Raw genomic sequence first — 421,451 nt, 5'->3', positions numbered from 1 at the left:
AAGGTTCTGCTGCCATTAAAAAGGGAAGTCCGACTAGTACTAGTCGGACTTCCCTTTTTAATGGCAGCAGAACCTTAGACTTACTGCACCAGCTCCGCAAACAGCCGACCTAGGGTGGTGGCTGCATCGGCACTTAGGCCGGGGTGCACGGGCGAGGTCTGTACCACAGTGCTACGCTGGGCCGTGAGCCAGCGAAACCGCGAGGCCACCGCTAGCTGCCCGATGGGCCCACCCTCGGCCCGGCCTCGGCAAATGCGCTCGAACGAGCGCAAGCGCTCGTGCAACTCGCCTAAGTCGAGCTGGTGGCCGGCAAAGGCGCGCAGGCGCGCCTCGTTTACTTCAAACTTGACTTGCAGAAAACCTTGGGCGGGGCAGAATAGGATAACGCCCACGTTTAGAAATTCTTCGCGCTCGACGCGCGGCACCACGCGCAGCACGGCGTACTCAAACAAGTGCATGGCGGGCGGCTTGGGCTTCTTGAACAAAAAAGGCGGAAGCCGCTAGGCGCGCTTCCAAAAACTGCACGTACTCGGCGCGCCGCTCGGCGGGCGCCAGGTCCGACGATTCGTCGGTGAGCCACTCATCGGGCACCAGGGCCACAATGGCGCGCAACACCTCGGGCGTGAGGCGGGCGTGGCCTTCAGCATCGGCGGCGGCCAGCTCGCTGGCTTGGGGCAGCAGCACATGGTCTTTCACCTGCCCGAAAGTGCGCGGCTGGGGGCGGGGCTGCGCCCAGTCGGGGCCGGTGTGGTGCACATAGAGCGCCGCACCGTGGTCGATGAGCCATAGCTCCTTGTGCCAAATGAGCATATTGGTATTGCGGGCGGTGCGGTCCACGTTCAGCGTTAGGCAGTCGAGCCACACAATGAGCGAGGCCAGTGCGGGCTCTACCTTGGTCACGAGCGGGTCGAAGGTGCTGGCGCCGGCTAGGTAGTGCAGGGCCAGGTTCTGGCCCACGCTCGCCTTAAGTAAGTCTTGAATTTCCTCGTCGGGCTCGGCTCGGCCAAAGGCTTCATTGAGCTCACAAAATACCAGTTCGGGCACGCGCAGCCCTAGAGCGCGGGCCAACTCGCCCACTATCAGCTCGGCCACTAGTACCTTGATACCCTGACCCGCACCGCGAAACTTCACTACGTACATAAAGCCATCGTCGGCCTCCACCAAAGCAGGCAGTGAGCCGCCTTCGCGCAGCGGCGTGATGTAGCGCGTGACTTGTACAGTGCGCAGAGCGAGGGTAGGAGCGGGCATAGAAAAGCGTGGCAGAAGCCGCAAAGGACGGGCCGATAAGAGAGAAACGAGCCTAAGCAGACTCAGAGCAGCAGTACATCGATGCGGTGGGCGTGCACCATGGCGAGCTGCTCGGACCAGGTAAAGACCGTGAAATTGCCGTCTTGCGAGGCTACCAGGGCCACGGCGTCGTGCTGGTCGTGCACAAACTGCGCGGCAGCTAGGTGGCGGGTACCGCCGTTTTTGGCCGGGTGCAGGGTAGTAGCGCTGGTGCCCACCACGGGCTCGGTCACGATGAGCTGCTCGACGGGCGAGCCCGTGGCGCGGCGCGTAACCTTGGCCCCAAACGCCAGCAGGTCGTATTGCTGCGTGATGACCGTGGCGCCATCGACCGCCGTAAAGCCGCCCACCACCGCAATAGTATCGAGCAGGTTGTCTTGCCAGTCGCGCTGGGTGTGGTCGGGTTCGCTGAGCAGCGTGGCGATGTTGTCGTAGGCCGGGGCCACGGGGTAGTTGAGGGGCTGCACAATAGACTCGTGCCAGGCCTCGGAGCCGGCGGGCACCAGCAGCACCAGGCCGCCGCGGCCGTGGGCGCGCATGGCGCGGGCCAGTTCTAGCAGCACCTCCACGGCCGGGCTGGTGCCGCGCACCGCGCTAGACGAAAGCGAGATAGCCGGCAACGATTCGCGTAGGGCGGGGTAGTCGGCCAGGCCGCGGTTTTCCTCGTCTACTACCCGCACCTGGTCGCCGCGTAGCACGGCCACATTCACAAACTTGCCAAAGCCGTCGGCCCGGCGGTGCTTGGCCACCAGCAGACCGGGCTCTACCACTTCGAGCACAAAGCACACCGGCGGCACGTGCGTGATGGTGCCCCATAGGTAGAGGCCCTGCTCGTCTTGGCCCACCCCTAGGTGCACGCCAGGCTGCTCTACGGCCGGCGCCAGCTTGTTGAGGGCCTGGGGCGTGAGGCGCAGCCGGTGCGCAAACCGCAACGGCCGCTCGGCATCGGCGGGTGCTAGCAGGGCCAGCGAAATACGCGGCGGCCGGCCTTCCTCGCGGCGTAGGCTGGCCCAAAAGGCCACATCAATAACTGCCTCAATAAGCGGGGCGTCGGGCGGAGCGGCCAGCAGCGGCCCGCCCAGCCGCGCGGCATCGGCCCAGTGCTGGGCAAAATGCACCGCCAACGCGGGCGCGACCATGCGGGCCGCCAAGTAAGTAGGTTCGGAAAGCATATAGCGAAATAAGCGGATAGGAGCGTCACCAGGGCCTTAGGCTGGTAGCTCGTAGCTCCCGGAAGCAAGGCATACCACCGAGCGATAAGAAGAACAGCAAACTATAGGATTTTGCTTTACCCAATTTCAAGCTCATTAAGTAGCATGCGACGCCGCGCCGCTCTTGGCATCTGGCATGGATGGCTCTATCGCTGCGATATAGCCCTAGGTGCTGCCTTTCTACGCAGTTGGGGGTAAGATGCGGCTCTAAGAACACCGCTTTAAAGCAGTGCAGAATAGCAGTAAAAGGTTTTCATTTTTATTAAACTTTGAAATGCAAAGTTCTTCGTAATACATTTGCGCCGGCTATTTCACCACGTGCTGCTTAGCCAAAGTCTAGCGCTTGCTAGCTACTCACCCACGCGCCCTTCTTTTTTCTGCACTTGTATTTTGCTATGCGCAACCTTCTCAACCCCAAGTGGCTACTTCTAGTAACTGTTGGCCCCCTGTTGCTGCTGGCGGTGCTCTGCTACGGCGAGTTTTCGATTATCCACTCCTTGCTGCCACCGCAGAGTATCGAGTTGTGGCAGCGCTTCGGGTGGAGCCTAGGTGGGCTCGGGCTGGCGAGTTTAGGCTACCTAGGGTGGGCTTGGGCCCACAAGCAGGAGGTGAGCCCCTGGTATGCGCTGGCCGCGCTGATAGCCTATAGCCTGTTTGTGGGCCTCTACACCTACCATGCCGATGAGGCGCTGCCCCGCAGCATCCCGCGCTGGATGGTGCCCACGGATATTCTAATCTACATCTGGACCTTCGTGATGCCCACGCTGGCGCACGCGCTGCTGGTATTAGTAGTGCGCTTTACTCCGGCTGGCCGGCCCTACAGCGCCCTTGCCAACCTAGGGCTCGCCGTGGCCGTGCCGGTAGGAGCATGGCTAGCGCTGGGAATGATGATGGGCCTATGGGGGTTGATGAGCGGCTGGTTTGAGCCCGGTACCCCGAGCGGCTATGCCTGGGTTATTGGAGTGTTTGCGGTGGGGCCACTGTTGTTTTTATTCTTCTTGGTGCGGGCGGTTTACATCCTGAGCTTAAGCCAAGAGAAAGAGTGGGCCGACTATAGCATTATCTGGAAAGTGGTGCTGACTATCGTGCTGCCTGTGCTGGGGCTGGCGGTGAATTCCGGGCTGCTTTTCGGGCACTTCAGCACCGACACGCAAGAGGGTATTTTCGGTAATTTCAATAGTTTCTGGTTTTATGGCTTAGCGGTGCTGAACGGGGTACTGCTGTGCCTGCCTGCCGGCCGCCTAGGGCCGCACGGGCGGCTGGCGCTGCTGGGGGCACGCAGTGCGCTGTTTGGCTACACAGGGTATTTCTTTTTGGTATTTTTGCCCTTCTTGCCGCTGTCGCTAGTAGCGGTTATTGCCATCGGCTCGGGCTTTTTGATGCTGGCGCCGCTTATGCTGCTGGTTGTGCACGTGACTACGTTGCACGACGACCTAGGGGCGCTCCAAGCGCACTTCACGCCGCTGGTGCGGCGGGCGGTGCTAGTGGGCGGCTTAGCCGTGTTGCCACTGGGCCTCACGGGCAGCTACTGGCACCAGCGCCAAGTGCTGCACGAGGCGTTGGAATACACCTACAGCCCCGATTATACGAAGCACTACGACCTCGATGCGGCGGCGCTGGCCTACACCTTGGCGGTGGTGCAGCGGCACAAAGACACCAATTGGGACTTGTTTATGGGCTCGCAGCAGCCGTATCTGTCAGCGTATTACAACTGGCTGGTGCTCGACAATCTCACGTTGCCCGAAAGCAAAATAGCCGACCTGCAAAAGATATTTGTGGGTACCGAGCCCCTGGCCGGGCGCCCGCGCTGGAGCCGCTGGGTGCCCGGCACCAATTTTGCCGAAGACCAAGGACCGACCACCGCGCAGCCGACGCTGCGACAGCTCACCGCCCGCAGCACCTACAATGCGAAAGAGCAAGCCTGGGTGAGCTGGGTTGACTTGGCCGTTGCCAATACCGACGCTAGCCGCCAGGCCGAGTACAGTACCGTCCTCACGCTGCCGCCCGGCTGCTGGGTAGGCAACTACTACCTCGACATCGGCCAGCGCCGCGAGTTTGGCATCTTGGCCGAGCGCAAGGCCGCTACCTGGGTTTACACCCAGATTGTGAATGAGCGGTCGAGCCGCGACCCCGGCCTGCTTTCCTACATCGGGCCCAATCAGCTCTCGCTGCGCGTGTATCCGGTGGTAGGGAAAGAGGTGCGCCGCACGGGCATCCAGCTGCTGCACAAAGAGCCGCTGACCCTCGCCGTCGACGGCCGCACGGTGCAGCTTGGCACGCCCGATGCCGCGCCGGCCAATGTAGTGCCCCTAGCTACCTCGGGCAGTGCAGTGGTGTACCTAGGTGCCGCGGCTAAGCGCCAGCTGCCGCTGGTGCAGCGGCGGCCCTACTATCACTTTTTGCTCGATGCATCGCAGGCGCAAGCCGGGGCCAAGGCCAGCTACGTGCAGCGGGTGCAAGCGCTGCTGCGCACCCAGCCACTGGCCGCTCCGCCCCGCTTTAGCTTAGTGAACACCTACACAACGCCACTAGGCGAAGGCACCGATTGGCCGCAGGCACTCACCAAATTTAAAAACATAGGCGGTTGCTACCTCACCGGGGCCGTGCGCCGCACCCTCACAGCCGCCCAGCTGCACTCCACCGCCACGTACCCGCGGCTGGTAGTCGTGACCGATAGCCTTGGCAATGCCGTGCTGCCCGCTGATTTTGCCGACCTGCAAGCAGCCTATCCCGAAAGCGATGACTTTTACGTGCTGCTACCCGACTGCCGCCTCGAAGCGCACTCGCTGCGCCAAGCCTCAGCCACGGCGCGAGCTAGCGTACCATCCGTTTCCAGCACCGTGTCCGCAGTGCGCGCTTGGCCCAATGCGAGTCGCGCCCAAGCCTACTTACGCGATACCAATGAGCCGGCTCTCGTGCTGCCGCACCCGGCCGACCCACTGGCCGTGCCTGGTGAGGCGTCTACTCGCTGGCTGACTGGCCTACTGCTGCACGGCTTCGAGCAGTGGCAAAGCCTGCATCCCGAGGCGGCCGAGCAGGGGCACGTGCCGTTCATTCAGGCTAGCTTTCGGGCTGGTATCCTCACGCCGCTAACGGCGTACCTGGCGCTGGAAAATGACGCGCAAAAAGCTGCCCTCCAGCGCAAGCAAGAAGAGGTGCTCGCCGCTAACCTTAACCTCGACGCCCAGGAAACCGAGCCGCCGCATCCCAATAGCGATGCCACCGCCGTGCCCCTCGATGGCGGCCAGTGGTTTTTACTGCTACTTGGGCTGGCCCTAGGGGTGCGGCAACTGCGGCAGCGCTACCGTGTGGCGGGCTAATGCTTAACTGCCATCACGTAGCCACAGCGCGAAGCTTCTGCTGCGCGCTATGGCTACGTGCTACTTAGGTGCTTAGCCAAAACAGCCTAGCTGCCTGGCCAGCTACAAAATATTCACTTCGGGGTGCAGTTCGATGCCGAATAAATCGCGCACGGCGCGAATTATTTCTTCGGCCAGCTCGCGCAATTCCTGCCCAGTGGCCCCGCCGTGGTTCACGAGCACCAGCGCTTGGCGGTCGTGCACGCCGTGGGTACCCTGGCCCGCGCCACGCCGCAGGCCTTTAAAGCCAGCCTGCTCAATGAGCCAGCCGGCGGGCACTTTCACGCCGCCGGGCACGGGGTAGCCGGGCAGGGTAGGGTAGCGGCTTTTGAGCTCATCGAACTTGTGCTGCGACACTTCGGGGTTCTTGAAAAACGAGCCCGCATTACCGATTTCGGCCGGGTCAGGCAACTTCGAGCGGCGAATGTGCACCACGGCGCGGCTCACGTCGCGCGGTGTGGGCTCGGCCTCGATTCCTAGGTCGGCCAGGGTGGTTTGAATGTCGCCGTAGCGCACGTTGGTGGGGCGCTGGGCGGCAGCGCGGTGCAGGCGTAGCACCACGGCCGTCACGACAAACTGGTTTTTGAGCGGCCCCTTAAATACGCTTTCGCGGTAGCCGAAGCCACATTCTTCTTTGCCAAAAACGCGCAGCTGCCCGGTCTTGATTTCCAGCGCTTCGAGCCGCTCGAAGGTGTCTTGCAGCTCGGCGCCGTAGGCCCCAATATTCTGAAGCGGCGCTGCGCCCACAGTGCCTGGTATGAGCGACAGGTTTTCCACGCCGTGCAGGTCTTCATCCAAGGCGTACTCTACTAAGCCGTGCCAGCTTTCGCCGGCCCCAGCGCGCAGTAGGGCGGTGTGCGTGTCGGCATCTTCGCCAATGACTTCCAGGCCGTTAATCTCGTTTTTCAGTACCACGCCGCCGAAGCTCTGCGTAAGCAGCAGGTTGGAGCCACCCCCTAGGATGAGCAGTGGCCCGGCCTGCACCTCGGGCAGCGCCAATAGCTGGCGCAGCTCATCGGCCGAGGCAAAGCGGGCAAAGTAGCGGGCCTGCACGTCGAGGCCAAAGGTGTTGTAGGGGCGGAGCGAAACGTGTTCTTCTAGGTGCGGCATGGCGCAAAGGTCGGGCCATAGCGCCGACTTTCAGCCCGGGAGAGTCGGCTTGCCGTAGCGCACGTGCGGACTAGAAGCCGGCGCTACATTCGCTGTATGGACGCCAAAGCCACCACCCGCCTCAGCAAATTTCTTAGCCAGCACCTACGCCACCAGCCCCAGGCCATCGGCCTCACGCTGCAAGCAGGCGGCTGGGTCAACGTGGCCGACCTGCTGGCCGCCTGCGCCGCCCATGGCCACCCGCTCACCCGCGACGAACTAGAAGACCTAGTCGAAGACAACGACAAGCAGCGCTTTTCCTTTGACGAAGCTGGCCAGCGCCTGCGGGCGCAGCAGGGCCACAGCGTAGAAGTCGATTTGCAGCTGACGCCGGCCGAGCCGCCCGCCGTGCTCTACCACGGCACGGTGCCGGCCGCGCTGCCCGCCATCCGGGCAGTGGGCTTGCAGAAGATGAGCCGCCACCACGTGCACCTCTCGCCCGATGAGGCCACCGCCCGGCGCGTGGGCCAGCGCCGTGGCCGGCCCACGCTGCTCGCCGTAGATGCCGCCGCGCTGCACGCGGCGGGCGGCGTGTTTTACCGCTCCGGCAACGGTGTGTGGCTGGTTGATACCGTGCCGCCGCAGTACCTGCGCGAATTAGCTGATTGAGATACAAAAGTCAGAGCTGGCTAAATGGGCATGCCAACTACTTGAAAATAACTTCTAAGCAAAAGGGGGCAGGGAACAACGTTCCCTGCCCCCTTTTGCTGGCACTTGGCGGCCAAACCTGCACCTAGGGCAATTTGGCGTGCACGGTAAAGCGCGAATCGGCGCGCACGTCGGTATTCTGGCGTAGCGTCTGGGCCAGCTCGGCGTTGGTGGTGAGTGTGTAGGAGCTGTTCTTCAGATACATGTCGAGCTTGTTGCCGGCCGGCGTGAGACTGATGCTCGTTTGGCCCGTGGGTACGGTGGCTAGCGAGGCCAGCAGTACTTTATTAGAGCCCGCGGCATCGGTGGCGATGTAGATGCTGATGCTTTTCAGGAAGTCAAAGTTCTGCGTACTCGGGTTGCTCACCGTGAGTGTCAGGCGGTCGAGGGTCACGTCCTGCACATAGTCGGCCGACGTGTTGTTGTTCTTGTAAGTGCTCTGCGAGGTAGTGGCCACCGTCACGACCGGAAAGTTGACGGTAGCTCCTGTCAAGAACGGAGTGCCGGGCACGGTAAATGTGCTGGAGTCGTTGACCTGAAAGCTGAGCAAGCTCATAATTTTTTTGCAGCTGCTGGCGCCTACTAGCAAGAAAGCGAACAAAAATAAATAGTGCTTTTTGAGGATGAGGTTGTGCATATACTATTTATGAATAATAAAATGAGTATTTTTTTGATAAGTACAAATATAAGCACCTAGGGCGCTTAAGGCTCAGCTTTTTCGACTAAGTGGCCAGCCTGGCAGGCCAGCTGCTACTTTGCACAGGTAAGCGTGGCGGGCCACCTCCAGGGCCGCTAGCCACGTACTGATGTGCTCGTCCCACCCCGTAGTTTCATGAAGTACTTCCTCCTAGGTAGCCTGCTTGCCGTAGCTGGCTCTGCGGCCGCCCAGCACCCCGCTTCACCCGCCCAAAGCGCCGCTACTGTCAAGCTGCCCGGCAGCCTGAATATGCCCACGTTGCCCACGCCGCGCCAGCTCTACCCGGGCTTGTTTGAGGCCGTGCAGCTGGGCCGGGTATATGCAGATAATAAGACCTTTGTAGACGCCCTGCCCACCGCCCCGCCCGCCGAGATAGTGGCTGCCTACGAGCGCCAGCGCACCCAGCCGGGCTTCGACCTGAAAGCCTTTTTGGGGCAGTACTTCAAGCCGCCCATAGCCGCTACCGACGTGTATCGTAGCGACGTGAAGGCCGGCATCCGGGCCCACCTAGATACCCTCTGGACGGTGCTGCGGCGCCCCGGGCAGGCCGAGGCCGCGCAGTACTCGTCGTTGCTACCGCTGCCGCGCCCCTACCTGGTGCCGGGTGGGCGCTTTCGTGAGATTTACTACTGGGATTCGTACTTCACAATGCTGGGCTTGCGCCAGGCGGGCCGTACGGCCCTGCTGCGCGATATGGTGGCCAACTTTGCTTACCTCATCGACCGCTACGGGCACGTGCCCAACGGCAGCCGTACCTACTACCTCACGCGCTCGCAGCCGCCGTTTTTTGCCCTCATGGTGCAGCTCTTGGCCCAGGCCGAAGGTGCTAGTAGCCAAGCCGTGCAGCAATTCAGGCCCCAACTCAAGCGCGAATACGACTACTGGACTAGCGGCGGCAATAAGCTAGCGCCCGGCACCGCCGCTGGCCGCACCGTGCGCATGCCCGGCGGCGAGCCGCTCAGCCGCTACTGGGACGATAGCGACCAGCCCCGCGAAGAGTCGTACCGCGAAGACGTGGAGGCTGCGCGAAAGACCCGGCAGCACACCTCCGAGTTTTACCGCAACGTGCGCGCCGCCGCCGCGTCGGGCTGGGATTTTAGCTCGCGCTGGTTTGTGCCCGGCCAGGGTCTCGAAACCATCCGCACCACCAGCCTCGTGCCCGTGGACCTCAACTGCCTGCTGCTAACCCTAGAGCAAACCCTAGGTGCCGCTGCCCGCCAGGCTGGCGACTCAACCGAGGCCAAGCAGTTTCGGCAGGCCGGGCAGGCGCGGGCCGCCGCCATCCGGCGCTACTGCTGGGATGCCAAGGCGGGCTTTTATGTTGATTATGACCTGCCGCAGCGTCGCCCTTCGCCGGTGCACACCCTGGCGGGCGTATTCCCGTTGGCCTTTGGCGTTGCCACGCCCGACCAAGCTAAAAAAGTAGCTTCGCACCTTCAAAATGAGTTTTTGCGCCCCGGCGGCCTGCTCACCACTACCAACCCCAGCGGCCAGCAGTGGGACGCCCCCAATGCCTGGGCCCCGCTCGAATACCTCTCCATTGTGGGCCTGCGCCGCTACCAGCAAACCGCCCTCGCCGACACCGTGGCGCACCGCTGGACGCGCCTCAACGTGCGCGTGTTTAACCAAACCGGCAAGCTGCTGGAGAAATACAACGTCGAAAACACCGGCCTGCTAGCCGGCGGCGGCGAGTACCCCCTGCAAGATGGCTTTGGCTGGACCAACGGCGTGCTATTAACGCTGCTGAACGAGGAGAAGAAAGCTGGCAAGTAAGAGCTGGCTCTCTTGTCCAATGTGCTATGCCGAATAGAGTACTGGGTCCGGTTTGGCCATTTGTGGCTTGGCTAGGCAAGATGGCGATGGCTATATGTAGCGGGCTAGATAAAAAGTAGCGGCCAGGTACTGCCCTAGCCCCGACCTTTGTGGCATGTACCTAACCGCCACCACCCAGTTTGGCCTCGAAGAAGTGCTGGCTGAGGAATTGAGCCAACTCGGCGCCACCATCGACCACGTGGGCAGCCGCGCCGTCGAGTTTAGCGGCGACAAAAAGCTGCTTTACAATACCATCCTCTGGAGCCGCACGGCTATGCGCCTGCTGCGCCCCTTCGCCGACTTCTACGCCCCCGACGAGCGCGCGCTCTACGACGAGGTGTACCACATCGATTGGAGCCGCTACATCGCCCCGGGCCAGACGTTTGCCATCACGGCCGTGGTCAACAAGTCGAGTTTCGAGCACTCGCTCTACGTGGCCCAGCTCACCAAAGACGCCATCGTGGACCAGTTTCGGGAGCGCACCGGCGCGCGCCCCAGCATCGATACCAAAAACCCCGACATCCGCATTCACCTGCGCATGCTCGAAAACGAGGTTATCCTGAGCCTTGACGCGGCTGGCGACTCGCTGCACCGCCGCGGCTACCGCCAGGGCACCAATGAGGCGCCCCTCAACGAGGTGCTGGCCGCTGGCCTCGTTTTGCTGAGCGGCTGGGACCAGAAAAGTCCGCTCATCGACCCCATGTGCGGCTCGGCCACCATCCTCACCGAGGCGGGGCTGCTGGCTCAGCGCATCGCGCCTGGCCTGTTTCACCAGGGCAAGTTCGGCTTCGAAAACTGGCCCGACTTCGACGCCACGCTGTGGCAGCAGCTGCGCCAAGAAGCTAAGGACCAGCGCATCGAAGAGCCGCAGGCCTACCTCGCCGGCTCCGACCTCGACCCTAGGGTACTTGACCAAGCCGCCGCCAACATTGAGGCTGCCGGCCTCGACGAGTGCATTCGGCTGAGCGTGCGCGACGTGCGCGACGCGCAGCCGCCCAAGGACCTAGGGGCCGGCCTTGTCATCACGAACCCGCCCTACGGCGAGCGAATAGGGGAGGAGGCCCAGATGGACGCTTTGTATAAAACGATTGGCGACGCGCTGAAAACGAATTTCCAGGGCTACGAGGCGTTCATCTTTACGGGTAACCTAGAAGCGGCGAAGAGCATCGGCCTGAAAGTGTCGCGGCGGATTCCGCTCTTCAACGGGCCGATAGACTGCCGGCTGCTGAAGTATGAGCTGTACCGCGGGTCGCGGCGGGTGCAGCCAGCTACAACGTAGATGGTAAGTGCCTTGGAAGAAAGTAACGTGCGGAAACCCCGTTAGCAATACCCTTGCTAATAGGCCGATTGGTAACTTATGGTTCGGCTACGCGTAAGCAGCGGCTACCACTATAAACACCTCCGTAGCTAATGCTTTCTTTCTTCCAAGGCACTGCCCGCTGGGCCGCGCCAGTAGCAGCCCTAGGTTTGCTAGCCGCTTGTAGCAGCAGCCAAACCACCACCGATACGGCTACCACAGCCACCGCCGATTCTACCGCAGCCACCGGGGCTGCTCGCCCCGATGCAGCCGCCACGGTCAGCACTGCGCCTAAGCCCGTGACGCCGAGTAAGCCTAAGCCCACTTGGGCGCCCGGCATCCACCCCGAGATGCAGGCTGTTATCGAGGCGCTCGACTCGCTGAGCGGTGGCCCCACTGCCAAGCCGATGGCCCAAATGACGCCCCAGGAGGCCCGCAAAGCCCCCAGCGCCGCCGATGCGGCCATGACGACCATGAAAAAGTTTAACATCTCCACGCCCCCCGCTACGGCCGATACCATGAGCCGCACGGTGGCACCCGGCGTGAAGGTGCGCGTGTACACGCCCAAGACGGGCGCGGCATCCTACCCGGTTATCGTGTATTACCACGGCGGTGGCTGGGTAATTGCCAACCTCGATACCTACGACGCCTCGGTGCGCGCCCTCAGCGAGCAAACGGGCGCCGTGGTGGTGTCGGTGGCGTATCGTCAGGCACCAGAGTTTAAATTCCCGACCGCCCACAACGACAGCTTCGCCGCCTACCAGTGGGTAGTGAAAAACGCCGCCAGTATTAAGGGCGACCCCAACAAGATTGCTGTAGCCGGCGAAAGTGCCGGTGGCAACCTTGCCTGCGCCGTGAGCATGATGGCCCGCGACAAAAAAGTAGCCCTGCCCAAGTATCAGCTCATTGTGTACCCTATTGCGGGCTACGACCTGAACACCCCCTCGTACCTGGCCAACACTCAGACTAAGCCGCTCAACAAAGACCTGATGGCTTGGTTCTTCAAATACTACCTGCGCACCCCGGCCGATGGCAAGAGCCCAATGATTGACCTCGTGCACGCCAACCTTAAAGGTCTGCCCGCCGCTACCATCGTCACGGCCCAGTATGACCCCCTGATGAGCGAAGGCAAGATGCTGGCCGACAACCTGCAAAAAGCCGGCGTATCGGTGCAGTATAAGAACTACGACGGTGTAACCCACGAGTTTTTCGGCATGGCTGCCGTAGTGCCCGAGGCTAAACAGGCCCAGGCTTTTGCGGTAGAAGGACTGAAAAGCGCCCTCAAATAAGAAAACTAGTTTTGAACAGCTTGTAAGAAAGCGGCACCTGCTTAAGGTGCCGCTTTTTTTGTTTTTAGTTAGGAAGCTTTTGTCCTGAATAAAAGGCTGCTCTCAATGGTTCGTTGGCTACCTAGGCCAATGCGAGCAGCCGGCTGGGCTTACGTTGGCTAAATTCTTTGGAACTTCGTGGGGCCGATTGTTATTTTAATCTCTCGACTGAAAGTGCCTTATGTCTGCTGCTACCGCCTCTGCTCCCGCTCTCACCGCTGCCCGCCAAGCGCTCAAGCGCTACTACGGCTACGATAATTTTCGCCCCATGCAGGGCGACATTATCCAGAGCATCCTAGGGGGCCAGGATACGGTGGTGCTCATGCCCACCGGGGGCGGCAAAAGCGTCTGCTTTCAGATTCCGGCCGTGGTAAGTGAGGGCGTGTGCGTGGTAGTGTCGCCGCTCATCGCGCTCATGAAAGACCAGGTGGAGGCCCTGAAAGCCAACGGCATCGTGGCGGCCTACATCAACAGCAGCGTCAGCCAAAGCGAGTCTACCGATATCACACGGGCCGCGCTCAGCGGGCACCTCAAGCTGCTGTACGTCAGCCCCGAGAAGCTGCTCGGTGAAGGTTTTTTGCAGTTTTTGAAGCGGCTCAACGTCAGCATGTTCGCCATTGACGAGGCGCACTGTATTTCCTCCTGGGGCCACGATTTTCGCCCCGAGTACACGCAGCTCGGCGCGCTGCGGCAGCACTTCCCGAGCACGCCCATCATCGCCCTCACGGCCACGGCCGACCGCCTCACCCAGCGCGATATCAAAACCCAGCTCAACCTGCACGAGCCCAGGGTTTTCCTCTCCAGCTTCGACCGCCCCAACATCAACCTCGTGGTGCGCCCGGGGCAGGACCGCCTAGGTCAGATTCTCGACTTCATTGGCCGCCACTCCGGCGATGCGGGTATCATCTATTGCCTCTCGCGCAAAACCTGCGAAACCGTCGCCCAAAAGCTCCAGCAAAAGGGCATCAAAGCCGGCTATTACCACGCCGGCATGACGCCCAATCAGCGCGCCGAAGCTCAGGAGAAGTTTCTGCAAGATGACGTGCAGGTGATTGTGGCTACCATCGCCTTTGGCATGGGCATCGACAAGAGCAACGTGCGCTGGGTGATGCACTACAACCTGCCCAAAAACATCGAGGGCTACTACCAAGAAATCGGCCGCGCCGGCCGCGATGGTGGTCCTGCTACGGCCATCCTGTTCTACAGCTTCGCCGACGTGATGTCGATGCGCGAGATGGTGACTAAGGACGTGCCCCCGCGCCAGGCCCAGCTCAACCAAGCCAAGCTAGAGCGCATGCAGCAGTTTGCGGAAGCCGCCAGCTGCCGCCGCCGCATCTTGCTGCACTACTTCTCGGAGGACCTAGGGCACGACTGCAACAACTGCGATATCTGCCGCAACCCGCCCACTACGTTCGATGGCACGCTACTGGCTCAAAAAGCCCTTTCGGCCAGCGCCCGCACCCAGCAGCGCGTGGCGATAAACTTACTGATTGACATTTTGCGCGGTATGCGCAACCAGGCGGTGCTGCAACACGGCTACGACCAGCTCAAAACCTACGGCGCGGGCAACGACCTGCCCTACCTCGACTGGTACAGCTACGTGCACCAGATGCTCAACGACGGCCTGTTTTACATCGCCTACGAGGAAGGATACGCCCTCAAAATCACGGAGCGCGGCCAGCAGGTGTTAAAGGGTCAGCTGCCGGTATCGCTTAAGAAATTTCAGCCGGCCGAGAAGGCAGAAAAGACTACCCGCGCCAGCAAAAAAGCCGCTGCCGAAGCCGCTGCCGCCAGCGCTGGCTCGCCTGAGGCGCGCCTCTTCGAAGGCCTGCGCCAGCTCCGCAAGCAAATTGCCGATGAGCAGGGCGTGCCGCCCTATGTGGTGTTCACCGACACGACTTTGCAGGAAATGGCCCGCGAGCAGCCCACCAGCCGCGTGGCGATGCTCTCGGTATCGGGTGTGGGCATGAAGAAATTCGAGACCTACGGCGAGGTGTTCATCGAGGCTATTTTGCAGCACGGCACCCCGCGCTCGGTACCCGCCGAGGACGAGGCCGACGAGCTACCCAGCGTGCCGCCGTTCAGCGACGACTTCGCGCCCGCACCCCGGGCCGCTAAAAAACCGACCGAGCGCGACGCTAATCCTTCCGAAGACACGACTTTCCAGCTGCACCGCCAGGGCCTCACGCCCGACCAGATAGCCGAGCAGCGCGGCTTGGTAGTGGGCACCGTGCGCAGCCACCTCGAAAAAGCGTACGCCAAGGGCCTCGACCTACGCTTGCAGGATTTTCTGTCTGATTCGGACTTGTTCGAAATCGAAACCGCGCGTAAGCAGCTCGGTGGCACCCCCGCCCTGCGCGACCTATTCGACCACTTGCGCGAAAAGTACGATTATTTTCAGCTGCGGCTGGCGAGCATCCGGGCGCAACGTGGGCGGTAATCCGCTGTGAACGCGAACTGGAATTTTACCAGAGGTATCCTGTGCGGGGTATACCCAACTGGCCACTACAGAAGATGGCTTGCTCGTAAACCGCAAACGGCTGACCAGCCACATTAGGCTTGAAATACTGTGTAAGAAGTTGCTGCCAGTTCGTGGTGAAATAGAACATTTGTTCCCCTTGCTACAGAGCTTCTTCGTGGCATCTGGAATAGTTGGCTTATGGGTGTAGGGGCTCGGTAAGCCGCTTATTAGTCGTGCTTAGATAGTCCATGCAAGTTGGAGCGTGGAGCAACCCAACAAGCGGCGGACTACCATGCTCAAGTTCAACCGGAGTAGATAGCTTTCGCTCTTGGCTACTCTTTAAAAGCGGGCCTACCTAGGAGAGCTTTGGAAGTCAATAAGCAATAGCCATAATAAAATACTCCCCAATCATGTTGGCAAGTCTAATGGAATTAGTAACTTGCGCCTTGTGTTGCTGAAAAGTGTGCGTCGTCAGCCCGTCGCGTTGGGCATTTCTCCCTCCTTGCCTTCTACTAATCATGATTAATACCAATTTAAAATTTTGGCGCCGTGAGCTGGGCTTGACGCAGGCGCAACTAGCTGATAAGCTGAATATCAAGCGCTCGCTGGTGGGGGCCTATGAAGAAGGCCGCGCCGAGCCGCGCCTGGCCACGCTCGTGAACATGGCCCGCCTGTTCAATATTCCGCTCGATTCGCTGGCTACTACCGACTTTACGAAGAAAAAGAATGCCAAAACCGCCGCCGCCCTGCGCGAGGCGGGTCCGCTTACCGAAGCGCTGCCCGAAGAAAAACCGCTGCGGGTGCTGGCCTTCACGGTAGGGGCCGATGAGAAAGAAAACATAGAGCTAGTACCGCTGAAGGCAGCCGCGGGCTACCTCAATGGCTACGCCGACCGCGAGTTTATTGAGGAGCTGCCCCGCTTCCGGTTGCCGATGCTGCCGAGCACGGGCACTTACCGCGCCTTCGAAATAGCCGGTGACTCGATGCTGCCGCTCACTAGCGGCACTACCATTGTGGGCCGCTACGTTGACGATTGGGCCACCATCAAGGATGGCACGCCCTGCATCGTGGTAAGCCAGAAAGACGGCATCGTGTTCAAGCGCTTGTATAACAAGCTGAAGCAAAATGCCTTGTTTGGCCTGCACTCGGATAACCCCAGCTACACGCCCTACGACCTGAAGGCTGAGGACGTGCTCGAAATTTGGGAGGCTAAGAGCTACATCAGCAGCACGTTCCCCATTGGCGGCGTATCGCTGGAACACTTGGCGGGCCTCGTGATGGACCTCACTCAGCAGGTGAAGACCATGCAGTTGCAGCGCGCCTAGGTGCCCTAGGGTGCTCAAGCTGCTACCCCAACAAAAAAGCCTCCCGCAGCGTGCGGGAGGCTTTTTTGTTGGGGTACCTAGGTACTTATTTCAACTGCATTTCGTCGATGATGCGCTGAATTTTCTCGTGGGCGCGTTTTTGAGTAGGCTCGAAATCAGCTACCGAACCCAGGGGCTCCTTCACGCTGAAGTAGAACTTAATCTTGGGCTCGGTGCCGCTGGGGCGAGCCGAAATTTTGTCGCCAGCCTCGGTGATGAACTGAAGCACGTTGGAGCTTTCGACGCCGGTGCTTTCTTCCACGCCGGTGCGCAGGTTTTTAATTTGGCCGGTCTGGTAGTCGCGTACCTCTACTACGGGCGAGCCGGCGAGGGTAGCCGGCGGGTTTTTGCGCAGCTCCACCATCATTTCCTGGATTTCTTCGGCACCACGCTGGCCCTTCTTGGTTAAGGAGATAAGGTCTTCGACGTAGAGACCGTACTCGGCGTACATCTTCTCCATTTCCTCGTAGAGGGTACGGCCCTGGCTTTTGGCCACGGCAGCCATTTCGGCTACCAGCGCGCAAGCCGATACGGCATCTTTGTCGCGCACGAAGTCGCCGATGAGGAAGCCGTAGCTTTCTTCGCCACCGCAGATGTAGTTCTGCTCGGCGCCCAGCTCGCGGATGAGGCCCGCGATATACTTAAAGCCCGTGAGTGTGCGGTAGTACGTTACGCCGTAGCGCTGCGCGATATCTCCTAGGATTTCACTGGTAACGATGGTGTACACAATGAAGTCGTTAGGCTGGCGCTTACCGGCCTTTTCGCGGGCCGACAGGATGTAGTGCGTGAGCAGCGCGGCGGTTTGGTTGCCATTGAGCAGCACCCATTCGCCTTTGCTGTTTTTCACGCCCACACCCACGCGGTCAGCGTCGGGGTCAGTGGCGAGTACGATGTCGGCGTTTTGGGCCTTGGCCTGGTCGAGGGCCAGCTGCATGGCCGACTTCTCCTCAGGGTTGGGCGACTGCACGGTGGGGAAGTTGCCATCGGGCGTGGCCTGGGCCTCTACCACGCTCACGTTGGTGAAGCCGAAGGCAGCCAGCGCTGGTGGTACCAGCTTGATGCCCGAGCCGTGGATGGGCGTGTACACGATGCCTAGGTCGTGTTGCTGCTGAATAGCGGCCGGGTTGATGCTCAGCTGCTTTACCTGGGCGATGTAAGCATCGTCAATTTCCTGGCCGATGAGGTGGATGCGACTGGGGTCAGCATTAAAAGCTACCTCGTTTACGTCGGTGATTTTATTGACCTCCGCGATGATGTTCTTGTCGTGCGGCGCTACGATTTGCGCGCCGTCATTCCAGTATACCTTAAAGCCGTTGTACTCTTTAGGGTTGTGCGAGGCCGTGATAACGCAGCCGCTCTGGCAGCCTAGGTGCCGAATGGCAAACGACAGCTCGGGCGTGGGGCGCAGGTCTTCAAACAAGTAAACGGTGATGCCGTTGCCCGAAAAAACGCCGGCTACGATTTCGGCAAACTTGCGCGAGTTGTTGCGCGAGTCGTGGGCGATGGCCACTTTAATTTCCTGGTCGGCAAAGCTTTGCTTGAGGTAGTTGCACAGGCCCTGGGTAGCCATGCCCAGCGTGTAGCGGTTCATGCGGTTCGAGCCCGCGCCCATTACGCCGCGCAGGCCACCGGTACCAAACTCCAGCGAGCGGTAGAAAGCATCGTTGAGGGTATCGTCTTGGCCGCTGGTTTGGAGCTGCTTGATTTCGGCTTGGGTGTCAGCATCGTAGGCGGGCGAGAGCCAGGTGCTGATGCGCTGCTGAACGTCGGGGGAGAGTGACATGAAGAAAGAAGGTGGAGTGAGTAGGGCCACAAACGGCCGTAAAGAAAACAAGGTTGTTCGAAAGCGAACGAGCGGGCCCATCGGCCGCCTAGGTGCTACTGCACCACAACTTTTTGGGAGTATACCCCCCGGCTCGATTCGAGCTGCAGCGAGTATTGTCCCTCGGCCACGGTGCCTAGGTCCAGGGTTTGGGTAAGGTGCCCAGCGGGTAGGGCGGCAGTCAGCAGTACCCGGCCCAGCAAGTCGTAGAGCACTAGCCGCGCGGCTTCGCTGCTGGTGCGCGTCACGCGTAGGGTATGGGAGGTGGGGTTGGGCACAGCGCTAAACGCTACCTTGCTGGCCGCCGCATTTTTTGTGGCCAGTACGCTGGCGGGTAAAAGGTTGCCGAGCCGCAGGCTGTAGAGCTGCGGTGGCACATTGACCAAGATGTTGCTAAAGCGCTCATTCGACACAAACGCGCGGGTATTGCTCACAAAGCACAGCCCTTCGGCTTGCCCAATTAACAGCGCGTTGGGCAGCTCGATGCGGCGCTTGTTAGCTTGCAAAAAGCCCGTACCTCGGTAGCCCGACAGCAGCCACACGAAGGTGGCACCATCGCGGGTGCTGTAGCCGAGCAGGCCCGCCACGTTGCCGGCCGCGTTGCGAGCGGCGGCAGTTATCAGCCCGTTTACATTAAGAGTGCCCTTGAGGCGCGCTACGTGGGTGCCGGGCTGAGCGGGCACGGTGTAGTAGCGCGTTTGCAGGTCAGCCCAGTTCTTGGTGAATAGGTGCAGCGAGTCATTGGCGAAGAAAAAGGCTTCGCAGTCGTAGTTGTGCTGGTTGGTGCGGGGCGTAAAATCCGTCTGGTCGGGGTAGCTGAAGTCAATGGCTTCGGCCGTGGCCGTAGTAGCGGCGGGCCCTAGGTCGGCTTGGGCTACCCGCAAAATGCGGAGGTCGCGCCGGTCGCCGTTGTTATTGCCAAAGTCGCCTACATACACGTAGCGCGCATCGGCGGTCAGGTCTTCCCAATCTACGTTGTTGAAATTGCTGAGCCGCACCTGCTGCACCACGCGCCCGCTAGTAGAGTCGAGCCGAAACAGCACGGGCGTATTGCCGCTGTCGTTGAGCGTCCAGAGCTTGCCGCCAGTGTAGAGCAGGCCCGAGGTCTCGGCTACCTCGTCGGCCAGCTGGGTTTTGAGGGGCAGGGCACTGCTGGTGGGCGCGTACTGGCACGAGCCGTCGTTGGTGGTAGCGCCGGGGGTGTAGTTGGTCGCCTGCGGGTCGGGGCAGCCGCTTTGGGCGTGGGCCCTAGGTGCCGCTACTGCGGCGAGCAGCAGCAAAGGGGAAAGAAATCTGGCCAGCATCCGAACAGAAATAAAACAAGGTGCCCTCGCCGGCGCCGGCGTTTGGGGCGGCAAGGTACTTACCTTGTTGGGGTTAGGCCAAGCCGGGCAGGCGCTATTTGCGCTTGGTGGGGGCGGCCGGAGCCTCCTCGCGCAGTGCCACGCCGTAGCGCTGGGCAAAGCTTTCGAGCTGGCCGCGCAGCAGTGCCCGGCGGCGGGTGCCGCGCACCTCGCGCATGTTCAGCACGTGGATGTCGCCGTCTTTGAGGCGCACGCGCAGCTGGCGGGCTAGTAGCTCTAGCTGGCTCATATTTTCGGCGGCAAATACTTGCTTGGCCCGAAACAGGCCCGCCTTGTGCACCAGGTAGCCGGGGGCAAACTCGAAGTAGCTCTGGGTGCCGAATACCGGCGCATTGTGCACTAGAATAAACCCTAGGTACGCCGCGCAAATAGTTAGAAAAATATAGTGTAGCCAGTAATACTCATGCCCATCTGGGGCGTTGCGCAGCATCAGCGAGGCGTAGGCAATGGCAAAGAGAACCAACGAAATCTGCACACCAAACGAGAGGCGCGAGGAGTTGGCGGGGCGTAGGCGAATGCGAGTAGTACCAGTGGGCATAGGGCAAAAGTAATGGTTAATGGTTAGTTGTTAATGGTTGATGGCATAATGTGCTAGTAAATAAGCAATTGAAGTCATTAACTGTTAACAACTAACCAGTAACAACTACTTACGAAAGCTTGGCTTCCAGCGTCATTTCGGGCACGGCGCTCAGCACTTGCGACACGGGGCAGTTGGCCTTAGCAAACTCGGCGTGCTTCTGAAAGTCTTCGGGAGTGATGTTGCCCCCTGTCACCTTGCCCTCGGTGCTGACGTGGATTTTGGTGATTTTGGGTGGGTTCTGGCTAGGGTCCAGCGTCACGGTCGAGGTCGTGGTCAGGCTCTCCACCGTGTGGCCGTGCTGGCCGAGTACATTGCTCAGGAACATAGTGTAGCAGCCGGCGTGGGCCGCGCCAATCAGTTCCTCGGGATTAGTGCCTTTTTCGCCCTGAAAGCGCGAGCCGGCTGAGTAGGGTGCCGACACAACGCTGCTTTTGGTCGTGAGGGTGCCGTGGCCTTTGATGTCGCCTTGCCATTCGGCCTTGCCAAATTGGTTAATCATGAGATAAACAGAAAAATAGTAGGGGAAATGCAGCCAGCAACGCTGCCAGCGGCCACTGATACGGCTAACTCCTAGGTGGTAGTTGCATTTGATTGTCAACCCGAGAGCAAATGGTAAGGAGTAGCTTGGGGTAACCCAAGCTAGGCTACCTCGGGCCACGAGCGTAGTTTTGTGGCCCATGGGAATAAAAGCCGCCCTGAGCCGGCCGCTGGCGGCCTACACCGTGCACCGCTACCAGCAGTGGCAGCGCGACCCTGCCGCCGCCCAGCTGCGCCTGCTGCGCACGCTAGTGCGCACGGCGGCCCATACCACGTTTGGCCAGGCCCACGACCTAGGAGCCGTGCACACGCCCGCCGACTTGGCCGCTCGTGTGCCGGTGCGCGACTACGAAGGCCTGAAGTCGTACTTCGACCAGGTGAAAACCGGCGCGCCCGATGTGCTGTGGCCCGGCCGCCCGCTGTACCTAGCCAAAACCAGCGGCACCACCAGCGGCGCTAAGTACATCCCCATTACTAAGGATAGCATTGGCAACCACATTAACGGGGCCAAAGATGCGCTGCTGCACTACGTAGCTGCCACCGGCCGCCCTAGGTTCTTGGATGGCAAGTTGATTTTCTTATCCGGCTCGCCCGAGCTGGAGCAAGTAGGCGGCATTCCGACGGGCCGGCTCTCAGGCATCGTTAACCACCACGTGCCGGCCTACCTACGCCGTAATCAGCTGCCGAGCTATACTACCAACTGCATCGACGACTGGGAAACCAAGCTCGACGCCATTGTGCGCGAAACCCTAGAGCAACCCCTGACGCTCATATCGGGCATTCCACCTTGGGTCCAAATGTATTTCGACCGCCTTACGGCCCGCACCGGCCGGCCGGTGGGCGAGGTGTTTCCTAGGTTCGACCTGTTCGTGTCGGGCGGCGTGAGCATGGAGCCCTACCGCGCCCGCTTGCTCGAAAGCATCGGCCGGCCCATCGATAGTATCGAGCTGTTTCCGGCCTCCGAAGGCTTCCTGGCCTTCCAGGACCAACCCGGCAACCCCGGCCTGCTGCTGCGGCTCGATAGCGGCATTTTCTTCGAGTTTGTGCCCGCCGAGCGGTTCTTCGAGCCCAACCCGCCGCGCCTCACCATCGGCGAAGTCGAGCTAGGCAAGCAGTACGCCCTGGTGCTCACTTCCAATGCTGGCCTGTGGGCCTACTCGCTCGGCGATACGGTGCGCTTCGTGGACCTGCACCCACCCCGCGTAGTCGTGACGGGCCGCATCAAGCACTTTTTGTCGGCTTTCGGCGAGCACGTTATCGGCGAAGAAGTGGAGGCTGCCCTGCGCGAGGCCGTGCGCCAGCATCCCGAAACAGAGGTTACCGAGTTCACGGTGGCCCCGCTCGTGAGCGAGGACCGCAGCCAGCCCTCGCGCCACGAGTGGCTTATCGAGTTTGCCCAGCCGCCGCGCAATGCGGCCGCCTTTGCTACCGCGCTTGACACAGCCCTACGCCAGCGCAATACCTACTACGACGACCTGCGCCAGGGCAACATTCTAGTGCCGCTGCTACTGACGCCCCTGCCGCTCGGTGCCTTTCAGCGCTACATGAAAAGCGTGGGCAAGCTGGGCGGGCAAAACAAAGTCCCTAGGCTGGGCAATGACCGGACACTGGCCGAAGGGCTACGACAGTGAAAGTTATAAGCGTCCTAACTGGGTTGCTGCTAGTGCTACTAACTGCTGGCGCAGGACTATTCTATATCGGTAGCCAAGAGCAGCACCAGGAGCTACTCAGGCAGCACTTATGGTGGACCCTGGCACTGCGATTTGCCTTCGCTAGCGGGGTGGGGCTAGTAGGAGTGGGTTTTGGTGGCTGGTCGTAAAAGCGCTGACTTGGAGAAAGGTCAGAGGAAGTTTTAGTTTACGCAAAACAGCCTGGCTGCTAGTGGCCAGTGTCCTCACTAGTGCCTTCGTAAGCGCCTTACTATTTTGCTTTCGGTGAGCTTGCCTTAGTAAAAAAGCTCACTACAAAGATTTTGTGCTAAAGCTATGAAGTAAGAAGGGCTACATTAAGCCGTGCCCTGCATCTACTAGCAACGTGGCGCTAGACCAATCCGACGTCTGCAACCAACCCAATGGCGTGTTTGTCGTTTAGGGGTACTTCGCTTCTGAGCTAGCGCTATCTAACTCGGCATAATCTATTTAAATCAGGCACCAAAGTGATTGATGCCCTAGTAGTGTATGAATCGTTTGTTGTATTACTTCTTGGTGATAATAGGAGCGGGCCTGGTATTATACCTAAGCTGGCGCTCGAGCCCCTCAATGGGCTACGTGTGGTTTATTCCGCCGTCGGTGGCACATTGGGCCGATAAGCAAGAAAACGATACTATTCGTACGGCCGTGCCGCTGGTGGCCCTAGGTCTAGTAGTGGGCGGGCAGCTGGCGTGGCAGCGGCGGCCCTGGTGGCAGTGGCTGGTGGCGTGGGTACTGCTTCTCGTGCTCGTAATATTGGCCGAAGCCGGCCAGTACTTCCGGGCCTACCGCTCGTTTGACATGGCTGACATTGCGTGGGGCGCGGTTGGCGCGGCTATTGGCCTGGCCCTAGTTGCCGTGTTGCCGGTGGGCTATTGGCTGTTGCGCCGGGGTAGCAGCTCGCGTCAAGCAGCGTAGCCTAGATATGCCTAGGCTACGCTGCTTGGCGTAGGCGCAATCGAATTGTGCAAGCCTATTTTGGCTAGCAACTTGCCAGGGGTCTACATAAAATACTCTAGCAGCGTTACGAGGGCCGTCCAGCCGGTTTGGTGGCTGGCGCCGCAGCCCCGGCCGGTGTCGCCGTCGATATACTCGTGAAAGAGCAGCAAGTCGCGGAAGTGCGGGTCGGTGGCGTAACGCAGGTCGTTGCCGTGAGCCGGGCGACGGCCCTGGGCATCGGGTAAGAAAGGCGACTGCATGCGCTTGGCCAATTCGGCTACGGCTTCGCTTAAGGGCACGTGGTGGCCCGAGCCGGTGGGCAGCTCCACTGGCCCTAGGGTATCGCCGTAAAACTGGCAAAGCCGGTTTAGGGCCAATAGCAGCACAAAATTGAGCGGCAGCCATACTGGACCGCGCCAATTGGAGTTGCCGCCCATGACGTTAGTGTCCGATTCGCCGGGGGTGTAGGCCGCGGTGTGGGTTTCGCCGGCCACTTCCATAGTGGCGGGCTGGGCTAGGTGGGCCTTCGAGAGCGAGCGGAAGCCACTGGGCGCCAGCATCTCCTCTTCGCTAAATAAATACGGAATGACTTGCTCGAGCTTCTGGCGCGGCACTAGGCTGAACAGCCAGCGCTGGCCGTCATCCGACTGCACCACGGTGGGGTAGCGCGGTGCAGCCCACATGCTGGTGAGGTGGTCATCGACCGCCGCCACAAAGGCCGGCACATGCGCCAGCGTGTGGCGCTCTAGCACTAGCTTGCCAAAGAGCGGTGCCAGGCCCAGAATCGAGCGCATGGGCACCGGGCGGCGCTGGCCGTTGGGCTCCACTAGCATGTCGTAGTAGAAGCCAGTCTGGCTTAGCTCGGGGTCATCTTGGCACTCGGCCGCCAGCTCAGCTAGCGCGCTGCCAATAGCCTCAAAATCATGAAACAACTTGATAGCTAGCTGCTCATAGTCTGCTTCCTCGGGGGCTAGCTCCAGCGCGGCGCGCATAAGGTAAAGCGTGTAGCCGGCCAGCCACGATAGGCTATCAACTTGCTTGAGGTAGCCGCCGCCCGGCACCTGCTCGCGGTTGAGGAGGCTGGCGTTATCAAGACCTAGGAAGCTACCCTTGAAGCTCTCCTCGGGGTGGCGGTGAAAGCGCTCCATCCACCACTTGTGGTTGGGCAGAAGCTTGCTTAGTGCTTCGCGCAGAAAATCTAGGTCGCACTCACCCAGCTCATTTTTGCCGTACTCGTACAGCAGCCACGCCGACTGCCCTTGCACGGGCGGATTGGTGTTCGAGAAATCAAACTCATAGCTTGGTATCCAGCCATCGGGCTTGGCAAAGTGGGGCGTGGCAGCCAGCAGTAGGCACTGCTCTTTGGCAAACTTGAGGTCGATGGGCGCCAGCGCAAGGCAGTGAAATACTAAGTCCCAGGCCGCAAACCAGGGGTATTCCCACTTGTCGGGCATCAGGATGATGTGCTCGGCTTTGAAGGCGGGCCAGTCGCCATTGCGCACCTCACCGCGGCTAGCTGGCGGGGTGGGCTGGCCGGGGTCGCCGGCCAGCCAGCGGGCCACGTCATAGTTATAGTATTGCTTGCTCCAAAGCACGCCGGCCCAGGCCTGGCGTTTCATGGCGGCTACTTCGGGTGGGCTGCCCGCCAGCAGTGGGGCGTAGAACTCGTCGGCCTCGCGCAGCCGGTCGGCAAATATGGCCGTAAAATCATCCCCTAGGGGGGCTGCTAAGCCCAACTCGGTACTCAAGCGCAGGCGTACTTCTACTGCCTCGCCGGGCTCGATACTGAGTTCATACACCGGCGCGGCTTTAGTGCCCGTTTCGGCAGTGCGGGTGGCGTGGCTGGCCTCGCCACCCGGCAGTAGAGCCGTGTGGAAGGCATCTTTTACCAGCGCGCCCGTCGCGTTGGGCGTACCAAACAAGCGCTCAGTATTAGTCTCGTTATGAGTGAGTAGCAGCGTGTCGGTGGCCGAAAAATACAGCGTATAGCTACCTAGTCGGTGGTGATGCGCCAGCACGGCGTGGTGCCCGGTGGCCGGGGCCTGGCGCGTAATTGCCGGCTGGCCCTCCTCCACACCGAAGCTCCAGCGATTGCGAAACCAGAGCGTGGGTAGCAGGTGCAGCGGTGCAGCCTCGGGGCCTCGGTTCGATACAGTAAGACGCACCAGCAGGTCAGTGGGACTGGCTTTAGCATATTCCACCGCCACATCGAAGTAGCGGTTCTCGTCGAAAATTCCGGTGTCGAGTAGCTCAAACTCAGGCTCAGTAGGCTTGCGTTTGGCGTTGGTGTCGCGCAGCTGATGGTACGGAAACGCTGCCTGCGGATACTTATAAAGAAACTTTTGGTAGCTATGGGTAGGCGTATTATCAAGGTAATAATACAATTCTTTTACGTCTTCGCCGTGGTTGCCTTCCTCATTGGTGAGGCCAAACAGGCGCTCCTTCAAGCAGTTGTCCTGGCCATTCCACAGCGCCACGGCAAAGCATAGCGTCTGAGTATCGTCGGAGATGCCGGCTAAGCCATCTTCGCCCCAGCGGTAGGTGCGAGCGGGCGCGTCTTCGTGCGAAAGGTAGCTCCATGCTTCGCCCCCTTCACTGTAGTCTTCGCGTACCGTACCCCATTGGCGTTCACTAAGGTAGGGACCCCATTGCAGCCAGTTGCGCTCCTGGGTGTGCTGCTGATGCAGGCGTTCGTTCTCGGTCATGGAGGGGTGGCAACTACTTGGCGAGTTGGCGCGGTGTATTAGAAAATAGGAGGGTAAGTGGGTAGTGCCTAGCCGAGCTTGGGCTCGGGGCCACGAAACACGTCGGTGCCGCTTACCGGGGATAGCTTTACCGGGCGCCCTTCCCGGGCCGACTGGTAGATGGCCTCCATAATGCGTTGGTCTTGCAAGCCTTCCTCGCCGGGAGTGTGTGGCGGCTTATTTTCTAGAATGCACTCCGAAAAATGGTCCATCTCGGCCGCAAACTGATTTTTGGCGCCGATGATAATCTGGTTTTGCATCTTGGCTGGGCCTTCGGCGTGCGAAGTTTTTAGCTGCTGCCCACGGTAGGCGTAGCCATTGTCGAGGTGCAGCCAGCCGCGCTCGGCATTCACGCGGTAAAAGCGCGAATCGTGGGTGTCATAGTGCGTGATGCTATCGACCACGATGCCACCCGGAAAGCGCATTTGCCAGCTCATCATTTCCTCTACTTCCTTGAAGAGCGGGTTGCCGGGCGTGCTGTGCATGTAGCCAAATACCTCGGTGGGCTCGGTACCTAGGAGGAAGCGGCTGGTATTGAGGCAGTACAAGCCAATGTCGGGGAGCGCGCCACCGCCAGCCAGCGCCTTTTTGTGCCGCCAGTGGTCTGTATTGGCCGAGCTTTGGCTGTTCTGCCCTTGGATATATTTGACTTTGCCGAACTTCTCACCGCGCACCATGTCGCGTACCAGCCGGTTATAGGGCTCGTACTGAATACGGTAGGCTATCATTAGATTCACCTTGGCTTCTTTGCAGGCGGCTATCATCAGCTCGCACTCGCGCGCCGAGTTAGCCATCGGCTTTTCGCAGAGGATATGCTTGCCCGTTTTCGCACCCCGAATCACGTATTCGGCGTGCATCGAATTGGGCAGCACGATGTAAATGGCCTGCACCTCGGGGTTGTCTTTCAGCTTGTCGTAGTCGGCGTAGCTATAGCAGCTTGTAGGCTTAATGCCGTACTGCTTTGCCACTTTGGCCAGCTTCTCGGGCGAGCCGCTCACCAGCGCCACCGGCTTCGATTTTTTGCATTCGCCAAACGCTGGCAGCAGTTCTTCTAGCGTGAGGTGACCTAAGCCGACCAGCGCGTAGCCTACGCGCTGGTCGGGCGGCAGTGGGGTAGGCGTGGGTGGCGACTTCGGGTCTACGTTCGATTTCCACGCTTCCAACTCGATAGGCTTGTCGGCCGCTGCCGGCACCTTGGCGGGCGGCGACACAGCCTCCGACGACGGCACCTGCTGGCCCCCGGCCGCCGTGTAGGTAGTGCTCGCATCGACCTGCGCGGCCGGTGTGCCAGTAGTAGGCGTGGTAGCCGCCGCGCCTGCTGCCGTTGGCTTATCCTGGCAGGCGGCGAGGGTGCCCGCTGCCACGCTGGCCGCCAGCCCGCGCCCGGCCAAGTTCAGAAATTCCTTACGCGATACTTCCTGGCCCGCATGGCGCAGCACAGTATTCAGCAGGTCGTTGGTAACGGACATAGAAGCAACTGGGTATGTGATAAGCGGCGCAAAGCGTGCTTATTCTTGCATACTCATTAAATCTTCATATGGTTTGGTAGTTAGCTATAGGTGGTAGGTTCTACCACTTTTGATAAGTGGCGGCCAATAGATAGCTAAATCAATCAGTTATCGTGCGCCAATAAATAAAAATGATTAACTCCTTGGTTTCGAAGCATACTTATAAGGTTCATAACCTTTGAAGCATTTGTTTCTGCATTGATAGCCAAAAAGAAGCTGGTAGGATAACCTGTCAAGATAGGAGCAATTGCCTTAGCGTTTGCAACACATTCTGTTAATTGTGAAGAGCTTAGTGAAGCATTCTGTTGAGCTGATAGTAGAGCTTGATGAGTAATTGCAGAGGAAGTTAATATACCTGGCAATTCACCAATAGAGGTCGATAGGTATGGTAGGTTACCTAATTCGCCTGCTTGCAGAGCAGTGAAAGTAATGCCATGCGCCGTACCTATTTTCTCGAGAATAGCTGCTTGCAATGTACTATTATTAGTGGCAAAGGAAACTCGCCCGTCAGCAGCTAAACTGATAACAGTTTCAGAGGTAGTATGCACATTGAAACAAACATTGCCAATCACTCGGGGTGTTTCGCTTAGTAACACTAGACCCCGTCTGGGCTCCAGAGGATAATATAGGAGAAGCACTAAGCAAGTAAGTGCTACGAAGACCCCCGCTATAGGAGTTAGGTCAGGATAAGATAAATATATAGAATGACGAAGAAGGACTTTGCTTCTCATCGCGGCTAGGTAAAAGAAGTATGACTACCTGATGCCAGCAAGCGATGATTTGCACACTAGCCCTTACGCCAACTCAAACTGCAACCGCAGCAAATTAGCGTACAGCCCGCCCTCGCGCTCGCTTAGCTCGTCGTGCGAGCCGGCTTCTACGATGCGGCCACCATCGATAACCAGAATCTTGTCGACCTTGCGGATAGTGCTGAGGCGGTGAGCGATGATGAGACTAGTGCGGTTTTGCATCAACTCATCGAGAGCACCTTGCACTAACTTTTCGCTTTCGCTATCGAGCGAGGAAGTTGCTTCGTCGAGGATGAGAATGGCGGGGTTTTTTAGAATGGCGCGAGCGATGGCTACGCGCTGCCGCTGCCCGCCCGAGAGCTTGATACCGCGGTCGCCCACCACCGTATCGAGGCTTTCGGGAAAGGCCGAAATGAACTGCCAGGCGTTGGCACGTTGCGCAGCCTCGATGATTTCCTGGTCGGTGGCATCGGGCTTGCCGTAGGCAATGTTATCGCGGATGGTGCCGCCGAAAAGCAGTGTTTCCTGCGGCACGATGCCGATATGCGAGCGCAGTGCAGTAAGGTCGTAATCGGCTATGTCGTGCCCATCTACCACGATGCGCCCGCCGCTGAGCGGGTAAAACTGCATGAGCAGGCCCGCGATGGTGCTTTTGCCCGCCCCGCTGGGGCCGACGAGCGCAATTTTTTCGCCAGCTGCGATGTGGAAATCAATATCTTGCAGCACCGACACATCGGGCCGGGTGGGGTAGCGGAAAGCCACGTGCTCATAGCGGATTTCGCCGCGCACCTGAGCCGGCACGAGACCTAGGGCGGGCTCTTGCAAAGTTGGCTCGGGCGTTTCGTCCAAGATTTCGAGAATGCGCTCGCTGGCCCCTAGGGTGCTTTGCACCTTGCCGTATAGCTCGCCCAGGCCGGCCACCGACGCACCGATGTATACCGTGTAGAGAATAAACGAGACAAGCTGCCCGATTTCAAGGTGGTTGGGGTCGCCTTTAGGCGTGTGCACCAGCGTGGCCCCGCGCCACAGCACCAGAATAATGCCGCCGAACAGGCCAATAATCACGAACGACACGAAGCCGCCTCGGTAGAGGTTGCTTTGCAAGGCCGTGCGCACCACTTTGCGCAGGGCAGCATTATAGCGCCCGATTTCAAACCGCTCATTAGTATAAGCCTTCACCGAATTGATGGCTTGCAGTGTTTCCTCCACGATAGTGTTCGTGTGGGCCAACTCCTGCTGCACGGTTTTCGACAGGGTGCGGATTTTGCGCCCGAATAGCCCCGCCGCCAGCACGATGGGCGGAAACGTGACCAGCATAAAAACTGATAGCTTCCACGACACGACCATGATGAACGCCAGGCCCGCCAGCAGCGTAAATACCTGCCGGAACAGCTCGGCCAGCGTCAGCGAAAACGAGTCCTGAATCTGGGCTACGTCGCTGGTAATGCGCGAGGTAACGGCCCCCACGCGGTTTTGCTCAAAAAACGGAATCGGCAGCTGCATGAACTTGGCATAGAGCGCCTGCCGAATGTCGCGCACCGTAAACTCGCTCACCTGCGTGAAAAACCAGATGCGCCCAAACGAAAACAACCCCTGCAACACCGTGACAAGGAAAAGGCCCAGCGCGATACGGTTGATGTCGAGCACCAAGCCGCCGGGCAGCACGAAAGGCTTATCGTTGGCCGCGTCTACCAGCTTGCCCCCAATCCAGGGGAACGTCATGGTGCTGAGGCTGCTAAGCACCAGCAGCACCATGCCTATTGCAAACTTGGTGCGGTAGGGCAGTACGAATTTGAAAATCCGCAGGCCGCGTTTCAGCGACTCCTTATTTACTTTCGGTTTGGGCAGGTCGGCGGTGAGGTCGCTGCCACTGGTATTCAGTCCACTTCGGGCCATAATCTACAATGGCCGGCTGGGGGCCGGCCCACTTATATAAAAGACGCAAACGGCGCGCTGGTACTTTGCGCCGCCTGCGGAAAATAAGTGTACCGTGGACTCCTAGGGTGCCACGAGCTTCAGTAAGCCGCAGGCCCACGGTACACCTACGCTACTTAATTTAACCCCGGCGCATCCTTAGCCGAGCGGGGTACTTTGCGGTCAATTTCAAACTTAGTAACGTTGGCGTTATCAAATGGCACCGGCACCTGCACCATAATGGGCACCGGCACGCCGCGCCGCGTGGCTGGCTGCCAGGCCGGCATGGCTTGCACCACGCGCAGGGCCTCGGCGTTGCACTCGGGCGTGAGGCCCTTGGCTACTTTGGGGTTGGTAAGCTTGCCATCGGTGCCCACGGTGGCAGTCACGATAACGTCGCCGGTCACGCGGGCCTGCTTGGCTTTGTTGGGTACCTGCACATTTTGGGTGAAGAAGTCACCCATTGCTTCCTCGCCGCCGGGGAAGCTTGGCGCTTTATCGGGGCGGTTTTCGGCCCCGCCGCCGGGCTGCAGTTGCATGTTGCCGGGCGAAAGCACCACGGGCGCTTTGGCCGGTGCGGGCCGAGTTTGGGCCAAGGCCGCAAAAGGTACGGCAAGTGCTAGCGCGAGGTAAGTAAAACGCATAGAGGAAGATAAAAAACGGAATAGCTAACCGGTAATCGCCACGGATTAGGACAAAATAGCGGCGGCTTCGGTTCGGTTGGCGGAGCGCGATATCAAGAGTAAGCCCAAAAAGGTGAGGGCTCCATTAAGCAGCAAAATCTCGAAGCCAAATTTGTAGCCGCCCAGCCACTCCACCGAGTGCGACACAATGAGCAGCGTGAGCAGTGGCCCCGCCACGCACACTGGTAGTACCAGTGCCTCGCGCAGCCGCCGCCGCGTAAAAATGCCGAAGCTGTAGAGCGCCAGCAGCGGCCCGTAGGTGTAGCCTGCTGTTTTGAACACGGCATCAATTAGGCTCTGCTCATTGATGAGGCGGAAGACGAGGATAATTGCAATCAGGGCCACCGACCAACCTAGGTGGGTGAGCTGGCGAATGCGCGTCTGCCGGGCTTCGGGATATTGCTTGATATTAAGAAAATCAACACAAAACGACGTAGTGAGCGCCGTCAGGGCCGAGTCGGCCGAGGCGTAGGTGATGGCAATGAGGCCCAGGATAAACACCACGCCCGCAAACAGCGTGAACTGCGTAGTGGCTAGGTATGGGAAAACCAAGTCGGTATCGAGCGTCTTATTGGCCTTGAGCAGCTGCGGCAGCTCGTTCAAGTTCAGCCCCTTAGCAGCGGCGTACTGGTAGAGCAGCACACCTAGGGTAAGAAACAGCACGTTGACACCCACGATGACGGGCGTAAACCAGAACATGTTTTTCTGGGCGTCGGCGAGGCTGCGGCAGCTTAGGTTTTTCTGCATCAGGTCCTGGTCGAGGCCGGTCATCACAATGGTGATGAACATGCCCGAAGCAAACTGCTTCCAGAAAAACTTGTCGTCGCTGAAATTGGAGAAGTATACCTGCGACATGCTGCTTTCGCGCACCGTGCTCACAAGCTGCTTAAAGCCTAGGTTTAGCTCCGACGAAATAAAGTAGATGCTCAGCGCTACGCAGCTCAGCATGGCCAGCGTCTGGAAGGTGTCGGTCCAGAGAATGGTTTTGAGGCCGCCCTTGAAGGTGTAGAGATAAATAAACAGGATGCTGACCACGACCGTGGCGGCAAACGGCACACCCATTGCGTCGAATACCGCCAGCTGCAACACGCCCGCCACCAAATAGAGCCGCAAACCCGACCCTAGGGCTCTGGAAATCAAGAAAAACAGCGCGCCCGTCTTGTAGCTCCAGTAGCCAAAGCGCTGCTCTAGGTAGGTGTAAATAGATACCAGCTGAAGCCGATAGTAGAGGGGCATCAGCACCGTGCCGATGACCACATAGCCGGCCACGTAGCCCGCTACCACGGCCAAGTAGCTCCAGCTTTTGCCATACACATTGCCCGGCACCGAGATGAAGGTGACGCCCGAGAGCGAGGTGCCAATCATGGCAAAGGCCACCATGTACCACGGCGCGTTGCGGTTGGCCACGAAGAAGCTTTCGCTCGTAGCCTTGCGCGAGGTAAGCAGCGCAATGATGACCAGAACGGCAAAATAGCCCGCGATGAGGCTAAGAACGAGGGTAGGAGACATTTTTTGAGCTGTTAGCTTGTGGCTGTTGGCGGTTAGCTTTTTAGCAGCATAAGAACCGACAAAGCTAAAAGCTAATACGCGTTGTTGCCCGGTGGCTTAGCGACGCAAAACAGCTACTGGCTAGTAGCCACAAGCTAACAACTCAAAAAAACTACTCCCATTTGGTCCAGTCGAGCACCTCGCCCACCGCAGGGGCGTGTAGCTCGCCGCGCAGCAGGCCGCCGGCCGCCACCTCAGTTAGTAGCCGCAGCGGCTCCGAAGCGGGCTCGTCGGAGAGGTCAAAGGTGCCGTAGTGCATGGGCACTAGGTGGCCGGCGCGCAGCACGTTGGCGGCCTTGGCCGCTTCGTGGGGGTTCACGTGGCTCATGTGCATCATGAAGGGTGGCTTGTAGGCCCCAATAGGCAAGAGCACAATGTCAAGCGGACCAAAGATTTGCTCGATGGCGTCGAAGTGGTCGCCATAGCTAGTGTCGCCGCCAAAATAAAGGAGCCGGTCTTCGGTCTTAATCAAAAAGCTACCCCACAGCACCTCGTTCAGGTCAAAAAGCCCGCGGCGATGCCAGTGACTGGCCGGCAGGTAATAAATCTCAAAAGGCGCAGCTGGCCCTAGGTCATACTGCTGCCACCAGCCGGCCTCTTGCACTGGCAGGCGCGGAGCCATGCCGCGTAGCAGCTTGCCCATGCTGAGCGACGAAAGCACCTGCATGGTCGGGTTTTGCTGGGCCAGGAGCTTGATGCTGCGCTCGTCGAGATGGTCGCGGTGGCCGTGCGAGAGCAGTAGATAGTCGATGTTGCGTACGTCTTCGGGACGACAGGGTAGGGGGTGGCGGTGGCGCAAGCCCACCGACGAAAACAGCACGGGGTCAAACAGCAAACTTACCCCCTGCACCCGCAGCAAAAAGCCGGCGTGCCCCAGCCACACCAGCATGTCCTGGGTCGAGAAAAATGCCTCGGCGCAGGGCACCACCTTGGGCACCCAAGTGTCGCGCTTCTTCTCCTCCTTTTGCGGGTTAGCCGTCAACTGCCAGCGTAGTGCCGTGCCAAAGGTGGGTTCATACAATGCTTCGCCATTACAGTACTCCTTGCCAATGAGCTTGTTGCCGGGGTAGCCAGGGCGAATGGTACGCAGGTCTGCGTTGCGGCGATAGTGGGCAGGGGCAGCCATAGAATATAGTCGAAGCGGCGGGCCACTAATTGGCCACAAAGTTGTTATAGTACCGTCGTTGCCGGCCAAAGTTCGTATAGCAGGCAGTACAACTTTCTTCTTCGTTTCTATTCGCTTCTTATTCACATGAGTGACAATCAAAATCCGTCGGGTCGCGTTCGGGCCCACCAACTGACGGAAGAAGACGCCGCCCGCATTCAGGCCAACTTTTTTGCCCAAGTCTACGGTTGGATGGCCGCTGGCTTGGCGCTTACTGGCGGCATGGCGCTGTTTGCCGCGTCCTCGCCGGCTTTGCAGCAGTTCATATTTGGTAATCGGTTCGTGTTTTTCGGACTCATCATTGCCGAGCTAGTAGTCGTAGGATTTCTTTCGGCGCGCATCTTTCAATGGAGCTTATCGCAAGCTAAAGCTGCCTTTGTGGGTTATGCCTTGCTTAACGGGCTTACGCTGAGCGCTATATTCTTAGCCTACACAGCTAGCTCCATTGCCTCTACATTCTTCACTACGGCGCTAATGTTCGGTGTGATGAGCATATTTGGCTATTTCACTAAGTCCGATTTATCGGGCTGGGGTAAGCTACTGAGCATGGTGCTCATAGGCTTAGTTATCGCAGTAGTGGTCAATATGTTCTGGGGTAACTCAACGTTAAACCTGATTGTGTCGGGCATTGGAGTTATTTTATTCACGGCCTTAGCTGCCTACGATACTCAGAAGCTGAAGCAGATGGCTTTCATCGGCGTGACGGAAGGAGAGGAAACTAGCAATAAAGCTTCCATCCTAGGTGCCCTTACGCTCTACTTAGACTTTGTTAATCTCTTCCTCTTCTTACTGCGCTTCTTTGGTCAGCGTCGCTAGTGCGCATAAGTAGTTAATAATATTAAAAAAGCCCCGCCGAATTATCGGTGGGGCTTTTTTGATGCAGTGATTAAATGTTGACCTAGGGCTTGATAGCAGCAGCACTAGCCAGCCACGCCGCACGCATATCCTTTTGTGCCTGGGTAGCGGTCATTTTCTCTACGCTTTCCATGGGCTGCACCTGCACGTTAGAGTCTTCGGTGAGTACGACTTGCGTGGTGCGCTCAATGCCAGCGCGGTTGCGCACGCGCACTGGCACGAGGTCGGCGGGCGTGTGGCGGCGCATCACGCCTTCGAGCGTAACCATATCGGTGATTTTCACCCCGTCGAGGGTCATAATCTCGTCGCCGCGGTCGATGCCCGCTTTGTAGAGGCCCGAGCCCATCGTGGTATTGCGCGCCAAGATGCAGCGGCCATCCTCCGTAAATTCTACCTGCCTAGGTAGGGCGGCGGCCAGTACCTTGGTCGGTACCACGGCCAGGCCAGCCAGGGCCAAGTTCTCGGCGAAGCGCGGCGTTTCGTGGCCGTAGATGTAGCGCCGGAAGAAGGTGCCTGCAAAGGCCGTATCCTTAGCTACGGTGCCTAGCACGCGCTGCAAGTCGGGCAGCGTATAGGGCTTGGCGGGGGCCAGGCTGGGCGTTTGGGGCTTGCCAAACTCCTGCCATAGTGCCTGCATGTACTTATCGAGCGAGGTGCGGTAGCGCTGGCGCAACTGCATGTCGAGCGAAAGGGCTAGGCCCGCGCCCTGGTAGTAGTACGAGAGGTACGTGTTGCTGCGGTTGCCGGGGTCGATGCTGGTGGCGGCATCCACAAAGCCCGCCTGCTGGCTCATTTCTACCGCCGAAGCGTAGCGAGCACCCGGCGAGTTGAGGCGCACATTCACCCACTGGCTTACTTTCTCAAAGAATTGCTCGTCGTCGTAGTAGCCGGCGCGGCGCAGCATCAACTCGCCGTAGTACTGCGTAAAGCCTTCGCCAAACCACAGCGCGTCGCTCATATTCACGCGCTGGAAGTCAAACGGCTCCAGGCCTTTGCTGCGCAGGCGCTCGGTGTTGTAGGCGTGGAAGTACTCGTGCGATACAGTGGCTAGGTTGCGTAGGGCGCCTTCTTCGCGCAGCGGCAGGGGGCTGGTGAGCGAAGTCGAGTTGCGGTGCTCCATGCCATCGCCGCTGGCCTGAGGCAGGTAGTCGGCCAAGAAGGTATAGCGGCCGTAGTCGAAGGTGGGCACTTCGCCCCCAAACACACCGGCGGCCTCGCGCACTATCTGCTGCGTTTTCTTCACCAATGCTTCTACCTCGCTGGCCGAGCCGCCGTAGTAGGTGGCTATCTCAAAGGTGCGGCCGCCGTCTTGCCAAGTGTGCAGGGTTTGTTGAGTACCTAGTACCACGGGGCTATCCATGAGGTACTGCAGGTTAGGCGCGGTGAAGGTGGTGCGGTCTTCGCCGGTAGGCCGTAGCTGGGTCGCAGCCTTCCAGCCCGTGGGCATCTCAAACTTTACCTCAGCAGCCCGGCCCTCTAGGCCCTGCGCATAGCACAGCGTGGCGGGCATGTTGAGGTGCGCGTGCTGCTGGTCGATGCCCGCGTAGGTGCCGTCGGTACGGTCGCCGTACAGAGTGTAGCTAAACTGAATGGTGCCATCAGCCGCCGGCCGCACCTCCCAGGAGTAGGGGTCGGGCCGCCGGATACCTAGGAGCTTGCCGCTGCCATCGGTAGCTACGGGGTAGTATGTGTTCTTAATAAACTCGTGCAGCGCATAGCGTCCCGGCGACGAGCGCGCCATCCGTATCACAAGAGCCTTGCCTGACGTTAGCCCCGCAAAGGTGGCCGTAATGCGCGCCTCGTGGTGCACTGCATTCGGAAACGACACGGTGTAGCGTACTGCTGGGCCAGTAGCAGCTGCCCGCGCGGGGGCTGCCGGCGCAGGCTCGGTAGTGGTTGGGGCGGCTGCGGCCGGCTTGGGTGCCGGGGTGGCGACAGCTGGCTTGGGCGCTGGGGTAGGGGCGGCGGTGGCTGGCTTCGCAGCAGGGGTAGCCACAGGTTTTGCCGCGGCGGGTTTCGCAACGGGGGTGGCAGCAGGTTTGGCCGGGGCTGGTTTAGCAGCTGCAGGCTTGGCTGGCGCCGCGGGTTTGGTATTCTGGGCGGCCGCCGTAGTGGCGAGGCTCACGCTACCTAATACTCCCAAATAGAAAGCGGGAAGAATTCTTCTCATAATAAAATCCTACTTAATAGCTAAAAGGCCCGGTTACAGCCGGAAATTGATTTAAATGATGCAAATTAAAAGCAAAAATTCGACCTCGCCACCGGTTCTGCTTTGTCGCTGGCTCACCGCCCACCTTTATTGCAATACCTGGCACCAGATAAAATCGCCGTAGAAGCTCGCTTGGTAGCGATTCTGAAGCCCTAAGGCAGCCAAAGCGCTCGGCCAGGGCGGAAGCTGCTGCGCGCGTAGCCCCACCATTACTTTAAAAAATAAATACATTGCCCGCAGCAGTACGCGCTGCCACCACGTGCGGGGCGGCCGAAAATCAGCCACCAACCACAGCGCCCTAGGTCGGCGCGCGGCCTGCAAGCGGGCCACTGCGGCCGGAAACTCCGCCAGGGTAAAGCAGTCTAAAACGAAAAAGGTGACCACAACATCAAACTGCTCGGCGGGGCTTAGGGCCTTCTCGTTGCCATGCCGAAACTCGACCTGCGCTGCGGCACTAGGGGCCAACTGCCGCAGCCGAGCCTGGGCCTGCGCCAGCATGGGTGCCGAAGTTTCGAGGTAGAGCACTTGTGCGGCGGGACACTGGCGCAACAGCTCAATAAGCACCCAGCCCCCGCCGCCGCCCAGCACCAGCACCTGCGGTGCCGGGCCTGCCAGTGGCAGCCCGGCCGCCAGCGCCGCCTGCTGCGCCCGCCGTTGCGCCCGCCCAAACACGGCCCCCGCCAACACATCATACACGCGGGCCACGCGGCTAAAGTCGGCGCCGGAAGGGGAGGGGGGAGGGGCTGAAGAAGCCATAGAAACTGCGGAAATAGTGCCCACAAAGAAGCATAGCAGCTCGCTAACTCCCTTTTGCAGCAGCAACTCACAAAAAAAATGCGTTCACAAGTAGCTGAGCAACAATTTTTGGCGCTGCTACCAGGCTGGCTAAAGCGAAAAAAACCACCCTAGGGTTGCGCCGAGAGTTAACGATTCCGTATCTTTGCACCATCAAACGCCCCACCAACCGGGCGGCCAGCGTTTGAAGATTGCCTGCGCTTGTGGCGAAATTGGTAGACGCGCTGTCTTCAGGCGGCAGTTCCGCAAGGTGTGAGAGTTCGAGTCTCTCCGAGCGCACGAGTTACCCAACAAAAAAGCCAGCCCTTAACAGGGGCTGGCTTTTTTGTTTAGCGCCTAGGTTGGTTTTCGGTTGCAACCGGGTAGTTGGCCTCTTCCGGCAGAATTTCGTTCAACTTAGCTTTCACCCTTCCCAACCCTATGCCCACCCCCGTTGCGCGCCCTGGCTCCTCTACTTCTCCGCCCGCGCGGGCGGCCGGCTTGGCGGGGCTTCTCACAGCCGAGGTCATCTTTGGGGCGGTGCTATTTGTGGCGGCGTTTGGGTTATTTTTCTACCTCACTCGCGTGGTGTTTCGCGAGCATTCGCAGGTATTCGACGACTGGGGCTTTGCTCAAATGGACCGCCTGCGAGCCGCTCGACCCTGGACGCGTCCTTTAGTTGATTTCCTGACTTTCTTTGGTTCAGTCAAGTTTTTGGTGCCAACGAGCTTGCTCATTCCATTTCTTATGTACCGGCGCGGCCGGAAGCGCTACGCCATCGAGCTGCTCTTGGCGATGGGGGGTGGGGTAGCTCTCAACGAGTTACTTAAAGCTTATTTTCACCGCGACCGGCCTACCACGGCCCTCATTTACCAGTATGGCCTGAGCTTCCCCAGCGGGCACGCCATGATGGGGATGTGCCTCTACGGCTGCTTGGCGTGGCTGGCCGTGCAGCATGGCCGCCACTGGGGCTTGGCAGTAGCGCTGGTGTGCTTTTCGCTAAGTATCGGGCTCACCCGCGTGTACCTGCACGTGCATTACCCTACCGATGTGGTGGCGGGCTTTGCAGGCGGGGCGGCCTGGCTAGTACTGCTGCGCACGGGCGTCCGGCTTTTCTGGAAGGAAAAGAAAATACCTGGCCAAGACGTCACGGTAAGCGAGTAAAGTGCTTGCCAAAGCCCTAGGTGGTACCTATAGCTTGACTTTAACGCGAAGCGCCAGTAGACCTTTCACACCCTGCAGCTCTTCTAGCTCCAGCTCCTCCACTTCAGGTTCCAGCAGGTTGCGGTCCTGCAAGTAGTCGATGTATTCGACGTACTCAGTTGCCTCGCGGGGCTGCGCATACACCAGCGCCAGGTAGCCGGGCTGGGTCAGGCGCTCGCCAGTACCCAGCACCGTGGCCTTGTCGATACGCTTCTTAATTATCTCGTAGCGAATGTTATACGCGCCATCTACATCGAACTGGCGCTCGTCTTGCCGGAAGCGGATGCTAAGGGACTGCGAGTGGATGAGGATGAGCTGCGTGGTGTCGAGCGGCACGGCCAGCTCAGCCTTCAAGGCATGAGTGCGGCGTGTGATTTCGACCATCACCAGTAGCTGCCACAGGCGCAGGTTTTTCAGGAAAATGAGGTCAAACGGCTTGTCTTGCACCAGGCTGCCACCCACATAGATGTTAAACTCCACGCCGTCGGTTTTGAAGCGCTGGAAGTAGTGCGGAAACATTTGCTGCGCCTTAGCCTCTTCTTGGTCGAGGTACTCGCTGACCACATCGTTGATGCGCGTCACGCTTTCTTCAAAAGCCTTGCGGCGGTTATAGAGGATACCTAGGCGCGGGTCAATATGCTGCCAGTAGTGGGCAATGGTGGGGCGCAGCTCGGTAATATTTTGGGCCAGGTACTCAAACAAGGGCTCTACCTGCGTGCGCAAGGAGTCGTAGATGCTGACTTCGTCGCCGCTGATGATGCCCTGCCGCAGCCGTCGCAAGTTCTTAGTTACGTAGAACTTAAGCTCGTCTAGAATAGGTAGCGCCTGGTATTCAGATGCCTTGCGCAGCACCCGGCCCGCTAGCGTGAGGTGCTCGATGAGGTCGGCCTGCACGGCTTCGTTGCGGGCCACGCTCGAGCCGCGGATGTCGCAAGAGCCGTGCAGCGGGTACACATCTTCAAACACGATGGGCTCCATCTCGGCCGAGCGGTTGCCGTCTTCGTGCTGGGCCAGCAGGCGCCGGGCTGCGTCATTAAAGCGCCATTCCATGGTGGGGTGAATAGCCGTAAACTTCTCTTTAATAACTGCTTGGATTCGCGTTTCTAAGTCTTCGGCGTTGCGTTTTACAGCCACGGCAAACAGCGGCACAAACTGCTTCACCAGCTCCATGTCAAACTCATTGAGCGCGCCCACCTCGGGCGAGCCTAGTTCGAGCAGCCCCACGGTGTCGGGGCCATAGGGCAGCAGCGCCAGAATAGCCGAGCGAATGCCCAGCTGCAAAATTTGCTGGCGCACATCTTCGGGCAGCTCGGGCGCGGTGGTCACATCTTCAAGCACCAACGGCTGGCGGTCGGCCAATAGGCGGGCGTAGAGCTGCCGGAAGCCACCCACGGCCCCTAGGCTCTGCATCTGCTTGGTGAGGAAGCTGTGGTTGATTTTGCGCCCAAAGTCCACAAAGGCCTTCTTGCGCTCGTCATACGCCGCAATGCCGAGTTGTAGAGCCGGCCGGGCAAACAGTACCCGCAGCTTTTCCTGAATCTGCTCGAGCCGGTCGGAAGCTTGCAATACGTCGCGCTCCAGCAGGTCGTATTTCAGCTCCGACAGTATTTCCTGGGTCGTGACATCTACCAGCTGCAGCAGGTTGAAGCCTTCCAGCGCAAAGCGCTCGGGGGGCAGCACGCGGTACCACAGCTCTAGGCGGTGGCGGTTGTGAAGCAAGTGCTGTACCTGCTCGGGGCTCAGCTCGGGCTTTTCGCCCACCACTCGCACGCGCACAAACGACGAATCGAAGTTGACACCGTAGTGCCGGTAGAGCCCAATGCTGTAGTCGGGTACCGTAAAAATGAGTCCGCTCTGCGTTTCGGGTATTTCGGCCCCGTATTCCCGACCTAGGATGAGCAAGTACGCCATCTGGGTCATGTGCAGCTCCAGGGTGGCGTAGTCGATATTGAGCGGCTGCTTGATGGTGCGGTCGCGCCCCATCATCACTTCCGCAAAGCGGCTAGTGTAGTAGAAGCTGCGCCGCTGAAACGGCGGAATGGCCCCCGTGATAGCCGTGGTAGTAGCCGCCGGCGGAAACACCGCCAGCATGAGCATATCTATCAGGTCCTGAATGCCGTCAAGCTGCTCAATGGTGTGCATATTACCCCGGCAGGCACCGTGCTGCTTTACTTCTTCGCACACCGCACGGGCCAGGCGCGCCACGCCCGGGTTGGGGTCGCGCTCGCGCTCATGCCAGTAAGCGATGAGCGGCTCTAAACTCAGTTCCGTAGCAAATGGAAAGCCAGGGGCCACAGCTGGCGCAGGCTCCACGGGCACTGCCTCGGTGAGGCCGGCGGGTAGCTGAGCTTCATCGGCGGCAAGCGTAAGGAGGTCGGGGGCAGGCATGAGCAGGCAGAATTAGCAGAAAAGAGGTATACGTAGCTACGTAGACGCCGACCGAGACGGTTTGCCTTACCTAGGCCGTGGCAAGCGGGTAAGTTCCTTAATGGAGGCAGTATCGTAGGCTACTACTGTCACGCGAGTGGTATTGGCTGGATTACCTATGCCGAGGGTAAACGCTTTGCCTGTATTGCGGTAGCACGTGCAGCAACCATTGGCCTCGTCCTCGCCAGCTATAAAGATATTTGTGAGGTAGTAAGAGTAGGTAGGCTTGCGGTTACCGGAGCGATTGCGAATGAGCGAAATGCGATATGTATAAGCATCCAGCTTATTCCCGCCACTTGCCGGGAAAGGCGTAGAATTGTTGATAACTACTATATTTTGGCGACCTATCTTGTTTGTCTCGCCATTGGCAGAAGTAACCCGCAATGTGTCCGAAATCAGCGTATCGCCCTTCGCATTGATGTAAAGAGGACGGCCTATCGTTACTGAGTCTGTAGTAGCGACAAAATTAGGCAGCTTACTGGGGTTGAGCGAAGTACGGTAAATTCTTAGCGTGTCTACATCGCTGGCATTGAAGCTGACGAACTTGCCACCGCTTACCTGCCGGTGCGTGGTGTAGTTAAATTTGAATTGCAACGCATCGGCCAGCCCTGTGTCTGCGCACACGCAGATATCATTAGCGCAGCAGCCCGCTAGGGCCAGCAAGAGCAGTAGCCCCGGAATAGAGCACAGTATCTTTTTCATCAGCACAGCTAAAAGAGAGCCCGGCGCCGGGGCTTGCAAAAGGCAAACCACCGGGCCGGGCTACAAAGGTCCGAAGGCCGCCGATTATTGTGAGCGACTCCGAAAAATAAGCGAGCGCGCCTTGGTTATCGGTTGCTAGCCGATGAGGGCAGCGTGGGGTTGTTGACTTGGCCGCCCGCCATGAGGAGGGGATTCAGGCGGGTAGAAGCCGTGTCGAGCTGCGGGCGCACTTGATTCAAGGCTTCACGCAGGGCAATTACGTCGGCTAGGCGCGGGGCGTCGGTTTGCGAGTAGCCGTGGTACATGGCCACTTTCACGTTAGACGTGCCTTTGCCCGTGTAGGTGCCTAGGAGCTGGCCGCTGGCGTCCATCACCTGTACTTCGGCTTCTAGGTCGGTGTTATACCATTCGAGCGGGGCACCGAAGATGCTGGGTACCAGCATCGTAATAACCTGCGCCGCTTGCAAGCTGCGGCCCTTGCGAATGGTGTGCACCTTAGTTACTACCAGGCGGATGTAACCATAGGTAGCTGTATCGGTGGCTTCCACTACGTTGTGCTGCAGCTCTGACTTGAACAGGCGCAGCGGGTCATCGGGGAGAGCACCGTCGTTCATGGCCAGCGGACCGGGGTCGGCTGTGATTTCCATGGGAGGAAGGCGCTTGGTGATAACCGCCGTCGGGGTATGCGAAAAGCTGCCTTTTACCGACATGCAGCTGCTGAGGCCTACTAAAACTGCAGCCGCTACCAAAGCTGGCCGTGCAATGAAAGAGTACAATTTCATAGTGGAATGATAAAAGCTAAAGTTGTACTTTGAAGAGATATTTTAGAGAATTAACGCCCTTTTATTGAATAAAACTTATTAATGCTCTAAAGTACTACAGGCTTGCCAATCTACCAAAAAATAGTCTTAAATCAAGTTTTAGGCGGTTGCCAGATTCAAATATAAAATTGTGTTAGGGCCAGATGAGTTAGTGAGAAGCAGAGTGGGAAACTGCGGCTGGCTCTACGGTAAGCAGGTTGGGCGGCGCTACATAGTTATCAATAAATTCGCCTTCCCAACGTGCAACCACTGCGGAGGCCAAACAGTTGCCTAAAACATTGACGGCCGTGCGAGCCATATCCATGAGGGCATCGATACCTAGGATGATAAACACGGGCCAAGCCGGTAAGTTAAACGAAGCCACCGTAGCCAATAGTATAACGAGCGAGGCGCGGGGCACGCCGGCTACGCCCTTGCTGGTGAGCATGAGCGTGAATACCATAAGCAGCTGGTCGCCAAAGCTGAGCGGTACGCCCGCCGCCTGCGCCACGAATACCGCCGCCAGCGATAAGTAAAGCGTAGTGCCATCGAGGTTGAAGGAATAACCCGTGGGCATGACGAAGGCCACAATGCGGCGCGGCACTCCAATACCTTCCATGGCCTCCATGGCGCGGGGTAGGGCAGCCTCGCTGCTGGTGGTGGCAAACGCAATGCTGACGGGCTCGGCCACCGCCGCCACAAAGCGCCGTAGCGGCAGGCGCGCCAGCAGTAGCACCGGCAGCAATACTAATACTACAAAGGCGATGAGGGCGCCATAAAGCGTAAAGAGCAGGTAAGCAGCATTCTTTAGTGGGGCTAGCCCCATCTTGCCCACCGTGTAGGCGAGGGCGCCGCCTACCCCTAGGGGGGCAAAGTACATTACTACGTTGGTGAACTTAAACATCACCTCGGAGAGGCTTTCGCAAAAGCGCAGCATGCGGCCGCGGGCCGGCTCGGGGCTGAGGGCCAAGCCGATAGCGAAGATGATGGCGAAGATGACCACTTGGAGTACCTGGCCTTCGGCCACCGACTTGGCAATGTTTTCGGGGAAGATGTGCAGGATGATGTCGGCCGCCGATTGGTGGGCAGCGGGCTGAAGCACGTCAGCCTCGCCGGCGGTTGGCAGTACTTTAGCCACGCCTACGCCGGCTTTGGTTAGGTTGATGGCCGCCAAGCCAATAAATAGGGCAAACGTCGTTACCAACTCGAAATACACTAGCGCCTTGATACCCATGCGGCCCACCTGCTTGAGGTTGGCGTGGCCCGCAATACCGACCACGAGCGTGGCAAAGACGAGCGGCGCAATGATGGTTTTTACCAAGCGCAGAAACGCGTCGCTCAGTACTTTGAGCGGTACCGCTACGCTGGGAGCATCGTACCCCAACTCGATGCCGACCAGCATGCTCAGCACTATCCAGAGGGTGAGCGAGCGCCGGGGCGCCAGGGCCATACCTAGGGCCGCCAAGGCCAGCCAGCGGGCAGTGGCCGGCACGGCGCTAGGTAAGCTGATAAAGCCGTAGGCAACCAGCATCGTGAGGGCTAACGCTACTAAAATCAAGGTAATAGCCAGCCCGGAAAGACGCGAGAACTTCATGCGCAAATACTATAAGAAGCAAAATGAGGCTATAAAGAACGGGATTGCAGGCCGAAACCGCGGCCGACCGCCCTCGCCTGGCCTCAAAACGCGCTCGCTTACAGCTGCATTGAGGACATTTGTGCAGCAAGCTGCTACCTAAGGTAGGGTACGTAGCTTGCTGCTGGCTGCAACGCCACCTAGGCGCAGGTAAATGCTTGGTAAGCAATAATTACGGTTACGCAATTAGTGCGCACTAGTTCAAGCTTATGTTAAGCTGGAGCCTTTGCCCCGAAGCTAGCTTGGTGGCTGCTGGGGCGAGTATCGCTAGCTTTGGCGCTCTTCTCTTGCCCCTCATGCTTACGGCCTGGACTTTAACAGCGCACGACCTGCCGCTGCGGTACACCTGGAAAATCGCGCGCAATGCCTCAACCACCAAAACCAACCTCGTGGTGCAGGCCACCCAGGCTGGTAGCGTGGGGCGGGGCGAAGCGGCACCCAACGTGCGCTATGGCGAATCGCCTGAATTGCTCCAGCAGCAGTTTGCGCGCTTGCTCGCGGCCGGGCTGCCCCAGGTAACCACGCTGCCCGAACTGGCGGCGCTGCTCGCCGCGCAGCCCGTGGCCCACGCCTTGGCGTTCGCGCTGGAGGCGGCCCTCACACATTGCTTGGCTGCACGTGCCGGGCAGCCGGTATGGCAGTTTTTGGGGGTGCCGCAGCCAGCGGCGCGCGTAGCCACCGCGTTTTCGCTGCCTATTATGGACCCAGGTGAGGTGGCCGGCTTTATTGCGCAGCAGCGTGCCCAGCGCTTCAGCTTGTTAAAAATAAAAGTGAACCAAGCCGAAGGACTGGACTTGCTGCGCGCCGTGGCCGCAGCCTGCCCCGGCCAGCCGCTGCTGGTAGATGGCAACGAGGCTTGGCCCGATGCCGACAGCCTCCTGCAGTTTCTGGAGCAGGTGGCGGGGGTGCCGGGCCTGGTGCTACACCTATTAGAGCAGCCCCTGCCCGCCGCCCTAGCCGACGACTACCGCTACCTGCGCCCGCGCACAGCCGTACCGCTGCTAGCCGATGAGTCGGTGACCGACGAGGCTGATTTTAGCGACATTGCCCGGCAGTTTCACGGTGTCAACGTCAAGCTTATGAAGGCTGGGGGCTACCAACGCGGCATCGACCTGCTGCGCCGCACCCGTGCCCAGGGCCTGCTGCCCATGCTAGGCTGCATGGTCGAAACCTCCCTAGGTATCTGGTCGGCCTTGCAAATCAGCGCCCTGGCCGAGGTGCACGACCTCGATGGTATGCTCATCGTCCGCGACGAGCCTTTTGGGCTCGTGCACGAAGCCGATGGGCAGTTAGTGGCCGCCCCCTAATGCCGGGCGCAGCCACTAGCTGCCCTAGGTTACTCGCGCTTGGCTGCTTTCAACTGCGCGTCGATTTCCTGTAGCTGCTTGTCCACCGCGTCGGTGTTGGGTGGGTTGGTAATGGTTTGGTTGTAGAGGGCCATTTTGCGATTGAGCAGCTCAATCTTGCGCATCAAGAGCTGCTCGCGCTCGGTGGGCGCGTCGCTGAGCACGCGGGCGGGGGCAGTGCCCACGTGCACGTAGGGGTCAAACTTGGCATTGGCCGCTACGGTCGTATCGCCGCGAGCCGCGGCCGCGCTGGCGGGCGTTCCAAACACGATGCCACCCTCGGCATTCACGTAGTCGCCTTCGCGTAGCGTGGTGATTTTGCCGGTGGGCAGCTCCACAATACCGCTACGCACGTTTATTTTGGTGCCGTTGGGCAGCCGAACGTTCTGGCTGAGAGGCGTGACCTTGGTACCAGTGCGCTGCACCACAGCCCCGCGGGTAAATAGATACTGAGTAGTGCGGCCCGGGCGTACCGGCTGGCCGCCAGTGGGCTGAGCCGCGGCGAGGTGGGGGGTAGCAGCCAGGCCTGCCCCGAGGAGTAGGCTGGCTAGCAGATGAGTAAGGCGCATAGTGTAGAAAGAAAGGAAGGGTGAAAAGAGTGTACGCAAAAGTCGACAGATATTGCGGTCTAAAAAAAATTAGCAAAAAAGCGTGAACGATGTTGCAACATTAAATGTAGGTACATTAAATTTGCAGTCGTAATCAGTTACCCCATGCGCCTGGAAGACGAAATCAAGCAGCCTACTTTTAAGAGTGAAGCCCACAAGGCTTACCTCAATGTAGTGTACACGGCTGGCTGGCTGGGTCAGCGCCAGGCCGCAGCCTTTAAGCTCTACGGCCTGACCTCGCCCCAATTTAACGTGCTACGCATCTTGCGTGGGCAGCATCCGCTGCCCGCTACGGTGGCGCTGCTCATCGAGCGCATGCTCGATAAAACCAGCAATGCTTCGCGCATAGTAGACAAGTTGGAAGAGAAAAAGTTGGTTACCCGCACGGTGTGCCCCGCCAACCGCCGCGCCGTGGACATCCGCATTACCGAAGCGGGCTTGCACCTGCTACGCCAAATAGATGAAGACGAGCAGGCCAACCCCGCGCGCAATAGCCTCGATAAGCTTTCGGTTGCTGAGCAGCGCCAGCTCAACACGTTACTCGATAAAATTCGGGCCTGATATTTGTTTACCCGGCCCACCACTCTAACCTTTCTTACCTTTTTTCAATCATGAAAAAAATCTTGTTGCCCGCCCTCCTAGGGGCTGCTTTGCTGGCTGCGCCGGCTGCTTTCGCTCAAAAGTCTGTTTCTAAGTCGGCTACGGCCGCCGTGGCTACCTACAAGGTGCAGCCGCAGCTGAGCACCCTGGGTTGGGAAGGCAAAGCCGTAACCCACGGCCACAACGGCACCATGCAGTTCACTGGTGGCGACCTACAAGTGCGCAATAACATGGTAACTGGCGGCACCGTGACCGTGGATATGAAGTCGATGAAAGCTACCGACATCACCGACGCCGATAACCACGCCAAATTCGTGGGCCATATGAGCAGCGACGACTTCTTTGGTGTAGAAAAGAACCCAACCGCTGTCTTCAAAATCACGAGCATTACCCCCATCGCCGGTGCTAAGGCCGACGCTGACAACGCTACCATCACCGGCGACATGACCATCAAGGGCGTGACGCAGAAAGTAAGCTTCCCCGCCAAAGTAGGTGTGAAAAACGGAGTAGCCGCCGCTACTGGCAAAGCAACCATCGACCGCACTAAATTCGGTCTAAAGTATGGTTCGAAGAGCTTCTTCGACAGCATTGGCGACAAAGCTATCAACGATGAGTTTACGCTGACTTTCAACGTAATCGCTAAGCAGTAATCTTGCTTAACCTAGGTCAATAAAAAAGGCTCCGCGTACGCGGAGCCTTTTTTATTGACCTAGGAGTTTTTGACCAACTAATTAGTAGTAGGTCTAGGGGCGCTAGCTGGGGGCAGGGCGGGCGCGGCGGGGGTAGTTGAGGCTACCGAGCGTAGCTCTAGCCGCAGTGGAGCCACATTGTATTCGCGCACACTTATCAGACCATAAACCGTTTCGCCGGGAGCGATATTGCGGTTGGTAAGGTCAAACTGCTGAAGTTCGCGGCGAAAATTACCGTTGGCCATTGAGGCGCCCAGCATATTGCCGCCCGCAATGAAAGGGCCAGTGGGAATAAAAGTGCCTGGAGAGGTAGATGTCACGTAGCCGTTGGAGGTGGTAGTTGTGGCACCCACGCGGAAGTTTAGCAGCACATAAAGCAAGTAAATAGCCACCCCTTGCTTCAGCTCTTGTGCAGCAACGTCGGGCGACACGGGTACTATAGCGCGGTCGCCATAGTACAAAACGGCGTCGCGTGTAAAATTGATTTCTGCACCCGTATTATTCTTAACTTGTATGGCGATAACGTGGTAGCCCTTCTTCTGCTCCTTCTTAATGTACTTCTTGTTACGGCCTTGAGTGCGAAGCGCATCAAACTGATAGCTAAACTGAAGCGGCGCTTCTACCGATGAGGATTGATAAGTAGCGATGCGGTCGGGGCGGATAGGTGTATAAGAGCCGGCGCAGCCACTACCTACTAAAGTGCAGCCTGTAAGTAGCGCTGCCAGAGAACGAGTAATTTGTTGTTTCATCTAAAAATGATAGAAATAGGAATAAGTGCAATCAAATATAGAGCACGAAAAAAGCCGGCCTATTGTATAGGCCGGCTTTTCTATTAAAGATTATACTTTTTATAGGTGAATCACCTCATCGTAAGCCGCAGCGGCAGCTTCCATGATGGCCTCGCTCATGGTGGGGTGGGGGTGCACCGACTTGATGATTTCGTGGCCGGTGGTTTCGAGCTTGCGCGCTACTACTACCTCCGCAATCATCTCGGTCACGTTGGCGCCAATCATGTGGGCGCCGAGCCACTCGCCGTATTTGGCGTCAAAAATCACTTTTACGAAGCCGTCCTTCACGCCGCCCGCGGCCGCTTTGCCCGAGGCTGAGAAGGGGAATTTGCCTACTTTCACTTCGTAGCCCTTGGCCTTGGCTTCGGCCTCGGTAAAGCCCACGCTGGCAATCTCGGGCTGGGCGTAGGTGCAACCAGGGATGTTAGTGTAGTTGAGCGGCTCGGGGTGGTGGCCCGTGATTTTCTCTACGCAGATGATGCCTTCGGCCGAAGCCACGTGCGCCAGCGCCGGACCCGGAATGATGTCGCCGATGGCGTAGATGCCGGGTACATTGGTCTGGTAGAAGTCATCGACTAGCACGCGGCCACGCTCGGTCTTGATGCCCAGCTCTTCGAGGCCGATGTTTTCGATGTTGGTTTGCACACCTACAGCGCTCAGCACCACATCGCAGGCAATTTGCTCTTCGCCCTTCTGGGTTTTGATGAACACGTTGCAGCCCGCGCCGCTGGTGTCCACTTTAGTCACCTCAGCGTTGGTGAGGATGTTGATGCCCAGCTTCTTGTAGGACTTCTCCATCTGGCGCGAAATCTCCTCGTCTTCTACCGGCACGATGCGGGGCAGGTATTCCACGATGGTTACTTCGGCACCTAGGGAGCGGTAGAAGTAGGCAAACTCGACACCGATGGCGCCCGAGCCCACTACCACCATGCGCTTGGGCATGCTGTCGGGGGTCATGGCCTTGCGGTAGCCAATGATTTTTTTGTCGTCGATGGGCAAGTTGGGCAGCTGGCGGGCGCGGGCGCCGGTAGCCAAGATGATGCTCTTGGCCTCCACGGTTTCTTTGGTGCCGTCGGCCTTGGTTACTTCTACCTTGCCGGGGGCCAGGAGCTTGCCAGTGCCGTTTACTACCTCGATTTTATTCTTTTTGAACAAGAAGTTGATGCCCTTGCTCATGCCATCGGCCACACCCCGGCTGCGCTTGATAACGGCGTTGAAGTCGAAGCCAGCGCCCTGCACCGTCAGGCCGTAGTCTTGGGCGTGCTGGAGGTACTCGTATACCTGGGCGGTCTTGAGCAGGGCTTTGGTGGGGATACAGCCCCAGTTGAGGCAGATGCCACCCAGCGACTCGCGCTCGACCACGCCCACTTTCAGCCCAAGCTGCGCGGCGCGGATAGCGGCCACGTAACCACCGGGCCCTGAACCAATTACTACCAGGTCAAATTGCAATGCCATGAGAAAAACGTGCGGGAAATAAACAGAAAGAGAAATGCTAGCTAAGCCAGCCCTGCAAAGATAGGCCAGCCGGGGGCGCGCGTGCTACCTAGGCTGACGCCCCCCGCCCTAGGTAGGCGGCGTGGCTATCTAATAACAAGGAGTTGGCAACCACCGTTCGGACTTTTGCCGTAAAAGGCGCTGGCTTTTATTTTACAAGTAGGCATACCGTGCCCCTTATCCACGTTGATGAAATCAGTTTTTCCGCACCTAGTACCCGTTGCGTTGGCCGGGCTGGCTTTGGCAACCAGCTGCGCTACCGCCACTACTGAAAAAGAGCGCCCCAGCAGCACGGTGGCTACCCCCGTGGCCGCTCCCGCCCCCGTTACTCCCGAAACGGCCACTGCCACCACGGCCTCTACGGAGGGAAGCGTATCGGTAGCCGCTCTCGATGCCCCTGCCGCCGAGGCCACCGACGCTACCGCCGACCCCACCGCACCTTCGGCCGCTGAGGCCTCGGCCGCCCGCGCCGCCGAAAAGAAAATGACTGTTGCCGACTACAAGTACCAACTGGCCCGCGCCAACGTGTCGCTGCGCACCAACCCCCGCAACCCTAGGGCCTTGATAGAGCGCGCTAAGGCTAATTCTAACCTCAAGAACTACAAAGACGCGGCGCCCGACTACGCTGCCGCTCTCCGCTTGCAGCGCAACAACCCCGACCTCTATTATAACAAAGGGGTGAACGAGCTGATGCTGAAACAATATAAAGCAGCAGCTAACGACTTCAGCGGGGCCGTAAAGTACCGGCCCGACGACAAGGAGGCTTTCTTTGGCCGGGGCGTGGCCAAGATGCAGATGTACCAGTACAAGGCTGCTGTGTCGGACTTCACCCGCGCCATCGCCATCGACTCGCTCTACGCCGATGCCATTGAGTACCGCGGCATCAGCTACGCCAGCTTCGACCGCTTGAAGGAGGCTCGCCGCGACCTCACCAAGGCTGCTCAGCTCAACCCCGAAGCCGAAAAAAGCCTGCGCCGCTACGGCAAAGGCAACAGCTTGGTGCGCGGCGGCAACAAATAATCCTAGGTCTTACTTTACACGACAACGCCACGTGGTATCGTTCCACGTGGCGTTGCCGTGTAAAGTAAGACCTAGGGTTACTATTAACTTAAAACGCGGTTGTCATTGCGAGCGCAGCGAAGCAATCTTTCCTTTACATCTGTCTGACGCCAGCCAATGACAAGGAAGGATTGCTTCGCTGCGTTCGCAATGACAGCCGTTGTGGCTATTGCTATTTAGCCAATAGCTCTATGTGCCCTAGGTGGTGCTGGCCGTGCCAGGCGTACTGCACTAGCGCCTGGTCGAGGGTAAGAGTAGTGTGGTAGCGCGGGTGGTAAAAAGTGCGCTGCCACTGTGCTTCCGTTAGGTGCTGGAGGAGTATTACCCAGCGGCTGTGCAGGCTTTCGAGCAGCGCCAACGAAACGGTAATGGGCGTGGCGGCCACGTCGGGCAGCTCGGCCCAGGCCGCTTCGTCAAAGGGCCGCACGGTAGGGTTGTCCTCGGTTAGGGCCAGCCGAAAGCGGCTGTATAGGTTGAGGTGCGTATCGGCAAGGTGATGAATAACCTGGCGGCCGGTCCAGCCACCAGGGCGGTAGGGAAGCTGCAGGCGTTCGCCCCCTGCTCGGCGGGCGGCCTCTGTCAGCTTGGCCGGCAGGTCGGCCAGCTGCTGAAGGTAAGGCGCTCGCTCGGCCGCCGTGAGGGGGGCAGTTGGCAGCTGTGGCCGCCCCACGGGATAGCGCAGCTGCTCCTCAGAAGTAGGTATAAGCATTAGGTTAGACTATATTAAGCAGTGAGCAAAGCTAGGTGCCCTAGGTGGTGCCGCCCGTGCCAGGCGTACAGCGCTAGCGCCTGGTCAAGCGTAGTGGTTCGCTTGGTTTCGGGATGGTAAAATGTACGCTGCCACTGCGCCCCTGTGAGGTGGTGTAGCAGCGTTACCCAGCGGCTGTGCAGGCTTGCTAGCAGCGCCAGCGACACGGCCACTGGCGTAGCAGCTACGTCGGGCAGCTCAGCCCACGTACCTTCATCATAAGGCCGGATGGTTGGGTTGTCTTCCGTCAGGGCTAGGCGAAAGCGGCAGTAGCTGTTAATATGAGAGTCGGCCACGTGGTGAATGACTTGCTGGCCCGTCCAGCCACCTGGGCGGTAGGGCAGTTGCAGGTGCTCAGGTCCGACTCGGATGGTCATGGCGCCTAGGTCATTCGGTAGGTCGGCCAGCTGCTGAAGGTAGGTGGCGCGCTCGGCGGGCGTGAGTGGGGCAGTAGGTAGCTGCGGCAGGCCAATAGGATAGCGCAGGTGGTCGTCTTCGGGAGTAAGCATGGGCAAAGGTGTTAGCTCGCAAATGTAGCTGCCTACTCAAAACAGTGCTGATTCACTTATGCTGGTGATAATTTGAGTGAAATTCCCGTAATTACTGCAGCTTAATAACACCTATACCACCTTACTCGAACTATAGCAGAATACAATGCGCTAAATACATATAAACCGGACTTAATCTTTAAATAAAAAATCTATCCGTGTTTTATTTGTGATTTTAGAATCAAAGCTAAAAGCACATATCCATCCTGAAGGCAATTTATATGTTTTAGCCCAGCCACGTTTCAAGTTAACATTAAGTGGATTCGCTTTGAGCTTTTCAAAAGTATCCGAAGGCCTAATACCTTCAGGAGTCTTAAAGTTGGGGTCGTTAGTAGAGATGAAGCTATAATGTTTTCTTTTCTCTACCGCTTCATATATGATTCCTTGATAGATAAATCGAAATCCAGGTTCAATATTGATACTTGAGTCTAGGATAAGAAAATCTTTTTCTATAATCTTAATACAATCTTTATCCACCATTTTACCAATAGCTAAGCTGCAATCATTTATTCCAGCGGAGCAGGTTATAAATAGTAGGCTAAATAAGAAGCCACACTTAAGTGCGGTATTAAAAGCTAAGAGTCGCATATAACTAAATGTAAAACCCCCGCGCCAGCCTTTCAGCCAACGCGGGGGTTCGTTGTAATTGGCAATTGCCAAGCTACTACATGTTCTTCACAATCTCTTCGGCAAACTCGCTCGTTTTGAGCAGATTAGCGCCTTCCATCTGGCGTTCGAAGTCGTAGGTTACGCGCTTGCTGGCGATGGCGGCTTCGAGGCCTTTGTTGATGAGGGCGGCGGCTTCTTTCCAGCCTAGGTGCTCCAGCATCATCACGCCCGAGAGGATAACCGAGCCGGGATTCACCTTGTCCTGGTTAGCGTACTTAGGCGCGGTGCCGTGGGTCGCTTCGAAGATGGCGTGGCCGGTTACGTAGTTGATGTTGGCGCCCGGCGCGATACCGATACCGCCTACGATGGCGGCCAGCGCGTCGGAGATATAGTCGCCGTTCAGGTTCAGGGTCGCTACCACTGAGTACTCGGCGGGGCGGAGCAGGATTTGCTGCAAGAACGCATCGGCGATGCTGTCTTTGATGATGAGTTTGCCTTGTTCCTGCGCCTGCTTCTGCAAAGCGTCGGCTACCTGCTGGCCCTGCTTGGCCGCAATTTTATCGTACTGCGCCCAGGTGAACACCTTAGCACCAAACTCCTTTTCGGCCAACTCGTAGCCCCAGGTTTTAAAGGCGCCCTCCGTGAACTTCATGATGTTGCCCTTATGCACCAAGGTCACCGATGGCAGCTTGTGCTCTAGGGCGTACTTGATGGCGGCGCGCACCAGGCGCTCGGTACCTTCCTTCGACACCGGCTTGATGCCGAACGAAGACGAATCGGGGAAGCGAATCTTCTTCACGCCCATCTCGTCCTGCAGAAATTCGAGCATTTTCTGGGCCTGCGGCGTGCCGTTCATGTACTCGATGCCGGCATAGATGTCCTCCGTGTTCTCGCGGAAGATAACCATGTTCGTCAGCTCGGGGTGCCGCACGGGCGAGGGCACGCCCTCGTAGTAGCGCACGGGGCGCACGCAGGCGTACAGGTCCAGTTCCTGGCGCAGGGCCACGTTGAGCGAGCGGATGCCGCCGCCCACGGGCGTGGTCAGCGGGCCTTTAATGCCAACTAGGTAGTCGCGGAATGCGTCGAGGGTATCGTTGGGGAGCCAGTTGTTGAGCTGCTTATACGCTTTCTCACCGGCCAGCACTTCTTTCCATACCAGCTTCTTTTTGCCGCCGTAGGCTTTTTCTACCGCCGCGTCAAACACGAGCTGCGAGGCACGCCAAATGTCCGGCCCAGTGCCGTCGCCCTCGATGAAGGGGATAGTGGGTTGGTCGGGAACATTGAGCTTGCCATTCTTAATGGTTATTTTCTGCTCTGCCATGAGGAAAAAAATTGTTCTGTTTAGTCAGGTTGGGGGTGGGAAAGGGGGGAGTAATGGGTAATGGTTAGTTGTTAAGGATTAATACTGAATCGGCGACTGGTAGTCACCACTCATTAACCATTAACAACTAACCATTACTCATTACAATCAATAGCCGAATATTTCTTTCAGGCTCAGCTGCTCCACAGTGCCGTACTTGGCCAGCTCCTTGAAATTGAGACGGTCTTTGGAGCCGATAACCAGAATCACTTGGTTCTGGCCTTTCACCTTGGCTTGTTGAAATTTTTGGAGCTCGCCAAAGGTCATGTTTTGCGTTTGCTCATACACATCGCGGCGCAGGTCGTAGTCGAGACCTAGGCGGCGCGCGCGCTCGTAGCTGAGCAGGATATTTTCGTGGGTAATGCGGTCGGTAGAAATACTGTTGCGAATCGACTGCTTGGCAATCTGTAAGTTGGCTTCGGCCATCGGCAGGTCGGTGAGCAGGTTTTCCATGCCGCTCATAGCCTCGGGCAGCTTATCGCTCTGCGTGCCGATGTAGCTCACGATGTAGTTCGAGCGCCCGGTTTTGTCGGCATTCGCGTAGCGCGACGAGGCCGAATAGGCCAGCGCCTTGCTTTCGCGCAAGTCCTGAAACACGATGCTGCCCATGCCGCCACCGAAGTACTCATTATACAGTGCTACCGTGGGTGCCAGTGCCTTGCTGTACAGGTCGCCCTTGGTCAGGAACAGGATTTCGGCCTGCACCATCTTGTAGTCAACCCAATAGACCTTCTTGTCCTTCAAAGGTTGCTCCGCAAAGTCCTTGGCGGCCGGCACCGGCTTGAGGGTGGCGGGCGTGCGGTGGTTAGCCCGCATCACATTCCCTAGGTCGGCTACTTCACGCGGACCGTAGTACAGCACGCGGTGTTGGTACGCAGGCAGGCTTTTCAGCAATGCTGTCAGCTGCTCGGGCTTCAGCGCTTTAAGCTGCTGCTCACTGAGCACGTTCGTGAACGGATTCTTGGCGCCGTACTTGGCGTAGTTCAGCATGGCCGCGTTCAGGATAACGCCCTTGTTGAGCTTGGCATCCTGGCGCTGCTTCAAAATGCCGGCTACCATGTTTTGCAGGGCGGCAGCATCGGGGCGGGGCGCGTTGAGCAGCTGCTCAAACAGCTTTACGGCAGGCTCTAGGTTGCTGTCGAGGCCGCTGAGGCTCATCAAGATGCGGTCTTGTCCGCTGCTCACCGCAAACGAGCAGCCGAGCTTGTAAAACTCCTGCTGCAGCTGCGCCGCCGAGTAGTTGCCAGTCCCTAGGTACTGCAAGTAGTCAGTAGCCAAGTCAAGGCGCGGGTCATTGTTGCTACCCAGGTCGATGGCATAGAACAGGCTGAACAGGCCGTTCTCCGTATTCTTAGTGTAGTACAGCGGTAGGCCGGGCTTGAGGTCGGCCGTTTGAATGTCCTTCTTGTAATCCACGAACACCGGCGCGAGGTCGGTGGCGGGCAGCTTGCTCACCTCGGTATAGTAAGCTGAGGCCGCGTCGCGGTTGGCGGGCACCGGCGTGATGGCGGGTTTCACCACCTTCACCGTGTTGGGGTCGGTGCCAGTGCGCTTGTACACGGTCACCGAGTTGGGGCCGTAGTTGTCGTTGGCAAATTTGACGATTTCGGCCTTCGTAATGGTGCCAAAGTCTTCTTGCTGCTTCACGTAGTCGGCCCAGCTCACGCGCTCAATAAACGCCTCGTACATGGCGCTGGCACGCGCCTCGTTGCTTTCGTAGCTCTTGGTGCGGTTCAGCTTTTCGTTGTTCACGATGGCCGGAATAAGCCACTCCGGGAAGTCGCCTTTCTTCACCTTCTCTACCTCGGCCAGCATCAGGCTGCGTACCTCTTCCAGCTTTTGGCCCTGGCGCGGACTGCCGTACAAGATGTGCGTCGAGTAGTCGTCGTTGAGGTCTGTAAAGCTGCTGGCTTGCAGTACTTTCTGCTGCTGATTCAGGTCGAGGTCAAAGAGGCCGGCCTGGCCGTTGGTCAGGATTTTCTCCAGCATCCGTAGGCGTAGGGCGTCGCGGGTGGCCTTGCCGGCAAAGCGGTAGCCTACCATCACGTTTTCGGCCTGTGGCCCGAGTACTTCCTTCGTAATGGGCGCGGTCAACGGCTTTTCCACGGGCGCGTTGAACGCGGGCGCGGGCTTGGCCTGCCAATCACCGAAGTATTTATCAATCAGTCGAATGGTCTGGTCATAATCCAGGTCACCACTCAGGCACAGGGCCACGTTGCCAGGCACATAGTACTGATTGAAGTACTTCTTAATCTCCGTAATCGACGGATTTTGCAAGTGCTCAATCGTGCCGATGGTCGTTTGGGTGCCGTAGGGGTGCGTGGGGTAGAGGCTGGCGTTCAGCGTTTCAAACTCCTTGCTGAAATCGCTGTCCAGCCCGCGGTTTTTCTCCTCGTATACCGCCTCCAGCTCGGTATGAAACAGGCGCGGTACCATTTCCTTAAAGCGCTCAGCCTGTACCGCCGACCACTTTTCGAGCTGGTTGCTCGGAATATCCTCTTGGTAAACGGTTTCCTCGTTGGATGTATGCGCGTTCGAGTTTTTTGAGCCGATGCTACCCATCAGCTTGTCGTACTCGTTGGGCACCGCGTAGCGAGCGGCTACGCCCGAAATAGAGTCAATTTGGTGGTAGGTGCGCTTGCGGGCGGTCGGGTCGTTGCGCTGGCTGCGGTACTGCTCGTACAGCGCCTCTATCTTGTCGAGCTGCGGCTTTTCCTGGGCCCAGTCTTTGGTACCTAGGCGCGATGTGCCTTTGAACACCATGTGCTCGAGGTAGTGTGCCAAGCCGGTGGCCGTGGCCGGGTCGTTCTTAGAGCCTGCCCGCACCGCAATATAGGTTTGGATGCGCGGCGCGTTCTTATAATCAGATAGGTACACCGTTAGGCCATTGGCCAGCTTATACACGCGCACACCCAGTGGGTCGTTGGGGGCAGTGGTGTAAGCGTACTCTTTGAGGGTAGCTACTGCGGCCGTGGTGGGGGAGGTAGTGGCGGCCGTCGCGGCGGGTTTGCTCGACTGGCATTGGGTAGTGAGGCCCAGGGCGGCTAGGGCCGGCAGGAGCAGCAGCGACGGTTTATTCACAATTTTTCTGGGCAGAGCGCAGGCAACTTTCAATAGGGGCACAAAGGTAGAAAGTCATCCGGGGAATAAAAAACGAAATTTTGCCTTATATTACCCACGCTATAAGCGTGTAAATAACAGTTCAATGGATTATTGTTCAAGTGGTTATGAGCAAATCGTTTTAAGCTTTAAAATGTGCTTAGGCCGTATATATCCGAAATAGCCCGTATTTTTCCTCCTTTTTTGGTTAGTCTGCTGCGGACTCCTCTTTGCCACCTCGCATAGGTCAGCTACCCTGGCGCTTGTATAGCTCAAACGAAAGAGCCCACCCACATTCTGCAATGCGGGTGGGCTCTTTCGTTTAAAATGCTTTTACTTACTCGGTGGGTGCCGGAGCCGTGGCCTCAGCAGATGGTGCGCCGCCCTCAGCGGGACGAGGGCCGCGGCCGCTACGGTTGCGGCCTCCCCGCTTGCGGCGGCGTTGGCCTTCTGGCTTCTCACCTTCGGCGCGCGGTTCGCGCGGAGCATCGGTGGCGCCTTCGGCCCGCGGCTCGCGGGGTGGGCGCGGGGCACGTGGTGGGCGGGTACCGCCGTCTTTTGCCTCGCCTTCGGGGCGCGGGGGGCGGCCTTCGCGGGGCGGGGCCACGTAGGGCGCTACTGGGGCTTGGCCAGCGTCGATGGCGGCCAGGCGGGCGGCAGCTTGGGCTAGGCGCTCGGCGCGCTGCGGGTCATTTTTGGCGTCGCCTTCGCGGCGGGGGCCACGGTCGCGGCCACCACCACCGCGGCGGTCACCTTCGGCGCGGGGCGGGCGAGGGCCGCGGTCGCCACCTTCGCCTTCGCGGCGGGGGCCACGGTCGCGGCCGCCCGAGCCACCGCTGCGGCCTCCTTCACGGGGGCCAGTTTTGCCGCGCAGGCCGCTAAAGCGCTTAGGGTCAAACTCAGGCGCTACACCATACCCTAGGGCTTCGGTGATAGCCTGCTTCTCGATTTCGCGCTCGATAAGCTTCTCGATTTTAACAATGCGGTCCTGGTCTTGGTCGGCAATGAAGGTGATGGCCGTGCCCGTAGTAGCTGCGCGGGCCGTACGGCCGATGCGGTGCACATAGTCTTCGGCGGCGCGGGGCACGTCGAAGTTTACCACGTGGCTCAGCGAGTCGATGTCAATACCACGGCTCACCACGTCGGTGGCTACCAGAATGGGAAACTGCTTGTTTTTGAAAGCGCGCATAGTTTCCTCGCGCTCTTCCTGAGTGCGGTCGGAGCTGATGCCCTGGGCCGGGTAGCCCAGCTTGTTGAGCGAGCGCACAATGCCCGCCACGGCCGCTTTCTTAGACGTGAACAACACCATGCTCTGCACATCCTGGGCCTTGATGAGGTGCTCCAGTACGGGTAGTTTCTGGTGGTCGAAGGTCATGTAAAACTGCTGGTTGATGCCGGCAGCGGGCTTACTCACGGCGAGGCGCACCTCGTCGGGCTCGTGCAAAATCTGCTGCGAGAAGTCGCGGATTTTGCTGGGCATGGTGGCCGAGAACAGCAGTGTCTGACGCTCCTTGGGCAGCTGCCGCACGATATTTAGGATATCGTCGGAGAAGCCCATGTCCATCATCTTATCGGCCTCGTCGAGCACCAAGTACTTCAGGTCCTCAAACTTGACGTAGCCGAGCTGCATGTGGGCGATAAGGCGGCCGGGCGTAGCAATAATAATGTCGGCGCCACTAGTGAGTGCGCGCTTCTGCTGCTCCCAGTTCTCAGACTTGCCGCCGCCGTAAATAGCAATGGACGAAGCTTCTACGAAGTAGCCAAAGCCCGTAACCTGCTCATCAATTTGAGTGGCTAGCTCGCGGGTGGGTACCAGGATGAGCGTAGAAGTGGTGCCGTGCCCAGCGTGCGAAATCTTGTCGAGCAGCGGTACGAGGTAGGCGGCCGTTTTGCCGGTGCCGGTTTGGGCGCAGGCGATAAGGTCCTTGCCCGCCAGAATCTTAGGAATCGCCTGCTCCTGAATGGGCGTGGCGTTGAGGTAGTTCATGGCATCCACGCCGGCCAGCAGGTCGTCGTGGAGATTAAATTCGTGGAACGTCAAAGGTTCAGCTGGTAAAGTGAAAGAATAGGGGCTGACCTTTTAAGTCCTGGTCAGCGAACCGCTTATAGTAGTAGTTGTCTGCGGATGGGTATTAGGTAGTAGTCAAGCGTTTTTTACACCGACACCGAACAACTACATCCTGACAACTACCAACAAAGGTACACGGAATAAGTGCCCAGCTATTGCCTACCTTCACTGCCATGTCACTCGACCGTTTCTCTGCCCAGGCTGCCCAGTACGCCCGCTATCGTATTGATTACCCGTCCGAACTCTACGCCTGGTTATTGCCGCAGGTGGCCGGCCGCCTGCGCGCCTGGGACTGCGCCACCGGCAACGGCCAAGTTGCGGCTGTGCTGGCACAGCACTTCCAGGAAGTAGAAGCTACGGACCTCAGCGCCAACCAGCTGGCCCAGGCGCCCGCGCTGCCCAATGTGCACTACCAAGTAGCTACGGCTGAGCATACGCCTTTCCCTGACGAGCGCTTCGACCTGATAACGGTGGCGCAAGCCGTGCACTGGTTCGACCTGCCGGCCTACCATACCGAGGTGCGCCGGGTGTCCGGCCCCGGCACCGTGCTGGCCGAGTGGGGCTACGGGCTGGTGCAAATCGGCGAGCCCGCCCTAGATGCGCTGCTACTGCATTTCCACAACGAAACCGTGGGGCCCTACTGGGACGCCAACCGCTGGCACGTGCTGGATGAATACGCCCGGCTGCAATTTCCGTTTGCTAGGGTGCGCCGGGCGCGGTTTGAGGTGCGCAAGCAGTGGTCGGCCGAATGGTTTTTGGACTACTTGCGCACATGGTCGGCGGTGGCCAACTACGCCCGGCAGCACGACGGCGCCGATGCGGTGCTGCTAGTGGCCGAGGAGCTAACGCGGCTCTGGGGCGCGGGCGAGCGAGAAGTAGTGTTTCCGGTGTTTGCGCGGGCCGGGGTAGTGAGCTGAATACTAGGGCGTGGCTAGCTGCGTTGGGCTTGTCTTAACTAGCTAAATCATATGGCAGTGTGGGGTACGCGGCTTCGGGGAATATGGCTGTTTTACCGCGAGGTGGCGCCGGTGCTGCTGCTCATCAGCGCGGCGCTGCTCTTGGTGATGCAGCTACCCGCAATGATGCAGGTGGCAGGCTTGCACGAGGAAAAGGCAAGCGGCCTGTCGGCCGGCCTGCTGCTGGCCAAGCTGCTAAGCGGATTGGCGGTGTGGTACTTAGCCAGTGAGATGCGCCCGCAGCGGTACTGGTTCTACTACAACCTAGGGCTGTCGCGCGCCTGGCTGTGGGGCGGCGTGGCCGTGCTCGATGGCAGCTTATTTATCGCAGCAGCCCAAGTAATAGCGCGGTTATGGGCCTGAAAAACGAATACGTTGGCAGTGGCTCGCACGTGCTGGAAGCCGATGGTATCCGCGTCGCCTTCGACGGCCGGCAAATTTTAGCTAGCATCTACCTGCGCGTGCAAACCGGCCAAATCGTGGGGCTATTGGGGCGCAACGGCAGCGGCAAATCAACGTTGCTACAGGCAATATTTGGCGCCCGCGCGGTGCCCGATGCTTCGGTGCGCGTAGATGGCCGCCGCGTGGTGCCTGCTTTCCAAACGCCGGGCTTGCTCAATTACTTGCCGCAGGCACCGTTGCTGCCGGCTGGCCTCACGCTGCGCCGGGCCGCTCGGCTGCTGGGCGTAGACCCGCTGGCGGCCAGCGCGGGCTTCCCGGAGCTGCCGGCCCAGCTCGACTGCCACCTAGGTGAGCTATCGGGCGGTTCGGCGCGGCTGTGGCAAGTGCTGTTGCTACTACATGCCAACACCGCCTTCTCGCTGTTTGATGAGCCATTCACGGGCATCATGCCGGTGCACGTAGAAGCCCTAGGGGCCGCCCTACAGCAGGCCCGCCAGCGCAAAGGCTTGCTACTGACCGACCACCGCTACGCCGAGCTGCTGCCGCTGTGCGATGTGGTGTACCTACTACAGCAAGGCCGCCTGCTGCAACTCGGGCCCAACTTTCGGGACGAGTTGGTGGAGTACGGCTACCTACTGGCCTAGGGGCAGGAGGGGTCCTAGGGCTCGCGCCCGGCCGCGCGCTGCCAACTTGCGTAGGTATTTTTCAGCTACACCTATCCCTATGGCACTTTCGCTTCCCTTCGCTGGCCTGCGCGTATTGGAGCTGGCCGCCGTGCTGGCCGGCCCCCAGGTGGGGCAGTTTTTTGCTGAGCTTGGGGCCGACGTACTCAAAATAGAGCCCCTAGGTGGCGACGTAACGCGCACTTGGCGCGTGCCCGGCGATGACCCCGACAGCTCGGTATCGGCTTATTTCGCCTCGTCTAATTGGGGCAAGCAAGCCAAGGCGCTCGACCTCACGCAGCCCGCTGCCCAGGCCGAACTACGCCAATTAGCCCGCGTGGCCGATGTGCTGCTCGCCAGCTACAAACCCGGCGACGCTGCCAAGCTGGGCGTAGACTATGCCACACTGGCCGCCATTAATCCAAGGCTTATTTATGCGCAGCTTACGGGCTATGGGCCGGGCTATACCCGAGTGGGCTACGATGCCGTGCTACAGGCCGAAACGGGCTTTATGCACCTCAATGCGGCTAGCCCGCACGACCCGCCGCAGAAAATGCCAGTAGCTTTTATCGACCTTTTTGCGGCGCATCAGCTTAAGGAAGGCATCCTCACGGCTCTGTATCAGCGCGAGCGCACCGGCCTAGGGTGCCTGGTTGAGGTCAGTTTGTTTGATAGCGCCTTGGCCTCGCTGGCCAACCAAGGGGCCACCTGGCTCACGACCGGTCATGACCCCGTGCCGCTGGGCTCGGGCCACCCTGGCATTGTGCCCTACGGCACCGTGTACCGCGCCGCCGATGGCCAGCGGCTGGTGCTGGCGGTGGGCACCGACGCGCAGTTTCGCACCTTGTGCCAAGTGCTGCAGCGCCCGCATTGGGCCGATGAGCCACGCTTCGGCACCAACCCGGCGCGGGTGCGCCACCGTGCCGCCCTCGAAGAGTTGCTGCTGATGCGCATAGCCGAGCTCAACGGCTGGGCTCTGCTGCACGAGTTGGCGCGGCTGGGCGTGCCGGCCGGGGCGGTGCGCACCGTGGGCGAAGCCCTCACGACCGACCTAGCCCAGCCGATGCTGCTGCCGCCCACGCCGCCTTTCCCGGCCCTAGGGCTGCGTACGGTGGCATTTCGCAGCTCGGCGTGGCCGGTGGCAGCCACCCTGGGCGCACCTCCCGAGCAGCCCTGAGGTAGGATAAAAATGCGCAGAATATAGCAAAGTAACGCGAAACCTAACTCCACCGTTGAGGTTGCTTACACCGCTTCTTTCGCTCTTCTTTCCGTGCATTTACTACGCTTTTTCATTGGGGCGCTGCTGAGCTGGCTGGTGCTGGCCGCCCGGCCCGCGCAGGCCTACTCCGTGCTGAGTCACCAGGCCAATATCGACTCGTGCTGGGCTCCGTACATCAAGCCGACGCTAGAGCGGCGCTTTCCGGGGGGCACGCCCGATGAGCTGCGCGATGCGAAGGCTTATGCCTACGGCGGCTCCATTATGCAGGACATGGGCTATTATCCATTTGGCTCGCACCTGTTTACCGACCTGGCTCACTACGTGCGTTCGGGCGACTTTGTCGAAAACCTACTCAAGGGCGCCAAGGACCGCAACGAGTACGCTTTTGCCCTAGGTGCCCTGGCGCACTACGCGGCCGACATCTACGGGCACGAGGTAGGCATCAATAAATCGGTGCCGCTGCTGTTTCCAGAATTGAAGAAGAAGTATGGCCCTGTCGTCACCTACGAGCAAGACCCCATCGCCCACGGCCGCACCGAGTTTGCCTTCGACGTGACGCAGCTCGCCGCGGGCCGCTACCGCACGGCGGCCTACCACGACTTCATTGGCTTTAAGGTGAGCGAGGACTTGCTGGAGCGGGCCTTTGTGCAAACCTACGGGCTGCACTTGAAGCAGATAGTGCTGAACAAGGACCTAGCCATTGGCTCGTACCGCTTTGCGGTGCGTAACCTTATTCCGCTAGCTAGCCGGGCCGCCTGGCGCGCCAACAGGCACGAGCTGCGCACGGTGAACCGGCGCATCCGGCGCCGCGACTACATTTATAAGGAAAGCAAAAGCAAATTTGAGGCGCAGTACGGCACGCAGTACGAGCGGCCGGGTTTCGGGGCGCGCATTCTGGCCGGCGTCATTCAGATTCTGCCGAAAGTGGGTAAGCTGAAGTCATTGAAGTTTATTGCGCCCACGCCCGAAGCTCAGCGCATTTTCAGCCAAAGCTTCCACGAATCGGTGGTGAACTACGCCCTGCTGCTGAGCCGGCAAACCGCTACCCAAGGCCAGGCCTCGCACATGCCTAACGTGGACTTTGACACCGGCCACCCCACCAAGATAGGCGAGTATCCGCTCGCCGACCGCACCTACGGCGAGTGGGTGCGCGAGTTGGCCAAGGACGATTTTAAGCAGGTAACGGCCACGATGCAGCAAGATATTCTGGCGTTTTTCAATAGCGCGGCCATTTCGAAAGGGCCCGTTGACAAAGACGAGAAGGAGAAGGAAAAGCGCCGCGAAACCTTGGAAGCAGTGGCCAAGCTGCGCGCCCTGAAGCTATAAACCGCTGCCGCCAATCAAGTCCGCCCACTCGCTTTTGCCCTTGCTGCCATGCGCCTGTTTCGCCTTTTGCTCCTGCTGATGCTGCTGGCCCCGGCGGCCCCGGCGGCGGCGTATTCGGTGCTCACGCACCAGTCTCTCATCGACTCGACCTGGGACAAAAGCCTACTGCCGCTGCTGCAGCGGCGCTACCCCGGCGCTACGCCCGACCAGCAAACTGAGGCTAAGAGCTATGCCTATGGTGGAGCCATCATCCAGGACATGGGCTATTACCCCCTGGGGGCCAGCCTATTCACTAACCTGACCCACTACGTGCGCTCGGGCGATTTCGTCCGTAATCTGCTGCGCGGGGCCCGCAACCGCAACGAGTATGCCTTTGCCCTAGGTGCCTTGGCGCACTACGCCTCCGACAACGAGGGTCACCCCGAGGCCACCAACCTAGTGCTGCCCAATACCTACCCCGAAAAAAAGGCCGAATTTGGCCCTGTGGTGACGTACGAGCAGGCGCCCATCAACCACACCGAAGTCGAGTTTTCGTTTGATGTGGTGCAGATAGCCGCAGGGCGCTACCGCTCGCAGGAGTACCACAAGTACATCGGCTTTCGCGTCGAGAAGGTGCTGCTAGAGCGGGCCTTCCGCCAAACCTACGGCCTAGAGCTGGGGCAGGTATTGTTTAACGTAGACGCTAGTATTGGCGCGTTTCGGCTGGCCGTCAATCAGCTGCTGCCCGCGGCGGCGCGCGCCGCCTGGCACAACCAGCGCGACGAGATACACAAAGCCAGCCCTACGGCCCGGCGCCGCGACTACGTGTACCACACCAACCGCCGCAAGTTTCGGCGCGAGTATGGCAAGGAGTATGAGTGGCCCGGCTTTGGGGCGCGGCTGCTCTCGGGCATTCTCAATATTCTGCCCAAGGTGGGGCCGTTGCGCGTGTACCGGTTTAAGGTGCCGGCTACCAAAGATGTCGCCCAGTTTCATAAGAGCTACAGCGCCTCGCTGGCCAGCTTTCGGGCCCTCACGGTGGCGCAGCCCACCGACACCGCCGCCCTTGCCCCTAGGGTGCCCAACACCAACCTAGATACCGGCAAGCCGACCCACCCCACTGATTACATCCTGGCCGATGTGACTTACGACGAGCTGTTGCGCGAGCTGCGCAAGCGCAAGTTTGAGCACCTCACGCCTGCGCTGCAGCAGAATATCATAGCGTATTTCGCCGCTGGCCCGCCCCCCGGCGCGCCGCCCGCCCGCTACACCAAAGCCACCGAAGACGAGCAGAAAAACTCGAAGAAGAACCGCCGCCGCCGCCAAGAGGCGCAAGAAGCGCTGGCCGAATTGCAAGGCCACAAAATGTAAGCTGCCGCTTACCTAGGGCAAGTAGTAAGAGGACTTAGTAACAGCTACCACAGCGGTAACGGCTGACGCTTAGGCTGGCTTTATCAAGGAAAAGTCTTGCTTATACCACGAGCAATCATGTAGGAATAGCCAGGGGCGCGTGCGTTATTGCGCTCTTAACCTTGGCTTAAAAAGCCGTTGCTCCTACATGATACGACGCACTACTACGAACACACAACGGGTTTTTTCACGACTTTTTGCAGCGGCGGGCCTGCTCACCGCCCTAGGTGGCCACGCCCAAACCACGGCCGCCGATGCGGCTGGGCCGCTGCTCACGCCGGCGCAATTTCTGGGGTATGAGCTGGGCACGCGCTTTACGCCGCAGGCCGACGTGAACCGCTACGCCGCCCACGTAGTGGCCCACTCGCCCGGCCAAATGAAGCTGGTGCGCTACGGCCAAACCTACGAGCACCGCCCGCTGCAAGTAGTAGAAGTGGCTAGCAAAGAGAACTTTAGTAAGCTCGGCGAAATAGCCCACAACAACCGCCGCTTGGCTAGCCTCGAAAGTGGCACTGCCAGCCGCCAGTTGCCCGCCGTGGCCTGGCTCAGCTACAACGTGCACGGCAACGAGGCCGTGAGCTCGGAGGCCGTGATGCAGGTACTTTACGACCTAGGTAATGCCAACGACGCCGAGGTGCAAAAGTGGCTGCAAAACACGGTAGTGCTTATTGACCCCTGCGTGAACCCCGACGGCCACGACCGCTACGTGAACTGGTACAATCGCGTGCACAACCAGACGCCCAACGCCTCGCCCTACTCCTGGGAGCACCGCGAGCCCTGGCCCGGCGGCCGTTATAACCACTATTACTTCGACTTAAATCGCGACTGGGCCTGGCAAACCCAGCAGGAAAGCCGCCAGCGCATTGCCCTCTACACCCAGTGGATGCCGGCCGTGCACGCCGACTTCCACGAGATGGGGCCCAATAACTCGTATTACTTCTCGCCGGCCGCCAAGCCGTTTCACGCCGACATCACGCCGTTTCAACGCAAGTTTCAGGGCGTGATTGGCGATTACAACGAGAAGGTATTTGACAAGAATAATTGGCTCTATTTCACCCGCGAAGTCTACGACCTGTTTGCCCCGACCTATGGCGACACCTGGCCCAGCTTCAATGGGGCCATCGGCATGACCTACGAGCAGGGTGGGGGCGGGGCCGCCGGCCTGCGCTACGGCCGCACCGATGGCGACACGCTGACCCTGACCCAGCGCATTGCGCACCACCACGCCGCCAGCCGCGCCACCATTCAGGCCACCGCCGAGCACCACGACGAGCTGCTACGCGAGTTTCAAACCTACTTCACTACGGCCAAGACCAAGCCTGGTGGCGAGTACAAAACCTTCGTTATCGCGGCCGGTAACGACCCTGGCCAGCTGCGCAACTTCACGCAGTACCTCGACCGCCAGGAAATCAAGTACGGCTTCGCGCCCAAGCAAGTCAAGACTAAAGGTTTCAGCTACTTGTCGAACAAGACGGAAACGGTGCAAATCGAGCCTCGCGACATCGTAGTAAGCATGTACCAGCCCAAGTCTACGCTAGTGAAGGTGCTGTTCGAGCCGCGCCCCAAGCTCGAAGACTCCTTGACCTACGACATCACGGCCTGGGCCTTGCCCTACTCCTTCGGGGTGAAGGCCTACGCCCTACCCGGCCAACTGGCCGCCAACAGCGCTACCCCCGCACCCGCTATGGTGAAGGGCAGCGCCGCCACTGCCGACAAGCCCTACGCCTACCTGGCCCGCTGGAACAGCCTGCAAGACGTACGCTTTCTGAGCCGCTTGCTGCAGCAAAAAGTGAAGGTGCGCTTCGCCGAAAAAGCGTTTGAGGCCGAAGGTCAGAAGTATCAGCCGGGCACGCTCGTTATCACGCGCACCGGTAATGAGGGCCTAGGGCCAAAATTTGACCAATTGGTGCGGGCGCAGGCCGACTCGGCGGGCACTGTGGTGCAGGCGGTGAAGTCAGGCTTCTCGGCCACTGGCAGCGACCTAGGGTCGGGCTCGGTGCACCCGGTGAAGGCGCCTACGGTGGCCCTGGTGGCCGGCACCGGCACCGATGCCACAGCCTTTGGCGAGGTGTGGCACTTCTTCGAGCAGCAGCTCGGCTACCCCATCACAGTACTAGGTACCGACTACCTCAGCACCGTGCCGCTAGCTAAGTTCGACGTACTAATCTTGCCCGATGGCAACTACGCCGATGTGTACCCCGAGCGCGCCCTCGACGCCCTCAAAACCTGGGTGCGCGGCGGCGGCAAGCTCATCGCCATGGAGGGCGCTGCCCGCTTCTTGGCCGATAAGCGCGACTTCTTACTAAAAACTCGCCCTGCCAGCGACAGCACCACCACCGGCAAAACCGCCCGCGCCAATCCATATAAGGCACTGCGCCGCTACGGCGATGCCCAGCGCCGCGGCCTCGAGGAGCAGGCCCAGGGCAGCATCTACCGCGTAGCCCTCGACAACTCGCACCCATTGGCCTTCGGCTATGGCGACACGTACTACGCCTTGGTGCGCAATCCCCTAGGGTATAAGTTCTTGCCCCAAGGCGGCTGGAACGTGGGGGTAATAAAGAAGAACAGCTACGCCGCCGGCTTCACCGGCAAGCAGGCCCAGCCGCAGCTGGTCGATACGTTTGTGCTGGGCGCGCAGGACCTAGGCCGCGGGCAGGTAATCTACCTAGGCGACAATCCGCTGTTCCGCGCCTTCTGGCAAAGCGGCAAGTTGCTGTTTGGCAATGCTGTGTTTCTGGTAGGCCAATAAGCAGCCCTTGTAGTATAGGCTAGCTATAATAAATAAGTAGGGGGAGCCACCCAACTCATCGTTCTCTAAAGGCGATGAGTTGGGTGGCTCCCCCTACTTGTTTAGGTGTTGCAGCAACTTCAGCGGTACCTAGGCTACCCGCTTTTTCGAGCGCTTCGGCAGCGTGGTGAGCTGAGTTTTTGCCGCCTTGCGTTTTTGGTGAGCCAAGGATGCTAGGCGCTTAGTGCGGCTAGCTTGCTTTGTGCTGCGCTTGGTCGCGTGCGGTGCGGCAGCCACTGCCATCTGCTTACCACGGCCTCGGGTGCGCGGCTTGGTATGGTGCTGCGCCAGTTCGCGCCGGGTGCTTGCGCGCCGGTTAGCTAGGGCGGGCTTTTTCGCAATCTTGCGAGCCAGCAGCGAACGACTAGAGTCGCGGCGACGATTTGGCGCTGATACTCGCTGCAGCTTCACGCCTACCTGCGAAATGCGAACATGCTCGCGTGGGTGCACCAGCACATCGAGGCAGTGATGGTAGCGCCGGTTCATGGTGTCGTGCACCGTGTACACGCCATCGAATGCCGGGGAGATACCCTGCACCCGCACTTTGTCACCAAACGCAAACGGACCGCCCCAGGGGCGCAGTAAGTCGCGGGAGAGCGCCAGCCAGCGGGTGTGGCTGCCGTAGCCTCTCGGAATGCGCGAGTTGTCGGCTGTCACAAAAGGCTTGCTATCGGTTTGGCTCGCTACGGCCTCATAGGCAGTCGCCTTTACCGTGTATACCGCGCTGGCAGCAGCGGTGCGGCGCGCGGCCGTAGTGCGGGCTGCTGCCGTGCCGAGTAGCACCAGCAGCAGGGCGCCCAGCGCTAGCCAGCCTAGGGTAGTAGTGCCAAGCCGGCGGCGGATAAAGGATACCGGGCGTAGGCCAAGGGCGAGGCTATTGCGCAGAGAGGTAGGTTTAGTCAAGTGCTCTTGATAAGTGAATCGCTGCGTAGGCCCAGCGACCTAGGCGCGCTGCATTGGCGGGTGGGCAGCGTAGCAGCCCTAACGAGTAAGCACCAGCTAGAAGTTCACCAAAAATCCAGCCAGCATTACTATAGCGAAGCCAGCTGCAACTTGGCCCCCGCCTTAAACAGGTCGACGTGCTCGCGCGGGTGCACTAGCACATCGAGGCAGCGGTGGTGGCGGCGGTTCATGGTGTCGTGCACCGTGTACACGCCATCGAGAGCGGGCGAAATGCCGTGCACGCGCACCGTGTCACCATAGGCGAATGGGCCGCCCCAGGGGCGCAGCAAATCGCGGGATAGCGCCAGCCAATGGGTGTGGCTGCCGTAGCCTTTCGGAATGCGCGAGTTGTCGGCCGTCACGAAGGGGTCATCATCCGTCTGGCCGGCCACGGCTTCGTAGGCAGTGGCCGTTACGGTGTAGCTTTTGGGAAGCTTGACGGGAGCTTTTACGCTGGCTATTGCCGGCGTGAGGCGCGCGGGCTTCAGGTCAAAAAAAGTAGCAAAGGATACAGGCCGGCGCGCAGGAATAGGAGTAGTAGAAGACGAGCCCCAGCCTACAATTGCTAGGAATCCACAGCTCAATAATCCAATTTTAGTCATCAGATAGCGGGTTTGTTGGCTGCCAATTTAGCTCGGCAGTAACAGCTTTTGAGCTCATTTTTACGATGAGACAAAGCTTTAAACAACTCGCTGTCTGTAAATGTTTTAATGTTAACTTGGGATTACTCAAAATGTGCGTTTACGTAGGCGTAAAGCCATTTTTAGCGGCGCCCTAGCAGTGAGCCAGCAGCCCCAAAGCAAGAGCGGCCGCGACAGTAGCTATGCTCGCCAGTTTCTACTAAACTGAATAGCGAAGCTACCGCCGCGGCCGCTGGCCGGAGGACTGGTAAAGTCAAAAAAAGGTGCCTAGGGCGCGAGCAGCGCTGCTAGTTGCCGCAGCGTTATCTCCGCCGACTTGGCATTGTAGCGGTACGTCACGAGCCGGTAGCCCGCATCCTCGAAGCTTTGCTGCGCGATGCGCACGTCTACCAGTGTGGCGATGCCGGCATCGAGGCGCATTTGAATGAGCTTGAGCAGCCGGCGGGCGGTGGTATAGTTCTGCTCGGCGGTATCGACCAAGGTCAATGTTTGCTCGTAGGCTAGCCAGGCCTTGCGGGCGTTCACAAGGTTGTTTTGCTGCACGATGGTGCGCTGGGCTTCGGCAGTTTTTGTATTCACGCGGGCTACATCGACCAAGCGCTTGTTTACCCCGCCGGTGTAGAGGGGCAGCGTGAGCCCTAGGCCCCCATAAGGGCCATAGCTTTGGTTAAAGAGCGTATTACCGACCGCGTTTTGCGCCCGATTGTAGTTGGTGCCCGCGTTCAGGCTCAGGGCGGGATAGCGGTTGGCCTGAGCTAGGCGGGTCAGCAGCTCGTTCACACGCACCTGGCGGTCGGCGGCCAGCAGGTCGGGGTTGCGCTGCAAAGCGGTTTCGAGGTCAGCCCAACGCAGCGAGCGGTCTACCGGAATGGTGTCTTCCACCGCGATGGGCGTGGCTAGGTCGAGGGTTAGCGCCCGCAGCAGGTCAGCCTTGGCTTGCTGGGCGGCCAAGGCTTGCTGCTGTTGGGTTTGCAGCTGGGCGTTGAGGTCAAGCTGGGCTTGGAAGCGGTCGGCGTTGTTGGCCAGGCCCACCGCCTGCCGGGCATCAATGAGGCGCAGCTTCTGGCGCGATACCTCTACCGACGCCTCTAGAGTACGAATGTAGCGCTGCTGCTGCACCACGGCGTAGTACTTGAGGCTGGCGTCGGCCAGTATATTCTGCACCGTCGAGTTGAGCTGCAATTCACTGATTTGCTGCAACTCGCCGAGGCGCTTGCGATTAGCCACCACGTAGCCGCCATTGTAGAGCAGGTAATTACCCGCCAGGCCCACCGCGTACTGCGTCGAGCGGGCGCCGGTGGCCTGGCGCGGGTCGCCCACGTTAAATTGCTGCCGGGTGTTGTTAATCACCACGTTGTTAGTGGCCGTTAAGCCCACCGTGGGCAGCCCGCCCGCAAAGCCCAACGTGTTTTGCAGGCTTTGAACCTCAACATTGTTTCGGCCAATCTGAATGTCGAGGCTATTCTTGAGCGCCGTTTGCAGCGCGTCGCGTAGCGTAAGCACGGGCGCCCGGTCGTCGGCCGCCGCTACGGTGGGCGGGGGCACGGCGGGCGTGGGCGTTTGGGCCAGGGCGGCGAAGGGGAGGCTAACGAGCCCTAGGCCGATGAGGAGGGGTTTCATGGAAAGATGGGCAGCAAATACGTCCGTCATGCAGAGCGCAGCGAAGCATCTCGCGTGGTGAACTAACTTCAAAAACGTTCGAGACTACTGCGTCACGCGAGAGGCTTCGTCTCTACTTGAGGCGCAGAATACTCTGCATGACAATCGACTTTTTACGCGGCTACTTCGGCGGGCTCGTGAACGGAGGCTAGGTCAGCGTCGCCAGCTTCGGGCTTGCGCTCCTTCCCGATGAAGGTATACACGGCCGGAATCACCAGCAGTGTCAAAATCAAGGAGAACAGAATGCCGCCCACAATAACGGTGCCCAGCGGCTTGCGGCTGGTAGAGGCCGCTCCGAGGCTGAGGGCAATGGGTAGGGCACCTAGGGCGGTGGCCAGCGAGGTCATCAGGATGGGGCGCAGGCGCTGCTGGGCCGCCAGGCGCACGGCCTCGCGCAGCGGCAGGCCGGCGTCGCGCTGGTGGTTGGCAAACTCCACGATGAGGATACCGTTTTTGGTCACGAGGCCGATGAGCATAATCATCCCGATTTGCGAGAAGATATTGAGCGTCTGGCCCATCAGCCACAGACTGAGCAGCGCGCCCGCCAACGCCAGCGGCACTGTGAGCAGGATGGTAAGCGGGTCGCGGAAACTCTCAAACTGCGCTGCCAGCAGCAAGTAAATGAGCACCAGCGCCAGCATGAAGGCAAACGCCGTATTGCCGGAGCTCTCGGCAAAGTCGCGCGACGAGCCGGTGAGCGCCGTCGAGAAGGTAGAGTTCAGCGTTTTGTCGGCAATGGCCTGCATGGCCTTCACCCCGTCGCCCACAGTTTTGCCTTCGGCTAGCTGCGCCGAGAGCGTGGCGGCCTTCAAGCGGTTGAAGTGGTAAAGCGTGCTGGGGTTCGAGTTCTCAACTTGGTGCACCACCGACGACAGCGGAATGCTCTCGCCGCGGCTGTTGGTCACGTAGAGGCGGCTGATGTCGTTAGGGGCGCTCCGCGAGTTGCGGTCTACCTGCCCGATTACTTGATACTGCCGGCCGTTAAGTAGGAAGTAAGCCATGCGCCGGCCACCAAAGGCGCCCTGCACGGCCGCCACCACGTCTTGGGTAGTCAGCCCTAGGTCCCTGATTTTGAGGCGGTCGAAGGTAAGCTGCACCTCGGGCTTGTTGAACTTGAGGTTGGCATCCACGTTCTGGAACGTGGGGTCTTGCCGGGCGGCCGCCAAGAACTTGGGCAGGGCCTCCCGAATGCGCTCTAGGTCGGTGTTTTGCAGTACAAACTGCACCGGCACGCTGCTCTTGGCCCCCGAGCCCACCGCAATGGTCTGCTCCTGCACCACGAAGATGCGGGCGTCGTTGAAGCGCTTCGTCTTTTTGGTCAAGTACTTAGCAATGTCATCCTGCGAGCGCGTGCGCTCGTCGGGCGGCACCAGGCCCACGCGCACCTGCGCCGTGTTGGCGCTGCCACCGGCAGGCGTGCGGGCAAATACGAAGTCGTTTTCGGGCACCGAGTCGCTGGTAAACGCAGCCACTTGGGCACTGATTTTTTCCATCGCATCGAAGCTGGTGCCTTCGGGCCCCGTCAACACCATGCGCACGCTGCTGCGGTCTTCGAGTGGGGCCAGCTCGGTAGGAATGCCCTTGCCGATAAAATAGATGAGGCCCGCGCAGGCCGCTACCACTACCCAGGCCAGAGCGCGCACTTTCAAGAAGCCACCTACTATGCGCCCGTACCAGCTTTCCATGCCCTGGAAGAAGGGCTCGGTCATGTCATAGAACTTGCCGTGGCCGCTGCCTTCCTTAGTAGTGTTTTCGCGGTGCAGCACCACGTTGAGCACCGGCGTGATGGTGAGCGACACGAACGCCGAAATCAGCACCGCGCCCGCTACTACCACCCCAAACTCACGGAACAAGCGCCCCGTGAAGCCTTCCAAGAAGATTACCGGCAAGAACACCACCGCCAGCGTGAGTGAAGTCGAGATAACGGCAAAGAAGATTTCCTTGCTGCCTTCCAGCGCCGCCGTCTTAATATCCAGGCCTTCTTCCAGCTTGCGGAAGATATTCTCCGTCACCACAATACCATCGTCTACTACCAGGCCCGTGGCCAGCACGATACCTAGGAGCGTAAGGATATTGATGGTGAAGCCCGCCAGGTACATGATGAAAAACGTGGCCACCAGCGAAATCGGAATGTCGATGAGCGGGCGCAATGCCGTGAGCCAGTTGCGGAAGAAGAAGAAAATCACGACCACCACCAGCCCGAAGGAAATGAGTAGCGTTTCCTCCACTTCCTCAATCGAGTTGCGCACGATTTTGGTGTTGTCGGTCAAGATGCGCATCTGGATATCCGACTTATTTTCCTTCTGCACCTCGGCCAGGCGCTTGTTAAACTCGTCGGCGATGGCCACGTAGTTTGAGCCCGGCTGCGGCACCACGGCCAGGCCAATGGCGTAGGCGCCGTTCACCTTCCAGGCTTGCTCGTAGCTTTCGGGACCTAGGACCACGCGGGCCACGTCGCCGAGGCGCACGATGCCGTTTTTGTCTTCGCGCAGGATGAGGTTGCGAAACTGCGCCTCGGTGGTGAAGCGCGCCATCGTGCGGATGGTAAGCTCGGTTTGGCCGCCGTAGATTTTGCCGGCCGGCACCTCCACGTTCTCCGCGTTCAGGGCCTGCTGCACGTTTGTAAACGACACTTGGAAGGCGTCCATCTTGGCCGGGTCTAGCCACAGGCGCATGGCGTAGCGCTGCTGCCCAAAAATGTTGATGGCCGACACGCCATCAATAGTTTGGAAGCGCTGCTGCAAGTTGTTCTCCGCAAAGTCGCTGAGGTCCATCAGGTTCTTGGTGCGGCTCTGCACGGCCAGAATCAAGATGTTGTCGGAGTTGGCGTCGGACTTCGATACCACCGGCGGCGCGTCGATGTCCTGCGGCAGCGAGCGCACGCCCTGGCCCACCTTGTCGCGCACGTCGGAGGCGGCAGCTTCTAGGTTCACATCCAGGTTAAACTCTACCGTGATGTTGCTCGACCCTAGGGAGCTGCTGCTGGTAATTGACTTGATGCCCGGAATACCATTAATCTGCTTCTCCAGCGGCTCCGTTATCTGATTCTCAATTACGTCGGCATTGGCACCCGTGTAGGAAGTGCTGACGCTGATAATCGGCGGGTCGATGGCCGGGTAGTCGCGCAGGGCCAAAAACGAGAACCCCACCGCCCCAAACAGGATGAGCAGCAGGTTGAAAACCGTCGCCAGCACCGGGCGCTTGAGGGATAGCTCGGATATATTCATTAGTAATGCTTTATAACATCTGTCATCGCGAGGAGACACGACGAAGCAATGACAGGCGATTTTATTTCGTGCTTCTAACTTTCACCGGCTTACCGGGCTGCGTAAACAGCACGCCATTGGTCACCACTGAGTCGCCGGTAGCCAGGCCGCTCACGATGGCGATTTTATCGTTTTGGCGGTCGCCGGTTTTCACGTTTTGCATCTGGGCCTTGCCGTGCTTCACCAGCACTACCTGGTCCGATTTGTCGCCCGGCATAATGGCATTGGTGGGTACTACCACGCGCTGCCGCGCCGCGCCGGTCGGCACCTGCACCCGCGCAAAGGTGCCGGGGCTCACTTGGGCGCCGGCCGGCAGCAGGGCGCGCACGGTCAGGTTACGGGTAGTTTGGTTAATCTGGCTTTCCAACGCTTGCACGGTAGCCGGGTAGCGGCGAGGCGGGTTGCCGCCGAAGTTCACCGTCACCACTTTGCCGGCCCGCACGAGGCTGCCATAGGTTTCGGGTAAGGTAAAATCGACCTTCAGCTTGTTGTCGGCCTGCAAGGTGGCGATGATGGTGGTTGGCGTCACGTAGGCACCGGGGCTCACCTGGCGCAGCCCTAGGATGCCGGTAAAGGGTGCCCGCACCACCGTTTTGGCGATGAGCGCCTGGGTATAGGCCGCATCGGCCTGGCCGCTCTGCACCTGGCTTACGGCCAGGTCGTAATCGGCCTGGTTTACGCCCTGTACTTTCAGCAGCTTTTCGAGGCGGTTCACCGAGAGCTGCGCCACCCGCAGCACGGCGTTGGTTTTCTGAAGCTGGGCGCGTAGGTCGGCGTCGTTGATGCGGGCAATAATAGTGCCCTTGCTCACGCGGCGGCCTTCCTGCACGTTGAGGCTAGTGATGCGGCCGCTCACCTCGGGGTGCAGCTCCACAAAGTCGTTGGCCACCACGGTGCCGTTGGCCTCCACCGAGTCGCTCACCGAGGAGGGCCGGGCCACGAGCACATCGACCAGAGCGGGGCCAGCGTTCTTTTTGTCATTGCCTTTGCCGCCTTTGGCGTCGTCGGGTTTGGCGTGGCAGGCCGCTAGCAGGGCCAGGGCACCGCAGGCCGACGTGAGGCGGGCCAGCGTTAGAAAGCGCATAGGGGAGGCGGATAGGTAAGGCAGTTTTGCCAAGGCAGAGCAGCGAAAAAAAGGTACTACTGAGCAGCCAGGCAGGGTGCCCGGCAACAAGCCCTAGGTACTTAGGGTTCAGCAACAGCCAAGGACGCCGCCGCCCGGTGGCAGTTGCACCCGCCTGGCCCTAATTTCCGCCCATGAAAAAAACTGCTGGCCCGCCCCCCGCCGCTCCGGTCTCGCCCCCCGCCGAGCGCAATTTTTTCCAGGATGTGCACGAGGTGGTGCGCCTCATTCCGCCAGGCCGCGTGAGTACCTACGGCACCATTGCGCACTATCTAGGGGCCCGGCAGGGCAGCCGCGCCGTGGGCTACGCCCTCAATGCCAGCAACCTCGATGCTATTACGCACCGCCGCGACGCACCCGTGCCCGCCCATCGCGTCGTCAACCGCCTAGGGCAGCTCACAGGGCGGCACCACTTTCCCACGCCCACTGCCATGCAAGAAAGGCTGGAGGCCGAAGGCGTGCGGGTAGAAGATGACACGGTGGTCGATTTCAAAAAGCTACTCTGGGACCCGGCCTCGGAACTCGAGTAGGTAAGTTTTACAAACTTGCTGTAAGGGGAGGCAGTAAGTCCATTAACTGCCAAAACTGGTCATCTTCAATTCTTCGAAGCGAGCGGGTGTTAGGAAATTTGTTTTTAAAAATTCGTTCGCTCAAGGGTGTAGTCAACAGAATCGGACTTTTAAAATCAAGCTTTATTGGTTCGGTGATAATGAATATCTTGTTATGATTAACCTTTTCTCTATATCCTGCATCCCAATTATTTATCCTTTGAGCATAGTTAAAGGATTTTATAGCATCAGGCTCTTTATTTAATTCTTCTAACTCCTTCGCGTAGCTCTTAGTGTCTAAAAATCCTCCGGTTAGATTAAAATTGAGCGGATTGTTGCCATCTACAAAGCAGTTGCTAGGTAGTGATAACGCTTTAGAACGGTACCAATTCGCAGCCTCCTCATGTGTTGTGTAACGCTTTAATACTTTAAAGCCTCCAACTAGATATCGACCCAAAGCTGCAGCTGGCTCATAATTACGCTTGACTGTAGTGTAAGCCACATAGTCGCCTTCCTTAAGGCGAACCGCCCCTTGGCTACCTCTGCAAATAGCTGTCATGGAAGGAAATTGACTCTCAAAATCTGGCTCGCGCCGACACGAAGCATCAATAAAGCGCGGTAAATTATGATTTATAGCAGCTTGCTGTCCAAACTGGGTCCAGATAAGCGGCCGGTAGGAATTTAGGTAATAAGCCATAAATCAAAAGTATATTATTGCATATAATAATTATGTATATTATGAAGTATTGTTCTGCTATTTTAAAAATTATAAACTCATTTTAAAGTGACTATCCTTTGTGTTACATGCTTAGCATTATTACTTGTGCAAGTAAGAGTGACTTAAGCAAAATGTATTCGAGCTTCTTATTTCCGCAACCTATCTAGCTCATCCAGGTCGGCCAGGCCCTGGGCAGTTGGTACCCACTGCCACAGCGGCGCCTCGGGGCTGAAGCTGACGCGCAGAAAGTTGGGCTGGGCTACGTCGGGCAGCAGGTGCTGGCAGGCGCTGCCGCTGGTGCCATCGGTGAGGCACAGGCTAAACAAAGTATCGTAGTAAGGCCAGGGCAGCTCTAGGTACTGGCCAGGGCGCAGGGTACCGGCTTGCTTGCCATTGAGCCACACTTGCACCTGGGCCGGCCCTGCGGCCTGGGCGGGCCGATACACGTATACGTAGGCCGTATCGGGGCGAATGGGCGCACGCAGGCCGGGGTAGGGGTAGAGCCCACCCGACTGCATATCAACGGCGTAGCACACGGGCACATCGGTGACGACGGCCGGCACTTTAAAAACTCCGCTGCTGTAGCCGGCCTGGGCACGGGAAGCTGCCTGCCGGCGCTGCACTTCCTCATCGGGCAGGGCCGTGCCTACCGTGGTGAAAAACGAGCCCTGCCGCCGCAGCGGAAAGAAATGCTGGTCGTGCTGCACAAACACGCCCTGCCCATCCGAAAAGCCCCAGATGCCGGCCGGCTCGGCCCAGCGCCCTAGGCTATCGAATACCAGTGGGCGCACCCACGGCACGCGCTGCCACTGCTGCCAAGCCAGTAAGCTGCGCAGGCGTGGCTGCACGGTATCGAGGCGCAGGGCGTGGCGGTCGTCGGGCTGATTGGCCAAAAACTGCGCGAAGCTGTGGTAAATACCCCGCCGCGGCAACTCGCGCAAAATGGCCGGCTGCCTAGCCACGGGCGTGCGGCTGGGCCGGGCCACCGGCGCATCGGCCGGCAGCTGGGCCAGCGTGCGGGCCGGCTGGGTTGCTGCCGCCGCCCAGTCGGCTTGCGATAGCTGCCCGAGGCAATAGCTCAGCAGCAGGGCCAAGTGGCCCGCGTGCTGTTTGGTTACTTCCGTGCCCTGGGCGCTGGTGTGCGAGGCAATGCTTTGCACAAAGTGATAGCCATCGGGCCGGTGCAGGTAGGCGTCGAGGCTGAGGTAGGCCGTGGCGCCTTCCCTTCCCGGAATGTGCTCTTCGTTGAGGCGCAGCTGCCGCACGCATAGCACCAGCGGGTGGTCGGTAGGCCGGGCGGGCAGCTGGCGTTGGATAAAGTCGGTCAGTTCTGGTGCCAGGCCTTGGCGAAAGGTCACGGCAAGCGCTCGGTTGTTGCTCAGCCCGCGGTAGGTGTAGCCTATTGTTTGGTTGTCGTGGCGCCCATCTAGCACCTGCTCCACGGCTAGGGTGCGGCTAGGCACCTCCAGGCGCTGGCGGCTTAGGTCGAGGTAGTACTCCTGGGCCCGTGCCCCCAGGCTGGCCGTTGCTAGCAGTAAGCTGAATAAAAGCTGCTTCATAGAAGTAGGTAGGTGCCCTAGGTGCCTAGTCAGGCCAGTTTTGGGCAGAAAGTAAAAGCTAGGCGCTAAACTACTCGCTTGGCTTTTTTTAGCCAGGGCCTACGCAAAACGCGCTTGTCCTTACAGCTTGATTTTACCAAGACATGGGAATGGCTCTGCTAAGAGCCTGTGTGGTTTTTGTAAAAAGGCCATTTAAACCGTCAGGCCGAGCCTCGCGAAGTATCTCTACCGCTTCGACGGTGCGGTAGAGATATTTCGCGAGGCTCGGCCTGACCAAGAGTAAAACCTTAACTACGTGCTAGCTTTCACACGTCTAAATAGCTCAAGCAGCCCCCTAGGTAGCCACCACAGGTTGGTTGGCCGCCAAGTGGCAGTCTTTGTACTTCTTGCCCGAGCCGCAGGGGCAGGGCGAATTGCGACCTAGGGCCTTCTTTTTAGCGCGCAGCTGGCGCAGCCACTGGCGCGGGTCGAGGTGGCCGGGACGGGCGCCTAGGGTCTGCTCGGGATGCTGGTGCAGGGCTTGGCTTAGTAGCTCAAACAGCTCGGGGTGGTGCTCCTGTAGCTTCTCGGGGCGCTCAAAAAAGTACTCGTTCACCACCGCAAAAAACTCGGCCTCGTTGGTGCCGGCGTAAGGGTCAATGTCGGAGTGCCCGGCCCGAATGGCGGCCAGCTCGCGGTGCATGACTTCGGCCCAGGGCTGGCGCAGGGCGGGCGGCAGCACGGCGGTGGGCACGCCATCTATCTGGCCATCGGCCTCGTCTACGAGGTGCGCAAACTCGTGCACGCCCACGTTGTGCCGGTCTTCGGCATCGGCAAAACCCTGCACCAGCGCCGCCCGCGAGAGGCGCATATACTGCGAGGTTTGAAATCCCTGCACCGACCCTAGGAGGGTGCCTTGCAGCGGCTGCACCTTCTGGTCGGGGCGGGTTTCGAGCTGCCAGGCGTCGGGTACTATCAGCACTTCGTGCAGCGTCGGATATTCCCAGCCCGGAAAACCAAATACCGGAATAACGGCCGCCGCCGCTGTGAGCACCCGCGTGAGGTCATCTACCTCGGTTTGAATTCCGGTGAGCCGCGTGCGGGCCAAGAATAGCTGCATGGCCTGCTCAAAGCGTGTTTTCTCAGCTTTCTCTAGGCCAGCATAAAACGCTACGTGCGTGAGAAGTAGCTCGCGCCAATGGTCAAGAAAAGGCGTGGCCAGTGCCGCCCGCTGCCGGCGAGCATCGGCGGTGAGGTAGCGGTAAAAGCCGAACAATAAGGCCAGCAGCGTGACTGCAGCCAACAGATAAGAAAGAAGCATAGGCCCGGCTAAACGGGCGGGCGGGCCGCACGGTTTAGGGCCAGCGCTGGGCCAATTGCCGTTTCGGGTGCATTTTTGCGCTTTACCTCGCTCATATTCTCTGCCGCCTTCCCCCATGAACGCCACCGACCTGAACAAAGCCCTCGTGGCCCTGATTGAGAAAAAAGCCGAGCTGCAAACCCTGACCTACGACGACGCTCGCTACGACGACGTAGAAGAAGCCCTGCACGACCTCGAAGACGACTTCAACGACGACTACGGCGCCGACCTCGAAGCCGCACTAGAAACCGTGCACGCCGACCTTAAGTCGGATACCGATGTGCTGCTGCCCACGGCTTACCTGCCCGCCACCCTCACCCCGCAAAAGGAAGACGGCGTGTGGATAGACTCGGAGAAATACCCCGGCCGCGTGCGCCTCGTGTTGCGTCCCAATCCTGCCCGCTTCGTGCTCACTACCAGCAAAGGCCAGGAGCACGAGCTATGGAAGGCCTAGGGCCGGAAACCACCGCGCAGCTTGCCACGGTGCCGCGCGGCAATACGCAAAAGCACGTCAACCGCGATGTACTGGCGTATTTGCTGCGCCACCAAGCCGCCCGATTGGCTCAGCCCGTGCGCTGGCTCGACTTACCCTGCGGGCAAGGCGAGTTTTTAAGCCAGGTGCGGCGGTTTTTTGCCCAGCCTCAGTTGTGGGGTGCCGATGTGCGCCCCGCGCCGCCCCCCGTGCCGGGAGGGCTGACGGGCTACGAAGCCGCTGACCTCAGCCGCCAGTTTCCCTTCGAGCCGGGCCCCGCGTTCGACGTCATTACGTCTATCAGCGGCATCATGTGCTTTGCCAATACGGCGCAGTTTGTGGGCAACTGTGCCCGCCGGCTGCGGCCGGGCGGGCTGCTGCTGGTGAGCAACGACAACTGTCTGAGCGTGCGCGACCGGCTTTCGTACCTGTTTTCGGGCCGGGTGCGGCGCTTTCGCCTGCTCTTCGAGCCCGACGAAGGCAATTTTCAGCTGGTGCAGCACCAAGAGCTCAAGCGGCTTTTCGACATTAATGGCATCCGGCTGACGCACGTGGTGTACACCGCTCGCTACAACGAAGACCTGCTGTATTTGCCGCTGGCCCTGTTGCTGTGGCCCTGGCAGTGGTGGCAGCTGCGCCGCACGCGCAGCAGCACCGACTGGGAACTGCGACAGCAGCTGTTTGGCTTCAAGTCGCTGCTGCACCGCCACTACTTTTTTGTAGGCGAGAAGCTGGCAGGCGGTACCGCCGCCGAGTAGCCTAGGGTGCTTTTGAAACGTGGCGAAGCGCTGCGCGCGAAGTAAGAAAACAGGATATTTTTTGCAGGCAAACGGGCACTGTTGCGCGTCTAATATCCGCTCAGCAGTGCCAGAACACAAGTAGGGCGCGCTTCGGGCGCGTGCGGGCTAACTGCTTCATCGCCACCTATCCTAGGTAGGCAGGCAACCTTTGCGGCGGCTGATGCATCTTGCGGTAAATCTCATTTGCTTTTTGCCTGCGCCTATGTTCGTCCGCTACGCTTGCCGCCTGCTGGCTCCACTGCTGGCCGTGGCCACCCTAGGCTGTGCCCCCAGCTACCTGCTGGGCGTGCAGCCCGCCCAGCCAGATACCTTATTCGTCAGTGGTGAGCCCGCGGCCGAAGCCGCCGTCGATAGCGTGGCCTTGCGCCTGAACTTCTTAGGGTATGAGCCCGAGTACCTGGTATTCAACGCGGAGTATTACAACGACTCGCGGCGGCCCGTCGATATTATGCCCACGGCTTTTGCCTACGCGCCCCTGCGCGAGGCGGAAGTAGTGCCGCCTACCCAGCGCATTCGCCACGGCGAGCGCGTGCCCGCGGCGGTGGCTGCCGCTACCCAGCACCTGCCCTGGCCAGGGCTGCCGCCCGCCCCGCTTGCGGCCCTCGACCCCGAACCCCAGATAGTGCAGCTGCAAGACGGGGCCAGCCACGAGGCCCGCAAGGCCAGCCGCACCGACTGGGTCGGCATTGCCTTGTTTGCCGTGGCGCTGGGCACCGATATTGCCAGCAGTACCCGACGCCGGCCCGAAACCTACGACCAAGCCCAAACGCGAGCCGTTATTCACAATGCCGCTTGGGCTTACCAAGCCGTTTCGACCGCCAATCGGGCGCGCCACGCCGCCACTGCCGAGGCCCTGGCGCAGCGGGCCCAGGTGCTGAGCGAGTATGCCCTGCGGCGTGTGGTGCTGCAGCCCGGCCAGCGGGTGCGTGGCTACGTGTATCTGCCCCGCTTCGACCACGCCGACGGCCTTCAGATACTGGCGCCGGTGGGGCAGCGGCAGGTGGCGCTCAGCTTTGTGCAGTCGCACCGGCGGCGCTAAGGCGCTGGTTGGTAGCTAGTATCAAGCTTACGCCCCTAGGGTGCCCCAGTGGGGCGGGCCGGCTAATGGCCCAAGGCTTGCTGGGCTCCTGCTTTGGCATTTTCCAGCGAGTCGTAGAGACGCGTGCTCAGCTCGTAGGCCGAGCCTGCTTGCTGGGTATTTTGCGCGTAGGTCTGGGTAGCAAGCTTACCGAAGATGGTTTCGGCCAGCACCACGCTCACCTCGCGCAGGCCCGCCGCCGTGGCCCGCGGGTTAAAATCGGCCAGCAGCCAAGCCTGGGCTTTGGCCGGAATGGCACCCATCTGGCGTACATCACCTACCCAGCCCCAGGGCCGGGCGGGGGAAGAGTGCGCTTCGAAATACTCCAGGGCAAATAGCTGAAGCGCAATAAACTCTGTGGCATTGGCAAAGGCGTGCCACTGCGTGATAATACACGGCACACTGGTATCGACGAGCACACTGCCGTAGGGCTTAGAAAAAATAACCTGGTCGGGCATTGCAGAAGGAGGTATCGGTTGCGGCGCAACGTAGGAGTTAGTGCTCTAAATACGCATGCGCCGCTGCTTCGTCGACAAAATTGAGAATCTGGTTGCCGCTACTCGACCCTAGCTGTAGCTCCGTCATGGTCAGGCGGCCAAATACGTCGTTGGGCAGTAGGGTAGCTAGTACCAGCTTGGCCGGGCGCGCAATTACTGGCGCTATCCAGTTGGCCCGGGTCCAGTCCTTTACCTCCGGTCTGAAAACCGTGAGCGCTCGGGTATCGACTAATACCTTGTGCCAGCCGCGTTGCAGCAGCAGCTGGCCTAGGTGCGTCAGCAGTTCTTGCAGCGCCGAAATCTCGACCGTGACGGGGTGGTAGCGCACAATAGCGTAGCCCTGCGGATGCACCTCAATAGTGCCGACTATATTAGAAAAAATAGTGGAAATAGTAGACGCTAGCATAACTGGATAAACAAAATAACCGAGCAAAAATAAGCTCGCGAGTAGCTTGTTCTTGCTCGGTTATCAAGGCATTATTTATGCCAAAGCGCTGCTTTTACATAAAGTCGCTAAGCTCCAGCCAGCGCTCGCCTTTTGCGTCTAGGTCTTTGTCTACGGCCTGCAGGCGGGCAGGCCAGGCAATGAGGTCCTGGCGCGAGCCCTGGCCGGTGGCTAGGTTGGCTACCAACTGCTCCTTTTCGGCTTCGAGCGCCGCGATATCTTTTTCGAGCTGCTCAAATTCTTTCTTCTCCGCAAACGAGGCGCGGCGCTTAGCTGGCGCGGCGGGCGGTGGGGGAGGGGCCACCGCGGGTGCGGCTTTGGCCGCAGCGCGGGCCGCCTTAGCGGCTTTTTCCTCGGCCTCAAGAGCAGCTTCGGTTTCGCGCTCGGCTAGGTAGTCGCGGTAGTCGGTGTAGTTGCCGGGGAAGTTGAGCACCTCGCCGCCTGGCTCCAGTACAAATAGGTGTTCGGCCAGGTTGTCGAGGAAGTACCGGTCGTGGCTCACGATGAGCAAGCAACCCGAAAAGTGCAGCAGGAAGTCTTCCAAGATGTTGAGCGTGCCGAGGTCAAGGTCGTTGGTCGGCTCGTCAAGGATGAGGAAGTTGGGGTTCTTTACCAGCACGCGCAGCAGCTGCAGGCGCCGCTTTTCGCCGCCGCTCAGCTTGCTCACCAGCGTGTACTGCTGGGCCGGCGGAAACAGGAAAAGCGTAAGGAACTGGCTGGCCGTGAGCACGTCGCCGTTGGCAAGCTCCACCACTTCGGCCACTTCCTTCACGATGTCGATGACGCGCTGCGAGGGGTCAAACTCCAGTTCGGTCTGGGTGTAGTAGCCAAACACGGTGGTCTGGCCCACGTCCACGGTGCCGGTGTCAGGCTTCAGCTTGCCGGTCAGCATGTTGAGCAGCGTGCTTTTGCCCGCGCCGTTAGGTCCGACCAGGCCGATGCGGTCCTTCTTCTTGAACACGTAGCTGAAGTCGTCCAGCACTACTTTATCGCCAAAGCGCTTGCTTAGGTGCTCGGCCTCAATGATTTTACCACCCTGGCGGGTGGTTTTCACGCTCAGCTCCAACTGCTGCTTGTTGAGGTTGGTGCTGGCCTTTTCCTTGGTCACGTAGAAGGCATCGATGCGGGCCTTTTGCTTGGTGCCGCGGGCCTGGGGCATGCGGCGCATCCATTCCAGCTCCTTTTTGAAGAGCTGGCGAGCCTTTTCTACTTCGGTGGCTTCGCGCATCTCGCGGTCGGCCTTCTTCTCCACAAAGTAGGCGTAGTTGCCCTGGTAGCGGTACATCTGGCCCTTGTCGAGCTCCACGATTTCGTTGGCCACTTTGTCCAAGAAGTACCGGTCGTGGGTCACCATCAGCAGCGTGAGGCTGGGCGAGTTCAGGCGGTTTTCGAGCCACTCAATGGTGGCTAGGTCCAGGTGGTTGGTGGGCTCGTCAAGCAACAGTACATCAGGCTCTTCGATGAGCACGCGGGCCAGAGCCACGCGCTTGCGCTGCCCGCCCGAGAGCTTGCTCACGTTGCGCGTCAGCAGCTCACCTAGGATGCCCAGCTTGCCCAAAATTTGCTGCACCTGCGACTCGTAGTCCCAAGCGTTGAGGGCGTCCATGCGCTCCATCACGCGCTGCAAGTCCTCGGGGTCGTGGTTGGGGTCGTTCACCACGTGCTCGTAGTCCTTCACGGCGCGCAGCGTGTCGTTCTGGCTGGCGAAGATGGTTTCCTCCACCGTCATGCTTTCGTCGAACACCGGCTGCTGCCCTAGGTAGGTTACCCGGATGCCCTGGCGGCGCGTTACGAGGCCCGAGTCGGGCGCTTCGAGGCCAGCCAGCACCTTCATCAAGGTGGTTTTGCCGGTACCGTTGATGCCTACAAAAGCCACGCGCTGACCTTGTTGCAAGCCAAAGTTGAGGTCTTTAAACAGCCAACGGTCGGCGTAATTCTTCGAGATATTCTCGGCGGATAGCAAGTTCATAAGTACTGCAAAGGTACGGCCGCTAGCGCCCTACCTCACCTACGGCCCGCGCCCCGCGAGCCATGCGGCGATGCCGAGCCAAACAAAGAAGCCTATAAACTAAAGAAGAGGCCTTCAACGGTTGTTGAAAGCCTCTTCTTGATGGGCCTACCTAGGAGGCAGAAAAACTTACTTCAGCTTGGCCAAGCTCGCCTTGATGCGCTTGAAGGCCTCGGCTAGCTTGTCATCGGCGGCGGCGGTGCTGAAGCGCATGCAGTCGGGCGCGCCAAACGAGTCGCCGCCCACCGACGACACGTGCGCGTCGTTGAGCAGGTATAGCGCCAGGTCGCCCGAGTCATTGATAACCGTGCCCTCGGGCGTAGTGCGACCAAAAAAGGCAGCCACGTTGGGGAACACGTAGAAAGCGCCTTCGGGCGTGGGCGTTACCATGCCGGGGATGTCTTTGGCGAGGTCTAGCACGAGGTCGCGGCGGCGGTGGTAGGCGGTCACCATCTCGTCGGCCGAGGCGCGGCCGCCTTGCAGGGCGGCCAAGCCAGCGCGCTGCGCAATCGAGCAAGTGCCCGACGTAACTTGGCCCTGCAGCTTGTCGCAAGCGGCTGCAATCTCCTGGCGCGCCGCCATATAGCCTAGGCGCCAGCCTGTCATGGCGTAGCCTTTCGAAAAGCCATTGACGGTAATAACCTGGTCTTTCACCTTGTCAAACTGCGCTAGGCTCACGTGCTCGCCGGTGAAGTTGATGTACTCGTAAATCTCATCGGCCAGGGCGAAAATGCCGGGGTGCTGCGCCAGCACGTCGGCAATGGCGCTGAGCTCTTCGCGGCTGAATACGGCGCCAGTGGGGTTGCAGGGCGACGAGTACATCACCATTTTGGTGCGCGGCGTGATGGCGGCGGCAAACTCAGCGGCCGTCACTTTGTAGTCGTTTTCGAGGCTCCCCATGATGGGCACAGCCACGCCCTCGGCCAACTCCACGATGGCCGCGTAGCTCACCCAGTAGGGCGAAAAGATAATAACCTCGTCGCCGGGGTTAATGAGGGCTAGCACTGCGTTGGTGAGCGACTGCTTGGCGCCGGTGCTCACCACTATCTCGGTGGGCTTATAAGTTAAGTTGTTGTCGCGCTGAAACTTGTCGCAGATGGCCTGGCGCAGGTCGAGGTAGCCGGGCACGGGCGTGTAAAAAGTATAGCCTTCGTCGAGCGCCTGCTTGGCGGCATCCTTGATGTACTGCGGCGTCTGAAAGTCAGGCTCGCCAAAGCTTAGGTTAATAACATCAATACCCTTGGCAGCCAGCTCGCGGCTTTTCTTAGCCATCGCGATGGTAGCCGACTCCTGCATATTCAGAATGCGGTCGGAGAGATAAGCAGTAGGGTCGGCCGTAACCGAAGCTGATGAAGAACTAGGCGACATAAGATGAGGAGGATAACTATGAAACGGGCGAGTTGCAAAAGTATACCCTCCTTTGCACTACTCCGCCTAGGTTGTGCATTTTAGCCGTATTTTTTGGGGAGCCTACCACTAAAGTGTCTGCCAAAAGGCCAAAGCGCCCCCTAAAATGGAAGCTCATTGAGGTAGTCTACATCTTTATTTAGTTACTCTCGAGTAGAAACTAGCTTCATCCATGCATCAATTCCTGCCGTAGATAGCTGATGGCTATAACTTCCTTTCCGTTATTCTTCCTCTTATTCTAACGCATGTCCACTGACCTTATTAATGGCTTCGGCAATGTATACCTCCGCATAAGTTATGATGCAGCCAGCCGCTGGGTCTGCAACGAATGGATAGGCCACCAGACGTACATCGGCATCCTAGCTGGGGCCGATGCCTGCTTACAGCCTTTGCAGGAACACCATTGCGCGTACCTGCTCAACGATAATCGCCGGGTCATTGGGCCCTGGGACCATGCCGTGGATTGGATAGTCTCGAACTGGGCGCCCCGGGCTATTGTGCAGGGCCTGACGCACTTTGCCAATGTGGTGAGCCCCGAAGCGTTAGCCGCCAGCTCAGCCCACTCGATGGCCCTCGGCCTGCATGGGCAGCTCCAAATGCACCTGTTTGATGATGCAGAGGCCGCTCAAGAGTGGTTGCGGGAGGCTCAGCGACAAGCCCAAAAGCGGCCCACTGGCTAGGTCTGTCTTAGGCTGCATAGGTAGGTGATTTGCTTAATTAGCACCTATGTAAGGAGCGATACTTCTTCCTGGCGCTGACCTAGGGCAAGCTGACGTGCGGCTACCCGGCGCAGCTCGCAAGTAGCGCAGCAGGCCGCCGAGGGTAGCGTACTAGTAGGCAGCAGCAGCGCCGGAATGCGTAGGTGGTACGCGTTGGTTTGCAAGTAGTGCGGATGAAAAAAGCGGCGTACCAGGCAGCCATCGGTGGTAGCCAGCACCAGCAATTGCGCGGCCTGCTGCGCACAAAACTCGCTGAGGCCCTCTAGCTCGTCTTCTTCGGGTAGCAGGTGCGCCGTAGCGTTGGGCAATAGCTGCTGGGTAGCCTGCAATGCCTTCTTCTGCTGGATAAGTAGCTTGCTATCAGCCGAGTATAGACGCGATTTTTGGTAGAACTGCACAAGGTCAAAATGGGCAGTGGGTGTACGGGCCAGCGCCGCTACCGCCGCCACTTGGCTGGCCGTTACGCGGTCAAAATCACCTGCCAGCACTACCTGCGCCGGTAGCTCGTGCCGGCCGCCGGGCACCAGTAGCACGGGGCAGCTCACACGTTCGGGCAAGCTCTTGGGAATGGTGCCGGCCGCCATTGCGGCGGCGCAATTGTCGAGGGTGAGGCCCGTGACCACGAGGCTGGCGCAGTAGCCTGCCACCAGCACTTGCAGGCCATCGGGCAGCGCCTCGGCCGCCACGTGGTAGTAGTACCGAATACGGCGGGCATCTTGCCGGGTAAGCTGCTGGTAGCGTAGGCGCTCGGCCAGGGCTTCGAGGCGGCGCAGCAGTTGGGCGCGCTCGTCGGGCAGCAGGGCCGAGCCAGTGCCCGCGTGCACCAGCACTATTTCGGCGGGTAGGCGCACGGCGAGCTTATTAGCATAGAGCAGGGCGCCTTCGGCCGCGGCGCTAAAATCGATGGGAACTAGGATGGTTTGCATGGCGGCAGAAGGAGAGGAAACGGGGACGGCGAGAAAGCGACTTATTCGCTTAGTACTAATTCTTGAGCAAGCGGAGCCGGGGCCGCAACGCTGGCGGCAACCGCAGGGGCGAGCGTCGCAGACGCTTCCGAAGCCGGAGCAGCTACCGCTGCGGGGGCAGCGGACGTATTGGCGAGCGCGGCCGCTTGCTCTTGCCGAAACGATGAGCGATTGGCCGCAGCGGTGAGCAGCGCGATGCTAGCCAATGCTGTCACGATGCCTACGGCCCCCAGTAGCACGTGCAGCATCCAGGAGAGCATATCTTCATTGGCAGGTGACATACTTGTAGATTGGGCCGCCGCCCCTAGGCTTGCTAAAAGGCCTGTAGTCGTCAGCGAAAAAGTGCGGTAAGTGCGCATGGTGAAGTAAGAGAAAAATGGAGGAAAGAACTTAGAATATATTGATTATAAAAATTTTAAAAGTGTGTTCATCCTGGTGGGTTAGGGTAGAGGTTCCGTTCAACTAGGCTCGGGCGTTACGCCGTGTAGCGTGGCTAGCAGAGCTTCGGGACTCGGTAGGCCCTGCTGCCGCCATAGCTCTACTCCTTGGCGCATGAGCACGCAGGCCGGCAACTCGGGCGTGCCGAAGCTGCGCACTACTGCCGGGTGGCTGGCCTCGTCGATGGCCAACACGCGCACCGCGGCACCTAGGTGCTGCTGCAGGTGGCGTAGGGTAGGAGCGGGGGCAGCCTGGCCCGCCGGCAAGGGCAGCAGCACCAGCAGCACGGCCGGGTCGGAAGCAGTCGGTAGGTGAGCCATAAGCGAGCGATGAATTAGAATAGCACAAAATTCTGGCTCGCTGCCTCGGGCTCCCATGAGCGTGCTCAAGCGGCCACTTGATTGTTGTCATGGCCCCCGGCCGCCGCGGATACCGACCTTTGCGGAGCCGGCGCTTGCTACCGTCGCGCCTTAGCTAGCCATGCCCCACGACCCGTTTGCCCGTGCCCTCACTGATATGCTGCTGCACCAAGCTCCCGAGCTGGTGGCCGTGTACGATGCCACCCTAGGGCGCCTCACGCAGGTAAATCCGGCCGGGGTGCAGCTGCTGGGCTACGCCTCGGAGGCAGTGTTACTGGCGGCGCCTGACCTAGGGCAGCACCTGCCGGCCATGGTGGGCGAGGCTTGGGCGACGCACTGTGCGCAGGCCCAGCACGAGGGCCCACAAACCCTAGATACAGAAGTGCACCGGCTTGGCGGTGAGGTGGTGCAAGCCCAACTGACGCTAACCTATTTTGAGGTAGAAGGCGCCCCGTTTTTCCTGCTGCGCCTCAGCGAGCAAGGGCGGCTGCACCAGGCCGAGCGCGAGCTAGCCCAGAGCGTACGCCGCTTCGAGGCGGTGGTGGCCAATGCTACCATTGGCATTATCGTCTGCAACCGGGCAGGCAGCATCGTGTCGGCCAATGCCATGGCGCACCAGCAGTTTGGCTACGCGGCGGGCACCCTGCCGGGCACTAGCCTCGACCAACTGGTACCTAGGGCGCCGGGCCGCAACCACGAGCAGCTGCGTGAGTCGTTCAATGCCCAGCCGTCGGTGCGGGCCATGGGGGCCCACCGCGGCGACCTAGAGGCCCGCCGCCAAGATGGCTCCGTGTTTCCGGTCGAGGTTAGCCTCAGCTACTTCCACCTCGACGACGAGCTCTACGTGGTGTCCTACGTGCTCGACATCACCTTTAAGAAAACGGCCGACCAGGCGCTGCTTGCCGAACGTCAGCGAGTCGAGCGCCTCAACGCTGAGCTTGAGCAGAAGGTGGCCGACCGCACCCACGCCCTGCTTACCACCCTAGAGCAGCTCGAACAGCGCCAAGCCGAGCTGGCCCAGGCCCTGGCCGCCGAGCAAGAGCTGGGCGAGCTTAAGTCGCGCTTCGTGAGCATGGCGTCACACGAGTTTCGCACGCCGCTCACGGCGGTGCTCACCTCGGCCTCGCTCATCGAGCAGTACCCGGCCGCCGAGCAGCAAGCCCAGCGCCTGCGGCACCTAGGGCGCATCCGGCAGTCGGTCAACCACTTGAATGATATTCTGGAGGAATTTCTGTCAGTGGGCCGCATCGAGGAAGGCAAGATAACCGCCCACCCCGTGCGCCTCGACCTGCCCACGCTGCTGCGCGACACCGTGGCCGACGTGCAGGGCCTGCGCAAAAGCGGCCAGGCCATCGTGCCCGAAATAGCATGCCCCGAGCCGGTGTGGCTCGACGCCTCGCTGCTGCGCAAAATCCTAGTCAACCTACTTTCCAATGCCCTCAAGTACTCGGGCGAGCAGGCGGCGGTGCACCTGCGTGCCACCTGCCAAGGCGGCCGCCTCACGCTGGTGGTGCAAGACCAAGGTGTGGGCATTTCGCCTGAAGACCAAGCCCACTTGTTCGAGCGGTTCTTCCGGGCGGCTACCGTGGCCAACGTACCCGGCACGGGGCTGGGCCTCTACATCACGGCCCGCTACGTGGCGCTGCTGGGCGGCACTATCGACTTGGCCAGTACCCTAGGGCAGGGCACCACCGTCACCGTCACTATCCCCTATGAAAACGCTGCTGCTGATTGAGGACCACGAGCTTATTCGCGAAAACACGGCCGAGCTGCTAGAGCTGGCGGGCTACCGCGTGCTCACGGCCGAGAACGGCAAACTCGGCCTCGAACACGCCCTGCGTACCCGGCCCGACCTCGTGCTCTGCGACATTATGATGCCCGTGCTCGACGGCTACGGCGTGCTGCAGGTCTTCAACCAGCACCCGCAGCTGGCGGGCATCCCGTTCATCTTCCTCACCGCCAAAACTGAGCGCGCCGACTTGCGCCGCGGCATGGCCCTAGGGGCCGACGACTACCTCACCAAGCCCTTCGACAGCACCGAGCTGCTGAGTGCGGTGGCTGGCCGCCTCAGCCGCTTTCAGCACCTGCGGCCCGACTACGACCTGGCCCACGGCGGCCTGCCCGAGTTTCTGGCCGATGCCCGGCGCGTGAGCAATCTTCCCGACTTGGCTGCCGAGCACCGGCCCCACGCCGTGCCCCGCCGCCAGCTGCTGTATGCCGAAGGCGACGAGCCCACGCGCCTCTATTTTGTAGAAGCTGGCCGCGTGAAAACCAGCAAGACCACTGCCGCCGGCAAGGAGCTGATTACAGGCTTTTACCAAACGGGCGAATTTTTTGGCTACCAGGCACTGCTCGAGCGCGGGCCTTACCACGACACGGCCGTGGCCGTGGAGGCCTCCACACTTCGCTACATTCCGGCTGAGGAGTTTCATGACTTACTGCTGCGCAATGCCGAAGTCAGCCAGCAGTTTATCCGGCTGCTGGCTGGGCGCGAGCGGGCCCGCGAACAGCAGCTGGTAGAACTGGCCTACCACTCGCTGCGCCGCCGCGTGGCCGATACGCTACTACGCCTGCACGAGCCGGCCGGCGGGCCCATCCAGCTGACTCGTGAAGACCTAGCCGCCGTGATAGGTACCGCACCCGAGTCTTTAAGCCGCACCCTCAGCGAGTTTCGCCAGGCCGGCTTGCTGGAGCTGAGCGCCAGCGGCATTCTCTTGCTCCAGCCTGAAGGACTACGCCGCGCCAATTGGTAGGGCTACTTGATTGGCTAGGCAGGCCACCTCGCTAGTCATCTAGGCGACGCTAAGACTACGGATTTTCTTGTGAGAATAACGCGTAGTTAGGCAGGTGCTGGAGCTGATAATAAACCAAGGCAGGCCGCGTGCCGGGCTAAGCGGTAGTGTGGCCTAGTGTCTTGGTAAGAGGTCATTTAGGCTACCTAGGTAGGGACTTGGTTGAGCGGCTAGGCCGCAAGGCAAGTGAGTAAGCCCGGCAATAACTCACTGTTTTTGAAGGAAGTACATAGGGTGCCTGGGCTGTGGTATAAGTAGGCGGCAGTAGCGTAGTGCGCCGCCGTTTGGCCCCGGCCCACCCTAGTACTTATGAAGAAAGAAGAAATCCACCTGGACGACTGGCAGCGAATTTTGCTGGGCAATGCGCCGCTCGAATTTTTGCTGGAAGCCGCGCTGCGCACGCTAGTCATATACCTAGTACTACTTGCCACCATGCGGCTGCTAGGCAAGCGCATGAACGGCCAGCTCTCGGTATCCGAGTTGTCGGTGATGATTATGCTGGGCGGTATTGTGTCGGTGCCGATGCAAATACCCGAACGCGGCATCCTGCAGGGCGCGCTGGTGCTGGCCTGCATTCTGAGTTTGTTTCGGTTTATCAACTGGCTGGCTTTTAAGTACCAAGCGGTAGAGCGGCTTACGCGCGGCGACCTGCGCATAATGGTGACCGACGGCATGTTGGACCTGGCAGCTATGGCCGATACCAAGGTCTCGCGCGAACAATTGTTTGCCAATCTGCGCGCGGCCAACATACAGCACCTCGGCGAGCTCAAGCGCGTGTATCTGGAAAGCAACGGGGAGTTCAGTATCTACCCCCAGACGCCGCCTCGGCCGGGCCTGTCCATTTTGCCCGACAAGGATGAGGCCATTCACCAGGCCGAGCCCACCGAGCCGGGCCAGCAGGCCTGCCAACGTTGCGGGTATAGCGCACCCGCTGGCCCACCTCCCCAATGCCCTCGCTGCGGCCACCAGCAGTGGGCGCCCACCGTCAATAAGCTCTAGCTTTCTTGCCCATGAAACCCGAAGAAATTCACCTCAGCGACTGGGTGCGCATCTTGGTGGGCGAAGTGCCCGCCAGCTTTTACCTCGAAGCGGTTATCCGCGTGGTATTCATCTATCTGCTCTTGCTGCTCTCGATGCGGATGATGGGCAACCGCATGGGAAAAACCTTGACCCGCAATGAGATGGTGGCGATGGTGTCGCTGGCTGCCGCCAATGGCGTAGCCCTCATGGCGCCCGACCGGGGCCTACTGCCCGTGGTGGTAGTGGCAGCCATTATTGTTGGCTACCAGCAGCTTGTGGCGCGACTTGCTTTTCGCAACAAGCGCTTCGAGAGCCTGGTGCTCGACGACCTCAGCGTGCTAGTAGAAGACGGCCGCCTCAGGCTCGACAAAATGGAAAAAAGCGTGCTGTGCCGCAGTCAGCTACTGGGCAAGCTGCGCAAAGAGGGCATTGCCAACCTAGGGAAGGTGCGCCGCGCCTACCAAGAGGCCAATGGTAACTTCTCCATCATCACCTTCGACGACGAAACGCCCCGGCCGGGCCTGTCCATCCTGCCCACTATTGACACCGCCTTCCGGGACGAGCAAGAGAAAGCGCCGGGCCAGTTTGCCTGCGGCAGCTGTGGCCACACCATGCACAGCCAGCAGCTACCTCAGCACCAGTGCACGCGCTGCGGCGAGCAGGAGTGGCAGCCCGCTGTGCTCAAGTAGCTGGGGGTAAGAGTTAAAAACCAGTAATAGAAGGTTTACGCATAAACCTTTAACGCTGACTTATACCCCGCCCAATTGGCGCCAGCCGCGCCACAGTACCCGCAGGTCGCTTTCAGGCTCATAGTCTTTGGCATACAGAAACTCCAGTCGCTGGCGCGCCGCTACGGAGAGCTTGGCTGGGGCATCGGCCGTATCGGCGGGCGAAAGAATGGCCTGGCCCGCCGCGCCGGGGGTATAGCGCAGCCCTACCCAACTGCGCCGCCCTACTAGCACCTGCCAGATGTGGGGCAGCAGTCCCGCGGGCCGCCGCTGTACCCACACCAACAGCGGCGCTGCCAGCAGCAGCCCTAGGCTGGCTACTAGGTCGAGGCGCCGCTTACTGCGGCGCTGCGCGGGTTGGTAGAGCCGTAGCGGCGGGGCCAGGGCGTAGTAGTCGCCGGGCGCGTTTTTGCGGCTGCTGCCGATAATGTATTGGCTGTCTTCGGGCAGAATCTTGTAAGCCACCTCGGGGCGGATGGGCAAGTGCTGCATTAGGTCAATAATCTGACTGGTGAGCAGGTCTTTGCCGCAAAAAACGAGCTCGTTGAGGTCATAGAGGCGCACCAGTGCAGGCAGTTGGCCTAGGTCGCCGAGGTAGTCGTAGGTAGGCGCGGCGGGGCCAGCACCCACCGGGACTATGTAACCAACCACGCTGGCCGGCACCCGGGCGGCGGCCAGTAGCCGGCGCACACGCTGGCTTTCGACCGCCGAGCCCACGATGGCCAGCGTCTTGGTGCGTGGCTCGCTGAGGCGCAGGTGGCCGTGGCGCAGCCAGTGGCCCAGCAGCCGCCGGCCCACCAAAGCCACCACCGCCCAGGCACCACCTAGGAGAATAAGGGCCTTCGAAAAGCGCCAGCTATCCAGAAAATTAGACAGGGCCGAAATCAGCACCGTGCCCACCACAATGCCCCGCACCACGCGCCCGGCCCGCATGCTGCGGTCGTAGCCGCCGCTAAGCCAGGTAGCCGCCAGCCACACCACCACGTAAGCCGGCACGGCCACTAGCATGTACTGCGGTGGGAAGGGGGTGGGCTCGTACTTGAAAGTGGCTTCCCAGTACCCTTTTAGAGCCGCCATGCCCGCGTAGAGCAAGCCCGCATCGAGTAGCACGGGGGCGGCCCGCGTGGCGAGGCGCTGGCTCACGGCCGCACTAGCTCGCAGCCAGATGGCCAGGTTTATCAGCCTAGTAAACAGCCCAGCCCGGCCCGGTGCAAAGTGCTTCTGGGCAAAAATGGCCATGGCCCGGTAAAACACGAACACGTAGTTGACGCTCGTGCGCTTGGTGCTTTCGCCCTTGTAATGAATAATGCGCGCCGCCGGGAAGTACCAATTTTGCCAACCGCCCTGCGTGAGGCGATACGAGAGGTCGATGTCCTCGCCGTACATAAAATAGTCTTCGTCGAGCAGGCCCACCTGGTCGAGGGCGGCCTTGCGCAGCAGCATGTAGGCGCCACTGAGCACCGCCACCTGGTGCGGCTGGTTGGGGTCGAGAAACCCAAGGTGGTAGCGCCCAAACGTGCGCGACCGCGGAAACAGCCACGCCAGCCCGAATATCTTGTAAAAGGCGACCCTAGGCGTGGGCAGCCCGCGCTTGCTTTCGGGGAGAAAACGTCCCTGGCCGTCAAGCATCTGCACGCCTACGCCACCGCAAGTAGGGTGCTCGTCTAGAAAGGCGCAGCACCGCCAAAAGGCGTCTTCCTCTACCAGCGTATCGGGGTTGAGCAGCAATTGGTACTGGCCCGAGGCCTGGCGCAGGGCTTGGTTGTTGGCCTTCGAAAAACCTGGGTTGTCGCGGTTTTCGATAAGAATGACCTCCGGGAAGCGGGCCCGCACCATCGCCACCGAGCTGTCGGCCGAGTTGTTATCCACCACAAACACCTCGACGGGCTGCCCTAGGTACTCCGCCGCCTTGCGCACCGATAGCAGCGCCTGCTCCAGAAAGTAGCAAACGTTGTAGTTGACAATAATAACGGAGAGCTTCACCACGGGGCGGCGAAGTTATGGCCGGACGCCGCTGCGGTAGCAGGCAGGTGAAAATAGAAAAAGCTACCAGTTGAACTCCTAGGTAGGCCCAACCGGTAGCTTCTTGCCAAAGGCTGCTAGCGCCAGCCTAGCGCGCTTGGCGCTGGCGCTCCACAATGCTGCGGCCCAGCGTAATCTCGTCGGCGTACTCTAGCTCTCCTCCCATCGGAATACCGCGGGCAATGGTGCTGATGTTCAAGTGCTCGACCTCGCGCAAGCGGCGCGACAGGTAGAAGGCCGTAGTGTCACCTTCCATGGTGGGCGAAATGGCTAGGATAATCTCGCGGACCTCGGAGCCCTCGGCGGTGGTGCGGGTCACCAGCGAATCGATGTGCAGGTCGGACGGCCCTACGCCCTCGATGGGCGAGATGACGCCCCCCAGCACATGGTAGACGCCTTGGTACTGACCGGTATTTTCGATGGCAATCACGTCGCGCACGTCGGCCACCACGCACACCGTGCTGTGGTCGCGCAGCTGGTTGGCGCAAATGCTGCACTCCGTGCTATCGGAGATTGAGTGGCAGGTGCCGCAGTACGTGATGTCGAAGCGCATCTTGGCCAGCGCCTCAGCTAAGTTGGCGGTAGTATCAGTTTCAGCCTTAAGTAAGTGCAGCGCCAAGCGCAGGGCCGTTTTTTTGCCAATACCGGGCAGGCGCGACAGCTCCACTACCGCGTTCTCAATCAGTTTGGAAGGAAAATCCATCTAAAGGTTGGTGCTTGGTACGTAGTGCGTGGTGCTTGGGCAGGGCTGGGCAAAACCCATGCTCCACGCACTAAACACCAAGCACCAGAAAATCAAACGATGTCTGCCGATATGCCCCGGTCGTGAATGGCCGAGCAGCGGGGCGCCAGCTCCTCAAAGGTACCGTTTTTGACCGCGCACTTGCCTTTGTAATGGATGAGCAGCGTGCACTGCTCGGCTTGCTCGGGCTCGTGCTCGCACACGTCGATAAGCGTCTGGATGACGTGCTCGAAGGTGTTTACGTCGTCGTTGTACACAATGAGCGTGCGTAGCTCCTGCTCTTCTTCGAGCGTGAGTACGTCTTCGTCATAATCAATCTGCGGGCGAGTAGCGGGAAAAGCCATAAGGCAAAAATACGACAGCCAAGGCCGCCGATAGAGGATTGGCATCAGATTATAACCCCTAAACCTGTGGTTTCGGTTCCTAGGTACCCAATCAAAACGCCTCCCGCCCCAAGCGCTTATTCCTGGGTTGGAGTAGACGCTTGGGGCGGGAGGCGCATGGCCTACTTGCTACGCTTGGCGGTCGCCTTTGGTGAACTCCAGCATCCAGCCCGGGTACTCGGGGGCGAGCTTGCTAACCTCGTCGAGCTGCTGCAATTCTTCGGGGGTAAACTGCACGTCAACGGCTTTTAAATTGTCTTCGAGCTGTTCCATTTTCTTGGCCCCGATAATGACGGTGCTCACCACTTTCTGGTGCAGCAGCCACGCCAGCGACAGGGCGGCCACGGTGCTGCCCTTAGCCTCGGCCATCGGCCGCAGCTTGTCGATAATGTCAAAAGCCAAGTCCTTGTTGACAGGCGGAAAATCGAAGTTGTTGCCCCCGCGGCGGCCTTCGGCCTGCTGGTTTTCGCGGGTGTACTTGCCGCTGAGGAAGCCGCCGGCCAGCGGGCTCCACACCATGAGGCCCACCTTTTGGTCGAGCAGCAGCGGCACCAGCTCTCGCTCTAGCTCGCGGCCCGCGATGGTGTAGTAGGCTTGCAGCGACACGTACTTTTCGAGGTGCTGGTAGTGCGACACACCTAGGGCCTTCATCAGCTGCCAGGCGGCCACGTTGCTGGCCCCGATGTAGCGCACCTTGCCGCTGCGTACGAGGTCGTCGAGGGCGCGCAGGGTTTCCTCCCACGGCGTGAGGGGGTCAAAGCTGTGCGTTTGGTACAGGTCGATGTAATCGGTACCTAGGCGCTTGAGGCTGGCTTCGGCCTGGGCAATGATGTGCTTGCGCGTGAGGCCCACGTCGTTGGGGCCGTCGCCCATTTTGCCGCGCACCTTAGTGGCCAGCACCACGTCGTAGCGGTTGATGCCTAGGTTGTGCAGGGCTTGGCCCGTTATTTCTTCCGAATGGCCCTCGCTGTACACGTTGGCCGTGTCAATGAAGTTGATGCCCGCGTCGAGGGCGCGTTTGGTGAGAGCGTCGGCCCCGGCCTGGTCTACGCCGCTGATGGCGCCAAAGCGGCCGCCCGTGGTGCCAAAGGTCATGGTGCCCAGGCAAAGCTCCGATACTTTCAGGCCCGTGTTGCCTAAGAGGTTGTATTTCATAGTAAGTTGATTTTGATTGTTTCGCATGGTGCTCGTGAGACCCCACCCCCGACCCCTCCCCTCCGGGAGAGGGGAGCCTGATGACTGAATGGCGGTTACTTACGGTCGGCTCCCCTCTCCTGGAGGGGAGGGGCCGGGGGTGGGGTTACACAGCCAAAAGGCTACTTGCCTACCTTATCCAGCGTGGCCATGTCCTCTTCCGACAGGGCGATGTCGGCCGTTTTTACGTTCTCCTCTAGGTGCTTCACCTTAGAGGTGCCGGGGATGAGCAGGATGTTGGGCGAGTGGTGCAGCAGCCAGCTCAAGGCAATTTGCTGCGGGGTGGCGCCGTGCTTCTGCGCAAGTTGGTCGAGCGCTTTCAGGGCTTCGGCGTTGCCGCCGGCCAAGGGATACCACGGAATGAAGGCCATGTTCTGCTCACGGGTGTAGTCGAGCACGGGCTCCCACTTGCGGTTATCGACCGAGTACATGTTCTGCACCGATACCACCGGGAAGAATTCTTGCGCCTTTTTAATCTGGTCGACATCTACTTCCGAAAGCCCGATGTGCTTTACCAAGCCATCTTGCTGCGCTTTTTGCAAAAAGCGGAAAGTGTCTTCAGCGGGCACCTTGTCGTCGATGCGGTGTAGCTGGTAGAGGTCAATCTGCTCGACTTTTAGGCGCTTGAGGCTGCCGTGCAGCGCCTCTTCGAGGTGCTTGGGGCTGGCATCAACGGGCCATTGGTTGGGGCCAGTGCGCAGCAGGCCGCCCTTGGTGGCCACCACCAGGCCGGCGGGGTAGGGGTGCAGCGCCTCGGCAATCAGCTCTTCCGACACGTTGGGGCCGTAGCTATCGGCAGTGTCGATGAAGTCGATACCTAGCTCCACGGCGCGCTTAAGCACGCGGATGCTCTCGTCGTGGTCTTGGGGTGGGCCCCAAATGCCGGGGCCGGTGATGCGCATGGCGCCGTAGCCGAGGCGGTTGACGGTGAGGTCGCCGCCGATGGCGAAGGTTTTGGCGTAAGTGGGCGAGGAAGTGCTCATGGAAAGGAAAATGTTTGTTTAATGAAGTGTGAAACAAGGCAGTAGTACTGCCAGGATGTTGCTCTATAAACCAGCCCGTGCGCCAGGTGTTCAGCGCCGGGCTTAGCTTCGCGGCTTATGCCAGTTCCCTCGTCCGACTTTAAAAAAGCCCTAGGTCGCCTTTCCGACAAGGAGAAGGAGGCGCTGGTGCTGCGCGCCGTGCGCCGCGATGCCGAGCTTTACGATACCTTCAGCTTCGAGCTGCTGCCCGACGTGACGCTCGAAAGCGTGTACGACACCAGCGCTGACCGCATTCATGAGCTCTTCAATGTGGCCGTGACCGGGCGCCTGCTCAACCGCAGCCTCGTGAAGGCCCTGCGCCTATCGCTGCAGGAAGCGGCTCGCGCCCGGCGCATCACCAAAAACAAGCAGCTCGAAATCGACCTCAGTATGTACATCCTGCGGTTGATTTTTGATAATTACACCGGGCAGTTCAGTAGTGAGTACCAGGGCTTTTTTGTGGGTACGGCCCGCCTGGCCGCCCGCCTCACGCAGCTCATCCCAAAGAGCCTGCACGAAGACCTGTGGCTCGAATACAAGTCAGAGCTCGACGGGTTTTTGACCCAACTGCACGGCCGCAGCAAAAGCCGCGAATTGAAATTTGAGCTACCTAGGGAACTGGTAATACCGGAGTAAATGAGTCTAATGTATTGTTCAGGTTGACAACACAAAACCCAGAGCACGCTTGTCATTGCGAGCGCAGCGAAGCAATCTTTCCTTCACTTTAGCTGACGTAAGCGAGGCGGCGCAAGGAAAGATTGCTTCGCTGCGCTCGCAATGACAACAGTAGTGTCTACGGGTTCTTACGACTACCTAACATTAGCTCTTACGACTATGCTTACTCCCGCCACCACTTCCTCCACCTGGCCGCAGGTGCCGCGCTGGCTCACGCTGCGGCAGTCGTTGCGCATGGCACGCGACCCAGTGGGCAATCTCAATAAGGTGCTGGCGGCCTATGGCGACACCGTGCACCTGTACCTAGGCGGCGTGAAGCCTTCTATCGTGACGCGCGACCCAGCCCTGGTGCAGCACATCCTGCAGAAGAACCACCGCCGCTACCACAAGTCAGACCTCACGCACGGCCTGCTGCGCTACCTCGGCAAGGGCCTACTCACCAACGAAGGCGCCGACTGGCTGCGCCAGCGCCGGCTCATTCAGCCGGGCTTTCATCGGCAGCGGCTGGCGGGCCTCACGCGCCTTATGCGGGCCGCGGCCGACGAGTGGGTGGCCGAACTCGCGGCCCTAGGTGCCGCCCAGGGCCCCGTGGAGGTCGAAGCCCACGAAGCCATGACGCGGGTGGCGTTTCGCATCGTGGCGCGGTCGGTATTTGGCGATAGCCTAAGCGATGCCGAACTGATGCAGCTCAGCGACTGGCTCACGGCTATTCAGCTGTTTTACGTCACCACCATCCGGCAGCCCTACCTGCGGCCCGTGCAGCACCTGCGCGGGCGCTACCGGCAGCACGACGACCTAGCCCGGCGCCTGCGCGAGCTGGTGCGCGCAGCCATTGGCCGGCATCGCGCTACCCAGGCAGCCGCTCCGGCCGATGCGGCCCCGCCCGACGACCTACTGCAAATGCTGCTCGATGCCCGCTACGAAGACACCGGCGAGCCTATGACCGAGCACCAGCTGATTGATGAACTCAACATCCTGCTGGTGGCAGGCCACGAAACCTCGGCCAATGCCCTGGCTTGGGCCTTCTATCTGTTGGCCCGTCACCCCGAAGTGCAGGACCGGTTGGCGGAAGAAATAAACCGCGAGATGCCTGCTGGCCAAGAAGTGGAGTTTGCCGACCTGCCGCGCCTGCCCTACGCGTTGCAAGTGGTGCAGGAAGCCATGCGCCTCTACCCACCCGCCTGGATAATCGACCGCGTCGCTACTGAGGACGACCAGTTTCAGGGCGTGGCTATTCCGAAGGGCAGCGTTTTCTCGCTTTACGTGTACGGCGTGCACCACCACGCGGGCCTGTGGCCCGATGCCGAAGCTTTTCGCCCCGAGCGCTTTGCGCCCGATGCCCAGCCGGCGCTGCCTACCTACGGCTACCTGCCCTTTGGCGGCGGCCCTAGGTTGTGCGTGGGCAGCCATTTTGCCCTCACCGAGCTTCAATTGGTCCTCATCCAAACGCTGCGCCGCTACCGGGTGCTGCCCACGGCCACCACGCCCAGCCTGAACCCGCTTATAACGCTGCGGCCGGCTGGCGAGCTGCGGCTGCGCTTCGAGCAACGGTACTAGTAGGGTAGGAGGATAAGAAAACGGTTATCATTGTGAGGAGGTGCGATGAAGCCATCGTATCAGAACGGGCTTTGCAGGTGCACTTGCTTCGTCGTACCTCCTCGCAATGACAACCGTTCTGGACTAGGCGAGAATATCTTGGTATTCTGACCGATGGCGCTGCACGAAGGCCTCCATAAACTCGCAGCTGGTGCGCACCTTGAGGTGCTCTTGGCGGGCATAGGCGAGGCCGGCGCGGGCTAGCTCCTCGGCCTGGCCTTGGCCGCGCGCTTCTTCGGGCACGAACGTGTGGGTGAAGTCGATGACGCCGGGGGCGGGCAGCGAGTACGCTAGCTCGGCGGGGTTGCTGGCGGGGCCGGCCATAAAGGCCTGCTCGTCGGGGTGATGCTGAATAGACATAAGGAAAAAAGAAAGTGGACCGGGGCCCTAGGTAGGTCGCTGGCGCCAGCGGGGGCCGAAACCACAAACGGCAAACCAGAGTAAGCACAAGACGGGCCTAGCCCGATATAGTTTTCTGCTAGCTTTTCTTTCCCTCCCATCATGAGCACCTTCCCCAGCCTCGACGGCCCGAACCTGAACGACAAAAACGACCTGCCCGAAGACCAACAGCGTCGTGCCGAGCAGGCCCATCTCCAAGTAGATACTACCGCTGACCAAGCCGAAGCTGGTACGCCGCGCTACGGCAACTTTGGCAAAGCCAACGAAACCGAGCCAGCTGTGCCTACTCAGCATAGAAACGACGGCAGCAACGATAACCCCGACGAGTTCAGCGAGTTTCGCAAGCCCGGCCAGCCCGTAACTGAGGACTATGGCACCAGCGCTGACGCTGCTAGCCCCGACCACCAGCAGGGCCACATAGAGCAAAACCAGGCGCCCGGCGAAGTGAAAGCCGCCCAAAATAAGGAAACCGACGAGCAGCGCGCCGCTTGGTCGAGCGATGATGAGCGCTACGCCGGCGGCCACCGCGAGGCCAGCTGGGAAGAAAGCAACGACAAAGAGCACTCCAACGACTAAGCCCCGCTAATTATGAACGCCCCCCAGCCCAACGCACCCGATAACAACGACCGCGCCGCCGCTACTGCCTCTGGTGCGGCTAGCAAGGAAACCCAAAACGTGACGCCGCAAACCGAAACCGAGAAGGAATCGGATAGCTTCCTCGACCGCGAGACCTACGGCCAAGTCACCGATGACAACAACGCCAGCGGCCAGCGCATGGCCGATATGATGGATGACTCGCTGCGCTCGGATGAGCAGCCTCCTGTAGGCTCGGCCCCCGACAGTGACCTCAACCTGCCCGACCAGCTCATCCATCCGCGCGACGCCAACTTCACGCTGCCCGAAATGCAGCACCAAGGCAAAAACCTGACCGCCGAAAGCGACCCAGAAGAATAACCTAAAGAAGAAAGAGCTTACTAAAAAAGCACCTGCGGCCTATCTGGCCACAGGTGCTTTTTTTATGCATTTTAGTATCAAGCGGCATCAAAGCACTAGCTTCTACCAAACCGCTATGTACCTGCCGCGCCGCCACTCTCGCCGCTTATTGCTGCCGCCCGGCTGGGTGGCGCTGGGGTTTCTGTTGCTGCTGGGGTGCCAGGCGCTGCTGACGCATTGGCGGCAGATGCGGTTGCCGAATGTGATGCAATTACAAATGCCACCTTGGAAACCAAGTGAAGGCAAGTTTTGGGGCGTTCCGGTCTATGGTTCAAAAGCCGAGTTGAACAATTTTCGGCCTTGGCATGATGCAGAATTTACGGGCGCTCCAATCAACAATTTTGTAAATGCTGCATTTACAGAAACAGCCGTTAAGGCTATACAGGCCGACACTAGCCAGGCAGGAGGTATGCGTATTCGTTTTGGACGACATGCGACCTATAGTAATTTGATAAAAGTGCTGGATATGATGAATTACTTAAACCAAAAGAGGTATTGGCTTGATATTCGTCATAATCCTATTACTCTTTATGCAATAACGAATAAGCCTCTGCCAGCTTCAGCCTATGTGCCGGTATTTACTTGTGGCTACTCTAGTTACGTAGAAAGCTATACGGCACCGCCAATAGAGCCTGCTTTTTGGCAAAAACTCACGGACTTATGGCAGAGAGATTGGCGCCCATCGGCTCTGCTCTTTGCAGCGATAGTAAGTCTGAGCTGCTATCAAGTAGCCCGCCCGCGCCCTAGGCTCCGCTAACCCGCCGCCCGCTCGCCCCGTTCTGACAAGCCTTACGCTTATTCAGAATGGCAGAATCATCAACTAACCGCCCCGGCTTTGTGCAAGTGCGCGGCGCCCGCGAGCACAATTTGCAAAACGTAGATGTAGACATTCCACGCGATGCGCTGGTGGTGTTTACGGGCGTGTCGGGCTCGGGCAAGTCGTCGTTGGCGTTTGGCACGCTCTACGCCGAGGCCCAGCGGCGCTACCTAGAGTCAGTGTCGCCGTATGCGCGGCGGCTATTTCACCAGCTAGAAGTGCCCGAGGTAGATGTAGTCGATGGCTTGCCGCCGGCCGTGGCCTTGCAGCAGCAGCGCGGCGGCGGCACCACGCGCTCGTCGGTGGGCAGCGTCACCACGCTTTCCAACCTCTTGCGGATGCTGTATTCAAGAGCCAGTGACTATCCGAAGGGGCAAGGAATTATCTATGCCGAAGGCTTTTCGCCTAACACGCCCGAGGGCGCTTGCCCCACCTGCCACGGCCTAGGGCGCGTGTACGAGGTAACCGAGCGCTCGATGGTGCCCGACGACTCACTCACTATTCGGGAGCGGGCCATTGCGGCGTGGCCCACTGCTTGGGGCGGCCAAAACCAGCGCGATATCCTCGTGACGATGGGCTACGACGTGGACAAGCCTTGGCGCGAACTGCCCCAAAAGGAGCGCGACTGGATACTTTTTACCGACGAGCAGCCGGTAGTGCCCGTGTACCCCGGCTACTCGCCCGCCGAAACCCAACGAGCCCTCAAGCGCAAGGAAGAGCCCAACTACATGGGCACTTTCACTAGCGCCCGGCGGCACGTGTTTCACTCCTTCGCCAACACCCAAAGCGCCCAAATGAAGAAGCGGGCGCTGCAATTCATGCTCAGCACCGAGTGCCCGCTTTGCCACGGCAAGCGGCTGCGGCCCGAGTCGCTGAGCGTCACGTTTGCGGGGCTCGACATTGCCGATTTGTCGCGGCTGCCGCTCAAGGCGCTGGCAGCATTGCTGCGGCCCTACGCCGACAGTAAGGTAGACCGCGGCGCCGAATACGATGCGCAATTTCCCGAAAAAGTAATTGTAACGCAGCGCATTGCCGACGACCTGTGCGGTCGCCTGGGTGTGCTGCTCGACCTAGGGCTCGGCTACCTCACCCTGGAGCGCAGCACGCCCACACTCTCGCCCGGCGAGCTACAGCGGTTGCGGCTGGCTACGCAGGTGCGCTCCAATTTATTTGGCGTAGTGTATGTGCTCGACGAGCCTTCGGCTGGCCTGCATCCCGTCGATACGGCAGCACTTCTAAAGGCCCTAGGTGGCTTGCAACGGGCTGGCAACTCCTTGTTCGTAGTCGAGCATGAATTGGAAGTAATCAAGCAAGCCGACTGGGTGGTAGACGTGGGGCCAGGCGCCGGCGAGCAGGGTGGCCGGGTGCTTTACAGCGGCCCGCTGGCCGGCCTTGCTGAGGTGGCCGACTCGCAGACGCGCCGGTATCTGTTTGACCAAGTGCCTGTGGCACCGCGCCTGCCCCGCGAGCCCAGCGGCTGGCTGCGGCTGCGCGGCATCACGCGGCACAATCTAAATCAGCTTGACGCTGACTTCCCCTTAGGTGTCTTCACGAGCGTTACGGGCGTGTCGGGCTCGGGCAAGTCGACCTTGGTGAGCCAAGTGCTGGTAGAGCTAGTAGCAAAGCACCTAGGGCAGGAAATAGCGCCCGAAGAGCCCGAAGGCGACGCCTTGGAGCGCGCCGACGAAGCTGCCACCGAAGGCCGCATCACCGAGGGCATTGATAAGATAACCCGCTTGGTGCGCGTCGACCAGCAGCCCATTGGCCGCACGCCGCGCTCGAATATGGCTACCTACACGGGCCTGTTTGACCACGTGCGCAAGCTGTTCGCGGCCACTCCCGAAGCGCGTAAGCGCCGCTACGACGCGGGCCGCTTCTCCTTCAACGTGGCCAAGGGCCGCTGCGAAAACTGCCAGGGCGAAGGCTTTGTGATGGTCGAGCTCTTATTCTTACCCAGTGTGTACACGCCCTGCCCCGTGTGCCACGGCACCCGCTACAACGCCAAGACCCTAGAGATTACTTATAACGGCAAAAACATCGCCGACGTGCTGGGCCTGACCGTCGATGCGGCGTGGGAGTTCTTTTCCGAAGAACCTACCGTGCAGCGCGCCCTCACGGTGCTGCGCGAAGTAGGCCTAGGGTACCTGCGCCTAGGGCAGCCTGCCACTGAGCTCAGCGGCGGCGAGGCCCAGCGCATTAAGCTTGCCGCCGAGCTCCAGCGCCCCCCTAGGGGCCACTCGCTCTACGTGCTCGACGAGCCCACCACCGGCCTGCACCCCTCCGACGTGGAAAAGCTGCTGCGGCAGTTCCACAGCTTGGTAGAGGCCGGTAACACGGTGATAGTAGTAGAGCACGACATGCACGTGGTGGCCACCAGCGATTGGGTTATTGACATCGGGCCCGGCGCGGGCGACGAGGGCGGCCAAGTCGTGGCCGCCGCCTCGCCAGTAGAAGTAGCGCAAGTGAAGGCGAGCAAAACCGCCCCGTATTTGAAGCGATTTTTGGAAGGTAAAGAGTAGGATTATTGTTAAAAATCGGCTGTCCTGCTCAGCTGGCGTTCGCTTGTCGAAGCATCTCTGCCGCCTCGTTGGATGGTGCGACAGAGATGCTTCGCAAGCGGGCGCCAGCTGAGCAGGACAATACTATTATCCTTACACATCTATGCCCACCCTGCCTCCCGACCTGCGCCGCGCCCTCTTCGACCTGCCTCAGAAAGAAAAAGACCAATTGCTGGCCCGCCTCGTGGCCCAAGACGCCGTACTGACCGAGCAGCTGGCCCACCGCCTGCTCGAGGGCCCCGACGGTGTAGAAAACCGCCGTACTACCCTGCGCCAGCAGGTAGATGACCCCGTGCGCGGCTACCACCAAACCCCCAATGACCTGCTGGTTATCCTGCGCCAGCTGCAAGCGCGGCTGGCCTACCATGCCCGCATCACCGACGATGCCTTTGGCGAAGTCGAGCTAAGCCTGCGGCTGCTGGCCAATGTGTTTCAGCACCAGCCCACGGTGGTGGCGCGCCTGCATGGCCCCACGCAGCCGCTGCTGCAGCACCTAGTACGCCGCACCCAGGAAGCCCTCAAGCAAGCCAACAAGCTGCACGCCGACTACCACCTGGAGCTGGCCGACGCGGCAAATGCGGTCCTAGGTGGCCTCTACGCCTCGGGCGCTGCGCCACTGGCCCGCGAGGCTGGGCTACCCAGGCAGTGGCCGGCCGAGTAGGGGAGAGGCGCCCGGCAAATGGACTGGCGCTGCCGGCTTCATACTGCTATCTTTACAGTTCTGCTGGTTAAGTATTAATTGCTTATGAAATATATTCTTACTATCATCCTATTGGCGATAACTCGGTTGGCGGTGTTGGCCGGCCCACCTACCATACCGGGGCGGCTAGTGCTGAAGCTAAAGCATGCTACTACCCCTGCAGCCGTGGCTGCCGCGCTACGCACCCTAGGAGCCACTGGCCTGAGCCAGAAGTTTCCCCGGGCTACTGCTCCTAATCATGAACTGCCTGGTAGTGTAGACCTGCGTGGCATCTACCAAGTAGAGGTGCCGGCCGAGGCTACGCTCGCCAAAGCGCGGGCCGTGCTGCTAGGCACTGGCGCCGTGGAGTACGTTGAGCCGTTGTATATCCGCGAGCCGCTTTACCAGCCCAACGACCTGTACGCCGACTCGGTAACGGGCCGGCAATTTTACTTGAAGCTCATCAGCGCCTACCGCGCCTGGGATTTCACTAAAGGCGACACTGCTGTGGTTATTGGTCTCACCGACACGGGTCTCCGCCCGACCCATACCGACCTGAAGAACAAAATCAAGCTTAATTATGCCGACCCCATCAACGGCATAGATGATGACCTTGATGGCTACGTAGACAATTTTCGGGGCTGGGATATGGCCAATGGCAATAATGACCCTAGCTCGAACGACGACGGTGCAAACCACGGCTCAACAGTAGGTGGTGTACTGGCGGGGCAAGCCGACAATAGCATTGGAATGGCGGGTGTGGCCTTCAACTGTAAGTTCTTGCCGGTACAGGTATTTCCGGGTACCAAAACTGGCTCGTTTGCAGGCTATGAGGCTATTGTGTACGCCGCCGACCACGGCTGCAAGGTTATTAACATGTCGTGGGGCAGCCTAGGTGGCTACTCACGCTTTGAGCAAGATGTGTGCACCTACGCCGCTGTCAATAAGGATGCAGTACTAGTGGCAGCCTCGGGCAACACCAGTGGTGACTTTCGTTTTTACCCGGCTTCCTATGAGCATGTGCTGGCCGTGTCAGGCACCGATTGGAGTGACGGTAGGTCGGGTTTTGCTACCTATGGCTATCGCATTGACCTAAGCGCCCCCGCCAATGATATCTGGACATCGAAGGGCTACTATGCCGATACTGATTACGGCTACGAAACGGGTACCTCACTAGCCTCGCCGCAGGTGGCGGGGGCGGCGGCGCTGGTGCGCTCGCGCTTCCCGCAGCTGCGGGCCGAGCAGGTGGCGGCGCAACTGCGGCAGTCGGCCGACACGGCGATATATAGCCTGCCGGCCAATGCCTCTTACCGCGGTAAGCTCGGCACGGGCCGCCTCAACGTGACGCGGGCCGTGGCAGCCCTAGGCTACCGGGAGGCGCGCGTGGTAACCAGTACCCTGGCGCCTGCCCAATCGGCGGGCTACGCTCCTGGCGAGAAGGTGCAATTAACCATCTTGGTGCGCAATCTGTTGCAGCCGGTAACGGGACTTACAGTTGCGGTAACCTCGCTTTCGCCTTACCTCACGGTGCAGCAAGAGCGCTTTGCAGTGGGTAATCTCACGGCTCTGGCCCAGCGCACTAATGCCGACCAGCCCTTTCAGCTAACCGTGGCCAACGACGTGCCGCTGAACACTACCGCCACGCTGCGCTACCGCCTCACAGCCGCCGGCGGCTACCAAACCGACCAGTACCTGGACGTGCGCCTCAACCCCGACTTTGTGCAGCTCGATGCCGGCGACCTCGTGGCCAGCCTCAGCAGCCGCGGCAGCCTAGCCTACGATGGCGGCTTCGACCAAGGCGGCCTGGGAGTGAGCTACCGCACTGTGGGTCCACTGCTGAGTGAAGGTGGCCTGCTGCTGGCTACCTCACCAACGCGGGTATCCGACCGCCTGCGCGCCGCTCCCGGCACCCAGCGCGAGTCGTTTTACACCGAAGTGCCCATCCGCCGGGTGCTGGCTGGCCCTCGCGCTGACCAAGAAGCCTACAGCACCTTCCGCGACTCACTGCCCTCGCCCGAGGCGCCGCGCTCGGTGGGGGTGCAAGTGCGTCAGCGTGGCCTGGCCTGGGGGGCACCCGCCGCCCGCCGCAATTTTATTGTGCTGGAGTATTCAATCAGAAATATGACAGCTGATACCCTCAAGCCGCTTTACGCTGGCTTTTTTACCGATTGGGATTTGCCGGGCGATAGCGGCCGCAACCTGGCCCGCTACGACTCGGTGCGGCACCTAGGGTACACCTACGACCCCCTGGCTACCCGCCTCTACGCCGGGGTGCAGGTGCTGGGCCGCGGCCCCAAGGGCGTGTATGCCATTGATAATACCGCCGCCGAGGGCACCCCAGTTTACTTGGGCAATGGCTTCAGCCCCGCCGAAAAATACCTGGCTCTCAGCGGGGGCTTTGGCCGCGACCACCGCACGGCCGGCGCCGACTCGGTGGGCACCGATGTATCGCAGGTGCTAAGCACGCAGGTGCCCCGCCTAGCCCCCAGCGACTCGGCCACGGTGGCCTTTGCCGTGCTGGCCGCCCCCACGCTGGCCGAGCTGCAGGCTGCCGCCGACGCGGCCACGGCCGCCTACGTGCCACTTCGGCCACTGGCCACCGCCCCGGCCGCCGACGCAGCCTGGCAGGTTTATCCCAACCCCAGCACCGGCTCGGTGCAGGTAGTGCTGCCGGCCGGCTTTGGGGCCGCGACTGCCAGCGTGCTTAATGCCCTGGGGCAGGAGGTGGCACGCCAGCCCCTAGGTGCCACGGGCGGCGAGCTGCGACTCGGGGCGCTGGCCGTGGGGGTATATACCCTACGCATTGCGAGTGCCAGTGGTAGCTTGGTGCGCCGGCTGGTGCGCGAGTGAGCGCGGTATCCAACTGCCTGCTACGTAGCCCCTTTGCCTGACCAAGCAAAGGGGTTTTTTACTGCCCTAGGCGAGCAGTGAAAGCGCCGAGCCGCACTATTTGGCGCCCGCCGTGTTATTCTTGCCTAGTCAATTGTTCTGGCTTTCGCTGGCCTTTCCTCCTCGCTTATGTACGCTGCTGACATCCAACTTCGCGTTCGCTACGCCGAAACCGACCAAATGGGCTACGTCTACCACGGCAATTATGCTGCCTATTTTGAAGTGGCCCGCACCGAGTCGTTTCGCCAGCTCGGCATTCGCTACAAAGACCTAGAAGCCCAGGGAGTGGGCATGCCGGTGGGTGAGCTGCACACGCGCTTTCGCCGCCCCGCCCGCTACGACGACCTGCTCACCATCCGGGTCATGCTCAAGGAGCTGGCCGAAGGCTCACGGGTCAAGTTTGAGTATGAAATCCGTAACGAAGCCAACGACCTGCTCACCGAAGGCTACACGCTCATGGTATTTGTGAGCACCACCAACGGCCGCCCCGTGCCTATCCCCGATAGTGTGCGCGAAAAGCTAACGCCCTATTTTTCCGAAGCCGAGGTGCTGGGCCCCCTAGGCCCCGGCCGCGCTACTCCTGGCGAGGCACCTGCGCCGGCCGCTTTTGGCAAGTAGCCTTTCCACTTTACGGAACCAACTTTTCACTCACAGCTCTACCCTTTTGCTCGCTCCTCCCACTCGCCGCCGCGCCTTCGTGCCCGATGTGCGCCGCCACCGCGCTTATCGCAGCCTTATGGCTTGGGGCAAGCGCAAGCACCTGCGCGGCGGCCGCATCTCGGTCTACGACGTAGGCGAGCGCGTGCTGCACGAGCTGCGGCTCGACTCACTGGAAAAGCGAGCCGCCTACATGGCCTTCAACCTCACGCTGGCCCTATTTCCGACCATCATCTTCCTGTTCACGCTCATCCCATACATTCCGGTGCCGAGCCTCGACGTGGACATTCTGCAGTTCTTGGCCGACATCATGCCTCATGAGCTGTACGCCGCCACGGCCACTACCATCGAGGACATTGTGCGCATTCCGCACGGTGGCCTGCTGTCGTTCGGGTTTGTGTCGGCCCTGGTGCTGAGCAGCAACGGCATCATGGCCCTGCTCGACGCATTTGAGAAGAAATACCCCTGGTTCAAGCATCGGGGTTACCTGCACAAGCGCCTCATTGCTACTGGGCTAACCTTTGTGCTAGCGCTGCTGCTGGTGGTGGCCATTGCGGGCATTTTCTTCGGCACCTTCATCATCGACGCGCTGGTGTTCTACGAAATCGTGCCTGAAAGCTCGTCCGAGTTCATGACTCTGGTGCTGCGTTACGGCTCGCTTATCGGGCTTTTTCTGACCACGACCTGCGTCATCTACTACGTGGTGCCGCCGGTACACGACAAGTGGCCGTTTGTGTCGGTGGGGGCGCTGGTAGCCACGCTGCTCATCTTTCTGGTGTCGTTTCTGTTCACGCTCTATGTGCGCATCTTCAACTCTTACAACACGTTCTACGGCTCCATCGGGGCGTTGGTGGGCTTCATGGTATGGCTTGAGTTTGTATGTATGACCCTCATTATTGGCTTTGAGGTCAACGTAAGCATCGATGCTGCTACTGGCCGTCTCGAAAAAATTAGTAGTTGACAATGAGCGATGAGCAGCTTCAAGAACACATTTTTTTGGCTTGCTCGCTCATTTCTTATTGTTCATTCCCTATCGCTCTCTACTTTTGCAGCCCCAACCACTCGTTTGGGACCCTTAGAGAGGTGGCAGAGTGGTCGAATGCGACGGATTCGAAATCCGTTATACCGGCAACGGTATCGGGGGTTCGAATCCCCCCCTCTCTGCAAAAGGCTTTTTCGGCGCTGGAAAAGCCTTTTTTATGGTTACGCTAGCGCAGCAACCCGACCCAGAGGAATGGCAGAGTGGTCGATTGCGTCGGTCTTGAAAACCGAAGACTGTAACAGGTCCGGGGGTTCGAATCCCTCTTCCTCTGCAAGCGTTTAAAATCCCGATGTAAATCAAGTATTTACATCGGGATTTTTGCTTTTAGTCAATCAAGCGTCAAACTGCGCCACTTTGGTGGCGACTAAGTTGGGTCTCAATAAAAAGCCCTGCCTGAAACAGACAGGGTTTTTCTTTACTATGAGGAGAACCTTACTAGGTCTCCGCAAGCATTACCGCCTGACTGTCCTAAACATTACAAGCTCTGTTAATAAAAAAGCCCCGGCCGGTCAGGTCGGGGCTTTCTTTACTCTGGCAGCAGCACTCCCTGCGCCTAACCTTCCAATGGCTCACTACCCGCAAAGCTGCGCAACACTACTGCCTGCTCCCAGCCGGCATCAAAACTTACCTCAATAAAGCCCTCACGGCTGTAGGCTTTGCAATAGTATAGGTTAGTGTCGTGTATCCCATTTCAACGCTGGGCTAGGGCTGTACCATGCTTGAACACCTAGGCGAGTTGTAGAAGCGGGGTGGGGATATATTAGCGGCTATGAAAAAACTCATATTACTAGGGGCGTGCTTAGTGGCATTAGCCTCACAGCCAGTAAATGCGCAAACAAGTGGGCCAGAAGTAGCAGTAGTGCGAATCACAGAAGGAGTGCGACGTGTTAATGTGAGTATCACCCACCCCGACGGAAAAAGCGAGCAGTTGGATTTTGAAAACGGAGCGTTTGGAGAACGTTTGGATAAGTCAGGGCAAGGCTATCAGAAACTCTTTGCAAAGCTGTATCAGCAAGGCTACCGTCTGCAGAGCACCTTCAGTGCAGAAGCAACAACGAGTGATGTCCGCACTACGCTTGTCTTCGTTAAGGGACAATAGCCCGCAACCGTTTGACAACTCCGGGCTGGTTAGCATCGATTCGGAATGCGATATGCCGCAGTAGTTTAGCGAAATGAAAGACCGTGTAAGAGTGTGGCTCCTACTGCTGCTACTTTGGTTCCCAAACTTGGCCCATGCAAGTGAAGTAGGGCATATTATGGATACATGGTTCAATATTATTGGGATAGTTATCAAGATAATTTTCTACTTTTTAGTAGTTATAGGTGTGATTTACTTGCTTGTTAAGAAGAAGTAGCAGTTTTTGTAGGTGTAGTATCTGGTTGAAGTGATAGGTGGCTTCGAGGCGCAACTGGTCGAAGTGGTCAGCTATTTCGCCAGCCGACACAGCGGGTGGGCATGGTAGGGGCCCCATGAGCTACTTTTGAAGTATGTGTGCTCCTTTTTATCGAGCCGATACCGGGGGTAGCTAATACGCTTCCTTTTATAGCATTTGGTCTAGCTGCTATCCTGTTGATATTGCGTTTGCGGCGTGAGCGGTAAGGAACTTGGCGCATCTTGCGCGGGGCCATTGGCGGCTAGTAGCGCTGCCAGCAATGGCCGTATTCGCTGAGCCCCTCGCCGCATTCGAGGTAGTGGATGCAGGGGTTTAGAGCGATGGGTTGCATAAGTTGCTAATAGTTTGAATTTTAGTAGAATGACTTATAGTTAGCCTTCTAAGGAAGGTCGCTCTGCTAGTAGCTTATGCCTTGCATCAGAAGTGTGCTGTCAAGTGAATAGCTTGGTGATGAGTGGCGGTGGCTTGCCGACCTATTATATTGCTGTGCGTTGTATCCTCTGCGAGTATTTATCTGAGCAGAAGATGCTAGTATGGAGCCTACTCGCGAAGATGTAGATAACCTATTTGGGATGGATTTCGACTGGTTTGCCCAAGATGTGACGGGCGCAGTCGGCTTATTCACTACTTCGGGCTACGGTGAAACTCCGATTGAAGTGCTACGACATGTAGCGGCTCACCGGGCACTAGCAGGTACTATTCCACTACCCCATTTGGGTAGTCTGGCAGTGTGGAATGATTATGTTCTAATAGGTTTGACTGGCAGCATTAGGATGGTCCTTATAAGAAAGTCGCGGCCACACTAGCTACAATATCTGCCGCCTTTAGAAAAGCCGTTTTACAGATACCTCAGTTGCCCCAACTACCTGTTTGTTTCAGCGAGGCTGCGACTGTAAAAATCGAGTGCTATACTCCTCAATAAGCACTAAGACACTCTACGCCCGAACCCCCCGCCAATAAGGGAGAGACAACAAAAAAAGCCTCGCTCATCACGGGGCTTTTTTGTTCTAACCTAGGTGGCATAGTTTGCCGCCAGCAACTTATGGAGTATACGTAGTAGACTTTCCGTACAATGCATTGGAGATGCCTGACAGATAGGTGCTAGAGTTAGTATTAGGCAAGTCGTAAGTCATGTACACGCCGTAGCCGTCAGTTTTGGTGCGGGTGGCAAACGAGGTGGCCGTTGAGGCTGAGGTGGCGGTGATTTGAACGGCTGCCGGCCCTAGGTTGGCTTTGGCTAAGCCTGGTACATTCGGCGCCGAATAGGTGCCATACACGGCGTTCCAGCTGTAGTTTATCTTCGAGCCCACCGTTACGCCATTGTAGGACAAGCGGCTGGCTGCTGGCCCATAGTAGTAGAACGAGATAATCTTATTCGGCATCAATTCCCGCAAAGCGCTTACTAAGTACACGAAAGAAGAGCTGTTGGGCTGGCCCGTGCCATTTGTGCCGTAGTCGGCATACTCGTCGTCGAAGTCGATGCCATCGAGCCCATACGTATTGACTGCATTTGCTAAGAGCTGGGCAAACTCGCGGGCCGCCGCCTGCGATGGGAAATTGCTGACCCCGGCCCCCTGGTGGTTACCTAGGATAGACAATAAGACCTTAATGCCTCTGGCCTGCACCGGCTGGATAGTCGTCGCCCGGTTGTTGAGGACATTAGTAACCTGGGTGTTAAAAAACAGGGTTGCTCTCTGCGTAGACGTATTGTAGTTGATGTTGGCCGCGAAAATGATACCGATATCAAAGAGCGGCTCGCCAGTAGAAAGCGAATACTTGCCTACGTTATTGAAGTTATAATTATTCACTTCGACGTAGCACACGGTTTTGGGGCCCGTAACACCTACCGCATTCGTGCTCATATCGCCTTTCACGGCATCAATTGAAGCGGTTGGCGTAGGTAACTCGTCTTTCTTCTGGCAAGCAGAGAAGAGCAGGGTAAGTAGGGTGCCGAAAAGGGCCAGTGGCCGCGCGGCTCGGTTGGTCTTGACTGTCATGGAAGACATGGGGGTTGGGTGGGAAAGGGAATGCGGAATAAGGGGCCTTATTCCAGGGGAGAGTGACGGGGGCAGCTGCATCACCTGGGGTAGGGGATACAGGTCGTAGTAGCGCGTTAGCGTAGCCAAACCTACGGTTGTGTGAAGCTGCCTAGGAGGGACAAAGGCACGTAAAACGGGACATTGCTACTTCTCTATGAGTAGCGGGTAAGTTAATAATTTATCTTGTTAAAGTTATGAATAATATGATATTTAACGTTGTAAATCAGTAAGATATATTTTGTATGATGTGCGGAATGAATCAGTTTGAGACATACGCTCAAATAAAATAATCTTGTAGTCTGCTTTCGGTGAGGGCTGGTTTATGAAAGCACCAAGCGGAAAATGTCTGTGCCCCCAAGCAAGCCCCGAACACCCTGCTAGTAGGAGATGCAACCTTTCCGTTAGGCGGAGGCTCATCAGGCGCACCTCTTTCCCGCCTCCTGATGAAACAATTTATTGCCATCGTAGCTGGCGCCTTCTTGGCCGGGACAGCGCAGGCCCAGGCCACCTTTCACCTCGGACCTTACCTAGGGGGCAATGTGTCCAAGGTGCACTTTGCCGATGAGACGCCCTCCGCCGCGCGCCGGGGCTTCGACGCCGGCCTACTGGGGGCCTTGCAGCTCGGCCACGTAGCCGTACAGCCGGCCGTCCTTTTTGCCCAGCGAGGGTTTATAAGCAAGCCTACTTTCTATGACTCCGGCTTTGGGGGCCGCACCCAAACCAATGTCCGTCTCCACTACCTGACCATCCCGCTGCAAGTGGCATACACCCAGCACTCCGATGGCCAAGGCTTTCAGGTTGCTGCCGGGCCTTACGTGAGCTTTCTAGTAGGAGGGAAGAGTGTGACCGATTATCAGTTTCCTGGCACGGGCTTCATGCAGCAGGAAAATGCCGTCGCTGCCGCCGATGTCCACACCCAGACTATCGGTGTCGCTACCCAGGTGCCTGACTACACGTTTTACTCGCGCCGTCTCGATGTGGGCGCGCAGGCGGGCTTAGGCTACCGCCTAGGTGGGGCTCTACTACAAGTGAGCTATAGTATGGGCCTGCGAAATGTAGCCACTACCGAGCGCTACACCTTGGGTAATGCTTCAACCACATACGATTTGGATAGTCCGGCTTACCGCAACCGAGCGTTTCAACTATCACTTAGCTATTTAGTTGCGAAGAGCTAAGTTTCACGAATATCCCGCCAGTGAAGAAACCATGAGCTACTAAACACAGCGGTTGGCAAAGATTTTACGGAGGGCGCAATGGCTTTATCACCGCTAATGGACTATCTCCACTGGCTGCTGCTCTGTGCTGCTTACATCGCCTTCATCTGGGGGCAGCCCCGCGTGCTGCCCGAAGAGGCGTTGCCGGCGTTGCGCTGGCTGCATTGGATTGCCTCAGTGCTGTGCCTACTGCGGCACGGCGAATCAGAAGCGGAACTGCAACGCTTTCAGGAGATGCATGAAACTACTACACGACTTGTCGCAGGAACCTGCCAGCGGTCTGAAAACGCGCTTGCTGGCAATTCCCGAACTATTGCAAGGCATCATGAATGTAACCCGCACCAAACTCGCGCATACCGCCCGCATCATCACTTTCATCGAACAGACACCGGCGCGCATCCTCACCAAAGAGGCTATCTTAGCCATCAGCTAAAGCAATAGGACTATGCTGCGAACAAGGGTAGCATTATAACGTGGGTAAGTGGCTGGGAGTAAATAAATTATATCTTACTCTACAGCCATGACCGATACCTACCTGCGAAGCCTTGGCTTTGCCCCCACCACTCGTACCCCCCGGGGCCAGCACATGCGCTTCGACCAGGCATGGCGTTACCAGTATGACCATTTGGCTATGGATGGCACCCCCCTCTTTATCGAGCATCCCCTCGGTATTGAGGCCTGCTGGCTGAGCGCATCGGAAGCCCCCCTGACCAGCGAAGATGTCTTTGCTACGGTGGGTTTGCACGACCGGATCGCCCTACAACAAGCAATGGGTTCCTTTTACACAGCGCATGGAGGCATGGGTGCCCCGTTACCCTCCGTCCCCACTAGTACGTTGCACCCTCACCGCTATCAGGTCTAGTAAGGCTGCTCTGCAGCGGCTACATTGCTGTGCACAAGTCTATAAATTTGAAGAAAAGCCCCGCTCACCACGGGGCTTTTTGCTGGATACAGCCTATTAAGTTACCTCATCCCTATACTATATAGCATGGGCTCCCAATTGTCTTATTAGTGTTTAGCTTGCTAGTCGATAAACACATTTATAATGGAAAATCTCTGCTGCTTACTGGCTACCCCCAGCCTGACAGTATCTTATGATATGACCAATCAGTGGCTTTACGTGCAGTGGATGGGCCTGCATGATAAGGAGACTGTGCGCGTTGCGGCCGAGCATATCTTCACCAGCCTAACTACGCATCCCTGCCTAAAACTGCTCAGCGACCACAGCATGTTGCTCGGGAACTGGCAAGCGGCTATTCCCTCCGTCGTGCAGCACAACTTCGAGCGCCTGGCTACGCACGGGGTGAAGTACGTTGCCTGGGTTCACTCCTTCGAGTATGACGACGTTATGGCCATGGAGAGAGTGGTACGCGACATGCCCCAGCCACTAGTCGGCCTCTTCGACGAGGTAGCAGGGGCCTACGACTGGCTACGGCACTGCCCCGTCGATTTGCCTCGCCGCCTGCGGTAAGGCCACCTGCCTCAAGCTAGTAGCAAAAGCCCCACTCATTACAGGGATTTCCTTTTATGCCTTATGCTTAGGTGATTGGTAATAAACTGAAGAATAACCTATTATCCGCTAGTAGGTATAGGGGGTATGGAAGATTTGTGTTGCCTGCTAACTACCCCCAACCTAGAGGTGTACCACGATGCCGTCCGCAAATGGCTCTATACTCGGTGGCTAGGTCGGTACAATGAGTCCTCTATGCAACAGGCCATCGAGTCCATCTGTATTTGCATGCGCGGGCGCCCCTACACCAAGGTCTTGAGCGACCATAGTGGCTTTGTGGGGGAGTGGCCAGCCGATGCACCGTGGGCGATGGAGGGCTACTTTAATTACCTAGCGGCGCAGGGCGTTGCCCATTTTGCCTGGGTGTACAACGAGAGCCGCCATAACCTCTCGACCATGCAGCGAATGCTTTCCCGGGTAACCTGCCCCGCAGTGGCCATCTTTCAAGATGTAGCTTCCGCTTACGAGTGGCTACGTCGCTGTCCTACTATTTTGGTAGTAAATCCTGGTTAGGAATAGGTAGGCAGTATCATTGAAGAAAATAAGCTGCTCTTACAGAATATTTATTAGATATTCATTTAACCATCATCTTGTTATAGGTGGAGTTCTCGTGTTAAAACATCGTTAACCTCTCCCGTTGCGCGCCGTACTGCCGCTATGATGCCCTTTTCTTTCTCCTTATCACAGCGGGCGCTGGAATGGGCTGTCGCTCTGGTACGACTACCTCTTTCCTTAGAGCAAGTTCCACTCTCCGGCCAAGCAATAGATTATCTACTTTACTGTAGCGCCGCAATTCGGCCCCTCTATGACGAACAACTGGCCGACCTGCTAGAGGAGTCTCGCGCCTATAATAAGCGCCACAATATCACCGGTCTGCTGTGCTACGATGAAGGCCACTTCGTACAGGTAATAGAAGGCAGCCCCGCCGAAGTTGACCGCCTCTTCGCCCGCATCGAGTGTGACCCACGCCACCATCATGTGCAGCTACTGTGCCGTGGTACCAGCGCCCGCCGCGAGTTTAAAGATTGGCGCATGATCTTCACCAAGTCTCGCAGCCAGGAATTTTACTGGCTCATCAGTTATCTGGAGGCGCGCCATTATCAACTATTGCTTCCCCAAATACCGGTGCCTGAAATCGGCTTACTACCTTTATTACATATCTTCAGTCGTGCCTGCGCCGATATTCTTCCGCGTCCTAGTCCGCCGGAGCCCTCCTATGCCGGGCTTCTCCCATTTATATAGTCTTCCGCTTGCATACTGCTCAACGTCAATGTTGACCCTAAGGATAACAGTACTTGCACGCTAGTCTATGATGAAACGGAGCAGTGGCTCTCCACCACCTGGAAAGGCTATGTAGATGCTCTCGAAGCCCGAGAGGGGGCCAAGGCTTATTTGCGCCATGCCGTGCAAAAGCCCAGCCCTCTACTGCTCAACGACAACTCTGGCCTGCGTAGGCCTTGATTTGATAGCCTCGACTGGCTCACGTCATCCAAGACGACCGCCATGACGATACCATTAGTACCCTGCCCCCGCGTTACCTGCCCTTTGAGTTACAAATAGTTCGCGAGGTAGAAGAAGCTAAGCACTGGCTGCACCAGCGCCGCCAGCAGTTGGCTTAAAGCTATTATCAACTAAAAAGCCCCGCCGAGCTATCGACGGGGCTTTTACTTGTTTGGTGGCTGCCTTCCTGGAAGTGAATAAAGGGACCTCGAATACGCGGACTAGAATAATAGGACTGTAATTGGATGATACAAAAGTCGGCACGTAGTAGAGGTTGTGTAAAGGACAATGTGCTATTTTTTAGTACATTACGTTTGTGTAAATTCTATAGAATACGTCCTGTTTACTCTTTTTTAAGTGCTGCCCAACTGCTTGCCCGCGCTGGAAAGGGCAGCGCTGCGCTTTAAAAAGCCGTTGAAATGCGACACGGCAATACCTTGGAAGCCGTTAGCCTACCTAAGGCATAGCCAGTGCTGACACTGGTAGCAAATAGTACTAGCTTGTTAGGCCAGCCCCGCTCGTTACGGCTACGCCTGGAAACGCGCAGTTTGTCTAAAAATGAAGATTAGATGAATTAATTGCCAAGCGCAATGTAGCTTTGCCCCACAGGCGTTTTCTCATGTGTCCTGTTGAGTTATGGAACTGGTCGGGGTAGTAGCCCGACCAGTTTTGCGTTAGGCTGCTGGGTACAGTGGCTACCGCACCCGGCTGGGGTATTTCAACGCCATTGCATTGGTAGCGCCCGTCGTACATAAACTATGGGAGGGGGGCTTCTCCTGTGCTCGCCTACTGCCCACTAGGCTATTCTCCTCAGCCTTGGCACTGCCTTCTGTATGAGTGACTAAATAGAGAGCCGCTGTGTAATGAGGCAGTAAATCCAGCGATGAAAGTGCTGTATTTCACCTTTAGTCGCTATGATACCACTTGCTTTCCCCATTTTCAGCGATAGCTGTCAGCAATCGTCCTGCTGCCGCAGGCAGACCAATTATGTTGCCTTAATGCTTTTTGTGGTTACTGCCCTAGTAGGCTTGTCCATTCGATACATACCCAGCTAAGCGCGCGTCTGTATTTTTTAATGCTAGTCATGCTGCGCCCCGCGAAGCAGTTCTGCCGCCTCCTTGGAGGAAGTGGTAGAACTGCTTCGCGGGGCGCAGCATTGTAGACATTATCTCTACAAAAGCCAAACATACCTTGAGCCTACTAGCGGCTTGCAAAAAAGCCCGCTTAGTGCAGACTTTTTAGGACTTGTATGTTCAAGATATAAAATAGAAATTATGCAATAATAGGTATTATTCATTAGGTCTTTAGCACGACAATAGTCAGAAGATAAATATATTTGTTGTCTTGTCTTTACCTAATTATTTAATGTTAATTGCCTCTGTGAATAATTATACTTACGCTTCAGGGTCACATCTTCATTTTGAGAATACGGTTGGGCGGGTCTTTGTGCACCCATCAGGCCTTTACTTGGCTATTGAGTATTTCACAGGTCCTCGCAAGCCTATGGAGATACGAGACTTTCTGCAGCAGGCTGGCTATATGCTGTCGCGCTGGGGCTGGGACAAGCTTCTGACTGCGCACCTGCCCATGCCCGATTTTAGCGGCGAGGAAATAGAAAATATTAAAGCCTATTGGCGCACTAACGTATCTCAGTCTCCTAGCCTTCTGTACGGAGCGCTGCTGCTACCCCACAAGGTATTTGCTCAGCTATCTTGGATTGGGAGCGTCGCTGCCGCTAAAACGTCCATCCTAGGATAGGTACTCTTTTTGTCTATGGCTGCAGCATCAAGCAACAAGCCCCGCCGATAGTTCGGCGGGGCTTGTTGCTTGCTAGTAGTTGCCCTGCTAACTAATTGGCGATGCAGGGAGCTAGCTGCAAAAAGCTGCTTAAATGCGACATGATAAGAATGTTCTGAGCTGATAGGCTCGCGCGCTCAACCGCTCAAAGAGGCAGCGCAAAACAGCTGCAACACTAAGCCACGCATGAGCCAATTGAAGTAGCCGCCCGATACCAAACTACCTACTTGGAACCACGCTAGGAGCTAGCTTATTAAGTAAATTTTTTCTAAGATGAGTACAATCTGATAAAAATATTTTATTATTGTGGGCGCAGCGTAGCTATATCCAGGTGGGTTAGCTCGCACGAGCCCGCCCGACACCGTGCTGGCAGCTAAACGGCCTAGGTAGCGTAAGCAAGCATGAAAAGACTCAAAGAGTGGCTGCGTCTACAGCTTAGCAAGCAGCCAATACCTTATTCGCTTTGCCAAAAGCCCATTGAGGCCTTAACGGTCTTGCAGGCCTTGCGCGAGCGGGCAGAGCAACAGGCATTGCATCAGGCCCTAGGGCTAGAGCAGACCGCGCAAGGTGTAGCAGTGCCCGCGCCCTCGGCTGCGTAGGGGGTATGGAGCTAACTCTATCTTCGCGGCCATGAAAAAAAGTATAGTCTTGGGGGTGTGTTTGGGGACCCTGGCTGCCCGGCCGGTGCTGGCGCAGGCAGGTGAGCCAGCTGTGGTAGTGGTGCGCGTGGCCGAGTACAGCGGCCGCACGCACTTGACGATAGAGCGGCCAGCGCAAGAGCCTGAGGAAATAGAGTTTGACTGGGATAGCCGCATCGGCAAGAAGTGGAGTCGCGCCTCCAAAGGGTATCTCGACGCGCTAAGCAAGCTTTATCAGCAGGGGTATCAGGTGCAGGCTACCATACCGGGAGCAGCATACACTGGGGGCGGCACGGTGTATACAACGCTGATATTTACACGGGCGGCTAGCAAGTAGCTGGGTGCCAAGACATCAAAAGCGCGGTGTTTCGCGTAATCGAAAGCATGCAAACACCCCCACTGCCCCCAAACGCTGAAAAGCCGGACGCCCACCTTCTAGAAGACCTAGCTGGCTTGACTGGCTTATTTAACCCCGAAGTAATCTGGCAGGAGCAGCGGCAGCTAGGGGAGACGGAACAGCAGCAAGACCTGATTCGAAAAATATACGCCGCCTTCAATGCGCGCGATATTCCCACTATTCTGGCGGTGTTTGACCCGCAGGTACGCTGGTCGCGCGCGTGGGAAGGCGACTACGCCGTGGGCCACGAGCAGGTGCGCGACTACTGGCTGCGGCAGTGGCAGGAACTAGACCCCCACGTAGAGCCAACGGGCTTTGCCCGGCGCGAAAACGGCCAACTGGAAGTTACCGTGCAGCAGCGGGTCAAGGACTTGCAGGGACACGTGGTGTTTGATGGTTTGGTGAAGCACCTCTATACTATTGAAGAGGGCGTAATCAAGCAGATGGATATTGAGAAAGCGTAATGCTGCAACCTAGGCTAATCACCGTTCTAGGGGAGAGATATGGAGCCTGCCCGTACAAAGCAGGAGTGATGCCAGGGGAGTAGCTGCTGGAGGTGATGTAGGAAAGTAAAAGCAAGCAACTGGCCGCCAGTCCATAGCAGTAAAACAAAATAACTTGCTAGGCCCTATCAGCTTAGGCACCAGCCGAGTGCCTGAGCTGATAGGGCCTGCCTGCTATTGGCGCAGCGCAGGCCACTTAGGGCTGGCCGATGCACCATAAAACTACGATGTAGGGCACAAGCTCGCGGCAGCTAAAGCCGCGGGTTAGGCAAGCGGCTTTGTAAGCAGGCGGGTAAAGCAGCGCTGCACTGCCTGGGATAAGCTAGGCAGTAGGGCAGGCGCACAGGGCTATTCTTTCTAAAAGTAAGTATTTTTACTGATGGGGTTTTTCGGAGCTTTCCGGTGATTGTACCCTAGCAATCGCGTGTTTGTACGCTGGTTTTACTTACTGGTGTCGAAGCAATTTCGTGCTGTGTCTATGCGGCGCACTGTGCGCTGCCAATCACTTGCTTACGAGTTTTTATAATTGCTTATGTCCACCTCGACGCTATACTTCGAAAATGGCGTGGCCAGCGTCAGCATTGATAGGGCTGCTTGCGTTCACCTCACTTACTACACGGGCAAGCACATGGCGGAGGACTTGTTGGAGGTGCTGCAGCACACGGGGTACTTGCTGCAGCGCCGCCAGTGGCACTGGCTTTTGGAAGACCAGCGGCGACTGACGCCCCTGACTACCGAGCAGCAGCTGGTTGTGGCTCGGTACTGGCAAGAGCAAGCGCGGCACCTAAGCCAGCCGCTATGCGTGGCGGTGGTGCAGGCCCAAAACGTGTTTGCCCGCCTAACGGCGGCGGCGCTCCGCCATTCGCTGCAGGCGGCGCCCATCACGTATAGTCTGTTTGCGGATATGGAAGCTGCCAGTACCTGGCTGCGGACCCAGGCAAGCAGCTCGCAGTTTAGCCTGTAAGGCAGCCGGCCCTTGGCGTAGGCCTGTGGCAGAATGACTGGCTGCGGCTTCTAGGTAGCCGCTCGGTGACTGGTAGCCCGTAAGCGTTGGGGCGTGAGGCCCAGGCAGTGGCACTTACCGAAGGGGGGACTAGCGTAGGTTGGCGTGCATATTGTCGCACTTGGTTACTTCGCAAGGCTTCCAGGCAAGGTAGCGCAGGTGGTGGTAGGCGTCGCAATAAAAGGTGCGGTGGCCGTCGGCCCCTATCGAGGCCAAACTAGCTCCCTGGGCTATGGCGAAGGAGCAGAACTCATTGGTATTCCAATAGCCATCTATGTGCGAGTGCTCGGCTTGCACGTGCGTTTTAAAAATATGCACCGCATAGCCTGCCTGCACTAGGTGCAGGCAGGCTATGCGCCACGCCACAACTCCTCGCTGCCACCCCAGGCGTGCGGACATGTGCTGATGATGACAAAGCGAAAAATAGTGGCCCGCTTAGGATGGGTGGCAGCGGCTAGCGGCGACATATAGTAGGTAGCGGGATAAATAATTTAACAATAAAAATAAACAGCGCCGTGTAAAGATGCTATGCTGCTAATAGATTATATGTTACCTAGAGTATTAACGAAAGTAAGCAGGGCAGCTGATATGTGCATGGTACCGGGGACTTGACTGTCGGGCCAGCTCCCAAACTCATGGGTCTAGCTCAGCCGCTTTGTGCCGCAAGCGCCTGAGCGCAGCCGCTGCTATGCACTGAGCCGCCTGGCCCGGGTAGCTAGCGGCGCCTGAAGGCGCTGCCAGCGTGCGCCTATCTAGCAGCTGCCTCAAAGGCATAATTGCGCCGGCGAAGGCCACGCCGACCCTCGAACAACTTGTAACTGCACGGGTTATGAGAACGCGCGCCACGTGGCTGGCGAGTGCTCAAGGTGCTTGTGTACCTCTGGAGCGCTCTTTGCTGGCCTTTTTGCGAGCGGCTGGCCAGCCCTAGGTGCCTTAGGCATCCTGCGCGGGGTCCAAACCGCGCGGGCTTGGACCCCACGGGTTGTGGGCAGTAACTGCCGCGCCCGCGCTATTCGTTCATTACCTCTTTGTTATGCTGCAATCTCGTCTTTTCACTACTCCTGCTGGCTCGGCGCTGTGGGCGCCCGAAATTCCTGGCCTCATGATGCGCCTGCAGGGCAACGTCAGCCTCGACCAATACCAACTGCTCCTTAACCACGGCCTGCAGATGTACACCGGCCACCGCCACCCCGAGGCCGTGGCCCACTGGATAGTAGACCTGCGCCAACTGGGTACCCTGCACCCTGGTGCCCACCACTGGATGGCCCACGACTGGCACCCGCGGGCGCACGCGGCCGGGCTGCGCCACCTGCGCTTCGTTGAGGTCGAGGCTAGCGAGGAATCTATTGCCGGGCAGCTGCTGGCCGCCCTGGTGCAGCTGGCCACCGATTCTACGCTCGGTCTCACGCGGCACGATACGCTAGAAGCTGCTATTCAGCAGGCCCGTACAGTATCGACACCTGTGGCCGACTAACACGGGGTACCGGACCTAGGGCCAACTTTCTGCGCGCCGTAGCGTTTGCCAACACCTAGCGCCGGGCTGTCCGGCGAAGTTGCCTGGCCAGGCCGGCCCCTCCGTGGGCTGCGCCTAGGTGGCACCCTTATGGTATTTACGCAAACAGTTATGTCGAAGCTGACAGCTAAAGTAGCCCTCGTGACGGGGTCCGATTCGGGTATCGGGCAAGCCACAGCCATTCAGTTTGCCCAGGAAGGGGCCAGCGTGGTGATAGTGTACCATACCGACCAACAAGGCGCCGAAACTACCCGCCAGGCCGTAGAGGCCGCCGGCCAACGCGCCCTAGTAGTGCAGGCCGATGTGAGCGATGCCCAGCAGGCCGAGCAGCTTTTCAAGCGTGCCGTGCTCGAGTTTGGGGCAGTCGATATCCTGGTCAATAATGCCGGCGTGAGCGGCGCCCACAAGCCGGTAGTCGAGATGACGCCCGCCGAGTTTGAGCATACCATCCGCACTGACTTGTTCGGGCCGTTTTATCTGGCGCGTCTGTTTGCCCAGCACCGCAAGCAGCAGGGCGGCAAGGGCAAGATTATCAACGTGACCTCGATTCACGAAGAAGTAGTATCGCCGGGCACCGCCGACTACTGCGCCGCCAAGGGTGGCCGGCGCAACCTTACGCGCACGCTGGCCCTAGAACTGGCCGAAGACGGCATCAACGTTAATAACTTGGCGCCCGGCATGATACTCACGCCCATGAACCAGAAGGCCCTCGACGACCCCGAATACCGCAAGCAGGGCGAGGCGAAAATTCCGATGAAGCGCGCCGGCCAGCCCGCCGAAATCGCCAAGCTGGCTCTCTTCCTGGCCTCGGCCGACTCGGACTATGTCACGGGCTCGACCTACGTCATGGATGGCGGCTTTATGCGCATGGTAGCGCAGGGAGCCTGATGCCGCGCCAACCCCGCATCCAGGAGCTGGCCGTGGTCAGCGACCGCCGCACCTGTGCCCTGCTCGACCAGCAGGGTACGTTGTGCTGGTATTGCCCCGAGCGCTTCGATAGCGCGGCCGTACTATCGCTGCTGCTCGATGCCGAGCAGGGCGGTTACTGGGCCGTCGAAGCGCCCAGCAAGCAGTTTGTGCGGCGCGCCTACCTAGAGCGCAGCAGCGTGCTGGTGAGCGAGTACACGGTGGCCGACCAGCCCTTTACCCTCACCGATTGGCTGCCGCTCGAAGCCGACTTCACGGGCCTGTGCCGCACCTTTTCACCCGCTGGCGAGGACCTCACGCATACCCTGCGCCTGCGGCCCGACTATGGCCTGCAAGCTACCCTAGGCGAGCTATCGGCCGAGGGTACTACGGTGCATTTTGCCGACATAGGGCTGTGGCTGCGTACCTCGCACCCTGCCCGCGCCGTGGCCGATACCTGGCAGGTACATATCCCAGCTGGCGAAGCGGGCTGGGCAGTGCTCACCGACACAGCAGCGGCCGTGCCCAGCCTTAGTGCCGAGCGCCTTGACCAAGCGCTCACGCACACGCTGGCTATGTGGCGCAAGGTAGCCAACCTGCTGAGCTACGAAGGCCCCTACGAGCGGCAGGTGCGCGACTCGATGCGGGCCGTCCAGCAGCTTACCTACGCAGCCACGGGCGGCATAGTGGCCGCAGCCACTACCTCGCTGCCCGAGGTGCTGGGCGGCGCTCGCAACTACGACTACCGCTACGTGTGGATGCGGGACGTGGGCCTCATCGTGAGTGCCTTATTGCAGCTCGATGAGGTGGGCAAGCCCGAAGAAAGCTTCCTAGGTTTCGTGGCCAGCGCGCTGCGCGAAAACCACCAAACCTGCTTGTCGCCGTTCTATGCTGTCGATAAAACGCTGATTACCGGCGCTCGCAAGCTCGACCTGGCGGGCTACCAGGGTAGCCGGCCAGTGCAGATTGGCAACACCGCCTACGACCAGCTGCAGCTCGATGCCGATGCCAACGTGTTGCTGACGGCCAAGCTGCTCTACGACCGTTTTGGCCGCAAAGAGCAGTGGGAAACCGTGGTGCAGGTGGCCGATTTCTTGGCCGAAAACTGGCAGCGCGACGATAATGGTATTTGGGAAGAAGGCGCCACCAAAGCCTATACCTCGTCGAAGGTGCTCGCCGCTCGCGGCCTGGAGTTTATGGCCGCCTACGCCGACACGCCCGAGCAGGCGCAACGCTGGCAGGCGGCCGCCGCCGCCATCCGGCAGTTTGTGGCCACGCACTGCCACACCCGCACCGGGGCCTTCGCAGTGTACGCGGGCTCACAGGAGGTCGATATCACGGCCGCGCAATTCTCGCTCTGGACCTACTGTGCGCCCGACAGTCCCGAGATGCTGGCCACTATCCGGGAGCTAGAGCAGCACTGGTGCCGCGAAAACCTGTACTGGCGCCGGCTCGAAGAGTTTGATTCGCACAAGGAAGGCGCCTTCCTGGCGGGCACCTGCTGGATGGCCCACTACTACGCCGTGGCCGGCGACCTAGGACGGGCGCGCAGCATCATCGAAGCCGTGTTGCGCTATCAAAACGACCTAGGGTTCTTCGCCGAAGAGGCTGGCCTCGACGCGGGGGAGCAAATGCTGGGCAACTTCCCGCAGACCTTCGTGCACTCCTCTTTTATCTGCGCCGTCAATGGCCTCAAGCAAGCGCTGGAAGGCGAGGATAGCCGGGTGTGGTAGCCGCCCACATGATAAGGCAAAAGCGACCCGCGCTTAGAGGAGGTCTGCCGGTGCGGCAAAGCTTAAGCCCTACCTTCGCAACGGACTACCTCCTCTACCATGGTCGCCACTGAAGCCTTCCCACCCGATGATTTCGCTGCTCCTGGGGCTATGCTTCAGGCCCTGTTGGAGTTGTCGCCGCTAAGCGTGGTGCTTTACAAGCCAGTGCATGCGCCAGAGGGCGAGGTAATTGACTTTGAATTTGCTTACCTCAACCCGGCCGCGCAGCTGTTGCTGCAGCTGCCGGCTCGCCCGGGGGGCACTACCTACCGGCAGCACTTTCCGCACAGCTCCGAGAACGACGGCCTGGCGCTGCACCAGGCTGCGTTTGCTTCGGGGCGGGCGGCGCATTTTGAGGTGGTCTACCACGTGGGCGACTACGACTACCAATGCCAGGTAGCGACCCAACGGGTAGGCGATGAACTGCTGGTCAACATCACCGCAACGGCCACCAATGAGGCGCGCCCCGCTGTAGAAGAAGCCCTGCGCCTAAGCCAGGCACGCGAGCAGCAAGCCCGGCTGGCCGCTGAGCAGGAGCGCAACCTACTGCAGGCCTTGCTCAACCAGGCGCCGGTAGCCATCGGCTTGTTTCAGGGCCCCGACCATGTAGTGGCCATGGCCAATGACCAACTGTGCGGAATGTGGGGCTACCCCGCCGCGCAGGTGCTGCACCGCCCCTTGCTAGAGGCCGTGCCTGAGCTGCAAGGCCAGGGCTTTACCGAGCTCATGGCCGACGTGGCCCGCACGGGTGAGCCCTTTGTGGGCACCACGGTGCCAGCGCAGCTGCGGCAGCAAGGGCAAGTCACCACACGTTTCTTCGACTTTGTATATCAGCCGCTTTACGATGCGGCGGGCCAGCTCCTAGGGGTGCTCGATATTGCCATCGACGTAACGGCGCAGGTGCTGGACCGCGAGCAGGTGCAGGCGCTCAACGAAGAGCTGAGCGCCACCAATGAGGAACTGCAAACTTCTAATGAGGAGCTATTGCTGGCTAATAGAGAGCTGACGGAGGCGCAGCTGCAACTGGCCACCGAGCGCGAGCGGCTGACTCAGGTATTCGCCAAAACCCCCGCTCTCATTGCGTTGCTGCACGGCCCGCACCACACCATCACCTACGCCAATCCGGCCTTTCAGCAGTTTTTTGCCAGCGGGCCACTGCTCGGCCATGCCTACGCGGAGGCGCTACCCAAAGTACATGCCCAGGGCCACGGCGCCTGGCTGCAGCAGGTGTACACCACCGGCAAAACGGCTGTGGGCAGCGAGCGGCCGCTGCTCTTGCCCACAGCAGACGGCGGCGAGCGTCTGGTATACCTCGACTTTACCTACGAGGCCTACGGCAGCCCTACCCCCGAGGGTATTTTTCTGTTCGCCTTCGACGTAACCGAGCGAGTGCTGGCGCGGCGGCAGCGCCTAGCTTACCAGCAGCTGCGCGCCGTGTTTGAGCAGGCGCCCGTGGCCATTAGCATCTTGCAAGGACCAGATTACCAAATAGAGGTCGCCAATCCATTTATCATCGATATGTGGGGCCGCACGGCCGAGGGCGTGCTCAATAAGCCCTTTTTCGAGGTCTTGCCCGAGCTGCGCGAGCAGGGCTTTGAAGGCGTGCTGGCCGAGGTGCGCCGCAGTGGGCAGCCCTACGTGGCCCAGGAAGTAGAAGCTCGGTTCTGGCGCGCTGGCAAGTTCGAAACCAGCTATGTCAACCTCAGTATTTACCCGCTGCGCGACGAGCAGAGCGAGGTAGTGGGCCTGATACTGGTGTCGACCGATGTGAGCACTCAGCTGCGCGCGCGCCAGCGCGAGCAGGAGTTCAATGAGGAGCTAGCCGTGATGAACGAAGAGCTGCAGTCAGCCAACGACGAGCTTGGCGCTACTAATCTTCGGCTCACGCGCACCAACGTCGACCTGGATAACTTTATCTACACGGCTTCGCACGACCTCAGAGCGCCTATTACTAATATTGAAGGCTTGCTACAAGTCCTGCAAAGCGAGCTGCCGGCCGGCCAAACGAACGAGGTAGTCTACATCCTAGGCCTCATGCAGGACTCGGTTGACCGCTTTAAGCGTACTATCGAGCACCTCACTGAGGTGAGCAAGCTGCAGAAAGAGCACGGCCAGGGCGCCACCCCGGTGCGCCTGGCCGAGGTTATCCAGAACGTGCAGCTCGACTTAGTGCCCCTTATCAAGGAAACGGGTGCGCAGGTGGCAGTGGATGTGCCGGCTTTTGTGACGCTCACGTTCTCCGAAAAGAACCTGCGCTCGGTGGTGTACAACTTGCTCAGCAACGCTCTCAAGTACCGACACCCCGACCGTGTGCCGCAGGTACGCCTGCTCAGCCGAACCCAGGGCCACCACCTGGTGCTGGAGGTGCAAGACAATGGCCTGGGCCTCGACCTCACACGCGACCACGAGCTGTTCACTATGTTTCAGCGTTACCACACCCACGTCGAGGGCTCGGGCATCGGCCTCTATATGGTAAAGAAGATAGTTGAGAACGCTGGCGGCCGCATCGAAGTCGAAAGCCAATTGGGGTGTGGCTCCACGTTTTTTGTGTATTTCCCGCGTTAGGGTGGGGTAGGGGGTGCCCTAGGTAGCTGATTTATAAGTCAAAGTGCGATAACGAAAAAATAGGATAAAACCGTTTTGATGCGTAAGTTGCGCTATCATTACTATCCATTTATTCTTTATACCGTTTGCTTATGGCTACTACCGCCTCATCCGCTATTACTATCTCGCCGGCTTCCGCTAAGCCCAGCCGCAAGCCTCGCAAAAAAGCTGCTCCCGCACCAGCCCCCGCCGAAGCCGACGCGACGCCCGCCGACCGGCTCGACCTCATTGCCCAGGGCCTAAGTGGCAAATCGAGCGCCAAGCAAGCCATTTTTCGGGCCACGCAGGCGGCCTTCGATGTGCTGCGCCAAGCTTCGCAAGAGCTGTGCTTAGAACTGACCCACAAAATCACGACCACCCTCGACCCCAGCGTTCGCATCGAGTATTACCCGGTCAACGGCATGGAGTTTCACATCCGCTTTTCCGGCGACTTGCTGGTGTTCGTGATGCACTCCAACATTGTCACTTTTCCCGACAACTTCGGGCCCATGACCACGCCCTACGTGGAGGCCGATTTTCGGCGGCGTTTCTTCGGCCACATCATGGCCTACAACTTCATGGCCGATAGCATCAAGTACCAGCGCATGAATGACCCCGGCTACCTAGTAGGCCGCCTGCTGGTCAATATCGACAGCCACTACTTTCTGGAAGGCGTGCAGGAACTGGAGTTGCCCGACCACGACATGAGTTCGAACCCCGTGACTGCCGATGCCATGCGCCTCTTTGTGGAGAGCGCCATGATTGCGGCCGTCAACAACGACCTCATCGCCCCGCCGATGGATGATATTCAGAAGATTACCGTCAAGCAAAAGCTCGAAAACCAGCAGGTAAGCCGCGCTAGCAAAGTCGGCTTCAGCTTCTCGCACGAGCAGCGGTATTAGAGTAGTGCTTAGTGCCTAGTTGTTAGTGCCTAGGTCTTTTGTTTGCCTAAGTACTAACAACTAGGCACTAAGCACTAATAACTAAGCACCATAGCCTACTTTCTCGCGCACTTTGGCCAGTACACCAGCGCCGTAAGCCTGAGCCTTGCGCGCGCCCTCGGCCAGGCGGGCGTCGAGCTCGGGCAGGTTATCCATGTAGTAGTTGAACAGCCGCCGCTCCTCACTGAAGCGGCTCATAATAAGCTCATACAGCTCTTTTTTGGCGTGCCCGTAGCCGTAGCCACCGGCCTCGTAGTTGGCGCGCATGGCGGCCGTTTGCTCGGGCGAGGCTAGCAGTGCGTACAGCTTGAAGGTGATGTCCTTATTGTGGTCCTTAGGTTCTTCTAGGGGTGTGCTGTCCGAAAGAATGCTTTTAACGGTCTTGAGCAGCTCCTTTTCGGGGGCGAAAATGTCAATGATGTTGCCGTAGCTCTTGCTCATCTTCTGGCCGTCGATGCCCGGAATGGTCATTATCTGCTCGTCCACTTTAGCCTGCGGCAGCACCAGCGTTTCGCCGTAGCGGTTGTTGAAGGCTGTGGCAATGTCGCGGGCTATTTCGAGGTGCTGCACCTGGTCTTTGCCCACGGGCACCACCTCGGCATCGTAGAGCAAGATGTCGGCCGCCATCAGCACGGGGTAGGTAAAGAGGCCCGCGTTCACGTCCGACAGCCGGTCCGACTTATCCTTGAAGCTGTGCGCGTTGGCCAGCATGGGGTAAGGCGTGAAGCACGACAAGTACCACGTCAGCTCGGTTACCTGCGGCACGTCTGACTGCCGGTAAAACAAGTTTTTCTCAGTGTCGAAGCCACAGGCCAGCCAGGCGGCCGCCACAGCGTAGGTATTGGCGCGTAGCAGTGCGGGGTCGCGCACGGTCGTGAGCGAGTGCAGGTCGGCAATGAAGTACAGCGAGTCGTTGGCCGAGTTTTTCGACAGCTCGATAGCGGGCAAAATCGCACCGAGCAAGTTACCTAGGTGGGGGCGGCCGGTGCTCTGGATGCCGGTGAGGATGCGGGACATTGAATGGAACAGCCCTAACTAACTGATTTAGTTTAGACCGGAAGGTGAGTTAAGGGATAAGCTGTGGGTGAGCGCGTGACTAACTGCTTGCAGAGTAGAAGCAGCAAGCTGCTTATCATCGGGTAAGCAGCGAAGTTAGAAGTCGGAGTTGGTATTGAGCGCGTGAAAGAACCGCGTGAGCTGGGTCGGCCCCACCCGGTCGGCATCGAGCAACTGCAGCAAGTCGGGTCGGTTGAGGGCGTAGGGGCGAAGCTCGGCGCTTAGGTCTTTATTGTTTTTAAGGTAGCTGCCGGTGTCATTATAAAGGGTGATGGCCAGTGGCTGCCCATTTTGCTGCACCAAGTAGGCCGTAAAATCGCCGGCCGGGCCGAGCTGCCCAGTGCGCAAGCGTGAGGTGTAGCGCAGCAGCGATACCCGCCCGCTATCAAGCAGTTCCACGAATACCTTGTCGTTCTCGACGTGTTCAAACAGGCCGTTGCGCACCGTGAAGCCCTGGGCTGTGGTGTAGCGCTGCGTGCCCACACGCAGGCTAATCACCTCACCGGGACGCCTTTCTATCTTTTGCCCGTCGCTGTCTTTCCCCGTCAGCTGCTTGGCCGAAACCTTGAGCAAGCCCGTGCGGCGCACTTGCGGCTCGGCGCGTAGCACGTAGCTGCCCGGCGTGCCCTGAGACCCACCTAGGCGCAGGCTCACTTGCGCCTGAGCTTGCAGCCCAGCCCCGGCAAAAAAAGTAGCTAGTAGAAAAAAACGCATGGCTTGTAGTTTGGCGCGTGGGCTTCGGGCCGGGTCTGCACTAGGTCGCGGGTCAAAGCTTGGGCATGTTAGTGACAGCGCTGAGCCTTACCAAGGCGGCTGACCACCGCAAAGATACCGGCGAGCTACCCCAGGGAGGCTCAGCGCTGCTACCCGCACTAGTGCTACACGCTCTTATCGACCAGTGCCTCCTCTTGCAGCTCGGCCGTTTCGGCGGGCCCTAGGTAGCGGTCGATGAGGTAATGGGCCAGATACAGCAGCGGCGTAAGTAGCACAGCGGCGGCCACTTTGTACCAGTAGTTAAAGGTGGCTACGCTGAGCACCTGAGCCAGCGGCCAGTTGCCGAACAGGTAAAACGCCACGTACAGCACCACGAAGCTGTCGACGAGCTGCGAGATGAGCGTAGAGCCCGTGGCCCGCAGCCAGATAAAGCGGCTGCCCGTGATGCGCCGAAACGCCTGAAACACGCTGGCATCGAGTACTTGCCCAATGACAAAGGCCGTGAGCGACCCCACGATGATACCTAGGCCCTGCCGAAAGATGCTCTGGTAGGCAAACTCGATATCAAAAGGCCGACCCTGGCCGTCGGTCTTATTGAGGTCGAGCCAAAAATCGGCGGGCGCCAGCCTGGTAGTGCCCAGAATAACCAGGAAGGCATACAGGATGAGGCCTACCGTGAGGAAGGTGATGCGCAGCACGCCCTTGCGCCCAAAATACTCGTTGATAACATCGGTACCGATAAAGACTACCGGCCACACCAGCACACCTGCTGACAGGCTGCCCGTAAGGCCAAAGGTTTTCTCGACCGAGAAGATTTTGACGCCGATAATCTCGGCCAGCAGCGCATTCACCAAGAAGATGCCGCTGAGCACCAGGTACAGCTGCTGTTTTTTGTGGGCGTAGGTAGAAGTAGGCATTGATACTTTTCCGTGGGGCGAAGCACCCTAGGGCTCTTAAACTGCTACTACCAAGCCCTCAGTAGCCAGTTCCGTATTTGGGAAAACGGCCTGCGCTTCTTGTAAATGAGCCGCCAGCTGCTTGTAGCGCGATGAAAAGTGACCGATAAGCAACATGCCTACCCCGGCGGCGCGGGCCAACTCGGCGGCTTGGGCCGCGGTGCTGTGGTGCGTTTGGGCGGCGCGCTCACGCAGTTCTTCCAAGAAGGTGGCTTCGTGGTAAAGTAGGTCGGCGCCGCGCACCAGCTCGGCCAGCGCGGGGGTATACAGCGTGTCGGAGCAAAAGGCGTAGCGCCTAGGTGGCGCAGCGGGCATCGACACGGCTGCGTGGGCCAGCGCCGGGCGGCCGGTGGCGGGGTTGGCGGGCAGGTCGTGGCCTTGGGCCAGTTGGGCCAACTCAGCAGGGCTGAGGCCCGGCGGCAGGCTTTCCTTCACTAACCGGTCGCGGCGCGGCTGCTCCTCAAACAGGTAGCCGCAGCACGGCACGCGGTGGCGCATGGGCAGCGTCGACACGCGCACTAGGGCATCTTCGTACACCACGGCGTGGGCCTCGGTATCGACGGGTACAAACGTGAGGTTGAACCCGTACTGAATGCCCGAGTGCATGGCCTGCGTGGTCAGCACCAAGTCGAGGCCGGGCGGGCCCACTATCAGCAGCGGGTCTTGGCAGCCTTGCAGGTGCAGCGTGCCCAGCAGGCCAAATAGCCCAAAGTAGTGGTCGCCGTGCAGGTGCGAGATGAAGATGACGCGCAGCGAACTCAGGCGGCGCCGGTGCTCCAGCAGCCGCCACTGGGTGCCCTCGCCGCAGTCGATGAGGTAGCGGCCCTCGCCCACGGCCAGCAGTTGGGCCGTGGGGTGGCGCCCGGTCATGGGGGTGGCGGAGGCACTCCCCAAAATTTGAAGCTCGAACTGCATTAGTAGAAAGCTGCTGACTGTTAGCTGCTAGCTGTTAGCTCTTTCGTTTGACGAGCGCTAACAGCTAACAGCTATCAGCTAACAGCTTCAATAAAAAAGCCACTGGCTGTCAGTCATCAACTCCTGTGATGAGGAGCTAACAGCTAACAGCCAATAGCTATATGCTGCGTAGGGGCAGCAGCTTAAAAAAGCTATTCTTTATCCGTGAGGTCGCGCTCGATGGAGTGCAAGAAAATACGGTCGATGCCTTCTTCCACGGTGGGCAGGATGTGCAGTACCGATTCGAGCTTGCTGATGGTAATAAGCTTCAGCACGTGGTCTTGCAGGCCGGTGAGCACCAGCAGGCCGCCCGTAGAATTGCAAAGGCGGTTGGCGATTAGAATGCTGCTAAGTCCCGACGAATCAGTGTACTTTACGTTTTGCAGGTCCAGAATCAGGTTGTTCGTGCCTTCAGCGTTCAGCTTCACAAACTCCGACTTGAGGTCGGGAGCTACAGTCGTATCAAGCTTCTTTTCATCAATGGTGATGACGGTGTAGCTCTCTTTTTTATCAATGGAGTACTTCATAGAGAAACGGCGGGGGGAGCAAAAAGTGCGATGCGAAAGGCGAAGGTAGGAAGAAATTGGAAATTGCCGAACGGTCAATTTTAAGATATTCAGTAGTAACTATTTACGGAAGAGGCTGGTAGGCCCGTCCGTAGAAGCGCCAGGCCCGCCAAAGGTAAGCGTGGCCCAGGTACTCAGCCAGTCAGCTTGGCCAGCCACGGTGGCTGGCGCGGCTTCTAGGTACTTGGCAGCCACTAAGTAAGGGCCGCTGCCGGGTAGGCGTAACAAAGCTCGGCCGTTATTGTTGGTGCGCGTCGAAAAATAACGTATTTCGGTGGCTGGCTCGGCCCCGCGCTTGGCAGAAATAGCAGGGCTAGCGTACCAGACCCGCACCAGGGCACCGGGCACGGGCTGGCCGTGGCGCAGCACGCGTAGTGTAAGCGAAGCGCCCGGCAGTAAGTAATAAGGGTTCTGCTCGGGCACTAGTTCCAAGGGCAAGTTCAAGGAGCAGCGGTAGGCAGTGTCGGCGGGGCTGCGGGGCGCCCGGGCACTGGCTGTGGCCAGCACAAGTGCCTTGGCACAGCGGCGGTAAGCCTCGCGGCCAGTCTTCGAAGTAGTTTGGCCCTGCTGCTGGCGATACAGCAGCGCCTTATCGAAACCTTCGGCCCGCAGGTAGGCCGTGAACTTGTCGGCAGGCAGCTCACTAAAAGCCAGCGTGCTAGTGAGCGCCACGATATGCGTGCCCGGTGTGCGAAACGTTAGCGTCGGCGCTACCGAATCGGATAGCAGCGCCGGGCGCAGGTCAGTAGAGTCGGCGCCGGCGGGCCCTAGGTGCACAAAGCGCTGCGTGCGCCGCCCCGGCCGGGGCCACGGCTGGCCCACCAAGTTTTCGCCCAACAGCAGCCGCACTGGCACTGGGGCACCAACAGCTACCCGAAAGCTAGCGGGTTGCAGCCAGAACTCATTGGCCAAAGCTGTGCTGGCTAGCAAGCAGGCTACTGCTGCTAACCAGCAGACTATAGTAGCGTTTTGTCTCGCTTGACGTGCGCCGGAAGTAGCTGCTCTAGCCATGCTCCGCTAGCTTGCTTTGCATGAACATTGGCAGCGTGCTCAGCAAGGCGGCGTTGGAAGGAGTAGCACGCTCGTAAACTACAGTTTCTTGTAGGCGATAATGGCCTGGATTAGCAGTTATTATCAGCAACGTGTACTGTTGTTGACTAGCAGAATACTGGTAGTGCAGTTTATATTCTACTGTATCTTCACTGTCGCTAGGTGTCTGCTTAAGGACGTACTTACGAATAGCCTGTGTCAAAGCAGCATCCGCTGCTAAGGCAAGCAGACGCCGGGTGCGGCCGACGCTTTTAAGCACAATTACTAGTCCACCCATGCCAAAAAGCATTGCTACCAACAAACCAGTAGCCCCAAACGGGGCAATGGTAGTGCCATGCAGGCGTGAAATAGCCGGCCGGCTGATGCAGTATTCTACCGGGATTGCCATGCCAGGGCGTTTTACAGAGTCGGTACTGTAGGAGTTTCCGGCCCACTCTAAGCCCGCCACTTGGTAGCGGTATGTAAAGCCCTTAATAGGTGTGTTATCGTCCGCAAAGCTGGTTGGATAGACAGTGGCAATCCGGCCCGGAGCAGTTGCTACGGGAGCGAAGTGAAAATAGAGCGTAAGCCAATCTGCTTCGTCTACCATGAAAGCACTCGACAGCAGTAGTAGCATGCCCATCCACAGGTCGAGAGAACTGTAGCCGAAGCGGAGCCGGTCTTTGAGGGACAGAGGCATAAGCGCTGGCGCCTAGGCTACTGCCGCTCTAGCGCCAGGGCATAGGCCCGGTCGTAGTACACGCGCAGGTTTTTCCAGTCGAAAATATCGGCCGAGCTTTCGACGCGGTTGCGCTGGCTGATGCGCTCGCGGCGGTTAAGGAGCACGAAGTTCCAGAGCATTTCGGTGAGTTCCTCGGCGGCTTGGTCGAAGCTGCGCTCTTGGCGGCGCACCACAAAAATGCCTTTGTCTTCGTGCTCCGTCACGTTTTTCTGCACGTAGTCGCCAAAGCCCGAGAGGTCGCTGGTGATAGCGGGCACGCCGCGGGCTACGCACTCGAGCGGGGTGTAGCCCCAGGGCTCGTAGTAGCTCGGAAACACGCCCATGTGGCAGCCCCGCACAAACTGCCCGTAGTCCATGCCGAAGAGGGGCGAGGTGGTGCTCACGAAGTCGGGGTGGTACACGATTTTAACCCGGTCGTGCTTGTTATTCACCAGATTGGCGCGCCGCACAAAGTTCAGGATATCGTCGTCCTGGTCATTTACTAGGTTGTGCGTAATGACTGAAGGCAGCTGCGAAGTCTTCCAGCTTTGCAGGCCGCGGCGATAGCGCAGCTTCCAGTAGTCGTCTACCATGCCGTCGAGGTCGGGCAGGCGGTGGTCTTGGCTAGCGGCAGCGGCATAGAAGAGGCGCTCGCCCACTTGCTCCTCGATAGCGCGGCAGGTTTCGCGCACCTCGTCGAGCTGAGCCCGGCTTTGTAGCACCAGCGGGTTGATGCTGGTGTAGGGTCGCTTGGTGATGAAGAACATTACCACTTGCCCTTCCAAGCCGCTTTGCTGCAGTCGGTGGTTGAGGCGGGCCAGCGCCTCTAGCGTGAGGTCAAAGCCTTTGTTGTGGTACTCGTAGCGGCCCGAGGTGAAGAGGTAAATCGTTTGGTCGAGGTCGAAGGCGTAGCTCTGGAAGAAGTGCGCCATCACAAACTCATGAATCTTGTCCTTGTAGAGCTTGTGCAGGTTCTGAAACTCGTGCAGCGCCACAAAGCGCTCGATGTTCAGGCCATTGGGCAGCACCGCGTCGGGTATCCGGTCTAGTAGGTAGATGCACTCGCGCACCGTCAGCTCGCTCACGGTGGTGAAAACGTGGCTGCCGTGAGCAGCGGCGCGCTCCATGCTCACGGCCGGCTCGATGTTGAAGTGCCGCGCCTGCGAGCGCCAATCCACGAGCATGAGGTGGTCGTAGAAGTTGGGGTCGTTCATGGCCAGGTAGCGGCCCAGCAGTGTGGCGTGCGTCGTAAACACGAGGTGCACTGGCGCCTGGCGCCGGCGCAATTCGGGAATGGCCACGCCCGTCATCCACTCGTGGAAGTGGCCGATGACCTGGTACTGGCCCACCGTTTGGCGGGCTACTTCTTCCACAAACACCCGCGCTAGGTCGCCGAAAGCCACTACTTGGTGCAGCAGGTCGTCGTTGTCGGGCGTGGGTACCTGGTGGTCGCGCCAGAGGTCAGCTTTCAGCTCGCCTAGGCGGTGATAGTTCTGAAACGGATTGATAAGCACGGCCCTAGGGCGGCCGGTTATAAGCCATACCCCCAGGCAGATATCATAGCCCTGGTGATGCAGCTCGCGGACGGCCCGGGCGTAGGGGTCGTTCATGTTAGCGAGCTGCTCGTCGCTGTAGCTCTCAAACTCGCCTTGCGCCTGCTGCGGAAAATAGGGGCCTAGCAAGCAGTAGCGGTCGCCCCAGGCAGGCACCGTAGCAGGTACTTTGGAGCGAATAACGGTGTAGATACCGCCCACCTGGTTGCAGACCTCCCAGGCGACTTCAATCAGGAGAGAGTTGGGGAATAGCGCGTCAGGGGCGTGGGGCTGGGGCTGCATAAGCGGGTGGGATAGGCGAAGAAAGCCGGGCGAAAGGTAAGCCGCCCGGCGAAGCGCGCGGGCAAGTAAGCAATAAATTTCTTTACCTAGGCTGCCGCTCAGAGGTTGCCAAAACATCTACCCCGCGCTTGCCTGTTATGCCCCCGACCTCACTTTTTTTCGTCCGTCATGTCCGATACCACCAACGTTCTCACGCCTGAGCATCCCATTCTGCCGCAGCTCACGCAGCGCCGCAGCCCCCGTGCCTATACCAGCCAGCCCGTAGCCGCCGAGGCACTGGAACAGCTATTTACTGCCGCTGGCTCAGCGGCCTCGTGCTTTGGCGAGCAGCCCTGGCGCTACCTGGTCGGCAACAAGGAAAAGCATCCCGAGGCGTTTGATAAAATCTTGCATTCGATGGGCGAATTCAACCAGGTGTGGGCCAAAGAAGCGCCCGTGCTGGTAGCGAGCCTCGCCAAAAAAACGTTCTCGCACGACAGTAACCCCAATGCCTGGGCCAAGCACGATGTAGGCCAGGCCACGGCCACGCTCGCCATTCAGGCTGTCGAGCTGGGCTTGCAAATTCACCAAATGGCGGGCTTCTCGCAGGACGCCCTACGCACGGCCTTCAACATTCCGGCCGACTATGACCTCGTAGCCGTGTTCACGGTGGGCTACCCCGCCCCGGCCGACGCTGTGCCCGACAGCCTGCGCGAGCGCGAACTGGCGCCCCGCACCCGCAAGCCCCTCACCGAGTTTGTATTCGAAGGCGGCTGGCCGCTGCCCACCACCGAGCGCTACGACCAAGCCCCAGTGTAACCTAGGGTAGCGTAGACGCTGTTTGACACCTAATATGTTCTAAAAACGACTGTCATGCTGAGCTTGCGAAGCATCTTCTCACGTTAGGATTAGTGTTTCCGACGTGAGAAGATGCTTCGCAAGCTCAGCATGACAGATATTAAAAAACGGGGACGATACTGATGCAAATGCGTCAGTATCGTCCCCGTTTTGGGTTTATAAAGCCCTAGGTGGCCTAGGCGCGCGAGAGCACGACCACACCATAGGGCCCTAGGTCGAGGCTGCCGTGCTGGGCAAAGCCGTCGTACTCGCCGTCTTCGGTGTTGGTGCCGTAGCACGGGAAATCTTGGAAATCCTGGTCGTAGCCGTGCCAGTCGGAGTTGAAGCGCACCGTCCAGCTGCCACTGGCGGGCAGGCCAATGGTGTAGCCCTGGCGGGCCTGGTTGGCGAAGTTGACCATGACCACTGTGGCATTCTCGGGGCTGTCGGCCCAGCGGGCGAAGGCCACGACTTTGTCGTCGTTGTTGACGTGGAATACGTTGCAGCCTTGGCCGCGCAGGCCGGGCGTGACGCCGCGCAGGTCGCGCCGCAGTGCGATGAGGTCGCGGTAGAGCTGCGTGAGACCGCCGTGCGCTTCGGCCCAAGTCCAGTCGAGCGGCTCGGTATCGTTGAACGAGCCGGGCGCTAAGAACTCTTGGCCCTGGAAGAGCATCGGGATGCCGGGCGCCGTGAGCGTGAGGGCCGCACCGAGCACCATGCGCTTCTTGGCAAAGAAATTCTCGACGTCGCCACCCCCGATTTCTTCGGGCAAGCGGCTCTTGCCGTTGGCTACCTCGTCGTGGCTTTCGGTGTAGATAACGCGCTGAAACGCATCACCATTGTAGTGGGTGCAAATGGCGCGGCTGATGGCGTGCATGTCGCGGTCGCGGTCCTCCATCGTGGTCAGTGCTTGGTGCACTGGGTAGATAAACGAGGCCGACCACTGGGCCGAAAAGCCCTCGCCGCCCTGCTCGGTGCCGGCCGTGATGGCGGGGTTCGAGCGTAGGTCTTCGGCGATGGTAATTTTCCAGGGCTGGCGGCTCTTGATTTCCTCATTTACCCAGCGCATCAGGCTCCAGCCATCGGGCAGGTCGGCGCCGGGGTCTTCCTCGCCGTGCACGTTGCGGATGAAGGCAATGGCATCCATGCGCAGGCCGTCGCAGTGGTAGTCTTCGAGCCACATCAGGGCATTGTCTCGGATGTAGCGGCGCACCTCGGGGCGGCCGTAGTCGGGGCGGTTGTGGCCCCAGGGCGTTTCGGCGCGCCAATCGTTGTAGAAATAGATGCCGCCGCCATCGTTTTCCTGCCAGCCATCAAACTGCCACAGGTCGAGGTCGCCGGGCCCAAAGTGGTTGTACACTACGTCCAGAATCACGGCAATACCGTGCTGGTGGGCCGCCTTCACGAACTTGCGGAAAGCCTCCGCTCCGCCATAGTCGCTTTCCAAAGCAAAAGGATTCGAGGGGTTGTAGCCCCACGAGTAGGCCCCCGGAAACTCGGTGGCCGGCATCACCTCGATGCAGTTGATGCCGAGGCTTTGCAGGTACCCTAGGCGCTCGATAATATCGAGGAACGTGCCGGGGTGGCCCTGCTCTTTTACATTGAAAGTGCCCACGTGCAGCTCGTAGATAACGAGGTCGTTCCAGGCAGGCATCTGGAAGTTATCGTCTTCCCAGTCAAAATCGTTGGGGTCGAACACCAGCGAGTAGCCCGCCGAGTTGGTGACGGCGCGGGCGTAGGGGTCATTGCGGGTAAACTCGCCAGCCGGAGTTTGCAGCACAAACTTGTAGCCGTCGCCAGCTTTTACGCCAAGCAGGTCAATGGCCCAGTTTCCGTCAGCTTCGGCTTGCAGCGGGTTAGCGTTTTTGTCCCAGTCGTTGAAGGTGCCTACTACCGATACGGCGGTGGCGGCCGGCGCCCACACCCGAAACGTAGTGCCCTGGGCGTGGGGTAAGGCCCCGAAGCCATCGCGCACGGGGGCTTGACTGGTAGGGGCGGGGGTATTTTTAGCTTTGGATGGAGCAGCTTTCGTCGTTTTGGAAGCAATAGACGCCCGAGAAGGAGCAGGCTCAGACAAGGTAGGAGTAGACATAAAAAAAAGCCGCACCGCTGGCCCCCCTATGGGGCCACCTGGCGCGGCCAGTTAAAGTCCACCTTATACGCAAACTAATCTTGTTAGGATATAATTGGCAAATCTCAGCAGTAGTTGGCTTGGTAGCTACTAGCGTGTGCAGTGGGGCGCCGCACGGTGGCGGTTGGGGCCTAGGTATGCTAAAACAGTAGCCACAGCCGTAAGCCCACGCGCTGCTTTGGGCGGGGCCAGTGGCGCATTTTTGAGGCCGTAGGCAACCGGAACCACGGTTTTGGGGTTTGACCTACTCCCTAAGTTCTCGATTTTTTAGTTGCGAGTTATGCCCCGTCCGCGTCCCATTGTTTTTGGTTTGTATGCCTGGTCACCCGACTACGGCTATAGTTACTTGCACCCCGCCAACCGCCGCTCTTTCGAGTGGCTGCACCCCGTGGGCAAGGTGTTTGAGAAAGTGAGCGACCTCGACGATGACAGCGAGTGGATAACGCTACGCTACGACGAGCAGCAATTCCTGGTGCGCGGCGAGCTGTTTAAAGAAATCTACAACAAGCCGCCCTTCGGCTTCGGCGACTTGGTGGAAGAAGTAAAGCCCGCAGCCGGCCGCCCCGCGCACCGTGGGCTAGTATCAGATATTTTCTGGAGCGAAAGCCTGGACCGCGCCACTTTCCAGATTGTGGAGCGCAAGCGCAAACTACCACAAGTGTTCGACGGCGAAGCCCTGCGCAAAGTGGATGATTGACAATTAATGGTTAGTTGCTAATGACCGAACATTAACAACTAACCATTAATAATTAAATGTGGAGCGCTATACCCAGTACCACGGCCACGGCGCCTAGGGCCAGCAGCAGCCCATAGAGCTTGCCCGCAAAGCGCAGCCACTGGTCGTAGCGCACGCCGCAGGCGGCGAGCATGGCCATGAGGCCGCCGTTGGTGGGCGTCACGAGGTCGCCGAGGCCGGCGGCGTATTGGTAGGCTAGCACTGTGACCTGGCGCGATAACCCGATGAGGTCGGAGAGGGGCACTAGCAGCGGCATTGTGAGTACGGCCTGCCCGCTCACGCTGGGCACTGGCAAGTGCAGCGCCGTGTGCACTACCAGCATACCTAGGGCCGCCAGCGCCACCGGCAGGTGGGCCAGCGGCGCGGCCAGCCCCTGCACAATGGTATCGACCACGTGGCCCTGCTCGAGCACCACAAAAATGGCCCGCGCAAACCCTATAAGAATACCCGAAAAAGCCACGTCGCGGAAGCCCGCCACAAAGCCTTCGGCGGTGCCCGTGAGGCCTAGGCCACCTACCAAACCAGCACCTACGCCCAGCACAAAAAATAGTGCCGACATCTGGTCGAAGTCCCAGCCTAGACTAACCACGCCGTAGCCAAACACGCTGAATGCCACCAGTAGGAGCAGCAGCACTAGCCCCGGCTGCCCGCGGTGCGTGGTGGCCTCCTCGGTAGCAGTGGAGGAGGTGGTATCGGGCGCCACGCGGTGGCGGTGGGCGTAGCGCATGGTGCCCACTATCCAGATACCTAGTGCGATAACCAGGAACACTACTCGGTAGGCCCAGCCCGAAAACGGCGGCAGCTGCGCCAGCTTCTGGGCAATGACCACCTGAAAGGGATTGAGCGGGCTGAAGGCTGCGCCCACCACGGACGCCCCCAGGCTGGCCGCCACCGCCACAATACTGGGGTAGCCGAGCCGCCGCATCAGCACCAGCAGCACGGGCACCAGGGCGATGATTTCCTCGCCCATATTCTCTAGCGCGCCCATGATGGCGAAGAGCAGCGATACCAGCGGAATCAGCCCCGCCTCGCGACCCTGGGCGCGGTGCAGCAGGCTATCGACGCCGTAGCGCAAAGCCCCTGTTTGGTCGACTACCGTGAAGGCCCCGCCGGCCAGAAAAATCAGGAACACTACTGAGCCCGCATCGACCAGGCCCCTAGGTAGACTCACCAGCATGTTGAGGGGCGAAACGGGGGTAGGGGGCACTCGGTGGTAGGAACCCGGCACCACCACCTGGCGCTGGGTGGCAGGGTCGAGGCGGCGCACAAACTCGCCGGCGGGCAGCACGTAGCTGAGCGCCGCGGCGAGCAAAATAAAAGTAGTAAGCAGCACCAGCGGGTGCGGAAAGCGCATAGAATTCATGGCCGCGAAGGTAGCCCCGAGGTTTTCGCGCGCTGTCGTAACTTCGGTAACCCATGACCTGCGCCACTTTCAAAGCATTGCACCAACGCCGCCAAGCCGAGCACCTAACCCAGCACGGCCACGCTCTGGCCGAGCGCACCGAAGACAGCTTCCGCCTAAGCCTGTATGCGGTCGAAAACTTCTACGCCGAGGTGTGGCGCAGCGTGGGCGAAGAAGCCATTCTCTTCATCCATGTATTTGAGCAGCCCAGCGGCCTCAGCGACTACCTGGCCCTGGTGCGCCTGCCAGATTTTAAGTAGGTGGTAGCGTGGTTTGGGGTGGAGTAGTACCCGCGTGGAGAGCAGCACTAAAGTCTAATTGCTTCTTAGGTATATTGGTGTAAGTGAGAGCGTAATAGTTTGAGTTAAGCGAAAAGTAAACTCCCACTAAAGCGCAAATTGCCGTTTTTGCCGTGGAGGCACGCCGTTACTTCGGCCCATGAAGTTTCGCAACCTAGGGGCCTATCTGCAAGAGCGGTTCGCCCCCGTCAACATAGGGCTGTTTGTCGTGCTGTTTTACACCGTGCGGGGCGTGGCAACCTGGGCGGGTGCCGCCTACCAGCACCCGCCCGTACCCGCTAGCGGGCTGGCCTGGGCGGCCCTGGGGGCGCTGGCCACCGTGTCGTTTTTCTTCCGCCTGCGGGTGTTCGATGAGGAAAAGGACTTTGCCCAGGACGCCCTTACCCACCCGCAGCGCGTGCTGCAAACCGGACGCGTGACGCTGCCTCAACTGCGCCGCCTGGCCTGGGCCGGCGCCCTGCTAGAGCTGGGCTGGTCGGCCGGGCAGGGAAGGGCTACCCTGCTGGTGTGGGCCGTGGCCCTCGGCTACAGCTTGCTGATGCGAGCTGAGTTTGGGGTGGGTGCCTGGCTGCGCAAGCGACTGGTAGTCTATGCCCTGTCGCACATGCTTATTATGCCGCTGGTGGTGCTGTGGCTATTCTCGGCCTATGCGCCGCGGCCGGCCCTAGGCGGCGAGTACCTACCGCTGCTCTTGCTACTGAGCCTATTGGGCGGCTTCAGCTTCGAGTTGGCGCGCAAGCTGCACGCCCCGGCCGCCGAGCGGGCGGGCGTCGATTCGTATTCACAAGCCCTGGGCTACGGGCCGGCGCTGTCGCTCACGGTGGTGGTGGTGCTGGCCGGGGGCGCCGTGCAGGCCTTGCTGCTGCACGGGCTACACGCCCGCTGGGGGGCCTACGCTGTGCTTTGGCTGCTGCTGGCCTCGGGGCTGGCGCTCTACAGCACGGCGGCCCGCCACCCCCGGGAGGCGCGCCTGCGCCAGGCCGAAAAAGTAGTGTCGCTTGTTATGCTCACCTCTTACCTGGCCGTACTGGCCGAAGCGTATGGCTTTGGTAGATAATGAATTGTTTGTGCCCGGCACGCGGCCGTTGGCCGCGGCTGCTGCGTACCTAGGAGGCAAGGGCGCCGGCTTACTGCGCCTGCGGGCGTTGGGCGTGCCCGTACCCGAGTTTGCGGTACTGCCTACTGCCTTGTTCGAGCCAGTGCTAGCAGGCTTGCCCACCACTGCGGCCGGCTTAGCCGAGCGCCGGGCGCGCCTAGGTAGCTTCGAAGTGCCAGCCGCTACCCAAGCCGCGCTGAGGGCACTGCTAGCCGATTGGGGCTTTGGCGATGAGCAACCGGTAGCTGTGCGCTCGTCGGTGGCCGATGAAGATGGGGCTGCGGCCGCTTTTCCGGGCCTCATGGACAGCGTACTGCACGTAAGCACCTGGCCGGCGCTGCTGGCGGCCGTGGCACGGGTAGCCGCTAGCGCCTACTCCGACCGGTCCCTGGACTACCGCCGCCAGCGCGGGCTGCCCTTAGCCGCCCGCCCAGCCGTGGTGGTGCAGCGCCAAGTGGCGGCGCGGGCGGCGGGCGTGCTCTTCACCACCTTCCCCGAATACCCACAGGAAATGGCCATCCACGCCGTAGCCGGCCTGGGCGAAGGGCTGGTAAATGGGCAGCTGGTGCCAGAGGAGTATTACTTGGGTAAAGCGGATGGGCAGCTAGTGGCGCAGGTGGACGCTGACCCCACCCCCAGCCCCTCCCCTCCGGGAGAGGGGAGCCAGACGACTCAAACATTTTCTTGCGGTCGGCACCCCTCTCCCGGAGGGGAGGGGCTGGGGGTGGGGGCCACGCCAGCCGCGCTACTCACCCCCGCAACCTTGGCCGAACTCTACCGCCTCGGTCAGCGCCTCGAAGCGGCCCTAGGTGGCCCGCAGGATATCGAGTTTGCGCAAGACCAGGCCGGTCGGCTCTGGCTGGTGCAGGCCCGTCCAATCACCCAGCCCGTGCCCGAAGTGGTGGTGTACGACAACGCCAATATCCAAGAAAGCTATTGCGGCGTGACGACGCCGCTCACCTTCAGCTTTGCGCAGCGTGCCTACGCTACCGTGTACCGCCAAACCATGCATGCACTGGGCTTGCCCGCCGCCACAGTGGCGGCCCACGAGCCGGTTATCACCAACCTCTTGGCCTTGCAGCAAGGGCGGATTTACTATAACTTAAATAACTGGTACCGGGGCCTGCTGCTGCTACCCAACTTTCGCCAGAGCAAGGCCGATATGGAGCGCATGATGGGTGTGCTCGAGCCCGTCGATTTTGTGCATGACCAGCGCAAAACGCTACGCCAGCGCCTAGCCCTGCTGCCCCGCCTAACGCTGACCCTAGGGCGCCTGCTGGGCGAGTTTGCACGCCTACCACAACGGGTGCGAGCATTCCAGGTGCGCTTCGAGGCCGAGTACCAACGCTTCTACCAGCTGCCGCTGGCAGCCTTGGGCGCGGCCGACCTGCTACGCGAAATCGAGCACCTCAATCAAGCTTTGCTTACGCGCTGGACCACGCCCATCATCAATGACTTTCGGGTGATGATGGCTCACGGCGCGGCCACCCGCCACCTGTCGCGGCTGGGCGTGGCCGACCCTGAAGAGTTTTTGAGCCGCTACCTGGCTGGCAGCCCGGCCGAATCCGGTGCGGAGGCCGAGCCCCTGGCCAGCCTGCTGCCCGCCCTGGCCCTGCGCGAACTGGGCGCGCTGGCCCGGCAAGAGTTTCCGGAGCTGCTGCCCTTGCTTGAGCAGCCCAGCTCCGAATTGCCTGCCCAGGTAGCGCGGCTGGCCCCGGCTTTTCACCAACGGGTGCAGCACTACGTGGCCTGCTACGGCGACCGCACCATGGGCGAGCTCAAGCTCGAAACCGAAACCATGCGCACCAGCGAGGCGCTTTTCTATCAGTACCTAGTGGCATACTTGGCGCCGTCAGCAGCGCCCACTATGGCGGCAGGAGGGCTGCCCGCCCAGGCGGCCGCCGAGCTCATGATGCGGCTCAAGGGCCGGGGCTGGTGGCAAGCCCGGCGGGTGCGCGCCAGCCTGGCCACGTTGCGCCAGGCTGTGGCCCGCCGCGAAGCCCTGCGCCTCGAGCGCACCCGCCTGTTTGGCATGTACCGGGCCGCCTACCGGGCCCTAGGGCAGCGCCTGGCCACTGCAGGCACCCTAGCCGCGCCGCTCGATGTCTTTTGGCTAACCGAAGCCGAGCTGGCTACTGCCGCCCAGGCCGGCGGGCCGCAGTGGGCCGCGCTGGCAGCGGCCCGCCAAGCCGAGTTTGCTAGCTACCGGGCAGCCCCAGCGCCGCCGGGCCGGCTGGTGGTGCCTAGCCGCCCGGCTGCGCCCACTATCGCACCTGCCGAGGGCAATTTGCGCGGCACCGGCTGCTACCCTGGCCAAGTGAGCGGCGAGGTAGTTGTCATCACCGACCCCGCGCAGGCCGACCTGGGGGCTGTGCGGGGCCGCGTGGTGGCCGCCCTGCGCACCGACCCCGGCTGGGCGGCGCTGTTTCCGGGGTGCCGGGCGGTGCTTATCGAGCGGGGCTCGGCGCTGTCGCACTCGGTCATTTTGCTGCGCGAGCTTGGCATTCCTACCATTATCAACGTGCCCGGCCTTACGCAGCGCCTACGCAGCGGGCAGCTCGTGCACCTCGACGGACGCAGCGGTGAAGTCGAGGTAATTGACTAAATAATCTTTGAAACCTAATATGGGTATGTTCCTACTACTTTTAGGGCCACGGCGCCGCTGGTTAGCGCCGGGGTTGCCCTGCCCTTGGTACTTATAATTATATGTAGCCGCCGATTGGAGACCCTAGCCGGCAGCTACCGCTACACTTCTCCGCCTTCCTTCCGCTCTTGAAAACACTCTCCTAGCCTTTCTATGTCCGTTTTTTTAGACCGCTTGCCCTACACCGGCGAGCTGCCCGCGAGCTTCGATACTGTGGGCCGGCAGCCTTATGCCGGTTTGGGCTACGCGCCCGACGATGAGCCCGCCGCTGAGCTTTGTGCCGAGCTAGCCGCTACCCACGACATCGTTTTTTACACCGACCACTGGAATATGCGCCTCGCGGGCTTGTTTCCCAAAGCCGGGGGCGAGGTCGCTTACTTCGGGTTTTGGGAAACGTCGGGTGAACTGCTGCTCAATCAGGTAGCCTTCGACCAACTCTACAGCGATGCTTCCGAGCGGGGGTTTAAGGTGGTGCAGGGGCCGCTGCACTTCAGCACCTACTTTCGCTACCGGCTGCGGCTAGGGGCTGTGCCCTCGTGGCGGCAGTTCAACCGCGAGCCCGTGAATCCGCCCTACTACCCCAGCCTGCTCGAAGAATTGGGGTTTCGGCCGGCGCTGACCTTCGAAAGCCACCACTTGCGGGCCCAGGATGTGCCGCTGGTATATGAGCAGCAGCGCTCGGTGGAGCAGCAGCTGTACCAACTGCCATTCGAGTTTATCCCCCTTACGCCGCTGGTCTGGGACGAGCTGGAGGATGAGATTTTTGAGCTGATTCAGCAGATTTTCAGCCGTAACCCAGCCTACCGGGCCGTGAGCAAGGCGCAGTTTCGGGTGCTCTACAACCACGCGTATGCCGAGGGGCTGTGCCCGCACGCTTCGGTGCTGTTTCGGCACCGGCCGAGCGGGCGGCTGGCGGCTCTCAGCCTGTGCCAGCCCAATTACCACTCGCTGGGCCGGGCTATCAGCGAGCACCCCGTGTACGCCCGCGACTACCCGCGCCTCACCACCCGCACCCTGCTAGCCAAAACCGTGGGCGTGCACCCCGACTACCGCGGCCAGGGCCTGCAGGCGCTGCTGGCTGCCTACGCCATGCAGGAGTTTCATGCCCACTACGACGATGTGGTTTTTTGCCTCATGCGCACCGGCAACCGTGCGTTGCGCTTCCTCAAAAACCTGCCTACCGAGGTGACCCACTACGCGCTGTTTGAGCAGGAATTGGTATAGAGCTTAACTAGTATCGTTTAACCGTGTTTGTCATTGCGAGCGTAGCGAAGCAATCGCATCAGGACGGGACCTAGTTAGTCTCATCCAGGTGCGATTGCTTCGCTACGCGCGCAATGACAGGTATACGAACCGCTAAGCACTAATCACCACCCGCCATTGCCGCAAAAAAGCTTTCTATCACCCGCGGCAAAAAGGGGTAGGGGCTGAGCGCGTGCGGCAGCAAGTAGAGCCCTAGGCGGTGCAAGCCAAACTCCAGGGTAGCCAGGCGGGTGCCTTCGGCAAAGGCGGCCTCGTCGGCGAAGCGGCCGGTGCAGGCGTGCAGTTGCTGGCGATAGTAGTCTAGGTACTCAGCGCGGAGGTGGTAGCGGTCGGGCCCGAGCACGAAGCACAGCAGCTCCACGGCGTCGTACTGCGGCAGGTGGTAGGTAGCCAGCTCCCAGTCGTAGGCCACCAGTTGGGGCTGGCCATCGGCGCCGGGCCTGAAGCAGGTATTGCGCGGGTTCAGGTCGTTGTGAATAAGTGTTTTGGGCAGGGTGCCTAGGGTGGCCCAGTTGCCCGGTACTTCCCGAATGGCCTGGCCCAGCTGCTGCCGCCGCGCCGCCGAATACTGCTCCGGGAAGTGCCGCCCGGCGTGGTCGAGCAGCGCTTCCCAAAGCGGAGCAAGCTGCGGCCAAGTAGCTGGCGCGGCCTCGGGCGCCGCGGCGCCGCTGGGCACGAGGTGGTGCGCGTGCCAGGCAGCGAGCTGGCGCAGGGCCGCCCGCAGGTGGGTATCGGTCCAGTGGGCGGGGGCAAGCACTGAGTTCAGCAGCTCGCGTTCACTTAGGTCTTCCAGCACCACGAGGTACGTATCAGTGGCCGGGTCGGCGTGGGTGGCCCACACGCGCGGCAGCAGAGTGGCAGCCGGGCTGGGCGGGGCGGCGTACACGGCCAGCTCGCGCCGGTGCGTAGCGCCAAAGCCGGTGAGATACTCAAAAGCCGGGTACACCTCGGCCACGGCCCCACCACAAGCCTGGGCCAGGCCCGTAATCATCTGACAAATGGCGCGAGCGTGGGGCTTGGCCTTAAGCACCAGGCGCTCGGTGCGCCAGGGCTGGCCAGCCTCGCGCAGCTCTACATCTAGCCCAAACAGGCCGATGGGCTGCGCTGTGCGCCCCGCTGTGAGGCTAGATAAAATGCTGGTGGAGCTATCGAGTGCCCGGGGGCGCACCGCCCGCACTTCAGCCGCCTGGGTAGGAGCGTGCTGGCGCAGTAGCGCTTGCAAAAAGTCCGGATTCATAGGAAGTAGAATAGAAGAAGGTGGTTGGCGCCTAGGTGCCCTAGGTAGCCAAAAGCATTTCTGAAGTGGGTGTGGTGCACTGCTGCGCGGACTTCGTAGTCCGCGTTTAAGGGTGCGTAGTCATGGACTACAAAGTCCGCGCAATTAGTCAGCTATACCCCGCGACGCTCACCTAGACAGCCTGTAGCAGCGGTGCTGGCGCGGCGACAGGCGCTGAGCAGCCGGCATATGCCAGCACCCGCACGCCGCCGAAGTAGAAACAAGCATCGTGCGCCCCTATGGTGGCTGAAGTGGCGGTTAGCAGCGGCACTGCCGCCGTGCGCCGGGGGGCCTGAGCTTGCAGCAAATTCCAGAAAACCAAACGCAGTGGGGCAGGCCGAGCCGCCAGCGCCCGGCTCACGCGCCCAAACTCGGCTGGGCTGACGTACTCAAAAATGTTAGACAAGCTGGCTTTTGTCACGTCGTGCCCAGCGGCCGAGAGCAGAAACTCGCTGGCCTCGCCTGTCACGAGCCGCAGCCGGCCCAAGCTGCGGCGTAGCTGCGACTGGTGGGCAGCTTGGTAGCAGGGCGGCAGTAGGGCTTCTGGCAGGTTTTCGGGCCCAAAGAATAGGAAGCGGAAGAAGAAATTATCCCTCGCCAGCCGCTGGCTCAATTGCCGCCGCAGCCGCTCATAAAATATAGCTCCACCCGATGCGGCTGCGTAGCGAAACAGACGCGGGTCGCGCCCTTGGCTGAGGTTGGCCGCGTCGAAATAGGCCACGAATAGCGCCTGAAATGCCGGTTGGTCTAGCTCCTGCCGAAAGTAGGCCCACTGCTCGGCCACGCTGCCGCAGGTGAGTAAGCCCCGCAGCCGGGCCTGCCACGCGGCCGGCAGGCTAGGCACGAAGCCCGTGACGTAGCTTTCGAGCTGCCCAGCCAGCAGCAGGCCCCTAGGGTGCCGGGTTAGGTAAGCGGTCCAGTCGGCGTAGTCGGCCGGGGGCAGGGTGGCTTGCAGCGCGGCGGTGGCCGCGGCTACTGCGGCCGGGCCATCGAGGCCCAGCAGCCCGCGCAGCACCGCCGGCGGGTGGTGCGCGATGGCGTGCGCCTTGAGGGCCAGCAACCGGTTTTGCAGCGGGTTCAGGTCGATGGCCGTGACCTGGCGCGGGCCGGCGAGCAGCGCATTCAGGGCGTTGCAGCCCGCCGAGGTGATGATGAGCGCGTGGTCATCGGGCCCTAGGTCGAGTGCCTGGTACAAAGTGGCGTGGTCTTCCCAAACCAAGCCATAGCGCAGGCGGTCGAGGGGGATGCGGGCAAATTCGGATTGCATAGCGAACGGGGGTAGAGCGAAGGTTAGCGAAGGAGGTCGTAGCGAATTTTGGAGAAGTGCCGGCCATCGACGGGCAGCCGGGCGCAGAAGGTTACCCGCCCCACCAGCCCCGGCTCAAACGCGGCCGCGCTGGCCGCCTGCACGGCCGCCGCTGTGATGCTGCCGGCCACCAGCACGTCGAAGGCCGAGCCGTCGGGGCGGGGCAGCGCGGCTACTTGCACCACGCCAGGCAGCTGGCGTAGGTAATGCTCGAGCTGGTAGTGGCCTACGCCGCGCACCAGCGCCGCCGCCCCGCGCCGGCCCGTGAGCCAGAGCTGCCCAGCCGCGTCGAAATAGCCAAAGTCGCCAGTAGGCAGCCAGGCGCCGGGGGCCGCCGCCACGTGCAGCCCGCGCACCAGCACCTCGCCGGTTTGGTAGCGCGGCGGGCCAGAGGGGGCACCTAGGGCGGTGCGGGTTGCATCGGGTTGCCACACCGGCTGCGGCTCATGCAGCTGAATGGTGAGGCCCGCGTGCGGCTGGCCCACGCAGTACCCCAGGCGCGGGTCGAGGGCGGGGCCGTCCACGGTGCGCACGGTGATGGGCTCGGCCTCGGAGGCGCCGTAGATGACGTGGCACACAGCCCGCGGAAACCAGCGGCGCAGTGCCACCAGCAGCGCCTCGGGCACCGGCGAGCCGCCGACGCCCAGCGCCCGCACCCCAGGGAATATGGCCGGCTGCTGCCCTAGGTAGGCCAGCAGTCGCTCGAAGTAAAACACGTTGCCCGTCAGGGTTTCGACGCGCTCGGTAATCAGCTGGGCTACCACGCGGGCGGGGTCGAGCTGCGCCAGCTTGCCGCCGGGCAGGTCGGGCACGATGCTGAGCGTCCCCACGGCCAGGTTGTGCAAGATGATGTTGGGAAACAGCGGAAAGTCGCGCTGCCCCGGCCAGGGCGGAAACTGCGTGCGCAGTGCTTCGTGCTGGGCTTGCAGCACGCGGTGGCTGCGCCGCACCGCCGCTGGCCGCCCCGCTGTCGAGCCCGAGCTGTGCGAAATCAGGGCTGGTTGCTCGGGGCGCACGGCGCGCAATACGGGCGTGGCCACGGCGCCCGGCTTGGGGGCCTCCCACTCGTCGTAGTTGGCCACGACGGGTGCGGCTACGCAGCGGCAGCCTATTAGGCTCCCCAGCCACCCTAGGCGGCGCCGAGCACCGGGCGCTACCACCGCCAGCCCAATGCGCTCGGCCTTGAGCAAGTGGTAAAGTGTGCGAACCCCCGCACCCGCCGGGGGTAGCACGGGCACCCCACCTAGGCCGAGCACCGCCAGCAGCGCCGCCACTAGCTCGGGGCTGCCGGGGTGGGCCAGCAGCACGGGCGTCCCTAGGGGCAGTGGCCCAAAGACTTCGAGCGCCTGCTGCCAGGCCTGCACCCGTGCCAGCAGGGCGGCCCCACTCACCCTATGCGGGGTGGCGCCGGGCTGGGCCGCGGGCCAGCGCAGCACTTCCTGGGCCGAGTGGCGCTGCAACGCCACAAACAGGCGCTCAGCAAAGTTGGGATGCAGGGCTGCGTCTGCGGGGCGCGGGCGAGCGCTAGTCAGGGGTTGCGTGGGGGCGAGTAGCATGCTCAAAGGTGAGCCGCTTGCTATCGCCACCGCTAACTAGCTTTTGCCAAAAGCTGACTTTTTGAGGAAAGTGTTTCTGAAATCTAGTAGTAGCTAGGTGGTGCCCTAGGGGTTAGGTTTTTGAGGATAAGTGGTTGATGAATAAGCATTAAAACTGTTTATTGATTATGTCTGGAATAAATAAGCTTCCATTTCCAATCAGACTTTACAATAGCTTCCTAGGTAGCTGCTGAGGCCGAACGCATTGGGATGCGTGGGTAGTCGATAAAATCGTTGGTCATGCAGCGCGCAGCGAAGCATCTCGCGTGCTGATGTCTGTTTGCGTCATTGATTACTGCGCCACGCGAGCTGCTTCGCTCGGCATGACCTGCTACTATCCGTACAGGTCTTAATTATTAAGAGGTTAACTAGATACGTAGCCTTAACAACAGCAAAGCACCTCGTAGGCACCACCTTCTAATAGAAGTGCGTGGTGCTTATAAGGTGCTTTGCTGTGCGCTGTTTGAGCGCTCGGTTTGGGCTAAGTGCTTACTGCCCTAGTAGCTCGTTGAGCTTGCGGCGAGTTTCGACTAGCTCGGTGACTTCGTAGGCATAGATGGTGATGCCCGCCGCCTGGCCGCCTTCGTCAAAGCGCTGGTAAAGCGAGTTGAAGTACGCCTCGCGCAGCTGGCCGCTGCCATCGTTGGTATCGAGCCGAACGAGGATTTCGCGGCCGTGGTAGCTTTCGCCGGTGGCGTACACTTTATCTAGTTCTTCGAGTATACCCTGGCCGCGCAGCTCGGGGAAAGCCTCTTCGGTGGTACGGCCCACCAGCTTGGTGTGGTTTACTAGCTCAGCTAAGCCCTCATTCACAAACTCGAAGCGGTGCTGTGGTCCCCGCGTGATGCCGATGCAGGCTGGCGCCTGCATGAGCAGGCCGTACAGGGTTTGGCGTTGCTGCTGGGCCAGTTGGTAGTTTTGGTAGGCTTGCTCCGAGAGGCTGGCTTGCTGCTCGTTGGTGTCGAGCAGCTCCTGCACCATCAGCTTCTGGTCGTGGATGTCGGTGGCGCCGCCTACCCACATCGTAATAGTGCCATCGTCGGCGCGGCGGGGCTCGGCGCGGCTCAGCAGCCAGCGGTACTCGCCATCGGCGCGGCGCAGACGGTACTCGGCCTGAAACGACTCGCCGGTGACCACGCACTGCTGCCAGGTGGTTTGCACGCGTGCTTGGTCGTCGGGGTGCAGGTCGGCGGTCCACTGCTCGCCTAGCTCTTCGGCCAAGTTCCGGCCGGTGAAAGCCAGCCAGCGCGGGTTAAAGTAATCGGCCTCACCGGTGGGCGTAGTGGTCCAGATAAATACCGGCAGGCTTTCCAGGATGAAAAGCGTGCGCGACTGCTCCTCGGCCAGCTTGGCCTGAGCCTCGGCGGCGGCCTTGGCCATGCGCAGCTGCTCGGTCACGTTTTGAGTGCGCTGCAAAATGTATTGCAGCTGGCCCTGGGCGTCGAGAATGGGGTAGTGGGTGGCTTGCCAGTAAAATTCTTCAAGCTGGCCATCGGCCCCAGCCAGGTCATAGCGAATGAGCGGCATGGTGTGCGGCTCGAGGTGCTGCCGCACATAGTCGTGCGACTCCTGAATGGCATTGACACCGCTGGTGCCGGAGGTGGGGTAGGCCTCAAAAATAGTTTTGCCTACTGCTTCTTCCCGGCTCTTGAGCGACACGGCCACGTGGCTATCGGTATTGTCAAGCACGGTAGAGTCAGGGCCCATCAGCAGGAAGCTCTCGGGCAGTGACCGAAAAAGGTGTTGGTAATCGACGGGAAGGACAGAGTCAGGCATTATGGAATAACTAGAGCGGGGGCGAAAATACACATTTCCACCGCCTACAACGCAGCCGCCCCGCTGGCGTTGCCTGGCCGCGCCCAAACCGGCTTCCGCGACGGTTCAAGCCGGGGTTTTGCCGGTTCAGTAGCTTTTAATTGAAGGTGCCTACCTAGGCCGACACCTTTGAGCCACCAAGCCACCCCAAGCTATCCGGCCCCATGAAAGCACCGCTACTGCCCCTGCTCCTCACGTTTGCCACCCTAGGTACTGCCGCTGCCCAGGCGCCCGCTGCCCCGCTCACGGCCCCGGCGCCCGCCCACCCCAACCTAGGGACCACCCAGCTCAGCGGCACGGTGCTAGATGGGGCTGGCCGCCCGCTGCCCGGCGTAAACGTGTTTCTGAAAACCACCTTCGACGGCGCTACTACCGACTCGCTCGGGCGCTTTGCCTTTAGTACCACCGCCACCGGCACGCTGCCGCTGGTGTGCACGCTCATCGGCTACGAAATGCAGGAAACGCCGCTGGCGCTAGCGGGCGGCCCGCTGGCTTTGCCGCCCCGCCGCCTGCGCGAAAGCCGAGCCTCCCTAGGTACCGTCAGCATTGTGGCGGGCGCCTTCGAGGCTAGCGACGAAAAGCGGGCCGCCGCCCTCAAGCCGCTCGATATTCTGACCACGGCCGGGGCCAATGCCGACATCGCCAGCGCTCTCAACACCCTGCCCGGCACCACGCGGGTGGGGGAGGAGGGCAAGCTATTTGTGCGCGGCGGCGCGGCTTCCGAAACCCGCTACTACCTCGACGGGCTGCCCGTGCAAAGCTTCTACGGCGGCAGCACGGCCGGCGTGCCGGCGCGGGGCCGGTTTGCGCCCACCTTATTTAAAGGCACGCTTTTCAGCACCGGCGGCTATTCGGCCGAGTACGGGCAGGCGCTGAGCGCGGTGGTGGGCTTGAACTCCATTGACCTCGACCCCGAAACCCAAACCGGCATCTCGCTGCTGAGCGTGGGCGGCAGCCTCTCGCGCACCCAGCGCTGGGACCGTACCTCGGCCTCGGCCACGCTCGACTACACCAACCTGGCGCCCTACTTTGGCCTCACCGCCCCCGGCCAGGGCTGGGAGCAGGCCCCGCAGCGCCTAGGTGGCTCGGTGCGGTTGGCCCACCGCACCACGGGCGGCGGCTTATTCAAAATCTACGGCACCTACAGCAGCCAGCAGCTAGCCACCCGCCAAGCCGACCCCGAAGCCGCCTACGCCGCCACCGGCCGGCTCACTAGCCTGCAAAACCAGAACTACTACCTCAACACCACTTACCGCACTGCCCTGCGCCACGGCTGGAGCCTAAACGCCGGCCTGGCCCTAGGTAGCGAGCACAACGCCGTGCAGCCCGAGCCCCTGCGCGTGGAGGAGCTAGAGCGCACCGCCACTGCCCGCCTGGTGCTCACCAACGACTCGGCCAGCACTTGGTTTAACCTGAAAGTAGGCACCGAAACCACCGTGCAGCGCTACGACCTGCGCTACCAGGCCACGGCCGAATCGCCCACGCTCACCCCCAGCGTTTTAGAAAAACGCCCCGCCGTATTTGCCGAAAGCGACCTGAGTTTGACGCCGCGCCTCACGGGGCGCCTAGGGCTGCGGGGCGAGTATTCGGGGCTGTTGCGGCAGGCCAACCTGGCGCCACGCCTGGCCCTGGCCTGGCAGCTGGGCAGCAGCCAGCAGGTAGCGCTGGCCGGGGGCTTGTTTTACCAAAACCCTACCAACGACCTACTGCGCGTGCAGCCGAACCTAGGGTTCGAGCGGGCGGCGCACTACATCTTCAGCTACCAGTACCAGACTAGCAGCCGCACGCTGCGCGCCGAGCTCTACCGCAAAGACTACCGCGGCCTGGTGCGTTTCGATGGCGCCGATTTCTTGAATCGGAATGCCTACGCCAACTCCGGCACCGGCTACGCCCAAGGCGTGGATATCTTCTTTCGCGACCGCTACCAGACCTTTAAGAAAATCGACTTTTGGGTGAGCTACGGCCTGCTCGATACCCGCCGCCAAGCGCGGGCCGACCTCGCCCTGGCTACGCCCACCTTCGCCGCCACCCACAACCTGAGCTTGGTGGGCAAGTATTGGTTTGAGAAGCTACACTTGCAAGTGAGCGGCACCTACAGCTACGGCAGCGCCCGCACCTACCAAGACCCCAACCTGCCCGGATTCAACCAGGGCCGCACGCCCAGCTACCAAAGCCTTGACCTCAGCTTGAGCTACCTCACGCACCTGGCCGGGCAGTATACTATCGTGCACCTAGGCGTCACCAACCTGCTTGGCCGCGACAACATCTACGGCTACCGCTACGCCACCACGCCCGATGCCGCCGGCAGCTACGCCGCCGCCCCCGTGCGCCAGCTGGCCCCGCAGTTTGTAGTGGCCGCGCTGCTCATCTCGATTAATAAGAAGTCGCCCGGCGATACGTCGGTAGCACCCGATTAGGGCCTGTGTCCCGGCCTAGGTGCCAGCCGAGCCCATGCTTAAACTTAGAGCGCAGAGAATTGCCTTATACATTATGGCCACCAGTGAAAGCCCTGACCTAAACAGTTGGGGCTTTCTTTATGCTAGTAAACATCAACTTGCAAATGGCTTCTGCGCCGACTTTGAAATAAATTTAAAATTTCTCTTATTTTTTTGGGATATGCCGGTAACCTTTTGAAGATTCGCTCCGAGTCAGGTAGTAGGAAGTAATTAGCGACCGGGCATGTCCAGACCCTTACCCCTTCAGCTTGCGGAACTACTCGTGGCGGGCCGGCCCCTGGACCGGCACGGCCAGGGCCTGCTGTACAAGCACTACTACGGGTTCGCCGCTAGCATTTGCCGGCGCTACCTCCCCGACCCCGAGGTGGCGCTGGAAGCGGTGAACGATGGGTTTCTGAAGGTATTTCAGGAACTGCCCCGCTTCGATGCTGCCCGCTACCCCGACCTAGGCGGCTCGCTCACGGGCTGGCTGCATCGCATCATGGTGCGCACGGCCATCGACCGGTTTCGGGCCGAGCACCGCCACGCGCTGCTTACCAGCATGGAGGAGGGCGGGCCCGACTACTCCGACGGCGGGCACACGCCGCTCGATGCCCTGGCCTTTGAGGAACTGTTGCACCTCATCGGGCAGCTATCGCCGGCCTGCCAGGCCGTTTTCAACCTCTACGTCATCGACGGCTACTCGCACGAAGAAATCGCGGCGCAGCTGCACATGACGGTGGGAGCTTCCAAAACCAATCTATCTAAAGCCCGCGCCGGTCTCAAACACTTGCTTAAACGCACCCACCACCATGCCTACGCCCACTATGTCAGATGAAGAGCTGGACGCGCTCTTTCGGCGCGGCGCGGAAGCGTATCCGGACGAGATGCCCCCGGAGGCATGGACGCGCATGGAAACCAAGCTCGATACCGCCGCGCACACCCAGCGGCTGCGGCGGAAAGTTGGCCGTTTTTTTGCCGGCGAGCTGCTGGTAATAGCATTGCTACTTTGGCAAATAGCCCGCTTGGCTAGCCCAGTAGCACCTGCAGAAGGTATTACTGCTGGCCGGCTAAACTTGTCGCAAGCCGCCATTAGTTCGATGGGCACTGCCAGCGCTTCCAGCGGCCGAATTTCAGGTTTATCGCTTACCGCTTCTGCCCACCCGACGCAGCCCGCCGTTTCAGCCAAGCCAGCTGCCCTAGGTAACCTAAGTGAAGCAAAGGGAGCTTCACTGGGCGTGACCCTAGGTAAGGTTTCAGCACCAGTTTCTATACTTAAAACGCAGCGTGCGAATGCAGAACAGCCACTAGCTAAGATTTCGCTTTTGGGTGGTAGCAAGCTGCTAGTTGCCAGTGCGGCTAGGGGAAGAAGCCGGGCCGCGCAGCCAGGCGCTCAGTCAGTGGCTCGCCCGACCAACCTAGGTGGCGCTTTGCTTCATCATCAGGCGGCAGGCCATTCGCACGCTCTTAAACAAATGGCTTATGCCAAAGAAGTTGAAGCGGTAGAATCGTTGGATGGCCGAGCAGCTCTGCTAGAAGTTCCATCCTATTCGGTAGCTAATTCGCTACGTGCTATACCTGATTCGGTATGTCCTCTGGCCATGCAGCAGCGCGCCGCCGACTCGACGCCGCCTCGGCGCCCGGCACCGCGCCCCCCATATCGGGTAGTAGTGGGCCTGCTGGCCGGGCCGAGCGCCAGCGGCGTGCGCACCGCCCAGTCGGCCCGGCTGGGCCTCGACTACGGCCTCACGCTAGAATACCGCTTCACGACGCGGCTGCGGCTGCGGGCCGGCCTGCTCAGCAGTCAGAAGCACTACCTGGCCGCCAGCACCGACTACCAAGCCCCGGCCGCCTGGCAGTGGTTTCCGGGCACCTATGACCTGGTGGCGAGCTGCCGCGTGACCGAAATTCCGCTCGACCTACGCTATGATGTGGTGAGCCGGAAAACGTTCACTGTATTTACTAGCCTAGGGCTCAATTCTTTGCTGATGCGCGATGAACGCTACAGCTACGACTGGACCATGAACGGCCAGACATTCACCAAATCGGCGCAAGTACTCAAGGGGTCCAACCATTTCCTGAGTGTACTCAATCTAGCTGTCGGCTTTGAGAAGCCACTGGGCACGCGCTGGTCAGTGCAGGCCGAGCCTTTTTGGCAAGTGCCGCTAGGTGGGGTGGGGGCGGGCCAGATACGCCTCACCAGTGCTGGGGCTGCTTTCTCACTCAAGTACGGGCTGTTGCGGTAGCTGCGCAGGAGCCGCCCCGCTGGCTAGCGGGCGTTGATTCGATATGTAAGCGGCCCCGTTCGCGGCGGGGCTGCTGGCAGGCCCTAGGGCCTGCCCACGCCTGCCGGGCCCGGCAGGTACTTGGAGCCGCTTGGTGGCTGCTTTAACTAGCTTATTGCTTAACCCTTTACCACTCATTATCATGTTTGGACACCACTCTTATGCCCGGCCGTTTGGCTGGGTAGCCGGCCCCCTGTTGGCCCTTGCCCTGAGCTTCGGCGGCTGCCACCAATCGGATAGCCCCGACCCGGCCCCCACGCCCACCATCGCGATGGCCCCCGATGCCGTAGCCGGCCCCCACATGGTAGATGCGGCGGGCAACACGCTCTACTATTTCGCCCGCGACCTGTCGGGCACCAACAACTGCACGGGGGGGTGCGCCAGCGTATGGCCCATCTTCTATGAACCTAACATTGTGGTAAGTGGCGATTTAAAAGCCAGCGACTTTGGCACCATCACGACCAGCGGCGGGCAGCAGCAAACTACCTATAAGGGCTGGCCTGTATACTACTACGCCCCAGCCGATGCTAGCGGGCAGTTTGTGCGCGAAAAACCTGGCCAGGTGACCGGCGACAAGGTGGGCAACGTGTGGTTTACGATGCGGCCCGACTACTCCATGCTGCTGGCCCGCACCAACGTCACCAACAAGACGACCAATGCCACGAGCCTCAAAAGCTTCCTGATTGATGGCCAGGGCCGCACGCTCTACACCTTCGCCAAAGACCAAACTAGCCCCAGCACCCAGCCCACCAACTGCACCGGGGGCTGCGCCAGCGTGTGGCCGGTATATGGCGAGGTGCCCACGGTAATGCCCTCGGGCTTGAAAGCTAGTGACTTTGGCAGTATCACCCGTGCCGATGGGCCGGGCGGTGCTTCGCGCCAGCAAACCACCTACAAGGGCCTGCCGCTGTACTACTACACCCCCGACAACAGCGCCCGCAATACGGTGGAGGGCGACGGCGTGGGCAACGTGTGGATGGTAGCGGCGCCCTAGGTGTCAAGTAGTTGCTTTTAGCTGCTTTGCCCACCAAGTATCCTCCCAGCTTATGCCTGCCAAATTATTACTGCTCGCCGGCGTGGCGCTCCTGCTTGGGGGCTGCGCCTCACAAAATGGGGAAGACTTGCTCGGCAGCGGCCCCCTGCCCACCCCCAGCTGCGACACCACCCGCGTGACTTACGCCGCCACCGTGGCGCCGCTGCTGCTGCAAAACTGCGGCAACTGCCACGCCAACGGCGCGGCCGCTGGTGGCGTGGGCCTCGGCGCCTACGCCCAAACGAAAACCGCCGCCACCAGCGGCCGCCTGCTGGGCTCCGTGGACCACGCGCCCGGCTACTCGCCCATGCCTAAAGGCGGGGCCCAGCTCTCGGCCTGCGACCGCGCCAAGCTGCGCAAGTGGGTGGCGGCGGGCGCTCCTAACAACTAACCCTCCTTTTTGCAGACGCTATGCAACACTTACTGCTTTTGGTGGGGCTGCTGGGCTGGCTGGCCCACCGCCCCGCCCCGGCGCCCGCCAAGTACTTCACGCGCACGGGCACCATCAGCTTCTTTTCGGCCACACCCATCGAAGACATCAGCGCCCGCAACCAACAGGTGGCGGCCGTGGTGGATACGCAAACGGGCCAGGTGGCTTTCACGGTGCTGATGAAGGAATTCAAGTTTCCGAAGCCCCTGATGCAGGACCACTTCAACGAAAACTACGTGGAGTCGGAGAAGTACCCCAAGGCCTTGTTTAGCGGGCGCTTGGTCGACTTTCAGGCTGGCGCGCTTGCTGCTGCCAGTCCGCAACCCGTGCAGGTCGAGGGCGACCTCACCATTCATGGGGTCACGCAGCGGGTGCGGGTGCCGGGCACCCTGCAGCTCCAGAATAACCACTTGCTGGTGAACGCCAAGTTTGTGATAGCCCCGGCCGACTACCGCATCGAGATTCCGCTGCTTGTGCGCGCGCACATCGCCAAAACCGTGGATGTGACCGTTGCCCTAGCCTGCGACCCCCTCCCTTAGCTCCGCACCCCTATGAACCTAACCCTACCCTGGGGGCCGCTGGCCCTAGGTGCCGCCCTGCTGCTGGGCGCGGCCCCCGCCCACGCCCAGCAAGACTTAATGCAGCAGCTCGACCACCTCACCGGCGACAGCCTGCGCCGCGAGCTGACGGTGGCCACCTTCAAGGGCACGCGCGTCATCAACGGGCAGTCTATCGAGACGCCGGGCGCGGGCAGCTTGCTGTTCCTGATTTCGCACCGCTTCGGTACCCTCAATAGCGGCGCCTACAATTTCTTTGGTCTCGACCAGGCCACCATCCGGCTGGGGCTAGAGTACGGCCTCACCGACCGGCTGGCGGTGGGCGTGGGCCGCAGCTCGCTCGAAAAGACGTTTGATGGCTTTGGCAAGTACCGGCTGCTGCGCCAGGGCTCGGGGCCGGGCGCACTGCCGGTGTCGGTTACGCTTTTTGCCAGCGCGGCCCTGTCGTCGGTGCGGTTTGAGCCCCAGCCCGAGCGCACGACCACCTCGCGCCTTACCTACACCTACCAGGCGCTGCTGGCCCGCAAGTTCAGCTCGGCGCTGTCGGTACAGCTCATGCCTACGCTCGTGCATCGCAACTACGTAGACCTGCGTCGCGACCAAAACAACGTGTGGGCCCTAGGCCTAGCTGCCCGCCAAAAGCTCACCAAGCGCCTGGCCCTCACCGGCGAATACTACTACCTGCTGCCCGGCGCCACTGCCGATAGCTTCCGCAACTCCCTGGCCCTGGGCTTCGACATCGAAACCGGGGGCCACGTCTTTCAGCTGCACGTCACCAACTCGCAGGGCATGATTGAGAAATTCTTCATCCCCCAAACGACGGGCAATTTCCTCAACGGCGACATCTTCTTCGGCTTCAATGTGTCGCGTGCCTTTCAGCTGCGCGGCCGGCCCTAGGTGCCTTGGTAGGGGCGGCGCGGTAGGCAATGCTGCATGCTGAATCGAGCAGCAGGCTCTAGGGGTGTGTTTACAGTTCCGAAAACTAACCGTCGTGCTGCGCTTGCCGCTGCCTCTCTGCTGCTTCGTTGAATGGCTTAACGATATAGCGGCAGAGAGGCAGTGGCAAGCGCAACTGCTGGCTGATTCTTCAGGCGCATTTTACTGCACGAGCGCTGTGAGATAGGCCATGGCTTCGTCAAGTTCCTGAAACGTGCGGTAGCGCAGGGAGCCCCCTGCTGCCTTCATCGACATCTCCAAAAAAGAGAGGCGAGCCACAACCTGCTCGGGTAGCACGACTACACCAGTGAGCGGGGTGGGGCGGGGCACTGCGCCCGGAAGCCAATGGCTGACAAACCATTGCTTTTCGTCAAGCGAGTAAGGCGTCATTTGTCGATTATCGGACAGAAACTTGTGCCAGCCCCGTGCTAACAAGAGTCTCCCGAGCTGGGTGAGCAGCATAGCTAGGTCACCGGGCTGGCGTTTGCTGGGCAGGTAGCGCAGTTCGGCATACCCATCAAGTGAATGCTCTAGTACCAGCCCAGCAGAGCTGTGAAAGTAAATAGTCGAGGCGCTCATGAAGGAACAAAATTATCCCGCGGGTAGTCGTAGCTCGTCGGCGCGCATTCTGCCAGCGGTACACTAGCGACGAAGCTGCGTAGCACGACAGCTTTACCCCGTCCGTTTCCCATTGTCCAGCTTCATCAAAGCAGTTGGCAGGCCACCTTCCGGATGCTGTGCTAAGAGATTGCCAGTTAAGCGCACCTAGGTAGCTTGTGCCTTGAGGGAAGTAGGCTGGAACGAGGACCGAACGTAGCGGGCCAGATAGCTGCGGGTGGTAGGTGTTACCCCACAAAAGACTGGATAGCGGCCAAGGTCTCTAGCGGCGCGCTCAGGTGCGGGCAGTGGCCACTGGTTTGCAAAGTAATGAGTTGCGCCTGGGGCAGGTGCTCTAGCAAATAGGCTCCTACCTCCGGTGGCCCCGCCACATCATCGGTACACTGCACCAGCAAGGTCGGTAGCTGCAGCTTCGCTACGTCAGCCCGATTGTCGGAGAGAAAGGCTACGCGGGCAAACTGCTTGGCAATAGTCGAATCCGTTTCGCAAAAGAAACCGGCCAACTCTTCGCCTAGCGACAATGCATGGGTCGGTCCTATCAACAAGTCGGCAAAGGTGGTGGTCCAGCCACGGTAGTCTTCGTCCATCATAGCCAGCACTTGCAGCATATCGGCGCGCTCAAAACCCCCATAGTATCCCGGCTCATTCAGGTAGTAAGGGGAGGGCGCCAGCAGCACAGTTTTCGCAAAATGATGCGGCGCCTGGCTAGCTGCCAGCATGGCAATAGTTGCCCCTGCAGAGTGGCCGACAATGACAGCCTCCCGCAGGTCAAGGGCCTGACAAATCTCCACCACATCTTGGGCGTAGCCACCTAGGGTAGCATATTTATGCGGGTCGTAAGCTCCCAGTTCCGACGCGCCCGAGCCGACATAGTCGAAAACAATGACCTGGTAGCGCACGGCCAGGGCTGTGGTAAGATGCTGCCAGATACGTTGGTTGCAGCCGAAGCCATTGCAGAGCAGCATCGGCGGCTTGCCTTCTCCAATTACCCGCACGCTGTGCCGCTTCAGGATGTGCTGGCGCTGCGTCGCGCTAAGCCCAGTTGCACCTGTTTGTACTGCTGCTGAAGAAGATATAACGTCGGAATTGGAATAAGCAAAATCTAACATTTATTATTGCAATTTATTTACTGTTAGTAAATTATAATTTGCAAATTTATGGCTAGCCTGCTATACAGCCGATAATACTACCACTTCCTAGCCGGCGTGCAGAGTAGATATACGTAGTTACCTCTGCAGATAGGGTATTTTACCTAGCTGCTCATGGTATGCTGTAGCGAGTTTTACATGTTGCTTGGCCGTATCGCCTGCTTTGTAGTTATCCTATTTCCTCATGTCCCTATCTGACCTATCGCCCACGCTAGCCACTACGCTTATTTCTGATACAGCCGCGCAGGCCGTGCTGCGCCGCCACAACGTGCACGTGCTAGGAACTGGCCGGCCGCTGTTGTTTTGCAATGGCTTCAATTGTGTCCAGCAGGTGTGGCATCTGCTCACGCCGGCGCTGGCTGATGACTACCAGCTCATTCTCTTCGACCAAATGGGTGTGGGCCAATCCGACCTCTCGGCCTACGACCCCCAACAATACGCTACGTTAGATGGCTACGCCCAGGATGTGGTGGCTATTTGCCAGGCGCTGCAGTTGCAAGACGTAGTGCTGGTGGGGCACTCAGCCGGTGCCACCGTGGCGATGCTGGCGGCTATTCAAGCCCCAGAGTACATTAGCCACACTGTGCTGCTCAACAACTCGCCCCACTTCCTCAATAAGCCGGGCTACTACGGCGGCTTTGAGCAAGCGACGTTACACCAGGTGCTGACCGAGATGCACGCCAACTACATTCAGTGGGCGAGCACGTTTGCCACGATGCTCGTTGGGCAGCATGCAGCCCCCGCCCTCAGCCAGGAATTGGTGGCGTACGCCACGCAGGTCGACCCAGCGCTAGCCGCCAAAACGGTTGAGCTCGCCTTCCTAGGAGACTTTCGTGCGCAACTGCCATTCTTGCGGCAGCCCACCCTGCTTCTGCAATGCCACGACGACCCCGCCGTGCCGGAGGAGGTAAGCGATTATATGCTAGCCCATTTGCCAGCCGCCAAGCTGGTAATGCTTACCACGACCGGCCACTCCCCCCACCTTACAGCTCCAGACGAAGTGGCCACTGCCATAAAAGACTTCTTGGCGAAGTCAGCGGCCAACGAGTAAAAGCCGGGTAACAGCGCTGAAGCCAGCGCCACTCTATTCTGCTTCTCATGATAAAGAAGCTAGTCTCCAGGAGGCTAGCTTTTTTTGTTGTTGCTCGGATAGAAGTGCTAACTAGGCTTTGTGCTGGGGTGGCCTTCAAACCAAGGAAGGCTTAGCCATTATCGGTATTTACGTCTAGGGCCACCGAAAGGCAAAACCCCTTTTTTAGTCAATGAGCCTACTTTTTAAGCAAATATTCCTGTCGATAAGAAAATAACTGGGTACTTCGCGGCTCGAACCGGTTTACGCACTATGCTTCAATTTCTCCGCGCTACTCGCTTGGCTCTCCTAAGTCTGGTCCTCGCTCATTGCTCCTTGCTCATTGAGACAAAAGCCCAAGCGCCCAAAACCTACACTTCGTCTGAAATTCTCCTAGGTCTCAAAAAGCTGAACGTGGTGGGCTCGGTGATGTACATCGCCGCCCACCCCGACGACGAAAACACCCGCCTGTTGGCCTACCTCGCCAACGGCCGCCAGCTCGAAACCAGCTACCTCAGCTGCACCCGCGGCGACGGCGGCCAGGACCTCATCGGCCCCGAGCTACGCGAGCAGCTCGGCGTCATCCGGACCCAGGAGCTGCTGGCGGCCCGCCGTATCGATGGGGCACACCAGTACTTCTCCCGCGCTAATGACTTCGGCTTTAGCAAGACCTCGGCCGAGACCTTCACCATCTGGGACAAGGAGCAGGTGCTCGCCGACATGGTGTGGGTCATTCGCCAGCGGCGGCCCGACGTGCTTATCACGCGCTTTCCGCCCGATGCCCGCGCCGGCCACGGCCACCACCAGGCCAGCGCTATCCTGGCTGCCGAAGCCTTCGACGCGGCCGGCGACCCCAAGCGCTTCCCCGAGCAGCTCACATACGTGCAAGCCTGGCAGCCCAAGCGCCTGTACTGGAACACCGGTAGCTTCTTCGTGAAGCCCGGCGAGAATATGGACGGCTACCTCAAGCTGGACGCGGGCGGCTACAACCCCCTCCTAGGCCAGAGCTACGGCGAAATCGCGGCCCACTCGCGCTCGCAGCACCGCAGCCAGGGCTTCGGCTCGGCCGCCCAGCGCGGCGAGGCCATCGAGTATTTCCAATTTGTGAAAGGCACGCCCGCCAAAACCGATTTATTCGAAGGCATCGACCAAACTTGGAACCGCGTGCCGGGCGGCGCGACCATTGGAAAAATGGTGGACGAGGTGGTGAAGAAGTATGATGCGGCGAACCCGAGCGCAAGCGTGGCGGGACTTCTGAAGGTGCGGGAAGCGTTTAATAAGCCATTGGCTGATGCACAGGAATGGTTAGAATTCAAGCTTAAAGAACCGGGCACAAAAGCTAGCGTGCCTGTAAAAGAATCAGCAGGTACTATAGCGTTCTACTACAAACAGAAACGTGAGCAGGTAGATAACCTAATTCAAGCTTGCCTAGGGCTACACATCGAAGCCATTGCCTCCTCTGCCGCTATCGCAACCGGGCAAACGGCCGTCGTAACAGTTGAAGCCGTGAACCAGGGCGTCGCGCCTATTACAGTGCGCCAAGTGTGGGCCGAAGGCTTTGGCCGTGATACACTCGTGACCAAGGAATTACGAACAGGCCAAACACTGCGGGTAGCTTTGCATCTGCCAATCAGTAAGCAGGTGCCGCCTTCGCAGCCATATTGGCTACGTGAGCCCGGTACCATTGGTATGTATACCGTGCCTGCCGAACTATCTTTTGCCCAAGCTGACCTAGCGGTACGTAAGAAATCGAAGACCGAAACCTGGCTAACGATTGACCGCCAGCATCTCATTGGGCATCCCGAGAACCTGCCTTCTCCTAATGTAACAGTAGAACTGACGGTGCAAGGCACACCTATTTACATAACCGTTCCCGTCCAATACAAGCACACCGACCCAGTCCTAGGTGAGCAGTACCAGCCGCTAGCCGTGGTGCCGCCGGTAATGGTGAATATCCCCGCCGCCCGCGCCTACGTCTTTGCCGACCAGCAGCCCAAGCCCGTGCCCGTAACGCTGCGCGCTGGCCAGGCTGGCGTAAAAGGCCAGCTGGCCCTGCAAGTGCCCAGCGGCTGGCAGGCCGAGCCCGCCACCGCCGCCTTCGACCTCAAAAACAAGGACGACGAGCAAACCGTGACCTTCAACCTGCGCCCGCTGGCCGGCGCGGCCGAGGGCAAAACCGAGCTGCGCGCCGTGGCTACCGTGGGCGCTGACAAATACAGCCGCGGCATCCAGCAGATAGTATACCCGCACATCCCGACCCAGACGCTCTTTCCCGAGGCTACGGCCCCGCTGGTACGCCTGAATGTGGCGCGTGGGCACACTAAAAACATCGGCTACCTCATGGGTGCCGGCGACGAGGTGCCCGAGGCCCTGCGCCAGCTCGGCTACACCGTGACCCTGCTCGACCCCGCCACCGACCTTACTGCCGACCGCCTAGGTCAGTACGATGCCGTGGTGCTGGGCGTGCGCGCTTACAACGTGCTCGACCGCCTCAAAACCCAGCAGGCCCAGCTGCTCAAGTACGTCGAAAACGGCGGCACCATGCTGGTGCAGTACGTCGTGAACCGCGGCACTGTGATGTCAGAAATCGGGCCCTACCCCCTCACGCTCTCCTCCGACCGCGTGACGGTGGAAAACACGCCCGTGACCTTCGTGCCGACCCCGGGCGGGGCCGTAGTGGTGCGACAAGCTCCCAAAGCCAGCCCTAAATCAGCCGCTCCCAGCCTCGCACAAGGTCTGCTGGCTATGCCCAACAAGCTCACGCCCGCCGACTTTAGCACCGGCTGGGTGCAGGAGCAGGGGCTATACTACCCCTCGGCCTGGGATGCGCACTACCAGCCCGTTATTGCCAGCCACGACCCCGGCGAGACGGAGAAGCAGAGCGCCATTCTGGTGGCGCCTTATGGCAAGGGCCGCTACATCTACACCGGTTTGTCGCTGTTTCGGGAGCTGCCGGCCGGCGTGCCCGGCGCCTACCGCATCCTGGCCAACCTAGTCGAGTCGGGCGGAAAGTAAATGTGAGCAAAAAGGAGCGTGGGCTCTGTGGGTCGGCGAGTAGCGTGCTTTATTCAGCGCATGCACTCGCGGACTTGCAGGGCCCACGCTCCTTTTTGCCCACACGCTTCTTCCGGCTTTTCAGCCGGTTCGGGTGCATCTAGGGACGGTTCGGCAACGGGAAATTTTGGGTAGGGGAGGGCTGCGGCACCTTTGAATCATCAACCCGGCCACCTGGCCACTTTCCCGTCTCAGCCATGAAAAAGTCGCTTCTCGCCCTCGCCCTTGCTGCCGCTAGCTTCAGCGCCACCGCTCAAACTACCGCAACTAAGTCTGCCCCTGCCACGACTACCGCCGCCCCCGCTGGCTATGCCGAACTGCTAGGCGCCACTATCGCGCAGGTAATGAACACCGGCGATGCGGCCGAGCTGAAAGCCCTAGCCGCCAAGCTAGAGCGCGCCGCTGCCGTGGCCCCCGCCGACTGGCTGCCCCGCTACTACCAGGCCTACGCGCTGCTCATCAATGTGTTCCAGAGCCAGGAAGACGGCGATGCCAAAGACGCTACCCTAGACCAGGCCGAAGCCGCCCTGGCCCAGGCGCGCAAGCTAAAAGGAGATGAGTCGGAGCTACTGACCTTGCAGGCCTATATCTACCAAGCACGCCTAGGTATCTCGCCCATGCTGCGCAGTATGAAATACTCGCGCCTAGTAACCGAAACCGTGGCCCAGGCCAAAGCCCTTAATCCCGCCAACCCGCGCCCTTACTTGGTGGGCGCTAACAATGTGTACTACACGCCCAGTATGTTTGGCGGCGGCGCCGAAGCGGCCAAGCCTCTCTACGAAGAAGCCAAAGCCAAGTACGCCGCTTTCCAGCCGGCTGGCCCGCTGGCACCTAGCTGGGGTCAAAACCAGTTGTTGAGCCGCCTCAAAAAGTACGAGGTGGCCTCAGCACAAGCTGCAAAATAGGGAATACCAAATTGCTCTAAAACACGCCTGTCATGCAGCGCGCAGCGAAGCATCTCGCGTGGCGCAGTAACCTCTTACGCTAGCAACGAAGCGAGCGAGATGCTTCGCTGCGCGCTGCATGACAGGCGATTTCAAAGCCTAGGCTATGCCTGGCGCTCACTCATAGCCTGCTACTTTTATGACCGCTTTACTTGCCCAGCCGCCCGCCGTGTCCGCCCCTTCGCCACCCACATTGCCGTCACCTTTTGCTAGCGTGGCGCCCCGCACCGACTTGCCCGGCAAGGGCTCGGAGATAAGCAAGTTTTGGCGCCGCCTAGGGTGGATAACGGTGGCCAACGCGTTGATAGCCCTTTTATATGCGCCGCCGCCCTGGCGCGAACCTAGGGGCTACGCCATCTCGCTGGCGTACTCGCTGGCCTACTGCGTGGGGCTGTGGCTGGCCAATGGCTATACCGTCGATTGGCTCAATATCAAAGTGGGTTGGGAGGAGCGGCCCCTACGGCGGTTGCTGTTCACGGTAGGGGCCTCCACGCTGGCCTCGCTATTGGTGATAGTAGGGGTGGGCGAGGGCTTTTCTATCTTGCTGTGGCACCGGGCGCCGGGCTACACCTTTCAGCACAATTTCCTGGCCCAGTCGGCTTTTCCGTTGCTGATGACGGTGGTGGTCTCGCTGTTTTTGCACTCGCGTTCCTTTCTCATGGCTTGGCGCGAAGCCACGGTGCGCGCCGAGCGCCTCGAAAAAGAGTCAGCTGTGGCGCGCCTCGACTCGCTGCGGCGGCAGGTAGACCCACATTTTTTATTCAATTCGCTCAACGCCCTCACTTCACTGGTCGAGGAGCAGGACCCCGCCCGCGCCGTGCGCTTTATCCGGCAGCTCAGCCAGGTGTACCGCTACGTGCTCGACAGCCAGAGCCAGGAACTGGTGCCTTTAAGCGAGGAATTACAGTTTGCCGAGTCCTACATTTTTCTGCAAAAAACTCGCCTCGACGAAGCCCTGCAAGTCGAGCTGAGTTTGCCGCCTGCCGCCGACCTAGGCGCCTTTTACCTGCCGCCGCTGGCCCTACAATTGCTGCTCGAAAACGCCCTCAAGCACAACACCGCCTACCAAGCCGACCCGCTGCGTCTGCACGTAGCTGTAGACGCCGCCGCGGCCACCCTCACCGTGCGCAATACCCTGCGCCCGCGCCGCCTGGCGGCCGATGAAACCTCGGGCCGCGGCCTGGCCAATCTGCGCGCTCGCTACGCTTTCCTCACCAAGCGGCCTGTAGCGGCTAGCCCAGTAGCGGGCGAGTTTGTGGTTACTTTGCCGCTGCTGGCCCTGTAGCGGGGCGCAGCCAAGGACCTAGGCTTATGCTGGAGCGCACGTGAAAAAAGCTTTTTACCCCGAGCTGTTGTGGGTGCTATGCGCCCTAGTGGCCGCCGGCATCGGGTGGCTACTGGTGCGCCGCGGCGCCACCCCCAACGACCGGGCCGCCGTGGAAAAAGCCCTGCGCGAGGTGCAGCCCGCCGACGTGGAAAGCCTGACCGTGTACCCGCTCGTGGCCGGGGCTGGGCCCACCCGGCCATACCAAGTGCGGGAGGCGGCCCGGCTGCGGCGGCTGGTGCCCACCTTGCGGCAGTTGCGCCCGGTGGCGGCGACCGACAGCGCCACCTTTCAGCCGCTGCTCGAAGCCACGCTGGTGGTGCGCTTGGCCGCCGCGCCCGCCGAGGCTTGGCAGCTACATAGCCGCACGCTCGTTTTTCGGCTGGCGACCTCCGGCCAGGGCGAAGTGGCGCAGCTGGCCCAAACCAATTATTTCTACCACGCTACTACCCTTAGCCGGGGGCTGTGGCAGCTGCGCGACAGCCTGGCCCGCCCCTAAAGACCATCTAGGCGGCCACGTAGCTTTCTGTTTCCCCACGTTTTGTCATGCTAGCTTTAGTCGTTGAAGATGAGCCCCTGGCGGCCCGCCGCCTCACCAGCCTACTCCAAAAGCACGCCGCGCCGCTCACCCTCCTAGGGCCGGCCGAGTCGGTGGCACAGGCCGTAGCGCTGCTGCAAGCTGGCCCTGCGCCCGACGTGCTGTTTCTGGATATTCACTTGGCCGATGGCCTCAGCTTTGAGCTGTTTGAGCAGGTAGAAATAAAATGCCCGGTCATTTTTACTACCGCCTACGACCAGTATGCACTACGGGCCTTCAAAGTGAATAGCGTAGACTATCTGCTCAAACCCATTGATGAAGAGGAGCTTTGCGCTGCCTTAGCTAAATTGCGGCAGCGGCTGCCCGCGGTGGATGACCAGAATTTTAGTACAAAAGGTTCGGTTTCCAGTACAAAACCTGAGGCCGAAAATGTCGCTGCGCCGACTCTAGATGCGGCTACGCTGACAGCGCTCATTCACCAATTGCGCCAGCCGGCGCCGGTGGCTAGCTACAAGGCGCAGTTTGTGGTGCGGGTGGGCGAGCATCTTAAGGTGGTGCCCGTCGAGCAGGTGGCGTACTTCTTCAGCCTCGAAAAAACGACCCTGCTGCAAAGCACCGACGGCCGCAAATATGTAGTGGACTACACCATGGAACAGCTCGAAGGCCTGCTCGACCCGACGCAGTTTTTCCGGCTCAACCGCGCTTACCTAGCTCGCCAGGCGGCCATCCACGACATCATCCACTACACCAACTCGCGCCTGCAAACCATCCTCAAGCCCGCCCCGCCCGAGAGTGAAGGACCCATCCTCGTAAGCCGCGAAAAGGTGAGCGTCTTCAAGAGCTGGCTCGATAGGTAATGTAGAAACCCAACCTAAACCGTCTGTCATGCTGAGCCTGCGAAGCATGACAGACGGTTTAGGTTGGGTTTTTAGAATGTCGATACTCTAAACAATCTTTCAGCCTAGGCGGGAATAACTTTCGGCCTAAGCGGCGCCCATACTTACCCCTCCAGCCAACTTTTCACGGCGGTGGCTTTCTCCTTGCTTACTAGCACGTCGTCGCCTCCGCCGGGGGTGGGGCTGAGCTCAACCAGCAGCTTGCCGCCTAGGTGCGGCACGAGCCGGCGCACGGCGGACAGCTGCGCAATTAATTGGCGGTTGAGTCGAAAAAACTGCGCGGGGTCGAGCAGGGCATCGAGCTGCTCCAGGGTGTAGTCCACTACGAAGCGGCGGCCGTCGTGAGTGGCTAGCGTCACGGTATCGTGGCGGCTCTGAAACCAGGCCGCTTCGGCGGTGGGCAGGGGCAGTAGGTTTTCGCCCTGTCGCACTAAAAAACGCGTTTTGTAGGGCCGCTGAGGGCGGGGCAGGGCATCGAGCAGGCGCTCGATGGAGGCATTGAGCGGGAGCGGTGGCTTGCTGCTGTTGAGGCTTGCTGCCTCGGCTGGCGCGGGCCCTAGGTGGGTATTTTTAACACCTAGGTCCGTAAGCTTGGCCAGGGCCGTTTGCAGCTCGGGCAGCTTGAGAGGCTTGAGTAAGTAATCGATGCCATTGGCCCGGAAGGCTTGCAGGGCGTACTGGTCGTAGGCGGTGGTGAAGATGACTGGACTGCGCACCAGCGTTTGGGCAAACACGTCGAGGCTGAGGCCGTCGGCCAGCTGAATATCGCTCAGAATGAGGTCGGGCGCGGGGTGCGCGTCGAGCCACGCCAGTGCGCCGGTCACAGTATCGAGCACGGCCAGTACCTGGGCCGTGGGGGCAGCCTGGGCTAGTAGCCGCTGCAAGCGCTCAGCGGCGGGGTATTCATCTTCGAGAATGAGAATGCGAAGGGCGGACATAGGTGGGCTAAGCAGGCAGCAAGGGCAGCGTGACGGCAAAGATGCCGGCCGCCTGCTCCACGGCCACCGGCGCGGGCGCCCCTAGTAAAGAGTAGCGCTGGCGCACATTGGCCAGGCCAGTGCCAGTGCCGGGGGCCAGGCCGGCAGGCCGCGGCTGGTAGGTATTCTCGACGCGCAACGCGGTGCCTGCGGCGTCGGCCGCGAGGCGCAGGTGCAGCGGCCGGGCCTGCGAGGCCTCGTTGTGCTTCAGCGCATTCTCAACTAGCACTTGCACGCTCAGCGGGGCCACGTGCCGACCTAGGGCCGCGGGCGGCAACTCGTAGCTGACGTGGATGTTATCGCGGAAGCGTACCTTTTGCAGGGCCACGTAGGTTTGCACGAAGGCCAGCTCCTCGGCCAGCGGCACAGTGGAGCGCTCGCGGCTCAGCAGCACGTAGCGGTACACATCGGCCAGGCCCTCCACGTAGTGCTGGGCGGGCTCGTTAGCGGGCTCGATGAGAGCGGCCAGCGTGTTGAGCGAATTGAACAAAAAGTGCGGGTCGAGCTGCTGAGCCAGGGCGTCGAGCTGGGCCTGGGTTTGGGCGCGGGCGAGCTGGTCGGCGCGGTGCTGGTTTTCTTCCCACTGCTGATACGAGTGGCGGCTTTCGTACACGAGTAGCCCCACCAGCGTCGGCACCAGGTTGATGGCCACGATGAGTAGCAGCGCCCGCGGCGAAGCATGGGCCCCGCCCGGCACCAGGCCTAGCCCTAGCGTGACGGCCACCGTAGCCAAGCTCGTGTACACCACGCTGCTGATGCCCAGCCACCAGAGCCGCCGCCGCGTTTGGGACACCTGCGGGTAGCGGTGCTGCAGCCGCCGCCATAGCTCGCGGTTGCCCAGGCCTAGAATAAGCGTGTACACCAGCGAGCAGACCCAGGCAATGCCAAAGTGCGCGGGCGACTGAAAGGCCCACTTGCCGCCATTAGCCAGCGGCATTACTAGGCTAATGAGCACCAGCCCGCCCAGCGCCAGGCGGCGGTCGCGGAGCGGCAAAAGAGGCGAAGCAGCGGGCATAAGCTAGCGGCGCCGGGGCAGCGCCGCCACAAAGGTGCGCACTGCCTGCTGCGTGCGCGCGGGCTGCTCTTGCAGCAGGTTGTGCCGGCCGGGCAGCACCACTACCCGCTGCTGCGGAAAGTGCCAGGCCTGGTGAGCACGTGGCCCCGCCGTGTAGTCGTCGTGCCCGGTCAGCACCAGCACCGGCAACCCTAAAGCCGCCGTGGCCGGCGCGTAGTCGCGGCCATAATCGGGAAAGTCAAAGACGTGGGCGGCAAAATCACGATTGCCGGGCTGCTGCTGCACCACGCGGCTGGCGCGGGCCGCCGCGGTGTCGGTGGCGTATTGCAATTGGTAGAGCAACTTTTGCTGACCTAGGGCCTGCATCACGGCGCCCAGGCGTTGGGGCAGGGGCGCCGTGGGTGGCAACTGGGGCCGGGCCGCGGCGGGCAGCAGGCTATCGCCGTAGTGCACCATGCTTTCGAGCGAAGCCGCGGGGTTGAGGACCGCATTCACCAGCACTAACGCCTGCACATGCTCGGGGTAGCGCTGGGCATAGGCCGTGGCAATGACGCCGCCAAACGAGTGCGCCAGCAGCACCCACTGTCGCAACCCCAGGCGTTGGCGCAGCTCCTCTAAATCCTGCACCTGGCGGGCCAGCGCGTAGTTGTGGCGCGGCGACGAGGCCGAGCGCCCGCTGCCGCGCTGGTCGAGGTAAATAAGCTGCAAGCTGCTTTCGAGTGGCCGCAGCCCGAGGTGCTCGAGGCCGTAGCTGCCCGCGCCGGGCCCGCCGTGCACCACTAAGCAAGGCACGCCGCGGCCGGCTATTTTCACAAATAGCTGCACCGAATCGGAGGTGCGAAACGCCAGCGGACCGGTAGGGAGTGTAGGCGCCCATTGGGCCCGCGCTCCACCTAGGGGAAGTGTAACAGGCGCCGCCATCGCCATCGTATTTAAAAGCAAACCTAGGGCAGCGAGCAACGGCCCAAAGGCGCGTGGTAGGAAACCGGTGCGTGACATCGTAGAAAAGCAAAAAAGCAGGATGTAAAAGAGGGAAAAGTCAGAAAAATCGGCCTTAGCGCATGGCCCACAGCGGCTGCCCGGCCAGTGCCTGCGCCAGTAGCCCTGCCACGGCCGCCGCGTACAGCGCCGCCCCCAGCCACGTGAGGGGCACGGCCTGGCGCGGCACCCATTGGCCCAGCGCCCAGCCCAGCAGCGGCAGCGCCTGCAAGGCGTGCATGCCCAGAAAGTGCGCAATGCGCACATCGCCGGCGCGGGTGCTCCAGCCTAGGCCTGGTAGGCCGGGGCCGCCATCAGGAGCGCCCACGGTGTGCCCTAGGTGCTGAATCATGATGCCGCCCAGCACCGAGCCCACCAAGAATACCAGCAGCCCCAGCCGCACGCCCCACACGTAGCCCGCCGAGCCCTGCGGCTGGTGGTGCCACACCAGGTATAAGGCCCACCCTGTGAGCACGGTATTTATCAGAATAAACACGCCCATCAGCCCGAACAGCGCCCCGTCGAGCGCCGACGACACATTGTAGTGCGAGGTGGTGCCGCGCGCCGCCTGCACAAAAATGACCGCCTGCTCGACCAGCATGCACGCCGCCACGCCCCACCCTATGGTGCGCACCGCGCCCTGGGCTGCGGCCGGCAGGCTAGCCAGCAGCCAAGCCAGCGTCCAGGCATAGACCACTATGGAAAGCGAGAATTTGAGCGGCTTCAGCCACACCAGCGCGCCTGCCACGTGGCGGTGGTCGAGGGGCAGCAGCACCAGCGCCAGCACGGCCAGGCCCACATTGGCCCAGCCTGCCCAGGCGAGCGGCGCGTTGGCGCGGTGCAGGGTGTGCAGCGCGGTGGTGAGGTGGGCAAGCACGCCAGGCGTAGTACCGGTACCTAGGAGGAGAGTGGTATCCTCCGCAAACAGCAGCGTTTTCATAGAGCTTTAGGGTTAGGTTAAAGAGGTAGAAATTTTTCGCCCTAGGGCAGCCCGTACGCCGGTATACACCAGTAGCCCCACCGGTCCCAGCATGAAGGTGAGTGCCAACGCGGGCACCACCGCCCAATGCGGCACGCCGCGTTGCTGGGCATCGCGCACTTCCCAAGCGCCCACGAATAAGTCAAAGCACAGGTAGTGCACCCAGCCCGCCAGCAGCGCCCACGGGTCGTGGAAGAGCACCGCCACCTGCACCAAGGACCCAAAGCCGCCCTCGCCGCCGTGCGCCCCTAGGTAGTGCCTCGCTATGAACACCGCGTAAAGCGTCGCCAGGCCCAGCGGCCAAGCGCCATTCAAAACCAGCGCTTGGGTGCCGCGCCAGCGCGGGGCTAGCACCAGCAGCGCCCAGCCCAGTAGGGCCAGCAGATTGGCCAGAGAAAATAGGAGGTCTGGGGTGATAGTCATACCTTTAGTTGATATATTTATATAGGCAAACCTACGTACCTTGCCGGCCGCTTGCTAGCTCAATCGGGGCGAACCGCCTTAGGAGGCAGGTCAAGCCGCCAGTTGGCTGGGGCGAAGCAACCCTTGGCGGCGCGCGCGGGCTCCTTCTACCAGCTTTCTCACCTTCATTTCCTGTTTGTGTATGCTGCCAACGCTTTGGTTACTCACCCTTAGTTCGGCCCTAGGGGGCTCGCCCACGCCACCGCGCACGGTCTTTAGTGGCCACCTCAACAATGCTCCAGCCGGCGACACCGTGCGACTGTTTGTAGGGGAGAAGCAGGTGAAAGCACCGCTTAGTCCGAGTGGTGACTTCCGCTTTGAGTTCAATGACCTAGCTGCCACGGCCCCCGTGCACTTCACCTACGCCGGGCAGAATACGCGCCTCTACCTCATGCCCGGCGACCAAGTGCACCTGGTGCTCGATTTTAAGAATTTCGACCAAAGCCTAGTGTACAGCGGGCGGGGCGCCGATGTCAACAACTACATGGCGCAGTCGCAGTGGAAGTTTGAGTACGGCCCGGCCGGCGACGTGCCCCGGCCGCAAGAGCAGCGCAAGCCCACCACCACGCCCGCCGAGATGCGCCGCTACGCCGATGCCTTTCGGCAGCAGCGCCTTGATTACCTAGCCAAGTATGCCAAAGCCCACTCACTGCCCGCCAGCTTTCGGCGCGATGCGGAGTTTGGTATCAAGCTGCAATGGGCCACGCAGCTGCTTCACTACGTCGCCTACCGCCGCGCCAACCTGCCGCCCAGCGAGGCCGCCCCTGCCGAGATAGTGCCCGCCAGCTACTTCAGCTTCTTGCAGCAAGTGCCGCTGAAAGAGCTTAGCCAGCGCTATAGCCGGGGCTATGATGAAAACACCGCCGTCGCGCAGTTTTTATACGCCTACCAAGAACGGCTGGCCCCCTTGGGCAACCTCAGCACCGACCCTGCCGATGGCCCTAGGCTCTACCGCCTGGCCACTACCGAGCTGGGCGAAGGTGAGGACCGCGACATGGCCATACAAATGCTGATGACTTGGAAAATGGACAAGGACTTGCCCGGTGCGCTGGCGTTCTACCCCACGTTCCGGCTGCACAACCGCGATTCTACCTTGGCCCGCGACGTGCGCATGGGTATTGCCAAGCGCCAGCTGCTGCAGGTGGGCAAGCCGGCCCCAACCTTCACGCTGCTAGATAATACCGGGAAGCAGGTGTCCTTGAGCGAGTTTAAGGGCAAGGTGGTGTACCTCGATTTTTGGGGCACCTGGTGCGGCCCCTGCATGCGCGAGATGACCGAGTTTAGCCACGACCTAAAGAAGAAATTTGAAGGCCGCGACGTAGTCTTCTTATATATCTCAGTCGGCGACCCCGAAGACAAGTGGCAAAAGACCCTGACCGAAAGCCACTTCACCAGCGTGAATAGTGTGCACCTGCGCGAGCCCAAGGAGAGGTCGGCGTCTATTGATTACCAAGTAAATGTATTTCCGGCCTACTGGCTCATCGGCCGCGACGGCCGCATTATCAATGCCAGTGCTCCTCGCCCTATGGAAGGTGAGAAAACTGTGGCTGCCATCGAGCATGCCCTAGCACAGTAGCCTTCGTCTTACCCAGCTCTTTCCACCCTCCTTTTCCTGTTTGTGTATGCTGCCTTCGCTTTGGTTACTCGCTCTCGGTACGGCCCTGGCCGGTCCCCCCAAGCCATCGGTCACGGTCTTTAGCGGCCACCTCGACCACGCCCCGGCCGGCGACTCAGTACGGCTGTATATGGATAAAGGAGAGGTGAAAGCGCCCCTCAGCGCCAGCGGCGATTTTCGCTTTGAGTTCAAAGACTTGAAGCAGAACACCCCCACGAGGTTTTCCTACGCGCGCCAGAGTACCGAGCTCTACCTCATACCGGGTGACCAGCTGGTGATGCACTTAGATTTTAAGGATTTTGATAAAACGCTGACGTACAGCGGGCGCGGCAGTGAGGTCAATAATTACCTGGCCCAGGCCCTTTACAAGTATTCCTACGGGCCCGATAGTGGGCTGCTGCGCATCCAAGACTTTCCGAAGGGCACGCCCGAAGAGGCCGTGCAGGCGGCCGGGGCGCTGCGTCAGGCCCGGCGCGAGTTTTTGGCCAGCTACGCCAAGGCCCACCCGCTGCCCGCCAGCTTCCGGCGCGATGAGCAACTGGCCATTGATATCACGTGGGCGACCATGCAGCTGGCTTATGCCGCACGGCACAGCGACGAGAACTTACCCGAAGATTATTTTGACTTCATCGCCTCCACACCCGTGCGCGAGCTAAACCAGCACTACGGCCGTAGCTTTCTTGATAACTCCATGATGGCCAATTTTGTGATGGGCTATCAGTATCGCCTGGTGCCGGGCGGTAAGTTCAGCACCGACCCCACCGAAGGGCGCCGCATCTACCAAACCGCTACCGCCGAGTTAGGCGACACCAAGGCACGGAGCTGGGTGCTGCAAAATTTGATATTCGATAACATCCGTCGCAATACAGCCGGGGCGCAGGCCTTTTATCCCACGTTTCGGCAGTACAACCGCGATTCAACCATGGCCCGCGCCGTGCGCAAGGCCTTTGCCGACCGGCTAAGCATGAGTGCAGGCAAGCCGGCGCCCACTTTTACGCTCACCGATAACACGGGTAAAAAGGTATCGCTGAGCGACCTGCGGGGCAAGGTGGTGTACCTCGACTTCTGGGGCACCTGGTGCGGCCCCTGCATGAAGGAAATGACCGAATCGGCCCCCGCCCTCAAAAAGAAGTTCGAAGGTCGGGACGTGGTATTTCTCTATATCTCAGTGGGCGACCCCGAGGATAAATGGCAGCAGACGCTGACCGAAAAGCAGTTCACCAGCCCCAATAGCGTGCACTTGCGCACCACCAACTATGACGTAGCTTCCGCCTACCAGGTCGATGGCTACCCTAGCTACTACCTCATCGACCGCGAAGGCCGCTTTGTGCAGGTGTACACCTCGCGCCCCTCCGAAGGCGATAAAACGGTGGCCGCCATCGAGCAGGCGCTGGCGCGGTAGGGTAGGGAGTAGCGCCGCAGGTAGCAAGGGGATGCACAGTGCTATGTTTGTGCCTTATCCTAACCTAGGTCGTGCTTAAGCGATAGACGTATGCGTATCATGCAATGGGCAGTAGCCGGGCGGACGGCGGCAAAGCACACGTGGGTGGTTGGGCTGCTGGCGGTTACGTCATTTGTGGGCCCTAGGCCGGTAGTGGTGAGCGGGCACCTCGACCACCCACTGGCGCCGCAAGTGCAGGTGCAGTACAACGAGAATCTCCTAACCCAAGAGCCAGCTACTTTGCTTACTGCGAAGCTGGACGCCCAAGGTAATTTTCGGCTGGTACTGCCAAGCCTGCCCGGCCCGACAGAAGTTACTTTTCGTAACGGTGACCAGTCTACGAGGCTCTTTCTCTCGCCCGGCGACGACCTGCGCCTCAGCCTCGATGCAGCTAAGTTTGACGAGACGCTGCATTACACTGGCACTGGCTCAGCGGCCAACAACTATTTGGCGCAAGCAGCCCTGCGCTTCTCAACAGCTCGGCCCGACCACCCGCAGCGTAAAATCGGCACCGCTACCCCCGCCCAGATGGTAGCGGCCACCGATGCTTACCGCCAAGAGCAGCGTACTTTCTTTGCAGCGTATGTGGCCAAGCACCCCGTGCCGCCTATTTTCCGGGCCTACGTGCGCCAAAATTCTGATTTTGAGCGTGCCGTTGCCTTGCTCTACTATGGAGGCTTTCATGCGAGCCGCCCCGAACTAAATACGGGCGCTATCCCGGCTAACTTTTACGACTTTTTGGCTCCGTTGCGCCCCGCGCAAGACTCGGCGCTGGCCTTAGGCAGCAGAACTTACCTAGGCTTGCTACAACCGCTGGCTGATGCCCGCCTGCCTGGCCCCGACGCGCAGCCCACCGAGGCGAGCTTGCTGGCTAATGCGCAGGCCGCGTTTGGCAACGGCCGCAGCCGTGACCTGGCCCTGGCGCACTACGTGTACCGGCTGTTCAACTTCCAGGCGCCCGAGCAGGTGGCACCAAAACTTGCCATTTTTCAGCGTCTAAACCGTGACTCTTCGATGGCTCGCGCGGTGCGAACTCGCTACCGCCGGGCCTTGGCAGTATCGCCTGGCCAGCCAGCGCCTGCCTTCACGCTGCTCGACAATACGGGCAGAAAAGTATCCTTGAGCGAGTTCAAAGGCAAGGTAGTGTACCTCGATTTTTGGGGCACGTGGTGCCACCCGTGCCTCAACGAAATTCCGGCCAGCCACGAGCTAGCGAAGAAATTTGAAGGCCGCGACGTCGTTTTTGTATATATCGACGTCGATGACAAGGAAGAACAGTGGCAGCAAACGCTAGCGGCTAAATATCAACTTGGCCCAGGCAGCGTGCACCTGCGTAGCCCCGACAGCACGGTGCCCAATGCTTACAATGTGCAGAGCTTTCCCACGTACTGGATTATTGGCCGCGATGGGCGCATTGTGAGCACGCGGGCCCCGCGTCCCTCGGGCGGAGCCGAGACCGTGGCGCTGTTAGAGCAGGCGCTGGGCAAATAGGGTAGGGTAGCGGGTCGTAGTTTTGCCGTTCCCGATGCGCGCAAAAAATATGTCTTCTTGGCTTAGCTGCTACTTGTGGCGCCGAGGTCACCTAGGGCTGGTTGTGGCGCTCCTAGTGGCCCACTTGGCCAGCGGGGCGGGCCGCCAAGCGCCCCGTCCGGGCACGGCCGTGCTGCGGGGCCACGTGCAACATGCCACGGCCCGCACCATTAGCGTGCTGTACGGGGCTACCTGGCAGGGAGGCTTTGCGCATACCGCCACGGCCAGGCTTACTCCAGCCGGCGATTTTCGGCTGGTGGTGCCGGCTCCGGCCACAGGCATGCTGCACTACGCCGAAGACTACACCCCACTAGAGCTGCAGCCCGGCGATGCCGTGCAGCTTAGCTTCGACGCCGCCCGCCCAGCCCACCCGCTACGCTTTGAAGGGCGCGGCGCGGCGGCCAATACCTACCTCACCCAAGCCTACCAGCAAAGCAACCGTGACGACGAAGCCGGCCATACTCCGGCTGCCCAGGCAGCGCACGTGAGCGCGACCCAGTTGCGCCACCTTGCCGATGCCTACCGCCAGCGGCGCCAGGCGGCGCTGGCCCGCTTTGCGCGCACGCACCCGCTACCCGTCGCCTTTGTGGCGCGCCAGCGCCGGGCCCTCGACTACGAGTGGGCCACCGCGCTGCTAGCCTACCCGGCCGCCCAGCCCCGGGCGCGCCAGTAAAGCGCCGCCGTGGCGCTGCCCCTGGGCTACTTCGATTTTTTGCCCGCCATGCACCTAGGGCAGCGCGCCACCGCCGACCTGGGGCAGCCGGCGTTTCAGGGGCTGCGGTCGGCCTATCTGGTGGGCGTGCTGCGGCCCCTGGCCGATAGCCTGCCGCCCAGCCTCACCGGGGGCTACGACCCCGCCGCGGCCGAGCGGCTCTATGCCCGGGCCGCGCGGGCCTTCGGCGCCACGCCCCTGCGCGACCTCGTGGTCGCGCAGTTTATGCTCGAGCAGGTGCAGTACTACCACGCCGACCTAGGGCCCTGGCTGCCCACCTTCCGGGCCCACAACCGCGACTCAACCATTGTCCGCGACCTGCGCGCGGCCCAGCTGGCCCACCAGCGCTTCAGCAGCGGCCAGCCCGCCCCGGCCTTCACGCTCACCGACAACACAGGCAAAAAGGTGTCGCTACGCGACCTGCGGGGCAAGGTGGTGTACCTCGACTTCTGGGCTAGCTGGTGCGGCCCCTGCCTGGCCGAAATTCCTGCTAGCAACGAGCTGCGCCAGCAGTTTGCGGGCCGCGACGTGGTGTTTGTGTACATCTCCATCGACCGACAAGCTGCCGCCTGGCAGCAAGCCTTAGCCACCTACCAGCTAGCCAGCCCCAACAGCGTGCACCTGCGCGCCGACCAAGAGTTTGCCAGCCCAGTGGCCCAGGCCTACGGCATGCAAAGCCTACCGTCGTACTGGCTCATCGGCCGCGACGGGCGCTTGATTCAGAAAGACGCCCCCCACCCCTCAACTGGCCCCCGGGCAGTGGCAGCTCTCGAAGCCGCCCTCCAACAATAGCGAGCTGGCACGGTTTAAGCAGGCTGTAAGCTCAACGTAACGGGCGGGGTTGCGTACCGGGCTAGTATTTGGTTTTAAGAAGTTTTGTATTCGGTGTCAAGTTGTTACTGGGTTAGGTGGTTGCTGATAGTGCTGGTAGCGGGGCTGCCGAGCGTGCTACGCGCGCAGGAAAGTTCGGCCACGGTAAAAGCGACTATGCCCACCGAAGCGCCCGTCGACACCTTGCCCGAAAAGCCAGCGCCTTATTTTTCGCACCGCCGCTTGGTCGTGCAGTACGACTCGCGCTACTCCATTATCAACAGCCACCTCTGCACCATCAACGGCCTCAAACTGGGCATGGAGTGGCGCGGCCGGGTGCGTACGGGCGCAGCCGTTTATTTCTTGAGCACCGGCATACCAACGCGGCAGCCCCTGCCCAATAATGCGGCCGACGAGGCCGATGCCGAGCTGCGCTTTCGCTACCTGGCGCTCTATACCGAGTTTGTGGCGCTGCAAAACTCGCGCTGGTCGCTAAGCGGCAACGTGCAGGTGGGCATGGGCTCGGTGCACGTGCGCTATCTCAACGACTCAACCAATCGCTTCGACCGCACGCCCAACGATTTTGTAGCCATCATCGAGCCCTCAGCCGCCGCCCAGATGCGGTTGTTTCGCTGGGCAGCACTGGGTGCGGGCGCGGGCTGGCGGCTGCCGGTGCTGCTGGCGCCCACCATCCGCCGCGAGCTGGGTGGCCCCATCTTCTACCTGCGCGCCAACCTGTTGCTAGGTCCCCTCCTCAAGGTCGCCAAGGGCAAAGCCCGCTTATTTACCCAGGAAGGTCTGCGGGTGCGCGGCCTCGACCCCTACACCCGCGACAAGTTTTACGGCAGTAAAAAAGACCGCGAGGACTACCGGTAGCGGGCGCTAGGGCGCCCTAGGTTGCCCCAACGCGTGGCCGCCTCAACAAAGGGTAGGCGCTGCTGTGCACGTGCTCTGAGCGCGGCCTACTTACCTGCCGCGTAGGTGAAGCCGATGGTGAGGTTGCCGTTGCCGGGAGCGCGGCCCTCCACGGCTATGCTCTCGTAGGAGTACGAGTAGGCGGCCGTTAGGCCCAGGTTTTTGGTGAGGGTAAAAGTGAGCCCACTGGTCAGGTTCACGCGGTAGTCATTGAGGTAGTTTTGCAGCGACGGCTGGTAGTAGACCATGGCCGTGAGCACGACCGGGCCCTTAGTGCCGCGCAGCTTGAGGCGCGTAGAGCTGCGGGGTATCTCGCGCCGCAGCCCTAGGAGGTACTGCGTATTCTCGTACAGAAAGAACTGGCTGATGCCTATCTCATTGCGCAGCGTGTCGCTGTAGAGCTGATAGCCCACGCCTGCGCCCGTTACGAAGCGCCGCGCAATGGCGCGCAGGTTGCTCTGCTCGGCGTTGCCCAGTAGGTAGTACTTCACGCGGCCGCGCTGGTAAGTAGGGGTGATTAGCCCCACCAACTCGCGCTCGCGCAGCAGGCCGTCTTGCCGGCCGTAGCTGAAGGTGAGGGCTGTGGGCACTAGCCAGTGCTCGGTCAGCTTAAAGTTGCCGGTTTGGCTGGTGGTGAAATACACCCGCTCGACGGTGCCCGTGGTATAGATGCCCGTGAGTGTGGCCGTGTAGCGCACGCCGCTCTTCACGGTGTAGGTTTCGAACTCGGAGGAGGGCAGGCCGCTGGCCGCGCTGGCGGTGGGCGTCACGGCGGGCGCGGCCGTCGAGTCGGCCTTAGCAGTAGCGGTTTCGGTGGTTTGGGCTCGTGCCTGGCTGGCGCCCCAAGTGCCGAGCAGCAGCGCCAGCCCGGTTAGCAGTGAGTACTTGTGGGGACGGCGGGTAGTGGCTAACGGATGCTTCATCCCGGGCAAAACTACCCACCCCGCCGCTTTTAGGCCGCCGCGGCGCGCAGCGTGGCACCCCGGTCAAGCTTGCCCGAAGCGGTGGTTTCGAACGTTGGCACGTACACTAGGTCCCTAGGTACCTCGTATTTATCGAGGCGGGCGCGCAGCAAAGTCATCAGCTGCTCTGCGGTTGCGGTGGGCAGCGATTCGCCTTCTATATAGGCTGTTACGGCCTGGCCCAGGCGCTCGTCGGGGCGGCCAGCCACAAAGGTGCGGCGCGACTCACCTACCTCGGCCAGGGCTACGTCGAGCACTAGCTCTATTTTTTCAGCCTGCACTTTCACGCCGCCTGAGTTCAGCACAAAATCTACCCGGCCTAGCCAGTCGAAGGTATGTTTGTCGAGCAGCTCAATGCGGTCGTTGGTTACGATAAGCTCGTCGTTGGTAACATCGCCGCGCATCGTGAAGCAGCCGCGCTCATCTTGCCCTAGGTGCAGGCCAGGCAGCCCGCGGTAGTGCGGCGAGGCATCAGGGCCGTTGAGGCGGCGCAGCGCCACGTGCGAGGCCGTTTCGGTCATGCCGTAGGTGAGGTACACCGGCACCGTGAGCTGCTCAATCTGCTGCAGTAGGCTGGGTGCCACGCCCGCGCCGCCCACCAGTATGGCGCGCATCTTATTGAGCCGAGGGGCCCGGCCCGCCGCCAGCATGGCGCTGAGCTGCAACGGCACGAAGGCCGCGAAGTCGAACTCGGCCTCGGCCGGGACTGCCGCGAAAGGGTCAGCGTGGGGCTCCACCACCGTCAGGTGCATGTTGCGCTCGAGGCCGCGCACCAGCATCATCTTGCCCCCGATATACTCGCAGTTGAGGCAGACAAGCGCCCGGTCGCCGGGCCCTAGGTCGAAATAATCGCCGGTGCGGGCGGCCGACGCTGCCAGTTGGCGCCGCGTCAGCACAATGAGTTGCGGGTCGCCGGTGCTGCCTGAGGTGCGCTGCCCAAACTCCTGGGCGCCCAGCAGCCACTGCCGCAGCAGCTCCAGCACCCGCGCCTCGTAGCCGTTGAGACTGGCGTGCGGGTCGGGCGTTTGCCGCAGGGTATCGTAGCTGAATTCGCGGCCGTTGAGCAGCAGGGAGGTCGGGAGGTTGGGGGAGGACATGAGCTAAAAAACGCGACCTAGGCTGTTTGGTTGGCCCTAGGTCAGCAGCCAGCGCTGGTACGTCTTGGCCGAAGGCGCTGTGCGCTGGCCCAGCAAAAGCAGCAGGCCAGCATATAGCGCCAGCACAGCCAGCTGATGCGTGAGCAAGTAGGCTGCCAGCAGCGGCAGGCCCAGCAACCCCAGCAGGCTGTTGCGCACCACCAGCCGACTGAGGTAGATGCGCATGTTTTCGGCGTAGGGCCGCCGCAGGTTGGGCCTGATGCTTTGGCACACCCCGTAGAGCACCACGCCTAGTAGGGGCACCGCCACGGCCAGCGCCAGCAGGGCGGGCCAGGTTGCCAACTGCGGGTTGACGGCCGCGGGGCCCGCTACGCCGTGGCGGGTGGCCAGCCCGGCGCTGCCCATCAGCAGGGCCTGCGCGCCATAGTGCAGCCAGTGCGCCCGCCGAAAGCGAAGAATATTGCGGTTGTATTCAGCGTCCGTCATGGCGGGCAGCGGGCAGTCAGAAAAATTACTTCGTAGCTAAAGCTACGCTAACAACCATTTTTTTATAGCTCCTCAATGCCTACTGACTGCCAATATCTCCCCATTTGCCCCCGATAGTCCATGCTATGTTTAGGCAGTTGCTGGTAAGGAATAGCTGAAGAAATAGTAGCGTGTTCCTTAACGTAAGTAGTTAGTACTGCTAGCTTATGGTCGATAAAAGCGAGAATACTATAGTCCCAAGTAGCATAATACGCCAGCATCCAACGCAGTTCAGCATCGAGCTTATCATAGCGTAGATACTCATCCAGGATGGAATATGTCGCTAAAATGACTGTTTCGTCTAAGTCATTAATTCCTGTAAAACAGCTTGGTTCGGCCAAGTAATACCAATTGATGAAAAGTAGCCGTTTCAGCAATTCTAGTTTACTACTATTATCTGTACTATCATAAAACGCAGTTAGGTAGCGCGCATGCAGTTGCCGGTAGGCAGCAAAAATGCCATTTTCTCGCAGGTGCTGCTCTTTATGTTCCATTGTGCCCTGCAAAGAAGAAACATAGCTATAAAGCTGGTGTTCATGGTCAGAAAGGCTACGTAGCAAATCGTTCACTCCCATAATCACCAGCAGTACTTACCGCCCATACTCATACACCACGTAGCCCCACGGCTCTACCTGCCACGGCTTCTCGGTCAGCGGTTCGGCGGTGTACATAAATAGGTTATGCGGCGTGCCTTGTAGGCCCGGCTCTTTCACGGTGATAGTCTGCTCTTTATCCGACAAGTTTAGAATAACCAGCACCTTGTGGCCCGCTTTCTCGCGCACGTAGGCATACACGGCCCGGTCGTCGCCCACGCTCACCTTACGGAAGGAGGCATCGGCGGCCAGCGCGGGGTTGCGCTTGCGTAAGTCGAGCAGCGTACTATAAAACTTGGCCCGCCCGTACTTACCAAAGCTCATTGGGTCGCGGTCGAAAAACTTGAGCGGGCGCAGCACCGGCTCCTCCTGCCCGCTATAGATGAGCGGTACGCCGTCGGCCATCGTCTGGGTGAATACTGCGAATGGCGCGTGCTTCGCGCCGGCAAAGCTGCCGTAGTCGGCCTTATTCCACGAGTTTTCATCGTGGTTGCTGGTAAAATACAGCTCGATGGTGCCCTTGGGGTACATGCCCTGCCAGCCAGTGCGCACGCTATCGAGTGACGTGGCCGGGCGCTTGCCGGCTGCTACCTTCTCCATGGCATGGAACATGTGCCAGGGATACACTGCGTCGAAGCCACTTTTGGGCAGGTAAGCGCTGTCGCCCTCGGCCAGCATAAATAGGTCTTTGCTACCCTTTTCGAGGGCCGGAATGGCGCGCTTCCAAAACGTGCCTGGCACGTTCCAGGCCACATCGCAGCGGAAGCCGTCGATGCCCGTTTTATCGACCCAGTAGCGCATGGCGGCAATCATACTGTCCTGCATTTCGGGGTTTTTGTAGTCGAGCTGCCGCGTGTCGTCCCAATCGAAGGCCACGGCGGGCTGGCCTTTTTTGTCTTTCACAAAAAAGCCGGGGTGCTGCGTCAACCAGCGGGCGTCGGCCCCGGTGTGGTTGGGCACCCAGTCGATAAGCACCTTCATGCCGCGGCCGTGGATGTCCTGCACTAGCCGCTGCCAGTCGGCCATCGTGCCAAACTCTGGGTTGAGCTTAGTATAGTCCTGCACGGCGTAGTAGCTACCTAGGCTGCCCTTGCGGCCCTCTTTGCTGATGGGGTTTATAGGCATAAACCACAGCGTTTGGACCCCCATCTTTTGCAGGCGGTCAAGATGCTTAGCAAAGGCATTGAGCGTACCCTCGGGCGTATACTGCCGCACATTCACCTCGTAGATATTGCCTTGTAATATCCAGTTTGGGTGAGTAGACTGCACAGTAGCTGCCGAGGTCGCTGGGGCCGCTGCCGCAGGCGTTTTGGAGGTAGTGGCCTGCTCACAAGCCTGGGTAAAGGCTAGGGCGCCAAGCAGGGCGGGTAGTAGCGTTTTATTCATGGCGGTAGGGTAGAAGCTGCAAAGTACACTGCAGCGCTACTAAAAGTAATTATGAATAAAAGGTGAGTAAGTACTTGCTTTTTGTGGAAATATGCATTATACTTACATCACACCAACCTTTTGCGCCATGAAATCCCACCCACATGCCGCCCCCGAATTAGTACTGACCACTGAAGTCAGCCCTCCCATTGCTACGCCATTCGCCTGCCCCATCTTGGCAGCTGCAAAGGCCCGCGCCAAAGCATTGAAAAAATGGCGCAAGCAAGAGCGTTTGAGGTTTTTCTCCAGTGTATGCTCTAGCTTACATGCCCTAGGGTTCAGTTTTTAAGAGAACAGTAGTAATCTAAAGCAAAAAGCCCTGCTCGTCGGCAGGGCTTTTTGTTGATTGAGACAAGTGGACAAAAGCTCAAACAGATAGGCCTTATGCGGCTTGAGGCAGCAAAAGCAACTGGTGTGGTGGGTTAGTGGCTCTGGTCCAGATTTTATAGAGCAGGTAGCAGGCGAACGCGCCCCCAACTACCAAAACGCCTTTGTCACCTAAGAATTCCAGTAGCGCATAGTATGTCCGCGCTTTGCCGCTGCTACCAATTTCGGCGGTGCCGTTTGCCACTTTTAGGGCTTCGAAATAGCTGAGGACCGTGACGCCAACCGTTGCTACTAGGCCAATGATGTAGTTCAGTACAGCTTTGAAAGGCGTCATTGCCGCGTAGTGTTTATCGAAAGCATGTTCCTGCTCTAAAAAAGAGAAGAATTGCTCGCAGTCGCCTGCGCTCGAACACGAGAACTCACACACTCCCGGAATGCCGACTGCTGTTCTGTATTTCACCTTGATAGCGTCGTCGTTATCTTCCTTACCCACCGACTTGATGGCCGTATATTTTACTTCGATTTTGGTGGCTAGCGATAGCTTTTTATTCCAACTTTCCACAAAGCCTTGCTCGGAGTTGAATTCTTGACTGGAAAACAGCAAACTGTCTTTCCCAAGTAAGAGTGAAGCTATTTTATTACCCGTAACAGAGAATAGTTTTTTATTCATATAAAAAATAAGAAGTGAAACATAGCCGGCCGCCTATTAAAAATGAGGCACCCAAACCTTGTGCAAGGTAGGGTGCCTCATTTAGTAGTAGTGCTCTAGGCGTGCCCTACGGAAACTTCGGAAACTTATCGAAGTCGGGCTGCCGCTTTTCCAGGAAGGCATTTTTGCCCTCTTTGGCCTCGTCGCTGAGGTAGTAGAGCAGCGTGGCGTTGCCAGCCAGCTCCTGAATACCCGCCTGCCCGTCGAGCTCGGCGTTGAACGACGACTTGAGCATGCGCAGCGCCAATGGGCTCTTTTGCAAGATTTTGTGGCACCAGCTCACAGTCGTTTCTTCGAGCTTGTCTAGCGGTACTACTTTGTTTACTAAGCCCATGTCGAGAGCTTCCTGGGCATCGTACTGGTCGCACAAGAACCAGATTTCGCGGGCCTTTTTCTGGCCCACGATGCGCGCTAGATAGCTCGCACCAAAGCCGCCGTCGAATGAGCCCACTTTAGGGCCAGTCTGACCGAAGCGAGCGTTTTCGGCCGCGATAGTCAGGTCGCAGACTACGTGCAGCACGTGGCCGCCGCCGATGGCCCAGCCGGCCACCATCGCAATCACGGGCTTAGGGATGCTGCGAATCATCTTCTGCAAGTCGAGGACGTTGAGGCGGGGCACGGTGTCGTCGCCGATGTAGCCGCCGTGGCCGCGTACGCTCTGGTCGCCGCCCGAGCAGAAGGCTTTGCCGCCCTCGCCGGTGAGGATAATGACGCCGATATCGGTGCGATTGCGGCAAATGTCCATGGCCTCAATCATTTCCTGCACCGTGAGCGGCGTGAAGGCGTTGTGCACTTGCGGCCGGTTGATGCTGATTTTGGCAATGCCCCCGCTTTGGGAGAAGATGATTTCCTGGAACTCCTTAATCGGCGTCCACTGAATGGGTTCTGACATAGAGAGAAACTGTCACGCTGAGCTTGCGAAGCATCTTATCACGTTCGCAGCGCTCGGGTGGGTAATGGATTCTGACGAAAGCAGCCGTGATAAGATGCTTCCTTCGCCAGCATGACAAAACGTTAAGAGAAAGCTTGTTTTACCGCTTGGCGGTAGTTTTCGAAAAACGCCGCGTTGGTTTTCGAATCGGTAAAGATTTCGAGCACCGCCGCGCCTGCGTCCGCAAAGAAAACGGGTAGGGCGGCCGCAAGTTCGGCAAATGAGGAAACTGGCAGATACCGCAGCTGAAAATCGCGGCATAGGTTCTCGGCCGTGAGCGTTTGCTTGGTTTCAAAAAACTCATCTAGCTCCGGCTGCTGGCGTGGCCCGTCGATGAGGCGGAAAATGCCGCCGCCATGGTTATTAAAAAGTACCACCCGCAGGTTGGGCGTGGGGTAGTTGTGCCAGAAGGCATTGCGGTCGTAGAAAAAGGCTACATCGCCGGTTAGCAGCACTACCGGCCGCGTGGGCTGGGCCAGCGCCGCACCCACCGCCGTCGAGTTGCAGCCATCGATGCCGCTAGTGCCGCGGTTGGCGAACACGTCTATTTGGCGGCCTTCGGGCAGACCTAGGATGTTGGCGTAGCGCACGGCCATACTATTAGCCAAATGCAGCGCCGTGCCATCTGGCAGCAACGCCATCGCCTGGCGCATCGCGGAGAATTCGTTGAACGGCTGGTTTTCGGTGGCGAAAAAGCTGCCTAGGAATTGGGCAGCCGCAGAGTCGGCTTGCTGCCAGGTGAGGGCGGGTTCTGTGAGCCCATTTGGTATCGAACCAACTTGCGGCTCATTAGTGGCTCCGCTGAGATTCGAACCTGGAACCCGTACAATAGAAGTGTACTGCTCAGCAGAGAGGAAGGGATTCGAACCCTCGATGCCCTTTTGGGACATACGCACTTCCTGAGCGTGCGGAATCACGTCCCGGTTGTAGTCCTTCGTATCAAAAACCGCTAGCTGCTGGAAGAATACCGCCGGCTGCACTCGAATAATACGTGTGAGCCGCCGAAAGGTATCTGCTACCTCGCCAACTGGCTGCAAGTGCCAGTGCTGCGCGGGCGCCACATCGCGCAGATACAGCTTCAGCGCCTTTGAAATCAGCGACTGCCCAAAGGTGATAAGCAAGTCGGGCCGTAGGTCGGCTTTTTGCTCTTTTAATAAGCCCGCCAGGAAAATGTCCTGCCGCCGCACGGCCGGCACGTCGCCTAGGTTGGCAATTGTATCGGCCACCACCGGCACCTGTCGCGCCTCCGCAAACTCGTAGAGCGCGGCGGTGAGGGTCGGGTTTTCGGCCTGCTGCCCGGCTACTACCAGCACGCGGCCCGCCTCGCGCAGCTGCCGCCGTAAATCCAGGATTTCGGCCGGGGGCAGGATGGTGTTGGAGTGGTCGTCGCGGATAATTTTTACATCCTGCTCGTAACCCATTTCCTCGCCTGCCTCAGGGTAGAAGGGCTCGCGCAAGGGTACGTTTACCTGCACTGGCCCGGCGGGGAAAGTCTGCGTCAGATTAATCGCCTCGTTGATAATCCGCTCGCCGTGCCACTTGGCGTCGGCGTGCGAGGTGTCGGCCGGGAAGTCGAAGGTGCCCTTGGCGTGCGCGCCGTACAAGTCGCGCTGCCGAATGGTCTGGCCATCGAGTTGGTCTATCCACTCGGGCGGCCGATCGGCGGTGAGCACTAGCAGCGGAATTTGCTGAAAAAATGCCTCCGCCACGGCCGGCGCGTAGTTGAGGCCCGCCGTGCCGCTGGTGCACACCAGCACCACCGGCCGCCGTGTGGCCTGCGCGATACCTAGGCCGATAAATGCCGCTGCTCGCTCATCGGGCACCACGCGCAGCTTGCCCCGGTAGGCTGGGTGCCGCGCAAAGGCCAGCGTGAGCGGCGCCGACCGTGAGCCCGGCGACAGAATCACGTCGGTGATACCGTGGCGTGCACAGATTTCGGCGATATTAAAAACGGCTTGGATAGCTTTCATTATAGGCAGTTGTCATTTACTAGGCTCGTCGTGCGTGTAACCCCACCCCCGGCCCCTGCCCTCTGGGAGAAGGGAGTCGACTGTGAGCCGACGTTGGCAGCCGTCAGGCTCCTCTATCCCGGAGGGCAGGGGCCGGGGGTGGGGTACCTACGTCAGCACGGCCGCCACCGTCCGCATTTTATACTCCGTTTCTTCCCATTCGCGTTTCGGGTCCGAGTCTATGGTCAGCCCCGTGCCGGCGTAAAGGATAGCATCGTCAGCGCGCACTTGCAGGCAGCGCAGGTTCACGAAGAGCCGCGACACGCCGGGTGCGGCCACATTTACCGGACCTAGGAAGCCGCTGAAATAGGCTCGGTCGTAGCCCTCGTGGCGCGCTAGAAACTCTAGCGCCGCCGTGCGCGGCATACCGCCCACGGCCGAGGTAGGGTGCAGCAGCCGCAGCATATCGGTACCTAGGGAGGCAGGCGCGGGCACGTTTTTGAGGTCTACCTCAAAGTCGGTGCGCAAGTGCAGCAGCTCGCCTGCTACCGTAGTGCGCGGGCCGGTCTCCTGATATTCGCGCAGGCGCAACTGCTTGAAGCAGTTGACGATGTAGCGCGATACCAGCGCCTGTTCCTCGATTTCCTTTTGCCGCCAAATGGCGTCTTGCGGGCGCAAGCCCGGCAGCAGCGGCTGGGTGCCCGCCAAGGCCATGGTGCAAAACGTGCCATCGGCCGTGACTTCGGCCAGTACCTCGGGGGTAGCGCCCAGCCAGGTGCCCACGCCCGGCACACTCACCAAGGACACAAACGCTCGCTCGTATTGTCGGCACAGCTTCTGAAAGGCCGCCAGCGGGTCGAAGCCCGGCGGTAGCGGGCGGCAGGCAGCCCGCGAGCTCACCACCTTGCCCACCGTGCGCGCCTCAATGGCCGCCACGCCCCGCTCTACCAGCGCCGTGTATTCGGCCTCGGTGGCGGCGTGGGGCGCGGGCTGCGCGCTGTGGTGCCAAGCCAGCTCGGGCGGGGTAGGCAGGGCCAGCCAGGCCGCGATGTTGGGGGCCATATCGCGGGCGGCGGGCGACAAGCGCACTGCCTCGGGCTGGGCTTCCTCAAACTGCACATCGGCCGGCAGAAACAAGGCTGGGTTGTGGTCGGAGTCGCGGAACGGAAAGAAGGCGAAGCCCGCCGGGGCCCGGTCGTCGAGCGCGGGCGGCAAGCCGGTATAAGTAGCTTCTAGTGAACGTGCGGCCAGCAGGCGCGGCGCGACCGCGCCCGGCTCGCGCCAAATGGCCAGCGGCCGGCCGGTGCGCAGTGCACCCGCCGCTAAGTGGCGCAGCCGGGCCGGCGCGTCGAGGCCGGCCGGGGTAGTGGGCCAGGGAAGAAGCCTAGGTTCCACGCCGCGCATTAAGCTTCTTTCTTGCCACTAGCCGGCACGTCAATCACGGCCATCGTGATGCGGCTGATGCACACCAGTGCGCCCGTTTCTTCGTGCGTAATACGAATTTCCCACACCTGCGTGCTGCGGCCCACGTGCAAGGCCGTGGCCCGGCCGCGCACCCAGCCATCGCGCACGCCCTTAATATGGTTGGCGTTTATTTCAAGGCCCACGCAAGCTTGGCGGGTCACGTCGATGCGGGTAGCCGCGCCGATGCTACCTAAGGTTTCGGCCAGGGCCACCGAGGCACCGCCGTGCAGCAAACCCATTGGCTGGTGAGTGCGACCATCCACGGGCATGCGGCCTTCTAGGTAGTCGTCCGTGATGTCAGTTAGTTCAATGCCCAGCGAATCGGCTAGGGTGGGGCGGTGTGAAGCCCAGATTTTTACGTCGTCGAGGGTCATGGATAAAGTAGCTTGGTAGGCGCCGGTTGTCATGCTGAGCTTGCGAAGCATCGCACGGGGCGCATTAACTTCTTACGATAACAGCGAAACGGGCGAGATGCTTTGCTGCGCTCAGTAGAATAGAATTAATTAGCTGCTGAGTACCAAGCACGCGGCACTACGCACTAATTTCACCGCGAAACTACTCCATTTACCCGTGCCCGTTCAGCAGATTTACCTTCTCCGCCACGGCCAGACCGATTTCAACGTGCAAGGCATCGTGCAAGGCAGCGGCGTCGATTCCGACCTCAATGAGCGCGGCCGCTGGCAGGCCGAGCGCTTCTGGCAGGCCTATAAGGACATGCCCTTCGCCCGCGTGTACACCTCCCGGCTCAAGCGCACGCACCAATCGGTGCGCAAGTTTATCGACCTAGGTATTCCGCACGAGGCGCACGCCGCCCTCAACGAAATAAGCTGGGGCACCCGCGAGGGCACACGCATCACGCCGCAGGAAGACGCCGAATACAAGTATGTGTTGGACGAATGGCTGGCCGGCAACGACCTTGCCCACCTGCCCGGTGGCGAAAGCCCAGCCGACGTAGCTGCCCGCCAGCGTCCCTTCATCGAGCTACTTCAAAGCCGACCCGACGATGAAATCGTGCTGGTGTGCATGCACGGCCGGGCTATGCGTGTGCTGCTGTGTCAGCTCCTAGGCTATCCGCTCAGCTGCATGGATGAGTTTGAGCATCAAAACCTTTGCTTGTATAAATTGCATTATACAGGTAGCCAGTTTACTATTCGCAATTTCTTAGACGTAAGCCATTTGGCTGAGTAGCCGCCTTACTTCCCACCTGCCAGTATTGGCCCGGATTGTTTACCCGACTTTTCGCGGCTAATTTTGGCCCCCAATCCCAACCCGCAATTCCGATGGCCGAAATTATAAAAATGCCGAAAATGAGCGACACGATGACCGAAGGGACCATCGCGGCCTGGCTCAAGAAAGTAGGCGACAAAGTGAAATCGGGCGACATCCTGGCCGAAGTCGAGACCGACAAAGCCACGATGGAGCTGGAAAACTACGAAGACGGTACCCTGCTCTACATCGGCCCCAAAGAGAAAGACTCGGTGCCCGTTGACGGCGTGTTGGCGATTGTGGGCAAGGAAGGCGAAGACATTTCGGGCCTGCTCAATGGCCAAGGTGGTGGTAGCGCCCCGGCTGCTGCTCCTGCCCCCGCCGCTGCGCCGGCTCCTGCACCCGCTCCGGCGGCTGCCGCCCCGGCCCCCGCACCTGCGGCTCCCGCTGCCCCGGCCGCGCCTGCTAATGGCAAGAAAGCCACGGTAGTGCGGATGCCAAAAATGAGCGATACGATGACCGAGGGCACTATCGCCGCCTGGCTGAAAAAGGTGGGCGACAAGGTGAAATCGGGCGACGTGCTGGCTGAAGTCGAAACCGACAAAGCCACGATGGAGCTGGAAAACTACGAAGATGGCACCCTGCTCTACACCGGCCCCAAAGAAGGTGAAGCCGTAGCCGTAGATGGCGTGCTCGCCATCATTGGTGAAGAAGGTGCTGACATTCAGGCCCTGCTGAACGGTGGCGACCAGAGCAGCGCGCCCGCCTCGGCTGCCGCTGCACCCGCCGAAGCTGCTGCGCCTGCCGCTGCCCCGGCTGCCGCCGCTGCACCCCAGGCCGAAAACAACGGCCGCCTGCTCGCCTCGCCGCTCGCTAAGAGCATTGCCAAAGACAAAGGCGTAGACCTGCGCCAGGTGAAAGGCTCAGGCGAAAACGGCCGCATCGTGGCACGCGACCTGCAAAACGCCCAGCCGCAAGCTGCCGCTGCACCCGCAGCCGCCCCGGCTCAGGCCCCGAACGAATACATCCAAGCCGCTCTGCCCGAGCAGCCGGCTGCCAAGCCCGCCGCTGCGCCCGCCCCGGCTCCAGCCGCGGCCGAAGGCACCTACACCGACACCCCGGTGTCGCAGATGCGCAAGGTCATTGCTCGTCGCTTGTCGGAAAGCCTGTTTACGGCCCCGCACTTCTACCTCACGATGGAAATCGTGATGGACAAGGCCATGGAAACCCGCACCAAGCTCAACGAGCTGTCGCCGGTGAAGCTCAGCTTCAACGATATGGTTATCAAGGCCTGCGCCGTGGCGCTCAAGCAGCACCCGTCCATCAACTCGTCGTGGCTCGGCGACAAGATTCGCCAAAACAAAGTGGTGAACATCGGCGTGGCCGTAGCCGTGGACGAAGGCCTGCTGGTGCCCGTGGTGCGCAACGCGGACGGCAAAGGCATGTCGCAGATTGCTACCGAGGTAAAAGAGCTGGCCGGCAAAGCCAAGAGCAAGAAGCTGCAGCCCGCCGAGTGGGAGGGTAGCACCTTCACCATCTCGAACCTAGGTATGTTCGGCATCGACGAGTTCACCGCTATCATCAACCCCCCGGATGCCTGCATCCTGGCCGTAGGTGGTATCAAGCAAACCGCTGTGGTGAAGAATGGCGAGCTGGCTATCGGCAACGTGATGAAAGTAACTCTTTCGTGCGACCACCGCGTGGTAGACGGTGCTACCGGCGCCGCGTTCCTGCAAACTGTAAAAGGCCTGCTCGAAGACCCGCTGCGGATGTTGATTTAGCCCCCTAGGTGGGCTGATGATGCCGCAAATTGATTAAGTACCCATAAGAAGCCAGCCCATTTGGGCTGGCTTCTTGCTTTTATATCTATTTCGACCCTGCGAATAAGGGTGCTTTCGGAAACAGTATATATTTGCGCATTACCATGATAATTTCAAGATAATGAAGCATAATTTACTTTTGTTTCCATTAGTGCTAGCCAATAGTGCTGCTTTTGCGCAGAGCCAAACGTTGTCGGGCCAAGTGCTGGATGCCGCTGGCAGGCCCATTATTGGGGCCACGGTAGTTGAGAAGGGTACCAACAATGGCATTGGCACCGACGCCAATGGCCGCTTTGTACTGCGGGCTCGCACGGCTCAGCCCCGTCTTCAGGTTAGTGCCCTAGGGTATACCACGCAGGAAGTCAGCCCTACGAGCGGCCCCATCTCGGTGCAACTGGCCGAGGCGAGCACCACCCTCGAAGGCGTGCAGGTAGTGGGTTCGCGCAGCCTCAACCGCACCGTGACTGACTCGCCCTCGCCAGTCGATATCATCGATGTACAGCAGGTGACGGCCAAAACCGGCCAACTCGACGTGAACCAGCTGCTACAATTTGTGGCGCCTTCCTTCAACTCGAACCGCCAGAGCGGGGCCGACGGCGCCGACCACACCGACCCCGCCACGCTGCGCGGCCTAGGTCCCGACCAAACGCTGGTACTGGTGAATGGCAAGCGCTGGCATCAGTCGTCGCTCGTCAACCTTTTTGGCACGCGCGGGCGGGGCAACACGGGCACCGACCTCAATACGATTCCGGCCGCCAGCATCGAGCGCATCGAGATTTTGCGCGATGGCGCGTCGGCCCAGTACGGCTCCGATGCCATTGCGGGCGTTATCAACATCGTGCTCAAAACCAGCACTAAGGAACTAACCGCCAACGTAAACTACGGCGCGTACACCGCCAAGTATCGCTTTGATGATAAGACCTTTGATGGAGGTAACCTGAATGCGAATCTAAACTACGGCATTGGTGTGGGCGAAGGCGGCTACATAAACCTCACCGCCGATTTCAACCAGCGCGAACATACCCAGCGGGCCAACGTGCCGGCGCCCGACGGTATTCAGCGCCGCGAGTACGGCGACCCCAAGGCCTACAATACGTCGGCTTACCTCAACAGCAAGCTGCCCCTGAACGAGAATATTTATGCTTATGCATTTGGCGGTTTCAACGTGCGTCGGGGCGACGCCTATGCCTACACCCGCTTTCCGACCAGCACGGACGACAACGGCAACACCATTCCGAACCCGCGCAGCAACGCTACGCTCTATCCCAACGGCTTCGACCCCATCATCAGCGGTAACATTTTTGATGCGCAGGGAGTGGCAGGGCTGCGGGGCAACTTTGGCGCCTGGGACGTGGACCTGAGCAACAGCTTTGGCTCGAACCGCTTTCACTATGGCGTGCGCAATTCGCTGAATGCGACCCTAGGAGCTGCGTCACCCACAAGCTTCGACGCGGGCGGTTTTCAGCTGCAGCAAGACGTGGTGAACCTTAACGTGAGCCGCAACTTTAAGACCGTAGCCCAGGGCCTGAACCTGGCGTTTGGCAGTGAGTTTCGAACTGAGTGGTACTCGCTGTTTGCGGGCGATGCCGGCTCCTACACCAACTACGCGCCCGGCTCGGGGTTGGCGGCCGGGGCGCAAGGCTTCCCCGGTTTTCAGCCGCGCAATGAGGTGAACGCCAGTCGCGAAAACGTGGGCGTGTACCTCGACGCAGAACTCAACGTGACCAAGGCGTGGCTGGTAGAAGGGGCCACCCGCTACGAGCACTACACCGATTTTGGCAGCAACCTCACCGGCAAAATTGCCACCCGCCTCAAGCTCAGCGACGCCCTCTCGCTGCGCGGCACGCTCAGCACCGGTTTCCGGGCGCCCTCGCTGGCGCAGATTAATTTTAATACCGTATTTACCAATGTGGTAGGAGGTAAGCCGGTAGACATTTTGCTCGACCGCAACGATGGTCCCGTGTCGCGGGCCGTGGGTATTCCGGCCCTTACGCAGGAGCGTTCGCAGTCAGCCAGCGTGGGCTTTACGGGCCGGGCAGGCTCTATTCTGACCTTCACGGTAGATGGCTACTACATTCACATCAAGGACCGCATTGTGCTCACGGGCACGTTTAAACAGGACGATAATGTTATCGGGGGCACGCTCACTAGCCTAGGGGTAGGGCAGGCGCAGTTTTTCGCCAATGCCGCCTCTACCACTACCTGGGGCCTCGACGCCGTGGTAGCCAATACGATAGGTGTAGGCAGCGGTCGCCTCAGCACCACACTGGCCGCCAACCTCAATCGCCTGCTGGTGACCAGTGTAAAAACGACGCCGGGACTGGCAGGTAAGGAAGAAACCTTCTTCGGCCAACGCGAGCAAGCGTTTGTGAAAGCTTCCGCGCCGCCCTTCAAAATCAATTTGACCTTCGATTATAACCTAGGACGCTTCGGAGCGCTAGTGCGCTTCGTGCAGTTTGGTGGGGTGAAGCTGATTGACTACGACGGCAAACCGGAAAACTACGGCCAGCGCCTAACCACCGACGTGGCCCTGAGCTACGCGCTCACCAACCAACTGCGCCTGTCGCTGGGCAGCTCCAATCTCTTCAATGTGTATCCCAGCTTCTTCAACCCCTTGGTTACTGAAACAGGTGGCGCCTGGGACCCCGTGCAAATGGGTTCGAACGGACGGTTCCTGTTTGCTAAGCTGCAAGTCAAATTCTAATGCCGTTCTGTGAATCCGTGTGCAAACGGATGCACTCGTGGGTTCGCAGCATCCACGGTACGAACCAAAAACGGCCGGGCTGTAAAGCTCGGCCGTTTTTGGTTTAGCGTGCCCCGGTGGGATAGGGGTTGTATTTTTGCGCTATGCTTCCAAAAATTCGCTCCACGACCGTGCTCGGCGTGCGCCACAACGGCCAGATAGCCCTAGGGGCCGATGGCCAGGCCACTATGGACAAGCACGTAGCCAAAAATAACGTGCGCAAAGTGCGCCAGCTCAACGACGGCAAAGTCGTAACCGGCTTCGCGGGCTCCACCGCCGATGCCTTTATGCTGCTCGACCGCTTCGAGGAAAAGCTTTCGGCCTACGGCAACAATCTGACGCGGGCCGCCATTGAGTTGGCCAAGGACTGGCGCAAAGACCAGTACCTGCGCAAGCTCGAAGCCATGATGGTAGTGTGCGACAAAGACGAGTTGCTCATCGTGAGCGGCACCGGCGATGTGCTCCAGCCCGATTCTGACGTGGCCGCCATCGGCAGCGGTGCCATGTATGCGCAAGCCGCTGCGCTAGCCCTCAAAAAGCACGCCCCGCACCTCACCGCCCGCCAGATGGTGGAAGACGCCCTGCACATCGCGGCTGACATCTGCATTTACACCAACCACAACCTGATTATCGCCGAGCCGGCGTAGAAGTAGTGCTTTGTGCTTAGAGCTTAGTGCTTAGGCATTCAATGTAGCTAGTCACAAGGCACTTTACTTTTATTGTACCCCGCCTGGCGCCGTTGCGTACTATGCACTAGGCACCAAGCACCAAGCACTGAGACATGCAAATCACCAACTTCCTCAAGCACCACTTCCGCCACTTCAACGCTGCTGCCCTCATCGACGCGGCCGATGGCTACAACAAGCACCTTGCCGATGGCGGTAAAATGATGATTACCCTGGCCGGCGCCATGAGTACCGCCGAAATGGGTATTCAGCTGGCCGAGCTCATTCGCCAAGACAAAGTGCAAATTATCAGCTGCACCGGCGCCAACCTGGAAGAGGATATCTTCAACCTAGTAGCCCACGACTTCTACGAGCGCGTGCCGCACTACCGCGACCTCACTGCCGCCGACGAGCACGAGCTGCTGAAGCGCCACATGAACCGCGTGACCGATACCTGCATTCCCGAAGAGGAGGCTATGCGCCGCATCGAGCACACCGTGCTCAAGCACTGGGAAAAGGCCGACCAAGCTGGTGAGTCATATTTCCCGCATGAGTTCTTCTATCAGATTCTGAAGTCGGGCGACTTGGAGCAGTACTACCAGATTGACCCTAAAGACTCATGGATGCTAGCCGCCGCCGAGAAAAACCTGCCCATCATCTGCCCCGGCTGGGAAGACTCGACGCTCGGCAACATCTACGCTGGCCACGTGATTTCGGGCGACATCAAGAACGTGCACACCATGAAAACCGGCATCCAGTACATGATGTACTTGGCCGATTGGTACACCAAAACGGCCACGGAGGAAAGCAAAATCGGCTTCTTCCAGATTGGCGGTGGCATTGCCGGCGACTTCCCTATCTGCGTAGTGCCTATGCTGCACCAGGACTTGCAGCGCCACGACGTGCCGCTGTGGGGCTACTTCGCCCAGATTTCGGACTCAACCACTTCGTATGGCTCGTACTCCGGTGCCGTGCCCAACGAGAAAATTACGTGGGGCAAGCTGGGTGAGAAAACGCCGAAATTCATCATCGAAAGCGACGCTACCATCGTGGCCCCGCTGATTTTCGCCATCGTGCTCGGGCAATAGTTGCCAAGAGCCCTAGGTACTAAAAAGGCCCGCGCTGAAGCTTCAGCGCGGGCCTTTTTAGTACCTAGGGCTCTAAACTACTCTGTCATGCTGACGAAGGAAGCATCTACTCACGTTCGCGGCAATCGCAAGCATGTCTGATTTCTGACGCAGACAGCCGTGATGAGATGCTTCCTTTATCAGCATGACAGAGTAGTTTAGAGCCCTAAGTGCTTTGCTTTATGCTTCTACAGCAAAATTCGTAGCGCTCGTCACGGCTTGCCACTGCTGCACGTCGCGCTGCACAGTGGCCATTTGCTGGGTGGCCATCTGGTTAGCGTCGGCACCTAGGAAGAGGTGGACGGGCGGGTTTTCGGCCTCGCTGACCTGCATAAGCACTTCCGCTGCTTTTACTGGGTCGCCGGGCTGGTTGCCGTTGATTTGCTGCTCGTGCTGTACTTGCGAATCGCGAACAGCTTGGTAAGCGGCAATTGGCTTTTTAGGCGTGCCGAGCGAGCCGCTAGTGAGGAAGTCGGTGCGGAAGTAGCCGGGGTACACTACCGTGGCGTGCACGCCAAATTCCTTCATTTCAGCGGCATACGATTCGGTAAGGCCGGCCACGGCGAACTTGGTACCGCAGTAAATGCCCCAGCCGGGGAAGCTGCCGGTGTAGCCACCCACCGAGGAAATGTTGAATACTTGGCCTGAGCCCTGTTGCCGCAGGTGCGGCGTGGCGTAGCGCAACACGTTTAGCAGGCCGAAGACATTGACCTCAAAATTCTGCCGAACTTCTTGGTCCGTAAGCTCTTCGAGGCCGCCGAGCTGGCCGTAGCCTGCATTATTTACCACCACATCGAGCCCACCTAGGGTGCTGATGGTGGCTTCGATAGCTTGTTGCACGCTGGCCTCGCTGCTGAGGTCCATGTGCAGGGGTAGGAATTGGTCAGGTGCAGCTGACACAGCCTGCGTTAGCTCGGCCAGATTGCGGGAGGTAGCGGCCACGGCGTAGCCGGCGGCTAATAGCTGCCGCACGAGCGTCAGCCCCAGGCCCTTCGAGGCCCCGGTCACGAACCATATTTTCTTGGTAGTCATCGTAGTTGAAATCTTCGTGGTAAGAAAGAGAATCGCTGAGAGCGAGGCGGCCAAATAGGTACAACATAAGGGCGGGAATTAAAACGTGGATGACTACTGCACTATAGACGAGATGGCAGTTAACATACCGTAGTTGCACGCCAAAAATTATATTCTGGTAACATCAATTAGAAAATTGATGCCTTTCGCCCCGGTTTTTTGCTAGTTGGTAAAGCCGGTTGAAAGCGTTAGCTCACGCCAGGCCTGGAAATTTTGCCCTAGGGCTTCGAGCTTGCTGGTGGCGCGATTGTAGGCATCCTGGCCGAGCAGCAGGTGCAGGGGCGGGTTGGCTTCGGCGGCAATCTCGATGAGGGCGGCAGCCGCTTTTTCGGGGTCGCCGCCCTGGCTACCATTTAGCTGGAGGTAGCGAGCGTGCGAGGCGCGCACGTCTTCGTAGGCCGCGATGGGCTGCTGCGGCAGGGCCAGCGACTCGGCGGTGAGGAAGTTGGTGCGAAACCCGCCGGGCTCTACCACTGTCGCCTTGATGCCGAAGCTGGCCACATCCTGCGCCAGAATTTCGGTGAAGGCGCTCACGGCCGCTTTGGTGGCCGAGTACACGGCCCAGCCGGTAGCACCCGCCAGCGCCGCGATAGACGAAATATTGATAATATGCCCTGCGCCCTGCTGGCGCAGGTGCGGCAGTGCCTGCCGGCACACATTTAGGGTGCCAAATACATTGACGTCGAAGGCTTGGCGCGTTTCGGCGTCGGTCAGCTCCTCGATGCTGCCGCCGATGCCGTAGCCAGCGTTGTTCACCACCACATCGAGGCGGCCGAAGGTGCTGATAGTTTGGGCAATGGCAGCTTGCACACTGGCATCACTGCCTAGGTCTGCTTGCAGCGGCAGGAAGGCCGCCGAGGTGTTGCCCACTGCCTGGGCGAGGGTTTCTTTATTGCGGGAAGTAGCGGCCACTTGGTGGCCTTCGCGCAGCAGGCGCTTTACCAGGGCCAGGCCTAGGCCCTGCGAGGCGCCGGTTACAAACCAGGTTTTGGGAGTGCTCATACGTTTTGCGTTTTTGACAATGCAAAACAAGCGGTGCCCCTAGCCAACCGGCTTACCTGGTTCAAACCAATGCTTGCAAAAATCAAACAACCCGCACAGCTGTGGGCGCGATGCCGGTTTGCTTGCGAAAGAAGTTGCTGAAATGCGCCGGCTCTTCAAAGCCCAGGCAGTAGCTGATTTCGGACACATTCCAGAGTGTATGCTTGAGCAGGGCGTGGGCCTCTTGCACTAGGCGGCTGGCAATGAGCTGGGTCGTAGTCTTGCCCGTCACTTCCTTCAGCGCTCGGTTGAGGTGGTTGACGTGCACCGCTAGCTGTCCCGCAAACGACTCGGCGCTGCGCAGCCGCACTCGCTGCCCCGGCGACTCTATTGGAAATTGCCGCTCCAGCAGCTCCGTGAACAGCGATGCAATGCGCGTGGCCGCGTTGCTGTCGTGGTAGAGGGTGGTAGCGGGCTGTAGCTTTAAGGTGCTATGCAGCAGCTCCATCACGTAGGTACGCAGTAAGTCGTATTTATAAGTGTAATCGGAGTTTAGCTCCGCCAGCATCTTGTCGAATAGAGGTTGCAGCGACGTCAGTTGCTCGTCAGAGAGCATATAAACCGGCTGGCCGCCAGGCCGGAACATCGGCAAGTCTTGAGGTAGTGCGCCGAGTTGCCGCTGCAAAAAAGCCTCGGTGAAAATGCAGAAAACACCCGTTTGGTCGTCACCCAGCGGCTCCCAGGTGTAGGGAACTAGTGGGTTAGCAAAAAATAGCGCGTGACCGCGCAACTCTATCGTTTTGTCGGCAAAATGGTAGTTGCTGTTACCTGAAACCAGCGTGATTTTATAAAAATCCTTACGGCTATAGGGCATGTTGTGCGCCCGCGGCCCTACGTAATCGTCGAGCCGAAACATATTGAAATGTCCAATGTCCTGCCGCAGGTTCTCGGGCATCCAATGGATTTTTTGCTGGTAGAAGTCCTCTAAGGTCTGCGTCTTCGACATGGCACGAAGTTACGAGAATCAAATCTACTGTAAGCTGAAGTCTGCTCCTGCGTACTGCTTATTAAACCTTTCCGTAAACTACTGAAACGGGGCAGCCAAGCTGTGCTTCAAATGCTTTAATGAATTGCTGAGTTAATATCGGCCAGTTCCAAAATGTAAAACCCAAGTTGCTAAAACCCCAATCAGGCCTAAAGGTGTATTGCTCAATAGAAGCCTCTTGGGCACACTGTGGACAAATCATCCCGATACTTCTTTGCTCAAGCCAAGGCGTTAAATCCCAATCGTCTGAAGCAATATTATACTTGCAGTTTGGGCAAATCAATTCTTCAAGCTCGGTCGAGAAAACTGTTCGTTCAGTGACGATTTCCAAGCCATTAGTGGCTAAATGGAATGGTAAAAGTGAGGGTGCGTAAACTGCCTTTTGTGCTTGTTCACTAACAGAATATCCGGGTTTTGTAGAGAGAATACAGGCTGATGCCTCCGGTTTAATAATAGCTTCGGTAATCAACCAAGTACAGATGTCGGTTGCTATAATCTTTTGATTAGGATACTCCGAAACAGTTGGTATTAGCGAGATATAAGAATCGCTCATATTTGGCTTCAAGCTATTTTATCAACTTAATTTCTCATCCGTAAAGTGCTCTTGGTGTGGTAGCTGCGCAAACTTCTCCGCATTATAAGCCGCCGAATTGCCACGCGGAATGGATAGCGACCGCCACGAATCATCGGCCACGAGGCGGGCTAGAAATACGATTTGACCGACGTGGTAGGGATAGTGCGCGAGTTGCCGATTGATGGCCTCCGTCACGGAGTGGCCTTGGTGGCGGATGTAGACGGTGCGGTCGAGGTCGTTAGGCGTGAGGGTACCTAGGGCAGCGAAAAGGCACTGCCAGCCCGCATGCCACTTCGCCATTACCTCGGCGCGGGTGGTGAGGTCGTTGTCGAACTCGGCTTCGCGGGCACGCCAGGGCTTTTCGCCGTCGGTGGTAAGGAAATCGGTCCAGCGCGATAGCATGTTGCCCCACAAGTGCTTCACGATGGTGGCGATGCTGTTGCTGGCTGCATTGGGCTGCCAGAATAGCTTGTCATCAGGGATTTGAGCCATAGCCTGCTCGCCGAGCAGCTGGTAGTAAGCAAACTGCTTATGTGCGCTGGCGAGGAAGTCGGTAGGCATTGGATTAGTTGGTTGGAGACGCTGGAGGGCTTGCGAAGCTAAAAGTAAACCGTCTGGTTTAGCGTCTAGGTAGCTCCCAATTCAGCAGGAATATTCCGCCGCCCATTTATTGCTTCGATATGCCTCTTCCCAAGAAAATACTGGCCCGCCAGCACGAGATATACGCCGACTACTTGCGCGCCGTAGACCAGCATCTGGCCGACCTAGTGGCGGGCCGGGCCACCGAGATGTTTGAAATCCGTGACCTAGCCGGCGTGCTCTGCCTGCATCCCACGCACCTCAGCAATACCATTAAGCTCGTGGCGGGCCACGCGCCGTGCCACGATTATCAACTTCGCATCCTGGCCGTAGCGCAGGGGCTACTGCGCGATACCGACCAGCCCGTGGCCGCCATCGCGGCCACGCTCACCTACGACCCGGCCAATTTTACCAAGTTCTTTAAGCGTTTTGCAAACGGCATTACACCCAAGCAATACCGTGAGCAAGTGCGCGCCGGGCAGCCCGAAATGGTGGAGGCTCTCGCCTAAAAAACTGTACTACTCACCATAACGCAGCTCTTCACCGCTCAGACCTTTGCCAAGTCATTTCACCCTAAATAACCCTGAAAATGAGTACTTCAAAAATAGCCCTGGTTACTGGTGGCAGCCGCGGCCTGGGCAAAAGCATGGCCCTACACTTAGCTAAAAAGGGCATCGATGTTATCCTCACCTACCATAGCCAGCAAGCTGAGGCCGAAGGCGTAGTGGCCGAAATTGTGGCCCTAGGTCAGCAGGCTGTGGCATTGCAGCTCGATGCGTCCAAGGTCAGTACGTTCGGCAGTTTTTTTGAACAGGTAACGGCCGCCCTGCGCGACACATTCGACACCAACCGGTTTGACTTTCTCATCAACAACGCCGGTACGGGGCTATATGCACCCTTTGCCGAAACAACGGAGGAGCAATTTGACCAAGCGCTCAACATTCATTTCAAAGGGCCGTTTTTCCTGACCCAGCAGGCGCTGCCGCTGCTCAATGACGGCGGGCGCATCGTGAATATTTCGTCGGGCCTGACGCGCATTATCTACCCGGGCTCCTCGACCTATGCCAGCATGAAAACGGCAATGGAAACGCTCACCAAGTACCAGGCGAAGGAGCTAGGTGCCCGCGGCATTACGGTCAATATCGTGGCGCCCGGTGCCATTGCCACCGATTTCGGCGGCGGCCGCGTGCGCGACAACCAGGAGCTGCAAGACCACATTGTGGCGCTCACAGCCCTAGGCCGCGTGGGCCTGGCCGACGACATCGGCCCAGTTGTAGCCTTCCTCTGCACCGACGAAGCCCGCTGGATAACCGCGCAGCGCCTGGAAGCCTCAGGCGGGCAATCCATCTAATCGCAGATTGTAACGGATTTAACGGATTACGCGGATACGCCCACCTGCGGTGGGCTGACTACCTGCAAACAAAAAAGGCTACCCTCAACAGGTAGCCTTTTTCGTTGGAGACTTAGCTTAGTCAGCCTGCGTAGCAGGCGTATCCGCGCAATCCGTTAAATCCGTTACAATCTGCGATTAGAGGCGGAACAGTGGGCGTGCTGGGTTCCAGATGCCCCACGGAATCATGAGCAGCACCAGCAGCAGGGCGATGCCGAAATAGATGAAGGCTTTTTTATGCTTGATGGTGTCGCTAGGTGCCTTTTTGAGGGCGATGCGGCCTACCTGCGCCAGAATAGCAGCAATTATCATCACCGCAATGTGCTCCATGCCGAAGAAGCGCGCGGTAGGGTCCTTCATCCCGTACTGCTTCAAGCCATTCAGGCCCCAGGGGCTCAGGCCGAAGTAAAGACCCAGGCCAATGAGAACCTGCAGCCACATAAAGCCCGAAAAAGCTGCGCTGATGCCATTGTCGCCTTTCGTAAAGGGGCGGCGGCCCGTCCAGCCGCTATAAGCCCGAAACAAGGCTAGCAAGCCCACGCCCAGCACAAACCAGCGCCCCCACGAATGAAGAATCAACAATACTTGGTACATACAAAAAACAAAAGTGCCGGGCAGCCCGGCCGGTTGAAAACTGCCGCGAAGCTACGGGCGCCCGGCCATTTTGCTTAAAACTCGCCGGGCTCGGGCACTGGGGCAGGGGCACCGCCACGGGCAGCTTTGGCCCGTTGCTCGTCGCGGATGGCGACCCCTAGGGCAATAAAAATGGAGAAAAACGGCAGCACCAGGCCCAGCAAAAACCACTTGCGGCGCGAGTGGCCGTGCGAGTAGGCGATGTACATAGTAACGAGGGCCAGCAAGACATCTAGGAAAATTAGAAAGATGGTGCCGAAAAAATAAGTAGCAAACATGCGATTGAATTACTGGGCTTTACCTCGCTTAACGAGGTAAGCGTAGAGAACTTTGGCGAAGGGCTCGCGCACATCGACAGGCACAAAATCAATTTTCAGCTGCCCGCAACGCAGGGCCAGGTCTTCCTCAAACCGCTGCATAGCTACGCGGTACTGCTCGCGCACCTGCGACGGCTGCAGGCGCACTTCCTCGCCAGTCTCGGCATCTTCAAAAATGTACGGCCTGTCCTGGAAGTCGAAGTTCGACTCGGTAGCGCGGTCTAGGATGTGAAACAGCAGCACCTCGTGGTGCTGGTGGCGCAGGTGCTGCAGCGCGGCTAGTGCGGCCTCTTGCTCCTGGGCGCCGCGCCCCAGCATGTCGCTAAACACAATGACGAGCGAGCGCTTCGGAATTTGCTGCGCAATGGTGTGCAGCACGCCCGCCACATCGGTGGCGGTGGCCGGGCGGCGCGTGCCAGCGGCCGGCGCGGGCCGCTCTAGCAGTTGCTGCAGCGTAAGTAGCAGCGTGTGGCGGTGGGCGGTGGTCGAGCGCACGGGCGTTTGCAGCTCTATCTGTTCGCCGAAGGTGACGAGGCCCACGGCATCGCGCTGGCGCTGCAAAAGCGTGGTGAGGGCCGCCGCAGCCAGCACGCTAAACTTTAGCTTGTCGTGGCCCGGTGCGGGATAATACATGCTGGGGCTCACGTCGAGCAGCAGGTGGGCGCGTAGGTTGGTTTCTTCCTCGTAGCGCTTCACAAAGAGCTTGTCGGTGCGCGCAAACACTTTCCAGTCCATGTGCCGGGTGCTCTCGCCGGGGTTGTAGAGGCGGTGTTCCGAAAACTCAACCGAAAAGCCGTGATAGGGCGACTGGTGCAGCCCTGTGATAAAGCCATCGACCAGCTGCCGGGCCAGCAGCTCCAGGTTTTCGAAAGAGCGGATGGCCGCTAGGTCAAGGGCAGGAGCAGGCATAGAATAAGAAAAGAACTAATTGCTAACCGAGGATTGCTACAAAGCTATCGAAATTCCTAACTGCGCTAGCTTCTGATTAAATTCTGAAGATGAAACCTTGGGCCTAAATCATTGGCTACGGCCCCGCCGCGTGCTTTTGAAAGGAGTAGAAAGCTAGCTAATTTGGCTTTATATTTGTAAACCATTAGTGCGGCCTAATCGCTCCAAATACGTTTTCTCTTTTCAACACTTTAATTGTGGACGACCGTTACCCCCGAGACCAGGAAGAAATTTACTCCCACCGCATGAAGGCGGGCAAGCGCACGTATTTCTTCGACGTAAAAGCCACGCGCGGCCAAGACTATTACCTCACCATCACTGAAAGCAAACGCCGCCCCGGCAGCGACCCCGACGGACCAGCTAGCTACGAGAAACACAAAATTTTTCTGTATAAAGAAGATTTCAACAAATTCATTGATGCCCTGCACGATGCTGTGGACTACGTGCGCGACGAGCTGCTAACCGAAGAGGAGGTGGCCGAGCTTGACCGCCCGCGCCCAGCCTACGATGGCGAGCAGCAGCCCCGCGATGGCCAGCAGCCGCCGCAGCCCGCCACCGACCTCGGCGACAGCACTTACTAACATACTGACTGCCTACTTACAAAAACACGACGTACAAACGAACCTATTTACGGCGCGCCGCCCCCTTACCAAGGGGCGGCGCGTTTTTGTATGGACCTAGGGCTGTCCTGTGGCGGCCGCATCGGCCGTACCTTTACGGGGTGAGGCAGGCAAAATGCTTACCCCATAACTTTTAACTCTTAACTCAACAAAATGGGCCTCCGCTGCGGTATTGTCGGCCTGCCGAATGTCGGCAAATCCACGCTTTTCAACGCTTTATCTAACGCCAAGGCCGAGTCGGCCAACTATCCTTTCTGCACCATCGAGCCCAATGTGGGTGTGATTACGGTGCCCGACGAGCGCCTTAAAATCCTGGAAGGCCTCGTGAATCCTAAGCGCGTGCTGCCCACCATCATCGAGTTTGTGGACATTGCGGGCCTGGTGAAAGGCGCCAGCAAAGGCGAGGGCCTAGGTAATAAATTTCTGGCTAATATCCGCGAGGTCGATGCCATCATCCACGTGGTGCGCTGCTTCGACGACCCCAATATCGTGCACGTGGCCGGTGGGGTAGACCCCGTGTTTGACAAGGACGTTATCGACACGGAGCTGCAGCTCAAAGACCTGGAGAGCGTTGATAAAAAGCTCGTTAAGTCGGAGCGTAGCGCCAAGGCGGGCGATGCTGCTGCCAAGAAAGAGGTAGCTGCCCTGCAAAAATTCAAAGCCGCTCTCGAAGCCGGTGAAAACGCCCGCGCTGTGCAGGCCACCGAAGACGAGAAAGAAGCCGTGGCCGACTTGCAGCTGCTCACCATCAAGCCCGTCATCTACGTGGCCAACGTGGACGAAGCCAGCATTGCTACCAATGGCAACAAGCACGTAGAGGCGCTGCGCCAGCACGTAGCCGCCGAAGGTGCGCAAGTAGTGCTCGTGTCGGCTGCCATCGAGTCGCAGATTGCCGAGATGGAGGACCCCGAGGAAAAAGCCATGTTCCTGGGCGAGTACGGCCTCACCGAGTCGGGCCTCAACAAGCTCATTCGCGCCAGCTACGAGTTGCTGAACCTCATTACGTACTTCACGGCCGGCGTGCAGGAAGTACGCGCCTGGACCATCCACCGCGGCGACAAGGCGCCGCAGGCGGCCGGCGTTATTCACTCCGACTTTGAAAAGGGCTTTATTCGTGCCGAGGTTATTAAGCTTGCGGACTACCAAGAGTACAAGACCGAAGTAAAAATCAAAGAAGCCGGCAAAATGGCCGTGGAGGGCAAAGAATACGTGGTGCAAGATGGAGACATCATGCATTTCCGCTTCAACGTCTAAGCCACAGCTTCACGCAGGCTTTTCTAAGTGAGCGGCTATGCCTGCCATTAGCAGGCTCAGGCTAGCAGCGCGATTAGTAGAATTAATAATGAGCGCCGCCGTTGCGGCTCCATCGCACTACCTAGGGTGCTGTGGAGCCGCAACGGTGGCGCTCAGTCGTTATAGCTAAGAAGTGTTCCTTAAGCAAGTGCCTACTGAGAAGTCTAAGCGCTAGCCGTTAGCTTCGGTGGGCTTCTCAGTGGGTATTTTCAGGCGCATGGCCAGCACCGCCAGCGCCGCCATGCAGGCCGCAAACCAATAAAACGGGGCATTGAGTGACAGCAGCGACAAGCCTCCGTAGGCCAGGGTAGTAACCAGACTGGCAAGCCCCGACAGCGCCTGCGTAAGCCCAAACAGCTCGCCCCGGCTTTCCTCATCGGAGAGCTGCGCCAGCAGGCCATTGAGCAGCCCCGCGATAAGAGAAGCCGATAGGGCATCGGCAGCAGCGGCGATGTAGAGTAGTGGTAGCGAACTGTGCACGTTGGCGTAAAGGATGTGCAAACCCACGCCTACCCAGGCAGCCCCGATAAGCACCCAGCGCTTGTTGAGCCGGTCAACCAAGTATTTAAAATACAAGAAGTTGCTGATGGCGCACAGGCCACCGAAAAAGGCGAAGAAGTAGGATATCTGCGTAGCATCGAGCTTGAGCTGCCCTAGGCCCACGTAGGGAATAAAGTAATTGAGATAGCCTTGGTTGAGCGTAAGCAGCAGCGTAAGCAAGGTGATGGGCGCCAGGCCCGGGCGATTCTGGTCAAACTCTTGCAAGCGCTGCCACAATTGGCGGATGTTGAGGCTGCGCACCAACTCTTGCCGCAGCTGGCTGGCGTCAAACTCCTTGGTTTCCTTAGCCGTCTCTTTGAAGAAGAACGACAGCCCTAGGTTGAGTACCGAGAGCCCCAACACGGCCACCACTACCCAGCGCGTTTGCTGGTCTTTGGGCGGCCCTAGCCACAGCACGGCGCTGGCTACCAGCGGCCCGAGCACGCCGCCCAGCGACTGAAAGGTGCTCACGAGGCCCGTGGTCTTCACTACCTCTTCCGGCTCCGACACGTCGGCCACGGCCGAGCGCATGAGTGAGTAGAGCCCGTTGGTGAAGCCGTCGCTGAGGCGGTTGACAAAAAAGAGAATCGTGCGTACCGGCAGCAAAAACAGATTGGCCACCAAGGTGCCCACTGCCGACACGAGCACCACCGGCCGCCGGCCTACCTGGTCGGAGAGCGTGCCTAGTAGCGGGGCCGCCACCAGCTGAATGCCCAGAAACAGCGCCGTACCCAGCGTGAGCCACAACTGCGGCTGGCCCAGCCCCTGCACAAACTGCGGCAACACCGGCCCCAGGGCCGAACCCAGAATAACGTCTAGTAAGACAATGGTATAAATAAGTAGCAGGCGAGAGTTAGCGAACATGGCAAAAACAAGTGGCCCGCAGGATGGCGGTAGCCTACTGTACTTGCTATACCCGTTGTTAGTTGAATGTCTACTACCTAGGCGGGGAGCACAAGTCGCTTAGGGTAGGGTAGGTGAGCGTGCGCAGTGACGACCTAAAGCAGGGTCAGTGCAAAAAAAATGTTTAATTTCTTTATTTTCTGGCTAACCTTTCTACTGTTGTACAGACGACCTTAACTCGGCAGGAACCCAGTATATTACTAATTGTAATAGCCGTGTTTAGAGCAGTGAAAATGTATGCGCAAGAGCAACATTATTAAATTAATAAAAGAGCTTTTGCTAAAAAAGTTTGCTTAAAAACCTGTTCAGCAAGTGAACGGCCCTACGCCACCCCACCCAGTCTTTTTCTCCTTTTCTATGTCGAAAAATTTTTCAACTTCGAATTTTCCTGCTGCCGCATCGCAGCAAAACACTCGCCTGGGCGTAGCCATCGTAGGGTTGGGTGGGGCCGTAGCCACTACGGCAGTAGCCGGGGTAGCGTTGTTGCGCGCTGGCGCGATGGGCACCACGGGCCTGCCGCTGGCTAACTTGCCCACGCAGCTCAGCGACCAACTCGTGCGTTATGAAAACCTAGTGTTTGGCGGCTGGGACCTGAGCCCCGATGACCTAGCCACCGCCGCCCGCCACCACGGCGTGCTGGAGCGCCACCAAATGGCCGATGTGGAAGCCGACCTAGGCGCCATTCAGCCTTGGCCCGCTGTGGGCAACGTGCGCTTTTGCCGCAACGTCACTGGCCAGCACCTGCTGAAAGTGGCCTCGCACGCCGCCGCCGTCGAAGCCATTCGGGCTAACCTCCAGCGCTTCCGCGAAGAGCAGAACCTAGAGCGCGTAGTAGTTATCAACCTGGCTTCGACCGAGGCCATGCCCGATTTGACGCTGCCGCAGTTTGCTACGCCCGAGGCTTTCGAGGCCGCTGTGCAGGCCGACGACGCGCAGATTCCGCCGGCTATGCTCTACGCCTACGCTGCCATTCTGGAAGACGTGCCCTACGTCAACTTCACGCCCTCGTGCGCCGCTGATGCGCCAGCGCTACTGCGCCTGGCCGAGCAGCGTGGGGTGCCCGTTTCGGGCAAGGATGGCAAAACCGGCCAGACCTTTATGAAGACCGTGCTGGCCCCGGCCCTGCACGCCCGCAACCTGCACATCGACGGCTGGTTTTCGACCAACATCCTGGGCAACCGCGACGGCCTGGCGCTAGACAATGCGGAGTCGCTGGCGTCGAAAATCACGACCAAAGGCTCGGTGCTCGACCAAATAACGGGCTACAAAGTGGATAACCACGTGGTACACATCCACTACTACAAGCCCCGCGGCGACAACAAAGAAGCCTGGGACAACATCGACGTAGAAGGCTTCCTAGGCCAGAAGATGCAGATTAAAATCAACTTCCTCTGCCGCGATTCTATCCTGGCGGCTCCGCTTGCACTGGAGCTGGCCCGCCTAGCTGACCTAGCCAAGCGCCGCAACGAAGGCGGTGTGACGCCGGCCCTAGGGGTGTTTTTCAAGTCGCCGATGGTGGCTGACCCCAACGAGGTGCCCATCCACGGTTTCGAGCAGCAGCAGGCAGTACTACTCAACTGGCTGGCCGCAGGCGTAGAAGGCCCCCAGCCGCAGCCGGTGGTGGAAGCGGCGAAAGGTGTTTTGGCACCCGTGTTCGTTTCGGCCGACAACGCTGTTAGCTAGTGTCGGTTTCTGCAACTACCAGCGCCCCGGCTAGGCCGGAGGCGCTGGTTGAGCTTGCTAAGGTGCTGCCGCTACTGCGCGAACTCAACGACTTGAAGCGCGTGCGGGTATCTGGGCGTGAAGGCTCGCTGGCCGAACAGCTGTTTGGCCGCGCTTGGGGTGCGCTGGTGGCGGGCGAAGCGTCGGCTACGGTCGCCCTGCGCGAAACAGCCCGCGCCCTCATCGGCGTGCGCCTGCCTGGCTACGACGTGGCCTTGCTCGGCTCGCTGGGCTTGGCAGAAACTGAGGCTAACCGAGTGCTGCAACAAGCATTGCACGATGCCGGGCAACCCCTGGATGCCGACTTAGTAGCACAACTGGCACAAGAAACGGGTGCGGTGGCTGATGTGGTAACTGGCCATCAGCCAGCTTTTGTGGCGCAGCTAGCGCAGCAGCCGCGGGCGGGCGCTACCCACCCCGGCCGGCCACGCATCATGCTTTGGCCGCCCGAGAGCCACGCCGACCACTGCGCCATGGTGGCCATTTATGCGGTGCTGCTTAGCCCGTATTTCGGGGCTGACCCCGGCGAGGCGTTTCTGACGGGCCTGGCCCACCACCTGCACAACGCGGCGCTGCCCGACCCCGGCTACGCGGGCGACGAACTCCTAGGTAGCCACTTACCAGGCCTGATGGCCCAAGCGACGCAGCAGGCCATGCATCAGCTGCCCGCTAGCCTCCAGCCCGTGGTAACGGCAGCCCTCGACCGTACCCGCGTGGTGGATGAGCCGGCTGCCCGCGCTTTCCACGCTGCGGATGTATTCGACCGGGTACTGGAAATGGCCTGGCACGACCAGAGCGCCCGCTTCCGCCTGCACCAAGCCCTCGACGACTTAAACATCGTGCACGCGGGCTTCACGCAGCAGTTTCACCAGCAGGTGCTTACCGCGGCTGGGTTGCTCCCGGTAGAGCGTTAACCTTCTTCTTGCTTTTATGCCCGAAAATCAACCCGATGTCTCGTGGGGCATTGTGGGCTGCGGCTGGGTGGCGCGCGACTATGTGGCCCCAGCCATCGCGGCCTCCGGCAACGGCCGGCTGGTGGCGCTCTGCGACTTGAGCGAGCCGGCGCTGGCCGCTGTGCAGCCCGACGATACTACCCTGCTGCGCACCACTAGCCTAGACGAGTTTCTACAAACGCCCGGCTTGCAGGCCGTGTACGTGGCTACGCCCAATGCCCACCACGCCTCCGTGGCGCAGGCGCTGGCCGCCGCGGGGCTGCCGGTGCTGTGTGAAAAGCCCCTGGCCCGCACCGCTACCGAAGCGGCCGGCATGGTGGCCGCCGCCGAAGCGGCCGGCACCCCATTAGCTACTGCCTTCGACCAGCGCTTTCACCCGGCTCACGTGCGTTTGCGCGAGCTGATTCAACACGGCGACCTAGGGCGCGTGACCTGCGTGCGCATTCACTACGCCTGCTGGACGCCCGCTGACTGGGCTCCCGATACCGACCAGGGCACCTACCAAAACTGGCGCATCTCGGCCGAGCAGGCGGGCGGCGGGGCCATGATTGACCTCGCGCCCCACGGCCTCGATCTAGTGCAAACCTTGCTCGATGAGCCACTGACGACCGTGGTGGCCCTCACCCAGCAGCGCATCCACGACTACCCCGTGGACGACGGGGCGGTAATCATCGGCCAGACGGCCAGCGGGGTACTGCTCTCGCACGCGGTGGCGTACAATTGCCCCGACAACTTCCCGCGCCGCTCTCTCGAAGTTATTGGCGACCTAGGCCGGGCGCTGGCCGTGAACACGATGGGCCAAACGCCCGGCGGTTCGCTTACCCTCACCCGCCCCGACGGCACCGTGGAAGACGTTGCGTTCGACAAAGAGGCTTCACCTTTTCAGCGCCAAGTCGAAGCATTTGCCGAAGCCGTGCGCATCGGGCAGCCCTTCCCGTTTCCGCCCGCCCGCGACTTGCATACCATGCGCCTGCTCGACCTGGCAGCCGCCAAAAGCCAGGAGCTAGCCAGCTTGTAGCTAGCTCACCCAGCCTAGGAGGCACTATCTTCTAAAACACTCTCTAAATGCCTCATTACGTTTGCGAAAACTGCGGCTTCTGGCAGCGCTACTTTGCGCCGGGCCCACCCGACTGCCCGGTGTGCCGCGACTATCGCCACCCGCTGCCGCCCGCCGGCTGGCAGTTTAGTACGCCGGCCGAGGTAGGCGCGCGACTCACGACGCAATGGGCCGAGGTGCTGCCCGGCATCTGGCAATTTTGGAACGAGCCAACGGTGGGCATTGGGCCGCGCGGCTACCTGCTTGTCGATGCCGAGCACGGTAACGTAGCCTTCGAGGGCGCCGGCTACTACGATGCGGCCGCGCTGGATTTTATCGGTACCCTAGGTGGTATTCGCTACCTCTCGGCCTCGCACTGCCACGTGTTCGGGGCCTTGTGGCAGCTAGTGGAGGACTTCGAGCCCGAGGTAGTGATGCAGCAGGACGAATTGCCTTTTTGCCAGGCGTTCCGAGTGAGTTGGCCTTACGAAGACCGCGCCGAACTGCACCCGGGGGCGGTGCTTTACCACACTGGCCGCCACACGCCGGGCCATGCCGTGCTGCACTTGCCCGCCCGCCAGCTGCTGTGCTGCGGCGATGCGCTGAAGTTCAAGCTCGACGCCCTAGGTTACCCTACCCACATCAGTACCCACCGCGCCTACGACGCCCACATTCCCCTCTCGCACGGCGACGTGCGCCACTACCAGCGCGTGCTGCTGCCGCTGGATTTCGACGGCGTGCTCACGCCCTGGGAACCCGTGGCCAGCGGCGGCAAAGCGGCAGCTGCCCAGCTATTTGAAGCGCAGCTAGCCGGCCGGCCGTTTGCCGATTTCCTGCCTTTAACTTCTTCTGACATGTCTCCACAATCGCTACCCGACCCCGCCCCCGTAGCCCTCTACAAAAGTGCCCTGCCGCCCGAGCCGGTGTACGAAATTCCGCTCACCAGCCTCGACTACCTAGGCGTGCCCGTGTGGAGCCTGGCCCAGTGGCTGCCCGGCGGCATGAGCACTGGCACCGGCTACGGCGCCACCGATGGGCAGGCGCGCGTGGGGGCCTACGGCGAAATCACGGAGGAGACGTTCGTCAACTTGTATTTAACCCAGATGCCGCGCCGCCGCGCCTCTTACGGGCAGCTGCAAGCCGAGGGAGTAGCTTGCCTCGACCCGCTGCGCGACCGGCTGCCGGCGGGCACCGCTTACACGCCCGACACCGAACTGGTATGGACGCAGGCGCATACCTACCCGGCCAATGACCTCATTTGGGTGCCCATCGAAACGGCCGCTACCTGGCCCGGCGACTGGCACGGCCAGGAGCAGCACGATTGGCTTTACACCCCCATCACCAACGGCATGGGCGCGGGCGAGTCGCTAGAGCGCGCCCTCTCGCACGGGCTGCTTGAGCTGTTGCAGCGCGATGGCAACGCTATTAATTACCGCGCCCTCGACCAGGGCGTGCGCATCGAGCTCGACGACGTGCAGGACCCCGCCACCCGCGAATTACTGCGCCAGTACGACGAAGCCGGCCTGGAAATTCAGGTGAAGCTAGCCTCCACCGACTTTGGTATCACGAGCTTGTACGTTGTTGGTTACGAGCGTGATATCACCCAAGTTCCGCACGCGCTGATGCTTACCGGCTGCGGCGAAGCGGCCCACCCCGACCGCGAAGTGGCTCTGGCCAAAGCCCTGCGCGAGTACGCCTCCAGCCGCGTGCGCAAGCGCTTCGAGCACGGCGATATGGCCTGGCTCGAAACCGTGGCGCCCGGCTACCTAGCCCAGGTGCGGCGCGACCCGCCCGTGCTGGCCAACCAAGAGTCCCGCGCCGCCGAGTCCATGCGCGAGTGGCTAGCTCTAAGCCCGGCCGAGTTATTTGCCCAGCTCGAAAATTCGGTGTTTAGCGTGCAGCGCACCGTCAAGTTTTCGGAACTGCCCACTGTGCCCTTCAATTCCCTGGCTACCCCCGCCGACTTGCTGCGCGTGGTGCATGAGCGCCTGGCCGCGGCAGGCCTAAGCATTTACTATGTGGAGTTTACCGACCCCACCAGCCCGGTGCGCACCCTCAAGGCCATCGTGCCCGAGCTGGAAGTAGAAACCATGACCTACGACCGCATCGGCCGCCGCAACCTTACCAAGCTGCTGGCTCGCCAGAGCCCATTGGTAGGCCTCGGCACACCGCCGCCCGATGCCCAGCGCGTGCCCTTGCCCGCCGCCGACGAAGCCGCCCTAGGTGGCCCGGCCTGGTTCAACACCCAACTGGCCCGCGAGCAAGTAGGCGCGCTCTACGCCCTTTATCGTGAGCCCGAGCGCCACGTGTATTATTTCAGCGATTCCGAAGCTACCCCAACCCATGCCTAATTCGCTGCCCGACTCCCCCGCCGCCCCGCACCAGCTGCGCTACGCCTACAACACCAATGGGGCCAGCAACCATCGCCTAGGTGATGCGCTCACGCTCATTGCCGAGGCTGGCTACGATGGGGTGGCCCTCACCCTCGACCACCACCACCACGACCCATTTGCCCCCGATTTTGCGGGTCGCAATGCGCAGCTGGCTAGCTAATTGCGGGAGTTGAACCTAGGGCTGGTTATTGAAACCGGTGCCCGCTACCTGCTCGACCCACGCCAGAAGCACGAGCCCACGCTGCTCGCGCCCAGTGCCACCGGCCGGGCGCGGCGGGTGGAGTTTCTCACCCGCTGCCTCGACGTGTGCGCCGCCTGCCAGGGCGAAACGGTGTCTTTTTGGGCCGGCGTGCCCCAGCCGGGCGTCGAGAAAAACCAGGCTTGGGACTGGCTGCTCGAAGGCGCGCACCAGGTAGCCGCGGCCGCTCACGAGCGGGGCGTAGTAGCCTCGCTGGAGCCCGAGCCAGGCATGCTCGTCGAAACCGTGGACGACTACCTCCGCCTGCAAGCCGCCGTGCCTAGCCTGCGCTTGGCCCTCGATACCGGCCACCTGCTCGTGACGGAAGAGCGGGAGCCGGCCGCGGCCGTGCGTGAGTTTGCAGCCCAAATTGGTACGGTTGCCCTGGAGGATATGCGCCGCGGCGTGCACGAGCACCTGCCCTTCGGCGAGGGCGATATGGACGTGCCAGCCGTGTTGCAGGCCCTGCACGCCATTCGCTTTTCGGGGCTGGTTTGCGTCGAAATGTCGCGCGAGTCGCCCCGCGCCCACCTCATGATTCCGCAAGCCCTGGCTTACCTGCGCCAGGCCGAGCGCCAACTGCCCACCGCATGAGAGTCTGCTTTATTTCCCGCCGCTACTTCCCAGCCATTTCGGGCATGAGCGTGTATGCGCAAAACCTACTGCGCGAGTTAGTTGCCCTAGGTCACGACGTCACGATGGTATCGCAGTACCGGGGCGATGCCCTGGGCCGCGGTGTGTACGGCGGCGGCCCGCCCCCGCCGGTGCGGGGCGTGCGCGTGGTGGGCCTAGAGGCCCTAGGCGAGCAAAACGGCGGTCGGTTTGAAGACGATATTCAAACCATTATTGAGACAGTTGAACGCCTGCACGCCGAGCAGCCCTTCGACCTAGTACACGCTCAATACGGCTACCCGCCCGGCCTGGCCGCGCTGCACCTAAGCCGCCGCCTAGGTCTACCCAACGTGGTCAGCATTCAGGGGGGCGATGGGCACTGGGTGGGCGTCGAGTGCTGCGGTACGCACCAGCGGGCCATTCGCACCGTGCTCGACCACGCCGGGGCCGTGCTCATCGGCTGCCAGAGTTTTGCCGATGAGGTTATCGGCCACCACGGTACTGACCCAGCGCGCTTTACCCTCGTGCCCGGCGCAGTAGAAGTAGACCGCTTCCGGCCCCGCGAAAACTGGCAGCCCGGCCAGTGGGCCAACCCCGCCCACCCTACGCTGCTCTACCACGGCCGCGTAGACCGGCGCAAGGGCGTGCTCGATTTGCTCGATGCCTTCGCCCAACTTGCCCCCGCCCGCCCGGCCCTGCGTTTACTCATCTCGGGCATCGGCCCCGACCTAGAAGAAGTGCGCCGCCGCGTGGCTGAGGCGCCCTGGCGCGGGCAAGTAGAGCTCGCCGGCTACGTTGAGTACGACGATGTGCCGCAGGTGTACCACCGGGCCGACATCTTCGTGTCACCCACCTACGCCGAGGGCTTTTCCAACACGATTCTCGAAGCCATGGCCAGCGGCCTGCCCTGCGTGGCCGCCGAGGCCGTGGGCGTGGTCGATTGCTTGCGCCACGACGACAATGGCCTGCTTATGCCACCCGGCGATGTGCCCGCCCTCACCGCCGCCCTAGCCCGCGTGCTCGACGATGATGCCCTACGCGCCCGCCTCGCCGCCACGGCCCTGGACGAAGTGCGTGCCACCTACGCCTGGCCCATTATCGGCCGCCAGATTGCGGGCATTTACCAGCAGCTAGCCGGCACCGCCCCAGACCTAAACTGGGCCGAAGACCTAGCCTCAGAGCCCTGCCGTTACCGTGAAGCCCCGCACCTGCTGTAGCAGACACGTGGTGTTGCGCGGACTTTGTAGTCCGCGTTTTGACGCGAGCTAACCGCGGACTACAAAGTCCGCGCAACATCCTACTACAGACCCCTATGCCCACCGCACTTTTCATCTCGCCCCACCTCGATGACGTGGCTTTTTCCTGCGGCGGCACGTTTGCTACGCTGGCGCAGGCCGGCTGGCAATGCGTGCTGCTCACGGTATTCACGCGCTCGGTGCCCAACCCAACCGGCTTTGCCCTGGCTTGCCAAGCTGATAAGGGCCTAGGGCCAGAAATAGACTACCTAGCCCTCCGCCGGGCCGAAGACACCGCCGCCGCCCAGCACCTAGGTGCCTCCGATGTGCGCTGGCTCGACCTGCCCGAAGCCCCGCACCGGGGCTACCACAGCCCCGCCGCCCTGTTTGCCGACTTGCTACCCACCGACGACATCGGCCCGGAACTGACCACCCTTCTGGCCGCCGCGGTAGCGCAGACCTCGCCGCAGCTGATTTTTGCTCCGCAGGGCTTAGGGCTGCACGTAGACCACCGCCAGGTAATGCTGGCCGTGCTGGCTGTGGTACCGCCGACCGTGCCGGTGCTCTGGTACCGCGACACGCCTTACATCATCCGGCAGCCCAACGCGCTGCCCGCGCCCGAGCTACCGGCCGGTCTTCCCGAAACCGCGCTCCCCCTAAGCGAAGCGGCGCTGGCGGCCAAAATAGCCGCCTCGCAAGCCTACGCCTCGCAGCTAGGTTTTCAGTTTGGCAACGCAGAGCAAGTGCGCGTCAAGCTCACGCAGCTGGCGAGTGCGGAGGCCCAGGTCGCCAGCCTCTCGCCGGCAGCCGAGCGCTTTGCCGGTCAGGCCGGGAGTTCTTTTGACAACCTAGAGCATATTTAAAAAGCCTGGAAGTCATTATACTCAGCATGTGGTTCTGCAAAAAAGCCAGTAGCCTGTGCCAAACTCCACTGAGAGTTTGACACAGGCTACTGGCTTTTCTTACTAATGCTTAGCTAGTGCTTGAAATGGCAGCCTATTTACCTACCACTTTGTACAGCATACCCTTGCTAAGCTTCGTGTTAGTTTGCATGCCGTTGAGAATAGCTACTTCTTCGTAACGGCTGCTCGGCACGCCGTTAGCGGCCATTGCCGAGGCGAGGGTAGTAGCCGCGGTGGCCGTCTTCACGCGAACGCGCTCGGGCTGACGGTTGAGTTTGCTGGCGTCGGTGAGGCGCTGAAAGCCCTGGGCCACGTTGGCAAACTGCGGGGCGTAAGTGGCGAACGATGAGTTGGGCGCCAAGCCGATGAGGGCATAGATGCTTTTGCCATCCTGAATGAGGTAGGCGCGCACGTGGGCAGGGGCGCTCTGTTGGTCTTGGGCGGCTTGGTCGCCTTCCACTACTAAAGCCGGGAAGCTATTGATAGTGGTTTGCTGCGCGCTAGGCGAGCTCAGGCCAACTTGCTTAACCAAAGCCTGGGCAGCGGCATCGAGTGTGCCCGTGCCGGCTGAGGTGAGGATGAGCGCCGCTTTGCCGTTAGGCTCGGCCATCTGAAATTGGTCGGTCGAGTTCTGGGTTTTCCAGCCCGAGGGCACGGGCATACGTAGCTTCTGCTCGGGCAAGAAAAATACGCTGCTTTCTACAAAGCCCTGGCGCGGGTCTTCGCCGTAGGGCAGGCCATCGATAGAGCGCAGGTAGCTGTCGCGGTTGACCGTGAGCGTGCGGTTGCCCAGCGTTTGCTTGGTTTGAGCGGCCAAGGCTTTCACGCGCTGGTAGCGGTCGGCCGAGTTGGGGTGAGTTGAGAGGAAGCCCGGCGTGCTACCGCCCCCGTTCGCTTTTTCGGTGCGCTCCAGCGTCAGGAAGAAGTCGGCCATCTGCGCGGCGTCGTACCCGACCTTAGACGAATACTTCACCCCTAGGACGTCGGCCTCGTTCTCGGCATCGCGGCTGTACTTCAGCAGGCCCAACTGGATACCCTGCTGCGCCAGCCCGCCCACCGACTGCATGACGCGCGGCGCCACTACCTGCCCCAGCAGCAGCCCTAAGGTAGCAATAGTCGATTTGGTTTGCTGCTTCTGCCCGTGGCGGGCCGTGATGTGCCCCAGTTCATGCCCGAGCACGCCCGTAAACTGCGCCTCGTTATTGAAATAGGCCATAATGCCCCGCGTGAAGTACACGTGGCCATCGGGCGTGGCAAAGGCGTTGATAATGGGCGAGTCAACGATGGTGAAGCCATAGTCGCCGGGGCGGTCCGAGATGGCCGTCATCCGCTTGCCTTGGGTCGCAATGTACTGTTGCAGCTTCGGGTTTTCGAACATCCCAAACTGCGCAATTACTTGCGGGTCAGGCTTGGCGCCTTGCAGCGGCATTGCTACGGTGGTGGGGTGGGCGGCTGGGCGTGGTGCTAGCCCGGCAAGTGGCAGAAAGAGTAGCGCAATCGCCCCAGCGCGGAAAAAAGGGAAGGGCATGGGAAGAATAAGGTAGAGGTTATTGGGTAGCTGCAACACGCAAAACAACGGCCAAGGTTGCCCCGCTGGCTGCTACTTGCTGGCACCTAGGCAAGAATGCGGCCAACCCAGCGTTAGCTAGGTGCACGGCCCACGTCGCGGCCGACGTACCGGGGTGACGTAGTTTTGTAGTCCACCGCTGCTTGAATCTTATGCGTTTCTTATTTTCCTGGCTGGCGCTGCTGCCGGCCGTTGCCCTGCTGGGCATGGCTACCCACCAGCCCGCCGCCCACCTAGGCGGCCCCAAGCTGCCACCACCCGGCAAAATCAAAAGCGTCTACGTGGCTACGCCGCCCACCATTGATGGCAAAACCACAGAGTGGACCGACTCGCTGCAGTACGACAACAACAGCAAGCTGCAGTACCAGGTCCTTAACGATACGCGCACTATGTACCTGCGCCTCAAGGCTAACGATGCCAGTACGCAGGCCAGGTTTGTGTACCTAGGCATGGTAATTTGGCTCGATACCACGGGCCGCAACCAGCAGCAGCTTGGCATTCGCTTTCCGCTTCCCATCGACCTAGAATCCTTGCCTAGGGGCGAACAGCGGCCCGCTGGCGCCATGGGCCCCTCGGCCGCCGAGCGCCTAGCCGAGCACCAAACCCGCCTGCGCCAGGTGCTGCTAGGCGCCAAGGAGATGGAGCTGCTCAACTTCCGGGGCAATAAAGAGCCGGTGCTCACCGATGCCCAGTCGCAGCTCGGCATCAAGGCCGCTCTCGACCTCGATGCCCAAGGTAATCTCATCTACGAGCTAGCCGTGCCGCTGCGGCTTATCTACCGCCGGGTGCCGACCCTTGCTACGGGACAGGCTGCTACGGTGGGCGTCACGCTGGCCGGCATGAAGCCCAAAATGCCCAAGTCTGACAGCTCCAATGACCCCTACAGCGCCATGAATGGCGGCGGCATGGGTGGCTACGGACGCATGGGCGGCATGGGTGGTATGCGCGGCATGCGAGGCGGTGGCCCGCAGTACTCGTACTCGCCGCTTAGCCTACGCACCAGTGCCCAGCTAGCCGGGCAGTAGCCCCCTAGGTACTTGAAAATATAAAAAGCCTGAGCAAGTAGATAAGCTTCTACTTGCTCAGGCTTTTTTTAGGCTAACTGCCTCTCTTATTCTTTGAGCAATTTGTCCACGGTGCGGTTGAAGCGGGCGGTTTCCTCCTCGTAGTACTTGCCAGTGCCCGGCCCGCTAAAGCCCGTATGAATGGTGCGCACCACGCCTTTCTTATCCAGAAAAATAGTGGTGGGGAAGGCCAAAAACTTAGCCAGCTGCGGCATCGACTTGGCTACCGAGTCTTTGTTCGACACGCCTGCCACGGCGAGGTCGTAGCCTACATTGAGGCGCTCTTTCATCTGGCGCAAGCGAGCCGCGGCTTGGTCGTACTCAGGCATGCGCTCGTACCCTAGGCCGATGATTTCAACGCCGCGCGCCTTGTTCTTCTCATACCAAGGCGCCAGAAATTTGGTCTCGTCCATGCAGTTGGGGCACCACGAGCCCAGCACCTGAATAACGACCACCTTGCCCCGGTACTTGGGGTCGGTAGGGGAGATGCTGCCGCCCTGCACTACGCTCGGAAACTTAAAATTCAGCCGCGACTCGCCCTTTTTGAGGTAGGTAAGCGTGTCGGCATCGGGCAGCTTGGCCTTGGGGTCGAGGGTAGCAGTCCAGGTTTCGTGGCCCGACTTGCCGGAGTAAAAATCGCCTACCAAACCAGTGCCTCCTGTACGACCGGTAAATAGAAAGGCGTGGCTTCCATCAAACGTGCTCAACTTAAAAGAGCTTTCATCAGCTTGGCCAGCCAAGTACCGATAGTCCCCAGTTGTGGTTAGAAATGTGCCTGTTACAACGCTATTTTGGTTAAATATACCTACTGCTGGATAGGTACTACCTGTTTCGTCTTTAAAGGTGGTTCGCCAAGTGCCAGACAAAAACTCATTTTTGCGTTCAATGATATTAGGGAATAGCTTCTGCCCGCCCGCTGTAGCCACCAGTGGCACTCGGTACGGCGTCTTGGCGTCGTACTTCACCCAGGTGCCTTTCAGCTTGTCTTTGCCATCGGCGCGTACGACCAACGCCGCGTCGAAGACGTGCAGCCGAATGGTAGCTGAGTCGCCGGCTGCGGAAATCTCGTCGCAACGCAGGCGCTCCTCGCCGTTCAGGCCTTTGTTAATGAGGTACACCACAGGCTTGCCGCCTTCGGTTTTGACTTCAAAAAGGAAGGGTAGCTGTTGCCCCTGAATGGCCAGCTCGCCGCGCCAGGGGCCGGGCGTGAGCATGGTGGCGGCCGAAGTAGTGCCCGTTTCAGCCGAGCCGTTGTTAGTGCCTGAGTGGCAGCCCGCCAGCAGCCCGGCACCTAGGAGTGCAAAAGGAATAACTTTCATAGAAGGAAAGAGAGAAGCATTAAAACCAGCAAGTGCAGTCCTTAGTTACAATAGATGACTATGCCGTATTAAAAAACGTATACCTGACTAGTAGATTTTGGGCCGCTATTTGGACAACTTCTAAGTATAGGCCTAAATCCATCGATTACTACCAACTTGCTTAGACTACGAGTTACTTTTGCGCCTAAGCTAAAAACCCACTCTCACTCCTTATGGCGTTTGACCTTGATATGATTCGGGCCGTGTACGCGGGCCTCGGCTCGCGCATCGAAGCCGCCCGTACGGCCGTTGGCCGCCCGCTCACGCTCACCGAAAAAATCCTGTACGCTCACCTCTACGGCGACCGAAGCGGTAAGTCGTACCAGCGCGGCGTAAGCTACGTGGATTTTGCCCCCGACCGGGTGGCCATGCAGGACGCCACCGCCCAAATGGCCCTCTTGCAGTTTATGCAAGCTGGCAAAGACAAAACCGCCGTGCCCTCTACGGTGCACTGCGACCACCTCATCCAAGCTAAAGACGGCGCTACCGAAGACCTCGCCATCGCCAACGACGAGAACAAAGAAGTATACGACTTCCTAGCTTCGGTATCTAACAAATATGGCATCGGCTTCTGGAAGCCGGGCGCGGGTATCATTCACCAAGTAGTGCTAGAAAACTACGCCTTCCCCGGCGGTATGATGATTGGTACCGACTCGCACACCCCTAACGCGGGTGGCCTAGGTATGATTGCCATTGGTGTAGGCGGCGCCGACGCCGTAGACGTAATGGCGGGCATGCCCTGGGAGCTAAAATTCCCGAAAGTGATTGGCGTGAAGCTGACCGGCAAAATGAGCGGTTGGACTTCGGCTAAAGACGTGATTCTGAAAGTAGCTGGCATCCTGACCGTGAAAGGCGGCACCGGTGCTATCGTGGAGTACTTCGGCGAAGGTGCAGAAAGCCTCTCGGCTACCGGCAAAGGCACTATCTGCAACATGGGCGCCGAAATCGGGGCTACGACCTCGGTATTTGCCTACGATGAGAAAATGGGCGACTACCTGCGTGGCACCGGCCGCGCCGAAATCGCTGACGCTGCCCGGGCGCAAGCTGCCCACCTGCGCGCCGACGACGAGGTGTACGCTGACCCCGCTCAGTTCTACGACCAGCTCATCGAAATCGACCTCAACACGCTGGAGCCTTACGTAAACGGTCCCTTCACCCCGGACGCTGCGTGGCCGATTTCGCAGTTTGCCGCCGCCGTAAAAGAGCACGGCTGGCCCGAGAAACTGGAAGTAGGTCTGATTGGCTCGTGCACCAACTCGTCGTACGAAGACATCACCCGCGCTGCCAGCGTAGCGAAGCAAGCCGTAGATAAAGGCCTGCACGTAGCTGCTGAGTTCACCATTACGCCCGGCTCGGAGCTGGTGCGCTATACGGTGGCCCGCGACGGTCTGCTCGACACTTTCGCCGAAATGGGCGGTGTCGTGCTGGCTAACGCTTGCGGCCCGTGCATCGGCCAGTGGGCGCGCCACACCGACGACCCCAAGCGCAAGAACTCGATTATCACGAGCTTCAACCGTAACTTCGCCAAGCGTAACGACGGTAACCCCAACACTCACGCCTTCGTGGCCTCGCCCGAAATCGTGACGGCTTTCGCCATTGCCGGCGACTTGACCTTCAACCCCCTGACCGACACGCTGCCCGGCAAAGGCGGCAACGTGAAGCTCGACGAGCCTCAGGGGGTAGAAATGCCCCCCCGTGGCTTCGATGTAGAAGATGCTGGCTTCCAGGCTCCCGCCGCCGATGGCTCGGGTGTGCAGGTGTTGGTAGCACCTACCTCTGACCGCCTGCAGCTGCTAGAGCCTTTCAAGGCATGGGAAGGCACCGACCTCGTAGGTCTGCGCGTGCTCATCAAGGCCCTAGGCAAGTGCACCACCGACCACATCTCGATGGCCGGCCCGTGGCTGCGCTTCCGCGGCCACCTAGACAACATCTCCAACAACATGCTCATCGGCGCCACTAATGCCTTCAACGGGGAAACCAACTCCGTGAAGTCTAGCGGCATCCAGGGCGAGCCCTACGTGCCCGTGCCGCAGGCAGCCCGCACGCTTAAGAGCCTGGGCGTTGGCAGCATCGTGGTGGGTGATGAGAACTACGGCGAAGGCAGCTCGCGTGAGCACGCCGCCATGGAGCCCCGCCACCTAGGCGTGCGCGCCGTGCTGGTGAAAAGCTTCGCCCGTATTCACGAAACCAACCTCAAGAAGCAGGGGATGTTGGCCCTCACCTTCGCTAACAAGGCCGACTACGACCTCATCGAAGAAGACGACCAAATCGACATCCTCGGCCTCACGACCTTCGCCCCCGGCCAGCCGCTGCAAGTGCGCCTGCGCCACGCCGATGGCGATACCGACCTCATCACGGTAAACCACACCTACAACGAAGGCCAAATTGGCTGGTTTAAGGCCGGCTCGGCGCTGAACCTCATCAAGTTGCAGGAAAGCGGTGTAGCCTAGTAAACAGCGCATTTGCTGCGTAAGTTGGCGGCCGCCTCGGGAAACCGGGGCGGCCGTCTTTTTGTGCCTATGTGCAAAACTTGAGTTTATAGCATCTAGGCTATACTTACTAGGCGGAATAACTATGAGAAAAATCTACGGACTAATCTGGTTACTGCTGCTAGGTGTGGTACCAGCCGGGCAAGCGCAAAAAATAGTGCGGGGCACGGTACAGGATAATTCAAGCAAGGAGGGATTGCTCGGTGTAGCCGTAACACTGAAAAACACGGAAGTAGGCACAGTGACCGATGTGCAGGGCAACTTTCAGCTAGCCATTTCGCGCGACACGGTGACTCTTGTGTTTTCGTTTGTTGGGTTTGAGCCGCTAGAAAGAAAGCTTATCGTTACGCGGGATACGACCACCCTAGCCCTCGTGCATTTGAAGGCAGCCTGTCATCTGGATTTCTTCTATAGTAAGCACCTAGAGCTTTCGCTATTGAGCGGGCTGCGCTATACCCCGCTGGGTGGCAAGGTTAAGGTCTTCTACCCGTATCTCATCCCGTACCTCATTCATGCTCGGCATAGCATGGGCTCTTTGCGAGCAGAGTTTAGCTACCAGCGTGGGGCCGCTACCTACCAGCGCAACGCCACATTGGCCCTCGACAATCTATTTGTAGACTGCTACCATAATGTAGACGTAGCTGCCAGCTACCAGCGGGTGTGGGTGGGCGAGCGAAGATTTGCCTACACTCGCTACACCGCTGGCGCAACGTACACTGGCAAGCTGATAGGTAGAGCATTTAGAGAAGTGCCGGTGTACTTGGCCGTTGGGAGGCTTACGTATGCAGCCGAGGAAATCTCCGCGGCCAGAACTGGCCTAGAAGCAGGCGTTGATTATCCCTTCTTCATACATCTTAATGATTCGCGGACGGCTAACCTTGCCCTTATAGCAACCGGAAGAGTAGCCTGGTGGCAAGATTACTGGCAGTTTCAAAGTGGCCTAGAGGCACAATTCAAAAAATGCTCGGTCGGCTTGAGCTTCAATAAATTAGGTCTGTACACGGAGGTGACTACTAGAGTGGGATTTAGTATTGAGCGGCGGCGTACGAGAAAGCCGGTCGGTCGGTAAGAAAGCTTCTCCTTGGTAGCCTTATTGCTCTAAGGTGTCAAGTTGGGTACCTAGGCGCTGCTGGTGCTGCTGGCCCCATTCCCGTAGTGTGCTGATGACGGGGGCCAGGGTATGGGCGTAGGGTAGCGCCTTGTACTCTACTACTACCGGCGGGCCAGGGTGTACTGTGCGAGCGATGAGCTGATGGGCCTCTAGGTCTTTCAATTCTTTGGCGAGCACCTTGGTCGAAATGCCAGGTACGCTACGTTCTAGGCCGCGGAAGTGCCGGGCACCCGACATCAGTGCCACTAGTATTTGGAGCTTCCACTTGCCGCTGACAACGGCTAAAGCGCTACGCAAAGGAGAGAGAGTGGCGGAGCACTGCGCGATGTCGTGGCGGAGCATAAGTATGGGTTGAAGAAGAGGATGAATAGGTGATTACCTGGGCGTAATCATGCAACTAGCAGGTAATCTGTAGTTGGCTCAAGATAACAACAAACAGACATCTGATTACTTTCTGTAATCAAATCGGCTTCGCGCGGGCTAAAGGTTAGCTCGGAAAGCTGGTGTTTAAACATCCTCTTACCAACCAATTTGCCATGCAGATTCTGCAAATTATTTCCAGCTCCCGGGGTGCTGATTCGCAAAGCACCCAATTGAGTCAAGGCATTATAGATAAGGTTTTGGCTGCGCACCCAGGCGGCCAGGTAGTGGTGCGAGACCTAGCTGCTGACCCGCTACCTTACCTCGAAGAAGCGCACCTGCAAGCCTATTTTACGCCGGCCGAAGGCCGTTCGCCCGAGCAACAGGAAGCCGTGCGCCACTCCGATGAAGCCATTGCCCAGATAATGGCAGCCGATGTACTCGTCATCGGCGTACCCTTCTACAATTTTTCGGTGCCAGCTTCGCTCAAATCGTGGCTCGACCACCTGACGCGGGCAGGCATCACGTTCCGCTACACGCCTACTGGCCCAGAGGGCCTGATTAAGGGTAAGAAGGTATATGTAGCCATTGCCAGCGGCGGCATCTACTCCGAGGGGCCGATGCAGGCTTATGACTTCGTGGCGCCCTACTTGCGTTGGATGCTAAGCTTCCTAGGTATGACTGATGTAACGGTAGCGCGGGCTGAAGGCTTAAAATTGCCTGAATTTCAAGAGAATGCCATGCAAAAAGGCTTGGACAGCGTACTAGTGTAGCGCAACTGGCCAGTACGTAAATTCCGTAGGGAGCTTGCTGGTTTATACTCCTACATTTTCATAGTGGGCCTAGCTGCTGCCAAGCAGCTAGGCTTTTTGTTACGCTGCCGTGCTACGCTGGAAAGACATCCTTTATTACGCCAAATACAGTAACCCCGAGCCGCCTCGCCGCGTCGAGAAAACCGAGGCGGAGTGGCAGGCACAACTGCCTTCGGCGCAGTACGCGGTGCTGCGGCAGCAGGGTACCGAGCCGCCGTATCGCAATGCGTATTGCCGCAGCTACGAGCCGGGCGTGTATGCCTGCGCAGGTTGCGGCAGCGTGTTGTTTGATGCGAGCACGAAATATCACGCCATGTCGGGCTGGCCGAGCTTTACGCAGCCGTCGGCCAAAAATGCCATTCGCTACGCCTTTGACGACAGCCACCACATGCAGCGCATCGAGGCCGTTTGCAACGTGTGCGGCGGGCACCTAGGGCATGTTTTTCCCGATGGGCCCGAGCCCAGCGGCTTGCGCTACTGCATGAACTCGGTGAGCTTAATGCGGCTGGCGGAGTAGTCAGCCGCGTTATGTTTGCTGGGCATGAGCAATTTCTTCTCTAAGACCATCAAATTCATTGGCTATGCCCTAGGTGGGCTCGTGGCTGTATTGCTGCTGTATGTGGCCGCGGCGTTTAGCTTAGCGCTCATTCCGGTAGCGGCCGAGCCGGTGCCGCCAGGCGGACCGCGCATTCTGGTGTACCTCTACACGCCCAACGGCGTGCACACCGACCTGGTGCTGCCCGTGCGCACCGCCCAAGTAGATTGGAGCCGCCAGATAAAATACGCCCACACTACCAGCCGCGACAGCGCGGGCTACGACTACCTTGCATTCGGCTGGGGCGACAAAGGCTTTTTCTACATTCCGGGCTGGGGCGACCTTACGTTTCCGATTGCTTTTCGGGCGGCCTTTCACCTAGGCACTTCGGCCATGCACACCACTTTTTACAAGCAAAGCGAGCTGGCGCCCAGCACCACCTGCGTGCGCCTAGAGCTCACGCCCGACCAGTATGCCCGGCTGGTAGCCTACGTGGAGGGTAGCTTTCGGCCGGGGGCCAATGGCCGCGTGCAGTATCTGCCGGGCCACACCTACGCCGGGCACGATGCTTTTTACGAAGGGCAGTGGGCCTACAGCTTTTGGCACACCTGCAACACGTGGGCAAATAACGGATTGAAAGTCAGTGGACAGCGCGCCGCACTCTGGACGCCTAATGCGGGCGGGCTCTTTCGGCACTACGCAGCAAAAGCTTCTGCGGAGTAAGCGCGGCTGATGCGCTGCCTAGGTGCGCAACTGCGCACGGCCCCGACAACCCAAAACCTGGTGTCGGGCTATATTTACGGCACTGTACTAAAGCAAGAATTTACGTAGCTGCATGGATTTAAAAGAACTCGAAGCCGGTGTTGACCCGCACGTGCATTGGTATTACCAAAGCAAAAAGCTGCCGCTGCTCAACTATGCCAAAAAAGCGTTGGCCGGAGGCAAGCCACTGACCATCGTGGATATTGGATCGGGCTCGGGCTTCTTCGCCATCGAGCTCGAAAAGCTGTATGGCGATGCCATCAGCAAAGTCTACCTCGTGGATACCGGCTATTCGCTAGAGGAAATGTCCCTGACGCAGGGCCAGAAAATTGAGAAGGTCCACAACATTCCGGCCACTATTGAGAATGGGCTGGTGATAATGATGGACGTGCTCGAACACATCGAGGACGACCTGGCTATGCTGCAAAGCGTGAAAGCGGCCTGCGTGGGCGACAACAATTACTTCTTTATTACGGTACCTGCGTTTCAGTCACTCTGGAGCGGGCACGATGTGTACCTAGGGCACTACCGCCGCTACAAAATTCCGATGCTGCGCAAGGTGCTGCAAACGGCGGGCTTCCGCACAATCAGCAACTACTACCTCTACGGCGGCCTGTTTCCAATGATATGGACCGTGCGCCAACTCGATAATTTGAAGGGCAAGGACGCGGCGTCTAATATGCGGCCCTTTAGCCCCGTGGTAAATAATATCTTGCTGGGGCTGACCTCGGTGGAGATGAAAATAGCATCGGCCAACAAGCTGTTCGGCGTGACGTGCGTGGGGGAGGGCAAGATTTAACGGCTGCTCGCTACCGCACGCGGACTTTGTAGTCCGCGTGCGGTAGCGAGCAGCCGGACGTACCGGGCGCACGCGGACTACAAAGTCCGCGCAACTGGCAACCCTAGGGCTGTTTCTGAGTTACAAAAGCGGGCCTAGGTCCGCTTTTCTTGTTTCAAAACCCACCCTTCATGCAACACCGCACCCTCGGCAAAACCGGCTTCTCCATTTCTGAAATCAGCCTCGGCACTTGGCAGGTGGGCGGCAAATGGGGCGAGCCCTTCAGCCACGACAACGCCGACCACATCCTAAACGCCGCCGTAGACGCGGGCATCAACTTCATTGACACGGCCGACGTGTATGGCGACGGCGAGAGCGAAAAAGCCGTGGGCCGCCTCGTGCGCAGCCGCGCCGGCGAGCGCATCTACGTGGCCACCAAGTGCGGCCGCCGCCTCCAGCCCCACACCGCCGAGGCCTACCAGCCCGCCGCCCTGCGCGGCTTTGTGGAGGACAGCCTGCGCAACATGGGCCTTGATACCCTCGACCTCGTGCAGTTGCACTGCCCGCCCACCGAAGTGTACTACCGCCCCGAGATTTTTGAGGTATTCGACCGTCTCAAGGAAGAAGGCAAAATTCAGAACCTAGGCGTGAGCGTCGAGAAAGTAGAAGAAGGCCTGAAGGCCATCGAATACCCCAACGTGACCACGCTGCAAGTAATTTTCAACATGTTCCGGCAGCGGCCGGCCGAATTGCTCTTCAAAGAGGCCCAGCGCCGCGACGTAGGCATCATCGTGCGGGTGCCGCTGGCCAGCGGCCTGCTCACGGGTAAGTTTTCGGCCCAAACTACCTTCGACAAAGACGACCACCGCAACTTCAACCGCAACGGCGAGGCTTTTGACAAAGGCGAAACCTTCGCGGGGGTGGACTACAACACCGGCCTGGCTGCGGTGGAAGAGCTGAAAAAGATTTTCCCTGACCAGCCCAACCTGGCTCCAGTGGCCCTACGCTGGATATTGATGTTCCCGGAGGTTAGCTGCATCATCCCCGGCGCGTCGAAGCCGGAGCAATTGCTGTCAAACCTAAAAACAGAAGAAATTCCGGCGTTGACGTCCGAGCAATTAGCCGCCGTGCGCGGGGTGTACGACCGCATGATTCGGCCGCAGGTGCACCAGATTTGGTAAGAAAAGTGGCGTTGTAAATAAACGTCCGTCATGCAGAGCGCAGCGAAGTATCTCGCGTGGCGCAGTATTCAATACGTTTGATTTTGCTGCATCACGCGAGATGCTTTGCTGCGCTCTGCATGACGGGACGGACGCTAGCCTACTTCGGCAGCTTTATCCGGTACAGCCGGAACGGGTAATCAACCTTGCTTTCGCCGCCGTTCCACTTAGGAGCGCGGTTTATTTGCGTAGCGGTCAGATACAAGTAGCCATCGTAACCTAGGGCGAAGGTATCGGGCCAGCTCAGGCGCGGGTCGTGCACCAGCGTTTCGAGGCGGCCGGCGGGCGTCACGCGGCGGATGGCGTAGTTGGGCGAGTCGGAGAGGTAGATGTTGCCCGCCTCGTCGGACAGCATACCGTGGCTCACGCCGGTTTCGCCCACCGTTTCGACATGGGCGGCCAGCTCAGCGTTACCTAGGGCGGGGTTGGCGAGGTACTCCGTGGCGATGCGGTAGAGCTTGGTTTGGTTGATGGCGCGGTAGTAGAAATACTTGCCATCGGGCGGCAGCGCGATGCCATTAACGTTGCTGCTGAAGGGCTTACCCGATTTGTCTTTTACTTCCTTGCCATCGAGGCGCAGCACGAAGCCCGGTTCGGTAGCCGTCGATTTGTGGCCTTGCAGCACGATGCGGCTCTTGCCGGATTTCAAATCCAGCACCACGATGCCAGCCAGCACGGGGTCAGAAATGTAAGCCAACTGCCGGCGCGTGTCGATGCGAACGTCGTTGAGGCCGGTGCGCTCGCGGGGCAAATCCTCGAAGCGGTAAATGCGCTCAACTTTGTTCGTCCCTAGGTTGATTTTCAGGAGTTTGATACCGGAAATGACGGGCGCTTGGTCGTCGGGGTTCGAGGGGTCGAGCACCCACAGGTTGTCGTCGGCATCAATCACGGCTGCCTGCACGCTCACGAACCGGGTAGCGGCCTGGGTCGAGTCCCACTGATTCCAGAGAGCATTGGGGTAGGGGCGGCGCTGGCCATTCACGATTTCGGCCAAGCCATAGTCGTAGGCGTAGTTTTTGTCGTTCTTCTTTTTCGGGAACGTCATGAAAATGCGTCCCTTGTGCGAAATACCCAAGCCAATGGGCTGGTGACGGCCGGTTTGAGCCACTTCTTCGAGCGGGATTTTCAAGTCTTGCGCAGTGGCGGAAAGCATGGGCAGCAAGCAGGCAAAAAGCAGAGGAAAGCGCATACGGTAGAGTTTTTCACCGCGGACGGCGCGGAAGGTGCTGCGGAGAGGCGCGCAAGCTGTTCCTACGGCCGCGGTCGGCTAGGGTTGAGAAAAGCTCAGCGGTGCAACATTCGGGTGCAGAGCTAGGTAAGCCTATGGCAGGTGCGGGTGTATCCGCCCTCTTTCCTTGTGTTAGCTATGCGTTTTTTGATTTTTTGCAGTGCCTGGGTGGCCTTAGGGCTGGCGGCTGGGCCAGCGGTAGCCCAGGCGCCCTACCTCACTACCGGCCGCGTGGTGCGCCAGCAGCCTGCCCTCGACCAACTGATTGCACCTAGCGCGCAGCTCGAAATTATTTCCTCGGGCCATACCCACGTCGAGGGCCCAGTGTGGGTGCCCGATAGCAGCATGCTGCTCTTTTCAGATACTAAAATCCAAACCATTTACCGCTGGAAAGCGCAAGGCGGCCGCTCGAAATTTTTAGAACACACTGGCTACACCGGCCGCCTGCCCTACAGCGACGAGCCCTCTAGCAACGGCCTGGCCTTGGATGGCAAAGGAAATCTGCTGCTCGCCGAGCACGGCGACCGCCGCATTGCCAGCTTGCCCCTAGGGCAGAAAAGCGGCAAGCGCACTCTCACCGACAACTACCAAGGCAAGCGCTACAACAGCCCCAACGACGTAGTAGCCACGCCCGATGGTACTATCTATTTCACCGACCCACCTTTTGGCTTGCTAAGCAAAAAAAGCCCCGAGCCACCGCGCGAGCTGGCCTTCACGGGCGTCTTTCGCCGCGCGCCCGATGGCCAAGTGACAGCCGAAATAACCGACGTGGCCCGCGCCAATGGTCTAGCCTTCAGCCCCGATGGTCGCACGCTCTACGTGTCTAATGCCGACTCACTGCGACCCGTTATCCTGGCCTATGAAGTGGGCAAAAATGGCAAGCTGGGCAAAAGTCGCACCTTCTTCGACATGGCCAGCCTACCCAAAATTCGCTTTAAGGAAGTGCCCGACGGCCTGAAAGTAGACCAGGCCGGCAACGTGTACGCGGCTGGTGTGGGTGGCTTGCTCATCCTCTCGCCCCAAGGCCAGCACCTAGGCACCATTGACCCCGGCGAGGTGGTAGCCAACTGCGCCTGGGGCGACGACGGCCACTCGTTGTATCTGATGGCCACCACCTTTGTGTGCCGCATTAAGACCCTGGCCCAGGGCGTGCCGGGGCGATGAGAATCGTTATGCAGAGCGCAGCGCAGCATCTCGCGTGCGAACGTCTACTAGCGTTAGGGTTTACTGCGCCACGCGAGATGCTGCGCTGCGCTCTGCATGACAGATATAGTTACAACGTCGCTACTTGTTCTTCGCGAGTTTCGCGGGGCTTCTGCACGATGTAGTAGTACAGTAGAATAAACAGCCCAATACTAAACGGAATAATCGCCAGATGCTTGCCATCGGTGATGGTGCCGATGGGCACTGTATCGAAGCCAAAAAACTCGCTCATCATCCAGTACGAGTTGGCTGAAATCCAGAAGACAATGGCCAGGTTATGCGCCAGCTCGGCCTTGATGCCGCGCGTGCGCCAAGTGATAAGCAGGGCAATGCTCAAGGTCGGAAAAACCATGATGATGCCCAGTGTTTTCCAAATCATGCACCAGCTAATGTCCTTGACAAGCCAGAACAGGATGTGCAGGTTTTCCATCTTCCGGTAGGAGGCCGGAATGGCGTATACTTCTTCGGTTTCGGCGGGAGATTCCATGTGGAATAAGAATAGCGGCACGTCACCTGCGCCGCTATTCTTCTATAAAAGCAGTTTTAGGCGCGGGCTACCGTGGGGCGCCGCAGCAGATACACTACTACCAGCAGCACTAGCAGCACCAGCGCCGGGAGGCCTTTGGGCAGCAAGCCGCCCGGAATTTTGGTGGCGTGCACGTAGGCCGCGCCAATCATAATAAGTATAAGCCCTAGGGCCGCCGGGCGCGTGAAGCGCGGCACCAGTAGGCCGATGCCGCCCAGCACCTCAGCTCCCGCAATGAAATAGGCAAACCAGCTCGGAAAGCCCATGCCGTCAAAGCTCTTTATGGTGTTGGCAAGATGCAACAGCTTGTTGCCGCCCGACGCGATAAAGGCAACGGCCAGCAGAATTTGTAGAATCCAGGCGATGATATTGCGAGTAGAAGACATGGGTGAGAGAATGAGGTGAGCAGGTGCAAGGTAAGGCGCTCTGGTTGCCTTTAGCAAGCGCAGCGTTGAAGACGCTACCTAGGGCTAGCTAGCTGATTTGCCTGCTTGCTAACCCTTAACTCACTGCCACTTCCTTGCGCTCGCCAATCTGCTGGCGCCACATGGCGTAGTATAGGCCCTTTTGCGCCAGCAGCTCCTCGTGGCGGCCCTGTTCGGCCACCTGCCCGCGCTCTAGCACGAAGATGCGGTCGGCGTGCAGGATGGTGCTGAGGCGGTGCGCAATGAGCACAGTGATGTGCTGGCGCGAGCCCGACAGCTCGCGCACCGTGCGGCCGATTTCCTCTTCCGTAAGCGAGTCGAGGGCCGACGTAGCTTCGTCGAATACCAGTAGGGTAGGGTGGCGCAGTAGGGCGCGGGCGATGCTAAGGCGCTGCTTTTCGCCGCCGCTCACTTTCACGCCGCCCTCGCCGAGCACGGTATCGAGGCCCTGCGGGGCGCGGGCCAGCAGCGAATCGGCCGCCGCTTGGTGCAGCGCGGCGAGGCATTCCGCATCGGTAGCGTGCGGGGCCACAAAGCGCAGGTTTTCGCGGATGGTGCCGGCAAACAGCTGGGTGTCCTGGGTCACGAAGCCGATTTGCTCGCGCAACTGGTCTAGGTCGACCTCCGTGCTCGGGATGTTGTTGTAGCGAATCTGGCCGCTCTGGGCGGGGTAAAGGCCCACGAGCAGCTTCACGAGCGTAGTCTTGCCCGAGCCGCTGGGGCCGACAAACGCGATGGTTTCGCCGAGCTTGGCCCCGAACGAAATACTGGCCAGTGCTGGGGCCGGGGCCGTAAGGTGCTTAAACACCACATGGTCGAAGGCCAGAGTTTCGATTTTGGCAATGGGCTGCGGGTGAGCGGGCTTCACGTCGCGGGGCGTGTCCAGAATTTGTTGAAAATTGCCCAGCGAGGCCTCGGCTTCGCGGTACGACCCAATGATGGTACCCAGCTCTTGCAGCGGCCCGAAGATGGAAAATGAGTAAATGAAGAACGAGAAAAACTGCCCCAGGCTGATATGCCGCTGCACCAGCAAATACAAGAGCAGCAAGATGATAACGTTGCGCAGCAAGTTCACGAACGTGCCCTGCACGAAGCTCAGCGAGCGCAGGTAGCGCACCTTGCGCAGCTCCAGTTTCAGGATGCGGTCGGTGATGCCGTTGAGGCGCTTGGTTTCCTGCTGGGCCAGGCCCAGGCTTTTTATCAGCTCGATATTGCGCAGACTCTCGGTGGTGGCGCCGGCCAAGGCCGTAGTCTCCCCCACGATGGTCTTCTGGATAACCTTAATTTTCTTGCTCAGCGCAAAGCTCAGAATGCCCAGCAGCGGAATGGTGAGGAAGTACCCCAGCGCGATGGGCCAGTACACGCTGATGGCGTACCACATCACGAAGATGATGCCCACTAGCGCCGTAAACAGCACGTTGACAAAGCCTTGAATCAGCTTCTCTACATCGATACGCACCTTCTGAAGCTTACCTAGGGTCTCGCCCGAGCGCTGGTCCTCAAACACTTGGTAAGGCAAATCAAGTGAGTGCCGCAGCCCATCGGAGTACATCTGCGCTCCCAGCCGCTGGGTAATCACGTTGACATAGTAGTCCTGGAAGTTCTTGGCCACGCGCGACACCATCGCTACGCCCAGCATAAGTCCGATGTAAGGTATCGCTTCCTTGAAAAAGGGCCAGAACGGCACGATATGAAATCCTGCGCCGCCGTCTTTAGGCGTAAAATGGTCGACCAGCTTGCGGAAAATGTACGGGTCGAGCAGCGAGAAAATCTGGTTGGTAGCTGCTAGCAGCAGCGCCAGCGCCAACAGGCCCCAGTAGTGGCGCAGGTAGGAGTAGAGGAGTTTCATAAACGCAAAAGCGCCGGGCGGGTGGCCCGGCGCGGAGACAACAGAGAAGTAGCGATTTTGTGCAGTGGAGGTAGCAGTCCGGAGACTGTTCCTATGGATTGGCCAACAGGTGCCGCGCTAAACTGTGGCCAGCTATGACTACTGTGCGCGTTATTGCCAGCCGCCACCTAGGGTGCGCACTAGCTGCACAGCGGCGCGAAGCTGCGTGGTTTGGGTTTGCACTACGAGGCGGGCGGCATCGAGAGTTTGGCGGTCGGCATCGACCACGGCGAAGTAGTCGGTGAGGCCGCGGCGATAGCGCTCTAGCGTGAGGCGGCCAGCGAGGCGAGCCGCGCGCAGGGCACGCTGCTGGGCGGCTAGTTGGGCTTGGCTGCTCGCCACGTCGGCTAGGGCGGTTTCAACTTCCTCGTAGGCGGTGAGGGTAAGATTGCGGAAATTAGCTACCACCTCATTAGTCTGAGCCTCGGCTAGCTGCTGATTGCCGCGCAGGCGGCCGCCGTCAAAAATGGGAATATTGAAGCCGCCGCCCACATAGTAGGTATAGGCATTGGCTAGCTTGGGAAGGTCACCGACGTTGGTGGTTTGGGGGCCGATATAGCCGTTGAGCTGAAGTGTGGGCAGGCGGGCCAGGCGGGCAGACTTAGCTCGCAGGTCGGCGGCGGCGGTGAGGCGCTCGGCGCGGCGCAGGTCGGGGCGGCGGGCGAGTAGCTGGGCCGGCACGTTGGCCGGAATGATGGGCGCCGTGGGCAGCAGCGGGCCGGGCGGCGTGGCTGGCACCTGGCGTTGGTCGGGTATCGGAATAACCGGGCCTACCGAATCGGACTGCACCGAGGGCAGCACGAAGCTGCTTGCCGGACGGCCAGTCAGGGTCGAGAGCGAAGCCACTAGGCCCGCACGCTGGCGACGCAGCTCCACCGCGCTGGCTTCTACGTTGGCCAGTTCAGTTTCGGAACGGCGCACACCGATTTCATTGTCCACACCGGCCTTGAAACGGGCACTAGTGAGTTGCACGTTGTAGCGGCGAGCCTGGCGGGCGCTATCGAGTACCAATAACTCAGCATCGAGGCCGCGCAGACTAAAATAGGCGTTAGCGGCGTCGGCGGCCACAGTCAGGCGCACGGCTTGCTCGTCGTCTTCAGTGGCTTGCAGGTTGGCGGTAGCGGCCTGAGCGTTGCGTCGCAGCCGGCCCCAGAGGTCTACCTCGTAGTTGACATTGACGGGCACATAAAACTGGTTCTGATTGACCGCCACAGCCGGAATGGCCGACGCCTGCCGGGGCCGCAGCGCCGACAGCTGCGAGTAGTACGTGGAGGGCGCAATAGCCACTACCGGCGCCCGCTGAGCGTCGGCAATGCGCAGCTGCGCTCGCGCCTGCTCAACTCGTGCTATCGCCGCCCGCGTGCTGAAGTTGAGCGCATTAGCCTGGGTTTCGAGTCGAGTTAGGGTCGTATCGTTAAACACCGCCCACCATGGCCCGGCGGCTGGGGTTTGGCTCAACTGCGGCGGGGCTTCGGTGGGCGCAGCTACGGGACGCTCGGGCTGAATGCGACCTAGGGAGTCGGCTGGATGCGCATTTTTCCAGGCCGTGGGGATGGCCTGGGTAGGCGGGTCGTAGTGATAGCGCGTGGCTGCGCAGCCACCTAGGGTTAAGCCTAATAAAATAAGAGGGGTACGCATTCAGATAGTCTATTCTAAGGTATTCCGCTAGACAAGCGTCTGTCATTGCGAGCGTAGCGAAGCAATCACATCTATTCAGCCGTGCCGCTCGGGTGCGATTGCTTCGCTGCGCTCGCAATGACAAACAATAGTCAGCGATAAATAAATTACTTGCCCAGCGGCGACGACACGCGTGGCGCGTCGGGGTCGTTAGGACGCGGTGCGGCGGGTGCCGGGCCAGCGGGTTTCTTAGGTGCCTCGGCTAGCTTGGTACCTACTTCGAGGCCTTCGGTGAGGTTTTCACCGGGGTTGATAACCAGCATTTCGCCACCTTTCAGCCCTTGGCTGACTTCGAGATTCGCGCCAAAATCGCGGCTGACCACGATGTTTTGGTAGTGAACTTTACCATCTTGCACTACCGCTACTTTCTGCTCGGTGCCGCTGGGTACCAGTGCGTTGGCCGAGATAAGGACAGTGGGCGCAGTTTGTGGCAGCTTGAAGCGTACCTGGCCGTAGGTGCCGGGGCGCAGTTGGCCTTTGCGGTTGGGCAGGCGCACTTCGGTGCGTAGGGTGCGGGTTTGTGGGTCGAGGGCTTCGGCATCGCGGGCCACAATTCCTTTGAAAGGCTTGTTTGGAAATTCGGGCACGATGATGCTGGCCGACAAGCCCCGTTTGATGCTGGGTACGAAGTTCTGCGGCACATCCACGAAGGCGCGGAGCGTGTCGGTTTGCTCTACCTTAAAGAGCTGCGAGCCAGTAGCGTTGCCCCCCGTTACGAGTGTGCCCACATCCACATTGCGTTGGGTCACAGTGCCATTGAAAGGCGCGATTACCTGCCTAAACGAACGCTGGGCTTGCAACTGCTTCACCACGGCTTGCTGTGCGAGATACTGCGCTTGGCCGGCATCTAGTTCCTGCTTCGAAATAGCACCGGGCAGCGTCACGCTCTGCAAGCGGCCAAATGAGGTGCGGGCCAGTGCCAAGTTGGCTTGGGCCTGCGCTATCTGCTGGTCGAGCTCGGGCGTGGTGATGGTAGCCAGCACCTGGCCCCGCCGCACGTGTTGGCCGATGTCAGCCTTCCAACTCTGCACAAAGCCATTGACGCGGGCAAACAACTCGGTTTCGTGCTGCGAGCGCAGGTCGGCAGGCAGCGTTACGCTGGTGGTGTCGGGGGCGGCTTTAGCAGGCTGCACCGTCACGACGGGCTTGGCCGTCAGTTGCTCCTGCTTTTCTTCGTCGCGCGCGGTGTTTTGGCGGTGGCGCGGCAGCCAACCCAGCACAAACAGCCCCGCAAATACAACTAAGGCAATAATAATAAGCAGCCAGAAGCGACCACTGCCGCTATTTCGTTCTTCGGTTGACATTCAGATGGATTACTTATAAACTATAGTAGCGTGAGCAGGCGTGGTAAGTATCATCTCCCCATGTCCTCTTTTTGAGGAGGGCACGGGGAGAGGCATTACGCTGCTTGTGCCTGTGCTTCTGCCTCTGCTGGTTGCTCCTCTTTTTTCTTCAAATAAGAGAACATAATCGGCACAAAAAACAAGGTTGTTATTGTGGCTAGTGTCAGGCCGCCAATCACGGCGCGACCTAGGGGGGCGTTTTGCTCACCGCCCTCGCCCATGCCTAAAGACATAGGTAATAGACCGATAATCATGGCCAGGGCCGTCATTAGTACCGGGCGCAGACGGGTGAAGCCAGCGTCGAGGGCCGCATCGCGCGGGTCGAGGTCGGGCTCTTCTTCGCGGCGCTCGTTGGCGAACGTGACAAGTAGAATCGAGTTGGCTGTGGCCACCCCGATACACATGATGGCACCCATGAGGGCCGGTACACTGAGGGTGGTTTGAGTGATGAAGAGCATCCAGAGGATGCCCGCCAACGCGCCCGGTAGCGCTGTGATAATGATGAGCGGGTCGAGCCAGCTCTGAAAATTTACTGCCATCAGCAGGTAAACCAGCAGAATAGCACCCGCTACGCCCAGCCCTAGGCCGATAAAGGAAGTCCGCATCGACTCCGACTGCCCGCGCAGGGTAATGGTCGTGCCCTTGGGTGCTTCCTTCTGCGCCGCCGCTATGATTTTGCGAATGTCGCCGCTTACGCCGCCTAGGTCGCGCTGGCTCACGCTGGCGTACACATCCACAGTGCGCTGAATATTGTAGTCCGAGGCCACGGCAGTGGTTTCGGTGCGGCGCAGTTGGGCAAAGCTGGTGAGCAGCTGCGGGCTAGGCTGCGTGGCACCAGTTACGGTGATGTTGCCCAGCGCGTCGGTAGTTGAGAGGTCACGCGGAGGAGTTTGCACGGCCACGGTGTAGCTCACGCCGTTTTGCGGATTCAGCCACTGGTTGGGGTTGGTTTGGGTGCTCGAAGAGAGGTTGACCAGTACGTTGTTGGCAATGTCGCGCTGCGTGAGGCCAGCCTGTTGCGCCCGCACCCGGTCGATGTCAAGGCGAATCTGTGGCTGGTCGAAAGCCTGGTACACAAAGGCATCGACCACACCCGATACGGCGCTGACTTTCTTGCTCAGCTCCTCGGCAATGCGCTTATTAGCGGCCTTATCGCGGCCCGACACTTGAATATCGATGGGCGCGGGCAAGCCGAAGTTCAGCGTCTGATTGACAATGTCGGCCGGCTGAAAGAAGATAATCAAGTCGGGGTACTGCTTATGGATGCGCCGCCGAATTTCTTCGATGTACTCACCCGTGGGGCCGTGCTCCTCGTGCATGCTCACCAATATCTCGCCATCGCCCGCCCCGATGGTGGGGTTATCGCTGAGAATGAGGTTAATCGGAATGGCCGGCAGGCCAATATTATCTAGTACCAAATCCAGCTCGTCTTTCGGAATTACCTGCTTGATAACCTCCTCTACCTGCCGAAAGCGCTGCTCAGTTTCCTCGACTCGCGTGCCGGTTGGCACCCGAATGTGCAGGCGTAACTGGCCCGCATCTACCGTTGGGAAGAAATTTTGCCCAATGAAGGGATATAGCCCCAGCGAGCCGATAAACAGCACCGCGAAGGCCGTGACTACCTTCTTACGGTTGTCCAGGGCCCAGTCGAGCGCGCTGGTATAAACAGCCCGGAATTTCTCAAATTGGTGCTCAAACGCCGTGTGCAAGCGCCACACCCAGCTTTTAGTGATGCCATCGGCAGCCTTGCGCTCGGCATCAGTGATGGGCTCTTCGGCTTCCTCTTCGGGGGTGCCGCTGGGGTGCTCTTTCTCAAACTGCTGGCGGCGCAGGCGCGCTAGGTCGCGCTCGTGCTGCGGCACTTCGCGGCCGTTGCGGAAGTGGGCGCTTGGCACCTCCTCTTCTTCCTGGGCGTGGTAAATAGGCAGTTCTTTGCGCAGCAAGTACATCACGAGCGTCGGCACCAGTGTCCGGCTGAGGATGTAGGAGGCCAGCATGGCGAAAATAACCGCCGTAGCGAGCGGAGCGAAAATGGCCGACGCTACCCCACCTAGGAAAAACACTGGTACAAACACAATGCAAATGGCCAGCGTGGCCACTAGCGCGGGCGTTGCAATCTGCTGCGCCCCATCCAGAATACTGCGTTTGAGGCCTTTTTTCTGGCCCATGTTGCGGTGGATGTTCTCGATTTCTACCGTCGCGTCATCGACCAGGATGCCCACGGCCAACGAGAGGCCACCTAGGGTCATAATATTCAGGGTCTGGCCCAGAATATTCATGACAATGATGCTGACCAGAATCGAGAGCGGAATGCTGATGGCGATAATTAGCGTCGAGCGCCATGAGCCCAGAAACAACAGAATCATGAGCGCCGTGAGGCCCGCCGCAATGCTGGCCTCGATGATAACACCCTTGATGCTGGCCCGCACGAAGAAAGACTGGTCAAACAGGAGCTTGATGTTCAGACCGGGGGGAGCATTGGCCTGAATGTTAGGCAGCACCTGCTTAATCTTATCAATAATGGCCAGTGTGGAGGCCGAGCCGCTTTTTAGAATCGGAATAATAGCCGTGCGGCGGCCGTTTTGGCGCACCACGTTTTGCTGCACCGCCGCGCCCTCGTGCACAAACGCCACATCGCGGATGTACACCGTGGTACCCTCCACCGTCTTGATGGGTAAGTCGTTGAGCGTAGCGATGGCTTCGGGACTAGAGTTGAGGCGCACGTCGTACTCACGGGAGCCGATTTTGGCCGAGCCAGCCGGAATAATCACGTTTTGGGCCAGTAGCGTGTTCACCACGTCGTTGCCGCTCAGGTTTTTACCGGCCAGCTTCACGGGGTCGAGGTCCACCATTATCTGCTTGGGCTTACCGCCGTTGGGCAGCAGCACCGAGGCGCCTTGCACCACCGCCAGGCCGGGCCGAATGAACGCATTGGCCGCGTCGAAGAGGTCCGACTCACCTAGGGTTTCACTACTCAGCGAGGTTTGCGCAATTGGCACGTTAGAAGCCGAATAGCGAATAATGAGCGGCGGCGTGATACCCGGCGGCAACACCCGCAGCAAGGTCTGCGTGATAGCCGTGAGCTGGGCTACGCCTGCGTCGGGGTTGGTGCCCGGCTGGAAGAATACCTTAATCATGCCAATTCCCTTCAGGCTTTGGCTTTCTAGGTGTTCAACATTGTTAACGGTCGTAGTGATGGAGCGCTGCACCGGTACCACGATGCGCTGGTTCATCTCCTCCGGGGCGATGCCATTGTAAGTCCATACAATGCCCACTACCGGAATGGGGATGTCGGGGAAGATATCCACCGCCATACGCTGAATCGTCAGTATGCCCCCAATCAAAATCAGCAGCGACATCACCACGAAGGTGTAGGGCCGTGCCAGCGCTAGTCTTACTATCCACATATGTTATCCTGAAAACCCGTACCCTAGGGGTTTCTGAAGTATAAAAGCCCTGCACCCAACGCCCGAATTTTGTACTAAAACTGATTTTTATCGGAATGGTTGTGGGCAGGCCAGAAATTAGAAGAATAAACTTTTTACCAACCTAGCGGTAGTCGGTGCATTCATTAATAATTCATTTACAAGCAGCTACGCTGCTGAGTGAACACGGGTGGGATAGGATAAGTGCAGGACCAAGGGACGCCTAAGTAGGCTGACCGTTGCAGCTATCACATGAGAGAGCCACCTATTGCTTGACTGACAGTCACAAAAAAAGCCCTCCCCGGTAGGGGAGAGCTTTTTATTAAAGAAGAAGCCGAGCCGCTTAGTAGCGGTATACTTTGTCGGCATCGTTGCTACGGAACTGCTCTTCGAAGTACTTAGCATCTTCGGCATTGCGGGGTTTCACGCCCATTACAATACCGCCATTCTTGATGCCTTCTTCGTATTCGGTAGCGTGCTCCTCAGGAATGCCCGAGCCTACAAGGGCGCCTACTAGGCCACCCGTGAGGCCACCAGCACCAGCACCAGCCAGCGCTGCTGCCAGCGGGCCAGCAATAATGAGACCTAGGCCCGGCAGAGCTACCGACGTACCAATAGCAGCGATAGCGCCAATGATAGCGCCAGCCGTGCCACCGATGGCCGAGCCTACGCCCGCACCTTCCATGGCCTTGTCACCTAGCTCCGTGTGCTCCGCGTTGTCACCGAAATGGCGGTCACGCGTCTCGTCCGACATCATCAGGTGTACATCGTCTTTGTGGTAGCCACGCTCGTGCAGCGACTGGTAAGCCTTTTCGGCGCTGCTGCGGTCGCGGAAAATACCGCTCGTGGTGCTGCCTTCGCGATAGTCACCATCGTAGCTATCATTTTCGCCAGTGAAAGCATCTTTCACAGCGTGGGCGGCGCGGTCAGTCGTGTTTTGCACGGCATCAACGCCACGGCCTACTGCGGCACCAGCGGTGCCGGCTACTGCGGCACCTTTAGCGGTAGCGCTGTAATCGTCGCCGGGGCGGCTGTCCGAGCCAGCAGCATTGGTAGGTGTCGTAGGCGAGGTAGTAGAGAGGGGCGAGCCCGTAGTAGAATCAAGTTCGGTAGCCGACGACGAGGTCGAGCCGCCCGTGGCGCTGCTGTAGTCGGTGCCAGCATTGTAGCTAGTGCTTTCGTTGCTGGTCAGGCCGCTGTTGCCAAGGCCGGTGCCGGTGTTGCTAGAGCCGTAGTTAGCGCCGGCGCCGGTGCCGCTATTCATCGGATTGTTTGCATCGTTAGTATTCATGGCGAAGGTGGATTGGGTGGAAAGTAACCAGCCCGATATGGCTGGCTTCGGCTGAATTAACGGGGCAAGCTGAATGTGGGTTGCGTTGTCAGTTGTTGCGGGCTAACAGATGTTAGGCCAGCACTAGTCCTAAGGCACAAAAAAAAGCCCTAACGCTAGGTCAGGGCTTTCTTGCAGGTTACTAGGTACTACCTAGCAAGTGGCCGGGCGCTAAGCTTCATTGAGGACGTGCTGCGTGTAATTAGCTTCTTTTTTCCAAAACTCGCGGCACTCCTTTATCAAACTTTTAAGAAAATCTTCGTTTTGCTTCAAGCTGCGCCATTCGCCATACCCTAGGCGTTCGCAGAGCTTATAAAAATTATCGCCTTGGCCTTTAGAGCCTTGCACGCGCACCAACGAGCTCAATAGCGGCCGGCCAGCGGCGTGTTCCTCCGTCGAAATTTCGGCGAGCATTTCATTGAGCCGCGATTTTTCGTGCGAGATATCCAAGTTCAACCCCAATTCGGTTTCTTGCAGCAGTGTGAGGTAGCTGACGGTGCCGGCCTGCTGCCGGGCATAGCGAATAAGGTAGTGACGAAGACGAGTAATCATACGAAAAGTGAGGGGAAAGCAGCTTCGGTGGGCCGTGGAGCCGTGGGTGGGAGGGGAGAGTGGCAGGCTGCTAAAGTAACGAAATAGTTGAGTATGTACGCAGACGCACTATTTCCTGGATTGAAGCTAACCAGCCAGTGCAATTCCCGCGCAGAAACTCAAAAGAACTCTACCACCCTGCCCCACAGCAATCTTGCCAAACTTTTCGAGGGGGCCGGCTAGCGACCCTGGCGGCGGCGTAGTTCGCGCTGAATCAGCAAGAATTCGCGGCTGCTTTGGCCCGCAATCGCAGTGTTCTCATCGGCGCGGCGTAGCAGGTAGGGCATCACGGCCTCTACGGGGCCGTAGGGCACGTACTTGGCCGTGTGGTAGCCGGCGTGGGCCAAGTTGTAGCTTAGGTTATCGCTCATGCCATAGAGCTGGGCAAACCACACGCGCTCGTCTTGCGGAGCTAGGCCGACTTCCTGCATCAACTGCGTGAGCAGCAGCGAGCTGGCCTCGTTGTGCGTGCCCGCGCACAGGCTGATGCGGTCGACGTGGGCGATGCAGTAGCGCAGGCTCTCGTTGTAGAGGTCGTCGGTGTGCTGCTTACTGGGGTTGATGGGATTTTGGTAGCCGCGCTGCTTGGCGGTGCGGGCCTCTTTTTCCATATAGGCACCGCGTACTAGCTTCACCCCTAGGTAGTAGTTGCCCTGCTCGGCACGGTCGTGGGCAGCTTGCAGGGCGTCGAGGCGGTCGTGGCGGTAAAGCTGGTAAGTATTCCACACAATAGCGCGCTCCTGGTTGTAGCGGCGCATCATATCCTCAGCTAGGTCGTCGATGGTTTGTTGAAACCAGCTTTCCTCGGCATCCACAAACAGGCGCACGCCGTGCTGATGGGCGCTGGCGCACAAGGCATCGAGGCGCTGGCGGCCGCGCTCAAAAGCCGCCTGCTCGGCTTCGGTGAGGGCAGTGCCGGCCTGGGTTTTTTCGAGCAGCTCGGTGGCCATCAGGCCCGTGACCTTGAACACCGAAAATGGGATGTTGGGCGTAGTGGCGGCGAGCGCGATGGTGGCCAGAATCTCGTCGCGGGTGCGGTCAAAGCTCTGGTCGTTGCCGGTGCCCTCTACCGAGTAGTCGAGGATGGTGCCGATGTGGTAGCGGCCAAGCTCGGCAATCACAGGCTTGCACTCCTCAATGGTTTCGCCGCCGCAGAACTGCTTAAAAATCGAGTGCTTAATTAAAAACTTCGTGCCGGGTAGGCTGAATTTCAAGGCGGTTTTCATGAGCCCGCCGCCCGTCTTGACCAAGCTGCCATTGTTCATGGCCGCAAACAGGGCGTACATTTTGCGCAGCTCGGTATCGGATTTGGCTTCAAACGCAATGCGCGTGTCGTCGAAGGAAAGGGGCGCCACGGGCACGGCAGAAACGGGAGCAGCCATAAACTTTAGGTACTAACAGTGGAGTGGGAGGGGGAGAAGCGCTTGGCGCCACGAAGGTAACAGTGGCCTTTAGAACCCGGTTCGGCACGGCCGAAGTACTTTTAGGGTTGTAAAACGGAGTGGCACTCCGTTTTGCGCTGTTACCGCGCACCTACTTCGCCTGCCGCCCGGCAGGGCGGGCGCGGAGTGCCACTCCGCGCTGCTCTCTACGAATGGAAAATACCTCTACTGCCGACACCTTCTTCACCCGTCGGCTAGCCCAAAAGGGCCAACCCCTCATCATCGCCGGCCCATGCTCGGCCGAGTCGGAAGAACAAGTGCTGACCGTGGCCCGCGCCCTTAAAGCGGCTGGCCAGGCCGACATGTACCGCGCTGGCATCTGGAAGCCGCGCACCAAGCCCGGCGGCTTTGAAGGCCGCGGTACGGCGGCCCTGCCTTGGCTGCAAGCGGCCCGCGCCGAAACCGGCCTGCCCATGGCCATTGAGGTGGCCACACCCAAGCACGTCGAGGAGGCCTTGAAGCACGGTATCGATGTGCTCTGGATTGGGGCGCGCACTACCGTGAACCCTTTCGCGGTGCAGGAACTGGCCGATGCCCTGGCCGGCACCAATACGCCGGTGATGGTGAAAAACCCTGTGAACCCCGACCTGGCGCTGTGGGCCGGGGCCCTCGAGCGCCTCGAGCGGGCGGGCATTCGCGACCTGGCGGCCATCCACCGCGGGTTTAGCACGTTTGCGCCCTCGCGCTACCGCAATGCGCCCACGTGGGCCATTCCGATTGAGCTGAAAACGCGCTACCCTGAGCTGCCGCTCATCAACGACCCCAGCCACATTGGCGGCAAGCGCGACTTGCTGCTGCCCATTGCGCAGAAGGCGCTGGACCTCGACTATGATGGCCTCATCATCGAAACGCACCCCGACCCCGACCACGCCCTCTCCGACGCGGCCCAGCAAGTGACGCCCGCCCGCCTGCAAGAGCTGCTGAGCGAGTTGAAATATCGTTACCGCTCTAGCGACAACGCCGACTACCGCAATAAGGCCGAGGAGCTGCGCCAGAAAATGGACACCGCCGACCACGAAATCCTGGAAATGCTGGCCCGCCGCATGGCCCTCATTCAGGAGCTGGCCGAGTACAAGAAGGAAAACAACGTAAAAATCCTGCAGCTAGAGCGCTGGCAGGAAATTTTCAAGACCCGCCCGGAGTGGGGCAATAAGTTAAATATCAACGAGAAATTTGTAGGCGAGCTCTACAAGCTCATCCACATCGAAAGCATTCGCCTGCAAACCGAAATACTCAATGGCCGCTCCATCGACGGGCCCACGCACCTAGGGCCGGGGCTGTAAGTAGTGCTTAGGGGGTAGTGCTTAGTTATTAGCACCAAGCACTAATAACTAAGCACTATCCCCTAAGCACTATTCTTTCACCCAGTGGTAGGTCTCGTAGCCGCCCCCGTCGCGGTAGGCCTCTTCGCCGGTTAGCTGAAGCAGCTGCTGGCCGTTTTGCTGCGTCACGTGGTAGTATTTTACTTCATTATTGGTCAGCTTGCCCTCGTTGGTGTTGAACGTGACCGTAGGCATGCCGCCTTGGCCTACTGCTAGCTGGAAATTAAAAGATTGGTCAGACTGATTGGAACGGCGTAGGAGCAGCTGGTTGCCGGCCGTAAAAACCAATTGGCGGGTGTAGCCTTCAGTGCTTGGGGTGTACTGCGGACCGAAAAAAGCGGTTTTTTCCCACTCCCAGTGGCCAGTTTCCATGGCAAGGATATCGTAGTTGGCGGGCCGTATCTCGTCGGCGCTGCGCTCGCAGCCGGTGAGTGAAAACAGCCCGAGCAGCGCGATGAGGAGAGGCTTGGTCATGGAGTGAAAAAAGGAGCCTAGGCGAGTGGGAAGAGCGGTAAGGTACGCAAGAGAGGCGGCGATTTGCAATTTGGTTGCAGGCATTAGTAAAGAAATGCTGGGCCGGGCGCCGTTTATTTGCGGCTGATTGTCGACGTTAGCCTAGTAGTTTGGTAGTGAAGAACCCCCTCGTCATTGGCTCCGAAGCGCTGCCCGCGCTGGCCGATTTTATTCGGCAGCACGCGCCGAGCCGCCTGTTTGTATTGGTCGATACCAACACCGCCCGCGACTGCTACCCCTTACTAGCACCGCACCTGCCCGCCCACGAGCAACTCACCATCGAGGCTGGTGAAGAATATAAAACACTGGCTACCTGCGAGCAAGTATGGGCCTGGCTGACCCAACACCAGGCCGACCGCCACGCGCTGCTGGTTTGCCTGGGTGGTGGCGTTGTGACGGACCTAGGGGGCTTTTGCGCGGCTACCTACAAGCGCGGTATTGCGTGTGCCGTGCTGCCGACCACGCTGCTGGCGCAGGTAGATGCCGGTGTGGGCGGCAAAACGGGCGTCGATTTTGATGGCTTCAAAAACCACATTGGCGTGTTTCAGGAGCCGGCGGGCGTGTTCATCGACCCTGGCTTTTTGCCCACGCTGCCACCGGCCGAGCTACGCTCGGGCTATGCCGAAATCATCAAGCACGCGCTCATTGCCGACGTGGGGGCTTTTCAGGAGCTGCGCGCGCTCGATGTGGCGGCGGTGGCCGACTGGACGCCCATCATCCGGCATTCGGTGGCGCTGAAAGAACAGATTGTGGCCCAAGACCCCCTAGAGGCCGGGCCGCGCAAGCTGCTCAACTTTGGCCACACCGTGGGCCACGCCCTCGAAAGCTACCTGCTGACGCAGCCCGGCCGCGAGGTGCGCCACGGTGAGGCCGTGGCGGCGGGCCTGGTGTGCGAAAGCTGGCTCTCGGTGCAGCGCGGATTGCTGACGGCCGCCGAGCTGGCCGAGGTAGAAACAATAGTGTCCGCAGCGTTCGGCAAAATCGACTTTATTACCCTCGAAACGGAGGCCATTGCGGCCTACGCCGTGCAGGATAAGAAAAACCGCGGTGCTACCATCAACTGCACCTTGCTGCAGGGCCTAGGGCATGGTGTATTCGATCAGCCCATTACACTAGCTGAGATAGTGGCCTCGCTGCAGTACTACAATTCCATTTAATTGAAAGCACTAGTCATGCCGAGCGCAGCGAAGCAGCTCGCGTGCTGACAGTAGGGGTACTACCCCAACGGAGCGGGCGAGCTGCTTTGCTGCGCTCGGCATGACTAGTGATTAATAACGACATGCATCAAACTCTGACCTGGGCCGGTGGCCCGCTCCAAGGCACGGCCCACCTACCGGCTTCTAAAAGCGAAAGCAACCGCGCGTTGCTGCTTCAGAAACTGGCGAGCGGCGGCAGCCTCACCAACCTCTCGGAGGCCAACGACACCGTGCTGATGACGCGCCTGCTCGAAGAGGCCGCTACCACCGACCTGCTAGACGCTCAGGACGCGGGCACCGTGATGCGCTTTATGACCGCCTACCTGGCCGCAAGCGGCTGGCGCGGCGTGCTTACCGGCGCTGCCCGCATGAAGCAGCGCCCCATTGCGGTGCTCGTAGACGGGCTGCGCACCCTAGGTGCCACCATCGACTATGAGGAGCGCGAAGGCTACCCGCCGCTGCGCTTTGGCGGGGGGCAGCTGACGACGCCCGCCGCCGAGCTGGCCGTGCGCGGCGACATCAGCAGCCAGTACATCTCGGCGCTGCTGATGGTGGGGCCGGTGCTGCCCCGCGGCTTGCAGCTGCGGCTGACCGGGCCGGTGGGCTCGCGGCCTTACATCCATCTCACCTTGAACCTAATGCGGCACTTTGGCGCGACTGCTGGAGAGCAAGCGCCCGACCTAGTGGCCGCGCAGCCCGGCGGCTACCGCCCAGCCGACTACGAGGTGGAGAGTGACTGGTCGGCGGCCAGCTACTGGTACGCGTTGGTGGCGCTGGCGCCGGCCGGCTCGTCGATAACCTTGCCTGGCCTACGGGCGCAGTCGTGGCAGGGCGACCACGTCATTCAGCATATTATGACGTCGCTGGGCGTGGCTACCGAGTTTTTGCCCAATGCGGGCGGCGTGCGCCTGACCCAGGTGCCGCTGGCCACGGATAGCCTACTGGCTCAGCCGCTCGACTTCACCGACTGCCCCGACCTGGCCCAGACGGTGGCCGTGGTGGCGGCGGCCCTAGGGGTGCCGCTGCGCCTCACGGGCCTCGATAGCTTGTACATCAAGGAAACCGACCGCGTGGCGGCCCTGCAAAATGAGCTGCGCAAGTTTGGCGGCGACATGGTAGAAGTGAGCCCCGGCGTGTTTGAGATTCAAACGACCGATTTCAAGGTTGACGGCCAAGAAGTTGCTACTTACGAAGACCACCGCATGGCGATGGCCTTTGCACCGCTGGCCTTGCGCGGCCCGCTCACGATACACGAGCCGCAGGTGGTGCGCAAATCGTACCCCAGCTACTGGCGCGAGCTGGCCAAGGTGGGCCTAGCCTAGCGGGCAGCCGGGCGGGGGACCTAGGTGCCCGCCCGGCTGCCTCAATGGTGGATGATATACGTAGAAAAGCTGGGGTAAGTACGTAAAAGCAAGCTGGCCCGTGGTCCCGGGTTGCTACTGGCCGTAAGGCTAGGTACACTCTCCAATTCCTACGTTTCAGCCATGGCAAACGAATCATTGAACATCCTTATCCAGCAAGGCCTAGCCGCCTTGAAGGAAGGCAGCAAAATAGCCGCCGCCGCCACCGACGAAATCCAAGACGACGCTACAGACTCGCAGCTGAAAGCTGCGCTAGAGCAGGGCAACCAACAATCGAAGCAGTGGGCCACCCGCATCGAGCGGTCGTATGAGGCCGCTGGTGGCAAGGGCGACGAAGAAAACCCCATTCTCGAAGCTCATTACAAGGTTAGTAAGAAAATCCGCGGCGAAGCCAAGGACGACTACTCGCGTGACCTAGGCATTATTGCCGCCGGCCAGCTGGCCCTGCACTATTGGATTGCCTCTTTCGGCACGCTCACCAACTACGCCAAGCAGAACGGCTTGACTCAGGTAGCCGAGGACCTGCACACCTGCCTGACCGAAGCCAAACAAGCCGACGAGCAGCATACTGCGCTAGCCGAGCAAATCCTAGGTAAGAACTAAGGCTGGTGCCACGCACCTAGCCTACGTAAAGCCGGCCAGGTAGCCTAATAAGCTGCCTGGCCGGTTTTTTGTGCGCCTGGCCCGCGTGGCCAGAGGCCCGCTTCATGCAGCCTAGCCCGGCAGTTGGTGTATTTTGCGCGTCTATGCGGGTATTTCTTCTTATTACGGCGTGCGCCCTAGGTGCCTTTAGCAGCCACGCCCAGGCCTACACCCCCACCGAGGTAGCGCGCTGGCGGCAGCAGGCGCAGCAAGTGCGCATCACGCGCGATACCTGGGGCGTGCCCCACGTGAGCGGTAAAACCGACGCCGATGCCGTATTTGGCCTGCTCTACGCGCAGTGCGAAGACGATTTTGCCCGGGTCGAAGACAACTACTTAGAAGCCCTAGGTCGGCGGGCCGAGGTAGAAGGCGAAGCGGCGCTCTACACCGACCTGCGGGCGCGGCTCTTCATGGACACTACCCGGGCCATCGCCGTGTACAAGCAAAGCCCGGTTTGGATGAAGCAGTTGCTCGATGGCTTTGCGGCGGGCACCAACTACTACCTAGCTACGCACCCTACGGTGAAGCCTAGATTACTGCGCCGGTTTCAGCCCTGGATGCCGCTGCTCTTCAGCGAGGGCAGCATTGGCGGCAACGTGAGTGTGGTGCCAGTCGAGCGCATCAAGGCCTTCTATAGCCAGCAAAAAACGACTTCGTGGCAGCGGCCCGATTTCGATAAATATGACCGCGAGCCCACGGGCTCTAACGGCTTTGCCATTGCGCCCAGCAAGAGCGCTAGCGGGCACGCACTGCTGCTGATTAACCCGCACACCTCGTTTTACTTCCGCTCGGAGGTGCAGATGACCAGCCAGGCGGGCCTCAATGCCTACGGCGCCGTAACATGGGGGCAGTTTTTCATCTACCAAGGCTTTAACGAGCACTGCGGCTGGATGCACACCAGCAGCCAGGCCGACTCGATGGATGAATACCTCGAAACGGTGACTCAGCAAGATGGCAAGTACACTTATCTGTACAACGGCCAGGTGCGCCCCATGCAGACCGAAGAAGTGTCGCTGGCTTACCGAAAAGATGGGCAGTTGCTGCGCCGCAAATTCACGATTTACCGCACCGGCCACGGCCCGGTGGTGGGTGAGCTGAATGGCAAGTGGGTGACGGTGAAAATGATGGATACACCGCTGGCCGCCCTCGAGCAGTCGTATCTGCGCACCAAAGCCACCGACTATGCCAGCTTTCAGAAGGTAATGGCTTTGAATGGCAACGCGACCAATAACACGGTCTTTGCCGATAAGAACGGGACCATCGCGTACTGGCACGGCAATTTTATGCCGCGCCGCCCGGCCGGCTACGACTGGAACCAGCCCGTGGAAGGCCGCTCGGATAGCACCGAGTGGCAGGGCCTGCATCCCCTAGGTGACCTAGTGCAGGTGAAAAACCCGGCGAGCGGGTTTATTCAAAATTGCAACGCCACGCCCTACACCGTATCGGGCCCGGCCAGCAGCCCCGACAAAGCCAAATACCCCGCCTACATGGCGCCCGACGCCGAAAACTACCGCGGCATCAACGCTGTGCGGGTATTGAGCCGCAAGCAAAGCTTCACGCTCGATACGCTCATCGCGGCAGCCAACGACCCGTACCTAGCAGGCTTCGAGCAGCTGGTGCCGGCGCTGCTAAACGACTACCAGCTGCTGGCCGACATGCCGCGCGACCCTTTTCCGCAGAACTTGCAGCAAGCCATCGAAGTGCTGCGCGGCTGGGACTTGCGCTACGCCAAAACCTCGGTGGCCCAGACGCTGGCTATCTACTGGGGCGAGCGCATTTTGAAGCTAGGCCGCAGCCGCGTACCCGCTGGCAAGCCGCTCGATTACCTCAGCCTAACTACGTTCACCATCGAGCAAACCACGCCCGAGGAGAAAGTTGCCGCTCTTACCGAAGCCCTGGCCGAGCTCAAGCGCGACTTCGGCAAGTGGCAAACGCCCTGGGGCGAGGTCAACCGCTACCAGCGCTTGACCGGCCGCATCCAGGAAACCTACGATGACAAGCAGCCCAGTCAGCCGGTGGCGTTCACATCGTCGGCCTGGGGCTCGCTGGCCGCGTTTGGGGCCAAAACCTACCCCGGCACTACCAAGCGCTATGGCTACGTGGGCAACAGCTTTGTGGCGGTGGTAGAGTTTGGCCCTAGGGTAGTGGCCCGCTCGGTGGTGACGGGTGGCGCTAGCAGCCAGCCGGGTACCAAGCACTTCACCGACCAAGCTCCACTGTATTGCGAAGGCCAATTCAAAGACGTGTGGTTTTACCCTGAAGACGTGGCACAGCACGTAGAGCGGGCGTATCGGCCGGGGGAATAAGGACGCTTGTTTATGCACAAACTACTAAGCTGCCTATTGCTGCTGGTTCCGCTCCTAGGTAGCGGGCAAGCAACCACCACGCTGCTACGCCCTGCCGCCGTCTTCGATGGCCAAGACCTGCACCCTGGCTGGGCGGTGCTGGTGGAAGGAGATAAAATCAAGGCCCTAGGTCCCGCCGCGCAGCTCGTGGCGCCGGCCGGCGCTACTACGCTGGAGCTACCCGGCCTCACGCTGCTGCCGGGCCTGATTGAGGGGCACTCGCACCTGCTGCTGCACCCCTACAACGAAACCAGCTGGAACGACCAAGTGCTGACCGAGCCGCTGGCCTTGCGCGTGGCGCGGGCCACGGTGCACGCCCAGCGCACGCTGCAGGCGGGCTTCACCACCGCCCGCGACCTAGGCACCGAAGGCGCGGGCTACGCCGATGTGGGCCTCAAGCAAGCCATTGACCAAGGCATTATTCCGGGGCCGCGGCTGCTGGTGGCCACGCGGGCGCTAGTGGCTACGGGCAGTTATGGCCCACACTTAGCGGCCGTAGAAGACTTGCCCCAGGGCGCCCAAGAGGCCGATGGGGTAGACGGCATCATCCGAGCCGTTCGGGAGCAAATTGGACACGGCGCCGACGTGATAAAAGTGTATGCTGACTACCGCTGGGGCCTAGGTGGCACCGCGCAGCCCACCTTCTCGCAAGACGAATTGGCCCTCATTGTGCAAACGGCGCGCTCGGCGGGCCGGGGCGTGGTGGCCCACGCCAGCACTGCCGAGGGTATGCGCCGCGCCACGCTAGCCGGCGTCGAAACCATTGAGCACGGCGATGGCGGTACGCTTGAGGTATTTCGGCTGATGATGCAGCGTGGCGTAGCTTTTTGCCCCACCGTGGCCGCCACCGATGCTACCTCGCAGTACCGCGGCTGGAAAAAAGGCCAGCAGCCCGAGCCCCAACGCATTCTCGACAAGCGCCGCGCCATGCAAGCTGCCCGCCAGGCTGGCGTGACGTTGGCCGTGGGTGGCGACGTGGGCGTTTTTGCCCACGGCGACAACGTCCGCGAGATGGAACTACTGGTGCAGGAATACGGCCTAGGTACCTTAGAAGTGTTGCGAGCCGCCACCAGCGGCAACGCCCGCATCTTTCACCTCGCCGACCGCGGCCGCCTCGCGCCTGGCCTGCTCGCCGACCTCGTGGCCGTAGCCGGCGACCCTACCCAGCAAGTACAGGCCCTGCACCAGGTAAAGCTGGTGATGAAGGGTGGCGTGGTAGTAAAGAGCAACTAACGCCTTAACAATTGTCCTTGCTTCATTGTGTAGAGGCACGATAAAGCAAGGACAATTGTGACTTAATTCCCATTAGAACGGATAGCCGATACCGATATTAAGCGCGGTCTGGTAACGGGTCTGACTCAACACGTTGCGAATAGCCCAGCGCTGGGCGGCGGTGGGGTCGTAGACCTTAGTGGCAATGTCGAAGCGCAGAATCAGGAACGTAAAGTCGAAGCGGACACCAAGGCCCGAGCCAACAGCAAACTGCTGGGCAAAGGAGTTGAACCGGAACTCGGCGCCCGGCCGGTTGGCATCGGGTTGCAGTGTCCACACGTTGCCGAAGTCCGTGAATAGCGCGCCTTTGATAAAAGAGTACACCGGAAAGCGATACTCTACTGAGCCTTCCAGCAGTAGCTCGCCGGGCTGCTCCGTGATATAATCGCGCTCGCCGGTAGCAAATTTGGTGGCGTAGGAGCCGGTACCGAGGCGCCGCGGCTGCCAGGCCCGCACACTGTTGGAGCCCCCCACGAAGAAATATTTATCGTAGGGGATGGTGTAGGTACTGACTGCGGGGTTGGTGGCAGTCGGGGTTGGGGTTAAGGCGTGGGCCACGCCCCCATTGAGGCGCCAGGCAAAGTAGGTAAGAGGCGATAGCTTATAATAGCGGCGGTAGTCGACCGCAATTTTGGCGAAGTTGTAGACCTCGGTTTGGTTTTCGGGCTCGCGGTCACCTCTAAACCACGTTTTAGTGCGGTAGAGATTGCGCGTCAGGCCCCCCACCTCCACAAACATGCGCAGGTAGCGGGCGTTGCGCGTTTGGGTGATGTCGTTGGAGTTATAGATGGAGGTGAAGCTGAAACTCGGTTCGTAGATAGACCGAAACGACTGGTAAAGCGGGCTGCCCTCTAGGCGATAACGCTCTAGAAGGGCGCGGTAGTCATCCCGGATAAAGGGGGTTTTGACGAGCGCCGCATCAACGGGCGTAAAAACATATTGGTGAAAGGGTGACGTTTGCCAGAGGTAGTCGAGGGTAAATTCGGCGTTGGTGCGCGTGTAGAAAGGGGTGCGGGTGTAGGTCTGCGACACCGAAAAGCGAGTGCGGGGCTGGTAGTCGCGCAACGAGCGCCCTAGGCCAAACGGTAGCAAAAACTTAGGTATCAACAGCGCCGCCGTTGCCCCGTACTGCACCGTATACACGCTGTTTTGCTGCACGTTGGTGCCGTCGGTGGTACCTAGGCGGCTGTATTGGCCTTCAAAGCCCACGCGGCCACTTAGCTCCAGCACTTCGGCCCCGTGAAATGGGTTGCGCCATTTCAAGCGCAGGTTGGCAAAGGGCCCGGCCTTTTCGGCCACGTAAGTGCCCCCAAATTCGGTAGTCTCAGCAAAGCGAGGGCTAGGAGAGGCCGTTACCAGCGCATCGAGGTAGTGGTCGGTAGCAGGCGCCGCCAGAGTATCGGAGGCCGAGCCTTTGGCGTCCGGTACCTTGCTAAACGACACGTTATTAAACCGGTACATGTCCAGTGCCGACAGCTGGCGACTGGTGCGCTGGGTGCGGGTTAGGTTATAGAGCTGGCCGGGGCGCAGCGTTATCTGGCGGGTAAGGATGCTGGGCTTAATGGGCAGCGGCCCGCGGCTGGCAAACGCCACCGAGTCGAAGCGCACCGTGTCGCGCGGCGCCAAGCGCGGGCGGCCCCGGCGCCGGGCGGCCAGCGAGTCGGCCACGGCGGCGGGCGTCACGCCGGCCGGCATGTTGGCCGTGGAGATACTGCCTATAGAGCCTTCGGCTTCGGGTGCGGTGGCGTTTCGGCGAGCTAGGCGCCGACGGCCCAGGCGGGCCGTGTCGCCGGCCAGGCTGCGTAGCACCTGGCCCTGGCCGGCATCAGCTAGCATCGTAACCTCGCGCAGGCGGTAGCGGCGGTGCCCGCCAGCGGGGCTGGCCACCAGCAGCCGCAGCCGCACCCGCGTTTTCTCGAAGCTGGTATCAGCCTCTAGGGTAATGTATTGGGCCCGGAAATCGTAGTAGCCAGCATTCTTGAGCAGGGTTTCGAGCCGCTGCCGCTCCTGGCCAATCAGGTCTTCGTTGTAGGCATCGCCCACGTGCAGCAGCGCCGCGCCCTGGCCCTGCGCCACCACCCGCGCCACCCCCGAGTCGGGGATGCTGCGGGTGTACTGGCTCAGGGTAAAGCCCGGCCCTTCCTCGACCTGGTACGTAACCGTGACGCGCCGGTGCAGGCGCTGGCCCGCTGAGTCGCGCAGAGGCACGGCGTGCACCGGCTTGTTGCGCAGCTGCAACACCCGCAAGATGCCATCGACTAGGCTGCGCTTCGAGCGGGCCGAATCGGTGTAAGTAACCTGCGCCCGAAAAAAGCCCTGCGAGCGCAGGTAAGTCGTGAGCTGGTCGACGGTGCGCCGGCTCAGGTCAGGGTCGTAGATAACAGGCGGCTCGCCGAGGCGCATAATGGCGTTGCCCTTGGCCAGGGCCTGCTCTTTGCGCTGCAGCAGGCGGTCGCGCCGGGCCGTCAGCTTGCCTATCTTGGCCGTGTCGGTGCCGGCCGCCGTTAGCTTTTTGGTATACTTAGCCTGGATGCGGTCAATTTTTTCGCGAATCTTGGCCGAGTCGTAAAACGAGTGCCCAAACTGGTATACAGCCAGCCTAGGAATGGGCAGGTTGCGGTTGGGTTTTTGCTGCACCAGCGTCAGCAGGCGCTCTTGCTGGGCCGCACTCAGGTCGTGGCTTTCCACCTCTACCTGCGTGAGCAGGCGCTGATTAGGCTGTAGCAGGCGCAGCGGCGAGCAGCCCGCCGCCAGCCACAGCAGCGCGGTTAGCAGCCCAAGGCCGGGGGCAAGCGTAAGTTTGCGTACTTTCTCCAATGGTATCTAAAGCCCTCGCCAAATACATCCGGGCGCTGCATCAGCGCAAATATCGGCAACGCCACGCCGCCTTCCTGGTCGAAGGTGCCAAAAGCGTGCTAGAACTGCTAAGCTCCGGGCTTGGCATCGAGCATGTAGTGGCTACCACCGCCTTTGCCGAGCAGCTGGCCGCCAGCCGCTCGCTGCCGCCCGGCGTGCCCCTGCACCTGGCCTCCGAAGACGAGCTAACCCAGCTCGGCACCCTGCAAACCAACGCTGCCGCGCTGGCCGTAGTATCGCAGCCGTCCCAGCCGCCGCTGCCCGCCGCCCTGCCCGCCAGCCGCCTCGTGCTGGCCCTCGACAACGTGGCCGACCCCGGCAACCTAGGTACCCTGTGGCGTCTGGCCGACTGGTACGGCCTGCCCGGCTTGGTGCTGAGCGAAAACTGCGCCGACCCCTACAACCCCAAAGCCGTGGCCGCCAGCATGGGCGCCTTTGGCCGGGTGCCCGTGTGGGCCGACCGCGACCTAGGGGCTTGGCTAGGCACGCTGCCCCCAGAAGTCGGTATCTACGGCGCCGACCTAGAGGGCGACAACGTGCATCACCTCACCTTGCAGCCGGCCGGCGTGCTTGTGATGGGCAGCGAAAGCCACGGCCTCAGCCCCGAGGTGGCGGCGCAGCTCACGCGGCGGTTGCACATTCCGCACGGTCCCGGCGGCCGGGCCGAAAGTCTCAATGTGGCCGTGTCGGCCGCCATTTTGCTCGATAACTTTTTTCGAAATCTATAAACCACCACACGCCACGGGGCCCTAGGTGGCTGTAGTAACCTCTACAGCCACCTAGGGCCCCGTGGCGTGTGGCAAGGAGCACTGCGCGTTAGCCACCCAGGCGCACCCCGAAGCTCAGCGTTTGGGCCTGGGGACCCTGGCCCTCGCGGAACAACTCGTTGAGGTTGTACTTGGCGAAGAACGTGAGCCCGTGGTAGCCAATTACACCCTGCAGGCCATACTGCCAGTCGGTGAGGTTGTAGGAGCCGTGGTTTTTGTCCTTGTAGGTGTTGCCTTCTTCGAAGTACTTGAGCTTGGTCCAGCTACCTAGGCGGTAGCCCACAAAGCCCCCCGCCCCGATGGTGAAGCCGCTGCGCGAATGGCCTCTTTCATTTTTTTCGCGCAGGTTGAGCTGGAACATCAGCGGCACGGTGAAGGTCGATGTCGCCAGCTTGGTTTTCTGATATTGGCGGCCGTTGGTTTCGAGCACTGCGCTGGTCACGCCGTTCTGGTTTATCCACTTGTTGTTGCCCTCCAGCATGTAGTTATTGAAGGCAAACTCGGGCCCGAAGACGATATAAGCCGGGCTGTGCGTGCCGCCCAGGCGCACGTGCGCATCAAGGTTGAGGCTGACGTAGCGCGAGCCCATTGTGCGCAGCTCGGGCGCGCCGCTGCCTTTGTTCGTCAGCGCATTCAGCCCTAGGTCTACTACTACAAAGGTTTTGACCCGGTTGCGCGCCTGGTTGGCTTCGTACAGCGAGTCGCGGTGGGCCTGGCGCTCGGCCTTGGTAGCGGCGGCGCGGGGCTGGTCGTTGTTTTTGCGGTCAATGTTCACCACCATGCCAAACTTCTTTTCTAGCAGCACCTCTACCTTGTTGCTGGGGCCGTAGGCGCGGTTAGTAGACTTGTGGGTGGTGATGCGAATTTGCTCGGGCAGGTTTTGACCGGGGGCGTCTTGGTTGGGGAAAAATTCCATCGTGACGCGGTCGGTTTTGGCACCTTTGGCCGCCTCATCGGCCCGCTTGATGTAGGTGCCTAGCCGCGCCACCAGCGAGTCGAGGTGGTACTGGGGTAGCTGGCGTAGCTGCTGGGCATCGCGCACCACCAGCGTCATAACCGCCTTGTTGGGTAGGCGCACCACGATGGTATCGGTGGGCGGGGCGGCCAGCATACGGGCCTGGGCACCAGTGGCAGCGGCGGCAAACAGGGCTAAGAGAGCGGCAGAAAAAATAGCAGGTTTCATGGTGAAAAAAAGGCAAGAGGGTGAGGAACAGCGCGGCGGGCAAAGCCGGGCCTAGGTAGAAAATGCAGGTTTGGGAAGAGGAAAAGCCGGCGGGCGCAGGCCTAGAGCTGAATGGTTTTCGAAAGCACCCGGCCACCTAGGCGGGCACGCAGGGTCACGGTTTCGGCGGGATTGGTAACCTCGGCTAGGTTTACCGATTCGCCGTGCACCAAGCGGTCGGCCTGGCGCAGCAGGCCCCCGAGCCGCAGGCGCCGGCGAGCGGGCGTCGGGGCGGTTTCCGTCACGGCTACTGCTACCACTACGGGTGGCGCCAGGGTAGCCGGGACCGGGCCGCGCCGCACTTCTACATCGATGATTTCGGGCTCAGCGGTGATTGCGGAGGCCATCGCGAGGGTAGCGGGCGCTGGAGCTTGGCTATGAGGTACTGGTACTGGTTGGGTAGGCAGGGGCTGGCTGGCCGGGCGCCGCTGCCCGGTGGTAGCCAACTGGCTCGCCGCCGCGTCCGGCTGCGGGCGATGGCTGCCGGCTGCCCGGTCGGCCGCAGCGGCGCGGCGCGGCCGGGTAGTGGTGGCCATCGGGGTGCTAGATGTAGAAGCGCGGGGTGCGGTTGCCCGGTCGGCCAAAAAATGTTTGTTTTTTTCTGGAGCCGTAGCAGCAGCCTGTGCCACTGCCTGGCCGGCTGCTGCGCCGCCTAGGGTAGTAGCAGCCGGCCCTTGGTCGGCAAGCGTTGAATGGCCCGGCGTGGCGGGTGCCGTGCGCTGCGCTAGGATCGGCCTCTGTGGCGAAGGGGCTGTAGCCAGCCCGTTGTCTTTAGAGTCAAAAGAGCCGCGCCACAGGCCTGCGCCACCCACCAGCAATAGTAGTAAGAGCACGGCCGCGGCCGAGTACTGCCACCAGGCCGCCACCCGCCGCCGGCGGGGCTGCGGGCGCAGGTGCTCGTCTGCGAGGCGCTCCCACAGTTCGCGCCGGGGCGGCGTGGCGTGGCCGTGCAGGCCCGCCCGAAACAGCGTGTCTAGCGGCTCAGCTTCTGCCGGCTCGGTAGGGGCGGCGGGGTCGGGCAGCTGCAGGCGCGCCCACAGGTCGTCGCCAGGCGGCGAGGCGTGGCCGTCGAGTTTCTGTCGAAATAGGTCGTCAATATCTTCGGGATTCATAAGGATAGAGCGGCTAATAAGTTATAAACTATAAACGGGCTGATTGGCTTGCGCCGACGCGCGGCCGCCGCTGAGGCGGCGCTGCAGCAGCGCCCGCGCCTTGCTGAGCTGCGACTTGCTGGTGCCCTCCGAGATACCTAGGGCTTCCGCGATTTCGGGGTGCGAGTAGCCCTCTAGCGCGTAGAGGTTAAATACGGTGCGGTAACCGGTGGGTAGTTCTTGCAGCAAGGCCAGCAGTTCCTCGGCTTGCAGTTGGGTGTCGGCGGTGGCGGGGGTGGCAGCCAGGTTTTCGGGCTGCGCAAAGTCCTCAAACGACAAGTGCATGGGCTCGCGGCGGCGCAGCTCCATCAGCGCCTCATTTACCATAATACGCCGCACCCAGCCCTCAAACGAGCCCTCCTGCCGAAACGTGGGCAGCGCCCGAAACACTTTGGCGAAGCCTAGCAGCAGGGCCTCCTCGGCGTCTTCCTGGCGCTTGAGGTAGCGGCGGCACACCGTCAGCATCAGCCCCGCAAACTGGTTGTAGAGCTGGCGCTGGGCGCGCGGGTCGCCCTGCAGGCAGGCGGCAATGAGGTCAGGCTCAGTCACGTTTTCAAGTAAGAGTGGGGCAGAGGCGAAGCGGAGTTTGGGGCGTTAGATGCAGGGCCAGGGTCGAGGGTTGCCTGAGAAAATAAAATTTTAGGCCCCGAAAAAAGCCCGGCTCTGCGGGCAGAGCTAGCGACCGGTGCCCCCTACAGCACCACGCGCAGCTGTACCTCGTGGTTGCCGCTGCTGGTGGGGGCCATAAGGGAGTTAAGGGTGGTGTCGGCCTTCACAGTCCCATCCACCAAAATCTTCATAGTGAGGTAGGCGGCCGACGAGAGCGACCTCGAGCGGGGGCCGGTGGGCGAAAACGACCCGGTGGTGGTAAGCACGTGCCCGGCCCCATATTGGTTTCGTTGTGCTCGAAGCTTTCGTAGTGGTAGCCGTCCTGGCCGCTGCTGGCGGCCAGCTGCTTCCGGTTGCCCTTGTACTCATCCATCGCCTGAAAATTCCAGTAGTAGTCGGTCGAAAAAGGCACCTTTATTTCGACGCGCACTCTTACATCGTGGCGGGGCCCCGGCTCCAGCTCGGGCTTGGCGCAGCCAGCGAGCGCTGCTAGCCCCGCACCGCTGAGTAAAGTAGGCAACAGCTTCATGGTGAAGGACAAGGGGGAGTGACACAAGGGGCGAACCCCGCTCGAAAAGATACCCTAGGGGCGCCACCGAAACGACTGGGCATCCAGGGCCCGCGTGGTGCACAAAATGCCATCTAGGTGGTCGCACTCGTGCTGCAAAAGCTCGGCTACGGCCCCTTGCACCGGCCAGCGCTGCGGCTGCCACTGCGCGTCGCGGTAGGTCACGGTCATGGCTTCATGGCGCTGCACGCGCACCAGCAGGTTAGGAAAGCACATGCAGTCATCCCACAGCTCAAATAGGGTCGGGCTTAGTTCGCTCAGCTCAGGGTTAAGCAGCACGTGGGGCTGGCCGTCGAGGTGCAGGTACACCAGGCGCTTCATGATGCCGAGCTGCGGGGCCGCAATGCCGCGCCCGAAGCCGTAGCGGGCGCGCACTTCCTGCATTACCTGGTGCAGGTCGGCCACCCAGCCGGCCACCAGCGGCAGGTCGGCCTCAAGCACGGGCTCGCAGACTTCGTAGAGGCGCGGGTCGCCGAGGAGCACTAGGTCGGCCAAGGTTTTCATACGAAAACACGCTTGTTAGTCGCGGTAGTTGAGGGCCGGTTTGCGGTCGCCGAGCAAAGGCTTATATGCGTAGCCGCCCACCTTCTGCTTAAGCTCGGCCTTGGCTTTGGCCAGCAGGTCGGGCTGGGTGAAAAGGTCGATAGCAGTGAGCGTCATGGTTTTGGCGGCTACCATCATGCCCTTGGTACCGATTTCCTTGCCGCTGCATGCCACCGCCTGCCAGCTGTGGGCGGGCGTGCCGGGCACCCAGGTAGCAGCCGTAAGGCCCACGGTAGGCACTACGTAGCTGACGTCGCCCACGTCGCTGCTGCCGCCGCCATCGCGCGGCTGGTAGGGGCCTATTTGGGCGGCTTCGGCCACGGGCGGCGCGGGCGCCCCAAACGAAGCCTGAATCTGCTGGCCAAACGCCGTTTCTTCTGGCGTATAGCTCACGCCACCTACTTGCTCTAGGTTGGTTTGGAGGGCGTGGGCCAGGGTTTCGTTGAGCAGTAACTCGTGGGTGCCCCCGATTACCTCGTAGTCCACGGTGGTGCCGGTACCTAGGGCAGCCCCCTCGGCGGCTTTGGCCACGCGCTCAAACACGGCCTGCACCACCGCCCGGTTGGGGTGGCGCACGTAGTAGTACACCTCGGCGTAGTCGGGCACCACATTGGGCGCCTTGCCGCCGCTCGTAATAACGTAGTGAATGCGCGTTTCTTGGGGCACGTGCTCGCGCATCATGTTCACCATGTGGTCCATGGCCTCCACGCCGTCGAGGGCGCTGCGCCCGCGCTCGGGCGAGGCCGCCGCGTGCGCCGCCACGCCGTGAAACCGAAATTTGGTCGACTTATTGGCGATGTATTGGCCGGTCATAGCGGCGTTGTTATTGCTGGGGTGCCAGTGCACTACCGCATCTACGCCGTTGAAGAGGCCCTCACGCACCATGTACACCTTGCCGCTGCCGCCTTCCTCGGCTGGGCAGCCATACACCTTCACGGTGCCGTGCAGCTTGCCTTCCTTCAATAGCTTTTGCAGCTCTAGGCCGGTGGCCACGCTGGCCGTACCAAACAGGTTGTGGCCGCAGCCGTGGCCTGCATCTTGGCCGGCAATGGGTGTTTTGGTGGCTACTGCTTGCTGGGCCAGGCCCGGCAGCGCGTCGTATTCGGCCAGCACCCCAATCACGGGCTGGCCGCTGCCGTAGGTAGCCACAAAGGCCGTCGGGATACCTGCTACCCCCGCCTGCACTGTAAAGCCGTGGTCGCGTAGCGTCTTTTGCAGCAGCGCCGAGCTCTGGGTTTCCTTGTAGCCTAGCTCGGCAAAGCCCCAGATGCGCTGGGCCAGCTGTCGGTAGTCGGCGTAGTGTGCCTGTAGCTCCTGCATGGCTTGGGTCTTGAGGGGCTCGGCTGGCGGCGTAGGCCGGAAGGCCAGCAGCCCAGTGCCGAGCAGCCCTAGGAGGTAAAATTTAGTCATCTAAAGCAAGTCTGGTGGGTAGTCGCTTAAAAGTAGCGGGTTTCCGGCAGTCTTAAAAAGTGTCTGCCCTTTCAGAAGCCTATCCTGGCTGTAGTGCCCAGCCCCGCATAGCAGCGCTACTGCACTAGTAGAACTGTTCAACGAAGCGGCAGCACTACTTCGCGGAGCCCGCACAATGCTCTTAAATTCAACAGCTGTAGGGTGAATAAAGGATTGATAGAGCACTATAAGCCAAATATTTGGTAGGCGACTTATGGCGTGTGCTCCTCGCAGGTAGCTACTAGGTAACCTAGGCAAAGGCGAAGAGGCGTGGCAGTAGCTGGCAAAAAAAGATGCGGGTACTCCGGTGCAAAGCTTAACGAAGCCGTTGCAGCAGCAAGCGGCTTATAGTAAGAAATATGCTAATAAATAGCGTGGTGCTATGAATATGATATAATAAAGTATATTATTAATATTTAAAAGAAAAAAATGTCTTTTTATATGATTAAAATGTGAACTGCTAAGAATGCACTCATTAGATTTGGCTACTGGCCCTGCTAAGAATAGTGGCCATCAGCTACTTCACATCCTTTCTTTTCCTAGTATGAATCAAAAGTTTCCTTTACGCCGGTTTCTACCCCTGCTGGGCCTGGGCTTGCTCAGCGCCTGGGGATGCACCAAGGAGAACCCATCGCCCGCGAGCAGCCTCGGCGATAGTGTCGATGCCAGCCTTAGCAGCGCCGCGCTGCGGAGCGCCCAGGCCACGCCGGGCTTTGTGATGCGCGCCAAGCAATATATCATCATTGCTTCCGGCGACCAGCTGCCCGCCAATATAGAAGCCCAGACTACGGCCGCCAATGGCCAGGTAACAAACCAGCTGCGCGAAGCAGGCTTAGCCGTTGCCACCTCCGACGACCCCGACTTTGCCGCTAAGGCCGCCAAGATTGCGGGCGTGCGCTCGGTGGTGCACGACTTCACATATCAGGGCTTTGAGCCGCAGCCCAACCGCACACTGGAAGCGCTGGCCGACAACGTGAACCCCCCGAGCACCGGCGACAGCAACCCCTTCCTGCCCTTGCAGTGGGGTGCCACGGCCATTCAGGCCCCGGCCGCCTGGAATACAGGCAACCAAGGCCAGGGCGTATTGGTAGCCGACCTAGACGGCGGCTTCGAGCTCCAGCATCCCGACCTGGCAGGTAACATCGTGGGCAGCAGGTCGTTTGTGCCCGGCGAGCCGGCCCAGTTTGTGGGCGCGGGCTCTAGCCACGGCACGCACACGGCCGGCACCATTGCCGCGGTTGATAACAATATTGGCGTTATCGGCATTGCGCCCAGGGCTAAGCTACTGCTGGTGAAGGTGCTGGGCGATGGTGGTTCGGGCTCCTTCTCCTGGCTCATCCAGGGCATAATCTACGCCACGCAGCAGCGCGCCGATGTCATCAACATGAGCCTAGGGGCTGCTGTACCGCGCAATGGCAAGTACCTCGATGATGCCGGCAACGTGATAAACGACACCAAAGCCACCCAGGAGCTGCTAGTAGCCCTGAGCAAGGCCACCAGCTACGCCACCAAAAATGGCGTAACGCTGATTGCCTCGGCCGGCAACGACGCCAACAACGGCAACCGGGACCAGTCGGTAGTGCACATTCCGGCCGATGCCACGGGCGTTATCTCCATCTCGGCCACGGGGCCCAGCGGCTGGGCCCTGGCGCCGCGCACCACCAATCTGGACCGCTTTGCCTCGTACTCCAACTACGGCACGCCGGCCATCACCTTTGCTGCGCCCGGCGGCGACTTTGCCTACCCCGGCAATGAGATTGCGACCATTGCCGGCGTGCGGCAATACGTGTGGGCCCTCGACATGGTGCTAAGCACCGGTCGCGTGTCCACGGTAGGAGGCGTTGTCCAGGGTGGCTACACCTGGATGGCGGGCACCAGCATGGCCGCGCCGCACGCCACGGGCGTGGCTGCCCTCATCATCGGCAAAAACGGTGGCGACATGGACCCCTCCCGCGTGGAGGCTGCCCTGCGCGCCTCGGCTAACGACCTGGGCAAGCCGGGCCGCGACCCGTACTACGGCTACGGCCGCGTCAATGCGCTCCGCGCCGTGTCGCAGGCTAACTAAAGCTCAGGGAACCACATAAAAAGGCCCCGGCCGCACGTTGGTAGCACTACCAACGCGCAGCCGGGGCCTTTCGGCGTTTTAGCGGCCCGCCATACCCAAGGGGCACAAGAAGGAGACCTGGGGGCTTACTTCTCGTACTGGCCCACGCTCAGCATTACCAGCGTGCAGGCTTCCTCGGTCTGGATACCGGCGGCCTGGGCTTTCTGCTCCAGCTCGGGGTTTTCGGTGCCGGGGTTGAAGATGATACGCCGCGGCTTGAGGCCTAAGATGTAATCGTACCAACCGGGTTGGTTTTGCGGGCCCACGTAGAGCGTTACGGTGTCAATACCCGCTTCTTGGGGCCGGTCGAGGCGGATATCAATGCCGGCTACCTGCCCTTTGCGGATGCCCACGGGCACCACTTCGTGGCCGTGGCGCTTGAGGGCGTGCACGGCCCGGTAGGCGTAGCGGTCGGGATTATCAGTAGCACCAAGAACTAAAGTCTTCATCGCAGATTCGAACGGATTTTTAGGATTTAACAGATACGCTTGGCTGCGCCAAGCTGATTATGTAGATAGTGTTTACGCAAGGGCCTTAAACTCGTGCCATTCAAGCAGGCGTTTATCAGTGATTGAGCAGATAGAGTTTACGTAAGGCAGGTCGAGACAGACGGTTGCAGGTGGTAGGTATTGGCCATCCAGCTCCACCCGTTTAGTCAGCTTGGCGCAGTCAAGCGTATCCGTTAAATCCTAAAAATCCGTTCGAATCTGCGATAAGGCCTCGGCCACGCGCTCGCCGTCCATGGCCGCGCTCACGATGCCGCCCGCATAGCCTGCGCCCTCGCCGCAGGGGTAGAGGCCGGCCACCACGGGGTGCCCTAGGTGGTGGTTGTCGCGCGGAATGCGGACTGGCGATGAGGTGCGGCTCTCGACGCCCACAATCTGGGCCGCGTTGGTGGCGAAATCGGGAATCTTGCGGCCGAAGGCGCGGAAGCCCTGCCGCAGCCGCTCGCTGAGGGCGGGGCCGAGTACGGCGTCCATCTCCACGCTCACCAGGCCGGGTTGGTAGCTGGTTTCAAGCAGGGTGGGGGAGAGCTTCTTCTGCAAAAAGTCACCTAGTCGCTGGGCGGGGGCCAGCTGCGTATTGCCGGCCAGCTGGCAGGCGCGCTGCTCTATTTCCTGCTGCAAGCGCAGGCCGGCCAGCACGCCGTGCTGGGCCACGTCCATGTCGGCCAGCTCCACGGCCGCCACGATGCCTGAGTTGGCAAAGCGCGAGTCGCGGCGGCTGGGGCTCATGCCATTCACCACCACCTCGCCGGGTGCGGTGGCCGCCGGCACAATAAAGCCGCCCGGGCACATGCAAAACGAAAACACGCCGCGCTGGGCGTCGCGCACCTTGGTTTGCTCCACCAGCGCGTAGCTGGCAGCCGGCAGCAGGCCGCGCTCGGGCCGCCCATACTGCGCCCGGTCGATGAGGGCCTGCGGGTGCTCCACGCGCACCCCTAGGGCAAACGGTTTGGCCTCAATGAGCACGCCGCGCCGGTGCAGCAGCTCGTAGATGTCGCGGGCTGAGTGGCCAGTGGCCAGCACGGTAGCCTCGGCCTCCAGGGCCTCGCCGGTATGCGTTACCACGCCGCGCATGCGGTTGTTTTCAAGGATAAAATCCGTCACTCGCGTTTCAAACCGCACCTCGCCGCCGGCCTCGATTACGGCATCGCGCAGGCTCTGTACCACGGCGGGCAGCTTGTTGGTGCCGATGTGCGGGTGGGCATCGACCAAGATATCGGGGGTGGCGCCGTGCTGCACCAGCCGCCGCAAGATGCGGCCCACGTCGCCGCGCTTGGTGGCGCGGGTGTAGAGCTTGCCATCGGAGTAGGTGCCCGCGCCGCCTTCGCCAAAGCAGTAGTTGGAGTCGGGGTGCACCACGTGGTCTTTGTTGAGGGCAGCTAGGTCGCGGCGGCGGGTGCGCACGTCCTTGCCGCGCTCCAGCACAATGGGTCGGATGCCCAGCTCGATGCAGCGCAGCGCCGCAAACAAACCAGCCGGCCCCGCGCCCACAATGATAACCCGGCGCCGGGCCTGGCTCACATTTGGGTATTCAAACCAAGGCCCGAGTAGCTCGCGGGCCGGGGCGGGCGTGGCGCGGTCGTAAATATCAACTTTTAGGCGCACCAGCGGCCGGCGGCCCCGCGCATCGAGCGAGCGCTTGCGGATGTTAACAAAATCGGCTTCGCCGGGGCGTAGGCCAGCGGCGGCCAGAATGGCCTCGTAGCGGGCCAGCTCGTCATAGGCTACCTCAGGGGTGAGGGCCAGGTCTAGTTCTTGTCTCATAAAGCAGGCGAACGGGAGTTAACCGTTAAGCAAGCGCAAATTTACGATGAGGGGCGGGATGGATGGGGTTTGGGCACAAGGTTAGTAACCCTCAGTTGCTTGGCTCTACACAATTGCTGCTTATACTTGCAGTAATTGCATTAGTATAATGATTGTTGCTAAGACTGATTTTGTAATCAGCGATAATACAAATTATGGTAGAATGATGAAAAATAAAATCACATAACTAGATAGAAGATGGACTTAGGGCTTGCGCAAAATCTTGTAAAGTATGGTATCATTGAAGAGTTTTTCGATTATCAAGGTCTGGATGATGAAATAGTTAATAAGTATAAATACTTTGAACAGAAATTTGAGTTATTATTCGCTGATAAGGCAATTCAATATAAATTGAAAGATTGTTATTTTTATATTAGTAATAAATTTTATTGTAATGCTTTTGCAAGGAGTAAAAAAGGGTATAATATAATAGGAATTACAAGTGGATATGTAATTAAAATGTTGGATATATTCAATGAAAAGTATTTTTCTTCATTAATATTGATTGCATTGATTAATGATGTGAATATATTAAATGCTTATGCTGATTTATGCAGCATGAAATATTTTGATATAAGTGATTTTATGTTGAATTGTTCGATTCAATTTACTTTCGGGCATGAATTTCAACATATCCTTCAATTTAATAGTTCGACTATCACAATCGACTATTATGAGAGTGAAAATTTTGATGAAGCTGACTTTGATATACAAAAACACGCATGGGAGTTTGATGCAGATAGATTTGCATCGTTCGAAGTGCTTAAGTATGTTTTTGAAATAAAGCGAAGGTTTAAGGTTATTAATGATGAAGTGTTTTTGTGTATGATGTATCTCGGGTTGAGCAGTATTGTTATAACAAAAATATTTTTTTACTTTAAAATAAAAGATTCTGTTAGTCCCATAGGTAAAGTTGATTTTTATACAAAGAAATATTTGCATCCTCATCCCGTTGTTAGAATACTTAATATTATTGAGTATTTTTTTGAAAACGTTAAGGATTCATTTGTTGATTTACGGATTGATATACAAGGCTTTCTGAATAACGTTTTGGGTATTTCAAAAATTTATTTCGATTCGTATTTGCCAAAAAGCAAAATAATGGACGAAATATTATTAGATTTGCACATGTATTTAGATGAAATTAATAAATATAATGTTGAATTGTATGATTATGCAGTTAATAATAAGGCAATCAGAGATATGTTAATTAAACGTGGAATTAACTTTGATTAGCTGAGTTTAACGGATTTGAAGTAACTAATTGCTTGTCAACATAAAGTTTATAAATGACGGGCTAAATATATTTGCAATAGATTGTGAAATGCACTTCAAAACTAAGGACCGGTATATTCTCCTCCACCACTTGGCGGCCCTAGCCGCTACGGGCATCCTGGGGTTACTGGCGGTCGGCGGGCTAGCAACCCCAGGCTGCCCGTAACCCGCCCACCCACTGTGGGTTCAGCCGGCTCGTTCCCCGTTTGATGCCGCGGCGTCTTGGGTTGAGTTTGCCGAGCTGTTGCGCCTGCACTATGCCTACCTCACGCGGCCTGGCATCGATGGCAAGGCCATTCTGGCGTATTTCGAGCCGCAGGCTAAGGCAGCGGCGAGCAAGGAAGCTTTCCGCGACGTGCTGCAACTGGTGGCGCACAATTTTGCCGACCCGCACTTCATAGTGGGGCCGCTCGACGCCCAGGACTACAACGTGGTGCCCACCAGCTCCGACCTGTGCGCCCGCTACCGCGCCCCACGCTTTGAGGTAGTAGACGTGCGCCGCGACAGCGATGCCCAGGCCCAAGGTATTGCGCCTGGCGCCGAAATCATTACTATCAACGGCCAAACACCCCAGGCCGCCGTGGAGGCCGTGATGGGCCGCCCGCTAGCCCAGCTCACGGCTCCGCAGCTCGATGCGGGTATCACCATTGCCCTGGCCGGCCTGCGCCAGCAGCCGCGCCAGCTTACGCTGGCCGCAGGTGGCGCGCGCCGCACCTACACGCTACGTTCGCCTGGCGAGCAGGCCCGGCAGCTGCAAGCAGCCCCGCCGCTCAGCATCGAGCGGCGTGGGGCGACGGCCATCATCCGGTTCAATAACTCGCTGGGGCGCAACGAGACGATTGCCGCCTTCCAAGCGGCGCTGCAAGAGGTGCAAGCGGCCAAGGTGCTCGTGCTCGACTTTCGCAACACGCCCAGCGGCGGCAACACTACCGTGGCGCGGGGCATCATGGGGCACTTTGTGCGGCGCGAGCAGCCCTACCAGGTACACGTGGTGCCTAGCGAGGAGCGCCAATATGGCGTGCCCCGCAAGTTTGTGGAGTATGTGCTGCCCCTAGCGCCGCACTACCCCGGCCGGGTGGTGGTGCTTGGTGGCCACTGGACCGGCAGCATGGGCGAGGGCCTGCTGGTGGGCTTCCACGCGCTAGGTATCCGCACGGCAGGCTCGGGCCTAGCCGACCTGTTGGGCGCGCTCTTTAACGAGCACCTCGACCTCAGCGACGCCAAAATTGACCTAGGCGAAGAGCAACTTCTGCAAGTAAACGGTCAGCCCCGCGAGGCCTTTGTACCCGACATCTTCCGCGAAGCCTGCGAAGGGCAGGCCGGCGACGACCCGCTACTGGAGCAGGCCATTCGGGCGGCGCGGTGAGGTATACACTTCTCCTAGAGATAAGATAATATAAATCAAGCCATGATGAGTGTAGTGAAGTATCTAGCCCCCATTTGGGCTACCAAACTGGCGCGAGTTTAGCGCAGCGTAACTCGTGACAACATTGACGATGAGGTTATACCTCATCTGCCGCAACGCGGCAAGCGGCGATGGGGCCTTATTGCCTGACTCCTCTAATGTCGAATGCCGCGTTGCGGCAGTGGAGTTGAAAACGCCACGTCATAAGCATGCACGAGGTACGCTGCGCTAAACTCACGCCAGGCTCCGCTGCCAACTTGCCTCTGCCGCTACCTTCGCGGCTATGGCTACTTCCCCGCTTCGCTCCATCATTTCCGGCTCCATTGGCAACTTGGTGGAGTGGTATGATTGGTACGTCTACTCGGCGTTTGCCTTGTACTTCGCGCCAGTCTTTTTCCCAAAATCAAGCGCCACGGCGCAGCTGCTGAACACGGCTGCCATCTTCGCGGTGGGCTTCTTGATGCGGCCCCTAGGTGCCGCCCTGCTCGGTGCGTATGCCGATAAGCGGGGCCGGCGGGCGGCGCTGCTGCTTTCGGTGCAGTTGATGGCGGGCGGCTCGCTGCTCATTGCAGTAGCGCCAGGCTACGAGCGTATCGGACTGGGCGCGCCGGCCTTGCTGCTGGTGGCGCGGCTGCTGCAGGGCATTAGCGTGGGCGGCGAGTACGGCACTTCGGCCACCTACCTTTCCGAAATGGCGGGGGCTCGGCACCGGGGCTTCTGGTCGAGCTTTCAGTATCTGACCCTCATGGGCGGGCAGCTGTTGGCTTTGAGCGTGCAGCTGGCGCTCCAACAGTTTTTATCGCCCGCCGAAATGACGAGCTGGGGTTGGCGGGTGCCGTTTATAATCGGGGCGGGGGCGGCCCTGGGGGCGCTCTACCTGCGCCAGCACATGCGCGAAACGGCCGCCTTCGAGCAAGAGCACAATGATGCGCCCGCCGCCCGGGCGGCCAGGCCTTCGGCTTTCAAACAGTTGCTGGCATACCCTAGAGCCAGCTTCACGGTGGTGGGCCTCACCCTGGGGGGCACGCTGGCGTTTTATACGTTCACGACCTACGCGCAGAAGTTTTTGGTGAACACCAGCGGCTTCAGCAAGGAGCAGGCCACGCTCATTTCCTTCGGGGCGATGGCGGTGGCGCTGGTGTTTCAGCCGCTGCTGGGCGCCGTTTCGGATAGGGTGGGGCGGCGGCCGGTGCTGCTGTTTTTTGGGGTGGCGGCCACCCTAGGCACCGTGCCGCTGCTGCGGCTGCTGGCGCACACTACCAGCGCGGGGGCGGCCCTGGGGCTGCTGGTGGCGGCGCTGTTTGTAGTGAGTGCCTACACCAGCATCAACGCGGTGGTGAAGGCCGAGCTGTTTCCGACCCAGGTGCGGGCCCTAGGGGTGGGACTGCCCTATGCGCTCACAGTAGCCATCTTTGGCGGCACGGCCGAATACATCGCGCTTTTTGCTAAGGAGCAAGGCCGTGAGGAGTGGTTTTACTGGTACGTGACGGGCTGCGCGCTGCTGTCGCTGCTGGTGTACTGGCGCATGGGCGACACCCGGGCCAGCGGCCACATGGATGTATCCTAGGAAGCCGCTCTTGCCCGAGCCTGAGCCTTATCCCTCAGCTCTTGAGCTTTCCATATGGGCAGCGTGACGCAAAGTGATTCCGAAAACTCCTTATCCAAGCGCGTGATATCATCACTGGCAAAATGCGCTTTGATTAAGGCAATAACCGCCGGAGTATAGCAGACTTTTGACTTGAAATTCTCTAAGAAATCTACTGCTATTACCAGCTTTATCATCCGCTTGGTTTTGCGATGTAAGCCTATTACCACTACGCGGCTACATGTGCCGGGGAACCAGCCGATGATGTATACTTTGGCACCTGGCGCAAAGTGCTTGCTGGCGGGGCGTATTTCGGCGCCTCCCGGTCCATAAGGTCGGTCAGCCACTATGTTAGCTATGGCCGTCCAGTAAGTTTCTGATTCTGGAAGCATTCTTAAGTAAACTTATTGTAGGGGTTGATACTTATGGCACCGCCCACCAATAATAGATTACGTTTCACCTTTCTTTCTCTTCACATGCGTTTCTATTCCTCCTCGCTTTTCGTAGCTGCCATCACGGCTACTGCGCTTGCTTTCAGTGCTCATTCGGCACAAGCCCAAGTGGAAACTCAAACCACGCCGGCGCCGGCCAAGATGCCCGAAGATAAATCTAAGCGCCCGAGCCCGCCGGCTGTAGTCAAAACCACCGTGCGCGGCACCGATGTCACCATCGACTACAGCCGCCCATCGCTGAAAGGCCGCGCGGCCTTTGGCGAGAAAAGCCCCCTGGCCCCCACCGGCGAGGTGTGGCGCACCGGCGCCAACGAGGCCACGACCTTCACGGTGAGCAAAGACGTGAAGATTGAAGGCCAGGCGCTGCCCGCTGGCACTTATTCGCTGTTCACCATCCCCGGCCCCACTGAGTGGACGGTGATATTCAACAAAACCGCCAAGCAGTGGGGCGCCTACGAATACAAGGCTGCCGACGACGTGCTGCGCGTGAAAGTGAAGCCCAAGCCGCTAACTCAGCCCGCCGAGCAGTTCACCATCACGGCCGATAAGTCGGGCAAAGTGACGATGGCGTGGGCTAACACTGCCGCCTCGTTTACCGTGAAATAAGCTGCATTGGCCTACCCAAAAAGGGCCCGCCGCGTAGCTCGAAGGAGCTGCGTGGCGGGCCCTTTTTGTTGGGTAAAACTGCCCTAGGTAGCCGACGGCGGCGCCAGTAGCAGCACACGCCAGGCCTCAGCTACGCGGTTTTCATCGAGCCACTGCCGGGCCAGCAGCGTCAGCTGCTGCGCCTGCTCGGCGGCATCGGCGCGGTGCTTGTTGAGCAGGTACGCTACCATCGGCTCGGTTTTGATTTCCTCTATTTGCGCCGGCGTGGGCAGGGCGGCGCGCTCCACGTTGGCGAGCTTAGCAAGGTGGTTGCCGGTGAGCACGTTGCTGTGCCGGATGTGCGGCGGTAGCTCGTCGAAGCCGATACCTAGGCGCTGGTTGGGGCGGCCTACTTTGAAGAGGTTCTCGGGCGTGAGGCGGCTGTACCAGTCGCCGCCCAGGCGCGACACGGCCTCAAACTTCAAGGGGTCGACGCCGGGGCGGCCATCGAGCAAAATATCCTCACGGATGTGCGCCTGCACCACGCGGCACACCACTAGGTTGCCGTGGCCAGGTGCAGCGCCTAGGGGCACGATTTGCTCGACCACGCACTCAAACGCCACCGGGCACTCGGCCACGCGGGGCGGCCGCACCTGCGTGGAGGCGGCTTCGGTGAGGCCGGCTTTGGAAAACTCATTCACGCCCTTGGGGTACTCGGCGCTGGCCAGCGAAAGCTGTTCTACCAGGGCGTAATCGCAGATATTGATGACCACCTCGGGCACCTCGCGCACGTTGAGCAGCGTGTCTTTCTCGGAGTTGTCGCGGCCCCGGCTAGTGGTCGAAAACACCAGGATGGGCGGGTTCATGCTCATCACGTTGAAGAAGCTGTACGGGCTCAGGTTCACCTTGCCCTCGGCCGAAACTGTGCTGGCAAACGCGATGGGCCGCGGCGCGATGGCCCCAATCATGTACTGGTAAAAGTCGGGCGGCGATAAGTCGGCCGGTGAGATGGGGCGGTGGGCGGTGGGCATGGAAAGCGGCTGGGTGAGGGGCCCAAAGCTACGGCCGACCTAGGTGGCCGCGCGGCCGACCCAGACGTAGCCTGTCTGCACCAGCACACAGTCTTTGCCAGTAGCGTCTTGGTCGGTCCAGTGGGGCTTGCGCTTATACCAGGCAACGTGCTCGGCAAACTCAGCGGGCTCCAAAACGTCTACCTCAGGGTAGCAAGTCCAGCGAAGCTGCGCTGCTCCCGGTAGCGACTGATACTCGGGCGGTAATGGTACATCCACTCCCTTGCCACTGAATCGGCGCTCGAAGTAGGCCTGCTGCTCGTGAGTAGCAGCGTCTAGCTGGGCCAATCCGAACCGATGGTCATATAGCCGGATGGATAGCCAGAAATCTGAATATAAAGCCGTAAGCTGCCGCTGCCAGTCAAAGAAATCGGCCAGTAGCCGGCTGGCCCACAGTTGCCGAATGGCGCGTGGCGGCTTGCCGTGTACTGTCCACGGCGCTAGGCCCAATTGCTCGGTGTTACTGTGAACGCTTTCCATCAAGCGCAGCGAAAGCGCTTGGGGCGCTGCCGCCCACTGCTGGTGGTTGCGCCAATGGCGGCGCAGGCCGCGCCGGCGTTTGCGCGGCAGCGTGCGTTTGGGTTTGTAGGGCATGGCGCGGTAAACTGGCTGGCTGCAAAAGTCGGCCGTAGCTTGCGCTTATGAAGCTTCTTTGGCTTTGCCTGCTACTGGGTCCCTCGCTAAGCCGGGCGCAGCCTGCCGCCACCGATACCGCCCGCCTGGGCCAGCACCTGCGCTACCTCACCAGCCGGCAGCCCGCCCGCAGCGCCGCGCACCCGGCCGTGCTCGACTCGGTAGCCGCCTACCTGGCTCGGCACCTGCAGGCGGCGGGCGGCCGCGTGGTGCGCCAGCCAGTGCCGGCTGCTGGCATCACGTACCAAAACGTTATCGCCAGCTTTGGACCCGAAACTGGCCCGCGCCTCATCATCGGGGCGCACTACGACGTGTGCGGCGAGCAGCCGGGGGCCGACGACAACGGCACCGGCATAGCCGCCCTGCTGGAGCTGGCGCGCCTGCTCGGCCAAGCCAACACCTTGCCCCAGCGCATCGACCTCGTAGCCTACACCCTCGAAGAGCCGCCCTATTTCCGCACGCCGCACATGGGCAGCTATGTGCACGCCGCCAGCCTGCGCGCTGCCCACGTGCCCGTAACCGGCATGGTAGCCCTCGAAATGCTGGGCTACTACGACGACCGCCTGGGCTCGCAGCGCTACCCCGTGGGCGCGCTCAAGCTCCTGTATGGCAGCCGCGGCAACTACGTAACCGTGGCCCAGAAACTGGGCGGCAGCGGGCGCTGGGGGCGGCGGCTGGCCCGGCGCTACCGGGCAAGTGCCGCGCTGCCGGTGCGCCGCTTCAAGGCCCCGGCCTGGCTGCCGGGCCTCGACTTTTCCGACCACCTCAACTACTGGCGTTTCGGCTACCCGGCGCTGCTGCTCACCGACACGGCCTTTTACCGCAACGCGCACTACCACGAGCAAACCGATACGCTGAACCGCCTAAGTTTGCCGCGCCTGGCACTGGCCGTGGATGCGCTGCGGGCGGCGCTGTGGCCCTAGGTTACCCGGCCGCGGACCTCTGCGCGCAACACTACGCGGGCAAGGCAGTAAAGCTATTTTGCTAAAGCAGTATAGCTTCGCGTGCTCTATCCTCCCTTTCCCACCCATGACCGCCCCCACCTGCCCCAAGTGCGACGCCAAGGAAGCCACCAAAAGCGGCGTTGTAAATGACCGCCAGCGGTTTCGCTGCAAGAGCTGCGGCTACCACTACACCGTGGCCAAAGTAGGCCGCGAGGTCAACCCGTACTACGTTATCAAGGCGTTGCAACTCTACATAGAGGGCGTGAGCTACCGCGAAATCGAGCGCCTGCTCGGTGTCAGCCACGTGTCGGTAATGAACTGGGTGAAAAAATACGGCGTGAAGGCGCCGCGCCAGACTGATTACCACCCGACGTATAAAATTCTCAATCAGAAAGAATTGTCGGAGTATTTCCAGAAGCCCGAAAACCTGAAAAGCGCTGGCCTGGTCGTGACTGAGCTGGGCGACAAATACATGATGATACGCTGGGAGCGCTTCCGGGCGGGGTAGGGCCGCAGCTATAGCAGCTCAGCAGCGCCTTAGGTCACGATAAACTAGCGGCTTGCGCCCGCGCGCTACTTTGCCGGGGTAAAGCCGTGGCAACACCTTGCAACGAAGCCGCTCGGTCGGCTACTTCATATTTCCAAGCATGCGTCAACCCCTCCCTTCTACCAGTACCCCCGCCGCCAGCCGCCCCGAGGTGGGCCTGCTCAGTGCCGTCGTTATTGTGGCCTCGCTCGGCTATTTCGTTGATATCTATGACCTGGTGCTGTTCAGCATCATCCGGGTTGATAGCCTGAAGGGTATTGGCATCACCGACGCAGCCGCCATTACCGACCAGGGCCTGAAGCTGCTGAGTATGCAGATGTGGGGCATGCTTCTGGGCGGGGTGCTGTGGGGCGTGCTGGGCGATAAGCGCGGCCGGTTGTCGGTGCTGTTTGGCTCCATTCTGCTGTATTCGTTGGCCAACATTGCCAACGGCTTTGTGCAAAACGTGGAGCAGTACGGCTGGCTGCGGCTGATAGCGGGCATCGGGCTGGCTGGCGAGCTGGGCGCGGGCATCACGCTGGTGGCCGAAACGCTGCCCAAGGAAAAGCGCGGCTACGGCACCATGATAGTGGCCTCGGTGGGCGTGTCGGGCGCCATGGTGGCCTACCTAGTGGGCAATAAATTTGGCTGGCGCAACGCCTACTTCATTGGCGGTGGGCTGGGCCTGGCGCTGCTGGCGTTGCGGGCCAGCGTGTTCGAGTCGGGCATGTTTGAGCAAACCAAGGAAGCAAACGTGGCGCGCGGCAACTTCCTGAGCCTGTTTACCAACGGGCCGCGGTTTTACCGGTACCTGCGCTGCTTGCTCATCGGCACGCCGTTCTGGTTTTTGGTGGGTATTCTCATCACCCTAGCCCCTGAGTTTGGCAAGCAGTTTGGCCTGCAAGAGCCCGTGACGGGCGGCCTCAGCATCTTCTGGTGCTACTTCGGGCTCACGCTCGGCGACTTCACCAGCGGCGCCCTGAGCCAGTGGATGCGCAGCCGCAACCGCACGCTGCAACTCTTCATCATCGCGTCGGCGGGTTCAGTGGCCTTTTACCTGCTGGGCTTGCGCGGCGCTGGCCCCACGCTCTTCTACGGGGCCTGCTTTCTAATTGGGTACGCCGGCGGGTTCTGGGCGCTTTTTGTGACGGTGGCGGCCGAGCAGTTTGGCACCAACCTGCGCGCCACGGTGGCCACCACCGTGCCCAATTTTGCCCGCGGGGCCACGGTGGTTATCGTGCCGGTTTTCCAATACCTAAAGGCAGTGCCGGCCCTGGGCATGGTCGGCAGCGCGGGCATCATCGGCGCGGTGCTGCTGGCGTTGGCCTTCTTCAGTGCCAGCACTTTGCCCGAAACCTATGCTAAAGACCTGAACTACCTAGAGTAAGGCCTAGGGAGGACCTAGGTGCTCTAAAGCCAAGAGGCTGCTTCTCGCTAAGAAGCAGCCTCTTGGCTTTAGAGGCTGTGTGTGCAGAGGAATATGTGTGTTTGTTGCTAAAGTGGTATAGGTTTGCTTAGTAGGTATAGCTGGTAATTTATTCATTAAAACCCTTGTTTTATATCTAAAATTATTGTTTGATAATATTTTAAATGCTAAATGAATAATAGGGCTACAGTCACATTTATAGCGAAATATTCACCTAGGAAATTATAATAAAACCTGCTCAAGGAGAATAATAGTGCATATTACCTATAGTATTTACCAAAACTACGGCAGAAGGCGATAGTATTGGGCCGAATGTGTGCTACTTGGCTCACCCAAACGCCGCTGAGGCCGCTTGGTGCTACGCACTCGTTCTCCGCTCATTCCCACCGCAGTATGCAGAAATCTCGTTACGCCTTGGCCCTAGGTGGCCTATTGCTGGCTAGTGCAGCCCAGGCGCAGGTAGCCCCACCAGCGCCCGCTACGCCTGCCCCGGCGCCTGCCCCGCAGGCGCCCCCGCCCACGCCGCCCGCCCCCACCAAGCCCGTGCCCTATGGCTCGGGTATGAAGTTTAATCTCTCGCCCGACGGCCAGAAATACGTGCGCCTGATGGCCTGGACCCAGGTATATGTGCGCTACAACGAGAACAACACGGGCACGCTACGCGGACCCAGCGAGCCCAAGAGCAGCCAACTCGACTTTGGCATCCGGCGCTCGCGCATGGTGCTGCTGGCCCAGCTTAGCCCGCGCTTCCTGATTTATACCCACCTAGGTATCAATAACCAAAACGGGGTGAGCGGCGGCGTATCGCCTACGGTAGATGGTAAAAAGCCGCAGTTCTTCATTCACGAAGCCGTGACGGAGTACAAAGTCAACAAGTACCTCAACTTGGGGGCGGGCCTGCACTACTACAACGGCATCTCGCGCCTGAGCAACGCTAGCACCACGAGCATCTTGTCGATGGACCTGCCGCTCACCAACTTCCCAACCATCGATGCACTCGACCAGTTTGCGCGCTGGATTGGGGTGTTTGCCAAGGGCCGGGTGGGCAAGTTTGACTACCGCATCTCGATGAGCGACCCCTTCCTGACCAACCTGCCCACTAATACGGCTTACGTGGTAGGAGGCGTGCAAACGGGCAACCCGCTGGCCTTAGGAAACAGCGTCACCAATTTTAATACGCAAGGGACTGCCATTGGCATAACCAGTACGGGTACCAACGTAGCCAACTATAACCCCCAGAATGATGGCCATGTGTATCAGGGTTATTTCAGCTACAACTTCTTTGAACCCGAGTCCAACCTGCTGCCTTACACGCAGGGAACCTACCTAGGTACCAAAAAGGTACTGAGCATTGGCGCAGGCTTCATGTACAACCAAAATGGCATGTACTCGCGGCCTACCAATAGCGTCGTGACGTTGTCAAACGCTACTTCGACGCCCGACCTGTTTGCCACTGTGCCCACGACCAAGCACGACATCAAGCTGTTCGGGGCCGACGTGTTTTATGATACGCCGCTCGACACGGCCCGTCGCACGGCCGTGACCTTCTACGGGGTGTATTACAACTACAACTTTGGGCCTAACTACGTGCGCTTTGTGGGGGCCGAAAACCCCGGCTACGGCGCTAGCGCCTACCGCGGCAACGCTGTGCCACAGTCGGGCACTGGGGGCTCGGTGTACGGGCAACTGGGCTTCCTGACGGGCAAGAAAACACTGGGTAGCAAGGTGCGCCTGCAGCCCTACGTGGCCTACCTGCACAGCAACTACGAGGGCCTGCGCAACGCGGCTGGCGAAGTGCAGGGCGTGAACGTGTACGATGCGGGCCTCAACTTCCTCATCGATGGCCACAATGCCAAGGTGACGCTCAACTACCGCTCGCGCCCCGACTTCAACATGACCACCGTGGGTGGCGTGGGCGTGGCCGGCGAGGTACGCCACCGCCCCGAAATCACGCTGCAAACGCAGGTGTTCCTGTAAGGTGCTTGGCGGCTAGTACTCAGTGCTTAGGGTATTTTATTGAAAATCCTGAGCCTGAGTACTAACGCCTAGGTCCTAAGCACTAAGCACCACTATTCTAAGCACCATATTTCCCACCCAATACCCCACAATGGAACAAAGCCTGAACCCCGCCGCCTACAACGCGGCGCTGGATGCGCCGGCGGCGCACGACAACAACAAGGTCGATACCCGAACCATTAGGCAGGTCATCACGGCCTCGTCGGTGGGCACGGTTATCGAGTGGTACGACTTCTACATCTTTGGCTCGCTGGCGGCCATCATCGGGCCGGTGCTGTTTGGGCACGCGGGCAAGATTGAGGACACGCTGCTGGGAGCGCTGGCCGTGTTTGGGGCGGGCTTCGTGGTGCGGCCGTTTGGGGCCATGTTCTTTGGCCGGCTCGGCGACATGATTGGGCGCAAGTACACATTCTTGGTCACGCTACTGATTATGGGCGGGGCCACGTTTATCACGGGTCTCATTCCGGGCTACGACAAAATCGGGATTGCCGCGCCGGCTATCGTGGTGGTGCTGCGCCTGTTGCAGGGCCTGGCCCTAGGTGGCGAATATGGCGGCGCGGCCACCTACGTGGCCGAATACGCCCCCGACGCCAAGCGCGGCTACTACACTAGCTTTATTCAGATTACGGCTACGGGCGGCCTCATTCTCAGCATCTCGGTTATCCTGATTACCCGCAAAATGATGGGCGAAGAAGCCTTCAAGGAGTGGGGCTGGCGCATTCCGTTCCTGCTTTCAGGGGCGCTGGTTATCGCCTCGTACTACATCCGTAAGAAGCTGCACGAGTCGCCGTTGTTCGCCAAAGCCAAGGCCACCGGCACCACCAGCAAGAGCCCGCTGCGCGACTCATTCGTGAACCCCATCAACCGCCGTTTGGTACTCATCGCCCTGTTTGGAGTGACGATGGGTCAAGGCGTTATCTTCTACACCAGCCAGTTTCAGGCGTTCACGTTTATGAATGCCACCTTGAAGCTTGATATCGTGCATTCGAGCATCATCATGGTGGTAGCTATGCTGCTGGCCACGCCGCTCTTCATCTACTTTGGCTCACTCTCCGACCGCATCGGGCGCAAGAAAATCATCATGACGGGCATGATTTGCGGGGCGCTGTTCACGATTCCGCTCTTCTATGGCATCAAGGCCTTCGCCGGGCCGCTCACCGAGATTACGCCCGCTACCGTGGATGCCGCCGGCAAGGCCGTGCCCGCCGTCATGAAGGCGCTCACGCCCAACATTCCGGCCATGATTGCGCTCGTGTTCTGCCTCGTCGTGTTCGTGACGATGGTGTACGGCCCCATCGCGGCCTACCTCGTCGAGTTGTTCCCAACCAGCGTGCGCTACACCTCGCTGTCGGTGCCCTATCACATTGGTAATGGTGTGTTTGGGGGCTTCGTGCCGCTCATTGCTACCTCCATCGGCGTGTGGGCCGCCGCCCAGCCGGCCGGCACCTTCGCCAAAGAGCACAGCAGCCTGGTGGGCTTGGTGTACCCGGTGGTTATCGCCCTCATCTGCTTCTTCGTGGGTATGGCCATGATGAAAGACGTTCGCAACGTGAAGCTGATGGACAGCTAATAATAGGGCGGTGAAGGTCGTTATTCTGTCATGCTTCGCTACGCTCTGCACGACAGAATAATTTTTTCAATGTATTAGTTGTCAATGATAAAACCCGCCCGGCCCTGCGCCCGGCGGGTTTTTCGCTTAAAGTGAAGGCCTACCCTTATGAAACCTGAGCTAACCCCACCCGATACCGAGCGCCCTAGGGGCCAGCGGCTGCTGTTTGTGGCGGGGCTGTTTGGGGTGCTGCTCAATTTCCCGCTGCTAGCCGTGTTCGACCACGGCGGGCGGGTGGCGGGCGTGCCCGTGCTGTGTTGGTATATTCTGCTCACCTGGGTGCTCCTTATTGGCCTGACCGGCTGGCTGGTCAGCAAGACTTCCTGAACGCGGGGCGCGCCCCCGGCAAACCGGCTATTGCGGTGAATAAACTGTTGGTTATCGGCTTTTCCTTTGGCTACCTGGCCCTGCTTTTCGGCGTGGCCTACGCCGCCGAGCGCCGGTCGGCCACCCGCCAAAGCCTGGTCGCCAACCCCTACGTGTACGCCCTGAGCATGGCCGTGTACTGCACCGCCTGGGCCTACTACGGCTCGGTGGGGCGGGCGGCGCACCAGGGGCTCAGCTTCGTGGGCATCTACCTAGGGCCCGCGCTGCTGGCCCCGGCCTGGTGGCTGGTGCTGCGCAAAATAGTGCGGGTGTGCCGGCAGCAGCGCCTCACCTCCATTGCCGACTTCATCTCGGCGCGCTACGGCAAAAGTGCGGCCCTAGGTGCCCTCGTAACGGTGGTGTGCGTGCTGGGTGTGGTGCCCTATATTGCGTTGCAAATCAAAGCTATATCGGGTTCTTTTGTAGTGCTGATAGGCAGCGGCGGGCGGGTCGAGGCCAGCGTAGCGGCGCTGTTTACGGCCGGCGTGCTGGCGGTATTCACCATCCTGTTTGGGGTGCGCTCGGTAGAAGCTACCGAGCGGCACGAGGGCATTGTGCTGGCCGTGGCCCTCGAAAGTCTGGTGAAGCTGCTGGCCTTTTTAGTGCTCGGTGGCTTCGTCACGTTCGGGCTGTTTCACGGCTTTGCCGATGTGTTTAACCAGGCGGCGGCCCAGCCAGCGCTGGCCCGGCTCTTTACGCTGCACGGCGCTGGCACCAGCAGCGCCGAGTGGTTCACACTGCTAGTACTTAGTATGTCGGCGGTGCTGCTGCTGCCGCGCCAGTTTCAGGTGGCGGTGGTCGAAAACGTGGCCGAGGACCACCTGCGCAAGGCCATGTGGTTGTTTCCGCTCTACTTGCTCATCATCAATATTTTCGTGTTGCCCATCGCCTTCGGCGGCATGCTGCGGCTTGGCGGCGGCAGCTTCGACGCCGACACGTTTGTGTTGGCTCTGCCGCTGGCCACGGGCCACTCGTGGCTGGCGCTGCTCACCTACCTAGGGGGGCTGTCGGCGGCCAGTAGCATGATTATCGTGGAAACGGTGGCCCTGAGCGTGATGAGTAGCAACCACTTGCTGATGCCGCTGCTGGTGCGCGAGGTGTCGGGCCGGTCGGGCGCGCAGCCGCGCCGCTTTGCCTACCTAGGGCGGGTGGCGCTGCAAAGCCGCCGGGGTGCCGTGGTGCTGGTGTTGGCCTTGGCCTATGGCTACTACGCGGCCGTGGGCCACCAATTGCCGCTGGTGAATACGGGCCTGGTATCGTTCGCGGCGGTGGCGCAGTTTGTGCCCGCCGTGCTGGGCGGGCTCTACTGGAAGGGCGGCACCCGGCGCGGGGCCACGCTGGGGCTGCTGGCAGGGTTCGCGGTGTGGTTTTTTACCTTGGTGGTGCCCACAGTGGTGGGGCCAGGGCGACTGCCCGAATCCATTCTCACGGCTGGGGTAGGGGGCATTAGTGCCCTGCGGCCGGGCGCGCTGCTGGGGCTAGAAGGGCTCGATTACCTGTCGCACGGCTTGTTCTGGAGCTGGTTTTTCAATATCGGGCTCTACGTGGGCGCCTCGCTGGCTTGGCCGCCGAGCGCGCTAGAGTTACGCCAAGCCGACGTGTTTGTCGATGTGTTTCGGCGCCGCAGCCTGGCCGAAGAAGTAGCCGGCTGGCAGGGCCACCCGCTGCTGCCCGATGTGCGCGCCCTGCTCCTCGGCTTCCTAGGTAAGAAGCGGACTAACCAAGCCTTGCAAACCTTCGCCAAGCGCTTTCCTGACGCCTTAGTAATTAACAATGAGCAAGTAGTAGGTGCCAGTTATCAGCCGACAGCTACTGACCTCGGCTCCCAGGCGCAGGCGCTAGGCACTACGCACCAAGCCCCAAATCCTGCCGACCCGCGCCTGCTGCTGTATGCCGAAAAGCTGCTGGCGGGTACCCTAGGGCCGGCCTCGGCGCGGCTGCTGCTGGCCTCGGTGGCGGGCGAAGAGCAAATCAGCTACGACAACGTGGTGGGCATTCTCAAGGAAAGCCAGCAGCTACTCGAAGCCAACCGCCAGCTGCAAAAGCAGAGCCGGCAGCTGCAGCGCCTCACCGATGAGCTGCGCCAAGCCTACCAGCAACTGCAGGCCCTGGACCAGCAGAAAGACGAGTTCTTGTACACCGTGACGCACGAGCTGCGCACGCCGCTCACCAGCATCCGGGCGCTGGCCGAGATTTTGGCCGACAACCCCGACCTAGAAGAGGAGGAGCGCGAGCGTTTTCACAACACCATTGGCCGCGAGGCCGAGCGCCTCACGCGCCTCATTTCCCTGATTCTCGACCTAGAGAAGCTAGAGAGCGGCCAGACCACGCTGGTGCGTGCGCCCGTGGCGCTGGCTGAGGTAGCTGCCGAAGCCGCCGAGGCCGTGGGCCAGCTTGCCCGCGCCAAGGGCATCGCGCTGCACCTCGACGTGCCCGCCGAACTGCCACCCCTGCCCGCCGACCGCGACCGCCTGATGCAGGTGCTCATCAACCTGCTAAGCAATGCCGTGAAGGCCTGCCCCCTGGGCGGCACCGGCCGCATTGGGCTGCTGGCCTGGCCCGCTGCCGATGCCCTACTGCTGTGCGTGGAGGACAATGGCAAGGGCATTGCCCAGGCCGAGCACCATCAGATTTTTGACAAGTTTTTTCAGGCGCAGCACCAGAACATGCGCAAGCCCGAAGGGTCGGGCCTTGGGCTGGCTATCACCAAAAAGCTCGTGGAACTGCACCAGGGCCGCATCTGGGTCGAGAGCGCCCCCGAGCAAGGTGCGCGCTTCTTTGTGGAGCTGCCGCTGGCGCCGCCGGTGCGTGCCACGGCACCCTTTAGTACTTCTTATTCTCTATGATTATGCCCGCTATCCTAATCGTTGACGATGAGCCCAATATCGTGATGTCGCTCGAATTTCTGATGCGCAAAAACGGCTACCAAGTTGGCATTGCGCGCAACGGCAGCGAGGCCCTGGCCGCCGTCGCCCAAACGCCCTACGACCTAGTGCTGCTCGATGTGATGATGCCCGACGTGGACGGCTACCAAGTGTGCCGCACCATTCGCGAAAACGCCAGCCGGGCCGCCACCAAGGTCATTTTCCTCTCGGCCAAAAGCCAACCCACCGACGTACAGCAGGGCTACGCAGCGGGCGCCGACCTCTATATTCCCAAGCCTTTCAGCACCCGCCAGCTCATGGAAAAGGTCCGCGAGCTGCTGGCAAAAGAACCATGCTGAAATTATTGGTCATGCAGCGCAGTGAAGCATCTCACTCGCTTCGTTGCTGACACCAAGATTTACTGCGCCACGCTCGCAATGACAGGCTAGAATTTAAAACTCTTAACTCCTAACTCAACACTCTCAACCCATCCACCCATGTCTTTTCGCATTCGCACCCTCGAAGAGTATAACGCCGCCTATCAGCAGTCCGTCGACGCCCCCGATATGTTTTGGGGCAACGTAGCCGAAGGCTTTACCTGGCGTAAGAAGTGGGATACGGTGCGCGGCGGCGAGTTTTCGCCGGCCGGCACCAGCACCTGGTTCGACGGGGCCACGCTCAACATCACCGAGAATTGCCTTGACCGCCACCTGGCCACCCGTGCCAACAAGCTGGCCATCATCTTCGAGCCCAACGACCCCAAGGACCGCCACACCCGCCTGACTTACCGCGAGCTGCACGAGCAAGTGTGCCAGATGGCCAACGTGCTGCTTAACAACGGCGTGCAGAAGGGCGACCGCGTGGTTATCTACATGCCCATGATACCCGAGCTGGCCGTGACCACGCTGGCCTGCGCCCGCATTGGGGCAGTGCACTCGGTGGTGTTCGCGGGCTTTTCGGCCTCGGCCATTGCCGACCGCGTGAACGATGCCCAGGCCACCTACGTGGTAACGGCCGATGGCCTGAACCGCGGCGCCAAGCAAATACCCGTGAAGAGCGTAGTCGACGACGCGCTGCAAACCTGCCCCAGCGTGCGCGGCGTGCTGGTGGTGGAGCATACCGGCTGGCCTGTGCAGATGCAGGAAGGCCGCGACATCTGGTTTCACGACGAGGTGCGGGGCGTGGCCAAAGCCTGCCCGGCCGCCGAAATGAAGGCCGAAGACCCGCTGTTTATCCTCTACACCAGCGGCAGTACCGGCAAGCCCAAGGGCGTGGTGCACACCCAGGCCGGCTACATGGTGTGGGCCCAGTATACGTTCCAAAACGTGTTCCAGGTCGAGGAAAACGACATTTACTGGTGCACCGCCGACATTGGTTGGGTTACGGGCCACACGTACTTGCTCTACGGGCCGCTGCTGAGCGGCAGCACGTCGCTGCTCTTTGAAGGTGTGCCCACGTACCCGTCGCCGGGTCGTTTTTGGGAAGTGATTGACAAGCACCACGTCTCGATTTTTTACACCGCGCCCACGGCAATCCGCTCGCTCATGGCCGCGCCCCTCGACCACGTGCTGGCGTATTCGCTCAGCAGCTTGCGTGTCCTAGGGTCGGTGGGCGAGCCCATCAATGAAGAAGCCTGGCACTGGTACCACCAGCACGTGGGCAAGGGCCGCTGCCCCATCGTAGACACCTGGTGGCAAACCGAAACCGGCGGCATCATGATTTCGGCCCTGGCTGGTATCACGCCCAGCGTGCCCGCCCGCGCAGGCCTGCCGCTGCCCGGCGTGCAGCCCGTGCTGCTGAGCCAGGAAGGCACCGAGTTGGAGGGCAACGACCAGGAAGGCTACCTGGCCATTAAGGCCAGTTGGCCGGGCGTTATTCGCACCACTTGGGGCGACCATGAGCGCGCCCGCCAGGTGTACTTCCAGCCCTACCCGGGCTACTACTTCACCGGCGACGGCGCCCGCCGTGACGAGCAGGGCTTGTACCGCATCATCGGCCGCGTCGATGACGTGATAAACGTGAGCGGCCACCGCTTCGGCACCGCCGAAATCGAGAGTGCCATCAACGAAAGCCCCGACGTGGTAGAGAGCGCCGTGGTGGGCTACCCCCACGACGTGAAGGGCCAGGGCATCTACGCCTACGTCATTTGCCGCAACGGCCTGCCCGACAATGACCTCGACCGTCAGCGCGTGGAAGGCAGCATTATCGAGGCAGTGGTGGCCCACATCGGCCGCATCGCCAAGCCCGATAAGATTCAGCTGGTGAGTGGCTTGCCCAAAACCCGCTCGGGTAAAATCATGCGCCGCATTCTGCGCAAGGTGGCCGAGGGCGAAACCTCGAACCTGGGCGACACCACCACGCTGCTCGACCCGCTGGTGGTAGAGGAGATTGTGGCGGGCAAGAAATAAGCCCGGATTTAAATAAAAGAACGCCGCCCGTACTCCGGGCGGCGTTCTTACTTTTGGCACAATCGATTTACTTCCCGCCACCTTATGAGTGTAGATTCTCTCTTTCGCCTCGACGGCAAAATCGCCTTAGTCACGGGCAGCAACCGCGGCATCGGCCAGGGCATGGCCCTAGGTCTCGCTGAGGCCGGCGCCGACATCATTGGTGTATCGGCCACGATGGCCGCCGACGGTGGCGAAACAGGCAAGCAAGTGCGGGCCCTAGGTCGGCAGTTCTTCGCCTACCAGGCCGATTTCAGCCAGCGCGCCAGCGCCGATGCCTTCACCGCCCAGGTGCTGGCCGACTTCGAGCAAATTGATATTCTGGTGAATAACGCCGGTACCATTCGCCGCGCCCCCGCTGCCGAGCACTCCGACCAAGATTGGGACGACGTGCTAGCCATCAACCTCGACTCGCCCTTCCGGCTGGCCCGCGCCATCGGCGGCCGCATGATGAAGCAGGGCTCGGGCAAAATCATTTTTACGGCTTCGCTGCTCACCTTCCAAGGCGGCATCAACGTGCCGGGCTACGCCGCCAGCAAAGGCGCTATTGGCTCGGTAGTGAAAGCGCTAGCCAACGAGTGGGCCGGCAAAGGCGTGAATGTGAACGGCATCGCGCCCGGCTACATCGCCACCGATAACACCGAGGCGCTGCGTAATGACCCCGACCGCTCGGCCAGCATCCTAGGTCGCATTCCGGCCGGCCGCTGGGGCGAAGCCGCTGACTTCAAGGGGCCGGTCGTGTTCCTCGCCTCCGAAGCTGGCGCCTACGTGCACGGCACCATCCTCACCGTAGACGGCGGCTGGATGGGCCGGTAAGTCCAGGCAGTTGCACGCGCCACCATGCGTGGCGAGCACGCAACCTCGTCACCTAAAAAGCAATAACCGACATCAAAAGCAGTCAGCTTGGCGCAGCCAAGCGTATCTGCGAAATCCGTTTAATCCGTTTGAATCTGCGATTTATGACACAACGCTTTGCCATTAGTGCCCGCGAAACGGCCGGCCTGAACACCGCCGGACTGCGCGAGCACTTTCTGATTGAAAACATCTTCACGCCCGGCGCCATTGAGCTGACCTACACGCACTACGACCGCATGATAGTGGGCGGGGCAATGCCTACCGAGGCCGGTTTGCCGCTGCCCAATCCCGGCAACCTCAAGGCCAACTTCTTCCTAGAGCGCCGTGAGCTAGGCGCCCTCAACGTGGGCGGCGCCGGCCAAATCGTAGTGGATGGTACCACGCATGACCTAGGTAACCAAGACTGCCTCTACGTGGGCAAAGGCTGCAAAGAAGTAGAATTTAAGAGCGTGAATGCCGCCGAGCCAGCCAAATTTTACTTGCTGTCGGCCCCTGCGCACAAGGAGTACCCCACCACCCGCCGCACCCAGGCCGAGGCCACGCCCGTGCAAATGGGCGCCCAGGAAACGGCCAATGAGCGCACCATCTACAAGTATATCTACAACGAAGGCATTGCGAGCTGCCAGCTCGTGATGGGCCTCACCCAGCTCAAGCCCGGCTCGGTGTGGAACACCATGCCCTCGCACGTGCACGACCGCCGCATGGAGGCCTACCTGTACTTTAACATGAACGACGGCCAGCGCGTGCTGCACCTGCTGGGCGAGCCCCAGGAAACTCGCCCGCTGTGGGTCAGCAACGAGCAGGCCATCCTGTCGCCGCCGTGGTCTATCCACACTGGCTGCGGCTCGGCGGCCTACGCCTTCATCTGGGGCATGGCCGGTGAAAACCTGGAGTACACCGATATGGACGCGGTGGCCCTGGCCGACCTGCGGTAGTAAACCCACCGCGTAGTATTATTCAAACGCCTACTCTGCTGCTTCTTAAACGAGGCAGTAGGGTAGGCGTTGGTGTAAGTAGCCAGCCACGCAGCATCCGCGCCACCATGCGCTAGCTACTGCGCCCTGTGCAATGGAAAAGGCGCCGAAATCGGCTACTCATAGTGATTATTAGCCTAATACGGCTGACCTTAGCGCTTCGTCACCTAGCGCTAGCCTATGTCTCAGTCCGCTGCCCCAAGCCTCCAGAAAACACTGACGCCGCTGGGTTTGTGGGCCATCGCGGTAGGCCTAGTTATTTCGGGCGAATATTTTGGCTGGAACCTGGGCTGGGCGGAGGCTGGGCCGGTGGGCTTGCTAGTGGCCACGCTGGTCGTGACGGTGCTGTACATCACCTTCATTCTCAGCTTCACGGAGCTGACCACGGCCATCCCGCAGGCGGGCGGGCCCTTTGCCTACGCGCACCGGGCGCTGGGGCCCCTAGGTGGGCTGGTAGCGGGCTACGCCACGCTGGTCGAGTTTCTGCTGGCGCCGCCGGCCATTGCGCTAGCGCTGGGTAGCTACGGGCACTTTTTGCACCCTAGGGTGCCGGTGCTGGGCACGGCGGTGGGCTGCTACGTGGTGTTCACGATTATCAATCTGCTCGGCATCAAGGAGTCGGCCCGGTTCTCGCTGGTAGTCACGGTGCTGGCTGTGGCCGAACTACTAGTGTTCATGGGCGTGCTGGCGCCGCACTTTAGGCTGGCCAATTTTCTGGCGCACCCGGTGCCGCTGCGGCTGGCGGGTGTGCTGGCGGCGCTGCCGTTTGCCATCTGGTTTTACTTGGCCATCGAGGGCGTGGCGATGGTAGCTGAGGAAGTGAAAGACCCTCGCCGCACCCTGCCCCTGGGCTACGGCTACGGCCTGGGTACGCTGGTGCTGCTGGCCCTGGGCGTGATGGTGCTCACGGGCGGCGCTACCGATTGGCGCCGCCTCAGCCACCTTGATTACCCGTTGCCCGAGGCCCTAGCGCTGGTGCTGGGCAAGGACAGCCCGCTCACCAAGTTCTTCGCCAGCATCGGGCTGTTTGGGCTGGTGGCCTCATTTCACGGTACCATTATCGGCTATTCGCGGCAGGTATTCGCGCTGGCGCGCGGCGGCTATCTGCCGAGTTTTTTGGCCCGGCTCAATGGTCGGGGGGCGCCGCACTGGGCCTTAGTAGCGGGTGGTGGGGTAGGGCTGCTGGCGCTGCTCACGGGCACTACCGCGCAAGTCATTATCCTCTCGGTGCTGGGCGCGCTGGTGATGTACATTGTGAGCTTGGTGAGCCTCTTTGTGCTGCGTCGCCGCGAGCCGGCGCTGGCGCGGCCCTTTGCCGTGCCAGGCTACCCGCTGGTGCCGCTAATGGCGCTGGGGCTATCTATTGTAAGCCTAGGTGCCTTGGTTTATAGCAATCTACTGCTAAGCGGTATCTTCCTGGCAGGGCTGTTGGTGGCACTGGTGCTGTACCGACTGCTGGGGCGTAAGTAGAATGTAGTTTTTTGCAGTGTTTCGCAGGGGTAAAGCGCAGATTTTCGGAGCGTTTTACCTTGGGGAAGCCTGCTCATTGCTCACTATTAATTGCTCATTGTACCCATGTATCGCCACACCATCGGCCAGCGCGCCTACGTATTCGACGACCTGAAAACGCTGCTGGCGCGCGCCACGCCGCTGCGTTCGGGCGACGTGCTGGCCGGCGTGGCCGCCGCTACCTATGAGGAGCGCGTGGCCGCCCAGTATGCCCTAGCCGATGTGCCACTGCGCGACTTTCTGCACGAGCCGCTGGTGCCCTACGAGCAGGATGAGGTCACGCGCCTGATTCTGGACACGCACGACGCGGCGGCGTTTGCGCCCATTGCCCACTTCACGGTGGGGCAACTGCGCGATTACCTCGTGTCGGACGCGGCCGATGCTGCCGCGCTGCACGCCCTGACGCCCGGCCTCATGCCCGAGATGGTGGCGGCCGTGAGCAAGCTGCTGCGCAACCAGGAGCTGATTGCGGTGGCCCGGCGCGTCGAGGTTGTCACGCGCTTTCGCAATACCCTGGGGCTGCGCGGGCACCTGGCCACCCGCCTCCAGCCCAACCACCCCACCGACGACCTGCGCGGCATCGCCGCCATCCTCGTCGATGGCCTGCTCTATGGCAGCGGCGACGCCGTCCTAGGTATCAATCCGGCCACCGACAACCCTAAGGCGGTGAGCGACTTGCTGTACATGCTTGATGCGGTGCGCGAGCAGTACGCCATCCCGACACAGTCGTGCGTACTGTGCCACGTCACTACTTCCTTGCAGCTCATCGAGCAAGGCGTACCGGTCGATTTGACCTTCCAATCCATCGGCGGCACAGAGGCTACCAATGCCAGCTTTGGCATTAACCTAGGGCTGCTGCAAGAGGCCCACGAGGCCACGCTCAGTCTGGGCCGCGGTACGCTGGGTCAGGACGTGATGTACTTCGAAACCGGCCAGGGTAGCGCGCTTTCGGCCAATGCCCACCACGGCCTCGACCAGCAAACCTGCGAGGCCCGTGCCTACGCCGTGGCCCGGCGCTTCCAGCCGCTGCTCGTCAATACGGTGGTCGGCTTCATCGGCCCCGAGTACCTCTACGACGGCAAGCAAATCATCCGAGCTGCCCTCGAAGACCACTTTTGTGGCAAGCTCCTGGGCCTGCCAATGGGCGTAGACGTGTGCTACACCAACCACGCCGAGGCCGACCAAGACGACATGGACACGCTACTCACGCTGCTCGGCGTGGCCGGCTGCAACTACATCATGGGCATTCCGGGGGCCGATGATATTATGCTCGGCTACCAGTCCACTTCCTTTCACGATTCGCTCTATGTGCGGCAGGTGCTGGGTTTGCGACCCGCGCCCGAGTTCGAGGCGTGGCTGGCGCAACAAGGAATTTTCAATGCGCAAGGGCAGTTGCTGCCCGCCGCATCGGCGCGGCTATTGGGCCAGCTGCCGCCCGCGCTCCGGTAGATTTTAAGGTACTCATTGCGAGGAGGCGCGACGAAGCAATCGCATTTGAATGGAACCTAGACTGGTTCGTTCTGATGCCATTGCTTCGTCATTCCTCCTCGCAATGACAGACGTATTTTTCAAGTCGGTATTTTGAAACCTTTGCCATGAGTGACCTGTCCGACCTGCCTCCCGCTGCCCCGGAGCCCGACCCGTGGGCCGGCCTGCGCGCCTTCACCGCCGCCCGCATAGCCTTAGGGCGCACGGGTACCAGCGTGCCCATGCAAGAGGCGCTGGCCTTCAAGCTGGCTCACGCCCACGCCCGCGATGCTGTATACTCGGCCCTTGATACCGAGCGCCTGCTAGCTGAATTAGCCACCCTAGGTCTGTCTGTGCACCAGGTAAGTAGCCAGGCCCAAAACCGCCAGGAGTACCTCCAGCGCCCCGACCACGGCCGCCAGCTAGCTGAAGAATCAAAAGCTCACCTAGCTGCTGACGCCGACTGCGACGTGGCCATCGTGCTGGCCGATGGTTTGTCGGCCACCGCTATCAACGCGCATGCCGTGCCGCTGCTGGGCTTGCTGCTACCAGAGTTGCGCGCTACGGGCTTGCGCCTTGGGCCGCTGGTACTGGCCGAACAGGCCCGCGTGGCCCTAGGCGATGAAATCGGCCACTTGCTGCGGGCGCGACTGGTGCTGGTGCTCATTGGCGAGCGACCGGGGCTGAGCGCGCCCGATAGCCTAGGCGCCTACTTCACCTACGGTCCGCGGCCCGGCCTCACCGACGAGGCGCGCAATTGCGTGTCGAATATCAGGCCCGCGGGCCTGCCTTATCCCGCCGCGGCGGCCAAGCTAAGCTGGCTGCTACGTGAGGCACTGCGCCGCCAGCTCTCTGGCGTGGCGCTGAAAGACCAAGCCGACTTGCTGCCCGAGTAACCGACTGGCTGTACCGTGGACCCTGCGGGTCCGCGCGTGAGTAGTTGCAATAAGGCAAGTAATTCGCGGACCCGCAGGGTCCACGGTACACCTCGGATACCAACCTAGAACCTACTGCGCCGAGAGGCGAAAGGCGGCTGGCGTCAGCCCTGTTTTGTTTTTGAAAAGCCGCGTGAAATACTGCGGGTACTCAAAGCCCAGCTGGAAAGCTGTTTCGTTGATGGAAAGCGAGGTGCTGAGTAGCAGTTGCTTGGCTTTCTCAATAAGGCCGTAGTGGATGTGCTGCTGGGTGGTTTGGCCGGTGAGGGTGCGCAGCATGTCGCTGAGGTAGGCCGGCGACACGTGCAGCGCATCGGCGAAGTACTGTACGGTGGGCAGCGGCTGCTCGCCGCTCTGGGCAAAGTAGTCGGTCAGCAACGCCTCGAAGCGGCTGAGCAGGTCGTGCTCGGCCGGCCGCCGCGTGAGAAACTGGCGGTGGTAAAAGCGGTTGGCGTAGTTTAGCAGCACCTCTAGCTGCGACACGAGCACGTCTTGGCTAAAGGCATCGATGGGCTGCTCATACTCATGCCGAATGCCAGTGAGGATGCCGTCGAGCACCCGTTCTTCCTGCGCTGACAGGTGCAGCGCCTCGTGGACTTGGTAAGAGAAAAAGCTGTAGCTCGCTATTTTCTTGCCCAGCGGGTGCTTGTGCAGAAAGTCGGGGTGGAGCACCAGCCCCCAGCCGCTGATTTCGGAGAGGTCTAGGGTTTCATCAATGGCGAAAACCTGGCCCGGCGCCTGAAAACCCAGCACGCCTTCGCCAAAGTCGTAGGACTGCCGCCCGTAGTAGATAGTGCCTTTGATGTTCTTTTTGAGCCAGATAGTATAAAACTGCTGCACTATCGGCGTCAGGCCGGTGGGGCGCGGCTGGCCCCGCGTCGTGGCTAGGTCAATGATAGTAAGCAGAGGGTGCCGGGGCGCTTCTAACCCGCAGAACCGGGCATATTCCGTAACGGTGTGCAGTACCTGAAGGTCGTTGGCAGCCGGTTTCATAACAGAGGATATCTTCTTCGTTTAGAATCAAATAGTCAAACAAAGTCTGCCGTGCTGAGCCTGCCGAAGCATCTCTACCGCATGCTGAATAAAGCGGTAGAGACACTTCGGCAGCTCAGCACGGCAGACTTTGTTTTAGGTTGTCTTTAGCAAGTTACAGCCCTGCCGGGTAGGCCGCGCCCGCCGCGCTGCCCACCGGCATGATGGCATCGAGGTCAGCTAGTTCCTGCGGGCTCAGCGTGATACTGGCTGCGGCCACGTTCTGCTCCAGATACTTGCGGCGCTTGGTGCCCGGAATGGCAACTACGCCCTGGGCCAGCACCCAGGCAAGTGCCAGCTGGGAAGAGGTCACGCCCTTTGTCTCGGCTAGGGTTTGCAGCTTCTGCACTAGCTCCAGGTTCTTGTAAAAATTCTCGCCCTGGTAGCGCGGGAAAAACCGGCGCGAATCGGTAGGCTCAAAGTCGTCGGGCGTCTTGATGTCGCCCGACAAAAAGCCGCGACCTAGGGGCGAGTACGCCACGAAGCCGATGCCCAACTCGCGTGTGGCTTCCAAAATGCCTTCCTCCTCCACGTGGCGGTCGAAGAGCGAGTACTCGGTTTGCAGGGCTGCGATGGGGTGCACGGCGTGTACCTGGCGCAGCACGTTGGCCGATACTTCGCTTAGGCCTAGGTAGCGCACTTTGCCTTCTTCCACGAGGCGGCTCATGGCGCCCACGGTTTCCATTACCGGCGTGTTAGGGTCGATGCGGTGCAGGTAGTAGAGGTCCACGTAGTCGGTACCTAGGTTGCGCAAGGAGCGCTCGATAGACTTGCGCACGTACTCGGGGCGGCCGTTGTAGCCGCCGGTCCACTGCTCATTGTCGTCCACCTCAAAGCCAAACTTAGTGGCAATGGTGAACTTGTCGCGCTGGCCGGCAATGGCCTTGCCTACTAGGCGCTCGTTGAGCAGCGGGCCGTAGAGGTCGGCGGTGTCGAGCATGTCCACGCCCAGCTCTAGGGCGCGGTGTAGGGTGGCCAGGCTCTCGGCTTCGTCGGCTTCGCCGTACACGCTCATGCCGTTGACGCCGCTCGTCATGCCCATGCAGCCCAGGCCTTCGATGGGTACTTCTAGGCCCTGGGTGCCCAGGGCTACGCGTTTGAGGGTATTCATAATAAGTTGGTAAGCTGGTTGTTTTACCTGACAAAGGTCCGGGGGCTACCTAGGGCATGACTTATACAAACCTCTGATTCTGCAACACAAAACGCGGCTACGCTATGGTCCCTACTGCCCTCACGTAGGACCCCACCCCCGGCCCCTCCCCTCCGGGAGAGGGGAGCCTGACGACTACTTGCGTAACCTAACGAAAGGCTCCCCTCTCCCGGAGGGGAGGGGTCGGGGGTGGGGTCTCACGAGTGACGAGCCAGCTCAATACTAGTAGCCGGAAAGCTACCCTAGGGCTGCTACTACCAACCCTGCACCGCGTGCCCCCCGAAAATACCACGCTGAAGTCCCGCCGAGAAGAACCCCTCCGGGAAAGCGGGGTCGGGCACACTACCGGCATTCAGCGCGCGCAATTGCTCGGGCGTGAGCTGAATTTCCAACGCTGCCAGGTTGTCGTGCAACTGTTCTAATTTGCTGGCTCCCATGATGAGCGAGCTAACGCCCGGCCGCGCCAGCGCCCAGGCTAAGGCCACTTGAGCTAGTGGCTGGCCGGCCTCGGTCGCTACCTGGCGCAGCACGTCGAGCACCTGCCAGTTGCGGTCGCTAAACTTTGTGTTGCCGAATGGATTGGGGCCGCTGAGCCGGCCTTCGCCGGTGGCGCCTGCCTCAGCACGCTCGTACTTGCCAGCTAGGAAGCCCGCCGCAAGGGGGCTCCACGGCACGATGCCCAGGCCGCATTCGCGGGCGGCGGGCACGTGCTCGGTTTCGAGGGTGCGCGCTACCAGCGAGTACTCCATTTGCATGGCAATTGGGCCGGGCACGCCGTGCGCTTGGGCCAGCGTGGCGGCCTTGGTGGCGTACCAAGCCGGCATGTCGGAAAAGCCGAAGTAGCGGATTTTACCGGCGCGCACTAGGTCGCCTAGGGTCTGCAAGACCTCTTCTACGGGTGTCACCATATCCCACACGTGCAGCCAGTACAAGTCGATGTAATCGGTACCTAGGCGGCGCAGCGAGCCTTCGAGGGCTTGGTGGATGTGCTTGCGGCCGTTGCCGCCCGCGTGGGGGTTACCGGGCTGGGTGTTGAAGCCAAACTTGGTGGCCAGCACTATTTGGTCGCGCAGGCCGCGGCTGGCTACGTAGCTGCCCACCAGCTCCTCGCTACGGCCCTTGGCGTACACGTCGGCGGTGTCAATAAAATTGCCGCCCGCCTCCACGTAGGCCTGGAAAATGCTTTCGGAAACGTCGTCGGCCGAGCCCCAGCGTGGGGTGCCAAACGTCATGGTGCCCAGCGTCAGCGGGCTCACTACCAGGCCCGAGCGCCCTAGGGTGCGAAAATCAGTAAGGTTCATAATGAAAGAACCTAAGCGCGAGTAAGTCCGCGCTTAGGTTCTTCAAAGGTCCACGTAAATCGGCTGGGGCCGCCTACACAAACCGCAGCTTCTGCTACACAAAAAGTCGGCTAGACTTCCATCTTGTAGATACGCTCCATCAACTGCCATTTTTCGGCCGCAGTAGCGTTGGCAGTAGTTTGCTGGCAGGCGGCTACTACCTGCTCCCATTCGGCTTGGCGGGGCTTGGTGGCCAGCACCTGCATGGCTTGGTCGTGGTCAAAGTTGGGCACCGTGTCCATTATCATGAAGGCTTGGTTGCCAAGTAGATATATCTCCATGTCCAGGATGCCTATTTCCCGCATGCCCTGCGCTATCTCGGGCCACACCCCCTCCGGCGTGTGCAGCTTGCGGTAAGCGGCGATGAGGGCCTCATCGGCTTGCAGGCTTAGTGTCTTGCAGTAGCGTTTGAACGGGGTAGGGCGGGCGGCTTCTAAATATTCCATAAGCGCAAAGAAAGGCTAACAACGCTGAGCTGTCATTGCGAGCGCAGCGAAGCAAGCGCATCTGTTCAGCCGCGCCGTTCGGGTGCGATTGCTTCGCTGCGCTCGCAATGACAACTTGGGTTCGGGATTATAACTTAGGTACTAAATAAAAGTAACTATTGCTTACAGCGGCTTGAAGCTCACGGCGGCTCCGCCACCCGGCGCCAGCTGTAGCTTGAGGGCCGATTTGCTGGTCACGACCTGCTTAGTTATCTGATAGGCGGCGGGGTTCTTCTGCCAGTCAGCATCCTTGGCATCGGCGTAAATAGTGGCTTGGTAGCGGCGGCCGGGCGTCAGGAAATTCAGCTTTACGGGCTGTTGGCGGGCGTTTTCATCGGTGATGCTGCCTAGGTACCACTCGTCCTTGCCTTTGGCCTTGCGGGCGGTGGTGAGGTAGTCGCCGGGCTCGGCGGCCACGATGCGCGTATCGTCCCAGTCCACGGGCACGTCTTCGATAAACTTAAACGCGTCGAGGTGCTCGTTGTAGTTTTCGGGCAGGTCGGCGGCCATTTGCAGGGGCGAGTACAGGGTCACGTACAGGGCCAGCTGCTTGGCTAGCGTGGTATGCATTTGGCGCTTGCCGGTGGGCTCGTAGTTTTTCAGCTTGAAGATGCCGGGCGTGTAATCCATCGGCCCGCCCACGAAGCGAGTGAAGGGCATAATGGTCTCATGTTCGGGCGGACTGCCGATGCTGAAGGCGTTGTACTCGTTACCGCGGCCGGCCTCGCTGGCCATCCAATTGGGGTAGGTGCGGCTGAGGCCGGTGGGGCGCACCGACTCGTGCATATCGACCGAGACGTGGTGCTTGGCGGCCATCTCGGCCACGCGCACAAAGTGGTTGCTCATCCACTGCCCATCGTGGTGCTCGCCCCGCGGGATGATGCGGCCCACGTAGCCCGTTTTCACGGCTGGGTAGCCGTACTTGTTCATGAAGGCATACGCCGTGTCGAGGTGCTGCTCGTAGTTGGTGGCGGCGCCTGAGGTTTCGTTGTGCATTATCATCTGCACGCCTTTGGCCTTGGCGTAGTCTCTGATTTCTTGCACGTTGAAATCGGGGTAGGGCGTCACGAAGTCGAATACATTCTCCTTCCAGTTGCCAAACCAGTCTTCCCAGCCGGTGTTCCAGCCCTCGACTAGCACGCCGCCTAGGTGGTGTTGCGCGGCAAAGTCGATGTAGCGCTTCACGTTGGCCGTGTTGGCGCCGTGGCGGCCAGTCGGGATGAGCTGGCCCTTGGCATCGAGCGTGTCGAGGCTGTTGGCGTATTTCCAGTCCGACTTGCCCACCTGCATTTCCCACCACACGCCCACAAATTTCATGGGCTTAATCCAGTCGGTGTTGGTGAGCTTGCTAGGTTCGTTGAGGTTGAGAATCAGTTTCGAGGCTAGAATATCGGTGGCCTTGTCGCTGATAATGACCGTGCGCCAGGGCGTAATAGCGGGCGCGTGCAAGAAGGCCTTGCTGCCCACCGCATCGGGCACCAGCCGGGCCGTGAGGCGGTGGCTAGCTCGGTCTACGTGCAGCTGCATGGCCGGGTAGTTGACCTGCGCCGCCTCGTGGATATTGATGTACAGCCCGTTATCGGCCTTGAGCATGAGCGGCGTGGCCACGGCCTGCGCATCGGGCGCCACGCGCACCGCAATCTCAGTCGAGGACTTGACCTGTGCCGAATTATCGACCGCGCTCAGCCGCGACTTGGTGTAGAGGTACTCGTTGGTGTCGTAGTCGCCGGGTATCCAGAAGGCCTGGTGGTCGGCGGGCAGGGCAAACTCGGTGAGCTCATCCATGACCACAAAGTTGCCGAGCGCCTGTTGCCGCGGAAACTCGTAGCGAAAGCCCACGCCATCGGCAAACACCCGAAATACCACATCCATACGGCGGCCGGGCGCGGCCTTTTGGCGCAAGTGCACCGTCAGTTGCTGGTAGTGGTTGCGGATGTTTTTGACCTCACCCCACACGGGCTGCCAGGTTTCGTCTACGTCCTTCACCTCGCTGCCGGTCAGGGTCAGCGCGCCGTCAAAGCCTTGGCCGTCTTGGAATACCAGCCCTAGGCGCGAGGGCTGCACCACCGGCTTCTGGCCGTAGGCAATGGTGTAGCTAGGCTGCCCATTGGCACCTAGGGCGAAAGTGACGCTCACCTTATCGAGGCGAGCGGTGAGCGGGGTAGGGGATTGCGCGACCGCCCGCAAGCTAGCGGCCAGCAGCAGCACAAATATAGGATTTTGCATGAATTCAGAAATCGATTTCGGAGCTAAGATATAGTCTACGGTTTGTCCCCTTAGGTTGCTGGCTAGTCCTCGCTTATTTCTGCGAAGCTGCCGCTAGCGGCGGAGCGCAATGGCATTGCCAGCAGGCAGCGGCTCGTAACCTTCTGTCGTGAGCACAGTAGGCTACAGAAAGAATACGCCGCCGTGAGCTGCTTTGCGGCGCCTCTGGTGTGCGCTCCACATTATTGTCTTTCCTACCTACTTATGGCTACTTCCGACCAACCCGCCGGCGAGCAACAGCGCCCGCCCGACCCCACTCAATTAGGCGCCGACCAGGGCCCCGCCACTACCTCGCGCGACTATGCCCACGATATGTCGCCGGTACTAGCCGATACGGATAGCGCATCGGCCCAACAAGATGCAAGCTCCGAGCCCAAGTCGGCCCAGGGCTCCGACTTCGACCAGCAGCGGCAGCAAGGCGCCGCGCCCGGCGGCCACTACGGCGACGTAGGCCGCAGCATGGGCATGGGCCAAACCGCCGATACTGGCGATGAAGACCGCGGCTATGACCAGAGCAGCCAGCGGGGTGGGGTAGGCAGCAGCGGCGGCCGCGAAGACCTGAGCGACCGCCAAACCGACACCGACCAAAACCCCTTCACTGGGGGCTACGGTGGGCAGGCGCCCGACCAGCCTGCAGCTTCTCAAAGCCAGCACCTAGGGTTGAATACACCCAGCCCAACTGAAGACGAGTAAGCTTAATAGTGGCCAACGCCTAGCGCGGGTTTGACTCCAGAAATATAAAACCTGTCATGCTGAGCCTGCGAAGCATCTTCTCTCGGTTGAATTACTTTAACGTGAGAAGATGCTTCGCAGGCTCAACATGACAGGTTTGAGGGTAGTTTACAAGAACCTAAACGTGCTGCCCTTAGACTATAGACTTCGGTCTTTGACTGTGCCCAAACTACTCTGTAACTTGCAGCGACGACTCGCGAATAAATAGCTCGGGCTGTAGTACCACCTGGCGCTGCACAAATTGGGCTTCGGGCGCGGTAGACAGCTCCAAAAACAAGCGCACCACGGCTTCACCCATCTCCTCGCAGCGCTGGTCGACGGAGGTAAGCCTAGGCTCGGTGATAGCCGTGAAGCCTTCGTTGCTGAAGCCCGCGAGGGCAATGTCCTGCGGCACCCGGATGCCTTGGCTTTTAAGCGCTTGCAAGGCACCTAGGATAACCGAGTCACCGGCCCCAAATACGCCGTCGATGGGATTGGGCAGCATGAGCAGCTGACGTATGGCTTGCGCGCCGTCTTCCTGCGTCATGTCGGAGTAGATAATAAGCTCTTCCTGAGGCTCGATACCGTGGGCGGCCAGCGCGTTGAGGTAGCCCTGCTGCCGCTCGCGGTAGATGTTGAGGTGCTGCGGCCCCGCCAGGTGCGCAATGCGGCGGCAGCCCTGCTCCAATAAGTGATTGGTGGCCGCAAAGCCACCCGCTTGGTCATTGAGCACCACCGAGTTGACAAACTCGCTGGCCGGAATACGGTCGAAGAAAACCAGCGGAATGCCGCGCGCCCGCACCTTGTCAAAGTGGTGAAACTCCTGCGTATTGCGGGCCAGCGATACCAGCACCCCCGCCACCTGGGCGTGCAACAGCGTTTCCACGTTGCGGCGCTCTATCTGCACATCTTCGTGCGACTGGCACACGATAACGCTGAAGCCGGCCTTGCTGGCGGCCTGCTCGATACCCTGGATAACCGACGGAAAAAACTTGCCCTCAATGTAAGGCACCACCACGCCCAGCAGGCGGCTCTGGCCCTTGCGCAACGCGGCGGCGAGATGATTAGGCTGGTAGTTGAGTTTCTTGGCCAGCTTAAGCACCCGCTGCTTGGTAGCCGCCCCAATGCTGTGGTGGTCACTTAGGGCCCGCGAAATGGTCGTCATGGATACGCCCAACTCCCGGGCCAGGTCGGCCATCGAAACAGTGTGCGGAGTAGTAGTCGGTTGCTTTTTGCGCGGAGTCATAGCTGCACGATGGGCCGGCAGCAAAAAGGCCGGTCAAATGCACCTACAAAGCTAAGGGGAGAAGCAAAAAAATGGCTTCTCTGGCCCTAGGTGGCGCTTTTTAAGCTCCTGCTTGGTCAGCGGTACTTTCATAAAGCTGGGTGCTTAATGTGACTTTTACTTGAACAGCACGAAGTGTTGGCACAAACGTTTGTGTATCGGGGTCGTGTTAAGACTGGTCTCGGCGATAGGAAATAACTCATCAACGGCTTCTAAAAATTAAATACCTTTACCTATCTCTAGATTTCAGAAAATGTCCGTACTTCGCAACTCTTTACACAATCGTTTATGTAAAGCTGCGCTCATGAAAAAACTCTTACTGCTGGGGCTCCTGCTCTGCGGCCTGGGCAGCCAAGCCCAGGCCCCATCACCGGCTATTCCCATCCACGACCCGGTGCTGACGCGGCAAAACGGCACGTATTACCTCTTTGGCACCGGCAACGGCGTCACGGTATGGTCATCGAAAGACCGCAAGAACTGGACGGCCGAGAAGCCCGTGTTTGCCACGCCGCCGGCCTGGGCCCAGCGCGACGTGCCAGGGTTTAAGGAGCATATTTGGGCGCCCGATATTTCGTATCACAACGGCCAGTACAGCCTGTTCTACTCCATTTCTACATTTGGCAAAAACCGCTCGGCCATCGGGCTGGCTACCAACAAAACGCTGGACCCTAAGTCGCCCGATTTTAAGTGGACCGACCACGGCGCGGTTATAGAGTCGGCGCCCGGCCGCGATATGTGGAACGCCATCGACCCTAACCTGGTGCGCGACGAGCGCGGCACCCCTTGGCTCACGTTTGGCTCGTTCTGGAACGGCATCAAGTTGGTGCAGCTACGGCCCGACCTCACCGGCCCGGCCGAGCCCGCGCAATGGCGCACGCTGGCTCGCCGCCCGCGCACGGCCACCCTCACCGACTCGCTGCCCGGCGATGGCGCTATTGAGGGGCCGTTCATTTTCCGGCACGGCGACTACTACTATCTGTTTGTGTCGTTTGACTACTGCTGCCGCGGCCCGCAGAGCACCTACAAGATGATGGTCGGCCGCTCGAAAGCCGTGACCGGGCCCTACCTCGACCAGGCCGGCACGCCCATGGAGCAGGGCGGCGGCACCCTGGTTTTGCAGGGCAACGCCGACTGGTTTGGCGTGGGCCACAACGCCGTGGCAACCTTTGATAAGGTTGACCACCTGATATTCCACGGCTACGACGGCCACGACCGCGGCCGCCCTAAGCTGCGCATCGAACCTATTGTCTGGAGCGCCGCCGGCTGGCCCACCGTGGCTACTAAGTAGTGCGGGTAGACCTTTAAACCGATAGAAATACCTTAGACAGCTTCTTATCCCATCCTACTTTAGCTTCCCATGTTGCGCAAAACCCTGTCTCTTTTACTTTCAAACGCGGCCTTAGGGCTACTCTTAGCAGCCGGCTCCGCGTCGGCGCAAGCTCCGGCGGCCCCGGCCAGCCCGGGCGGCAACCCCATCATCAAAACCAAATACACTGCCGACCCCGCCGCTATGGTGCAAAACGGCACGGTATACCTCTACACCGGCCACGATGAGGCGCCCGCCCCGCAGGAGCGCTACGTGATGCATGAGTGGCTGTGCTTCTCATCGAAGGACATGGTGAACTGGACCGAGCACCCGGTGCCGCTGAAAGTCAGCGACTTTGCCTGGGCCAAAGATGATGCCTGGGCCTCGCAGGTAATTGCCCGCAATGGTAAGTTTTACTGGTACGCGGCCGTAGAGCACGGCACCATCCCGGGCAAGGCCATTGGGGTAGCGGTGGCCGACAATCCCACGGGTCCGTTTAAGGACGCCCGCGGCTCGGCCTTAATTACCAATGATATGACCAAGTCGACAACTATCAGTTGGGATGATATCGACCCCACGGTTATTATCGACAAGAAAGGCCAGGCTTATCTGTTCTGGGGCAATACCGCTTGCTACTACGCCAAGCTCAAGCCCAACATGACCGAGCTAGATGGGCCCATCCAGACCGTGAGCGGCCTGCCGCGCTTTACGGAGGCGCCCTGGGTGCACGAGCACAACGGCTGGTACTACCTGAGCTTCGCCACCGAGTTTCCCGAGAAAATAGCCTACGCCATGAGCCGCAGCCTCGACGGCCCATGGGAGTATAAGGGCCTGCTCAATGAAATAGCTGGTAACTCGAACACCAATCACCAGTCCATCATCGACTTCAAAGGCAAGTCTTACTTCATCTACCACAACGGTGGTATGGACGTGCGCGGCGGCAGCTTCCGCCGCTCGGTGTGCATCGACTACCTCTACTACAACAAAGACGGCACCCTGAAGCGCGTGCAAATGACTACCGAGGGCGTGCAGGCCGCCAAATAGGCACCTAGGAAACCTGGCAAAAAAGGCTAGTCGTTGTGGCTCGGTGCCACAACGACTAGCCTTTTTTGCATTAGCCTCAACCGCTGCCAGAAGCCACCCTAGGCCGGTATAATCTTCAGCGGGTAGGCAATGTCGTTGGGCTGTTGGGCGGGCAGCACTACGGCCAGCCCGTCCTTGGTGTGCTCAAACTTGAGCTTGCCCGGCGCGCCTAGCAACTCTACTTGCTTGATTTTACCCGTGTAGTGCGGCCCGCCCACGGCCAGCGACTTTAGCAGCAGCTTGCCATTGGTGGGCCACCCTAGGGCCGTGGCGTAGAGCGTTTTGCCCTTGGTGACATAGCGGATGTCCTCGGGGCCGAAGGGCTTGCCCTTGCCCTCGTTGAAGCCCTGGGCGCTGAGGGCGGCCGCGGCCTGCTGGGCTGGGCCTTCGCCGAATATTTTCCAGGGTCGGGTGCCGTAGATGCTCTCGCCGTTTACCTGCATCCAGGCGCCGATGCCCTCTACGATGGTGCGCTCCTGGTCGTCGATGGTGCCGTTGCCGCGCACGGGCACGCTCACCAGCAGGTTGCCGTTTTTGCTCACTACGTCCACGAGCGTGTGGATGACCGTCTTGGCGCTTTTGTAGCCGTGCTGGTCGTAGATGCGGCGGTCGTAATGCCACTGACCTAGGCAGGTATCGGTTTGCCAAGGCAGGGGCTCAATCTCATTGCTCTGGCCGCGCTCGATGTCCCAGACCATGCACTTGCGCTGCTCGGGCGTCAGAATTTTGCCTAGGATAACGGCTTCGTTGCGGCCGCCGTGGCGCTGGGTGCTGGTGTTATACATGTGCGCCGCAATGCGCAGGCCGGCGTCGTTCACGGGCCACAGCGGCAGGGCCGTGTCGTCGAAATACACCACGTCGGGCTGGTACTTGTCGAGTAGCTCGATGGTGCGGTTGTAGAACTTCTCGCAGTACTCCTTGCTTGGCGGCGTCACGCCGTTGCCCCAGTTCCACTGCCGGTGTATCATGCCGTTGTCTTGGCTGTTCTCGCTCAAGGGATGGTTTTGGGCGTAGAGGGACTGCGGGTCGTAACCCTGCCACCACTTGCCCTGGCCGTCGGCAGTGGTGATTTTGCCGTCGTAGGGCACACCGGCTAGTGGGCCGTTTTTGTCGGCTCGCTGCGATACTTCCAGCCAGCTCCAAGTGTGGGCGGCGTGCACGCTCACCCCGAAGCGCAGGCCCTGCTTTTTGGCGGCTTTGGCCCAACCGCCTACCAAGTCTTTTTTAGGACCTAGGCGGGTCGAGTTCCAGGGCTGGTGACTGCTGTCGTAGAGGTCGAAGTTGTCGTGGTGATTCGCCAGGCACACGAAGTACTTGGCCCCGGCCTTCTTGTACAGCGCTAGCAGTTCGTCGGGGTTCCACTCTTCGGCCTTCCACTCATTTATCACGTCCTTGAAGCCAAATTTGGACGGGTGGCCGTACTTCTCGCAGTGAAACTTGTACTGGTCGGAGCCCTCCTCGTACATGCCGCGGGCGTACCAGTCGCCGCGCTCGGGTTGGCACTGCGGCCCCCAGTGCGCCCACAGGCCAAACTTGGCATCGCGAAACCACTCGGGCGTTTGGTAGCGGGCCAGCGAGTCCCAGGTAGGCTGGAAGGGGCTAGGCGCTATGCGCGCCAGCGGGCTCCAATTGAGGCCAGCCACCACACCGGGCAGCCAGGCGGCGGGGGCAGCCAGGGCGAGGTTTTTGAGTAGGGTTCTACGGTTCATTAGGATAGGATAGAAGCTTAGTGCAGGGTTGAATCAGGTAAAAAGACTTTTTAAAGCGTTTGTCATTGCGAGGGTAGCGCAGCAGTCGCATCTGTGCAGTCGCGCTGTTCGGGTGCGATTGCTGCGCTATGCTCGCAATGACAAATGCTTGGAGTAGCTCAGCATACAAACCTAGTAGCCCGGATTCTGCGTCAGATTCTTGTTCAGGTCGCGCTCCGACTGTGGGATGGGCCACAGCTCGTTTTTGCCCACGATGAAATTGCGCTTCTTGTAGAGGTAGTAGCCCTCGGCATCGACCGGGAAGGCGGTGTAGGTGCTCGGGTTATTGGTGAGCTTCATCCCCGTAAACTGCTTCTGGTTTTCAGATGCGATGATGCCCCAGCGTAGGCAGTCGAAGTAGCGCAGGCCCTCGAAGGCAAACTCTACGCGGCGCTCGCGGCGCAGCACGGTGCGCAGCGCGGCCGGGTCGGTGGTCGTGACGGCGGGCATTTTGATGGCCGCCCGGCCCCGCACCTTGTTAATGGTGGCATCGAGCAGGGCTTGGTCTACGGGGGCACCGCCTTCCAGCTTGGCCTCTAGGTACCCTAGGAGCACTTCGGCGTAGCGAATGATGGTGAAGTTGTTGCCATCGTTGGTGGTGGTGGCCACGTTGGGGTCGTCCTCCAAAAACTTGTAGATGGCGTAGCCGCTCCAGATGCCAGGATACTGGTTGAGGCGGTCGGGCAGGGTAGTATTGGGCTGGGCCGAGTAGGTGCGGCCCCGAAATGTGCTGCGGTCCGAAATCAAGACCGTGAGGTCGAGGCGCGGGTCACGGTTGGCGTAGGGATTGTTTTTGTCGTAGAGCGGCGATTGCGTAATCGGCAAGCCATCGATGCACTCAAAGTCCTTTACCAGCTCATTGAAGGGCGAATACTGGTGCCAGCCGCCCCAGGTCTCGGGCGTCAGGTATTGCAGTAGGGTGTGGTCGTAGCTGTTGCGGATGTACTGCTGCGACATGATGACCTCGTGGCTCAGCTCGCCGGCGTTGAGAAACAGCTCGCGGTAGCGCGGGTCGATGCTGTAGTAGCCAAAGTCCATGATGGTCTTGTAGCTGGTGGCGGCATCGGCCCACTTCTTCTCGGCCAGTTGCAGGCGACCTAGGATGGCCAGGGCGCTGGCGGCCGTCATGTGGCCTTGGCTGGCATCGGGCACCGAGGGGGGCAGCACGGCGGCAGCCGCCTTTAGTTCCTTTTCGCAAAAGGCCCACACGTCGGCCTTGGGGGCACGGAACACGCTGTTGGCTTCTTCCACCGACAGCACGTGCTCAATGAGGGGTACGTCGCCAAAATAGAGCGCTAGGTTGAAATAGTCGTAGGCCCGGATGGTGCGCACCTCGTTGACCATAATGGCCTTCTGCCCGGCGTCCATCGTCACTTTGTCGATGTTGTCGAGGAAGTTGTTGCAGCGCGTAATCTGCCGGTAGGTTTGGGTGTAGTAGTCGCGCACAAAGCCGTAGGCCGAGTTGAGCGTACCGTCGGTAAACTGGTCGGGAATGTATTCTTTCTCCGACCCGTTGCCGGCCATCAGGTCGAGGCCTAGCAGCGATTGGCCTGCCCAAAAGGTGTAGTGCGTGTAGCCGTACCCAGTGTCGTACACCCCATTCAGGGCCAGGGTAGCATCGTTGGCGGTGCGCCAAAAGGTGGCGTCCGAAATCGAGGAAAGCGGCTGTTTGTCGAGCAGGTCTTTGCAGCTGGTGGCTGTGCCCAGCAGCAGCCCTAGGGTAAGAATGGCCCCGGCGGGCCGGCGCAGAAAAGGGAATTTCATGATAATAGCCAGTTGAATAATTCAAAGAATAGGCCCGCCTTAGAGCTTGACGTTCAGGCCAAAGGTGTACACCTTGGTGAGTGGGTAGAAGCTGGCGCCGCCGCCCGAGCCCTGGCTGTTTTCGGGGTCCCAACCGGGGTAGAAGCTGTTGAGGCTAAACAGATTCTGGCCCCCGGCAAACACCCGCAGCCGGCTGATGTGCAGCTTTTGCAGCACGCCCGCGGGCAGCGTGTAGCCGATTTGCAGGTTTTTGAAGCGCAGGAACGTGCCCGGGCGGTTCCAGAAGGAGTTGGTTTGCACGTTGGCGCTGCCCTGCCCTAGGCTGGTAATGCGCGGGTACTTGGCGTTGGGGTCGGGGTTGTCTACGGTCCAGGCGTTGTCGGCCTGCCACTGCTGAATGTTGCCCCCGTTGTAGTAGGCAAAGGCCTGGTACGAGCCCATTTGCACGGTGTAGCCCCCTAGGCCCTGAAATAGCATGGCCAAGTCGAAGCCCTTGTAGCTGGCCGTGATGTTGAGGCCGTAGGAGGTTTTAGGGCTCTTATTGCCGATGATGGTGCGGTCGTAGGTGGCGTCTACCTTACCGTCGGGCACCCCGTCGGGGCCGCTGATGTCCTTGAAGCGAATAGCCCCCGGCTGGCCGCCGCTGGGCTGCGTGGGGTAGCTGGCCACGTCGGCCCCATCCTTAAAGAGCCCATCGGCCACGTAGCCGTAAATGGGGTTCAGCTGCTGCCCTAGGAAGAAGTTAGGAATCACCGACTGTAAGTCGCCGGCAATCTTGGTGACTTGCTGCTGGTTGTAGGTGAAGTTGGGTGATACGGCCAAGCGGAAGCCCCCGGCGCTGACGTTGTAGGTCAGGATAGCCTCAAAGCCCCGGTTGCGAATGGAGCCTGCGTTCACGATGGGTGCATCGAGCCCTAGGGCGCCCGATACCGGCACGCGGTAGAGAATGTCCTTGGCCGTGCGCTCGTACACGTCGAAGGAGCCGCTGAGCTTGCCCTTCCAGAAGCTGAAATCCAGGCCGATATCGCTCGACGTGGTGGTTTCCCACTGAATGTCGGGGTTGGCCGCCGAGGTCACCGCCGCGCCCGGCGCGATAACGCCGCCAAACGTGTACTTGGGGCTGGTGCTGAAGGTGTACTGGTAGGGGTAGTTGGCGATATTGGCGTTGCCGAGCGTGCCATACGAGCCCCTGATTTTTAGCTCATCGAGCCAGCTAACCTGGTCTTTGATAAACCGCTCTTCCGATAAGCGCCAGCCCGCCGACACGGCCGGAAACAGTCCGTATTTGTTGCCCGGCGCAAAGCGCGACGAGCCATCGTAGCGGGCGTTAAACTCCAGCAGGTACCGCTCGTTGAAATTGTAGTTCAGGCGCCCGAAGTAGGAGCGGAAGGCGTACTCGCCGGCCGAGCCGCCGTTTTGCTGGTTGGTGGTAGCGCCCGCGTCGAGCTGGTACAGCAGGTTATTGGGAAACCGGTCACGGGAGGCGTAAAACGAGTTGTCGCGGTGCTCTTCCTGCTGGTAGCCCAGCAGCAGCTTAAAATTGTGCTCACCAATGGACTTGGCATAGGTCGCCAGGCCAATCAGCGTCACTTCCTGGCCGTCGTAGGTGCTGTTGTAGAGGTTGTTGGGTCCTACGTAGGTGTTCTTGTCGAGGTTGATATCGGGCCGGAAGGTGGTGGTGGTGCCGGTGTAGTAGTGGTAGCCCGCCGTGCCGCTGAGGCTCAGGCCCTTGATGGGCTCGTAGGTGAGGGCCGTGTTGCCGTAGAAGTTCTTGGCCCGAAACTTATCGAAGCTCTCGCTATCGAGCCACGCTTCAGGAGCGTAGTAGTCCTGGTGCCCATAGGTGCCGTCCGACTTGCGCCCGGCGTAGGTGTTGGGCTCGCGCACCGCGTACACGATGATGTCGTCGATGCTGCCTGAGTTAGAAACCGGTTGGTTACGCACTTGCGAAAAGCCCAGCAGGCTAGTTTTCAGCGTCAGGTTGTCGCGCAGCTTGCTGTCGATGTTGGCCTGAATGTCAAAGCGCTTGTTGTTGGTCTCGGCCGTGATGCCGTCCTGGCCGCGGTAGCTGGCCGAAAACAGGTAGGTGGTCTTGTTTTCGCCGCCCGCAAAGCTCAGGTTGTGGTACTGCTGAAAGCCCGAGCCCGAGTTCAGCAAGTCGCGCAAGTGGTACACGTTGGGGAAGTTGTCAGGGTCATCACCAGCCTCATACTTAGCCACCGTTTCAGGCGACGCACCCGTGAGGCGGGCGTAGGTGGCCGAGTTCACAAACTGCGGTAGTTTCGCCACCTTCTCCCAGCCCACGTAGTTGCTGTAGCTGATGTCGATTTTGCCCGGCTGCCCGCGTTTGGTCGTTATCAGAATAACGCCGTTAGCCGCCCGGTTGCCGTAAATAGCTGCCGACGCTGCATCCTTGAGCACCGTAATGGTGCCGATGTTGTCGGGCGCCACATCGTCAATCGAGCCCGCAATACCGTCAATCAGCACCAGCGGCGCGCTGCCCGAGTTAAACGTGCCAATGCCCCGGATGGTGATATTAGACCCGTTGGCCCCCGGCCGGCCGCTGGGCTGCTGCACCTGCACGCCGGGCGCCAAGCCCGCCAGCGCCTGCGATGCCTGCGTAATGGGCCGGTTGTCGATATCACCCGACGAGATGGTAGCCACCGCGCCGGTTAGGTTGGCTTTTTTCTGGGTGCCGTAGCCCACCACCACTACCTCATCGAGGCCCTTGGCTGCCGCGCCCAGGGTCACGGCCAGCGTAGCCTGGTCGGTAATGACAAACTCTTGGCTGGCGAAGCCCACGAAGGAAAACTGCAGCGTGGCAGGCCCGGCCGGCAGCGAGATGCTAAACTTGCCATCGGCCCCGGTGCTCTGGCCGTTGGTAGTGCCTTTCAGCACCACCGTCACGCCGGGCAGCGCGGCTCCGGTGTTGTCGGTCACGGTGCCCGACACGGTGCGGGCAGCCTGCGCCTGGGCCGCCAGCGGGGCCAGGGCCAGCCCTAGGCCGGCCACCGCTAAGCCCAGTGGCCGGCGCGTGGCAAACAAGAGGTAGTAGAGCGGTATCTTCATGATTGGCAACGGGTTGAGTGGGAAAAGTAAAGTACGGTTTGGGCGTGCGCTAGCTGGCGGCTTAAAGTCGCAGGATTAGCAATCGATTGTGCAGGGTGTAAAAAGAGCGGCTGCTGGGAACCTAGGGCAGCTCAATCATGGCCTTGATGACCCCAGTGGTGGGGTCGAGCCAGGAAGCAAACTCCGCCTTTACCTCGCCAAAGCCCGTGCGGTGCGTGATGTAAGTAGTAGGCTTCACCAGGCCCTGCTTCATAGCGCTGATGACGTGCTCGAAATCTTGGCGCGTAGCGTTTCGGCTGCTCATGAGCGTAGCCTCGCGCTTGTGGAACTTGGGGTGCGAAAAGCTGAGTTCGCCCTTTTGCAAGCCCACCAGCACGTAGCGCCCGCCGTGGGCTAGATAAGCAAAGCCCTGGTTGATAGCCCCTAGGCTGCCCGTGGCGTCGATAACGACGGTGGGCATGTCGCCACCGGTGATGGCTGCCAGCTGCGCCGCCACGTCGGTGCCGCGAGCGTTGATGGTGTGCGCCACACCTAGGCGCTCGCGGCAAAAGGCGAGACGCTGCTCATTCACATCGAGGGCAATAACCTGGCCGCCCGCTATGCGAGCAAACTCCATGATGCCGAGGCCAATGGGGCCGGCACCCACCACCAGTACCCACTCGCCGGGCTGCACGTCGGCCCGGCGCACGCCGTGGGCTCCAATAGCCAGCGGTTCCACGAGGGCCAGCTCGTCGAAGCCCAGGCCCTGGCCGTGCACCAAGGCGGTGGCGGGCACGGCCAGCAGCTCGGTCAGGCCGCCATCGACGTGCACGCCGCACACCTGCATGTGCACGCAGCAGTTAGGCTTGCCAGCGCGGCAGGCCACGCAGTGCCCGCAGTTGAAATAGGGGATGAAGGTCACGGCGTCGCCCACAGCAAAGCCTTCGGCGCCGCCCGTGTCTACCAGCTCGCCGGCCAGCTCGTGGCCCAGCACCCTAGGGTAGACGAAGAAGGGCTGGGTGCCCTCAAAGGCGTGCAAATCGGTGCCGCACACGCCCACCCGCCGGATGCGCAGCAGCGCCTGGCCCGGCTGCGGCACGGGGGCAGGCCGGTTGTCATAGGCAAAGTGACCAGGCTCGGTGCAGACTAAGGTATTCATAGCTCAGAAAGTAATAGACAAGGAAAATAGGCAGGTTTAGTGGGCCGTGGAGAGCGTAAGCTGCTTCACCGAGCTGTTGCGCAGTGCGAAGCCCAGCACCACCAAGAAGCACAGCGCGGGCACCAGGTAAGCCGTTTGGATGGTGCTAGCGTCGGATACGTGCCCCATCACCACCGGTAGCACTGCCCCGCCCGCAATGGCCATCACGAGCAGCGCCGAGCCATCTTTGGTGCGGCTGCCCAGCCCCCGAATGCCCAGCGAAAAAATGGTGGGGAACATGATGGACATGAAAAACTCGACCCCCAGCAGCGCATACACCGCCCCCGTGCCGTGCAGCGTGGTGGCCAGCACCAGCAAGCCTATGTTGAATATGCTGTAGAGGGCCAGCAGCCGCGCCGCCGGCACAAATCGCATCAGCACGGTACCTAGGAAGCGCCCGGCCATGAATCCAAACAAGGCCACTGCTAGATACTGCGCGGCCAGTTTCTCTTCCATGCCCGCTACGCTGCTGGCAAAACGGATGAAAAAGCTGCTCACGCACACCTGCGCCCCCACGTAGAAAAACTGCGCCCCTACGCCAAATAGTAGGTTTTTTTGCTGCCACAGGCCCCCCTCGTCGGTAGTGGCGGCTTCTTCCTCGGCCAGGGCGGGCAGGGGCGTGCGCCACAGTAGCAGCGCAATGAGCAGCACGAAGCCCCCGATGAGCAGGTAAGGCACCTGCACGGCCGCAGCCTCGTGGTCGAGGTAGGCTCCTAGGTTGGCCAGCGACAAGGCGGCCAGCTGCGCGCTACTCGGGCTCTTGCCCGACAAAATGAAAATGCCGCCCAGCAACGGGGCCAGCGTGGCCGCCAGGCCATTAAACGACTGCGCAAAATTCAGCCGCTGCGTAGCGCCCTCGGGACTGCCCAGGCCGGTGATGTATGGGTTAGCCGCCGTTTCGAGAAACGTAAGGCCCGAGGCTATGACGAACAGCGCCCCTAGGAAAAAGGCGTAGGAGCGCAGCGCCGCCGCGGGGTAGAATAGCAGCGCCCCCAGCGCAAAAAGCCCTAGGCCCAGCAGCATGCCGCCCTTGTAGCCAAAGCGCTTCATAAACTGCCCGGCCGGCAGCGCCAGCAGAAAATACGCCAAGTAGGAGGCCGAGTCGATGAGCGCCGACTGCCCGTCATTAAGCTGGCAGGCTTTCTTGAGGTGCGGAATCAGAATCGGGTTCAGATTCAAGGCAAAGCCCCAGAGAAAGAACAGGCAGGTTATTAGGCCAACAGCAAACGTAGTAGAGCGGGCAGCGGTCACGGGTGGGGCAAAGGAGAGAGTAAAGAAAAATCGGAGCGGCGCAAGGGGCTATGCCGCGCGGCAGCCAGCCGCTAAAGCGGCTAAGGGCAACCTAGGCGCCCAGCTTATAGATGCGCTCCAGCAGCTGCCATTTTTCGGCAGCGGTGGCGTCAGCGGTAGTTTGCTGAAAAGGTGCTACCAGCGCTTCCCACTCGGCTTGGCGGGGCTTGGTCGCCAGCGTCTGCATGGCCTGGTCGTGGTCGAAATCGGGCACCGTATCCATTAGCATGAAGGCTTGATTGCCCGCTAGGTAAATCTCCATATCCACAATACCCACCTCACGCATGCCCTGCGTGATTTCGGGCCAGGCGGCCCCGGGCGCGTGCAGGCGGCGGTAAGTGGCCAGCAACTCGGCGTCGGCTTGCAGGGGTAAGGCTTTGCAGTAGCGCTTGAATGGGGCCGGGCGGGCGTCTTCGAGGTAGGACATGAGCAAACGAAGGTATAGGTTTTAGGAGTTGTCCCAGGTTTCGCCTAGCACGGGGTGCAGCAGGGCGCGTACCTCGCGTAGCAGGTCGGGGTCGGGCGGCGTGCTGGCCCACTCAATATTTTGCCGCATGAGGCGCGGGCAGGCGGCACTGACCAGGGTAGTGGACACGCCGGGGTGGCTCACGGCAAACTGAATGGCCAGTTGCTCAATGGGATAGCCACGGTCGGCGCAGAGGGCTGCGGCGCGCTGTGCGTGGTCTTTAAGCGTGGCCGAGGCCGGGTGCCAGGCCGGCGGCCCTTGGGTCGAGAGCAGGCCCATCGCTAGCGGCGCAGCATTGATAACGCCTACCTCACGCTCCCGAAAATAGGCCACGTGTTTGCCTAGGGTGTCGTCGTTGAGGCAATGATGACAAAAGGAGAGCACTGTGTCGAGGGTGCCGGCGGGCACTCTGTTGAGGATATAGCGCAGCTTGGCCAGCGGCAGGCCCGTTATGCCTATGTAGCGCACCTTGCCGGCCGCCTTGAGGCCCTGCAGGGCCGGAATAGTTTCGTGAACTACCTGCTCTAAGTCGGCAAATTCCACGTCGTGCACGCTCAGTAGGTCGAGGTAGTCGGTGTGCAGGCGCGCCAGGCTTTCCTCCACGCTCTGGGTTACGCGCGCGGCGCTATAGTCCCAGGTTTTCACGCCATCATGGCCGTAGCGGCCTACTTTGGTGGAGAGCATGTATTGCGGCCTAGGCAGGGTGCGCAGGGCCTGACCCAGCACGGTTTCGGCCTTGGTGAAGCCGTAGTAGGGTGCCACGTCAATAAAATTGACGCCTTGGTCCACAGCCTCGTGCACCGTGCGGATGCCCTGTGCCGGGTCGATGTCGGCAAACACTCCGCCGAGGGCCGAAGCCCCTAAGCTTAAGAGCGATACGTGCATATCGGTACGGCCAAGTTGGCGGTAGTGCATGGGTGGGAATAGCTAGATTGGCTAGAAGAGAATTGCCTCCTAAGAGGCAGTAGTGGCCAAAGCTAGTATGCTAAAAACAACTGTTTATCAAGTTATTGTAATTTTTTCTCCGCAAAGCTTTGCGCAAAGCTTTGCGGAGAAAAAATAGTTAGTACCGGGTTACAACCCTTTTTCGGCAGGAAATACGGTTGAGCTGTGGCGGGTTAGTCGTTGGTTCAGCTTACATGTGCCGGGTGGCCTGTATCATTACCTTATTATTACTCCAAAAACAATCGCCATGAGCAAACGCCCCGTTTCGCTGAAGACGCTGGCCCAGGCGCTCAACGTGTCGATATCCACCGTGTCGCGCGCCCTGCGCAACCACCCCGACATTGGCCCCGAACTGACGCAGCGGGTGCAGCAGCTGGCTCAGGAACTGCACTACAGCCCTAACCCGCTGGCCATGGGCCTGCTCAAAAATGCCACCCGCATTATCGGGGTTATTGTGCCCGCGCTGGTCACGCACTTCTTCGCGTCCATCATCAGCGGCATCGAAAGTGTGGCCATCGAGCACGGCTACTACATCGTAATCCGGAGCAGCGACGAGAGTTTCGAGAAAGAGCAGGAGTGCTTATCCAACCTGCTGCAACTGCGCGTGGAAGGCATTATTATGTGCTTGTCGCAGGAAACGCGCACCTACGCGCACTTCGACGCGCTGCTGGCCGCCGGCACGCCGCTTGTGTTCTTCGACCGGGTGTGCCGCTCCAATGAGGTGCCTACTGTAGTGGTTGACAATCAAGCGGCGGCCTGCCGCATCACGCGGCATTTTGTAGCTCAGGGCCGGCGGCGCATTGCGCACATTGCGGGGCCCCCGGCGCTCAACATCAGCCAAGAGCGGGTGGCGGGCTACCGCGAGGGTCTGGCAGCTGAAGGCCTGGCCTTCGATGCGCAGCTGCTCGTGCCCTCCGACCTAAGCGCCGAAAGTGCCACGGCCGCCACCCAACTGCTGCTGGCGCTGCCGCAGCCGCCCGATGCCATCTTCGGCGTGAACGACACTACTGCCTTCGCCGCCATGAAGGAAATCAAGCGGCAGGGCCTGCGCATTCCGGCTGATGTGGCGCTGGTGGGCTTCACCGACGAGTACCATGCCACGGTAGTCGAGCCGATGCTCACGTCCGTGATGCATCCCACGTTTGAGATGGGTCGCACGGCGGCGCTGCTGTTTTTGGAGCAGGCCCAGGGCCAGGTGCCCCCGCGCCAGGTGGTGCTGGCCACGCAACTGGTCGTGCGCGAGTCGTCGGGGCAAAAAAGCTGACCTAGGGCTTACTCCGCCGTCAGCTCTAGCACGTGGCTGGTCAGGGGCTTGGCCTCTCCGTTGTTTAGTAAGATGCCTACTTTCATGAGGTAGTCGCCAGTGTACGTTTGGCCGCTGGCGCGTACTTCTGGCTTGCGGCCGGGCATCAGGTTGAGTTCGGTGAGGCGGTAGCGGCGCGCCGGGTCGAGGCCTTGCAGCCGCACGGGCAGCACCGTTTCGTGATAGCGTGGGCGCAGGTCGTAGCCAAAGAGCACGGCCTTGTCTTGCTGTGGCGCCACGTACATCAGGGCCGCCTGGTTGCTCTCGTAGGGCGAACGCAATTTGAATAGGTCGCCCTGCCAGATAACGGGGCTCAGGCGCTTGTAGTCTTTCACTGCCTGCTGGCTGAACTTCAGCTCGTCGGGCGTCATCTTGCTCACCTCTATGTCGTAGCCAAGCTTGCCCATCATGGCCACGTCGGTGCGAAATTTTAGGCTCTGACTCTGGTTCCAGTTTGTGACGTGGCTCGCCAACGTATTGGAGGGGAAGAAATTGAGGAATCCCCACTGTATGTACACCCGCTCTAGCGCGTCAGTGTCATCTGAGGGCCAAAACTCGGTGAAGTACTTCAGCCCGCCGTAGTCGGCCCGCGCGCCGCCGCCCGAGCACAGCATCATGGGGGTGTGCGGATACTTTTGGCGCACCCGGTCGAGCACGCGGTAGAGGCCGCGCACATAGTCCACGTACAGATGCGACTGGTCTTTGCCTAGGTGTTGCGAATAGGCGTTGGTCAGCATGCGGTTGCAGTCCCACTTGAGATAGGCCGCGCCCTGGCTGAGCTGCGCATCCACGATGCCGTACACGAAGTCCTGCACCTTCGGATTGGTGAGGTCCAACACAAGCTGATTGCGGTAATAGTCCTCGGGGCGGCTTGGTAGTTTCAATATCCAGTCGGGGTGCTTCTCGTAGAGCTCGCTCTTGGGGTTCACCATTTCGGGCTCTATCCAGATGCCAAACTTGACACCCTCCTTGGTGGCCGTTTGCACGAGGTGGCCTACGCCATTGGGCAGCTTGGTTTTGGTGGGCTGCCAGTCGCCGAGGCCCTGGGTGTCGTCTTTGCGCGGGTACTTGTTGCCAAACCAGCCATCGTCGAGCAAAAACATATCGACGCCGAGCTTGGCCGCGTCGCCCATCAGGGCATCGAGCTTGGGCTCGTTGAAGTCGAAAAATGTGGCTTCCCAGTTGTTCAGCAGCGTGAGGCGGGGCTGGGTGCCATCGAGGGTGCCGCCCTGCTGGCGCGCCCAGCGGTGCAGGTTGCGCGAGGCCTGGCCCTTGCCCTGGGTGCTGTAGGTGAAGATGAACTCGGGCGTGGTGAAGGGCTGGCCGGCCGGCAGCGTGTACTCCGAGGCGTAGGGGTTGATGCCGGCCGACAGGCGCAGCATACTCTCGTTATCCAGCTCGAAGGCTAGCCGGAAGTTGCCGGTCCAAGCTAGGGTGCCGGCTAGCACGTCGCCGGTGGTTTCGGTGGCCGGGTGGTCGGGCGCCAGAAAGAAGGACGGGGTCTGGTACATGCCCGCGCGGGTGCCGAGCTTGGTATCAATAACCTTTACGCCGCTCGTGAGCGGGCTTTCTTGCTGTTGGGCTTCCTCGGCCCAGTCGCCGTGCAGCTGGGTCAAGTAGTACTGGTGCGCATCGAGGTGCAGCATGGCCGAGGCGTAGTTGGTGAGTACCACCGGCTTCTTTTCACGGTGCACAATCTCGGTCCAGGTCTTGATAACGTCCTCGCGCTGGTAGGCCACGAAGTGCAGCTGCACCTCCACCGGGTAGAGCGGGTCGCGCAGGCGGATGGTCGTGTTGGTGACGCCTTCGCCGGCTTTGCTAGTCTGCACGTCGGCGTACTGCAAGGCCAGCGCGGGGTTGCCATCGGCGTGCACCACGCGCAGGGCAGGCTCAAACAGGTTGTCGGTGCCGGCCGGCGGGTAAGCCTCGTGGCGCTGCGGTAGCTGCTGGTACTCGGCCGCCGTGGCCAGCTTGGGCCCTAAGTAGGTCTGGTAAAGCTTCTGGCGCTGGCCCACGGCCAAGACCAAGCTCACGTGCTCAGTTTCGATGACGATGGGCGAGGTAGATTGCGCCACAGCAGAAAACCCAACTAGTAGGAAAGAGAGCCCGCTAAGAGCACGTAGACGAAGTAGTCGCAAGGGAAGAGACCTAGGGGTGGGAAATAACTGTAGCTTGGATTTTGCAGTCCGAGCGCGAGCGTAGCTCGCATCCACGTTCGGTTACGTACCAGACGCGGGATGCTCGCTGCGCTCGTCCTCGGACTACAAAGTCCAAGCTACTCTGAATAGGGTGCTAAATAACGGGTTACTTAGTCAACTTCGGCCCCGAGATGCGGTAAAAGCCCGCCCCGTGCCGCCGTATGAAAGGCACAAACTCGGTGGTAAACTTGCCCACCTGGCGGCCGCTCCACAGGTCTTGCACAATGCAGCCGGGCGCCAGCCCTAGGTCGGCCAGCGCCACAGGCACGCGCACCGAGTCGGCCGGGGCGGGTTGGTAAGGGCTTTTGGTGAATACCAGCGCTTGAAAAGTACCCCCTGTATTCTGCCCCGCGGCGGCCTGGTCGAGGCCCACCGTGGCTTGGAAGCGCGTGTAACCGGCCGGCAGCGTGTACTCAATTACGGAGTTGGCGTGCGTGCCGATGCCGGCCGGATACGTCTTGCCCGCTACCACGAGCGGGCCGCCGCTCACGCTTTTGTTCAGGGTAGTTTGGCCCCAGCCGGCGCTGGCCTTCTGCCAGGGTAGCTCGGTGAGGGACATGGTTTTGGTGCCATTGCTGAGCACGGGAGCCAGCCAGTCGGCGTGGTCCCAGGCGGTGCCATCGTCGCCGCCGCGCACGCTCAGGTACAGCTTTTGAGCACCGGTGATGTCTACGTCGAGCGTAGCCTGCGGCGTCTGGCGATTGATAAGCGGGCTCTTAGCCGCGGCCTGGCTGGCGGGCGCTAGTTCCTGGTCCTGAGCATTGAATACAGCCAGGTATTTGTCGCCCGTTTTGGGGTCGTCGGCGGTCCAGGCCACAAGGTCGCCGCGCCGAAACAGCTGGCGGTTGTTGGTGCTGCTTTTGTTCACGGCCAGCACCCTAGGGTTGGTAAGCAGAGCTAGCGTGGCGGGCGTGTTGCTGGGCAGGTCGCCGCCAAACATGAGCGGCGAGCGGAAGATGCTCCACAAGGTCATGAGCGTGCGCTGCTCGTCGGGGGTGAAGCGCGTTTGGCGGTCGTCGCCGCGCTCAGCCCGGATGCCCAGGCGGCCCAACGGCAGCATGTCAGCATCGGGCCAGGCCCCGGTCATGATGTAGGGCGCCCAGCGGTTGCACACTTCGAAGTGCTCCTTGAGCTGCTCCCACGAGTCCCAGAAGTCGCCCACCGTGCGCCACATATTAGCGTGCTGCTGCGCGTGCTTGGCGTCGGCAATCGGCGTCTCGCCCGGCGACATGCTGAACACGATTTGGCGGCCCGTGCGGTCAATGGCCTTCCGAATCATCTCAATCTCACCGGTGTGGTAGGGCTCCGAAAGGTCGTCAATCTTCACAAAATCAACGCCCCAGCTCGCGTACAACTCAAACAGCGAGTTGTAGTACTCCTGGGCGCCGGGCTTGCCGGGCACCACCGTGTACATGTCGTGCAGCCACGCCGCCTGGCCTTCCTTGCTGTGGATGGCGTCGGCCGTAAGCTTGGTACCCTTGATGGGCAGCTTGCGCTGCACCGCTATCACGGGCACGCCGCGCATAAGGTGAATGCCAAACTTCAGCCCCTTGGCGTGCATGTAGTCGGCCAGCGGCTTGAACCCCTTGCCGCCCGCGGCCGACGGAAACCGGTTGGGCGCGGGCACAAAGCGGCCGTACTGGTCAATGTTCCAGTCGGGGTTTTTCTCGTTGTAGCCGTGGGCCGTGTCGTTGCCCACGTACCAGCGAATGTCTACCACCACATACTCCCAGCCGCTGTCTTTCAAGTTTTTGGCCATGTAGTCAGCGTTGGCCTTGGTCTCGGCTTCCGTCACGGTGGGGCCGTAGCAGTCCCAGCTGTTCCAGCCCATGGGCGGGGTAGGGGCCCACTGGTGAAAATCGGTTTTGAGGGGGGCTTTTTGGGCCAGGGCCGGGCTAGCTAGCGCTAAGCTACCTAGGGCAATGCTTAACCATTTTTGGGTCAATGACATAAGGTAAAGGCAAGGGCAATAAAAAGGCCAGCCGAAGCTGGCCTTTTAGTGGCAGAAAGGGCTATTTCTTAGCCGGCACGCGTAGCACCGTGAATGAGTTGGGAGCTAAAGTGTAGCTCAGTGTGCTGCCTTTCACGGCGAAGGTTGATTCCTGCGGCGCTAGCTTTTTAGGCTCCTTCAAGCTGTTTTGCGTTTGCAGGTCGTCGCTGGCCATGGTTTGGGCGCGGCCAGTTTTGCCGAGGCCTTTGGCACCAGCTAGGTTGATGCTGACGGGGCGCGGGCTGGTAGAGTAATTCACCAGCTTCACCACCACCTCGCCGGTAGGCTCATCGGTTACGGCGCTGGCGAAGAGGTTATCGGTGCCGTTTTTGGCCCCGCCGGGCATGGTTACGGGCAGGACTTTGGTGCCTTTGTTGAGGGCGTACAGCTTCTGCACGTAGTAGCTCGGCGAGCCGTAGGAGTTCAGGTTATCAAACCAGATGAGGTCGGGCGTCCACTGCCAAGCGTCCACGTTGGCAAACAGCGGAGCGTAAGAGGCCATGCCCACCACATCGGCGTTGCGCTCAAGGCCGGTCATGAAGGCGGCTTCCGAAATGGCACAGTCCCAGGTGTTTTTATTTTCCTGGCTGCCGATAGCCCCGCTCTGGGCGGCATACTCGCCGGCGAAGATTTTGGGGCCGCCACGGGCGTACTTGTCGTAGCGGTCTACGTGCTGCCGAAACCAGTCGGCCTTGGCGTAGTAGTGCTCGTCGATGTAGTCGGCCTTGAGCTCACCTAGGCGCTTGCTGGCAGTGTCAAACAGCTCGCCATCGGGGCTGGGGCCGGCGCTGCTTACCAGGTCGATGTTGGGGTATTTGGCCTTTATAGCCTTGGCAAAGGGCACGTAGCGCTCGAGGTACTGCGGCCCCCACTGCTCGTTGCCCACGCCTATCATCTTGAGGTTGAAGGGAGCAGGGTGGCCCATGGCGGCGCGCTTGGCGCCCCAGGTTGAGGTGGCCGGGCCGTTGGCAAACTCGATGAGGTCGAGCGCGTCCTGAATGAACATGTCCAGCGACGGGTCGTCGGTGGCGTGGTCGTGGGGCGCAGTGCCAGCGTTAGGGCCGCCTTTGGTGCTGGCGGTACCCATCGGGGCTAGCTCGCCCGAGTTGTACTGGCAGGCCATGCCCACGTTCAAAATGGGCAGTGGCTCGGCGCCAATGTCTTCCGAAAGCTGGAAATACTCAAAGAACCCGAGGCCAAACGACTGGTAGTAGTCGGGCGTCGAGCGGTGCCGAAACTCCATATTCCAGCGGTTTATCAGCGGCAGGCGGGCGGCCACGTCACCGATGGTTTCCTTCCACTGGTAGCGCTCCGACAGTGTGCGGCCTTCTACGATGCAGCCGCCGGGGAAGCGCAGGAAGCCCGGCTTCATGTCCTTGAGTAGCTGCACTAAGTCGGTGCGCAGGCCGTTGGGCCGCTGATTCCAGGTGTCTTTCGGAAACAGCGATACTACGTCTAGGTCCACCGTGCCGGTGCCGTTGAGCACCAGCTTAAGGTGCGCCTTGTTCTGGGTGCCAGTGGCCTTAAGCACGGCCGTGTACTGCTTCCACTCATTGGTGAAGCCGCTCACAGCTACCTGGCCTAGGTTTTCGCCTCGCTGGCCTACTATCGTGGCCGTGAGGCCACTAATGTCACCCGCGCCGCGCCGGGCGTAGAACGAAAGCTTGTACTCGCCGCCCTGCTTCACGCCCATGCCCCGGAAGCCTTCGTTTTCGATGCCGGCCTCGCCGCCTGCCCCGTTGCGGGTAGTCAGGCGCAGGTAGTGGGGGTTGCTCTGGTTGTTGATGCCCTGCTCGTTGCGCACGGCGTAGGTATCGAGGTTGGCACCGCCACCCAGGGCCCGCCAGCCCATCAGGCGAGCGTCGGTTTCGAACGACTTGTTCTTCACCAGCTCGGGATACAGCCCGCCGTCGGCAGCGAAGTTGATGTCCTCGAAAAACAGGCCGTACATGTTCTTATTGACGGCCGCGCCGGGCTTGTTGACCTGCACCGTGAGGCTGGCCGGGGCTGCCGACTGCGCGCTGGCCCCTAGGGTACCGAGCAACGCCAGGCCGGTAGCCAAGGCGGGAAAGCGAGTAATACTAATCATAACAAAGTGGGGATGGGTGGGAACTGGTCGTATAAGCCCGTACCGGCGCGAGTTTAGCGCAGCGTAACTCGTGCCGGACCATGACGTGGAGGCTGTGCCTCCACTGCCGCGCCAGCGGCATTACTTGTGCTTGCGCGGTACCTAGGCGGCCTAGCTGAAGAGCTGCTGTCCAGGCGCGGGCTTACCGCTAGCGCAGCAGTGGAGTTGAAAACTCCACGTCATGCCAAGGCACGAGTTACGCTGCGCTAGACTCGCGCCAGCGCAGCGTAACATGCCTATAAATTAGCCTTTGAAGGCTACTTCGTTGAAGCGCAGCTCATTTTTGAACGTGCGCAGCTTGGTGTCTTCATCGATGATGAGGTACTCAATCCCAGCCATCTCGGCGAAGTCCTCTAGGTACTCGCTGGTCAGGTTTTGACTGTAGCCGGTGTGGTGGGCACCACCGGCCAAAATCCAGGCGGCGAGGCCGGTTTTCATGTCGGGATGTACTTTCCAGAGCACGCGCGCTACGGGCAGGTTGGGCAGGTCTTGCTCGGGCGCTACGGCCTCCACAGTGTTCACAATCATGCGGAAGCGGTTGCCCATGTCCACGATGGTCGCGTTGAGGGCCGGGCCAGCGGGGCAGTTAAACACCAAGCGAACCGGGTCTTCTTTGCCGCCGATACCTAGGGGGTGAATCTCAGCGCGCACCTTGCCTTCGGCGATGGTGGGGCAGATTTCTAGCATGTGCGAACCTAGGACTTGCTCGTTGCCGGGGGCAAAGTGGTAGGTGTAGTCCTCCATGAAGGAGTTGCCGCCGGGCAGGCCGGCGCCCATTACTTTCATGGCGCGTACCAGAGCCGAAGTCTTCCAGTCGCCCTCGCCGCCGAAGCCGTAGCCATCGGCCATCAAGCGCTGCGTGGCGATGCCAGGCAACTGCTTCATGCCGTGCAGGTCTTCGAAGGTATCGGTGAAGCCCTTGGCGTTGCGGTCGGTCAGGAACTTGCGCATGCCCAGCTCGATGCGGGCCGCGTCGCGCAGGCTTTCGCGCTTCTCGCCGCCTTCTTTCAGGTTGTCGCCTAGCTCGTACTCTTGCTCGTAGGTGGCTACCAAGCCGGCAATTTGCTCGTCGGTCACGGCGTTTACCTCGGCCACTAGGTCGCCGATGCCGTAGGTGTTCACTTCGTAGCCAAACTTGATTTCGGCCTCTACCTTGTCGCCTTCGGTCACGGCTACATAGCGCATGTTGTCGCCAAAGCGCACAAATTTGGCACCCTGCCAGTCGGCCCAGGCGCTCGCCACGCGGCTCCAGATGCTGAGGCGCTCGCGCACATCCTCGCTTTGCCAGTGGCCCACGATAACCTTGCGGCTCAGGCGCATGCGCGAGCCGATGAACCCAAACTCGCGGTCGCCGTGCGCCGATTGGTTGGTGTTCATGAAATCCATGTCAATGGCATCCCACGGAATGTCGCGGTTGTACTGCGTGTGCAGGTGGGCCAGCGGCTTTTGCAGGATTTTCAAGCCGTTAATCCACATTTTGGCCGGCGAGAAGGTGTGCATCCAGGCAATCAGGCCCACGCAGTTTGGCGTGTTGTTGGCCTCCTGCATGAGCTTGTAAATCTCCTGCGGGCCCGTCAGCACCGGCTTGTACACGATGTTGATGGGCAACTTGGTGCCCAGCTCTTTCGCGATTTCTTGCGAATGGCGGGCTACTTCCTCCAGGGTTTCGGGGCCGTAGAGGTGCTGGCTGCCAGTGATAAACCAGGCTTCGTAATTTGAAATATCAATCATAAAAGTTGCGCGGACTTTGTAGTCCGCGTTTGAGTTTTTTGGGAATGAACAGTCGGAACGCGGACTACAAAGGCCGCGCAACAAGCCTATTGCCCGTAGTAAGAATTGGCGCCGTGCTTGCGCTCGTAGTGTTTTTTAATCAAGGCATCTTTCAGCCGCGCCACGCCCGGCTTCAGCGTGCAGCTGAGGTAGGCTAGGCGCGCCACTTCTTCGAGCACCGCGCTGTGGTACACGGCTTTCTCCACAGTTTTGCCCCAGGTGAAAGGCGCGTGGTTGCCCACGAGTATCATCTCGACTTCGGCAGGCGAAAGGCCACGCTTCTCAAACTCGTTGATGATTTGCCAGCCGGTCTGGTGCTCGTAGTCGCCCGCGATAAGCTCGTCGCTCATGGGCGGTGCGCAGGGCACATCGGCCGTGAGGTGGTCGGCGTGGGTGGTACCTAGGATGGGAATATCGAGCTGCGCCTGGGCCCAGGCCGTAGCATAGGTGCTGTGCGTGTGCACGATACCACCGATGTTCGTCCACTCTTTGAAGAGCAGCGCGTGGGTTTTCGTGTCGGACGAGGGACGCTTGGTGCCTTCGACAATGTTGTTGTCGAAGTCCACAATCACGATGTCCTCCGGCTTCAGCGTGGCGTAGGGCACCCCGCTAGGCTTGATGGCGAACACGCTTTTCTCGCGGTCCACCACGCTAGCGTTGCCGAAGGTGAAGAGCACCAGCCCGAGGGCTGGCAGCTGCATATTGGCCTCGTAGCAGGCTTGCTTTAGGTCTTGGTACTGGCTCATTAGGCGGTGGTGATGGCGGGGGTTTCGGGTTCCATTACCGGCTCCTCCGAGTGGCTGGTCGTCACGCTTTCCACGAACTTGCCCAGCGCCTGGTATTGCGCGTAGCGGGTGGCGTACTGGGCTACGCTCTCGGGGTTAGGGGTGTAGGTTTCGGCAAAACCGCTACCTAGGGCCTTCTGCGAAGCCAGCACATCGGGGTAAATACCTGCTGCCACGGCGGCGTACATAGCGGCACCTAGGGCCGGCGCCTGCTCCGACACGGCGATTTTGATGGGGCGGTCGAGCACGTCGGCCAGCGTCTGCATCACGAAGGCCGACTTTTTGGCCACGCCGCCGATGCCAATCACTTGTTTAATCGGAATGCCTTCGCTCTCAAAGCGCTCCACAATCTGCTTTGAGCCGTAGCAGATGGCTTCGACCAGCGCGCGGAACACTTGCGGCGCCGAAGTACCCATCGTCAGGCCCGTCAAGGCACCTTTCAGGGCCTGGTTGGCGTCGGGTGTGCGGCGGCCGTTAACCCAGTCGAGGGCCAGCACGTGGCTTTCGGCGGGGTCTACTTCAGCAGCAGCTTTGGTGAGCTGTACAATGAGGTTGTCGCTCACTTCTTGGCGATAAGCGGCTTGCTGCTCGGCAGTCAGCACTTTCGACTGCACAGCCTGCAACGGCCACTCTAGCATCTGGCGGAACCAGGCCAGCAGGTCGCCAAAAGCCGACTGCCCAGCCTCCAGGCCTAGCATGCCAGGGATGACCGAGCCATCGACCTGTCCGCAAATGCCGGCCACCAGGTGGTCGCCTACCTCGGCGGTTGGGGCTACTACAATGTCGCAGGTGCTGGTGCCCATCACCTTCACCATCGAATAGGATTCTATCTCGCCAGCTACGGCGCCTGCGTGCGCATCGAACGAGCCCGCGGCAATTACTGTGTTGGTAGTCAGGCCTAGACGCTGTGCCCATTCTTCCGAAAGATGCCCAGCTACTTCATCGGCAGTGTACGTTTCCGAGAATAATCGATTGCGTAAGCCGGCCAATTTAGGCTCAAGGTGCGTGAGAAACTCCTCTGGGGGCAGGCCGCCCCAGCTAGCGTGCCACAAGGCCTTGTGCCCGGCGGCGCAACGGCTGCGCTTGAACTCGGCCAGCGGCTGGCCAGTGAGGGTCAGCGTGAGCCAGTCGCAGTGCTCCATCCAAGAGTAAGCGGCGTTGGCTACAGCCTCATCCTCCCGCACAATGTGCATGATTTTAGCCCAAAACCACTCCGACGAATAGATGCCGCCTTCGTACTTGGTGTAGTCCTCGCCGCCCCAAGTGCGGGCTTTGTGGTTGATTTCGGCGGCCTCAGCCAGCGCAGTGTGGTCTTTCCACAGCACGAACAGTGCATTAGGATTCTCGGCAAACTCGGGCAGCATACCCAGCAGCTGGCCCTGCTCGTTCACCGGGCCGGGCGTGCTGCCAGTAGTGTCAATGGCGAGACCTAGGATTTGCTCAGCGGGCACCTTTTTGGCTACTTCGCTTACCGTGGCCTCGAGGCTTTCGAGGTGGTCGAGCGGGTGCTGGCGAAAGCGGTTTTTGGCGGGGTTGCAGTACTGGCCCTGCTTCCAGCGCGGGTAGTAATGCACAGCTTGCGCAACTTCGGCGCCGGTGCGGGCATCCACGAGCAAGGCGCGGGCCGAGTCGGTGCCGTAGTCGAGGCCGATAACGTAGGCCGGGGAGGCGGTTTGTTCTGGCACGGGTTGATTAATTAGGAATAGTAGTAGTAAGAGCGTTTGTCATGCTGACGAAGGAAGCATTTCATCCGGTTGGCACAGGTAGTTTACCCAGCGTGATAGGATGCTTCCTTCGTCAGCATGACAGAAATGCTATTTCCGCACCCCAAACGTGTAGCTCGTGGTGGTGTGGTAGGTTTCGCCTGGCTTCAGCACGGTGCTCGGAAACTCCTTCTGGTTGGGCGAATCGGGGAAGTGCTGGGTTTCGAGGCAGAAGCCGCCATGCTTGCCGTATACCACGCCATCCTTGCCTTTCAGGGTGCCATCCAAGAAGTTGCCGGTGTAGAACTGTACGCCGGGCTCGTCGGTGGTTACTTCCATGGTGCGGCCGGTGGTGGGCTCGTACACGGTGGCGGCGCTGTGCTGGCCGCTGGCCTGGTTCAGGACCCAGTTGTGGTCGTAGCCGCCGGGCACCTGCGCAATGCGCTCGCCAATGGCGTGGGGCGTGGTGAAGTCGAAGGGTGTGCCCTTCACCGGCTTCAACTCGCCGGTCGGGATGAGCTGGTCGTTCACCACCGTGTAGCGGTCGGCCGGAATGGTGACTTGGTGCGCCAGCACGTCCTTGCTCTGCCCTAGGGCCAGGTTGAAGTAGGCGTGGTTGGTGAGGTTGACGGGCGTGGCCTTATCGGTGGTAGCGGCGTAGTCGATTTTGAGGGCGTTATCGTTGGTGAGGGTGTAAGTCACCGTCACGTTGAGGTTACCGGGGTAGCCTTCCTCGCCGTCCTTGCTCAGGTAGCTGAGCGTTAGCGTCTGGCCGTCGCTGTCGGAGCCGGGCTTAGCAGTCCAGATTTTCTGGTCGAAGCCCAGCTTGCCGCCGTGCAGCGAGTTGCCGTTATTGTTCACGCCCACCTGGTACTCCTTGCCATCAACCGTGAATTTGCCCTTGGCGATGCGGTTGCCGTAGCGCCCGATGAGGGCACCGAAGTAGGGGTTCGACTTGCGGAACTCGGGGCTGAGGTAGCCCTCTGCCTTGTCGAAGCCCAGCACCACGTCGGAGATTTTGCCGTCCTTGTCAGGCACGAGCAGGCTGGTGAGCGTGCCGCCGTAAGTGCTGATGGTGGCCTTCATCCCCTTGGCGTTGGTGAGGGTGAAAAGCTGAATTTCTTGGCCGTCGGCAGTTTTGCCGAACGAAGCAGAGGTAGGCATGGCGGATGCGTTGGTGCCAGTGGCGGCCGAGTCGGCCGGGGCCGTCGTGGTAGTTGCCGCCGAGTCTTGGCTGGTGGTGGGTTTAGAATCGCAGCTGGCCAGCAGCAAGGCGGTGCTCAGGCCGGTAGCCAAAAGCGCGTAGCGGGGGGAGGTGGGCATGAAAAATGAAAGAATAAGGGTTACAGCACACTCAGCTTTTGGGTGAACGTGCCAGCCTCCCGGCTCACCTGCACCAGGTAGATGCCTGCCCCAAGCTGGGCCTCAATGGTCAACTTGGCTTGCTGCGGCCCAAACTGCTGCCGATACACTGATTGGCCCCGCAAGTTATACACTTGCACCTCTGTTGCTCCTATTCCGGGCCGGTTCTCTAATTCTACCATAAAGCTGCCAGCCGGGGCCGGGGCCGGATAAATACTAACGCCTGCTAGGCGCTGGGCTGCGGCCGTAGCGAGCGGGGCCGCTACCAGCGCGGCCGTCCAGCGCTGGCAGTCAAAGCCATTGTAGTACCACAGGCCGAGCTGCTGGCCCGGCGTGGTCGAGCAGTTGGGTACTTCCACCACGTTGTTGCCCGTGGCCGAGGTGAAGATGTAATCCCCATTGCTAGCCCGTTCTATAATGTACTGCTGGCACACCAGGCCATTGGTGGGCCATAGCTGCAGCTTGGTGCCCGCATCGGGCAGGCAGCCGGTCACGTCCGCGGCCAGCCCACCTAGGGCGTTAGTAATCTTATAAGCACCCGCGCCAACCGGCGCCATATCCCATTGCTGGCAGGCGAGGCCGCTGGGGGTGCCCTGGGCTATCGTTTGGCCCGCGGCGCCGGTGCAGCCCCAGGCATCCCACACCAGCTTACTCTGTTGGCTGGTGATGGTATAGCGCCCCGCGGCCAGCCAGTCGCGGCTCACGGTGGGCCAGCCAGTGGCGCCCCAGGTTAGGCGGGCTAAGCCGAGCTTGGGCGCGCCGTTGTCGAAGCCGTCGTAGTAGTGGTGGCTGAAATACGTGACGCCGTTTTCGGTGAAGAGCCCGGCGTGGCCCGGCCCGATATAGCGGCCGGCGCGGCTTAGCAGCGTAGTGCCGCCGTTGGCATTCAGGTCTTGGCCATTTTGGTCGAGGAAAGGACCGGTGGGGTTGGCCGAGCGCCCTACCTGGATGAAGTAGGTGCTGGCAGCCCCGTTGCAGCACGTGCCGCGGTTCACAAACAAGTAGTAATAGCCATTATTGTAAGCCACGTAGGCAGCTTCCACGCCCCCATTGGCCACGTTGTATTGAGTATTCACATTGAGCGGCTTGCCCGTATTGGCATCAAGCTGCGTAATGCGGATGCCGCCGAAGTACGAGCCATAGATGAGCCACTGGTTGCTGCTAGCATCGGTATACAGCGCGGGGTCGATAGCATTGGCCACGCTGGTCGTGTTGCTCGAAATAACCTCACCTTGGTCAGTCCACTTATAATCGGGGCTGTTGGGGTCGAGGGTGGGATTGGTGGCTAGCCCGATGGCCGACACCTGCGAGCCAAACGTCGAGCACGAGTAGTACAGGTAGTACTTACCGTTCATAAACTTGCACTCGGGCGCCCAAAACGTGCCCGCAAAGCCCGGTACCTTGCCATTAATCCAGCTCGGGTACAGTGACTTGGTGTATACCGACCTGGCATCCGTCCAGTTGATGAGGTCCGTCGAGTACTTGCAGGCGATGCCATCGCCGGTGCCAAATACCCAGTAGGTGTTACCGCTCTTCAGGATAGTAGAGGGGTCGTGCATACCTAGGGCGCCTTGCAGTGCGTAGGCCGGGGCCGAGGCCAGCCAAGCCACCAATAGGAATGCTAATAAGGCCCGGCACCGAGCGCGCAGCAGTAGAATTTTTACCATAGGGGTGGGAAAAGGAGGTAAGTGTGCTTGTGGCTGCTGCTTCACCCCAGGGGGCAGTGCAGCGGCCAGCTAAGAGTAAGCAGGCTTTGCTTGGTATGGACGAGACTGCTAATAGTCAGACGAGTAAGCAATAGCTCCGCTTTTGCTGAGCAAAGCATCATTAAAGCTGGATTCGAGGTGAGGTAACTCAGCCCGCTTCGATTATTGAGGAGATGCTGCAGCTCTGGTACAGGCTATTTTATGAAAGGGAATAAGGTAACAGGTTAGATATGCACAATCGATTGTGCATACAGTTATTAAAAAACCGCTGCTGCGGTAGTTCTAAAATGTAAAGAATTAGTCTTTAAAAGCGCAATACTGCAAAGCCCATAGGATAATGTTTTGACAATATTAGCAAATAATAATCAGTAAGAAAAATATTATTCGCTGAAAAAATTAGGCTCTTACCTTATAACAAAGATAAAGTCTTGCTACCTGTTCAATCAGCAACATATGGCGTGCCTTGCCGCATTAGTAGCATTAACGATTGCGTGAGCAATTAGCACAATTACTTCAAGCGGAGTGATATTGCTAGCGTGTGCGTAAATCAGCCTCAGTCTGTATTTAGTGTGCCAGACGGAACGCAGCCCCCTAGATGCTGGCGGACTAAAACGACTAAAGCCCAACCTCCCAGAATATTAATAGGAGATTGGGCCTTTAGGCATCAAGTATTACGCACCTAGGGTAGCACCGAGGTACTAATAAGTCTGTAGGCCGCCGCTGAGGAACCGCACAAAATTGTCGGGCTCGTAGTTGGCGCCTTGAGCAGGTGCTAGCTGCTTGCCTTCACGCCCTAGCAGCACGTAGTAAGGCTGCGAGTTGGCGTTGAAGCGGCTGGCTTGCATGTCGCTCCATTTGTTGCCGATAGTCTTTATTTTCTTGCCGCTGTACTTCGATACGTACTGCTCGGCAGCGGGCAATTCCGTCTTATCGTCTACATAAAGCTGAATGAGCACGTACTTATCTCTAATCAGGGGCAGCACCTGCTTATCGGGCCATACGTTGGCTTCCATTTTGCGGCAGTTCACGCAGGCGTGTCCCGTGAAGTCGATAAGCACCGGCTTATTCATCTTCTGGGCATAAGCCATGCCTTCATCGTAGTCGAAGAACGCATTGAGACCTAGGGGCGCGTGAAACAGTTCGGCATATTTATGAGGCGTAGCGTCGGCTTCAGGTCGTGCCGCGGCAGTGCCACCCCCAAGCAAGCTAGGAGTATAGAGGTCAAAGTCCTGGGTATCCTGCGGGGGCAAGAAGGCCGATACGGCCTTTAGCGGAGCGCCCCACAAGCCGGGTACTAGGTAGAGTGTGAAAGCCAGCGTGATAATGGCCAAAAACAGTCGCGGCAGGGTGATGAATGGCATGTCGCTGTCGTGCGAGAAACGCAGCTTGCCAAGCAAGTACATCCCCATCATGCCAAAAATGACCACCCACAGCACCAAGAATACCTCCCGGTCAAACCATTCCCAGTGATAAGCTAGGTCTACGTTGGACAGAAACTTGAGCGCCAGAGCCAGCTCCAAAAAGCCTAGGGTCACTTTTACCGAGTTGAGCCAGCCGCCCGACTTAGGCAGCGATGACAGCCAGCCCGGGAAAAGCGAGAACAAGGTAAAGGGCATAGCCAACGCTAGCGCAAACCCGAACATGCCCACGGCTGGTCCGAGCAGCTGGCCCATACTAGCGGCCTGCACCAGCAAGGTGCCAATGATGGGGCCAGTGCACGAAAACGACACCAGCGAGAGTGTGGCCGCCATGAAGAAGATGCCGAGCAAGCCGCCTTCGTCGGCCTTGGCATCCATCTTATTGGCCCACGAGGTGGGCAGCATAATTTCGAAAGCCCCCAGAAAAGAAGCCCCGAACACCACCAGCATCAGGAAGAAGAAGAAGTTGAACAGCCCATTGGTAGACAAGTCGTTCAGGGCATCGGCCCCGAAAATGACCGTGATGAGCAGCCCCAGCGCCACGTAAATGACGATGATGCTGAGGCCGTAGATAAAAGCATTACGGATGCCGCGCGCCCGGGTGCCCGAGCGCTTGGTGAAGAAGCTCACCGTCATGGGCAGCAGCGGGAAGATGCACGGCATAATAATGGCCGCAAAGCCACCAGCTAGGCCCGCCAAAAAAGTGACCCAAAGCGACGTATCGGCCGGGGCGGGGCGGGGGGGAGCCGGGGCTACCGTCGTGGGGGCGGCCGCGGTGCTACTCTTAGCAGGGGCGGCTGAGCTGACCACTGGCGTGTCGGCGGCCGCTGGCTGTGGGGTAGCTGCTGCGGGGGACTGGGCGGCAGGTGCCGGCGCCTCGATGGGCGTGAAGTCTATATCAGCCGTCGAAACGGTGTCTTGCGCTAGGGCCGGCATCCCGCTCAGCAGCCCTAGGGTCAGCCACCAGCCCAGCAGCCAGGCCGTGTGCTTGCGCCAAAAGCCGAATGCCCCGAAGGGATTACGAAATTTCATTTGGGCGCTTACTTAACGGGGATGCTGAAGGCGACTTCGTCGGGGGGCAAGCACTTCTCATCGTTGCAGGCCATAAACTCTAGGTTACCCTTCACCGTAACGGGGCCTTTGCCAGTCAGCTTTACTTTCTGCTGGAAAATAACCGAATTGGCAAAGTAGCTTACCTCCATGCCAAAGGTCTTTTCCATGCGCGTAACGGGCTTGGGCTCTTGGGTGGGGCCCACCAGGGTGTAGGCCTTAGAGGGGTCAAACTTTACAGTCGTCTTCACGGGGCCGCCGTCTTTTACGTGCTGCGAGTACACGTGCCAACCCGCGTCGATGGTAGCTTTTATAAGCACTACGGCTTCGGTGGGGCTGGTTTTCTTGGCAGCGTAGCTCCAGTGAACGGGGGCCAGAATCTGGGCGTGGGCCTGCGAGGCACCCAGCAGGGCAAAAGCTGCCAATGCAATTTTTTTCATGTTAAGTACTTAGGTACTGTGCGTACCCACTTGAGTATGGTAAGAATAGCAGCTCGGGACTGAGCTAGGAAAACAAGCCGATAAGGAGCAAAGTTACTTTTGGCGGTAGGGGAGCCGCTAGCTGAGGCACGTAGGGTGCTAACACCGATAACCTCGAGATAAATCGCCGCCAAAATACGCGTGTCTTCGCTGAATAGCCAGCGTCTGGCCCGCATGTTTTTACAATTTCTGTGCCACTGACTTAGCAGCGGCGCTTTCACGAAGAAGCCACCAGCCGGCGTGCCGACTGATGGCGTAATGCGCTAAAAACTCGTGGTTAGCTGCCCTAGGTCACTAAAAAGCAGGGCGGGCGACATATGCTTGTTAAGAAGTACGTCCCGTCGGCGTTGCTTAAGCAAATAAGGGTGCTCACAGTCATTTGAGTTGGTGCGTCGATGGCACAGCCCGTACCATCGACGCACCAACTTAAATAGCTGCTATAAGTGTTTCAATTCAACCCTCAACTAAGCATTGGCTAGGGCGCGGTCGAGGTGCACGTAGCCGCCATCGACGTGCAAAATTTGCCCGGTGGTGTGGCTGCTGCGGGCCGAGAGCAGGAAGGCTGTGGTATTGGCAATTTCTTCGGCCGTGGTCATGCGGTTTTCCAGTGGAATCTTGCTGGTGATTTCGCGCAGCTTCTCCTCGGGGTTGGACAGCGTCGCAATCCAGGTTTCGTAAGCGGGCGTCCAGCACTCGGCCACTACCACGGCATTCACTCGGATGCCGTGTTTAAGCAGCTCTACCGCCCACTCGCGGGTAAGCGCGTTGCGCCCGCCATTGGCCGCAGCGTAGGCCGAGGTGTTGCCCTGGCCGGTTTCGGCCGTCTTGGATGAGATATTGACGATGGCACCCTTGCTCTTGATGAGCTCGGGTAGGGCGTGGTGCGCCATGAGGTAGTAGTGCACCACGTTGCGGTGCAGGCTCTGCATAAAGCGCTCATAGTCGCCGCTTTCGAGCCCGACCCCGTCGTTGACGCCAGCATTGTTTACCAGCCCGTCGATGCGGCCAAACTGCGCTACTACCTGCGCTACGGCGCTGGCGCACGCGGCGGGCTCGGCTAGCTCGGCCACTACCTGCCCGGCGCGGCCACCCGCGGCCGTGATGGCAGCCACGGCCTGCTCATTATCGGCGGCGTTGCGGCCCACAATGACGGGCACTGCCCCCTCGCGGGCTAGCACCTGCGCAATGCCTTCCCCGATGCCCTTGGCCCCACCCGTCACGATGATAACCTTATCCTGAAGCTGTAAATCCATCTTTATTAAGTAGCAATTGTCGATGAGCAATGAAAGCCGTCATGCAGAGCGTAGCGAAGCATCTCACGTGCTAACGTTAGAAATTACTGCACCACGCGAGATGCTTCGCTACGCTCTGCATGACCTATTATCAAACACTTAAGCCATAGAAGCGCGCCGCGTTGTCGCCCCAAAACTGCGCCTGCTCGGTGGGTGTAAACGGCACCAAGTAGTCTTCTAGTAGCCCTAGGGCCCGGTCGTAGCCGCCAGCCACGTTGCACACCGGCCAGTCAGAGCCGTAAAGCACGCGCTCGGGGCCGAAGGCGGCAAACACTACGTCGAGGTAAGGCCGGAAATCCTGCGGCTGCCAGTGCTGCCAGTCGGCCTCCGTCACTAGGCCCGACACCTTGCAGCTCACGTTCTCGTGTGCCGCGAGGTGTCGGATGTCTCGCATCCAGTCGTCGATTTCTTGCTCTTTGATGGGGGGCTTGGCGATGTGGTCAACTACAAACGGCTGGTTAGGGAATGCCTGGGCCAACTCGGCGGCGTAGCCGAGTTGGTCGGGCAAAATCAACAAATCGTAAGTAAAGCCAAACGCTGCCAGCGCCTCGATGCCGCGCCGAAATGCAGGCGTCAGCATCAGGGCCCGGTCGGCTTCGCCTTGTAGCACGTGCCGGAAGCCTTTGAGCGGCGCAAACTGCTGGTAGTGACCTAGGCGCTCGGCCACGTCGGTGGCCTGCAAATCGACCCAACCTACCACGCCTTTGATGAAGCTATGCGCGGCGGCTCGCTCCAGCAGCCAGTCGGTTTCGGCTTCGCTCTGGCTGGCCTGCACGGCTACGCAGCCATCGAGGCCGTGCTGCTGCAACAGGGGCTGCAAATCAGCGGGCAGGAAGTCGCGCCGGATGGCCGCCATGTCGGGCGTTATCCAGGCGTCGCGTACCGGGTCGAAGTGCCAGAAGTGCTGGTGAGCATCAATGCGCGGCATAGGCTTTCACTACTTGGCGCGAGGTACCTAGGCCGTCAATACCCAACTCGACTACATCGCCGGGCTTGAGGTACACGGGCGGCTTAAAGCCCAGGCCTACGCCGGCCGGCGTGCCGGTCGAGATGATGTCGCCGGGCAGCAGGGTCATAAACTGGCTGAGGTAAGACACCAGGAAGGGAATCTTAAAAATGAGGTTGGCGGTGGTGCCGTCCTGCATCATCTGGCCGTTTACCGTCAGCCACAGGCGTAGGTTGTCTATGTCGCCTAGCTCATCGGGCGTGGCCAGGAAGGGGCCCACCGGCGCAAAGGTGTCGCAGCCCTTGCCCTTGTCCCAGGTGCCGCTGCGCTCTAGCTGAAACTCGCGCTCCGACACGTCGTTGTGCAGCACGTAGCCCGCAATATACTGCTCGGCATCAGCCTCTTCTACGTAGGAGGCGCGCTTGCCAATCACCACGGCCAACTCCACTTCCCAGTCGGTTTTTACCGAGTTTTTGGGGATGATGATGTCGTCGTTGGGCCCCACGTAGGCCGTGGTCGATTTCATAAACAGCACCGGCTCGGCTGGCGGCGTGGCGCCGGTTTCCTTGGCGTGGTCGGCGTAGTTGAGGCCGATGCACAGGATTTTAGAAGGGCGCGCTACGGGCGGCCCTAGGCGTTCACTATCCGCTACCTGCGGCAACTGGCCTTCGTGGCTTTGCACAAAATCGGCGAGCCGTTGCAGGCCATCAGTGGCGAAGAATTCTTCGGTGTAGTCCTGGCCAAAGGCTGATACGTCGTAGCGCTGGTCGTTGAGAAGTACACCGGGTTTTTCCTGGCCGGGCTGGCCGTAGCGAATGAGTTTCATGAAACTATATAAGGGTTGCGTATGGGAATCGTTGTCATGCAGCGCGTAGCGAAGCAGCTCGCTCGTTTCGTTGCTAGCGTAGGATGTTACTGCAACACGCGAGATGCTTCGCTTCGCTCTGCATGACTTACGTATTGAGCTTGATGAAGCCGCCGTCGAGCGGGTAGTCGCAGCCCGTCACGAAGCCGGCCTCGTCGGAGCAGAGGTAAAGTGCCAGGGCGGCTACCTCGTCGGGCTGGCCCATGCGACCGATGGGCTGGCTTTTCGAAAGCTTATCGAAAATATCCTCCTCGCGGCCGGCGTAGTTTTTGGCAATAAAGCCATCGACAAAGGGCGTGTGCACCCGCGCCGGCGAAATGCTGTTGCAGCGAATATTGCTGCCTAGGTAGTCACGTGCCACCGAGAGCGTCATGGCAAAGATGGCGCCCTTGCTCATGGAGTAGGCAAAGCGGTCGGTGAGACCCACGTGCGCCGCGATGCTAGCCATGTTTACGATGGCCCCGCCGCCCTGCGCCTTCATCAGCGGCACGGCCGCAAACAGGCAGTTATAAGCACCCTTCACGTTGACCTGGTACACGCGCTCGAAGTCCGCTTCGGGCGTCGTTTCCACGTTGCCGACGTGCGCAATGCCCGCATTATTCACCAGTACATCGACCTGGCCGATGGCTTGGAAGGCGGCCACCACCTGCGCCTGCTGGCTGACATCGGCCGCGTGCACGTGGGCCGTGCCGCCAGCTTGCCTGATTTCGTCGGCCACCTGCTGGCCGGCTTCGGCCGTCAGCTCGATGATGTGCACCTCTGCGCCCTGGCGAGCAAAAAGTAGGGAAATGGCCCGGCCAATGCCGCTGCCGCCCCCCGTAATGACGGCCTTTTTGTTGGTTAAACTAAACATGACTAAGGAAGCTCCGGGCCGCTGGGCGCGGCTAATGAATGGCCAAAAGAAGCGATAAACGGCGGCAAGCTCAGCATAATGGATGAAAGAAACCGAAATCAGGCCCTAGGTAGGAGGGTGCTGGGAGGGATGAGGCCAAGCCGCCAACTGTTGAAGCGGTAGCGCCCAGGACCTGTGCGCAGCTACTCGGTTTCGCCTGTCATTGCGAGCGCAGCGAAGCAAGCGCATTCCAATGGCGGCGCTGAACAGGTGCGATTGCTTCGCTGCGCTCGCAATGACAGGCGAAATACAAAGCGGTCGCAGCCTATGTGAAAGGCAGCAGCATTGCGGCTGGGTAGTCGAGCTAAGTTGACCCTAGGTAGTAAGCCAGCCAGTAAACCAACCGCGAATGACTTGTAAAGCAGCTAGGTTTGTGCTCCTTCCCAGCCCAACCCTAACCCGCATGCAGCCCACTCCGCTACCCACCAAACCCCATTATCCCATCCTCGACGGCCTGCGGGGCGTGGCGGCGCTCCTGGTCGTGGCCTTTCACTTGTGCGAGGCCCACGCCACCAGCCACCTCGACCAGGTGATTAACCACGGCTACCTGGCGGTGGATTTTTTCTTTCTGCTGTCGGGGTTCGTGATTGGCTACGCCTACGACGACCGGTGGGGCCGCCTCACGGTGGGCAGTTTCTTCAAGCGGCGGCTGGTGCGGCTGCAACCCATGGTGGTGCTGGGCATGGTGATAGGGGCGGCGATGTACTATTTCCAGGCATCGGCGCTGTTCCCCATCATCGGCCAAACGCCGGTGTGGAAGATGCTGCTGGTCATGCTCCTAGGTTGTTTTATGGTGCCGGTGCCGGTGTCGCTCGACATACGGGGCTGGCACGAAACCTATCCGCTCGACGGGCCGGGCTGGTCGCTGTTTTTCGAGTATGTGGCCAATGTGCTGTACGCCACCATAGTGCGCCGCTTCTCCAATGTAGCGCTGGGCATCTTGGTGGTGCTGGCGGCGGGGGCGCTGCTGCACCTAGGCCTCACCAGCCCGCAGGGCGATGTTATTGGGGGCTGGTCGCTAGAGCCTGAGCAGCTGCACATCGGCTTTGCGCGCATGACGTACCCGTTTTTTGCGGGGCTGCTGCTGTTTCGGCTGGCCCGGCTGCGGCCGGTGCAAAATGCCTTTTTATGGTGCAGCCTGGCCGTGGTGGTTGTGTTGGCCATGCCCCGCATCGGCAGCCCCACGCAACTCTGGCAAAATGGGCTCTACGATGCGCTCTGCATCATTCTTGTCTTCCCCGCTATCATCTTCTTCGGGGCCAGTGGGGCGGTGCGCTCAGGCGCGGGCCAGCGGCTGTGCCGCTTCCTAGGTGATATTTCGTACCCAATTTACATCACGCACTACCCGCTCATTTACACCTACACGGCCTGGGTCGCTACCCATAAAGTGTCCTTGCGTGAGGGCTTGCCCGTGGCGGCGCTGGTCTACCTAGCGGCAGTGGCGCTGGCGTATGGGTGCTTGAAGTTTTACGATGAGCCGGTACGGGAGTGGTTGAGGAAGAAGGTGTTGGTAGATGTGGGTGGCACCCAAGCAACGGTAGTTTCTGCGGTAACAAAATGAAACCTAGCTGGCAAGGTTTACCGCTCGCACTTCTTTGTTAGAACGAATATGGAATACCATAGGAGCTTGCATCATAAGTGACACCCACCTGATTCCTCATATTATATGCGTTTGACTCTACTTCTCATCTTAACTCTGCTTTCAGCCTGTGCAACGGAGAAACTTGTAGTTGTCAAACAAGATGGTAAGTTCGGAGTGATTAATAAGAAAGGAAATTTTGTAATAACTCCGAAATGGGATTGGCTCATGTACAGCCATGAGAATAAACAATTACTTGTTTGCCAAGATAGCCTGTATGGATTCGTAGATAAGAAGGGGAATGATTTAATAAAGCCTAAATATAAAGATGCGCATATGTTTTCGGAGGCATTGGCGGCGGTTAGTAATGGTCAAAAGTTCGGATTCATTAATGTAAAAGGCGATACTGTCATACCATTTGAATACAATGATGTTTTTCTTGGCTTTTCAAATGGTTTATCGGATGTGACTCTTAATAATAAGTGCGGTTACATAGATAAAAAGGGGGCTATTAAGATACCGCTAATTTATAATACCTGCTATCCCTTTTTATCGAAATATGCAGATGTTTTGACTTTAGATTTAGATTCTAAGGTAATTGACACTCGAGGAAGAATAATTGGAAATCCTAATAAATTAAAGGGAAAGCGGCTTTGGTTAAAAAATTTCCCTGATGACTATTTTATAGTCAGAGGTTCTAAAGGGACAGGATGGTTGAATAGTAAGATGGATACAATTGTTCAGCCTATTTATAAGTCAGTAGGTATCTTTCGCCAAAAACGCTCCATTGTAAATTATGAGGGAAGTTGGGGAGTAGTGGATAACAAGGGAAGGATTATTGTGAAACCTCAATTTGAGGATTTGTGGCATTTTAGCGAAGGGCTAGCTAACTTCAAATTGAATGGGAAATGGGGTTATATAAACCGTAAAGGACAAATTGTTATTAATCCCACATATGACTATGCTCATGAGTTCTCGGCCGGACTAGCTTATGTAGAAATGCATAATAAAGCTGTTTTCATAGATAAAAAGGGGAGAATGATAATCAAGCCTATATTTGATGTGTATAGAATTGCCGGGAAGTTTGAGTAATAGAAATTTGTTAGATAGTCCGTCGGTTTTTAAGTGCCTATTAAGGGTTTCATCTACCACCATGTACAAATCGACCAAATGCGTACTAGCATTTTAGGATAGCGAGAATCAAAAATCCGAATGAAGTGGGTGTGAATTGCGACCCACTCTTCAGCGGGCCTAGCAGCCGAGGTATCTGCTCGCATTAAATACTGGCAACCTAGGAAGGCAGAAGCCGCATCAAGGCTTCCCTTACCCCCCAAATCCACCCGGGTCGCCCTTGGGTTGGTTGTCGAGGTTGCTGTTGGGCTTATTGGTGCCTAGGAACCACGTGAAGCCGAGGTAGCCCACGCGCGTTTCGTACTTGGTTTGCAGGTCGGTGCGGAGGTTGGGGGCCCCGAGCTGGGTGCGCTGGCGGCGCGTGTTGAAGAGGTCGCTCACGCGCAGCGTGAGGGCCGCCCGGTCGTGGAAGAGGCGCTGGCGCAGGGCCACATCGACCCCGTACACGGCCAGCACGCGGCCCTGCGGCACCACCTGCGGGGCGCGGTAATTGCCGCTAAGCTGCGCGGCCAGCGTCTTGGTCGGACTGAAGGTGTTAAGCAGATAGGCCGTGCCGGTGAGGTTGGCGCGGGTGCCGTCGCCGACGTAGTTAGCCACCTGGTTGCGATAGAACGAGCCATTGGCAACGAGCTTCCACCACTTGGTGAGGGTTTGCGTCAGCGAAAGCTCTAGCCCGTAGCTGGTGGTGCCCCCGAAGTTGGCGTAGCTGGTGCGGGTGATAAAATCGGGCTGGCCGCTGAGGCGAGTGGCCAGCGTATCGACGGTGCGCAGGCTCTGAATAGCCTGGCTGGCAAAGCGCCCAAATAGCGTAGTGCTCAGCGTAGTGGATTTCCAAGTGGCTTGGTGGCCCAGCTCGGCCACGTGCACGTACTCGGGGCGCAGGTCGGGGTTGCCGACCACGTAGTTGCGCGCATCGGAGTAGATGGGTAGGGCCACTATTTGCAGGAAATTGGGCCGGTTGAGGCGGCGCGCATAGCTGAGCTGCAGGCGCTGGTCGTGGGGTAGCGCCCGCGCCACGGTGGCCGACGGAAACAAGTTGAAAATGCGCTGGCTGGCCGAGCCGCTGGGCTGCACCTGGGCTTGCAGCCCGGTAAACTCGGCCCGTAGCCCCGCCTGGTAGTCCCAGAGGCCGGCCTTGTGCTGGTAGGTGCCATAGGCCTGCGGAATAACCTGCTGGTAGCGATAGCGGTACGAGCCGGCCTCCTGCGGCACAAACTCGCCGCCCGCCGCGGGCTGCACCGCGTAGTCGGCCGTGCCGGGCGTCAGCATGATGTCGGTTTTCAGGCCCGCGCCCCAGCGGCGCTTATCGCCTAGGGGGTGCACGTAGTCTAGCTGCGCCGAGGGCATATGGATGGTCACGTCGAGGAACTGCCGACGCGCCTGCCGGGCATAGTCGGCGGGCCCGTCGAGCACGCGCTGCTCGGTGGTCACGGTGCCGCCATCCAGAATGTAAACGGCCCCGGCCGTGAGCTCGCGGCCGGGGTGGGCGGTCCAGGTGCGGCGGTAGTTGCTGGCCAAGCGTATAGTGTAGAGGTCGTCGGTTTCTAGGTTCTGGTTTTGCAGGCCAATGGCGGGGGCAGTGCCGCGCGTGAGCCGGGTCGTGAAGTCGCTGGTCTGGCGCAGGTCGTTTTTGTAGAATTCGGCGGTCAGGGTCAGACTTTGCTCGGGGCGCAGGGCGTAGTCTACCCCTAGGCGCAGGGCCTCGTTGGCTTGGTGGCGGGCGGTGCGGCCGGCCTGGTCGGTAGCGGTGGTGCGGCCCTCGGCCGTGGCCACCTGCTGCAAGGCCGAGCTGCCCCGAAACTCGTTGTTTAGCCCGTTCACGTTGCTGTAAAAATTGAATTTGCCCATCTTGCGGCCTAGGTTTAGTGAGGCGCTGTACTTGTCGCGGGTGCCCACGGTGGCCAGGGCGTCGCCGTTCCAGCCCTCCTGAGTTTGCTTTTTCTGCACTAGGTTAATGATGCCACCCGTGCCCTGCGCCGAGTACCGGGCGCCGGGGTTGGTGATAACCTCTATAGTTTCGAGGCGGCTGGCGGGCAGCTGGTCGAGGCGCAGGCTGCTGGGCGCGGGCTTGCCATCGAGATACAGCGTCACACCCGCATTGCCCCGCAGGCTCACTTGGCCGTTTTCATCCACGGCCACCGAGGGCACTTTTTGCAGAACATCGGCCGCTGTGCCACCCACGCTGTTCAGGTCCTTGCTAACGTTAATGACTTTCTTGTCTAGGTCGTCGATGATGGCCGCCTTTTCGGCCTGCACCACCACGCTGCCAAGCTGCACGGCCGCCGGGGCCACCTGCCATTCGCCCAGGCGAAGCACCGGGGTAGCCGCATCTAGCACGACGGGCCGGCTGCCTGGCCGGTAGCCCAGTGCTTCGGCCCGCAGTAGGTACCGTCCTAGGGGCACTTTGACCAGCGTGAAGCTGCCGTTTGCAGCTGTTTGGGTGTTGGCTACCACGGCCGAGTCGGGCAGCTGCCGTAGCAGCACGTTGGCAAAGGGCAACGGCTGGCGCGTGCCTTGGTCGAGCAGTGTGCCCGACACTTCACCTAGGGTTTGGGCGGCAAGACGGCCGGGTCCTAGGTTAATCAGCAGTAGTAAGAGCCCCCAAAGCCGCCAGCTACCTAGGTAGCCGGCCGACAAGCGTTCAACGAGATGCGCTGAACAAGAGCGGATAGCTTTTTCTAAGTAAGCAATAATGCATTGATTAACAACGTTAATTACAATGCAAGCTACCTTGCAATACCTATTAAAAGGTGCTGATTGTACTGGCTGATTCATCGGATTTTAGAAAATAGAGTGACGAAAAAGGTGTGACTAGGGCGGCAGTAGTACTGCTCTAGAAGATGTTCGAGCTAGGCTCGAACAACCCCCAAACGGCTGTCATTGCGAGGAGGCACGACGAAGCAATCGTACTCGAACGGCGCGGCTGAACAGGTGCGATTGCTTCGCTGCCGCTCGCAATGACAATCGCTTTTTTAGTCAATTCAAACGGCTTCTTAACCTTTAAAAGCCGGCCCAGTGGGCGGGGCTACTTGGCCTGGCGACGCAGAAAGAAATAGTAGGCCAGAAACCCGAACGCCGTGCTGAAAAGCATGATAATAAGCGAGTGTAGGCCTAGGGGCAGCGACCAGTTGCACAGCGCGAGCCCTGTACCGGTGCTGAGCAGCAGCGCTATCCATTTCACCACCTTTTTCAGCTCATCCTGGGGACCGGGCAGCAGGCGCTCCACCACGCTGTCCGACACGGGGGCGGCCAAAATTTGGCGCTTCAGCAGGTAATTCAGCACCGTTTTTATGGCGCCCAGCACGAAGCTACACAGCAGGTAAAAGCCGAATACGGGCAGAAAAATCTGTTTGGCGTAGGGGTATAGCGCGCCGAAGTCGGAGGGCATGGAGGTGGCCTGAGCCGCGGCGCCCCCGGCAGTCAGGCAGCACAGCAGGAGCAGCAGAGAGCGTTTCATGAGGGAGAAAATGGGGGCGATACCGGATTAGACCGGCTCGCGCTATTCGGGTTGCAAAAAATCAGGAAAAAGTGAGCAGGCGCATGTGGCGGCGGTGCCGGGCCAGTAGCTCCAGGCCCTGCCCAACCGCAAACACTGCCACCACCACGCCTAGGCCGGCCCCCAGTACGGTAAATAAGCCCTGCACCGCCTGCGCCAGCACGCCGCCAAACAGCATTAAAAACACGATAACCACCCCCATCACGAGGGCAGCTACTCCACCGAGCACCCACGGAAAGGCCGGCTGCGCCCTAGGTAGCTGCGCCAGCACGCTGGCCGTGAGGTCGAAGCTAAAAGCCGGGGGTGGCAGCTGGGCCGCCGCCCCAAACAGCTGCCGGTAAGTAGCCACCCGGCCCTGGCACAAGCTGCAGCCGCGTAGGTGGGCAGCCTGGGCAGCCGAGAGTAGCGCTGCCGATTCGGCAGCTTCTTGCAGGGCGAGTTCGGAGAGGTGGGGGCTGGTGGTCATAGGTCGTGGCGGTGATAGCGGGCAAGGAGGTGCTGCTTGAGCTGCTTCCGGGCCCGGAAGAGGTAATTTTTCACGGTGCCGTCGGGCAGCGAGGTTATCTGGGCAATCTCCTCGTAGCTCAACTCTTGCTGGTGATACAAGGAGATGAGCGTGCGGTAGAGCGGCGGCAGCTGCTCGATGGCGGCGCTCAGAATGCCAGCCAAGTCCTGGTCGAACAGAGCCGTTTCGGGGTCGTCGTCGGAGGTGGCGGTGGGCAGGGCGCGGCGGCCTTCCTCGGTCGCGTCGTCGGGCGCGGCTTCGGCGGGGTCGAGCAGTACCAGCTGCTTCTTTTCGAGGTAGTGCAGGCAGGTATTGTAAGTGACCTGGCCGACCCAGGTTGAAAGCTTAGCTTGAAACTTAAAGCCGGCCAGGTTCTTAAACACCTTCAGGTAGACTTCCTGCGCAAGGTCGGGGCGGTCGGCGGGGTGCCGAATCATCTTGAATATCAGCTGCGTGACCAGCCCTTCAGTGCGCTGCACCACCTGCCCAAACGCCGCCGTGTTGCCGCCCAGCACTTGGGCCACAAGCTGCTGGTCGGTAGCGGAGGAGGTGGGCAGGGTGCGCATCTAGGCATGAGACCGGTCGGCGAAAATTATGTTGCACTAAGGTGCATAGCCCACAAAAAAACCGGCTGCCCAAGGTAGGCAGCCGGTTTTTTGTGGCCCTAGGTTGCCTCGCAAAGAGGCAGGTTGCTAAGGCTATTTGATATAAGGTTGGTAGGAAAGGCAGCGCCGAAACCTCACACTAAGCGCCCCTTTACCCGGTAGCCATACAGCCCAAATAGCAGCACCACCACGAAGCAGGCCAGTGGCACCACGTAGCCCGCCTGAATGGCATCGCCTTGCAAATCAATGACTGTGCCCATGAGGTAGGGCATGGCGGCCCCACCCACTATCGACATCACAAGCCACGACGAGCCAGGCTTGGTGTCGTCGCCTAGCCCGGCTAGACCCAGCGAAAAAATGGTGGGAAACATGATGGACATAAAAAAGCCCAGCCCGCCCAGCGCGTAGATAACGTAGGCGCCATTGCCAAGCACCGCCACGCCGCACAGCGCAATGGCGATGACTGCATAAATAGAAAGCAGCCGCTGCGACGACACGTATTTCAGCAGGGCTGTGCCAATAAAGCGCCCCGCCGTGAACAGTAAGCCGTAGAGCCCTAGGTAGTAGCCGGCAGTCTTTTCGTCGAGCCCGCCGCCCTGCTTGGCCATCCGGATGAAAAAGCTGGTGACGCATACCTGCGCCCCTACGTAGCAAAACTGCGTCACCACGGCCCAGGTGAGGTGCCGGTGCCGCAGCACCGCAAAGAAGCCGCCACCCGCCGACGGCTCGCTTTCCTCGGCCTGCACCTCGGGCAAGGACACCAGGTAGAACAGCAGGGCCACCACCAGCAGTACCACGCCTAGCGTGATGTAGGGCAGCTTCACGGCCGCCGCCTCGTGCCCTAGGTAGGCCAGGCGCGTGGCTTCGGGCATGGCCGCCAGCTGCGCAGCGCTGTATTCTTTGCCCGATAAAATGAGGCGTGTGCCCACCACTGGCGCAATGATTGCCGATAGCCCGTTGAAGGCCTGCGCCAGGTTGAGCCGCCCCGTGGCACCTTCCGGCGACCCCAGCACGGCAGCATAAGGGTTGGCCGCCGTTTCGAGGGTAGTAAGGCCGCAGCCAATAATGAATAAGGCTGTGAGAAACAGCGCGTAGGACCGCGCCCCGGCAGCTGGCACAAACAAGAATGCCCCCGCCGCAAACGTCACCAGCCCAATAATAATGCTGTTTTTGTAACCCACCCGCTTGAGCAGCATCCCGGCCGGAATAGCCATCAGAAAATAAGCCAGAAAGACGGCGGTATCGACTAGCGTCGATTGCCGGTTGTCGAGCTGGCAGGCTTTTTTGAGGTGCGGAATCAGGATGGAGTCCAGGTTGTGCGCCATGCCCCACAAAAAGAACACGCAGGTAACCAGGATGAACGGAAACAGAAAGCGCTGGCTGCCAGCAGGGCTCGGGGCCAGAGTGGCAGTAGTAGCGGAGCCGGAGGGAAGGGCCATAGGGTGGGAGTATGGAATGAGAGCTTAGAGAGGTAAGCGCCACGATGGTAGGCGCAATGGGGTGTTGCACCCGCGGCAATAAGTAGCGCCACGAGCAACGCGGCGGGCAAGATACTGCGCTGCGCCCAGCGGCGCAGCTTTTTAGCGGCTGCACTGGCGCTAGAGGCTCCCTATGTGCCGTCAGCAGCTAGCGCGAATTGGCCATACTTAAGCGCACCCAGCGAGTAGTTCCATGAGTATAGGTAGCGCCGCCACGATTAAAATTTCGGAGTCTAACTCATGCTCGAGCTGCCGAGTAGCCCTAGCAGGGCGGCCTCTTTCGGGGCAACAAGCCATCTCGCCAGCATTGCTCCGCAACTTATATAGCTACGGTATGTCTAAAAGCCATTTCTGCTGTCATGCTGAGCTTGTGAAGCATCTTGTCACACTAGGGTTACTAGCTCTAACAGAATAAGATGCTTCGCAAGCTCAGCATGACAGCAGAAATGGTTTTTAGAAAAGTCAGACAAGGGCTTCCTAGTAAATCTTTACTAACCGAACCCAAATAGAAAGAGCCCACTGGCCAGCGTTAGCGGCCTGTGGGCTCTTGTTGGAAGGTAGAGTAAGTGGTAGTAAGACTTGGTTAACGCGACATCTAGGTCGGCTCTGCTGAAGGCGTAAAGCCAGCGCGGCATAGCTGCTTGGGCAGTGCTAGCTGCCTAGCTTTTAGATGTTGCAGTTGTTTCTAAGTAATATACAACTTCATCTATAGTCAGGCGACCTTGCACAAACTGGTTGAGCAGGTGCTGCTGGGCGGGCTCGGTGGTATAAGCGGTTCCTTGCTTATACGAAATAACGGCTTTAATCAAGCGCTGGCGGCTTTGCTCCGTGACTAGTGCAGTGACGGGCAAGGATTGTTGGGCGGGATAGGTATAGTTCATAAACTAAAGTTATAGAATAAAACTGAGCGTTGATACTTCTTTCGTACAATTATTTTAAAAATATAACATTGGCTGAAGTCTAATTCACTTGGTTTTCATTATTTTCATCTAATAGTTCAATTACGCGGTCAATAGTTAGCACACCCTGGATGTACTGTTGCAGGAGGCGCTCTTCGTAGAGGCTGGGCGTAAGAGAGGTGGTTTTAGTCCAGGAAAGGGCGGCAGCCACCATATCGCGCCGTTCTTGTTCGCTTTTCATTAGATAATTTTATAAGTAGTTAGAAGGTGTAAAAGTAGGGAAAAATACTATTCGGATGATGAAAAATTTTCGCTTCTCAACTAGAATTTTCAACCGTACTAGTATCTCAGCATGAGGTGCTCACGAGCCAAGGAAAGAGGCCTGCTTGAGCAGTCTCCTACCGAAAACTGTACCAAAAAGCAGCTATTTAAGTAAATGGCTCTCGCAAGGCACTAGACAATAGTGCTTTATAATTTAATGGGGCTGCGTGGCCTCGCAGCATAGGGCAGCGCGCCAGGAGACCTAGGCGAGCCAAGCGGCTAGCAGCGCCTGTGCCGCCTGCCGGCCGCTGACCAGCGCTGCTTCGACGGTGCCACCGGCTGGCCCTTCATAAAGGCCTTCGCCGGCCCAGTACAGGGTGTTGGCCACGGGGGCGGCGAGCACGGCGCGGGCGGCGGGCGACCCCACCGTGGGGTAGGAGTAGGCTCCGTAGGCATACGCCTCGGCGCCCCAGCTGCGGACGTAACTGCCGCAGAGTTGGGCCTCTAGCTCAGCCACAGGCGTGCGCAGAAGCTGCGCCAATGACCCTAGGGCTAGGTGCAGCAGCGCATCGGCCGAGGCGCTGCGCAGGCGCTGGGCGGCGGGCCCGGCCACCCAGCCCGTGAGCAAGGGGCGCGGGTCGGGGAGCTGGCTCCACCAAGTAGGCACGGGCGCTTCGGAAAGCAAGAACTCAAGCTCGGGCAGGGTGGTCTGCCAGAAGGCGGTGCGGAACTCCAGCACAAATTTGATGACCTCCCCAAACCCTAGCTGGGCGGCCGCCGCCCGGTGGGCCGGCAGGTCGGGGCTAAAGCCCAGGTATCCGGGCTGCCCGGCGGGCCGCTGCCACACGCCCAGCGGCACAGTGCACAGCACGCGCTGGGCACGGTAGGTAGCGCCGGTGGTGGCCACCACCTCGGCGTGGCCCGGCTGCCAGCGCACTTCCTGCACCGGTGTGCCTAGGTGTATTATAGCTCCGGCGGCCTGGGCCTGCGCGGCCAGCCAGCTCAGCAGCGGCCCGTAGCCGCCCTCGGGGCGGGGCGAGTCTTCGGCGCCGCCAGTCTGCCATTCGTCGCGCAGCGCCCAGGAACTCACGCGCTGCGCATCGGCCGCATCGTAGCCCTCGGCAAACTGGATGGCGGCGGTGCGCAGCTCGGCGTGGGCTGGCCCCGGAAACTCGCGGGCTAGAAAATCGGCCAGCGGCAGGTCTTCCTGTAGTTCTTCGAGCTTGGCCAGCACCTGGGGCAGGTGGGCAAAAAAATCGGCATCGTCCCGGGCTTCGCCCTCGCGCACCACGTAGGTGCGGCCCGCCGTGTCTTGCCAGCCTTGGCCCGCCTCTGTGAGCAGGGCGCGGGTGAGGGGCACTTCGCCGTGCATAAACTCAGCCCCCGCCTCGATGGGCTGCGTGAAGCCCGCGGGCGTGAGCGTGTGGGCCCGGCCCCCTAGGTAGTCGCGCGCCTCTAGCAGTAACACGCGCCGGCCCGCGGTGGCCAGGTCGCGGGCGGCCAGCAGCCCCGCCGCCCCGCCGCCAATAAGGAGCACGTCGGTATCGTAGGTAGGGGAGCTGGCGGCCATGGTAGCGGTAAAAAGTTGAGCCCGTAAAGTAACGCCCGCGCGGCTGGAGTGCCCTGCTTAGGCCACGTCTGGTAGCTTAAGTAAGGTAATAGCTATAGATAAGTAGGAATAAAGCGGGCAAGCAAATTGTGTCCTGAAGTGTGAGCGGTGCTCCTGGTAGCGCCGCTTATTTTGGCAAGCTGCTGCATAGCGGTTGGCTAGTGTAGCCCGGTGGGGCGGTGGTTGTTTTCTTTGTGCGCTACCATCTTACCTTTTCCTGCATGCCCCTCTCTACGCTTGGTGCCACGCTGCGCACCGTTATTACTCACGCCCAAGCGCGGCGCCAGCTACTAGCTAGCTTGCTGATGGCCCTAGGGGGGCTGGCGACGACACCCAGTTTGGCGCAGGGGCCCACCCATCCGGTGGAGGTAATGGTGCTAGGCTGCGACCACCTGCATCAGTTGTACACGGCTCAAGACCCTAGGTCAGATGTGCTTAGCCCTAAGAAGCAGGCCGAGTTGGCCCAGTTGCGAGCTCAGCTGCGGCGCTTTCGGCCCGACCTTATCTTGGTAGAAGCCGAGCCTAAAGAGCAGCCGCAACTCGACAGCCTGTATGCCGCCTACCAGCAGGGCCAGCTACAGCTGGCAACGTTGCCCTACGGCCGCAGCGAGCGCTACCAAATAGGGTTTGCGCTGGCGAAGGAGCTGCACCTGCCGGCGCCGCAGGGTGTCGACTACACGGCCTCTACCTCGCAGGGGCTGCTGAGCACCGGCCGCAATATTGCGCTGTTCAGGCAGGGGCTGCAAGAGTTGCAAGCGGCGGCGCGGCCCCTGCGGCGCCAGGTGCAGCACGACAGCCTATCGGTCTACGACTACCTGGCCCGCATCAACCAGCCGGACTTGGTGGCGCTGAGCCACCGGGTGCTGTTTAACACGCCGGCGTACGTGACAAGCGGCACGTTTTCGGCCAGCGGCACCAATACCAACGACCTAGGGCGGGTAGACACTGCTTATATAGGAGCGCACTACATCACGCTGTTCTACAACCGCAATCTCAAAATATATTCGAACCTGCTGCGGGCCCAGCAAAAGACTCATGCCCAGCGCCTGCTGGTGATTTTCGGCCAAAACCACGTCAAGGTGCAGGAGGAGCTGCTAAGTGCCAACCCTACCTACCGCGTGGTGCCCGCGCACACCTACCTCAAGGCCCCAACTCGGCCGCGGCCCAAGGCCAAGAAAGTCAGTTAGCGCGCCCTAGGTAGGTGCTATTGCCCGTGCCGTTTGCTCGGTGCCGATGGCTATTAGGCTTCTTAAGGAGTGGCTACCCAGCGCCTCCTTCTTCGAGGCTCGCGACATAAAAGAGGTCAGGAGCGGCCTGTGCCAGGGCATGTAGAAGCACCTCGTAAGGCTGGTTGTTAACGGTGATTATCTGGTCGGGCCAGCCGGCTCGCCGCAGCACCAGGCCAGGAATACCTTGGGCGGCAAAACTGCTGCCTGCGCACGCTTCATGGGCAGGTGCGTGGGTAGCTGCAACGCGCAGAAAGTGTTGCTGAAAAATAGTAGCATTAAAAACCGAGGGCAGTTGCTTGGGTAGGCCTGGCAGCTGAGCGGCCAGCTCGCTGGAAATGTCCAGCAGCACGTCGGGCTGGGCGAGGTCGCGGCCATCGCACAGGGCGGCCGCGCGCAAGGCTCGCAGGTATAAGTCGCCGGCCTGGGGGCTTTGTTGCTCGGCGCACCTCACCGCCAGGCAGGCCAGCCGCGACGACCTTGGTTGGCCCGTAGCGGGCGTAGCCCGGTGGGGGAGTAGCCCGCCCAGGCAATAGCGCCAGTCAAACCGATGGCCGAACTCAGCGCGCAGTCGTCGCCAGCAAGGTTCGAAGGCCCAGCTTTGGCGGCACAGTGGGTCGGTGTAGTAGTCGATGAGCAGCGTAGCGGCAGGCCGGTTGTGCAGTGAGTTCATGGGGTAGCAAGCAGCTGAAGTGTCAGCACCTGATATCCTCAATAACGGCAAGACCTAGGCTTATAAGTGCTCTATTTTGTAGTAATCCTTTAAATTACAGCATAATTACTGGTTATCACGGAGGCAGGAGTCCGTCTTTTTTACGGGCCTTTCCGTGTATATAATGAGAGCCACTTACTCTATAAGGCAGCATTGAAATAAGAGGAGCGCTCCGTGTTATTGCTCGTTGCCAGGTAAAGCCCGTAAGGCCACCAACCAAGCACTGCACGTAGCTATTCTACTAAGTGTAATTAGCCCACGCTACCCAAGTAAGTAGGCTGCTATACTACTTCCCCTACTTACACTGCGCTAGTGCTATACTGCTCGGTAGCAGCTCCGTTCCTAGTTAAATAGGCCCCTAGGTATGCTGTACAGGTGGCCCACCCTTACGAGGCAAGACCTAGGCATTTTTACGGAGGGGCATCCCTATAAATCGAGAAAATCGCTAGAAATACGGGGGTATAGGTGTTTGTTGGTAATTATCTGATAAGCAACCGCATTGTTTGGACGCTTCGGCAAATGAGTCGTTAGAAAGAGCATGGTTTTCAGGCCATGCTCTTTCAGCCAGGGCACTAAGCTCGAGAGTAGCCCTCGAGCCGCTCTGGCGCATTCATTTACCCGGCTATCGCTACTGGCGTGGGCGCGCCTGACCCAGCAGATAGCTTTTTCACTCCAATACGTATGTCTACCAAACCCACTTCTCTTCCCCCGCAGCACCAAGACCAGCAGCCCGGCCTCGAAAACGAGATGCACCCGCAGCCCGAATACATTCGGCCTAATTACCGTGGCAGCGGCAAGCTCGAAGGCAAGGTGGCGCTCATCACGGGCGGCGACTCGGGCATTGGCCGGGCAGTGGCCGTGCACTTTGCCCGCGAAGAAGCCGATGTGGCTATCTCCTACAAGGCGGAGGAGCAGGCCGACGCCAACGAAACCGAGCGCCTAGTGCAGGCTGAGGGGCGCCGCTGCCTGCACCTGCCCGGCGACCTGCGGCAGGCTGATTTTTGCGCAGCTATAGTGGCGAAAACCGTGCGGGAGCTAGGCCAGCTCAACATTGTGGTGAGCAATGCCGCCGAGCAGTTCACTAGCACCAACGTGGCCGAGCTGCCCAATGAGCAGTTCACCGACACGTTTCAGGTCAATTTCTTTCCCCTGGTGTGGGTGGTGAAGGCAGCCCTGCCGCACCTGCACGAAGGCGATTCCATTATTGCCACTTCTTCCATCAACGCCTACCGGGGCAACCAGCAATTGGTTGATTATTCGGCTACGAAGGGGGCCATCACGGCCTACATTCGCTCTATTGCGCAGCAGCTGGCAGAAAAGAAAATTCGGGCCAATTCGGTGGCGCCCGGCCCCATCTGGACGCCGCTCATTCCGGCTAGCTTCCCGGCCGAGAAGGTGGCCGAGTTTGGTAAAGACACGACCATGAAGCGCCCTGGCCAGCCTTCGGAAGTGGCCCCGGCCTACGTATTTCTGGCCTCAGAAGACGCGTCTTACATCACGGGCCAGGCCATACACCCCAACGGCGGCGAGGTGCTCAATACCTAAGCGGGACGCCCTACCGCCGTGCCGCCGCGCTGCCCTAGGTGGGCCATCAGCCACGGTAGGCGGGCAACCATACTTTTTTTCAGTTTTTGTATGAAGCTATCTCTTAAACCGCTCGACCAGCAGGTTATCGTGCTGACGGGCGCTTCCAGCGGCATTGGGCTGGTGACAGCCCGCCTAGCGGCCGAGCGCGGTGCCAAACTCGTGCTGGCTGCTCGCAATGCCGATGCCCTGCAGCAGCTAGCCGAGGAAATTCGCAGCCAGGGCGGCCAGGCTATTGCCGTGCCTACTGATGTCAGTAGCGAAGAGGCGGTCAACCACTTGGCAGCGGCGGCCATCGCCGAGTTTGGCACCTTCGACACGTGGGTAAACAACGCTGGCGTGTCCATCTTCGGCAGTACCACAGAAGTGTCGATTCCGGACATGCGGCACATGTTCGACACGGTATTTTGGGGCCAGGTCTACGGCTCGCGGGCGGCGGTGCAACACTTTAAGGAGCGCGGCCAGGCAGGGGCGCTCGTCAACGTAGGCAGTTTGTTTGGCGATTGGCCTACGCCGGTGCAGTCGACCTACGCCTCGGCCAAGCACGCGCTGCACGGCTGGACTGGGGCCCTGCGCATGGAGCTGGAAAAGGAAGACGCGCCCGTGTCGGTGACGCTTGTGCACCCCGGCCGCATCGATACGCCCTACAACGAGCACGCGCGCAGCTACCTCGACAAGCAGCCCTCGCACCGCGGCATGGTGTATCCGCCCGAGGCGGTGGGCGAGGCTATCCTCTTTGCCGCTGCCTACCCCAAACGCGATATGTACGTGGGCTTTCAGGCGAAGGCGTTTGCCGTGCTCGCGCCCATCTTCCCGAGCCTGACTGATAAGGTAATGGAGCTGTGGATGTACCCTTCGCAGCACGACGAGCGCCCCTCGCGCAGCCGCGACGACAACGCCCTATACGAACCAGGCTACGGCCTGCATGAGCATGGCACGCACCACGGCTGGTTTCGCTCGGGCAGCCTTTACGTAAAGGCCCAGGAGCGCCCCCTGCTGGCCCTAGCGGCCGTAGCGGGGCTGGGGCTGGTAGCCACGGCGCTTCTTCAGCAGCGTAAGTAGCTTTTGGCTAGCAGTGCCTACAGCCAAAGCCCTAGGTGCTGGGTCGCATGAGAGCTACTACAAAACGGAAGCACGCTCCTGCTTGCTGTGCCCACTGGCGCTAGCTGCTATATATGTACCACGCGTAACATCGCCCACGCAAGTGGGGCCAAAGCAATAGCCAGGCCCCACTTACGTGGGCGAGTGCTTTAAGAGCAGAGTTAGAACTGCTCGTCTGTACTGCCTTTCGGCGCGCCACCGCAAGCCCTGTGCCTGAAAATGGCGTGGTGCAAGCACCTAGGGGCCCAGCTAGCTAGCCAGCTGCTTACTTGCACTCGACCCGGCCCAGGGCTGGCGAGGCGTGTTGCAGCTGGGCACAGGCATCGGGCCAGGCTGGGTCTTCGGGGTAGAGCGCGGTGCGCAGGTAGGCCCAGGTGAGGTGCTGCACCAGCGCCACCCGCGCGGGGTTCTCGTCGGTCGTTTCGGCCGCATCGTAGCCCGAAATGCCACCTAGTAGGTGCCCACTGCCCAGCACCGTCAGCAAGCACTTGGGGCCGGTACTCAGGTAGTACGGGTCGGCGTGCCAGTCGGCGCCACGCACGGTGAAGTGGGGCGATAAGTCCTCGTCGCCCATCACCACTAGGGTGGGGGTCGTCATCTCAGCAAAGCTGGGGTGGCGAAAAAAAGGCACGCGCTCGGCGCCCGCCGCGGTGAGGTCGGCGCCGCCGTTGCCGGGCGGCGTGAGCAGCACCCCCGCCTTAATGCGCGTATCCATCAGGCTCACCTTGGTACCGTCTTCGTCGGTGAGCTGCGCCCCCAGCAGCATGCCGGCCGTGTGCGCGCCCAATGAGTGCCCGGCCACTGCTACCCGGCTGTGGTCGAGGCGCCCGGTTAGCTCGGGCACGGCGGCCTCCAGCGCGGGCAGCTGGTCAAGAATATAGCTCATGTCCTGCGGGCGCGAGCGCCAGAAAAATGGCGCACTTGGCGCATTGACCACGCGTGGGTCTTGGCTCAAGGTCTTGGAGCTGAGGTGTGTGGGCTGAATGACGACGAAGCCGCTGGCGGCCCAGAAATTGGCCAGCGGGGCGTAGCCTTCCAGCGAAGAAAGATAATTGGAGGAGCCGTGGCCGTGCGAAAGCAGCAGGATGGGCAAGTCGCGTCCGGTGCGGGGCAGCGAGATGCGCAGCTGCAAATCGACGGGCCGCCCTGGCGCGGCCAGCACCACCGGGCTGAGCGAGAGAACGGTGGTAGTGAGCTTAACGGTGGCCGGGGCCACAGAAGCTTGAGAAGTAGGCATGGGAAGAGGTACGCCTAGCTAGCGTGGCCCTACCAGGGCTAGCTGCTGGGTGGTGCAAAATTGCGCGCCCCCGGTGGCCGACGGTTAATGAGAATCAAACCAAAAAAGTATGATTATCAAACCTGCTGCTTACGATAGGTGGCAGGCGTTTGGCCGGTTTCCCGCTTAAAATAGTTGTTGAAATAAGTAGGGTAGGCGAAGCCCAAGCAAGTAGCAATGTCGGCGACGCTCCACCGGGTATGGCGCAGCAGCGCCTGGGCCTCGGCCACCAGGCGCTCGGCTAGGTGGGCTGAGGTGGGCCGGCCCGTAGCTTCCTTCACGCAGCGGTTGAGGTAGTTGACGTGCACCGCCAGGCGATTGGCAAAGTCCTGGACCGTGCGCAGTGCCAGCTGCTGCTCCAGGCTTTCGAGCGGAAACTGCCGCTCTAGCAACCCTAGGAACCGCTGCGTGAGCTGCACCGCCGCGCTGGGCGGCTCGGTGGCCTCGGCTGGTGGCTGTATGCGCAGGGCCTCGTGCAGCACAAGCGCTAAGCAATTCTTAACTACTTCTTCCTTAAAATTATACTCATCTTGCTGCACGGCCAGCATTTGCCGAAACAGACCCGCCATAAATTCCGTCTGCTCGCTGGTGAGCTGAATGATGGGCGAGTCGCCCACGTGAAACAGTGGTGAGTATTGCAGCCTTTCGGTGCGCTTGAGGTTGGCCACAAAGGCCTCGGTAAACACGCAGGCATACCCATTATTAGCCGCAGAGTGGTGCACCACCGAGTGCGGCACGAGCGGATTGATGCACAGCAGAAAAGTACCGTCGAGGTCAGTGGTTTCTGCGCCGAGCCCAACGGTCATTTGCCCAGTGGCGAGCACGAGTTTATAAAAATCGCGGCGGCCGGCGCTGGGCAGGGCGTTGGCTGGCGACACCACTCTGTAAGCCTTGAACCCTTGCAGTGGCAAGGCTATACTCGTAAACGCAGAGGGCACTAAATCGGAGGGCATGCTCATGTCACAAAAGTAACATAATCAAACCTGGATTTTTACGCTGTGCGGCCAGCCGCTCCACCTCCTAGGTGCCGGATGGCCAGCGTATCAGCCCACGGACAGGGGCGCTTCCCGTAGCCGTAGCAGCTCTAGTCGGCGGCGCCTTGCTGTTGCCCCGTTAGTCTCGGGCGGGGTTAGCCAGCTGCTTCGTGCCTCGGGGCAGCCTAGGTGGGTACCTCCACCTGCTCGCCTAGCAAAATGCACTACGGGCTAGCAAAACGCTAGGCAGCTGGCACGCCGGCTACTAGTAGCCTTTAGGTCTGCTTGGTAGGATAGCAAGTTGATTAATAAGGCATTGTAGGGTGTGGTTGATTGATGCGCTAGCCCTGGCACCGGCTTTGAGTTCAGTGGCCCGAGCCTTTATAAGTAGTCCGGCATATGGCCGAACTGCGGCTAGCCTCTCCTTGGTCGGTAGCGCGCCAAGTGAGAGGCCTTGGCCGTGACCCTGCCCGCATCACTGGCGCGAAGGGTTGCTAGGGCGCTTTCCAACGGGTGTTATATGAAGCTTAAAACCAAGATTACCCTTGCCTTAGTAGCCGTATTTGGGCTGCTGCTGGGGGTAGGCACTTATTCGCTATATGCGCTACGGCGCCTCGACCGCTCGGCGGCCCAGGTGCTGCAAGCCAACTTTTACTCGGTGCAGCTAGGGCAGCAGCTCTATGCCGCCCTCGACCAGCTAACCCCAGCCCAACAGCAGCGCTACCTCACGGGGGTGGCCCCGGCTGGCTACGATGCTACTGTGCGCCGGAGCCTCTGGCAGTTTCAGCGCAGCCTGGCGCGTGAGGCTGGCAACGTCACCGAGCTTGGCGAGCGGGCAGTGGTCGATTCTCTCATCCATAGCTTTCACGCGTATCAGACGCTGCTCGACCTGCGCTCGGCGCAGCCGCTTACGCCCGCGGTTTATTTTGCCCGCGTGCTGCCCCAGCACCAACTGCTGCGCGCCCAAACTAGCCGCATGGTGCAGCTGAACATGGCCGCTATCACGCGCAAAAGCACCGCCACTGCCCACACCGCCGCTCAGGTGTGGCGCACTACCTGGGCCCTGCTAGCGGGTAGCAGCCTGCTCCTGCTTTTCTTCGTGGTGAGGGTACCTAGGGCAGCCGTGGCGCCCTTGCGCAAGCTACTGGCTAGCCTCCGCAAAGCCAACCAGCAGGATTTTACCGGCAGCATCCCGGCCGGGGGGCAAGATGAGCTGGGCGAGGTGGCTCGCGCCTTCAACCAACTGCTGGCGCAGCTACAAGACTACCGCACCTCCACGGTGGCGCAGTTTAAGGCCGAGCGCAACCGCCTGGCCAGCGTGGTCAACGCCCTCGACGAAGGCCTGCTGGTAGTCGATGAAAAGCACCGCATTCTGGTGGCCAACCCCGTTATCAGCCGGTTGCTAGGCGTGCCTGCTAGCCAGCTCACGGGCCGCCCCGCCGCCGAGCTGGCCGCGCAAAACGAGCTGTTTGCCAGCATGCTGCGCCACCTAGAAGTGCCCGCAACCCAGCGCGCCCACGAAACCCCGGTGCTGACCCTGCCCCAGGAAGGCGGCGAGGCCTACTATCACTTGTTGGTGAATGAGGTAGTGAGCGTCAACGACGCTACGCGGCAGCCTGAGTTTGTGGGCTCGGTGCTTACGCTACGCGATGTGTCCGAATACCGCCGGCTCGACCAGGTGAAGTGGCGGTTTCTGACCACCGTATCGCAAGAGCTGCGGGGGCCTCTTTCGCTCATGCAGGTGAGCCTGCAGCGGCTGCAGGACAGTAAAGCCGGCCCGCTCACGGCCGAGCAGCACAATATTATTTACACGCTCGGCCGCGAAAACAAGCACTTGCTTAAGCTGGTGCACGAGCTGCTCGATGTGTCGCAGCTGGAGCTAGGCACCATTCAACTCAATTTTCAGCCGGCGTATCTGCACGAAATCGTGCAGTTCGTCACCGATACCATCCGGCCCCAGTTCAAGCCCAAGCGCCTGGTGCTCGACGTGCAAGTGCCCGATACGCTGCCCGCCGTGCGCGCCGATGTAGAAAAAACTACCTGGGTGCTGCTAAGCCTGCTGGCCAATGCCATTCGCTATGCCCAGATGCAAGACACGGTGAGCATCAGGGCCAGCCTGCTGCCCACTGGCCAGCACGTGCAAGTGAGCGTGCAAGACCAGGGGCCCGGCATCGCACCAGAAATGCAAGAGCGCATTTTTCAGCGCTTCACGCAGCTGCCGACCCAAAGCGGCTCGGGCCTGGGCCTGAGCATTGCCCGCGAATTTATGGTGAGCCAGGGCGGGCAATTAACCGTGGAAAGCACCCCAGGCAAGGGCAGTACCTTCTCGCTCACGCTGCCGGTCAGCGCCAGCTAAGCGCGTCCGCTTGTTTCTTTTTTAGCATCAATTTCGCATGCCCCCCGACCCGTCTGGTACCATCGTGGCGCCTAGGTTGCCCAGCGCTGTGCCCGCGCTGGTAAGTAGCCCGCCCGCTCTCCCGCGGCTTCGCCGCAAACCTATTGTGGCACAAGCGGCACCTTCCGCGCTAGCCCGCCACCTCACCGTGCGCGACCTCACGGGGCTGGGCATTGCGGCCATTATCGGGGCGGGCATTTTTAGTACCATTGGGCAGGCTAGCCTAAATGGTGGGCCGGCAGTGGCGCTGCTGTTCGTGTTTACGGCTGTAGCCTGCGCCTTCTCGGCGTTGTGCTACGCGCAGTTTGCGGCCACCATTCCGGTTAGTGGCTCGGCCTACACCTACGCCTACGCCTCGTTTGGCGAGCTCGCGGCCTGGGTTATCGGCTGGGCGCTCATCATGGAGTATACCTTAGGCAACATCGTGGTGGCCATTTCGTGGAGCGATTACTTCACCGGCCTGCTCGATGGGGTAGGGGTGCACCTGCCGCGTTGGCTCACGATGGGCACTCAAAGCGCCCACGCCGGGTACGAGGCAGTGCAAGCGCTGCTGCGGGCCGGCCAGCCCCTCGCGGCTGCCGCGCCCGCGCAGCTCGACGCTTACCGGGCCTGGGTTAGCGCCCCCGAGCTGCCGGGGGGCTGGCGGCTGGTCGTCGACCTGCCAGCTTTTCTCATCACCGCGGCCATCACGGCGCTGGTGTATGCGGGCATTAAGGAAAGCAAGAACGCTAGCAACCTGCTGGTTGCTTTGAAGCTAGCGGTAGTGGCCGTTGTCATTCTGGTGGGTGCGTTATATGTAAAGCCCGCCAACTGGTCGCCCTTTGCACCGCACGGCGTGGGCGGTGTGCTCAAGGGCGTGTCGGCGGTGTTCTTTGCCTACATCGGCTTTGATGCCATCTCGACTACGGCCGAGGAATGCAAAAACCCGCAGCGCGACCTGCCTAGGGCCATGATGTGGGCGCTCATTATCTGCACCGTGCTCTACGTGCTTATTACGCTGGTGCTCACCGGTATGGTGAGCTACAAAGAGCTGGGCGTGGGCGACCCGCTTTCGTTCGTGTTTGCTAAAGTGGGTCTCGGGTGGCTTTCGGGCCTGGTGGCTGTGAGTGCCGTGTTTGCCATGGCCTCTGTACTGCTGGTGTTTCAGCTGGGCCAGCCGCGCATCTGGCTCACCATGAGCCGCGATGGACTGCTGCCGCCCGTGTTTGCCAAGGTGCACCCTAGGCTGCACACACCCTCGTTCAGTACCATCATTACGGGCATTTTTGTGGGCGTGCCTGCGCTGTTTTTGAATATTGACCTCGTGGTAGACCTCACCAGTATCGGCACGCTGTTCGCCTTTGCCCTGGTGTGCGGAGGCATCCTCATTCTCGACCCCTACGGCAAGTCTACGGCCCGCTTCACGGTGCCCTATATCAATGGGCGCAGGCTGGTGCCAGCCTTGTTGCTGGGGCTGGCTCTGCTAGGGTATTGGTACCGTCCCGAAAGCATTCGGGTGCTGTGGCTTGACCTAAGCGGGGCCCACGGCTGGCTGCGCAAAGACGCGGCGGGCCACCTCAGCGGCGGCTTTGTGCACCAAATTCCTTACCTAGTAGTGAGCTTGCTAGCGGTGGCGCTGGCCTATAGCACCTTTCGGCGGCGCCTTTCGCTGCTGCCGGTGCTGGGCCTGCTCATCAACCTAAGCCTGATGACGCAGCTCGGCATCCGCAACTGGACTATGTTTTTCGCCTGGCTGCTCACTGGGCTGGTTATCTACGCTGGCTATGGCTACAAGCACTCCAAGCTGAGCCGTCGGCGTAGTGCTGAGTTGGGAAAAGCGTTCGGCAATGACCTAGGGCACTAGGCTTATTCAAAACAACTCCGGCTGGTGAGCCGGTCGGCTAGTTCACTTACCAGAAATACGGTTGGCTGTGGTGCCGCCTTTTCTACTCCTACTTCTCGGACGTTTATGTCGTTCATCGCTCCCGCTACTGCCCTGCTGGCTGCCGCCGCGCAGTTTGGCACCCCACTCTACGTGTACGAGGCCGCTACCATTCGGCGCCAGTACCAGAAGTTAACTACCGCCTTTAGCGGCCACCCCACGCGCTTCTTCTACGCCTGCAAGGCCCTCACCAACGTGGCCGTGCTGAAGGTGCTGCTTGCCGAGGGCGCGGGCCTCGACTGCGTGAGCATCAATGAGGTGCGCCTCGGGCTGCATGTAGGCTTCCAGCCCGAGAATATCTTGTTCACACCCAACAGCGTCGCCTTCAGCGAACTGGTAGAGGCCAAGGAGCTGGGCGTAAACTTGAACATCGACAACCTGTCGCTGCTCGAGCAGTTTGGGGCCAGGTTTGGGGGCTCGTACCCCGTGTGCGTGCGCCTAAACCCGCATATTGAGGCAGGCGGCAACTATAAAATTTCGACCGGCCACATCGACAGCAAATTTGGCATCAGCATCCACCAGCTGCGCCACCTCGAACGCGTGGTGAAGGGCACCGGCCTGCACGTGCGCGGCTTGCATATGCACACAGGCTCCGAAATCAAGGAGGCCGGCGTTTTTCTGCAAGCCCTGGCGATGCTCTTCGACGCTGCGCGTTGTTTCCCGCAGCTTGAATTCTTAGACCTAGGCTCGGGCTTTAAAGTGCCCTACCAGCCCAGCAGCCCCGAAACCGACGTGGCTGGCCTAGGCCAGCAAGTGGCCGCGGCTTTCCGGGAGTTTGAGCAAGAATACGGCCGGCCGCTGGAGGCCTGGTTTGAGCCCGGCAAGTACCTGGTGAGCGAGGCGGGCTACCTGCTGGTAGAGGTTTCGACCGTGAAGCATACCACGGCTACCGTGTTCGCGGGCGTCAACTCGGGCTTTAACCACCTCATCCGGCCCATGATGTATGATGCCTATCACTACATCTCCAACCTCTCGCACCCCGATGGGCCCGAGCGCTTGTACACAGTAGTGGGCAACATCTGCGAAACCGACACCTTTGCCTGGGACCGCCTGCTGCCCGAGGTGCGCGAAGGCGACATCCTGGCCTTCCACAACGCTGGCGCCTACGGCTTTGAGATGAGCAGCTCGTTCAACTCGCGCCTGCGCCCCGCTGAAGTTCTGCTCGACGGTGACGAGGCTCCTCGCCTCATCCGCCGCCGCCAAACCTTCGAGGACCTACTGGTTGGGCAGGTTTAAGGATGGGCAATTTTTAATGCGTTAGACACGCGCTGGCTGTCATGCAGAGCGCAGCGAAGCATCTCGCTCGCTTCGTTGCTAACGTCCGCGAACATTATTAATTACTGCGCCACGCGAGATGCTTCGCTGCGCTCTGCATGACAGGTGTTATAGTAATATCAGCACTTAAGCACTTAGAAGAAGAACGGCTAGCGGGGTAGGTACTGGCGCAGATACCGGCGAATGGGTGCATCAACTCCCACCAACACTAGGTAGGCCAGCAGCAGCAAAAGCAAGGTACCCCCCGGAATCCACAGCACCCGGGTCAGAAACGACGTCTTTACGTTTTCGAGGTAGCTTAGATAGAGCCACAAAAACGGGTAGTGAACCATGTAGAGCGGGTACGAAAGCTCGCCGCTCCAGTGGCAGACGGCGGCCCACCGTGCCGATACCTGGGCCCCGGCCCCTAGGGCCACCAGCACCGGAAAATAGAGCAAAACCACAACGGGCTCGAGCAGCCAGTTGGCCGTCGGCACGAAGGGCATGACAAAAGCCAGCAGCAACAGTGCACCTAGGGCCGGAAAGCCTAGGCGCGTGGGCAGGATGGCGCCCGCCCGGTACAGAGCCAAGCCGAGCAGGAAAGAAGCCGCCATCCGCACGGCGCCGCCCCCAAACGTGTTGCCGTCAAACCCTACCGCTAGGTTGCCCACGTGGTAGGCCTCGTAGCACAACGCCCCCGCGGCCACGGCCAGCAGCAGCCAGAGCGTAGTGGGGCGCACGTGCACCAGCCAAACGGCATAAAGCAGATTGGCCACGTACTCCCAGAACAGCGACCAGGTAGGCGGGTTGAGATGAAACAGGTTGAAATAGCGCTCGTGCACCAGCGGATAGGGCACCAGCAGAGACGAGGACAGAAACATGCGCGCCGTGAGCCCAGGCCCGTAGGTGGCGTAGAGGTGGCTGAAGGGGTCGCCCACAAACGTAATCAGACCCAGCACCGAGCCCACCAGCACTAGCGGGTGCAAGCGCACAAGCCGGCGCAGGAGAAAGGCGCCCACGCCGATGCGCGCCAGCTTGGTATCATAGGCACTGCCGATGACAAAGCCCGAGAGGCAGAAGAAAAAATCAACGGCCAAGTAAGCATGGGCGATGAAGCTGCGCGTGTAGTCAGGCACCACAAACTCCATGAAGTGGAACACCACCACGGCCAGGGCCGCCAGCCCCCGCAAGCCATCCAAGACAACGTAGTGCGGTGTGGCCGTAGTAACAGGTGCGGCAGCAGTGGCAACGGGTGATGGGCTCATGAAGCAAAGAAAGGATGGGTACTTGAATACCACTATGCTTGAGCTAACCGGCCACCTGCCATGTGCAGCGCTACCTAGGGCTGCATAAACTCCGCAGCCACAACAAGCTACTTATTGAGAAATACCAACTGCCAGCGCCCGTGCTGCAGCTGGAGCTTGGTTACGGAAGCATAGTCTATTTGCATGCGGAAGGCATTGCGCAGCGGTATTTCCAAGCAGTGGCACACGAGTGCTCGGATGGTGCCGCCGTGCGTGAAAACAAGCGTAGGCTCCTCCGAAGCAGTAGCCGCTAGCTCGTCGAGAAAAGCGGCGGCGCGCTGCTGCACTGCCCCGAAGGTCTCGCCCTGGGACGGCGCCAGCGTCACGTAGTCGGCCATCCAGGGGGCGGTTTCGGCAGAAGGCAGCTCGGCCCACAGGCGGTTTTCCCAGGTGCCAAAGTTCATTTCGCGCAGCCGCTCGTCGGGTGTTATCTCGGTGGCTACGGTTTCGGCCAGGGCTTGGCAGCGCAGGGCGGGACTGCTAAACACCCGGTAGGGCGGCGGAGGCAGCTTGGGGTGCAGCTGGGCTACTTCGGCAGCAAAGGTGTCGGCCAGGGGCACGTCGTAGTGGCCGTAGCAAATGCCGGGCGCCTGCACGGCCGTGTGGCGAATCAAATAAATTTCCATGCAAAACCAGCTAATAAAAAAAGGTAGCAGCTCACCTCGGCCACCTGCTGAATGGCCCCTAGGCAGTCGCCGGTGTAGCCGCCAATCCAGCGCTGAAAGTAGCGGGCCAGGATGGTCTTGACGGCCGCCAGTGGCAGCACCACCAGCAGCACACCTGGCCGGTGCAACCACGCCGCGTAGGCTAGCAGCGGCAGGGCGCCTAGTATCAGGCCGGCGGCCAGCTCCCTCAGCCGCATCTTTTTGGCGACGGGCTTGGCCTTGCTGTCCTCGTTGGCACGGGCGTAGCGGTGGCTGAAAATGCAAGTCAGCGCCGTGGCCCGGCTAAGGGGGTGGGCAACCAGCAGGGCCGGCGCCACGGCCGCCGCTGGCAGCCCGCGCAAAACCAAAAACTTGCCAGCCAGCAGTAGCCCCAGGCCCGTGGCGCCGTAGGTGCCCAGGCGGCTATCTTTCATAATGGCCAAGATTTTATCCTGCGTCCAGCCGCCGCCAAAGCCGTCGCACACGTCAGCAAAACCGTCTTCGTGAAACGCGCCGGTGAGCAAGATGCTCGCCACCATGCTCAGCAGTAGGGCCACGTCGGCGCTGCGAAACAGGAAGCTTGCCCCCGCAAAAACCCCAGCCGCCACGCCGCCCACCAGCCAGCCCACCAGCGGAAAATACACCGTGGCTTTGTTGAGCAGCTCGTCGGAGTAGCCGACCCAGGAAGGCACCGGCAGGCGGGTATAAAACTGCACTGCAAGCAGCAGCAAACGAAGGTGGGTGCGCATGCACGTAACTAAGAAGCCTGGGTGCCGGAGTCGTCGCTTACGCCGGCGCTGGCAAAGGACGCCATTTCAGTGAGAAAATTGACGGCGGCCTGCACCAGCGGGTAAGCCAGGGCGCAGCCCGTGCCCTCGCCCAGGCGCAGCCCTAGGCGCAAGAGGGGCTGCCCCCCCAGCTCGGCCAGTAGCAGGCGGTGTCCCTGCTCGCCCGATTCGTGGCAGAATACGCAGTAGTCGAGCACGGCCGGGGCCAGCCGGGCCGCCACCAGCAGCGCCGCCGAAGCGATAAACCCGTCGATGAGCAGCAGCATCTGCCGCTCGGCGGCGCGTAGCATCGCCCCGCACAGCTGCGCTATTTCGAAGCCCCCAAAAGTGGCCAGTACCGCCAGCGGGTCGGCGGGGTCTAGCGTCGGGTGGGCCGCCACGGCCTGCGTCAGGATGGCCAGCTTGCGGGCTACGCCCGCCGCGTCGAGGCCGGTGCCGCGCCCCACGCACTCAGCCAGCGGCCGGCCCGTGAGCAGGTGCATGAGCACGGCAGCCGAGGCGGTGTTGCCAATGCCCATCTCACCTAGGCCCAGTACGTTGCAGCCAGCGGCGTGCAGCTCGTCGACTAGCCGGGCACCGCACCCTAGGGCGTCGGCGCACTGGGCGGCGGTCATGGCTGGGGCGTGGGCAAAGTTTTGGGTGCCCTCCGCTAGCTTCTCGTGGCGCACGGCGGGCAGGTCGGCCAGGCTGCCGCGCACGCCCGCATCCACGATGGTCAGGCCCAGCTCGTTCTGGCGGCAAAACACGTTGATGGCGGCCCCGCCGCTGGCGAAATTGCGCACCATCTGGTGCGTGACTTCAGGCGGGTACTGGCTGACGCCGGATTGGGCAATGCCATGGTCGGCGGCGAATATCAATACGTGCGGCCGGCGCAGCTCAGGGGTCAGCGTCTGCTGCACCAGGGCTACTTGCTGGGCCAGGCTTTCGAGCTGACCTAGGGCCCCCAGTGGCTTGGTTTTGGTGTCAATCTTGTGGGCGATAGCAGCAGCTAGCGCGGGGTCGGGCGGCGTGATATTCCAATTCATTCGGCGGTGGGCTCGGTGGGGGCGGCGGGCTCGTCGGCTTTCTTAAAGCGCTTGTAAAGAAATAGCTGCCACTTTTCTTCGGCCACGCCGGCCTGGTCCATCTCGGCGCGGGCCAGGGTGAAAAACAAGTCCGACAAACGGTTGATGTAGGCCGGAATGGCGGGGTCCACGGTATCCACGGCCATCAGGCTTACGAGGCGGCGCTCGCCGCGGCGCATTTGGGTGCGCACCACGTGGCATAGGGCCGATACCTCGTTGCCGCCCGGCAGCAGGAAGTAGTCGGAGGCCGTTTTCATGGCGCCTTCCAGCTCGTCAATCCACTCCTCGCAAAACTGCGCCCCATCGGTCGGCATGGGGTTAGTGTTGATTTTTTTGGCGTCGGATGGGCGTGCCAGGTGCGACATCATATCCATCATGTCCTTCTGAATCTTGTGCAGCTTGGACTGCCAGGCGTGGTCGGTGCCCAGCTTCACCCGCAGCAGCCCTAGGGTTGAATTGACCTCGTCGAGGGTGCCGAAGCACTCCACGCGCACGTCATTTTTGGAAACGCGCGAGCCGCCAAACAGGCCGGTGGTGCCGGCGTCGCCTTTCTTAGTGTAGATTTTCATAAACTATTGATTAAATGCGTGAGAAATAAAAACGTCTGTCATGCTGAACGCAGTGAAGCATCTTGCTCGCTTGGTTGCTAACACATTGATTACTGCACCACGCGAGATGCTTCACTGCGTTCAGCATGACAGACGTTTTCAACTCAGGAAAAAAGAACTATTTAACCGTCAGCGGGAGCCCCGACACCATGAAAATGGCGTGGTCGGCCCGTTGGGCAATGTACTGATTAAGCCAGCCTTGCAGGTCGGTAAACTTGCGGCCGGCCTCGGTAGTGGCGTGCAGGCCCATACCTATTTCGTTGGAAATGACCAGCAGCGTGCAGTCCTGAGTGAGAAGCTTGTCGAACTCGGCCTGCGCCTGCGCCAGGGCGGTTTCGACCTCGTAGTTGGCGTCGATAAAGAAGTTGGTGAGCCAGAGCGTCACGCAATCCAGCACTACTACGCGGCCCCCTAGGTCGAGGCGACTGAGGTATTTTTCCTCCTCTAGGGTGGTCCAGCGGGCATCGCGGTCGGCCACGTGCCGGGCTATACGCTGGCGGTGGTCGTCGTCCCAGGCCCGCGAGGTAGCCAGGTACACGGGGCTCGGGCTGAGCTGCAGGGCTAGGTCTTGGGCGTAGCGGCTCTTGCCCGAGCGCTGCCCGCCGGAGATGTAGTAGAGCACCATTAGAACGTGATGCTATAGCGGCCCGAAATGTTGCGGCCCGTTAGGTTGTAACCTCGCTTCTCGTAGTAGTTCTCGTCGGTCAGGTTGTTCACCAGCACTGAGATAGTGTGCTTGCCAGCAAAGGTGTAGCCCGCCGAAAAGTCCAGGGTCATGTAGCGCGGATACTCGATTTGGGGCGAGCGCACGTCCGTGAAGTCCGTGTCCTGGCGGCGGCCCACGTAGTGGCCGGCCAGGCGGGCGCTCAGGCCGTTGTGGGTGCTGGCGTAGGCCACGCCATAGTTGCCGCTCAGCTTGGCCACGTTAAAAATAGCGCGGTTGGTCTGCGAGCCGTCTAGGTTATTAGTTACGTCCTCAGCCTTGAAAATGCTCGTGCCGCCCGCAAATACGCGCAGCGAATAGCGGTTATTGGTGAGCGCGCCGAAGTCGTAGCCCGCCTCGGCTTCGAGGCCGCGGATGCGGCTATCATTGGCGTTCACGTAGGTGGTGCGCGAGGCTATGCGGTAGCCCTCGGGCGTGGTTTCGTTGGCCGGGTTGGTGGTGCGGGTCGTGATGCGATTTTGCACCTGGGTCGAGAAGAACGTCACGTCGGCCGAGAAGCCACTGGTGGGCAGGCCATAGCGCAGGCCAGCATCCCAGGTCACGCTGCTCTCATTCTTGAGGTCTGCATTGCCTTGCGTGATAGACACTTGTCGGTTAGCGTTGGGCGTGGTTTGCGAGTAGCCAGCCACGTTGTATGCGTCGGGCGTGACGTAGGCGCGGCCGATGGTGGCGTGTGCCCGCAGGCCCTGCACCAGCTCAAACTGCGCCCCTAGGCTGGGGCTGAAGAAGGGATTAGTAGTTTTGCCGGGGTTGAAGGTGGTGAGCAGGTCGGTCGCCTTCACGTTGTAGGTGATGAAGTCGTAGCGCACGCCGGGCGTCACGATAAGCCGGTCAGCCAGGAAGCTTAGTTGACCTTGGGCGTAGATGCCCGTCGTATTCAGCTCGTAGTTAGGGTTATAGGGCGTGATATTAGCTCCGGCGGCATTGAAGCGTAGCGAGTTGCTGGTAGCTTCGTTATGGTCCATACCCACTGTGATGCGCTGGCTACCCAGCTTGATAACGTCCTTTACCTGGATGCCTTTCCAGAGGTACTGGCTCTGAAACGAGCGATAGGGCGCGATGGCTGTGTTGCCGTTGTAGAGGGTGTTGTTGTTGTTGGCTTCCTTTGAGGTATAGCCGCGCACAAACAGCTGGTGGTTGGCGTAGTTGCCGGTGGCGCTCAGGTCGAGGTTTTGGCGCTCGATGTCCTTGGTGGTGTTTCCTAGGTCGCCGTAAAAGATATCGTTGGGCGACTGCACGTTGCGAGCCACAAAACGCTCGCCGCGTAGGTCCACATGCCAGTGGTCGCCGAGCTGGTAGCCTAGGCGCAGCGCCCCGGCGTAGTAGTTGAGCTTGGTCGAGCTGCGGCGCTGGTCGTCGGCGCGGGCGTCGTCTGTGGTGAGAGTGGTGCCATCGGCGTAAGTTTTAGTGGCGTAGTCGCCCTTGAGCCAGCGGCGGAAGATGCCGCCCTGGCCCAGCTTGTAGTCTTGGGCGCGGTCAAACATCGACAGTGACAAGTCAAAATCGAGGTTTTTGGTCAGGTTACCGCCCGTAGTGCCACCAAACTTAAACGTTTGGTAGTTACCGTACTCGGTGAATAGTGTCGAGCGCACCGGTCCGCGCGAGTGGCGCGTAATCACGTTTACGACTCCGCCCATGGCCTGCGAGCCGTAGAGCGCCGAGGCTGGGCCCTTGAGCACTTCTACCCGCTCCACGCTACCTAGGTCGAGGGTAGCCAGGTTGCTGGTGCCGGCCGGGCGGCCGTCTACCAGTAGCAGGGTGCGCTGATTGAGGCCGCTGGTTTGGGGCCGAAATCCGCGAATGCCAACCCCCGCCAGCAGGCCGGGGTATTGGATGATGTCCACCGAGGCATTCTTCTTCAGCACGTCGGTAAACTCCTGGTTGGGCGTGGCCCGGATATCTCGCTGGCTGATAACCTGAATCTGCTGCGGCACGCGGCTGCGCTCGGAAGCCGAGCGGGTGGCCGTCACTACTACCTCGCTCAGGTCCTGCTGCTTGAGCGTGTCGGCCACCACCTGGGCCTGCGCTCCGCGCACGCTCCCCGCGGCTAGCAGCGTAGCTAGCGCTAGCTGAATTTCGAGACGGCGGGCTTCTGTGCGCGATTGGGGAAAATGTGGGTTCATAAATTTTCTATCTGGTGAAAAGCAGCATGAAGGAGTGGCGGCAGTAGCGTTGGCGTGAAAAAGGTCAGTGGCTAGTGCCGGAGGCAGCTGCTTGAGCATCCGCTGTTTGGCGCAATGCGCGCAGCAGCTCTTCTACTGTAGTATGGGCTTGGGGTAGCTGGCCCGCTGCTTGGCTAAGCCAGGTGGCCGGACTGCCGGGGGGCACCGTCACGTGCAGGTCAGCCGGCCCAGTAGTGGGCACAAAGCCTTCGCGCTCCAGCGCCCGGCGCGTCCAGAAGGCGGCGGCGCCATCGCCCACCAATTGCACGGCCGGGCCGGTGGGCGCGTGCAGGGCGAAGGTGCCGGTGGCTGCATCGAAGGCCAGCCCCTCGTGCACAAACGCCGCTGCAAAGTCGCCGCTGAGCACGAGGTCTTCGGGTGTGCCGGTGCGCAGTGCCCCAGTGGCGGGCAGCAGCCACACGCGGTCGGCGGCTTGCAGGGCCAGGTCGAGCTCGTGGGTCGAGAGCAGAATGGCCTTGCCGGTTTGGCGGGCCAGGCGGTGTAGCAAGCGCATGAGCGCCACGCGGTTGGGTAGGTCGAGGTGGGCGGTGGGCTCGTCGAGCAGCACCACGGGCGTATCCTGGGCCAGGGCGCGGGCCAGCAGCACCTTCTGGCGCTCGCCATCGCTGAGCTCGCCCACCGGGCGTGGCGCAAAAGCCGCAGTACCGGTGGCTTCTAGGGCGGCTTGCACCTGCGCCTCGTCGTGGGCCGAAAGGCCACCTAGCCAGCCCGTGTGGGGGTGGCGACCTAGGCGCACCAACTCGCGCACGGTGAGGTTGCCGGCGTCGATGCGGTCGGTGAGCACGATGCTGAGCTGGCGCGCCCGCTCGGGCGCCTTTAGGTCGGCTAGTGAGACGCCGCCCACTGCGAGCTGGCCACCTAGGGCGGGCTGCAAGCCGGCCAGTGTGCGCAGCAGCGTCGACTTGCCGGCCCCGTTGGGACCCAGTAGGCACACCAGTTCGCCGGGCCACAGGGCTAGCTGCAAGGGCCCGGCTACCGGGTGGGGCGTTTTTTTGGCGGCGTAGCCCACCACTAGGTCGGCGGCGGTGAGCAGCGGCGCGGGGGAGGGGAGAGCCATTAGGTGAGGGAGGAGCGAATGTTTTGGCGGCGCAGCACTACCCACAGCACTACCGGGGCGCCCAGCAGCGAGGTTACCACGCTCAGGGGCAGTGAGGTTTGGCTGCCGGGCAGCTGGGCCACGCAATCGCAGGCCAGCGTGAGGGCCGCCCCGCCCAGGCAGGCGCCGGGTAGCAGCAGGCGGTGGTCGGCGGTGCGCAGCAGCGCCCGCGTGAGGTGCGGCACGGCAATGCCCACAAAGCCAATCGGCCCGCAAAAGGCCGTGATGGCCCCCGCCAGCAAGCTCGTGCTAGCGATGATGAGCGTGCGCGAACGCCCCACCGTGAGACCCATACTGCGGGCGTAGTTCTCACCTAGGAGCAACGCATTTAGCGGCTTAGCCGAGGCAAACGCCAGCACCAGGCCCACGCCCACCACGGCCGCCAGCACGGCTAGGTGACTACCCACCACGCCGCCCAGCGAGCCAAACGTCCAGAGCAAATATTCCTGAATCTGCTCGGGGGCGCTGAAATACTGCCACAGGCTAACGATGGCCCCGGTCACGCTCGCCAGCATCAGCCCCACAATGAGCAGTACCACGTTATCGCGCACCCGCGCCGAAAGGGCCAGCACCAGCGCCATTACTAAGCCCGCGCCGGTGGTGGCGGCCAGCACCAGCGTCCAGCTGCCGGCCAGCCCCAGCGCCCGGATGGCGAAGCCGTTGGCCACACTGCCGCCGGCCAGCATCACTACGGCCACCCCTAGGCCCGCGCCCGCCGTGAGGCCCAGCGCCGAAGGCCCTGCCAGTGGGTTGCGAAAGAGCGTTTGCATCTGCAAGCCGCTCACGGCCAAGCCACTGCCCACGGCTAGGGCTGTAAGGGCTTTGGGCAGGCGAATTTCACGCACGATAAACGCCCAGGCCGGATTGTCGGTGGGTTGGCCGAGCAGAATCTTCACTACCGCCAGCACCGGAATGCGCACCGGCCCTAAGGCAATGTCGAGCACGAAGCCCAGCAGCACCAGCCCCGCCAGGGCCAGCAGCCAGGCCGGGCGCCGCGGGCCCGCCGCCAGCGAGGCGGGCGCGGCCGAATGTTGAGCGGGCCTCACTTGACTTGCTGGTAGTAGTACAGCTGCCAGGTGGGCAACAGCTCGGGGTGTAGAATCTTAATTAAGTCGGACAGCACTAGGTCGGGCCGCACCGCCCCCGACTCCCAGTAGTCATTGGAGCCCTGGGCGTTGGTGCGGCGGTTGTTGTTGTAAAGCCGGCCGGTCTTGAAGGGCGCAAACGCGGCGTAGCGGGCATCCTGGGCCACGATGTCGGCCTTGGTGTTGGCCGTGCCGGTTTGCAGCCAGTAGTCGGCGGTGAGGGCTACCGGGGCTACGGCCTCGAAGGAGAGCGCCAGGCTGCCCTGCGGCGATTTAGTTTTATCCCACTGGTAGGTGGTGCCCGCATCGCGCAGAAACTGCGCCATGTAGCTGTCGGCATCGGGCACGTGCCACACGTCCTTGAACGGCAGGCCCACTATCACGCGCGGCTTTTTGGTGGTCCGGCGGCCTAGGGCGGTCAGCCGCTGGTACTCGCGCACTACCTGCCCAAACTTCTGGTTTACGAGGTCTTCTTTGTCGAGCAGGGCGGCCATTACCTTCACCCACTCGGCGCGGCCTAGCGGGGTCGATTCCACCCATTCCGAATTAATCATCACGGGTACCCCGGCGGCTTGCAGCGTCTGGTAGCGCGTGAGGCCCTCGCCGGGCCAGCCGGTAGCCATCACCAGGTCGGGGTGCTGGGCAATAAGCTGCTCGTTATTAAGTTCCTTGCCCTGGCCGGCCTCTATAATTTTGCCCGCTGCAATACGTTGCCGCACCCGCGGAGCCGAGGCGTATTTGAAGCTACCTAGGCCCACCAGCACATCGGCCGCCCCCAAAAAATCGACCAATGCCACGTGCATCGACGACAAGCCTACCAGCGTGCGCAGAGGCGTTTCTATCACGATGGCGTCGGCGTAGCCCTTGGGGCGGGTGGCCCCGCGCGGTACCAGCAGGTAGCGCGTGGCGGTAGTTTTCTGCTCAAACGGGCTCAGGATGGTGACCACCTTGCCCCCCGGCACGTAGCTGATAGTGAAGCCCTTGGCAAAGTCGACCGTGGTACGGCCCCGCACGGTGGTGGCAGCAGGCTTGGAAAGCACAACGCGCGGCGTGGCGGGCTTGGGCGCGGTAGCCCTAGGGGCTGCCACCTGCCCCGCGCTAGCCAACGAGCTAAGCAGCAAGGCCGCGAGCGCGAAGCTCCGGCGAAACGAAAAAAACGGCGGTACGCCACCGGTCTGGCCAGTGGGTAGCAAGGAGTGGGGCATAGTACGACGAGCCTTTCTACCGAAGGCCAGGACTGTATGTAGTAAATGGCAGGTCTTCTGACTTCCCCGCCAGCTGATGGCCTTCCCATTTCCTATACCGGAAACAGTGGCGCCTAGGTATCAGTCGGTTTGGTGGAGGGGGTTACAGCAGCGGAGACTGTCCCGGATTTACACCGGATTCCCTTTTCACGCGGCCCCGCACCGCGGAAGCCACGACCATTTGCTGGGGCAAAGGTAGGCCCGGATTGCGAAGCGCCGCTTATGCGGCCGGCCCGCCTAGGTCCCTACCACCGCTCGCACGAAGGCCACGCGCTCCGCTACGGAGGCTTTGGGGAGGTCGAGCACCGGGTAGCCCAGGGCTAGGTAGGTACGGCGCAGGGCCTGGTACAGCGCCTCGGCTTCGGCAAAGGTCTGCCAGCGCTCGGCGTCATTCACGTAGATGTCGGGCCAGGGCGGGGCCAGAAAAACCGGGCTTTGGTAGGGGTGGGCCGCCACGGCCGCGCGGGTGGCCGCGGGCACCGGCTGGCCCGACACTTCCAAGTAGGCGAGTAGGTCGGGCAGGCCCCGGTCGAAGAAAACGGGGCCGGCGTGCTGGCTGGCTGCCACGTGCTGGGCTACCATGCGCGCCTGCGCCAGCTCGGCAAAGCCGCCTAGGTCGAGCCACGGCACCAGCCCACTACCTAGGGCCACCTGCTCTTGAATGAGTGCGCGCGAAACCTCGGCCACGCCTACGAAGCCCGCCTGGCGCAGGGCCGCTAGCAGCGTAGTTTTGCCGGCCCCAGGGCCGCCCGAAATCACGTAGAGGGCCATGTAATAACCTAAAAAACCAGCGCCGGGCCTAGCTAGCAGCAAGCCGCTACCCGGCACCAACGCGCCCGCAAAGCTCGCGTCTTTTCGCCTTTTCATGCCTTCTACCCCCGAAAAACCTCAGTTTTTGCTCGCCGCGCCCAGCAGCGGCAGCGGCAAAACCACGCTCACGCTGGGCCTGCTGCGGGCCCTGGCCCGGCGCGGGCTCGTGGTGCAGCCCTTCAAGTGCGGCCCCGACTACCTCGACACCCACCACCACACGCAGGCGGCCGGACGCCCTAGCCTCAACCTCGACTTGTTTATGGCGTCGGTGGGCCACGCCCAGGCCACGTATGCGGACGCCCTGGCCGCGGCCGATGTGGCGGTAGTAGAGGGCGTAATGGGCCTTTTTGACGGAGCCGACCGCATGCGCGGCAGCACCGCCGACGTGGCCGAGCAGCTTGGCATTCCGGTCATTCTGGTCGTTAATGCCAAGGCCATGGCCTACTCGGTGGCCCCGTTGCTGTTTGGGTTCAAGAACTTCTACCCTGGCATTCGACTGGTTGGGGCCATTTTCAACTTCGTAAATACGGCCTCGCACTACCATTTCTTGCGCGAAGCGTGCGAGGATGTGGGCGTGGAGCCGCTGGGATACTTGCCTAATAATCCGTCGTTTGTCATCCCTTCGCGCCACCTAGGGCTGTCGATTGACACGGCCATTCAGTACGAAGCCATTGTGGAGGCCCTGGCCGATGCGCTGCCCCAAACCGTGGACCTCGACCGCCTACTAGCCGTGACGCGCACGGCCGCCCCAGCGGCGTCCGCGCCGCATCCAACCGCGGCGGCCGGCTCCGCCCCGCGGCACATTGCGGTGGCCCAAGACGCGGCTTTCACCTTCACTTACCACCAAAATCTACTGGCCCTGGCCCGCCTGGGCGAGGTCACGTACTTCAGTCCGCTGGCCAACGCGGCGCTACCCCCCGGCACCGATTTTCTATACCTGCCCGGCGGCTACCCCGAGCTGTTTGCCGAAGCCCTCAGCGCTAACGAAGCCATGCGCGCCAGCATCGCGGCCTACTGCGCCGGGGGCGGCCTAGCCTACGCCGAGTGCGGCGGCCTGATGTACCTAGGGCAGCACCTGCTCGATGCCCAGGGCCAAAGCTTCGCCATGGTCGGCGCCCTGCCCTGCACTACCTCAATGGCAGGGGCTAAGCTGACACTCGGCTACCGCACGGTGGCTTGGAATGGCTTGACGGTCAAGGGGCACGAGTTTCACTACTCCCAGCTCGCCGACTATGGCCTGACGCCCGCCCCGGCGCTGGTCACCAATGCCAAGAGCGTGCCCGTGCCCGCCCCGCTTTACCGGCAGGGCAACGTGTGGGCGTCCTACGTGCACCTGTACTGGGGTGAGAACTTGGCGTTTATCGAAGCGCTACTCGCCGGCCCGGCGCCGGTGGCGCAGCCAGAATAGCCCCATAATGCCAGCTACTACCACCGCACACACGGCGTGGTTGAGGCGGGCCACCCGCTCAATTTCGGTGGGGCCGATGGGGCGGGGATTGTCGCCGATATAGGGCTTGGGCACGAGCTGGCCGTGGTAGTAGTTGGGGCCCCCAAAGCGGCAGTTGAGCACGCCAGCCAGGGCCGCTTCGGGGTAGCCGGCGTTGGGGCTTTTGTGCTGATTGCCAAACCGCCCGATAAACTGAAACGCGCGCCCGCTGCCGCCCAGCGCCGCCAGCAGCCCGGCCGTGAGGCGGGCGGGCAGCAGATTGGCTACGTCGTCGAGGCGCGCCGCAAACTTGCCAAACTGCTCGTAGCGCGGGCTGCGGTAGCCCACCATCGAGTCGAGGGTATTGACCATTTTGTAAGCCATAAGCCCCGGCACACCACTTAGGGCGTAGGCGCAGAGCGGGGCCACCACGCCATCGCTCAGGTTTTCGGCCAAGCTTTCGAGCACGGCTGTGCGAATCTGCTGGGCATCGAGCCGGGCCGTGTCGCGCCCCACAATGCGGGCCAACTGCTGGCGGCCGGCCGCCAAGCCTTCACCATCCAGCACCGCAAATACCGCCCGGCCCTCACGCACCAGGCCTGTATTGGCCAGCCCGTAGAAAACCCACACGGTATCGGCAGCCATGGCCCAGCCCGGTGGCAGGCGCCGCAATAGCTTGTGCAGCAGCTTAAAAGTCAAAAATGTGCCGCCCACCAGTCCGGCGGCCAGCCCAGCGCCTTTGGCAAAGCGGTGCGGCCCGAGGTTGAGGTGCCGCTCGCCGGCGGCGATGAGGGCACCATAAGTGCGCACGGGGTGAGGCCAGCCTTCGGGGTCGGCCAGCCACAGGTCGAGGGCGTAGCCCAGGGCCAGGGGCGCGGCTAGGCGGGTAAAGCGGTCCATGCGGCGAGGGCGGTAAGGAGAAGTTGGTTGTCGGCGGGGCTGCGCGTGCCGATGCGGAAGTACGCCGGCGTTAGCCCTCGAAAATTGCTGGCGTTGCGAATCAGCAGGCCGTGCTGGTCTAGCAGCCAGTGCTTGAGCTCGGCGGCCGTGCCGCGCCGCGTGCGCGCCAGGAAATAATGGGTGTGGCTGGGCAACATGTCGAAGCCAGGGTTTTGCGTTAGCGCGGCTACTAGGGCCGCTTTCTCGGCCAGTAGCTGGGCGAGGGGTAGTTGCACCTGCGCATAGTTTTCGAAAAGGTAGTGGCCTGCTGCCACGGCCAGCGCATTCACCGCCCACGGCGCCTTGTGGCGACTGAGCTGCGCCACCAGCGCCGCCGAGGCCACCACGTACCCTAGGCGCAGGCCCGGAATAGCGTAGGCCTTCGTGAGCGAACGCATTATCAAGAGGTTATCGAATGTTGCCAACAGCGGGATGGCCGACTCGATGCTAATGGTGAACTCGATAAACGCCTCATCTAGCACAAACACGGTGGCCGGGTTTTGCGCCAGCAAAGCCGGCAGCAGGTTGGGCGCCAGTACGCTGCCAGTGGGGTTGTTGGGGTTGCAGATAAATACCAGGTCGCTGGCCAGTGCCTGGTTGGCGCCTAGGTCCTCCCAAGGCAAAAAATGCAGCGCGTGGCCGTGCAGCCGGCAGGCGTCTTCGTACTCGGCAAAGGCGGGCGTGAGCACCGTACTGCGCCGCCCCGCCCAAGCCTGCGCCACCAGGTAGATACTCTCGGTGGTGCCACTGCTTACGAGCACTTGCGCGGGTGCCACGCCGTGGTGCGCCGCGATGCGGGCAGCCAGGCTTTCGGCCAGCACCTCAGGGTAGCGGCTCACGCTGGGCCACTCGCTGAATACGTATTCTTGCAGGCCTTCTGGGGGGCCGCCGTACCACACGTTAGTGCTAAAATCGGCGCGGATGGGGGAGGCGTGGCGGTAGCCGTCGTCGCCGTGGCCGTGGAGCATGGGGTAAGAGAGAAGGCTAGCGTTGGAGGGCGGCGTAAATCTGGCTCATGTCCACATTGGCCCGGATGAGGTCGGCCAGGCGGTCGAACTGGCTATTCTTGAAGGCCGCAAAGTCGAGGGGCGCGCTGAGCGGCTGCGTGGTGTAAGGCGCCAACAAGTGCTCAATAACCGGCGGGTTGTCTAGAATGCCGTGCAGGTAGGTGCCCCAGCAGGTGGGACCGGCGTAGTAGCCATCGGGCGCGCCGCCGGCCAGCGTGGCCACGGGCTGCGCGGCCCCGTCGGGCGTAGTCTGGCCCATATGGATTTCGTAGCCCTGGCAGTCGGGCGCGGGTGCTTCGCGGAAGGCAAAGTGGCGCTGCTGGGTGGTTTTTTCGCCTTGCAGCACGGTGCGTACGGGCAGCAGCCCTAGGCCGGCCGTGGCAGCCACGCGGCTCTCTACCCCGTCGGGGTCCTCTACCGAGCGGCCCAGCATTTGGTAGCCCCCACAGATGCCAACTACCGTTTTGCCGGACCGGTGCGCCTGAATAATGGCTGCTGCTAAGCCCGTATTCTTCAGAGCGATAAGGTCGTCAATCGTGTTCTTGCTACCCGGCAAGATGATGATATCGGCCGCGGCCAGTTCAGTCGCTTCGTGCGTGTAAAACAAATGCACGCGCGGGTCGTGCCCTAGGGCGTCGAAATCGGTGAAATTGGACATGCGGCCCAGCAGCACCACAGCCACTTGCACGCGGCCAGTCGCGGCCGGCCCCCGCTGCTTGCGGGCCAGCGCCACCGAGTCTTCTTCCTCGATAAAGATGTCGCGGAAATAGGGGAGCACGCCCACCACCGGCACGCCCGTGAGGGCGGCCAGCTGCTGCCGGCCGTCGTCAAAGAGCCGCGCGTCGCCCCTGAACTTATTAATGAGTATGCCTTTGATGCAGGCTTTCTCTTCGGGCTCTAGCAGCGCCAACGTGCCGTACACGCTCCCAAACACGCCGCCCCGGTCGATGTCGGCGATGAGGTAGGTGGCCGCGCCGGCGTGCCGGGCCATGCGCAGGTTGGTAATGTCGCGGCGCTTGAGGTTGAGTTCTGAGATGCTGCCAGCGCCCTCTAGCACTACCGGCGAGTGGCGGCTGGCTAGCCGGTCAAACGCCTGCGTGGCCGCCGCGAACAGCTCGTGCCGGTCGCTCTCGCGGAAGTACTCGTAGGCCGACTGCGTGCCGATGGGCCGGCCATTGAGCACTACCTGCGAGGCCTGGTCGGAGGTCGGCTTGAGCAGCACCGGGTTCATATCGACGTGGCACGGAATGCCGGCGGCTTCAGCCTGCACGGCCTGCGCCCGACCTATTTCGAGGCCCTCGGGCGTGGCGTAGCTGTTGAGCGACATGTTCTGCGCCTTGAAGGGCGCCGGCGAGTAGCCGTCTTGCCGAAAGAGCCGGCAGAAGCCCGCGGTTATGACGCTTTTGCCCACATCGGAGGCGGTGCCGACAAACATGATGGGACGAAGCATAACTAAAACCAAGGCGCACTACAGAAGTGGACAAAGGTAGGAGAATGCTTCGCCAGCCACCACGGCGACTTTTGGGAGTCAGCCAAGAGGTTAGGGTAAAAGAGGTAAAATCCTCTCGTTATAGTCACTACTTTCTTCTAAAAAAGAAGAAGGGCGGCGAGTAGGAGGGGAGCTAGTATTCCGTGCTACTTTGCGCCGCGATATGTGCCGCTACTGCCAAGCCTGTTAACATGATTTCTTACTCCGAAGACCAGGCTCGGGCCTTCGTAACTGATGCGGGTACGCTGCAACGCGGGCAGCAGCTGGCCCAGCCAGCCAAGTGGAACAACCTAGGCCGCACCGACGACACCGCCTGGGGCGAATGCGCGGGCAGTGGCTCCAAGCCCTACCTAACGGGCATCGACCTGCGCGAGCCGGCTTTTAAGTGCTCGTGCCCTAGTCGCGTGTTTCCGTGCAAGCACGGGGCGGGCCTGCTGTTGCTGCTGGCTCGTCAGCCCACACTTTTCGCGGCTAATACGCCGCCCGGGTGGCTGGAGGAATGGCTAGCCAAGCGGCAGCAAACTCAAGCTAAGAAAGAAGAAAAAGTAGCTGCGCCTCGCCAAGCAGAGCCAGAGCCGGCGACCGACGCGCCCGCCGTAGCGGCCAGTACCGAGCCAGCGAGCGCACCTAGCGGCGGCGTAGCGCCCGCTCGGCTGGCCCGCATGGTGCAGGGTGCCGAGGAGTTGGAAGTCTGGCTGCTCGACCTAGTGCGCCACGGGCTAGCCACGCTCGACCAGCAGCCCGCCAAGTTTTGGGAAAATCAAGCCGCCCGGCTAGTAGACAACCAGTTGCCGGGCCTGGCGAGCACTCTGCGCGAGCTGGCCACGCTGCGCCACGCCCACGCCGATTGGCCCACTCGCCTGCTGGGCCGCCTAGGCGAGCTCTATTGGCTGGTGCGCGCCTTCCAAAAGCACGCGCAGCTGCCCGCCGCCACCCGGCAGGAAGTGCTGCAGCAAGTGGGGATTACTATTAAGAAAGAAGAGCTGCCCTCCTACGCCAGCCCCGTAGTCGATGAGTGGCAAGTGGCCGGCCAATTTACCTGGGAAGAAGAGCGGCTGACGGCCCGCCGCAGCTGGCTGTATGGCCTAGGTACTGGCCGCTACGCGCTGGTGCTGGAGTTTGCGTTCGGCAGCCAAGTCTTTGCGACGCCGTTGGTTCCGCAGGGCATTTACGCGGGAGGCTTACTATTTTACCCAGGGACCTCGCCGCTGCGGGCTGCCCCGACCGCACTGACGTTTGTGGGCTCGGCCCCTTTGGCTAGTGCGCCGGCCGCACAACGACCTAGTCAATTGCTAGAGGAGTATGCGCAGGCGCTAGGCCGTCAGCCGTGGCTACGCGAGTGGCCCGCTACCCTAGGGCAGGTACGGCTGGCTCAGCAGCCCGCTGGCAATTGGGCACTGGTGCACCCTACTGACTCCGTGACGCTCCCGCTACGCTTCACCGATAGTGATGCCCCTTGGCAACTGCTAGCGCGGAGTGCGGGCCAGCCACTCACGCTGTTCGGCGAATGGGATGGGCGCGCTTTTCGGCCACTCAGCAGCTGGCCCGGCCAAGCTGTAAGTGAAGCGTCCGCGGCCTCGCCGCCCGAGCAGGCTACGCAAGCTCCAGTTAATTCTTCAACCCCAGAGCCGGTAGCTAGCGCGGAGGCTGACGCCGCAGCTTTACCCCCTAGGCAGGCGTTTTCGCCCTTTTCGCAGCTCTTGCGCATTGCCCTGCTGGGCACCCGCCAGAGTGGCGAATCAGTGCCACTGCTGCCGGGGCTAGCCGCTTCTGCCGATAGCCCGGAACAGCAATTACTGCTAGCCGCCGGCACGCTGGCGCTGATGCAAAAGGCCGGTTTTCAGCCTCCTAAAGCCACCAAGGAGCCGCCCGTGCCCGCCTTAGCCGATACCTGGCAGCCGCTCGGGCCCCTAGGCGCCGACAGTTTCCGCACCCTGCTGGCAAGCAACCACTACGCGGCCTTTCGCACCGACTACTGGCAGCAACTGGCCAAGCACCAGCGCCTGGTGCCGGCGACGCTGCTGGTAGCAGCCCTGAATAATGAGAGTTTCCGGCAGTACTCGCCTGGAAATTTAGCCTTGCTAGGTGAGCGCGGCCGGTGGCTGGCGCAGCAAAATCCCGACTGGCACTCTGTACTGGCGCCCCAACTTCCGTCAGAGGACCTAGGCGTCTGGGAAACGGGGACGCTAGCCCAGCGTAAGCGATTTATTGGGCAGCTGCGCCAGACTGATGCAGCGCTGGCCCGGCAGCTCCTAGGGGCCGCTTTGCCTGCCGAGCCCGCTGCCACCCAAGCCGCGTTGTTGGGCGAGCTAGCGCCGACTGTTGAGGCGGCCGATGCAACGCTACTGAGCTCCTATCTCTCTTCCAAAAGCAAGGAGGTGCGCCAAACCGTGGTGCCGCTGCTGGTGCGCCTCCCCCAGTCGGAATTGCTGGAGCGGCTGTGGCAGCGCGCCGTGCCCCTCCTAGGCCTGAAACGCCCGCTGCTGGGGCGCAATAAGCTGCTCGTGGAGCTGCCGGAAGGCTGGGATAAATCGTGGCAAGCCGATGGCATCGAGCAGAAAACGACGAGCATCGAAGGCGGTGGTGAGCGCGCCGGTTGGCTAGGCCAATTGCTGAGCCTACTACCGCCCAGCCGCTGGACGGCGCACCTAGGGGTGTCGGCCGAGGAGCTGCTGGACCTAGCCGCGGAAAGTGAGTGGCACACGTTGCTCCTGCGGGCCTGGTCGCGAGCTGCTTACCTGCATCAGGATAAAGCATTTGCGGCACCTCTGCTGCTACGCCACTTCACCCAGCCCAATTTGCTGGCTCAGCAGCAGGTGACACACCTGATGTCCTTGCTGCGCGAGGACGAAAAACTGGCGTTGCTTCGCTCCCAATTGCCGCCCCGCACGATTGAGCTACCGAGCTTTCTACCCGAGTTCTTGACTTACATTTCCGCGCCGTGGCCCGCTGAGGTGGGGCAGGCGGCACTGCGCTTTAGTGCTACAGTGCTGGCTCCTGCCGCGGTTTACCAGTACACCGAGCCATACCAACGCTTCGCGGCACTGTTGTCGCGCCTAGCTAGCGGCCTACCCGACGACCAATTTGCGGCGTGTACGGCCGTACTGGAGCCCCTGGCGGTCACCCACCCGCCCGTCGCAACGCTTGTCGAACAATTTTTGGAGTCGGTGCGCTTTCGCCAACAGCTCACTGCCAGTCTTACTGAACCTTCTACCCCTTCCTTATTCTAAGCCCCCGCATGACCACTACTTTGCCGACCGACCTGCTGCGCCCCCACGCCGAAGACCTCTACGCCGAGGAGCTGGCCGCGCTCAAAGCCGCCGACGACCGCCCCAAGCCGCCCAATTGGCAGCTCTCGCCCTGGGCCGTAGTCACGTACCTGCTAGGGGGCAAGCTCGATAACGGCTTTGAGATTGAGCCCAAGTACATCGGCCAGCGGCGGCTGATAGAAATTGCGGTGGCTACCCTCGCCACCGACCGCGCCCTGCTGCTGCTAGGGGTGCCCGGCACCGCCAAAAGCTGGGTGAGCGAGCACCTCACGGCGGCCATCAGCGGGCACACCAACCTGCTGGTGCAGGGCACGGCTGGCACCGCCGAAGACAGCCTGCGCTACTCCTGGAACTACGCCCGCCTGCTCGCCGAAGGCCCCTCGCTGGCCGCTCTGGTGCCCAGCCCGCTCTACAAAGGCATGGAAACTGGCCAGCTCGTGCGCATCGAGGAGCTCACCCGCATTCCCTCCGACGTGCAGGACACGCTGCTGACCATGCTCTCCGAAAAGGTGCTGCCGATACCCGAGCTAAGCACTGAAATCCAGGCCACCCAGGGCTTCAACGTCATTGCCACCGCCAACGACCGCGACCGCGGCGTCAACGAGCTGAGCAGCGCCCTGCGCCGCCGCTTCAACGCCGTGGTGCTGCCCCTGCCCGCCAGCCTGGCCGAGGAAGTCCAAATCGTGCAAACCCGAGTAGCCAAGCAGGGCCGGGCCCTACTGCTGCCCGTGGAGGCCCCGGCGCTAGAGCAAATCAGCCGCCTGGTCACCATCTTCCGCGAGCTGCGGGCGGGCGTCACCGACAACGGCAAAACCAAGCTCAAGAGCCCCAGCGGCACCCTCAGCACCGGCGAGGCCATCTCGGTGATGAACGCCGGCCTGGCGCTGGCCGCTTACTTCGGCGATGGCACCCTGCGCGCCCACGACCTAGCTGCCGGCCTCACCGGCGCCGTGGTCAAAGACCCCGCCCCCGACCGCGTGGTGTGGCTCGAATACCTAGAAACTGTAGTAAAGGAGCGCGACGGCTGGAAGGATTTGTACCGCGCGTGCCGCGAGGTGGTGGAATAGATTTAAAATTTCTAATTCCTAAATATTCCTCAAATGAAAAACGACCTTATTGACTCGCTTAAACTTCTTGCAAACTATGCAAATGCTGTTATCATTCGAGAGCGTGAAATACAAAGCGGTGTACAGATAAGTCTCTCTAAAGGTAGCAAAATAGTTCATGTAAGCATTTATAATAATGGAAATTCATTTGTACAAGGTGAAGAGGGAAATTTAAAGACACTCTTTCAGAAATGGGCAAATAAGCGTGACCGCTCAGAAAGTTACCCTGTTGTAGATTTACCTGCAGGCTGGAGAGAGTGGAACGAAAATGCCCACTGGTTAAAGAATTATCACAAAGAACACGGCTTGCCTGATGAAAATATTGCAACTCACGCGTACAAAATACAACGTGAGGTCATGTTCCATGATTACATGTTTAGAAACAATCCAGGACAGGATTTAACTGAGCAAAATTTAGGCTTTGTGATAAAGAGCTGGATGAAACGTTTCTGTTTTATGAATATGGACGTTGAATCTTTAATACATGATGTATTAAATCACATTACCACTAGCGGATATATAGGTGTAACCTTAGACGCGATACCATTAGCAGTTGCTGCAGATGCAATTTCTTATATCATGAGTGGTTACTGCCCAAATAAGTTCATAAAGCACAATGGTCAGTTCTGTTGCCCCCAAGTTAAATCTGACCACTTCGGGTGTGTTGTCGACTTGGTAGATTCAATTTACCCCTACTGCACAAATCAACAAATACTAGCATATACAAAGGGAAATATGAACAAATTACTTAAGTACGATTATAACCTGAAATGGTATGACATTGCGCCCTCAACGCCAATTGAAGAGAAAATGGCAGATGGCTTAAAATCTATTGGCATTGTTAATATTCCACAATTTCAAGCTCATAGCGCAGAACACAGATATAAAATTGATTTTGTTGTAAAAACTAGGAATGGCTTATCAATTGCAATTGAATGTGATGGCCTGCAATTTCATGCGAGACCTTCCACCTATATGCGTGACAGAGTGCGTGATAGATATTTACAGCAAAGAGGATTTTATATAATGAGATTTTCTTCAGTTGAAATTTTTAATGAAATTGACAAATGCATTGCAGAAATCGATAAAACATTTTGGGATATTCAGAAAGGACGCATTTCATTCAATAGCCCTCAAAGACTTGGTTATTTTGGCGTATTGGAAGATTAAAACCTACTATGCCCACCGACCTCCGCCTCTTCGGCATTCGCCACCACGGCCCCGGCAGTGCGGCTAGCCTCGTGGCCGCGCTCGATGCCTTCCGGCCCGACATCGTGCTGCTGGAGTGCCCCGCCGATGCGGAAGCGGCCCTAGCCACCGCCACTCACCCCGAGCTGCGGCCGCCAGTGGCGCTGCTCGTCTACAACCCCAAGCAGCAGGGGCAGGCGTCGTTTTTGCCGTTTGCCGAGTTCTCGCCCGAGTGGCAGGCCATACAGTGGTGTGCCCGCCACGCGGCCCACGTGCGCTGCATGGATTTGCCCATGGCGCTGCGCTTCGGGATAAAAGACGCGGTGGCCGAGGCCCTTGCGCCCCTTACTGCCCCCGAGCCCGCCGCCCCGGACCTAGGGCCAGCCAGCGCCGCCCCGACCGCCAGCGAGCCAGCCGACGCGCTCAAAGCCGACCCGGTGGCCTACATCGCCCGGCTGGCGGGCTACGCCGACTCGGAGCAGTGGTGGGAAACGCACCTCGAACACGCCCCCGGCAACGCCGATACCTTCGCCGTGGTGCTCGACCTGATGACGGCCCTGCGCGAAGAGTTGGCCCGCCCCGAAACCGAGGAAACCCTACTGCGCGAGGCCTTCATGCGCGAAACCCTGCGCGCCACCCTAGGCCAGGGCTACGCCCGCGTGGCGGTGGTGTGCGGCGCCTGGCACGCGCCGGTGCTGCAACCCGAATTGCTCAAAAAAGAAGACAAGGCCCGACTGAAAGGCCTGAAAAAAGTGCCCACCGAAACCACCTGGATTCCGTGGACTTACGAGCGGCTGTCGTTTAGCTCGGGCTACGGGGCGGGGGTGCTGTCGCCGGCCTGGTACGAAGTACTGTTCAGCCAGCCCCGCGCCGAGGTGCTCACCCACTGGATGGTGCAGGCCACGCGCCTGCTGCGCGGGCAAGACGTGGATGCGTCCTCGGCCCACGCCATTGAGGGGGTGCGGCTGGCGGCGGCGCTGGCCGCCGTGCGGGGCCTGGCCCTGCCGGGCATCGACGAGTTGCAGGAAGCGGCCGTGGCCATCCTGGGCGGCGGCTACGCCGAGCCGCTCGACCTGGTGCACCGGGCGCTGGTCATCGGTGAGAAGCTGGGCGAAGTACCCGCTGGCTTGCCCGCCACGCCCTTGCAGCAAGACCTAGCCCAGCAGCAGAAGACGCTGCGCCTCAAGCCCGAAGCCCTGCCCAAGCCGCTCGACCTCGACCTGCGCCAGCCCACCCAGCTCGACCGCAGCCACCTGCTGCACCGCCTGCGCCTGCTCGATATCACCTGGGGCCAGCCCGAAGAAGTGGCCGGCAAGAGCGGTACCTTCCACGAGCTGTGGAAGCTAGCCTGGCAGCCTGAGCTAGCGCTGGCCGTGATTGAGGCCGGGCGCTGGGGCAATACCGTGCTCGCTGCCGCCGCGTCCCGCGCCACCGCCCGCGCCGCCGAAGCCACCACCCTCGAAGCCGTGAGCCAACTGCTGGAAGAGGCCCTGCGCGCCGACCTAGGGCCCGCCATTCCGGCGCTGGTGGCGCGGCTCGAAAGTATTGGGGCCAGCACCCGCGACGTGACGCACCTGCTCGCCGCCCTGCCCCCGCTGGTGCAGGTGCTGCGCTACGGCAACGTGCGCCGCACCGACACCGCCCAGGTAGCCCAGGTGGTGCAGCAGCTAGTGCCGCGCCTCTGCATCGGCCTGCCCGCCGCCTGCACCGGCCTCGACTACGCCGCGGCTCAGCCTTTGCTGGAGCGCATTGAGGCCAGCCACCAAGCCATTCGGCTGCTTGAAAACCCCGCCCACGCCGCCGATTGGTACGCCGCGCTGGCCGCCGTGCAGCGCAACGCCGCCAGCAACGGCCTGCTGGCCGGGGCCGCCACCCGCTTCCTCTTCGATGCCCAGCAAGCCGATGCCGACGCCACGGCCACCACGCTTGGCCTAGCCCTAGCCCCCGCCCAGCCCACCGACTATGCCACGGCCTGGATTGAGGGCTTTCTGCGCGGCAGTGGCCTGCTGCTTATCCACCACCGCGAGCTATTCGGCCTGCTCGACACCTGGCTAGGCAGCCTGCCCGAAGACACCTTCCGCGAAATTGTGCCCCTGCTGCGCCGCGCCTTCACCGACTTCTCGCTGCCCGAGCGGCGGCAGCTACTGGAGCTAGCCGGGCACGATGCTGCGGCGCCCGTGGCCAGCGCCGAGAGTTTTGATTTTGATTGGGAGCGCGGAGCACTGGTACTGCCAGGCTTGTATCAACTGCTAGGAGTGCCGGCCACTTTTTCAGCGTAAAAGCTATGCTTAATTTTATTAGAAAGTGGAGTGCAAGCTCCCAGCCCGATGCCATAAGCAACTTGGAAAGGCAGTTGCAGGTGGTTTCCATTCGGGGGCGGGTGGCCTATGGTGCAACCTGCCTAGAAACTACGCTTACGTCCGCAGCTACGGATACTGCCCAATTTATGCCTTTGCTCGCCTGCTTGTGGGAATTTACGAGCAGCATGGACTTGAGCGAGTGGGAAGAAAAAATAATGGACTTCTATTCGGAGTCCGTGTTAGACAATTCAGAAGAAATCAACTCCCTATCTCTTGAGAGCTCGCAACGGTTGCGAGCAAACTACGCCGCCCTCTCTACGAGTCAGCTTGCTTGTATTGATGAGGCAATTGAAATTGGACGAGGTAATCTGTATGGCGGAATAGTTGGCCATAGTGCGGCTACCTTAGCCTCCACTATGCATTTGGTGCGGTACCTGCAAGCCCATGGCTACCCTCTACCGCTAATCGACAAGTTCTTACGGTCGCCATTCAGTCAAGAAAATCAACACGGCTGGGGTGAACCAGTAGACCGCAACTTCTTTGATTAACTCAAGCACCAAGTAGCTATGCCTTCTCCTACTACTACTCGCTGGAAACTCGTGCTGGGCAGCGCCGCCGACGCGGCCGACGCCGTGCCCCTGCCGCCCGACTACGGCCGCATGGATGAAGTACTCACGGCCCTCTACGACGGCGACAAGGCCGAGCGCAAGGCCGGACTGGGCGGCTCGGCGCCCCGCGTGAGCCGCTGGCTGGGCGACATCCGCGCGTACTTTCCCACCGAAGTAGTGGCCGTGATGCAGCAGGACGCCATGACGCGCCTAGGTCTCAACCAGCTATTGCTGGAGCCCGAAATCATGCGCACGGTGCAGGCCGATGTACACTTGGTGGGCACCCTCATGTCGTTGAGCCGCGTGATACCGCAGAAGGCCAAGTCCACGGCCCGCGAGGTCATCACCAAAGTGGTGCGCGAGCTAGAGCAAAAGCTGGCGAACCCGCTACGCCAGGCCGTGCAGGGCGCCCTGAGCCGCGCTGTGCGCAACCCGCGCCCGCGCTACCACGAAATCGACTGGGGCGCCACCATCAAGGCCAACCTTAAGCACTACCAAGCCGCCCACAAAACCGTGATTCCGGAGCGGCTGGTAGGCTTTGGCCGGCGCGGGCAGGCGCTAAAGGAAATCGTGCTGTGCGTAGACCAAAGCGGCTCGATGGCCTCGTCGGTGGTCTACGCGGGTGTATTTGGGGCGGTGCTGGCTTCGCTGAAAGCCGTGAAGACGCACATGGTCGTTTTCGACACGGCCGTGGTCAACCTCAGCGAAAACCTGCGCGACCCGGTCGATTTGCTATTTGGTGTGCAGCTGGGCGGCGGCACCGACATTAACCTGGCCCTAGGGTACTGCCAGCAGCTTATCACGCGCCCAACCGATACCATTCTGGTCCTCATCACCGACCTCTACGAGGGCGGCAACGAGCGCGAAATGATAAAGCGCGCCGCTTCTCTAAAAGCCGCTGGCGTGAACCTAGTAGTACTGCTGGCCCTCAGCGACGACGGCGCCCCGAGCTTCGACCGCCGCGTGGCCGAGCAGCTCGCCGCCCTCGGCATTCCCAGCTTCGCCTGCACCCCCGCGCGGTTTCCGGAACTGATGGCGGCGGCCATTCAAGGGCAGAAATTATCGGCTTGATAACGCCGAGTTTCTATTGTTTTAATATTGAATTTTTATAATATAACAGGTATTGTGTTGAATTAACATAGAGGTTACAGAAAACATATGGTGATGCCAGTATTTTTGAATTGCTTTAAGGGTCTTGCGTCTCTCGGGTATTGGTGCGGCAATAGATTGCTTATGCTGTTAAATATATGATTATAAGTAATTTTAATATACTTCCGTGATTAGATTTTTACTTGTTGGGTTACTGTGGAGCGTTGGCTTGGGCGCCAGCTTGCCTGGCTGGGGCCAAACATGGCAGTGGGCCGCGGCCCAGAGTAGCGGCACGGCTGGGCCGGTCCAGTTCACGGAGGTAGCGCTCGATGGGGCGGGCAACACGGTGGTTGCCGGTTCCTTCCGGGGCACCGTGACGCTAGGCTCTTTCACACTCACTAGCGCAGGAGGCACCGACGGCATTGTGGCGCGCCTCAGTCCGGCCGGCGTGTGGCTGCAAGCTGCCAGCCTAGGCGGCCCGGAGGATGAAGCCATTACGGCTGTGGCGGTGAGTGCGGCGGGCGCCGTGTGGGTAGCAGGCGGCTTCAATAATACCCTCGCGCTAGGTGGCGTGGTATTAACCGGGGGTGGCGCACTATCTGCTTTTTATAACGGAATGTTCCTCGCCAGCTGGGACGCTAGTGGGCGCTGGCAGCACGTGGCCCAGGCCAATAGCCTGGTGGGAGTTGACCGCATTCTGCCGGAGGCGAATGGAGACGTGCTGTTAGTAGGAAATTACTTTTTTGCCAATACCGCTTTTGGCACCGTGGTGCTGCCTAGGCCCGTCATCCGCAATACGTTTGTGGCCCGGTACCGCCCGGGCACGGGGTGGGTACACGTAGCCCACGCTACCAACGATAGCTACTTGTGGGTAAGGGGGATTGCCCTGGACGCAACCGGCACGCTCGTGTTAGCGGGCTACATGCAAGTGCCAAATAATGCGCCGATTACTTTTGGCAACCAAACAGTTACTGTTCCAGCTGACAACGGCGGCCAAGCGCTGTTTGTGGCGCGGTTTGGCCTAGATGGTAGCTGGACGCAGCTCGTCTGTGCTAGCCCCGGCGTGAGCCCGACTGCCGAAATGGCCCTGGCCCTAGATACCAATGGCGATGCCCTCGTGGCCGGTAGCCTCACCATTCCACAAGGCACCTTTGGTGCGCTAACCTTACAAAACCCAACCGTTAACAATGCTTACCCCTTTCTGGCCCGCCTGAGTGCCGCGGGCCGTTGGGTGCAGGTGCAGGGGGGCGTGGGCCCCGGGGGGCGGGCCATCCTGAACCGAGACGGCAGCTATATCCGCTTCAGTGAGAATAATACTAGCTTCGAAGCCACTACCACCACGGCTGCTGGTGCAACGACCCCACTCCTGCGGGCGAGTAGCCCTGGTGGCATTAGCCTGCGCTGCACCGCTGTGTCACCCACCGGGCAACTCGTAATGGCGGGCACGTTTGCTAATCCTGGCGCCACCTTTGGCAGCCTGACGCTGGCCACTACCAACCAGCAGGCCGCTTTTGTAGCTAGCGCGGCTGGGCTGCCGCTGGCAGCAAAGGCGGCCGAAGGCCCAGCCACGCTGCGGCTCTTCCCCAACCCAGCGCGCCACGCCGCTACCGTACGCTTGCCAGCACCTGCTGCCAAGCCGTTTCCCATTACCATTTTCGACGCCCTAGGTCATCTCGTGCGCCAGCAAACGCTACCGGCCCACGCCGCCGAGGCAGTGCTTGACTTAGCTGGCTTGTCGCCGGGCTTGTATCTGGTGCGCGCTGGCACCGCCACGAGCAGGCTGGCCGTGGAGTAAGCCTATGCTCTTGGCTGATTGAATCTTCTAGGTCGCGCTAACCGCGCATTTTGAGCTAAGGCCCGCAGGCAGCCGCAACGACCCCGAGCCGCCCGGCGCCGCTTTCAGGCCTGCTAATACCATTGCAGCTGGCCTTGCAGTACCGTGGCGTGCACGCGAAAGTCGTCGTCGAATAAGCACAGGTCAGCTTGGTAGCCCGGCGCAATGCGTCCTAGGTGTTGGTCGAGGCCCAGCACCCGGGCCGGGTAGAGCGTGGCCATGCGCAAGCTCTCGGCCAGGGGTAGGCCCACGTGCTGCACGCAGTTGCGCACGGCTTGCAGCAAGGTCAAGCCGGAGCCGGCCAGGGTGCCAGCGGCATCCACAAAGTAGTCGTCTTGCGCCCGAAACTGGTAGGGGCCCTGCTGCGTGGGCGCCGTAGCATCGCTGATAAGAAACAGCCGCTCGCCCAGTAGGCGGTGGCTGATGCGCACGCTGGCGTAGGCGCAGTGGCGGCCATCGGCCACGATGCTCGCGCACACGGCTTGGTCGTCGTACACCGCGCCTACCAGGCCCGGCGCCCGGCTCGTGAGAGGCGACATGGCATTGAAAAGGTGAGTAGCGGCCGCATAGCCGTGGGCAAACGCCTGCATGCCTTGCTCGTAGCTGGCATCGGAATGCCCCGCCGAAAACACGAGGCCGGAAGCGGCTAGCAACGCTGTTTCGGTGGGCCCTACTACTTCGGGGGCCAAGGTCAGCATGCGCAGTACACCCCGGCCGCGGTCGAGTAGGTCGGCCAGCTCGCTTAGGGTGGGCCGTCGCACCAGCTCGGCGGGGTGTACGCCTCGCTTACCGGGGTTGATGTAAGGGCCCTCCAGGTGCAAGCCTAGCAGCCCGGGCATGGTCGGCAGGGCCTGCCTAATAACCGCTAGGGCTTGGTCGACAACCGCGGGCGTATTGGTTGGTACGGTAGGCAAAAAGCTGGTGGTGCCCTGGCGCAGCGTATGGCGCCGCAGCTGCTGCAAAGCGGGCAGCGAGGGCGCAAACCCAAAGGCACTGCCGCCCCCGCCGTAGAGCTGCAAATCAATCAGGCCGGGGCTTAGGTGCAGCCCCTGGCCATCGACCTGGGGTAGCGATGGCAGCAGTTGCCCCGGCGCAAACAAGGCCGCGATGTGGGTGCCTTCCACTAGCACTTGGTGCCCGGTGAGCACCTCCGTGCCAGTATAAATCTGGCAGTTAGTGAGCAGGTAGGCCATCGCAACTATCGCCTAGTAGCAGTTTGTATTTCTCTACGCTAGCCCCCGCTCACCCAGTGGCGCAGCTCCGTGACGCGGGGCTTGGGCACAATGATGCTTTCGGCGGCGGCGGGCTGCACGTGCACCAGCATCCGGCCGTTGTAGTGGGGCTCCAGGGCCGTCACGCTTGGGCGGGCGAGCAGCACCTGGCGGTTGGCCCGAAAAAACTGCCTAGGGTCTACTTGGGTCTCCAGCTCGTCGAGGGGCGTGTCGAGGGTGTAGTGCTGGCCTTCGAGGGTAGTCAGGCTCACCTGCCCGTTGCGAATAATAAAATGCGCCACGTCGGTAGCCGCCACGGGTATTAGCTTCGTTTTGAAGGGAATAAGCCAGCTGGTTTTGTAGGCCGGGGGGCTGCTGAGCTGCTGCACCGTGCGCAGCAAGGCGGCCAGGTCGGGCACGGCCCCGGCCGTGCAGTCGGCATAATGTTGACCTAGGGCCTCAAACTTGCGTAGGCCGTGCTGCAAGCCTTCGTGCGTGATGGGCTTCAGCAGGTAGTCGATGCCGTTGACCTGAAACGCTTCCAGCGCGTGCTCGTCGTAGGCGGTGATGAAAATAACTGGGCTGCTGACGGTGGCCCGCCGGAATATCTCGAAGCTGCTGCCGTCGGACAGGTGAATATCCATCAGGATGAGGTTGGGGGCGGGGTGCTCGGCCAGCCAGGCCACCGTGGCGGCCACCGACTCGGGCTGGCCCACCACCTGGGCCTCGGGCCGCAGCCCCAGCAGCAGGCGTTCGATGGTGCGGGCCGTGCGCGGCTCGTCTTCAACAATAAGAACAGTCACTGTTTACGATAGGGAAGCGGGGAGGGGAAGAAATACGCAGAACTCGTGGTCGGTTTGCTCGACCAGCAGGCGCTGCTGGTGCAGCAGCCGGATGCGGGTGGTAAGATTGCTGAGGCCGGTGCCGCTGCTGGCCTCGGGCGAGAGGCGCGGGTAGCGCGGGTTGCACACCCGCAACTGGTCGGCGCTGGCCAGGCTAATGCTGATGGCCAGCGGCTGGCGGCGGCTGACGGTATTGTGCTTCACAGCGTTTTCAACTAGTAGCTGCAAGGCCAGTGGGGGCAGCGGCCGGCCTAGCACCTCGGGCGGCAGGTCGACGTGCACCTCTAGGCCCTCGCCAAAGCGCATTTGCAGCAGGTAGGCGTAGGAGCGCACAAAGGCCAGCTCTTCGTGCAGAGGCACGGCCATCTGCTCGCCGTGGCGCAGCAGGTAGCGGTACACCTGGGCCATCTCATTCACAAACCGCTCGGCGGCAGCCGGCTCGTCGTATATCAGCCCGCTCAGCGTCGAAAGGGAGTTAAACAAAAAGTGCGGGCTCAGTTGCTGCTTGAGGCTTTCGTAGCGGGCTTGCAGCTGCTCGCGCTTCAGCGTTTCCACTTCCTGCGCCAGGTAGCGGCTGCGCTCGACCAGCTCGATGCCCAGCTGGCACGACAGGCCCACGACGCTTACTATCTGAGCCAGTGTGAGCAGCAGCGGCAGGGAAGGCTGGTTGAAGGCGATGCCCAGCCGGGCATCGAGGTAGTGGCGCCCTAGGCTGTAGCCCGTCACGAGCAGCGCCGTAAGCGCGGCCCGCAGTCCGCGGTCGACGAGCAGCGACTGCCGGGCAAACCAGCGCTGCACCGCACTGGGGCGGTAACGCAGCAGAAAGTGCAGCCAAAACTGAATTTCGAAGACGAGCACGGCATTCAGGCACAGCAGTAGGGCCTCGCCGGGGGTAGCGTAACTGCGGGGCTGCACACCGGTGGGCAAAGCAATCATCCCGAACACCAGCGAGATAGCCAGCGCAATGAGCAGGTAGGCGCGCTGCGAAAGCATCACCGGCACCACCAGCTGGGGCAGGCCGCGGCGCGGCGCGGCTGGGCTGCTTGCAGGGAGTATCGGTGGGTGCATAGAAAAGAAAAAAACGTAGCGGCTGCCCTAGACTGCGCCAGCAAGCTAACGAGCACATGCAGCCCCTGCCCGGGCCAGCTGCCACCTAGGGCGGGGCGCAATTTGGGCGAAAATCAGGTTAAACGATAATTCAGCCCGCTGTTTGCCGCAAAAACCGATTTTCGGGCTGAATAAGCTCAATTCGCTCCTGAGTAAGCCCAGGCGTGGTTCGAACCGCTCCCGCCCAGCGTAGGCAGGGCCGCGCCGGGCCGAAAAGCTCGACGCAAACGCGCTGGGGTTATTGGACCCAAAAAAAAAGCTGAATAAGTCAATTTAGGCGCTGAACCAAGCCGAGGGCTAGCTGAACCTACCTAATTGGCGGGTGAAAGCAAGCGAAAAATGGAACTAAATAGTCGAGTTTAGAACACCGGCAGAAACCCTGTGGCGGCTCTTCCGTTCAGGGGGTAAATTCCCTTAATTCACCAGAAGTTGGATTATTCTAGTTTGGCTTCGGTAGCTGCTAGTAATCAGGCACTCGCGTAGTTGCCTGCTCGTAGGGCCTAGGGTACTGTTGGCGCCGCTGCCAGTCCTGCCGCCCGTTTCTGCCTCCTTAAAAATTGTTTTTTCACCCTCCCGTTCAGCCTATATGAACCACTCAGCTTGTAAAGCTACTCTCTTAGGCCTTGGGTTGCTGGCCGCTGCCACGCAGGCCCAAGCCCAAACCGCCGACCGCAAAACTTCTGTTGGCTTGCACGCCAACGCTACCCAGTACCGGGGCGACCTAGGTAATGCCTTCTGGAAGTGGGACAACATGCCCTACAGCGGCGGCATTGATGTCACACGGTACATCGGCCGTTGGCTCGACCTGCGCCTCGACCTGGACTACACCCGGCTGCGCTTCCCCAATGAGCGCAACACGTTCAACAGCACGGGTCAGCGCTTTCGGGCCCAGATGTACCAAGCTGGCCTAGGCTTCAAGCTGAAGCTGCCGGTGAAGGATGAGTTCTTCCTGCACCCCTACCTGTTGGTAGAGCCGCAGTGGAGCTGGGTCCTGTCTGACCGCTACGCCACGCCCACGGGCCCCAACAACTTCACTCGCTTCGGCACCTTTGGGGGCCACGTAGGTGGTGGTCTTGACTTCCACTTGGGCGAGGGAGCTACGTTCTACGTGCAAGCCACCCAGGCTTACCTGCAAGCCAACGACGGCCGCCTCGATGGCGTGGATAACCAAGCCACTACTTTCTGGGATAAGAAGGACCGCTACCTGCAGTTCACGGCTGGTGTGCGTGCTAACCTAGGCAAAGCCAAGGATACCGACGGCGACGGCGTATCGGATAAAAAGGACAAGTGCCCCGACACCCCGACGGGCGTGAAAGTGGACGTAAACGGCTGCCCCATTGATACCGACGGCGACGGCGTAGCTGACTACCTCGACAAGTGCCCCGACGTGAAGGGCCTAGCCAACCTAAACGGCTGCCCTGACTCGGACAACGACGGTGTAGCTGACCCAGACGACAAGTGCCCCAACACGCCTGCTGGTGTGAAAGTAGACGCCAATGGCTGCCCGCTTGATAGCGACGGCGACGGCGTGTCGGATGACAAAGACAAGTGCCCCAACACGCCTGCTGGTGTGAAAGTAGACGCCAATGGCTGCCCGCTCGATAGCGACGGCGACGGTGTACCCGACTACCAGGACCGCTGCCCCGACCGTGCCGGCCCCGCCAGCAACAAAGGCTGCCCCGAGATTAAGGCCGAGCAGAAGAAGATTCTGAACGAAGCCACTAAGTACATCAACTTCGACTTCAACAAGGCTACGCTGAAGCCTTCGTCGAACGCTCGCCTCGACCAGATGGTACAGATTATGAACGAGTACCCCGACTACTCGCTCAGCATCGCCGGCCACACCGACAACGTAGGCAACGACGACTACAACCTGCGCCTGAGCTACGAGCGCGCCGCTTCGGCTCGCAAATACATGCTCGACCACGGCATCCCGGCCGAGCGTATCGAAGCCCGTGGCTACGGCGAAACCAAGCCGATTGCTGACAACAAGACCAAAGCTGGCCAGGCTCTGAACCGCCGCGTTGACTTTGACCCTTACCTGACCGGCGAAACCAACGCTGCTGAAGCCAAGTACGGCGCTGCCCCGAGCATCTCGGAGCTGAAAGCCACTGGCCAGAAGCTGCCCGGCAAGAAAACCACCGGCACTGGCTCGCCCCGCAGCCGCAAGGCACCCGCCAAAAAGGCTCCTGCCAAGCGTAAGTAAGCCCCCTAGGGTAGCTTAATAGCCTAAAAAGCCCCACCTGCCGTGCGTAGGTGGGGCTTTTTTGTACTTCTCACTGCTTGCGCTGGCAGCCGGCTTCGTCCTAGGTACCCACTGCAACGGCCTCTAGGCCGCAGACCGCTTATTGCCCCCGAATTATCTCGCACCTTTGTTCTCTATGCCCGATTCTGATACACCTTCCCGCTATGCCCGCGTGCTGGCGTGGCTCGACCACACCCTCATCCAGCCACTTTATACGGCGCGCGTGCGGCGGCTCATCTTGCAGAGCGTGCCCTTCTGGATTGCCTCGCTGCTGACCGGCCTCATGGCCGTGGGCTACGAAAAGCTTTTTGCCTGGGCCGAGGAAGTGAGCTTTAGCTGGCTGCGCCAGATGCCGCTGCAGGCGTTTGGGCTCACGCCGCTGGCCTTTTTGGTATCGTGGGCCTTAGTGAAGTGGTTTGCCCCCGCCGCCCGCGGCAGCGGCATTCCGCAGGTGATGGCCGGCATCGAGCTTTCTAACCCCGTGCAGCACCGGCACACGGCCTACTTGCTGAGTTTGCGGGTGGCGCTGGTGAAGGTGTGCAGCAGCGTGGTGCTGCTGCTGGGCGGCGGCGTCATTGGCCGCGAGGGGCCCACCATTCAGGTGGCGGCCGCCATCTTTCGGGCCATCAATCGGCTGCAGCCAGCGGGCTGGCCGCAGCTTTCACGCCAAATTGCGCTGGTAACGGGCGGCGCTGCGGGCTTGGCCGCCGCCTTCAACACGCCGCTGGGCGGCATCGTGTTTGTGGTGGAGGAACTGACTCAGATCCACCTTTCGCGCTTTCGCATGGCGGTATTCAGCGCCGTTATCATTGCGGGGCTCACGGCCCAGCAATTTTTGGGTTCCTACCTCTACCTAGGGTTTCCCAAAATCACGTCGCCCGCTGGCTGGTACCAGGTGCTGGTGATGGTCGCGGCCGTGGTGTGCGGCCTGGCGGGGGCGTTTTTTGCCAAAACCCTGCTCTGGCTCAATAACTACCGCAAGCGCTTTGCTACCCCGCTGGCGCAGGCAGGCTGGGTGGTGGGCTGCGGCTTTGCGCTGGCTGCGCTGGCCTACCTAGTGGGGCCCGAGGGCGTGGGCACCGGCAAGCCGATTATCAACCGGCTCTTGTTCCAAAATAACGGGGCCACGCCGGCCTACCTGTTTCCGGTGCGCTTTGCGGGCATGGCTCTCAGCTACAGCAGCGGCGGGGCGGGCGGCGTATTTGCCACCTCCCTGAGCGCCGGCGCGCTGCTCGGCGATGCCGTGGCCCAGCTGGCCGAAGTGGCCGTAGCCGACCGCAACCTCATTATTTTGGTGAGCATGGTGGGCTTTCTTACGGGGGTGGTGCGCTCGCCGTTCACGGCCGCCATTCTGGTGCTGGAAATGACTGACCGTCACTCGGCCATTTTTCAGCTGCTTATTGGGGCGCTGCTGGCCCAGGCCGTGGCCGCCCTCGTCGACCCGCATTCTTTGTACGAGCACCTGCGCCAGGGCTTCATCCGCGAAACGCTGCATCAAAAGGATGCGCCGCCCGCTGCCGTGCAGCCGCAGTCGTAAAGCCGCGCTCCGGGCAGAGGCCGGCGCGCTTACGCCCTTTTGGATTTTAGGCGTCAGCGCTAGAATGTTCGCCACCTAGGTCCTGTGCAGGGCAATAGCATTTGGGAGGGCAGTAGGTGTAGGGTTTAGCAGGACTTGCAAAATGGCGGCGGTGCCTAGGTCCAGGCAATGAGATTCCTTATTGATGATGAGCTAAGTAGAGGCCTCGGCTACCGCTGCGCGGGTATAGTAGCCGCCCCAATGAGGAGGCGCTGGCAGAAGCGTAGCTGAATTATTCCCTTGAGAAATAGCTTTAAGGAGCTCGAAATGCGTATTAACGCGGCCTGCCACTCCTTTTTTCATGCATCATATTATTTATCTAAGTTGGGCTACGCACCCTTTTTCTAATGAGCAGCTGCAGGCCTTGCTGCAGGAGGCCCGGAGCCACAATACGGCCATAGGTGTTACGGGTATCTTGGTTTATGGCAATAATTGCTTTTTGCAGGTGCTTGAAGGCGAAGAAGCTACCGTACGCGAGCTCTACGAGTATATCAAGCAAGACGACCGCCACCGCGACGTGACGGCCTATGCCGACAAGGCCGTGACGCAGCGCGCTTTTGCGGGGTGGTCGATGGCGTTCGAGGCTGCCTCGCCGCAGCAGTTTGACGAACTGGTAGGCTACCTGCAGCCCGCCAATGTGGCGTTCGATGCGGCCCGCCTACCCTTAATGGACATTCACCTGCTCGACTTGCTGCGCTCTTTCACCTTGCCCTAGGGCGAGCCGGTAGCAACGAGACTGCAGCGCACCACGGGCAAGCGGCGAGCCTAGGTAACTAAAAGCAGCCGGGTGCGGCTTATGCTGCGTGCCGCCGAAGCTGCTGCGCAGCTATGCGCTGGCGCAGGGCTGCCACCTCTTGCACGAGCTTGGCCTGAGTGGCGGGCGTGCGCTGCGGAATGAGATAGCTCTGCGGCTGCCCGGTGCGGGTGTGCGCGAGCCACGTAGCCGCTTCGGCCACCGTGTCGAAAGAGGTGATGAGCGAGCCGGGTAGCCAATGCAGAACGGTGGCGGCCATGTTGTAGCCCCGCAGCGAAGACGAGTATACCCAGGCCACGTGCTCGATGCCGGCCAGCGCCATATAGGGCAAAAAATCGCTGACCAGCCACGCGGCCACGCTCCAGCTCACGCCCGTTACCTGCTCGTTGCTGTTGAGCACGCGCGCGTAGGGCCGCTCGAGGTAGCAGGCCGCTAGCTCGAGACAAGCCTGCTGCACCTGCGGCAGCGTAAGCTCGCCCTGCCAGTCCAGGTAAAGCCAATCATTGGTAAGGTCATGGTAAATGCTTAGGCAGCTAATCTGGCGGAGTAGGCGTAGGTTCATGCGCAGCGGAAAAGCTTAAGCGGCACAAGTTGCTTTTGGAAGGGTTAAGCAATTAATTATTAATCAAATACTACCCGTGCCGACTAAGGTGTCTTAGCTTTTTGCTGTCCCAATTCTCGTGCCATCTCTACCCGGCAAGCCCGCCGCTCTCTCCGCATTGGCGGGCTCGCCGGGTACCTAGGGCTGCCGGGCAACAAGAACGCCCGGCTGGGTGGCCTCTTCGGGCAGGTGGCGCTGCACGCACGCCAAGACATCGGCCAGCGTGTGCCACTGGCCTATTTCGGTATCAGTAAACTCTAGTTTTAGGCTGTATTCGAGGCGAATGCCTAGCTGCATTCGTTCGAGTAAGTCGAGCTGCAAGTCGTGCTGGAGGTGGGTGGCGGGCGTCAAAACCGGGTGGCGCAGGTACCACACTTGCTTGCGCACTTGCGTGTATACCTGCTCTTGCCAGGCCTGGGTTGGGCCCGCGGCTATCATAGTGCGTACCATAGGTTAGTAGACTTGCGGTGTGGCTTGGGGCAGACCTAGGGCCCGGGCGCAGTACTGCCGCAGCAACTTGGGCTCGTCGGCCGGGCCCCGGAAGGCCAAGTGGCCATCGGGGCGCACCAGCACCAGGGCGGGCTGGCCCTCTAGGTGGTAGGCCTTGTGTGCGTGGCCGTCGCGGTCGGCTAGGCAGGTAGCGGCGCCTGCCGTTGCGGGCGAGGCCAGCAGGGCGGCCAATACCAGCCGCGGCCGCACCCACGGCCAGTCCGCCACCTCGGCAAGGGCCGCTACTAGCTGCGGCAAAGCAGCGGCCTGGCGGCCATCGAAGGCCAGCAGGCTCCAGCCATAGGTTTGCCCATCGGGGTTGTAAATACTGGCAAACAATGACGTGGCTTCGCCCTGGGGGGTAGTGACCTGGGCATCGGGGGCGCGGTCGCCGGCCCGGGGCCCGCCGGGGTGCAGCAGCTGCCGCAGGCGCAGGTGGTCTTCGCTGAGCGGGCTGTCGGCGTAGCTCACCAGCAGCTGCTGCCCATCGCCGCTGCCCAGCAGCTGCCAGCCAATATGCGGAAACAGCTGGCCCACCGCCCCGAGTAATTTATCCTCTAGGCGGTTGCGATACAGCAAATGCTTGAAGCCCTTGGCCTGCTCCGCGTCTAGGGTGGCGTGAATGCCGTGGCGCTCGGGCGAGTAGCTGTCCAGCACCGCCGGCCCGGCGTGGCCCGCCAGGGTTTGGGCCAGGCGCCAGGCTAGGCCTACGGCGTCGTGAAAACCCGTGTTCATACCTTGCCCGCCGATGGGCAGCGTCAGGTGGCCAGCATCGCCCACCAGGTACACGCGCCCCTTGGCGTAGGCGGGCGCCACGGCGTGCTGAAAGCGGCTGTGCGTAAGCCAGATGGGGTCGGCGAGCGTGAGCGTGGTATCGCCGGTCACCTCGCGGGCCCGCTGCTGCATTTCGACGAGGGTCGGGTCGCGGTCGGGCACTAGCTGCTCGTCTTCCAAAAAGAATAGCCGGTGGTAGCCGCCCCACACCGGCATCACGCCCGCAAACCCGTTGTGGTAGGTGAAAAACCACAGCTGGTTGGGCTCCGTGGAGCGCTGCCAGCTCAGCTTGGCGTCGACCTGGTGGTTGGCCCGCCCCCCAAATTTCTCGGGCTCGTAGTCGAGGCCTGCGGCCTTGCGTACGGTGCCTTCGGCGCCATCGGCCCCCACCAGGTAGCGGCACCTGATGCGCTCAAATTCGCTGCGGGCCTCGTTTTGCTCCTCGGTGCTGGCCACCCACACGGTCACGCCCTCGTCGTCGGGCTCGAGGCGCATGGCCTTACGGCCGCGCTCTACCTGCACGCCCCGCGCGGCCAGCTGCTCAGCCAGGGTTTTTTCCATAACGTCCTGGCCCGAGTACAGGGCCTGCGGAAAGGGGCTGGGCGCTTCGCCGAGCTTTACATCATCGAGCGGATGCCCGTAGATGAAAATGTGAATGCGGTCTACCTGGTAGGCCCGCTCGGCCAGCGGCGCCCGCAGCCCCACGCTGTCGAGCAGCTCCTGCGGGCGCGCCCACACGTTGTTGGCCCTGGAGTACTTGCTAGGGGCTGGTTTTTCTTCTAAGATGCGGCACGCCACGCCGTGGTGGCGCAGGGCATTGGCGGTAGTGAGGCCAATGGGCCCCGCCCCAATGACGAGGACCTCAATATCAAAAGGCAGGGATGCTGTGTCGGAAGTTGCCATGTGGCAGCAGGAATAGGAGAGAAGAGGGCAGTGAGAAAACGACTGCAGTAGGCCCTAGGTGGGCAATACTGACCCTTAGCAGCAGGTAGCGCCGGGGGCTGGCCCGGGCCTGCAGCCGGTGAGCAGCGCGCGGCCATCAAGCCGCAAGCAGTGCCGCAAAGGTCCTTAGCGGCCTGCCGCGGGGCCGGTCGATTCTTGCTATTCTACTTGTCCGTTCTTGCTTTTTTGCGCAGTTCTCGTCTAGGCGCCCTGCGCCCGCTGGAAGGCTTGCGGCCCCTGCCCGGTGGCCCGCCGGAAGGCCGCCGAAAAGCTGGCCGCAGAGGCAAAGCCCAGCACCTCGCTTACGTGCGTCACCGACGTGCCACCTAGGCGCAGCAGTTGCTGGGCACGCGCTATTTTGCGGCGCAGCACGTAGTGGTAGGGCGCCAGGCCCGTGGTTTGCTTAAACAGGCGCGCAAAGTGAAACACGCTCAGGTGGGCCAGGTCAGCCAGGATTTCCAGGGTGATGGCGTCGCCTAAATGGTCCTCTAGGTAGGCGTCTATGCGGGCCAGTACAGCCGCTGGCAGCTTGCCGGCCGGAGCCGGCCGCCGCTCGTAGTGCCCGTAGTGCTCGATAAGGTGGTAGCACAGCGCATGAATGAGCGACTCGGTATACAGCGACCCTAGGGCGGGTGGGGCGCTAGCTACCGTCAGCAGCTGCCGGCCGAGCTGCGCCAGCAAAGGGTCGGTCAGTTTTACGCGCTCTTGCAGCGAGAAGTAGGCCAGGTCCAGGCCCTGCCGGGCCAGGCGCTCTAGGTAGTCGTCGTCCACCGTCAGGTAGGTGTTGCGGCTGGCCGCCGCCCAGGTTATGTTGCCGTACTCGCCCCCCGGGTATATCCCGAGGTCGCCGGTTTGGTAAACTTCCTGCTGCACCCGCGCGCCATTATGCCGCTGCACCACCAAGGGCGTATCTACCTGGTAAAGCATGAGCAGGTGGTGGCGGTGGTAGTGCGCCGGCAGGGTCATTGCGCCCAGGTGGTACTGCTCAACCCGCAGGCCGGGCCAGGTGAGGGGCGCACTGGTAACCAGCGGGGTCGCTTTAAAGCTCTCAGAAACGTAATGCATACAGCAGCAAAGGCATAGCAGGCCGCCAGTACCACTAGCGAGAGCCAGCACCGCAGCGCCTAGGTCGGTAACTGGGCGCAATGGGCCGGTGTGCTTCTAGCAAAGGGTACCTGCGCGGCCGGGGCATTAGCTCAACGTGGAAGGGAAGCCGGAAGTTGGGTCCTAGCACGCTGAGCCGGCGCCCCGCGCGGCTGGCTACTGCGTTGCTGCCGTTGGTAGCTGCTTCAGCCAGGCCAGGTTAAACTGGTAGTGGAGGCTGCTGCTCAGCAGGTGGATGGTGTTGTCGGGGGTTTGGGTGATGGCTAGGTAGCCCTTGGGCTCGGCGTGAGTCTGGTTCATCTCGAAGGCGCCCGTCCAGGCGCCGCCATTCATGTAGCGGGCTTTGCCATCGGTCAGGAGCTTGATGACCGGCCAGGTCTTGCCCTCATCAAACGATACGGCGGCGTACATGCCGTACCCCTTATACGTGCCGCCATCGGCGGTTTTGAATGGCATGCCGGCCACCGCTTCGTCTTTTTCGTCGGGGTGGTGCGTGAAGGACACCAGCAGCAAAGGCCCCTCATTGAGGCGCGTCAGCACCAGCCGCTGCCCGCTCCAAACCGGCGGGAAGGGCGACGCGGCGTAGGTCCAGGTTTTGCCCATGTCCTTGGATATGCTCATGGGCATCCGCAAGTCGGAGCCGCCGGGTGCCTTGATGTCGTTTTTTCGACCTAGGGCCAGCAGATTCCCATTTTTCAGCGCCACCACACCGGCATGAATCCCGGCAATCAAACCGCCCGTTTCGCCGGCCCCGAAGTTGGGAGTCGCGGCCCCAGCGGCCGGGTTCATCCACGTTCGGCCGTGGTCTTTGCTGAGGTGGATGGCCGTGCCGCCGGCTGGCCCGGGGTCGGCATCGGCCGGCTGAATGAGCCAGCCGGCCTTAGTTTGGCTCATGCCGCCTATCACCTGCTGGCGCTTGGTATGCTCGGGCGCCACGAGGCGGGGCGTAGACCAGGTGGCGCCGTTGTCTTGGCTGGTGCGTAGCACCATGGCCAGGTCTTGCCAGTCGCCATCGGTTTCTACGCCGTTCATGTGCAAGAGCGTGCCCTTGCCATCGTTCAGCAAGGAGGAGCCGGTCATATTCCGGTCGGGCACTTTGAAGAACTCGGCCGGCTCCTCCCACTTGGTGGCACCGGGGCGGAGCCGGCTGGACAGGACGGTCATCTCGCGGCCGCTTTCCTCATCCGTCGAAAACCAGATGGCCAGCAAGTCGCCGTTGGGACACCACGCCACGGCCGGCTGGTGGTTGTGGCTGTAAAACGGCACCCCGTGGTCGCAGGCGGGTTTGTTGACGTAGCGCTGGGGCTCTCGAAAAAACGGTTTGTCGGCCGCAGGCGGCGGCCAGGCATACCGCTGCTGCGCGAGCGGGGCGTTGTAGCTAGGAGTGACGGCCGGGGGCAGGGGTGCGGTAGTGGGCAGGGCGGCCTGCACCACCCGAAAGCCCACCAGCCAGCTTTTGTCTTCTGGCAGCATGCCTAGGCGGTTGGCCGACCGCAGAAAGGTGACCGGCGTGCCAAAGCTGCCGCCGCGGCTCACGCGGTAGAGCCCCGCCGCCCGCCCCACCGGGTCGCGCTGCTCGCCCGCCGCGTAGGGGCCGTACCAATCGAGGCACCACTCTTCTACGTTGCCGTGCATGTCGTAGAAGCCCCAGGGGTTGGCGGGCGTTTGGGCCACTTTCAGCGGCACCACGGCCGTGTTGCGGTCGGTGGCCTGGTTTTTTTGGTAGGCCTTGGGCAGCGAGCTGCCAGTCGAGAAGTCAGAAACGGTGCCGGCCCGGCAGGCATATTCCCACTCGGCCTCCGTGGGCAGGCGGTAGGGCTTGCCTTCCTTCTTACTTAGCCACTCGCAAAAGGCCACCGCCTGCGCGTAGCTTATAAATACGACGGCTTCGTCATCTTGCGTCGAAAAACCCCGCTTGCCGCGCAGTTGCTTGTGCTGCGGGTCAAACGCCTCGTACTGGGCATTGGTCACCTCCGTAGCGCCCATCTGAAACGGCGCCGACAGCGACACCCGGTGCACCGGGCTTTCGTCGGCATCCTTGCCTTCGCGCTCCGACCCCATGTAAAACGCACCCGCTGGCACCGGCACGAGTTTCATACCTAGGGAGTTCACCGTTTGCGCCCGTGCTGCCAGGCAGGCCAGGGTCAGGAGGGCCGCGAGGCCTAAGCGTGTGTTTGCCATCGGGTAAATAGCAGGCCCCGAGCAAGTGGAGCTGTCGGGGCCTGCACCTTAATAGTACTAGGGTATCAGTTAATACCCCGGGTTTTGGGTTAGCTTGGCGCTAAAATTCGCATCAATTGCCGATTGCGGAATGGGGTACAGCTCGTGGTAGTCCTGAATGGTGCTCCGCACATCGGCCCGCGTCTGGTATTTGCGGGTGCGCTCTACCAGCTTGCCCATGCGGCTTAGGGTGCGGCGGCGCGGCTCTTCGGTAATCAGCTCCCGCGCCCGCTCGTCCAGGATGTAGTCGATGGTGACGTCGGCGGCCGTGATGGGCTTGGCCTTGGCCCGGTTGCGCACGGCATTGATGTCGGTGGCGGCGGCGGTCAGGTTGCCCTTGCGGAAGTACGCTTCGGCCCGCAGCAAGTACGTTTCGGCCAGCCGATACACAATGAAGTCCTTGCCCGTGCGGCCCGAGGTATTGGAGCCGTTGAAGGGCCGGCCCTCGAGCTTGCGCAAATAGGGGTACACGTTGCGCATGGTGTCCTCGTTGGCCGTCCGCTTTTCTACCTGCTTTTTGAAGTAGGTCGAGGCAGGGTTATTGTAGTAAAACTTGCGCCGAATGTTGTACACCGAATTGCGAATGTCGTTGCTCCAGTTGTCTTTCCAGAGGGCGTACAAAAAGTAAGAAGAAGGCCGGCTGTAAGCCACGCCGCGCCCTAGGCTATCCGACACCACCATGCCCGAGCCGCCCGCCGGGTCTTTGAGGTTAGGCAAAAAGGGTACCCAGCCCCGAATGGTATTGTTGCCGTTGTTGGTGCCGGCGCCCCCCGGCGTCAGGTTCTCGTATTGCCACACGTAGATGCTCTCTAGATTGCCGCTACTGCGGTTTTGGTTGCCCTCCGCAAATAAGTCGGCGTACACATCGCCCGGCTGCGCGCTTCTGGCGCCAAAGCGGTTGGTCATCAGCTGGTACGTGCCCGAGCTTATCAGGCGGCTCGCGCTCTCGATGGCTTTATCGTACTCGCCTAGGTTGATGTACACCTCCGTCAGCAGGTGGTCGGCGGCGCCCTGCACAATGCGGCCCTCCAGCGACTTGGCAACCGTGACGGGCAAGTATTGCCGCGCAAATTCCAAATCGGCTTTAGCAAACTCGTACACGGCCTTGCGCTCGGCCCGCACAAAGTCGGTTTTGGGGCTCTGGTACGTCACGTCCACGATGGGCACGCCCCCGTACAGGTTGGCGAGCAGGTTGTAGGTATAGGCCCGGAAAAAACGGGCTTCCGCAATAGTGGCGTTGCGCTCGGCGTCGCTGGCCCAAATGCCGCTGAGCTCAGGCTTGTTGGCGTATTCGATAATGGTGTTGGCACGCAGTATCATCCGGGTGTAGCCCCAGTTCCAGAAGCTGCTGGCCGCCGAGGCCGACGGCGTCAAGAACGTGGCGTAGTTGCGAAAGTTAACCGTTTGCTCCTGGCCCGTCGTGGCCACGTCGGTCCCGATTTGCATGTCGTAGAAGCTGCCTAGGTCTTCCTGCGACAGCTCGTCGCGGGCAGACTGGTGCAGCGCCGTGATGTAGTTGTCGAACCCCGCTTTGGACGTAAGCACAACGCTTGAGCTGAGGGATGACAGCGGCACCTCGTCCAAAAATTTGTCTCGGCAAGCGCCCGCCAGCAGGAGCACGGCGCACAAGCCGGCTCGCTTGCCCAGTGACAGAAGACGCGTATTGAATTGACTTAATTGCATATAAACCAGCGCCGAATGCGTAGTAAAGGAGTGGAAAAAAAGAAGGGCTAGAAGCCTAGGTTCAGCCCTAGGGTGTAGGTGCGGGGCATCGGGAAGAAAGATGCCTTCGTGGTACCCCCGCTTTCGGGGTCGGTGCCCGGCCAATCGGTGAAGGTGTACAGGTTTTTTCCGCTCAAAAACACGCGCAGGTTGGCAAAGCCCAGCTTGCTGATAACTGGGGTAGGGAAGTTGTAGGCCAGCGACACGTCCTGAATGCGGACGAAGTTTCGGCTCACGTAGTAGTTGTGACCCAGGGGGTTGGTGTACACCAGCGAGGGTCGGGTGGTCGAGGGGTTGTCGGCGGTCCACCAGCCGGCGTCAATCTGGTTGAGGGCGCGGCCCGGCGAGTTTTCGCTGCGGGTCGAGTTGGGGTCCAGCAAGATGAAGTCGGACATCCAGCCCTGCATGGCATTCACAAACACAGACAGCGACAGGTTGCCGTAGCTGAAATTGTTGGTGATGCCCCAGCGCACCTTTGGCTGGCCGCCCTGCCCAATTATCGTCCGGTCGTTGGTGGCGTCGATTTTACCGTCCCCATTCAGGTCTTTCAGCCGCACGTCGCCGGGCTTGGCGTTGGCCGGCAGGTTATCGCCTTTTTGGTAGATGCCGTCAAAAACGTAGTCGTAGTAGACAGTGATGGGCTGCCCAATAAACCAGCGGTTGCTCAGGTCGTCGTCTTCCCGTCCGTCGCCGTTAGTGTCGGAGCGGTACAGGTGCACAATCTTGTTCCGGTTGGCCGACAACACGAGGTTGCTGCTCCACTCAAAGTTGCGCCGCCGCAAGTTGACCGTGTTCAGCGTTATCTCTATTCCTTTGTTATTGGTGGCCCCTAGGTTGGTCAGCACGCTGGTGTAGCCGGTCAGGCTAGGCAGCGTCCGCTGCACGATGAGGTTCTTGGTGTCGCTGTTATATACCTCGATGGTGCCGCCCAGCCGGCCTTTGAATAGGGTGAAGTCTACGGCGGCGTTGGCAGTGGCGGTGGTTTCCCACTTCAGGTCGTTGTTGGCCATCGTGGAGGGGAAGATGCCCACAGACGTGGGCCCGCTATCGCCAAACACGTACTGCGTAATGCCCGACAGGCTCAGCGACTGGTAGGGCTGAATGGCCTGATTGCCAACGGAGCCGTAGGAAACGCGAAACTTGAGCAGGTCAATAAACGACGCCTTTTTCAGAAACGACTCGTCGGAGGCTATCCAGGCGATGGCGGCCGACGGGAAGGTGGCGTACTTGTTGTTGGCGGCAAAGACCGAGCTGGCATCGCGCCGGGCGGTCAGCGTCACGAGGTACCGCTCTTTAAACCGGTAGTTCAAGCGGGCCATCGACGAAATACCGTCAACTTTGGCGGCATCCGAAAGGGTGGTCTGCGTGCCGCCCAGGGTTAGGCTGTTCCAGCCTAGGGCGTCTGAGCTCAGCTGGTTTGCGCTGGCCGTGGTCGACTCCGACTGCTGGTGGTTGCGGCCGTAGAGCAGCGTCAGGTCGAAGCCGTGATTCTCGTTGATTTGCTTGTTATAAGTCAGAATATTCTCCAGCACCCAGTCGTAGTTTTCCTGGTTGTATTTGCTGGCGCTGGTCGTGTTGTTGGGCAAGCGGCGGTCTTGCCGCGTGAAATTGTAGGTGTGGTTCCAGCGGTAGTTGGGCGAGAAGTTGACCCGGTACGAAAGGCCTTTGATGAAAGGCACGTTCACCAGCGCGTAGAAGTTGCTGAACAGGTTGTTGTAGATTTCCTCATTCTGCGTCAGCAGCACGTTGCGAAGCGGGTTGCCGGAAATCTGCTCTTCGGGCACGCCGTACTGCGTAGGCGTGCCGTCGGGATACGTCCATGTCCCGAACGGGCTGCTGTAGTAGATGCTCGAAACATCGGCTTCCCGGCCCGACAAATCGCGCCGAATAAACGTAGAGTTTAGGCCCACCGACAGCCACTTCGCCACTTGGTTTTCGACGTTGGCGCGCAGGGTAACGCGCTTTTGATTGTCGTTCAGAATCAGCCCTTTTTCATCTGTGTAAGCCGCCGACAAGTAGTAGTTGGTAGCGTCGTTGCGGCCCGACAAGCTCAAGTCATAGGACCCAATGCGGCCTGGCTGCGACGCCGCCTTCCAGGGGTCGAGCGTGTTGCCGGCCTTGTAGTTAGCGGCCTCCGAGGTGGTGAGGTAGCTGGCCACGTTGGCCGGGTCGGCGGGCAGGCCGCTTTGGGCGCGGTAGTCCAGCGTCTTCTGCAGGTAGCGGTCCGGGCTCAGGAGCTTCACGGTGTGGCCCATTTCCGATATGCCCGTGAAGGCATTAATCCGAATGGTCGGCTTCTGGGTAGTGCCCTTCTTAGAAGTAATCAGAATGACCCCGTTGGCCGCCCGCGAGCCATAAATGGCCGCCGCGCTAGCATCCTTGAGCACCTCCATCGACTCAATGTCGTTGGGGTTGATATCGGACAAGCTGCCGTTAAAGAAAATGCCGTCGAGCACAATCAGCGGGTTGTTGCCCCCAGCTAGCGAACGGGGCCCCCGGATAAGAATAGAGCCGTTTTGCCCGGGCCGGCCATTGTCCGTAAACTGAACCCCCGCCACGCGCCCCCGCAGCGACTGCGTGACGTTGGTATTGGGCAGGTTCTCGGTCTGCTTCATGTCCACCTTTGCCACCGCCCCCGTCACATTGCGCCGAGATTGGGCGCCGTAGCCCACCACCACTACCTCGTCGAGCGCTCGGTTGGCCGCTTCCAGTACTACGTTGAGCAGCGCCCTATCGCCAACGGTTACTTCCTGCCCCGCAAAGCCCACCGAGCTAAACACGAGCACATCGGTAGCAGCATTCACCGTTATCGAGTAGTTGCCGTTCAGGTCAGACGTAGTGCCTTTGGTAGTGCCCTTTAGCACCACCGTGACGCCCGGAATGCCTTCCCCAGTCTTTTTGTCGGTCACCCGCCCCTGCACGGTTTTATCGACGGTAGGCCCGTTGCTATCGAAGCCAGCGCGCCGGTTGCTTTCACTTGAGGAGGTTTCTGCTGGCAGCGCGCTCGCCTGCAGTCCCCCCAAAAGCAATGTTAAGGTGAGTAGTCTTTCTTTCATGTAAGCAGTAGGGTGGAGGTGGGAATGATAAATAAATGACGTTGGGTGATGCCGACTCAATTGTGCTACCTAGGGCCGGGTGTTGGGGTGAGGCGCGGCAGTAGAGAGGAGCTACTAGGTGCTTTTGAGCCCCGCCACGTGGCCGCAGAAGTGCACGGCCAGGCCTAGCTCAGCCATCGCCGCCGCCTTTGCCCGGCAGGCCCGGTGGGCGCTGGCCTCGTCGGCGGCGTACACCACTTGGATGTGGTTGGCTTTGTGGCGGGCCATCATTTGGTCGCGGGTCACGCCTTTCAGCACGGCATGCATAATGGGCCACTGCGGCGTCGTTTCTTGCCAGCGGCGCTGCGTTTCGGCTTCGGGCAGGGCCACTGCTTCGCCCACGCCTAGGTCGCAGTGCAGCTGGCCCTGCATCACGTACACGCGGCTCCACACGATGGCCCCCGGCCGGCTGACGCCCTTTAGGCTGCCCCCGCCTAGGCGGAAATACATCGGGGGTTGCCGCTCGCTGCTGGCGCCCTCGTAGCCCCCCACAAAGTGAGCCGGTGGCGCGGCACCCGAAATCAGGAATACCCATACAAACTCGTCGATGCCATGGCCGGTAAAGTGCTGGCCCCAGCGCAAATCGTGCAGCGTCGTCTCGCCTGGTAACCCTAGGCTTTGCCACAGCCGATGGGTGAGCAGCGCATCGAGGCCGGCGCACTCATCTACCTCATTGAAATGCGGGAGCGCCTGGCCTGCGTACAGTTCCCTGCCATCCTCCGAGAATACCGGGGGGCGGTCCTGGTTGTTGAGGATTCCTTCTACTAGGTCGCTCGCGGGCGTAAGGTCCTTTAGGCCTTGCTGGTATTGTATGCCGATGGTTGCGCAGCCGAAAGTATCGGCCAGGCGCAGGGCGGCGATGTACATCTTGCACTGCGCTAGCGTTTGAGCTTCTGTTAGTTCAGTAGCTTCGTCAGTGCCCCAGTCGAATGTCATGCCCTTGGCCAGCAGCCAGTCGAGTACTTGGCGCGCCTCGGCCTCGGGCACGGTAAGCATGGCCGCATACAGCGTAGCTTGGCTTAGGCGCTCTTTGAAAAGGCCCGTAGGGTGCAGGAGCTCATCGGGGATAATGGCGTTGTACATGCCCATGCAGCCCTCGTCGAACACACCCATGATGGCCTTGTCGCGTTTCAGCTGGCGGGCAACGTCGCGGCCCAGTTGCTCGTCTTCGGCGGGTAGCTGCCCCGAGCCTAGGTCGGTCACGTGGCGCGCATCGTGCGTCACGGTGCCGGTAACCAGCCACTCCTGCAGGCCTTGCGTAAAAAAAGCATCCGTAAAGTCCTGGCTCCAGAGGGTGCTGTAGCTCACGCCAGCTTTGGTTAAGGAGCCGTTCAGATTTAGCATGCCCACCAGGCCAGGCCATTGCCCGCTCCAGTTGGCCACCGTTAGAATAGGGCCTAGGTGCGTGGTAAGGCCCGCCAGCACGTGGTGTGTGTATTGCCACACGCTTTCGGCCACAATCAAAGGTTGCTTCGCATCGAGCGTGCGAAACACTTCCATTCCCATTTTTTGGGAATCAATAAAGCCGTGCTGCTTCTCGGTATCATACAAATGGGCACGCTTCACCGACCAACCTTGTTTTTGCAACGCAGCAGTGAGCAGCTGTTCCATTTCGCATTGCGCCGCCCAGCAGTCCCGATTAGCAGCTAATCGTAAATCACCACTTGCAACTAATAAGACTTCTTTTAGCGTGGAATCCATTACAGGTGTAAGTAGTAATTACTTCGAGTAGAAGTTGAAGCGAGGGTTAATTCGAAAACCACTCAAAATGCAGCAGCAGATAGCCAGCCTACACCTTTAGTAAGGTATAAGAAGTGTTAGCTACCCTTGAAATAATCTGAGCCCGAAAGGCTTGCTGAGTGGATATGCAAATATGATTGCCCAGCAATCAGCGTCATTACTCGTTATTATCTACTTACTGTAGGATATTACCATGGGCTACCTAGGCGGCCCCAAAGCTGCCTGCTCTATTCGCCCATTTGTTAGCTGCACAGCAAATTCTTCAGCCCACGGCTGAGCTAGAAAGCACACGCTAAGCGGAATACCCGACTGAGAGCAGACACGAAGAAACTCGCTTCGCGGTGGTCACAACGTGCAGGGACCCCTAGGGCAGCCTAGTGCTAGCTTTAAGAAGCGATTGACTGCTTGTATATGTAGTGCACAGTGTTGACTATCAGTGTATAGGCGCGAGTTGCGTCTAGGGCCTCGCCGCCTTACTTGTAGCGAGGCCGGTGAAATAAAAGTAGACCCGGTAGAAAGTGATAATTCGAGTAACTTACGCGAACTTTAGCGCCAACTTCTGCCACTAAAGCTTTATAGCAGAAGAGGTGATTTTTAGCCTGCCGAAAGTCAGGCTACAGGATAAGATTGTAGAGTAAGCCTCTAAGAAGCTATACTACTCCATCAGCGACCTTTATGTAGAAGAGGCGTTTGTGTTTGCTTAATCCATAAATAAAAAATGGATTGTCAGCCTAACTAAAGTTGCGCTGTATTAATCGACGCATCCTTAGTAATTGCTCTCCTGAAAAAGTCGCCTTAGCTGCTATTATTTCACCCTTGCTAATTCAGATTTTATGAAAGCCTATTTCCACAAAGTGCCTATTAATACGCAAAACTCATTCAGCGTTCGACACGAGCGCCGCGCGAATTTTGGCACTATTTGGCATTATCATCCCGAATTAGAATTACACTATGTAATTAGGGGAGAAGGCGTACGCTTGGTGGGTGATAATATCAGTAACTTTTCCTCGAATGAGATTGTCTTGCTCGGGGAAAATCTTCCTCACACGTGGCGTTGCAAAGAAGAATACTTCCAGCAAAACTCCGAATTAGCGGTCGAAGCCATTGTTATTCAATTTTTGCCCGACTGCCTAGGTCGTTACCTGCTCGGCTTGCCCGAGGCGTATCTCCTGCCGAAGCTATTTGAGAAAGCGAAAAACGGCCTGATAATTAGTGGTGAAACAAAGGAAAAGCTGATTCCCCTAATGTACGCAGCTGTTGAAGCTACCAACCTCAACCGCATTATTGTGCTGCTTTCCATCCTGAAAGTATTGGCCGAGACCGATGAGAGTGAGCCAATTGCCACAAAGTACCATGCCTTTGCTCAGTCCAACGAGTCGGACACAATACGCATTAACAAGGTGTGCAGCTATACGCTGACAAATTATAAGAGAGAAATTACGCTTGAAGAAATTGCTTCTATCAGCAACCTAAGCGTAACGTCCTTTTGCCGCTATTTTAAGTTTATTACTAATAAAACCTACTACGATTTTCTAATTGAAATTCGTATCAGCCACGCCTGCCGTCTGCTAATCGAAGACAAATTGCCTACGGAGGTTCTTTGCTTTGAATGTGGCTTTAACAACGTGTCGAATTTTTATCGTCATTTCAAAAAAATAACGAAAATGACGCCCCTGGAGTATAAGCGTAATTACCTAAACCACAATTGCAAAGAATTTGCAACGGCCTAGGTTAGCTGCTAGGTGGTTTGCGGGCCCGCACGCGCTAGCCCGTATACGCCAGGCTTTTGTGCAGCTGTGCGTAGTCAAGGTCCAGTTTCTCAATATTTTTTCTGGTTTCGCTTGAGAAGTTGCCAACCTTGCGTCGGGTAAAGGTTGAGATGTCGATGCCGCGCTGCTTGAGCGAATACTTAGCTACGATGGGGTACACATGGTGCATGACATCCATATTGTGCACAAAGAATTGCGCTACTGCCCTTACTTCGTCGGCGCGCGAAGCATCGTCGTAGTGCTGGCACAGCCACACAATCAGTTCGGGATAGAAATTGCCCTGGATGCAGGATAAACCCGCCGCGCCCGCTTTGAGCGAGTCGACCGCGTGGCCCATGTAGGCATCATACAAACCAAACTTGTAGCTCGTGGTGGCCGCAATCTTTTGCCGCACCTGGCCTAGGTCTAGGCAAGTGTCTTTGTGGTAGATGACGCGGCCCGTCTCCACAAACGCCTTCAGCTGCTCGGGCGCTAGTACGCGCTTGTAGGGCACGGGGCATTCATAGAAACCCAGCGGAATGCCGGGCGTTAGCTCAAGCAGTTGGAACATTTGGTCGTTAAAGTAGGCATCGGGCTGGGTGGCAGTGGCTAACAAACCTGTGATAGCAATAACGGCCTCGGTGCCAGCGTCATGCACTTGCTTTACAAAATCTGCCTGCTGCCCAATGGGGCCACCGAAGGTGCCGGTAGCCACCACAGGCACGGCGCCAGCTACGAGGTCGACAACGTGCCGGATGGTTTTGAGCATTTCGGCGGGAGTCAGCTCAAACATCTCGCTGGAGAGGCAATTAGCAAACAAGCCAGAGGCCCCTGCGGCTAAGTATAACTCCGTCAGCTTAGTAAGCGCCTGGTAGTCAACTTGGCCATCGTTTTGGAAGGGCATGAGCATGACCGGGACAAATCCCTTTCGTGATTTTTCCATTGGTAAATGAGGCAGAAATAGTGGAGTAGGGGAAGGCCGCCCGGCTAGTGCGCCGGCTGCTTGGCGGGAGTTGCCGGGCTGTACGCGGCCGTGCCTTTACGGAGCTTAGTGAGCAGAAGCCCAGTTAGGAAGATGGTGAGTGTGCCCACCACGATAATCATGCTTTTGTGCAAGGTGCTCTGCAAGCCGGCATACTCGGCGGGCAAGCGGCCGGAGAAGGTCATCCAGACGATGACTAAAATACCGATAGTAGTAGCCGTCAGGGCTTCGTGGCTCCGAGTTTGGCGGCTGATGACGCCGAGCAGAAACAAGCCTAGCATGCCCGCGGCAAAGATGCCGGAGAGCTCCCACCAGGTATCCAGCACGCTTTTGACGCCAATCATGGCAATGCCGGTGCCCATGCCAAGCAAACCGAAGCACACGGTGGCGAGGTGTAGGAGCCGCAGGGTTTGGCGGCTCGTCATGCCGGGTTTGAAGTAGCGCTGGTAGATATCGACGGTGAAGACAGTAGCCGAGGCATTCATGCCGGAGCTAATGGTGCTCATGGCCGCCGACAGAATAGCGGATACGATAAGTCCCACAAAACCCACTGGAATCTTGGTAACTATGAATTGCGGCATCACCTTATCGCCATAGTCGGCGGGCAATAAGCGCGTGGCCGCGCTAGCAATCTGGGTCGCGGAGGCAGTAGGGGGTAGGCTAGCCGCGGCCACTTGCAGCTTCACTGCCTGAATAAACTCGGGATGTACTTGGTAATAGGCAAATAAGCTGGAGCCAATAATGAAAAATAGCAAGGAGGCCGGTAGGTACAGCCACACGCACAGCCAGAGCGAAGCCGCCGCCTGCTTTAATGAGGCAGCCGTGTGATACCGCTGCACATAGTTTTGGTCAACTCCGAAATTGCTGAGATTAATGAAAAAGCCGTATAGAAAGACCACCCAAAAGGTAGATTGAGTGAAATTTAAGGCGAAGCCACCTAGGCTGAATTTATCGTTTGCCTGGCCAATTTTTACAATCTCGGCTGCGCCACCCGGCATATCATAAATAATCAAGCCGATGATAAGCAGCGCCCCGATGGTCTTAATAATACCCTGCGCTACTTCCGTCCAGATAACGGCTTCCATACCACCTAGCACGGTGTAAATGATAATGCAAATGCCTGTGATGAGCATGATGATATCCATCGAGAAGCCGGTCAGCGCTTGCAGCGTGAGGGCAATGCCGTAGAAAATGGAGCCGATACGGGCTAATTGCGTCAGCAGAAAGCAGGCCACCGCATACGTGCGCGCCCAAGGCCCAAAGCGGTGTTCTAGGTGCGTGTACGCCGATATTTCGCCGGTGCTGCGGTAAAAAGGGACGAAGTACTTGTTAGCAATCCAAGCCGCGAAGGGCATGGAAATGCTGAATACAAACGCATTCCAATTACTGCCAAACGCTTTGCCCGGCACACCTAGGAAAGTGTTGCTACTTAAAAAAGTGGCGTAGATGGATAAGCCAATGGCCCAGCCAGGAATCAGGCCGGATGCGCGGGAGTATTGCTCGGCGTTGTCATTCTTGCGCGAGAAATAAATGCCAACGCCAATCATGGCTAGGAGATACAAGCCAATGATTACTAAATCGGGAACGCGTAAATTATTCATCCAAATAGCGGTTGAAATATGGCTTGTGCAGCGTTTTAAAGCCTGACCTATTTCACTCGCAAAACTATTGCGGTGCCCAGCGCCGTCCGTGTATCATGTTCTCCTTCTATTGTATCATGTTATCCTGGCTGGGTGGGTAAGGATGCATTCACTTGCTTGCGAGGCGGCGAGGAATGCGCTACTGCGTTACTTTGCTCGGGGCGCCTGTCCTAGGGCGAGCGGATTTTTACTGCTCACCGACGCTAAGCAACGCTTATGAAAGCCAGTCTTTATACTTCACTGCTACTCGTACCGCATCTGCTGGCTGCTGAGCCAAAGCAGCTAGCGGCCACATCCCGAACTGTGGCGGCGGAGCCCTTGCCTACCTTGGTGTCGCCCAACAAGGCGCTCCGTGTGCAGCTCGGCTATGACCAGGCCGGCGCGCTTACTTACACATTCAGTGCGCAGTCGAAGGTGCTGCTGCAAAACTCAAAGCTCGGCTTGCAGCAGCCCGGTGCCCTTCCGGCGCCCACCGTTTCGCGGCGGACTGTCAATACCTTTTGGAAGCCGGTTTGGGGCAAGCGGGCCGTGGTGCCCGACCAGTACAACGAGCTGACGCTCGACCTCAAAACGTATAAAATCATTGCGCGGGCTTACAACGATGGCATCGCCTTTCGCTACGTTTATCCAGTCAGCCAGGCCGTTACCGAGCGCACTACGTTTGCCTTTGCTGGTAACTACACAGCTTGGTATTACAACGGCGAAAATCATAACCTAGGGCCCGAAAAGCTAGCTGATTGCGCGGGTAAGCGTTCGCCCGTCATGACTGTGAAAGTGGACAGCGTGACGTACTTGGCCCTGCACGAAGCCGACTTAAGCAGCGGTGAGCCACTACAGCTGCAGGCTGCGAAGGGCGAGACTACTTTTACCATCGCGTCGCAGCCGACCACGGCTTGGAAGGTGGTTATGTACGGCAAAACCCCGGGCGACCTCGTCGATTCGCACCTGCTCGAATTGCTGTGCCCACCCCCCGCCAAGGGCCAGGACTTTTCCTGGGTCAAGCCGGGGGTAGCGCTCTGGGACTGGCGCATCAACGGCGCCCGCACCGAAAACTTTACTTACAACATGTCGCTGCCTTCGTGGAAGCGCATGGTAGATTTTGCCGCGGCCAACCAACTGCCCTACCTCGTACTCGATGCCGATTGGTACGGCCCCGAGTTTGGCAAAGAATCGGACCCCGTGAAGGGGGGCAAGGTGGCGCAAGTGCACGAGCTCATTGCCTACGGCAAGGGCAAGGGCGTGGGCATCTGGCTTTATCTCAACGACGTAGGCGGCCGCAACTATGCCCTGGACGAAACCCTGAAGCGCTACCACGACTGGGGCGCAGTCGGCATCAAATACGGCTTTATGTCGGGCACGCCCGCCGAGAAAAACCAGCGCACGCGCCTAATTACGGAGCTGTGCGCGCAGAACCGCTTGCTGTGCGATTTTCACGACGGGCCCACGCATCCCTACGGGCAAATGCGCACCTTCCCCAACGCCGTGACCCGGGAGTATTGCAAAGCCCAGTCTGACGGCCACCAAGTAGTGCAGCCCAAGACCTTCGTGACGTCGGTTTTCGTCAACATGGTAGCGGGCCCGCTGGACATGAACAATGGCTCTGCCAGCCTCGCGCAGACCGGCCGCGTAGACAATTCTTCGCCCGTGCCCTCGACCCTGGCCGGCGAGGCTGCGCGCACGCTCATCGTGTTTTCGGGCGCGACCATCATCCCCGACATCCCGGAAAACTATCAAAAGCACCCGGAGCTACTGCGCTTTATCGCGGCGCAAAAAATGCCGTGGCGTGCCAGCAAGACGGTGCAAGGCGAGATTGGCGAGTACATCGTCATGGCCCGGCAGGCCCAGGACAAAACTTGGCTGGTGGGCGCTGCCACCAATGAGCAGGCCCGCGAGCTAACCATTCCGCTCACCTTCCTAGGCCAGGGGCGCTACACGGCGTCCCTCGTGCAGGATGGTCCCGAGGTCGACTACCGCACGCAGCACGAGAGCTACACCACCGATACCAAGCAAGTGAGCGCTACGGATGTCATTCGGGTAAAGCTTGCCCCTGGGGGAGGGGCTTGCATATTGCTCAAGCAGAATTAATAAATTAAGGTCCCTAAAAACACTGCGGCGGTTGAACGCAACTCCTTGAACTAAGGAGTTGCGTTCAACCGCCGCAGTGTTTTTAGGGACCCTATGTCATGCGCGTAAGCGCCTAGGTGGCTATCGCGTTAGCCAAGCCACTTAGGCCGGCAGCACGGCTACTGAACCACCAGTCGCTGGGGCTTGCCCCCAAAGCTGGTGCCCTGCACCTGCACCAGGTAGATGCCTGCTTGCAGGGTAGTGGGGAGAGCCAGAGTAGTTTCGGTAGCACCCCCGCGCAGCGGGTACGTCAGCACGGTGCGCCCGCTCAGGTCGGTAAATACTACTTGGGTAGCCTCAGTAGTGGCCGTTGGGAGCTTCAGGGTAACCTGGCCGCTGGCCGGGTTGGGGAATACCGCCATGGTGCGCGGCGTAGCAGCCGTAGTAGCCAGTGGGCTGCCGGTCAGCGTAACCGCAGCCACCGCCGAGTAGCGAGCGGCCGTAGCCGTGGTCTGGCGCAGGCGGTAAAATGCTTGCGTCAGGCCCTGAACGGTCTGGTCTTGGTAGGTGTAGGTGCGTGCCTGCGAGGTCAGGCCCTGGCTAGCCACGAAACCTACTTGCTGCCAGGTCGAGGCATCGGCCGAGCGCTCTACCGCGTAGCCATACGTGTTTGTTTCATCGGCCAGGGTCCAGCGCAGGCTAACTGCCTGTGGCTGCGATTGGTCGGCGCGGAAAGTCAGCAGCTGCGTCGAGAGGGGGTTGATAGCAGCCGATAGCGAGCCCAGCGTGAAGGCGGCAAATGTGCCCACAGGCTGGCCCGAAATCACCGAGCCCGCGCCTAGGTTGCCCGTTAGCCCGCCATTGCCGGCCGTTTCCCAAGCAGCGCCCGTGAACGTAGCAACCTGGATGTCGGACGAAAAATCGTCGAGGCCGCTGCGGAAAGCATCTTCCCAGAACAAGCGCACTTGCACCGCATCGGTGGTGCCGGCCCCATCCAGGGTCCAGTGCTCTACCTGGCTTACCTCGCTCAGCGGCGCGGTGGCGGTGCGGGTGGCGTAAGGAGCGGCTACGTATTCGGCCGTGAAGGCTGCGGCGGCACTGGCCGGGGCCGAGATACCTAGGCGAGCCCACTGTCCATTTTTACCCAGCGGGAACACGAAGGCCTGCTGCCCCACTTTGCGCAATGGGCCATCTACATAAGAAGTTGCACTGCCAGCGGTAGCAGTGGCTTGGTCGGCTAGCGTGAGTAGAGTAGCCGCCGTAGTGCGCACCAGGCCAGCATTCAGCGTGAGCGAACCCGTGAGGGTAAGCGGCGCTCCAAGCGTCAGGGCCTTGCCCGCCCCGGCCAGTGTAAGGTCGCGGAGGGTGGTAGCGCCGGTAGTTTGCAGCGTTAGGTTTTTCGTGATACTAAGCTCTTCGTCGTAAGCACCAGCCACCAGGCGCAACGTGCCGTTCTCAGTAACTAGGTCCAGGCCCTCCGCCAGCGGCGTCGTAGCCCCCAAATGGGGGCTGTCATGGTCTACAGTCAGGTAGTCGAGCTGGGGCTGAAAGCCACTGGCTGCCGAAGCATCCGTATCGTGGTGCAGAAACGGCGAGTAGTCAATGAGCCCAGTCGGAGCCAGGGCTGACTGCTCGGCAAACCCAGCGGCCGGGCCGCCAAGCGTGACAATGCGGCCACTAGCGCCCGCCGTGCCGCGCACGAACGTGGCATCGGTAGTGCCCAGCCAGTTCAACGACGCATCCACAGGATTGGTCAGGTTAACCGCCCGGATGGCAATAGTGCAGTCGCCTAGGTAGTTGCCGCGAATGCTATCGCCGCTCGATACAAGCAGACCGTTGCGGCTGATGTCAAAGAACGGCGTAGCGCCCGTGCTATTTGTGGGGCGGTCTTGCACCTGAATAGCCTGTTGGCACTGAGTTATAACGTTGCCAAACACCTTGTTGCGCGCGCCTTCCAGCACCAGGCCAAAGCCGCCATTATTGCTGGCCGAGCCAGTGGCATCACCTAGGTAGCCGCTGATGGTGTTATTCACCACATAAGCGCCGCCCGTGATTAAGTCGCCCGTGACGCCACCGCCCGCGGCAATCACATTGCGGTCGCGGTCCACGAAGAGTATGCCCGCATTGTCGGTGCTCAAGCTGGTTGGGGCGCCTACTGCGCGCGCAATATTATTGGCGCGCACCACGAAGGTGCCGGGGCCGCTGCCAGCCCCGGTGCCGGTGCACGATTTCAGCTCCAAGCCATTGGCGCTGCTCGTGCGAATCGTGTTGCCCTCTATAAGCGCCGCGATGCTTGTGAAGCTGCCATCGGCCGCCCGGGCGCCTCCGGCCCCGAGCACCGCCAGCGCCGGCTCCTGGTTTTGCTCAAACTGGCAGTTGCGAACCACCAGGTTGCTCACGCTGCCATCGTTGATATCTACCCCGCTGCGCCGATTAAATGCAAACACCCCGTCCTCGACCACGATGTCGGCTTTGTGACCATTAACCAGGAAGAAGCCCCGCCCGGCGCCGCTAGTCACGGGGTTGCCAGCCTCGGCGGTGTAGGTAGCGCGCACGCGCCGCAGAGTCAGGTGCTGCACGCCGCCTATGCTATTCCAAAAGATACCTTGGCGGCGGTTGTGAGTCGTCTCTACATCTTCAAGCAGCAGATAAGCCTGTGGTCCACTGCCTTCCGACTGAATGCCAAAATCGTACGCCTGAAACGTGATGCCAGCAATGGTCAATGGCTGGCCACTGGTGCCACCGCTCACGGTTAGCCGCAAGCCAGCTTCCTGGGTTTGCGTAGCTGCCGGCAGCAACCCCCCATCAAAGATGGTGGCGCTGGCCGGCCGAGCGTTGGCCGTGCCGGCTCCTCGCAGGCTCACTGCCTTGTCGAGCACTATTCGCTCCGAATACCGGCCCGCATCAATAAAAATGGTTTGGGTGGCTGAGCCCGCTTGAGCTAGGGCCCGCGCTACTGTAGCAAACGGGGACACTGCGGAGCCATCGCCGGTGGTGTCGCTGCCCGCCGCGCTAGTAAATATGTCGCCACTCGTGCTCCCATCGTTCACATACAATGCTGTAGCACTGGCTTGCGCCCGTACGCTGGTAATGGGTGCTATAATCAGTAGCGCTGGCAGTAACAGGGTGGAAAAGGATAATGAATTTTTCATTCAAAATAAAAATTGAGCGATAAAGGGACTATGATTTTTATTGTATTTATTTAATAAATTATTTTAACCTAGTCGTTGCTTATTTGCTGAATAGTTAGCAAGTAAAGTGTTTTAATTCAATTAGTTAATTAATTTGTAGGCTTTATTTAAAATTTATATGCTAGTGATAGTATTTATAAACTTAGCTTGTGATTATCAAATATTCAAGAGGCATCCAGTCGAAAAGAAGGAAATTTCAAGGGTGAGGTAGCGCAATGCAGCGCTGTAGCTGAGGCAGCTAGAAAACCGGGTGTTTGTTCAAAGGGTAGCAGCTAGTGCAATCGCTGCGATAGGCACCGCAACACGGTACTGCGCTTGAGGCGAAGGTCTCGCTGCCGGTTTGCGGTAGCTACCCGATGCAAGGGCCGGTATGCTAGCTGGGCCTTAGCATGCTTGATAAGAGATGCCGCAGTGCAGCGCGCTTATCCTACCTGCGAGCTAGAAAATGGTACCTAGGGCCGGTGTGCAGCATATGTATTGCCTACCGCGAAGCTCGCATGCATAATGCGGCTACAGCAAAAAGCCACCTTGGCTGCGAGGGTATTCGCAGTCGAGGTGGCTTTGGCTAGTTGGCTTAAACGAAACAAAGCCACCCAGACTGCTCCGGATGGATTTGTGTTTCTGGAAGCTAAGGCCTTAGCTTTTAGCTTCTTTAGTAGTCCGTAGGGGAATCGAACCCCTGTTGGTAGAATGAAAATCTACTGTCCTAACCCCTAGACGAACGGACCG

General features: G+C 60.1%; 347 protein-coding genes, 4 tRNA genes and 1 riboswitch. Of the genes, 163 read left to right on the top strand and 188 right to left on the bottom strand.

All coding sequences use genetic code 11. The annotated features are described in order from the left end of the window. Positions 1-80 precede the first annotated feature (80 nt). The 3 genes from JAO77_RS19825 to JAO77_RS19815 form a co-directional block, all read right to left on the bottom strand. Positions 81-458 carry a DUF3037 domain-containing protein gene (locus JAO77_RS19825; RefSeq protein ID WP_198992184.1) on the bottom strand — a complete coding sequence of 126 codons (378 nt, stop codon included), beginning with the start codon at positions 456-458 and terminating at the stop codon, positions 81-83. After that, entirely contained in the window at positions 445-1,248 is an 804-nt protein-coding gene (locus JAO77_RS19820; RefSeq protein ID WP_198992167.1) for a HipA family kinase, read from the bottom strand. Before JAO77_RS19820 ends, JAO77_RS19825 begins: the two co-directional genes overlap by 14 nt. Positions 1,249-1,310: 62 nt before the next feature. Further along, positions 1,311-2,459, bottom strand: coding sequence for a putative sensor domain DACNV-containing protein (locus JAO77_RS19815; protein WP_198992166.1), 1,149 nt, complete (start codon positions 2,457-2,459; stop codon positions 1,311-1,313). 434 nt (positions 2,460-2,893) lie between these two features. Here JAO77_RS19815 and JAO77_RS19810 point away from each other — a divergent pair, with 434 nt between their 5' ends. Next, entirely contained in the window at positions 2,894-5,818 is a 2,925-nt protein-coding gene (locus JAO77_RS19810; protein ID WP_198992165.1) for an MSEP-CTERM sorting domain-containing protein, read from the top strand. A 102-nt stretch (positions 5,819-5,920) separates the two neighbouring features. Here JAO77_RS19810 and murB read toward each other — a convergent pair whose 3' ends face one another. Then, entirely contained in the window at positions 5,921-6,967 is a 1,047-nt protein-coding gene (murB, locus tag JAO77_RS19805) for a UDP-N-acetylmuramate dehydrogenase (RefSeq protein WP_198992164.1), read from the bottom strand. A 96-nt stretch (positions 6,968-7,063) separates the two neighbouring features. Here murB and JAO77_RS19800 point away from each other — a divergent pair, with 96 nt between their 5' ends. After that, positions 7,064-7,615, top strand: a complete 552-nt coding sequence (locus JAO77_RS19800) for an RNA 2'-phosphotransferase (protein WP_198992163.1) — start codon at positions 7,064-7,066, stop codon at positions 7,613-7,615. A 124-nt stretch (positions 7,616-7,739) separates the two neighbouring features. Here JAO77_RS19800 and JAO77_RS19795 read toward each other — a convergent pair whose 3' ends face one another. Continuing rightward, complete coding sequence (locus JAO77_RS19795; protein ID WP_198992162.1) at positions 7,740-8,291, bottom strand: hypothetical protein; 552 nt, start codon at positions 8,289-8,291, stop codon at positions 7,740-7,742. Between the two features lie 195 nt (positions 8,292-8,486). Here JAO77_RS19795 and treA point away from each other — a divergent pair, with 195 nt between their 5' ends. From treA to JAO77_RS19770, 5 genes are all read left to right on the top strand, one after another. After that, on the top strand, positions 8,487-10,124 hold the full coding sequence (gene treA, locus JAO77_RS19790) for an alpha,alpha-trehalase TreA (protein WP_198992161.1): 1,638 nt from the start codon (positions 8,487-8,489) through the stop codon (positions 10,122-10,124). A 154-nt stretch (positions 10,125-10,278) separates the two neighbouring features. Continuing rightward, positions 10,279-11,442, top strand: a complete 1,164-nt coding sequence (locus JAO77_RS19785; RefSeq protein ID WP_198992160.1) for a THUMP domain-containing class I SAM-dependent RNA methyltransferase — start codon at positions 10,279-10,281, stop codon at positions 11,440-11,442. 131 nt (positions 11,443-11,573) lie between these two features. Then, positions 11,574-12,749, top strand: a complete 1,176-nt coding sequence (locus JAO77_RS19780) for an alpha/beta hydrolase (protein ID WP_198992159.1) — start codon at positions 11,574-11,576, stop codon at positions 12,747-12,749. A 220-nt stretch (positions 12,750-12,969) separates the two neighbouring features. Further along, the gene (recQ, locus tag JAO77_RS19775) at positions 12,970-15,228 is read left to right on the top strand and encodes a DNA helicase RecQ (protein WP_198992158.1); all 2,259 of its coding nucleotides are present in this window, start codon (positions 12,970-12,972) and stop codon (positions 15,226-15,228) included. A 539-nt stretch (positions 15,229-15,767) separates the two neighbouring features. Continuing rightward, positions 15,768-16,574, top strand: coding sequence for an XRE family transcriptional regulator (locus tag JAO77_RS19770; RefSeq protein WP_198992157.1), 807 nt, complete (start codon positions 15,768-15,770; stop codon positions 16,572-16,574). Between the two features lie 85 nt (positions 16,575-16,659). Here JAO77_RS19770 and JAO77_RS19765 read toward each other — a convergent pair whose 3' ends face one another. The 4 genes from JAO77_RS19765 to JAO77_RS19750 all read right to left on the bottom strand — a co-directional run bounded on the left by JAO77_RS19765 (position 16,660) and on the right by JAO77_RS19750 (position 20,878). Continuing rightward, positions 16,660-18,396 carry a phospho-sugar mutase gene (locus tag JAO77_RS19765; protein ID WP_198992156.1) on the bottom strand — a complete coding sequence of 579 codons (1,737 nt, stop codon included), beginning with the start codon at positions 18,394-18,396 and terminating at the stop codon, positions 16,660-16,662. 95 nt (positions 18,397-18,491) lie between these two features. Continuing rightward, the gene (locus JAO77_RS19760) at positions 18,492-19,715 is read right to left on the bottom strand and encodes a T9SS type A sorting domain-containing protein (RefSeq protein WP_198992155.1); all 1,224 of its coding nucleotides are present in this window, start codon (positions 19,713-19,715) and stop codon (positions 18,492-18,494) included. A gap of 118 nt (positions 19,716-19,833) precedes the next feature. Further along, entirely contained in the window at positions 19,834-20,337 is a 504-nt protein-coding gene (locus tag JAO77_RS19755; protein WP_198992154.1) for a hypothetical protein, read from the bottom strand. 109 nt (positions 20,338-20,446) lie between these two features. Next, positions 20,447-20,878 carry an OsmC family peroxiredoxin gene (locus JAO77_RS19750; RefSeq protein WP_198992153.1) on the bottom strand — a complete coding sequence of 144 codons (432 nt, stop codon included), beginning with the start codon at positions 20,876-20,878 and terminating at the stop codon, positions 20,447-20,449. A gap of 178 nt (positions 20,879-21,056) precedes the next feature. On the opposite strand from JAO77_RS19750, the gene JAO77_RS19745 reads away from it, so the two are divergent. Both JAO77_RS19745 and JAO77_RS19740 read left to right on the top strand, forming a co-directional pair. Beyond that, the gene (locus tag JAO77_RS19745) at positions 21,057-22,547 is read left to right on the top strand and encodes a GH3 auxin-responsive promoter family protein (RefSeq protein WP_198992152.1); all 1,491 of its coding nucleotides are present in this window, start codon (positions 21,057-21,059) and stop codon (positions 22,545-22,547) included. Between the two features lie 546 nt (positions 22,548-23,093). Continuing rightward, on the top strand, positions 23,094-23,522 hold the full coding sequence (locus JAO77_RS19740; RefSeq protein ID WP_198992151.1) for a VanZ family protein: 429 nt from the start codon (positions 23,094-23,096) through the stop codon (positions 23,520-23,522). Positions 23,523-23,605: 83 nt separating this feature from the next. Here JAO77_RS19740 and JAO77_RS19735 read toward each other — a convergent pair whose 3' ends face one another. From JAO77_RS19735 to JAO77_RS19705, 7 genes are all read right to left on the bottom strand, one after another. Beyond that, on the bottom strand, positions 23,606-26,248 hold the full coding sequence (locus JAO77_RS19735; RefSeq protein ID WP_198992150.1) for an MGH1-like glycoside hydrolase domain-containing protein: 2,643 nt from the start codon (positions 26,246-26,248) through the stop codon (positions 23,606-23,608). Positions 26,249-26,316: 68 nt separating this feature from the next. Then, positions 26,317-27,756, bottom strand: coding sequence for a Gfo/Idh/MocA family protein (locus JAO77_RS19730; protein ID WP_198992149.1), 1,440 nt, complete (start codon positions 27,754-27,756; stop codon positions 26,317-26,319). Between the two features lie 143 nt (positions 27,757-27,899). Beyond that, positions 27,900-28,343 (bottom strand): hypothetical protein, encoded by a 444-nt coding sequence (locus JAO77_RS19725; protein ID WP_198992148.1) that lies wholly within the window; start codon positions 28,341-28,343, stop codon positions 27,900-27,902. A 246-nt stretch (positions 28,344-28,589) separates the two neighbouring features. Next, on the bottom strand, positions 28,590-30,440 hold the full coding sequence (locus JAO77_RS19720; RefSeq protein ID WP_198992147.1) for an ABC transporter ATP-binding protein: 1,851 nt from the start codon (positions 30,438-30,440) through the stop codon (positions 28,590-28,592). 155 nt (positions 30,441-30,595) lie between these two features. Beyond that, on the bottom strand, positions 30,596-31,102 hold the full coding sequence (locus JAO77_RS19715) for an energy transducer TonB (protein WP_198992146.1): 507 nt from the start codon (positions 31,100-31,102) through the stop codon (positions 30,596-30,598). Between the two features lie 45 nt (positions 31,103-31,147). After that, on the bottom strand, positions 31,148-32,650 hold the full coding sequence (locus JAO77_RS19710) for a sodium:solute symporter (RefSeq protein ID WP_198992145.1): 1,503 nt from the start codon (positions 32,648-32,650) through the stop codon (positions 31,148-31,150). Between the two features lie 151 nt (positions 32,651-32,801). Beyond that, positions 32,802-33,815 (bottom strand): MBL fold metallo-hydrolase, encoded by a 1,014-nt coding sequence (locus JAO77_RS19705; RefSeq protein ID WP_198992144.1) that lies wholly within the window; start codon positions 33,813-33,815, stop codon positions 32,802-32,804. Positions 33,816-33,941: 126 nt separating this feature from the next. Here JAO77_RS19705 and JAO77_RS19700 point away from each other — a divergent pair, with 126 nt between their 5' ends. Beyond that, positions 33,942-34,670, top strand: coding sequence for a Bax inhibitor-1/YccA family protein (locus JAO77_RS19700; RefSeq protein WP_198992143.1), 729 nt, complete (start codon positions 33,942-33,944; stop codon positions 34,668-34,670). A gap of 82 nt (positions 34,671-34,752) precedes the next feature. Here the strand turns inward: JAO77_RS19700 and JAO77_RS19695 are convergent, their stop codons facing one another. Together JAO77_RS19695 and JAO77_RS19690 are read right to left on the bottom strand one after the other, a co-directional pair. After that, a complete protein-coding gene (locus tag JAO77_RS19695) occupies positions 34,753-36,879 on the bottom strand; it encodes a M61 family metallopeptidase (RefSeq protein WP_198992142.1) in 2,127 nt (708 codons plus the stop codon). A 126-nt stretch (positions 36,880-37,005) separates the two neighbouring features. After that, the gene (locus tag JAO77_RS19690; protein ID WP_198992141.1) at positions 37,006-37,674 is read right to left on the bottom strand and encodes a class I SAM-dependent methyltransferase; all 669 of its coding nucleotides are present in this window, start codon (positions 37,672-37,674) and stop codon (positions 37,006-37,008) included. Between the two features lie 236 nt (positions 37,675-37,910). Between JAO77_RS19690 and JAO77_RS19685 the strand changes: the two genes are divergently transcribed. Then, positions 37,911-37,992, top strand: a tRNA-Leu gene (locus tag JAO77_RS19685). Positions 37,993-38,133: 141 nt separating this feature from the next. Further along, positions 38,134-38,856 carry a phosphatase PAP2 family protein gene (locus JAO77_RS19680; RefSeq protein WP_198992140.1) on the top strand — a complete coding sequence of 241 codons (723 nt, stop codon included), beginning with the start codon at positions 38,134-38,136 and terminating at the stop codon, positions 38,854-38,856. Positions 38,857-38,883: 27 nt separating this feature from the next. Here JAO77_RS19680 and JAO77_RS19675 read toward each other — a convergent pair whose 3' ends face one another. The 4 genes from JAO77_RS19675 to JAO77_RS19660 all read right to left on the bottom strand — a co-directional run bounded on the left by JAO77_RS19675 (position 38,884) and on the right by JAO77_RS19660 (position 44,418). Then, a complete protein-coding gene (locus JAO77_RS19675) occupies positions 38,884-41,283 on the bottom strand; it encodes a GAF domain-containing protein (RefSeq protein WP_198992139.1) in 2,400 nt (799 codons plus the stop codon). A gap of 66 nt (positions 41,284-41,349) precedes the next feature. Beyond that, on the bottom strand, positions 41,350-42,024 hold the full coding sequence (locus JAO77_RS19670; protein WP_198992138.1) for a hypothetical protein: 675 nt from the start codon (positions 42,022-42,024) through the stop codon (positions 41,350-41,352). Between the two features lie 125 nt (positions 42,025-42,149). Beyond that, the gene (locus tag JAO77_RS19665; protein ID WP_213019437.1) at positions 42,150-42,671 is read right to left on the bottom strand and encodes a hypothetical protein; all 522 of its coding nucleotides are present in this window, start codon (positions 42,669-42,671) and stop codon (positions 42,150-42,152) included. Between the two features lie 322 nt (positions 42,672-42,993). Beyond that, on the bottom strand, positions 42,994-44,418 hold the full coding sequence (locus tag JAO77_RS19660; protein ID WP_198992136.1) for a dicarboxylate/amino acid:cation symporter: 1,425 nt from the start codon (positions 44,416-44,418) through the stop codon (positions 42,994-42,996). A 335-nt stretch (positions 44,419-44,753) separates the two neighbouring features. Here JAO77_RS19660 and JAO77_RS19655 point away from each other — a divergent pair, with 335 nt between their 5' ends. Further along, complete coding sequence (locus JAO77_RS19655; protein WP_198992135.1) at positions 44,754-45,764, top strand: enolase C-terminal domain-like protein; 1,011 nt, start codon at positions 44,754-44,756, stop codon at positions 45,762-45,764. 29 nt (positions 45,765-45,793) lie between these two features. On the opposite strand, the gene JAO77_RS19650 is transcribed toward JAO77_RS19655, so the two are convergent. Then, the gene (locus JAO77_RS19650; RefSeq protein ID WP_198992134.1) at positions 45,794-46,372 is read right to left on the bottom strand and encodes a DUF6799 domain-containing protein; all 579 of its coding nucleotides are present in this window, start codon (positions 46,370-46,372) and stop codon (positions 45,794-45,796) included. A 144-nt stretch (positions 46,373-46,516) separates the two neighbouring features. On the opposite strand from JAO77_RS19650, the gene JAO77_RS19645 reads away from it, so the two are divergent. Beyond that, entirely contained in the window at positions 46,517-46,972 is a 456-nt protein-coding gene (locus JAO77_RS19645; RefSeq protein ID WP_198992133.1) for a MarR family winged helix-turn-helix transcriptional regulator, read from the top strand. 50 nt (positions 46,973-47,022) lie between these two features. After that, positions 47,023-47,661 (top strand): YceI family protein, encoded by a 639-nt coding sequence (locus JAO77_RS19640; protein WP_198992132.1) that lies wholly within the window; start codon positions 47,023-47,025, stop codon positions 47,659-47,661. 77 nt (positions 47,662-47,738) lie between these two features. Here JAO77_RS19640 and JAO77_RS19635 read toward each other — a convergent pair whose 3' ends face one another. Both JAO77_RS19635 and lpdA read right to left on the bottom strand, forming a co-directional pair. Further along, entirely contained in the window at positions 47,739-48,449 is a 711-nt protein-coding gene (locus JAO77_RS19635; protein WP_198992131.1) for a hypothetical protein, read from the bottom strand. Positions 48,450-48,548: 99 nt separating this feature from the next. After that, entirely contained in the window at positions 48,549-49,943 is a 1,395-nt protein-coding gene (lpdA, locus tag JAO77_RS19630; protein ID WP_198992130.1) for a dihydrolipoyl dehydrogenase, read from the bottom strand. Positions 49,944-50,171: 228 nt separating this feature from the next. Here lpdA and JAO77_RS19625 point away from each other — a divergent pair, with 228 nt between their 5' ends. After that, positions 50,172-51,002 (top strand): tetratricopeptide repeat protein, encoded by an 831-nt coding sequence (locus JAO77_RS19625; RefSeq protein WP_198992129.1) that lies wholly within the window; start codon positions 50,172-50,174, stop codon positions 51,000-51,002. A 211-nt stretch (positions 51,003-51,213) separates the two neighbouring features. Here the strand turns inward: JAO77_RS19625 and JAO77_RS19620 are convergent, their stop codons facing one another. The 6 genes from JAO77_RS19620 to JAO77_RS19595 all read right to left on the bottom strand — a co-directional run bounded on the left by JAO77_RS19620 (position 51,214) and on the right by JAO77_RS19595 (position 59,392). Beyond that, positions 51,214-51,750, bottom strand: coding sequence for a YfiT family bacillithiol transferase (locus JAO77_RS19620; RefSeq protein WP_198992128.1), 537 nt, complete (start codon positions 51,748-51,750; stop codon positions 51,214-51,216). A 14-nt stretch (positions 51,751-51,764) separates the two neighbouring features. Continuing rightward, on the bottom strand, positions 51,765-52,298 hold the full coding sequence (locus tag JAO77_RS19615) for a YfiT family bacillithiol transferase (protein WP_198992127.1): 534 nt from the start codon (positions 52,296-52,298) through the stop codon (positions 51,765-51,767). Positions 52,299-52,469: 171 nt separating this feature from the next. Further along, entirely contained in the window at positions 52,470-52,997 is a 528-nt protein-coding gene (locus JAO77_RS19610; protein WP_198992126.1) for a hypothetical protein, read from the bottom strand. Positions 52,998-53,001: 4 nt separating this feature from the next. Next, positions 53,002-54,267: an NADP-dependent isocitrate dehydrogenase gene (gene icd / locus JAO77_RS19605; RefSeq protein WP_198992125.1), complete on the bottom strand. Its 1,266-nt coding sequence runs from the start codon at positions 54,265-54,267 to the stop codon at positions 53,002-53,004. A 147-nt stretch (positions 54,268-54,414) separates the two neighbouring features. Further along, on the bottom strand, positions 54,415-57,387 hold the full coding sequence (locus JAO77_RS19600; RefSeq protein ID WP_370550255.1) for a M16 family metallopeptidase: 2,973 nt from the start codon (positions 57,385-57,387) through the stop codon (positions 54,415-54,417). 355 nt (positions 57,388-57,742) lie between these two features. Then, entirely contained in the window at positions 57,743-59,392 is a 1,650-nt protein-coding gene (locus tag JAO77_RS19595) for a DEAD/DEAH box helicase (protein ID WP_198992182.1), read from the bottom strand. A 254-nt stretch (positions 59,393-59,646) separates the two neighbouring features. Here JAO77_RS19595 and JAO77_RS19590 point away from each other — a divergent pair, with 254 nt between their 5' ends. The 7 genes from JAO77_RS19590 (at position 59,647) to JAO77_RS19560 (ending at position 68,176) form a co-directional block, all read left to right on the top strand. Continuing rightward, positions 59,647-60,390, top strand: a complete 744-nt coding sequence (locus JAO77_RS19590; RefSeq protein ID WP_198992124.1) for a class I SAM-dependent methyltransferase — start codon at positions 59,647-59,649, stop codon at positions 60,388-60,390. 51 nt (positions 60,391-60,441) lie between these two features. After that, positions 60,442-60,792, top strand: a complete 351-nt coding sequence (locus JAO77_RS19585) for a hypothetical protein (RefSeq protein ID WP_198992123.1) — start codon at positions 60,442-60,444, stop codon at positions 60,790-60,792. Then, positions 60,783-61,475, top strand: coding sequence for an ATP-binding cassette domain-containing protein (locus JAO77_RS19580; protein ID WP_198992122.1), 693 nt, complete (start codon positions 60,783-60,785; stop codon positions 61,473-61,475). Before JAO77_RS19585 ends, JAO77_RS19580 begins: the two co-directional genes overlap by 10 nt. Positions 61,476-61,554: 79 nt before the next feature. Beyond that, on the top strand, positions 61,555-62,670 hold the full coding sequence (locus JAO77_RS19575) for a CaiB/BaiF CoA transferase family protein (protein ID WP_235998516.1): 1,116 nt from the start codon (positions 61,555-61,557) through the stop codon (positions 62,668-62,670). A gap of 93 nt (positions 62,671-62,763) precedes the next feature. Further along, complete coding sequence (locus JAO77_RS19570) at positions 62,764-64,038, top strand: zinc dependent phospholipase C family protein (protein WP_198992121.1); 1,275 nt, start codon at positions 62,764-62,766, stop codon at positions 64,036-64,038. Positions 64,039-64,086: 48 nt separating this feature from the next. Further along, a complete protein-coding gene (locus tag JAO77_RS19565; RefSeq protein WP_198992120.1) occupies positions 64,087-65,388 on the top strand; it encodes a zinc dependent phospholipase C family protein in 1,302 nt (433 codons plus the stop codon). Between the two features lie 187 nt (positions 65,389-65,575). Further along, entirely contained in the window at positions 65,576-68,176 is a 2,601-nt protein-coding gene (locus JAO77_RS19560; RefSeq protein WP_198992119.1) for a M14 family metallopeptidase, read from the top strand. Positions 68,177-68,305: 129 nt separating this feature from the next. On the opposite strand, the gene JAO77_RS19555 is transcribed toward JAO77_RS19560, so the two are convergent. The 5 genes from JAO77_RS19555 to JAO77_RS19535 form a co-directional block, all read right to left on the bottom strand. Then, on the bottom strand, positions 68,306-69,118 hold the full coding sequence (locus JAO77_RS19555; RefSeq protein ID WP_198992118.1) for an RlpA-like double-psi beta-barrel domain-containing protein: 813 nt from the start codon (positions 69,116-69,118) through the stop codon (positions 68,306-68,308). A gap of 128 nt (positions 69,119-69,246) precedes the next feature. Beyond that, positions 69,247-69,759 (bottom strand): RlpA-like double-psi beta-barrel domain-containing protein, encoded by a 513-nt coding sequence (locus JAO77_RS19550; protein ID WP_198992117.1) that lies wholly within the window; start codon positions 69,757-69,759, stop codon positions 69,247-69,249. 306 nt (positions 69,760-70,065) lie between these two features. After that, positions 70,066-71,418 (bottom strand): TolC family protein, encoded by a 1,353-nt coding sequence (locus JAO77_RS19545; RefSeq protein ID WP_198992116.1) that lies wholly within the window; start codon positions 71,416-71,418, stop codon positions 70,066-70,068. A 152-nt stretch (positions 71,419-71,570) separates the two neighbouring features. Then, complete coding sequence (locus tag JAO77_RS19540; protein WP_198992115.1) at positions 71,571-74,684, bottom strand: efflux RND transporter permease subunit; 3,114 nt, start codon at positions 74,682-74,684, stop codon at positions 71,571-71,573. A 61-nt stretch (positions 74,685-74,745) separates the two neighbouring features. Then, positions 74,746-75,807 carry an efflux RND transporter periplasmic adaptor subunit gene (locus tag JAO77_RS19535; RefSeq protein WP_198992114.1) on the bottom strand — a complete coding sequence of 354 codons (1,062 nt, stop codon included), beginning with the start codon at positions 75,805-75,807 and terminating at the stop codon, positions 74,746-74,748. Positions 75,808-75,980: 173 nt separating this feature from the next. Between JAO77_RS19535 and JAO77_RS19530 the strand changes: the two genes are divergently transcribed. Next, positions 75,981-76,376: an MGMT family protein gene (locus JAO77_RS19530; protein ID WP_198992113.1), complete on the top strand. Its 396-nt coding sequence runs from the start codon at positions 75,981-75,983 to the stop codon at positions 76,374-76,376. A 7-nt stretch (positions 76,377-76,383) separates the two neighbouring features. On the opposite strand, the gene JAO77_RS19525 is transcribed toward JAO77_RS19530, so the two are convergent. The 3 genes from JAO77_RS19525 to JAO77_RS19515 form a co-directional block, all read right to left on the bottom strand. Beyond that, positions 76,384-77,091, bottom strand: a complete 708-nt coding sequence (locus JAO77_RS19525) for a hypothetical protein (protein ID WP_198992112.1) — start codon at positions 77,089-77,091, stop codon at positions 76,384-76,386. A gap of 167 nt (positions 77,092-77,258) precedes the next feature. Beyond that, positions 77,259-78,671, bottom strand: coding sequence for a hypothetical protein (locus JAO77_RS19520; protein ID WP_198992111.1), 1,413 nt, complete (start codon positions 78,669-78,671; stop codon positions 77,259-77,261). Positions 78,672-79,005: 334 nt separating this feature from the next. Then, the gene (locus JAO77_RS19515) at positions 79,006-79,971 is read right to left on the bottom strand and encodes a zinc-dependent peptidase (RefSeq protein ID WP_198992110.1); all 966 of its coding nucleotides are present in this window, start codon (positions 79,969-79,971) and stop codon (positions 79,006-79,008) included. Positions 79,972-80,086: 115 nt separating this feature from the next. Between JAO77_RS19515 and JAO77_RS19510 the strand changes: the two genes are divergently transcribed. The 3 genes from JAO77_RS19510 to JAO77_RS19500 all read left to right on the top strand — a co-directional run bounded on the left by JAO77_RS19510 (position 80,087) and on the right by JAO77_RS19500 (position 82,321). After that, a complete protein-coding gene (locus JAO77_RS19510) occupies positions 80,087-80,464 on the top strand; it encodes a hypothetical protein (protein WP_144845253.1) in 378 nt (125 codons plus the stop codon). Continuing rightward, positions 80,452-81,240, top strand: a complete 789-nt coding sequence (locus JAO77_RS19505; RefSeq protein ID WP_198992109.1) for a class I SAM-dependent methyltransferase — start codon at positions 80,452-80,454, stop codon at positions 81,238-81,240. Before JAO77_RS19510 ends, JAO77_RS19505 begins: the two co-directional genes overlap by 13 nt. 244 nt (positions 81,241-81,484) lie before the next feature. Continuing rightward, entirely contained in the window at positions 81,485-82,321 is an 837-nt protein-coding gene (locus tag JAO77_RS19500) for a hypothetical protein (RefSeq protein ID WP_198992108.1), read from the top strand. Between the two features lie 62 nt (positions 82,322-82,383). Here JAO77_RS19500 and JAO77_RS19495 read toward each other — a convergent pair whose 3' ends face one another. From JAO77_RS19495 to JAO77_RS19480, 4 genes are all read right to left on the bottom strand, one after another. Then, a complete protein-coding gene (locus JAO77_RS19495) occupies positions 82,384-82,818 on the bottom strand; it encodes a hypothetical protein (protein ID WP_198992107.1) in 435 nt (144 codons plus the stop codon). Between the two features lie 37 nt (positions 82,819-82,855). Continuing rightward, complete coding sequence (locus JAO77_RS19490; RefSeq protein ID WP_198992106.1) at positions 82,856-83,263, bottom strand: hypothetical protein; 408 nt, start codon at positions 83,261-83,263, stop codon at positions 82,856-82,858. Positions 83,264-83,357: 94 nt separating this feature from the next. Continuing rightward, positions 83,358-85,271, bottom strand: coding sequence for an ABC-F family ATP-binding cassette domain-containing protein (locus tag JAO77_RS19485; protein ID WP_198992105.1), 1,914 nt, complete (start codon positions 85,269-85,271; stop codon positions 83,358-83,360). Between the two features lie 168 nt (positions 85,272-85,439). Continuing rightward, on the bottom strand, positions 85,440-86,678 hold the full coding sequence (locus JAO77_RS19480; protein WP_198992104.1) for a pyridoxal phosphate-dependent aminotransferase: 1,239 nt from the start codon (positions 86,676-86,678) through the stop codon (positions 85,440-85,442). 284 nt (positions 86,679-86,962) lie between these two features. On the opposite strand from JAO77_RS19480, the gene JAO77_RS19475 reads away from it, so the two are divergent. Then, the gene (locus tag JAO77_RS19475; RefSeq protein ID WP_198992103.1) at positions 86,963-87,397 is read left to right on the top strand and encodes an STAS/SEC14 domain-containing protein; all 435 of its coding nucleotides are present in this window, start codon (positions 86,963-86,965) and stop codon (positions 87,395-87,397) included. Positions 87,398-87,441: 44 nt separating this feature from the next. Here the strand turns inward: JAO77_RS19475 and JAO77_RS19470 are convergent, their stop codons facing one another. The 3 genes from JAO77_RS19470 to JAO77_RS19460 form a co-directional block, all read right to left on the bottom strand. Further along, positions 87,442-88,362 (bottom strand): universal stress protein, encoded by a 921-nt coding sequence (locus JAO77_RS19470; protein WP_198992102.1) that lies wholly within the window; start codon positions 88,360-88,362, stop codon positions 87,442-87,444. 41 nt (positions 88,363-88,403) lie between these two features. After that, positions 88,404-88,682, bottom strand: a complete 279-nt coding sequence (locus JAO77_RS19465) for a hypothetical protein (protein WP_198992101.1) — start codon at positions 88,680-88,682, stop codon at positions 88,404-88,406. Between the two features lie 177 nt (positions 88,683-88,859). Beyond that, positions 88,860-89,159, bottom strand: coding sequence for a thioredoxin (locus tag JAO77_RS19460; RefSeq protein ID WP_198992100.1), 300 nt, complete (start codon positions 89,157-89,159; stop codon positions 88,860-88,862). 160 nt (positions 89,160-89,319) lie between these two features. Here JAO77_RS19460 and JAO77_RS19455 point away from each other — a divergent pair, with 160 nt between their 5' ends. From JAO77_RS19455 to JAO77_RS19440, 4 genes are all read left to right on the top strand, one after another. After that, on the top strand, positions 89,320-90,933 hold the full coding sequence (locus JAO77_RS19455) for a sensor histidine kinase (protein WP_198992099.1): 1,614 nt from the start codon (positions 89,320-89,322) through the stop codon (positions 90,931-90,933). Next, a complete protein-coding gene (locus JAO77_RS19450; RefSeq protein WP_198992098.1) occupies positions 90,911-91,951 on the top strand; it encodes a response regulator in 1,041 nt (346 codons plus the stop codon). Before JAO77_RS19455 ends, JAO77_RS19450 begins: the two co-directional genes overlap by 23 nt. Positions 91,952-92,299: 348 nt before the next feature. After that, positions 92,300-92,989 (top strand): DUF421 domain-containing protein, encoded by a 690-nt coding sequence (locus tag JAO77_RS19445; RefSeq protein ID WP_198992097.1) that lies wholly within the window; start codon positions 92,300-92,302, stop codon positions 92,987-92,989. 11 nt (positions 92,990-93,000) lie between these two features. After that, positions 93,001-93,699 carry a DUF421 domain-containing protein gene (locus JAO77_RS19440; protein ID WP_198992096.1) on the top strand — a complete coding sequence of 233 codons (699 nt, stop codon included), beginning with the start codon at positions 93,001-93,003 and terminating at the stop codon, positions 93,697-93,699. A gap of 60 nt (positions 93,700-93,759) precedes the next feature. Here the strand turns inward: JAO77_RS19440 and JAO77_RS19435 are convergent, their stop codons facing one another. The 5 genes from JAO77_RS19435 to JAO77_RS19415 all read right to left on the bottom strand — a co-directional run bounded on the left by JAO77_RS19435 (position 93,760) and on the right by JAO77_RS19415 (position 99,062). Beyond that, positions 93,760-95,721 (bottom strand): glycosyltransferase, encoded by a 1,962-nt coding sequence (locus JAO77_RS19435; RefSeq protein WP_198992095.1) that lies wholly within the window; start codon positions 95,719-95,721, stop codon positions 93,760-93,762. Between the two features lie 127 nt (positions 95,722-95,848). Next, positions 95,849-96,463, bottom strand: coding sequence for a recombination mediator RecR (gene recR / locus JAO77_RS19430; RefSeq protein WP_198992094.1), 615 nt, complete (start codon positions 96,461-96,463; stop codon positions 95,849-95,851). A gap of 92 nt (positions 96,464-96,555) precedes the next feature. After that, entirely contained in the window at positions 96,556-96,846 is a 291-nt protein-coding gene (locus JAO77_RS19425) for an ATP-dependent Clp protease adaptor ClpS (protein WP_144845151.1), read from the bottom strand. A gap of 168 nt (positions 96,847-97,014) precedes the next feature. Next, positions 97,015-98,040 (bottom strand): aldo/keto reductase, encoded by a 1,026-nt coding sequence (locus JAO77_RS19420; RefSeq protein ID WP_198992093.1) that lies wholly within the window; start codon positions 98,038-98,040, stop codon positions 97,015-97,017. A 161-nt stretch (positions 98,041-98,201) separates the two neighbouring features. Beyond that, positions 98,202-99,062: an aldo/keto reductase gene (locus tag JAO77_RS19415; RefSeq protein ID WP_198992092.1), complete on the bottom strand. Its 861-nt coding sequence runs from the start codon at positions 99,060-99,062 to the stop codon at positions 98,202-98,204. Positions 99,063-99,179: 117 nt separating this feature from the next. On the opposite strand from JAO77_RS19415, the gene JAO77_RS19410 reads away from it, so the two are divergent. Together JAO77_RS19410 and JAO77_RS19405 are read left to right on the top strand one after the other, a co-directional pair. Continuing rightward, positions 99,180-99,737, top strand: coding sequence for a hypothetical protein (locus JAO77_RS19410; protein WP_198992091.1), 558 nt, complete (start codon positions 99,180-99,182; stop codon positions 99,735-99,737). A 198-nt stretch (positions 99,738-99,935) separates the two neighbouring features. Continuing rightward, positions 99,936-101,333 (top strand): cytochrome P450, encoded by a 1,398-nt coding sequence (locus JAO77_RS19405; RefSeq protein ID WP_198992090.1) that lies wholly within the window; start codon positions 99,936-99,938, stop codon positions 101,331-101,333. A gap of 123 nt (positions 101,334-101,456) precedes the next feature. Here JAO77_RS19405 and JAO77_RS19400 read toward each other — a convergent pair whose 3' ends face one another. Beyond that, positions 101,457-101,732 carry a GNAT family N-acetyltransferase gene (locus JAO77_RS19400; RefSeq protein ID WP_198992089.1) on the bottom strand — a complete coding sequence of 92 codons (276 nt, stop codon included), beginning with the start codon at positions 101,730-101,732 and terminating at the stop codon, positions 101,457-101,459. 141 nt (positions 101,733-101,873) lie between these two features. Here JAO77_RS19400 and JAO77_RS19395 point away from each other — a divergent pair, with 141 nt between their 5' ends. The 11 genes from JAO77_RS19395 (at position 101,874) to JAO77_RS19345 (ending at position 112,505) form a co-directional block, all read left to right on the top strand. After that, entirely contained in the window at positions 101,874-102,347 is a 474-nt protein-coding gene (locus tag JAO77_RS19395; protein ID WP_198992088.1) for a hypothetical protein, read from the top strand. Between the two features lie 12 nt (positions 102,348-102,359). After that, positions 102,360-102,725 carry a hypothetical protein gene (locus JAO77_RS19390; RefSeq protein WP_198992087.1) on the top strand — a complete coding sequence of 122 codons (366 nt, stop codon included), beginning with the start codon at positions 102,360-102,362 and terminating at the stop codon, positions 102,723-102,725. A 115-nt stretch (positions 102,726-102,840) separates the two neighbouring features. Further along, positions 102,841-103,521: a hypothetical protein gene (locus JAO77_RS19385; protein ID WP_198992086.1), complete on the top strand. Its 681-nt coding sequence runs from the start codon at positions 102,841-102,843 to the stop codon at positions 103,519-103,521. A gap of 47 nt (positions 103,522-103,568) precedes the next feature. Continuing rightward, the gene (uvrA, locus tag JAO77_RS19380; RefSeq protein ID WP_198992085.1) at positions 103,569-106,100 is read left to right on the top strand and encodes an excinuclease ABC subunit UvrA; all 2,532 of its coding nucleotides are present in this window, start codon (positions 103,569-103,571) and stop codon (positions 106,098-106,100) included. A 142-nt stretch (positions 106,101-106,242) separates the two neighbouring features. Continuing rightward, positions 106,243-106,800, top strand: coding sequence for a hypothetical protein (locus JAO77_RS19375; RefSeq protein ID WP_198992084.1), 558 nt, complete (start codon positions 106,243-106,245; stop codon positions 106,798-106,800). A gap of 84 nt (positions 106,801-106,884) precedes the next feature. Continuing rightward, on the top strand, positions 106,885-109,668 hold the full coding sequence (locus JAO77_RS19370) for a S8 family peptidase (RefSeq protein WP_198992083.1): 2,784 nt from the start codon (positions 106,885-106,887) through the stop codon (positions 109,666-109,668). 168 nt (positions 109,669-109,836) lie between these two features. Continuing rightward, positions 109,837-110,325, top strand: coding sequence for an acyl-CoA thioesterase (locus tag JAO77_RS19365; protein WP_198992082.1), 489 nt, complete (start codon positions 109,837-109,839; stop codon positions 110,323-110,325). Between the two features lie 46 nt (positions 110,326-110,371). After that, positions 110,372-111,325, top strand: a complete 954-nt coding sequence (locus JAO77_RS19360; protein WP_235998515.1) for a YihY/virulence factor BrkB family protein — start codon at positions 110,372-110,374, stop codon at positions 111,323-111,325. A 116-nt stretch (positions 111,326-111,441) separates the two neighbouring features. Next, positions 111,442-111,528: transfer RNA gene (locus JAO77_RS19355), tRNA-Ser, on the top strand. A gap of 64 nt (positions 111,529-111,592) precedes the next feature. Next, a tRNA-Ser gene (locus tag JAO77_RS19350) sits at positions 111,593-111,677 on the top strand. A gap of 498 nt (positions 111,678-112,175) precedes the next feature. Beyond that, positions 112,176-112,505: a hypothetical protein gene (locus JAO77_RS19345; RefSeq protein ID WP_198992081.1), complete on the top strand. Its 330-nt coding sequence runs from the start codon at positions 112,176-112,178 to the stop codon at positions 112,503-112,505. A gap of 211 nt (positions 112,506-112,716) precedes the next feature. Here the strand turns inward: JAO77_RS19345 and JAO77_RS19340 are convergent, their stop codons facing one another. Then, positions 112,717-112,878, bottom strand: coding sequence for a hypothetical protein (locus tag JAO77_RS19340; RefSeq protein WP_198992080.1), 162 nt, complete (start codon positions 112,876-112,878; stop codon positions 112,717-112,719). Positions 112,879-113,840: 962 nt separating this feature from the next. Then, positions 113,841-114,806: an endo-beta-N-acetylglucosaminidase H gene (locus tag JAO77_RS19335; protein WP_235998514.1), complete on the bottom strand. Its 966-nt coding sequence runs from the start codon at positions 114,804-114,806 to the stop codon at positions 113,841-113,843. Between the two features lie 476 nt (positions 114,807-115,282). Between JAO77_RS19335 and JAO77_RS19330 the strand changes: the two genes are divergently transcribed. The 11 genes from JAO77_RS19330 to JAO77_RS19280 all read left to right on the top strand — a co-directional run bounded on the left by JAO77_RS19330 (position 115,283) and on the right by JAO77_RS19280 (position 123,362). Beyond that, complete coding sequence (locus tag JAO77_RS19330; RefSeq protein ID WP_198992079.1) at positions 115,283-116,014, top strand: porin family protein; 732 nt, start codon at positions 115,283-115,285, stop codon at positions 116,012-116,014. 277 nt (positions 116,015-116,291) lie between these two features. Next, positions 116,292-116,486, top strand: coding sequence for a hypothetical protein (locus JAO77_RS19325; protein WP_198992078.1), 195 nt, complete (start codon positions 116,292-116,294; stop codon positions 116,484-116,486). Between the two features lie 87 nt (positions 116,487-116,573). Beyond that, the gene (locus JAO77_RS19320) at positions 116,574-116,915 is read left to right on the top strand and encodes a hypothetical protein (RefSeq protein ID WP_198992077.1); all 342 of its coding nucleotides are present in this window, start codon (positions 116,574-116,576) and stop codon (positions 116,913-116,915) included. 237 nt (positions 116,916-117,152) lie between these two features. Next, the gene (locus tag JAO77_RS19315) at positions 117,153-117,524 is read left to right on the top strand and encodes a hypothetical protein (RefSeq protein WP_213019435.1); all 372 of its coding nucleotides are present in this window, start codon (positions 117,153-117,155) and stop codon (positions 117,522-117,524) included. A 126-nt stretch (positions 117,525-117,650) separates the two neighbouring features. Continuing rightward, complete coding sequence (locus JAO77_RS19310) at positions 117,651-118,076, top strand: hypothetical protein (protein ID WP_198992075.1); 426 nt, start codon at positions 117,651-117,653, stop codon at positions 118,074-118,076. A 144-nt stretch (positions 118,077-118,220) separates the two neighbouring features. Continuing rightward, entirely contained in the window at positions 118,221-118,805 is a 585-nt protein-coding gene (locus JAO77_RS19305) for a BLUF domain-containing protein (protein WP_198992074.1), read from the top strand. A gap of 1,623 nt (positions 118,806-120,428) precedes the next feature. Further along, positions 120,429-120,821, top strand: coding sequence for a hypothetical protein (locus tag JAO77_RS19300; RefSeq protein ID WP_198992073.1), 393 nt, complete (start codon positions 120,429-120,431; stop codon positions 120,819-120,821). Positions 120,822-121,261: 440 nt separating this feature from the next. Continuing rightward, entirely contained in the window at positions 121,262-121,459 is a 198-nt protein-coding gene (locus JAO77_RS19295) for a hypothetical protein (RefSeq protein WP_198992072.1), read from the top strand. Between the two features lie 31 nt (positions 121,460-121,490). Beyond that, on the top strand, positions 121,491-121,835 hold the full coding sequence (locus tag JAO77_RS19290; RefSeq protein ID WP_198992071.1) for a hypothetical protein: 345 nt from the start codon (positions 121,491-121,493) through the stop codon (positions 121,833-121,835). A gap of 116 nt (positions 121,836-121,951) precedes the next feature. Further along, complete coding sequence (locus tag JAO77_RS19285) at positions 121,952-122,359, top strand: nuclear transport factor 2 family protein (RefSeq protein ID WP_235998513.1); 408 nt, start codon at positions 121,952-121,954, stop codon at positions 122,357-122,359. A 571-nt stretch (positions 122,360-122,930) separates the two neighbouring features. Beyond that, a complete protein-coding gene (locus JAO77_RS19280) occupies positions 122,931-123,362 on the top strand; it encodes a hypothetical protein (protein ID WP_198992069.1) in 432 nt (143 codons plus the stop codon). Positions 123,363-123,491: 129 nt separating this feature from the next. On the opposite strand, the gene JAO77_RS19275 is transcribed toward JAO77_RS19280, so the two are convergent. Next, positions 123,492-123,800 (bottom strand): hypothetical protein, encoded by a 309-nt coding sequence (locus JAO77_RS19275; RefSeq protein ID WP_198992068.1) that lies wholly within the window; start codon positions 123,798-123,800, stop codon positions 123,492-123,494. 634 nt (positions 123,801-124,434) lie between these two features. Between JAO77_RS19275 and JAO77_RS19270 the strand changes: the two genes are divergently transcribed. The 5 genes from JAO77_RS19270 to JAO77_RS19250 all read left to right on the top strand — a co-directional run bounded on the left by JAO77_RS19270 (position 124,435) and on the right by JAO77_RS19250 (position 131,077). Further along, positions 124,435-124,875: a hypothetical protein gene (locus tag JAO77_RS19270; protein ID WP_198992067.1), complete on the top strand. Its 441-nt coding sequence runs from the start codon at positions 124,435-124,437 to the stop codon at positions 124,873-124,875. A gap of 150 nt (positions 124,876-125,025) precedes the next feature. Continuing rightward, a complete protein-coding gene (locus JAO77_RS19265; RefSeq protein ID WP_198992066.1) occupies positions 125,026-125,802 on the top strand; it encodes an SDR family NAD(P)-dependent oxidoreductase in 777 nt (258 codons plus the stop codon). Next, a complete protein-coding gene (locus JAO77_RS19260) occupies positions 125,802-127,553 on the top strand; it encodes a glycoside hydrolase family 15 protein (protein WP_198992065.1) in 1,752 nt (583 codons plus the stop codon). Before JAO77_RS19265 ends, JAO77_RS19260 begins: the two co-directional genes overlap by 1 nt. A gap of 99 nt (positions 127,554-127,652) precedes the next feature. Further along, positions 127,653-130,157: a PAS domain-containing protein gene (locus tag JAO77_RS19255; protein WP_198992064.1), complete on the top strand. Its 2,505-nt coding sequence runs from the start codon at positions 127,653-127,655 to the stop codon at positions 130,155-130,157. Between the two features lie 131 nt (positions 130,158-130,288). Next, a complete protein-coding gene (locus tag JAO77_RS19250; protein WP_198992063.1) occupies positions 130,289-131,077 on the top strand; it encodes a hypothetical protein in 789 nt (262 codons plus the stop codon). Positions 131,078-131,158: 81 nt separating this feature from the next. On the opposite strand, the gene trpS is transcribed toward JAO77_RS19250, so the two are convergent. From trpS to JAO77_RS19210, 8 genes are all read right to left on the bottom strand, one after another. Beyond that, positions 131,159-132,133, bottom strand: a complete 975-nt coding sequence (gene trpS / locus JAO77_RS19245) for a tryptophan--tRNA ligase (protein ID WP_198992062.1) — start codon at positions 132,131-132,133, stop codon at positions 131,159-131,161. A 135-nt stretch (positions 132,134-132,268) separates the two neighbouring features. Beyond that, a complete protein-coding gene (locus tag JAO77_RS19240) occupies positions 132,269-132,886 on the bottom strand; it encodes an SH2 domain-containing protein (RefSeq protein ID WP_198992061.1) in 618 nt (205 codons plus the stop codon). Positions 132,887-133,050: 164 nt separating this feature from the next. Then, positions 133,051-133,803: a queuosine precursor transporter gene (locus JAO77_RS19235; protein ID WP_198992060.1), complete on the bottom strand. Its 753-nt coding sequence runs from the start codon at positions 133,801-133,803 to the stop codon at positions 133,051-133,053. Between the two features lie 36 nt (positions 133,804-133,839). Next, positions 133,840-134,757, bottom strand: coding sequence for a ribonuclease Z (locus tag JAO77_RS19230; protein WP_198992059.1), 918 nt, complete (start codon positions 134,755-134,757; stop codon positions 133,840-133,842). Between the two features lie 191 nt (positions 134,758-134,948). Continuing rightward, the gene (locus JAO77_RS19225) at positions 134,949-135,323 is read right to left on the bottom strand and encodes an STAS domain-containing protein (protein WP_144845077.1); all 375 of its coding nucleotides are present in this window, start codon (positions 135,321-135,323) and stop codon (positions 134,949-134,951) included. Positions 135,324-135,422: 99 nt separating this feature from the next. Then, entirely contained in the window at positions 135,423-136,274 is an 852-nt protein-coding gene (locus tag JAO77_RS19220) for a DUF4198 domain-containing protein (RefSeq protein WP_198992058.1), read from the bottom strand. A 91-nt stretch (positions 136,275-136,365) separates the two neighbouring features. After that, positions 136,366-137,091 carry a hypothetical protein gene (locus JAO77_RS19215; protein WP_198992057.1) on the bottom strand — a complete coding sequence of 242 codons (726 nt, stop codon included), beginning with the start codon at positions 137,089-137,091 and terminating at the stop codon, positions 136,366-136,368. 17 nt (positions 137,092-137,108) lie between these two features. Further along, the gene (locus tag JAO77_RS19210) at positions 137,109-138,947 is read right to left on the bottom strand and encodes a glycosyltransferase (protein ID WP_198992056.1); all 1,839 of its coding nucleotides are present in this window, start codon (positions 138,945-138,947) and stop codon (positions 137,109-137,111) included. A gap of 168 nt (positions 138,948-139,115) precedes the next feature. Between JAO77_RS19210 and JAO77_RS19205 the strand changes: the two genes are divergently transcribed. Beyond that, positions 139,116-139,745 (top strand): nitroreductase family protein, encoded by a 630-nt coding sequence (locus JAO77_RS19205; RefSeq protein WP_198992055.1) that lies wholly within the window; start codon positions 139,116-139,118, stop codon positions 139,743-139,745. Between the two features lie 214 nt (positions 139,746-139,959). On the opposite strand, the gene JAO77_RS19200 is transcribed toward JAO77_RS19205, so the two are convergent. Beyond that, positions 139,960-141,855, bottom strand: coding sequence for an alpha-amylase family glycosyl hydrolase (locus tag JAO77_RS19200; protein ID WP_198992054.1), 1,896 nt, complete (start codon positions 141,853-141,855; stop codon positions 139,960-139,962). Between the two features lie 319 nt (positions 141,856-142,174). On the opposite strand from JAO77_RS19200, the gene JAO77_RS19195 reads away from it, so the two are divergent. Beyond that, entirely contained in the window at positions 142,175-142,591 is a 417-nt protein-coding gene (locus tag JAO77_RS19195; protein ID WP_198992053.1) for a DUF6960 family protein, read from the top strand. A 52-nt stretch (positions 142,592-142,643) separates the two neighbouring features. Here JAO77_RS19195 and JAO77_RS19190 read toward each other — a convergent pair whose 3' ends face one another. Beyond that, on the bottom strand, positions 142,644-143,993 hold the full coding sequence (locus tag JAO77_RS19190; protein ID WP_198992052.1) for a YfcC family protein: 1,350 nt from the start codon (positions 143,991-143,993) through the stop codon (positions 142,644-142,646). Positions 143,994-144,046: 53 nt separating this feature from the next. Between JAO77_RS19190 and JAO77_RS19185 the strand changes: the two genes are divergently transcribed. The 4 genes from JAO77_RS19185 to JAO77_RS19170 all read left to right on the top strand — a co-directional run bounded on the left by JAO77_RS19185 (position 144,047) and on the right by JAO77_RS19170 (position 149,295). Beyond that, positions 144,047-144,292: a hypothetical protein gene (locus JAO77_RS19185; RefSeq protein ID WP_198992051.1), complete on the top strand. Its 246-nt coding sequence runs from the start codon at positions 144,047-144,049 to the stop codon at positions 144,290-144,292. Positions 144,293-144,470: 178 nt separating this feature from the next. Next, the gene (locus JAO77_RS19180; RefSeq protein WP_198992050.1) at positions 144,471-145,388 is read left to right on the top strand and encodes a UbiA prenyltransferase family protein; all 918 of its coding nucleotides are present in this window, start codon (positions 144,471-144,473) and stop codon (positions 145,386-145,388) included. After that, positions 145,372-148,032 (top strand): PEP/pyruvate-binding domain-containing protein, encoded by a 2,661-nt coding sequence (locus JAO77_RS19175; RefSeq protein WP_198992049.1) that lies wholly within the window; start codon positions 145,372-145,374, stop codon positions 148,030-148,032. The genes JAO77_RS19180 and JAO77_RS19175 overlap by 17 nt, the downstream gene beginning before the upstream one ends. Before the next feature lie 192 nt (positions 148,033-148,224). Further along, positions 148,225-149,295, top strand: a complete 1,071-nt coding sequence (locus JAO77_RS19170; RefSeq protein WP_198992048.1) for a GNAT family N-acetyltransferase — start codon at positions 148,225-148,227, stop codon at positions 149,293-149,295. Between the two features lie 139 nt (positions 149,296-149,434). Here the strand turns inward: JAO77_RS19170 and JAO77_RS19165 are convergent, their stop codons facing one another. The 4 genes from JAO77_RS19165 to JAO77_RS19150 form a co-directional block, all read right to left on the bottom strand. Continuing rightward, entirely contained in the window at positions 149,435-150,571 is a 1,137-nt protein-coding gene (locus JAO77_RS19165) for a phosphotransferase (protein WP_198992047.1), read from the bottom strand. A 172-nt stretch (positions 150,572-150,743) separates the two neighbouring features. Next, on the bottom strand, positions 150,744-151,877 hold the full coding sequence (locus JAO77_RS19160) for a DUF3419 family protein (protein WP_198992046.1): 1,134 nt from the start codon (positions 151,875-151,877) through the stop codon (positions 150,744-150,746). Between the two features lie 23 nt (positions 151,878-151,900). Then, positions 151,901-153,472 carry an AMP-binding protein gene (locus JAO77_RS19155; protein WP_198992045.1) on the bottom strand — a complete coding sequence of 524 codons (1,572 nt, stop codon included), beginning with the start codon at positions 153,470-153,472 and terminating at the stop codon, positions 151,901-151,903. A gap of 528 nt (positions 153,473-154,000) precedes the next feature. Further along, the gene (locus JAO77_RS19150; RefSeq protein ID WP_198992044.1) at positions 154,001-155,287 is read right to left on the bottom strand and encodes a PAS domain-containing protein; all 1,287 of its coding nucleotides are present in this window, start codon (positions 155,285-155,287) and stop codon (positions 154,001-154,003) included. Between the two features lie 203 nt (positions 155,288-155,490). Here JAO77_RS19150 and JAO77_RS19145 point away from each other — a divergent pair, with 203 nt between their 5' ends. From JAO77_RS19145 to JAO77_RS19115, 7 genes are all read left to right on the top strand, one after another. Continuing rightward, a complete protein-coding gene (locus JAO77_RS19145) occupies positions 155,491-157,743 on the top strand; it encodes a TonB-dependent receptor (protein ID WP_198992043.1) in 2,253 nt (750 codons plus the stop codon). A 262-nt stretch (positions 157,744-158,005) separates the two neighbouring features. Next, the gene (locus tag JAO77_RS19140) at positions 158,006-158,599 is read left to right on the top strand and encodes an RNA polymerase sigma factor (protein ID WP_198992042.1); all 594 of its coding nucleotides are present in this window, start codon (positions 158,006-158,008) and stop codon (positions 158,597-158,599) included. A 763-nt stretch (positions 158,600-159,362) separates the two neighbouring features. Beyond that, entirely contained in the window at positions 159,363-160,007 is a 645-nt protein-coding gene (locus JAO77_RS19135) for a hypothetical protein (RefSeq protein ID WP_198992041.1), read from the top strand. Between the two features lie 181 nt (positions 160,008-160,188). Then, positions 160,189-161,040 carry a hypothetical protein gene (locus JAO77_RS19130; protein ID WP_198992040.1) on the top strand — a complete coding sequence of 284 codons (852 nt, stop codon included), beginning with the start codon at positions 160,189-160,191 and terminating at the stop codon, positions 161,038-161,040. A gap of 52 nt (positions 161,041-161,092) precedes the next feature. After that, positions 161,093-161,470 carry a hypothetical protein gene (locus JAO77_RS19125; protein WP_198992039.1) on the top strand — a complete coding sequence of 126 codons (378 nt, stop codon included), beginning with the start codon at positions 161,093-161,095 and terminating at the stop codon, positions 161,468-161,470. A 20-nt stretch (positions 161,471-161,490) separates the two neighbouring features. Then, the gene (locus JAO77_RS19120) at positions 161,491-162,048 is read left to right on the top strand and encodes a YceI family protein (RefSeq protein ID WP_198992038.1); all 558 of its coding nucleotides are present in this window, start codon (positions 161,491-161,493) and stop codon (positions 162,046-162,048) included. Between the two features lie 12 nt (positions 162,049-162,060). Beyond that, positions 162,061-162,963: a DUF5777 family beta-barrel protein gene (locus JAO77_RS19115; RefSeq protein ID WP_198992037.1), complete on the top strand. Its 903-nt coding sequence runs from the start codon at positions 162,061-162,063 to the stop codon at positions 162,961-162,963. Between the two features lie 201 nt (positions 162,964-163,164). Here JAO77_RS19115 and JAO77_RS19110 read toward each other — a convergent pair whose 3' ends face one another. Next, positions 163,165-163,581: a hypothetical protein gene (locus JAO77_RS19110; protein WP_198992036.1), complete on the bottom strand. Its 417-nt coding sequence runs from the start codon at positions 163,579-163,581 to the stop codon at positions 163,165-163,167. Positions 163,582-163,847: 266 nt separating this feature from the next. Then, positions 163,848-164,729, bottom strand: coding sequence for an alpha/beta fold hydrolase (locus JAO77_RS19105; RefSeq protein ID WP_198992035.1), 882 nt, complete (start codon positions 164,727-164,729; stop codon positions 163,848-163,850). A 223-nt stretch (positions 164,730-164,952) separates the two neighbouring features. Here JAO77_RS19105 and JAO77_RS19100 point away from each other — a divergent pair, with 223 nt between their 5' ends. The 6 genes from JAO77_RS19100 (at position 164,953) to JAO77_RS19075 (ending at position 172,554) form a co-directional block, all read left to right on the top strand. Next, on the top strand, positions 164,953-165,819 hold the full coding sequence (locus tag JAO77_RS19100) for an alpha/beta fold hydrolase (protein WP_198992034.1): 867 nt from the start codon (positions 164,953-164,955) through the stop codon (positions 165,817-165,819). Between the two features lie 291 nt (positions 165,820-166,110). Further along, positions 166,111-168,852, top strand: coding sequence for a PIG-L family deacetylase (locus JAO77_RS19095; protein WP_198992033.1), 2,742 nt, complete (start codon positions 166,111-166,113; stop codon positions 168,850-168,852). Positions 168,853-169,088: 236 nt separating this feature from the next. Next, the gene (locus tag JAO77_RS19090) at positions 169,089-169,796 is read left to right on the top strand and encodes a hypothetical protein (RefSeq protein WP_198992032.1); all 708 of its coding nucleotides are present in this window, start codon (positions 169,089-169,091) and stop codon (positions 169,794-169,796) included. 178 nt (positions 169,797-169,974) lie between these two features. After that, positions 169,975-171,120: a sensor histidine kinase gene (locus tag JAO77_RS19085; protein ID WP_198992031.1), complete on the top strand. Its 1,146-nt coding sequence runs from the start codon at positions 169,975-169,977 to the stop codon at positions 171,118-171,120. Positions 171,121-171,160: 40 nt separating this feature from the next. Further along, complete coding sequence (locus JAO77_RS19080) at positions 171,161-171,658, top strand: hypothetical protein (RefSeq protein ID WP_198992030.1); 498 nt, start codon at positions 171,161-171,163, stop codon at positions 171,656-171,658. A gap of 47 nt (positions 171,659-171,705) precedes the next feature. Beyond that, a complete protein-coding gene (locus JAO77_RS19075; protein WP_198992029.1) occupies positions 171,706-172,554 on the top strand; it encodes a LytR/AlgR family response regulator transcription factor in 849 nt (282 codons plus the stop codon). Between the two features lie 143 nt (positions 172,555-172,697). On the opposite strand, the gene JAO77_RS19070 is transcribed toward JAO77_RS19075, so the two are convergent. The 5 genes from JAO77_RS19070 to JAO77_RS19050 are packed head-to-tail and all read right to left on the bottom strand — an operon-like array spanning position 172,698 to position 176,965. After that, positions 172,698-173,531 (bottom strand): LytR/AlgR family response regulator transcription factor, encoded by an 834-nt coding sequence (locus JAO77_RS19070; protein ID WP_198992028.1) that lies wholly within the window; start codon positions 173,529-173,531, stop codon positions 172,698-172,700. A gap of 7 nt (positions 173,532-173,538) precedes the next feature. Then, positions 173,539-174,585 carry a sensor histidine kinase gene (locus tag JAO77_RS19065; RefSeq protein ID WP_198992027.1) on the bottom strand — a complete coding sequence of 349 codons (1,047 nt, stop codon included), beginning with the start codon at positions 174,583-174,585 and terminating at the stop codon, positions 173,539-173,541. A 3-nt stretch (positions 174,586-174,588) separates the two neighbouring features. Then, positions 174,589-175,584 (bottom strand): alpha/beta fold hydrolase, encoded by a 996-nt coding sequence (locus JAO77_RS19060; protein WP_198992026.1) that lies wholly within the window; start codon positions 175,582-175,584, stop codon positions 174,589-174,591. A 55-nt stretch (positions 175,585-175,639) separates the two neighbouring features. Further along, entirely contained in the window at positions 175,640-176,503 is an 864-nt protein-coding gene (locus JAO77_RS19055) for a hypothetical protein (RefSeq protein ID WP_198992025.1), read from the bottom strand. Positions 176,504-176,515: 12 nt separating this feature from the next. Then, positions 176,516-176,965 carry an ABA4-like family protein gene (locus tag JAO77_RS19050; RefSeq protein WP_198992024.1) on the bottom strand — a complete coding sequence of 150 codons (450 nt, stop codon included), beginning with the start codon at positions 176,963-176,965 and terminating at the stop codon, positions 176,516-176,518. Positions 176,966-177,146: 181 nt separating this feature from the next. Here JAO77_RS19050 and JAO77_RS24250 point away from each other — a divergent pair, with 181 nt between their 5' ends. The 6 genes from JAO77_RS24250 to JAO77_RS19020 all read left to right on the top strand — a co-directional run bounded on the left by JAO77_RS24250 (position 177,147) and on the right by JAO77_RS19020 (position 183,988). Beyond that, the gene (locus JAO77_RS24250) at positions 177,147-178,580 is read left to right on the top strand and encodes a TlpA family protein disulfide reductase (RefSeq protein ID WP_235998512.1); all 1,434 of its coding nucleotides are present in this window, start codon (positions 177,147-177,149) and stop codon (positions 178,578-178,580) included. A gap of 46 nt (positions 178,581-178,626) precedes the next feature. Then, positions 178,627-180,021: a TlpA family protein disulfide reductase gene (locus tag JAO77_RS24245; RefSeq protein ID WP_235998511.1), complete on the top strand. Its 1,395-nt coding sequence runs from the start codon at positions 178,627-178,629 to the stop codon at positions 180,019-180,021. A gap of 90 nt (positions 180,022-180,111) precedes the next feature. Beyond that, on the top strand, positions 180,112-181,551 hold the full coding sequence (locus tag JAO77_RS24240; protein ID WP_235998510.1) for a TlpA family protein disulfide reductase: 1,440 nt from the start codon (positions 180,112-180,114) through the stop codon (positions 181,549-181,551). Between the two features lie 49 nt (positions 181,552-181,600). After that, positions 181,601-182,263 carry a hypothetical protein gene (locus JAO77_RS19030; protein ID WP_198992023.1) on the top strand — a complete coding sequence of 221 codons (663 nt, stop codon included), beginning with the start codon at positions 181,601-181,603 and terminating at the stop codon, positions 182,261-182,263. 9 nt (positions 182,264-182,272) lie between these two features. Further along, the gene (locus JAO77_RS19025; protein WP_198992022.1) at positions 182,273-183,094 is read left to right on the top strand and encodes a TlpA family protein disulfide reductase; all 822 of its coding nucleotides are present in this window, start codon (positions 182,273-182,275) and stop codon (positions 183,092-183,094) included. A gap of 93 nt (positions 183,095-183,187) precedes the next feature. Then, the gene (locus tag JAO77_RS19020) at positions 183,188-183,988 is read left to right on the top strand and encodes a hypothetical protein (RefSeq protein WP_198992021.1); all 801 of its coding nucleotides are present in this window, start codon (positions 183,188-183,190) and stop codon (positions 183,986-183,988) included. Between the two features lie 86 nt (positions 183,989-184,074). Here JAO77_RS19020 and JAO77_RS19015 read toward each other — a convergent pair whose 3' ends face one another. The 10 genes from JAO77_RS19015 to JAO77_RS18970 all read right to left on the bottom strand — a co-directional run bounded on the left by JAO77_RS19015 (position 184,075) and on the right by JAO77_RS18970 (position 194,383). After that, positions 184,075-184,950 (bottom strand): DUF481 domain-containing protein, encoded by an 876-nt coding sequence (locus JAO77_RS19015; protein ID WP_198992020.1) that lies wholly within the window; start codon positions 184,948-184,950, stop codon positions 184,075-184,077. Between the two features lie 29 nt (positions 184,951-184,979). Next, complete coding sequence (locus tag JAO77_RS19010; protein ID WP_198992019.1) at positions 184,980-186,086, bottom strand: AMP-binding protein; 1,107 nt, start codon at positions 186,084-186,086, stop codon at positions 184,980-184,982. 36 nt (positions 186,087-186,122) lie between these two features. After that, positions 186,123-186,572, bottom strand: a complete 450-nt coding sequence (locus JAO77_RS19005) for a hypothetical protein (RefSeq protein ID WP_198992018.1) — start codon at positions 186,570-186,572, stop codon at positions 186,123-186,125. Between the two features lie 62 nt (positions 186,573-186,634). After that, the gene (locus JAO77_RS19000) at positions 186,635-187,186 is read right to left on the bottom strand and encodes a hypothetical protein (protein WP_198992017.1); all 552 of its coding nucleotides are present in this window, start codon (positions 187,184-187,186) and stop codon (positions 186,635-186,637) included. A gap of 15 nt (positions 187,187-187,201) precedes the next feature. Further along, positions 187,202-188,590: an alpha-amylase family glycosyl hydrolase gene (locus JAO77_RS18995; protein ID WP_198992016.1), complete on the bottom strand. Its 1,389-nt coding sequence runs from the start codon at positions 188,588-188,590 to the stop codon at positions 187,202-187,204. Positions 188,591-189,011: 421 nt separating this feature from the next. Continuing rightward, positions 189,012-189,626, bottom strand: coding sequence for a hypothetical protein (locus JAO77_RS18990; RefSeq protein WP_198992015.1), 615 nt, complete (start codon positions 189,624-189,626; stop codon positions 189,012-189,014). Between the two features lie 106 nt (positions 189,627-189,732). Then, positions 189,733-190,557 (bottom strand): 1,4-dihydroxy-2-naphthoyl-CoA synthase, encoded by an 825-nt coding sequence (menB, locus tag JAO77_RS18985; RefSeq protein WP_198992014.1) that lies wholly within the window; start codon positions 190,555-190,557, stop codon positions 189,733-189,735. Between the two features lie 122 nt (positions 190,558-190,679). Then, positions 190,680-192,566 (bottom strand): 2-succinyl-5-enolpyruvyl-6-hydroxy-3-cyclohexene-1-carboxylic-acid synthase, encoded by a 1,887-nt coding sequence (gene menD / locus JAO77_RS18980; RefSeq protein WP_198992013.1) that lies wholly within the window; start codon positions 192,564-192,566, stop codon positions 190,680-190,682. Between the two features lie 147 nt (positions 192,567-192,713). Continuing rightward, complete coding sequence (locus tag JAO77_RS18975; protein WP_198992012.1) at positions 192,714-193,949, bottom strand: chorismate-binding protein; 1,236 nt, start codon at positions 193,947-193,949, stop codon at positions 192,714-192,716. Continuing rightward, complete coding sequence (locus JAO77_RS18970) at positions 193,949-194,383, bottom strand: hotdog fold thioesterase (protein WP_198992175.1); 435 nt, start codon at positions 194,381-194,383, stop codon at positions 193,949-193,951. Before JAO77_RS18970 ends, JAO77_RS18975 begins: the two co-directional genes overlap by 1 nt. Positions 194,384-194,579: 196 nt before the next feature. Here JAO77_RS18970 and JAO77_RS18965 point away from each other — a divergent pair, with 196 nt between their 5' ends. From JAO77_RS18965 to JAO77_RS18945, 5 genes are all read left to right on the top strand, one after another. Then, positions 194,580-195,197 carry a histidine phosphatase family protein gene (locus tag JAO77_RS18965; protein ID WP_198992011.1) on the top strand — a complete coding sequence of 206 codons (618 nt, stop codon included), beginning with the start codon at positions 194,580-194,582 and terminating at the stop codon, positions 195,195-195,197. Positions 195,198-195,289: 92 nt separating this feature from the next. After that, complete coding sequence (locus tag JAO77_RS18960) at positions 195,290-196,996, top strand: pyruvate dehydrogenase complex dihydrolipoamide acetyltransferase (protein WP_198992010.1); 1,707 nt, start codon at positions 195,290-195,292, stop codon at positions 196,994-196,996. A gap of 160 nt (positions 196,997-197,156) precedes the next feature. Then, a complete protein-coding gene (locus JAO77_RS18955) occupies positions 197,157-199,739 on the top strand; it encodes a TonB-dependent receptor (protein ID WP_198992009.1) in 2,583 nt (860 codons plus the stop codon). Positions 199,740-199,882: 143 nt separating this feature from the next. Beyond that, a complete protein-coding gene (hslV, locus tag JAO77_RS18950; RefSeq protein ID WP_198992008.1) occupies positions 199,883-200,425 on the top strand; it encodes an ATP-dependent protease subunit HslV in 543 nt (180 codons plus the stop codon). A 134-nt stretch (positions 200,426-200,559) separates the two neighbouring features. Further along, a complete protein-coding gene (locus tag JAO77_RS18945; protein ID WP_144844969.1) occupies positions 200,560-201,531 on the top strand; it encodes a deoxyhypusine synthase family protein in 972 nt (323 codons plus the stop codon). A gap of 219 nt (positions 201,532-201,750) precedes the next feature. On the opposite strand, the gene JAO77_RS18940 is transcribed toward JAO77_RS18945, so the two are convergent. The 5 genes from JAO77_RS18940 to JAO77_RS18920 all read right to left on the bottom strand — a co-directional run bounded on the left by JAO77_RS18940 (position 201,751) and on the right by JAO77_RS18920 (position 205,802). Beyond that, on the bottom strand, positions 201,751-202,602 hold the full coding sequence (locus JAO77_RS18940) for an SDR family NAD(P)-dependent oxidoreductase (protein ID WP_198992007.1): 852 nt from the start codon (positions 202,600-202,602) through the stop codon (positions 201,751-201,753). A gap of 201 nt (positions 202,603-202,803) precedes the next feature. Next, positions 202,804-203,643 carry an SDR family oxidoreductase gene (locus tag JAO77_RS18935; protein ID WP_198992006.1) on the bottom strand — a complete coding sequence of 280 codons (840 nt, stop codon included), beginning with the start codon at positions 203,641-203,643 and terminating at the stop codon, positions 202,804-202,806. Between the two features lie 82 nt (positions 203,644-203,725). After that, positions 203,726-204,628 carry a helix-turn-helix domain-containing protein gene (locus JAO77_RS18930; RefSeq protein WP_198992005.1) on the bottom strand — a complete coding sequence of 301 codons (903 nt, stop codon included), beginning with the start codon at positions 204,626-204,628 and terminating at the stop codon, positions 203,726-203,728. 61 nt (positions 204,629-204,689) lie between these two features. Further along, entirely contained in the window at positions 204,690-205,220 is a 531-nt protein-coding gene (locus JAO77_RS18925) for a hypothetical protein (RefSeq protein ID WP_198992004.1), read from the bottom strand. 21 nt (positions 205,221-205,241) lie between these two features. Beyond that, positions 205,242-205,802, bottom strand: coding sequence for a DUF1572 family protein (locus JAO77_RS18920; RefSeq protein WP_198992003.1), 561 nt, complete (start codon positions 205,800-205,802; stop codon positions 205,242-205,244). A 119-nt stretch (positions 205,803-205,921) separates the two neighbouring features. Here JAO77_RS18920 and JAO77_RS18915 point away from each other — a divergent pair, with 119 nt between their 5' ends. Together JAO77_RS18915 and JAO77_RS18910 are read left to right on the top strand one after the other, a co-directional pair. Then, entirely contained in the window at positions 205,922-206,329 is a 408-nt protein-coding gene (locus tag JAO77_RS18915) for a helix-turn-helix domain-containing protein (RefSeq protein WP_198992002.1), read from the top strand. Between the two features lie 80 nt (positions 206,330-206,409). Continuing rightward, positions 206,410-207,171, top strand: a complete 762-nt coding sequence (locus JAO77_RS18910) for an SDR family oxidoreductase (protein ID WP_198992001.1) — start codon at positions 206,410-206,412, stop codon at positions 207,169-207,171. Between the two features lie 177 nt (positions 207,172-207,348). On the opposite strand, the gene JAO77_RS18905 is transcribed toward JAO77_RS18910, so the two are convergent. The 3 genes from JAO77_RS18905 to JAO77_RS18895 form a co-directional block, all read right to left on the bottom strand. Continuing rightward, complete coding sequence (locus JAO77_RS18905) at positions 207,349-207,804, bottom strand: hypothetical protein (RefSeq protein ID WP_198992000.1); 456 nt, start codon at positions 207,802-207,804, stop codon at positions 207,349-207,351. 74 nt (positions 207,805-207,878) lie between these two features. Continuing rightward, positions 207,879-208,121 carry a hypothetical protein gene (locus tag JAO77_RS18900; RefSeq protein ID WP_198991999.1) on the bottom strand — a complete coding sequence of 81 codons (243 nt, stop codon included), beginning with the start codon at positions 208,119-208,121 and terminating at the stop codon, positions 207,879-207,881. A gap of 9 nt (positions 208,122-208,130) precedes the next feature. Continuing rightward, the gene (locus JAO77_RS18895) at positions 208,131-209,069 is read right to left on the bottom strand and encodes a DUF58 domain-containing protein (protein ID WP_198991998.1); all 939 of its coding nucleotides are present in this window, start codon (positions 209,067-209,069) and stop codon (positions 208,131-208,133) included. Between the two features lie 236 nt (positions 209,070-209,305). On the opposite strand from JAO77_RS18895, the gene JAO77_RS18890 reads away from it, so the two are divergent. Further along, positions 209,306-209,689: a DUF3276 family protein gene (locus JAO77_RS18890; RefSeq protein WP_198991997.1), complete on the top strand. Its 384-nt coding sequence runs from the start codon at positions 209,306-209,308 to the stop codon at positions 209,687-209,689. Between the two features lie 192 nt (positions 209,690-209,881). Further along, positions 209,882-210,982 (top strand): redox-regulated ATPase YchF, encoded by a 1,101-nt coding sequence (gene ychF, locus JAO77_RS18885; RefSeq protein WP_198991996.1) that lies wholly within the window; start codon positions 209,882-209,884, stop codon positions 210,980-210,982. Positions 210,983-211,192: 210 nt separating this feature from the next. On the opposite strand, the gene JAO77_RS18880 is transcribed toward ychF, so the two are convergent. Continuing rightward, positions 211,193-212,425 (bottom strand): MFS transporter, encoded by a 1,233-nt coding sequence (locus JAO77_RS18880; RefSeq protein ID WP_198991995.1) that lies wholly within the window; start codon positions 212,423-212,425, stop codon positions 211,193-211,195. A gap of 396 nt (positions 212,426-212,821) precedes the next feature. On the opposite strand from JAO77_RS18880, the gene JAO77_RS18875 reads away from it, so the two are divergent. From JAO77_RS18875 to JAO77_RS18840, 8 genes are all read left to right on the top strand, one after another. After that, a complete protein-coding gene (locus JAO77_RS18875; RefSeq protein WP_198991994.1) occupies positions 212,822-214,147 on the top strand; it encodes an inositol-3-phosphate synthase in 1,326 nt (441 codons plus the stop codon). Further along, positions 214,147-215,100, top strand: a complete 954-nt coding sequence (locus JAO77_RS18870; RefSeq protein ID WP_198991993.1) for an HD domain-containing protein — start codon at positions 214,147-214,149, stop codon at positions 215,098-215,100. Before JAO77_RS18875 ends, JAO77_RS18870 begins: the two co-directional genes overlap by 1 nt. Positions 215,101-215,116: 16 nt before the next feature. Next, positions 215,117-216,157 (top strand): Gfo/Idh/MocA family protein, encoded by a 1,041-nt coding sequence (locus JAO77_RS18865; protein WP_198991992.1) that lies wholly within the window; start codon positions 215,117-215,119, stop codon positions 216,155-216,157. Positions 216,158-216,204: 47 nt separating this feature from the next. Beyond that, positions 216,205-218,526, top strand: a complete 2,322-nt coding sequence (locus JAO77_RS18860; protein WP_198991991.1) for a YcaO-like family protein — start codon at positions 216,205-216,207, stop codon at positions 218,524-218,526. Then, positions 218,519-218,728 carry a hypothetical protein gene (locus JAO77_RS18855; RefSeq protein ID WP_198991990.1) on the top strand — a complete coding sequence of 70 codons (210 nt, stop codon included), beginning with the start codon at positions 218,519-218,521 and terminating at the stop codon, positions 218,726-218,728. Before JAO77_RS18860 ends, JAO77_RS18855 begins: the two co-directional genes overlap by 8 nt. Continuing rightward, positions 218,729-219,400: a sugar phosphate isomerase/epimerase family protein gene (locus JAO77_RS18850; RefSeq protein WP_198991989.1), complete on the top strand. Its 672-nt coding sequence runs from the start codon at positions 218,729-218,731 to the stop codon at positions 219,398-219,400. Beyond that, positions 219,397-220,635 carry a glycosyltransferase family 4 protein gene (locus tag JAO77_RS18845; protein WP_198991988.1) on the top strand — a complete coding sequence of 413 codons (1,239 nt, stop codon included), beginning with the start codon at positions 219,397-219,399 and terminating at the stop codon, positions 220,633-220,635. Before JAO77_RS18850 ends, JAO77_RS18845 begins: the two co-directional genes overlap by 4 nt. Positions 220,636-220,730: 95 nt before the next feature. After that, a complete protein-coding gene (locus tag JAO77_RS18840) occupies positions 220,731-221,516 on the top strand; it encodes a PIG-L deacetylase family protein (protein ID WP_198991987.1) in 786 nt (261 codons plus the stop codon). A 133-nt stretch (positions 221,517-221,649) separates the two neighbouring features. Here the strand turns inward: JAO77_RS18840 and JAO77_RS18835 are convergent, their stop codons facing one another. Further along, on the bottom strand, positions 221,650-223,083 hold the full coding sequence (locus JAO77_RS18835) for a M48 family metalloprotease (protein WP_198991986.1): 1,434 nt from the start codon (positions 223,081-223,083) through the stop codon (positions 221,650-221,652). Positions 223,084-223,274: 191 nt separating this feature from the next. On the opposite strand from JAO77_RS18835, the gene JAO77_RS18830 reads away from it, so the two are divergent. Next, positions 223,275-224,147: a hypothetical protein gene (locus JAO77_RS18830; RefSeq protein WP_198991985.1), complete on the top strand. Its 873-nt coding sequence runs from the start codon at positions 223,275-223,277 to the stop codon at positions 224,145-224,147. Between the two features lie 86 nt (positions 224,148-224,233). Here JAO77_RS18830 and JAO77_RS18825 read toward each other — a convergent pair whose 3' ends face one another. After that, positions 224,234-225,505, bottom strand: coding sequence for a TlpA disulfide reductase family protein (locus JAO77_RS18825; RefSeq protein WP_198991984.1), 1,272 nt, complete (start codon positions 225,503-225,505; stop codon positions 224,234-224,236). Positions 225,506-225,717: 212 nt separating this feature from the next. On the opposite strand from JAO77_RS18825, the gene JAO77_RS18820 reads away from it, so the two are divergent. Beyond that, positions 225,718-227,994, top strand: coding sequence for an aconitate hydratase (locus JAO77_RS18820; RefSeq protein ID WP_198991983.1), 2,277 nt, complete (start codon positions 225,718-225,720; stop codon positions 227,992-227,994). 124 nt (positions 227,995-228,118) lie between these two features. Further along, positions 228,119-229,102: a carboxypeptidase-like regulatory domain-containing protein gene (locus JAO77_RS18815; protein WP_198991982.1), complete on the top strand. Its 984-nt coding sequence runs from the start codon at positions 228,119-228,121 to the stop codon at positions 229,100-229,102. 21 nt (positions 229,103-229,123) lie between these two features. Here JAO77_RS18815 and JAO77_RS18810 read toward each other — a convergent pair whose 3' ends face one another. Then, positions 229,124-229,486 carry a winged helix-turn-helix transcriptional regulator gene (locus JAO77_RS18810; RefSeq protein WP_198991981.1) on the bottom strand — a complete coding sequence of 121 codons (363 nt, stop codon included), beginning with the start codon at positions 229,484-229,486 and terminating at the stop codon, positions 229,124-229,126. Between the two features lie 194 nt (positions 229,487-229,680). Here JAO77_RS18810 and JAO77_RS18805 point away from each other — a divergent pair, with 194 nt between their 5' ends. The 5 genes from JAO77_RS18805 to JAO77_RS18785 all read left to right on the top strand — a co-directional run bounded on the left by JAO77_RS18805 (position 229,681) and on the right by JAO77_RS18785 (position 233,572). After that, a complete protein-coding gene (locus JAO77_RS18805) occupies positions 229,681-230,277 on the top strand; it encodes an FMN-dependent NADH-azoreductase (RefSeq protein WP_198991980.1) in 597 nt (198 codons plus the stop codon). A gap of 109 nt (positions 230,278-230,386) precedes the next feature. Further along, positions 230,387-230,833 carry a peptide-methionine (R)-S-oxide reductase MsrB gene (gene msrB / locus JAO77_RS18800; RefSeq protein WP_198991979.1) on the top strand — a complete coding sequence of 149 codons (447 nt, stop codon included), beginning with the start codon at positions 230,387-230,389 and terminating at the stop codon, positions 230,831-230,833. A 24-nt stretch (positions 230,834-230,857) separates the two neighbouring features. Next, positions 230,858-231,574 carry a DUF2459 domain-containing protein gene (locus JAO77_RS18795; protein ID WP_198991978.1) on the top strand — a complete coding sequence of 239 codons (717 nt, stop codon included), beginning with the start codon at positions 230,858-230,860 and terminating at the stop codon, positions 231,572-231,574. A 112-nt stretch (positions 231,575-231,686) separates the two neighbouring features. Beyond that, complete coding sequence (locus tag JAO77_RS18790; protein ID WP_198991977.1) at positions 231,687-232,412, top strand: methyltransferase domain-containing protein; 726 nt, start codon at positions 231,687-231,689, stop codon at positions 232,410-232,412. 170 nt (positions 232,413-232,582) lie between these two features. Continuing rightward, on the top strand, positions 232,583-233,572 hold the full coding sequence (locus JAO77_RS18785; protein ID WP_198991976.1) for an aldo/keto reductase: 990 nt from the start codon (positions 232,583-232,585) through the stop codon (positions 233,570-233,572). Between the two features lie 139 nt (positions 233,573-233,711). On the opposite strand, the gene JAO77_RS18780 is transcribed toward JAO77_RS18785, so the two are convergent. Further along, positions 233,712-234,764: an SMP-30/gluconolactonase/LRE family protein gene (locus tag JAO77_RS18780; protein ID WP_235998509.1), complete on the bottom strand. Its 1,053-nt coding sequence runs from the start codon at positions 234,762-234,764 to the stop codon at positions 233,712-233,714. 213 nt (positions 234,765-234,977) lie between these two features. Here JAO77_RS18780 and JAO77_RS18775 point away from each other — a divergent pair, with 213 nt between their 5' ends. Further along, entirely contained in the window at positions 234,978-236,003 is a 1,026-nt protein-coding gene (locus JAO77_RS18775) for an SMP-30/gluconolactonase/LRE family protein (protein WP_198991974.1), read from the top strand. A gap of 109 nt (positions 236,004-236,112) precedes the next feature. On the opposite strand, the gene JAO77_RS18770 is transcribed toward JAO77_RS18775, so the two are convergent. From JAO77_RS18770 to JAO77_RS18730, 9 genes are all read right to left on the bottom strand, one after another. After that, positions 236,113-236,529, bottom strand: coding sequence for a hypothetical protein (locus JAO77_RS18770; protein ID WP_198991973.1), 417 nt, complete (start codon positions 236,527-236,529; stop codon positions 236,113-236,115). Between the two features lie 56 nt (positions 236,530-236,585). Next, complete coding sequence (locus JAO77_RS18765; RefSeq protein WP_198991972.1) at positions 236,586-236,954, bottom strand: DoxX family protein; 369 nt, start codon at positions 236,952-236,954, stop codon at positions 236,586-236,588. A 115-nt stretch (positions 236,955-237,069) separates the two neighbouring features. Beyond that, on the bottom strand, positions 237,070-238,842 hold the full coding sequence (locus tag JAO77_RS18760; protein ID WP_198991971.1) for an ABC transporter ATP-binding protein: 1,773 nt from the start codon (positions 238,840-238,842) through the stop codon (positions 237,070-237,072). A 150-nt stretch (positions 238,843-238,992) separates the two neighbouring features. Next, entirely contained in the window at positions 238,993-240,519 is a 1,527-nt protein-coding gene (locus tag JAO77_RS18755; RefSeq protein ID WP_198991970.1) for an efflux transporter outer membrane subunit, read from the bottom strand. 146 nt (positions 240,520-240,665) lie between these two features. Further along, complete coding sequence (locus JAO77_RS18750) at positions 240,666-241,862, bottom strand: efflux RND transporter periplasmic adaptor subunit (RefSeq protein WP_198991969.1); 1,197 nt, start codon at positions 241,860-241,862, stop codon at positions 240,666-240,668. Positions 241,863-241,957: 95 nt separating this feature from the next. Continuing rightward, positions 241,958-245,308 (bottom strand): efflux RND transporter permease subunit, encoded by a 3,351-nt coding sequence (locus JAO77_RS18745; RefSeq protein WP_198991968.1) that lies wholly within the window; start codon positions 245,306-245,308, stop codon positions 241,958-241,960. A gap of 361 nt (positions 245,309-245,669) precedes the next feature. After that, on the bottom strand, positions 245,670-246,617 hold the full coding sequence (locus JAO77_RS24595; protein WP_370550238.1) for a hypothetical protein: 948 nt from the start codon (positions 246,615-246,617) through the stop codon (positions 245,670-245,672). A gap of 210 nt (positions 246,618-246,827) precedes the next feature. Next, complete coding sequence (locus JAO77_RS18735; protein WP_198991967.1) at positions 246,828-247,208, bottom strand: hypothetical protein; 381 nt, start codon at positions 247,206-247,208, stop codon at positions 246,828-246,830. Positions 247,209-247,426: 218 nt separating this feature from the next. Then, entirely contained in the window at positions 247,427-248,629 is a 1,203-nt protein-coding gene (locus tag JAO77_RS18730) for a proline dehydrogenase family protein (protein WP_198991966.1), read from the bottom strand. A 212-nt stretch (positions 248,630-248,841) separates the two neighbouring features. On the opposite strand from JAO77_RS18730, the gene JAO77_RS18725 reads away from it, so the two are divergent. Continuing rightward, positions 248,842-249,972, top strand: coding sequence for a chorismate mutase (locus JAO77_RS18725; protein ID WP_198991965.1), 1,131 nt, complete (start codon positions 248,842-248,844; stop codon positions 249,970-249,972). 69 nt (positions 249,973-250,041) lie between these two features. Here the strand turns inward: JAO77_RS18725 and JAO77_RS18720 are convergent, their stop codons facing one another. Next, the gene (locus JAO77_RS18720; RefSeq protein WP_198991964.1) at positions 250,042-250,485 is read right to left on the bottom strand and encodes a hypothetical protein; all 444 of its coding nucleotides are present in this window, start codon (positions 250,483-250,485) and stop codon (positions 250,042-250,044) included. A 155-nt stretch (positions 250,486-250,640) separates the two neighbouring features. On the opposite strand from JAO77_RS18720, the gene aroB reads away from it, so the two are divergent. The 5 genes from aroB to JAO77_RS18695 all read left to right on the top strand — a co-directional run bounded on the left by aroB (position 250,641) and on the right by JAO77_RS18695 (position 257,301). Continuing rightward, positions 250,641-251,681, top strand: coding sequence for a 3-dehydroquinate synthase (aroB, locus tag JAO77_RS18715; protein ID WP_198991963.1), 1,041 nt, complete (start codon positions 250,641-250,643; stop codon positions 251,679-251,681). A 122-nt stretch (positions 251,682-251,803) separates the two neighbouring features. Further along, positions 251,804-253,042 carry a 3-phosphoshikimate 1-carboxyvinyltransferase gene (locus tag JAO77_RS18710; protein ID WP_198991962.1) on the top strand — a complete coding sequence of 413 codons (1,239 nt, stop codon included), beginning with the start codon at positions 251,804-251,806 and terminating at the stop codon, positions 253,040-253,042. 162 nt (positions 253,043-253,204) lie between these two features. Then, on the top strand, positions 253,205-253,684 hold the full coding sequence (locus tag JAO77_RS18705; protein WP_198991961.1) for a YciE/YciF ferroxidase family protein: 480 nt from the start codon (positions 253,205-253,207) through the stop codon (positions 253,682-253,684). A gap of 143 nt (positions 253,685-253,827) precedes the next feature. Then, a complete protein-coding gene (locus JAO77_RS18700) occupies positions 253,828-256,029 on the top strand; it encodes a penicillin acylase family protein (RefSeq protein WP_198991960.1) in 2,202 nt (733 codons plus the stop codon). Between the two features lie 12 nt (positions 256,030-256,041). Continuing rightward, positions 256,042-257,301: a metal-dependent hydrolase family protein gene (locus JAO77_RS18695; protein WP_198991959.1), complete on the top strand. Its 1,260-nt coding sequence runs from the start codon at positions 256,042-256,044 to the stop codon at positions 257,299-257,301. A gap of 72 nt (positions 257,302-257,373) precedes the next feature. Here the strand turns inward: JAO77_RS18695 and JAO77_RS18690 are convergent, their stop codons facing one another. Further along, entirely contained in the window at positions 257,374-260,157 is a 2,784-nt protein-coding gene (locus JAO77_RS18690; protein ID WP_198991958.1) for a BamA/TamA family outer membrane protein, read from the bottom strand. Here JAO77_RS18690 and JAO77_RS18685 point away from each other — a divergent pair. After that, positions 260,157-260,924: a TrmH family RNA methyltransferase gene (locus tag JAO77_RS18685; RefSeq protein WP_198991957.1), complete on the top strand. Its 768-nt coding sequence runs from the start codon at positions 260,157-260,159 to the stop codon at positions 260,922-260,924. The two genes, JAO77_RS18690 and JAO77_RS18685, sit on opposite strands and share 1 nt — an antisense overlap. A gap of 88 nt (positions 260,925-261,012) precedes the next feature. Here the strand turns inward: JAO77_RS18685 and JAO77_RS18680 are convergent, their stop codons facing one another. From JAO77_RS18680 to JAO77_RS18655, 6 genes are all read right to left on the bottom strand, one after another. Beyond that, entirely contained in the window at positions 261,013-262,146 is a 1,134-nt protein-coding gene (locus tag JAO77_RS18680; protein ID WP_198991956.1) for an outer membrane beta-barrel protein, read from the bottom strand. Between the two features lie 101 nt (positions 262,147-262,247). After that, entirely contained in the window at positions 262,248-263,297 is a 1,050-nt protein-coding gene (locus JAO77_RS18675) for a hypothetical protein (RefSeq protein WP_198991955.1), read from the bottom strand. Positions 263,298-263,318: 21 nt separating this feature from the next. Then, positions 263,319-263,885, bottom strand: a complete 567-nt coding sequence (locus JAO77_RS18670) for an RNA polymerase sigma factor (protein WP_198991954.1) — start codon at positions 263,883-263,885, stop codon at positions 263,319-263,321. A 247-nt stretch (positions 263,886-264,132) separates the two neighbouring features. Beyond that, positions 264,133-264,474 (bottom strand): hypothetical protein, encoded by a 342-nt coding sequence (locus JAO77_RS18665; RefSeq protein ID WP_198991953.1) that lies wholly within the window; start codon positions 264,472-264,474, stop codon positions 264,133-264,135. Between the two features lie 54 nt (positions 264,475-264,528). Next, positions 264,529-265,017, bottom strand: a complete 489-nt coding sequence (locus JAO77_RS18660; RefSeq protein ID WP_198991952.1) for a peptide deformylase — start codon at positions 265,015-265,017, stop codon at positions 264,529-264,531. Positions 265,018-265,032: 15 nt separating this feature from the next. Beyond that, entirely contained in the window at positions 265,033-266,466 is a 1,434-nt protein-coding gene (locus JAO77_RS18655) for an amidohydrolase (RefSeq protein ID WP_198991951.1), read from the bottom strand. 583 nt (positions 266,467-267,049) lie between these two features. Here JAO77_RS18655 and JAO77_RS18650 point away from each other — a divergent pair. Then, the gene (locus JAO77_RS18650; RefSeq protein WP_198991950.1) at positions 267,050-268,570 is read left to right on the top strand and encodes a S8 family peptidase; all 1,521 of its coding nucleotides are present in this window, start codon (positions 267,050-267,052) and stop codon (positions 268,568-268,570) included. Between the two features lie 125 nt (positions 268,571-268,695). Here JAO77_RS18650 and JAO77_RS18645 read toward each other — a convergent pair whose 3' ends face one another. Beyond that, on the bottom strand, positions 268,696-269,058 hold the full coding sequence (locus JAO77_RS18645; protein ID WP_198991949.1) for a CoA-binding protein: 363 nt from the start codon (positions 269,056-269,058) through the stop codon (positions 268,696-268,698). A 240-nt stretch (positions 269,059-269,298) separates the two neighbouring features. Continuing rightward, positions 269,299-270,879 carry an NAD(P)/FAD-dependent oxidoreductase gene (locus tag JAO77_RS18640; protein WP_198991948.1) on the bottom strand — a complete coding sequence of 527 codons (1,581 nt, stop codon included), beginning with the start codon at positions 270,877-270,879 and terminating at the stop codon, positions 269,299-269,301. Positions 270,880-271,116: 237 nt separating this feature from the next. Between JAO77_RS18640 and JAO77_RS18635 the strand changes: the two genes are divergently transcribed. The 3 genes from JAO77_RS18635 to JAO77_RS18625 all read left to right on the top strand — a co-directional run bounded on the left by JAO77_RS18635 (position 271,117) and on the right by JAO77_RS18625 (position 275,165). Continuing rightward, on the top strand, positions 271,117-272,154 hold the full coding sequence (locus tag JAO77_RS18635; RefSeq protein WP_198991947.1) for a hypothetical protein: 1,038 nt from the start codon (positions 271,117-271,119) through the stop codon (positions 272,152-272,154). Positions 272,155-272,437: 283 nt separating this feature from the next. Beyond that, positions 272,438-273,559, top strand: a complete 1,122-nt coding sequence (locus JAO77_RS18630; protein ID WP_198991946.1) for a S41 family peptidase — start codon at positions 272,438-272,440, stop codon at positions 273,557-273,559. A 322-nt stretch (positions 273,560-273,881) separates the two neighbouring features. Continuing rightward, on the top strand, positions 273,882-275,165 hold the full coding sequence (locus tag JAO77_RS18625) for an MFS transporter (RefSeq protein ID WP_198991945.1): 1,284 nt from the start codon (positions 273,882-273,884) through the stop codon (positions 275,163-275,165). Here JAO77_RS18625 and JAO77_RS18620 read toward each other — a convergent pair. Then, the gene (locus tag JAO77_RS18620) at positions 275,162-275,575 is read right to left on the bottom strand and encodes a hypothetical protein (protein ID WP_198991944.1); all 414 of its coding nucleotides are present in this window, start codon (positions 275,573-275,575) and stop codon (positions 275,162-275,164) included. The genes JAO77_RS18625 and JAO77_RS18620 overlap by 4 nt on opposite strands. 84 nt (positions 275,576-275,659) lie before the next feature. Between JAO77_RS18620 and JAO77_RS18615 the strand changes: the two genes are divergently transcribed. Then, positions 275,660-276,241 carry a DUF2911 domain-containing protein gene (locus JAO77_RS18615; RefSeq protein ID WP_235998508.1) on the top strand — a complete coding sequence of 194 codons (582 nt, stop codon included), beginning with the start codon at positions 275,660-275,662 and terminating at the stop codon, positions 276,239-276,241. Between the two features lie 83 nt (positions 276,242-276,324). Here the strand turns inward: JAO77_RS18615 and JAO77_RS18610 are convergent, their stop codons facing one another. Next, on the bottom strand, positions 276,325-277,251 hold the full coding sequence (locus JAO77_RS18610; protein ID WP_198991943.1) for a flavin reductase family protein: 927 nt from the start codon (positions 277,249-277,251) through the stop codon (positions 276,325-276,327). 39 nt (positions 277,252-277,290) lie between these two features. Continuing rightward, complete coding sequence (locus tag JAO77_RS18605) at positions 277,291-277,884, bottom strand: hypothetical protein (protein WP_198991942.1); 594 nt, start codon at positions 277,882-277,884, stop codon at positions 277,291-277,293. A gap of 47 nt (positions 277,885-277,931) precedes the next feature. On the opposite strand from JAO77_RS18605, the gene JAO77_RS18600 reads away from it, so the two are divergent. The 14 genes from JAO77_RS18600 to eutC all read left to right on the top strand — a co-directional run bounded on the left by JAO77_RS18600 (position 277,932) and on the right by eutC (position 295,822). Next, complete coding sequence (locus JAO77_RS18600; RefSeq protein ID WP_198991941.1) at positions 277,932-278,846, top strand: M28 family peptidase; 915 nt, start codon at positions 277,932-277,934, stop codon at positions 278,844-278,846. A 106-nt stretch (positions 278,847-278,952) separates the two neighbouring features. Next, on the top strand, positions 278,953-279,375 hold the full coding sequence (locus JAO77_RS18595; protein ID WP_198991940.1) for an IS1/IS1595 family N-terminal zinc-binding domain-containing protein: 423 nt from the start codon (positions 278,953-278,955) through the stop codon (positions 279,373-279,375). A 139-nt stretch (positions 279,376-279,514) separates the two neighbouring features. Further along, entirely contained in the window at positions 279,515-280,780 is a 1,266-nt protein-coding gene (locus tag JAO77_RS18590) for an MFS transporter (protein WP_198991939.1), read from the top strand. A gap of 432 nt (positions 280,781-281,212) precedes the next feature. Further along, positions 281,213-282,796 (top strand): hypothetical protein, encoded by a 1,584-nt coding sequence (locus JAO77_RS18585; RefSeq protein ID WP_235998507.1) that lies wholly within the window; start codon positions 281,213-281,215, stop codon positions 282,794-282,796. A 130-nt stretch (positions 282,797-282,926) separates the two neighbouring features. Then, positions 282,927-284,405, top strand: coding sequence for an MFS transporter (locus tag JAO77_RS18580; protein WP_198991938.1), 1,479 nt, complete (start codon positions 282,927-282,929; stop codon positions 284,403-284,405). Between the two features lie 147 nt (positions 284,406-284,552). Further along, positions 284,553-284,771: a hypothetical protein gene (locus JAO77_RS18575; RefSeq protein WP_198991937.1), complete on the top strand. Its 219-nt coding sequence runs from the start codon at positions 284,553-284,555 to the stop codon at positions 284,769-284,771. A 35-nt stretch (positions 284,772-284,806) separates the two neighbouring features. Continuing rightward, positions 284,807-287,656, top strand: coding sequence for an ATP-binding protein (locus JAO77_RS18570; RefSeq protein ID WP_198991936.1), 2,850 nt, complete (start codon positions 284,807-284,809; stop codon positions 287,654-287,656). A 2-nt stretch (positions 287,657-287,658) separates the two neighbouring features. Next, positions 287,659-288,033, top strand: a complete 375-nt coding sequence (locus JAO77_RS18565) for a response regulator transcription factor (protein ID WP_198991935.1) — start codon at positions 287,659-287,661, stop codon at positions 288,031-288,033. A 138-nt stretch (positions 288,034-288,171) separates the two neighbouring features. Further along, positions 288,172-290,082 (top strand): acetate--CoA ligase, encoded by a 1,911-nt coding sequence (acs, locus tag JAO77_RS18560; RefSeq protein WP_198991934.1) that lies wholly within the window; start codon positions 288,172-288,174, stop codon positions 290,080-290,082. An 84-nt stretch (positions 290,083-290,166) separates the two neighbouring features. Then, the gene (locus tag JAO77_RS18555; protein ID WP_198991933.1) at positions 290,167-290,937 is read left to right on the top strand and encodes an SDR family NAD(P)-dependent oxidoreductase; all 771 of its coding nucleotides are present in this window, start codon (positions 290,167-290,169) and stop codon (positions 290,935-290,937) included. A gap of 143 nt (positions 290,938-291,080) precedes the next feature. After that, entirely contained in the window at positions 291,081-291,911 is an 831-nt protein-coding gene (kduI, locus tag JAO77_RS18550) for a 5-dehydro-4-deoxy-D-glucuronate isomerase (RefSeq protein WP_198991932.1), read from the top strand. A 219-nt stretch (positions 291,912-292,130) separates the two neighbouring features. Then, entirely contained in the window at positions 292,131-293,420 is a 1,290-nt protein-coding gene (gene eat, locus JAO77_RS18545; protein ID WP_198991931.1) for an ethanolamine permease, read from the top strand. Positions 293,421-293,525: 105 nt separating this feature from the next. Then, positions 293,526-294,908: an ethanolamine ammonia-lyase subunit EutB gene (locus tag JAO77_RS18540; RefSeq protein ID WP_198991930.1), complete on the top strand. Its 1,383-nt coding sequence runs from the start codon at positions 293,526-293,528 to the stop codon at positions 294,906-294,908. A gap of 146 nt (positions 294,909-295,054) precedes the next feature. Continuing rightward, positions 295,055-295,822, top strand: coding sequence for an ethanolamine ammonia-lyase subunit EutC (gene eutC / locus JAO77_RS18535; protein WP_198991929.1), 768 nt, complete (start codon positions 295,055-295,057; stop codon positions 295,820-295,822). 111 nt (positions 295,823-295,933) lie between these two features. On the opposite strand, the gene JAO77_RS18530 is transcribed toward eutC, so the two are convergent. The 5 genes from JAO77_RS18530 to JAO77_RS18510 form a co-directional block, all read right to left on the bottom strand. Further along, a complete protein-coding gene (locus tag JAO77_RS18530) occupies positions 295,934-296,854 on the bottom strand; it encodes a helix-turn-helix domain-containing protein (RefSeq protein ID WP_198991928.1) in 921 nt (306 codons plus the stop codon). Between the two features lie 154 nt (positions 296,855-297,008). Next, complete coding sequence (locus JAO77_RS18525) at positions 297,009-298,004, bottom strand: aldo/keto reductase (RefSeq protein WP_198991927.1); 996 nt, start codon at positions 298,002-298,004, stop codon at positions 297,009-297,011. A 293-nt stretch (positions 298,005-298,297) separates the two neighbouring features. Next, entirely contained in the window at positions 298,298-299,344 is a 1,047-nt protein-coding gene (locus tag JAO77_RS18520) for an aldo/keto reductase (RefSeq protein ID WP_198991926.1), read from the bottom strand. A gap of 110 nt (positions 299,345-299,454) precedes the next feature. Beyond that, complete coding sequence (locus JAO77_RS18515) at positions 299,455-299,829, bottom strand: L-rhamnose mutarotase (protein WP_198991925.1); 375 nt, start codon at positions 299,827-299,829, stop codon at positions 299,455-299,457. A 162-nt stretch (positions 299,830-299,991) separates the two neighbouring features. Continuing rightward, the gene (locus JAO77_RS18510; protein WP_198991924.1) at positions 299,992-302,094 is read right to left on the bottom strand and encodes a glycoside hydrolase family 97 protein; all 2,103 of its coding nucleotides are present in this window, start codon (positions 302,092-302,094) and stop codon (positions 299,992-299,994) included. 243 nt (positions 302,095-302,337) lie between these two features. On the opposite strand from JAO77_RS18510, the gene JAO77_RS18505 reads away from it, so the two are divergent. Further along, a complete protein-coding gene (locus JAO77_RS18505) occupies positions 302,338-302,826 on the top strand; it encodes a hypothetical protein (RefSeq protein ID WP_198991923.1) in 489 nt (162 codons plus the stop codon). A gap of 208 nt (positions 302,827-303,034) precedes the next feature. On the opposite strand, the gene JAO77_RS18500 is transcribed toward JAO77_RS18505, so the two are convergent. Continuing rightward, positions 303,035-304,090 (bottom strand): LacI family DNA-binding transcriptional regulator, encoded by a 1,056-nt coding sequence (locus JAO77_RS18500; RefSeq protein ID WP_198991922.1) that lies wholly within the window; start codon positions 304,088-304,090, stop codon positions 303,035-303,037. A 343-nt stretch (positions 304,091-304,433) separates the two neighbouring features. Here JAO77_RS18500 and JAO77_RS18495 point away from each other — a divergent pair, with 343 nt between their 5' ends. Next, the gene (locus JAO77_RS18495) at positions 304,434-305,417 is read left to right on the top strand and encodes an arabinan endo-1,5-alpha-L-arabinosidase (RefSeq protein ID WP_198991921.1); all 984 of its coding nucleotides are present in this window, start codon (positions 304,434-304,436) and stop codon (positions 305,415-305,417) included. A 69-nt stretch (positions 305,418-305,486) separates the two neighbouring features. After that, positions 305,487-306,479, top strand: a complete 993-nt coding sequence (locus tag JAO77_RS18490; RefSeq protein WP_198991920.1) for a glycoside hydrolase family 43 protein — start codon at positions 305,487-305,489, stop codon at positions 306,477-306,479. Positions 306,480-306,577: 98 nt separating this feature from the next. On the opposite strand, the gene JAO77_RS18485 is transcribed toward JAO77_RS18490, so the two are convergent. The 7 genes from JAO77_RS18485 to JAO77_RS18455 form a co-directional block, all read right to left on the bottom strand. Further along, entirely contained in the window at positions 306,578-308,227 is a 1,650-nt protein-coding gene (locus tag JAO77_RS18485; protein ID WP_198991919.1) for an alpha-L-fucosidase, read from the bottom strand. A gap of 171 nt (positions 308,228-308,398) precedes the next feature. Continuing rightward, a complete protein-coding gene (locus tag JAO77_RS18480; RefSeq protein ID WP_198991918.1) occupies positions 308,399-310,030 on the bottom strand; it encodes a RagB/SusD family nutrient uptake outer membrane protein in 1,632 nt (543 codons plus the stop codon). A gap of 39 nt (positions 310,031-310,069) precedes the next feature. Next, entirely contained in the window at positions 310,070-313,099 is a 3,030-nt protein-coding gene (locus tag JAO77_RS18475; protein WP_198991917.1) for a SusC/RagA family TonB-linked outer membrane protein, read from the bottom strand. Positions 313,100-313,220: 121 nt separating this feature from the next. Continuing rightward, positions 313,221-314,237 carry a zinc-binding alcohol dehydrogenase family protein gene (locus JAO77_RS18470; protein ID WP_198991916.1) on the bottom strand — a complete coding sequence of 339 codons (1,017 nt, stop codon included), beginning with the start codon at positions 314,235-314,237 and terminating at the stop codon, positions 313,221-313,223. Positions 314,238-314,273: 36 nt separating this feature from the next. Next, entirely contained in the window at positions 314,274-315,527 is a 1,254-nt protein-coding gene (gene fucP, locus JAO77_RS18465; protein WP_198991915.1) for an L-fucose:H+ symporter permease, read from the bottom strand. A 91-nt stretch (positions 315,528-315,618) separates the two neighbouring features. Further along, positions 315,619-315,993 carry an L-rhamnose mutarotase gene (locus JAO77_RS18460; protein ID WP_198991914.1) on the bottom strand — a complete coding sequence of 125 codons (375 nt, stop codon included), beginning with the start codon at positions 315,991-315,993 and terminating at the stop codon, positions 315,619-315,621. A 21-nt stretch (positions 315,994-316,014) separates the two neighbouring features. Beyond that, on the bottom strand, positions 316,015-316,947 hold the full coding sequence (locus tag JAO77_RS18455) for an aldo/keto reductase (RefSeq protein ID WP_198991913.1): 933 nt from the start codon (positions 316,945-316,947) through the stop codon (positions 316,015-316,017). Between the two features lie 277 nt (positions 316,948-317,224). On the opposite strand from JAO77_RS18455, the gene JAO77_RS18450 reads away from it, so the two are divergent. Beyond that, positions 317,225-318,241, top strand: a complete 1,017-nt coding sequence (locus JAO77_RS18450) for a LacI family DNA-binding transcriptional regulator (protein ID WP_198991912.1) — start codon at positions 317,225-317,227, stop codon at positions 318,239-318,241. A gap of 8 nt (positions 318,242-318,249) precedes the next feature. On the opposite strand, the gene JAO77_RS18445 is transcribed toward JAO77_RS18450, so the two are convergent. The 14 genes from JAO77_RS18445 to JAO77_RS18380 form a co-directional block, all read right to left on the bottom strand. After that, positions 318,250-320,355: an alpha-galactosidase gene (locus JAO77_RS18445; RefSeq protein ID WP_198991911.1), complete on the bottom strand. Its 2,106-nt coding sequence runs from the start codon at positions 320,353-320,355 to the stop codon at positions 318,250-318,252. Positions 320,356-320,584: 229 nt separating this feature from the next. After that, complete coding sequence (locus JAO77_RS18440) at positions 320,585-322,429, bottom strand: NPCBM/NEW2 domain-containing protein (RefSeq protein WP_198991910.1); 1,845 nt, start codon at positions 322,427-322,429, stop codon at positions 320,585-320,587. Between the two features lie 61 nt (positions 322,430-322,490). Further along, entirely contained in the window at positions 322,491-324,557 is a 2,067-nt protein-coding gene (locus tag JAO77_RS18435; protein WP_198991909.1) for an alpha-L-arabinofuranosidase family protein, read from the bottom strand. Between the two features lie 282 nt (positions 324,558-324,839). Continuing rightward, positions 324,840-326,327, bottom strand: coding sequence for an L-arabinose isomerase (gene araA / locus JAO77_RS18430; RefSeq protein WP_198991908.1), 1,488 nt, complete (start codon positions 326,325-326,327; stop codon positions 324,840-324,842). 86 nt (positions 326,328-326,413) lie between these two features. Continuing rightward, the gene (locus tag JAO77_RS18425; protein ID WP_198991907.1) at positions 326,414-327,112 is read right to left on the bottom strand and encodes an L-ribulose-5-phosphate 4-epimerase; all 699 of its coding nucleotides are present in this window, start codon (positions 327,110-327,112) and stop codon (positions 326,414-326,416) included. Continuing rightward, entirely contained in the window at positions 327,112-328,836 is a 1,725-nt protein-coding gene (locus tag JAO77_RS18420; protein WP_198991906.1) for a ribulokinase, read from the bottom strand. Before JAO77_RS18420 ends, JAO77_RS18425 begins: the two co-directional genes overlap by 1 nt. A 129-nt stretch (positions 328,837-328,965) precedes the next feature. Beyond that, the gene (locus JAO77_RS18415; protein ID WP_198991905.1) at positions 328,966-330,177 is read right to left on the bottom strand and encodes an aldose epimerase family protein; all 1,212 of its coding nucleotides are present in this window, start codon (positions 330,175-330,177) and stop codon (positions 328,966-328,968) included. Positions 330,178-330,197: 20 nt separating this feature from the next. Continuing rightward, positions 330,198-331,883 (bottom strand): family 43 glycosylhydrolase, encoded by a 1,686-nt coding sequence (locus JAO77_RS18410; protein WP_198991904.1) that lies wholly within the window; start codon positions 331,881-331,883, stop codon positions 330,198-330,200. Between the two features lie 737 nt (positions 331,884-332,620). Beyond that, on the bottom strand, positions 332,621-334,372 hold the full coding sequence (locus JAO77_RS18405) for a protein-disulfide reductase DsbD family protein (RefSeq protein ID WP_198991903.1): 1,752 nt from the start codon (positions 334,370-334,372) through the stop codon (positions 332,621-332,623). An 8-nt stretch (positions 334,373-334,380) separates the two neighbouring features. Beyond that, entirely contained in the window at positions 334,381-334,830 is a 450-nt protein-coding gene (locus JAO77_RS18400) for a protein-disulfide reductase DsbD domain-containing protein (RefSeq protein ID WP_198991902.1), read from the bottom strand. Between the two features lie 503 nt (positions 334,831-335,333). Beyond that, positions 335,334-336,122 carry an L-fucose dehydrogenase gene (locus tag JAO77_RS18395; protein ID WP_198991901.1) on the bottom strand — a complete coding sequence of 263 codons (789 nt, stop codon included), beginning with the start codon at positions 336,120-336,122 and terminating at the stop codon, positions 335,334-335,336. Positions 336,123-336,252: 130 nt separating this feature from the next. Further along, entirely contained in the window at positions 336,253-337,089 is an 837-nt protein-coding gene (locus JAO77_RS18390) for an amidohydrolase family protein (protein ID WP_198991900.1), read from the bottom strand. Next, positions 337,076-337,933 carry a fumarylacetoacetate hydrolase family protein gene (locus tag JAO77_RS18385; RefSeq protein ID WP_198991899.1) on the bottom strand — a complete coding sequence of 286 codons (858 nt, stop codon included), beginning with the start codon at positions 337,931-337,933 and terminating at the stop codon, positions 337,076-337,078. The genes JAO77_RS18390 and JAO77_RS18385 overlap by 14 nt, the downstream gene beginning before the upstream one ends. A gap of 127 nt (positions 337,934-338,060) precedes the next feature. After that, complete coding sequence (locus tag JAO77_RS18380) at positions 338,061-338,825, bottom strand: SDR family NAD(P)-dependent oxidoreductase (protein WP_198991898.1); 765 nt, start codon at positions 338,823-338,825, stop codon at positions 338,061-338,063. Positions 338,826-339,267: 442 nt separating this feature from the next. Here JAO77_RS18380 and JAO77_RS18375 point away from each other — a divergent pair, with 442 nt between their 5' ends. Together JAO77_RS18375 and JAO77_RS18370 are read left to right on the top strand one after the other, a co-directional pair. Next, complete coding sequence (locus JAO77_RS18375; RefSeq protein ID WP_198991897.1) at positions 339,268-340,425, top strand: acyltransferase family protein; 1,158 nt, start codon at positions 339,268-339,270, stop codon at positions 340,423-340,425. A gap of 105 nt (positions 340,426-340,530) precedes the next feature. Continuing rightward, a complete protein-coding gene (locus JAO77_RS18370) occupies positions 340,531-341,535 on the top strand; it encodes a WG repeat-containing protein (RefSeq protein ID WP_198991896.1) in 1,005 nt (334 codons plus the stop codon). Positions 341,536-341,766: 231 nt separating this feature from the next. On the opposite strand, the gene JAO77_RS18365 is transcribed toward JAO77_RS18370, so the two are convergent. The 8 genes from JAO77_RS18365 to JAO77_RS18330 all read right to left on the bottom strand — a co-directional run bounded on the left by JAO77_RS18365 (position 341,767) and on the right by JAO77_RS18330 (position 350,388). Continuing rightward, entirely contained in the window at positions 341,767-344,211 is a 2,445-nt protein-coding gene (locus JAO77_RS18365; protein ID WP_198991895.1) for a TonB-dependent receptor, read from the bottom strand. A gap of 388 nt (positions 344,212-344,599) precedes the next feature. Beyond that, positions 344,600-345,031 (bottom strand): hypothetical protein, encoded by a 432-nt coding sequence (locus JAO77_RS18360; protein ID WP_198991894.1) that lies wholly within the window; start codon positions 345,029-345,031, stop codon positions 344,600-344,602. A gap of 61 nt (positions 345,032-345,092) precedes the next feature. Continuing rightward, on the bottom strand, positions 345,093-345,536 hold the full coding sequence (locus JAO77_RS18355; RefSeq protein WP_198991893.1) for a hypothetical protein: 444 nt from the start codon (positions 345,534-345,536) through the stop codon (positions 345,093-345,095). Then, positions 345,533-346,141 carry an RNA polymerase sigma factor gene (locus JAO77_RS18350; RefSeq protein WP_198991892.1) on the bottom strand — a complete coding sequence of 203 codons (609 nt, stop codon included), beginning with the start codon at positions 346,139-346,141 and terminating at the stop codon, positions 345,533-345,535. Before JAO77_RS18350 ends, JAO77_RS18355 begins: the two co-directional genes overlap by 4 nt. Positions 346,142-346,314: 173 nt before the next feature. After that, complete coding sequence (fucP, locus tag JAO77_RS18345) at positions 346,315-347,619, bottom strand: L-fucose:H+ symporter permease (protein WP_198991891.1); 1,305 nt, start codon at positions 347,617-347,619, stop codon at positions 346,315-346,317. 698 nt (positions 347,620-348,317) lie between these two features. Next, a complete protein-coding gene (locus JAO77_RS18340; protein WP_198991890.1) occupies positions 348,318-348,539 on the bottom strand; it encodes a hypothetical protein in 222 nt (73 codons plus the stop codon). 79 nt (positions 348,540-348,618) lie between these two features. Beyond that, the gene (locus tag JAO77_RS18335; RefSeq protein ID WP_198991889.1) at positions 348,619-348,798 is read right to left on the bottom strand and encodes a hypothetical protein; all 180 of its coding nucleotides are present in this window, start codon (positions 348,796-348,798) and stop codon (positions 348,619-348,621) included. 282 nt (positions 348,799-349,080) lie between these two features. Next, positions 349,081-350,388, bottom strand: a complete 1,308-nt coding sequence (locus tag JAO77_RS18330) for a flavin monoamine oxidase family protein (RefSeq protein WP_198991888.1) — start codon at positions 350,386-350,388, stop codon at positions 349,081-349,083. 260 nt (positions 350,389-350,648) lie between these two features. On the opposite strand from JAO77_RS18330, the gene JAO77_RS18325 reads away from it, so the two are divergent. Next, the gene (locus JAO77_RS18325; protein WP_235998506.1) at positions 350,649-351,614 is read left to right on the top strand and encodes a DUF5694 domain-containing protein; all 966 of its coding nucleotides are present in this window, start codon (positions 350,649-350,651) and stop codon (positions 351,612-351,614) included. A 73-nt stretch (positions 351,615-351,687) separates the two neighbouring features. Here the strand turns inward: JAO77_RS18325 and JAO77_RS18320 are convergent, their stop codons facing one another. Beyond that, on the bottom strand, positions 351,688-352,326 hold the full coding sequence (locus tag JAO77_RS18320) for a DsbA family protein (RefSeq protein WP_198991887.1): 639 nt from the start codon (positions 352,324-352,326) through the stop codon (positions 351,688-351,690). A 720-nt stretch (positions 352,327-353,046) separates the two neighbouring features. Between JAO77_RS18320 and JAO77_RS18315 the strand changes: the two genes are divergently transcribed. Both JAO77_RS18315 and JAO77_RS18310 read left to right on the top strand, forming a co-directional pair. After that, positions 353,047-353,910, top strand: coding sequence for an SDR family oxidoreductase (locus tag JAO77_RS18315; RefSeq protein WP_198991886.1), 864 nt, complete (start codon positions 353,047-353,049; stop codon positions 353,908-353,910). Between the two features lie 90 nt (positions 353,911-354,000). Further along, the gene (locus JAO77_RS18310; RefSeq protein WP_198991885.1) at positions 354,001-355,011 is read left to right on the top strand and encodes an SDR family oxidoreductase; all 1,011 of its coding nucleotides are present in this window, start codon (positions 354,001-354,003) and stop codon (positions 355,009-355,011) included. A 304-nt stretch (positions 355,012-355,315) separates the two neighbouring features. Here the strand turns inward: JAO77_RS18310 and JAO77_RS18305 are convergent, their stop codons facing one another. Together JAO77_RS18305 and JAO77_RS18300 are read right to left on the bottom strand one after the other, a co-directional pair. Then, positions 355,316-356,287, bottom strand: a complete 972-nt coding sequence (locus JAO77_RS18305; protein WP_198991884.1) for an alpha/beta hydrolase family protein — start codon at positions 356,285-356,287, stop codon at positions 355,316-355,318. A 116-nt stretch (positions 356,288-356,403) separates the two neighbouring features. After that, on the bottom strand, positions 356,404-357,204 hold the full coding sequence (locus JAO77_RS18300) for a helix-turn-helix domain-containing protein (protein ID WP_370550237.1): 801 nt from the start codon (positions 357,202-357,204) through the stop codon (positions 356,404-356,406). A gap of 616 nt (positions 357,205-357,820) precedes the next feature. Here JAO77_RS18300 and JAO77_RS18295 point away from each other — a divergent pair. From JAO77_RS18295 to lysA, 3 genes are all read left to right on the top strand, one after another. Next, the gene (locus tag JAO77_RS18295; protein ID WP_198991883.1) at positions 357,821-359,656 is read left to right on the top strand and encodes an ATP-binding protein; all 1,836 of its coding nucleotides are present in this window, start codon (positions 357,821-357,823) and stop codon (positions 359,654-359,656) included. A gap of 37 nt (positions 359,657-359,693) precedes the next feature. After that, positions 359,694-361,538 carry an amino acid permease gene (locus tag JAO77_RS18290; protein ID WP_198991882.1) on the top strand — a complete coding sequence of 615 codons (1,845 nt, stop codon included), beginning with the start codon at positions 359,694-359,696 and terminating at the stop codon, positions 361,536-361,538. A gap of 105 nt (positions 361,539-361,643) precedes the next feature. Then, positions 361,644-362,852 (top strand): diaminopimelate decarboxylase, encoded by a 1,209-nt coding sequence (gene lysA, locus JAO77_RS18285; RefSeq protein WP_198991881.1) that lies wholly within the window; start codon positions 361,644-361,646, stop codon positions 362,850-362,852. 188 nt (positions 362,853-363,040) lie between these two features. On the opposite strand, the gene JAO77_RS18280 is transcribed toward lysA, so the two are convergent. From JAO77_RS18280 to JAO77_RS18230, 11 genes are all read right to left on the bottom strand, one after another. Continuing rightward, the gene (locus tag JAO77_RS18280) at positions 363,041-364,135 is read right to left on the bottom strand and encodes an acyltransferase family protein (RefSeq protein ID WP_198991880.1); all 1,095 of its coding nucleotides are present in this window, start codon (positions 364,133-364,135) and stop codon (positions 363,041-363,043) included. Positions 364,136-364,242: 107 nt separating this feature from the next. Then, on the bottom strand, positions 364,243-364,800 hold the full coding sequence (gene cobC / locus JAO77_RS18275) for an alpha-ribazole phosphatase (protein WP_198991879.1): 558 nt from the start codon (positions 364,798-364,800) through the stop codon (positions 364,243-364,245). Then, the gene (locus JAO77_RS18270; RefSeq protein WP_198991878.1) at positions 364,785-365,567 is read right to left on the bottom strand and encodes an adenosylcobinamide-GDP ribazoletransferase; all 783 of its coding nucleotides are present in this window, start codon (positions 365,565-365,567) and stop codon (positions 364,785-364,787) included. Before JAO77_RS18270 ends, cobC begins: the two co-directional genes overlap by 16 nt. Before the next feature lie 8 nt (positions 365,568-365,575). Continuing rightward, positions 365,576-366,631 carry a nicotinate-nucleotide--dimethylbenzimidazole phosphoribosyltransferase gene (cobT, locus tag JAO77_RS18265; RefSeq protein WP_198991877.1) on the bottom strand — a complete coding sequence of 352 codons (1,056 nt, stop codon included), beginning with the start codon at positions 366,629-366,631 and terminating at the stop codon, positions 365,576-365,578. Continuing rightward, positions 366,628-367,239: a cob(I)yrinic acid a,c-diamide adenosyltransferase gene (locus JAO77_RS18260; RefSeq protein ID WP_198991876.1), complete on the bottom strand. Its 612-nt coding sequence runs from the start codon at positions 367,237-367,239 to the stop codon at positions 366,628-366,630. The genes cobT and JAO77_RS18260 overlap by 4 nt, the downstream gene beginning before the upstream one ends. A gap of 157 nt (positions 367,240-367,396) precedes the next feature. Continuing rightward, the gene (locus JAO77_RS18255) at positions 367,397-367,903 is read right to left on the bottom strand and encodes a bifunctional adenosylcobinamide kinase/adenosylcobinamide-phosphate guanylyltransferase (protein WP_213019432.1); all 507 of its coding nucleotides are present in this window, start codon (positions 367,901-367,903) and stop codon (positions 367,397-367,399) included. Continuing rightward, positions 367,903-370,125 carry a TonB-dependent receptor gene (locus JAO77_RS18250; RefSeq protein WP_198991869.1) on the bottom strand — a complete coding sequence of 741 codons (2,223 nt, stop codon included), beginning with the start codon at positions 370,123-370,125 and terminating at the stop codon, positions 367,903-367,905. The genes JAO77_RS18255 and JAO77_RS18250 overlap by 1 nt, the downstream gene beginning before the upstream one ends. 64 nt (positions 370,126-370,189) lie before the next feature. Next, the gene (locus JAO77_RS18245; RefSeq protein ID WP_198991867.1) at positions 370,190-371,242 is read right to left on the bottom strand and encodes an ABC transporter ATP-binding protein; all 1,053 of its coding nucleotides are present in this window, start codon (positions 371,240-371,242) and stop codon (positions 370,190-370,192) included. Beyond that, a complete protein-coding gene (locus JAO77_RS18240; protein WP_370550236.1) occupies positions 371,242-372,327 on the bottom strand; it encodes a FecCD family ABC transporter permease in 1,086 nt (361 codons plus the stop codon). The genes JAO77_RS18245 and JAO77_RS18240 overlap by 1 nt, the downstream gene beginning before the upstream one ends. Beyond that, complete coding sequence (locus tag JAO77_RS18235; RefSeq protein ID WP_198991866.1) at positions 372,324-373,571, bottom strand: ABC transporter substrate-binding protein; 1,248 nt, start codon at positions 373,569-373,571, stop codon at positions 372,324-372,326. The genes JAO77_RS18240 and JAO77_RS18235 overlap by 4 nt, the downstream gene beginning before the upstream one ends. 30 nt (positions 373,572-373,601) lie before the next feature. After that, a riboswitch (cobalamin riboswitch) is annotated at positions 373,602-373,807 on the bottom strand. 40 nt (positions 373,808-373,847) lie between these two features. Then, the gene (locus tag JAO77_RS18230; RefSeq protein WP_198991859.1) at positions 373,848-374,477 is read right to left on the bottom strand and encodes an AAA family ATPase; all 630 of its coding nucleotides are present in this window, start codon (positions 374,475-374,477) and stop codon (positions 373,848-373,850) included. Between JAO77_RS18230 and JAO77_RS18225 the strand changes: the two genes are divergently transcribed. Beyond that, positions 374,476-375,828, top strand: a complete 1,353-nt coding sequence (locus JAO77_RS18225) for a cobyrinic acid a,c-diamide synthase CobB (RefSeq protein ID WP_198991853.1) — start codon at positions 374,476-374,478, stop codon at positions 375,826-375,828. The genes JAO77_RS18230 and JAO77_RS18225 overlap by 2 nt on opposite strands. Here the strand turns inward: JAO77_RS18225 and cbiB are convergent. The 3 genes from cbiB to JAO77_RS18210 are packed head-to-tail and all read right to left on the bottom strand — an operon-like array spanning position 375,790 to position 379,242. Then, positions 375,790-376,746, bottom strand: a complete 957-nt coding sequence (gene cbiB / locus JAO77_RS18220) for an adenosylcobinamide-phosphate synthase CbiB (protein ID WP_198991851.1) — start codon at positions 376,744-376,746, stop codon at positions 375,790-375,792. The two genes, JAO77_RS18225 and cbiB, sit on opposite strands and share 39 nt — an antisense overlap. Continuing rightward, positions 376,725-377,753, bottom strand: a complete 1,029-nt coding sequence (locus JAO77_RS18215) for a pyridoxal phosphate-dependent aminotransferase (protein ID WP_198991850.1) — start codon at positions 377,751-377,753, stop codon at positions 376,725-376,727. Before JAO77_RS18215 ends, cbiB begins: the two co-directional genes overlap by 22 nt. Positions 377,754-377,769: 16 nt before the next feature. After that, entirely contained in the window at positions 377,770-379,242 is a 1,473-nt protein-coding gene (locus JAO77_RS18210) for a cobyric acid synthase (RefSeq protein ID WP_198991848.1), read from the bottom strand. A gap of 230 nt (positions 379,243-379,472) precedes the next feature. Between JAO77_RS18210 and JAO77_RS18205 the strand changes: the two genes are divergently transcribed. The 7 genes from JAO77_RS18205 to JAO77_RS24590 all read left to right on the top strand — a co-directional run bounded on the left by JAO77_RS18205 (position 379,473) and on the right by JAO77_RS24590 (position 390,636). After that, positions 379,473-382,511 (top strand): SWIM zinc finger family protein, encoded by a 3,039-nt coding sequence (locus tag JAO77_RS18205; protein WP_198991847.1) that lies wholly within the window; start codon positions 379,473-379,475, stop codon positions 382,509-382,511. Positions 382,512-382,519: 8 nt separating this feature from the next. Continuing rightward, the gene (locus tag JAO77_RS18200; protein WP_198991846.1) at positions 382,520-383,617 is read left to right on the top strand and encodes an ATP-binding protein; all 1,098 of its coding nucleotides are present in this window, start codon (positions 382,520-382,522) and stop codon (positions 383,615-383,617) included. A 33-nt stretch (positions 383,618-383,650) separates the two neighbouring features. After that, positions 383,651-384,826 (top strand): endonuclease domain-containing protein, encoded by a 1,176-nt coding sequence (locus tag JAO77_RS18195; RefSeq protein ID WP_198991845.1) that lies wholly within the window; start codon positions 383,651-383,653, stop codon positions 384,824-384,826. Between the two features lie 8 nt (positions 384,827-384,834). After that, positions 384,835-387,123: a DUF5682 family protein gene (locus tag JAO77_RS18190; RefSeq protein WP_198991844.1), complete on the top strand. Its 2,289-nt coding sequence runs from the start codon at positions 384,835-384,837 to the stop codon at positions 387,121-387,123. Positions 387,124-387,128: 5 nt separating this feature from the next. Continuing rightward, on the top strand, positions 387,129-387,692 hold the full coding sequence (locus tag JAO77_RS18185) for a hypothetical protein (RefSeq protein WP_198991843.1): 564 nt from the start codon (positions 387,129-387,131) through the stop codon (positions 387,690-387,692). 18 nt (positions 387,693-387,710) lie between these two features. Next, the gene (locus tag JAO77_RS18180) at positions 387,711-388,823 is read left to right on the top strand and encodes a VWA domain-containing protein (protein WP_198991842.1); all 1,113 of its coding nucleotides are present in this window, start codon (positions 387,711-387,713) and stop codon (positions 388,821-388,823) included. Between the two features lie 205 nt (positions 388,824-389,028). Beyond that, a complete protein-coding gene (locus JAO77_RS24590; RefSeq protein ID WP_198991841.1) occupies positions 389,029-390,636 on the top strand; it encodes a T9SS type A sorting domain-containing protein in 1,608 nt (535 codons plus the stop codon). A gap of 113 nt (positions 390,637-390,749) precedes the next feature. On the opposite strand, the gene nagA is transcribed toward JAO77_RS24590, so the two are convergent. The 3 genes from nagA to JAO77_RS18160 are packed head-to-tail and all read right to left on the bottom strand — an operon-like array spanning position 390,750 to position 393,796. Further along, entirely contained in the window at positions 390,750-391,868 is a 1,119-nt protein-coding gene (nagA, locus tag JAO77_RS18170) for an N-acetylglucosamine-6-phosphate deacetylase (protein WP_198991840.1), read from the bottom strand. A 38-nt stretch (positions 391,869-391,906) separates the two neighbouring features. Next, positions 391,907-392,689 (bottom strand): LytR/AlgR family response regulator transcription factor, encoded by a 783-nt coding sequence (locus tag JAO77_RS24585; RefSeq protein ID WP_198991839.1) that lies wholly within the window; start codon positions 392,687-392,689, stop codon positions 391,907-391,909. Positions 392,690-392,692: 3 nt separating this feature from the next. Continuing rightward, entirely contained in the window at positions 392,693-393,796 is a 1,104-nt protein-coding gene (locus JAO77_RS18160; RefSeq protein WP_198991838.1) for a sensor histidine kinase, read from the bottom strand. A gap of 625 nt (positions 393,797-394,421) precedes the next feature. On the opposite strand from JAO77_RS18160, the gene JAO77_RS24400 reads away from it, so the two are divergent. The 3 genes from JAO77_RS24400 (at position 394,422) to JAO77_RS18145 (ending at position 398,371) form a co-directional block, all read left to right on the top strand. Beyond that, positions 394,422-396,041, top strand: coding sequence for an OmpA family protein (locus JAO77_RS24400; RefSeq protein WP_286192474.1), 1,620 nt, complete (start codon positions 394,422-394,424; stop codon positions 396,039-396,041). 175 nt (positions 396,042-396,216) lie between these two features. Next, positions 396,217-397,617, top strand: a complete 1,401-nt coding sequence (locus JAO77_RS18150) for a chloride channel protein (protein ID WP_198991837.1) — start codon at positions 396,217-396,219, stop codon at positions 397,615-397,617. A gap of 340 nt (positions 397,618-397,957) precedes the next feature. Next, the gene (locus tag JAO77_RS18145) at positions 397,958-398,371 is read left to right on the top strand and encodes a BLUF domain-containing protein (RefSeq protein WP_198991836.1); all 414 of its coding nucleotides are present in this window, start codon (positions 397,958-397,960) and stop codon (positions 398,369-398,371) included. Between the two features lie 79 nt (positions 398,372-398,450). On the opposite strand, the gene JAO77_RS18140 is transcribed toward JAO77_RS18145, so the two are convergent. From JAO77_RS18140 to JAO77_RS18105, 8 genes are all read right to left on the bottom strand, one after another. Further along, positions 398,451-398,972, bottom strand: a complete 522-nt coding sequence (locus JAO77_RS18140) for a hypothetical protein (protein WP_198991835.1) — start codon at positions 398,970-398,972, stop codon at positions 398,451-398,453. 177 nt (positions 398,973-399,149) lie between these two features. Beyond that, the gene (locus JAO77_RS18135) at positions 399,150-399,461 is read right to left on the bottom strand and encodes a hypothetical protein (protein ID WP_198991834.1); all 312 of its coding nucleotides are present in this window, start codon (positions 399,459-399,461) and stop codon (positions 399,150-399,152) included. A 3-nt stretch (positions 399,462-399,464) separates the two neighbouring features. Continuing rightward, positions 399,465-401,177, bottom strand: coding sequence for an FAD-dependent monooxygenase (locus JAO77_RS18130; RefSeq protein WP_198991833.1), 1,713 nt, complete (start codon positions 401,175-401,177; stop codon positions 399,465-399,467). 240 nt (positions 401,178-401,417) lie between these two features. Next, a complete protein-coding gene (locus tag JAO77_RS18125; protein WP_198991832.1) occupies positions 401,418-402,281 on the bottom strand; it encodes a helix-turn-helix transcriptional regulator in 864 nt (287 codons plus the stop codon). A gap of 195 nt (positions 402,282-402,476) precedes the next feature. After that, positions 402,477-404,501: an SUMF1/EgtB/PvdO family nonheme iron enzyme gene (locus JAO77_RS18120; RefSeq protein WP_198991831.1), complete on the bottom strand. Its 2,025-nt coding sequence runs from the start codon at positions 404,499-404,501 to the stop codon at positions 402,477-402,479. 69 nt (positions 404,502-404,570) lie between these two features. After that, a complete protein-coding gene (locus JAO77_RS18115; protein ID WP_198991830.1) occupies positions 404,571-406,223 on the bottom strand; it encodes a RagB/SusD family nutrient uptake outer membrane protein in 1,653 nt (550 codons plus the stop codon). Between the two features lie 47 nt (positions 406,224-406,270). Then, positions 406,271-409,318, bottom strand: a complete 3,048-nt coding sequence (locus JAO77_RS18110) for a SusC/RagA family TonB-linked outer membrane protein (RefSeq protein ID WP_198991829.1) — start codon at positions 409,316-409,318, stop codon at positions 406,271-406,273. Between the two features lie 114 nt (positions 409,319-409,432). Further along, positions 409,433-410,968, bottom strand: a complete 1,536-nt coding sequence (locus JAO77_RS18105; protein WP_235998505.1) for a fucose isomerase — start codon at positions 410,966-410,968, stop codon at positions 409,433-409,435. A gap of 962 nt (positions 410,969-411,930) precedes the next feature. Between JAO77_RS18105 and JAO77_RS18100 the strand changes: the two genes are divergently transcribed. Further along, positions 411,931-412,827: an AraC family transcriptional regulator gene (locus tag JAO77_RS18100; protein ID WP_198991827.1), complete on the top strand. Its 897-nt coding sequence runs from the start codon at positions 411,931-411,933 to the stop codon at positions 412,825-412,827. Between the two features lie 34 nt (positions 412,828-412,861). Here the strand turns inward: JAO77_RS18100 and JAO77_RS18095 are convergent, their stop codons facing one another. Together JAO77_RS18095 and JAO77_RS18090 are read right to left on the bottom strand one after the other, a co-directional pair. After that, entirely contained in the window at positions 412,862-413,788 is a 927-nt protein-coding gene (locus JAO77_RS18095; protein ID WP_198991826.1) for a dihydrodipicolinate synthase family protein, read from the bottom strand. 44 nt (positions 413,789-413,832) lie between these two features. Next, positions 413,833-415,428, bottom strand: coding sequence for a sodium:solute symporter family protein (locus JAO77_RS18090; RefSeq protein ID WP_198991825.1), 1,596 nt, complete (start codon positions 415,426-415,428; stop codon positions 413,833-413,835). 255 nt (positions 415,429-415,683) lie between these two features. Here JAO77_RS18090 and JAO77_RS18085 point away from each other — a divergent pair, with 255 nt between their 5' ends. Beyond that, complete coding sequence (locus JAO77_RS18085) at positions 415,684-417,552, top strand: glycoside hydrolase family 97 protein (RefSeq protein WP_198991824.1); 1,869 nt, start codon at positions 415,684-415,686, stop codon at positions 417,550-417,552. A 158-nt stretch (positions 417,553-417,710) separates the two neighbouring features. Here the strand turns inward: JAO77_RS18085 and JAO77_RS18080 are convergent, their stop codons facing one another. Together JAO77_RS18080 and JAO77_RS18075 are read right to left on the bottom strand one after the other, a co-directional pair. After that, positions 417,711-420,683 (bottom strand): T9SS type A sorting domain-containing protein, encoded by a 2,973-nt coding sequence (locus JAO77_RS18080; protein WP_198991823.1) that lies wholly within the window; start codon positions 420,681-420,683, stop codon positions 417,711-417,713. A gap of 695 nt (positions 420,684-421,378) precedes the next feature. Beyond that, a tRNA-Glu gene (locus tag JAO77_RS18075) sits at positions 421,379-421,450 on the bottom strand. Position 421,451: the final 1 nt, after the last annotated feature.

This window comes from Hymenobacter sp. BT559 (assembly GCF_016427535.1).
Taxonomy (GTDB): domain Bacteria; phylum Bacteroidota; class Bacteroidia; order Cytophagales; family Hymenobacteraceae; genus Hymenobacter.
The sequence above is the reverse complement of the archived record's forward strand: the minus strand, read 5'-3'. Positions and strand labels throughout refer to the sequence as shown.

Bases quoted from the DNA above. Each gene is read 5' to 3' on its own strand.
- JAO77_RS19810 (WP_198992165.1), top strand. From the start codon at position 2,894: ATGCGCAACCTTCTCAACCCCAAGTGGCTACTTCTAGTAACTGTTGGC.
- JAO77_RS18205 (WP_198991847.1), top strand. From the start codon at position 379,473: ATGATTTCTTACTCCGAAGACCAGGCTCGGGCCTTCGTAACTGATGCG.
- JAO77_RS19385 (WP_198992086.1), top strand. From the start codon at position 102,841: ATGTACCTGCCGCGCCGCCACTCTCGCCGCTTATTGCTGCCGCCCGGC.
- JAO77_RS18750 (WP_198991969.1), bottom strand. From the start codon at position 241,862: ATGTCAACCGAAGAACGAAATAGCGGCAGTGGTCGCTTCTGGCTGCTT.
- JAO77_RS19460 (WP_198992100.1), bottom strand. From the start codon at position 89,159: ATGGCTCACCTACCGACTGCTTCCGACCCGGCCGTGCTGCTGGTGCTG.
- JAO77_RS18675 (WP_198991955.1), bottom strand. From the start codon at position 263,297: ATGAATCCCGAAGATATTGACGACCTATTTCGACAGAAACTCGACGGC.
- JAO77_RS19745 (WP_198992152.1), top strand. From the start codon at position 21,057: ATGGGAATAAAAGCCGCCCTGAGCCGGCCGCTGGCGGCCTACACCGTG.
- JAO77_RS18080 (WP_198991823.1), bottom strand. From the start codon at position 420,683: ATGAAAAATTCATTATCCTTTTCCACCCTGTTACTGCCAGCGCTACTG.
- JAO77_RS19525 (WP_198992112.1), bottom strand. From the start codon at position 77,091: ATGGCTTATTACCTAAATTCCTACCGGCCGCTTATCTGGACCCAGTTT.
- JAO77_RS18150 (WP_198991837.1), top strand. From the start codon at position 396,217: ATGCCCGATTCTGATACACCTTCCCGCTATGCCCGCGTGCTGGCGTGG.
- JAO77_RS19395 (WP_198992088.1), top strand. From the start codon at position 101,874: ATGAGCACCTTCCCCAGCCTCGACGGCCCGAACCTGAACGACAAAAAC.
- JAO77_RS19665 (WP_213019437.1), bottom strand. From the start codon at position 42,671: ATGGAAATCACAGCCGACCCCGGTCCGCTGGCCATGAACGACGGTGCT.
- JAO77_RS18610 (WP_198991943.1), bottom strand. From the start codon at position 277,251: ATGCCCACCGCCCACCGCCCCATCTCACCGGCCGACTTATCGCCGCCC.
- JAO77_RS19620 (WP_198992128.1), bottom strand. From the start codon at position 51,750: ATGCTTATACCTACTTCTGAGGAGCAGCTGCGCTATCCCGTGGGGCGG.
- JAO77_RS18710 (WP_198991962.1), top strand. From the start codon at position 251,804: ATGCATCAAACTCTGACCTGGGCCGGTGGCCCGCTCCAAGGCACGGCC.
- JAO77_RS19490 (WP_198992106.1), bottom strand. From the start codon at position 83,263: ATGCTAGCGTCTACTATTTCCACTATTTTTTCTAATATAGTCGGCACT.
- JAO77_RS18380 (WP_198991898.1), bottom strand. From the start codon at position 338,825: ATGTTTAGTTTAACCAACAAAAAGGCCGTCATTACGGGGGGCGGCAGC.
- JAO77_RS19410 (WP_198992091.1), top strand. From the start codon at position 99,180: ATGCCAGTTCCCTCGTCCGACTTTAAAAAAGCCCTAGGTCGCCTTTCC.
- JAO77_RS18120 (WP_198991831.1), bottom strand. From the start codon at position 404,501: ATGGCAAACACACGCTTAGGCCTCGCGGCCCTCCTGACCCTGGCCTGC.
- JAO77_RS18475 (WP_198991917.1), bottom strand. From the start codon at position 313,099: ATGAAGATACCGCTCTACTACCTCTTGTTTGCCACGCGCCGGCCACTG.
- JAO77_RS19305 (WP_198992074.1), top strand. From the start codon at position 118,221: ATGATGCCCTTTTCTTTCTCCTTATCACAGCGGGCGCTGGAATGGGCT.
- JAO77_RS19580 (WP_198992122.1), top strand. From the start codon at position 60,783: ATGGGCCTGAAAAACGAATACGTTGGCAGTGGCTCGCACGTGCTGGAA.
- uvrA (WP_198992085.1), top strand. From the start codon at position 103,569: ATGGCAGAATCATCAACTAACCGCCCCGGCTTTGTGCAAGTGCGCGGC.
- JAO77_RS19695 (WP_198992142.1), bottom strand. From the start codon at position 36,879: ATGAGAAGAATTCTTCCCGCTTTCTATTTGGGAGTATTAGGTAGCGTG.
- JAO77_RS19125 (WP_198992039.1), top strand. From the start codon at position 161,093: ATGCCTGCCAAATTATTACTGCTCGCCGGCGTGGCGCTCCTGCTTGGG.
- JAO77_RS19260 (WP_198992065.1), top strand. From the start codon at position 125,802: ATGCCGCGCCAACCCCGCATCCAGGAGCTGGCCGTGGTCAGCGACCGC.
- JAO77_RS19120 (WP_198992038.1), top strand. From the start codon at position 161,491: ATGCAACACTTACTGCTTTTGGTGGGGCTGCTGGGCTGGCTGGCCCAC.
- JAO77_RS18440 (WP_198991910.1), bottom strand. From the start codon at position 322,429: ATGTCATTGACCCAAAAATGGTTAAGCATTGCCCTAGGTAGCTTAGCG.
- hslV (WP_198992008.1), top strand. From the start codon at position 199,883: ATGCTTCCAAAAATTCGCTCCACGACCGTGCTCGGCGTGCGCCACAAC.
- eat (WP_198991931.1), top strand. From the start codon at position 292,131: ATGTCTCAGTCCGCTGCCCCAAGCCTCCAGAAAACACTGACGCCGCTG.
- JAO77_RS18585 (WP_235998507.1), top strand. From the start codon at position 281,213: ATGCAGAAATCTCGTTACGCCTTGGCCCTAGGTGGCCTATTGCTGGCT.
- JAO77_RS18615 (WP_235998508.1), top strand. From the start codon at position 275,660: ATGCGTTTCTATTCCTCCTCGCTTTTCGTAGCTGCCATCACGGCTACT.
- recR (WP_198992094.1), bottom strand. From the start codon at position 96,463: ATGGATTTTCCTTCCAAACTGATTGAGAACGCGGTAGTGGAGCTGTCG.
- JAO77_RS19265 (WP_198992066.1), top strand. From the start codon at position 125,026: ATGTCGAAGCTGACAGCTAAAGTAGCCCTCGTGACGGGGTCCGATTCG.
- JAO77_RS18770 (WP_198991973.1), bottom strand. From the start codon at position 236,529: ATGGAATCTCCCGCCGAAACCGAAGAAGTATACGCCATTCCGGCCTCC.
- JAO77_RS19105 (WP_198992035.1), bottom strand. From the start codon at position 164,729: ATGTTAGATTTTGCTTATTCCAATTCCGACGTTATATCTTCTTCAGCA.
- JAO77_RS19240 (WP_198992061.1), bottom strand. From the start codon at position 132,886: ATGCGTTTTTTTCTACTAGCTACTTTTTTTGCCGGGGCTGGGCTGCAA.
- JAO77_RS18455 (WP_198991913.1), bottom strand. From the start codon at position 316,947: ATGCACTACCGCCAACTTGGCCGTACCGATATGCACGTATCGCTCTTA.
- JAO77_RS18500 (WP_198991922.1), bottom strand. From the start codon at position 304,090: ATGACTCCGCGCAAAAAGCAACCGACTACTACTCCGCACACTGTTTCG.
- JAO77_RS19390 (WP_198992087.1), top strand. From the start codon at position 102,360: ATGAACGCCCCCCAGCCCAACGCACCCGATAACAACGACCGCGCCGCC.
- araA (WP_198991908.1), bottom strand. From the start codon at position 326,327: ATGATTGATATTTCAAATTACGAAGCCTGGTTTATCACTGGCAGCCAG.
- JAO77_RS18385 (WP_198991899.1), bottom strand. From the start codon at position 337,933: ATGAAACTCATTCGCTACGGCCAGCCCGGCCAGGAAAAACCCGGTGTA.
- JAO77_RS18245 (WP_198991867.1), bottom strand. From the start codon at position 371,242: ATGGCTCTCCCCTCCCCCGCGCCGCTGCTCACCGCCGCCGACCTAGTG.
- JAO77_RS18480 (WP_198991918.1), bottom strand. From the start codon at position 310,030: ATGAAATTCCCTTTTCTGCGCCGGCCCGCCGGGGCCATTCTTACCCTA.
- JAO77_RS18565 (WP_198991935.1), top strand. From the start codon at position 287,659: ATGCCCGCTATCCTAATCGTTGACGATGAGCCCAATATCGTGATGTCG.
- JAO77_RS18960 (WP_198992010.1), top strand. From the start codon at position 195,290: ATGGCCGAAATTATAAAAATGCCGAAAATGAGCGACACGATGACCGAA.
- JAO77_RS19800 (WP_198992163.1), top strand. From the start codon at position 7,064: ATGGACGCCAAAGCCACCACCCGCCTCAGCAAATTTCTTAGCCAGCAC.
- JAO77_RS18105 (WP_235998505.1), bottom strand. From the start codon at position 410,968: ATGGAACAGCTGCTCACTGCTGCGTTGCAAAAACAAGGTTGGTCGGTG.
- JAO77_RS19055 (WP_198992025.1), bottom strand. From the start codon at position 176,503: ATGAAAACGCTGCTGTTTGCGGAGGATACCACTCTCCTCCTAGGTACC.
- JAO77_RS19280 (WP_198992069.1), top strand. From the start codon at position 122,931: ATGTCCACCTCGACGCTATACTTCGAAAATGGCGTGGCCAGCGTCAGC.
- JAO77_RS19735 (WP_198992150.1), bottom strand. From the start codon at position 26,248: ATGACCGAGAACGAACGCCTGCATCAGCAGCACACCCAGGAGCGCAAC.
- JAO77_RS19230 (WP_198992059.1), bottom strand. From the start codon at position 134,757: ATGCAGTTCGAGCTTCAAATTTTGGGGAGTGCCTCCGCCACCCCCATG.
- JAO77_RS19180 (WP_198992050.1), top strand. From the start codon at position 144,471: ATGAAGTTTCGCAACCTAGGGGCCTATCTGCAAGAGCGGTTCGCCCCC.
- JAO77_RS19625 (WP_198992129.1), top strand. From the start codon at position 50,172: ATGAAATCAGTTTTTCCGCACCTAGTACCCGTTGCGTTGGCCGGGCTG.
- JAO77_RS18780 (WP_235998509.1), bottom strand. From the start codon at position 234,764: ATGCTTTCCGCCACTGCGCAAGACTTGAAAATCCCGCTCGAAGAAGTG.
- JAO77_RS19500 (WP_198992108.1), top strand. From the start codon at position 81,485: ATGTTCGTCCGCTACGCTTGCCGCCTGCTGGCTCCACTGCTGGCCGTG.
- JAO77_RS18295 (WP_198991883.1), top strand. From the start codon at position 357,821: ATGAAGCTTAAAACCAAGATTACCCTTGCCTTAGTAGCCGTATTTGGG.
- JAO77_RS19450 (WP_198992098.1), top strand. From the start codon at position 90,911: ATGAAAACGCTGCTGCTGATTGAGGACCACGAGCTTATTCGCGAAAAC.
- JAO77_RS19455 (WP_198992099.1), top strand. From the start codon at position 89,320: ATGCCCCACGACCCGTTTGCCCGTGCCCTCACTGATATGCTGCTGCAC.
- JAO77_RS19690 (WP_198992141.1), bottom strand. From the start codon at position 37,674: ATGGCTTCTTCAGCCCCTCCCCCCTCCCCTTCCGGCGCCGACTTTAGC.
- JAO77_RS19475 (WP_198992103.1), top strand. From the start codon at position 86,963: ATGTCCACTGACCTTATTAATGGCTTCGGCAATGTATACCTCCGCATA.
- JAO77_RS19615 (WP_198992127.1), bottom strand. From the start codon at position 52,298: ATGCTTACTCCCGAAGACGACCACCTGCGCTATCCTATTGGCCTGCCG.
- JAO77_RS19480 (WP_198992104.1), bottom strand. From the start codon at position 86,678: ATGTCGCCTAGTTCTTCATCAGCTTCGGTTACGGCCGACCCTACTGCT.
- JAO77_RS18100 (WP_198991827.1), top strand. From the start codon at position 411,931: ATGAAAGCCTATTTCCACAAAGTGCCTATTAATACGCAAAACTCATTC.
- JAO77_RS18395 (WP_198991901.1), bottom strand. From the start codon at position 336,122: ATGGATTTACAGCTTCAGGATAAGGTTATCATCGTGACGGGTGGGGCC.
- JAO77_RS18645 (WP_198991949.1), bottom strand. From the start codon at position 269,058: ATGAAGACTTTAGTTCTTGGTGCTACTGATAATCCCGACCGCTACGCC.
- JAO77_RS19680 (WP_198992140.1), top strand. From the start codon at position 38,134: ATGCCCACCCCCGTTGCGCGCCCTGGCTCCTCTACTTCTCCGCCCGCG.
- JAO77_RS19340 (WP_198992080.1), bottom strand. From the start codon at position 112,878: ATGGGGCCCCTACCATGCCCACCCGCTGTGTCGGCTGGCGAAATAGCT.
- JAO77_RS18485 (WP_198991919.1), bottom strand. From the start codon at position 308,227: ATGAACCGTAGAACCCTACTCAAAAACCTCGCCCTGGCTGCCCCCGCC.
- JAO77_RS18620 (WP_198991944.1), bottom strand. From the start codon at position 275,575: ATGCTTCCAGAATCAGAAACTTACTGGACGGCCATAGCTAACATAGTG.
- JAO77_RS19195 (WP_198992053.1), top strand. From the start codon at position 142,175: ATGCCCCGTCCGCGTCCCATTGTTTTTGGTTTGTATGCCTGGTCACCC.
- JAO77_RS18625 (WP_198991945.1), top strand. From the start codon at position 273,882: ATGGCTACTTCCCCGCTTCGCTCCATCATTTCCGGCTCCATTGGCAAC.
- JAO77_RS18745 (WP_198991968.1), bottom strand. From the start codon at position 245,308: ATGTGGATAGTAAGACTAGCGCTGGCACGGCCCTACACCTTCGTGGTG.
- JAO77_RS19210 (WP_198992056.1), bottom strand. From the start codon at position 138,947: ATGCAGCCCCAGCCCCACGCCCCTGACGCGCTATTCCCCAACTCTCTC.
- JAO77_RS19270 (WP_198992067.1), top strand. From the start codon at position 124,435: ATGCTGCAATCTCGTCTTTTCACTACTCCTGCTGGCTCGGCGCTGTGG.
- JAO77_RS19795 (WP_198992162.1), bottom strand. From the start codon at position 8,291: ATGCACAACCTCATCCTCAAAAAGCACTATTTATTTTTGTTCGCTTTC.
- JAO77_RS19730 (WP_198992149.1), bottom strand. From the start codon at position 27,756: ATGTCCGTTACCAACGACCTGCTGAATACTGTGCTGCGCCATGCGGGC.
- JAO77_RS19150 (WP_198992044.1), bottom strand. From the start codon at position 155,287: ATGCCTGACTCTGTCCTTCCCGTCGATTACCAACACCTTTTTCGGTCA.
- JAO77_RS19710 (WP_198992145.1), bottom strand. From the start codon at position 32,650: ATGTCTCCTACCCTCGTTCTTAGCCTCATCGCGGGCTATTTTGCCGTT.
- JAO77_RS18600 (WP_198991941.1), top strand. From the start codon at position 277,932: ATGAAGCTTCTTTGGCTTTGCCTGCTACTGGGTCCCTCGCTAAGCCGG.
- JAO77_RS19110 (WP_198992036.1), bottom strand. From the start codon at position 163,581: ATGAGCGCCTCGACTATTTACTTTCACAGCTCTGCTGGGCTGGTACTA.
- JAO77_RS18775 (WP_198991974.1), top strand. From the start codon at position 234,978: ATGCGTTTTTTGATTTTTTGCAGTGCCTGGGTGGCCTTAGGGCTGGCG.
- JAO77_RS18530 (WP_198991928.1), bottom strand. From the start codon at position 296,854: ATGAAACCGGCTGCCAACGACCTTCAGGTACTGCACACCGTTACGGAA.
- JAO77_RS19770 (WP_198992157.1), top strand. From the start codon at position 15,768: ATGATTAATACCAATTTAAAATTTTGGCGCCGTGAGCTGGGCTTGACG.
- JAO77_RS18190 (WP_198991844.1), top strand. From the start codon at position 384,835: ATGCCCACCGACCTCCGCCTCTTCGGCATTCGCCACCACGGCCCCGGC.
- JAO77_RS19740 (WP_198992151.1), top strand. From the start codon at position 23,094: ATGAATCGTTTGTTGTATTACTTCTTGGTGATAATAGGAGCGGGCCTG.
- JAO77_RS19320 (WP_198992077.1), top strand. From the start codon at position 116,574: ATGACCGATACCTACCTGCGAAGCCTTGGCTTTGCCCCCACCACTCGT.
- JAO77_RS19515 (WP_198992110.1), bottom strand. From the start codon at position 79,971: ATGCTTCTTTCTTATCTGTTGGCTGCAGTCACGCTGCTGGCCTTATTG.
- JAO77_RS18790 (WP_198991977.1), top strand. From the start codon at position 231,687: ATGGATTTAAAAGAACTCGAAGCCGGTGTTGACCCGCACGTGCATTGG.
- treA (WP_198992161.1), top strand. From the start codon at position 8,487: ATGAAGTACTTCCTCCTAGGTAGCCTGCTTGCCGTAGCTGGCTCTGCG.
- kduI (WP_198991932.1), top strand. From the start codon at position 291,081: ATGACACAACGCTTTGCCATTAGTGCCCGCGAAACGGCCGGCCTGAAC.
- JAO77_RS19200 (WP_198992054.1), bottom strand. From the start codon at position 141,855: ATGTCTACTCCTACCTTGTCTGAGCCTGCTCCTTCTCGGGCGTCTATT.
- JAO77_RS19135 (WP_198992041.1), top strand. From the start codon at position 159,363: ATGCAGCAGCGCGCCGCCGACTCGACGCCGCCTCGGCGCCCGGCACCG.
- JAO77_RS19160 (WP_198992046.1), bottom strand. From the start codon at position 151,877: ATGCAATCCGAATTTGCCCGCATCCCCCTCGACCGCCTGCGCTATGGC.
- JAO77_RS19765 (WP_198992156.1), bottom strand. From the start codon at position 18,396: ATGTCACTCTCCCCCGACGTTCAGCAGCGCATCAGCACCTGGCTCTCG.
- JAO77_RS19635 (WP_198992131.1), bottom strand. From the start codon at position 48,449: ATGAAACAACAAATTACTCGTTCTCTGGCAGCGCTACTTACAGGCTGC.
- JAO77_RS18450 (WP_198991912.1), top strand. From the start codon at position 317,225: ATGAGCAAACGCCCCGTTTCGCTGAAGACGCTGGCCCAGGCGCTCAAC.
- JAO77_RS18435 (WP_198991909.1), bottom strand. From the start codon at position 324,557: ATGATTAGTATTACTCGCTTTCCCGCCTTGGCTACCGGCCTGGCGTTG.
- JAO77_RS18915 (WP_198992002.1), top strand. From the start codon at position 205,922: ATGCCTCTTCCCAAGAAAATACTGGCCCGCCAGCACGAGATATACGCC.
- JAO77_RS18210 (WP_198991848.1), bottom strand. From the start codon at position 379,242: ATGCTTCGTCCCATCATGTTTGTCGGCACCGCCTCCGATGTGGGCAAA.
- JAO77_RS19155 (WP_198992045.1), bottom strand. From the start codon at position 153,472: ATGCTACTCGCCCCCACGCAACCCCTGACTAGCGCTCGCCCGCGCCCC.
- JAO77_RS18310 (WP_198991885.1), top strand. From the start codon at position 354,001: ATGAAGCTATCTCTTAAACCGCTCGACCAGCAGGTTATCGTGCTGACG.
- JAO77_RS18490 (WP_198991920.1), top strand. From the start codon at position 305,487: ATGTTGCGCAAAACCCTGTCTCTTTTACTTTCAAACGCGGCCTTAGGG.
- JAO77_RS19405 (WP_198992090.1), top strand. From the start codon at position 99,936: ATGCTTACTCCCGCCACCACTTCCTCCACCTGGCCGCAGGTGCCGCGC.
- JAO77_RS18255 (WP_213019432.1), bottom strand. From the start codon at position 367,903: ATGGTGCTCTACTACATCTCCGGCGGGCAGCGCTCGGGCAAGAGCCGC.
- JAO77_RS18230 (WP_198991859.1), bottom strand. From the start codon at position 374,477: ATGAAAAGGCGAAAAGACGCGAGCTTTGCGGGCGCGTTGGTGCCGGGT.
- JAO77_RS19375 (WP_198992084.1), top strand. From the start codon at position 106,243: ATGCCCACCCTGCCTCCCGACCTGCGCCGCGCCCTCTTCGACCTGCCT.
- JAO77_RS18760 (WP_198991971.1), bottom strand. From the start codon at position 238,842: ATGAAACTCCTCTACTCCTACCTGCGCCACTACTGGGGCCTGTTGGCG.
- JAO77_RS18470 (WP_198991916.1), bottom strand. From the start codon at position 314,237: ATGAATACCTTAGTCTGCACCGAGCCTGGTCACTTTGCCTATGACAAC.
- JAO77_RS18975 (WP_198992012.1), bottom strand. From the start codon at position 193,949: ATGCGCGGCGTGGAACCTAGGCTTCTTCCCTGGCCCACTACCCCGGCC.
- JAO77_RS19785 (WP_198992160.1), top strand. From the start codon at position 10,279: ATGTACCTAACCGCCACCACCCAGTTTGGCCTCGAAGAAGTGCTGGCT.
- JAO77_RS19640 (WP_198992132.1), top strand. From the start codon at position 47,023: ATGAAAAAAATCTTGTTGCCCGCCCTCCTAGGGGCTGCTTTGCTGGCT.
- JAO77_RS18495 (WP_198991921.1), top strand. From the start codon at position 304,434: ATGAAAAAACTCTTACTGCTGGGGCTCCTGCTCTGCGGCCTGGGCAGC.
- JAO77_RS18110 (WP_198991829.1), bottom strand. From the start codon at position 409,318: ATGAAAGAAAGACTACTCACCTTAACATTGCTTTTGGGGGGACTGCAG.
- JAO77_RS19755 (WP_198992154.1), bottom strand. From the start codon at position 20,337: ATGCCCACTGGTACTACTCGCATTCGCCTACGCCCCGCCAACTCCTCG.
- JAO77_RS19645 (WP_198992133.1), top strand. From the start codon at position 46,517: ATGCGCCTGGAAGACGAAATCAAGCAGCCTACTTTTAAGAGTGAAGCC.
- JAO77_RS18215 (WP_198991850.1), bottom strand. From the start codon at position 377,753: ATGCTCCACGGCCACGGCGACGACGGCTACCGCCACGCCTCCCCCATC.
- JAO77_RS18880 (WP_198991995.1), bottom strand. From the start codon at position 212,425: ATGTTCGCTAACTCTCGCCTGCTACTTATTTATACCATTGTCTTACTA.
- JAO77_RS24595 (WP_370550238.1), bottom strand. From the start codon at position 246,617: ATGAATACTAACGATGCAAACAATCCGATGAATAGCGGCACCGGCGCC.
- JAO77_RS18125 (WP_198991832.1), bottom strand. From the start codon at position 402,281: ATGCATTACGTTTCTGAGAGCTTTAAAGCGACCCCGCTGGTTACCAGT.
- JAO77_RS18855 (WP_198991990.1), top strand. From the start codon at position 218,519: ATGCCTAATTCGCTGCCCGACTCCCCCGCCGCCCCGCACCAGCTGCGC.
- JAO77_RS18735 (WP_198991967.1), bottom strand. From the start codon at position 247,208: ATGATTACTCGTCTTCGTCACTACCTTATTCGCTATGCCCGGCAGCAG.
- JAO77_RS24240 (WP_235998510.1), top strand. From the start codon at position 180,112: ATGCGTATCATGCAATGGGCAGTAGCCGGGCGGACGGCGGCAAAGCAC.
- JAO77_RS18510 (WP_198991924.1), bottom strand. From the start codon at position 302,094: ATGCAAAATCCTATATTTGTGCTGCTGCTGGCCGCTAGCTTGCGGGCG.
- JAO77_RS18635 (WP_198991947.1), top strand. From the start codon at position 271,117: ATGGACTTAGGGCTTGCGCAAAATCTTGTAAAGTATGGTATCATTGAA.
- JAO77_RS19115 (WP_198992037.1), top strand. From the start codon at position 162,061: ATGAACCTAACCCTACCCTGGGGGCCGCTGGCCCTAGGTGCCGCCCTG.
- JAO77_RS18755 (WP_198991970.1), bottom strand. From the start codon at position 240,519: ATGCGTACCCCTCTTATTTTATTAGGCTTAACCCTAGGTGGCTGCGCA.
- JAO77_RS19575 (WP_235998516.1), top strand. From the start codon at position 61,555: ATGGCACTTTCGCTTCCCTTCGCTGGCCTGCGCGTATTGGAGCTGGCC.
- JAO77_RS18200 (WP_198991846.1), top strand. From the start codon at position 382,520: ATGACCACTACTTTGCCGACCGACCTGCTGCGCCCCCACGCCGAAGAC.
- JAO77_RS18130 (WP_198991833.1), bottom strand. From the start codon at position 401,177: ATGGCAACTTCCGACACAGCATCCCTGCCTTTTGATATTGAGGTCCTC.
- JAO77_RS18375 (WP_198991897.1), top strand. From the start codon at position 339,268: ATGCAGCCCACTCCGCTACCCACCAAACCCCATTATCCCATCCTCGAC.
- murB (WP_198992164.1), bottom strand. From the start codon at position 6,967: ATGCCGCACCTAGAAGAACACGTTTCGCTCCGCCCCTACAACACCTTT.
- JAO77_RS18935 (WP_198992006.1), bottom strand. From the start codon at position 203,643: ATGAGCACTCCCAAAACCTGGTTTGTAACCGGCGCCTCGCAGGGCCTA.
- JAO77_RS19540 (WP_198992115.1), bottom strand. From the start codon at position 74,684: ATGAATATATCCGAGCTATCCCTCAAGCGCCCGGTGCTGGCGACGGTT.
- JAO77_RS18425 (WP_198991907.1), bottom strand. From the start codon at position 327,112: ATGAGCCAGTACCAAGACCTAAAGCAAGCCTGCTACGAGGCCAATATG.
- JAO77_RS19190 (WP_198992052.1), bottom strand. From the start codon at position 143,993: ATGAATTCTATGCGCTTTCCGCACCCGCTGGTGCTGCTTACTACTTTT.
- JAO77_RS18090 (WP_198991825.1), bottom strand. From the start codon at position 415,428: ATGAATAATTTACGCGTTCCCGATTTAGTAATCATTGGCTTGTATCTC.
- JAO77_RS19130 (WP_198992040.1), top strand. From the start codon at position 160,189: ATGTTTGGACACCACTCTTATGCCCGGCCGTTTGGCTGGGTAGCCGGC.
- JAO77_RS19420 (WP_198992093.1), bottom strand. From the start codon at position 98,040: ATGAAATACAACCTCTTAGGCAACACGGGCCTGAAAGTATCGGAGCTT.
- JAO77_RS19095 (WP_198992033.1), top strand. From the start codon at position 166,111: ATGCTTCAATTTCTCCGCGCTACTCGCTTGGCTCTCCTAAGTCTGGTC.
- JAO77_RS18250 (WP_198991869.1), bottom strand. From the start codon at position 370,125: ATGAACCCACATTTTCCCCAATCGCGCACAGAAGCCCGCCGTCTCGAA.
- JAO77_RS19070 (WP_198992028.1), bottom strand. From the start codon at position 173,531: ATGTCCGCCCTTCGCATTCTCATTCTCGAAGATGAATACCCCGCCGCT.
- JAO77_RS19590 (WP_198992124.1), top strand. From the start codon at position 59,647: ATGTCACTCGACCGTTTCTCTGCCCAGGCTGCCCAGTACGCCCGCTAT.
- JAO77_RS18940 (WP_198992007.1), bottom strand. From the start codon at position 202,602: ATGACTACCAAGAAAATATGGTTCGTGACCGGGGCCTCGAAGGGCCTG.
- JAO77_RS18650 (WP_198991950.1), top strand. From the start codon at position 267,050: ATGAATCAAAAGTTTCCTTTACGCCGGTTTCTACCCCTGCTGGGCCTG.
- JAO77_RS18685 (WP_198991957.1), top strand. From the start codon at position 260,157: ATGGTATCTAAAGCCCTCGCCAAATACATCCGGGCGCTGCATCAGCGC.
- JAO77_RS19510 (WP_144845253.1), top strand. From the start codon at position 80,087: ATGAACGCCACCGACCTGAACAAAGCCCTCGTGGCCCTGATTGAGAAA.
- JAO77_RS18305 (WP_198991884.1), bottom strand. From the start codon at position 356,287: ATGCCTACTTCTCAAGCTTCTGTGGCCCCGGCCACCGTTAAGCTCACT.
- JAO77_RS18290 (WP_198991882.1), top strand. From the start codon at position 359,694: ATGCCCCCCGACCCGTCTGGTACCATCGTGGCGCCTAGGTTGCCCAGC.
- JAO77_RS18655 (WP_198991951.1), bottom strand. From the start codon at position 266,466: ATGACTAAATTTTACCTCCTAGGGCTGCTCGGCACTGGGCTGCTGGCC.
- JAO77_RS19085 (WP_198992031.1), top strand. From the start codon at position 169,975: ATGACCGCTTTACTTGCCCAGCCGCCCGCCGTGTCCGCCCCTTCGCCA.
- JAO77_RS18820 (WP_198991983.1), top strand. From the start codon at position 225,718: ATGGCGTTTGACCTTGATATGATTCGGGCCGTGTACGCGGGCCTCGGC.
- JAO77_RS19365 (WP_198992082.1), top strand. From the start codon at position 109,837: ATGTACGCTGCTGACATCCAACTTCGCGTTCGCTACGCCGAAACCGAC.
- JAO77_RS18405 (WP_198991903.1), bottom strand. From the start codon at position 334,372: ATGAAATTTCGTAATCCCTTCGGGGCATTCGGCTTTTGGCGCAAGCAC.
- JAO77_RS19560 (WP_198992119.1), top strand. From the start codon at position 65,576: ATGATACGACGCACTACTACGAACACACAACGGGTTTTTTCACGACTT.
- JAO77_RS19700 (WP_198992143.1), top strand. From the start codon at position 33,942: ATGAGTGACAATCAAAATCCGTCGGGTCGCGTTCGGGCCCACCAACTG.
- JAO77_RS18320 (WP_198991887.1), bottom strand. From the start codon at position 352,326: ATGAACTCACTGCACAACCGGCCTGCCGCTACGCTGCTCATCGACTAC.
- JAO77_RS18095 (WP_198991826.1), bottom strand. From the start codon at position 413,788: ATGGAAAAATCACGAAAGGGATTTGTCCCGGTCATGCTCATGCCCTTC.
- JAO77_RS18990 (WP_198992015.1), bottom strand. From the start codon at position 189,626: ATGAATAAAAAACTATTCTCTGTTACGGGTAATAAAATAGCTTCACTC.
- JAO77_RS19335 (WP_235998514.1), bottom strand. From the start codon at position 114,806: ATGTCTTCCATGACAGTCAAGACCAACCGAGCCGCGCGGCCACTGGCC.
- JAO77_RS19650 (WP_198992134.1), bottom strand. From the start codon at position 46,372: ATGCGCCTTACTCATCTGCTAGCCAGCCTACTCCTCGGGGCAGGCCTG.
- JAO77_RS18540 (WP_198991930.1), top strand. From the start codon at position 293,526: ATGTATCGCCACACCATCGGCCAGCGCGCCTACGTATTCGACGACCTG.
- JAO77_RS18370 (WP_198991896.1), top strand. From the start codon at position 340,531: ATGCGTTTGACTCTACTTCTCATCTTAACTCTGCTTTCAGCCTGTGCA.
- JAO77_RS24400 (WP_286192474.1), top strand. From the start codon at position 394,422: ATGAACCACTCAGCTTGTAAAGCTACTCTCTTAGGCCTTGGGTTGCTG.
- JAO77_RS19780 (WP_198992159.1), top strand. From the start codon at position 11,574: ATGCTTTCTTTCTTCCAAGGCACTGCCCGCTGGGCCGCGCCAGTAGCA.
- JAO77_RS18350 (WP_198991892.1), bottom strand. From the start codon at position 346,141: ATGCGCACCCTGCCCACCTCCTCCGCTACCGACCAGCAGCTTGTGGCC.
- JAO77_RS19370 (WP_198992083.1), top strand. From the start codon at position 106,885: ATGAAATATATTCTTACTATCATCCTATTGGCGATAACTCGGTTGGCG.
- cobC (WP_198991879.1), bottom strand. From the start codon at position 364,800: ATGGAAATTTATTTGATTCGCCACACGGCCGTGCAGGCGCCCGGCATT.
- JAO77_RS19290 (WP_198992071.1), top strand. From the start codon at position 121,491: ATGAAAAAAAGTATAGTCTTGGGGGTGTGTTTGGGGACCCTGGCTGCC.
- JAO77_RS19185 (WP_198992051.1), top strand. From the start codon at position 144,047: ATGACCTGCGCCACTTTCAAAGCATTGCACCAACGCCGCCAAGCCGAG.
- icd (WP_198992125.1), bottom strand. From the start codon at position 54,267: ATGGCAGAGCAGAAAATAACCATTAAGAATGGCAAGCTCAATGTTCCC.
- JAO77_RS18725 (WP_198991965.1), top strand. From the start codon at position 248,842: ATGGAAAATACCTCTACTGCCGACACCTTCTTCACCCGTCGGCTAGCC.
- JAO77_RS19050 (WP_198992024.1), bottom strand. From the start codon at position 176,965: ATGACTATCACCCCAGACCTCCTATTTTCTCTGGCCAATCTGCTGGCC.
- acs (WP_198991934.1), top strand. From the start codon at position 288,172: ATGTCTTTTCGCATTCGCACCCTCGAAGAGTATAACGCCGCCTATCAG.
- JAO77_RS18160 (WP_198991838.1), bottom strand. From the start codon at position 393,796: ATGCACCCACCGATACTCCCTGCAAGCAGCCCAGCCGCGCCGCGCCGC.
- JAO77_RS18410 (WP_198991904.1), bottom strand. From the start codon at position 331,883: ATGGTAAAAATTCTACTGCTGCGCGCTCGGTGCCGGGCCTTATTAGCA.
- JAO77_RS19325 (WP_198992078.1), top strand. From the start codon at position 116,292: ATGAAACTACTACACGACTTGTCGCAGGAACCTGCCAGCGGTCTGAAA.
- JAO77_RS19140 (WP_198992042.1), top strand. From the start codon at position 158,006: ATGTCCAGACCCTTACCCCTTCAGCTTGCGGAACTACTCGTGGCGGGC.
- JAO77_RS19595 (WP_198992182.1), bottom strand. From the start codon at position 59,392: ATGAACTACCTCAACGCCACGCCCATTCAGGAGCAGGCGATTCCTAAG.
- JAO77_RS18575 (WP_198991937.1), top strand. From the start codon at position 284,553: ATGAAACCTGAGCTAACCCCACCCGATACCGAGCGCCCTAGGGGCCAG.
- JAO77_RS18360 (WP_198991894.1), bottom strand. From the start codon at position 345,031: ATGAAACGCTCTCTGCTGCTCCTGCTGTGCTGCCTGACTGCCGGGGGC.
- JAO77_RS19010 (WP_198992019.1), bottom strand. From the start codon at position 186,086: ATGTCCTCCCCCAACCTCCCGACCTCCCTGCTGCTCAACGGCCGCGAA.
- JAO77_RS18875 (WP_198991994.1), top strand. From the start codon at position 212,822: ATGTCGAAAAATTTTTCAACTTCGAATTTTCCTGCTGCCGCATCGCAG.
- JAO77_RS18845 (WP_198991988.1), top strand. From the start codon at position 219,397: ATGAGAGTCTGCTTTATTTCCCGCCGCTACTTCCCAGCCATTTCGGGC.
- JAO77_RS18505 (WP_198991923.1), top strand. From the start codon at position 302,338: ATGGCTACTTCCGACCAACCCGCCGGCGAGCAACAGCGCCCGCCCGAC.
- JAO77_RS19825 (WP_198992184.1), bottom strand. From the start codon at position 458: ATGCACTTGTTTGAGTACGCCGTGCTGCGCGTGGTGCCGCGCGTCGAG.
- JAO77_RS18400 (WP_198991902.1), bottom strand. From the start codon at position 334,830: ATGAAAAAAATTGCATTGGCAGCTTTTGCCCTGCTGGGTGCCTCGCAG.
- fucP (WP_198991891.1), bottom strand. From the start codon at position 347,619: ATGGCCCTTCCCTCCGGCTCCGCTACTACTGCCACTCTGGCCCCGAGC.
- JAO77_RS19675 (WP_198992139.1), bottom strand. From the start codon at position 41,283: ATGCCTGCCCCCGACCTCCTTACGCTTGCCGCCGATGAAGCTCAGCTA.
- JAO77_RS18270 (WP_198991878.1), bottom strand. From the start codon at position 365,567: ATGCGCACCCACCTTCGTTTGCTGCTGCTTGCAGTGCAGTTTTATACC.
- JAO77_RS18115 (WP_198991830.1), bottom strand. From the start codon at position 406,223: ATGCAATTAAGTCAATTCAATACGCGTCTTCTGTCACTGGGCAAGCGA.
- JAO77_RS19015 (WP_198992020.1), bottom strand. From the start codon at position 184,950: ATGAAGCATCCGTTAGCCACTACCCGCCGTCCCCACAAGTACTCACTG.
- JAO77_RS19170 (WP_198992048.1), top strand. From the start codon at position 148,225: ATGTCCGTTTTTTTAGACCGCTTGCCCTACACCGGCGAGCTGCCCGCG.
- JAO77_RS18680 (WP_198991956.1), bottom strand. From the start codon at position 262,146: ATGAAACCTGCTATTTTTTCTGCCGCTCTCTTAGCCCTGTTTGCCGCC.
- JAO77_RS18260 (WP_198991876.1), bottom strand. From the start codon at position 367,239: ATGAAAATCTACACTAAGAAAGGCGACGCCGGCACCACCGGCCTGTTT.
- JAO77_RS19440 (WP_198992096.1), top strand. From the start codon at position 93,001: ATGAAACCCGAAGAAATTCACCTCAGCGACTGGGTGCGCATCTTGGTG.
- JAO77_RS18660 (WP_198991952.1), bottom strand. From the start codon at position 265,017: ATGAAAACCTTGGCCGACCTAGTGCTCCTCGGCGACCCGCGCCTCTAC.
- JAO77_RS19165 (WP_198992047.1), bottom strand. From the start codon at position 150,571: ATGAATCCGGACTTTTTGCAAGCGCTACTGCGCCAGCACGCTCCTACC.
- recQ (WP_198992158.1), top strand. From the start codon at position 12,970: ATGTCTGCTGCTACCGCCTCTGCTCCCGCTCTCACCGCTGCCCGCCAA.
- lysA (WP_198991881.1), top strand. From the start codon at position 361,644: ATGTCGTTCATCGCTCCCGCTACTGCCCTGCTGGCTGCCGCCGCGCAG.
- lpdA (WP_198992130.1), bottom strand. From the start codon at position 49,943: ATGGCATTGCAATTTGACCTGGTAGTAATTGGTTCAGGGCCCGGTGGT.
- menB (WP_198992014.1), bottom strand. From the start codon at position 190,557: ATGTCAGAACCCATTCAGTGGACGCCGATTAAGGAGTTCCAGGAAATC.
- JAO77_RS19495 (WP_198992107.1), bottom strand. From the start codon at position 82,818: ATGCCCGACCAGGTTATTTTTTCTAAGCCCTACGGCAGTGTGCTCGTC.
- JAO77_RS18865 (WP_198991992.1), top strand. From the start codon at position 215,117: ATGCCCGAAAATCAACCCGATGTCTCGTGGGGCATTGTGGGCTGCGGC.
- JAO77_RS19705 (WP_198992144.1), bottom strand. From the start codon at position 33,815: ATGGCTGCCCCTGCCCACTATCGCCGCAACGCAGACCTGCGTACCATT.
- JAO77_RS19535 (WP_198992114.1), bottom strand. From the start codon at position 75,807: ATGCGCTTTCTAACGCTGGCCCGCCTCACGTCGGCCTGCGGTGCCCTG.
- JAO77_RS18390 (WP_198991900.1), bottom strand. From the start codon at position 337,089: ATGCCGCGCATTGATGCTCACCAGCACTTCTGGCACTTCGACCCGGTA.
- JAO77_RS18945 (WP_144844969.1), top strand. From the start codon at position 200,560: ATGCAAATCACCAACTTCCTCAAGCACCACTTCCGCCACTTCAACGCT.
- JAO77_RS18805 (WP_198991980.1), top strand. From the start codon at position 229,681: ATGCAGATTCTGCAAATTATTTCCAGCTCCCGGGGTGCTGATTCGCAA.
- JAO77_RS18705 (WP_198991961.1), top strand. From the start codon at position 253,205: ATGGCAAACGAATCATTGAACATCCTTATCCAGCAAGGCCTAGCCGCC.
- JAO77_RS18700 (WP_198991960.1), top strand. From the start codon at position 253,828: ATGCGGGTATTTCTTCTTATTACGGCGTGCGCCCTAGGTGCCTTTAGC.
- JAO77_RS18280 (WP_198991880.1), bottom strand. From the start codon at position 364,135: ATGAGCCCATCACCCGTTGCCACTGCTGCCGCACCTGTTACTACGGCC.
- ychF (WP_198991996.1), top strand. From the start codon at position 209,882: ATGGGCCTCCGCTGCGGTATTGTCGGCCTGCCGAATGTCGGCAAATCC.
- JAO77_RS18640 (WP_198991948.1), bottom strand. From the start codon at position 270,879: ATGAGACAAGAACTAGACCTGGCCCTCACCCCTGAGGTAGCCTATGAC.
- JAO77_RS19205 (WP_198992055.1), top strand. From the start codon at position 139,116: ATGTCCGATACCACCAACGTTCTCACGCCTGAGCATCCCATTCTGCCG.
- JAO77_RS19000 (WP_198992017.1), bottom strand. From the start codon at position 187,186: ATGGGAGTGAACGATTTGCTACGTAGCCTTTCTGACCATGAACACCAG.
- JAO77_RS18920 (WP_198992003.1), bottom strand. From the start codon at position 205,802: ATGCCTACCGACTTCCTCGCCAGCGCACATAAGCAGTTTGCTTACTAC.
- JAO77_RS19520 (WP_198992111.1), bottom strand. From the start codon at position 78,671: ATGAAGCAGCTTTTATTCAGCTTACTGCTAGCAACGGCCAGCCTGGGG.
- JAO77_RS19310 (WP_198992075.1), top strand. From the start codon at position 117,651: ATGGAAGATTTGTGTTGCCTGCTAACTACCCCCAACCTAGAGGTGTAC.
- JAO77_RS19550 (WP_198992117.1), bottom strand. From the start codon at position 69,759: ATGACTAAAATTGGATTATTGAGCTGTGGATTCCTAGCAATTGTAGGC.
- JAO77_RS19425 (WP_144845151.1), bottom strand. From the start codon at position 96,846: ATGGCTTTTCCCGCTACTCGCCCGCAGATTGATTATGACGAAGACGTA.
- JAO77_RS19465 (WP_198992101.1), bottom strand. From the start codon at position 88,682: ATGTCACCTGCCAATGAAGATATGCTCTCCTGGATGCTGCACGTGCTA.
- JAO77_RS18785 (WP_198991976.1), top strand. From the start codon at position 232,583: ATGCAACACCGCACCCTCGGCAAAACCGGCTTCTCCATTTCTGAAATC.
- JAO77_RS19060 (WP_198992026.1), bottom strand. From the start codon at position 175,584: ATGTCACGCACCGGTTTCCTACCACGCGCCTTTGGGCCGTTGCTCGCT.
- JAO77_RS19300 (WP_198992073.1), top strand. From the start codon at position 120,429: ATGTTAATTGCCTCTGTGAATAATTATACTTACGCTTCAGGGTCACAT.
- JAO77_RS19005 (WP_198992018.1), bottom strand. From the start codon at position 186,572: ATGACGGACGCTGAATACAACCGCAATATTCTTCGCTTTCGGCGGGCG.
- JAO77_RS19505 (WP_198992109.1), top strand. From the start codon at position 80,452: ATGGAAGGCCTAGGGCCGGAAACCACCGCGCAGCTTGCCACGGTGCCG.
- JAO77_RS18145 (WP_198991836.1), top strand. From the start codon at position 397,958: ATGCATCATATTATTTATCTAAGTTGGGCTACGCACCCTTTTTCTAAT.
- JAO77_RS18765 (WP_198991972.1), bottom strand. From the start codon at position 236,954: ATGTCTTCTACTCGCAATATCATCGCCTGGATTCTACAAATTCTGCTG.
- JAO77_RS19565 (WP_198992120.1), top strand. From the start codon at position 64,087: ATGCGCCTGTTTCGCCTTTTGCTCCTGCTGATGCTGCTGGCCCCGGCG.
- nagA (WP_198991840.1), bottom strand. From the start codon at position 391,868: ATGGCCTACCTGCTCACTAACTGCCAGATTTATACTGGCACGGAGGTG.
- menD (WP_198992013.1), bottom strand. From the start codon at position 192,566: ATGAAAGCTATCCAAGCCGTTTTTAATATCGCCGAAATCTGTGCACGC.
- JAO77_RS19225 (WP_144845077.1), bottom strand. From the start codon at position 135,323: ATGAAGTACTCCATTGATAAAAAAGAGAGCTACACCGTCATCACCATT.
- JAO77_RS18235 (WP_198991866.1), bottom strand. From the start codon at position 373,571: ATGCCCCACTCCTTGCTACCCACTGGCCAGACCGGTGGCGTACCGCCG.
- JAO77_RS18415 (WP_198991905.1), bottom strand. From the start codon at position 330,177: ATGCCCACCTCCCCCCGCTACGCGCTTTTGGCTACCGGCCTGAGCACC.
- JAO77_RS18085 (WP_198991824.1), top strand. From the start codon at position 415,684: ATGAAAGCCAGTCTTTATACTTCACTGCTACTCGTACCGCATCTGCTG.
- JAO77_RS19090 (WP_198992032.1), top strand. From the start codon at position 169,089: ATGAAAAAGTCGCTTCTCGCCCTCGCCCTTGCTGCCGCTAGCTTCAGC.
- JAO77_RS18330 (WP_198991888.1), bottom strand. From the start codon at position 350,388: ATGGCCGCCAGCTCCCCTACCTACGATACCGACGTGCTCCTTATTGGC.
- JAO77_RS19415 (WP_198992092.1), bottom strand. From the start codon at position 99,062: ATGAGCACTTCCTCGCCCACTTACGCCAAAACCTTCGCCATCGGCGGC.
- JAO77_RS24250 (WP_235998512.1), top strand. From the start codon at position 177,147: ATGCTGCCAACGCTTTGGTTACTCACCCTTAGTTCGGCCCTAGGGGGC.
- JAO77_RS18995 (WP_198992016.1), bottom strand. From the start codon at position 188,590: ATGAATAAAACGCTACTACCCGCCCTGCTTGGCGCCCTAGCCTTTACC.
- JAO77_RS19315 (WP_213019435.1), top strand. From the start codon at position 117,153: ATGACCAATCAGTGGCTTTACGTGCAGTGGATGGGCCTGCATGATAAG.
- JAO77_RS19750 (WP_198992153.1), bottom strand. From the start codon at position 20,878: ATGATTAACCAATTTGGCAAGGCCGAATGGCAAGGCGACATCAAAGGC.
- JAO77_RS19400 (WP_198992089.1), bottom strand. From the start codon at position 101,732: ATGTCTATTCAGCATCACCCCGACGAGCAGGCCTTTATGGCCGGCCCC.
- JAO77_RS18590 (WP_198991939.1), top strand. From the start codon at position 279,515: ATGCGTCAACCCCTCCCTTCTACCAGTACCCCCGCCGCCAGCCGCCCC.
- JAO77_RS18315 (WP_198991886.1), top strand. From the start codon at position 353,047: ATGTCTACCAAACCCACTTCTCTTCCCCCGCAGCACCAAGACCAGCAG.
- JAO77_RS18825 (WP_198991984.1), bottom strand. From the start codon at position 225,505: ATGAAAGTTATTCCTTTTGCACTCCTAGGTGCCGGGCTGCTGGCGGGC.
- JAO77_RS19065 (WP_198992027.1), bottom strand. From the start codon at position 174,585: ATGCCCGCTGCTTCGCCTCTTTTGCCGCTCCGCGACCGCCGCCTGGCG.
- JAO77_RS18860 (WP_198991991.1), top strand. From the start codon at position 216,205: ATGCCTCATTACGTTTGCGAAAACTGCGGCTTCTGGCAGCGCTACTTT.
- JAO77_RS18555 (WP_198991933.1), top strand. From the start codon at position 290,167: ATGAGTGTAGATTCTCTCTTTCGCCTCGACGGCAAAATCGCCTTAGTC.
- JAO77_RS18970 (WP_198992175.1), bottom strand. From the start codon at position 194,383: ATGACCCTCGACGACGTAAAAATCTGGGCTTCACACCGCCCCACCCTA.
- JAO77_RS18225 (WP_198991853.1), top strand. From the start codon at position 374,476: ATGCCTTCTACCCCCGAAAAACCTCAGTTTTTGCTCGCCGCGCCCAGC.
- JAO77_RS19820 (WP_198992167.1), bottom strand. From the start codon at position 1,248: ATGCCCGCTCCTACCCTCGCTCTGCGCACTGTACAAGTCACGCGCTAC.
- JAO77_RS24245 (WP_235998511.1), top strand. From the start codon at position 178,627: ATGCTGCCTTCGCTTTGGTTACTCGCTCTCGGTACGGCCCTGGCCGGT.
- JAO77_RS18595 (WP_198991940.1), top strand. From the start codon at position 278,953: ATGACCGCCCCCACCTGCCCCAAGTGCGACGCCAAGGAAGCCACCAAA.
- JAO77_RS19100 (WP_198992034.1), top strand. From the start codon at position 164,953: ATGTCCCTATCTGACCTATCGCCCACGCTAGCCACTACGCTTATTTCT.
- JAO77_RS19545 (WP_198992116.1), bottom strand. From the start codon at position 71,418: ATGAAACCCCTCCTCATCGGCCTAGGGCTCGTTAGCCTCCCCTTCGCC.
- JAO77_RS18140 (WP_198991835.1), bottom strand. From the start codon at position 398,972: ATGAACCTACGCCTACTCCGCCAGATTAGCTGCCTAAGCATTTACCAT.
- JAO77_RS19585 (WP_198992123.1), top strand. From the start codon at position 60,442: ATGGCAGTGTGGGGTACGCGGCTTCGGGGAATATGGCTGTTTTACCGC.
- JAO77_RS18325 (WP_235998506.1), top strand. From the start codon at position 350,649: ATGCCCCTCTCTACGCTTGGTGCCACGCTGCGCACCGTTATTACTCAC.
- JAO77_RS19250 (WP_198992063.1), top strand. From the start codon at position 130,289: ATGGCTACTACCGCCTCATCCGCTATTACTATCTCGCCGGCTTCCGCT.
- JAO77_RS18930 (WP_198992005.1), bottom strand. From the start codon at position 204,628: ATGTCGAAGACGCAGACCTTAGAGGACTTCTACCAGCAAAAAATCCAT.
- JAO77_RS19295 (WP_198992072.1), top strand. From the start codon at position 121,262: ATGAAAAGACTCAAAGAGTGGCTGCGTCTACAGCTTAGCAAGCAGCCA.
- JAO77_RS18810 (WP_198991981.1), bottom strand. From the start codon at position 229,486: ATGCTCCGCCACGACATCGCGCAGTGCTCCGCCACTCTCTCTCCTTTG.
- JAO77_RS19235 (WP_198992060.1), bottom strand. From the start codon at position 133,803: ATGCCTACTTCTACCTACGCCCACAAAAAACAGCAGCTGTACCTGGTG.
- JAO77_RS19330 (WP_198992079.1), top strand. From the start codon at position 115,283: ATGAAACAATTTATTGCCATCGTAGCTGGCGCCTTCTTGGCCGGGACA.
- JAO77_RS18520 (WP_198991926.1), bottom strand. From the start codon at position 299,344: ATGAACCTTACTGATTTTCGCACCCTAGGGCGCTCGGGCCTGGTAGTG.
- JAO77_RS18335 (WP_198991889.1), bottom strand. From the start codon at position 348,798: ATGAAAAGCGAACAAGAACGGCGCGATATGGTGGCTGCCGCCCTTTCC.
- JAO77_RS19530 (WP_198992113.1), top strand. From the start codon at position 75,981: ATGAAAAAAACTGCTGGCCCGCCCCCCGCCGCTCCGGTCTCGCCCCCC.
- JAO77_RS19275 (WP_198992068.1), bottom strand. From the start codon at position 123,800: ATGTCCGCACGCCTGGGGTGGCAGCGAGGAGTTGTGGCGTGGCGCATA.
- JAO77_RS18910 (WP_198992001.1), top strand. From the start codon at position 206,410: ATGAGTACTTCAAAAATAGCCCTGGTTACTGGTGGCAGCCGCGGCCTG.
- JAO77_RS18840 (WP_198991987.1), top strand. From the start codon at position 220,731: ATGCCCACCGCACTTTTCATCTCGCCCCACCTCGATGACGTGGCTTTT.
- JAO77_RS18180 (WP_198991842.1), top strand. From the start codon at position 387,711: ATGCCTTCTCCTACTACTACTCGCTGGAAACTCGTGCTGGGCAGCGCC.
- JAO77_RS19660 (WP_198992136.1), bottom strand. From the start codon at position 44,418: ATGAAGTTCTCGCGTCTTTCCGGGCTGGCTATTACCTTGATTTTAGTA.
- JAO77_RS18720 (WP_198991964.1), bottom strand. From the start codon at position 250,485: ATGACCAAGCCTCTCCTCATCGCGCTGCTCGGGCTGTTTTCACTCACC.
- trpS (WP_198992062.1), bottom strand. From the start codon at position 132,133: ATGTCCCGCATCCTCACCGGCATCCAGAGCACCGGCCGCCCCCACCTA.
- JAO77_RS18340 (WP_198991890.1), bottom strand. From the start codon at position 348,539: ATGAACTATACCTATCCCGCCCAACAATCCTTGCCCGTCACTGCACTA.
- JAO77_RS19655 (WP_198992135.1), top strand. From the start codon at position 44,754: ATGCTTACGGCCTGGACTTTAACAGCGCACGACCTGCCGCTGCGGTAC.
- JAO77_RS18795 (WP_198991978.1), top strand. From the start codon at position 230,858: ATGAGCAATTTCTTCTCTAAGACCATCAAATTCATTGGCTATGCCCTA.
- JAO77_RS19255 (WP_198992064.1), top strand. From the start codon at position 127,653: ATGGTCGCCACTGAAGCCTTCCCACCCGATGATTTCGCTGCTCCTGGG.
- JAO77_RS18185 (WP_198991843.1), top strand. From the start codon at position 387,129: ATGCTTAATTTTATTAGAAAGTGGAGTGCAAGCTCCCAGCCCGATGCC.
- JAO77_RS19345 (WP_198992081.1), top strand. From the start codon at position 112,176: ATGAAAAAACTCATATTACTAGGGGCGTGCTTAGTGGCATTAGCCTCA.
- JAO77_RS18730 (WP_198991966.1), bottom strand. From the start codon at position 248,629: ATGGCTGCTCCCGTTTCTGCCGTGCCCGTGGCGCCCCTTTCCTTCGAC.
- JAO77_RS18525 (WP_198991927.1), bottom strand. From the start codon at position 298,004: ATGAATACCCTCAAACGCGTAGCCCTGGGCACCCAGGGCCTAGAAGTA.
- cobT (WP_198991877.1), bottom strand. From the start codon at position 366,631: ATGAATTGGAATATCACGCCGCCCGACCCCGCGCTAGCTGCTGCTATC.
- JAO77_RS19720 (WP_198992147.1), bottom strand. From the start codon at position 30,440: ATGGCCCGAAGTGGACTGAATACCAGTGGCAGCGACCTCACCGCCGAC.
- JAO77_RS18830 (WP_198991985.1), top strand. From the start codon at position 223,275: ATGCGTTTCTTATTTTCCTGGCTGGCGCTGCTGCCGGCCGTTGCCCTG.
- JAO77_RS18835 (WP_198991986.1), bottom strand. From the start codon at position 223,083: ATGCCCTTCCCTTTTTTCCGCGCTGGGGCGATTGCGCTACTCTTTCTG.
- JAO77_RS19175 (WP_198992049.1), top strand. From the start codon at position 145,372: ATGGCTTTGGTAGATAATGAATTGTTTGTGCCCGGCACGCGGCCGTTG.
- eutC (WP_198991929.1), top strand. From the start codon at position 295,055: ATGAGTGACCTGTCCGACCTGCCTCCCGCTGCCCCGGAGCCCGACCCG.
- JAO77_RS18895 (WP_198991998.1), bottom strand. From the start codon at position 209,069: ATGCCTGCTCCTGCCCTTGACCTAGCGGCCATCCGCTCTTTCGAAAAC.
- JAO77_RS18905 (WP_198992000.1), bottom strand. From the start codon at position 207,804: ATGTACCAAGTATTGTTGATTCTTCATTCGTGGGGGCGCTGGTTTGTG.
- JAO77_RS19215 (WP_198992057.1), bottom strand. From the start codon at position 137,091: ATGCCTCTGTCCCTCAAAGACCGGCTCCGCTTCGGCTACAGTTCTCTC.
- JAO77_RS18355 (WP_198991893.1), bottom strand. From the start codon at position 345,536: ATGACCACCAGCCCCCACCTCTCCGAACTCGCCCTGCAAGAAGCTGCC.
- JAO77_RS18605 (WP_198991942.1), bottom strand. From the start codon at position 277,884: ATGCCCTACAAACCCAAACGCACGCTGCCGCGCAAACGCCGGCGCGGC.
- JAO77_RS19145 (WP_198992043.1), top strand. From the start codon at position 155,491: ATGAAAGCACCGCTACTGCCCCTGCTCCTCACGTTTGCCACCCTAGGT.
- JAO77_RS19485 (WP_198992105.1), bottom strand. From the start codon at position 85,271: ATGAACTTGCTATCCGCCGAGAATATCTCGAAGAATTACGCCGACCGT.
- JAO77_RS19470 (WP_198992102.1), bottom strand. From the start codon at position 88,362: ATGCAAACCATCCTAGTTCCCATCGATTTTAGCGCCGCGGCCGAAGGC.
- JAO77_RS18900 (WP_198991999.1), bottom strand. From the start codon at position 208,121: ATGTTTGCTACTTATTTTTTCGGCACCATCTTTCTAATTTTCCTAGAT.
- JAO77_RS18195 (WP_198991845.1), top strand. From the start codon at position 383,651: ATGAAAAACGACCTTATTGACTCGCTTAAACTTCTTGCAAACTATGCA.
- JAO77_RS19715 (WP_198992146.1), bottom strand. From the start codon at position 31,102: ATGCGTTTTACTTACCTCGCGCTAGCACTTGCCGTACCTTTTGCGGCC.
- JAO77_RS19075 (WP_198992029.1), top strand. From the start codon at position 171,706: ATGCTAGCTTTAGTCGTTGAAGATGAGCCCCTGGCGGCCCGCCGCCTC.
- JAO77_RS18955 (WP_198992009.1), top strand. From the start codon at position 197,157: ATGAAGCATAATTTACTTTTGTTTCCATTAGTGCTAGCCAATAGTGCT.
- JAO77_RS19445 (WP_198992097.1), top strand. From the start codon at position 92,300: ATGAAGAAAGAAGAAATCCACCTGGACGACTGGCAGCGAATTTTGCTG.
- JAO77_RS19670 (WP_198992138.1), bottom strand. From the start codon at position 42,024: ATGAAAAAGATACTGTGCTCTATTCCGGGGCTACTGCTCTTGCTGGCC.
- JAO77_RS18665 (WP_198991953.1), bottom strand. From the start codon at position 264,474: ATGAAGCTGTTGCCTACTTTACTCAGCGGTGCGGGGCTAGCAGCGCTC.
- cbiB (WP_198991851.1), bottom strand. From the start codon at position 376,746: ATGGACCGCTTTACCCGCCTAGCCGCGCCCCTGGCCCTGGGCTACGCC.
- JAO77_RS19030 (WP_198992023.1), top strand. From the start codon at position 181,601: ATGTCTTCTTGGCTTAGCTGCTACTTGTGGCGCCGAGGTCACCTAGGG.
- JAO77_RS18580 (WP_198991938.1), top strand. From the start codon at position 282,927: ATGGAACAAAGCCTGAACCCCGCCGCCTACAACGCGGCGCTGGATGCG.
- JAO77_RS18515 (WP_198991925.1), bottom strand. From the start codon at position 299,829: ATGGAATATTTAGAAGCCGCCCGCCCTACCCCGTTCAAACGCTACTGC.
- JAO77_RS18925 (WP_198992004.1), bottom strand. From the start codon at position 205,220: ATGAGCGATTCTTATATCTCGCTAATACCAACTGTTTCGGAGTATCCT.
- JAO77_RS18135 (WP_198991834.1), bottom strand. From the start codon at position 399,461: ATGGTACGCACTATGATAGCCGCGGGCCCAACCCAGGCCTGGCAAGAG.
- JAO77_RS18695 (WP_198991959.1), top strand. From the start codon at position 256,042: ATGCACAAACTACTAAGCTGCCTATTGCTGCTGGTTCCGCTCCTAGGT.
- JAO77_RS19815 (WP_198992166.1), bottom strand. From the start codon at position 2,459: ATGCTTTCCGAACCTACTTACTTGGCGGCCCGCATGGTCGCGCCCGCG.
- JAO77_RS18460 (WP_198991914.1), bottom strand. From the start codon at position 315,993: ATGTCCTACCTCGAAGACGCCCGCCCGGCCCCATTCAAGCGCTACTGC.
- JAO77_RS18815 (WP_198991982.1), top strand. From the start codon at position 228,119: ATGAGAAAAATCTACGGACTAATCTGGTTACTGCTGCTAGGTGTGGTA.